Source organism: Nitrospiraceae bacterium (genome assembly GCA_019637075.1).
GTDB lineage: Bacteria > Nitrospirota > Nitrospiria > Nitrospirales > Nitrospiraceae > JAHBWI01.
Genome location: JAHBWI010000001.1, coordinates 1 through 461373 on the forward strand (window position 1 = coordinate 1; position 461373 = coordinate 461373).

The following is a 461373-nucleotide window of genomic DNA, read 5'->3' on the forward strand; positions in this document are numbered from 1 at the left end:
ATGTGCGTGAAATCATCTCGACGGCCATCGGGGGAGAGGTCGCGACCCGCGTCTATGAAGGCCAGCAACGGTTCGATCTCGTCGTGCGGTTTCCAAAACCGTATCGAGATAGCGTCGAAACCATCAGTAACATCAAAGTCAGCGACCAGGCCGGCGCCCTCATTCCCTTGGCCGATCTCGGCACTATTCAGTTGGAAGAAGGACCTGGCCGCATCAGCCGGGAACAGTTGCAACGATACGTCTCGATCGGATTCAATACCCTTGGACGGGATATCGGGAGCCTTGTGGCCGAGGCGCAGCAGAAGATCAATGAACGTGTGGCGCTGCCGACCGGGTACCGGGTGACGTGGGGTGGATCGTTTGAGAACATGGAGCGGGCGATGGCGAAGCTGAAAGTCATCGTGCCGATCACCATTGGACTGATTTTCTTTCTCTTGTACTCTACCTTCAACTCTCTTCGGCAGGCGACGCTGATTATCTTGAATCTGCCGTTTGCGTTGATTGGGGGAGTGGTGGCGCTGTGGTTGACCAAGGAGTATCTCAGTGTGCCGGCGTCGATCGGATTCATCAACCTCTTCGGTGTGGCCGTGCTGAACGGCATCGTGCTGGTGTCGTATATGAACAAGCTGCGTGAAGACGGACACAGCTTGGATGAGGCCGTGACCTCGGGGGCCCTGCTTCGATTGCGCCCGGTCTTAATGACGGCGTTGGTCGCACTGTTGGGCCTCGTGCCGCTTGCATTCGCTCAGGGAATCGGCTCGGAGGTGCAGCGCCCGTTGGCCATCGTGGTCATCGGCGGATTAGTGAGTTCGACACTCCTGACCCTGATCATGTTGCCGGTGCTCTATCGGTGGCTGGAAGGTCGTGAACAGGGGCCAAGGCAGGCGGGAGCTCCACCGACCGGATCGGCATATGAGTCGCATCACACAGCGGGCGACCAGCACCATGGGAACGGTGAACCACGGTTTACGCGCCATCCCGGCGAGATCCCATCGGCGTGATGGACCACTGATTGGAGGAAAGGTCGGTCTCGTTATGTCGAAGATATCTGCTCAACTGGTTTTCGCGGTAACAGTCATCATCGTGAGCAGTCAGCTCGCGATAGCAGCGCCGAAGGAAACCGACCAGCCGAATATCGATCAGGTCAAAGGGAGAAAGATTTTTGCTAAACATTGCGCCGGCTGCCATGGGCCGGAGGGAAGAGGAGACGGGTACCTGTTACTAGGGCCTGACCCGGCCAATCTGACGAGACCTATCACCAAGAAAAAGCCTGATGCGCTGTTGCTCCAGACAATCCATGAAGGCAAGCCCAATATGCCGTCATGGAAGGGCCGCCTGTCCGAGGGCGAGAGTCGGGCGGTTCTGGCCTACATCCGAGCGCTGAAGAAATAATCCTCCTGGCAGTTCCCGCATCGCTTTCCCGAGTTTGCTCAAGCGCTCCAGCAGAAGCGAAATGGGGAAGGACGGAGGGCTCTCCACAAGCCCCGCCCTATACGAAGCTGTGATCTGCGGATAGAGAAGAATTCTAGAGAGTGTAGAATGTGGTGCCGAGGGACAGAATCGAACTGTCGACACCAGCTTTTCAGGATTGAAAGAAAGTGAGCAAGATCAAATAGATATGACGAAAACGTAGTGCAAGAAGTGACACTTCATGTCATGTAAAAGCAATGAGTTACAGGAGCAGGTGCCAGTACTAGAAACTTAATTAATTATACGCAACTAACTTGCTAAGGTAAAATTTTACAGGTTACGTAAATTGTAAACCTGTGATGGTATTCTGCATCTCACTGAGAGAGGTAACGCTATGATCAGAAATGGCATGCGGCCAATTCATCCTGGAGAAATTTTGTTAGAGGCGTTCATGAAGCCGGCAGTCCCTCTGATCAATGCCAATCTGCTCGCAAAGGCCCTCGCTGTGCCGGCGAATCGGATCACAGCAATTCTCAGAGGACAGCGAGGCATTACGGGCGATACTGCCGTTCGTCTAGCGGCATTTTTCGACACCACCGCTGAATTTTGGATGAACCTGCAGAAGACCTACGAGCTGCGCCTTGCAGAAGAAGCCATGTCGAGCAAGGTGAGGAAACACATTGAGCAAAGCAGGGAATCACGTGTATCGGCCTAAGGTCCATGTAAGGGAAGAGTAGCGGGCTTAACCGCGTTGCATGGCTCGACTGCGGGCGACACCCACCCATGCAGCTCCCGAAGCAGCGAATTTCTAGTTGAGTGTTCGGGTTGGCCTATTCAAACACAGAGTTCTCGCATAACCACGAGTTAATCAGACCTTTCCTAGATTTGGTACCAAGTGGCACACGCAACGAGTCAAATTGACGATACACGCCTGACACGCTTCCATCAGTCATCGAATCAAGTGATTGCTCAAAACCGGGGTTCGTTCTTGCTTCTATGCCAGATCTAGCATATCATGATCCGGTGTAAGATCGGAGCCGAATGAAGCCTGTTCACTTTGTCGGCGCATCGCGGGAGGATCTTCGTGACCTTCCGGAGAGCGTTCAGGAAACAGCTGGGTTTCAGCTCTTCAAAGTTCAACAAGGGAAAGAGCCGGATGATTTGGAAACCGATGGCGTCCATCGGGTCTGGCGTGCAGGAAATTCGGGTGCGAGACGACACTGGAATCTATCGAGTCTTCTATGTGGCCAAATTCCAAGAAGCGGTCTATGTGCTCCATGTGTTTAAGAAGCGTTCACAGAAAACAGCAAGGCCAGATATCGAACTGGGCAAGAGCCGGTATGCGGATCTGCTTACGTGGAGAAGGGAGGTCGGGTTATGAAGCGTGCACCTGTAACAAAAGGGAGCGGGAATATTTTTCGAGACCTCGGGTTTTCGGAAGAACGGTCTGCCGAACTGATTCTCAAGAGCAGCTTGCTGCAAGCCCTTCAGAAAACGATTAAGGACCGGGGCTGGAAGCAGGTCGAGGCTGCCACAATGCTTAGCATTGACCAGGCGAAAGTGTCCAAGCTCTTAAATGGTCAGATGGCTGGGTTTTCGGTTGAACGACTGGTTCATTTCCTCTCGTTGCTGGGTCAGGATGTAGAAGTGACAGTGAAACAAGCCCCTCGTGGACAGCGATACGGTACCGTGCGCACGAAGGTGTCCAGGCGATGGAAAACGGTGATCGGTTCGTGATTGGTTCCGCGAATGAGTTTGTCCGGGACAGTGCCTTGTCGCGTGCTCATGAAATGCTGGCTGATCGGCGCATGTTCGTCTTGAGTCAGTCCAAGTGGGATGAGTTTCAAGCTGCCCTGGATGCTCCAACCCGCCACAACCCCCGTATACAGCGTCTCTTGACCGAGCCGGGATTCTTTGACGCCGCTGATACTTCTTCTGCAACGGCAAAGAAGTGTTGACCCGACCGATCGAAAAACATCGGCGGCATCACACCGTTGAGGCGTTCGATCAAGAAATATCATTGATCTTCAGCAATAGACGGCGGTACCATATCCTCATGAGTATACTAGCGCGTATTACTGTCAATCCGGCCCAGTGCGGTGGTCGTCCCTGTATTCGGGGGATGCGGATTCGCGTGAAAGACATCCTCGACCTTCTTGCAGCTGGCGTGTCAACGGAGACCATCCTGCAGGACTACCCCTATCTTGAGAAAGAGGATATTCAGGCGGCCCTTGAATTTGCAGCTGCCCAATCCGATCACGTCATGCTCCGGGCCGGATGAACTTCCTGATTGACGCTCAGCTCCCTCCAGCATTAGCCCGTCTTATCATATCTCTCGGCCATGGAGCCGTTCACGTCGAAGAAATAGGCATACTCCTCGCAACGGACCAGACGATCTGGAACTACGCCGTTTTCAATGCCAAGGTCATTATCACAAAGGATGAAGACTTTAAAAATATTCTTTTACTTGCTTCTCCGCCGGTAACGCCCGTCGTCTGGGTCCGGATCGGCAACTGCTCCAACGCGGCACTCGTCCGGTGGTTTCAGCCCCTGTTCTCTCAAGTGATCGCCAACCTTGACCAAGGTGAGCGGCTCATTGAGTTATATTAGGCCCTCGCCCAACGTCGACCCACTCCGCGTAGAATTGTTACCCGGTAGATCACCGGCTTGCATACAGGCTCCAAAGAACGACCCGCAGGTTCCTTCTTGAGGGCCTGTCGCGCATTGCTGCGAATGGGCATATCGCAGGCGAGAATCGGTTCTTCCGTCTGGGAGTGGTCGAGGGCAATGTGCTAACGGTACGATTTTCGTATAGGAAAAAGCGGATCCGTATGTATGGAGCAGGCTACTGGAGGCAAGGGAGAAAACGCTATGAGCAAGAAAATCACATACACCGATAAGCGGTTGGCCATGGGGGAACGTGTCACGGATTTTCTGCCGCCACCAGCGATGGCCCTTGGCCGCCGCCTTCTCGTCGACACCGATCCGCCGCACGACCGTCCGCACTTTGCGCTGCCTGCCCCGCGTGACCGCGCGCTCCATCAGCCCCCACGCTTCATCCCAGCTGATCCGTAAGATCCGCGTCGCCCCGCTCACATCGCATTGACGCAGCACGTCGATGGCCAGGCGCTCAAACAGCAGCGTGAACCGCGACCGCGGCTCCGCCCACGGCACCAGGATCTGTACGACGCCATGTTCGTCGCAGGCAACGCGGGGAATTCTCGCATGCAGGTACGTTTGGAACTGGCAACTGTCCAAATGCCGCCAGGTCCGTTCCTCGGCGTGGTCATAGAGCGGCAGCGGCTCCGCGCAGTGCGGACACGTCCACGTCGCGTCCCCCGCATGCTCGGCCCAGACATCCACGCGCTGTTCGGTCACATCCAGATTCACACAGCTCACGGTCCATGGCGACTTCAAGCTGAGCAGGTACTGATAGAGTGCGGTGTCTTGCATGGTCGGTCCCTCCTTGGCCGACCATAGTATCCGCTCAGCCTACCCACGGAGAACCCGGAAGTACCCAAATTCTGAACCCTCTCATAAGTGCCACTCCGAAGAAGTGGGCGAAGCAGTCGGGAGGCTCACTCGACCGAATGTGTAAAGCATCACGTGAAAGGCTGTCGCACAGCCACTCCGATAACAGAGGGATTGAGAAGCACGTATGTTCAATGAGAGATAACTAAGCAGGGGAACCCATGACACTCTTAACAATTTTTGAGGCAGCGAAGTTTTTGAGGCTGACAAAGCGGACCCTCTATCAGCGAGTCGATATCCCTCGGGTTCGCTATGGACATCGTGTCATGTTTGTCAAAGAGGATCTTGAAAGTTGGGTCAGAAGCTTATGTGAGGGCGGTGTGGTGAAAGACCTCGATGAGCAAGGAGGACTGCCGAAGCCCGTTGACGGCAGACCTGGCAAGGTCTACCATCGGAACCCTTTGTTTGTGTTGCCTCGTCATAAAGGCCTGCGATGAATATTCAGCGTATCAATACTCCCAAGGGAATACGATCGATTCTGACCTATTGGTATCGTGGAAAACGCTATCGACCGGTCCTTGGATATAACTTGACGCTCGATCGTGAACGAGAGACTGCTCTCGAAATCATGACTGCGATTCATGCGAATTCATTGGAGCCAGAAACAAGGACAGCGCCGATCCCTCTTGCTGGGCAGTCTTCAACGTTGACGTTTGCTGAGTTTGTCCTCATCTACCTGCAATATCTCAAAGCTAAGCGGCCGAAGAACGACGGGCGGAATCAGACCGTTCTCACGCACCATCTCATTCCGCATTTTGGCGACAAGAAGCTCTCGGATATCCGCCTCGAAGATGGATTGGCGTATCTAGAAAAGCGTCGCTCTGTCTTGATCGGCCCGGAGGATAAGAAACGACATGTGGCTCCAGGGACGATTGAGCGAGAGTGTGCGGCCCTGATGGCCGTGCTGAATTTGGCCGTTGATATGGACCACCTGGACAAGAATCGGCTCAAACGTTTACCTGTGCCCGAGTATGTGAAGCGCGAGCGGATTGTCGAAGGCTGGGAGCTGCTCAAAATCCGTGAGGCCGCCTCACCGAACGTGTGGCGGCTGGCGATGGCCGCGCTGCAGATCGGCCTTCGGGAGAACAAGCTGATCGAGATCCATGAAGAGTGGCTGATGCAACGGGGAGACGGCTGGTGGGTGGTTCCCTCCCCAGGCCAGACGAAAATCAAAGGGGTGCCTAAAATGGTTCCTCTCAACAGTCTGGCCTACGAGGCGTTATTTGGAAAGACTGCGAGAATCGGTGGGCGCTTCTTCCATCACTGGAAAGACGGGAATTCTTTCAAACATACCTGGATGCGAACCTGCGAGCGGGCAGGGGTGCATGATCTGCACTTCCACGATCTTCGCCATACCTTCACGACCTGGCTTACACAATGTGGCGTGGATTACGCTGTGATCCAGACGTTAAAAGGTGAGCCGCTACCTGGTTCGGCGAAGTACTACATTCACAATTGGAACGCGCGATTGCGGGATGCCGTGACCAGGCTGGAAGCGTTTACGAAGGCGGTTCTAAACGGGGAAAACGACGTTCAGGTGCCAGTTACTGCCACTTGGGTGCCAGTTGTTCAAAACGTGAATCCTCTAACTATGCGAAATGTGGTGCCGAGGGACAGAATCGAACTGTCGACACCAGCCTTTTCAGGGCTGTGCTCTACCAACTGAGCTACCTCGGCACGAAGTCGTTACGGCGGGCGCTACTGTGTACAGGATCACGATTCCAAAATCAAGAAGATCACAAGACTGACTTCTTGCCGGTCCTCTCAAACTTCGGCAATGCTTTTCAGCGCATCGGTATGGCGGAGAGGGCGGGATTTGAACCCGCGACAAGGCTTTTGACCCTGTGACGGTTTAGCAAACCGTTGCCTTCGGCCACTCGGCCACCTCTCCACCCACCGACCAACTTGTGCGCGCTGCGCTGTGAACGCGATTCGCATCCGCTTATGAAAGCGAATGCCGCAAAAGAATGGCGATCATACCCTAGTGCACTAAACACACACAAGAGATTACGCAGACCATTGTGAAGGAACTTTACGGCTCGGCAGGAGCCTCGCATGTCGCTGGCGGGAGATGGGGGATAGAGGATCAGCCTCGGCGGAACTCATCGATCACGTCTAACATAGTCGTCGTCCAAGAGCGGCGGGGCCGCCCATGCAACCCCGCATCGATTGAATGGATTGAACTCTCGTGCGTGCGCGAGGACATGGGCATTCGATTCCGCAGTCTTCCAGCATAGCGCGGATCTGAACTGTAAGGGGGATCATCCGCCGCGTGCCGAATGACACCGCTATTGAGCAACATCCGAAGCACCTGGGATTTTTTGTGAACTTGCCTGGTCGTCGCCATGCTGGTGCTCCTTTTCCCGATGGGGAGTGCCGTCACTGAGGGAATTCCACCAGTTCACATCCAGAGAATCCGGCCGAGCTCCTCATCCAATTCTTTCGGACGTTGGCACTGGCTGCATCGGGCGAACAGGCCGGCAGACTCGGCATCGGGAACGGAGCGAAGCACAAGTTGATACTTCTGCCCGCCGCAGAACGGGCAGGCCTTACCGCACAACTCCCGTCGCACGGATCCGATCTTCCCAACCTGTTTGTGCATGGTCCCTCCCGAGACAATGGGGGTGGGTCGGCAGAACCGCTGGCGACCCGGGTTTATAAGGTGGTGAGCACCGCATCCCGTGACGATACGCAGGAACGACCGCGGCGAGAATACCGTGTAAGGGGGAAGCGAGGGCCGTCAAAAGAGGGGACGGAAGCTAAGGAGCAGGGAAGCGGGTCAGCATGGCACAGAAAATATAATTACATATAAAATCAATGCGTTACAAAACATTTCATATCCAACGCTTAAATATAGTTATTGCGAGCCTTGCCCTCACACAATAGCGCATGGATAAATTCGGGGGTGAAGGCAGATCTCACCAGGAGGAGGTTGAGACCTCTTGCCGCCCTGGGGTGGGCACACCAGAGCGAACACCTTCACCCTCCATCAATCAACCATGAAAAAAGCAGACTGACAAGTGGGTAGAGATGCGCATCAGGCGCAGAAGGATTGCCGATTAGAAGGATGGCCTGATCAGGCTCTAGCAGTCGACTCTCGGGCTGGAAAGAGGCCGGAAATTTTGGCGGAGGGGGCGAGATTTGAAGCCCCTGCAGTATCAGAGACTATAAGCTCCGATCTGATCTCATCGTTTCGTTCTCAATCACTTACAGAAGAGTCGGAGGCAGGGGAGGAACCGATCAAATCCGATCGGACAAGATAGTTCTGCCACAATCCGGCCACAATCACGAATGTCTCAGCGGCGGACAGAAGATGCATTTGGATAGGCCTCGTTCCGTCCTGAAAGTCGGTCGAACTCCCAATGGAAGGCACTGAGAGTTGCGCATAACTTTTCATCGCCAAATGCCTTAGCTGCGAGGGCAAAAGAAAGGATTGCGCGGAAAAATGGATTGTAGAGGTCGTAACGATGGATGTCTTCTCTGGGGGTTCCAGCCATACCGTGGATATGAAATCGAGGCGGGTCCCCGCCCCACGTATCCATGATATGCGATGAGGCACCGTGAATATACCCCGAGTAACCACTGTGAAGTGTATGGTACAGCGTCACGGCAGAGCTTGGGTCATTCGGCTGTTCCGTAAGACGTGATAAATAAGCTCGGATTTTTCGTCTTGGCACCATTGGGCGATCAAGCAGAGCGTTACCTGTTTCGGGATCGAATTCTTCTTTGTAAAAGGCGCCGAGGTAGTCTCGATGAAGCTGCGTTATGTCGTTATGGATTATTCCGAAGGCCAGAAACCAGATGTCCTCATGAAACTCGTCAAGCATGCGTTGGATCGCGCCCTGCTCTTGAAAAAATCCCTTATCGCAAAGCAGCCGAGCGGCATGAAGGCCCGATACCATTCGGGCGAGTTTTTGAATCAGTGCTTGGTGAATCGTCTTTTCTGTATATCTGAAGACGAAGGAGTCTCCATGCCGCATTCTCTGGGGAGGAGGAACCATACCCTCAAGTCGTCTGAAGGATTTGTCCAACTGGCGGAGCGTCTGATTATAGAGAACGTTCATAGAGCGTGGCGGATATTATCACGGTCGTGCTCTATCAGCGAATTGGAGATTCCCGGACTCCGTATAAGACACTGATTCTAAATACAAATTATCCATCTGTGGTGAAAGTGTGGCTGACATGAACGGGACCCGAATGAGCAATGAAGTGAAGGTAACTGGCAGAACCCACGGTCTTACCATCATGAAACGGGCCATAAAGACCCTTGGTAACCGTACGATTGACCGTCGATCCAAGGTTGGCAAAGCGTTGGAAGCGTGGCGAGGTGAATTGATTGCCGATCTCGGAGGGCAGGATACGATCTCGGCGCAACAACAGACCTTGATTGACCTAGCCGTGAGAACCAAGTTGCTCCTGGATTCGATAGACGCCTGGCTACTCCAGCAAGGCAGTCTTGTGAATGCGAGAAAGCGGACGGTCTATCCGGTTGTCCTTCAGCGGCAACAACTCGCCGATGGGTTAGCCCGGTATCTGTCCCAACTTGGGCTTGAGCGTCGCGCCAAGCCTGCAAAGAGCTTAGCGGAAGTCTTGTCAGGTTCGGCCAGGAAGGGCGATCAGCCAGCAGCCTGAAGGTTGGCCTGGCCCGGAATGAACGCATCGGGCCATTGTTGCCAGAATACCATCGGTCCTCACGGGAAGGCGTCACCGAGGATCCGCGTACACATTGACGCCAGAACAAGGAGGAATCATGACTGTGAAACAGCAGATGGCATTTCGAGCCACGCACACGGCCAGTGAGGTGACGGACGTGTTAGACCTGTTATCCGTCGTGCAGCATCGCCTGCAAGAGGTCGGCGAGTTGGAATCCGTGGGGCAATCGCTGACGGTCCTAGCGGTCGCAGCAGACAAACTGGAGAAGCTGCGAGCCTTGAGTCAGTCGTGATGATCCTGGCGGGTATTGGGGTACACGTTCCATGCCCGCCGTGTCCAGCCTCGAAGGACTCAGCTTATCGGCTGAGGAATAGGCGGCCCGTTGGATGCCCCATGAACTTAATGTGTGCAGGCGATTTTGAATCATGCTACAGTAATACCTGCTAGGACAAGAAAGCATTACGTAGTTTTCGCGTGGGCAGCTATGGGCAGAGGCCTAGGTCCGCTGCGAGCTGAAACAGTGCCGAGGCACTGACCGCGTTCAGCGCAAGACCGTATAGCGTGCCTGATGTTGTGACATAATTCGGCTCATCGAACGCAAAAGCCGACTGTGGGATTCGTCCCATGGTCGGCTTTTTTATTGTCTGAAATGGGGGAATCATGCCGCTGGTGAGTGTGAAGCAGGCCGCGCAAGAGCTGAACTGTAGCGAGTCGTTCTTACGCAAACAGATGGGGCAGGCAGACTTTCCCCATTATCGTCTCGGGTCGGATGTCCGGCTGGATCTGACCGAGTTGCGAACCTGGTTCCGGGGGAAAAATCAGGAGGCAAAGTGACCATGCCAGCGACACAAGAGGAAGGAATCGGCACAGAGCAGTTTTCGGATAAGGCCGTGCGCCGCGAACTGGAGCAAATCTTTGGCGCGCTCAACCAGGACGGATTTCCGCTCAACGTGTCGGCGCTCACACGAGCCTATGAAATCTGGCCCGGTATCCTTGCCCAGAATCCACAGCTTCAAGGGAGACAGCGGACAGAAGCCCACCTGGTCTTTCTGGCCGTCCATTCGCTGACCGATGCGCAAGGCATCACACCAGCGATCACCGATGCGCAATTTACTCGGCGAGTACGCGCGGTCGCAAAGACACACCTTCTTCTTGCCAAAATTGGGCGCAAGCGGCTCTGGAAGTTCGTGATGGAGGGCATGTCATGAAGCCGACACACCCCTGCGCTCGAATCAAGGAGGCTCTTCGTGCAACCCAGGCATCCAGTGTGGCTCAGCGGATGTTTTTGGTCTCGGCAATGATCCATGCCGATGATCAAGGGGAGGGCTGTACGGCGAGCATGCGGACGCTCACGGAATATGCCGGGATCACGCGAGAGACTGGGCAGCGGGCCTTACGTCAATACATTAATCGTGGGGAGATCGTTCGCACGGTAGTGACATTCCGTGGTCGGACCAGAAAAGCCTTACGAATCTTAGTCGGCTACGCTCCCGTGCAGCCTCAAAAGTGTGATCTCACGTCACACTCTGGGTGTGATCCTACGTCACAGGGTGGTGTGATCTCACGTCACAGCCATCTTAAGCATCCCTTAAGAAGAAAGAATAACCCTAAATCCCTTAGCCCGTCGGCTTCTCAAACTTCAGAAAGTTTGAGTGCGCCGACTACGCGTGAGGTGGTCGCTTCGCTTGAGAAGAAAGAATCGGCGCCCCAACAATCAATGAACGCCGACCCAAAGGAAGTACACGCCGATGTCCGGACAAGAGAAGAGCGGCGCGGCAAGCGGGCCGCCCCGCAGGCGGTGCCGGGATTTCCGCCGGAGCGAGTGGTCAATGGCTGGAACAGCATTCCTGATGTTGTGCTCTTCTCAGGCAAAATTCCGTCGGCTCTGCGAACGCTCATCATGAGGCGCATCAACGAGCAACCCGATCCAGCATGGTGGCAGGAAAAATTTAAGATGCTCGGACGCAACGATTGGGTTTGCGGTCGTACAGAAAGCACCTTCCCTGTCACGCTCGCCTGGCTCATGGGGCCGAAGGGCTGGTATCGGCTTACGTCCGGCCAATATGACGAGCGGGTCCCGAAACGTAAGCTCGCTTTGTGAGCTGTCAAAATTATCGCCAATCATTTCCCGTTGACGAAATGAAAAGTGATGGGACAATCGAAGGTATGGAGGGCGTGTATATGACGAATTTGAAAAGTTCGCAGGAGATCGCGAGATTGTTACGTGTTTCTAGACAAAATGTCCATAAGCTTACAACGTCGGGAGCCCTGCCCGCATACAAGGTTGGGAGAAATTTTCGGTACTCAGCCGAAGAAGTCTTGGCAGCGGTCAAGACACGCAAACGCCGACGCCAAGAAAACTAAAAGGGCCGTGTGCGTTGCCCGCGCACATACTCGCCCCCAGCCGGAGTCTTCCATTCTCTGCCTGGGGGCGGCCCCCAAAAACAACATGATGAACCTTGTCGAGCATGACATTCCGGATACGGACGCCGCGAAGGTGGACCTCATCAATTCGTTTCTGGGCCTGATGGTCTGGCTTGATGGCCGACGCCTTATTGATTTGCTCATGCCGTTCCAGCTCACCATCTTGCACAGCGTGTTGGCGACACTCCGACCTGATGGTGCGCCTTGGTATAAGCGGGGGCTTATTCATGTCGCGAAGAAGAATGGGAAGAGCCTTCTGTTGATTCTGGCCTCGATCCTTGTGCTGCACCTTGACCGATCAATGGGCCGGAAGGGCAGCCAGGTCTATTATGTGGCCTCCGACGAAGATCAGGCTGGGGACAATCTCACGTTAGCCAAGCGACTCTACAAGCTCAATCACCTTCTCGCCGAGGAAGTCTCGATCAAAGCCAATGTGATCGAGCTAAGAAATGGGGCGGGCTTTATCGAGATTATTCCGGCAGGGGATGCGGCCGGGATGCATGGCAAAAGCTATCGGCTGATGTGTCTCGACGAATTGCATACGCAAAAAAACTACGATGTGCTGGAAGGTCTCGAAATGGACCCGGCGCGTCCTGATGCGCAGCAACTGTTCGGGAGCTACTCCCCATTGCTTCCGCGTCCCGGCATTCCGATCAGCGACATGCTGAAACAGCACGCCGATCAGGTTGATCCACGTCTGTTTGTCTTCACTCGCTCGGGTGACATCGAGATGGCCAATCCGGCCATGGGGGGACCATTAGGCGGCACGCGGGAAGAGATTGAGTCCGCACAGGTGCGGCTTCCGAGTTGGCATTTTCGCCGATTGTATTTGAATCTGTCCGGTCAAGCTGAGGGCGCAGCCTTTGATGGAAATGCTGTTGAAGCGTGCATCAGCAAGAATCGTAAGGTGTTACCACCTCAACCAGGTGTGACATATGCCGCCTTCACCGACATATCGGGGGGCGGTGCAGACGATTCAACCTTGAGTATTGCGCATTCGACTGACGATGGCCGAATTATTGTGGACCTCGTGATGGATCAGGGCGCACGAATCGGCGGGACGTTCAGCCCTGAGGAGTGCGTAAAGAAGTTCGCGGCAATCCTCAAGGCCTATCGGTGTCACCAGGTCACAGGTGATCGGTTTGCTGGTCACTGGCCTCGCGAGGCATTCCAAAAGCAAGGCATCACGTATCAAGTTGCCGATCAAACGGCGAGTCAGCTCTATGCCGCCTTTGAGCCATTGGTCAACTCAGGGCAAGTGGAATTGTTGGATGTGCCTAAGCTGATTCAGCAGATTCTCGGATTGGTTCGGAAGGGTGACAAGACCTCGCACCAGGCAGGCGAACATGATGACTATGCGAATGCTGTTGCGGGTGCGGCAGTGCTGGCTGCTGCGCCGGTCTCTATGCCTGGAATCTACGTCTTTGACTGAAGCACCATCGCGCATCAGCGGACTAGGCACCTGCCAATAGTTTGCAATGATGGCGAGATCCACCACGGGAGAGGGCAGGCCGAAAACACGACTGGCAAAGCGGTGTCTTGCTGGCTGGGCCAAAGCGGGCACAACGGTGAGCCTAGGTCGTGAATGGGCCGACTCTTGAGCCTCGACGGAGTCGAGTTCGAGGCGGTTTCACAGTGTACGTGAGTAGTGAGGACATCATCATGAGTGAGATGTTGAAGATATTGGGAGAGATTAAGGATGGGACCATGGAAACGATGGGACAGGTCAATCAGTTGAAGGGGCAGGTCAATGATTTGGAAGGACGGGTCAATGACTTGGCGATCGCGGGCCGACTGTCGAAGATTGGCAAGACGCCGCCTATACCCTATGGACGCCAACAGAGATCGGTGTCCCTGCTGAAGGTCGCGACAGCCAATTACTTGGCCCGCGAAGGCGTCGGCAATCCGTGGGATCGGCTTAACGCGGGATTTGAGAAAGAGATAGTCACGGAGGCCACCCGCAAGGCCATGGACGCCGGGACGGCTGGATCGGGCGGTGGCTACGTTATTCCACAGGAATACCTAGGTGACGAGTTTATTGAATTGCTGCGAGCCAAATCCGTGGTGTTGCGTGCCGGAGCCACGTTTGCCCCAAATCTGACTGGTTCGCCGGTACGCATCCCGAGACAGACCGGCAGCGGGACCGTGTACTGGGTCGGCCAGAATGCGGACATCACTAAATCGGATGCGAGCTACGGGGAAGTGCAGATGACCCCGAAAACGATGGCGATGCGGATGCAGTTCAGCAATTTGCTGAACCTGCTGAGCAACCCAGCTATCGAACAGTTGATTCGGAACGACTTCGCCTTGTCGGCAGCCTTGGAGTTGGATCGGGTGGCGCTGCGCGGATCAGGGACCGCCAATCAGCCGTTGGGCTTGGCAAACATGGCCGGGATTCCGTCGTACGCCATAGGTGCCAATGGCGGCTCGCTGTCCATCGACGACCTTTATGGTCTGATGGCGGTGATTGAGGACGCCAATGCATTGGGAAGCACGCTCGCCCTCGTGACCAATCCAAAAGGGTTGCGAAAATTAAAGAGACAGCGGATTCAACAGTATTCCGGTGACACGGGTGGAGCTTACGCGTTGGCCCCGGCTGTATTGACGGATGAGGCCTTGTCCAAGCTGGTCGGGTTGACCTGTCTGACGACGACGCAGCTCCCCGTCAATCTCGCGAAAGGGAGTTCAACTGATTGTACGGAAGTCTACTTCGGCAATTGGGCGGACCTCATCATCGGGCAATGGGGCGGCGTTGAGATTCTCGCGACTAACGTGGGCGGCAATGCGTGGGCACAGAACGCCATTGAGGTGCGGCTGGTGCAAAACGTCGATGTGCAGGTGCGGCATAAAGAAAGCTTCGTCATCTGTTCAGACGCACGAACAGCCTAAGGAGTCTCAATGAGGCAGGGGTCAGAAGGCCCCTGCCTCGTCATCAAGGGGGAACCATGGACGACGATTCGACACTCTGGAACGAATTTCTTAACGGTGCGAGTTGGAGCGAACTGTTTTGGCAGTACGCAGACGCAGTGAATGAACTGATGGCCTATTGCCGAGCCTGTCCCGATGCGAAGCAGGCCGATGAGCGGGTAGTCGCTGCAATGCAGGGAGTGACCACCTTGCGCCCCACCATGGTGCGTTATGCCGGGGACAAGACGGCGTTGCAGAGTGCGCCTCCTGTCACCTTGAGCCGGGCTGTAATGGAGGCGATTGGACACGTTCGCCGAGCCCTGCCACAACCGACGAAGCACTGAAAGGCCACCGTATGAAACTTGTGACACCACACGAAACCGTGACGATTCCTCTCCACGATACCGGCAGCGCCCTAGCGTTGCTGCGCCGCGTGATTCACCAGGCTAAGCCGGAGCACTATGCCGACTGTGTGACGACCTTGCGCCAACTGGACGCCCTGCTGATGGGCCGCCTTGTGCAGGGGGCTGCACCAGAACCGAGGCGGGTTGATCCGATTCCGGCGGAACGCTACCTGAGTGTTGAAGAAGTGTGTGCGCAATTCAAGGTAACGCCCCGGTGGCTCTATCGGCATAAAGCAGCGATGCCCCACTCGCAGCCAAGCCGGAAGCGGTTGATCTTTCCTGAGAAGGCAGTTACAAGGTGGTTTGCCAGTCGGCGAGCCGCTTGACACGAACTATAACTGAGTTATATATTCCCTGTGAAGGCGATAGAATTGCATAGGCTTCGAAGGGTGTTGGGATTAACACAAGCCGGATTAGCCAAGGCGGTAGGCGTCACGCCTAACGCGATTGCCTTAGCCGAACGGGGAGAACGCGGCATTAGTGAACCGCTCGCTCGGCTCGTGAAGCTTCTGGTGCAGATTCATACGGGAGAATTAGTGCCCAAGCGACGGGCAACCAAGGGAAAGCCATCATGAAGCAGCGTGGACTTGGCATGGTTTTTCAGCGTGGCGCAATTTGGTGGATTCAATACTACTGGCGCGGCAAGCGATACCGGGAAACATCAGGCTCGACGGCACAAAAAGACGCGGTGCGGCTCTTGCGCATTCGCCAGGCTGAGATGGGGCAGGGACGGCTTCGAGGACCGGAACTCGAAAAGACCACCTTCGCCGACTTGGTGCAGATGATGCGTGATGAATATGCAGCCAATCAACGGCGTTCGGTCAAACGTCTCAATACGAGCTTAAAGGCATTGGAACCGGCCTTTGGACATTTGCGGGCCTGTGACATTACCCTGGATCGGCTCAACCGCTACGTGGCTGATCGGCTGACAGCCGGGATTGCTCCTGCGACAGCCAAGCTAGAGCTGACGCATTTACACAAAGCCTTTCGTCTGGCCGAACGAGCCGGAAAGGCCATCTGCCCCCCATTTCCGGTAATCTCTGTGCAAAATGCCCGCAAGGGATTTTTCGAGCGAACCGATTTCGAAGCCGTCCGCTCTCATTTGCCGGGAACCTATCGCGGCGTGGCGACGTTCGCCTTTTTGAGTGGGTGGCGTGTGCCGAGTGAAGTTTTGACGCTCAAGTGGTCGCAAGTGGACTTTCAAGCGGGAGTCGTTCGACTGGAACCTGGTACCACGAAGAACGACGAAGGCCGGACCCTGCCATTTGGGGTCCTACCCGAACTGGCCCACCTACTTCGGTCGCACTGGGACCAGGCGTTAGAGACGGAGCTACAGACGGGGCAGCAGGTGCCCTGGGTATTCTTCTGGAATGATCGAGGGACTATTAAGCCGATCCACATCAAGGCGTTCTATCGGCGCTGGCAAGCCGCCTGCAAACGCGCAGGGGTTCCCAAACGGATTCCCCACGATTTCCGCCGAACCGCCGTTCGAAATTTTGAGCGGGCAGGGGTTCCCCGGTCCGTCGCCATGAAGCTGACCGGACACAAGACTGAGGCCGTCTATCGGCGCTATGCCATTGTCTCCGAAGCTGACTTGAGCGAGGGACTGAAGAAGCTGGCCCTGTTGCAGGAAACATTACGCGAGAAAATGCAGCCATGTGGGACGGCCACGGAGTTTAGCCACAGCTTAGCCACAATTTCAGGGAGAAATATGCACTTTTCGCCGGAAATTTTGGCGGAGGGGGCGAGATTTGAACTCGCGGATGGGTTACCCCATCTCCGGTTTTCAAGACCGGCACGTTCGGCCACTCCGTCACCCCTCCACATGACACTTGGTCACCCCTGCACGTGCAACGTATGCGGGGGTCTTCAATACATTGAGTAAAACCAACATCCCTGCTCGACCCGACGAGGAATCGGTGCGGTCATCCGGCACCTCTATCCCTTCGTGATCCGCTCTGCTCCGCCCATATACGGCCGAAGGACCGGCGGGATAACGATGCTGCCGTCTTCCTGCTGGTAATTTTCGAGGACGGCCACCAGCGTCCGCCCCACAGCGAGTCCCGATCCGTTCAAGGTATGAACGAAGTCCGATTTTGCATCCTTCTTTGCCGCTTTGGGTCGATAACGGATGTTCGCGCGACGCGCCTGGAACGCCTCGAAGTTGCTGCAGGACGAAATTTCACGGAATGTCTGTTGCGAGGGCAGCCAGACTTCGATGTCGTAGGTCTTGGCGGCAGAAAATCCCATGTCGCCGCTGCATAAGGCCATCACTCGATAGTGGAGACCCAACCCCTGGAGCACCGCTTCTGCATGACCCGTTAACCGCTCGAGTTCCTCATAGGATTGATCAGGTCTGGCAAAAGCGACGAGTTCCACCTTATTGAACTGATGAAGCCTGATCAAGCCACGCGTATCCTTTCCGTAGGAACCTGCCTCGCGACGGAAACAAGGAGTGTAGGCCGTGTAACGGATCGGCAGTTCGTCCTCCGCCAGAAACTCCTCCCGATGCAGATTCGTGACGGGAACCTCCGCCGTGGGGATGAGGAACAGATCTTCGTCACGGAGGCGAAATAGGTCGTCTTCAAATTTCGGCAGTTGTCCCGTCCCGGTCATGGCATTTCGGTTGGCCAGCAGGGGAGGCAGCACTTCGCGATAGCCGTGCTGGCCCGTGTGCAGATCGAGCATATAGTTGATCAAGGCTCGCTCAAGCCGCGCCCCCATTCCCACCACGACCGCAAACCTGGCCTTTGCCATTCTTACGGCTCGATCAAAATCCAGAATGCCGAGCGCTTCACCGATATCCCAATGCGCCTGGGCTTTTCCCTTCAAAGCAGGAGGCGCCCCCCAACGGCGAACTTCCACATTTTCTGCGGCGTCCCCGCCGATGGGAACCGAGCTGTGGGGAAGGTTGGGAATATTCAGGGCCACGCCGGCCAACCGTTCTTCGACTGAACGAAGCTGTTCCTCCAACGACTTGATCCGTTCGCCCACCGCCTTCATCGCCGCCATGGCCTCATCGGCCGGCTGTTTCTCCCGTTTCAGGCGCGCGACTTCGTCGGACCCCTTTTTCAGTTGATGACGAAGCTCCTCGACCTGAACCGTGAGCGTGCGCCGCTCGTCTGACAATTGACGAAGGTCGTCCCAGGCGACGTCCTTGCCGCGCGCGCCCAGTTGCTCTTTAATCGCTTCTAGATTGTCCCGGAGGACTCTGAGATCGTGCATCATGACTCCAGTCGAAACGGCACGGAATCTAGCACCTGATTTCCGGTTAGTCAATGAAATGGCCTGGTCGTGGCGGCCGGAAGCGATGACGGTGCCCCAGGGAATTGACAATACCGGAGGGCAAGCCCACCATACGCCCATGAAATTGATCTCGAATCCTCCCAACCCCTTTGAAGACATCACACGGGAGGGCATGGAACCGCCGGCTCGGGTCGAATTACAGCTCTATGAGGATGACACAAAGGACATTCTGAGCCAGAACGACAGCCCGGACCTTCCGTTTAAGTGGAGTATCAATCCCTACCGCGGCTGTTTCCATGCCTGTGCCTATTGCTACGCGCGACCGACTCATGAGTATCTGGGGTTCGGAGCCGGCACCGACTTTGAATCCAAGATTGTCGTGAAGCGGCGCGCGGCATCACTCCTGCGCAAGGCCTTCGATCGGTCCTCCTGGACCGGCGATCTGCTTGTCTTTTCGGGAAACACCGACTGTTACCAGCCGATCGAGGCGACGCTTGGAATCACGAGGGCCTGCTTGGAGGTGTGCGCGGAATATCGAAATCCGGTCGGCATGATCACCAAGAGCGCATTGCCGGTGCGGGATCTCGACTTGCTGTCCGTACTCAACCAAGAGGCCTGGCTACGGGTCTATTTCAGCATTCCGTTCGCCGACAACGAGACGGCTCGCTTGGTCGAACCTCAGGCGCCGAGCGTGACGAAACGCTTCGAAGCGATGCGAATCCTGAGCGAGGCCGGAATTCCGACCGGAATCTCCATCGCGCCGATCATTCCCGGCTTGAATGACGATGCGATTCCAGATCTGCTGGAGCGGGCCAAGGCCGCCGGCGCCAGCACCGCCACCTGGATTCTATTGCGTCTTCCCGGTCATGCCGAAACCGTATTTCTGGAACGCATGCGGACGCTCTTTCCCGATCGCATCCGCAAGATCACCAATCGCCTGCGCGAAGTCAGGGGAGGCCGCTTGACCGAATCCGCGTTTTACCGCCGCCACCAAGGTATGGGCACTTACTGGGCCACAGTCGAGCAACTGTTTGAGGTCTCTCACAAACGAGCCGGATTTCTCCACGAGGAAGAAGAGATCCCCAATACCTTCCAGCGACCAACGGCCCAACAATCTTTGTTCTCGACGGAGGAGAAACCGTGAAACACAATCCAGGGTTCTTGAACCTGGTCAACGAGGCGAGAACCCGCGTGCGCGAATGTAGCGTGGCCGACGTCAAAGATCGCCGCGACCGGCAGGAATCATTTCACTTTATCGATGTGCGCGAAGATCACGAATACCAAGCCGACCATGCCCTCGGAGCGACGCACCTCGGCAAGGGCATCATCGAACGGGATATCGAGTCCCGGATCCCGGACAAGGAAGCCCCCATCGTTCTGTATTGCGGCGGTGGGTTTCGTTCCGTACTGGCTGCCGAGAATCTACAAAAAATGGGCTATCGCAACGTCATTTCCATGGACGGCGGCATCAAAGCCTGGCGTGAAGCCGGCTACCCGATGGAAAAAGGCACACAGCCGTAGCAGCATGGGATTCTCCCGACGCGAGTTCTTTCATAATGCCGGATTCGGATTCCTGCTGCTCCCGGCACTCCTGCGTTCTCCACACTCCGTGCTCGGGCACCTCCTGTTCGAACCGCAGGGCGATTTGGTTCCGCTCAAACCCGTGCCTCCCAATCCGTTCGTGAGGGAGGGGAGACCGCTGGTAGCCCTCGTGCAGGGCAAAGATCCAACGCGAACGCTCCCGCTGGCGTTGGACCTCTTAGGCGGGCTGGAGCGATTGTCCATTCGCGGCAAACGCGTTCTGCTCAAGCCGAACGTACTCAACGATCGCCCTCCGCCCACAACCACGGATCCTCGTGTCGTCGGCGCAATGGCCGATTTGGTTCGGGAGCAGGGATCCTCAGAGATCATCGTGGCTGACGGATCGGGAATCATTCGCCTTCCTACGTCGACCAATCTCACCGCAACCGGGATGCGGGCGGCCGCCCAGGCGGCCGGGGCCAAAGTCCTGGCGCTCGAGGATGAACCGTGGGTGAGGATAGAGCCGCTGCAGGCAAAAGCCTTGACGCGATTCTATTTCTCTAAACCGGTGTACGACGCGGATATCGTCGTCAATATGCCGGTGATCAAGACGCACCGGTTCGCCGAGTATTCCTGTGCCTTGAAAAATGTGGTAGGGGCGGTTCATCCACGACAGCGGCCGTCCGTGACATTTTGGTCCGGGGATTGGCACGAACGGATCGCGGAGTTGAATCTCGCTGTCCACCCGCAACTCACCGTCGCCGACGGCACGACGATCATGATCGAGGGTGGCCCGACATCCGGCACCTCTGCGATGATGAACGTGCTCCTGTGCAGCGGCGATCGAGTGGCCCTGGACATGACCGTCCTGGCTTTGTTGCGCACCTTTGGAAGCTGGCCCAAAATCGAGGGGAAGCGAATTGCGGAGCAGCGTCAAATCAAGCGGGCAGGGGAACTTGGGCTTGGGGTGGCGCGGGGAACGGAGATTGAGTTGGTAGCTCAGTCGGTGAATGGGGCTCCACCAGACTTTATCAGGCTGGTGGAGCGCATCCGAGCGGATCTGCTAAACAGCTGAGGGTTACTTGTTGACGCGGTCGAATTCCTTGATCACTTGCTCGGTCAGATCGATCGTGTCCTTGTTGTAGATGACGATCTTGACGGTCTGCTCGCTGCCTTTATCCAAGACCAACTGAAAGCCACCCTTGTCGGCAACCGACTGCGTGGCGCTCGCGATCTTCTTCATATACTCGTCGACGAGCTCTTTCTGTTTCCCTTGCAGCTCTTGATTGAATTCCTGAGCCCGCTTTTGATAGTCCTGAATTTTGGAGCGGAAGGCGGTTTCCTTATCCTTCTTCTCGGCGTCGCTCAGCTTGCTGGCTTGTTCCTTGAGCTGCTTTTCCGTGTTGCGCAATTCCTCCTCGTCCCGGGAGAGCAGTTTTTGCCTCGTCGCCACATACTCACGCAACCCTTCCAGCGCCCGTTTGCCGGCTTTGCTTTTCTCCAATACGCTCTGCGGGTCGATGACCCCCATCTTGAACTCGGCAGCCAGACCGGCCCCAGCAGAACCGATCGTCACGGCCACCGCTACGGCCACCGCGGCTGCGGACCGTGCGACACCTTGCCAACTCGCACCCATTCGAGGCTCCTTTCGGCGAATAATTCACGCTCCGAAACCCTTGGAGAATAGCCGCCGTGGCACATCGTGTCAAGCCGGCGCCCACCGCGACATCGCCTCAATTGACAGAGTACACGCCCATCGATATAGCCTGGAGAGGCAGCCACTCAGTTCGATCCCTCACCTCCCAAAGGAAGGAGTCCAGGCATGCCGATAGACCAGCAGCGAAACCATGAGTTGTTCATCAAAGCCTTGCAGCATGAACCCATCCATTGTGGACAGACGGGCTGTCCCGGTCCGGTCGAGACAGCGGATCTTTCTCAGACCAGGGACCGGGTCAAAACGTTCGAGGCCCGCTGCCAGCGCTGCGGCTGGCACCGGCGCATCGATGGGCATGAACAACTCAGCCCTGCCTGGGACGATGCCTCGGTGCTCATGATGGCAGACGAACATCTCATGCATCAGCAGCCGTTCTGCCCGTTCGACAAGACTCCGGTCGTCTTTATTTCGATGCCGAACCCGCGCCGAAAGGCAAAATACCGCGCCGCCTGTTTTTATTGCGGCCGACAGACCGAGATGGACTGGCCTCCACCGGAGGCCAAACGCTAGAGGGACGGAAGACGAGAGATGTGAGACGAGCGATCGAGAGAGGGCAGAGGTTATCCCTCCTACGTCTACCGTCTACCGTCTCACGTCTTCCGTACAATCAACGAAATACACGTCACGAAAGATGGGCGACGTGGCGGAGTTGATGCGCAGACGAGATGTAAAGCGGCAGACGGGCGAGCGTAACCTGACTAGACGAAATAGCGGCTGGTGTCGAAGCGGTACTCGGCGTTGTCGACGAGGCGGACGATCGCGTCTTTATAGGCGCCGGTTTCATCCTGTTCGGTGAGGTCGACTTCGGGGCCACTGTCCGTCGGCGCACCCTGTTCGTCCGTGATGACCCGCACCAGCGGGCGTTCCGAGTTCTCTTTGTCCTTGGCAGGCTTTAACACCACCGCCAACCGATTCGACTCCAGCAATACCAAAGTTCCGATCGGCAGGATGCCGACGCAATTGACGAACAGCTTCAGCAGGACGGGATCGAATGCGGTCCCGCTCTTCGTGAACATCATGTTCAGCACCTTAGCCGGCGGGATCGGCTCGCGCCGGTACACCCGTGACGAGGTCATGGCGTCATAGCAATCGGCGATCATCAGAATCCGTCCGGTGAGGGAGACCTTCCAGGGCAAGGAGAGCTTCGGATAGCCGGAGTGGTCACAATTCATATGGTGCTCGAACGAAGCAGCCGCCATCCGCCCCGGGAGATTCGTGATGCCGCGCAATCGGGTCAGGTCGAGCACGCCCTGCGTCGGATGGCTGCGCATCGCCGCCCATTCGTCTTCCGTAAACTCGCCCGGCTTGTTCAGCACATCGATGGCGATACTGGACTTGCCCATGTCATGAAACAGGGCGGCCAGCCCCAGATCCGCCAGCTCGACCTTCGGGTAGCCCGCGCGATTGCCCAGCGCGATGGAGAGGAGGGAGACGTTGACCGAATGGTTATGGGTGTATTGATCGTGGCAGCGGAGGGTGGTGAGGCCTAACATGGTCGCTTCGTCGCGCATCATCAGCTCGACGATATTCTGGATGGCCCGCTTCGCCTGTTTGAAGGAGATCGTCCCGCCGCTCCGCACGTTCTGGGTGAGGTCGCCCACCGCCGCCGCGGCCTGAGCGTAGCCGCTCTTGGCATGGGCCTTCCCTTTGCGGGCCTGCTCGGCTGCCTGGGCTGCCGGATCAGCCGATGCTTGCGCCCCCCCATCGGCTGAACCGTCCGTCAGGTGCCTGAGTTGCAGCACTCGTGGTTCTTCCAGCTCAATGCCTTTGACCCCCGCGTCGGCCAACGCCTGCTGGAGGTCCGCCAGGCTGTGTTTATCCGCATCCATACTCACGAAAAGGTAGGCGAACTCGCGCAGGTCTTTGGAGTCTGTCGTGGGCGAAAAGGACACGCCACCGATCTTCCATTTATTCAACGCCTCGATGATGCTCGAGAACACGGCCATTTGCTGCGAGGTCATCTTCAAATGGCTGTCGCCCAAGAACAGAAAATCGTTTTGCAGCCGGAGCACGACGGGATGGTCGGCGGACAGGGTGCGGATCAGCGTCAGCATCGAGTCGACCGGCTTGTCCAACGCGGCATTCGTCCGCCCGTGGATGCGCGAGGTCTTGATCAACACGTTCAATTGCGTGACCAGTTGGATCCCCAGCATGATCAACTGCTGGTCGAGGATGTCGCCGGCCTCCGACCCCTTGGCGATCTTGTTCGCCAGCGACTTTTCGTGCGTTAGGATCGGATGCGCATCGTCGGAGAGGGCAAGGGATGGGAGAGGCGGCTTCTGATCGCTCACGGCGTGTCCCTTCGGGCGGTTAGGAGTTGGCGGCGTGCGGACTCTTCAGCCGCTGGTGCCGGTTCGCAGAAGAAATGGCGGCCCCGCAGGCCTGACGAACGGTGCCTCCGCCTTTCTTCTGGCCGACCTCGAGGGCGGCGATGGCTGCGGGCGTGCCGAGCTTACCGAGAATGTCCGCGGCCAGCAGAGCCATCTCTTCTTTCTTCTTCCGTTGGGTCCAGGACCATTCGGTCAGGAGCCCTTGCCAGAACGGCACGGCCTCATCGCCGGCAGTCTGTTTCATGGCAAGAAAAACCGCGCGCTTCTCGGCCGAAGAGCGATCCTGGAACTCCTCCGCCGTGACGAACGTGGCCCAAATCGCATAAGCGGCCTGATAGTGTCCGCTTCCGAGCAATTTCATGGCAGTCAGACGCACGGCCTCATCCGGATCGCCCAAAAGCCCCACCAGCTTGGCACCGCTCCCTGAAGGGCGAAGCGTGGTCAGCTGCCGCAAGACCTCACGTCGAATGGAGGGGTCGGGGTGCCGGAGCGCCTTCTCCAGAACATCCACGAATCGCGGATCATTCCACTTGGCGATCAACGCCAGAAGATTTTTGACGTAGGCGGGGCGCTTGTCGGACAGCCCGCGAACGATGGGATCAGCATTGTCCTTGGCGATCGTCTGCAGGGCTTCCAGGATGATCGCCTGGTGCGCCTGATGTTCCAAGTTGGCGAGCAGGCCGCAAAGGGCCGGGACCGTCTCCTTCTTCATGCTCAGAAGCAGGGTAATGAGGCCTTCGGTCTGCGCCTTCGGCGTGCGATTCAGGTAATGCTCGATCAGCTTCAGCCGTTCGGGTCGATTGAGCCCATCCAACAATGCGGCGACCTGCTGTTTGTGTTCGGCGGGAAGGTCCGGTCGGATCGCCTCAGTGTCCTGGAGCATGCCGAGTACGCTTTCCAGCACCGTCCACTGCCCCTGCTTGATCAGCGAGTCGAGGACGCTGCCCCAGACGTCGAAGAGTTTCGTCAGCAACTGCGGCGACCGCTCGGAGGCCAGGATGGCGGTCAGCACGTCGATGATATACAGCGTGGTATCGCGACTGCTCTCCGCGACGATTTCGGCCGCCAAGGCATCCAACTCTTCGTGGGAGACTTCATACCCGACCACGCCGGCCTGGAGACGGCGTGCATTGGAAGTTCCGGTCGCACCGGAAGATGCGCCTCCCCCCGCGTCGGTTTCGCCGGCCCGGTCGGTTCCGCCTGCTTTGTCGCCACGCTTTTCACGCTCCCGCGCCAGCATCGCCCGTTCGCGATCGAGCAGGTCCCGCAGCGAGGTCACCGACATGGTCATGTACCCGTTCGTCTGGAGTTCCAACACATCGACGCCGAAACCGGACGAACGGACTAGCTCTTCGGCCGTCACGAGTGTGATGGTGTCGAGACTCTTCGACCAGAGACGGGTCACGATGTCGTCGTCTTCATCGAGGGTGGACGGTTCGCCTTCAGCGGCCGCTTCACCGACCGGGGCTCCCCAGAGCGCATCCAGGAAAAACGACAGGTCCGCCTGCGAGAGGCCTTGATGGAAGGTCAGTTCGCGAATGCCGTCCGAGTACATCTTGAAGGCGATGCTGTCGCCGGTTGCATCACTGTCCGGCTGGTAGACGATTTCATCTTTGAAGAGCAACTGGTTGCGCTGAATAAGGAAGGCGAGGCGGGCATAACTCTCGAGATGTTTCGTCAGATCGTCGTAAAACTGTTGAAAAAACCGCTGTGCGACCGGATTCGTCGCGCCGTAGGTCCGGGCAGACTTCGCCGCTTTGTCGAGGAGCTTCAGAAGTTGCTTGACGGAGACGACCTCGGGATCGGTCCCCTCGCGTACGAACGGCTGCAGAGGCGTCCCGGCCTCGGTGGGCTTTCCAGTATCCATAGGTACCAGTCGTACCCCGAGGTCCCATCTTCGTCAAGAAAATAGCCTGTCTTGACATACGTAGGAAGCCGTGGGCTGCTCGGCCTAGGGGCACGGATCCCATTGCGACGCGTGTCACGAGGCCGGTAGAATCCCACCCATGACGGATGCGACCGACCTCCCGCTCATTATCTGTTTCGGAGACAGTCTCACAGCCGGGTATCAAACGCCCAGCAGGGCCAACCCCAGCGCCCTTGAGACACCCTACGGAGCCGTGCTGCAAGAACGGCTCGGCTCGCGCGGACGGGTGAGGATCAGCGGCATCTGTGGAGAAGTGACGGGCGAGATGGTCATGCGGTTTCGCGCCGACGTCCTGCGTCACCAGCCTCGAGCCGTCGTGATTCTCGGTGGCACCAACGACCTTGGTTGGAATGCGGATGCGGCGGAGATCATGCGTAACCTGACCAAGATGTACGAACTCGCGCGTGCCGCTATGATCTTACCCATCCCGGTGACGGTCCCCTCGATACGGGTCGAAGATGCCGCGGGAAACAGGGAAGCGGAGGAGTGGGTGGCGGGGCATATCGCGCATCGGCAGCAGCTCAACGACTTGATCGCAGCCTACGCGGAACGCCATTCTCTGCGCTACCTGGATCTCTTTGCCGCCACGGCCGAACCGGAATCTCGGCAACTCGCCGCGGCCTATTCCAACGACGGGCTGCACCTCACCACCACCGGCTACCGGCTGTTCGGCACATTGTTGTTTGAACAGATCGTCGCCGACTTGCTGCCCGGTCAGGTTTCCGCGTGATCCGGGACATCACGGATCGGGATTTCGACCGTGTCGTCGCCGCGGCCATTGGCCCGGTGCTCGTGGAGTTCTGGCAACCGGGCTGCGGACCTTGCCGCGCATTGCTGGGAGAGCTGGAAGCGCTTCAGCGTGAAATGGGCGATCAGCTCGCGATCTTCAAGATGAACGTGCAGGAAGAGTTTCAGATTCCGGCCGAGCACGAGATCAGCTCGCTGCCGGCGCTGGCGTTGTTCGAACAGGGAGAGTTTGTGCGTTTTATCGGAGGAATTGGAAAGAAGGATCAGATTCGACAGCAGTTGGGCATCAGCGCCGCCTAAAGAATTCGCCAGCTCCGCCCATCGTCCTTCATCATCCGTTCCGCCTCAGCCGGCCCCCAAGAACCAGCCCGATACTCCGGCAACCGACTGAGCCGCTGTTGCTCCCAGCCCTCCAGGATGTTGGTCACCCAAGCCCAGGATGCTTCCACCGCATCCCGCCGCATGAAACGCGACGCGTCGCCCAGCATCACGTCCAAGAGCAGACGCTCATAGGCTTCCGGCGAGGGACGTCCAAAGACGTCGCTGTACTGAAAATCCATCTCGACCGGATGCGTTTGGGCTCTCGTCCCCGGCACACGCGAGATGATGCGTAGCGACAGCCCCTCGTCCGGTTGAATGCGCAGCGTCAGCACGTTGGCCGGTTGCGGAAGCGCAGGGTCGGCATTGAAAAGAATCTGTGGAATGTCCTTGAACTGGACGGCGACTTCACTCGCGCGCTTCGGCAGGGCCTTTCCGGTCCGGAGATAAAACGGCACGCCGGACCAACGCCAGTTTTCAACGAACGCTTTGACGGCGACATAGGTCTCGGTGGTGGAATCGGGCGAGATGCCCTTTTCTTTGCGATACCCCTGTTGGGGCGCACCGTGCGCCTGGCCGTCCCCATACTGACCCCGCACGGTGTACCGCTCCACCTCTTGCCCCTGGATAGGCCGCAGACAGCGCAACACTTCCATTTTGGCATTGCGCACGACGTTCGGATCGAGAGAGTAGGGCGGCTCCATCGCCACCAGACAGAGGAGTTGGAGCAGATGATTTTGCACCATGTCGCGCAACGCGCCGGCCTCTTCGTAGTAGGTCGCCCTGGTGCCGACCCCTTCGGCTTCGCTCACGGTGATTTGGACGTGATCGATGTACTTGTGATTCCAGATCGGCTCGAAAATGCTGTTGGCGAATCGCACTACCATGAGATTCTGTACGGTTTCTTTGCCCAGGTAATGGTCGATCCGGAAGATTTGCGACTCATCGAACACGCGGCCCGTGACGGCATTGATCGCCTGAGCCGAAGCCAAGTCCCGGCCGACCGGTTTCTCGACGATGATCCGGGAGTAGGGCCGGCCGGATTGCGGCGGGGTAGCGAGGCCCGCCTTCGCCAGACCTTCGCACACGGGGGTAAATGAACTCGGGGGAATGCTCAGATAATAAATACGATGGCCCGGCAACTGCATCGCCTGTTCAATCTGTTCGGCACGGCTTCGTAACGCCTCATACGTCTGAGCCTCTCCGTTTTCGCCCTGAAGGTAAAACAGATGCCGTTCGAACTGTTGCCAGGTCTCCGGCACGAGGGCCTGCCGAGAGTGGGCGATGACTCCCTCGCGGGCAATGCCCCGGAACGCCTCGTCGGTCATCGGCTTTCGCCCCAGTCCGATCACGGCATATTTGGCGGGGAGTAGGCCGTCCAGCAGAAGGTTGTAGAGGGCCGGGATCAGGCGGCGCTTCGCTAAGTCACCCGACCCGCCGAAAATCACGAGCGTGCAACCCTCCGGGAGAACTCCCGGCTCCGGGGCGATCTGGATCTGGATCGGTGTCGTCGGGGCGGACATGAGACTCCCGTGCATCAGCGGCGGACGCTATGGCCTCCGAACGCGTTGCGCAACGCCGCCAGCATTTTTTCCGCAAAGGATTCCTCCTGCCGGGACCGGAACCGCGTAAAGAGCGCGGTCGTCAGCGTCGGCACCGGCACGTCCTTGTCGATCGCGTCCTGAATCATCCAGCGCCCTTCGCCGGAGTCCTGCACAAAGCCCTTGAGGCCGGTCAGTTTCGGATCGGCCTGCAACGCGCCCGCGGCCAACTCCAGCAGCCATGAGCGGACGACGCTGCCGTGCATCCAGAGATCGGCAATCTTCGCCAGATCGAGGCGGTATTCGCTCTTGGCCATCAACTCGAACCCTTCGGCATACCCCTGCATCATGCTGTACTCGATGCCGTTATGCACCATCTTCACGTAGTGACCGGCTCCATGGGCGCCCATATGGGCCCACCCCGATTCCGGCGCCAAGGTCTGGAACACCGGGGTCAGGCGCTGCACCGGGGCCTCCTCCCCGCCGATCATGAGACAATAGCCGATCTTGAGTCCCCAGATGCCGCCGCTCGTGCCGACGTCTACATAGTGAAGGCCCGTCTGTTTCAACTCAGCCGCTCGTCGTACATCATCATGGAAGCGGGTGTTGCCTCCGTCGATGATCGTGTCGCCGGGCTGAAGCAACTTGGCCACGGCCTGCACGGTCTCTTCGGTCGGGGCGCCGGAAGGGACCATGATCCACACGGCACGGGGCGCCGTCAGTTTCCCGACCAGTTCGCTCAATGACGCGGCGCCCACGCACCCCTGCGCTTCGGCCTGCTTGACGGCGTCCGTCGAGCGATCGTAGACGACCACTCGATGCCGGCCCAGCTGCAGCCGCGTCACCATATTCAAACCCATTTTGCCCAGTCCGATGAATCCGAGTTCCATGGGAATCCTCTCTTCGGGGCTCCGACGGCGGAGCGCGGTGGGACACGCAAGTCTACGACCGATGGAAACGAGCGCCCGTCAATCCACCCGCGGCGGCAGCGGGACATCTTTGAATAGGATGTCGGCGAAACGCCGGCCGCACGTGAGGCGACTGTGGAGCGTCGCCGCGCTGAGAAACTGGCTGGCCAGGTCGCCCAGCGCCTGGTCTCGCGACGCCATGAAACGAAGCACGTCCACGGGAGCCGTGAGCCAGAATCCTCTGATGCGGAAAAAGGCCGTCACGCATTCTTCGAAAAACGTCTGCAAGAGATAGTACGCCGTCGTGGGTCGCTCGAGCATGTCCTCCACCTTTCCCAGCAGATGCAGGCATTCGGCCTTCAGCCTGATCTGCTCGTGTAGGGACGTGGGTGGGGGCCCTTGGCGAAAACGCTGAGCCGCCTTGTCGATGAGCTTGCCCGCGACGCCCTCGTGATCGTAGAGCACACGTCCCTTTCGGAGCAACGGTGCCAGCCGGGGAGAGGACTCGATGTCGTCGCTGACGGTCTTGTGTTCACCGTACCGGATGTCGATCAACCAGTCGGCCACCCGAATATACTCCTGCCCTTCGGCAGCGCCCTTGACCAACACGATCAGGTCGATGTCGCTGTGGGGCGTCACGGCCTTGCGGCAACCGGATCCGACGAGAATGATCCCGACCAAGTCGCCCCCGCGTTTCGCGCGCACATACCGCAGCGCCACCGCCATCGCCTGATCGAAGCCGGGCGGCTCCACCGTCGGCGGCGCTTCAGGCGGTTCTGGTACGTCAAGGAGTTCGGCTTGCAATTCAGCCGCCGTCGGCGGCGTCGAGGAAGAGGCTGCGGGAACAGGGGATGTGGATGTGTCCATAGAGTATTCCGGCCAAATATCCAGCGGGTGAATCGTCAGGGTGCTTGCACGGATCGAATCTGTTGCTCGAGCCCCGAAAGCCATTGCTCGAACGGCTGGTCGGCATCGACCACGATTTCCAATTTACCGTTCTGGAGCCGGCGGACGAGGCCCGGACGTTCAGGGGAGAGGGGGATTTCGACCCACTCCCGATTCAATCCGAGCTGATCGGTCAGATCGAGAATGCGGCTGATTTGTTGAAAGGACACTGCGGAAAACGTCACACGCACCTGTTTGCCTGACCGATGATATCGGCATTCTAAAAGGGGACCGCCACCCTGTCAACGTCGGAGGTCCCGATTCACCGAAGGATACCGGCCAGCACGGCGGCGGCTTGCTCGACATCCTTCGACGAGACATCGAGGTGGGTGACCGCGCGACAGGTTCGTCCGCCGGTTGCGCTGATGAACACGCCCTCTTGCTTCAGCGTGGAGACGATGTCCTGGATCGGCTGCCCATTGTCCTTGATGTCGAAGAAGATGATGTTCGTGTCGACGGAACTGGGATCGATCGAGACGGTCGGAATAGCAGCCAACAATGTTGCGAATCGTTTGGCATTAGCATGGTCGTCAGCCAGCCGCGTGATGTGGTGCTCCAGCGCATGAATTCCCGCGGCGGCAAGGATTCCGGCCTGGCGCATGGCGCCGCCGTACATGCGACGAAATCGACGCAACCGTTCCGCCAGAGCGCGGTCATCGGTCGCAATGAGCGATCCCGCCGGGGCACCTAGCCCCTTGGACAAACAGAACGTGACCGTGTCGAAGTAGCGGGCGTACTCGGCGGCCGAGACACCGGACGCGACGACGGCATTGAAGAGTCGGGCTCCGTCCAAATGCATCGGCAGGCCCTGCCGATCGGCCACCCGGCGGATGGCGCTGATCGTCTCGATCGGATAGACGCTGCCCCCACCGGCATTGTGCGTATTTTCCAGGCAGATCAGCGCCGTCTGAATCGTGTAGGGATCTTTGGGACGGATGGCGTCTTCGACTTGTTCGGCGGTGAGAAGCCCTCGGCTTCCCGACACCCAATGGAGTTGGACGCCGGCCAGCGCGCCGGCCGCCCCCTGCTCGTAGCGCACGATGTGGGCCTGCGCATCGACAATGACTTCTCGGCCAGGCTCGGCCTGCGCTCGGACGCAGAGTTGGTTGCCCATCGTGCCGGAGGGGACAAAGAGCGCCGCAGCTTTTCCGAGCAGAGCGGCCGCCATGTCCTGCAGGCGGTTGACGGTTGGATCTTCGCCATAGACATCATCACCGACCTCCGCGCGGGCCATGGCCTCGCGCATGGCGGGAGTCGGTTTGGTCACCGTATCGCTTCGCAGATCGATGATCGTCCGGGGCATGTGTCGTCCTTTCTGAAACAGGCGTTCCGTTCCGTCGGCGCGGCATTGTAGCAAATTTTTCGGACAGGACAGCGGTGGCCTGTTACACTGGCGCCGCACTCGGAGCTGCATGTTGCCCATTCGCCGCACGTTCGCCCGCTTCGTTCACGTCGAGCCCCAGGAAGTGCCGCCGCTCGCCTGGTCCTTCGCATATTTCTTTTGCCTCCTCTGCGGCTACTACATCCTGAGACCGGTGCGGGACGAGATGGCCATCGAGGGCGGCATCAAGAACTTGCCCTGGATGATGACCGGCACGTTTCTCACGCTGCTCGCCTCGACACCGCTGTTCGGCTGGTTGTCCGCCCGTTGCTCCCGCTATCGCCTGTTGCTGACCGTCTACGCCTTCTTCATCTCGAACCTCGCGCTGTTCTATCTCTTAATGACGATGCAACAGCATATGGAATGGGTCGCACGCGGGTTCTTCATTTGGCTCTCCGTGTTCAACCTCTTCGTCGTGTCGGTATTCTGGAGTTTCATGGCGGACCTGTTCACGCCGGAGCAGGGCAAACGAGTGTTCGGCATGATTGCGGCGGGCGGGAGTACCGGCGCCTTGTTCGGGCCCCTCATCACGACCGGACTGACCTATCTCTTTCCCGTGCCCGTCCTCATGCTCGCCTCGGCGCTCTTCATGCTGGCCTGCCTCGGTTGCATCACCAAGCTGGAGGGCTGGTGCCACGAACAGACCGCGTCGCACCGGGACAATGCCGGTGAGCCGTTGGGCGGTAGTTTGTTCTCAGGAATCCGGCTGACGCTCTCCTCCCCCTATCTCTTGGGAATCTGCGGCTATCTGCTTCTGCTCACGGCCACGGCAACGTTTCTGTATTTCGAGCAGACGCGATTGGTCTCCGAGTACCTCTCGACTCCCGAGGAACGGACCCGTCTCTTCTCGACTCTGGACTTCGTAACCAACGTCCTGACCTGGCTGACGCAACTGTTCCTGACCAACCGGCTTGTCGACCGGTTCGGCCTCGTCTCGGCGCTGTATGTTCTGCCCTTCGTGAGCCTCCTGGGATTTCTGGGCATCGCCCTTTGGCCTGGGCTGGCGGTGTACGTGGCCTTCTCCGTCCTGCGACGGGTGGGGGAGTATGCGCTGTCGAAGCCGGCGAGGGAGGTATTGTTCACGGTACTCAGTCGCGAAGAAAAATATAAGGCGAAGAACTTCATCGACACCGCGATCTCACGGGGAGGGGACGCCTCGAGCGGTTGGTTGGTGTCGGGGATCAAGGCCTTGGGGGTGACGGCGACTCAACTTGCCGGGGCGCTGGTGCCGCTCATGGTCGGCTGGCTCTGGCTGAGCCGGTGGCTGGCCTTGCGCCAACAGGCTCGGCTCAGCAGACCGGTGGAGGAAGCGCAGGAGACCGGGCCTTATAACCGGGCCCTATAAATGGATAGGGTTACTGCTCCCCGGCGTTCGACCCAGCCACCGGGTGAAGCCATCTCAACGAAAACATAGGGGAACTTGCGGGATGCAGGGGCTCTGCTAGACTACACAAGGGTCCTCTAGACCTGTCCGATCCTTTCACCGGAGCCGCCACATGCCGTACCAACTCCAGGCGACATTGCTTCTGCTCATAGCCCTATGCGTGGGTGCGACGCCGGCCAACGCGGAAATGTACACCTGGACCGACAAGGACGGAAACCTGCATTTCACGGACAATCCCCCTGACCACGTCAATGCCAAGGTGCTGGCCCAGCCGGGACAATGCTCGGTGGAAACGATGCTCGAGGGACTGACACAAGAACAACGGGATCAGTTGTTCATGATTCAGCGGCAGAAGCAGGGACTTCAGCCCGGCACCTATGATCTCGACCAAGACGGCCTCGATGCGGACCAGAAGACCATTGTCCGCACGCTGATCAACGAAGGTCACAAGTGCAAGAACGGGAACAGGCAGGCCTGCCGCTGTCTCGATCGCGCCCAAGAAGTCCAAACCGGTCTTCGCTCCTACACCCCGAGCGGCATGTTGCACAGCAAGTCGCAACAGAGCGCCGACAAATCTCCCTCCCGCTGACGCATCTTCACATCCTTCTCCTCGCAACGGTCCCGCCGACTAGTGAAGGTCGGTCCGATCGTCTCTCACAATGTCGATGATCATGCCTCGGTTTCGCTCCCCATTGGACCAAGAGTCTTTTGACTCGTAAAAAAATCGCGTGCTATAGTCCAGCGCCGATAAAACTCGGGCGCATGGAACGGGCCGAGCGGCAATTGAGCAGTAAGACGTGCCGCCTGCCGCATCACGCTTCACGAGATACGAACGACGAGGCAATCATGGTTGAAGTCCCCGTTAAGATGTACGTCGATAAACTGTTGAGACTTTTGCGTGAAACCGCGCGTCCGATGTCGCTCCTGTCGGGACCGACTAAAGATCGTGCCTTGCGTTTGATGGCCGCCAACGTGGCCGAAGCGGAGGAAGCCATCCTCCAGGCCAACGAGCAGGATGTCGAGGCGATCGGCAAGACCATGGCCGGCGAGAGCAACCGGGAACGGGTACGGGAAGCCGTCGCCCGAGTCCGCATGACGGCCGACGACGTCAAAGCCATCGTCGACCGGCTCAACCGCATCGCCGATCTCCCCGATCCGCTGAGCGAAGTCATCGAGCAACACGACGAACCCAATGGGATGCAGGTCGCCCGCATGCGCTCGCCGCTGGGGGTCATCGGAGTCGTTTCGGAGATGGCCCCGCTCGCCACCATCGACAGCATCGCGCTTTGCTTGAAGTCCGGCAATGTCTGCGTGTTTCGCGGATCGGCCGACTGGACACAAACGCAACAGGTGATCGCCGGCTGCCTCTACCGTGCCGCTGAAGAAGCAGGGGTTCCGAAGAACGGCTTCTTGCTCATCGAACGACAGGAGAAAGAAGTCGCGCTCGAATTGATCCGCGCCGGGAAAGCCTTGGACGCGATCATTCCACGCGGCGGCGCCGGCCTGCGCAAGGTCGTGCAGGAGCAGGCGAAGATGCCGATCCTCTCCCATGACGGCGGCATTACGCATGTCTACATCGACGAAGACGCCGATATCCCGATGGCGCAAAACATCGTCATCAATTCGAAGGTCCAGCAGGCCAACGCCGCCAATTCGTGCGACACATTGCTGGTGCACCAGGGCCTCGCGCGCCCGCTCCTGCCGGCTCTGATCCTCCGGCTGCTGGACGAGTTCAAGGTCGACGTCATCGGCTGCCCGAAAACCGTGGCGCTCATGGGACAGATGCTCATGACCGGACACAAGGCCGTCAAAGCGGCCGACGAAGGGGATTGGAACAAACAGTTCCAAGGACTCTCGATCAACATCAAGATGGTGCCGAGCTTCGACGACGCCGTCTCCCACATCGTGCAACACGGTCCGAGCCATACCTGCACGATCGTCACGAAGTCCTACGCGTCGGCCCTGCGTTTCTCCCGCGAAATCGATGCCGGCACGGTGCTCGTCAACGCCTCCACGCGGCTGAACGCCGGCGACAGCCTCGGGCTCGGTGCGGATGTCGGGCTGAGCTGCTCACGGCTCCATGCTCGTGGACCGATCGGCTTGCGGCAATTGACCTGCGAAAAGTACGTGGTGTTCGGAAGCGGGCAGTTGAGGCAGCCCCATCCTGTTCCGCTGACCTATACCGACGCCATCATGCTCAAGCGGCCGTAGCTCGTGAATCGTCGTGCGTATCTCGTGAAGAGGATCCCGTGCCTGCCGGATTGCATGACGAGATACCAGCTGCGCTTCACGAACACCTGAAGGCCTGGGGCCTCCGCCGCTTCACCTCCGACCGGGACTATTTCGGCTGGCAACAGGCCTCGTTTCGTGCCGAGGACCTCGCCGCGCTCCATCGCGCCGTGGAATCCAGGCGGCAAGGCGGCCCTGAAGCCGACATTGCCTTCTACGACCTGACAGCTCAACCTGCCCTCATCCCCGCACTCTACAGTCAGCGCTACGACTACTACCTCGAGGTCGGCTCCCGGGTCACAGCCTTGATCGAATCACGACCATCGATCCTCGATGTAGGCTGCGGCATCGGCATCCTCACCACCTTCTACGCCGCGCAGCACCCCGGCTGCCGCGTCATAGGCATCGACCGCTCCTCCGCATCGATCGAGGTCGCGAGGCGTCGCGCGAGAGAGATGGGGGTGACGAACGTGCAGTTCGAGTGTGCCGATCTCGACAAGGAGATACTATCCGGCTGCTATCCCTTGATCATCGCCACCCATACGCTGTTCCAGGCCGAGCAGGATCTCGGATTGCCGAGCCGCTCGTGGCAGACGTTTGAACGGGATTACGATCCGCTCACGCAGCAGGCGTTCGAAAGGCGAACGGAGATCGGGGTCCGGCTGGACCGACTCTCTAACGTGCTTGCTTCCGGGGGACGGGTCATCGTGTTCGAAAAGGCGAGACTGCTCTCACGGCGGGTTCCATTCCAGCGGGCCCTCGCGGCACGGAGACTGGAGCCACTGTTACCACCGTTGCCGATCCGCTACCACTCGGTCGAGGAAATCATTGAAGACGGTCCCCTCTACGTCTTGTCGCGGGAGCAGCCGTCTCAATGCTGGGACGAGCAACCGGAACCGGATGATGCGCCTCGCCTGGACCTCACCTCGATCATGAAGGGTTCGCTGAACGGGGAGGCCCCCCTCTATGAGAACCATTGGGCCTCGGCACAGGAGGCCTGGCAGCAACTCCCGGCTCGCCGGGTGCTGCAGGAGGTGACGACAGATCAATCACAGGGTCGCCAACTGCACGCCGAACTCGGGGTCAGCGGCAGCTTGGTTTACCTCTACGTCGCGAACACCTACGATCAGCGCCAGTTGGTGATCGTCGAGGCAGCCAGACACGGCATGTTGGAGGAGTATTATCGGGAGATCGTCGGCAGCGCCTCTCGCTAGACGATCCACCCGCGACATAGACTCGCATGGAGAAACCAGCGATAATGCGACGCGTATGACGAGGTCACAGTCGACAGGCGCGGGCGCACAGCCGGAGATCGTCGGGCTCATTCCCGCAGCCGGTCAAGCCAAGCGCCTCCAGCCTTTTCCCTGCAGCAAGGAATTGTTTCCTGTCGGGTTCTCGAGGGACCCGCAGACCGGCCTGCCTCGGCCCAAAGTCTCGGCCCAGTATTTGTTGGACAAATTTCAAACGGCCGGCATCGACAAAACCTTCATCGTGATTCGTGAAGGCAAATGGGACATTCCGAACTATTTCCGCGAAGGGCAGGGCGTCGGGATGTCGCTCGCGTATCTCGTGATTCCCGGTTCACTCGGACCGCCGGACACGATGGATCGCGCCTATGACTTCGTGTCCCGGTACCGGATTGCCTTCGGATTTCCGGACATCCTCTTCGGCCCGCCGGATGCCTTTGCGCGGCTGATTGCGCAGCAGGACAGGACCGGAGCCGACGTGGTGCTCGGTCTCCATGAGATTGAAGAGCCGCGGGTCTGGGACATGGTGGACAGCGACGCAGAGGGGCGCGTCCGGGAGATCGTGATGAAACCGGCCTCGACCACACTCACCTTCGGCTGGCACTTTGCCGTCTGGACGCCGGCCTTCACGACTTTTCTCCACGGCTTTCTCCGAGCCGCTGAGACCAAACGTAATCTCGACCGGCTTGCGAGCAAGGCCAACGATCCCGGCGGAGACTTGGCCATGGGCGTCGTCCTGCAGGCCGCATTGAAGGCGGGGTTGTCGATCCAGAGCGTGAAATTCCCCGGCGAACGCTACCTCGACATCGGCACACCGGACAATCTAGCCAAAGCCGTGCGGGAATTCGGCGCAGACTAAGTCGGTCCAACCTGCCCGGGCGTACCAGTCTACTTCTGACATGAACACTGCCACCGTCTACGACTGCGCATCGTAGATTTCTTCCTCACGGGTACGCTGCCAGGAGCTGCTCGACCACTCGCAAGCGCTTCGTGCCTTCTTCCCCCCTGAATTTCTTCCGGCACGTCTCGCACAACTTCGCGCGGCCCGCGATCAAACGGATATCGCGCGCATCGTTGTAATACAGCAGGCAGTCCTTCGCTCCCTTCTTATGCGCCGGGATGCCCGCCACGACTCCAGCGGCCAAATTCGCCATCAGCCGCTCGACCGTCAGACCGTGCTCGGCGAGTTTGTCGAGCAGACCGTAGGTGGACGCTAACGACAGGGGATGTTGCTCCCAGTAGTAACGATACAGTTCGCCCTCGGCCTCGAGGGGAAAGTTCGTGATGCAGACCAGATGATCCACGCCCAGCTCTCTCGGCTTTGTCTTCAGCTTTTGATAGAGCGCCTCCGCCACGACAAAGGCTTCTCCCTTGCTCTGTTCACGCCGCCAGGTACCGATCGGGGCGGGGAACGAGACCGGTTCGAACGTATACACCTCCTGCGCCTTGGTCAACTGGTCGCAGATCTCACGGAGATGAGGAATCATGCGGTGCGCGTTCCACATGGCGATTCGTTTGCGTCCTTCCGTCGCCTTCCGATAGCGCCTGGTCTCCGCGCTGACCGTCCGCTCATAGTCCGCCGCCGCACGGGGGAGGCAGAGCCGCTGCGCCGGGTTGCGGGCAAAGACGACCGGCACCGCCCAATCGATGGCTTCTCCGGAAATCGCATAGTTGACCGAGACCCGCGCCTCGCGGGCCGCGTCGCCGATGGACTGTCCCAGCGCCAGCGCCCAATAGAAATGTCGCGTGAACGCCGTCGCCGATACGTCCAAGACCGGATATTGATTGGCCACGACGGCCGGCACGCCGCCCGACACCAGGGCCTGCGCGACGCCGCGGTTGAAATGCTCGCGACCGCCGCGGCCTGTTTCGCAGGCGTTCAGACAGACCAACCGAATCCCCCGGCGGCAGACGATTTGACGCAACGTATCGGAATCCAATTCCTGCACGCCGCCTTGGGCATTCTCAAATACCAAGTAGCCGGTGCCCTCCGACGCACGAAACTCCCCATGCCCGATGAAATGCAGCACATCGAACGGCCCAGGCGCCGCTTCCAGCGTGCGGTGCAGCAATTCAGGCGTGGCATCGAGCAGAAGCTCGACGTCGGCCAACCCGGCGTCGAGCAGCCGGCGGAATCCGCTGCGGATCACATCCGCTTCCTCATCCACCGACAACTTGGCGAGCCCCAAGGGCTGGGCCACCACCACCAGAATCCGCATCGGTCCCGTGCGTTCGGGCAGGCGATCGGCTGGAATGGCCGTCAGCACGTTTCTGGTGAAGTTGACCTCCTCGAGCGCGAGGAAATTCTGGCGGTCGGGATCGTAGATGAATTCCCAGGCTTGGTCGGCAATCCAATCGATGTCCGACGTAAAAATCATATGCAACCGCTGGCTGGCCTGTTCGCTGCGCGCCGCGTCGTAGAGGCGCCGCACCTGGCCGGGGAAGAGCGTTTTGAACAACGCGGTGCCGAGCCGCCGCAAGTCGTCATCGCCGGGAAGGCTGGTGAACTTGGGATTGCCGTCGATATAGCCCTGGATGCGCTTCTGCACGGCAATGATCTGCTGCCATTGCGTCGTGCCGCTGTCTCCTTCCGACGAGGATCGAGTAGGCCCGCCCTTCGCTTCTCGCCGCTTCCGCAACTTTTCCGTCACCCTGGCATTGCGAAAGGTGGCGATGAGGTCGGCCACATTGTCCTGCGGATGGGGATCGATCACCGCGATCTGAAACACGTCCTCCGGTTCAGTCGGCCGAGGGACCGGGGCTGCAGCCGGAGGAGCCTGGCGCGTGTCGCGGGAAAGAGTCGGCGGCGCCGGTCGAGGCTCGATGCGGGACGCGGGGGCCGCCTGGGTTCTTCCCATCCCTCGGCGCCGGCCAGAGGGCAGGTTGGTCTCGACGTCCACCGCCGTCGACGGTTGAGCCTGTCCACGCAAGGCACGGACGAGAAAATCCACCGTGGTCTGGTCCTCGAAAAAATTCACGTGGTTGACCGGATGTTGCTGAACGAGATTGCCGCCGAGGCCGAAGCAGCCGACGCGGTCGCCGGGAATCGCCACGCCGGTCGCGCGGTCGACACGCCAGCCGCCCTCGGTCGGCACGACGAGGTCGTTGGCCGTCTGGAAAAACAGGTCCGCACCGGCATCCACGATGCGCTGCAGGACTTTGTCATCCGGTTCGTAGTTCGCCACCAAGGCGGAGTAGGCCTCGGCCGGGGGCCCGGGCGGGGATTGCAGCGCGCGAATGATCTCTCCCTTGCTGTCCATGGACGCAAGCCCCGGCAAGCCGCCGCCGATGCGCCGCGCGATCCAAGACAGGGCTTCGCTCACGAATTCCAATCCCGTCGTGAACGGATTGTCGGGGAAGAGTTCCAGCACGTTCGACAGCCAGTTGGTATAGGTCGAGACATGGTCGGGGGACGCCAGCGGGGTCCCTTCGTTCGGACTGGCGACCAGCACCACTCGCCCGACCGCAAACCGATCGGCGAGCCCAGGAAAGAGCTCCCGCCGCTCGACCAAATGCCGCAACACCAAGCCGCCGCGCGAGTGGGTGACGACGTCGAACGCCGTCGGGCGGTTCGGCAAGGCTTCGAGCAACATCTTGACGTTGTCCTCGGGCGTGCGGCTCACCGTAAAGTGATCGAACCCGTAGATGCGATTGCCGTAGACCTCCCGCAGATTCTCGAAGAACGTCTGCCCATCCGCGCCTTGGGTGCTGCCCAACCCCTTGAAGGCTGACTTGGTGTTGGAGAAGGTGCCGTGAAGAAAGAGCAGGTTCCGGTCGGACGTACTCAGCGTCGAGAGGTCGGCTGCCGGAAGAACCTCCTTGCTTCCGAGTCCGGCGGAATCCACCGAGAGCCACCCCTCGCGGCGCCCGGCAATCTTCCACGCCGCCGTTTCCCAGAGGTAGGCCAGTTTCGGAAGCACAAAGTCCGCGACCGCGCCGGCGATTTTCAGGACGACCGTCTTGATCGCGGCACTGATGAACCCGCGGCGGCCGGTCCCCGCGTCTGTCTGGGCAGGCACAGGGATGGAAAAGTGATGGACGACACGGCCGCCTCGTCTTGTTCCGCGTCTGGCCGGCTCGGAGGGAAAATGAAAGCGAATGGCGCCGGAGGCATAGCGCGTCATCACGACATAAACCTCGTCGGCCCGTCCCTCCACGTCGAGCGTGAGGGGAGTCGGTGCCGCTTCGCCGCGCCGGAGCTTGGGTGTCGCCGTCAAGGTTTGCTCGACCTCCCACCGGTTGGTCGCCGCAAGCTTCGCTGCGAAGGGATCTTCCACCGCCGCCCCACGCCGCGGTCCACGAACCGTCCCCTCAGTCTGAACGTCCCATCCCTCGGTCGCCCAACTCACCTTGCCGCGCTTCTTCATCGCCATGGTCTGTCTGTGCTCCTATTTCAATGGCACGCCACACGTCGTATTTCGTATCTCGCGGAGGACAGTGCGTTTCCCGCAGAACCCGCTTGCGCTCGACGCCAAGAGATCTCGGCGACCTTGAAACATGCCTGGATCGTCTCAAGATACCGTATTGTCGCACTCTACGCCTATTGAAGAGAGGCGACTAGCCTACTCAATCGAATTATCTGCCCATCATTCAAGCCCCACACGATCTATATGGCGCTACTGTCGCAACACGCTACGTAGGCAGTACAGCGCGTGATGCGTGAAATACGTGCATTAAAAACTATTGACCTCCGTCGACAAATCCGGCAGGTTTCCCTTCGCTGCTCAGGTTCATTGCGAACGCAAGGCAACTGTCGTATGCATGAGATCCGTTTAGCCCTCGTCCACCACGATCGTCTGTACCGGGAATGCCTGGCAGAGTATCTCGCTCTGCGCGAAGAGATGGTGATCGTCTGCAACTGTCCCTCTCTGGAATCCGCGGCTCACGATTTGTTCGAGTTTACGCCGGATATTCTCCTACTCAACTACGAGAACAGCCGATCGCACTTAGAGCTGACACTGCTGGAGAGAGTCGATTTCACTGCAAAAACAATTGTAGTTGGTGTGCCAAATACTGATGCAGATATTCTCGCCTGCATCGAAGAATTGGGGGCATCGGGGTATGTATTGATTGACGACTCCTTGGGGGATCTTATCGAGAATGTGCATGCGGTGATGAATGGGCAGACGCTGTGTTCTCCGAGAATTGCCAACCTCGCATTCAGCCGTATGTCCGCGCTCGCGCGCCGACAGGCCTCCCTGCTGGCTAATTCTCCTAAGGGGACATGTCTCACAAGACGTGAGTCTGAGATAGCACAGTTGATTGATGACGGGCTGAGCAACAAGGAAATTGCAGCCCGGCTTCACATCGAGATCTCGACCGTTAAGAACCATGTACACAACATGCTCGACAAGTTGCAAATCCGTAATCGACATTCCGCCGTGAAGTACCTTAAATCACACAATATTCCCACCGTCAGTCACTCGTAGTTTCGGTTCCCACCTCGTGTTCGCTCCACCGAAGTCTGAGTCCAAAAGTTCGCCCCACAGCGCCGTTCACTTTCTTCATTCCCGCAGGCGGGATCTAGATAAGGATCTAGATCCTTTGTGCTTCCATTCTAGATCTCAATTGATACTCCAGATTCATTGGTCTGTGCTTTCGATGCGAGTAGAGTGGCCGGCAACAGAGTTGTGAGGTCCACTGTTGGACAAGATCCGGGTGCTCTTGGCTAATCACCCCTTAATGGTTCCCGATGCCATTCGGAGACTGTTAGAGGAGCAAGACGATATGGAGGTCGTCGGCGCTTGTCGCGGCCCGATAAAGATTCTTCAGGAGACCGGCCGGACTAATGCCGATGCTGTAATTCTCGCGCAGGAGGGAAGCGGCGAGCCGGGGTTGTGTAGTCAGTTGTTAGCGGTCTATCCCGATCTCATGATTCTTTGTTTAGCACCTGATGGACAAACCGTCTATGCGCAACGTCTTCGTTCATGCCGTCACAAAGTACCGGCGCCTCAGATGGTGAACATCGCACACATTCTTCGCAAGCTGATTAGGAGCGGGATCCAACGTTGAGATGACTCTAGCCGCTGCGGATCTGTGAGTACACGAGGAGGAACTCTATGGCACAGACAATCTCGGTAACAATTACCGTGCAAATGGAAGCCGCTACTCCCCCACTGAAGCCCTACAATCCAATTGATATTGAAGCAGTGGATATCGTCAAAACCGACATCAAGAAAGGCGACAGTAAAGATATCGAAGTACAACCGGCATCTGATCCTAAAAAGGTGAAATTCTTGATGATCATCAGAGACAACTATGACGACCTAGTGACGTACAAAGTGGAAGGAGGATCCAAAGATGTGACGCTTGATGGCCCTCAAGTACTTCTCGGTGCTGGTGCCGTGGGACTATTGGAACGACCTCCTACGAAGATCAAGTTCAGCAACAAAGGGACGCAAGATGTTCCGATAACAATCTACGTCGGACGGACAGCCAGCTAGGGCAATCAGAGTGCGAGTAGCTTGCCGAACATAGCAGGGAGGATCTCATGCCAGCCCAACCAACGTATCCGGGCGTGTACATCGAAGAGTTACCCAGTGGCGTTCGCACGATTACCGGTGTGGCAACGGCAATTACGGCCTTTATTGGAAAGGCGCTGCGCGGACCAACCGATGCGCCGGTCACTATTACCTCGTTTGCTGAATTTGAGCGGACTTTCGGCGGGCTCCACAGAGACATGACCATGAGCTATGCCGTGCGAGACTTTTTCACGAACGGGGGCGGGCAGGCCGTCATCGTTCGTCTCTATAAGGCCGTCACGGGGAGCGCCTCCAAGGCCACCTACGATGTGACGAACCTGACGCTGCAGGCGGCCTCGGAAGGGGCGTGGGGCATGATGGTGCGCGTGCGTGTTGATCAGAACCCCGCAACCGACCCCAACGCAGTAGCCGCAGCAGACAATCTAGGCGTGAACGCGAGCGACCTCTTCAATCTGACCGTCTGGGACAAGACCACGGGGGTGACGGAAACCTTCCTCAACCTCACAACCAAGGAAAGCGCGAGGCGGGCCGATCGCGTCCTTGCTACGGAATCGAATCTCGTAAAGGTTCTCACCTCGCTACCGGCGAATATACTCCCTGCCGCGCACCCCGGTGCGCTCACGGACCCTGATGTATGGGATTCCTCCTCCAGCAAATCTACCGGTGCGAAGTCATCACCGGCTTCCGACATCGCCGTCGACAGTGCGCCGCTCGATCTCGCGGCCTACCAGGGCAGCCAGTCCTCCAAGACCGGTCTCTATCAGTTGGAGAAAGTCGACCTCTTCAACCTCTTATGCATCCCGCCGGATACCCGCGGCAGCAACGTACCGGATAAGGTCTATCAGGACGCCCTCATCTACTGCTTCAATCGACGGGCCATGTTGCTCGTCGATCCCCAAGATGCGTGGAAATCGGTGAGCTCGGCTCAGAGCGGCGCGGCCGGCATGAACTTGACCGGTCCCCAGGCCCGCAACGCTGCCCTGTATTTTCCTCGAATCAAACAAGCCGACCCCATGCTCGGCGGACAGGTCGATACCTTCGTCCCCTGCGGAACCATCGCGGGAATCATGGCACGCACCGACGCCCAGCGCGGCGTCTGGAAAGCTCCGGCCGGACTGGATGCTTCGTTACTCGGGGCAGTCGGCCTGCAAGTCGAACTCAACGATGCGGATAACGGACTGCTGAATCCCTTGGGCATCAACTGTCTACGGACGTTCAAAGTGCACGGACGAGTGGTGTGGGGTTCGCGGACTATGCGTGGCGCCGATGCGGCGGCGGATGAATACAAATATGTGCCGGTCCGCCGTCTGGCGCTTTTCCTGGAGGAGAGCCTGTATCGCGGCACACAGTGGGTCGTGTTCGAGCCGAACGATGAGCCGCTCTGGGCGCAGATTCGGCTCAACCTCGGCGCCTTCATGCACGACCTCTTTCGGCAGGGCGCGTTTCAAGGCACGGCACCGCGTGATGCCTACTTCGTCAAATGCGACAAGGAAACCACTACGCAGAACGACATCAACCTCGGCATCCTCAATATCGTGGTCGGATTCGCCCCGTTGAAGCCGGCCGAGTTCGTAATCATCAAGCTGCAGCAGATGGCCGGGCAGATTGCGACATAGAAGGGTGACCTGCAGCCCACGTGAGGAGTGGAATGCTATTGGACGGCTTGTGAATCGGAGGAGACACCATGGCGCAGTTTACCGTCAACACGCATCGGTTCGACCCCTATAAGAATTTCAAGTTCCGGGTCAAATGGGAAGGACGCTACGTGGCCGGCATCAGCAAAGTCAGCACGCTTAAGCGTACCACCGAAGTGGTGAAGCATCGAGAGGGCGGGGATCCCAGCACAAGCCGTAAATCGCCGGGCCGGACCGAATATGATGCCGTCACGCTGGAACGCGGCGTCACGCACGACGCCGAATTCGAAAAATGGGCAAACAAGGTTTGGAACTACGGTTCGGGACTTGGCGCGGAAACGTCCCTCAAGGACTTTCGTAAGGACATCATCATCGAGTTGTACAACGAAGCCGGGCAACTCGCACTTGCGTACAAAGTCCATCGCTGTTGGGTCTCAGAGTTTCAGTCGTTGCCGGACCTCGACGCCAACGCGAATGCGGTCGCTATCTCGCGCCTCAAGCTCGAGAACGAAGGTTGGGAGCGCGATTACGAAGTGTCGGAGCCGAGCGAGCCTACCTTCACCGAGCCGCCGGTTTAAATGATCGGCGCGGACAGCGAAGACGTATGCGTCCCTTTTCTGCTGGTGAATTGTTAGAAGTCTGGGAGCAAGGGTCCGGTCAGCCTCTCGCCCGGCGGGCACTCGCTCTCCTCAGCATGGCGTGCCCCGACCTCGACCGAGAAGCGCTGGCCCGCTTGAGCATCGGTCAGCGCGACGGGCTGCTCTTGTCCGTTCGCGAGTCCGCTTTCGGCGCGACACTGTCCGGCATAACCAATTGCCCGAAATGCGGCGAGCAATTGGAAACCTACTGTTACGTCGAGGACTTGCGCACATCAACCGGGTCGGCGGCCGACGAGCCTGGCGCACTCTCGGCGAACGGATACGAGGTGCGGTTCCGCTTACCAGACAGCAACGATCTGCTGGCAGCCGGCGACCAACAAGATGCTGAGGCCGCCAGGAAGATTCTCCTTGAACGCTGCGTGTTGTCAGCGCGGAGAAATTCAGCCCAGTTGCCGATTGGCGCGCTGCCGGAAGAGATCGTGGCGGAAATCGAGCGGGAAATGCTTGAAATGGACTCGCAGGCAGATGTTCACCTTGAGTTCGACTGCCCTGCCTGCAGCGCCAAATGGAGCGCCGTATTCGACATTCTCGCGTTCTTGTGGGGCGAGCTTGATGCTTGGGCGCAGCGGCTGCTGCTTGAGGTGCATTCGCTCGCATCAGCCTACGGATGGCGTGAAGCGGACATACTCGAGATGAGCGCCACGCGCCGAAGCATCTACCTGAACATGGTCAGCGGATGACAAGTTACTTGAACATAATTGCCGCAAGAGCCGTCGCACAGCCGCAGTTGATTAGGCCGCGGGTCGCGTCCGTATTTGAATCGTCGGGACCTCGGATCAGGCTTCTGGAGCCGATTGCAAAGAAACCGGTCGTCCCACCGCAGCGTGCAAGTAAGAGCGGCAATGAGCAGGCCGAGCCGGCCGGCGTGGCGGAGAACATGGTTGGGCTCGCACAATCAGCGCGATCTTCCCGCGCCGAGATGAGGCTCGCTGCCCTCAAAGCAGCCGGACGACGCGCAAACCTTCAACGCGAAATCCAACCGGTTTTGCAACAGCCGCTCTCTTCGCCGATTCGGAGCGCCTCGCGACAGCCGGAATCGGAGAATAAGCCGGCCAAAGGCGGGCAGAGGGCTGAAACGCCTGATCACAAAGAGTACCGACCGCGCCCTACTGCGATTCAAAGCGAGTCGGTACACGACGAGCCGCCGACAATCTCAATTATCGAGGAGGCGAACGTAATCGAGTCCACCCGCGAGCCGGCCGCGCTTGGCCCGATCGCCCCACGCGAGGCGCGGAGCAAACCGCCGCTTCACACCGGCGTTGTCGTCAGGCCGGAGCTTGTATTGAGCGAATCGAAGGCGGCGCCTCTCGAGGCGCCGCTGCCGTCTCAAGAAGAACTACAGTCAATTCACATCACCATCGGACGTGTGGACGTGCGCGCCATCATGTCGCCCCCCGCAACGACAACCACTGCAATTCGCAATGCACCGGCGACCGTCCCGATGTCGCTTGAAGAGTATTTACACAAACGCAACGGAGCCTAGAGTTGAGCAACGGCCTTGCAATTGCAGCGACCACTGCTGTGCTAAAAGATCTGCTGTCCAACGGGCTTAAAGCCTATAAGGTCGGCGACATCGTTGGCGGCGACGTCACGGTCAGCGCCGTGGCTCCGGACAAAATCGACGTTGCCGGTGCCGAGGATCCCACCCAGCTCAACCTCTTTCTGTATCAAGCCACTCCCAATCAGGGCTGGCGCAACGCCGGACTACCAACGCGCAACAGGAGCGGCGAGCGCATCAGCGACAACCCCCTCGCACTAAACCTGCACTACCTAATCAGCGCGTACGGCGCCAAGAACTTTTATCCTGAGATCATCCTCGGCTATGCCATGCAGCTGTTGCACGAGACGCCGGTGCTCACGCGAGAGGCGATTCGTAAAGCACTGAACCCATTGCCCAAGCCGCCTGACTGGCCCGCGGCTCTGAACACGTCCGAGCTGGCGGATCAAGTCGAACAACTGAAGATCTCGCCGGAGGTGATGAATACCGAAGAGATCTCGAAGCTCTGGGCTGCCATTCAGGCCCACTATCGCGCAACGGCGGCATATCAGGTGACCGTGGTTCTGATCGAGAGCAGCCGCCCGACAAAGAACGCGCTTCCCGTCGCAGCTCGCAGCGTGTATGTGGTGCCGTTTGTTCAGCCGGTGCTCGACAGCGTGACAGAAGAGACAAGCGACATCGCGCCCATCACCGGGGTGAGTACGCTTGCCGCGAAGGGACGACACCTTCGGGGCAGGACGACTCAAGTCATGGTCGGGGGATTCGATCTGACCGCGCACATCCGCGAGTTGCGGGAGACACAGATCACATTCTCGCTAGCACCCCTTCCGGCAGGGATGCATGCGGGTATCCAGACGGTCCAGGTCGTGCACCCGATGGCGATGGGCACACCTCCGGTGCCGCACTCGCTGGTCGAATCCAATATCGAGGCGTTCGTACTCAGGCCGATCATCACGCCGAACCCTCCGACCGGCGTCGTGGCCTCGGTGGTCGATGGCGTGAACGTGAAATCAGGAAATATCCAGGTGGACTTCAATCCGAACGTCGGCAAGACTCAACGGCTACTGCTGCTCTTGAACGAGTTCAATCCGCCTTCAAACAGGCCGGCTCGGGCCTACAGCTTCAAGACGGCGCCGGGCAATGGCGTAGTCGATCCAAACACTGAGACCCCTTCGGTGACGATGGCGTTCAGCAACGTCATCCCCGGAGATTATTTGGTTCGAGTTCAGGTCGACGGCGCCGAGAGCTTGCTTGCAGTGGATGGGACGGGCATGTACGCAACGCCAAAAGTGACGATATGACGAACGACAGGCGGAACTGGGAAACACAAAGCAGACGCAGGTTGATGGCGGCGCTTGGCGAAGTTCGAACGGCAATTGCGCGAGTGGCCGGCGCTGACCTCGCGGATTGCCCTCCTAGGGAATCCGTGCTGGCTTACGCGACGCCGCCTGTGCGACGGCTGATCGTTCCGGTGTCGTTGGCCGAGTCCGACGATAGCGGATCCGAACCTGCTGCGTTGGACCGGCTCTGTTCCGTGTTCGGTCTTAGCGCGTTTGAACGAGCCGTTCTCTTGCTGTGCGCAGGAGTGGAACTTTGCCCTGACTTTCCGGCTTTGTGCTCGGCGGCGAACGGCGATCAGCGGATGGCCCATGCCACCTTGTCGCTGGCGCTGGCCGCCTTTGCCGAGCCGGAGTGGAGCGCGCTGACGCCGTCGTCCACGTTGAGGCGATGGCGGCTGATCGAAGTGGGCGGGGGAGAGCGGTTGATGTCCAACCCGCTACGGATCGACGAGCGCGTGCTCCATTTTCTGTCCGGGGTCTCGTACCTGGACGAGCGGCTGCAGGGCTTGGTCGAACCTTGCCCGGCGCCTGGGGAGTTGCCTGAGTCTCAGCGCGTTGCCGTGGTGCGTGTTGCCGAGGCATGGTCGGGCAACACACAACTCGGCGGAGTGCAGGTCATTCAGCTTTGCGGCAATGACGCGGCCGGGAAGCGGGCGGTGGCCGCTGTTGCTTGCGCGGCTATGGGAATGCAATTGCGCGCGGTTCGAACCGCGGATCTTCCCTCCGGTTCTTCCGAGCGCGATGTTCTCGCGCGGCTGTGGGAACGTGAGGCGCTTCTCTCGGACTGCGCGCTGCTGCTTGACGAGGAAGACGGCGCTGCGAGCGAAAGCGGGCGCGGGATTGTGTCGTTCATTGAATCGGCGCAAGCGTTCCTGTTTGTCGCGAGCCGCGAACCGCTGCGCTCGCGAAGGCGGGCGATCGTCCGCCTCGAAGTGAACAGGCCGAGTGCGGGCGAGCAGAAAGCGATCTGGAGGCGCGCGCTTGGAGAAGCCGCCGACCAGCTAAACGGAAACCTCGACCTGGTCTCGACGCAATTCAACCTCAGCCTTCATTCAATCAACGCAGCGAGCGAAGAGGCGCTCCGGCAGTGGCGGCATGGTCCTGACCGCGAGTTCGGCCGTGTGTTGTGGGAAGCATGCAGGCGCCAGTCGAGGCCAAAGCTCGATGACCTGGCTCAGCGCATTCATCCCGCCGCCACGTGGGACGATCTAATTGTGCCTGAGGCTCAGCTTCAAGTTCTGCGCGGCATTGCCGCGCACGTCCGGTGGCGGGCGCTTGTTTATGACGGCTGGGGTTTCGCCGCAAAGGGCGCGCGCGGCCTTGGCATCTGTGCCTTGTTCTCCGGGGCGAGCGGAACCGGCAAGACCATGGCCGCCGAAGTCCTTGCGAATGAATTGCGGCTCGATCTGTACCGCATTGACTTGAGCGCGATGGTCAGCAAGTACATCGGCGAAACCGAAAAGAATTTGCGGCGCGTGTTCGATGCGGCAGAGGAGGGCGGCGCGATTCTCTTATTCGACGAAGCGGACGCGTTGTTCGGAAAGCGGAGCGAAGTCAAAGACAGCCACGACCGCTATGCGAATATCGAAGTGAGCTATTTATTGCAAAGGATCGAAGCATATCGGGGGCTTGCGGTACTGACCAGTAATCTCAAGAACTCGCTCGATCAGGCATTCATACGGCGGATTCGCTTCATCGTGCACTTCCCATTCCCGGATACCGCGCAGCGCATCGAGATCTGGCGCCGGATCTTCCCGTCGGGCGCGCCTATGGAGCAGTTGAGCCTCGAGAAGCTGGCGCGGCTCAATCTCACGGGCGGGAGCATTCGCAATCTGGCCCTCAACGCTGCGTTTCTTGCGGCCGACGCCGGCGAGCCGGTAGGGATGAAGCATCTGCTGGCGGCGGCTCAGTGCGAGTACACCAAGCTTGAGAAGCCGTTGAGCGAGGCGGAAGTCGGTGGCTGGGTATGACACAAGGCTCTGGCGGGGGCATGAATCGGAACAGTTCAAACGGGTTGTCTGGCATCCGTCCGCTGGTGAGACCCGCGGCAGGCCTCATTGCGAAACCGGTGGAGACTGGGCCTTCTCCGCGGCGATCGATAGAGGTTCACATTGAGGAGCTGGTGTTGCACGGTTTCTCTCAAGCGGACCGGCGCCCCATCGCCGACGCGGTTGAACGCGAGTTGTCGTCTTTGTTCCTTCGAGAGGGCCTGCCCGCCGACCGGTCATTTGAGATCGAACGCATGAACGGCGGGACTTTTCGAGTGGACGAAAAGGACCGGGAAGGGTCCACGGGCAAAGGGGCAGCGCGCGCGATTTACGGAGGCTTGAGTCGATGAGCATGAAAGCGGCTCCAGAAGCCAAGGCCCCGGCGCCGGTCGCTGCGCGCTCCTTCACGCCTGCGCGTACGCCGCAATTGCAACGCAAGTGCGCGTGCGGGGGCGGGTCTGGCGGTGGGTGCGAGGAGTGCACGGGGAAGAAGTCGCCGCTGCAACGGAGCGCGGCGGGGCCTTCGGTCTCGAGTGTGCCGCCCATCGTCAACCGGGTGCTCAGCTCGCCCGGGCAGTCACTTGATGCGGGTACGCGTTCTTTCATGGAGTCACGCTTTGGCCACGACTTCGGGGAAGTGCGCATTCACTCAGATGCACAGGCTGCTGAGTCCGCTCGTGCGGTGAGCGCGCATGCTTACACCGTGGGACAGGACGTCGTGTTTGCGCACGGCCAATACGCGCCTGAAACGAATCGGGGCAGAAATCTCTTGGCCCATGAGTTGGCGCACACGATACAGCAACGCGGGTTGCAACGCTCCAGCAGCGGGATCACTAGCGAACGCGACGCGGAGTATCAGCGTCTCGAGCATGAAGCAGACAGTGCGGCCGCGGCAGTTATGCATGGCGAGCCAATCAGCCTCGACCGTTCGGCAAGCCGCCCAACGCTCTCGCGAGCAGACCACGGGACGCAAGAAGGTACCATCAAGCCTGCAAAGAGCACGACGCCCAAATCGAAGACGAGTTCCTTGGGCCTTCACTTGGTCACTCCGACAGAAGTCTTCACAAAGGCCGTCGAGGGGGCGGAGAAAGCCATTGAGGAATTCAACGTAGACAAGTTCTACATACCCGCGACCAAGGGGCCAAAGGCGGCCCCGATCTACCTCAGCATGGCAGGGAAAGGCTTGGAGACGACCGTCGAGATTCAGGGAACCGGCAAGACCAAGACCGCGCTTTGGCAACTTCGGCCACAGACAGACGACCTGCGCGATATCTGGCTCGAAAAGGTTGGATGGGCCAAGTCGACCGCCGACGATCTGTGGGAGCGATCCGGCGGCGACAAAACCTTCCCTCAGGTCGGCGGCAAGACTTGCCAGATGGATCACATCGTGGAGCTGCAAATTGGCGGCAGCAATGTCCCGCAGAACATTCAACCGCTCGACGCGGCGCAGAACCAATCAAGCGGCGGTGCCATAAAGGGGGAACTGCAGACGCTGGCCCTGGCCATATCAAACGACAGTACACTCTCCAGCGGAGGCGCACAACAGATCAAGCTGAGGTTCCAGGACGTAACGCAAGTCGGGACTCCGGAGAAGTTGCCGGCCTCGTGTCCGGCCAAGGTGCCAACGCGAACATGCCTGGCGGTCGAAGACTGCGCCACCAAGCTGAAGGTCGAGAAAAGCGAAACCGGAGCGGTCACTGTCGCGCGAGCCGACTATCCAGTCACCGCTGGCGGACGGCCGCCTACGAACCTGAAGGTTCCAGTCACTTTCGCCACGCGGGCGACCGAAATAGTGTTGATTGAAACCGACTCACAAAACGCAAGCGCCGCGACGCTGATTCCGGGGTTGCTGCTGACCAACCTTGCTCACCGAAAGGGGACGACGACGAAGCCCGATGCTATTGAGGCGCGGATCGACGACAGAGACAAGACCCGTTTGCCTATATCTATCGATCCGAGTGCAAAGCCGCTCCACCTGAACGTCGCCACTGACGGAAACCTCACCCTGAACCCGGCCGACAAGAAGGGCGGGATTGCGTTCACCTATAAATATCTCAGCCCTGGAACAATCAGGGAGATCGGCTTCGATGAGTCAGGCGAGACGTCTTGGAAAGGTACCATCAGGCCGTCCATTCCGTTCCTGGGAGACCTGGACATCGAATATTCTAAGAACTCTCTGGTGGTCACGAAGGGTCTCGACGAAGCAACACTACAACAGCGTTCGATTCTGGGCATGCACTTAACAAAGGCCAAGATCCAGCTTCAGCTTGCGCCTCAGTTTAGACCGGAGGGCGTCGTCGAGGCGCAGTTGGGTTCGGGTGATGCACCGATCGCCAAGGCCTCGCTCAAGGTCAGTGCCGACTCCATCGGTCTGATCGCAGCCGGACAGCTCAAGGTCAACATACCGAAGATGCAGACGGCCGAGGCCAACGTTTCCTATAAGGGCGGTGAGGGCCGCGACGAGTGGAAGACGGACATCCATATCAAGAGTGAGGACATCAACCTCGGTTCCTCGGTGGCTGTGAGCGGCGGGTTTCACGGTTTCATCGAAAAAGGCGACATCAAGTTCGCCGGCAAAATCAACGCCACGTTCCCCGGTGACAACACCGCCGAGCTCGGTCTGGCAAAAGGCGGGGATGGATGGGTGCTGTTTGGCGGCGGCACCTTTCATTTTCCAAACCTCGACCCCACGACCGTCTCCGTGCAGTACTTCCTCGCCAAGGACCGGCTGGTTGCCACCGGCAAGACCGGCTTCAAAATTCCTGCGATCGGGTTGGGTGGTCGACTGGACGAGCTTACATTCACGATCGCCAAAGACCAGCCGGTCAAGGTCCACGGAAAGGGCCGGTTGATCATCAAGAAGGGTAAAGCGGAAGGCCGCGTCGATGTCGAACTTCACCCCAACGGCAAATTCACCGGCAAAGGCAGCCTGAGTTACAAGATCAAAGAGAACATCATCGTCACCGGCACCGTCGAGCTGAACGAAAATGAAAAGCTCCGCGTCACCGGCGAGTTGTTGATTACTCGCTACGAGATATTCCAACGATACGGAGACAAGAAAGACCTCTTCACCCTCGACGCCCCGGTTCCAATCCCTGGGGTGTCGATAGGTACGACCGGTCTGGTGTTTCATATTCGAGGCGGCGTCGGTGTGGCGTACAGCTTCGGGCCTGGCGCACTCGAACCGCTCAAGTTCTCGTCAGGCTTTGACCCCCTTGAGGATGATCCGGATCTCGACTTGACCGTCACCGGTTCGGTTAAGGTCCCCGCATCCGCAACGCTTTCGACCTGGATCAGCGGCAGCCTCTCGGTTCAGGTCGACGTTCTCGTCGGAAGCGCCGGCGCAGAAGGCGGACTCGAGTTGCGCGGCGACCTGATCTTGAGCGCGGGAGCGTTCGCCAACTTCGACGCGGCGTACAAGAAGAAACGGCTGACGGCAAAGCTCGTTGCAGGCATCGATACCCAGCTTCTCCTCGGGTTGAGTCTGACCGCGTTTGCCAGAGCGTGGGCCGGAGCTTTCGGCATCAGCGGTGAGGCAAGAAAAGACTGGACGCTTGCAAAGAAGACGATTGATACGCATATCGGGTTTTTCATCAGCGCGCCTTTCGAATACGCCGATGACACGGGAGTCAAACTACCCGAGTTCAAAGACATTACGCTCAAGAAACCGGAGATCACCACCGACAATCTCAAGCGCATCCTCGGCGAACTGTTCGACTCGGCATCTCCGAAGGAGATCCACAAGTGAGCAGCTTCCCGGGTTCACCTCAATTGCTAAAAGCGGGATTGATATTGCTGGATCCCGACAGCGGAGCTGTGCAGCGGATCATCACGTTGCAATACAACCCTGAGACGCTCACCCGCACTCTGGCCGTACAAGCCGTCGGCAGCGACACTGCGGATCGTTCGCAGGCACTGAGACTCAAGGGGCCGCCCGTCGAAACGATCAAACTTGAAGCCTCCATCGACGCCACCGATCAGCTCGAGTTCCCAGACCAGAACCAAACGACGACCGCGCTTGGGATCCGCCCGCAGCTTGCGGCGATCGAAACGCTCGTTTACCCGCCCAGCAGCCTGCTTCAGTCGAACAACCAACTCGCGCAGATGGGCACGCTGGAAATCGTGCCGATGCAAGCGCCGCTCGTTCTCTTTTCGCTTGGCCGAAACTATCTGGTGCCGGTTCGCATCACCGATTGCTCGATCGTCGAGGAAGCCTACGACCCGAACCTCAATCCGACCCTTGCCAAGGTTTCGCTTGGTCTTCGCGTGTTGAGCATCGACGACCTGGACTTCGCTTCCAAAGGTGCCAGCCTGTTCCTGATCTATCAACAGCAGAAGGAGCGATTCGCCGGGCATGCCGCCGTCGGAGCGCTTGGATCACTCGGATTGGGAGGCATACCGTGAGAAAAGATCTGTTCACCGTCACAAGCCGGTACTACACGGTCGAAACAGCCCAACTGACTTCGGCTGGCGGAAAAACGATCGCGTATCTGCGGCGGCGGCGCGTGCCTCAGCCCGACGACTTCATTACCTTGCAGGACCACCGCGTTACCGAAGGAGACCGGCTCGACAACATCACCGCTCAGTATCTGGGCGATCCGGAGCAGTTCTGGCGCTTGTGCGACGCCAACAACGCGATGGAGCCGGAAGAGCTGACCGAGCACGTGGGGGCGGTAATCCGAATCACGCTGCCTGAAGGGATCCCCGGGAACAGCGATGCTTAAAGGAGTCTATCTCACATTGCTGGTAGGGCCGACGGTGCCGGTGCCGGTACCAAGGGAAGTGGTCGACGCGCTGGCCGGCGTTCAGGTCACGGCGGCGGCAGGGCAGAGGAGCGGCTTTCAACTGACATTTACGCTGACGAATAGGTCGCCCCTTCAAACAGCTTTCCTGCTGATGGCGGGGCAGACACCGCTGCTTCGCGTGATCATCGTCGTCACGATAAACGGACTGCCCCAAGTGTTGATGGATGGTGTTCTGACTCACACCGAAGTAAGCCCGGGCGCAAAACCCGGCCAGTCCACGTTGACGGTCACCGGCGAGGATTTGACCAGGGTGATGGATCTTAAGGACTTGAGCGGCATGATTCCATATCCGGCGATGCCGCCTGAAGCGCGCGTGGCGTCGATCGTCGCAAAATACGCCGTGTTCGGAATGATTCCACTTGTAATTCCGAGCCTATTCACCGACGTGCCGATTCCCGTCGAACGCATTCCGGCCCAGCAAGGCACCGACCTGAAGTATGTCGAGCAACTGGCGTCGCAGGTGGGCTACGTATTCTACGTAGATCCCGGCCCCGTGCCGGGCACCAACACCGCTTACTGGGGCCCCGAAATCAAATTCGGAGTGCCTCAACCGGCGCTCAACTTCGACATGGATGCGCATACAAACGTGGAGTCGCTGAGCTTCAAATTCAAGAGCACCGAGTACACGCTGCCTATCGTCTTCATTCAGAATCAAGTGACGCACTTTCCGATTCCGATTCCGATTCCGCCGCTCAACCCGCTTCAGCCCCCGCTTGGGGTGATACCGCCGCTGCCGACCAGCGTCACGGTGCTTCGCGACACGGCCAAGCTCTCGCCTATGCAGGCGATCAGCCGAGGATTGAAGGTAGCCGGCGAAGCGCAAGACGCGGTTACCGGCACCGGCACGCTTGACGTGCTTCGATATGGGCGGCTGCTTCAAGCGCGCAAGTTGGTCGGCGTGCGAGGCGCTGGGACGGCGTATGACGGTCTCTACTACGTCAAGAGTGTTACGACCAATCTGAAACGCAATGAGATCAAACAATCATTCAATCTGACCAGAAACGGTCTGGTTTCGATAAGCCCGGTGGTTCCGACATGACAGAAACAGAAAAACTACCAAACAAGTTTTACGGCAAGTATCGCGGAACGGTACTCGCCAACGTCGATCCGATGCAATTGGGCCGGCTGCAAGTTCAGGTACCTGACGTGGCAGGACTGGTGCCGACAAGCTGGGCGATGCCTTGCTTCCCGTTGTCGGGAAAGCAAATGGGAATGTGGGCGATCCCGCAGATCGGCGCGGGCGTGTGGGTCGAATTCGAGCAGGGCAATCCGGACTATCCGATCTGGAGCGGATGCTGGTTCGGCTCCGCCGCCGAAGTGCCCGCTTTGGCGTTGACCGCACCGCCGCCCTTATCGGACATCGTGCTGCAGACGGCGACACAGAATACTCTGCTGTTGAGCGATCTGCCAGGACCTACCGGCGGGATTCTGCTCAAGACCTCGACGGGCGCGCTCATTTCAATCAACGATGTCGGGATCACCATTTCAAACGGCAAGGGCGCGACGATTGTCATGACGGGACCCACGGTGACTGTCAATGGGGGTGCGCTGGTTGTGGTTTGAGTAGTGTTTGCATTCCGTGGATGAGGAGGACGGCGATGCCCGGATTCATACTTCACATCGGTGCTCAAGTGATGTGCTCGCATGCAGGACAAGCGCAGCCGACGGTGCCAAACCCTCGCGTGACGGTTAGTGGCCAGCCGACGGTTGCAATCTCGAGCCCATACGTGGTCGCGGGTTGCGCATTGCCGCCGCCGCCCGCTGCCAACGGTCCCTGCGTGACCGCGCAATTTGTCACGGCGTCGACAAGGGTCACATCGAACGGACAACCGCTGTTGTTGCTGGACAGCCAGGCGATATGTACTCCGACCGCCACGCCGTTGATCGTGACGATGACCCAAACGAGAGCCACCGCGATGTGAGGATGAAATGAACGTCGACTACCCGTTTCACATCGACGAGCGAGGCCGGACCGCCGAAGCCTCCGACGAAGAGCACATTCGCGACATGATCGAGCAGATTCTGTTCACGTCTCCGGGCGAGCGGGTCAACCGGCCGACCTTCGGCAGCGGGGTCATGCAACTCGTCTTCGCGCCCAACAGCGATGCGCTTGCGGCGGCGACTCAACTGTCGGTTCAGGGCGCACTCCAACAGTGGCTCGGTGACGTGATTCAAGTCGAGGACGTGAAGGTGAGCAGCAAAGACTCGAAGCTGCTGGTCCTGATTCAGTACGTGATCCGCCGCAGCCAGGAGCGGCGCGTGACGCAGTTCTCAAGAGCGATCTGATGGCCACACAGTACTGCTGCAAGAACGAGGAGCGGCGCCGGCTGGTCGGCGCTACCGAAGACGCCCAGGGCAATCCCATTCAGCCCAAACTCAACGGGATCGACTACCTGGAAGTCGCTTCAGCCGACCAGCGCACCCTCAAGGTGTTCTTCTTGCACAATCTGCCGGGCCAGCCCAATGCGGTTCCGCCGGCCGCATCGGCGCTGGCGAAGGAGAATGTGGCAATCGAAGGCGGCGTGCGCATACGGGGCATCGACGTCGATTCAATATCCGTATCCAACAATATTCTGAGCGTCAAGGTAAGCCAGGCGGGCGACTTCTCAATCTACACGCTGCGGATCATGACCACGCCGACAAGTCCCGATCCGCCGGCCGGTTTTGATCCTCAACTCTCAGCCGTGGACTTTTCGTTCAAGGTCGCCTGTCCGAGCGCTTTCGACTGCGAGCAAACCGCGGTTTGCCCGACGCCGCATTTTGCTGAACCGGAGATCAACTATCTCGCAAAGGACTATTCGAGCTTCCGCCGCCTGGTTCTGGACCGACTGAGCGTGTTGATGCCCGATTGGCGCGAGCGCAACGCGGCTGACGCGCAAGTCGCCCTAGTCGAAATGATGGCTTACGTCGGCGACCACCTCAGCTATTTCCAGGATGCGGTGGCCGCAGAGGCCTACCTCGGAACCGCCCGGCGCCGAGTCTCAGTTAGACGACACGCGCGCTTGCTCGACTATCTCATTCACGACGGAGCAAACGGGCGAACGTGGATTACCTTCGAAGTCACACTTGGCGGCGGTGCCGATGGAAAAACGCTTCCGACAGGAAGCATGGTGTTATCGCGCGGCTCGACGGCTGAAACATCCGTCAGGACCGCGGATATACACCAAGCGCTTGCCGAGCAGCCGGTTGTGTTCGAGACCATGCACAACCTGGCATTGAACGCCGTTCACAATTCCATCTCGTTCTACACGTGGAGCGACCGAGAGTGTTGCCTGCCAAGAGGAGCAACGCGCGCGACGCTTGTGGACAACGGGCTCACCATGACCGTAGGCGACGTCTTAATCTTCGAGGAGGTGATGAGCCCGACAACGGGGCTGGCTGCGGATCTCGACCTCTCGCATCGCTGCGCCATACGCTTGAAGGCGATCACCAAGCGAACTGACCCGCTTGATGGGATCGCGGTCGCCGACATCGAATGGGACCCGCAGGATGCATTGCCGTTTCCGCTCTGCCTGACGGCCCTGGTGCTGGACGAGACCGGCACGCCGCTCGTGAGGGAGATAAGCGTTGCCAGGGGCAATGTCGCACTTGCCGATCACGGACTGACGCTGGCCGGCGAGGGCCTCATTCCCGCCGAAGTGCCCCACAAAGGCAACTATCGCCCCCGTCTCCAGGGAAAGAACATCACGTGTCGGGTCGCGTACGATGATGCGCTGGCGCGGTCCGAGCCTGCTTCGGTAGCGCTCACGCAAGACGTGCGGCAGGCGTTACCGGTCGTTATGTTGAACGATGGAGACGAGGACTGGACGGCACGCCGCGATTTACTGAACAGCGACCGCTTCGCCGCCGATTTCGTCGTCGAGACCGAGCGCGACTCGACAGCGTACTTGCGATTTGGCGACGGAGTATCCGCAGGCCAGAAGCCCGACGGCGGGACTAAATTTGTCGCGACTTATCGCGTCGGCAACGGGCGCGCGGGAAACGTCGGCGCTGAAGCCATCGCTCGAATCGTTTCAGACTTGAAGGGTTTTCAGCGAGTCCGAAATCCACTGTCTGCCCAGGGCGGTGCGGACGCGGAAACCATGGAAGAGGTGCGCCAGTTTGCTCCGCAGGCGTTTCGAACGCAACAGCGCGCGGTCACCGAAGGGGATTGGGCCGAGGTAGCGGCCCGCCATCCTGAAGTGCAAAAGGCGGCCGCGACGTTCCGCTGGACCGGAAGTTGGTACACCGTGTTCATCACCATCGATCGCGCGGGGGGACTTTCGGCTGCGGGCGATCCACAATTTAAAGCGGAGGTCGAGAGCTTCCTGGAGCAGTTCAGGGTGGCCGGTTACGACCTCGAGATCAACGATCCGGTACCGGTGCCTCTGGATATCCTGCTGAAAGTTTGCGTCAAGGCCGGCTATTTCCGAAGCGACGTCAAGCAGACGCTGTTGACTATTTTCAGTCGCTACGATCTGCCGGGCGGAGGTCGAGCGTTCTTTCATCCCGACAACTTCACGTTCGGCCAGCCGGTGTATTTGAGCACAATCTATCAAACAGCGCTGAAGGTCGCAGGGGTCGCCTCGGTTGAAGCAATGAGATTTCAACGTTGGAGCAAGCTTCCCAACAAGGAACTCCAGAACGGCAGGCTCGTGCCGGCTTCGCTCGAAATCATTCGGCTCGACAACGACCCTAACTTTCCTGAAAACGGACGGATCGATTTTGAGATGCACGGGGGACTATGAGCAACGCTGACGACAAACTGGACGAATGCGGATGCTGCGAAGGTGTCCAGGAGCTGACGCCTGGCCCGGTTGAGAATCTGCCTGGCCTGTCGGCGCTTGCGTATCGCGTCGGCACGCACGGCGCCTTCAAAGCGACGATGAAAGCGGCGTTGGCGCGACAGGCGGCGCTTGGCGAGTTGACGACTCGCGACGACGACGATCCGGCGGTCGCGATGCTGGACGGCTGGGCAACTATTCTCGACGTATTGAGCTTTTATCAAGAGCGGATCGCGAATGAAGGCTACCTTCGCACCGCGACCGAACGGCGCTCGCTTTTAGAGATGGCCCGCAGCATCGGCTACGAACTGCGGCCGGGTGTCGCAGCGGGGACTTTCTTGGCGTTCACGCTCGAAACGGCGCCGGGCGCGCCGCTGTCGGCACAGATACCAGTCGGGACCAAAGCGCAGAGCACTCCGGCTCAGGGGGAAGCTCCACAGATCTTCGAAACGACGGAAGAGATCGAGGGCTTCGCGGCCTGGAACGAGTTGAAGCCGAAACAAACGGAATCGGTGCCGCCGAGTCAAGGATTGAAGACCCTTTATTTGAAGGGCACGTCAACGAATCTGAAGGTGGGCGATGCGGTGCTGATTATCGGCGACGAGCGCGCCGCCGATCCGGGAAACGAGAACTGGGACTTCAGGCGATTGACCAGCGTGACCCCGGTCATACCCGCCGGTTCGGTTGATCCGGACAAAACCTACACGATCATCAGTCTGGACCAGGGACTCGGCTCGTTTATTCCGCTCGTCGAGCCGACGACGAAGAATCCGAGGATCTTCGCCTTGCGTCGGCGGGCGTCGCTCTTTGGCTACAACGCTCCCGACTGGCGCGCGATGCCGAACAGCTTGAAGGCGAGCTATCTCGGTTTTGATCCGGCGGCGCCGAACTTGAACGATCTGCTTAAACCTTACACAAACTGGCCCGACTTCACCATCGCTGCGGTTTCCGATCCTCCGCCGCGCAGCGCGCTCGGCACCGGACTGTATGGCGAGTATTTCAATACCATCGATTTCAAGGACCGCAAGGCCACGCGCACCGATACGACGATCAATTTTGATTTCGGCGCCGGTTCGCCGATTGCCGGCGTCGGGAGCGACAACTTCTCGATTCGCTGGACCGGATGGGTTCAACCGAAGGCGTCGGGCCCCTATTCATTCCACGCGCTCTCTGACGACGGCGTCCGCCTCTGGGTAGACGGCAAATTGATCATCGATCAGTGGCACGATCAAGGTGCTACCGAGAACACAAGCATGTCCGCCGTGACAATGACCGCAGGAAGAAAATACGACATCAAGCTGGAATACTATGAGCATACCGGCCTCGCCGTGATCAAACTGTCGTGGTCGGCCCCTGGCCTGGCCAAAGAAATCATTCCCTCCAATCACCTCTATCCTCGCGACATCCACGACGTCCATCTGGATGCGATCTACTCACAGATTCTTGCGGGAAGCTGGGTTGTGTTGTCGATTCCGGAATATCAAGAGGCGTACAGGGTAAAGGAATCAGCGGAAGACGCTCGCTCGAATTTCACTCTCAGCGCCAAGACGACGCGCCTGACGCTGCAAGGCGAGCAGCTACGCGAGCTGTTCAACGAAAGGATCCGAGACACGATAGTCTTCTCGCAGAGCGAAGAGCTCGAATGGGGCGAGCGTCCGATTCCCGAACCGGTAACCGGCACCGAGGTCTTATTGAATTCGGAGGTCGGCGGTTTGGCGCCGGACCAACTCGTCGCCATAGCCGGAAAGGACAGCGCAACCGAGGAGCACGTTGCCGAGATCGCCACGATAGACCGCGTCGAACAACAGGGGAAACTGACGAGACTTGTCCTCAAATCGGCTCTGGAACACAGTTACGATCGGACGAGCGCGGTGATCAACGCCAACGTTGCGCGCGCGACGCACGGCGACACCAAAGAAGAAATTCTCGGAAGCGGCGACGGATCAAAACCCTTTCAAACGTTTCAGCTCAAGCAGAAGCCCCTCACCTTTGTCTCAGCAGCTACGGCAAGCGGTGCGGAGACCACGCTCGAAGTTCGCGTCGACGACATACTCTGGCACGAGAAGCCCGACTTCTTTCAGCTCCCTTCCACCGAGCGGACCTACGTCACCAGGATTGCCGACGGAGGGAAGGTCACCGTTCAATTCGGCGACGGAAGAACAGGGGCCCGAGTGCCGACCGGGACCGAGAATGTTTCGGCGAGGTATCGCGTCGGCATCGGCATGAGTGGGATGCTTGCCGCCGATCAGATCAATCAATTGATGAGTCGCCCGCTCGGCTTAAGGTCGGTTACTAATCCGCGCGCTCCTACCGGTGCCGAAGACCCCGAGCAACCGGACCAGGCGCGCCAGAACGCCCCGCTTACTGTCGTAACGTTGGACAGGATCGTGTCGCTTCAGGACTTCGAAGACTTTGCGCGGGCATTTGCAGGAATCGGCAAGGCACAAGCCACGTGGCTGTGGGACGGTGAAAAGCGCCTCGTGCATGTGACGATCGCCGGCGTCGAAGGAGGCGACGTCCCGCGAACATCTGACCCCTTTAACAATCTCTCATCTGCCATCGACAACTCACGACACGCCGATCAGCGAGTGAGAATCGATCCCTACACGCCGCTGTTATTTGACGTCGAGGCGAAGCTGCTGATAGCCCCCGACTACCTCTTTGCCGACGTCAAGGGCGCGGTCGAAAAGGCGCTAGTCGAAGCGTTTTCTTTTGACCACCGTTCGTTTGGCCAGGCCATCACCGCCAGCGAGGTCATTGGTGTAGCGCAAGGAGTCGACGGGGTCGTCGCAATCGATCTCGATAGGCTGTACTTCGACGGCAGCAGCGCGACTTCGAACCAGCGGCTTCCTGCGAACATCGCGCACTGGGAAGCGAATCAGCTGAAGCCGGCTGAGCTGCTCACGATCAACGCGAGCGGAATCAAGCTCATGGAGATGACAGAATGAGCCTCACCGCCGAACAACTATACGAGCTCTTGCCGGCCATTTACCGGATTCGCGATCTTGAGGAGGGCGAGCCGCTAAAGGCTCTGGTCGCCGTCATCGCCGGTCAGGCGGCGGTGATGGAAGCGGACATCGCCCGCCTCTACGAAAACTGGTTTATAGAGACATGCGATGAATGGGTGGTTCCTTACATTGGGGATCTGCTGGAGGTGCGCGGCCTGCACCCGCTGGGGCCGGATGCCCCGTTCAGCCAGCGGGCGATGGTTGCGAACACCCTCCGATACCGCCGGCGCAAAGGGACGGCGACGGTGCTCGAGCAGCTTGCGCACGACACCACCGGTTGGAAGGCCCGCGCGGTCGAGTTCTTTGAACTGCTCGAGACGACTCAGCACGACAACCACGTCAGGCTCGACAACGTTCGAACGCCGGACTTGCGGCTGACGAACCAGCTTGAATTGATCGACACGCCGTTTAACGTTGCGGCGCACACCGCGGATGTGCGTAGCATCAAGCCCGGACGCGGCCGATACAACATACCAAACATCGGCCTGTTCATCTGGCGCTTGCAAAGTTATTTCGTGTCGCGATCGTCGCCGCGCGCGGAAGCGTCGCCAGCCGACGGCCGTTATACCTTCAGCCCGCTCAGACAGGATCAGCCTTTGTTCAACCGGCCGCAGACGGAAACGGAGATTACTCACCTCGCCGAAGAAATACATGTGCCCGGGTTACTGAGGCGTCGCCCGCTTTATGATGAGCTCGAAACGCGCCGCCAGGCGCTTGTCGATGGAGTCGCCCCCGTTGCGGGGTACTTCGGTTCACAGCCTGTCTTGCAAGTGTTCGTGCGAGACAATGTCGGCGACCCGGTGGTCGAGATAGCGCCGGAAGCAATATTGATCTGCAATTTGAGCGACCCGCCGGTTCCTGTGCCAGACGTCTGGCTGCGGCCCCCGGCAAGCAAGTTGTATCAACCCTCGGCCGGCGGACCAAAGCAGTCACGCACAATCAAAGTAGCCGCTGATCCGGTGCTGGGACGCCTCGCGTTTCCGAAAGGCGTAACACCCGCAGAAGTGCGAGTGAGCTACGCATATGGATTCAGCGGCGACCTGGGCGGGGGCCCTTACAACCGACGGCAGTCGGTGACTGAGATTCTGACCCGTAAGGTGACCTGGCAGGTGGGAGTCAGCAAAGAAGTCACGCCGGCTCCCGGAGAAATCTTCGACAAAGTCGCCGACGCAGTCGCCGAGTGGAACCTTCAGCCGGCGGGTACGGTCGGCGTGATTGCGATCATGGATAGCGCCACCTATGAAGAGAATCTGACCGGCGCAAATCGGATCAAGATCCCCGAAGGCAGTCAGTTGTTGATCGTCGCCGCCGGCTGGCCCGAAGTTCCGGTTCCCGGAGGACTGCCGGGACAGAAGGAGCGAATCCCCGGCCAACTCGAGCCGGATGAACGGCGGCCGCACATTCTCGGCAACGTCGCCGCGAGCGGAACCGCGGCCGCAACAAGTCAGACTCCCGGCACGCTGGGATTGAACGGTCTGCTGATCGAAGGCATGCTCACAATCGAAGGCGCGCTCAACGGCAATCTCGGATCACTCAACGTGACTCACTGCACGCTTGTGCCGGACAAGGGAGGGGTGTCGGTCGAGTCCAAGAATAATCAATTGAAGCTCACCGTCACGCGCAGCATCTGCGGACCGATCGTACTCTCCAAGTCGGTGCCTTTTCTCCGCGTCGAGGACAGCATCGTCGACGGAGCAGGGGCGGAGGCGATTTCGGCGAGCAGTACGCCGGTTGAAATCGAAAAGGTGACCGCCTTCGGACCGACACACGCGTTAAAGGTCGAAGCCGGCAATTCCATTTTTACCGGTAATCTGACTGTCGTCAGGCGCCAAACAGGCTGCGTTCGTTTTTCATACCTACCCGATGGATCAAAGACGCCGCGGCGCTTTCGATGCCAGCCCGACCTTGCACTCGAAGATGCCAAGCCCGCCGACAAGAGCACGATCAAAGCTCGACTGGTCCCGTCATTCACTTCGGAACTATATGGCAACTACGTCTACGCCCAACTCAGTCGAACGTGCGCCGTCGAGATAACTGCCGGCGCAGACGACGGATCGGAAATGGGCGCCTTCAGTTTTCTCAGGCAGCCGCAGCGCGTCAGCAATCTTGAAACGAGTCTGAATGAGTATCTGAGGTTCGGGCTCGAAGCCGGAATCATTGTTGTGACATGAACCCCGCGCGCGGCAATCGTCCTAACTAGAGGAACTATCATGAAAGCCGACACTACAAGATCAACTTTCAACAAGACCAAACACTACAACGGCGTATTGATGCAGCAGGGGCGAGTGCAGCTCGACGCCGATTGGAACGAGCAACTCGACATCACCGGACATCGAATCGAGACCGGGACGATCGACGTCATCGGACACTGCGGTGCGCCGGTGCATGATGCCGGCTTTCACATCGTCGCCAGTGCCAACGATCTGACCGCCGGAGAGAAGACGCTGCCTGAGAATGAAAACCCCCCAGCGGTGGCGTCCGGCGACCTTTTGATTTCGGGCGGGCGCTATTACGTCGACGGCATTCTTTGCGAGAACGAGCAAATAGTCGCGTACACTAAACAACCTGACTTGCCGGATGTGCAGGCTGTCGCCTCCGCGGGCACGTATTTGGCGTATATCGACGTCTGGTCGCGGCACATCACCGCGCTTGAGGACGCGTCTATTCGTGAAGTCGCGCTCGGAGGGCCTGACACCGCGACCAGGGCGAAGACCGTCTGGCAAGTGAAACTGTTCCAGGTCGGCGCGCTCGGTCTCGCCGCGAATTGCTCGACGGCATTCGCGTCGTGGGACGAGGAAATCGCGGCGGGCACCGGCAAGGTGGCGGCCCGCGCGGCGGTAAGTACACCATCCAACGACCCATGCATCGTCGCGCCGGGCGCGGGTTACCGCAGGCTGGAGAACCAGCATTATCGTGTCGAAGTCCACGAGAAAGGGAATCTAGGCGCTGCCACCTTCAAGTGGTCGCGCGACAACGGTTCCGTCGTGACCAAATGGGAATCGCAAAACGTCAATGACCTGACAGTCAGCAGCATCGGGCGCGACAACGTGCTGAGTTTCGGCAGCGGCCAGTGGGTCGAATTGATCGACGATACGATCGAGCTGTCGGGCAAGCCTGGCACCCTTGTTCAACTAGTCAAGGCCCAGGGAAATGTCCTTACAATTGACCCAGCTACGGCTACCGGCCCGACGGCTATCGCCGGCTTCCCGCGCAATCCGCGCATTCGGCGTTGGGACATGGCTGCACTGTTGAAACCCAACAATCAGAATTGGATCGATTTGGAATATGGCGTTCGGGTTCGGTTCACGACCGGAAGTTACCACACAGGCGGCTACTGGTTGATTCCCGCGCGAACCGCGACGGCCGATGTGGAATGGCCCGTTGATTCGGCAACAAATGAGCCGGCCACTCAATTACCGTTTGGAATCCAGCATCACTATTGCCGACTTGCGGTGGCCACGTTTGACGGGACGAATTGGACCACCATCAGCGATTGCCGTGACGTGTTTCCACCGCTGACCGAATTGAAGCCGGGCTGTTGCACGGTCGTGGTGCGACCGGGCGAGGACATTCAAGCCGCCCTCGATTCCTTACCGGAATCCGGCGGCTGCGTCTGCCTGAAAGTGGGCGATCACCCGATCACTGCGCCGATTCGAATCGAACGCTCCAACGTCTCCCTGCATGGTGAATCGCTGGGCGCCAGAGTCGTCCGGGCCGACGCGGCCGACGTTCTGCAGGTTCGGCACCCCAATGGCCTCGTGCTGGAACAGGTCGCCGTCAGCGGCATCACCTTTAGGGTAGCCACCAGAAAAATCGAGGACGCCGTCCTGCGTCCGATGGTGTGGGTGGACCACTGCCGCCGAGTGAAGGTCGACGGCTGCGTGCTCCATCCTGAAGCGCAAAGCCGCATCGTCGGATTGCTGGTCTCCGGCAGCGCGGACGTCCGGATCACCTCTTGCTCGATCGACCACGTCTGGTACGGCCTGTGGGCCATCGAACACACGATGGGGCTCGAGGTGACCGGCAACACCTTCGACGCCCTGAGCGGCAGGACATCGGACGCGGGGTTCATCGGCATCTTCTTGCAAGATGTGTCGCTGCCTTCGCGCATCGAACAGAACCGCGTGTTGGGCTTCATGTTCGGCATCGCCGTCAACGACGGGTTACTGAGCGGGCTGCCGTTCTCGCTCGCCGCCGGTTCAAGCATCTGCGGCAATTACATCGTCCGGCTTGGTGCTGAGTTGGAGAGCGGCACGGTGAAGGCGTTCGGGATCGACGTGGCAGCGGATGACTGCATCGTGCGCGACAACATCCTCCTGTATGACTCTTCGGAATACGGCGGCATCTGCATCTCCGGGGACAACAGCCTCGTGGAGCGCAACCATCTACGGTCGCAGGTGAAGGAAGCGGGCTCGGTGCACCCGTTGGCGATTCTGGTCGCCAACCTCGGCGCCAAGACCGGGTTGGGATCATCCGGCGGACAGATCTCCGGCAATCATCTGATCGGCGTGCAGGACGGAATCCTGCTCTATGCCAACGATGGCGCTCAAGTCACGGAGAATCGGATCGAGAGCCAGGCACAGGCAGTTCGGTTCGGCATTCTGACCGTGAACTGCATCCAGACCACCGTGCGCGGCAACCAGGTGACCAACACGGAATGGCCGATCGCCGCCAGCAACGGCACGAACCAGACCTTCGCGGAGAACCGGCTCCTGCACGGGAGCAGTGGCATCACCTGCTTCGTCCATACGTCGCTGACCTGTATCGGGAATCGGATCGAAGACATGAGCCAGTGGGGCGTAATCAGCCTCGTCGGCTTCGGTCGCTACGCGTTTGCGCACAACCGCATCCTGTCCTGCGGCTACCAGGCTACCCCGGCCATCGGTTTCGGCGCATCGCAGCTGATCGGGGAACTGGCGGTGGAATCCTGCGAGATCATGAACACCGGGGTGTCGCCGGATGACCAGACGGTCAGTACGCTCTGCTTGGGGCTCGTGGCGGACCTGGTGCTGGAAGCGCGGGTGCAGAGCAACCTCATTTCCTATGCCAATGTCGCCCTGCTCAAGGTGGACAATGAGCATCGAGCCGCTTGGCTGCGCGGATGGCTGGAGCAGGTGATTAATCTGGACGGCGGACAACTGGTGCTCGGCTTCAGCGCCCAAGTCCTCGACAACAAGTTCATCGGCCCAGGCCGATCGGCGCTCGTCGAGATCCAACAATTGCCGGTCAGCAATACGATACGCCGCCGCTTCGAGCGAGTGTTCTTCAACGATAATTTTTGCTGGCATAGGAGCGTCCCGGCGGACGACAAGGCCACGGTCTCGCTCTTCTGCCGTAGCGCCGTCGTGATGGGCAATCACATCAAGATGGTCGGGGCGATTCCCTCCGTGGATTTCCACGGCTTGAAGGATGCCGTGTATATGGGCAACATGGCGCAAAGCCGACCGATTAACTTCGGCGGCATCCCGACCCCGATTTCCGGATTCAACAAACCATAAACACGAATGTCGAAGGAGCAGGACCATGCCGACTCTGAATCAGCTGGTGGCGGAACAGGTAAAGATCATCAGCGGCGCAAAGGCCGCGCTCGAGGCGGCACAGAAGCAGCCGCCGACCACGGCGGCCACCATTGCCACGCGGGAATCGACCATTGTCGACCTCAAGACGCGCATGGCCGATCTGGCTGAGGCGAAGGCAACGATCGCGGCAAGACTCGACCGGCAAATCGCGGGATACCAAGCCCAAGTCGCAACCTTGGAGAAACAAATCGAAGAGGATAAAAAGCGGGCCGGCGAACAACCGACGGCACCTCGCACCGTGAAGCGGAAAGGGAAAGAGAAGTAGCCGATCATGGGTCGCGATCGCGAACGGCCGACATCATCGAGGGGTTCGGACCACACTCCGGCGCTGAACAGACCGGTCGCTGCACGGGAGGGGGAGAAACGTTCCAGGTGATTGCTGCCACGAACGTGGACATCCTCTGGGGAACCGAGGGGAAGTAGCGAGGCGGCCTAGCCCCCGGTGAACACCGGCCGGAAGCCCGCCTTCGTGAGGAGCCGCGCCACCGTCTCACGTTGATCTCCTTGAATTTCGATCCGGCCCTCCTTGACCGTCCCGCCGGCTCCGCAGGCCTTCTGCATCTCCTTCGCCAACCGTTCCTTTTCATCCTGCCCGATGCCGACGAATCCGCTCACGACCGTGACCGTCTTGCCGCCGCGATGGGCGGTTTGGCGCTGGATCTCGACACGGCCGCGACTTTTCGTCCCGCGTTCCTCGGATGAAGGAGGGGAGACCGATTGTGAGGATCCAGGCGCAGGGTCAGCAACGACCACATCTTTCAGCACCGCAAAGGGACTCTTCCACGGCACGGCCGCTCCGTCCGTCGGGATGCGCTTCTTCTCTTTCACATTGGCTCCTGCATACCGCCGCGCCTTGTGCTCACATCAGCCACGAGTCACACCATCCGCTGGTTTGAGAACGGTCATTTCTAGCTGTACGTTGTTCGAACCGTTCGCCAACCAGACCTGTCCTTCCTGCACCGTACATTGCAGCGTTATGTTGGGGCTCGCCAACGTCGCCAACGCCCGCGTGCCTTCCCACGGCAGGTTCATCACCGTGAGGTTGGTGAGACGGGACAGCGCAGTCTGGTGTTTGTCCCACCATTGCGCGGCGCTCCGTCCGCCATAGGCATAGACCAAGACATGGTCCGCCCGCCCGCAGGCCTGTCGTAAAATTTTCTCGTCGGGCAAACCGACCTCGGTCCACTGCTCGATGCGGCCGGTCAGGTCCTTCTTCCACAGCGCAGGCTCGTCCTCCGCGCCGATGCCACGGCCGAAAGCCAATCCATCATCCGCGTGGAGCGCGTAGGCGAGAAGACGCACCATGACCCGCTCGTCGGTTTCGGTCGGATGACGCGCGATGGTCACCGCATGGTCCCGGTAATAGGACCGATCCATGTCGGCAATCTGAAGTGTTGCTTTATATATGGTGGCAGTCAGGGCCATTGACGGGAGGTTACCCCATGGCCGCCCAGATCTTCTGGGCGTTCTCACCGGTGAAGGTCATGTCGTCTTGCGAGGAGGAGCTCCGTTCGAAGTAGAGATGAAGCAACCCGCCGCCGTAATGGGCCTCCCGCACGAGATCGAGATTGATCGCCACTTCACCGGGCCTTTCCTCATCCTTTACTTTCACAAATTTCATCCTCAGCTCCTCCATTATATATATAGGGACACAGCCGCCGTGACGCCGGCGGCCTTTGGCCACGCGCGGCCTACCCTATGCGGAGGAGGGGGACGAGTCAAGCCCGGGCGTGGACGGTGAAGAAAGAGATGATCCCATGCCCCTCCGGATGCGGAGCATTTGATTGCCGCCACGCTGCAGTTCATAGCCGGTAGTTACAATTTCGGCTGCGTGGCCGCGGCGGGTCAGGTCACGAACGAGGTCGTCCAGATAGGGCGACCGCTTGAGGGCCAAAGTGACCAATGGAAAGATCCGCACCTCCGGCGCCAGCCGGAGCAACTCATCGACGGACGCACGATGGAATTCATACGAGAAATGATCCGAATACAGAAAAAGAAAGTGGGAACAGAGCGCCAAATCGAATTGATCTCCGTCACCGGCAAGATCCGGCAACTCGCCGATCCGATAACGGCCGGCTTGACGGCCTTCTTCATAGTCGGAGAGGAACCTGTGCAGCGTGCGAATGCGATGGTCCCGCAGATGTTCGGGCGACCGATGATAGCTCCATACCCAATCCTCCGGGCTCGCTCTCACCTGGTCGATGATTCCATCGACGACCGCATAAAACCGCTGCTCGATCTCCTCCGCATCGAAACGATAGAGCGGATCGATCGACTGCACCAGACCGCCGCGGCCCTGCATCTCCGCATTGAAGCTCGCCGGCCCGTCAGCCACCGCCACAATCCGCCGACGTAAGTCGGCCTCGCTCAGCGAGAATATATGTCGATACTCGTCCAACGAGCGTCCGAAGGGTACGACCTGGTCAAGCTGCATCGTCGTCTCAATCGATGGGGTAGGTGTGGTTCGTCAGGGAGTGGTCTGCTTGACCTGGGCCCTCGCTCCCTGCCGGTAGCGGGCAGGCGGGAGTCCAAACTCACGCTTGAACGCGCGATTGAACGAGGGCTCCGATTCATATCCGACGTCGCCCGCGACCTCGGCCACACTCTTCGATGTCGCACTCAAGAGCTGCGCCGCGAGATTGAGCCGCCAACGGGTGAGGTACCCGATCGGCGTCTCCGACAGGTAATGCCGGAATCGCTCCGCGAGCACGGAACGGGAAAGGCCCACTTCGTCGGCCAGCGTCGCGATCGTCCAAGGCCTGGCCGGATCTCGATGGAGGCACCCCAAGGCTCGCCCGACGTCCGGATCTCTCACGCCGGCGAGCCAGCCGCTCTGGGTGGCGGGCAACTGCGCCACATAGCGGCGCAAGGCTTCCACGAACAACACCTCCGACAGTTTGGCAACCACCGCCTTGCCGCCTGGTCCCGCAGCTTCACCTTGTTCCACCGAATAGCGCAGCGTCTCCTCCAGCCAGCGGCCTGACGACTCATCCCTGATATGGAGCTTCATCAACGGGGGAAGCCCCGCGAGAAAGACCTGGCTCAGTTGCCGCTCGCAGGTGAGATAGCCGCAGATGAGCTTGGTCATTTCCCCGCCGCCGCCGTATTGCGACAACATCTTGCCCTCGGCCAGCACCTGCTGAATTTGCTTCGTGCTGTCCACCGGCGTCACCGGCCGACCATTGCCCATGAGGTGCGCATCGCCATGGGGAAAGATCACGAGATCGCCCGCGATGAGAGAAACGGGCGTGGCGTCCTCCTCGACCCTGGCGTGGCCGCGCCCTTCCGTCAGGAGGTGGAAGATGATCACATGCTTGCTGTCGGCGGATAAATACGAGGCCATGCTGTCGGAATCCGGTTCGCGCATACACCAGGGCGCGGAGAATTCACCGTGAAAGAACACAGCGCCGTCGAGTTTGACGGTCTTCAGCACTTCGGACAGGACATCCACGGGAATCTCGCTCGCCAAGATACGAAGCGCGCCGGCTAAGCGAGCCGGACGCCGGGATAAGCGAGTCCACAGCGTATCACGGTACGGCTAAGAGAACCAGACGGCGGGATAAGACGCAGGAGATGAATCGGACTATGGTGTCCCGTGACGGGGTAGCGAGCCCACACATTTCACCATACACCGAGAGGGGGACATCATGACGACCGGCACTGTGGCGGCAGACTTGGATGAATTGAAGCAACGCCTTCGGCATATTTGGTCGGCCGGGGATTACGACCGCTTTTCTCGATACCTCGAGGCGGGAGCTCGGGAGTTTTATGAGCGGCTACCGGTCGCACCGGGCGCACGGTTGCTCGATGTAGGCTGCGGCTCCGGACAGCTGGCGTTGATCGCGGCCAAGGACGGCCTGGACGTCACGGGCGTGGATATCGCCGCAAACTGGGTGGAACGGGCGAGAGCGCGGGCGGAGGCCGAGAACCTTCGGGCGACGTTCGACCAAGCGGATGCGGAGGCGCTGCCTTTCGCCGATAAGTCGTTCGATCTGGTGGTGAGCGTTCTGGGCGCGATGTTCGCACCACGTCCGGACCTGGTCGCACAGGAACTCTTGCGCGTGTGCGTGCCGGGAGGGACCGTCGCGATGGCGAATTGGACGCCTCAAGGATTCGTCGGGCAGATGTTCAAGACCGTCGCGAAATTCATTGCGCCATCCGGCATGCCGTCGCCGGTCCTGTGGGGGGATGAAGCGACGGTCCGCGAACGGCTCGGGCAGGGCCTCTCATCGTTGCACCTGAGCAGGAGACTCTACCGGCTCGACTATCCATTTCCTCCGGCGGAAGTCGTCGACTTCTTCCGCCGCTATTACGGCCCGATCAATCGCGCGTTCGCCTCGTTGGACGAGGCCGGCACGCAGCGGCTCGGTGGAGAGTTGGAATCGCTCTGGACCCAACACAATCGGGCGCAGGGTGGGGCCACGGTCGTCCAGGCGGAGTATCTGGAGGTCATCGGCACGAGGGCATAACCGCATCGGCACGCTCAACCAGGGAGGACGATCATGGCACAGGCGCAGACAACAACGTTATATGACATGAACAACCTGACCAAGATGAAAGACTTGGGCACCCATGCTTCGGAAGCCATGAAGGCGTTCGTCGATTTCGACCGGGCCGCCTTGGCCGAAGGCACGATCCCGAGAAAGTACAAGGAACTGATGGCGCTGGCAGTCGCGTTCACGACGCAATGCCCCTACTGCATCGAACTGCACGCGAACAAGGCACGGGAGTTCGGCGCGACGAATTCCGAGGTCGCTGAGTCGGTGCTCGTCACGGCCGCGTTGCGCGCGGGCGGGGCGATCACCCACGGCACACATGCCATCATGGGATCGTGACGGCGGTCGGGAGGCAGGGAGCGATGGCGGCGGTCTTTGAGAGGGCCATTGGGCGGGTCAATTTCCGTTTGCTTGGGATTGCTCCGGAGCGCGGACTAGACTAGGATCATCTCGTCACGAGGGGCACACCAAGGCCGCATGCGAGAGCGATCGAGGAGCCGCCTAGCCCTATGAGCGAGACTGCCGCATCCTCCTCGCCGTCCGACGGCGAACGCCAACCGCAGGAAATCAACCGACGCCTTCGCATCGAATCGGGCGCCCGCCTGGCGGCCGAACGCGACATGGCGCGATTCTTCGAGCTTTCCCTGGACATGCTCTGCATCGCCCACTCAGACGGCTATTTCAAACAGGTCAGCCCGGCCTTCACGCGCACCCTGGGATGGACGACCGAGGAGCTGCTCTCCACGCCCTACCTCTCACTCATCCATCCCGACGACGTCCCCCGCACGATCCGTGAATTGGAACGGCAAATCGCCGAGGGCCACCAAGTCCTCCAATTCGAGAATCGCTACCGCCACAAGGACGGATCCTGGCGGCTCCTGTCTTGGAAATCCGCGCCCCAGCCCGACGGGTTTCTGTACGCGATCGCGCGCGATGTGACGGAACGAGACGAAGCCGAGAAGGCGCTCCGTCGATCGCACGAAGAGTTGGAACGGCGCGTACGCGAACGAACCGCCGAGTTGGAGGCACGTAACCACGACCTGCAGACCCTGCTGTACGTGACGTCGCATGACCTGCGCGAACCCCTGCGGGCGATCGCCAGTTTTTCCGCTCTGTTGCAAGAACGCCATGCCGGTCAGCTCGACCGAGCCGGCCTCGATTTTCTCCATCGCGTCATCCGGGCCGCGCAACGCATGGAAGCACTCATGAACGACATCCTGGCGCTCTCCCGGGCGCAGCGCATGGAGCCGCCCGCCGAGCTGGTGCCGGGCCGGCAGCTAGTCGAGGATGCCCTGCGGCAACTGGAAGAGACCATCCGGGCAACCAACGCAAAGGTGCGCATCGGGGACAGGCTGCCGGATGTGATGGTCAACAGGACGTGGGCCAGACAGGCGCTCTACAATCTGATTGCCAACGCGCTGAAGTTCCACCGGCCGGATGAGGCGCCGGACATCGCCATTGAGGCCATCGAGGAGGCGGACAGGCCGCAAGGCGGCGCCGGATTCGTCGTGCGCGATCGCGGCATCGGCATCAAGCCGGAACATGCCGAGCGGATCTTCGAACTCTTCCAACGCGCCGTCGGGCGGGAGATTCCCGGAACCGGGGCAGGGCTGGCCATCGTGAAACAGGTTGCGCAGCGGCACGGAGGACGAGCCTGGGCCAAGGCACGGGAAGGGGGAGGGATGGAGTTCTTTTTGCTGTTCGGCCACGCACCAGCTTCACCGTTGGAATAGCACCAGCGTAGCTGCGCAGAATAAGAGCCTATGGCGTATAGCTTATGGCCTATGGCACGAACGGGCTGCAGCTATCAGCGATCAGCTGTGAGTGCCGCCGCGGGTATCGCATCTTGTCTCACGTCTGACGTTTCCCATCCCCTCTGGCTATATGCTCTAGGCCATTAGCCCAGCGGCGTATCTCGTCTCTCGTGAAGCGTTTCTCGTCCCGCGTCTTCCGTTTCACGTTTAGCGTCCTGCGGCTCGGACACCTTTCTTTTCCCGGTTCCATTTCGGTAAGCTTTCTCCACGTGCCAGGCAGCACATTCTTGATGGGAAAGGGGACATACGCATGAAAACGGGATGGGTGGCGATCGGATTATGTTTCTGCCTCGCCCTGGCCGGGTGTGGAGGCAAGCATGCGGAGATCAAGGAAGATCGGCTGACGGTCGGAAAAGTACAAGGCGAAATCAAGCTCGGGATGGCGGCGTCTCAGGTTGCCGAACTGCTCGGCAGCCCCAATATCGTCACGACCGACGAGAAGCGCCGCGAGGTCTGGATTTACGACAAGGTCTCTACGGATCGGGTCGATACCTCCAGCTCCGCCTTCGGCGGCATCATCATCCTCGGCGCCAATTCGAGCGATCACTCGAGCTCCAGCAGGCAGCGGACGCTCACGATCATCATCAAGTACGACGAGGAGAAGAAGGTCCGCGACTTTGCCTACAACTCCACCCAGTTCTAAACAGGCGCGCGCCGGCCGGCAGGCCGTCGGATTCCTCGGCCTGTCCCTTGTCTGCCTGTCGGCATTGCACGGCTGCGAGACCCCGACGCTGCAACCGGCGGAGTTTTTTCAACTCACGCCGGAAAGCCAGCAGAACCGGGCCATGCAGATCCGCCTGTACGAAACGAAGAACGAGTCGGAGTTGCTCTCCGCCTCGGCCGCCGTCCTGCAAGACCTCGGGTTCCAGGTGGAAGAAAGCGTGAAGGACGTCGGTTTCCTGCGCGCGACGAAGGAACGCAGCGCCAGGGAATACGGACAGGACCTGACGCGGTTCTTCACCTGGCTCATCTCCCTCGGCCACCTGATCATTCCAGTGGACCTCCACCAGCAGATCGCCGCGACCCTGGTCGCTCGGCCGGTCAATGCCGAGGGCACGAAACATGAGGTGCGCATCCTGTTTTACCGCGTCGTGTGGAAGGGCGACGGCCACGCGGATCGCAATTACATCCCGCCGGGTGAACAAAAGATGGAGATGATCCGCGACCCGCTGCTCTACCAACAGTTCTTTGCCAAGTTATCCAAAGCCGTGTTTTTGGAAGGATTCACGATTTAAGAGGTTGCGGTGAGATTCATGCTGAAAGCAATGTCGCGAGGTATCAATCTTTCCAGGAGACTCAGAAAGGCTGACCGGCGAGGCCGCAGCGAACGAAGGGCCGAGGCGTACCCTCTGGAATACGTTGCGGGTCTGAGCGCAGCGAGAACGACGCTGGCGATCTTTTTCAGTCTCCTGTTGCTGTACGGATGTGTCGGCCCCCAACCCACCCAAGACTTGCTTGCGCCGACCGATGCGCAAATGAAGATCCGCAGCCTCCAGACGCGCACATTCGACATCCCGGATCGCCAGGTAGCCATGCGGGGCGTGATCGCCGCGCTGCAGGACTTAGGCTTCATCATCGAGCGGGCCAACGAGGGGCTGGGACTCGTCACGGCGGCGCGGTTCGCCGAACCTCACTATTACGATGTCTTGGGCGTGACGGTCACGGTGCGGCCGGAGCCGGAAGGGCGCATGATGGTGCGGGCCAACGCCATCTACAACAACAAGCCGATCGAGGACCCGAAGGTGTATCAGAATTTCTTTGCGACTCTAGAACGATCGTTGTTCATCACGAAACCCTAGTAGGATGTTGAAAATGCCCGCCAGCTTTGTTCTCGGCTTGAAGCCATCCTCAACGTACCCCAGAGGGTACGCCTGCGGTGGTTTCTCCGCCTGCGGCCTCGCTGACGGCCATTTTGAACATTCTCGGGGTTAGCCTGATTCGTCCGAGATGGTGCATCACCTGATAAATCGGAAAGAGCTTTAATCAACCTACCAGGCCACATGATCAGCATAAAATGGACCGTTCTGGCCGTCGCCGGTCTCGCGCTGCTGCTCCAGGGTTGCCCAGGGCTGTACGAACTGCGGCATCAAAACCAGTGGGACTCGCGCGACCAGATCTGGCGTGCTGAGGAAAGCCAGGTGAAGCTGCGGGCAGCGCAAAGCCGTCTCTTCGACACGACCGACCGGCGGCGGGTGCTCGAAGGCATCGTCGCCACCATGCAGGATGTCGGATTCATGGTGGAGGTGGTGGACGAGGAACTCGGGTTGGTCTCAGGCAAGCGCTTCGAGGGGATCGAACGGTCCGACGCCTTTCCCGATCCTTACTATCACCTCTACGACGGCAAGAGCCTCATCGTCTTTACCAAGGCCTACCATTCGTGGGGGCCGTTCTGGCACCGCAGCGACCTGGTTCGCTTCACCGCCACCGTGCGCCGGCGCAACGAAGGGCAACTCGTCGTTCGCGCCAGCGCGCAGTATTATCTCCAGGCCGTCGAAGACCCCGTGCCCTATCAGAAATTCTTCCGCTCCCTCGAACAGGCGCTCTTTCTGGAAAGCCAACAGGGAGAGTGAGCGGGGAGAGGACGCCAGACACTCTTCTCCTGTCCCGCATTTTCCCTCTCATGCCTCACGTCTCCCGTCCCACGCTCCTCACTCACCGGCTTGCGCGTAACCCTCCCGACTGAAAGTGATTCGGCAACAGCATAATGCAGTTCGGGTTGAAGCCCGCCGCCTTCAACGTGTCGATGCTGCCAATGACCTTGCCTCCCTCTTGCAGATCGATCACGGTCACCGAGCCGTCGCTCATGCCGTCCAAATTCAACAGGCTGTTCTGTACGAACAGGTAGCGCTCGTCCGGCGAGAGCACCGTATGGTGGGCGCCTGCGGCGGCAGGGATGGCTTGCAGAAATTTCGGCTTCGCCGGGTCGCTGTTATCGTAAATGTTCACGAAGCCCGGCTTGGCGGTCGTGACGTAGAGGCGGTCCGCCTTGGCGTTGTACATCATCTCCAGCGGCACGCCCTGTTGCCTGGCCGCATAATCGTCCACCTGTTGAAAGGAAAACGTCTTCGTCGACGCGTTCCAAACACCGGTCCAGAGACTGGCCTCCATCATGTTCGTCACGTGCACCACCGGCGGCGTCGAGTTGGGCGCGAACATCACTTCTACCGGCGCAGACTTGGCGGTCCCCGGCTTGGCATTGACCTGATGCGTCGACAGGACGCGGCCGCTGCTGGCCTCGAGCACCGTGATCGAATCGCCGGCTTCGGACATGTCCGGCTTCACCGTACTCGTGATCAACACACGATCGATCCCATTGTGGATGGCAATGCCGTGCGGATACAGAACCGAGGCTGCTCCGCCTTCCGGCGTCCTGATCGTCTTGATCGGTTGGTCCGCCACCGCATCGCCCATAATCACCGAACTCGACCCCATGCAGGTCAGGAACCAGGTGCGATTGTCTTCCGACACGACCAGGTCTTCGCCGACCATGCAATCAGGCACATCGATTGCGCGCAGGCGATAGGGGAATCTCGTCAGGTCCACGACATGCAGCAGGCTCTTCCCCAAAGCCGTGATGTAGGCCTTGGAGCGGTCGCGATTGAAGAAGATATGGTGCGCGACCAAGTCGGAAGGCAACGGAATCTCCATCAGGATCTTGCCGAAATCCGGCGACGCGGGATCGATCTCCATGATCGCAATCCCTTCGCGGCGCTGGGCCTGATTGGGCTTGCTCTCAAAATTGAGCAACGCCAGCAACTCGGCGGATGCAGGCGCAAGCCACGCGAGCGTCATCATTACGGTCAGGACACACAGGCGGGTAGATTTCATGGCGGCCTCCTTGGCAAGAAAACGACCGGGTGAGCAACAAGCAGGGTACTCCTCTAATGGCAGCTACGCAATATGGAGAGTTCTCAAATGCTGGTATTCCGGCGCGCGCTGAGATCAATGCGCTCTTCCTTCCGACCTCACCCGCGCACGAGCCGTTCTCTCCGTGAGTGACTGAACCAAGTCGTTCGTCTGACAGAGCAAGGGGTTTTCTGGACATCTCCTCAAGGCGCGGGTAGATTGGGCTGACGCCATGCCGACGAAGCATTTCTCCATGATCCGCGAGTTCCACCTGGCCGATGTGCTCACCTTAGGCAACGCGGCCTGCGGCGTCGGCGCCGTGCTCTGCGCCATGCTCTATATGGAGAGCGGTCAGCCGAGCCATTTCCTCTTGGCAGCGGCCTTCACGCCCGGCGCGCTCTTCTTCGATTGGTTCGACGGGCGGGTTGCGCGTTGGCGGCACGAACATTCGGCGCTGGGGCGTGAGCTGGATTCGCTGGCGGACGTCATCTCGTTCGGCGTCGCTCCGGCCGTCCTCGGGTTTGCGGCGGGCCTGCGAGGCTGGTGGGATGGGCTTGCGCTGATCTATTTCGTCTGCTGCGGCGTGAGCCGGCTGGCCCGCTACAACGTCACGGCTGAATCGCTCTCAGCGGGCGGCGAAAAGGTCGCCTATTTCGAAGGGACGCCGATCCCGACGACGTTTCTGCTCACAGGGCTTCTGGCGCTCGCGGCCTGGCAAGGCCGGGTGGGGCAGGACATCTGGTGGGGGACATGGCACATCGGACCAGGCACCCTCCATCCGCTCTCGCTGCTATTCATTCTCTCCGGCAGTTTGATGATCAGTAAGACGCTCCGCATCCCGAAACTCTAATCCTTGCTGCTTCGTTCCCGCAACGCCTTCATGCAATCCTGCAGTCGAGACTCGGGCCAATGCTCCAGCCTGCGGTCCGCTTCCCATGCCTTGGCCATCGCGTCCTTGATGTCCTTCGGCGAGACCGCGATCATCCGCACAAATCCCTCATGCGGGCGCTGCGCCCGATAGTCCGGTTGGCGAACAGGCACTTTCAGATAGCGCGCGATGAGGTCCGCGGTCATGCCATGGAGGATCGTGCCGTGAAAGAGCATCGCCCGACGCTTGCGATGTTGCGCGTTGCCAGAGATCTTCCTGCCGCCGATGGCCAAGTCGCTGATGCCCTGGAACGTCACGCCCGGTTCCCAACGCCTGAGCACCTCAGCCATCTTCTCGAGAATGAACGCATTGGTGCGGCGAATGTCCGCCAGATCCGGATGCCAGTCGAGCGGCAGCAGCAACGCATAGGACAGGCAGCCCGGCCCCTGCAACACCGTTCCGCCGCCGCTTGCCCGCCGCAACAACGGCACGCCGTCATCCGCACAGGCTTTGACATGGACATCGTCGTGGATGCGGCAACTCGCGCCGAGCACGACGAACGGCCGCTCGCTTTCCCAGAACCGTAAGATGGGCTCGCCGCCCTGTTCGTCCAGTTCCTCGAGCAGCGCTTCGTCGAGTGCGAGATTCTCGATCGGGGTGGGGAGCGTGAGGTCGAGCAGCCGCAAGACCGGCACCTATGCAGAAGGAGAGGCCGGTCGTTTCTGCTGGTAGACGTGGGTGGCCTGGCCCAGGAACTGTTCCGCCGACTCCATCACCGTCTCGCTCAGGGTCGGGTGGGGATGGATCGAGGCGGCGAGGTCTTCCGCGACCGCGCCCATTTCGATCGCCAGCACGCCTTCCGCAATCAGCTCGCCCGCGCCGACGCCGCAGACGCCCATGCTCAACACGCGGCCAGACTCCTTGTCGAGGATCAGCTTCGTGAGGCCGTCGTTGCGTCCCACCGTCGTGGCCCGGCCGGAGGCGGCCCAAGGAAAGCGCATGACCGTGACCTCCTGCGTCGAAGCCTTCGCCGCCTCCTCGGTCAATCCGCACCAGGCGATCTCAGGATCGGTGAAAATCACGGCGGGGATCACCGCATCAAACTCAGCCTGGCGACCGGCAATGACGCGGGCCGCCACGATCCCTTCGTGCGAGGCCTTGTGGGCCAGCATCGGTTCGCCGACCACGTCGCCGATGGCGAAGATCGTCGGTTCGGCCGTCCGCAGCTGCCGGTCCACTTGGATGAACCCCTTGTCGGACAGGGCGACTTTGGTCTGATCGAGTCCCAACTGCTCGCTGTTCGGCTTGCGACCGACGGCGACCAACACCCGATCGAACAGTTCGGTCTGGCTACCCTCTGCCCCTTTGATCGTCGCGGCGACAGCATCCTTGCGCGCCTCGAGCTTCTCAACGGTCGTCTCAAGCCGGATCGCCGAGAACTTCTTCTGCAGGCGAAGCTGCAGAGGCCGCACGAGATCCTGATCCGCTCCGTTCAGGATTCGAGGCAGCGCTTCAACCAGCGTCACATCCGATCCCAAGGCCTGATAGACGGTCCCGAGTTCGAGCCCGATGTAACCGCCGCCCACCACGAGCAGGCGACGAGGCACCTCCGGCAAGTCGAGGGCGCCGGTCGAATCCATCACGCGGGAATCATCCAGCCTGAGAGAGGTAGGGGAGGCGGGCCTGGAACCGGTCGCCACGATCACATGGCCGAAGGTCAGCTCGCGGGTGGAGTCGGCGGCCCCGGAAGCCTCCGTCAGGATCAATGTCGTGGCATTCTTGAACCGAGCCGTGGCCTGGATCACCTCGACCTTGCGAGCCCCGGCCAGCGTCCGCACGCCCTTGGTCAGCTTGTCGATGATCGTCTGCTTGCGGCGTCGCAGAACCTCAAGATCCAGGCGAGGTTTGTCGAACGTCAGGCCCCAGCTCGCACCCTCTTGTGCGTCGGTAATCAATCGCGCCGCATGCAGCAACGCCTTCGACGGGATGCAGCCGCGCAGCAGACAGACCCCGCCCAGTTGCGGCTCCCGATCGATCAAGCAGGTGCGCAGGCCGAGATCCGCCGCTTCGAACGCAGCCGCATAGCCACCAGGCCCCGCACCGATCACCGCCACGTCGAAGTGTGAGTTGGACATTGTGATGGCTTCAAGCCGAGAACAAAGCTGACGGGCATTTTCAATATTCTGCTACAAGCCCAGAAACATCCCTTCAAAGTCTTCCAATACCTTCACGATTTCGTTGGTGAAACGCGCGCCGTCGGCGCCGTCGATCAGCCGGTGGTCGTAGGCCACGCAGAGCGGCAGCATCAGGCGGGGAACGAACTGACCGTCGCGATAGACCGGCATCCGGCGGCCCTTGCCGACGCCCAAGATACCCACTTGCGGCGGCAGGATGATCGGGGTGAAGGGCCCGGCCCCGAGCCCGCCCATGTTGCTCACGGTGAAGGTCGCGCCGCGCAGCTCTTCGATTTTGATCTCGCGTTTGCGCGTCCGCTCCGCGAGGTCGGCCAGCTCCAACGAAATCTGCACGAGGTCTTTGCGATCCACGTCATGGACCACCGGAACGATGAGCCCCGCCGGCGTCTCCACCGCCACCCCGATGTTGTAGTACTCCTTGAAGATGATCTCGCCGCTCGCCAGGTCGATCGTGGCGTTGAACTGCGGATAGAGCTTCAGCGCGTGGGTGACCGCCTTGAGGAACAGGCTCGTGAGCGTCAGCGTCGCGCCTTTCTCCTTGAACTTGGGCGCATAACGCTTGTGCAACCCCTGCAGGTCGGTGATGTCTGCGTCCTGAAACTGATGTACGTGCGGGATCGTGGTCCAGGCCTGCGTGACGGTCGCGGCGATCTTGCGCCGTAGCGACGGGATCGGCTCGCGCCGCTCGTTGCCGTACATCGTCGCGTAGACGTTCGCCCCCTTGGCCTGACCGTCCTGGCCCGAAGGCACGCTGCGTCTCGTCCGCTCGCGCACGAAAGTCTTCACGTCCTCGGCCGTGATCCTGCCTCCCGCCTCCGAGCCCTTCACCTGCCGCAGGTCTACACCAAGCTCACGCGCCAACCGACGCACGGAAGGAGGGGCGGCGATACCGGAGCCGGCCGACGCAGTCTCATCTTTCTGTTCCGCCTGAGGCGGATCCTCATCCTGTGCTGCCGCATCCGCTTTCGAGTCTGGGTCAGCCACCTTCTGCTGCGTTGGTTTGGCGGGCGATTGTGCCTTCTGCCTGTCCGCCTTCGATTGCACCACTTCGACTTCAGGCGATGGTTGAGCTTCCGGCGCGGGAGCCCTTTCAGTTCGCGGGGCCTGCTGTTTCGGAGCTTCCTGCTTTGGAGCCGATTGTTTCTGAGCCGCCTGGCCGTCGCCTTCCAAATCGACGAGTGCCTGGCCTACCTTCAAATGGTCGCCCTGTTTCACCAACACCTTCGCCACCTTCCCGGCCGAAGGGGAGGGAACCGCCACCGTCGCCTTGTCGGTCTCGATTTCGATCAAGGCCTGGCCGGACGTGACCTGGTCACCTTCCTTGACCAGGACCTGCACCACGTCGCCGCCTTCAACTCCCTCGGCCAGAAATGGAAGCTCGACCTTCATTACTTATCGTTCCCCGATTTCACTGAACCTCTCCTGATCCTAGCAGGCTGTTCAGGCTGGTATGTAGCAAGGCCGCAGCGAGCGAGGCGGCGAGGCGTACTTTTCTCGTACGTTGAGCCTCTGAGCGACGCGAGAACGCAGCTAGAGACCAGGCTGGACAGCCTGCTATCGGTGCCAAGGCGCTTGATTGTCACTGTTCAGACCAAGGTCCTTCGCCGCCTGCTTCACCGTTTGCGCCGACACCTGGCCGTCACGGCGATGCAGGGCATAGAGCGTGGCCACGGTCATGTGCTCCGCGTCGATCTCAAAGAAGCGGCGCAGGTTCTTTCTCGCATCGCTCCGTCCGAATCCATCGGTGCCGAGCGCGAGCAGGCCGCCGGGGATCCAGGGCGCAATCTGCTGGGCGACCAACCGCACGTAGTCGCTCACCGCGACGCAAGGGCCGTCGAATTGCCGGGCCGTGCGCTGGAGATAACAGTCTTTCGGCGGCTCGTCGGGATGGAGTCGGTTCCAGCGTTCCGCCTCCAGCGTGCGCATTCGCAGCGTCTTATAGCTGGTGACGCTCCAGAGGTCCGCCGCCACGCCGTACCGTTCCAGCAACATCGACTGGGCTCGTAACGCTTCGTTCACCAGCGGCCCGCTCGCGAGCAGATGCGCGCGATGCTTGCCGGTCCCGGCCGCCGGCTTGAAGCGATAGAGCCCTTCGCGAATGCCTTCTTCCGCGCCGGGCGGCATGGCCGGCATGGGATACGATTCGTTGTAGAGCGTGATGTAGTAGCAGAGATCTTCCTGCTCCTGATACATGCGCCTCATGCCGTCTTGGAGGATCACCGCCAGCTCGAACATGAAGGCCGGATCGTAGGCCGCCATCGTCGGCACGGCGCTCGCGAGCAGGTGGCTGTGGCCGTCTTGATGTTGCAGCCCTTCGCCTTCCAACGTCGTCCGGCCCGCCGTGGCGCCGAGCAAGAATCCCTTCGCCCTCATGTCGGAGGCGGCCCAGATCAAATCGCCGACCCGCTGGAAGCCGAACATGGAATAGAAGACGTAGAAGGGGATCAGGCTCAGCGCATGGGTGGCGTAGGCCGTCCCGGCGGCGATGAACGACGACATGGCGCCCGCTTCGGTGATGCCCTCTTCGAGGATCTGCCCGTTCGTCGCCTCGAAGTAATAGAGGAGGGAACTCTTGTCCACCGGCTCGTACTGCTGGCCCACGTGCGAGTAGATCCCATATTGCCGGAAGAGCGCTTCGAGCCCGAACGTGCGCGCCTCGTCGGGAATGATCGGGACCAACTGTTTGCCGAAGTCCTTCAGCGCGAGCAACCGCCCCAACATGCGCGCGAAGCCCATCGTCGTCGAGACGGCCCGATCGCCGGCCCCCTCGAGAAATTCCTTGAAGGTCTCGAGCGGCGGCGCCTCCAACGATTCGACCTTCACCCGCCGTTCCGGCATCGGCCCGCCCATGCTCTTGCTGCGCTCGACCAGGTAGCTCGCCTCGGGACTTCCGGCCGGGGGACGGAAGAACGGCGTGGAGGTGAGCTGCTCATCCGGCACCGGCACGCCGAATCTCGTCCGGAACTCGCGCAGTTCATGCTCGTTCATCTTCTTCTGCTGGTGCGTCACGTTCCGGCCCTCGCCCGCTTCACCCAAGCCGTAGCCCTTGATCGTCTTGGCGAGGATCACGGTCGGCTGCCCCTGGTGCTCGACCGCTTCTTTGTAGGCCGCATAGACCTTGCGCGGATCGTGGCCGCCCCGCAACATCTTATGGAGCTGTTCGTCCGAATAATTCTCGACCAGCTTGAGCAGGCGCGGATCGGCCCCGAAGAAATGCTCGCGCGCATAGGCGCCGCCCTCGACCGTGTATTTCTGATACCAGCCGTCCACGACCTCGCCCATCCGCTTGACCAGCAGGCCGTCCGTATCCTTCGCGAGCAGGGGATCCCAATCGCTCCCCCAGATCACCTTGATCACGTGCCAGCCCGCGCCGCGGAAGATCGCTTCCAATTCCTGGATGATCTTCCCGTTGCCGCGCACCGGCCCGTCCAGCCGCTGCAGGTTGCAGTTCACCACCCAAATCAAATTGTCCAACCGTTCGCGCGAGGCGAGCGTGAGCGCGCCCAAACTTTCCGGCTCGTCGGTTTCGCCGTCGCCTACGAAGGCCCACACGTTCTGCCGGCTCGTGTCTTTCAAGCCGCGATCCTGCAGGTAGCGGTTGAAGCGCGCCTGGTAGATCGACATGATCGGGCCCAAACCCATCGAGACCGTGGGGAATTCCCAATAGTCGGGAAGCAACCAGGGGTGCGGATAGGACGAGAGACCGCGCCCGCTGCCGCTCAACTCGCCGCGAAAATGGTGCAGCGCATCTTCGGACAGGCGCCCCTCGACGAAGCTGCGCGCATAGATGCCCGGCGCCGCATGGCCTTGGAAGTAGACCTGGTCGCCGCCCTGCGGCGCATTCTTGCCGTGGAGAAAATGGTGGAACGCCACCTCATATAATGTGGCGGCCGAGGCATAGGTGGAGATGTGGCCGCCGATACCGGGCCGTTCCTTGTTGGCCTTGACCACCATTGCCATCGCGTTCCAGCGGATGTAACTGCGGATGCGGCGTTCAATCTCGAGGTTGCCGGGGTAGGGCGGTTGCTGCGACGCGGGGATCGTGTTGACGTAGGGGCTGTTGAGCGGGGCCGACACCTTCGCGCCGTGAGAGCCCAGCCGGTCGCGCAGCCGTTCGAAGAGGTAGCGGGCCCGGTCGGTGCCCTTCGCCTGGAGCACGTAATCGAGCGAATCCAGCCACTCCTGTGTTTCTTGCGGATCGTCGTCGGCCTGTTCCGGCGGCACGACATGGTCGTTGCCCATCGAGTCCTCGCCCCTCGTGGTTTTGAGCTCATCTTACAGAGGGTGGAAAGCTAGAGCAAATCGGAAGCGTATTTCGTATTTCGCGAAGCGTATCGCGAGGGAGGAATTCGCGAACGACGCGTCACGCTTCACGAACGACGGCCTTTCGTGCCATAAGCCATCGGCCAAGCTGCGTATTTCGTCGCTCCCGCCATCAGCTCGGCCGCAGTTCCCGCTCCGTACCTTCTTGTCAGATCGCAGGAGAACCAGTATGCTTCAGGTATCAAAGTTCGAGGTCGCCACGTTATGGATAGCATGGAAATCTTAAAATCAAGACGAGCCGATATCCTGCGATTGGCGCAGGAGCATGGGGCGCGCAACGTTCGCGTTGTTGGCTCTGTGGCCAGGGGAGAAGCTCGCGCGGAAAGCGACGTGGATTTCCTCGTTGAGATGGATAACGGTCGGAGCCTGCTTGACCTCATTAAGCTGAATCAGGACCTCGAAACTCTGTTGGATCGCAAGGTCGATGTCCTGACGGATGGGGGGTTGAGTCGCTACCTCGAGCAGCGCATTCGTGCAGAAGCCGTTCCGCTATGAAGGAAGACCGCATCTACCTCCTCCATATCCGCGATGCCATTCACAACATCATCGACTACACGGCTCCCGGGAAGGCCGCTTTCCTTGAGGACCGCAAAACGCAAGACGCTGTGGTGCGAAACCTCGAAATCATTGGGGAAGCAACGAAGCGGGTGTCGAGTACGCTCAAGCAGGCCCATGCTGATATCGCATGGAAAGCCATTGCCGGGATGAGGGACAAACTGATCCATGACTATTTCGGAATCAATATCAAGCTTGTGTGGGACGCCGTTGAACGCGATCTACCGGTCTTGCATGAGAAAGTGAAAGCACTGCTCGCTTCTTTACCCCCATCGACGGACCAATAATCAGTCATCGCTCCGCCGCATCTTTCGTCTCTCCCGCCCCTCCGGCCATAAGCCGTCCCTTGTGTGATTCAGGGTGAATCATGTATATACACAAAGGTGTTTACCTGGGATATCACGAAGGCTATCGCGAATTTCGAGAAGCACGGCGTTCCATTTGAGGAAGCAGCGACGACGTTCGACGATCCCAACGGCTTAGAGTGGGAAGACCTGGCACATTCCCATGTCGAGCCCCGATTTAAAAGACTCGGTCTTTCGATAGGCGATCGGTTGTTGCTGGTCGTATACACTGTGAGGAAGGTGCAGCATGAAAAAGAAACCATCCGCATCATCAGCGCAAGGCAGGCGAGTCGCAAGGAGCGTCAGGCATATGCCGGACGCTAACATTGATTTCTCGGATATTCCCGAATCAACCGACGAAGAGCTTCGGCGCGCTCGCAGGGTCGGCAGGCCGGTAAGCGGTACGGCGAAGCAGCTCATCGCCATCAGGCTCTCGCCAAAACTGCTGAGCCAGCTGCGTAAGATGGCAGCCAAACAAAAGAAGCCCTATCAAACATTGATCCACGAGCTGCTGGAGAAGGCGGCATCGAGAGCGGCGTAAGGCACGAGACCAGAGCATAGCTCTTGTTTCGAGAAGCGTATCTCGTGAGGAGAAGAGCCTATAGCGTATGGCAAACAGCCAATGGCACAGGCGGGACGGAGACCACATCGCTTCTGCTATACGCCATAGGCCATGTGCCATCTTTCCTCTAGACCCGCCCTTCCGACTTCCGTAAAATCCGCAAGATTGTCGTGCGAAACGTTACTATAAGGACCGTAGAAAGAAGTCTTAATGCCTAGGGTCTATTAAAGTGGAGTGCGCAAAGAGACTAGTTTTGGCTATGCGGAATGAAGGCCAAGAGGGGAACCCTTGAGCAAACTCGAAGACCTCAGATCCAACGCCGCTATACGTGGCATCCTACCTGACTCTCTCGCTACTGTTGTGAGTACCAAGTGGTTCGGTTCGGAGGCCATAGAGCTAACTTACAAAGACCCAGCTGGTCGAGTCGCGAACCAGTTGCTCTACCGTCATGACGAACCCCGAATAGAAGTTGTCGAGGTAGGGCGTCCCTGGAGCTTTGATGGCGATGGTGCGCTCTTCCGCTTAGTTTCTGAGGCCCATCGCATACGACTTGCGCATCTTTTTGATCCTGTCCTCGCCGTCCACACATCAGTAGTGGATCCACTGCCGCATCAGATTACGGCGGTCTATGAGGCCATGTTGCCGCGTCAGCCACTCCGTTTCTTGCTGGCCGACGATCCAGGTGCCGGCAAGACTATTATGGCGGGACTCTTGATGAAGGAGATGATCGCGCGAGGCGATCTCCAACGATGTCTGGTCGTCTGTCCGGGCAGTCTAGCCGAGCAATGGCAGGATGAACTTTTCCGCCGCTTCCAGCTCCCGTTCGAAATTTTGACCAACGATAAGCTTGAGGCGGCTCGAACTGGCAACTGGTTCCTTGAGACGAATCTCGTCATCGCTCGCCTCGATAAGCTCTCGCGCAACGAAGACGTACAACAGAAGCTTCAAGCGCCTGATTGTCGGTGGGACCTCATCGTGTGCGACGAAGCTCATAAGCTCTCCGCAACCTATTTCGGTGGAGAGATAAAATACACTAAGCGGTATAGACTCGCCCAACTCCTCTCAACCCTGACACGGCATTTCCTCTTGATGACCGCCACTCCGCACAACGGGAAAGAGGAAGATTTTCAGCTCTTCATGGCGCTATTGGATGGCGATCGCTTTGAGGGGCGCTTTCGCGATGGAGTTCACCAAGCGGATGTGTCCGACCTCATACGGCGTATGGTGAAAGAGAGTCTGCTGAAATTCGATGCGACACCGCTTTTCCCGGAGCGAATCGCCTACACCATGCCCTACAAGCTGTCGCCGGCGGAAGCCCAGCTCTACAAAGCCGTCACCGACTATGTGCGCGAGGAGTTCAATCGAGCAGAAGCACTGCAGAACGACAAACGTGCGGGGACAGTGGGCTTTGCCCTGACCATTCTGCAGCGCCGCTTGGCCTCCTCACCGGAAGCCATCTACCAATCGCTCAGGCGTCGCCGCGAACGGCTTGAGAGCCGCCTCCGAGAATTGGAATTGCTGCAGCGTGGGGCGCAACTCACTACGGCGATTGCTCCTGTCGGGCCTGTGCTGGACGAGGAAGATGTGCAAGATCTGGAAGATGCGCCGGATAACGAGGTGGAAGATGCTGAAGAGCAAATTCTCGATCAGGCGACTGCCGCTCGAACGATCGCAGAACTCAAAGCTGAGATCGGTACGCTCACGAAGTTAGAAGAGCTTGCATTGGCGGTTCGCAAGAGTGGCGCCGATACGAAATGGCGAGAGCTCGCAAGCTTATTCGGCGAAATATTTACCCCTGCGGCCCTGGCCGAGCACATCGCGGAAACCACACCGCCTTATGGAAAGGGTGGGATTGCCAAGCCCAGCGCCTCTGCCCGTCAGAAGTTGGTCGTCTTTACCGAACACAGGGATACCCTCAACTATCTCGCAAATCGTATCGGAACACTCCTCGGTCGAAAAGAAGCCCTCGTCATCATTCATGGAGGAATGGGGCGAGAAGAGCGGATGAAAGCGCAGGAGTCATTCAAGCACGATCCGGAAGTCCAAGTGCTCCTGGCCACGGATGCAGCGGGAGAGGGCATCAACCTCCAGCGCGCCCATCTGATGGTGAACTATGACCTGCCGTGGAATCCTAATCGGATCGAGCAACGCTTCGGGCGCATCCACCGCATCGGCCAGACGGAAGTCTGCCACCTGTGGAATCTGGTGGCAGAAGAAACCCGAGAGGGCGACGTCTACCGAAGGCTCTTGGAGAAACTGGAAGAAGCCAGAAACGCCCTGGGGGGACAAGTCTTTGACGTGCTCGGGAAGTTGCAGTTTGATGGGAAGCCGCTCCGTGAACTCTTGATCGAAGCGATTCGGTACGGCGAACGGCCCGATGTTCAGGCGCGCCTCACTCGCGTGGTAGCCGATGCCTTCGATCGGTCGAAGCTGCAAGATCTACTGGAAGAACGCGCGTTGGCGCACGACGCGATGGATGCGAGCCGGGTCTACCGCATTCGGGAAGAAATGGAGCGCGCGGAGGCACGTCGGCTTCAACCCCACTACATCGAGTCCTTCTTCCTCGAAGCCTTTCAGCGACTCGGAGGGTCACCCAAGCAGCGAGAGGCGCGTCGGTACGAAATTACCCATGTGCCTGCCCCTATCCGAAATCGGGATCGGCTCATTGGAATCGGCGAACCGGTCCTTCCTCGTTACGAGCGGATCGCGTTTGAAAAAACGCTCGTCGCTCCGGCCAGCCAGCCCTTAGCGGCGTTCGTGTGCCCAGGGCATCCGTTGTTGGATGCGACCATCGACCTCACGTTGGAGCGCAATCGAGACCTCCTCAAACGCGGCACGATTCTCGTGGACGAACGAGATACAGCAACCAAACCACGCATGCTGTTCTATTTGGAGCATGCCATTCAGGATGCCAGCCTGACGCGCTCTGGTGAACGGCGAGTGGTTTCGAAGCGCTTGCTGTACGTCGAGCTTGACGAGAGCGGCCAGGCCCGTCACCTGCACTATGCTCCGTACCTCGACTATCGCGCGATTACGTCCGATGAACCATCTGTAGATGCTATCCTGGCGAGACCGGAATGTGCATGGCTCACGCGGGAGCTGGAGCACATGGCTCAAGGCTATGCAGTGGCCAACGTGGTCCCTGAGCACCTCCAAGAGGTTCGTGAGCGGAAGCTGGATCTCATTGCGAAGACTGAAGCCGCAGTCAAAGAGCGACTGACAAAAGAGATTACCTACTGGGATCATCGCGCTGAGCAGCTGAAACTCCAGGAGCAGGCGGGCAAAGCAAATGCCAGACTCAATTCATCTGAGGCTCGCAAACGAGCGGATGGTCTTCAGGCTCGATTGGAAAAACGCCTTGAGGAGCTGAAACAAGAGCGGCAGCTCTCACCCTTACCCCCTGTGATCATCGGGGGAATGCTAGTGGTCCCCATGGGGCTTCTCGCAGCGATGGCCGGGCAATCCAAGCCGACAACGGCGGAGTCGACCGATACGCAAGCCGCTGCCGCGCGGGCACGTGCGGTGATTATGGAGATTGAACGCAGACTTGGTTTTGAGCCGGTGGATCGAGAACAGGACAAGTTGGGGTACGACATCGAGAGCCGGATACCTGGCACCGGCAAGCTGCGGTTTCTCGAGGTGAAAGGTCGAGTGACAGGGGCGGACACTATTACGGTCACCAAGAACGAGATTCTGTACTCACTCAATAAACCTGACGACTTCATTTTGGCCATTGTCGAATTTCTCGATCATAACTCGCACCAAGTGCATTACCTTCGCCAGCCGTTTCAGCGCGAGCCTGACTTTGGAGTGACGAGCGTGAATTATGAAATGGCCGAGCTGATTAAAAGAAGCGAGAAGCCGCGCTGAACACCACATAGCATGGAACAAATGGATTTAGAGGCAGCATTTGAAGGGAGTGCATCTCCCGCAATCTCCTGGAACGAAGAATCGGCACGCCGGGGGCTGGACGAGCTGTTCAGTCTTACTCGCCAATATAAATCCAGCAAGACATATCGAGGACTGCTGGACTTCATCGCTCGGTTCCGTTTCTATTCTCCGTTCAATGCGATGTTGATTCATGTCCAGATGGACGGCGCGAGATTCGTCGCGCCGCCACACCGTTGGTTGCAGCAGTATCGAAGGAGCATAAAGCCAGGCGGGCACCCACTAGTCATCCTGCAGCCGATGGGTCCAGTCCTGTTCGTGTTCGACGTGTCAGACACCATCCCTGAGGAGAATGCTCCACTGCTGCCACGGGAAGTCACAAACCCGTTCGAAGTCAGGGAAGGCAAGGTAAAGGTAGTAAATGAGCTTGAACTGACCATCAAGAATGCTTGCCGTGATGGAGTGGAAGTGAGCGAGAGAGTTGCAGGGTCTCAGAGTGCGGGCTTGATCAAGCCCGCCAACATGGGACGAAGCTTAGACTTCCAGATCAAAGAAAGGCCAGAGCCGGAGTTTGTGCAAATTCCACTGCGGTACGAACTCTTGTTGAACGCCAGTCACTCGGACGCAGCGAAGTACGCCACGCTCGTTCACGAACTAGGTCACCTTTATTGCGGCCATCTCGGAACGCCGGACGAAAGATGGTGGCCTGACCGGCGAGGGTTGCCCTATGACGTGGCGGAGTTTGAAGCTGAATCCATCTGCTATCTGGTTTGCACTCGGCTCGGTATCGACAATCCCTCGGATGAATACTTGGCCTGCTTTATGAAGGCCAATAAGGAGACGCTACCAATCAGTCTCGAGTGTGTAATGAAAGCCGCAGGTCTGATTGAGCAGATGGGCCGACAACGGCTCAAGCCGAGAAAAGAAAAGCAAAAGGTTGAGGCTGGTAGATAGACAGTGAGTTATCTGGAACTGGACCTCGGCTATCGCGCTGGCGGTTGAACTGTGATTAAGAGTCTTCATGTTATTAGAGCGTCGGCGAAGCGGATCGAAAAGGCTGCTCAGAGGGTAGTGAGGTCTTATCAGGCCGGCGTCATCGAACATGAGCCTACATTTACCGATCGTCTCTTAGGCGGGATCGAAGAAGCGATGGATGAGTTTTCCGTCAAGGGTGTGAGATGGAGATCCAAAACATTGACGTATCAAGGACCGCATGCTCAAGAGACGAGATACGGTGCGGACTTTATCGGCGTGCTGGACGTCAATCTTCCAGAGTATTCTGTTGTGAAAGGATTTCTTGCGCAAGCCAAGCGAGTGGAGCGAGACCAGTTTATGAATCGCCGCGACTGGGAAGACCTGAAAGAGCAGTGCGAGAAAATGCTGGCGTTATCTCCGGACTCGTTCATCTTTGTGTATTCGAAGGAAGCTATCTCGGTGGTTCCAGCTGTATCTGTCGTGGGTGCCCATACAAGGAATCTACACGACCTGTCTGCTCGAAGCATAACCCGATTTTATGAAGAGCATTTCCAATGTTTCATTGGCGACCGACGAATCTCGGCTCCAAGTATTGAAACGTTGTATAAGCTTCAGGCGCAGTTCGAAAGTCGCAAGCTACTCTATTTAGAGGCACGAGGGGAATGAAGCAGCGTAAGAAACTCATCGAAGTCGCCCTGCCGCTGGAGGCGATCAATAAAGCCTCGGCGCGGGAGAAGTCGATTCGGCACGGGCATCCGAGCACGCTCCACTTATGGTGGGCGCGGCGGCCGTTGGCGGCGGCGCGGGCGGTGATCTTTGCACAGATGGTGGATGATCCGTCGTCGTTACCGGATCTGTTTCCGACTGAGAAGAAACAGGAGAAAGAGCGGCAGCGGTTGTTCAAGATCATTGAAGACCTCGTCCAATGGGAGAACACGACCAACGAGAAGGTACTCCAGGCCGCGCGTGATGAGATTTGGCAGAGCTGGCGACGGACCTGCGCCGAAAATGCGGATCATCCACGAGCAAAGGAATTGTTCAATCGCAACAAGTTGCCGGCCTTTCACGATCCATTCGCTGGAGGCGGCGCGTTGCCGTTAGAGGCTCAACGTCTCGGGCTTGAGGCCTATGCCAGCGACCTCAATCCCGTTGCGGTGCTCATCAACAAGGCGATGATCGAGATTCCGCCGAGGTTCGCAGGCAAGCCCCCAGTAAATCCGGAATCGCGGAAGGACAAGACCCTCTTCAAGAAGGAATGGCACGGCGGTGAAGGGTTGGCGGAAGATGTCCGTTACTACGGCAGATGGATGCGTGACGAAGCCGAAAAGCGCATCGGTCACCTGTACCCCAAAATTGAAGTCACCAAAGAGATGGTCAAGGACAGACCAGATCTGAAAGCGTATGTCGGCCAGAAGCTCACCGTGATTGCCTGGATCTGGGCACGCACCGTGAAAAGCCCGAACCCAGCGTTTGCGAATATTTATGTGCCTCTTGCCTCAACGTTCATGCTCTCAACCAAGGCGGGTAAAGAAGCATATGTTGAGCCAGTGATAGAGGGCCGTGGCTACCGGTTCACGGTGAAGGTCGGCAAACCCAAGGATGCGGAAGCTGCGAGGAACGGAACCAAACTTTCGCGCGGTGCCAACTTTCGCTGCCTGATGTCGGATTCGCCCATTGCTCCTGAGCATATTTATACAGAGGCGCAGTGCGGCCGCATGGGCGCTCGTCTCATGGCAATTGTGGCGGAGGGGGATCGCGGTCGCGTCTATCTCGCTCCGACACCGGAGCATGAGGCGGCAGTACTCAGAGCCAAGCCGGAGTGGAAGCCCGATGTTGCCATGCCAGGAAACCCACGTTGGTTCTCGCCGCCTCTCTATGGCCTGAAGACCTACGGTGACCTCTTCACTTCCCGCCAACTGGTGGCGCTCACGACATTCTCAGATCTGGTGGGTCAGGCGATGCAGCAGGTCCCCCGCTATGCACTTGCAGCAGGACTCCCTGACGACAAGAAGCCACTACGCGACGGCGGCACCGGCGTGGCTGCGTATGCTGAGGCGGTAGGGGTATACCTGGGTATTGCGTTGAGCAGGCTGACCGATATCTGCAATGCACTCTGCCGCTGGGAAGTTACCAAGACGCAAGTGCGAAACCTGTTCGGACGGCAGGCTATCCCGATGCTCTGGGATTTTGCTGAGAATAACGTGTTCGGCGAGGCGGCTGGCGATTACACTGTGAGTCTAGGAAACATGGCAAAGGCACTCGAGCAGATGCCGGCGCAAGGAGACGGTGGGTCGTATCAAGACGATGCTCAGACACAATCCATTAGCAGTTCTAAGCTCGTCTCCACCGACCCGCCGTATTACGACAACATTGGTTACGCTGACCTCTCCGACTTCTTCTACGTCTGGCTGCGACGGTCGTTGCGTCCTGTGTTTCCAGATCTCTTTGGAACCATGGCCGTACCAAAAGCCGAAGAACTTGTTGCGACGCCTTATCGACATGGCAGCAAGGAGAAGGCGGAAGCCTTCTTCCTCGATGGCATGACTAAGGCCATGCATCGGCTGGCTGAGCAGGCGCATCCGTCATGGCCAGTGACCATCTACTATGCGTTCAAACAATCGGAAAGCGATGGTGATGATGGCACGACGAACACCGGCTGGGACACATTCCTTGCTGCCGTCATTGAGGCTGGTTTCGCTATCAGCGGGACATGGCCTATGCGGACGGAGTTGAGCAATCGCATGATTGGCGCCGGCACCAACGCACTCGCTTCCAGCATCGTCCTCGTCTGCCGACCACGTGTGGTAGATGCACCGATGGCCACACGTCGCGAATTTGTCAGTGTTCTGAAGACAGAATTGCCTCAGGCGCTTGCCCACCTCCAACGGGGCAACATCGCGCCGGTAGATCTTGCCCAGGCCGCCATCGGCCCAGGTATGGCCGTCTACACTCGCTATGCCAAAGTGCTTGACGCCGAGGGCAAGCCGCTCAGCGTGCGCGAGGCGTTGGCGCTGATCAATCAGACCCTCGACGAGGCACTCGCCGAGCAAGAGGGCGACTTCGACCCCGATAGCCGTTGGGCCATCACGTGGTTTGAGCAGGTAGGATTTGAGGTCGGAGAGTATGGAATGGCGGAGCAGCTTTCGAAGAGCAAGAATACCAGTGTCCAGGGGTTAAAGGACGCCGGTATTCTTGACAAGAAGTCGCCGGGCGGGAAGGTTCGCCTTCTCCGGCCCAAGGAGTTACCCAAGGACTGGGACCCAGTAAAGGATACGCGGCTCACCGAGTGGGAAATGGTGCATCACCTGATTCGTGCTCTTGAAGAAGGCGGCGAAAGTGCGGCGGCGGAATTGGTCGCTAAGCTCGGAAGCAAGGCGGAGATCGCTCGTGAGCTTGCGTACCGACTTTATACTGTCTGCGAACGGAAGAAGCGCTCAGCCGAGGCGCTGTCCTACAATGCCCTCGTGCAAAGCTGGCCGGAGATCACCAGGCTGGCGCGAGGCGAAGAAAGTACCGTGCGAGAATCCCAGACTAGTATGTACGGGCAAGAGTAGCCCATGGCGATAATCAAGCGCATTGTCTGTCTCGCGAACTCTCGGAAACTGCATGGACGCTGTATAGCTGGGCGAGAACTTGTTGGTGGAAAACCAGTGGGTTGGATTCGTCCGGTCAGTGACCGGGAACGTGAAGAGGTATCGGAGTATGAACGGCAATACGAAGACGGGAGCGATCCCATCCTCCTGGACGTGATTGAGGTTCCTTTGGCTGAACCTCGGCCGAAAGGCTATCAACAGGAAAACTGGCTGCTCGATCCGGCTCAGTATTGGGTCAAGATGGGAAGATTTGCCTGGAATGACCTAACCCATCTGGCCGATACGAGAGGACCGCTCTGGCTGAATGTCCATCACACCTATAATGGATTGAACGATGAGATCCCGCTTGAGCAAGCACAAGCCATTCGGAGTTCTCTCAAGCTCATACATGTTGACGGTGTGGAGTTACATGTCTTTAGGACGGGTGGCGTGTTCGGGAATCCAAAGCGTCGGGTCCAGGCTCGATTTCAGTTTGCCGGGGATGACTACAGGCTTTGGGTCACAGACCCAGTCATCGAGCGAGACTACCTTGCGCAGGGAGATGGAGTGTATACCTTGAAGTACTGCTATCTGACTATTAGCCTTGGAGAACCCTATAATGGCAACTGCTACAAACTGGTCGCTGCGGTGATACAGAAAGGCTTCGGCACATCGTGATACCTCCAGTCTTCACCATCGGCCACTCAACGCATGATATCGACAGATTCATTGCGCTCTTGCATCGACACGAGATTGCCCTTGTGGCGGATGTGCGATCTGTGCCCTATAGCCGGATGCAGCCACAGTTCAATCGAGAGTCACTCATCAAGGCGTTGAAGAACTGGGGAATCGAGTATGTGTTTTTAGGCGCTGAGTTGGGGGCTCGAAGCAGTGACAAGGCATGTTACGAGAAGGGACAGGTGCAATATCATCGTCTTGCCCAGACCTCAGCGTTTCATCGGGGTATCGAACGGCTACAGACCGAAAGTGGAAGGCGGAGGGTTGCTCTGATGTGTGCTGAACGCGAACCGCTCGAGTGCCATCGAACGGTGCTGGTCAGCCGTGAGTTACAGGCGGCGGGCCTCCCCGTCATGCATATCCATGCCGATGGGCATCTTGAATCTCATGAGGAAGTCATCCACCGCCTCATGCGTCTCTTGAATATGCCCGAAGGAGATTTATTCCGAACGCAAGATGACTTGATGGAAGAGGCCTACAGGAAACAGGAGGCCCGAATTGCGTATGTGGACGAGTTTCTGGCACGGGAATCTGAGAAGGCCTCTCCATGAATCTCTTTACGATCGGTTTCACTAAGAAGAGCGCGGAGACGTTCTTTGAAACGTTGCGAAGAAGCGGGGCGAAGCGCGTCGTCGACGTGCGGCTCAATAACGTGTCGCAGTTGGCGGGATTTGCCAAGAAGCAGGATCTCATCTACTTCCTCAAGCATATTTGCGGAATGGAGTATGTCCACCTCCCGGATCTTGCTCCGACACAAGAGATGCTGGATGACTACAAGAAAAGTCACGGGACGTGGGACGCATATGCGCAGAGATTTCTCGCTCTCATGCAGCAGCGACGCATCGAGGAAAAGGTCTCCAAAGACACGCTGGTAGACGGTTGCCTTCTCTGCAGCGAAGAAAAGCCACATCATTGCCACCGCCGTCTTGTTGCCGAATATCTTCGGCAGCATTGGGGCGACATCGACATCAAGCATCTAGGATAAGTGAACAAGTTATGGCCATTACGAACCACGAACGTGTCGGTAAAGCGCTGGATCTGCTCAAAGATGGGCTGCAACCCTTCGTTGAGCGTGAGATGAAGGCACAGCATGCTCAACTGTGGTTTGAGCAGGTCAAGGCCTCGGTGCGAGAGACGCAACCGAATCTATTTGGGACGGAAGACAAACCCCGTTGGGACGTCGCTGCACTTCTGGCGGTGATGTGGAACCAATGGCAACTCGTCTTTCGCAACACGCTCGGGCAGGCTGAACGATCGATCGTGAGCGAGTTGCGTGAAGTACGCAACAAGTGGGCTCATCAGAACCCATTTTCAGGCGACGATGCCTACCGCGCACTTGATTCTGTGTCTCGATTGTTGACCGCCGTCACTGCACCTCAGGCCGATGACGTCGAGAAGATGAAAATGGAACTCTTACGAGTTCGGTTCGATGAGCAGGTGCGGACCGAAAAACGTAAGAGTGTTGGGACTGCCATCGAAAGCCAGGCCACAGGTGGGCTGACGCCGTGGCGTGAGGTCGTCAATCCGCACAAGGATGTCGCGAGCGGACGCTATCAACAGGCGGAATTCGCGGCCGATCTCTGGCAGGTGCATATCGGCGAAGGGTCAGATGAGTACCGGAAGCCCGTGGAGTTTTTCCGCCGGACTTATCTCACCGAGAGTTTGAAGAAACTGCTCGTCGGCGCGGCGCAACGACTGGCCGGTACCGGTGGCGACCCGGTGGTGCAGCTCCAGACGAATTTCGGCGGCGGGAAGACGCACTCGATGCTGGCGCTCTACCATCTGGTCTCGGGGACTCCGCCCAGCGAATTGTTGGGTGTCGATGCAGTCATTCAAGCGGCCGGTGTCGCGAAGTTGCCGGCCGTGAAGCGCGTCGTGTTGGTGGGGAATCGCATCTCGCCGGGTAATCCGGTCGTGAAATCCGATGGCACAGTGGTTCGAACGTTGTGGGGGGAACTTGCCTGGCAACTGGGGTTTGCAGCGGGCGGAGTGAAGGAAGCCAAGAAGGCGTACAAGCGGGTGCAGGCCGACGATGAGAAGGCAACTAGCCCTGGCGACGTGTTGCGAGAGCTGTTCAAAGACTACGGTCCCTGTCTGATTCTGATCGACGAGTGGGTGGCCTATGCTCGACAGCTTCACGACCAAAGCGATCTACCAGCGGGCGGCTTCGAGACACAATTCACGTTCGCTCAGGTCCTCACCGAATCCGCGAAGCTCGCGAAGAATTGCTTGCTGGTGATCAGTTTGCCTGCTTCCGATACCACGGCATCTCCACATACCCAGGTGGATGATGTGGAGGTGGGTGGGCAGCGTGGGCGCGAGGCGTTGAATCGGCTGCAAAATGTAGTTGGCCGAGTCGAGTCTTCCTGGCGGCCGGCAAGTGCGGAGGAGGGATTCGAAATTGTTCGCCGACGCCTCTTCGAACCGCTCGTCGAAAAGAGTCAGTATGTGACGCGTGATACGGTCGCGAAGGCCTTCTTCGATTTGTATGCCACCCAGGCAGCGGAGTTTCCGCCCGAGTGCCGAGAGTCGGATTACGAAAAGCGCCTCAAGGCCGCGTATCCCATCCATCCAGAGATCTTCGACCGGCTCTATACGGATTGGTCCACGTTGGTGAAGTTCCAGCGGACGCGCGGCGTGCTGCGTCTGATGGCTTCGGTGATCCATAGTCTCTGGGAAAAGGGGGACCGGAATCCCCTGATTCTGCCTTCCAATATTCCGATTGACGATCCGCGCGTTCAGTTCGAATTGACGCGCTATCTGTCCGACAACTGGGTGCCGGTGATCGAGAAGGATGTGGACGGCCCGAGTGCCTTGCCGCTTCGCCTGGATAGTGACGTGCCCAACCTGGGGAAGTATGCGGCTGGCCGCCGTGTGGCGCGGACGATTTATCTGGGGTCTGCCCCGACTGCCGCGGCGGCGAATCGCGGCATTGAAGATCGTCGCGTGAAGCTGGGTTGTGTGATGCCGGGCGAGTCACCCAACATCTTTGGCGATGCGTTGCGACGGTTGAGCAGCGCGGCGACCTATCTGTACCAGGATGGCGCCCGCTACTGGTATTCGACGCAGCCGACAGTCACGAAACTGGCCGAGGATCGGGCCGAGCAGCTCAAGCGCAATTCTGACAAGGTGACGCAGGAACTGGACCGGCGGCTTCGTGACGATCTTCGCAAGACCGGAGACTTCGGCCGTGTGCATCCCATGCCTGAGTCTGGCCAGGATGTGTCCGATGATCTCGACGCCAGGCTCGTGGTTTTGAGCGTCGATCATCCCTACAGCAAGCAGTCGGGAAACCCAGCCGAGGTGGCTGCCAAAGCCATCCTCGATTCGCGGGGGAATACTCCACGGCTCTTCCGCAACACCCTTGTTTTTCTTGCGGCTGACCAGGTTCGGCTTCAAGACTTGAATGAAGCCGTGCGGCGCTATCTCGCCTGGGACGCCATTCTCACAGAGAAAGTGTCGCTGAATCTTGACCCTCATCAGGTCAAACAGGCTGAAACTCAATTAGCCGCAGCCGATGGTGTCGTGTCGGCACGTATCCCAGAAACCTATCAATGGTTGCTGGTACCAGGGCAAGCCAACCCGCAAGCGCCTGTCGAATGGCAGATGATTCGCCTTGCCGGTTCCGACCCACTTGCCGTCCGAGCCAGCAAGAAGTTGGGGAAGGATGGGCTTCTGAATATCTATGGTCCGACCGTGCTGCGTCTTGAAATGGATCGAGTTCCTCTCTGGCGCGGGAAGAACCATGTTCCTGTCAGACAGTTGGTCGAAGATTTCGCCCGGTATCTCTACTTGCCTAGATTGCGAGGCCCTGAGGTGTTGCTGGAAGCGATTCGCAGTGGGCTCGGCCTTCTCTTGTGGCATCAAGAGTCATTTGCCTATGCCGATAGCTTCGATGATGCTGCCTCTCGCTATCGCGGTTTACGTTGCGGGCAACCAGTTCTGATCACGAGCACCGATCCGGGCCTGCTCGTTCGTCCCGAGGTGGCGGTACAGCAGCAGGAGGCTGAGGCTAAGACGGCTCCTGTCAAGACAGGACAGTCTGAAGCAGAAACCGGCGGTGGACCGAACACGGGAGAGACAGGAACCGTCAAAGGCGCTACTCCGACGCCCAAAGGTTCACGCGCGCCAAAACGCTTTCACGGGAGCGTTGGCCTTGATCAGACTCGTGTGGGGCGCGATGCTGGACGGATTGCCGACGAAGTGATCTCGCATCTGGTCGGCCTGATGGGCTCCAATGTGAAAGTGACATTAGACATTGAGGCTGAGATTCCGAACGGCGCGCCGGACAATGTCGTGCGTACGGTCACCGAGAACAGCCGAACGTTGAAGTTCACCAGCCAGGGATTTGAAGAAGAATAGCTGATAGGCTGCTCGAGTCGAAACTGCCCCCAATCATGAAGAACATCTTCTTGATCTATATTCCACCGGGCAATACTGAAGCCATTGTTCATTATGAAGAGACCATCCGGCAAAAAGTCATGGCGGAAAGTATCTATCGACATGTGGACGCAGGATTACGATCCCGGCTCTCACGTATTTTCGGACCACGCCCAATCGCCGTGTGGGGTTCACGAGATAGCAGTGCGAATCGAGCCAAGTTCGAACGGATGGTCCCGGGTGATGACATTCTGATCATCGAGGGAGCAACGATCAAACTTTTGGGCAAGGTTGCTGCGGTCACGGTGAATCCAGAGTTGTCTAAGGAACTGTGGAAAAACCTTCGCCCTGGGGAAAGCGACAGCTGGAGCCTTATCTACTTCATCGCTAATCCGCAGGAGATCGACATTCCCTTTGTCGAGTTTTGCCGGCTTATTGGCTATGCCAGTGAGTACCAGCTCCGCGGCCTGACGTTGGTCAGTCAGGAGAAGCTGGCAGAATTTTATGACCGGTATGATGATTTGTATTCTGTGCTTATGTTGCGGAAACGGCAGGAGCCGATCTACGAACTGTCCAAAGGTGAATCACTGGATCGCCAAGCGATCGGGGAGGGAAGTCGGCCGCCTCTATTTCCTCGCCATGAAGACATCGATGCGGATATGCCGCCGGAGGCGGTATCTGACCATGTGAGAATGCAGTGGAAACTTGCCAACCTCGGTGTAAAAGCTAGCAGTCGCGTGTGGGTGCCTCCATCTGACCAGGCAAAAATCAGACGGGCTTATGAATTCAATGAGTTTGAGCCAGATTTTGCCGCAGGGCTGGATACACAGGTCAAGTATGTCGAGAATATCGATGTCGTATGGAAGGAAGAGTTCCGGATCGACGCGGCATTCGAAATCGAGAACACGACTTCAATTTACTCCGGACTCTTACGCTTCGCCGATTTGACCCTGGTTGCTCCCAACACCACGTACCCGCTCTTCATTGTCGCTCCGCAAGATAAGAAAGCTCGGCTCATTGAGCAATTACGACGACCGGCGTTCAGGAAATTTCAATTGGAGCGAAAAGTGCGCTACCTCTCGTATGAAGCAGTGGACGAAGTTGATCGGTTTTTTGAACGCAGCACGAAAGGTCTGAGCGTCGACGTGATTACGGGGCGATCAGAGTCGATTCCGCTCTAGGAACAAATGACGCCAGGAATCATTTCATAGAACGGAGAACTAACTGTCAGCAACCCTTTGCCTCTAAGGCCCCCCATGAACCGCCACGAGCTTGAACAGAAGTTGCCGACGATGACGCGGGCATAGCTCATCGGCGCCCTGAAGACCTGCCTCGACATGATCGAGGGCTGGAAACCGACCTGACGGCCGGGGCGCGGAAGCTGGAAGAGATGTCGGCGCTGGTCAGAAAACTCTCCAAAGATTAACCGGATTCTCGGGACCATTCTGTTATCCGATCAGCAACGCCTCCGGCCCACGAAGAAGCTGACCCGCCCGCAACGGCCTCTGCCTGACCTGTTCTCTCTCCGAAGCATCCATCCAGGGTTGTCCCGGTGATGATGGCCGGAGTCTTCGAGAAGTCCTGCGACCGGAGTAGGCCTTCAACCAACATTCCCTGTTACAATGGCACCCTCACAAAGATGTGATTCAGGAAAGGCCTGCGATGTCGAAGCCCTCACAACCGAATGCCGTGCTTGTGGCGATCCGCACCCCCCGCGTGACGGTGGAAGAGCTGGACAGTTCACTGCAGGAGCTCACCCGTCTGGTGAAGACCCTCGGGTACCACGTCGTGGGCCGTGTGACGCAAAAGCGTGGTTCCGATCGATATGCATCGATCCTAGGCCAGGGCAAACTCACCGAATTGGCGCAATGGACCGGGGGATCCGGGAAAATCGAGTCGGTATTTGGCCGGCAGAAGGACCAAGCGGCTTCGAAGCAGGAGGCGGCGGATTCGGACGTCCCGGAAGAGTCTGGCGACGACGAATCGGATGACGGCATCGAGGCTGCCCCTGGCCCTCGCGAAGAGGCGCAGATCGTCATCGTGGACTGTGACCTGTCGCCGTCCCAATTGAAAAATCTTGAACGGGCCGCCGGTGTGCCGGTGCTCGATCGTACCGGGGTCATCATTGAGATATTCAGCCGGCACGCGCGAACCAGAGCGGCCCGGCTGCAGGTGGAGATTGCGCGGCTCAATTATCTCGCGCCACGGTTGCGGGAAACCGGCGGTGGCAGCGAGCGGCAAGGCGGGGGAGTCGGCGGCAAGGGGGCCGGGGAGACGAGTCTGGAGCTGGATAAGCGCAGGATTCGCGATCGCCTGAAAGAACTCCGGACGGAATTGGCGGCGATCGGGGACGAGCATCAGACGCGCCGCGCCAGACGGGAACACGAACTGACGGTCGCGCTCGTGGGGTACACCAATGCCGGGAAATCCTCGCTCATGCGGGCGATGACAGGCAGCGAGGTACTGGTGGCCGACAAGCTGTTCGCCACGCTCGATACCACGATCCGGCCCTTGTATCCTGAAACGCGTCCCAAAGTGCTCATGTCCGATACGGTGGGATTCATCAACAAGCTCCCGCATGACCTGGTGGCGTCGTTCAAGTCGACCCTTGATGAAGCGGCCGCTGCCTCGCTCTTGCTGTTCGTCGTGGATGCCTCGGATCCGTCCTTTCGATCCCAACTCGAGGTCACGAGGACGGTGTTGGCCGAAGTCGGCGCCACGGATGTGCCCAGCCTGTTGGTGTTGAACAAACGGGATCGTCTCGGGCCGGAGGAGCTGGCGGCACTGAAGGCGGAGTATCCCGACGCCATTGTGCTGTCCACGAGAAGCAAGGACGGTCTGCAGGCGCTCCGTGAGCGCATCATGGGGTACTTTGAGAGCGATATGCTCGACGAGGAATTACGGATTCCGTTTACGGCTCAGGGGGTCGTTGCGGAGATCCGCGCCCGAATGCGCATCCTGTCGGAAGCGTATGATGCCGAGGGGCTCACGGTACGGGTGCGATCGACCCCTGAGAATCTGACGGCTATCAAAAGAAGGCTCGCGCGATGAGGCCAGGCTCTCAGGGAGCCCGGCGGTGGGGGTAGGAAACGGGTGGGTTGGGGAAGGGAATTTACGGTCGGTAAAAGCGCCGAAGGCGGAGATGATCGTATAAGATATTGAATATACAGGAAATATCTTTTCTGATTTCTCAAAACGATCGTGGTAAGATCCGTCCGCTGCTTTCTTCTAGCCAAGGCGCTCCGCCTGGCCTAGGGGAGATCGGGGAGGTGATGTGGCCGTCACCTCCCCGTTTTTTTTTGCCCAGAACCCCCTTACCTCCGCACCCAGTTCTCCGGTCTCCATGACCAACGCGCTTGAGACCTCCACCCTCGGCTCTTGACCCGAGACCATCCGTACTGAACCGGAGGGACCGGTGGACCGGACCCCGGTCGGGTTGTCGGGAGCGAACTCGGTACCGAGAGGCGCCCAATTATGTGTCGTGAATGAACCGAGAAACGATCGCAAGGGGGAAAGACAGGGGAGGGGAACGAATGGGGAGGGAGCGGGTGGCCTACACACCCCCTCCCCTAATTCGCTTACTTCTTCTTCTTCGCTGCGGTCTTCTTCGCCGGCTTCTTCGCGGCTGCTTTCTTCGTTGCCATGGTCACCCCACCTCCTTTCTTGGGAATGTTCTCCGGAGCAAACGTATACCAGAGTTTGCGTCTGTTGGATAGCTCTTCTCGCGAGAATTTGATGGTGCGGCCATGCGCAGCACCTTCGCGACGAGTGTCCCCGTGGGTCGTTCGGTGTCGCTTCCATCATGCGGCATCTGCCCGAGGGCCATTGCCCGGGCGGGAGGGATCGCGTAGAGTGCCTTTTACCCAGTTGCGCTGCGGCGCTGATCGTCGCGCCGGGAATCGTTTCGAATGACGCCGGCTCTCATCGCCGACTGGTTCTACAACCCACGAAAGGCTTTTATATGAAAAACGTCGAAATGACCGTTGACGGCACGCAGCTCACGATCAAGGTGGATCTGTCGAAAGAGTTCGGCCCCTCGGCCTCGGGAAAGACGATCATCATCGCTTCCACCGAAGGCAACGTGACCATCCCTGGCCGGGACGAGAAGATCGGGCTGAATATTTATAAGAAGAAATGAGGGGAACGTATCTCGTGGGGAGCATCCTGCAAACAACGCTTCACGAACGGCGTCTCTGCCGATCATTAGCGCTCCTCATTTTCCCGGAAGAAACTCCACCGTCTCCCTGATTTTCACCCACTTGTCCCAGCCGTAGCTTCTGGCTTGGTTGCGGATGGCTTCTCTGGCTGCTTCGATGGGTTTGCTGAGGCCGTCGCGGGTGAGGGGCGCGCGGTAGTGCACGACGATCTGGAGCGTGTCGGGACCGGAGAGGACGATGTCGAGCGAGTAGGGTTGGTCCGCCGTGGGCTCGCGCCTGAGCCCGGCCCGCATGACGAGGGCGAGCCACTCGGCTTCGGTCGGGCTATAGATCGCCTGGCCCGGCCGGCTCACCGCCTGTGACTGCTCGGTGGCTGCCGCGGATTCCTCCCGCTCCACCTTACATTCGTTCCTCGTGCAGGCGCTCATCTGCGCTTGCTGCTGGTCCAAACAGGCGACGCGCTCGTTGGGGCCGATGGCGTTGTTGAGGCATTGCCGCATCCCTTGGTCGGCGGCAGAGAGACAGTCGGAACAGGGACTCTGCGCATAGAGCGATCCGCCCATGAGGCCCAGGAACAGCAGAGTGCACAAGAGCTTGACGATCATGATCCGCCCTCCCATATCCTTTCCTCTACGCCTCTCTTCCTTCTATTTGCAAATCCGGCGGTGACGCCGGGACCTGGTGGCCTGGGCGGGCGTTGCGCGCCATCCGGCGACAGGTCCGAAGCTCTGCCTGTTCCCCACACCTGCAGCATTCCTCCCACACTAGGGGGCAACAAGCCGGCTCTTGGAGCCGGTTTCCCGGGATCGGTCTCGGTCACGCCCCCGCGACAATTTTCGCCCAGCCCTGCGAAGTCAGTGGGTTAGGCCCGAGACTGCACCGCGCGCCTGCCCAGCCCACATGGCGAGGCATCCAGCACGAGTCTTGCTCATTACCCCTATAGCTAGTCTGCCGTGAGTGATGGATCAGGAGGATCGCACCATGATCCCTGTTGCTGGTTCGCTCTCCGTCTGGGACCGATCCCGTGCCTTTGCGCGCGCACTCCTGTTCGTCGGCCTGGCCGTCACGTTCTCGACCGTCGCCGTCACGCAGGAGGCTTTTGCGCTGACGGACCCGACCCCGACGGACTCCGTCAAACACACGATCACGGACGTGCTGCGGATTCTGCAGCAGGACGAACTGAAGCAGCCGGACCGGATCGCGGAACGGCGGCTGCAGGTCGAGCAGGTGATTCGGCAGGGGGTGAGTTATGAGGAAATGGCCCAGCGGGCGCTCGGCGCCACGTGGCTCTCCCTCAGCGAGACGGAACAGAAGGAGTTCGTCGACCTGTTCGTGCAACTGCTGCGGGAAGCGTTTGCAGGCAAGATCGACCGCTATGCGGACGAACAGGTGCAGTACCTGTCGGAAGATCGGCAGCTCCACGCGGCGGAGGTGCACACGAAACTCGTGGGGCAGAAGCTCGATACGCTGCTGGATTTCCGGCTGGCGGACCGCAGCGGCGAGTGGTTGGTCTATGACGTGGTGATCGATGGGGCGAGCATCGTCGGCAACTACCGCGCGCAGTTCACGAACATCATGCGCGACCATGCCTACAGCGGATTGGTCGAACGGATGAAGCAACACATGCTGATCGTGAAGACCTTCGAGCAGACCGCCGCTCCATAGCGTTCGCCGCGTCCGGAGGCCCATGTCTTGAGCGAGTGAGCAGCCGCGACGCACGTCCCGCCCTTGACGAACCGGGCAGAGGCGCGTAGGCTTCCTTCGTCCGTTCCCATCTTTTTTCCTGAACTCGGACGAAAGGGGGCACGACGATGCAACCGTCCCACCTGACTTTTTCAGTTTCGCTTCACGCCGATATCCGGCAAGCCTTCTACGAGCATCACCAGGCCATCACGCGGGTCATGCAGATCACCCTGATCCTCATTCCGCTCGTCGGCCTGTGGGTCCACGCGATGCTCGGCGTCGTGCTGGGGCTCACGGTCTTTCTGCTGAGCTACTACCTGACGCCGTACCTGTGGTCGGTCACCCATGGCGAGTGAGTGGAGGGGAACGCATGCAAATGCTGACGATCATCTGTCGCGAACAATATGAAGATGAGGTGCTTGCCGTGTTCGACGCCTTGAAGATCACCGGCTACACGGTGATTCACGGCGTCGGGGGAAGCGGGGAGACGGGAGCCGTGTCGATTACCCATCCCCAGCACCACCGAAATAAGCTGCTGCTCGTGGCCCTGGAGCCGGACCGCATGGCCGGGTTGATCAAGGCCATCAAGGAACTGCAGGCGCAGCTCGTCCGTGAACAATCGGGTTACCCCGTGCCGTTCAAGGCATTCCTCCAGCCCTGCGAGATGGTCTTGTGATCGCCACCCGGATCGGTCGCTGCTGTCTGCGATGAGACAGTCACACTGCTAGGCGTTTTCCCAGGCCGGCGCAGAAACATTCCGTGGTCTACTCACCCCAGCGGTAACTCGATGACGAGGTGACCTATGAATGCGGCTGGTAAAGGCATCATCCTCTGGCTACTCGGCGTGCCGGGCTTCTTGATCTTCCTGCTCTGGATGTTTGGGGTTCTGCACTGACGCCGCAGACGGCGGCGGCGCTCGTATCTCGTCGTTCGTATCTCGTGGGAAGAATCCCGCAAACGACGCTTCACGCTTCACGAACGAGGGCCCATGCTCCCTTCCGGCATCCGAACCCCACGTCTTCCGTCTCATGTTTGACGTCTCGCGTCTTTCCCTGTCGTCTCAATGACGAATCGGTCAATCTTCTGACGAAGATTGTTGAGACGAATAATCCGCGATAACGACAAAATCCCATTTCGAATAATCGAGAAGGCCTGTAGGGAGAAACGGCTCTGGACGCTGGTTTTCTCGGTTGCCGTCTCAATCGAGAAGGGTACCGAGCGTCGTCCAATCTCGACCACTTACTGTAGTGGTAATCAGGACGGAGCGTCAGGGCACATCTGTTGCCTTCTTATTCGTTGACTGGTAGATGATTTTGACGGTCCGCCGTTTCGCAACGTAGTCGATTCCATCCGCGGCCACACCTCGGTAAGCCAGGAGGTAGTACCATGGTCAGCGTCCTCATCGTCGAAGACAATCAGACCCTGCGCGATCGCGTTCGGCAAGAAATTGAAGAGCAGCAGGACCTCTCGGTGATCGGGGAAGCGGAGGACGGACTCACTGCCTTGCACCTCGCGATGGAGCTGCGGCCCGACGTGGTCGTGATGGACATCGGGTTAGCGCGGCTCGATGGCGTAGAAGCGACAAGACGCCTCAAGGCCGTGGCGCCGGACATCACGGTCGTGGGCCTGTCGCTCTACGACGACGAGCATACCAAAAAGACCATGATGAACGCGGGCGCTTCGGCCTTCGTCTGCAAAACGCGGATGAGGGAACAACTGGTCGCCGCGATCATGGGCTGCGAAGCGAACAAAGCCAAGCAGGCGCAATGACTGAAGAGCTTATGGCTTATAGCGAATGGCGTAGGGCCCGGACAGACGTGAGACGTTAGACGAGAGACAGCAGATGCGAGGCGCACGCGCGCTTCGCGCTCCTGCCTGTGCCATGAGCCAGACATGATCGGCTCTCATGCTCTTCCAGATGGCTCCCCGCGGCCCACTTGGGCTGTGCAGACCGCGGGGTAGGGCGGGAGTCGGCGGCTGGTGCGGATCAGGCCGTGACGACCTGAATGACCAGGTTGGTGAGGTGCTCCATCCCGATGCAGTCCAGGATGCAGTAGGCGCGGTACTGAAGTTGGCCCTTGTCGCCCGCGCGGAAGGAAATGCTCGACTGTTTGTTCATCACCCAAAGCTTCTCCGTTTCGCCGACCTGGCCGGCATCGGAGCGAAGCGCGATCTGGTGCGTGTCACCCACGGCCAAGCTGGACACATTCTCACTGAACACGAAGACGAGGGTCACAGGCGTACCCTGTTGGATCTTCAGCGGACGATTGGGGCCGTAGGGGCGTCCCTGTTCATCCGCGAAGCCCTTCTCACTCACACGGACTTTGATTTCCATCGGTGCCGGCGAGGCGGCGTAGGTAAACACCGGCGCAGCGAGCATGCCGATGAAACTGAGCACGGTGGCCAGACTGGCGAATTTCAATGCGATGCGGGTCATGGTGCGTTCCCTTCTTCCCAGTCACATGCGCGTTCAAGCGCAGTTCCCTCTGGTTATGGTTCAGGCTGTACGTGTCGGGACGGCGATGCCGGCTACGACAGGTACGTGCCGGTTTCAGCCGATGACGTTCTGACCGATCATGGTCAGTTCTTCCTGGTGACGCTTGGCTTCCGCCTCATGGATATGGTGGGCCGTGTCGGTATGTTTGCAGTGCTGATCGCAGGTGACCTGACCGTCCTTGCTGTGGAATTGGGAGCAGGCTTCCACTTCCAATCCATGATGGTCGGCATCCCGGAAAACGTTGACGGCAAATTCAACCTTCCTATTGTCCATATGAATCGGACATTCGAGGTTGGTGGTGACATGGGGCGTTTGCTTGCTCATCGCTGTGCTCCTTTCTATATGCGGCGACTCTGTCCGTTGCGACACGTTGATGGTTGAGAGGATCGTACCGATGAGTGATGCAGAAATCGTTCCGTTGGCTGCCGAATGATTGATTGCTAACCGTCTGATACTCAAAGACAAAACTTGTAGGAATGGAGGAGGTTGCGGTGTAGGCCGCGCCCAGGACCGCAAATTGTCACGTTGGGCGACAATTCTTTCCTCGGTTGGCGGCGGTGTGGTCTCTGCAGCACATCCGCGAGCAAGCGCGGTATCGGCCTGCTAAGGTTGAAACACCGAGTTCCCCGGAGAGACTTGTCTCTAGCCGGAGGGAATGGGTGGAACAAGACAGCGAAGTCGGGTAGAGTGGGACTCCTCATTCGCGTTCATTCTATTCGGAGGACCCATGACACGATCCCGACGACCCGAACTGGAAAAGGATAACCCCATCGCGCCCCAGCCACGCAGCCGCCGTCCCGGCCGACGGTCGTTCCAACTCGAAACCGATGAACCGGTCACGGAAGGGCAGGCGTTGGAAGCGTTGACGATAGCGGCGGAACGCTTCATCGACGGTGTCCCGCACCTCCCGAACCTGGACGCGGAACGGCAGGCGCTCATCGATGCGATCAGCGGCGCCCAGGTCGTGTTGTCCACGAGCCGGGGCCACGACATCCAACCCGAAGAACCCTCATTGGCCACATAAGGGCGCAGCTTGCCCTCTTGCGATTTCGTTGACGAATTCGGTGCTTTCTGCCATTCTTTTTTTCGACGGCATGAGCAGGTAGGCGCGCATTTTCTGACGAGGAGACTCTAATGGCCAAAAAGCAGGCGCAGCGGCAGATCGCAGTGGTCGGGTTGGGGTACGTTGGGTTGCCCATCGCGGTGGCGTTCGGCAAGTACGCCCAGGTGATCGGATTCGACATCAACAAAGCCAAAGTCGAGGAACTGCGAAAGGGCGTCGATCGCACCGGCGAGGTCTCTGCTCAAGACTTGAAGGCGACCCGCGTGCGGTATACCTCCGAGCCGAGCGATCTCAAGACCGCCGACTTCATCATCGTGGCGGTGCCCACGCCCATCAACCAAGCGCTGCAGCCGGACCTCACGGCCCTCAAGAAAGCTTCCGAGCTGATCGGCTCGAATCTCAGGCCGGGCGCGATCGTGGTGTACGAATCTACCGTCTATCCCGGCGCGACTGAAGAGGACTGCCTGCCGATTCTCGAACAGGCGTCCGGCATGAAGAGCGGGATCGATTTCAAGATCGGCTATTCACCGGAGCGGATCAATCCGGGCGACAAAGAACATACCCTCGAAAAGATCATCAAGGTCGTCTCGGCGCAAGACGAGGAATCGCTCGAGATCGTGGCGGAAACGTACGGCATGGTCGTGAAGGCGGGCATCCACCGGGCCGCCAGCATCAAGGTGGCCGAAGCCGCCAAGGTGATCGAGAACACGCAACGCGACCTCAACATCGCCCTGATGAACGAGTTGGCGCTGATCTTCCATCGGTTGGGAGTGGACACCCGATCGGTTCTCGAAGCGGCCGGCACGAAGTGGAATTTCCTCAAATTCAGCCCGGGTCTCGTCGGCGGCCACTGTATCGGCGTCGATCCTTACTATCTGACGACGAAAGCCGAATCGGTCGGGTATCACCCCGAGGTCATTCTGGCGGGCCGACGCATCAACAATAGCATGGGCAAGTATGTCGCCGAGCAGACGATCAAGTTGCTGAGCCAGGTGGAGCGCCCGGTCAGCGATCTGAAGATCGGCGTGCTGGGGCTGACGTTCAAAGAGAACGTGCCCGACCTTCGCAACAGCCGCGTGCCGGACATCGTCCACGAGTTGAAGGAGTACGGCGTTCAGGTGCTGGTGCACGATCCGTTGGCCGAACCCGAGGAAGCCGTCGCGGAATACGGGCTCCGCCTGTCCACGTGGGACCAGCTCAAACAGCTGGACGGCATCGTGCTCGCCGTGGCTCACCGTGAATACATGCAGATGAGCATCGATGAACTCTTGAAGCCGTTGCGCAAGCAGCGCAACAACGTGGTGGTCGACGTGAAGAGCGTGCTGCCCCCCGGCGCCTTGCCCGGTTCGGTTAAGTACTGGCGACTCTGAGAATACGCGCTCCGGTCCGCCGCGGCGGACCGGAGCGCCTCACGCAGCTCCCTCCGCCTCGTCTTCCGATTCAGCCCCTCCACAATTCTCCTTACGGCCCCGAGTTCCACCTCGACGCGTACGACGCATCTCGCCCGATCGCGAAGCGAGATCGACGAACGCGCGGATATCACACGCGTTCACGCGCGGACGAAAACGAGAAACTGATTGTCCCTCCTTGTTGAGTTTGATATACCAAACTCGTTGAGGCGCGTGTCGTTCAACAGACGAAGGCCACACTTCATCCACTTCTCATCAGGCAGGTTACGGTGCTTATTTATCGTCGATTCCGCTCGCAAGCGCGAGTATTCGGAACGTGTCTGATCTCCGCCGGCGCAATCCTGTTGGCCTCCTGCGGGACGCTGTCCTCCCCCGATGTGAAACGAGGCGATCAGCATCTCGCCGCGGGAAGTTGGGAAGAAGCCATTCTGGCTTACAAACAGGCCCTCAAGGACGACCCCTTCGACCCATCGCTGCAGAACAAGTACGCCATCGCGCGCGAGCGCGCCGCGGCCATGCACCAGGAACGCGGCCGGCAGCTTTTGAAAGATCATCAACTCGATGCGGCCGCCGAGGAATTCAAGCGCGCCCTCACGATCGAACCTACTTCCAAGGATCATGAAACCGGCTTGACGGAATCGCTGCGGTTGAAAGACGCGCGCGACCGCTCGCGCGAAGCCGACCGGCTGGCGCAACTCGGCCGCGTGAGCGAAGCGATGGAATCCTATGCGCGGGCGATCGAATTGGATCCGTCGTCGAAAGAAGCCCTCGAGGGCGTCGCGCGGATTTCCGAAGAGCAGCAGGCTCAGGGGCGGGACGACCGGCAGAAGCAGCCGATCACACTCCAGTTCAGAAACGCGGGCCTTAAGGAAGTGCTCGAGGCGATCGGCAAGGCGGCCCGCGTGAATTTCGTCTTCGACAAGGACGTGCGCAACGATCCGGTCACGGTGTCGCTCGAGGAGAAGCCGTTCGACGAAGCGCTCACGTTGGTGCTGAACAGCAACAGCCTGTTTGCCCAAAAGGCGGGGCCGTCGCTCTTCATCATCAGCCCCAACACCAAACAGAAGCAGGAGCAGTATCAGGATTTGATGATCCGCACCTTCTATCTCTCGAGCGCGAAGGCCAAGGACATGGTCGCCTTGCTCAAGACGATGCTGGACATCAAACACATCCATGCGAACGAACCGCTGAACACGATCGTCGTTCGTGACCAACCGGAGAAGGTCGAATTGGCCGAGAAGATCATCCAGGCCAACGATCGCGAAGACTCGGAAGTGCTGTTCGATGTCGAGGTGCTGGAAGTGGACCGCACGGTCGACCAGACCTACGGCCTGTCCTATCCGAAACAGGTGGCGGCCGCGCTGGTTCCCCCCGGCTTCAACAGCACGATCGCCGGTGACCTGGCACAACAGTTCACCTATCGGCAGCTGACCAGCCTGGGCAAAGACAGCTATATGTTCAAGCTGCCGACCAACGTCCAACTGGACTTCTTCAAGCAAGTCACGGATGCCAAGACCCTGGCCGCACCGAAGGTGCGCGTCGTCAACAATAAGAAGGCCGAGGTCAATATCGGCGACAAGCAGCCGATTCTCCTCTCGACGACCAACGTGCTGCCGGGTCAGGCGGCGACGGGTGCCGTGCCGACCACCTCGACCGTGACCTCGATCGAATTCCGCGATACCGGCGTCAAGCTGACGGTGGAACCGGCGATCCACCTGGGAAGCGAGTTGTCCCTCAAGATGAAGATCGAAGTGATCCGGCTCGGCGACACGGTGTTGTTGCAGGCGTCGCCTCCGATCACCCAGTTCAAATTCGGCAACCGCTCCGCGGAAACCATGTTGAACGTGCGAGACGGCGAGACGATCGTGCTGGGCGGCCTCCTCCAGGAAGAAGACCGCCGGACGAGGGTCACGATTCCGTGGATCGGGGATCTCCCGTTCATCGGGAACCTGCTCAGCTCGTTCAAGACGCAGCGGGTCACCACGGAAGTGATCCTGACCATCACGCCCCACATCGTGACGCCGTTGCAGCCGCCCAGTCTCCAAGCGCAGGCCTTCTGGTCCGGCACGGAGTCGGTCTACTCGACGACCCCGCTGTTCGCGCCGCAACCCAAAAAGGTGTCGGCGCGGGTCTCGTCCGCGGCCAAGTTGTCGTCCGCAACGCCGAAGACGTTGGGGAAGAGCCCGGCCGGTGAGGCTACGCTTCCGGAAGCGAAGGCGCCGAGGCCGGAACTCATGATCCGCCCGGCCGATGCGGTCGTCCCGGTCGGAAAGGAGTTTCAGATCGAAGTGAACGCAAAACGCATCCAAGATCTCGATCTGGAATTGATGAAGCTCGAGTTCGATCCCAAGGTCTTGGAGTTCCGCGACGCATCTGAAGGGGAGTTGCTGGGCGCTGAAACCGGCAAGGCTCCCGTGGCGGTGCCCTCGCAGTCGATCGACGGCGGAGTCGAACTCCGGCTCCATCGAACGGGCAAAGGCGCCAAGGAAGAAGGCCGACTGTTACGGCTGACGTTCGCCGCCAAGGCACCCGGCGTCTCGACCTTGCGGTTGCATCCGATTCGGACGGAAGACGCCAAACCCGGCGAGCAGCCGGTGGAGGCCAAGGGAGTCGTGAGGGTGCGGTGAAGCAGTCCGGCGTCACACTGTTGGAGCTGCTGATCACGCTGACCATTCTCACCATTCTTGCGTCCGTAGCGCTGCCGTTCACCCGTGTCTCGGCCAAGCGAACGAAGGAAATCGAACTGCGACAAAGCCTGCGCGTGATGCGGACGGCGATCGACACCTTCCACCTCGAATGGGCGAGGGAAGGGGATACGCTGACCGGTCCCGCGTGCGTAAAGAATCGGCTGAGTTGCAAAGACGTGACGGGCCCCTACGGCTACCCGAAGACCTTGGACGTGCTGCTCGGCGTCAAACTGACCGGCGAACAGGCGACGGTGAAGGGCATCACGACCAAACGGTACTTGCGCCAGCTCCCGATCGACCCGATGACCGGTCGGACCGATTGGCATATGCGCTGCTACCGGGACCCGGCCAGCGTGAAGGACTGGTGCGGGGAAGACGTCTACGATGTATCGACCCAGAGTCAGGATCTCGCACTCGATGGCACCAAATACCGAGACTGGTAGACGCTCCCGTCGTGCGACCGGAGCCCGCGGCTTTACGATCATCGAGCTGATGATCGTCGTGACGATCATCGGCATTCTCGCCACCCTGGCCATTCCGTCGTATCAGGCGGCGGTGGTGAAGGCCAAGGAGGGCGCGCTCAGACAAAACCTGTTCTCGCTCCGGGATGTGATCGACCAGCATCGCGCCGATAAGGGCAAGTACCCGGAAACGATTCAGTCCCTGGTGGCAGCCGGGTATCTGCGGCGGGTCCCGACCGATCCGATCACGGGCAACACCACCTCGTGGCAAGAACTGGTCGATCAGACGGACGGCGGCGTCATCGACGTCTTCTCCGGGTCCGACCTTGTAGGAACAAACGGAATTCCCTATAACCAATGGTGAGCGGGGGACCCCGATGTCTGACATGATGAATTTTGGGAGACGGTATCGGCCCTACCTCGCTGCCGTCGGCATATACAGCCTCCTCTTGTCGTTCGGATGCGCCAGGATGGAACCGAATGTCCGTCCGGAAGTCTCCGATCTCCAGGTCACCATCGACACGCTCAAGACGGCCGTCCGCGACGCGCAACGTACCTCCGATGAACTGCGGCTCGAGCTCGAGGACCAGCGGCGGGAGTTCGCCGAAGTCCAGATGGCGCGGGCCCAGCTTCAGGGCATGCTCAGGGAAACCGAGCGGCGCTTAGCCGATGCCAAGCAGATCATTGATTTGCAGCGCGAGGAGCTGGCCTCTGCGCGCGTCGAACGCGAACGGGCCGCGCAGAATAATCGGCATCTGCCGACCCGTCTGCGCCCCATGCCGCGCGCGACCCCCTTTCAAGGCACCCTGCCGGCAACGGCCCCCGAGGGCATGATTTCAGAGACGAGCACCGGCCACCCGGCAGCCGAGGTGGTGCCGATTCCTGCGGACAGCGACGGTCCCATTCCCGTTCCTGGCCCGGCGGCGGAGCTTGAACCGTCCGGCGAGGTGCTCCCCGAGAACCAGCCCGAACCGGAGCAGACCGTCCAGGCGAGCGCTCGCACCATCATCGTGAACCCCGGCGACACGCTCTGGCGGCTGTCGCGACGGCATAAAGTGGATATGGAACTGTTGCGGACGCTGAACGGTTTGAAGGACTACCGCATCATCGCCGGCCATACGCTGCGATTGCCCGAATCCCGCGGTGGCGCCCAGACCGCTCAGCACTGACGGCCCCGTTCCTATGGGCCGCGCCGCATCCGATTGAACCCATGGCTGTGTTTGCGTACAGGGCTGCCCGCGCCGACGGCACCACCTTCGACGGAGAAGTCGAGGGGGATGACGAACAACTTGTTCGCGCGAAACTGGAAGCCGAAGGACTGCTGATCTTCCGGCTCGCCCGCCGCGGCGCGCGTTTGGGTGTCCCCGGTCTTTCGGTCGGCCGTTGGGGCAAGATTCCGTTGCAGGAATTCCTGGTCTTCAACCAGGAGCTCTTGGCCTTGATCAGGGCCGGCCTCCCGGTGCTTCGCATCTGGGACCTGTTGATCGAGCGAACCCAGCGGGCCGCTTTCCGGGAAGCGCTGCAAGCGATCAGGCAGGACATTCGCGGCGGCGCCTCGGTGTCCGAATCCCTGACGAAGCATCCCGGGTATTTTTCGGAACTGTATCTCGCGACGATCCGGGCGGGCGAACAGTCGGGCAACTTGCCCGAAGTGCTGCAGCGGTACATCGCGTACCTGAAGCTCATGATCGAGTTGCGCCAGAAGGTCGTGAAGGCGCTGGCCTATCCCGGCTTCTTGGTCGTCGTCGGCTTTGCGGTGGTCGGCTTCCTGCTGAGCTATGTGATGCCGACCTTCGTGTCGGTGTACGGCGAATCCTCGGCCAACTTGCCGTCCGCGACGAGGTTGCTCATCACGGTCATTCAGATGCTGGAATCCCAGTTCATTCCGACGCTCCTGGTGTTGGGCGTCGGCGTGATCGCGGGACGGACCTGGTACCACACGCCGGCCGGACGACTGACGGTGGACCGCCAGTTGTTGCGTCTACCGGTGATCGGCACGATCCTCGTGCAGCACCACACGATTCAGCTGGCGCGCACGCTGGCGACGGTGCTGGCGGGCGGTACACCGCTGGTCGAGGCGTTGGAAGTAGCGCGTGGCGCCGTCTCCAACCGGTTCGTCTCACGCGGCCTGGCCTCGGCCGTGGCGGAAATTCGCGAGGGCAACACCCTGGCCGCCGCCATTGAGCGGCCGCAAATTTTGCCGAAACTCGCCATCGAAATGCTGTCGGTGGGCGAAGAAACCGGGTCCTTGGAACCGATGCTGCGGGATGTGGCGGAATTTTACGAGGGCGACCTCGACGTGCGCTTGAGCCAGTTGACGACCTGGATCGAACCGGTCCTTCTGCTGGTCATGGGCGTGCTGGTCGGAGGGATCGTCATCATCATGTACCTGCCGATTTTCCAAATGGCGGGAACGATTCAGTAGGCGCACGAACACAGGACGTCATGATGCAACGCCATCTCACCAGACCTTCATTAGCGGACGTGATGGTCCGCGAGGGCATTCTGCCCAAGCGCACGGTCGATCAGGTCATTGCCAGGCTGGGCGGCGGCGGCGTGGCATTGGGACAGACGCTTCTCGACGAGGGCGTGATTTCGGAAGCGCAACTCGCGCAGGCGCTGGCCTCGCAGTTTGGATTGCCCTACGATCCGCTCACCGGCTACCGCGTCGACTCCGAGTTCTACCACACGATCTCCGTCAAACTGATGCGGCGCCACCCCTTCGTGCCGCTGAAGGACGACGAGGGCATTCTCACGTTGGCGATTCCGGATCCCAGCAACTTGTTGGCGCTGGACGAATTGGAGATCTTGCTCGTTCGCCCGCTCCGGTACGTGGTCAGTCCGCGGACGGCGATCGAAGCCGCTCTGGAGCGCAGCGAGGGCTCGAGCCAGGCGTTGCGGGAACTCGAGGCGGAATACCGCTCGGTGCTCGTCAAAGAAGACGAGCGCGGCGAAGAAGTCCTGACGGTCGACCAGTTCGGAGAGGATCAAAGCCCGGCCGTCAAACTGCTCGACACGATCTTGCTCAGCGCCATGCAGCGGCGGGCCAGCGACATCCATATCGAAGCCACGGACCGCGCCACCACGGTGAAGTTCCGCGTCGACGGCATTTTGGTCTCCGCGATGGACCCTCTGGACCTCAAGCTGCATCCGCCGCTGGTCTCCCGTCTCAAGGTCATGTCGGACCTGGACATCGCCGAACGGCGCGTCCCGCAGGACGGAAGTTTCCGGATGCGCTTGGACCGAAAGACCGTCGACTTCCGCGTCTCAATCCTGCCGAGCGTCTTCGGGGAATCGGTCGTGATTCGTATTCTCGACCGAGAGGCCATCACGACCGGGGTGTCGAGCCTGCGCCTGGATCGGCTCGGGTTCAACGCCGAGGACCTCAAGCGATTCCGCCGCGCGATCACGAGGCCCTACGGCATGGTGCTCGTCACCGGCCCCACGGGAAGCGGCAAGACCACGACGCTCTATGCCGCGATCAGCGAAATGAATATTCAGGAAGACAAGCTGATCACCATCGAAGATCCGGTCGAATATCAGCTGCCCGGCGTCGTGCAGATTCCCGTCAACGAGAAGAAAGGCCTGACGTTTGCGCGAGGCTTGCGGTCCATCTTGCGTCACGACCCGGACAAGATCATGGTCGGCGAAATCCGCGACGCGGAAACGGCGCAGATCGCGATCCAATCTGCCTTGACCGGCCACTTGGTGTTGACCACCGTACACGCAAACAACGTGTTCGACGTGATCGGCCGGTTTGCCTCGATGGGCATCGATTCCTACAACTTCTTGGCTGCGCTGAACTGCGTGCTGGCCCAGCGGCTGATTCGTATCCTCTGTCCCGACTGCCGCCATGCCGTCCCATTGGACAAGGCCCTGGCGGAGGAGTCCGGTTTGGATTATGAGCAGTACAAGAGCGGCACGTTTTACGAAGGCAAAGGCTGCCCGGAGTGCCACGAGACCGGGTACCGCGGCCGCAAGTGCATCACCGAGTTTCTGGACCTGACCGACGAAATCAAAGAAATGATCCTCGCCGACCGCGCCCTGTCAGAAATCCGCTATCGCGCCGTCACGGACGGCATGATCACATTGCGTCAGTCGGCCGTGAAGAAAGTGCTCGCCGGGGAAACGTCTTTGCGCGAGATCAACCGCGTCACCTTCAGTGAAGAGCGCTGAGCCATGTGGAATTGGATCGCCAGTCGCCCGCGATATTGCCTGAAAATCGGCCTGCGCGATCTGGCTTGGGCGGAAGTGAGCCGAGATTGGCGGGGCCGCCCCCGTTACCGTTGTGCGGTATCGCCGCTCCCGGAGGGTCTGCTCCGGTTGTCGCCGCTCGAGCAGAACATTCTGCAACCCAACGACATGGAAATGCAGATCCGTGCGCTCACCGGGACCGGGCCGTCTCAGTCATCCGGCGTGGAGACGGGGAGCCGTCCGGTACCACGAGCAGCCACCGTGGTCCTTCCCGATCTGGCCGTACGGCTGGCGGTGCTGACCCTGCAGGACCTCCCATGGAGTTCGGAGGAACGCGATGCCGTCGTGCGCTGGCGCTTGGGGCAGGAACAACTGCTGTCGCTCGCCGGAGCCAAGGTTTTTTCGCAGGTGATGAGCGACCCCTCCTCGTCGGGGGAGGGGCCCTATACCGTCTTCGCCGTGATCGTCCAGGAAACGGTGCTCGCGCAGTACGAGTCGGTCTGCGAGGCGGCAGGGCTCATTCCACAAGAAGTCGACGTCGCCAGCCTGCGCCTGCTGAACCTGTGGGCAAAAGGCGAGGAGGGGACGCAGCGCCTGACATCCGATTATCTCTGGCTCAATGCCACGGACGGGGGCTTCACCGCCTTCGTGTTTCATCGAGGCAACCTTGTCTATGTGCGATCCAAACTCCAAGTCGGGGCCGCGCAGGCCGCCGGGCTCGCGCAGGATCGTACGGGCGTCGATCGGATCGTGCAGGAGTGCGCCGACTCGATCTATGCCTGCCAGCAGCACACGGATGAATTGAATATTTCCCAAGTAGTGCTCGTCGCCGATGAAACGCTGGCGCCAGATCTGCAAAAGCGCTTCGAAAAGGGCCTCGGGGTGAACGTCAACCTCATCGATTGGGACCACCTGAAGAAACACAGCAAGGGCGTCGTGCTCGGATCGCCCGGTATCTCGGCGCTCCCGGCCGTGGCAGGGGTGATGTAAATGTTTTCGCTGGACGGCATCACGGCGGCCATTCGCGATTTCCTGATGCAACTCGGGCAACCCGCCGGCCGCAACGGACTGTTCACGATCAATCTGAGCAGCCGGTATCGGTGGTACCTGGCCCCCGCGCGGTTAGGGATCATGATCGTCGCCGGTATGGTGGGCGTCGGCATCGCCTGGGACATTTCGCGCACCGTGCTGATGTGGCAGGAACTGCAATCGGTGGAAGAAGCGCTTGAACAGGTGCAGGAACGCGATCGCGCGGTCATGGCCGAGGCGAAACAGCAGGGGATCGAGCTGTCCGAAGCGGCCCTGCAGGTGTTGCCCAAGGAAATCGAATTCGCCAATCAACTGATTGAAAAGCGCGCGTTCTCCTGGACCCGCTTTCTCACGGAACTCGAGCAGGCGATCCCACCCCGCATCGCCGTCAACAGTATCCGGTTGGAGCCGACGAACGCGACGATTCTGCTGAACGGAGCGGCACGGTCCCTCGAAGACGTCACGACCTTGACCGTGGCCTTCCAAGACCACCCGCGCTTCAAGGACCCGGTGCTGGGCCAGCACCACGACGCGGGGAACGGCCTCGTGGAATTCGACCTATCCATCCATTATCGGAGCCGCAATCCATGAACATTCCGGGAGTCGAACGCCTTCAGGACTCGCTCCGCCAGCCCTACGCGCCGTTGCTGCCGTGGCTGGGTTTCCTCGTGGGATTGTTCGTGGTGTGGTACGGCATCCAGACCTTCGTGCTTGGGGCGGCCCAGGAAGAACGGCAACGTGCCGAGGCCGAATGGATCAAAGCGCGGCAACAGCTTGCGCGCCACAAGGAAGCGAGACAGGCGAAGGAAGATTTGCAACGAGTCTGGAAAGCCCTGCCGTTGCTGCGGGATTTTGCCCCCCTGGCATTGGGCGTGACGGAAGAGGCGAAGCGCGATCAGGTGACGCTGCCGGCGCTGTCCTACCGGACGGAAAAGACTGCGGTGCCGGATGCGACGAAGGCCGTGCTTCAAGGCACGGTGACCGGCCGTTACGAGGACTTGCGGCGGTTCCTCTATAACTTGGAGTCCGCCGACGAATTGCTGTTCATCGAAGACTTGAATTTGATCCGCAGCGGCAACGTGCAGGACCAGAACTTGACCTTCAATATCCGCATCTCCACCTTCCTGCGGGGCCAGCAGTTGGAGACGACCACACCGTGAGCAGCATGAACCGCTCCAGCAAGCAGCAAGCCGGGCTGCTCCTTGCCTTGATCGCCCTGTGGGTCGGCCTCCTGGTCTGGCAGGTCGGGCACTCCTCCGAGCCTGAGCACGTGACCTTGAAAAACGTCACCGGTGTGAGCGCGGCCCCTCGTGGAGCGTCGCCCGCCGCGGCTGCTTCCTCGATGCACGTGAACTTGGAACGACTGGCCGAGATCACCGGTCAGCGGCAGGCCAACTTTTCCGTTCCCAGAAATATCTTCGCCTCACTGAATCCCCCGGCGCCCGTCGTCGCGGCGGCGCCACCGGCCAAGGCCCGCCGACCCGGAAAGCGACGCACTCAGGAAGCGCCTCTCCCGACCGACATCCCGATGCCCGAGTCGACGGTCGAAGAGACACCGGAAGAAGAGCCCGCACCGCCGGCAGAGCCCCCGAAACCCAGCCCGGAAGAATTGGAACGATTGCGAATCGCCACGGAGCTCAACCAATTTCGATATCTGGGCTATATGAAGGTGGGTGGGAGCGATGAGAAGAACGGCCCGACGGCGGTCCTGGTGAAGGACGAGCAAATGCATCTAGTACAGGCCGGAGAGACCATCGCCAAGGAAATACTGGTCAAGGCCATCACCCCCACCGGTGTGACGCTGCAGGATTTGCACTCCAAGGTGGTACAGGTGATTCCGGTCAGCGACCAGCCGGGATCGACGGCCGCCAATTAGGGGACGCCCCGTGTTCTGTCGCCACATCCGCAATGTCCGCGGAGTCACCTACCTCGCGTTGATGTTCTCCATCGTGTTGATCGGCATTTCGGTGTCCGCCGCGACCCGCCAGTGGAAAACGCTCGTGCAGCGCGAGAAAGAGGCCGATCTCCTGGCCAAAGGCATCGAAATTCAAAATGCATTGGCCCTCTACTCGGCCACCATGAAGATCGGGCGGGTGACCCTCGCGGACATCTATCCGCAAACGCTCTTCGAGCTGACCCGCACGCCCAAACCGTTCCTGCGCAAGGCCTACCTCGATCCGCTCACGGGCGGGGATTGGGAATACATGCGGGCCCCGACCGGCGGCATCATGGGCGTCCGCAGCAAAAGCAAAGGGAAACCGATCAAGGAGCGCGACTTTCCGCTTTCCGTGCGCCACTTCGAAGGGCGGAAGACCTACCATGACTGGATCTTCCAACATCCGAATCCCTCGTCGATGTCGCTGTTGACGCCGCCGATGGGCGTGATGCCCCAGGGCGGCACGCCCATGATCCCCGGTGCGCAGCCGGCTCCGGGCGCCGCCGCCCCGACGGTCCCCGGGTCGACTCGAGTCCCTTGACCGCACTTCAGGCCTCACAGTATCCTTACCCGTTTTCACACAGCTCGCGGTAGCACCTCCACCGCTCCACTGAACCCGCGGGCTTTCCACGGAAAAGGATCATCCCTATGTCGAACGAACTGCATGATGCCCCGGCTGAGGACGCGGTCGTTTCCGAAACACCGGAGGCTACCGAGCCTCCCGTTGCACCGGATGTCTATGTGCGTAATCTCGTCACAGCCGCCCGGCAAGCGGCAGGCCGCGTCGCCGCCCTCACCACAGCCGTCAAGAATGAGGCGCTGACGGCGATGGCCGATGCCGTGGAGGCGCGTGAAGCGGATATTTTGGCCAAGAACGAATTGGACCTCGAGGCCTTCGACGCGACCCCGGAACGGAAGGCGGCGGCGGACCGCCTTCGGCTGACCCCGGAACGCATCCGTGCGATGGCGGACGGGATCAGGGAAATCGCGCGCCTGCCGGACCCCCTGGGCGCCATGCCCAAGATGTGGACCAGACCGAATGGGATGCAGGTCGGGCGAGTTCGGGTCCCGATCGGTGTCATCGGCATTGTCTATGAAGCACGGCCGAACGTGACCGCAGACTCGGCGGCACTCTGCCTCAAATCCGGGAACGTCTGCGTCCTGCGCGGCGGTTCGGAAGCCATCCACTCGAACACCATCATTGCCGACATCCTGCGCGAGGCCGGCGAGAAGGCGGGCATGCCTTCAGGGGCCATCGTCTTCGTGGACCGGCCCGAGCGCGATATCGTCCCGCTCTTGTTGAAGCAGGACCGGTACATCGACGTCATCATCCCGCGGGGCGGCGATTCATTGATGAAGACGATCGCGGAGCACAGCACGATCCCGGTGCTCAAACATGATAAGGGCGTCTGCCACATCTTCGTGGACATCGACGCAGACCCGGAAATGGCGCAGCGCATTTGTCTGAACGCCAAGGTGCAACGTCCCTCGACTTGCAATGCCATGGAAACGCTGTTGGTCCACCAGAGTATGGCCAGGACCTGGCTGCCCGAATTCGTGAGCAAGTCGGCGGCGGCCGGAGTCGAAGTCCGGGGCTGCGCCAGAACCTGCCAGCTGTGCCCGGAAGCCAAGCCGGCGGCGGACGAAGATTACGGCAAGGAGTTTCTGGACCTGACGCTCGCCGTGAAGGTCGTGAAGGACATCGACGAGGCTATGGAACACATCGCCGCGCATGGGTCCCAACATACTGAAGCGATCATCACCAGCCACTACGCGCGCGCCATGCGCTTCGTCCGCGAAGTGGACGCGAGCGCCGTCCTCGTGAACGCTTCAACGCGCTTGAACGACGGTTACCAGTTCGGCCTCGGAGCAGAGATCGGAATCAGCACGTCCCGTCTCCACGCGCGAGGCCCAATGGGCTTGGAAGAACTAACCTGTTCCAAATTCGTCGTCCTCGGCACCGGCCAGATCCGCGAATAAATGTCCTCCGAGACCCAGCCAGAGGTTGTGCTCCAGCGGCCGGGAGCGCTCGCGTTCCCTTCCAATCAAGCCATCGTGCGCGAACAGGGCCTGCGGCCGGGCGGGGTGGTCCGCTCACCGCAGGGCGACGTTATTTACTACGGCCCGCACGGCCGTCGTATTGCCGCGACCGATCCCTCGGGGCACCCGCTCCATGAATGCGAGTGGGACACTGTCGAAGGCACCCTTCGTCTGAGACGGGCACGCGTCCGCCTCGATTGGGGCCAATGGGTCGGCCTGGTGCCCGGAGGATTGGCCAATGCGACGACCCTCGACCTATCCCGCAAACCTGGTTGGCAGCGCATCAGACCGGACGATCTCCGAACCATGGCGGCCCAGGCGATGCAGGTCCCGCTGGATGAAGTGCGATTCTTCTATACGGATCGAGACCTGACCATTGCGCCGACCGGTATCGCCACCATTCGCCACCGCAAGGATGCGCTCTACGTCCTGCCGGACGGCACGTTCGATCGGCCGGCCTTCATGGCCTGCATGGGGGCGATGAATTGGGAAGCGATCGATTTTCTTCCGGTGGTGGAACTGTTCCTGTCCCTGTTGCCGGGTACGGGCTCGGCCGTCTTGGAACTGATCCGCGCGCTCTATGACGACCAGCAACGGAGCGCGCCGTCGCCACGGCCGCTGCGGTATCGAGGCATTCCCACCTATCCTTCGGCCGCTGCCTATCGGCTCTTCAGTGCCTTCTTCACCCCACACGTAGCGGGAGCCGGGGACCCGTTTCCCATTTTTATGGATCCGCCCCAATCCCATCGAGTGAGTTGGCTGCCGGCCCCGGATCCGTTGGTACGCCGATGGAACCACGACGCTCGATTGTGCGTCACCGTCCAAGGGAAGAAGATCGTCAAGGCGACAATGGCCGACGATTCGGCAGGGCTCTCGTACCATGCCCCTGATCCGAAGGGGCAGGCCCCCTGCGACCGATCCGTCGGAATCATCGACCAAGCGGTCGTGCTGCAGGACGGCGCGCATCGCGTCACGTTCCCTCTCGATCCGGCGTGGGGCAGTTTGACTGAAACCGGCATTCCGACCACTTCCGCGACACCAGCCTGGTCTTCCGTATTCGACCGGCCCCTCGTGGTCTCCCCGCAAGAAGCCTTCTCAGCCGTGCTCTTGTATCCGCAGGATGAGCAGGAGATCGGGGAATTGGAAACGCAGCCCTTCGTCGCGGACTACCTCCAAGATCTCTTGGAACAGAACCAGCGTTTGGGGGCGTTGGTCGCAAAGGCCGCGCACGTCGAGATCTGCCGCTTCGACGCCGCGATCACGACACTGATCGGTCAAGATCGTCGCCGTTCCTACCACATCCAATTCGAACAGGACGCCTTCGTGCAACGGCAAGCACAGGCGATCTGGAACCAGTGGGCTCGTGCGGGGCGCTTGGCCTGGCTTTCCGACCTTCGGATGCGTCACGCAACCCAAGAACCGAGCCAACCCGACGCCCCCTTCGACTTGCTCTACGACTGGGTGCCATACAGGATTCATCCGCAGCGGGACGCGATGTGGGCACACATCAAGGAACTGGCTCGCCGAATGACCCGCGGCGCCATCGGCTTCCTCGTGGGACCGCCTGCCATGCCTGAACTGTGCGGAGCGGCCGGACTGCAAGTGGAGGCAATGGTGGCCATCGAACAGTTGCCGACGTTTCGCATGCATCGCACGATCATCCCAAAGGCGATGCTTCGCCGCGGTGTCACCCTGTACCAAGTCATGCGCCGATGACAGTTGCGTGAGTAGGCCGTTTCAAGTATGGTCGCGGAGCACATAGGGAAGCACATGGGCGAGGAAACACAGGACGAGAAAATTGTCGTGTACTGGGAGCGGGAATATTCCACCGCGCTCCCGCCGGAACGGTTGAAGCTGGACTTCAACCCGCACCGCCCGCTGTTGGGGCAGATGTCGCTCGACGAACAGCGAGCCTTGGCCGCAGGCGGCTACAAGGTGATTCCCGACGACTGCGGGCCCGTTCGCACGATCGGGCAATATGGATGGCTGATCCGCTCGCCGGCCGACTGCCGTATCAGGCGGACGGCCGACGGAGTGAAGTGGCAGGCGCCGCCGATCTTGCCCGAGGAGAGGATTTTGGGCTACAAGTCCTTCTCCGGCACCTATGTCGACCTGATTCTGAACAGCGGCTATCCCAAACTGTGCTGCGGACTCCGGTTCTATTACCCCAAAGGCATTGGGTTGATGATGAAGGACATTCCGAATTGCTTCCATCATTTCCCGGATCGGACATTCCAAATATGGGAAGGGATCAAGACGCAGGAATACAAACGCACGCCCAATCTGTACGACTGGCTGCCGGACTACGACGCGTTCACGGCGAATTTTCTGTTACAACTGCACAAGCCGACGACGATCCGCCGCGGCGATCCCATCGGGTTGGTCTTGCCGGTGCTCTTACCGAAACAATTCACCCTTGAAGAATTGAAGCGTCCGAATTCATGAGCGCACTGTCGTCACACCGGACCAATTTGCTGAGGCCTGGACGACAGATCGGCCGGCGCAAGAACGAGTGCGGATTCTCCTTCATCGAGGTGATGATCGTCGTGGTCATCCTGGCCATTCTGGCCACCTTGCTGATTCCTCGAATCATGGGCCGGACGGAAGACGCCAAACGGGCCGCGGCCAAGGCGCAGATCAAGAACCTCGATAGTGCGCTGCAGCTCTACAAACTGGACAACGGCAACTTTCCGACCACGGATCAGGGGCTCAAGGCGCTGGTGGAACAGCCGACCTCCGGACCGCCGGCACCGAACTGGAAGAAGGGCGGATACATCGCCAAGGTTCCGGTTGATCCCTGGGGCGCTGCCTATACCTATGCGACCCCTTCCACCCATGGGGATTACGAGATCACCTCCCACGGCGCGGACGGCGCGCCGGGCGGGGATGGCAAGAACGCCGACATCGTCAGCTGGGATCTCGACCGCCCCTGAGTGACGCTCGCCCGACAGGGCACTGCTTCGAACTCCTGCCTCCTCCGCACAATCCGCGCCGGCTCCAGTCAAGCCCTTAAGATTCACTCCCTCTCGACCGAGGAAGAACCGTACAACCAGCTCCACGGGAGAGAGCGCCATGCGGAAAATTGTCTTCGTCGATGATGCCCGGGAGGTCCTGCAACACCTCCAGCGCACGCTCGCACCGATGAAAAGCGAGTGGGAGATGCAGTTCTTTCCCTCCGGGACAGAAGCGCTGCAGGCGATCAAGGCCTCGGGCTGCGACGTCGTTGTCTCCGATATGGTCATGCCGAAGATGGATGGGGCGGAATTGCTGGCGGAGGTACAAACCGTTTGTCCCCATGCCGTGCGCATCGTGCTGTCCAGCGACCAGAGCCCCTCCAACCATGTCCGTTCCGCGACCGTCGCGCATCGATTCCTCAACAAGCCCCTGGATATGACCACGTTGCAGGCCACGATCCAGCAAGCGGATCAGCTGCGGAGCGTGCTCGGCAACCCGGCCCTCCGAGCCCTGGTAAAAGAAATCAAAAGCCTGCCCAGCCTCCCATCGATCTATCAGGAACTGATGCAGGAGATGCGATCGCCCCACTCCTCATTGAAGAAGGTCGCGCGCATCATCGGCAAGGATCTCGCGATGATGGCGAAGATTCTCCAGTTGGTGAACTCCGCCTTCTTCGGACTGCGCACTCACGTGTCGAGCCCTGAGCAAGCCGTTGCGCTGCTTGGATTCGACGCGATCAAATCGCTTGTGCTGTCCACTCAGGTCTTTTCGCAATTCGACCGCGCCCAACTGCCGTCGTTCTCACTCGACGCCCTCTGGCAGCATGCGATGGTAGCCGGCGGGTATGCGCGGAGCCTCGCCAAGGAAGAAGGCGTCGACCAGCCGGTCGTCGAAGCCGCCTATACGGCGGCGCTGCTGCACGATCTCGGCCGGTTGGTGCTCGCCGCCAACCGGCCTGAGGACTATGCGCGGGTCATGAACTTGGTACAAACCCAGCATGAGGCAGACTGGCAGGCGGAGCGTGAAGTGTTCGGTGCAGACCACGCCCATGTGGGTGCATACCTTCTGGGGCTCTGGGGCCTCAGCGAGCCGATCGTGGAGGCGGTCGCATTCCACCACCACCCGATGGAGTATGTCGCCTCGGGCTTCACGGCCGTGACGGCCGTCCATGTCGGCAATTGCCTGGCCGAAGCGCAGCTCCAGGGCAAGACCGCGGAAGACCCACTCGCAAGCTCCGACCAGGCGTACCTTCGCAGAGAAGGATTCGATGGACGTTTGGAGCAGTGGCGGACGCTCTGCCGGGCGGCTTGACACGAACCAGTTCATCCACGCCCAACCTTGACCCGCCTCCAACCGTCGCTGTACAAACGGAATCGATGGTTTCGCCGGTCGTCACGACATCTCCGCTGCGCCGCAGAGTCCGAGTCCGACACCTGGCTTTCGCCATCTGCCTGGCCATCCTGCTTCAAACCGCCTGGTGCTTCGCCGGCACCGTCACCGTCGATCTCTCCAAGGACGAAGGTCCTATCACCCACCGCGCAAACGGCTACCTGGTCAGTCTGCAGGCCGATGCGCCTGCCGCGGAGCTCATTCAACCGCTGAAACCCACTTCGTTCCGCGGCAGCCCCGGCTACATCTTTGCGAATTATGCCAGGCTCCGCGAACTCGGGGTGGACGAGTTCCAATTGACGCTGGGATTGGTCTTTGCGGACTACGCCCAGTGGATCTTCGACATCAACCGGATAGGGGAACAGGGCGACTATGGCCCATGGCTGGCCCACGTCAATCGCGTGATCGACGTCGTGCAGGCGCGCAAGCTCAACGTCCTCTGGGACATCTACAACGAACCGGATCTCGCGTTTCCGCCGATCGGAGAGAACCCCAAACTCAAGACCGGCTGGAAATTGGCCTACGAGCTGATCAAGCGGCGTATCCCAGGGGCGCGCATTGTCGGCCCAAGCATCAGCCGATACCGGTTGTTGAAACCGTTTCTGGACTGGAGCCGGGATGAACGGGTCTTTCCCGACATCGTCGCCTACCATGAGTACGATGATCCTGCCGGTGCGCAAACCTTGATCGACGATTTGCGCCGGTATCTCCAGGAAAAAGGGCTGACGGCCCCGATCTCGGTCAACGAAATCATCGGGCAGGAAACCTGGACGCAGCCGGGCTACGTGGCGGCCGTTCTGGCGGCGTACGAGCGAGCCGGTATCCTCAGTGCCATGCATGCCTGTTGGCCCGACGCGCAAGACACCAGCCGGGATCAGGTCGAGAATACCTGCGACAACCCGACGCTCGACGGGCTGCTCTTCGTCGATCGGCAGAGCGCTCGTCCAGGCTGGCACGTTTATCAAACTTATGCCGCCATGGAGGGCCATCGGCTGCAGGCGACTTCGGATCGTCCCGGCCTCCACGTCCTGGCAGCCGATGATCGTCGGGCCGACCAGGTCCGCCTGCTGCTCGGGAAATTCCAGGCTCACGATGAAGAAGAGACCCTGGTCGTCTTGCGCCAGGTGTCGCAGCGATGGCCGGGGAACCAGGGACTTCCCATTGATATCTGTGGCGAGGTCATTCCGGACGTGGGGTCGGCACCGCTCGAGCGGCCGGTTCGACGGCTGGCAATGCGCGCCGTTCCTGCCGGTGATGCGCTCCTGTTCAGTCTCCCGGAATTCGGACGGGCCGACGCCTACCGCATCACGATCGGACGGACCGGGAATTGTGCCGCCGCCGGCATGCCGAGGCCTCACTCACCTTGACAGCTCCGGACGATCCCGCTAAGATCGGCCTCGCCTTTAATACCCATCCTGTGAGGTGGGGAAGGAGTAACGACGATGCTGCACGGCAGGGAGCCGTGGAACAACCGCGACCTTCTCATCCGAACCGGTGGGAAGGTTTTTTTGTGCCCGAAGACGGATTGGCTATGACGAACGAAACCTCGACCGAGAAACGACAGGAGCGGGTGGTCATGGATGCCGGCGACATCGCCAGGGCCCTGACTCGCATCGCTCATGAGGTGCTGGAACGCAACAAAGGCACCAAGGATTTGGCCCTTGTCGGAATCCGAACCGGCGGAGTCCATTTGGCCCATCGGCTGGTCCGACGGATTCAAGAAATCGAAGGCACTCAGATCCCGATCGGCGAACTGGATATCACGCTCTATCGTGACGATTTATCGTTGCGCAAAGATCAGCCGCTCCTCCGCACGACGTCCGTGCCCTTCAAAATCTCGGACTTGAAGGTCGTCTTGGTCGACGACGTGCTCTTCACGGGCCGAACGATCCGCGCAGCGATGGACGGCTTGATCGACCTCGGGCGGCCGGCTGAAATTCAATTGGCGGTACTGGTGGACCGCGGGCATCGGCAGTTGCCGATCAAGGCCAACTACATCGGAAAAAACATCCCCACCTCCCGCGAGGAAGCCGTGCAAGTGTTCCTCGAGGAAGATGGGGAAGAGGATCGCGTGGTGATTCTGAAATCGTGAGTCGTTGAGCGGAACGCACCACCTGTATGCATTCGGATCTGGTGCTGCCACAGCGTGACATGACGCGGACCGTGTCCCAAGGGAGGACGTCGTGGGTCTCAAACGAAAAGATCTGCTGAGTCTCGCCTCGTTGTCGGCGGAAGATATCAAACTCGTGCTCGACACGGCCGATTCGTTCAAGGAAGTGTCGGGGCGAGAAATCAAGAAAGTTCCGGCCCTGCGCGGGAGAACGGTGGTCAACCTGTTCTTCGAGCCCAGCACGAGGACCCGCACGTCCTTCGAGCTGGCCGCCAAGCGGCTGAGCGCCGACGTCATCAATTTCTCGCCATCGTCCAGCAGCGTCGTCAAAGGAGAAACGCTGCTCGACACGGCGCGCAATATCGAAGCCATGCAGGCCGATATCATTGTGCTGCGGCACTCGGCCGCCGGAGCCGCCGAGACCCTGTCGCGGGGCGTGAAATCTTCCGTCATCAATGCAGGCGACGGCTGGCATGAACACCCGACACAGGCCCTGCTGGACCTCTACACCATTCGCAGCCGCGGCATGCAGTTTCCGGGGTTGAAGGTCGCGATCATTGGCGACGTCGCCCACAGCCGGGTGGCGCGATCGAACATCTATGCGCTGACGAAGCTCGGCGCCGAAGTCAGGGTGGCCGGGCCCCCGACCATGATTCCTTCCCAAATCGAACGGCTGGGGGTGAAGGTCTATTACAATCTCAACGAAGCGCTTCGCGGCGTGAATGTCGCCATGATGCTGCGGCTACAGCTCGAACGGCAGGGACGGGCGATGTTCCCCACCATCCGGGAATATGCTCGGGAATACAGTATGACGAGCGAGCGGTTGAAGTTGGCGGAGCCGGGCGCCATCGTCATGCATCCCGGCCCGATCAACCGCGGGGTGGAGATTGCCCCCGACGTGGCGGACAGCCTCTCCTCCGTCATTCTGGACCAGGTGGCAAACGGCGTCGCCGTACGAATGGGCGTCCTCTATCTCATGTCGGGAGCGAGCGCCTGACATGACAAGACAACGTGAATCAAGCAACAGACACCATGATGGGTTTTGACTTGGAGTTACCGTGGCAATTTTGATCAAAGGCGGACAGGTGATTGATCCCGGGCGAGTGAACGGTCCCGCGGATGTGTTGATCGATAACGGCCGGATTGTGTCGGTAGGACAGGACCTTCAGGCTCCGGCTGGTGCGACCGTCATCCAGGCTGCCGGCCGCTTGGTCTTACCGGGCTTCGTCGATCTCCACGTCCATTTTCGAGAACCGGGATTCGAATACAAGGAAACGATCGAATCGGGAACGTCGGCGGCGGTCGCGGGCGGCTTTACGACTGTCTGTGCCATGCCCAATACCAATCCGGTGAACGACAACCAGTCGATCACGGAATTCATGCTGGAGCGGGCCCGTGCAGCCGGCAAGGCGCATGTGTTGCCCATCGGCGCGATTACCAAGGGATCGGAAGGCAAGGAATTGGCCGAGATCGGTGACCTCCGACGCGCCGGCTGCGTGGCCATTTCGGATGACGGCCGTCCGGTGATGAATAGTCTCGTGATGCGGCGGGCGATGGAATACGCCTTGGCGTTCGACATCCCGGTCGTGGACCATTGCGAAGACCTGCACTTGTCCGAAGGCGGCTGCATGAACGAGGGGCTGGTCTCGACGGAATTGGGGCTCCCTGGCATTCCCTCCGCGGCCGAGGACGTCATGGTCGCGCGCAACGTGGCGCTGGCCGAGTTGACCGGCGCGCGGTTGCACCTGGCCCATATCAGCACCGCCGGCTCTGTTCGCATGGTCCGAGAAGCCAAGTCCCGCGGGCTGAAAGTCACGGCCGAGGCCTGCCCGCATCATTTCACGCTGACGGAGGAAATTGCCCGTGGGTACAACACCCATGCCAAGATGAATCCGCCCCTTCGGACCTGGGAAGACGTGCAGGCCATCAAGGACGGTCTGCGGGACGGCACCATCGATGTGATCGCCACGGATCACGCGCCCCATGCGGCGCAGGAGAAACAGCAGGAGTTCACGCAGGCTCCCTTCGGGATCGTGGGTTTGGAAACAGCGTTGCCCCTGACCTTGGCCTTGGTCGAGGAGGGAGTGCTCACGCTGGAAGCGGCCGTCGACAAATTGGCCACGGCGCCGGCCAAAGCCTTCAGCCTCAATGCCGGCACGCTGGCGATGGGGGCGCCGGCCGATGTGACGATCGTGGATCCGCAGGCACAGTGGGAAGTGGATCCGTCGCAGTTCCGCTCGAAGAGCCGCAACACGCCCTTCGCCGGTTGGAAGGTGAAGGGGCGGGTCACGACGACGATCGTTTCTGGCAGGATCGTGTTCGACCTACAGCAGGCGGGGCACTGAGGAGCGGCGTGGGACAGCGAGGACTCATCGCCTGCATCACGCTCGAGCTGCTCGCCTTGGCGGTGTGGATCGGGGGGCTGGTCGTCCTCGTGGGGGCCGTGATTCCGGCCGTGTTCAATACGTTCGGAGGACAGGACAGCGGCGGTTTCTTCCTCACGCGGGCGTTCGAAGGCTATAATCGGTTAGTGCTGGGCGCAGCCCTGGTGCTTGTTGCGGGTGTCTCCTGCCGCCTATGGCTCAGCCGGCAGGGGATTTCCTCCTGTTCGGTCTCCCGGCCCGAATGGATTCTCCTGGGTGGCATGCTTCTGGTCGCAGGCGCGATCACTTTCGTGCTGCATCCCCAGGCGGCGGCGTTACAGGCCCAGGCCTTTGCTTCGAAGGGTGAGGAAGTCCGAAAGGCGGCATTTGAGGCCTTTTTTCGCATCCACAAGCCCGTAAGATATTTGTACATGTTGAACCTCGGATTGGGGATCGGGTTGCTCGCGGTGCGGGTGCGATCCTGGGTCAACGGATAAGGAGCGAGCGTGAAGAAAGCCATTTTGGCCTTAGCCGACGGAACGGTGTTCGAAGGGCGGGCCCTCGGCGCGGCCGGGGAAACGGTCGGGGAGGTCGTGTTTAACACGTCCATGACCGGCTATCAGGAAATCCTGACGGACCCCTCCTATCGCGGACAGATCATCACCATGACCTGTCCCCACATCGGCAACTACGGGGTCACTCCCGAAGACACCGAGTCCCGCCGGATTTGGGCCGAAGGTTTCGTGGTCAAGGAATCCAGCCGTCTGGCCAGCAACTGGCGGAGCAAGGCGCTCCTGCAGGAGTATCTCGAAACGGCCCACATCGTCGGCATTGAAGGGATCGACACCAGGGCGTTGACCAGGCACCTCCGCGAGAAGGGCGCGCAGCAGGGGCTCATCACCCATGTCGATTTGGACCATCGCCGGGCGGCCGAAAAGGCACGGCAGGCGCCCAGCATCATCGGACGGGACTTGGCCGCTATGGTGACCTGCGGACAACGGTACGCCTGGACCTCGGGAACCGGCGCCTGGGGACCCAAGATCGACATGAAGACCGCCCCGGGGGAACAGGCGGCCCGAAATCCATGGCGAGTCGTCGCCTACGACTTCGGTGTCAAACAGAACATTCTCCGCCGGCTTGTCGATGTAGGCTGTGACGTCATGGTTGTGCCAGCTTCGACGCCGGCAGCCGAGGTGCTGGCTCTGCGCCCCCATGGCCTGTTTCTTTCGAACGGCCCCGGCGATCCGGAGGGTGTGCCCTATGCCATCTCCGCCGTGCGGGAGTTGATCAAGACCTTGCCGACGTTCGGGATCTGCCTCGGGCACCAAATCCTGGGCCTGGCGTTTGGTCTCCAAACCTACAAGCTGAAGTTCGGACATCATGGAGCGAATCATCCTGTGATGGACCTGCGCACGAGGAAAGTAGAAATTACGTCGCAGAACCACAACTTCGCGGTGCGATTCCCGACGAGCGGCGCCTCATCCGCTGAACCGCCGACAGTAGAGACCCCCTTTGGGCGGGTGCGGCTGAGCCACACCAGCCTGAACGATGACTCGGTTGAGGGCATGGTCTGTCTCGACCGACCGGTCTTCTCGGTCCAATACCATCCCGAAGCGGCACCGGGACCGCACGATTCCGCCTACTTGTTCGAAGAGTTCGTGGCGCTTATGGAGAAACATCATGCATAGAGTGTGGCATCTCTGGACGGGGTTATTGGTCGGTATGGCGGCGCTGCTGCAGGCAGGCTGCGTCACGATCAATCTGCCGCCAGGACCCGGTGCGCTCGAAGAATACAAAGTCAGCGGCACCGGCAAAGACAAGGTGCTCCTGATCGATCTGTCGGGTGTGATCAGTTCGGATAACAAAGACAGTTTCTACACATACCCCGGCATGGTCGCGACCATGAAGGAAGAGCTCGAGCGGGCCGCCAAGGACGAACGGATCAAGGCCGTCGTCATTCGCATCAACACGCCCGGCGGGACGGTTACCGCATCGGACATCCTGTATCATGAATTGAAAGCCTTCAAGACCGCGCGCAAGGTCCCGATCGTGGCGTCGATCATGGATATCGGCACCTCCGGCGGCTACTACATCGCCGCGGCGGCCGATACCGTGATGGCGCATCCTTCGTCCGTCACTGGAAGCATCGGAGTCATCATGCTGACGGTCAACGCACGAGGCCTTTTGGAAAAGGTTGGCGTGGAAGCCAATGCGGTGACCTCCGGTCCACGCAAAGATATGGGCTCGCCGTTCCGCCCGATGTTGCCGGAAGAACGGGCGATCTTCCAGGGCGTGATCGATTCGTTCTATGGACGTTTCCTTCATGTGGTGCAGGAGGGACGCCCCAACCTGCCGGCTGAGCACATTCGGAAATTGGCGGACGGCCGAATCTATTCCGGTGAACAGGCGAAGGCCGCCGGCTTGATCGATGAAATCGGGTATCTGGACGACGCCATCCAGGCGGCGAAAACGAAAGCAGGACTGAGCGAAGCGCGGGTAGTCACCTATCGGCGCCCCGGCGAGTACCAGAACAATATCTATTCGCGTCTGGTCGGACCGAGCCCGGGGTTGGCCCAGTTTGCCAACCTGGACCTGCTATCGTTGGTGCGAGGCGGATCGCCGCAGTTCATGTATCTGTGGATGCCGTAGGAATTCATCGCAACGGTCGGGAGCACGGCTGAGACCAAGCCGATCGCAAGAGTGGGAGCGCGCACACTTCAACCTCAGCCTAGATCGAATTGGAACACCCGTCGATGAAGGGACTGCTCTCAGAGCAACAGATTGAACGGCTGTTGGCAACACCGCTGGGGCGGCGTTCGGTCCTGGCCTTGGGCGCCAGGGCAGCCTCCTCACTCTGCGCGACGTTGGGAGCGGGCGCGGCACTGGGTCTGTTCCAGTCGATGACCGGTTGCCAGCGGGCCCCGGGGACCGCGCGGGAGCAGTTCATCTATATTTCCGAAGAAAAAGAAATGAACATGGGCCTCACGGCCTTTCGGGAAGTGCTCCGACAGGCACCGCTCAACGAAAACCCGGAAATCAACGATATGGTGCACCGGGTGGGCAATCGCATCGCAAAAGCCGCGAACAAGCAGGAATATCAGTGGGAGTTTGCAGTGATCCAGGACGACCGTACGATCAACGCCTTCGCACTCCCGGGCGGCAAGGTCGCGGTCTTCACAGGCATTTTGAAAGTGACCAAGAACGAAGACGGGCTGGCAACGGTCATGGGGCACGAAGTCGCACATGCGTTGCAGCGGCACGGAGCAGAGCGTATGAGCCGTGGCCTCCTGGAACAGATCGGGCAACTGGCGGCGTTGGGAGCCGGTGCGGCGGCCGGTCGCCCGGATGCCGCCATGGCCGCCATGACCGTCTATGGCGTGGGCGTCTCACTGCCTTTCGATCGTCGGCAGGAATCCGAGGCCGATTTCATCGGGCTGCGGTTGATGGCACAGGCCGGCTACGATCCGCGCGAGGCCGTGGCGTTCTGGGAACGGATGAGCGGCTGCCCGCGGGCCATGATCAACAAACTGTGCTTCCGGTCGCAACAGGCGATACCGGAGTTCCTGTCCACGCACCCGTCCGACGTGACCCGAATCAATCAAATTGAGGCATGGATTCCGGACGCGCTCAAATACTATCATCCGCCGACCCAGAGCCCGGCCCATCCATTGGGTCCGATCCAGCCCTACCGTCCTCCGGTCGGGCCGATGCCGGAGGCGCCGTTACCAACCGGGTGAGCGGGGCAACCCGCCGAACGGAGACAGATGTGAACCATACGACACAGCCGGGTTATTCAATAAGACCCTCCATGACGCTGGCGGAAGCAGTCGGAGAGTCTTTTTCAATATCCTGCCAAAGGGGTTACGCGTGCCACGACGTACTGACATTCGCTCCATTCTGCTGATCGGTTCCGGCCCTATCATCATCGGCCAAGCCTGCGAGTTCGACTATTCCGGAACGCAAGCCTGCAAGGCGCTGAAGGAGGAAGGCTACCGGGTCATCCTGATCAACAGCAATCCGGCCACGATCATGACCGATCCCGACTTCGCCGACCGCACCTACGTCGAGCCCATTACGCTGGACGTGGTGGAGAAGGTCATCGAATGCGAGCGACCCGACGCACTGTTGCCGACGATGGGCGGACAGACTGCGCTGAATACGGCCATCGGCCTCGCCAAGCGGGGGGTGCTGGCCAAGTATGGCGTCAGGCTCATCGGCGCCTCGGTCGAGGCCATCCACAAGGCCGAGGATCGCGACGCGTTCCGCCAGGCCATGTGGAAGATCGGACTGAGAGTGCCGGATAGCGGAGTCGCAACGTCTCTCGCGGAAGCCGAGGAACAACTCAAACGCATCGGGTTCCCCGCGATCGTCCGGCCGTCATTTACCCTGGGCGGCACCGGTGGGAACATCGCCTACAACGTCGAGGAATTCCGCAAACACGTCGAGTGGGGCCTCGCCATGAGCCCGGTCCGGCAGGTGTTGATCGAACAATCGGTCATCGGCTGGAAAGAGTTCGAGTTGGAGGTCATGCGCGATCTCAAGGACAACGTGGTCATCGTCTGCCCGATCGAGAACCTCGATCCGATGGGCGTGCACACCGGCGACAGCATCACGGTCGCGCCGGCCATCACCTTGACCGACCGGGAGTACCAGCGGCTCCGCGACGCCTCGGTGCGGATCATTCGCGAGATCGGCGTAGATACCGGGGGCTCCAACATCCAGTTCGGTATCAATCCCGCCAATGGCGAGATGGTCGTCATCGAGATGAACCCGCGGGTCTCGCGCAGTTCGGCCCTGGCCTCGAAGGCCACCGGATTCCCCATCGCCAAGATCGCGGCGAAGCTGGCGGTCGGCTATACGTTGGATGAGATTACCAACGATATTACCGGGGTGACGAAGGCCTCCTTCGAGCCGACGATCGACTATGTCGTCGTCAAGATCCCGCGGTTTGCCTTTCAGAAGTTCCCCGGCGCCGATCCCACATTGACGACGCAGATGAAGTCGGTCGGCGAGGTCATGGCGATCGGCCGAACCTTCAAAGAATCGCTTCAGAAGGCGATCCGTTCGATGGAAGTCGATCAGTTCGGTCTGATGTCCAAGATGAACCTCGACGGCGGGGTCCCGGCCGACCTCGATCGGGAAGCGGCCATGACGCAAGTGCGCAACGCAGTCCGCACCCCGCTGCCGGATCGCCTCTGGCGGCTTGCCGACGGAATGCGGCTCGGTATGACGAACGACGAACTATTCGGGCTGACGAAAATCGACCCCTGGTTCCTCGGCCAGATTCGGGAGATCGTGGAATTCGAATCGAAGCTTGTGGCCTGCCGGCCTCAGGCACGGACACAGGGGCTCGAGCCGGTACTCCTCACGGAGGCCAAGACACTCGGCTTCTCGGACGAGCGGATTGCCCAGTTGGTCGGTGTGGATCAGGCGACCGTGCGAGGCTGGCGATTGGCTTTCGCGGGCGGGCCGGCCGGGCGAGGCGTCACCTATAAACGGGTCGACACCTGCGCGGCGGAATTTGAGGCTCACACGCCGTATCTCTATTCGACCTATGAGCAGGAATGCGAATCGCGGCCGACCGATAAAAAGAAAGTCATTATCCTGGGCGGCGGCCCGAACCGGATCGGGCAGGGGATCGAGTTCGATTACTGTTGTGTCCATGCCGCCATGGCGCTGCGGGAAGAGGGGATTGAGACCATCATGGTCAACTGCAATCCCGAGACCGTCAGCACGGACTACGACACGTCCGATCGACTGTACTTCGAGCCGCTGACCGAGGAAGACGTGCTCAACATCGTGCAGCGCGAACAGCCGATGGGCGTCGTCTTGCAATTCGGCGGGCAAACGCCCCTGAAGCTCGCGCTCTCGCTTTCACGAGCCGGCGTGACGATTCTCGGCACCAGCCCGGATGCGATCGACCGTGCCGAGGACCGCGAGCGGTTCCGCGACTTGCTCAACAAGCTGGGCCTTCGCCAGGCAGAGAGCGGAACGGCGCGCTCCGTCGAAGAAGCGGTGGCCATCGCCTCGCGCATCACCTATCCGGTGATGGTACGCCCGTCCTACGTACTCGGCGGCCGAGCGATGCAGATCGTCTACGACGAGACCGGGTTGTTGGCCTACATGGGATCCGCCGTCAAAGCCTCCGACAAACACCCCGTGTTGATCGATAAATATCTGCGCGATGCCATCGAGGTCGACGCCGACGCCATCTCCGACGGCAAGACGGTGGTCGTGGCCGGCATCATGGAGCATATCGAAGAGGCGGGCGTCCACTCGGGCGACTCGGCCTGTTCACTCCCGCCGTACACGCTGCAGCCCTCGACGATCGAAGAGATCCGTCGCCAAATGACTGCTCTGGCTTTGGAACTGGGCGTGATCGGACTGATGAATGCGCAGTTTGCCGTGAAGGATGACGTGATTTACGTACTCGAAGTGAACCCGCGCGGATCCCGCACCGTGCCTTTCGTCAGCAAGGCCATCGGCAAGCCCCTGGCCAAGTTGGCCATGAAGGTCATGGTCGGCAAATCGCTGCAACAGCAGGGGTTCACGACCGCTCCGGCCCCAAGACACCTGTCCGTGAAAGAAGCGGTCTTCCCGTTCACGAAATTTGCCGGCGTCGACGTCTTGCTCGGTCCGGAAATGAAGTCGACCGGCGAGGTCATGGGCATCGACAGCGATTTCGGCTGGGCTTTCGTGAAATCGCAGGCGGGAGCCGGCGCGATGCTTCCCACGGGCGGCACCGCCTTCATCAGCGTCAAACAGGAAGATCGGGAACTGGCGTGCGATGTGGCGCGCCGCCTCACCAAATTGGGATTCCGCATCACCGCCACGTCCGGTACCGCCGAGTATCTGAAAGAGCAGGGGATGGCCGTCGAGACCGTCAATAAAGTGCATGAGGGGCGGCCCCATGTGGTAGACCACATCAAGAACGGCGAAGTGGCCCTGGTCGTCAACACGGTACGCACCGCCACGGCCCAGGCCGACTCCCTGTCGATTCGTCGGGAAGCCCTGCATAAGGGCGTCCCTTACTATACGACCATGCGCGGCGCCTTGGCCGCCACGATGGGCATTGAGGCGCTGGTAAAAAAGGGGCTTGCGATTCGGGCGTTGCAGGAGTATCACCGAGTGTGACGGAGGGGTGAGGACCGTATGCCGACACCGATTACGAAGAAGGGCTATGAGGCACTGAAAGCGGAATTGGATCGCCTGCGCAAGGTAGAACGGCCGCGGGTGATCGAAGCGATTGCGGAGGCGCGCGCACACGGTGATCTGAGCGAGAACGCGGAATACGATGCCGCGAAGGAACGCCAGGGGTTCATCGAAGCTCGTCTCGCAGAGCTTGAAGGCAAACTGGCCGACGCGCGAATCATCGAAACCGCCGGCCGCGTGAGCGAGACCGTCGTGTTCGGCGCGACCGTAGTGTTGATCGAACAAGAGGCGCAGGAAAAACGGCAATACACGCTGGTCGGTCAGGATGAAGCCGACCTGAAATTTTCCAAGATCTCCGTGCAGTCCCCCGTGGGCCGGGCCCTCATCGGCAAACGGGTGGGGGATTTCGTCGAGGTGAAAACGCCGGCCAAGCTGGTGGAATATGAAGTCGTGGAAATCCGGTTCGACGAAATCTGACCGGTCCGCCGGTTCCGTCTCCCTGTGCCGCTCGCCGCGGTCATCCTGATCCGCGCGTCCGTCGCCCTCACTTGTCATGCCCACTGCCTTGTCTCTGATCACGTTGCTGACGGATTTCGGCGATCGCGATTATTTTGTCGCGAGCATGAAAGGCGTCATTCTCGGCATCAACCCGCAAGCACAGCTCATCGACCTCTCTCATCAGGTCACGGCGCATGATGTTCAGGAAGCGGCCTACCTGCTGAAGTCCTGCTATCGGTACTTTCCGGATGGAACCGTCCATATGGTGGTCGTCGATCCCGGAGTAGGGACCACGCGTCGGCCGATTCTGGTCGCCACCGAACGCCACTATTTCATTGGGCCCGACAACGGACTCTTCACCCACATTTATGCCGAGGCAAACCGGGTCGAGGTTCGCGAGATCGAAAACCGGCAGTTTCGACTGGATGCGGAGGGCGCGACGTTCGACGGACGGGATTTGTTCGCACCGGCCGCCGCCTGGCTCACAAGGCGGCAGCCGCTGAGCGCATTCGGTCGAATCATCGAAGATTATGAGCGGTTCGCCCTCCAGGAACCGCGCTGGACACGGCAGGTCCTGCAGGGCGCAATTGTTCATGTCGATCGATTCGGCAACCTGATATCCAACCTCACGGCTGCCCATGTGCAGGAAGTCCTCAGCGTGACCAAGCGCGAGACTCCGGAGATTCGACTCGGCGGATCCTCGATTTACGGGCTCGTCAGGAGTTACGGACAGGCGCCGCTCAATGGGATCGGCGCGTTGATCAACAGCAATGGGCAGGTGGAGGTCTTCTGCCGGGAAGGGCGTGCGAGCGACCGACTGGGCCTCACACGGGGCGCTGTGATCAAGCTGGCCTGACCTCGGGGAGTAAGGGAAAAGCTCTACCTGCGGGACTGCCGGCATTGCCTCCTGAATTGACAGGTCTCGGAACTCGGTGGTGTAATACCAACAAATAGGCGATTCGGCAGAGGGAACGGTGCCCCAGTCCATACACATGACCACACACACCAGCGCACTTGGCTTCTTCGCGTGGGGAGCCCTATGCCTGCTCTTGTGCCTCTGCCTCTTCTCGGCGGCGGACGCCGCGGCTCATCTTGATCAGAATGAGTTGCTCGCCTGGTCTGAAGAGCTGGTCGATGGGGAGAACGGGGATTGTAAGGCCGACATCGACAGGGATAGGCTCACTGCAGCCCTGCCGCCGGCGTTCGACCAGCCAGCCTCTCCTACAGCGGCTGCTTCGAGTGTCTATCATCACATCCACGGTCATTGCCCCCTTTCGGACACGTTTGGATTCCATGCCACCAGACCGCCGCCCCCGATCGGATCCTAATGCATCATAGGTCGCCGGGCGGCATGTCGCTTCAGGATTAGCCTTCCGTCGAACAAGACTCCACAGTGATATGCTTGCCGAGGGACAGCAGTGAAACGGTCCTCGGGAACGAGGCGAAGGCAGAAACAGCCATGGTCAGTACGATGAAGCACAAGCGAGGGTGGGGCGTCCCTGTCATGGTGGCAATGGCGCTGGCGGCCTGCAGTGCACCGGATACGCCGGTCCCGCCCAAAGCAAACGCACCTGCGCCGCAGCCCGCAGCCTCGAAGCCTGACCTCAGGACGCTCGTGGTGGGCACAGACGTCCCAGCCTCGCCCCTTACCCTCTCAGCCCGATTGACTTACGCGGAGGACGGTTTTTCCCGCGTCTCCTCTCCGCTTCAAGGACCGGTGTTGGATGTCCGAGTCAAACTGGGACAGGCCGTGAAGGCCGGTGACGTCTTGGCGGTGATCGACGCCGCAGACATCGCCACCGCCTACGCCGCCTATGTGGAGGAAATCTCCGAACTGGGGTTGGCTGAACGGAACTTCGAGTTGGCGCAGGACCTCCTGAAAGCCCAGGCCATGCCGTTGAAGGAATTCAAACAGGCGGAGAACGACCTCAATCGTGAGCGAGCGGAATTCAAGCAAGCGAAGGAGCGGCTGCTGTCGTTGAGGGTTCCGGCGGGGGAATTGAGCAAGCCGCTGGATCAACAGCAAATCACGTCTCGCTTTGAGTTGCGCAGTCCGTTGACCGGAACCGTCGTAGATCGGACGGTCACGCCAGGACAGATCGTGGGCCCCGGCACGGATGCGCCGCTCTTCACCATCGCAGACCTCAGCCGTCTGCAGGTCGTCGCCGACGTGTATGAGCGGGACCTCGCCGGCATCCAGGTTGGCCATGTCGCGGTCATGACCGTTGAGGCCTACCCGGGCATGGAATTTCCGTCCATCATCCGCGTGATCGGCGATGTGGTGGATCCCTCGACGCGGACGATCAAGATTCGAGCCTTGGTATCGAACGGCGACCGGCGTCTCAAACCCGACATGTTTGCGAAATTGATCCTCCCTCCGCGCAAGGGTGTCTCCCGCATCACGCTCCCGAAGGAAGCCGTACTGCAACGCGATGGAAAATATTGGGTTGTGCTCGAGACAGGGCAGGGGCAGCGGGAGGAACGGGAAGTTCAGCTCGAAGCATCGACTCAAGAACAGGTGGTGGTGAAAGAAGGCCTTACTCCGGGAGAACGGGTCTTGCGCGCCCCTGCGTCGCTCTCCCAAGTCCCCATCGGCTCATCGCGCCAAGACGGCGCATGATTGGGGCTCCGGCGGCATCAGAGCGAGGCAATCAATAGACGCACGAGACCGCTGAGGTCCTCGCTATCCATCCCCCCGGCCGCGTGGTTGGTCGTATTGGTATAGGCCGCCTCAAGCGCCAGGGTGGCCTGCCTCCCGTAGATCGGATTGAGCTGGTAGGCAAACATCCCCTTGCCCAAGACCGTCTCAGTATCGATCAACCCATCGCTCGAGGTTGAACTCATATACCCGCCCATCGCGCTGACCAACAGCCGTTGACTATGTTTGTAGAGAAACGAAAGCGAAGCCATCGGGGTTTGGACATGGGCCCCGGACCAAGTTTGCGTCTCTCGGCGATAACTCATCGTGGGGGTCAGGGTCATGGTATTGAGGGGCCGAAAAACTCCCGTAAAGGTCTGGGCGAAGGCCGTGGATTCCGCTCCGCCACGCATCTCATCGTTGCTCAGCACGTAACTCGAGGCCAGCTTGGCCGTCCAGGTCAGACCGGTATAGCCCAGGGCCGCCTCGAGGCTATTGCTCTGCGTCCGCTGGGGAGCGGTCCCGCTTGGATCGAACGTACTCTGCAAGTTGCTTCGCGAATAGGTGAGGCTCAACTCCGGCCAGGAAGGCTTTGAGAGCGCGAGCCCAATCCGGTTGAAGGTCTGCTCAATGCGCGAGCGGGCCGGGTCCAAATCGATATTGTTCCAGAGCTGCCCCACGGAACTGCGGAGCTTTGCCAGGCCGAATCCCCACTCACCCCACACCTCACGGACCGTTTGGTCTGGCGAATTGAAGAAGGCTTTGCCGGCTGAGCGGTAGGTGGCCCCATACCGAAAGCTTCCGTTGACTCCGGTAAAGGCGAACCGCACCATGCGTTTGGATCCATCGTCACGTTGATCGATTCGGCCGGGAATGCCTGCGTCGTTCGTGGCATTGTTCGCCACTTCGCCTTCCGTCCGGAACTGTCCCTGCAACCAGCTCGAGGCGGCCACGACCCCCTTGGTCTGGGGCCGCTCGGAGTCTGGAACGAGGTCTTTGAGACGGCTCGAGGTAGTTGGCGGGGCGAAGGAAGTAGTTTGGAACGAGGTGTGGAGAATCGGGGACGCTATGGAAAACGGAATCGCAGCGGGGCCGGTCAAACGGACCGTGTCGGGGAATTGGACACGCTGGAGGAGTAACTCCGGCTGGGGAAGCGGGTCAGCCCAGGAAAGAGTCGGTAAGACCGCTAAGGCGGCAACGACCGACGCGACCCACCGAATACTCATGGTCCAGCCCCGTCAACAATTTGTCAGACGTTCGATGAGAAGAAGTCTAGCACCCCCTCATTAGAGTGTATGTTTATGATATTTCAGTGATTTAACGGTGAATAACGGGATGAATTCGACCGGAATCGTACGGTAATATCCTAGAGCCGAATGGACTGGAGTCTCCCTAAGTTGAGGTGTTGAGGTATGGAACGGAAGACAGGTCCGACCGTTTAGACGCCAGTGACGCGAACAATAGCAGAGTGAAGGAGGGTGACCATGCGGGTCAGCTCTTGATCGGTGACGGAGAGTGGCGGCATCAACACCATAATGTGTCCGAGCGGCCGCAAGAGCAGCCCCCCGGCTTGGGCCGCCATCGCGACGTGATGGCCGATGCGTCGTTCAGGAACATAGGCCTTTTTGCTGTGCCGGTCTTCCACGAGTTCGATGCCCGCCATGAAACCACATTGCCGGATGTCGCCGACATGCGGGAGATCACGAAGTGGGGTCAGAAGGCGGGAGAGGAGCCGTATCTTGGGCCGGAGGCGCTGAAGGGTTTTATCCCGACGAAAGATGTTGAGATTGGCCAGGGCAACGGCACAGCCCAGCGGATTGCCTGTGTAACTGTGCCCATGAAAGAAGGTCTTCCATTCATCAAAGCGGCCCAGAAACGCGGAATAGATTTCCTCCGTGGCCAACGTCGCCGCCAAGGGCATATAGCCGCCGGTCAGTCCCTTGCTCACAGCCATCAGGTCCGGCGTGACCCCTTCCTGCTGGCACGCGAACATTTTGCCCGTACGTCCAAACCCGGTGGCGACCTCGTCGGCGATCATCAAGACCCGATACTTGGTGCAGAGGGCGCGTAACCGGGCCAGGTAGCCCGGCGGCATCGTGACCATGCCGGCCGCCGCCTGAACCAGCGGCTCGACGATCAGCCCGGCGAGTTCCGCATGATGGTCGTGCAACAACTGCTCGATCGGTTCAACACACGCCATCCGACAGGAGGGGAAACTCAGCTTGAGGGGGCAACGGTAGCAGTAGGGCGGATCAGCCTGTTTGGTCGGGAACAGCAGCGGCGCGAAGCGCCGGTGAAACAGGTCGATATTGCCGACACTCACCGCACCCAACGTATCCCCGTGATAGGCCATCTTGAGATGGAGAAATGTGCGTTTGGAGTCCGCACGGGGCTTTCGTTGCTGCCAGTACTGGACGGCCATCTTCAAGGCCACTTCCACCGCAGTCGACCCATCGTCGGAGTAGAACACCCTCGTCAAACCCTTGGGCGCGAGACGCACCAACTCTCGGGCGAGCCTGATGGCGGGCGGATTCGAAAGCCCCAGGAAGGTCGAGTGGGCGATCTTCGTCAACTGATCGGTGAGGGCGCGGTCGAGATCGGGCTGCCGATGGCCGTGAATGTTGACCCAAATAGAGGACGTGCCGTCGAGGTACCGATTTCCTTCCGTGTCGATCAGATAGGACCCTTTGCCGCGTTCGATGATCACGGGCATCTCGCGGACCCACTCCTCCATCTGGGTGAAGGGGTGCCACAGGTACCGGTGATCCCAGGCAGCGAGCGCCGACCTCTTGGATGATTTGGCCATAACGTGTGGAGGAAGACCGCGGGACGCATCGCGCGGAGCGACGCAGAATGCAGAAACCCGCACTGCGCGCGGATTATAACGGTGGGTGATTGCTTTGACAACATTCCGAGGCGCCACTATAATGAACCGATTTTGAGGGACATGAGTCAAGACACGCAAAGTCTCATCCGGAATTTCTCGATTATCGCCCATATCGATCACGGTAAATCGACCCTCGCTGACCGGTTCCTAGAAGCCACGGGCGCCATCACAGCCCGAGAGTTCAAAGAACAGATCCTCGATGCGATGGACCTTGAGCGTGAGCGTGGCATCACGATCAAAGCTCATGCGGTGGCCATCCGCTATCGGGCTCAGGACGGGAAGACGTACTTGTTGCACCTGATCGATACGCCCGGCCACGTCGACTTCACCTATGAGGTGTCGCGAAGTCTGGCTGCGTGCGAGGGCTCGCTGTTGCTCGTCGACGCCACGCAGGGCGTACAGGCGCAGACGATCGCCAACGTCAACTTGGCGATGTCGAACAAGCACACGATCATTCCCGTCATCAATAAGATCGACCTGGCCAGCGCGGACCTGGAGGGGACGAAGCACCAAATTTCCGAGGTGCTCGCGCTCGACGCCAGCGATGCGATGCTCGTCAGCGCCAAGGAAGGCCGCGGCGTCCCCGAAGTGCTGGAAGCCATCGTCAAACGCATCCCGCCGCCATCGGGGGACCCGAATGCCCCGCTGAAAGCGCTGATCTTCGACTCTTGGTTCGACAATTACCAAGGCGTCATCGTGCTGACTCGGATCGTCGACGGATCGGTGCGCCCGGGCATGAAGATCAAGGTCATGTCCAACGACCGGCTCTTCGAGGTAACCGAGGTCGGGCAGTTCACGCCGAAGCGGACGAAAGGCACTCAGTTGCTGACCGGTGAGGTCGGCTATCTCTGCGCCAACATGAAAGAAGTGGCCGACGTGAAGATCGGCGATACGCTCACGGACGCCGCTCGTCCAACGGCTCAGCCCTTTCCCGGCTACAAAGAGGTCAAACCGCTCGTCTTCTGCGGCCTCTACTCCACCGATACGGCGAAGTACGAAGACCTCCGCGATGCCTTATTGAAATTGCGGCTGAACGATTCGTCCTTCATCTATGAACCGGAGACCTCGCTGGCCTTGGGCTTCGGCTTCCGCTGCGGATTCTTGGGACTGCTCCACATGGAAATCATCCAGGAGCGGCTTGAGCGCGAGTATGGCCTGACGCTGATCACCACCGCTCCAACCGTCGTCTACCGCATCATGACGACCAAGGGCGACGTGCTCGAGATCGACAATCCGGCCGAGCTGCCGCCCCCGAGTTCGATTGAAGCCTTTGAAGAACCGTTCATCTTGGCGACATTGATTTCGCCCGAACGCTACGTCGGGACGCTGTTGCAGCTGTGTCAGGAACGGCGAGGGATTCAGCGAAGCATTCAGTATCTGGACCCGACGCGGGTGATGATCAGCTATGAGCTCCCGCTGAACGAAGTCATTCTGGACTTCTACGACAAGCTCAAGTCCAAGACGCAGGGCTATGCCTCTTTGGACTACGAACTGCTCGGCTACCGGGAATCGGATTTGGTGAAGCTCGACATCCTTCTGAACGGGGAGCCGGTCGACGCCCTCTCGTTCATCACGCACAAGGACCGATCCTATCAGCGGGGCCGTCAGCTGGCGGAAAAGATGAAGGAGCTGATCCCGAAACAGATGTTCGAAATCGCGATCCAGGCGGCCATCGGGAACAAGGTCATCGCCCGCGAAACCATCGGCGCGATCAAGAAGAACGTGACCGCCAAATGCTACGGCGGCGACATCTCGCGCAAGCGCAAATTGTGGGAGAAGCAGAAGGAAGGCAAGAAACGGATGAAGGCGGTGGGGAAGGTCGAAGTGCCGCAGGAGGCCTTCCTGGCCATCCTCAAGGTGGCGGACGAATGAACCCGGATCCCAACCAGCCGCCGCGCGACGACGTCTCTGCGCCCCCGAGCCCCATCGTGCCGGCGACTTCTCAACAACCGGCGGGCGAATCGGGAGCAGTCACGGCAGCGGCCGGCTCGCAAGCCGGGCGGAAATCGATCGCGCGGGAGTACGTCGAAGCGATCATCGTGGCCATGCTGCTGGCCTTTGCCATTCGCGTGTTCGTCGTGCAGGCCTTCAAGATTCCGTCTGGTTCGATGATCCCCACCCTGTTGATCGGGGATCATATCTTGGTCAGCAAGTTGTCGTATGGCTTGCAGTGGCCGACCAACTGTAAGTTCCAACCGGGATTTCCTCCGATCACCTGCTACTCTTCCCGCACGATCGTGCCCTTCGGCTCCGTGCAACGCGGGGACGTCATCGTGTTCCGTTTCCCTGAAGACGAGGACAAGGATTTCATCAAGCGCGTGATCGGACTGCCCGGCGATACGATCCAGATTCGGAACAAGGCGGTCTACGTCAACGGGACCCCGTTCGAAGACAAAGCCTTTACGCAACGCATCGATCCCGGCGTGATCGACGGACACATCAACCCCCGGGACAATTTCGGGCCGATCACCGTACCCGATGACGCCTATTTCGTCATGGGAGACAACCGCGACCAAAGTTTGGACAGTCGATTCTGGGGCTACGTCCGAACCGAAAAGATTCGCGGCAAGGCCTTCCGTATTTATTGGTCCTGGAGTGGACAAGGAGCGTGGACTGAGTGGGTACGATGGGAAAGATTCGGAAAGGCCATCCAGTAGCGCGCGCGACATCATCACGCGCCAATGCCGACGCGGCAGCGCCGATCAACGGCGCCACCTTACAACCCTACATCCAACGGTTCTCTCAGGCCAGCGTCTTGGTGCTGGGTGATCTGATTTTGGACCATTACGTCTGGGGCCGGGTGAGTCGAATTTCTCCGGAAGCCCCGGTGCCGGTCGTCCACGTCGAATCGGAGTCCCTCAAGCTGGGCGGTGCCGCGAACGTCTTCAACAATATTCTCGCGCTCGGCGGACAGGCCGATCTCTGCGGCGTGATCGGATCGGATGAGAGCGGCCGACTCCTATTGAAGGAACTCGGAGGTCGCCGCCAGGGGCGCGGCGGCGTCATCATCGACCATGAACGTCCGACGACGCGCAAGACCCGAGTGGTCGCCCATAACCAGCAAATCGTCCGCTATGACGTGGAACGTCGCGAGGAACTCAAAGATACGCTGCAACGACGCATCCTCAGATATGTCGACTCCCGCATCAAGGAGCTCTCGTGCCTGGTGGTCTCCGACTATGCGAAGGGAGTTGTGACGGCCTCGCTGATGGCCGAGCTCACGAGAATGGCCAACCAGCGCAACATCCCGATCGTGGTGGATCCGAAGGTCGAGCACTTCAGCTTCTACAAAGGCGTCACGGTGATCACGCCCAACCACCTCGAGGCGACTCAGGCCGCGGGAGTGCACGGCGACGACGACCACACGATCAACGAAGCCGGCACTATCCTGCGCCAGCGGTTGGGTTGCCACACCGTACTCATTACCCGCGGAGAGAAGGGTATGAGCCTGTACGAGGGAAACGGGGTGCACTGGCATATTCCCACGCGAGCCCGCCAGGTCTACGATGTCACCGGCGCAGGCGATACGGTCGTCGGCACATTGGCCTTGGCACTCTCGACCGGCGCCTCGATGCGCGAAGCCGCCGTGCTGGCCAACCAGGCCGCGGGCGTGGTTGTGGGCATGGTCGGGACCGCCACCGTCACGGCCTCTCAATTGTCCGATGCCTTGGAGCATGGATGACGTGAAGCCCAAGGTAATGCTCGTGATCCCGGCTCGGTATGGATCCTCGAGGTTTCCCGGGAAGCCGCTCGTCGACCTCCTGGGCAAGCCCATGATCCAGCACGTCTACGAACAGGCCCGAGCCTGCCGGGCGGTCAGCGAAGTGGTGGTGGCCACCGACGACGAACGGATTCACAAGGCGGTGACGGGATTCGGCGGCCGTGCGATCCTCATGACCGACCCCTACAGAACCGGCACAGATCGAGTCGCCGGCGTTGCGCGTACGCAGGATGCCGAATACTATGTGGACCTCCAAGGCGATGAAGTGCTCCTGCACCCGGACTTGATCACGGACCTGGTCGAACCGTTTCTCCGCGGAGGAGCGGACATGGGGACCCTCAAGCGGCAAATCGATTCGACAGCCGATCTCCAGAACCCCGGCGTCGTGAAGGTGGCGACGGACCATGAAGGCTATGCGCTGTACTTTTCGCGCGCGCCGATTCCCTGGGTCCGCGACGACAAGGATCACGCCGCGCTCCCTGGGCTGCACTTTATTCATTTGGGACTGTACATCTATACCAAGGATGCCCTCCTGCGGCTGGCTTCGCTGCCCACGGGACGGTTGGAGGACGCGGAGAAACTCGAACAGCTCCGAGCCCTCGAACACGGCATTCGCATCCGTGTGTGGGAAACCAAGCATGGCTCGGTTCGGATCGATGCACCGGACGACGTCCCGGCCGCCGTCGAAGAGCTGCGGCGACAGGAGGGAGTCCGATGCGCGCCATAACAGAAACGCAACGCCCCATTCACCAAAAGGTGCCACGATGAGCAAGTTCATTTTTGTGACCGGCGGGGTGGTGTCGTCGTTGGGAAAGGGGCTGGCCTCGGCCTCCATCGGCAATCTGCTGGAAAGCCGCGGGTTGAAGATCACGTTTCTCAAGCTCGATCCCTACATCAACGTCGATCCCGGAACGATGAATCCCTATCAGCACGGGGAGGTCTACGTGACGGAGGACGGGGCGGAAACCGACCTCGACCTCGGTCACTACGAGCGCTATACCTCGCTGACGCTCTCGCGCGAAAACAACTATACGACGGGCCGGATCTACCACTCCGTCATCACGAAGGAGCGACGGGGCGACTATCTGGGCGGAACCGTGCAGGTCGTGCCTCACGTCACCGACGAGATCAAGCAATGCATCATGCGGATCTCCCAGGGCATGGATGTCACGATCGTCGAGATCGGCGGAACGGTCGGCGACATCGAAAGCCTTCCGTTCCTCGAGGCCATTCGGCAATTCCCCTACGATGTCGGCCGCGACAACGTGCTCTACGTGCACCTCACACTGGTGCCCTACATCGGGGCGGCGGGAGAGTTGAAGACCAAACCGACGCAACACTCCGTGAACAAGCTCCGCGAGATCGGTATCCAGCCCAATATCCTATTGTGCCGCACCGACCGGTATCTGCCGCCCGAGTTGAAGGCGAAGATCGCGATGTTTTGTAACGTCGAGAAAGACGCGGTCATCACGGCCAAAGACGTCGATACGATCTACGAAGTGCCGATCGTGTTCCGCAAGGAAGGGCTCGATGAATTGATCGTGCGGCAACTCAAGCTCGAGACCGGTCCGCCGAACCTACGCGAGTGGGACGCGATGGTGCAGAAGATCAAGCACCCGAAGCATGAAGTCTCCGTCGCGCTGGTCGGAAAATATGCGGGTTTGAAGGAATGCTACAAGAGTCTGGCGGAAGCCTTGGTACACGGAGGGATCGACCACGAAACCCGCGTGAACATCAATTGGATCGAATCCGAAGACATCGAGCGGCAGGGAACCGAGCGCATCCTCCGCGAGGCCGACGGCATTCTGATTCCCGGCGGGTTCGGGGCGAGAGGGATCGAAGGCAAAATCATCACGATTCGCTACGCGCGTGAACGGCAGATTCCCTTCCTGGGTCTTTGTCTCGGCATGCAATGCGCCACCATCGAGTTCGCCCGCAACGTCGCCGGTCTGGCCGGTGCGAACAGCGCCGAGTTCGATGAACGATCCCCGCATCCGGTCATTCACCTGATGTCCGACCAGCAGGGCATCAGCGACAAGGGCGGGACCATGCGCCTCGGCTCTTACCTTTGCCGGCTTGGGGAGGGGACGCTCGCGCAGAAGATGTATGGAGTGAGCGAAGTACGGGAGCGCCACCGGCACCGTTACGAATTCAACAACGACTATCGAGACCAACTCACGGCCAAGGGTCTGGTCCTGAGCGGATTGTCGCCGGACAATCGGCTGGTGGAAATCGTGGAGCTGCGGAATCACCCCTGGTTCCTGGCCACGCAGTTCCACCCGGAATACAACTCGCGCCCGCACCATCCGCATCCGTTGTTTAGTGGGTTTGTGGGGGCGGCGCTCCGCCGAAAACTCGGCCAATAACTGCAATGCTGAAACAGGTCCTCAACTTTGTTCTCGGCTCGACAAGATCCTCAACGTAGCCCAGAGGCTACGCCTCCGGTCTTGTCGTCGCCTGCGGCCTCTGTGAGAATCCTGTTTGAGCATCGCGAAGGAAACACGAAGATTCATGTCACACGAAGTTCAGATCGGGGATTTTACCGTCGGGGCGGGGCATCGGCCGTTTTTGATCGCGGGACCTTGCGTGATCGAGAGCGAGCAGCTCGTGATGGACACCGCGGGACGGATCGCGGAGATCGCGAAGGCGGTGGGAATGCCCTATGTGTTCAAATCGTCGTTCGACAAGGCGAACCGTACCTCCATCAGTTCGTTTCGTGGACCGGGTCTCGACAAGGGGCTGGCGGTCTTGAAGAAGGTGAAGGACCACCTGGGCCTACCGGTGTTGACCGACGTCCACACGGAAGAACAGGCGACGCAGGCCGGGAAAATCGTCGATGTGCTCCAGATTCCGGCGTTCCTTTGCCGACAGACCGACCTGCTCATTGCGGCGGCGAAAACCGGCAAGGTCGTCAACGTGAAGAAGGGACAGTTTCTCTCCCCGCCGGAAATGAGCCATGCCGTGAAAAAAGTGGAGGAGTCCGGCAACCATCGCATCGTGCTGACCGAACGCGGTTCCTCCTTCGGTTACAACAACCTCGTCGTGGACATGCGCAGCTTCCCGATCATGCGCCGCTTCGGCTATCCCGTCGTCTTCGATGCCACCCATAGCGTGCAGTTGCCCGGTGGGGGCGGAAGCAAATCCAGCGGCCAGCGCGAGTTCGTCGAACCGTTGGCCTGCGCGGCCGCAGGCGCCGGCGTGGACGGTTTCTTCATGGAGGTCCATCCCGATCCCGATGCCGCCTTGTCGGATGGCCCGAACATGGTTCCACTCAAACAACTTCAACTCTTGCTCGAACGGGTGCTTCGTATATGCGACGCCGCACGGTGAAACAGCCGACAGCAGTCCGACGCACTCGGCCCCGTCCCCGTGGAACCGAGCGGACCGGCGGAAGCCTGGCCGAGGGAAAACGCGTCCTCGAAATCGAAGCGCGGGCCGTCCTGGCATTGATCGACCGGCTCGATACCCATTTTGCGAAGGCGGTGGACATCCTGTACGGATGTTCGGGAAAAGTGGTGGTTTCGGGGATGGGCAAGTCCGGCCTGATCGGGCAGAAAATCGCGGCCACATTGGCCAGTACCGGCACTCCGTCGTTTTTCCTGCATCCTGCGGAAGGCGTCCACGGCGATCTCGGCATGCTGACGCGCGGCGACGTCATGATCGGGATTTCGAACAGCGGTGAGACGCAGGAGGTCTTGCAACTGCTGCCGTTCGTCAAGCGCATGAACATCCCGTTGGTCGGCATGACCGGCAACACGGCGTCTGCCCTGGCCAAGAACAGCGACGCGGTCCTTGACGTCTCAGTGAGCGAGGAGGCCTGTCCCATGGGATTGGCCCCGACGGCCAGCACGACGGCGACGCTGGCAATGGGAGACGCGTTGGCGGTAGCCTTGCTGCAACGGCGCGGCTTCAAGCCGGACGACTTCGCCCAGTTTCACCCAGGCGGGTCCTTGGGCCGTCGGCTCCTGGTCAAGGTGCGCGATCTGATGCACCATGGGGACAGCATTCCCCGCGTGAAGGCATCGCATCGGGCGACGGACGCCTTGCTGGAGATGACGGCGAAGAAGCTCGGTATGACGACGGTAGAGGACGACGGCGGCAAGCTCCTCGGCATCATCACCGACGGCGACCTGCGGCGCTTCATTCAACAGGGCGGCAACTTTGCCACGATCAAGGCCGGTGACCTGGCGAGCCGTAACCCGAAAACCATTCACCCCGACGAGTTGGCGGCTCGGGCAGTCGAACTGATGGAGCGCTTCTCGATCACGTCGCTGGTCGTGGCCGAATCACCGGGAACGGCGGTCGGCGTCATTCACTTGCATGATTTGCTGAAAAGCGGCATTGTGTAGCATCACAGTCTTGAGGGGAGGCGAGGGGTAGGGATGGCCGGAGGTTGGAAAGAAACCGGATTGGTGCTGATGCGGTCGGCGGTGCAGGAAGGCAACATCAACCTGCCCAACGTCCTGACGCTCATCCGAATCCTGCTCATTCCGGTATTCGTGATGCTGATGATCGATCCGGCCCCGGATCGTTCGTTGTCCGCCGCATTGGTCTTCGTGGTCGCCGCCATGACCGACCTCCTGGACGGATACCTGGCCCGCAAGACCGGACAGATCACCAAACTCGGACGCCTGCTCGACCCCATTGCAGACAAGCTGTTGGTGCTGTCGGCGTTGATTCTCTTCGTCCAGTTGGACCGGGTCACCGCGCTGGTCGCCATTTTGATCATCGCGCGTGAAGTGGCCGTCACGGGCATCCGCGCCATCGCCGCAACCGAAGGCATGATTATTTCAGCGGAGACCACCGGCAAATACAAGATGGCGTTGCAGGTCATCGCGATCGTGCTCCTGATTCTCGAAGGGACCGTGCTCAACGAGATCGGCAACCTCCACCTGGCCGGCATCGTAACGTTGTATTTTTCGCTGGTCCTGGGGTACATCTCCGGCGCCCAATACGTGTGGAGCTTCTGGCGTCAGGTGGCGGCCAAGGGACTCTAGCACTCGCACTCCGCGCCGTTCACACGCTTCCACGACGTCCATGGACAGTTCCTCGCTCATCATCGTCCTCGCCCTCCTCGGCTACCTCATCGGGTCCATTCCTTTCGGCGTGGTCGTCTCGCGGTTCCTCGGGGCACCGGATCCCCGCACTGCTGGCAGCCACAACGTGGGATTTACCAATGTCCTCCGAGTCAGCGGCAAGAAAGCCGGCATCCTGACCCTCCTCGGTGACATCGGCAAGGGTTGGTTGGTCGCCTGGATCGGGACGTTGGTCCTGTCCCAGGAATCTTCCATCCTGTTCGTGGCGCTCGCGCCGATCATCGGTCATCTCCACTCCTGCTTCCTCGGATTCAAAGGCGGGAAGGGGGTCGCCACGGCATTAGGGTCTGTCCTGGGCGTCGCCCCGCTGCTTGGACTCACGCTGATGGGGCTGTGGATCGGAGCCGTTGCAGCCTGGCGCTATTCCTCAGGCGGCGCGCTCGTGGCGTTCGCGCTGTTTCCTCTGGTTGCGTTGCTATTTCACCGATCCTGGCTCTTCGTCGGTTTCGCTCTCCTGGTGTCGATCCTGATCTGGACGAGACACAAGGACAATCTGATTCGCCTCTGGAAGGGAACCGAACGCCGAATCGGCGAACGAACTCCGGATCAAACCGCCACGGTGTAAGCACCGGTTCCATCCGCTTCGCCTGCACGCTGCCTCCCTCAGCCGCCGCATTCAATATCACCGCTGAACGACGCCTTCGTATGACGCGCCTTTGCGCTCCACTCGACAATCCTTCTTGTTCCACAACATGCTCAGCGCTCCCGAGCTAGACCTACCGCACGCGCAAGCGATTTTCCTAGTACGACGATCGGATACCCGGCGATAGGTTGGAGAAGAGCCGCGGAATCGCCGACCCCCCGTTTGCACTCACGCAGCATCGTCCCGCGGCATCTGGACGACGCAGCGGCAGCACGGAGGCCTGAGTTCGTCGGTGGAAGCAGGCCCCGACGCACAGGTGATTGTCGGGCCGTGGCACACACACTCGCACAGGGAGGCGCAAATGCTGAACAGCCAGACATACGAGGTCAAACACTTCGACCTGAGCGATCTCGACGGAATTTCCGACCGGACGCTGCACATGCACTTCGGACTGTACGAAGGGTACGTCAAGGCGGCCAACCAGCTTCACGCACAGTTGGTCGAATTCATGCGCGACGGTCGAGTCGACCAGGAGGAAATGCCGGCCTACTCCGAGCTCAATCGGCGGCTGGGGTTTGAATACAACGGGATGATTTTGCACGAACACTATTTCGGCAACCTGAGCCGAAGGGACTCGGAACCGCCCGGCTCGGTTTCGGCGTTTCGGCAAGCCGTGGAAGCGAGTTTCGGAACATTCGAACGCTGGAAAGCGGACTTCAGCAGCGTGGGCATGCTTCGCGGGATCGGATGGGCCATCTGCCACCTCGATCCTTCCAGCGGGCGCATGTCCAATCACTGGGTATCCCTGCATGAGCATGGAAACGTCACGGGTTTTATTCCCCTGCTGGTGATGGATGTATGGGAACACGCGTATCTCTTAGACTATTCGCCGGCAGAGCGAAAACAATACATCGAGGCATTCTTCCGGAACATCGATTGGGAGTGTGTCGAGGATCGCCTACAACTCGGACTCCTCACCGGCACACACGGGCATCGACGCATGTAACTCGTCCGGCTCACTCAGAACCCAGGAGGGAAGTCACCATGAGGACGCTCGCCAAAATCCTGACCCGCGAAGGCCCGAGCCCGATCCTTTCCCTTCGCCCCGGCCGCCACCGACTCCGCCCGATCCGTTTCTTCCCCCAATCCCCCGACTCCGGATCATGCCGTACGCCCGCCGCACCCGAGCGGCTTGCGCCACTCGAGCGGTGATGCCTCAAGGCTAGGGTCTTTGCCAGTCGGTTGAGCACAAGCTTGCTGCTAAGACTACGGATAGAGCGAGTCGGCACACCTATTCAACCAGGGAGGCGATCAATGAACGCTGATCAATTCAAGGGCAAGTGGATCCAGTTCAAAGGGGAGGTCAAGAAACAGTGGGGCAAAATCACGGACGATGATCTCCTGCAAATCGAGGGCGATTACGACAAGTTCCTCGGCCGCGTTCAGGAGCGCTACGGCGACAAGAAAGATGACGTGGTTCGGTGGGCCGACGATTGGTATCGCAGCCACGGACGCACCGAACCGGGACGTTTCCAATCACAGACCACACGGTAGCCTCCCGCGGGAGCTGCTAAGTCCCGAGTCACGGTCAACGAGACAAAAGGAGACGCTGCATGACTCACACACGAATACCACGCGCATCTCGCTGCTGCTCATACCCGTGCTCGGACTTGTCGCAAGCCGCGCTTGGACGCTGTTGGAGATGAACAACCAACTCGCCTCGAGCGCGACGATCACGCCGGAGGAAGCGGTCCATCATGCACTGACAGCGGTTCCGGGGAAGGCCGCCGAGGCTGAGATGGAAAACAAGGACGGCCGCACCGTGATGTCGTGGACGGTATCGACGCATCGGACACATCACACACAGTCTGGGTCGATGCTCAGAATGAGCAGACCAAGATCGATCGATGCCCCAGGCGCACCGCGTGGAGGGACGCCGGTCCGTCCACGCGATGCGGGCCAATGACCCGACATATCCGCTGACCGAATCATGTCGCATCGCTGCTTCATCCGCATCGAGCCCGTCTTGTCATAATTTTTTCCGTGAGCAAGAGCTGGCAGACTCCGCAGCACCATTCCGCTCCCATCAGCCAGACCCGGCTGATAGGACGGTGGTTGGAATCAGCACCTCCGTGGGGAGGTCATGAAACGGCTTGATAGACCTGGGCGAGGAAGGCCCGGCCCTTCCTTCGCTGTCGAATGAGTTCATCCGTGACGTCGCCGCATTGAATGCAGCGCGCGACCCAAATGCAAGACCCGGCAAAATGCTCGCCCATCTCCATGCATCGTTCTCCCACGAGAAGGCCTCCGCAGCGAGAACAGGGAGTATGGCTCGAGATGATCAGTCCAGCGGTGAATTTCACGTTTGTACGCGTTCGTTCTTGCGATCCAAAAGTCATCATCGTCTCCCTTCTATTGTTCCTATTGTTCTGCTCCCATCGTGAAATCATCTGGTTGCACGATGACAGAGGGAATGGGCCGCGACTGCTGGTCGAACCCCTAGCTGAATCCTGCAACAGCCCCAGTCCGATTCGTCGCCCATCACGTGGCCGGACAAGAGGACACGCCGGCGAGGCCTCGGAAGGGATTCAAGCCCTAGGAGTTTTCCGAGGGCCGAATGCCGCAAGTAGCCGTGATAATGCCAAGAGAGAAGGGTTGCAGGGAGCGACAGATCTAGGCCTGCCGGACAAACCTTAGCGTTGCATCGATGGCGCCGCTGAGACGAAGGAAAAAGAGGCGAGAATGGATCTTCCCGTCAACCCTAGACCCCGCGGCGCACGAATCGGTGCCCCTGATCATCGGCGCCTCGGCATCGGATTACGCAACCTGGCGGCGGCTCCAGGCGGAAAAGCTGGGCTCCCCACGGGAAGGACGGCCTTAACACAGGAACAAACGCATCTAGGGATGTTCCCAGATTGAAAAACCGCTTGGAAAGCCTATCATGGTGAAGCATTCAGCAACCCGTCGATTTCCTACCAGGAGGACGACCATGGCCAGTGCACATTATATTCCGATCTGCTGCGTCTGCAGTGCCGTGCGGGATGATGCGCGAAAAAGCGGGCCGACTGACCAATGGAGTACTCTCAATCAATACCTCGATGATCATGGGCTGAAATCCGGAGACTACCGGCTGACGCATACCTACTGTGATTTCTGTGCCGGATTGCTCAGGAACCTGCATGGGGAACGAAAGCAGGAACGGGAGGGATTCCTGCGGTCCACCAGCGCATCGAACCTCGGGGAGCCTGGAGGCACGACCATCACCGCACGCATCAACGACATGCTGGCCGGCAAAACCGGATGCGAACTCGACTCCTTGGTCCGGGCAATGCCGGATCTGACTTGGAATCAGGTCTTCTCTGAAGTGGATCGCCTGAGCCGGGCCGGCCGGGTCAGGATGACGTATCTTGGACGAGGCCGCTACGAAATTGAACTCGGCCGGGTTGGAGGGACCTCCGAGAGCCTCGGACCACATCCCAGCTAACGCCTCAAGAGCGGACTCACCGCGCCGACAAATGCGGGAGCGCTGCGCGGATTACCGCAGCGCCCCCCTTCTCCGTAGCACGACTCCTCCAATCAATACCCTCCGTTATCACCATTGCTTCTTCGAAATCTGTTCAAGATCATGCGAGGCAGCGACAACGAACGGCCGTTGGCGTTGCAACACTCCGTGTATCGACTGAGTCTTTGAGCTCGGGATCGCTCGACATCGGTTCACCCCCAAGGGTGGTCGCAGGGCAGAGCAGGGGTTATTGCTAGTCGGAACTGCAGCTGAATCCCACTACATTGACGTGGGCACGAGAGGCCGGCCGATGGAGGCAGCCACCGGCGCATCTTGCAAACCAAGACCTGCCGCCATCATCAACATTCCTATGGAGGTAACGCGATGAGAGACAGCGAATATCAGGATTCAGGCAACCTGTCGGCATTTCTAGCCGGCGCTTTGGTCGGCGCCGGAGTTGCACTGCTCTTTGCCCCCCAAACCGGCTCACGGATGCGGGGCATGCTGCGAGACTATGCGGCACGCGCGAAAGATGAACTGGACGGTGCGGTGGAGCAAGGTTCAGAGGCATGGGACCGTGCGGTGGAAGGCGGACAGAGGTTCGTGCAGAAGGGACAGGACACGGTGCGCCGCGCCGGGCGTCAAGCCAAAGACTTCGTGGAATCGGCACGAGAAGAAGTGGAGAAGGCTGTGGAGGGAGTCACGCAGGACACCAGCCGGCGGCAACGGTGACCGATTGTATTCGGCAGCGGGCAGATCGGAACGCAAAGCGGGGCGGCGGCGTCTGGGCGGGGCAGACTGGCTGGCCCTGGCCAAACGCGTCTGGTTTGAAATCGAGCAGGACGAAATGTTCGGACGCGCGGCCCAACTGGCCTACTACTTTCTCCTGGCCCTGTTTCCCGCTCTGTTGTTTCTCACGGCACTGGTCGGGCTCTTCCCTTTCAGCGCCTCGATCCCCGAGCTGATGCAGTATATGCAAACCGTGCTGCCGGCCGACGCCTTCAGCCTCATTCAAAAGTATATCGAAAGCGTGATGCAGGGAAGCGGGGTGGATCTGATATCCATGGGTGTTCTGGGTGCTCTGTGGGCCTCGTCGAGCGGCATCACCGCCATCATGGAAGCCTTGAACGTCGCCTACGGCACGGTCGAGACACGACCGTTTTGGAAGGTCCGATTGATCGGGATCCTCTTGACGTTGGTGCTCGCCCTGTTCGTGCTCCTGTCCACTGCGCTGAGCCTCTATGGAAGCAACCTCGCGCAATGGGGAGCGGAAGCTTTGGGCTTGGATTGGGCACTGGCCATGATATGGGACGTGGTCCAATGGCCTCTCATTGCGGCGCCCCTGCTGCTGGCCGTGTCGTTGATCTACCACGTCTGTCCCGACATCAAGCAACCGTGGCGATGGATCACGCCCGGTGCGATCTTCGCGGTCATCGCGTGGATCACGGTCTCATTCGGCTTCAAACTGTACGTCAACCATTTCGGCACCTACAACGTCGTCTACGGCTCCATCGGCGGAGTCATCGTCCTGCTGCTGTGGTTCTACTTCACCGGGTTGATGATTCTCATCGGCGGGGAGATCAATTCGGAAATTGAGGCGGCCTGCCGCCGGGATCTCACACACTCGCACAAAGTCACGATCGTTCGCTGATACAGCTAGGGCGGGGCCGCGACAGTGCCGGGGTACTGACTCATGCACCAGCGGACCTTCGAGCCTATAGCGCCCACCGTTTCCCGCTCAGCCGGAACGAGGCTTCTGCTGTTTCCCGAACCGGAGCGTCACGGGCGGACCCCATACGCTTACTTTCTATTTGCCACCGACTGAGCAGCGGCCGACCCGGTCGTCAACAACCCAACCAAGTCGGCCGCTCCTCCGAAGTCCCCCGGCGCTTCATGGCTGTAAACCGGCCGACCGCGTCGTCGGTGAAGGGGCAAGGGATTCCGGAGCTCGCTCCGCCATTGTTGGTGGATGCGATGGCTGCCCGGCTCGGTGCTACCCCTCCGCCCCAACCATCACGAGATCGGGAGCGGCATCTGCAGACTGAACGCGACACCGGTTGCGGAGGATGACGTCATCCACCACGTCGCCGCACTGCACACAGCGTCGCACCTCACAACGGCACGCGCCTCCGTCGTTATAGAAGTCAAGACAGGGCTCAGCCACCAAGAAGCCTCCGCAACGCCGGCAGTCGTCATGGTCGATCTGAGAATCAAAGGAAGGCGGCCGATCGAGAGATGTCGGATGGTCATGGAGTGGAGACATCATGGATACCTCCGTCGAATATTGTGCCGTGCTAGCTGAGTGACCTTGCTTCATCATGTGTCCACTGTACGCACACGGCTCCACACTCCCGACTGGAACGTACCCTAGTCGGCCACCCGAGCTACCCTGGTCAATCGGGACGCCGTCTGACCGGAATTCCCAATCCACTTCGTGAAGCGCCGCAGACTAGGGTCTCCCCTAGTCCTCCCGAAGTCACGGTCTCTTCATACTGTGGGGTGGTGTCCGCGGTCTCGACCGGGGACAGTATTCGGTTGGGAGCGGTCCCTGAAGATCCGAGACGGCAGAAAGCGGCGAGACCATGATGAATGCGGCGCATGACGCCTGGTACGCGAAATGGACGCATGATATTCTGGCTCACATCGCGGATCTATCCATCCCGCCCTCTGAGGGTCCATGTCAGTCCACTCGGACCACATGATGCAGTTTCGTAGGACCCTGAGCTTCCTCGGCCTCGCCGCAGGAATGATCGTGCTGGTGGGCCTCGTCTGGATTGCCTACGCAGGACTCCAGGAACAGGAACAGCAACGCGACGAAGCGCGAGACTTGCGAGAGGGGCTGCGCACTGTCCGCTCGTTCTTCTCCCATCTTCAGGACGCGGAAAACGGACAGCGCGGATACTTACTCACGTCGGACCCTTCTTACCTTGGCCCGTACCAAGCCGCATTGGCCTCGTTGCCCACGTCCTTGGCACAGCTCGATCGGCTGGCGCCAAGCCTGGCTCAGGAAACGGGAACGGTTCAGTCACTCATCCAACTGACGAACGACAAACTAACCGAGCTCAACGAATCCCTCGCGCTCGCCAAGCAGTCGCCCGCGAAGGCGCTGGAACTCATCAAGAACGGGCATGGGCAAACGGTCATGGATCGCATCCGGGGCGCCACCCTCGAGTTGGAGCAGCGCTGGTCACAGTCCCTTGCCGCCATTGAGGAGCACGAGCAACGTGTCCGCTATCGCACCGACACCAGCATGTTGGCGGGCGCCTCTTTGGCGCTGATCCTGCTCGGGGTGGGAGCGATGCTCCTGATCAGGGATCGGGCGGAGATGGAGCGAGTCGAGCAGTTGTATGCCCGCGCGCACGTCATGGAAGCCGTGCCGGTTCTCGTTCGCGATTGGCAGGGCAGGATCCGATTCTGGAGTGAGGGAATGGAGCGCGTGTTCGGGTGGTCCAAGGTCGAGGCCGTCGGGCAAGGCAGCACCGATCTCCTGCATGTGCAGAGCTCGACGGACGAACGGGAGATCCAAACCGCTCTCTGGAACCATGGCCGGTGGCAGGGTGAATTGCGCTGTCTTCGCCGGGACGGCACGGAACGGACCGTGGCGGTGCAACGGCTCTTCCGCCCAGGCGGCGAAGAACGCTCGGGGACGGTCGTCGAGGTCTTCACCGATGTCACGGACCTGCGGCACGCGCAAAACGATTTGCTGGCTGCGCAGGAGCGCTTTCGGGTGCTGGCCGACAACATGTCCCAGTTCGCTTGGATGGCCGACGAACGCGGATACATCTATTGGTACAACCGGCGCTGGTATGAGTATACGGGAACGACGCTGGAGGACATGCAGGGATGGGGCTGGCAAAAGGTTCATCATCCGGATCACGTGAACCGCGTCGTGGAAAAGATCCGCCGCTGTTTCGACACCGGAGAACCGTGGGAAGACACCTTTCCGCTGCGAGGAACGGACGGCACCTATCGCTGGTTTCTTTCGCGTGCCGTCCCGCTGCACGACGCGCAGGGGCGGATCACCCTCTGGCTCGGGACGAACACCGATATCAGCGAACGCATTCATGGGGAACAGGATCGGGCTCGACTGGCGGCGATCGTGACGGCCAGCGACGACGCGATCGTCGGGAAGGATTTAGAAGGAACCATCACGGCTTGGAACCCGGCCGCCGAACGGCTGTTCGGATATTCCGCCAAAGAAATCATCGGTCAGAAAATCACCCGCCTGATCCCGACGGAGCGGCTGGAGGAAGAATTCCGCATCATGCGGGAGATCCGAGCCGGCCGGAGGGTTCCGGCGTTCGAATCCCGGCGGAACCGAAAAGATGGGACGGAAGTGGATGTGTCCGTCAGTATCTCGCCGGTGTTCAACGAAGCCGGCATACCGGTGGGCGCCGCAAAGATCGCCCGAGACATCACCGAAGAGATCGGCTCGCGGTTGGCCCTGAAAGCCAGCCAGGCCGAGCTGGCGAGAGAGCTGGCCGCGACACAGGCCCTCTATGAAATGGGATTGCGCGTCTCCAAGGCCGAATCGCTCACGGATGCCTTGCAAATCGCCCTGGAGTCCTCGATGCAGTTGCTGGGGGCCGATTTTGGCAACATCCAACTCTGCGACGAGACGACAGGGTCGTTGCACATCGTCGCCCAACGAGGCTTCACGGATGAGTTTTGGGAGCGATTCGAACGCATTACGAGCGAAGATGACACGGCTTGCAGCCGCGCCTTGCGGCACAAAGCGCGAACGGTCATCAAGGATATCCTGGTGGATCCCGGATACGAGCCGCACAGAGCCGCGGCGGCGGCAGCCGGATTTCGGGCCGTCCAATCCACGCCGTTACTGGACTCGAGCGGAGCCCTCCTGGGGATCATCTCCACGCACTTCCGGCAGCCGCATGAACCAAGTTCGAACGAGTTGCGGCTCCTGGACCTGTATGTTCGTGAAGCCATCGATGCCATCGCCCGTACCCGTTCTGCCGAGGCCCTGCGCAACCGCGAGGAGTTCAACCGGCTGCTCTTCGACAGCAGTTCGGATTGTGTGAAGGTCCTGGACGCGGAGGGCCGCCTGTTGGCGATGAACAAACCCGGCCTCGAGACGATGGAAATCCAGGATTTTTCCTCCTTCTCGGGGCGGCTATGGTGGGAGCTCTGGCCGGACGACGGGCAGGCGATCGTCCGCCAATCGGTCGATCGCGCTCGCGCCGGGGAGAGTACGCGCTTTTCCGGTTATTGCGAGACCGCGAAAGGATCGGCCCGCTGGTGGGACGTGGCCGTTGCTCCGGTCCGCGACGCCGCAAACCGTGTTTCGCGCGTGCTTGCGATCTCCCGGGACGTCACCGATTCCCGCCGCAGCCAGGAAGCTATCCGTCTCAGCGAGATCCGCTTTAGGACTCTGACCGAACTGATCCCTCAACTCGTATGGACTTGCACCGCCGATGGGGCCTGCGACTATCTGAGCCAACAATGGTTCACGTATACGGGAACCACCCTGGAGGACAACATCGGCCATGGCTGGGTCCGATCCATCCACACCGAGGACCGGAACCAGACGATGGAGGCCTGGGAAAAAACAGTGGCATCGCAGGGAGAGATTCCTTTCAGCGTCGAATATCGCCTGCGGAGGCACGACGGCGCCTACCGCTGGCACCTGGCCCGGGCGCAGGCGCTGCATCCCCTGGGTCATGGGGCCGTTAAATGGTTTGGAACGACGACCGACATCGAGAGCCAAAAGCAGCACGAGGCCCTGTTGGCCTCCGTCAATCGCTCCCTCGAGGAGCGCAGCGAGGCCTTGGCGGCGGCGAACAAGGAGTTGGAGGCCTTCTCCTACAGCGTCTCGCACGACCTCCGGGCGCCGTTGCGCACGATGAGCGGGTTCGCCCAGGCGCTGCTCGAAGACTTCGGCCCGAGCCTGGAGGCGGAAGCCGTCCGCTACCTCACGATCATCGGCAAGGGCGCCCAGCAGATGGGCCAGCTGATCGACGACCTCTTGGCCTTCTCCCGGCTGTCCCGACAGGAAATGGAACGGAAACCCCTGTCGTTGTCGGAGCTCCTGGATGAAGTGCGGTTTGACCTCCGTACCGACCAGGAAGGCCGCAACATCGAGTGGCAGGTGATGCCCCTGCCGCATTGCCGCGGCGACCGCGCCACCATCAAGCTGGTGCTCGCGAACCTGATCGGCAATGCGCTCAAGTACACGCGTCCCAGACCGGTCGCACGGATCGAAATCGGATGGCGCCCGGATGAAGAGAATCCTCGGTTCTGCCTCGTCTTTATCAAGGACAACGGCGTCGGATTCGACATGCGGTATGCAGGCAAGTTGTTCGGAGTCTTCCAACGACTTCACCGCGCGGACGAGTTCGAAGGAACAGGCGTCGGACTGGCCAACGTCCAACGGATTATCCGCCGGCATGGAGGCCGGGTGGGGGCGGAAGGAATCGTGGACGGGGGAGCAACGTTATTTTTCACACTGGAGATGATGAATGGCACACACACTGACGCACGCTGATCAGGCCGATATCTTGCTGGTCGAGGACAACCCCGAGGACGTGGAACTGGCGGTTCGAGCGATCAGCAAGACCCATCTCACGAACAAAATCCACGTCGTCTCCGACGGAGCCGAAGCGTTGGAGTACCTGATGGCCGAAGGACGGTATGTGCATCGCAGGGACGCCGCGCTGCCGAAAGTCGTCTTCCTCGACTTGAAGCTGCCGCTGGTAAACGGCTTCGAGGTCCTCGAGCATTGCCGGTCACACGAACGCCTGCGGCGGCTCCCGATCGTGGTGCTCACGTCGTCCAGAGAGTCGCAGGATGTGCAACGAAGTTTCGGACTAGGCGCCAACAGCTACATCGTCAAGCCGGTCGACTATCAACAATTCACCAGCGTGGTGCGGGAGTCCGGCGTCTATTGGTTGATGATCAATCAATCGGCCACCGGGTAGTGCCCCGCTTCGCTCATCCCATCCTGGCCCCCATCGGCACACAAAGGAGCGCAGCGGCATGGCAGATCCACTTCACATCCTGATCATCGAGGATCAGGGCACGGACGTCGAGTTGGTGGTGCGGGAGCTACGGAAACAGGGATTTGCTCCGACCTGGAAACAGGTTGACCGCGAGTCAGAATTCCGGACCGCGCTCTTGGAGCGATTCGACATCATCCTCGCCGACGCCAACATGCCTCACTTCAGCGCGCGTCGGGCCCTCGAAATCTTGGCTGAAGCCCTCGATGCACCGCCTTGCATCATCGTCTCCGGGTCGATCGGCGAGGAAGAAGCGGTGGCGCTGGTTCGGGCCGGCGCGAGCGATTACATCCTGAAAGATCGGATGGCCCGGCTGGGCGATGCCGTGCGCGGCGTCCTGCACGAGCGAGGCCTTCGCACGGAGGTCCAGAAGGCGCACAAGGATCTCCACCGGCTCAACCAGGAATTGGAGCGCCGTATCGCCGAACGAACCCTCGAGTTGGAACGGGCCAATCAGGCGTTGGCTCGGGAACTCGAGGAACGTCGGTTGGTGGAGGATCGCCTGCGGCAGCTCGCCAGCACCCTGGAACAACGAGTGTCGGAACGGACGCAGGAGCTCGCCGGCTCCTATGAGCGCCTCCGCGCGTTGGCCTCCGACCTCACCCTCGCCGAGCAAACCGAGCGACGCCGGCTGGCCGCTGAACTCCATGACTACCTGGCACAACTGTTGGTCGTGGCCAGAATGAAACTGGCCCAGGTGGTGCCGGCGACCGCCGACCAAGGGCGACAGGCGCAGCTCAAGGACGTCGATCAACTACTGGTCCAATCGCTCGACTATACGCGTTCCCTCGTGTCGAAATTGACGCCGCAGGCCCTCTATGAGTTCGGCATCGGTGCCGCCATTCTTTGGCTCGCGGATCAGCTCCGCCGTCAGCAAGGCTTCGAGGTCGTGGTTTCAGGACACGATCTGGACATCCCGCTCCCGGAGCCGGATGCCGTCTTGCTGTTCCAATCGGTCAGAGAGTTGCTGTTCAACGTCATCAAACATGGGCAGACGGACCGTGCCTGGGTCGCTCTGATGCTCGAGGGCGGCATGTTGCACCTCACCGTCCGGGATGGAGGAGTCGGATTCGATCTCCAGGCCTTCTCGCACAACACACCGGAGAAGTTCGGATTGTTCAGCATCCGTGAACGAATGATCGCCATGGGCGGAGTGATGGATCTCGAGTCACAACCGGGCCGGGGCACCACCGTAGCGCTGCGGCTGCCGCTCTCAAGCAACCAACCGAACACAACCGCGGAGGCCGACGTCGAGGAACGCGCGCAGGGATCTTCTTCCCATGATCATCATCAACGAGAGGACGGTGCGGAAGGCTCGCCCTGTGAGGAATCGCCTCCGCTACGCGTCCTTGTGGTGGACGACAGCGAGATCGTGCGTGAGGGGTTATGTCGAGTGCTGGATCGGTATACTGATTTGGCCGTCGTCGGCCGTGCAAAGTCCGGGGAAGAAGCATTATCCCACATGACCTTGCTGGAGCCCGATGTCGTACTGATGGACATGCGCATGCCCGGATTGACCGGTGCCGAAGCGACCCGACGACTCTTGCGCGACCGACCGAGAACGGTGGTGATCGGCCTGTCGGTCGAGACCACGTCCGATGTCGCACAAGCCATGCTGGATGCGGGGGCCGTGGCGTTCCTGCCCAAGGACAGCATTGCCGGAAATCTCTATGCCGCCATTCGTCAGGCGGTCGGACCTCGTCGGCTGCACTCCTCCGCCGCTGAATGAGCGCGGCGAGGAGGCGGGGCGGTTGCGGACGACTGGCGCAGGTCACGGATGTCGACAGCCCGATAACTGGCTGAAGAAACGGGATTCGCCTCGGCCCCGGCATCTCGTCGCGTATGAATCCCTGGCCGTTCTCCCGCGTCATACCTCAAGAGACATTCACGCCGGAGGCCGCTTTCCGACGGCCCAGCCCACAACCGCCATGATGATGAATAGCAGGAACAGGACATACGCAATATTGGTTGCAGTTCCCGCGACGCCCGACAGCCCCAACACGCCCGCAACAATCGCCACAACCAAAAAGGTAATCGACCAGCTCAGCATAGCTCCCTCCTTATGCGGTCGACACTTCCTCCAGTCGCTCGTATCCTCCGCCCGAGCCGGGCGGGACGCCGCCACCAGCAGGCACCAATCCTCCTAACACCCAGACGAACCGGCGACACACAGACCGGACTCGCGCGTCACGTGGCATCTGGTCGTCCGGATCAGAAGTGGAAGTTCACTCCGACGGTGATCATGTGGCCGTTGTCATTGAACTTCTTGTCCTTGATGTTTTGATCCTTGGAAGAAATATCTTCCAACCACAGGTATCGATATGTGCTGTCGATGGAGACATGGTTGTTGAAAAAGAACTGCAGGCCGCCGCCCGCATGGGCGCCGAAACGGTTCTGTGTATTCTCGTAGCTGCCGGGCCCCTTGACCGTGGTGTAGTACCAACCGCCGCCCCCGATGAGGAACGGAGCCAGCCTGGTTTGACCAAGCGGGTAGATCAAGGCCGACACCTGCACGGGATAGGTGTGCACCCGCGACCCGCCCTGGTCCTGCCGTCGGTAGTCCACCGATCCTTCGAAGGCGAGGTACTTGAACGGATAGAGCCGGACCTGCGCGCCTCCGAACCAGCGGGACTCTCCTTCCTTGGGGTCAAAATACGTTGCACGGCCGCCGATGGAGATCGGCCCGATCTCCATTTGCTGAAACAGATTGCCGTCGGTCGCCGAGACCGGCGGGGCAAACTCGGTCAGCCCCATCAGCACACTCGCCGCCGCTCCGACCATCCACGCAGATACGGACTTTGTCATCATTGCAAGGGCTCCTCCTGTTTCGTGATCCGCTTCCTGCTCGAATCGCCCGCCGTCTGTCAACGGAGGGGCGATCCACATGTCATGCAGCGCGGGCGCGTCACTCGGTTTTCTCTGACTTCCGTTGTTCGAACCATTCATCGACCCATTGCTTCACCTCCTCTTTGCGATCGCCATAACGCTCTTGGATTTTGCCGTCGAGCTTATCGAGGCTCCCCTCGATGTACAGAAGATCGTCATCGGTAAACTTAGCCCATCTGCGTTTGAGTTCGCCTTTGAACTGCTTCCATTTGCCCTGGAATTGATCTTCGTTCATGGCCACCACCGGCAACGGCTCGTACGCCTGAAGCACGACCGGAGACTCCACCGCAGAGACCGTAACAGCTGGGCCCGCAACCGCCGCGCAGGAAAGAATCCACGCGGCTCCGGCCAGATTCATACGCATGCTCGTCGTTCCTGTCCTCATTCGCACCATGATGTCCTCCTCTGTCCTTGAGCCCGGTCGGCCGGCCCCGCTGTGCCCCTCAAGCCATGGACCTGAAACTGTCGCTCACTGATCGCGCAGAAGACTCACCAGGTCCTCCGCATGCTCTTCTTCCTTGGCCTGAATATCCTCCAGCAGTCGGCGTGTCGTGGGGTCATCGGTCCCGACGAACAGAATCATTTCGCGATAGCTATCGATGGCAATACGTTCAGCGACGAGGTCCTCTTTGATCATGTCTTTGAGCGAGGTGCCTTCGATGTATTCGGAATGGCTGCGACCGGAGAGACCGTCAGGGGACAAGTTGGGCTCGCCTCCCAGCTGCACGATCCGTTCAGCCAGTTGGTCGGCATGCGCCTGTTCTTCCTGGGCATGTTGCATAAATTCCGCCTTGACGCTGTCCGAGGCGATGCCCTGAGCCATGAAATAATGCCGCTTGTACCGCAGGACACAGACCAATTCCGTCGCCAGGGCCTCGTTCAGCAATTTGAGGACGGTGTCGACACGAGCGCCGTAGCCGGGGGTCACGGCACCTTGCTCAATGTGCCGGCGAGCCCGTTCCCGCAGCGTCTTCACATCCGTCAGGAAACCGCTGGCCTGTTCAGTATCCCGTTCCTTTTCTTTTCGATCGGTCGTCATGCTGATTCCTCCTTGGTCATCGTCGACGCTGGTGACGGCGTCCCGACTTACTGCGGCTTTGCCCTTCGCGTTGACGACTCGACACCCAATCTCCGGCCAGGTAGGGGTGGGCGGACTCGATGCCGAGCAGCCCAGTCTTCTCGCTCTGCCGTTTTTCCCAGACCCGCCCGACCAGCGCCGCAGTCGTGGCAGCGGCGGTGACGCCCACGATGATTCCCGCCACGAGACAGGTCCGTTGAAATCCCATACGTGTGATCGACATGCTGTGATGATACCGAGCAGGCAGGTTTGCGCGGACTGGGCTGAACCCGAGTAGGAGCTAATCCGTACCCTGGCGGAGTTGTTGCACCGCCAGGGCGGCGGCTCGTGACAGTGCGCCGGAAATACGGCCGTCGGATGTGAGAACCGCCAAGCTCGTCTGCCCGGAACGCCGCATCGCGGCATAGGCTTCCGCCACAACGTCGTCCTCACGGCAGACGCGTGCCGAAGGAGGAAGCAGCGCCGCAATGGGCGTGTCCGCTTGAGGACAGGCCAAAGCAAGGTCCCGCTCGGAAATGGTACCGAGTAAGAGGGGCCCCTCCAACACAACGACAAGAGACGTGTCCAATGATTCCATGAGCTGGATGACCTCGTGCACCTGAGCGGCCGGAGTCGCAATGGCCAGCGCGCCGGTCATCACCTCCTTGACGCGAACGCATTCGTGCGAAAGGAGGCCCAACCGTTCCGATCGGGTGGATTCAAGGTGGATGTTGCTCACACGTGGAGGCATGATCGATCTCCGCTCCACAGCGCGCCCTTACGAGCGATGCGTGTTACCGCGGACGGCGGCACCCTGCATGGCCGCAGGGGCAGGGTCGGCCACCCCGAGCGGCGTTGCGGCAAACATCGGAACAGAATTCCTTGCCGGGTTCGGCCTGACACCGGCAGGCCGGATGTGCACAGGGTTTCAGAGTCATGACAACCTCCGAAGGCTTGGGGATGACCGGACAGAACGGGACGAGTCACGCGCGTGGGACGGTTGTGCTCACGGATTGTCCGCCATCAGCTTCTCGCGGGGCTGACGAATCCCCAGCCACAACACGCCGTAACGCAGGGGCTTGTCCGGATTGCGCGTATAGCGGCTGCGATCCTCACCCACATCGACGAGCCGCAAGGGCACCGTGCCTCGTTGGCGATGGTGCGGAAATGATGTCTCGAGTTCCAATTCCACCGTCTCGTCCGTGCAGGCCAGCACGACGGCGTTGACGTTGACGGCGTCCTCGAAATCCACCCTGATCCGCTCGTCCGGATCGATCCACGGGCGGATCGCTTGAGCCTTCTCCCTCGATGACATGACAGTCGACACGGTTTCGCCCGGAGGATCGTTCACTCCAAGCCCATGCTCGTTGTGTTTTGTCTCCGGATCTGCGTGGTCGCCGCTTCCTCTAATCATCATATTGGTAGACCTCACGTCCAAAGTGTTTGACGCGACGGGGAGGCCGCGGCAGGCTACTCCACCGTGACGGACCCGCTGGCAGCCGGCATTCGGTCGTGATCGTCCGACGGTTCTGTGGCCACGATGTAGCGCTTCGTACCCAGGCGGGTAAAGCACAGCCCCGCGCTTTCGTTCGGCGCAATCACGGCACTGTTGTCGATACCCATGCCCATCGTCTTCCCGAATCCGCGCTGGCAGGAAACCGCATGGTCCAGCGGCTCTTGAAACGACACTCGCACAGGCGTGCGGCGTTGATTGATCCAGCGCACTTCGTCGCCCGCGTGGATTGCGAGGTTGTTCGGGGTCACGCCGTCGGTGATCGCAATATTTCGCACCGCGCCGGTCCGCACCCCGACTTCCCGCTCCGGCTTGACGCTGGAGGCCGTGGGAGAGCTCGAACAACCGGCGAGGGTGAGCGCGGCAAACCCGGTCAGCATCAGGGACGCGAGGGTGGGGGATAGACATCGCATGGTCTGCACTCCTGGTTGAAGGGTGGAACGGACAGCGCCCTTCGAAAAAGGGAATCGCCCTACCGCTGCACGATACCAGGAGGGCCCATAAGCGATACTGGCGGTCTCCCTAGTCACAGAACAGGAGACCCGAGTGATCGAGAACATCGCGGAGTCAGGCGGTGGCGAGGAGGGGAGAACCGGCACGGACAACAAGGCTCTGCGGCCTGAACCAGCTACTCGGCACGGTGACTGATCAACCTCGTCGGGAACTTTCCCCGAGTCGCAGCAACACGACCGTGCGGGCCGGGACTTCGTAGGAATCCCCGCCTTTCAGCATGGTGACCGGGTGCGCCGTATCCTGGTCGAAGGAGGTGTCGAGCAACGGCTGCCATCTGACCCCGCGCTTGTGCGCGGGCAGGGTGAATGAAAGGGCCTCGTGGTGCGCGTTGAGAAGAAGCAGCAGCGTGTCATCGGTAATCGCACGCCCTTGCTGGTCGGTTTCTTCTATCGCGTCTCCGGCCAGGCGAACGCCGAGGGAGCGCACATAACCGGCGTTCCAATCCTCATCCGTCATTTCCTTTCCATCCGGTCTGAACCACGATAGGTCCTTCACTTCCGATCCGCGAAGATGGCGGCCTTGGAAAAATCGGCGACGCCTGAGCACCGGATGTTTCTTGCGGAATGCAATGAGGCGTTTGACGAATTCGAGGAAGTGCCGCTGGGCGCGATCCAGTTTCCAGTCGTGCCAGGCCAATTCGTCGTCGTGACAATACGCGTTGTTATTGCCGAGCTGGGTACGACCGAGCTCATCGCCGCCGCAGAGCATCGGCACCCCCTGGGAAAAGAACAGCAACGTGAGGAAATTGCGTTTCTGGCGTTCCCGCAAGGCTAAGACGTCAGGATCAGCGGTCTTCCCCTCGACGCCGCAATTCCAGCTCGCATTGTCGTCCGTTCCGTCTCGGTTCTCTTCTCCGTTGGCCTCGTTGTGCTTGTTGTTGTAGGACACCAAATCCTGCAGCGTGAATCCATCGTGCGCCGTGATGAAATTGATGCTGGCATAGGGTCGACGGCCGCTGACTCCGTACAGATCACTGCTGCCGGTCAACCGATAGGCCAATTCCGCTACCTGTCCGCCGTCGCCCTTCACATACCGCCTGATCGTGTCGCGGTACTTGCCGTTCCACTCGGCCCACCCTACGGGGAAGTTGCCGACCTGGTAGCCTCCTTCCCCGACATCCCACGGCTCCGCAATGAGTTTGACCTGCGACAGGATGGGATCCTGGTGAAGAATATCGAAAAACGCGCTGAGTCGATCCACGGCATGGAGTTCGCGCGCCAGCGCGGCGGCCAGGTCGAAGCGGAACCCGTCCACATGCATCTCGGTCACCCAATATCGCAAGCTATCCATGATGAGCTGCAACGCCCGCGGATGCGTCACGTTGAGGGTATTGCCGCAGCCCGTATAGTCCATGTAATAGCGCTTGTCGTCCTCCATCAGCCGGTAGTAGGCCGCGTTGTCGATGCCGCGGAAGGAGAGGGTGGGACCGAGATGGTTCCCTTCGGCGGTGTGGTTGTACACGACGTCGAGAATCACCTCGATGCCCGCGCTGTGCAGCGTCTTCACCATGGTCTTGAATTCGCGGACGTGGCGGCCCCGCACCGGGGAAACGGCATAGCGAATGTCCGGGGCAAAAAATCCGATGGTATTGTAGCCCCAGTAGTTGGTGAGCCCACGCTCGGCCAGATGCTTGTCCCGCACGAATTGGTGGATCGGCATCAGTTCGAGGGCGGTCACACCAAGATCCAGGAGATGATCGATCACGGCTGGAGTCGTGAGCGCGGCATACGTGCCCCGCATATGATCCGGCACATCGGGATGACGCGCGGTGAAGCCCTTCACATGCGCTTCATAGATGACCGTGCGGCTCCACGGAGTCTTCAACGGCCGATCGCCGCCCCAGGTAAAGGCTTGATCGATGACGACGCTCTTCGGGATGTTGCCCGCGTTATTCCGCTCGTCGAAGGACAGATCCAATTCGGCATCGCCGATGCGATAGCCGAACATGGCGTCGGCCCATTCGATGGTGCCGGCGATGGATTTGGCGTAGGGATCGATCAGGAGCTTGTGGGGGTTGAACCGATGACCCTCTTCCGGAGCGTAGGGGCCGTGAACGCGGTAGCCGTAATGTTGACCCGGCCAAAGCCCCGGAATATAGACGTGCCAGACTTGATCGGTCCGTTCTTCCAAACGGATGCGATGGGTCTCCTGCTCCGCGTCTGGTCCGTCGAAGAGGCAAAGCTCGACGGCGGTAGCGTTTTCGGAAAAGAGGGAAAAGTTGACGCCCTCGCCATCCCATGTCGCGCCCAGAGGATACGGACGTCCCGGCCAGGTGCGCATCGCGGACCGTTCCTTTCCCGGAGCACTCGACGAATCAATCCGCCTCGCTCCGCTTTCGTCACGACCCACTCTCGACGTCTGCCGCTGCGTTGCCTTCTCTCCCTATACTGAGTTCCGGCGACCAGAATCAAGTAGCCCTCGTGAGAACCAGACTTGAGTCACAGCGCCGGCGCCGGTAGAGTACGAAGGATGTTGCATGCCACACCGCATGACGAACGCTGGACCCTCGACCTCGGGGCTTGCATCCAGCAAGACGGGGAAGTGGTGTTTCGAGTGTGGGCTCCGTTCGTAGAGAAGGTCGCCGTTCGCCTGCTCGGCGATGCGGAGGCCACTATTCCGATGACGCGGGACGAGCGCGGCTACCATACGACGGCCCCCCTGTTGGTCCGGCCCGGGACGGAATATCTGTATCGCCTGGACGATCGCGTCGAACGGCCTGACCCTGCGTCCCGTTTCCAGCCCCATGGGGTCCATGGGGCCTCGGTCGTCGTGGCCCCGGCCGATTTTTCCTGGTCGGATCAGCAGTGGCGGGGGCTGCAGGCCAATACGTTAGTGCTGTACGAACTCCACACCGGCACGTTCACGGAAGCCGGCACCTTCGACGGCATCAGAGACCGGCTGGCCTATCTGAAGCATGAGGTCGGCATCACCGCGATCGAGCTGATGCCGGTCGCGCAGTGCCCGGGCCGGAGAAACTGGGGCTACGACGGCGCCTATCCCTTCGCGCCCCAGGCCAACTATGGAGGCCCGGAAGGGCTGAAGCGATTGGTGAATGCCTGTCACGAGGCCGGGCTCGCCGTCATCCTCGATGTGGTGTACAACCATTTCGGCCCCGAGGGCACCTACGTGCACGAGTTCGGTCCCTACTTCACGGATCGGTACCGCACGCCTTGGGGCGCGGCGCTGAACTATGATGGACCGGACAGCGACGAGGTCCGCCACTTCATCATCAGCAATGCCCTGTACTGGGTCACCGAGTACCACATCGACGGACTGCGCCTGGATGCCGTACACGGCATCTACGATTTCAGCGCGCGCCATATCCTCGATGAGATCCGATCGGCGGTGCATCGTCAGGCTGAGCGCCTCCGACGACAAATCCTCGTCATCGCCGAAAGCGACTTGAACGATGCACGGCTACTTGCCCCGCCGGAATCGGGAGGCTATGGCCTCGACGCCCAATGGAATGATGATTTTCACCACGGCTTGCACGTGGCGCTGACGGGGGAACGCAACGGGTATTACCAGGATTTTGAGGGGCTCCCGGATATGGCTTCGGCCTACCGCCATGGATTCGTCTACCGGGGCCAACGTTCGCCTCTCCGTCGCCGACGGCATGGCAATGATCCTGGACAGCTCCCGCCATCAAAATTCGTGCTGTTCGCGCAAAACCATGACCAAATTGGAAACCGGGCGGTCGGAGACCGATTGAGCACATTGGTATGCCGCGAAGCCTTGGATGTCGCGGCGGCGGCGGTCCTGCTGTCGCCCCAGATTCCGCTGTTGTTCATGGGGGAGGAGTATGGCGAGCGGGCGCCATTTCTCTATTTCGTCGATCACGGAGACCCCGGACTGCGGGAAGCGGTCCGGATCGGCCGGCGCCGGGAGTTCGCCCCCCTCGGTTGGCCCCCCGATCACATTCCCGACCCGTCGGACCCCACTGTGTTCACGCGAAGCCGGCTGGATTGGAGCAGGGAACGCACGGCCGAGGAACGCAGTCGACTGGAGTGGACGAGGCGCCTGATCCGGCTGCGGACACAACTGTGCCTGGCCATGACCAGCGGCCCGGTGCACTGCCGGCCATCTGGGCACCCGGACGTGCTTCTGCTGGAATGGACGACCGATCTGGTCGAACCCTGCACATCGCTGCTGCTGATCCTCGGCCTGAACGCGGCACCAGCCTCGATCGATCCCACAGGGCCGATCGGCGGGTGGACGTTGGAAACTGACTCGATTCCGACTCATTCGGGTCCGCATGGCCATGAGCCCATGCTTCCGCAACGACTGGTAATGTCCGCTCCCCATACGACGCTTCACCTTCCAGCATTCGTGGTCGGTCTGTACCAGAACCAGTCGCCCATCACTACCTCGCACACGGCGCCTCAGAGGCCAAATCCCTCGCCGCACGTCTAACACAGGATCTCGCCGGGACACCGGCACCGTTGTCGCAGAGTGGGATACAGTCCCATTGGAACTAGGGTTCTTCCGAGCAACCTCGAGTCAGCCGGTCGCTACAATAAGCCCTTAACATCGTGGACGGGCGGGGAGCCGACGACGAAAGGAGTTCCGCCGATGGGAACGCGAAACGGTTTGTCTCGACCTCAGGCCGGCACGCATCGCATGTGGCCGATCAACTCCACACGCTGGGGGTTTCGGATGCAATCGGCCCCTCAGATGGACGAAGACCAGCCCCCGCCGCAGGTCCGTAAGGTCGACAACGCGAAGGCCGATGCCTCACGCCTGAACGCGCGACGGCCACAGCAGGAATAGGGCGCCAATCGTGAACGTTGTGGGTGCCAGCGGCAGGAGATGTATCGATCGGGCAGGGCCGTCTGTTTAGAATTCCCCGCGAACGACCGCGCTTCCGGAGTAAGACGCATGGCGAAAATTCCCGTTTCCACCTATCGGCTTCAATTCAACCGTGCCTTTCGATTCAAGGATGCCGCAGAAGTCACCGGGTACTTGTCCGACTTAGGTATTACCGATGTCTATTGTTCTCCCTATCTCGCCTCGGTTCCAGGAAGCGCACACGGGTACGACATCGTCGACCCGGGCCGGCTCAATCCCGAACTTGGGAGCGAGGAAGAGTTCGGCCACTTCGTGCGGGCGCTCCAAGAACGCGGCATGGGCCAGATCATGGACGTGGTGGCCAACCACATGGGCATCAATTCCGAGATCAACCGCTGGTGGCAGGATGTGCTCGAGAACGGACCCGGTTCTCCCTTTGCGGCCTATTTCGACATCGACTGGACGCCGCTGAAGCCGGAATTGCAGGACAAGGTCCTGCTGCCGATTCTCGGCGCGCCCTATGGACGGGTGCTCGAGGCCAAGGAACTGCAACTGCAATACGACGAAGGCCGGATCGTACTGGCCTATTACAGTCACCGCTTTCCCATCGCGCCTGAAACCTGCTCGCTTCTCCTTACGAACGGCCTGGATGCGTTTCTCCAGCAGGAGGGAACGGAGGCCCCCCACGTCGTCGAACTACAGAGCATTCTGACGGCCCTGACACACCTTCCCTCGCGGCACATCACCCAGCCGGATGCCGTGACGGAACGGTACCGAGAAAAGACCGTCATCCGCCGACGATTGGCCACACTGGTCGAGACGCATGCCGCCGTGCGTGCCTACGTGGCTGCCTCGCTTGAGCGAGCCAACGGCACCGTCGGGGTTCCGTCCTCGTTTGATCTCCTCCATCGTTTGCTGGAGGCGCAAGCCTATCGCCTGGCCCACTGGCGAGTCGCGGCCGAAGAGGTGAACTATCGACGCTTTTTCGACGTCAACGAACTCGCCGCCCTCCGCATGGAACTGCCGGCGGTATTCGAGCGATCGCACCGGCTGATCTTCGATCTGTTGCAGTCCGGCACGGTGACCGGATTACGGATCGACCACGTCGACGGTCTGTACGATCCGGCGGACTACCTGCAGCGGCTTCAGGACTGGGCGGCCTCGGCATTGGCGCCGGGATCCGGCCCATGGCCCCTATATCTGGTCGTGGAGAAAATTCTGGGGACCAATGAAGAGCTGCCGGCCCCGTGGCCCGTATATGGCACCACGGGCTATGAATTTCTTTCGTTGATCAATGGGCTCTTCGTCGATCGCAACAATGAGCGGGCCATGGATCAGGCCTATGCGCGCTTTGTAGGGGAGGAGCAACCGTTCGATGAGTTGGCCTATGCCTGCAAGCGCTTGATCATGAAGGTCTCGATGGTGAGCGAGTTGAACGTGCTCGGCCATCAGCTGAATCGGCTTTCCGAACGCGATCGGGGTTCCCGGGATTTCACCTTGAACAGCCTCATCGACGTGCTCCGGGAAATCATCGCCTGTTTCCCGGTCTACCGCACATACATCAGACCCGGCGAGGACGGCCTGCTCGATCGCGACCGCACGTTTATCTGGCAGGCTGTCGCCAAGGCGAAACGCAGAAACCCCGCCGTCAGCGGTTTGGTCTTCGATTTCGTCCGCGATTTGCTCCTTACGCCCATCACCGCCGACGGCGCGGGCGGCGACGAGCACCGGGCATTCGTGATGAAGTTTCAGCAGCTCACCAGCCCGGTCACGGCGAAGGGAGTCGAGGACACCGCCTTCTATCGGTACCATCGTTTGCTGTCACTCAACGAGGTCGGAGGGGACCCGCAGCAATTCGGCCTCTTCCCCCCGCTCGTGCATCAACAATTCAAAACGCGCCAGGGCAAAACTCCACACGCGCTCTCAGCCACCGCCACGCACGACACCAAGCGCGGGGAGGATCTCCGGACCAGGTTGAGCGTCCTGTCGGAAATCCCCAAGGAGTGGCAACAACAGACGCTGCGGTGGCGCAAATTGAACCGCAAGTGGAAAGCGAACGGTGAGCAGGGCGTCATGCCGGCCGCGGGTGACGAATATGCCCTGTATCAGACCCTGGTCGGCGCCTGGCCGGCAACCGGGCTGGAGGACCAACGGGAACGCGAGGAATTTCGTGAGCGGATCCACGGCTACATGGTCAAGGCGCTTCGGGAAGCGAAGTCCCGCACCAGCTGGGTGAATCCGGACGCGGAGTACGAAGACGCGATGTCACGTTTCATAAGTGCGATCTTGGATCCCGTCCGGGCGTCGGACTTCCTTGCGGACTTTGCGGCGTTCCAGCACCGGGTCTCTGCCTATGGAGTCTATTATTCGCTGGCACAGGTGCTCCTCAAAATGACCGCGCCCGGCGTCCCGGATTTCTATCAGGGGAGTGAACTGTGGGATTTCAGCCTGGTGGATCCCGACAATCGCCGCCCAGTGGATTTCAACCTGCGGCGCGCCATTCTGGAGGAATTCCGCATGCAGGAAACCGCCGGCGCCCCACAGGCGAGATTCTTGGAGCACCTCCTGGTCAACAGGAGCGACGGACGGATCAAGATGTGGCTCATCCTGCAGACCCTGCACTTTCGGCGTCGGCATGAGCCGCTGTTCGCTGCCGGCGAATACGTGCCCCTCACCGTCGCCGGTCCGCGCCGAGAGCATCTGTTCGCGTTTGCCCGTCTCCATAACGACATGGCGACGGTCACCGTGGTCCCTCGACTACTCACGGCCATCCTTTCCGATCCGTCGCAGTTGCCGCTGGGGGAGACGGTGTGGGCCGAGACCGGTATCACCGTGCCCTCCTGGAAACCCGGATCGACCTATCGCCACGTCCTTACAGGAGCAAGGCTGCGAACGGTCTCTGATGGAGACCGACAGATCCTGCTTGCCGCGGAAGTATTTGAATCCTGCCCCATCGCGCTCCTGGAACGGGAGGGCTGAGTCTCCTCGCGAATCGTGGGCCTGCGGGGTGGACGGGAACCGACGGCGACGTCAACACGCGGTCCATTGAGCCCTCGGGCCTCCCGGCTCCCACGCAGAGCCGCTAGGGTTTCACATAGCGGACAGCGGTTGGGGGTGTGGTACGATGAAACTCGCCAACCGCACGGGAGATCACTGATTGTGATCGATCGGGAACGGGACGGTACATACGATGCATCCACCTCGCGTCTTTATCGCCGACGACCACCCTCTGGTGCTGGAGGGCTTCCGCCAGCTGCTGGCAAAGGATACGGTCGTCGTGGGCAGCGCACAGAGCGGGGATGAATTGTTGGATCAGGCCCCCTCGTGCAAACCCGATATCATCCTGCTGGACGTGTCGATGGCCGATTCCAACGGATTCGACTTGGCGGTACGGATCAAGTCCCTCCTCCCTCACGTCAAAATCATTTTCGTCACGATGATGAGCGAACCGTTTTACGTCAGTGAGGGGTTCCGAAAAGGCGCGGCCGGATATGTCCTCAAGCAGTCGGCCGCTACGGAGTTGCTCTCAGCCATTAGGGCCGTGATGAGCAACCGCCGATTCATCTCGTCGGATGTCAGCCCCGATGTCCGGGAGATCATCGATCACCCCTGGATGCGCCCGGAAGGCTATCGGGTGCAACTGACGCCGCGACAAACCGAGTTCCTCAAGCTCTTTGCCAACGGCCGTTCCACCAAAGACATTGCGTCGGAAATGTCTATCTCCGAAAAGACCGTCGAGTTTCACAAGGCGGAAATCATGAAGAAAGTCGGCGTGAAGACGGCGTCGGATCTGACGAAATTCGCGCTGTCGCAGGGACTGACCGACCTGTGAGCGGCGGGAAGACCCGGCAGCCGCTTAGTGCTGGCGCAGTTCGGTGGTCGGGGGCGTCTCGGGAGGGGAAATCAGGCCGAGGTGAATGGCCTGCTTGGTCAGTTCGGCGGTCGTCTTAGCCCCCAACTCCTTCGAGATTCGAGCCTTGTGGAACTCGACGGTCTTGAGGGTGACGTTGATGATCGACGCAATCTCTTTGTTGGACTTTCCTTCCGCAACCAACTGCAGTACTTCCCGTTGACGAAGACTCAACATCACGGCGGGTTTCGGTGCGACCGGCGGCGCAACCGGATCGGTCGCGCTCGCGACGGCCTTATCGATAAGCCCTTGCGCCACGATCGGCGAAACGTAGGTCCTGCCCTTGAGGACTTCTCGCACCGCAAAAAGCAGTTCCTCGCCGACCGACTGTTTGAGGACATACCCGCTGACCCCGACCCGAAACGCCTCGTCGACGAAATGCGGCTCGGCATGCATGGTCAAAATGACGATCTTCGTCTGCGGATTCGATTTCCGCAAATGCCGGCATGCATCCAGCCCGTTCAGCAGCGGTAAGGAAATATCCACGAAGGCCAGGTCCGGCTGAAGCTGTTCGGCCGCCTCGACCAGCGTGCGGCCGTCATTGGGGGTGGCGACGATCTGATATTCCTGCTCCAGCAGCTTGACAATTCCTTCCGACACGAGGCGATGATCATCCGCGATGATGATGGTGGGCTTCGGCATAAGGAAGACCTATCGTGTGGTGTGAAGTTTGCTCGTTCCGGACGAGTCAGTATACGATAGGGGTGACTCTCAAGTCACGGCCGACCATACCGATCTCCTCACCGCACGCGTCGTGATCTGACGCAGCGGTCGGCCCAACGCTCCCCATGAGAAGACCGCACCGACCACGACAATCCATCTCGCATGTGCATCGACCGGCGACGCGATCGGCTCCTCGTTGTCCGATCACACATCGCGCAGCTCCTTCCCTGCGGCCGACTCCGGCTCAAAGCGCTAGGGTGAGGCCGACTCGCCTCTAGGGGCTTCCCCAGCGCGATCGATTTCGCTCGAATCGTAGGATAACTCGACGGACGAAACGGCGGCCACGAGTGGAGAGCGAATGACTCGAGGGGTCAACCCTCGCGGTTCGGACGAACTCAGCTCGCCGTTGCTCATTTCGGCAAGGTCGCTCGGACAGCACATCGCACCGGGACCGCATCACGAAGCAGGGCAGTGATCGGATTACATCATGCTCGCCGCAAACTGGACTCTGGTCGTAGTCGTTGCACTGATGACCTGGGGCTTCACCGCGCTTCACCTCGATCCTGCGGGGGCCGAGGAGGAGAAGACTGCGGAAGCGGGAAAGGAATATCGTACGACGTTGTTCGGCGAAGAAATCTACGTGCCGCCCCGGGATCGACGAAGCGTCACCGCGATCAACTTTGGATTGCAGTACACCCCCAACGGTCCCAGCCAGATGGAGATGCTGCCGTTCGGAGCCCTGTATGTTTGGCGCAATTGGGACGGCGACAATCGGCGATTCCGGGGAACCTTCTCGGGCGTGGTCAACGACATCGATTACACGATCGGCTTGCGCTCGTTACCCAACTGGTCGCTCGTGTTTACGCTGGACAATTTCATCGCACCCTTGGGGCGGTCCGAATACGTCGAAGGCCAACGGATCAGGGGGACCGAAATCGAATGGAACTATGTCTTCGCCGGATTCGGGGTCGGGTATCGATTTCCCTTCGTCCCCTTCGAGCAAGACAGTGCGTTGAATGTGTTTCTGACCTATGAGCCGGGCTATCGGTGGTTCAAAGGGACCGGACATACCTCGTCCGACTACGGTGTCCCGAAGGACACCTATGAAGGTCGCATCCATGGGCGCATCCGTTGGGATGCGCTGGTGCGCAACCTCATGGAACTGCCTCACAAGGGATTTTCAATCGGCGGGGACGTCCTGCACGGCCATCGGGCAAAGTGGGGTTCATGGGGCGGAGAGCCGTTCGATACGCCCGACTATAAGAAGGAACAGACCTACCTCGCGGCGTCGGCCTATGCCGTGTTCGCCCATGGACTCCCCGGAATCGAGAGTGAGCGACACAGGCTCATCACGAGTTTCTACGGGGGGATCGGGAAAGACCTCGATCGGTTCAGCACGTTTCGTCTGCCAGGCCGTCCCACCGGGTTTGAGTGGGACGCGATCTCACTGCCCACCATGCCGGGTGTCGCATTCAATGAATTGTTTCCCCGCCGCTATGCCATTGCCAGCGTCACCTATCGGTATGAAGCACTCTTCTTTCTGTATCCTTACGTCACCGCGACCTACGGACTCGTGGAGCGGCCGCGGCAAACACCGCAGGGCGTCAGGAACACGACCGATTCCCTGCCGGCGCTCGGCGGAGGCTTCGTCACCGGCGCTCCCTGGAAATCTCAACTCGAGCTCAACTACAGCTACAACTTCGGGATGTTTCGAGACCCCGCCGGAGCCCCTCCCACCAAGGGAGGCCACGGGGCCTTCCTGTTTTGGGCCAAAGAATTGTGACCTGACGACGCGCTATGGGCAAACCTCCGCTCGACTCGGGTTTTCCCGAGGATACCAGCGCGGTGCCGGACGGGATGATGGGATAGAGACGTTTCGAGCAACAATCGTATCGAACAGACCAGCTCACGGTCGCCTCGGACGCATCCACGATGCCCTACAGCCCGATCGAAGATTACGGTCTCATCGGCAACCTGCGGACTGCAGCGCTGGTCAATAAGAGCGGGGGCATCGACTGGCTGTGCCTGCCGGCGTTCGACTCCCCCAGTGTCTTCGCTGCAATCCTCGATGACCAAACCGGCGGCCGCTTCGACATCAAACCGGAAACAGAGCACCTCCGCACCAAACAGTTCTATTGGCCTGATGCCAACGTATTGGTGACCCGCTTTCTGTCCCCGGACGGGATCGGCGAAATCGAAGACTTCATGCCGGTGGGGATTGCCGACGATTCACCCTGGTGCAACCACCTGATTCGACGAGTGAAGGTGACCAGGGGAGAGCTTCGCTTCGGACTTCGCTGTCAGCCTGCCTGTGACTATGCCAGACAACGGCACGAACTGCATCTGTCACTTCTCGAGGCCGTCTTCGCCACACCCACGATATCGGTGGGACTCGTATCGACGGTTCCGCTCACACAGGACGCGGGAAACGTCTGCGCAACGTTTGTCCTGGCGGCCGGGCAGGAGGCGGTGTTTGCCTTTGGCCCCGTTCGTCCCGACAGCAGGGTTCGATGCGCGCCGTCCAGCGCCGAGGCCCAGACCATCCTGCAACAGACGGTGGACTACTGGCATCGCTGGTTGTCGAAATCGACCTATCACGGTCGCTGGCGCGAAATGGTCAATCGATCAGCACTCGCACTCAAGCTGATGACCTACGAGCCGACCGGCGCGATCGTGGCGTCGCCGACCTGCAGTTTGCCCGAGACCATCGGTGGAGAGCGGAACTGGGATTACCGTTACACCTGGCTGCGTGATGCGGCGTTCACCTTGTATGGGCTGCTGCGCCTGGGGTTTACGGAGGAAGCCCACCACTTCATGGAGTGGCTGGGACAGCGCATGGGCGAGGTCGAACCGGACGGCGGACTGCAAAGCGTCTACGGTATCGACGGGCGCCACGATTTGACGGAGCAGCGGCTGGATCATCTGGAGGGATACCGGGGCTCCCGGCCGGTGCGGGTCGGCAACGCCGCCTTTTGCCAACTGCAGTTGGACATCTATGGGGAGCTATTCGACTCGATGTATTTGTACAACAAGCACGTCATGCCGATCGGCTACGACGCCTGGTTGCACATCCGGCGGCAACTCGATTGGCTCGGGAAACACTGGCAGGAGCCGGACGAAGGGATCTGGGAGGTCAGGGGAGGCCGCAAGCAATTCGTCCATACCAAACTGATGAGTTGGGTGGCGATGGACCGCGGGGTCCGATTGGCGGAGAAGCGATCGTTTCCCGCCGATATCGAACAGTGGCGGCACATCCGTGACCGCGTGTATGAAGACATCATGAACAAGGGCTGGAATCACGACCGACAGGCCTTTGTGCAACAGTACGGAAGCGATCGGCTGGATGCAGCCGCGCTATTGATGCCGCTGGTCTTCTTCCTGGCGCCGAACGATCCGCGCATGCTCCGCACGTTGGACGCCATCACTCGATCACCGGAGGAGGGGGGACTCGTGTCCGACGGCCTCGTCTATCGGTACGACAGCGCTTCCGATTCGGACGGCCTGCACGGGAAGGAAGGCACGTTTACGATGTGTTCCTTCTGGCTCGTTGAGGCGCTCACGAGGGCGGGACGATTCGAGCCGAGCAAATTGGCGGAAGCTCGCTTACTCTTTGAGCGGATGTTGGGTCACGCCAACCACCTAGGCCTCTACGGAGAACAAATCGGGGAGAGCGGTGAGACGCTGGGCAATTTTCCGCAAGCCTTCACCCATATTGCCCTCATCAGTGCGGCCAGCAATCTGGATCGAGCCTTAGACGACAAACGGGTCGCCTGAGCCATGCCAGCTCGGGAGAGGCCCAGGTTCATCACGTGATTCTCCACCTTACAATGAGGCTATGGCGCGCGGACCGGAACAGGGTGCCTGTCCGTCGTTCCGCCGTCAGCACACCAACGTGGAGGGTCGCATGGCACGCTACAGCCGAGGTTCACAGAACATGGTGAAGCGAGCGCTGCACAAGCGGAAGCGGGGCACGCTCAGGAGCGGGCGCAGCGGGAGAAAAGTCACCAGCCGAGAGCAGGCCATTGCCATCGGGCTGTCGGAGGCACGGGCCAAGGGTCTGAAGGTTCCCCGAAAGCGACGCTCTCCTTAGCCATTGTCGATCACGACGAGGCGGATGGCTGACATGCAGGCCATCCGCCATCGCGCGCTAATCCTTCATCTTTTCCTTCAACTCTTTGACGTTACCTTTTCCTCGTTCCACGGCGCCTTTCATCTTACCTTTCGCGCGTTCGATCTCGGCTTTCGTCTCATTTCCCTTCGCCTCTTCCATGAGGGCCTTGGCCTCCCCCTTGCCTTCCTCCATCGAACCTTTGACTTCTCCTTTAGCCTTTTCCATCTTGGCCTTCGCCTCACTGGCCTCCGACAAACCGAGACCGCCGCTGAACAGTAACGCCCCGACGACACAGGCGAACATGAACCATTTCATGATGCGACTCCTTTCTTGAGGGATGGAACCAGGTGAGCAAGGGCAGGTGTGCGATCCCCACACATCTGCATGGTTTTGACGCTCACCATAGCGCCAGCCGGCGCGTAACCATCCTAGGCCAATCCCTAGTTTGTGGGTCCCGCAGCCCTCAATACAGAAACGCCGAGAGGAGCGACCGGAAGAGCGACCATGGACGGACGTGATTTGCATGGATCACCGAGTCCATTGAACAGGTGCGTCATGCATTGAACCTGGCGGCAGGCGTCCGTGTTGACATGGATAGGCCGTTGGCGTAGAGACGTGACGAGGCGCAGGCACACGACGGGGAAGCGGTAGAAACTGTCCGAGGAACTAATACTCCTTACACATGAATCTCCGTAAGTCATTGTAATCTAAGCCAACCGTTCAACGTGTCATCGCTTTTTCCTGCAAACGAATTTGATGGTAAATATACTGACAGAGGTACGGTCGGAACTGAATTTGTTGTCAACGGTTCGGCATGGCGTAATGTGTTGATATATAACAGAAACATTTTTCAGACCATGGCATATATCTGACGTCTCTCCCGAAAACGACGGCAGCTTAAAACGAGAGTAGAATGGCGGCTTCGGCGGTCCTCGACGACAGGAGTAGATCGATGCAGCAGTCACGATTCTCCGAAGAATAGATCGTCTATCCCGCCTATCCCATCAGTCAAGCCGTCCAGATCGGCCGGTAGAACAAAATCCGCAGTCTTCCCTCCTTACTGGCCTCCGCTTTCTCTTGGGTACCAAACCCATCGAAATTGCCATTCACCAAATTAATTGAACCAGCACTAGATAGGGGGAGAGGTTGACAGGAAAGTCCTAAAACCCTAGAAACTCAGATTCTGAGATCTGGATTGGCTGAATAGGACAATGTAGGCTGCACTAAAACATAGGTGAGTTTTTCGAATAGAGCTACTTAAGCCCAAATATCTCACGACAATGCCAGCAACTGGTAAATGTTGGCTCAATCTTTCGGCGGCAAACGGCGCGATTACGGATAAATAAAAGACACTATGCCACTGCTTCATTGGCTCACTCGCGACAAGGACATCCACACCGCCACCCAGGCCCCCTACCGCCTGCTTGAAGAAGTGGCAAAGCATTCGCATGGCGATCGTGACGCTGGGAACATGCTCATTCAGGGCGATAATCTCGACGCATTAAAAGCTTTACAACCTTATTACGCGGGCAAGGTGAAATGCATCTTTATTGATCCGCCCTACAACACACGTAGCGCTTTTGAGCATTACGACGACAATATTGAACACACACAATGGCTGGCGATGATGTATCCCCGCCTAGAGCTGTTGCAAAGCCTACTTACCAAGGATGGGAGCATCTGGGTCACAATCGACGACAATGAAGCGCATTACTTGAAAATCATTATGGATGAGGTTTTCGGACGAAAAAACTTCCTTGCTAAGGTTCTGTGGCAAAAACGAACATCCCCAGATGCACGAATCGAACTAGGCGCTGCTCACGACCACCTACTTGTCTATGCCAAGGATGCGGGGAAAGTTATTTTCAACAAGCTTCAGCTTTCGAGCGATCAGGCAAAGAACTTCAAGAACCCAGACAATGATCCACGAGGTCCATGGGCGTCTACCGACTTCACTGCACAGGGTTGGCGCCCCAACCAGATGTATAAAATCACAACGCCAGCAAACGTCGTCTATGAACCGCCAAAAGGAAGATGTTGGTCTAATATTGAAAGCGAATATACCCGTTTGCGCAAAGAAGAAAGAATCTGGTTTGGGAAAAATGGAAAATCTAGACCTCGGGTCAAAAATTTTCTAAGTGAAACATCAGGAGTTAGTTCGTGGACCTGGTGGACGAACTCTGAAGTGGGTCATAACCAAGAAGCTAAAAAAGAAATCAATGAACTATTCGGTGCAGATGAAGCTTTTGATACCCCTAAGCCAGAGCGCTTGATTAAGAGGATCTTGCAAATTGCCACAGACAAGAATGATCTCGTTTTGGACTCCTTCCTAGGCTCAGGGACGACCGCCGCCGTCGCACACAAAATGAACCGTCGTTATATTGGTATTGAGACGGGCGATCACGCCATGACCCATTGCGTACCCCGGCTCCAGAAGGTTATTGAAGGCGAGCAGGGGGGCATATCAGAGGCCATAGGTTGGCAGAGTGGCGGCGGTTTTCGCTTTTATCGCCTAGGGGTTCCTGTCTTCGATGAAACAGGCCATATTTCCCAAGGCATCCGCTTTGCGCCGCTGGCCGCGCATCTGTGGTTTTTGGAGACTGGCATCCCGTTTTCAGGCCGCGCCAATTCACCCTTCCTGGGCAGTCACGAAGGAATCGGCTACTACCTGCTGTACAACGGGATCCTGGGTGATACACGTCCGACTGGTGGCAACATCCTGACAGGAAAAATTCTCGCCAGCCTCCCACCGCATGACGGGAAAAAGATCATTTTTGGTGAAGGCTGTAGTTTAGGTGCAAATCGTTTACAGGCGAAACATATTACCTTTCGACAAATTCCGTATGAGATCAAGGCACGCTAGGAAACCAAGAATATGGAACTCAAACACTTTCAGCTGGCTGCGCTCAAGGCACTCACTACATTTTTTGAGCGCGCCCGTATCACCGGCGATCCAGAACAAGCTTTTTTGCAGATCTGGCGCGAGCAAGAGCCGAACAGGACTCATCCATCCTATCGCACTATTGCTGGACTCTCCGGCGTCCCGAATGTCTGCCTGCGCCTTCCCACAGGCGCCGGAAAAACGCTCCTCGCAGCACATGTCGTCGCCAAGGCCGGCCGGCACTTCCTGGAGCGAGATTACCCTGTGGTGTTGTGGATGGTGCCGACCAACACGATTCGCGTGCAGACCGCCGAAGCGCTCAAGAAGCCGTCCCATCCCTACCGTGCCGCTCTCGACGAAGCCTACGACGGCCGTGTTTCCGTCTTTGATCTGGAGGAAATCGCCCAAATCAGGCCACAAGACCTGACCGAGCGCGTCTCTATCATCGTCACAACTATTCAGAGTTTGCGCGTCAGCAATCCAGACGGTCGTCGGGCGTATGCTCACTCAGAGAACTTTGAGCCGCACTTTGCCCATATTCCAGCCAACGCCCCAGGATTGGATCGAGCCGAAGATGGTAGCCTCAAGTTCTCCTTCGTCAATTTGATGGCGTTTCATCGTCCATTAGTCATCATCGATGAGGCGCACAAAGCCGGCACGAACCTGTCTTTTGAGATGCTCGCCGCCTTGAAGCCGTCCTGCATCGTGGAATTCACTGCGACTCCGAACACCGATCCACACAACGGCAGCAATGTCCTCTTTCGGGCGTCCGCCGCTGAGGTCAAAGCCGCGGACATGATTAAGCTACCCATTATCCTGACCGAACATCTAGATTGGCGGGCCGCAGTCCACGATGCAATTGAAACACGGGCGCGCCTTGCCGAGACCGCCAAGAGCGACACGCGCTATATCCGCCCCATCGCGCTCTTTCAGGCACAGGACAAGGGGCAAGAAGTAACCGTTGAGGTCTTGAAAACATATCTTCTCGAGAACGAAAACATCGCGGTAGAGAAGATCGCTATCGCGACAGGCGAACAGCGCGAATTGGATAGTATCAACCTGTTCGATCCTACCTGCCATGTAGAATTCATCATCACAGTTGAGGCACTCAAGGAAGGCTGGGATTGCTCGTTCGCCTACGTGCTGTGCTCCGTGGCGAACATCGGCAGCGCCACCGACATTGAGCAATTACTTGGCCGCGTGCTGAGGATGCCCTACGCCGAGGTCAGCACCCAAGTTGCCTTAAACCGCGCCTATACCCACGTTTCAAGTCCGCGTTTCGGTGAAGGCGCGATGGCGCTCACCGATACCCTGGTCAAAAAAATGGGGTTTGAACCGGATGAGGCGGCCACCATGGTGGAACCACGGCAAGCCACCATTCCAGGCCTCGACACGAATACCGATCTGTTTGACCGTGAGCCCGTGCTGCTCGAAACGCTAGACTGCGCGCCGGACTTGAACGGGCTTGCACCGGAAATCGCTGAACGTGTCCAGGTGGAAACACGCCCGGACGGAAGTGTGACCGTCACAATACGTGGAGAGATTCCAAACGAGCTGGAACAACGCCTTGTCGCCACGATGCCCCCGGAAGGCCGCGAGAACATCCAGGCCGCGGTACACCGTCATCGCATTATGCATCGCAACAGCACCACCCCGGCAGAGCGCGGTGAGAAGTTCCCCGTACCCTCCTTATTCATAGACGTGCAGGGCGAGCTGCAGCTTGCCGAAAAAGAACTGATCCTTGATCTGTGCGGCTGGACACTGAACACCTATGCAGCAGAACTCACTTCGGCTGAATTCGCCATCCAGGACACTGCCGAGCGATGGGAAGTGGATTTGCGGGGCGAGAAAGTCATCTACCAGCACCTGGAACAAAACGCTCAGCTTGAAATTGGACTCCTCAAGCTTGATTGGACCGATTTACAGCTCTCGCGCTGGCTGGATCGTGAGTGTCGACAAGCCGATGTGACCCAGCCCGTGCTGTTAGAATTCTGCCGCAAAGTAGTCGCGTACCTGACCTCAACACGCGGCCTAGCACTGAAGGACCTGCTGCGCTTCAAATACCAGCTGGCCAAAGCCGTGCAGCAAAAGATTGCTGTCTATCGACAACAGGCCTATGCACAAGGCTATCAAACATTCCTACTCAGTCCACAGGCGCAGGTGGCAACCAGTTTCACAGACGGCTTCGCCTTCGAGAATCGCCCATACCCTGCGACAGACCTCTATCGAGGTGCCTATCAATTCAAGAAGCACTTTTTCGGGAGCATCGGAGAACTGGACGGGAAGGGTGAAGAGTTCGAATGCGCTAAGCTACTCGATACACTGCCGCAGGTAAAATACTGGATTCGCAATCTGTCTAATCGCCCGCAAACGTCCTTCTGGCTACCGACCTCGACGGATCGCTTCTACCCAGACTTTATGGCACGCTTGAAGGATGACCGCGTCTTCGCTATCGAATACAAAGGGGCACACCTCGCGGATAGCGATGATACCAAGGAGAAGACCAATGTTGGTCAACTCTGGGCGGCCAAGAGCGACGGCAAAAGCCTCTTCCTTATGGCACAATTGAAGGACAAACAAGGCCGCAACCTAAAAGACCAGATTGTCAGCATGATCGAGTAGGCTAGAGGACTCGCCTGAGCATCAATAGTTTAGCTTTCATGGCACTGCGCCTTCTCTCGTTTCCCCCTCTTTTACTTTCACGCAGACTTCGACGCGTGAGCCAAGCTTATTGAGGATCATCATCAATCTGTCAGAGGTGAACCGTTCGAGGTCAGCAGTTCGTATTCGGGAAAAGTCAGCAGCTGGAACCCCTGTAAGGCCTTGCGCCTTCCGGACAGTGAGATCTTGCTTATCAAGTGTCTTAATGATTTCAGCGGCCAGAATAGTCTTAAACTGCCGAACATCTGCATCAGGAATTTTCAAATCCTGATAGACGTTTCCGCTCCCACGGATAATATCTTCTTTCATTTGTATGACGTTATCGCTTCTTCGTTCTGTCTGGCCACGAAAGTACACCATCTAATTCTCGACAGTACGGGTCGCCGTCTTCAGTTTCCTTGTTTGCTGTGACTCCTCCCGCAGGCAGAGAGTCTTCATCGAACCAGAGTAACGACAACATTCGATCCCAATCAGGCAAATACCTCGACTCCTCATAGAGAGTTCCCCCTCGAGTCCAGGCTTCAAACCATTCTGTAGGGTCAACCTCACAGGGCCCCTCTTGTACAAGCTTTGCTCCTTGCACTGCCAGGGATGAAGGCGGCACACGATATCCAATCTGAACCCATGCTCCCATTTCTCTCAGGGAAGGGGAGCGGCTCGCGTAACGCACGATCCCATGCTCAGATAAGACAAATGTGCATGGTATGTCATTTAGCGCCGCAAACCGTGATCCGGTTGCAGTCTGGGAGGCCTTAAATTTCTTTCCCAATGTGACTACAGAATTAAACCCCAGATCTGCTGCATTTACTAGCGGCTTAAAATGATCAGAGGGCAATAGAACTTCAGAGGCAAAGACGTCACAGAACATTTCACTTTGGGGGCGCTTCGTATAACGTTGAGGGTCACTCTTGCCGGCGTGTTCGTTTGGCAGGTCGAGGAATATGTGTCCAAGCTCATGGCAAATAGTAAACCGCTGCCGTTCTTCGAGATGCCCCTTATTCACGATGATATGCCACTTGCCTTTGATGGGCAGAGAGTGACCAGATTCGTTATCAGGAAGATCCTTCTCATAATGAAGGACTGCGCCAATTGCCTCAGCATATAGGTCCATTGAAACGGGAAACCTAAGATTATGAAAGCTCCGCACAAAGGTGCGGGCTTTCATAACGATCGACAACTCATCCACCTTCCATGGTCTCCCTGATCTTCCGAATCTGTTCCAATACTCTTTCCCAGGCGTCCTTTCCTATTGGCCGTCCGCGTGATCTCATTCTGGCAGCGGATTCAAAGTCCTCGAGGGAAACTTTGGAACTTTCTAAAACATAGTTTAATAAATCCTCGTCAACTGGTTGTTGTACGAGAAACTTCAAGATTCTTGCTTTGCGTTCTCCAGGTCGCAGCGCGCGGATTAAGCTATCCACAGTGTCATCCGATGGATCAGCCTTTTCCCCCGTCTCCAGTCGGTGCACATATGCATGATCGAGATCGGCCAACTGACCCAATTGTCGCAATGATAGACCCTTTTCGGTCCTGAGACGCTCAAGAAGTCCACCAAACCCTATCGACATATGCCCTCTTGACTTGAAGGTAGTTTGCGGGTAGCCTGTTGTCCAGAAATATATTTACAGACAACATATTGACTCATAACAAGAAGTCCTTATCACAATGACAATAGAATGAATCATGGCAACTGTAGTCCAACTGGGCAACACAATTTACTCTGGTAAATATGCCAATGCAAGCAGCCTTGAGATGAAATTAGGACCGTGTGATCAGTCGGGAACACCGATAAACCAATCAGCCAACGAGAAAGGAGTCCTATGGCGAAAAATGATCGTTACGTTGTGAAGCATGAAGATGGATGGGCCGTGAAAAAACCCGGTGCTGAACGAGCGAGTAGCATTCATCGCACCCAACACGAAGCTGAACAGTCGGCTAAAAGCACCGTTGCAAACCTTGGCGGAGGAGAAGTGAGGATTCAGGGACGCGACGGACAGTGGCGCGATTCCGATACGGTATCACCGGGCAACGATCCTTGCCCTCCGCATGATCGTAAGCACTAAGAGTATTAGTTAAATATCTATTCGGTCAAAGTGGGAAATGAGTCGCTTGATTGGATATACGACACCCCTGAAGCAGGCCATCGATCAAACCATGACTCTACCAAGAAAGGAACACCATGAGCGCCCCACATAAGATTGTTTGCTATCCGGTAGGGAATGGCGACACAACCCAAATCATATTATCAAACGGTCGTCGGATACTGCTCGATTACTGTCACAGGAAGAAGGGAGAAGAAACTGAGTCACCAGAGATCGATCTTAAGGAACGACTCAAACAAGAGCTGAAAAACGCTGAGCGAGACTATTTCGACATAGTCGCCTTCACCCATGCTGACCTTGATCACATCCAGGGCAGCACGGAGTTCTTCGACCTGCAACATACAGAGAAATACCAAGGGGAAGGGCGTATTAGAATTCGTTGTCTATGGGTTCCGGCCGCTATGTTGCTCGAAGAGGTCGAAAGGGATGAGCAGAGTGAGGAATTTTGTATCCTACGCCAGGAAGCGCGACACCGGTTACTTGAGGGCAAGGATATTCTTGTTTTCTCTAAACCCGACGCACTCAAGGATTGGCTGGAACCAAAGCTTAAAGAACGAGGGGAAGCGGCTAATGCACGGGATCACCTATTTATTGACGCCGGAACCATTGTGCCTGGCCTTTCGCTAGCATCCGATGGCGTAGAGTTCTTTTGTCATTCCCCTTTCATTAAGCACTGTGATGGGACTGACATCGTTAGAAACTCAGCGTCTCTGGTCTTCAATGTCCGCTTTCTAATTGGAGGAGCAAATTATGACTATTTCCATGTTGGGGACACTGAATGGACCGATATTGAAGATATTGTAAAGACCACACTCTACCACAAGAATGATGATCGACTCGCATGGGACCTCTATAACATCCCTCATCACTGCAGCTACCTTGCTTTGAGTGACGAGAAAGGGGATACAGAAACCAACCCCAAACCCCTTGTAAAACATCTGTTACTGCAAGGTAAGAATGATGCCTACATGGTTAGCTCCAGCAAACCTATTCCTGATTTAGAAGAATCATATAAAGAGACTCAACCTCCACATATTCAAGCACGCAAAGCATATAAGAGACATCTCGAGGAAGTTGAGGGCCGGAAGCTTCTTGTGACAATGGAAGAACCAAACGCCAATAAGCCGGAACCACTTGTTTTTGAAATAGCAGGGGGGGGAATTACTTGGCGACGCGCAGCCTCTCTTGGAGCTGCAGCCATCTTGACGTCCCGTCCCCCAAGAGCTGGATCATGAAAGAAGAGTACTATACCCTTCATAATTTACGAGAACTTGACGACAAGGACCAACTTAAAATTCCTCGTGCCCGAGCCCTGCTTACTGCGGCAAAGCGGCAACGAGATTATTCTGTCCGCCAAATACTTCAAAAAGACGATGGCGCCTTTGAATGTATACTTGTAGATATCGAAACCGATGGGGTGCCGAAGAACAATCCGTACGGCATCAAATATAAAGAACGATTGGCTCTGTGCGTACCAGCAAACGCAAAAGAATTGGTGATTGTCCTCGCTCTTCGCAAAGACTTTCCAGCACTCATTCACCAGAATCAGACACCGCCGAATACAGCGAAAAGCCTCTGTCTTTATTTTGAGCCACCAACTTCAGTCTCTCGAACATGGACGCCAGATAATTTTCTCCGGCGAATTCAGTGGTGGCTTGAAAGTAGCGCTACGAATCAGCTTCATCCAGCAGACCAGCCCGTTGAACGTTTATTTTTTGTTAGCAAGGATGAGTTGGTATTGCCTTGGGATTTCGAAAAGACCCGTCAAGAAAATGATCATCGCCTGGTAATCGTACGTGGTCCTGAACGTCCTAATGGAGGTGTGACATTCTTCCTTGAAACCCTCTCCGCAACTAGCCAACTCCCAAAGGGTGCGATTCAACCCATCGAGTTCACCCTCCCTGCTATTGTACAAGGCCATGTCGAAAGTGATCCTACAACGTTAGGCGAACTGGCAGATCTTCTTGAGAGGCGGGAGATTAGCTTTCTTCAAATGCTGAAAGAAGCTTCATCTAAGCTGGTTGGAGCAATGGGAGTGCCTGAATCTGCAGATGACAGGCTTTCGGTGATCATCTTAAATATTCCAGTGACCCGAGGGGAAGGGCAAGCGGCCGAAAAAATCACACGTCGAGCATTCATTGTGGGAGTTGGCGCATTAAAGCTTGGAGCTCTTACCGGAGCCCTGTTCTCCCACGACGTCCAAGACGGCATACGCACTATTAAGAAGTATTTTAATGCAGCCGGACTTTTGGGTGGCAAATCACCCATTGAGTGGCGAGACCAACTTATCTTGCCTATGGAGGTGCTCTATCAGAATGATGCTGCGTCATGCAGAAGGCAGTCAGGGGTTGGAGATGAAGGTCCAACCGGAGTATTAGTTGGTGCAGGATCGCTTGGCAGTGCCTTGATGAACCTTTGGGGTCGTTCCGGGTGGGGACGATGGACGGTAATCGATAAGGACCATATTAGACCGCATAATGTGACTAGGCATTCAGCTTACGCTCAACATATTGGCCATTCCAAAGCAATGGTCGTCGCGGAGCTACATGCGGCAGCGATGCATGGCTCCAGCACCCTCACTCCTGTGCACGCTGATGCTGGCAATTTCTCTCAGCCTTCCGTGATGGATGCACTGACTCATGCCCAATTGGTTGTTGATGCATCTACCTCTCTCGAATATCCTCGCAGCGCCAGTCATATTGACGCTATAGGCAGGCACATATCCGTATTCGTTACTCCTAACGGCAACGCGGCTATTTTGCTTGCCGAAGATGAAAAGCGGGGTATTAGGATCAGAAGCATCGAGGCACAGTACTACCGTGCGCTTATTCAGGAAGCTTGGGGCAAGCAGCATCTCGATGGGGCCCATTCGTTTTGGAGTGGTGCTAGCTGTCGAGACATATCCATGGTAATGCCCTACTCCAGAATTGTGAGCTATGCTGGCATATTGGCAGAACAGATCCCGATGATATCGCTTCGCCCTGAAGCCGTTATCCGTATTTGGCAGCGAGATCCACAACATGGGTCGGTAGTGGTGCATGATTACCCTGTGGCATCCGAACACCAGATTAAGTTTGGAGAAACAGATCTTTACATCGATGCTGCAATAGAGCAACAACTTCGAGAGTGGAGATCTGCAAACTTCCCAAATGAGACCGGCGGAGTTCTATTGGGTTACCATGACTTCAACATTTCTGCACTGGTAATCGTTGCAGCCCTACCAGCACCCCCTGACAGCAAATCAAGTCCTCGTTCGTTCGAACGTGGTGTTGAAGGTTTATTACAGGCAGTGCAAGAGGCGTCCCGGCGAACAGCAGGCATCGTTGGTTATGTCGGCGAATGGCATAGTCATCCACCAAGACATTCAGCGTCGCCCAGCACAGACGATTTCGTTCAACTCGTGGATCTCACGCGCAAAATGTCAGAGGATGGGCTTCCTGCTGTACAACTTATAGTGGGTGAGAAGGATGTACAGATACTCCAGGGCACGATGAGAGAATGATTTTGCCATCGAGCATTGCGCTTGCTCTATCAGGCGGCGGCATCCGAGCAATTGGTTTTCATCTTGGCGTGATACGTCTACTCGCAGAACGTTGCTTGCTAGAGCACGTCGAACGAATCTCTACAGTGTCCGGTGGCAGTTTGCTTGTGGGGCTAATACTTCAAGCTAACCAGTATCAATGGCCATCTTCAGATCTCTTTATCGAGTCGGTATACCCAAATCTGCGTAATTCGCTGTGCAATAAAAGCTTTCAGTGGGGAGCCCTCCGGCAGCTCCTAAACCCTGTAAACCTGCCGTTCGTTTTTTCTCGAGCAAATTTATTGGCGTTAGCTATCGAAAAGGAATGGAATATTCGGATTAAGCTATCTGAATTGCCGATTAGACCAGAATGGTCCATCAATGCTACGACAGCTGAGAATGGCAAACGTTTTCGGTTTAAGCGAAGTGATATTGGCGACTATCAGCTAGGCTATGCTTCTGCTGGAGACTTTCATCTTTCGAGCGCGATGGCAGTTTCCGCTGCTTTTCCCGGAGGGTTCGGACCACTACGGTTAGACGCCACGCTCTTTAATTGGCAAAAACGGGAATGGAATTCGCTTAAGGGAACTGAGCAGCCTGTCAATATAGGCTACAAATCTCTGCATCTATACGACGGGGGTGTCTATGATAATCTCGGGTTGGAACCATTTTTTGATGCAGGGCGCAGCAAGGCCAAGCATCCAGGGACTGCTATCATCGTCTCGGATGCCGGACGTCCCTTACCTTCCGGATTCGATTTTTTTTCGCTGAATCCGTTTCGACTTAAGCGTGTCGCCGACATCATGTCAGACCAGTCTCATGCATTACGTGTTCGGACCTTCTCCAACTATCTCCAAGAAAGCCCAGGACGGGGAGCGTTCATATATATTGGGACGCCTATAGAGCCTACATTACCCTGTAAGTCAGCTACATACACCTCGAACTTTCCTACGACATTACGCCGAATTGATCTTACGGAGTTCGATTTGCTGGCCAACCATGGATATCAGGTAGCGAAACTGGCTGAGCAAGCCTATGGCTTATGAGGCTACCCAAAATCGAAAGAGAATTGATGCGGCCTTGTGCAAGCCCTGTGAAGGAAACCCGATGTACTACCTTGCAGGAGACGATGTCCAAACAACCAAACTAAGGACAAGATGGGCAGTGATTCGCACCGTGTCTTCGACGACATTCCTAATCGACTCGTTTTTTCCACCAAACCAGACTGAGGCTGGGACCTTTCTAAGGCCTGTTGGCTCTTCATCTCGCTTAAGAAGAGCAGAAGCTCCAGATTCAACAGGAAGGCTACGTCTCGGCCAACATTGCGCTTCCTTAGCACTGGGACTTAGCTCAAACCACTGTCGGCCGTGCTCGCTCGAACAAATGAGGGCGGCTTCACTATTTGTCAACTGAACCGCTCGCATAGCGGTTGCCGTAATGCTGGTTTCGAACTGTTCCGCTAGCCACCGCACCGTCTCAAACGTCATGGCCCTATTCTGTAGCAGCGGTTGAAATAGATACTGGGGAAGAAGCAATTCAGATGCATAGCGATTCGCCACTCCTTCTCTATCATGTCCATCCCATTTACAAATTAGCTGTTCATTATCACAGACTAGCGCAACCTTGCCGCGATGCTTCAACCAATGTCCCAGTTCATGTGCAGCCGAAAATCTTTTTCTCGATACGGTCGCTCTCTGGTTGACCGTGAGGATTGCACGATCACCATAGCCGATTATCCGTCCCTCACACCCTACAAGTGGTTCGTATGTCACGGTGGCGCCGCAATATTGTGCAATGGCCTCAATATCGATCTCACGGGGAGCAGTCACGCCCAATGCTCTGAGTAGTGCTTGGGGATCGTCAGCAAGCATGATACGCCATCAAGGAAAGAAGAGCCTTGTCAGAATGTAATACGAGCATCATGGAGAAGGAGGTGCTCTTCCTCAATTAGGAGAACAGGAGACCGGCATGAAAAACAAATTGAATTTTATAGTACCGCGTGACCCGTCGCGACGGCAAGCAACAGACCAATTTGCATGAGCGCCGATATACGAGTGCTGCTGTGGCTTTCTAGGACCATAAATGCTGCTGCTGACGGGCGAGCGTAAATTGATTTAGAGTGAAACTTGCTACCTGCGAGGGATGCCATTCCTAGGATTCGACATGGATGTATTGTCGACATGACGTCTCAGATCTTGAAGTTTGTATAAATGCTAGCTCTTCTTGAATTTGAGCAGACCCAAGACGTGTAACTGCCGCAAAAGACTGTCAACGTCTGCTGGCGCCATATCGCTCAATTTATGATACTGGCCGGTTAGCACCGCGGGCTTCAGATAGTGGTGATGATCCAGACACGCCTTGAGGAGCTGTAACTTGTCTTTCATGGAGGTCGGCAATGACAGGGGGATCTGCTTGAGTGAAGTCACTTCTTTTTTGTAAATCTGTCGGGATTTAGCCAATGCTTGGTGACCAGACGCTCCGAGCGCCTGTGCAAATACACTCGTTGCACGCTGACCAAACTGTTCTGGGTCCAAGCCACTTACGCGGATTTCTTCATCCAATTCTTCTTCTGAGAGATTCCTAATTGATTCAGCCTCTAAGTCGAGCAGGCGCTCATACTGAGACCAAACGTCGTTCGTGTTAACTCTTGGCTTCATAACCGTCCTTCCAAATTGCGTTTTCTGATCTTCTTCATGGCGCGCACTATTTGCATATTGTATACGGCGTATTGCCGTTTTTGGATTGCTAACTTACCACAGATATCCGGGCCGCTGACTCCGTCCATTTGAAGCTGAAATATCTTCATACCCATTGACTGCTGGCCCAGAATTTCCGCCATCTGTTCTTTAATCTTGTCCAGAGCGAGCTGACGCTGCTTCAGTTCCAATTGTTCTTCAGGATTGGGGAGGGCAGACGGAAAGTCGTCTGCGGTCTTTGTCCCCATTTCAGAGTCGAGATCGCCCTCATCTTGTGAGTTGAGTGAGGAGAAGAGGAGAGGCTCCTGATACCGTTGACTAGTGTGATGCTGCGCATGATTGCTCACTTGGGACCGGATTACGTGGTACAGATGGTCGCGCATCGGGTATTGCTTGTCCCAGGTGCGAGCCCCCTCGAGCGTGGCCGTAATGGCTTCGTGCACAAAGTCTTCATCCACCATTCCTCCCGCCAAAGGGCCGATATGAGCCACAAGCTGCCTGGCTTGCCACAGTAAACTCTTGCGCTCTCTTAGGGTAAGTGCCTCGAGGGCGCGTCGGATCTCATCATGAGTCGCTCCCATAAATTGAATTCGTCCAGAGTCTAAGACCGATGGCTCAAATATTTATTTCCGATTGTCCCGTTAAAAACTGACGAAAACTCAGTATAGCGAAGTATGAATCAGGAGAGTGCTTCCGAAGCAGTCAGGATACCACGACAAAGAAGGATCGAAATGAGAAAAACGATTTGCGGACAGAAGCCGATTAAAGGAGACGCTTCAGCGCCAGTGTGGAAACAACTGCGTGGCAGCTACGGAAGTAACTTTTGGCAGATGTATAGCTGGAAATTAGATCGGGACGTCCACTTCTACAGTAGTCTTGAACGTGACCACGGCGTGATCGTCGAAGCCGATCCCACCGTCGCCTCGTTCTGCGAACAACCGCTACGTATCAAAATCAAGCTGGATGGTCGAGATCGTGAAACAGTGATGGACATGCTGATCCAGTTCACGGACGGCCGAACGGAATATCGTGAAATCAAATACGTCAACGATGTGCAAGCCATTGATGATCACTCTCGAGTCTCTCGGCAATTGGCGGCTCAACGCGAGTGGGCGTTCGTCACCGCGAATGACTATAAAGTCGTCACGGACGAGGAAATCAGGAGAAATCCCACATTTCTTCGGAACTGGAAGCAAATCCTAGCCTATCTCGCCACGTATGCCTCCTATGATCTCTCAGAGATCGAACATCAACTGCTCGCCGCGTTCGACATCAAACCTTCTTGGTCCCTGAAAGATCTGGAACGTCATCTCGCACCTCAAGATCGCCAAGCGGTAAAGGCCTCGATCTTTCGCCTGATCCATGGTGGTCTGTGCACGGCTCCACTCGACGTGTACCCATTGACCAACTCTATAGCCATACAGCGAGGGACAAAATGACGGTATCGAAGCCTCGAATGGATCGCGACTCACTCCCGCCCGATGTGACAAATCTCTCTTGTTGGCCGACTGTCGATCTCGATCTTTTAGATGAGAAAAATGCGGCTCGAGTCAAGAAGCGGATTCAAGCAGTGAGTGACTATATCGAGGGACAACCCGTTGGGATCATCTCGAAACAAGCGGCCATCCCACGCCAAGAGGTGTATCGGCTCGTCACACGTTGCATACAGCCTCACGCTGACGGACGAATCTGGGGATTCCGAGCGTTGCTGACAGCATGTCGTATCAGCTCCTACATTCGAACGGCCACCATAGACGGAGCCAGACATTCTCAGCAGGGAGGGGCCGCGGGAGCGCTCACGATGCTGTTCGAGCGATTCCCGGCGATCCAACAAGCTGTTGACGCCTTGTTCCTGAAGAAAGTGAAAGATGACCTTGTGCAGGAATCTCGCATGCCAGTCAAGGCGATTCACAAGTACTTCATTGACAAATGTAAGGAAGCTGGCCTGACCGCGAGACACTATCCATTCAACATGAACCATCGGGGACGCCGTGCGCTGTCGAGCTATCTGAAGCGGGTCTTTAAATCGAACCTTAAACAAGCAGTAAAGGCGCGTCATGGGACTGATGCCGCGCGAGCGCTCGCCTCGAAAGAAGCAGGTCCCGACAGTATCGTGACCAGACCCTTCGAACGGGTAGAGTTTGATGGCCATCGGATCGATGTGATGTGTACGATTGATCTGCCGAATCCTTATGGAGGCACGCAACGGCTTGTGCTTGAGCGACTATGGCTGCTCGTCATCGTCGATGTGAAGACTCGCGCAATTCTGGGGTATTCCTTGGTGCTGAATTCCGAATACAACGCAGGAGATGTCCTCCGCTGCATCAAGCATGCCTTAACCCCATGGACGCCGATGACCTTAACCATCCCCGGGTTGAAGTATACGAACGGCAGTGGGCTTCCTTCTGGAGTCCATGCCGAATGTGCAGGGGCGTTGTGGGACGAATTATGGTTCGACAATGCCAAAGCTAATCTGGCAGAGGCGGTTAAATCGAATCTCAGTCGAGTAGTCGGATGTGCGATTAATGCGGGCCCTGTGAAAACCCCTACACGTCGGCCCTTCATTGAACGATTCTTTCAAACATTGGAAGAAAACGGATTTCATCGGCTGCCATCTACGACGGGCAATGGTCCCAAGGATCCCCGCCGTAAAAATCCAGAAGATGCGGCGCTACGTTGGAATATCTCCTACCAACACCTTGTTGAACTGATCGACGTATTGATTGCGCGTTACAATGCCGAGCCGCATTCGGGGTTGGGGTATCGATCACCGCTCGAGATGCTTGAGTACTTTATAGTGAATGAGGGATGCGAGTTCCGTTCGATTCCTGAACAGAGGAGACGAGATCTGGCGCTGCTCCACATCCGCGTCTGGCGCTGTATTCGTGGAGATGTGACGCAGGGAAAGTGCCCCTACATTGAATTTGAAGGGGTTCGCTATTACAACGATGTCCTCAGGCACAGCCCTGATCTTATCGGAACACGCCTTTCGCTCCTCGTTGATCCGGACGATCTCCGTTGTATTACCGCATATCTCGAGAATGGAAGCGAGTTTGGCGTACTCACCGCGCATGGCCTGTGGGGCCGGACGCCACATACGCTCACCGTTCGAAAGGCCATTAACAATCTCCGGGCTCGAAAGTTGATCTTCTATACGGATACTCAAGACCCCATCCGTGTCTATATGGATTACCTCAATAAGGAAGCCGCGACGAGTAAGTCTGCGAGAGCAGAGGCCACAAAACTCAAAGAAAGCCTTCGGACAATTACCAAGACCGAATCCACGTCGTCAGTCGCCAGTGCCACAGAGTCGACTTCCTCAGCGTCATCTCGCACGATCCATACCCCTGCCATGAGGAAAACCCGCCTCGATTAATCGAAGTGAAAGGAGTACCGAATGTCCCGTGTCCTGCACACAAGACCATATCTGCCTTCTGGAACTCATCCAGTCGAAACTGGACGGTATACACTCTCCACGCCTCCATTAGGTCTCTTCTGTGACCAACTCAAAATCTGGGTCGAGAATCGGGCTGTCGGCGCCATCGTGACAGCGCCGCCGAGATTCGGAAAATCCAAAGGGATACGATTCGCTATTCATGAATTGCACGCGGAACTTGGCGAGAAGTTTCCAGTGTTCTCATTTAGCTGTCAGCACCATCAGCATCTGACCGAATCACGGTTTTTTGAAAATTTGCTGAGCGATTTTGGTCATGCCTTTAGTGACCGTGGATCCACCAACACAAGGCAAGCTCGACTAACACAGTTTTTGATCCAGCAAGCCTGTGCAGGTCATCATCGACGCCTGGTGCTGATTGCGGACGAGGCACAGAAACTTCAGGAGCCTCACTACAATTGGTTGGTCGACATCTATAATAAGCTGGATCGTCAGGATATCGCGACGACCGTTGTGCTTGTTGGGCAACCAGAATTAATTCATCAACGAGATGCCTTTGAGAAGGCTAAAAAAATGCAGATCGTCGGCAGATTCATGGTGCATCTTCACGAATTCGCCGGTCTACGAAATCTGGAAGATTTCACTTACTGTCTGAAAGGCTACGACGAACAGTCCGAGTATCCCGAGGCAAGTGGCTATTCATTCACACGATACTTTTTTCCCTCCGGATTTGACGCGGGATGGCGGTTGGCTAAGGAGGCCGAGATTCTCTGGGAGGCGTTTCAGCACGTGCGGGCAGAAGCTAAATTGCCTGGCACTAGGGAAATCCCAATGCAGTACTTTTCACGGACCGTGGAATACGTTCTGAAGAATTTTGGGTCCATGGATAGTGGCCCACCGACCATTTCACTGAATCAGTGGAAGTATGCCATCGAATGTTCCGGATACCGTGAAGCGGGGAGATACATATGAGCAACCTCGTCGACATACGCAGTCAAATGATGCCTCAGACACGATATACGTGGGATGCCAGCCAATGCGTTCCGTTCGAATCCTCGTGGTCAATGATTCAGAAGTTCATAGGATTAAACGCGTGTGGAGCTCGGGATATTCAACGCGAATTCGGTCTACCGGCGAAGAATCAGCATCCCCAAAACTGGTCTGATCGGGACCGGAATCTACACCACTGGGGCGCGCTCAACCCAGAACTCATACAACGCGCATTGAACCTTACCGACCTTCACATCAGGACGGCATGCACTGTTGACTATATTCGCCCGGATGAGGTGAAAGTGTTAGCGAGTCGATTCCTTCGCATCTGCCCGAAATGCGTCAAAAACGGTTTTCATACGCCTTTCCATCAATTAATATTCATTCCCGATTGCCCTCTGCACCAGATACCGCTTTTGGAGGTCTGTGGTGACTGCGGAAAGCCGACGCCTCAGTACTCGTTGTCGAAACAGGCATGTTCTACCCCCTACGGGTGTGCTGAATGCGGAGCGGTCTGGTGGCAACAGGGTCGTGTCGGACAGCTGACAGCAACAGAGCAAGACGCGCGGTTTCTCATCATGTCTGAGGTCGGGGAGTGGCTCACGAAAAGAAAGGAAGGCCAGACAATCGAGGCGCAAATTTCGAAACTTGCTCGATTTATACCGGACACGTATGAATTTCAGGCCTATGTTCGACGTCTTCCTGAGAGATGGGCGGATGTATTAGGAGTGAGCGTACCGCACCATCGGACTGAAGTGCGGCAGGCTGACTTGCATGTCACGGTTGAGTATATGACGCGTAGCGACGAGGGATCGAATTCTTCTGGCTTGTTAGACAACAAGAAGTATTTCGAGGTGTATCGCGCGATTCGACGTGCCATCACAAAGCGGGTTCGCAAATCCCACAGCGAGTGCTTTGAAAAAATGGGACGCGGGATTTGGTTCCCGGTCACGACCAGAGAAGTGGCTATTCGACAATTCTGCCCAGAAGCTTACGCGCTACTTCTTTGGAGAATGTTCTGGGAGAATATCGATGTTCCGCAGAAATTATTTTCGCGGCAACTTGTGCTCTTTCATCGTGAGATAGATTTTGTATCCGATCGACATCCTACGAATCTCTCCGATGAAGCTGCGCTGCGAATCTTCGGTTTGGAATGCTTAAGAACGTATCGACGATGCCAGGAGATTGGGAACCTCATGTGCCAAAGAGAGCATATCGGTTTCCCACTGCAGAGCTTGAATAAGGATCGTGCTGGTGAATGGGTTGTGAAGATTCCTCAAATTGGAAACAGACAGAAACTGCATTGGTGGTGGCCAAGACGATGGGAAAAGGCTCCTTCGATTCAAGGCCACAAAGCTGCTTAGCAAGACATGCTAAAAGGAACTTCTCAGTGAAGCATATTTTGTAGGAGAGCGCATCGGGTTCTTCGACTAGCTGAAAACGGGGCGGCCGACCCACTTCAGCTGGTCTGATTACTCCAAAGCTTTCTTTCCACCGTTTTCTCCAAATTCCTCCAATTGACTGCGATCGGCAGCCAAGTCTACAGTCTGCATTCACACTCAGAAGATTTGAGAACAGTGGCTACTTAAGACCTTGCTCTAAGGTGTCGTGGAATGCGCAATTTTGTACGAGCGAAGGACTGACATGATTTTACTTCCGAAGTGTAATAAGATTTACTTGTTCGGACAGAAACCGTGGTGCCGGAAGTTAAGACTTCAGCATAAGTTTACATAATATATCTTATCAGACATTTCTGAGATGCTGTCCTTTGAGCTGTTAGCGCGGATCCGAAAAGAACTCTCGCTTACCGGCAGCGCCTTGTATGAGAGCATCCTGGCAATTGCCGAGCGCGTCAACCGTAAGGTCCACGTGCTGCGACTCCACGGACAAGCCACGTCGCTCCTGACACAGATCCGCACGATTCATCGCCAGGTCGGTCAACGGGTCGCGACTCGAGTCGCGGATCCCGCCAGACCGCATGCCGACCTGACCGCGGATCCCGCGCTGCCCCCTTTGGACGACCTGCTGCGCAATGCCTCGGATCGCATCAAGGCCCACCGGCTGACGCTGCAACAGGTCGAGACACACATTCGGGAGCTCAAGGAGGAGCTCGTCCATGACGAGTTGCTCAAGATCCAACGGGACTTGGGCGTTCACGGCGCCGCCATTGAGCGCCTGGTCGTTGCCCAAGGCGCACCGGTGATCGGTCACCCCATCGGCGAATTCGACCTTCCAGCCACGATGCGCCTGGCAGCGGTTTTCCGTGGGCCCTTCCTCTTACCCCTCAGCGATTCCGTCGCGCTGCGGGCCGAAGACATTGTCGTCCTCATCGGACTGCGCGAAGATCTCGCGCGCTGGGCCCCGCACTTTCAGGGCCCGGTCGTCTCCTCAAGAACTGCGTAGCCGGTTCTTTCCCGCTCAATCGCCGATCTGGTATTCTGTAACCTTCAGGCCGGACACGTCATAGGAGTCATCTCATGCATAGCCGTACGTCTTTTTCGCACCGTACCCGCCGAGTCCTGCCCCTTCTGGTGCTGGGCTCGCTGCTTGCGGCTTGGTCTGGTCAGACCATCGCGGCCCCGTCGGATCACCGGCCGGGCCCTCCGAAGGATTCGCCGGGGCTTCGGCTCCTCGAGGATATCCAAACCGTCATCACGGATTTGGCGGAGGACACGAAGCCCTCCGTCGTCAGCATCTTTCCGATTCAGGCGCTCGGCCGGTCGCGCGACGGTTCCGGCGATCGCACCCCGAGCACGACCGGATCAGGCTCCGGCGTGATCGTCGACCCGGAAGGCCATATCATCACCAACAACCATGTCGTGGGCGACGCCAACGAGGTTGAGGTCCGGTTGTCGGACAAATCCAAACTGTTCGCTCAGGTCATCGGCAAGGATCCCGACACGGACTTGGCGGTACTCAAGGTCACCAGCGACCACCCGCTCCCCTCCGCCCATTTCGGTGATTCGGGCACCGTGAAGGTGGGTCAATGGGTACTCGCGGTCGGCAATCCCTTCGGCTTGGACCGCACCGTGACGCTGGGAGTCGTAAGCGGCGTGGGCCGCGAGAACATCAATCTCTCCCGTTACGAAAACTTCATTCAGACGGACGCCTCGATCAACCCCGGCAACTCCGGCGGTCCGCTCTTCAACCTGCGCGGCGAGATCATCGGCATCAACACCGCGATCATCAACTTCGCGCAAGGCATCGGCTTCGCGATCCCCTCGAACATGGCCAAACAGGTGATGCAGCAGTTGATCGCCAAGGGCCGCGTCGTGCGCGCCTGGCTGGGCGTAGGGCTTCAACCGTTGACACCCGATCTGGCAAAGAAATTCGGGGTCGACGAAAACGAGGGCGTGCTGGTCAACGAGGTATTCGAGCGCGATCCGGCCGCGATCGCCGGCATCAAGCCGGGAGATGTCATCACGAAGGTCGACGGCGCCTTGGTGGATACGCCGAACAAATTGTCCCGGTTGGTGGCCACCCTTCCGCCCGGGGCCACGACGCAGGTTGAAGTCGTCCGCGACGGACGACGGATGACCCTCCCGGTGTCTTTGAGCGAGCGTCGCGATACCGCCACCGTAGCCTCGATTCCGCAGGCCCGATCGGAAGTGAAACTTGGGATCGACGTGCAGGATCTCACCGCAAGCTTGGCTGAAAAATTCCACTTGCGCGAGACGAAGGGCGTGTTGATCGCCAAGGTCGAAGGCGGCAGCTTGGCTCAAGCGGAAGGTCTTCGTGAAGGCGACCTGATCAAGGAAGTGAATCGAGTGGACATCGGCACCGTGGGAGAATTTACGGTGGCCGTCTCGAAAGTCCGGCGCGGAGAAACCGTGTTGCTCCGCGTCATGCGGGAGATGCGGGCGTTCTACGTGGTGCTCAAACCGTCGGACCACTAACGACAGCAACCGGTCGAACGGACCTCTATTCGAATAGAACGACGTGAGCTTCGGCTCACGTCGTTCATGCAACGAAGGTTGAATGACGCGGGAAAGCCGCCCGTCACCAGCCGGCAGTTCCCAAATCTCTACTCCCTGTTCCTCTCCTCCGGGTTTGCCCGATTTCCTTTGCGTTGCGGTTCGCCCGTGACCTTCCCCGTTCGATCAGTGCGCCCCCACTGCCTGCCGCCCTGCCCTGTGTTCTTCGACGATGCGTACCGCCAATTCCCTCGGTACCTCGTCATAGTGGGCATATTCCATCACATAACTCCCCCGCCCGCCCGTAATCGAGTTGAGCGAGGGTGCATACTTCAACATGTCGGCCAGCGGAACCGTCGCGGTCACGGTTTCGGTGTGTTCGTTGGCCATCACGGTGACGATGCGCCCACGGCGGGCATTGAGATCCCCGATCACGGCCCCGATACAATCCGCCGGCGCGTCGACTTCAACGGTCATGACCGGCTCGAGCAGAATCGGGTGCGCGGTCTCCATCGCCTTCTTGAATCCCATCGACCCCGCAATCTTGAACGACATTTCCGATGAATCCACCACATGGTAGCTGCCGTCGTAGACGCTCACCCGCACATCGACCACCGGGAACCCCGCGAGCACACCCTCGTGCATGGCCTCGACCACGCCCTTCTCGACGGCTGGAATGAAGTTGCGGGGAATCGCCCCGCCCACGACCTTGTTCTCGAACTCGAACCCTTTTCCACGTGGGAGCGGTGCCAGTTCCAACCAACAGTCGCCGTATTGCCCGTGCCCACCCGTCTGCTTTTTATATCTGCCCTGCGCCTGCGAGGTGCTGCGGATCGTTTCCCGATAGGGAATTTTCGGCATGTGGAGCGTCACGTCGGCTCCGTACTTTCGATGTAGTTTTTCCAACGCGACGTCGATGTGCAATTGCCCCATCCCGCTGAACACCATTTCCTTGGTCTCCGTGTTGCGCACGAATTCGAGGCTGGGATCCTCCTCGATCAGCTTATGCAGCCCGAGGCTGACCTTCTCGATATCCGCCTTGGACTTGGGTTCGATCGCAAAAGACACCACCGGCCGCGGCGCAGGAAGCACCGGATACCGGATCGGCGCCTGCTCATCACAGAGCGTGTCACCGGTCAGACTGTCTTTCAGCTTTCCGATCGCAATGATGTCGCCGGCTGCGGCCCGCGGCACGGCCTGGTACTTTTTGCCGAAGATTGAAAAGAGATGCCCGCCTTTTTCTTTGGTCTGGCGGGAGGCATTGTAGAGGGGCTTATCAGCCTCGAGCGTGCCGGAGCAGACCCGTACATAGGACAACCGGCCCAGAAACGGATCGATGATGGTCTTGAAGATGAAACCCGAAAAGGGATCAGTCGACGTGGGCTGGCGCAGCACGGGCGCTGCGTCATCGGAGATGCCCCGCCCCTGTAACGGCGAGAGCGCGGCCCGCTCGACAGGGGAAGGCAACAACGCCACCAGATAGGCCAGCAGCGAATGGAGGCCGATCATCTTGGTTGCCGCCCCGCCGAGCACCGGTACGAGCGTCCCCCGATGCACGGCCGCCTTGAGCCCCGTCAACAGATCTTCCTCTGACAGAGCGTTTTGCGCCAAATACCGGTCCAGCAACGTTTCATCGGTCTCGGCTACTTCCTCCATCAGTCGCCGACGGCCTTGGTCGACGGCCGCTTCACTGTCCGCAGGAATGGCGCCTTCGAGCGCCTGCGGCCGGTCCGGCTTCGGCGTGACCGAGACCAGACGCAGAAGATCGACGACGCCGCTGACGAGCGCTCCGGCACCGACCGGAACGGTCAGCGGCACGGCGGTCACCCCGAGTTCCTTCCCGATCGCCTCCACGGTTCGCGCAAAGGCGGTCCCATCTTTGTCGAGCCCGTTGACGAAAATCAGACAAGGCAACCCGGCTTCACGGATCGCCGCCCAGAGCCGCTGGACATCGCCGCGCACCCCCATGCCCGCGTTGACGAGCAGAATCACGCCGTCGGCCGCGCGGAGCGCGCCTCGGGTTTCGGCCACGAAGCTGGAGGCCCCAGGCGCATCGAGCAGATTCAGTGTGTGGGATTGGAACGGGCAGTGCAGGACACCGGTGTTGAAGGAGGTCCGGTGACGGATCTCTTCCGGCTCGAAATCGGAAACCGTGGTGCCGTTCGGGACGGAGCCTGGAATCGGCACATGACCCATGCAGTAGGCGAGCGCTTCGACCAACGAGGTTTTCCCTGCTCCCGCATTCGACACCACAGCGACGTTCCTGATGGATTCGACGGGGGGAAAATGCATGGCGACCTCCTTCGGTTCGGCGGCGGATCCGAAGACCCGCAGGTCAGAGTGAATATCGAGCTACATACGATCCTTCGATCCTTTCACTTTGAGCGAGAGATTCCCCAGAAACAGGCTTCATCGCCGCGACGGCTCCGGTTGCAACCAACCCTGATCGGCAAAACTTACATACCGGCCGTCACCGACGATCACGTGATCCAGTACCTGAATACCCAACAACTGCCCCGCCGAAACCAGACGCGCGGTCAGGACGCGATCTTCCTGACTCGGTGTCGGATCGCCGCTCGGGTGATTGTGCAGAAAAATGACCGCGGCGGCGGAGGCCCGTACGGCGGGGAGAAACACTTCCCGCGGATGCACGATGCTGAGCGTGAGACTTCCTTCCGAGACCGTGAGGTCTCGAATGATACAGTGTTTCGCGTCCAGCAGAACCGCCGCGAAGACTTCATGCCGCAGATCGCGCAGGCGTGCATGGTAATGCTTGAAGAGATCCGCACTGGAATGGACCCTTGTGCCGGTCGACAACGGCGCAGCCGCCGCCCGTTTTCCAACTTCTACAGCCGCTTTCAGCTGTGCCGCCTTGGCCGGACCAATTCCCGAAACCTGACACAGTTCCTCGGTGCTCGCCTGGATCAACCCTTGGATTCCGCCGAGTTGGCCCAATAAGTCCATGCCGACCTGCACCGCCGACGCATCCTCGCGCCCGACGCGCAACAGAATCCCCAGTAATTGTGCGTCCGAGAGGTGATCAGCCCCTTGCCGGAGCAGTCGTTCGCGGGGACGCTCCTCTGCCGGCCAGGTCCCGATCCCGCCGCTGTTCTTTCGACGCCCCATAGGCACTTTCTACGACAAAAAACTGTCAGGTTGCACAGTTTTGTACCAGGACTTTGACGCTTGACAGGCTGAAATTGACGCATCTCGACCACGCAAATAATTGATATTGTTCACTTCTACATTTTGGTGCAGGTCTTGCTTGAGTACGCATACAGCTGTAAACGTCGCCACCCAGGAGGGGAAAATGGAATGTCCGAAGTGCAAAGGCCTGATGATGTTGGAACGGTTCTCTGATTTCTTTCTCATTTTTTACGCCTGGAAGTGCATCAATTGCGGCGCGATCATCGATCGCACGATTTCGTCGAATCGCCGCAAGAGCCTGGCCGCGCGGGAACCGCAGCCGGTGGCGACTCGCTAAGCCGGACGAATCGCCCGTTCCGTTCTGAATTGGCTCGGTGCGCAGGCCGAAACCATCGGCCCCTCTCCAACGCCACGAACTGACCGAAGATTCGGCCCGATTATAGCGAGCCCCTCCACAAGCGTCAAAACGACGAAACCTCGACGGCGTTACAGCGACTCCCCGCCCTAGGGCGGGGAGTGAATGTCTCTCCCACTGCCGACGTCGTCCTGCTCCCCTCGCCGCCCGGCGAGACCGCTCCTTGACCCCTTCAAAAACGCTGTGTTACAGTCCCGTACTCCTTCGCCATGAAGTCATGGCACTCACCTTCGAACGGTCATGCGCATCATCGCAGGGGTTCATCGGGGCCGCCGATTGCAGGGTCCGACGGGACAGGCTATCCGTCCGACGTCGGATCGTGTGAAGGAAGCCTTGTTTTCCATCCTTGGGCAACGGACGCCGGACGCTCGCGTGCTCGACCTCTATGCCGGCACCGGGGCCATCGGTATTGAGGCCTTGAGTCGAGGTGCCACCCATGTCACATTTGTCGAACAGGACCGCCAAGCCCTTCGCCTGCTCGAAGCGAACCTCCGCACCTGCGGCATGGAGTCCCACGCCCAGGTCTGTACCTGTCGCGTCGAACAATTTTTCCGCCGCGGGACGCAGTGGGCCGGCCCGTACGACATTGTTTTTTGCGACCCCCCGTATGACCTCGTACCGGACCTGATCGAACTGATGAACGCGTGGGAGGCCGGCTGGTTTACCGAGCAGGCCGTCGTCGTGTTGGAGCATGCCCGTAAGACCATGCTCCCGCAGATGATCGGCCCGCTGACTCAAGGCAAACGCTATGACTATGGCGACACCGCGTTGACGCTCTTTCACGTCGGACGGCAGGAGCCCCGCCCCTCATGAAAACCGCGGTGTATCCAGGGACCTTCGATCCGATTACGCACGGCCACAGCGACATCATCCGGCGCGGCCTGCGGCTCTTCGACGAAGTCATCGTGGCGGTGGCGCCCAACCCGAGCAAACATCCCATGTTCAACCTGGCCGAACGGCTGGACATGGTTCGCTTGGTGACGAAGGATTTGAAACATCTGGAGGTCATTACATTCGAAGGCCTGCTCGTGGACTTCGTGCAACGGCGCGGCGCGCAAGCCGTGCTGCGCGGCATCCGCGCGATTTCCGATTTCGAGCACGAATTTCAGATGGCCCTGATCAACCGCAAACTGGCCGACTCGGTTGAGACGGTCTTTCTCATGCCGAGCGAAGAGTTTTCTTATTTGTCATCCACCATCATTAAGGATGTCGCGACCCACGGCGGGGGCTTGACGGATTTCGTCCACCCCGAAGTGGCCAGGCGGCTCCAAGAACGAATTCGGAGTTTGAAAGGATGAAGCTCGCAGCCCGTGTCGGACGCATCGTCCCCTCCCCCACATTGAGCATCACTGCCACGGCCAAGTCGATGGCGGCCCAAGGCATCGACGTGATCGACTTCGCCTCCGGCGAGCCGGACTTCGACACGCCCGAACCGGTCAAGGCCGCGGCGGAAGCCGCCATCCGCGCCGGGTTCACGAAGTACACGCCCTCCTCGGGCATCGACGAACTTCGCGGCGCAATCGTGGACAAGCTCCAAACCGAACAGGGCTTGCGCTATGAGAAGTCGCAAATCCTGGTGTCGTGCGGCGCGAAGCACTCACTCTACAACGTGGCCGAAGCCCTCCTCGAAGCCGGCGATGAGTTGATCATCCCCGTCCCCTTCTGGGTTTCGTACCAGGACCAGACGCTTTTGAATGATGCGACCCCCGTTCTCCTTCCGACCAAGGAATCCGAGGGGTACAACATCAGCCCCGAGGAGTTGGAAGCGAAAGTCACGCCGCGCACGAAGGCGATCATCGTCAACAGCCCCTGCAACCCGACCGGTGCGACCTACGATCGCAAGACGTTGGAGGGTATCGCCGCCGTGGCGTTGCGCCACGATCTGCTGATCATCTCGGACGAGATCTACGAGAAGGTCTTGTACGACGGACTCACGCACGTCAGCATCGCCACGCTCGGTCCCGAAGTGGCCGCCCGCACGGTAATCATCAACGGTGTGTCGAAAGCCTACGCCATGACCGGCTGGCGGATCGGCTATGCGGCCGGACCGAAAGATCTCCTCACGGCGATGGCGAATATCCAGAGCCAGAGCACGTCCAATCCCTGCTCGATTTCGCAAAAGGCCGCGGTCGCCGCCCTGCGCCACGGCAATCCCTTCACCGCCACGATGGTGGCCGAATTCGACCGGCGGCGGCGCGTGATGGTCGACCGGTTGAACCGCATGCCCGGGGTCAGCTGCCGCATGCCGACCGGAGCCTTTTATGCGTTCCCGAACGTGAGCGGAGTGTTGGCCAAACGCTGGAACAATCAGCCCCTTGGGTCGGCGGCCAACCTGGCGACCTACTTGCTGAAGGAAGCGCAAGTGGCGCTCGTGCCGGGCGAACCCTTCGGCAGCGACCAGCACATCCGCCTCTCCTATGCGACCTCGATGGAGGCGATCGAGCGCGGATTGACCAGGATCGATGCGGCGCTGCGCAAGTTGACCTCGTGAGCGGGTTCCGACCGGGAACCCGGCCTTGATTCCACCGGAATCGGTGTTATTCAAACCGGCGGCGCTCGATGCGCCGATTCATCGGTTGGGAGCAAGGAAAGGAGAAAACCAGTGCCGATTTACGAATACCAGTGTACGGGTTGCGCCTACCGCTTCGAGGTGAAGCAGAGTATCAAGGACGACCCGATCAAGGAATGCACCCGATGCGGACAGCCGGTGACCAAACTGATTTCTCCGCCCGCCATCATGTTCAAGGGCAGCGGGTGGTACATTACGGATTACTCGGACAAGCTCAAGCCGGGTGGCGGCAACAGCTCCGGCGAAAAGCCCGCCGCAACGGGGGGAGACCAGGCCAAAGCGCCGGCCACCGCAGAGTCGGGCACAGCCGCGAAGCCGGCTGCCGCGGCGGCACCCTCGACTAGCACGACCAGCACTCCCGCCGCCGGTTCATCGAGTAGTTCAGGCAGCAGCTCCTCAGGGTCTTCCACGACATAACTTCCCATCCCGAGGCGCTCAGCTCAAGCCGGCGCACCTCGATCGATGGACGATGGACGTGAGCAGCAGACGTGCCGGGGACGCGTATGCGTCACCGGCAGATCCGTTTGCACAAGGCTAGGCGACGCGCTTGACCGGCGTCGGTTTGGGTTTGGGTTTTGGCTTGGTCTTGGAAGGAGACTGCTTTTTACTCGAGGGCTTGGCCGGTTGTTTGGCGGCAGGTTTCGCGGGGACAGCCTTCTGGGATTTCGCCGCACCCGACTTGGCCTTCTGCGCCCGCTCACGCTCCGCGGCAAGATTGTGCTCGAGCGTGGCAATCATCGCCGACTTTTCTTTATTCACGCGCGTCAGTTCCTCCACGCGTGACTGCAATTCTTCCTTCGCCTTGTTGGCGGCGTTCAACTGATTCTGCAACAGCGACTTGTCCGCTTGCGCCTGCTGCGCCTCGCTGCGCAACTGTTCGATCTGCGCCTGCAACGCCGGCGGCCAATAGTCACATCCGGTGAGGCCGAGCACGGCCAAGAGGCTGAACGAACCGATCGCGAGCGCACGATGGGCGGCACGAATGTTCATGGGCACATCCTCCTTATAGCGGCGAATTATACAGGCTATCGGACGGCAAATCATGGCGAAAGTATGTAGCCCTGTTCTGCCAGCGCGGCGCGGAGCCGGTTTGCGTCCACCACGCCCGGACGCAGCACGCGCAGCGGGCCGCACGTGTCCACCAAGGTGGAGGCGGGGCCTCCGGGAGTGCGCCCTCCGTCCAAGATCACGTCGAGATCCTGCCCAAGCAGGCGCTCGACATCCTCCGGCCGATCGAGCGGCGGTTCCGCCGAACGGTTTGCGCTGGTGCCGGTCAACGGACCCACTTCGCGGAGTAACGCCTGCAGATGGGCGACCGGCGGCAATCTCACACCGATCGTCCCGCTGCCGGCCGTCAGGAGCGACGAAAGCGCCGGCGCGGCGGGAAAAATGATCGTCAGGGGCCCGGGCCAGAATCGGTCCATCAGCAGCTTTGCCGCAGGCGGCACTGATGCCACGAGCGACGCCAGCTGGTCTTGATGTCCGATCAGCACGAGAATCGGTTTGTCCGCGGGCCGCCCTTTGATCTCCTGCAATCGGCGCAGGGCCCATTCATCGGTGGGGCTTACGGCGAGACCGTAATAGGTTTCGGTCGGCAACGCAAGAGCGCCGTGCCGCTCGAGCACGCGGCGGACCGGCACGACGGCCGATTCCCAGGTGGCGGAGGTGAACGGCAGAACGATGGTCATGGACACCGCGAGTCGCAGGGCACTCAGGGGGTGTGGGGCAAGGCGCGGTTGGCGATATCGGTCCGGTAGTGGCGACCATCGAACTGGATCGACGGCACCCGATCATAGGCGGCTTGGCGCGCCTGACGTAGGGTCGAGCCCCAGGCCGTGACGGCCAGCACGCGACCACCGGACGTCACCACGCGATCGCTGTCCCGTTTGGTACCGGCGTGAAAAATCGTGCTGTGCGAGGAACCGGCGGCAGGCGCGAGTCCGTGAATCGGCAGACCGATAGGATAGGGCCCCGGATATCCGCCGGAGGTCAGCACGATGCAGACTGCCGTTTCGGGATGCCATTCCACGGTCAGTTGATCGAGACGATGTTCGACCACCGCCTCCATCACTTCCAGCAAATCGGTCTTCAGAAGCGGCAACACGACTTCCGTTTCCGGATCGCCCATGCGGGCGTTATATTCCAAGACATACGGCACGCCCTTCACGACCATGATACCTGCGTAGAGCACCCCTTGAAACGGCGAGCCGATTCGTGAAAGCGCATCGACGGTGGGCTGCAGAATCTCCCTGGTGACCTGATCGCGCAACGCCGCCGTCCCGAGCGGAGCCGGCGCATAGGCGCCCATGCCGCCCGTATTGGGGCCGGTATCCCCGTCTCCGACTCGCTTGTGATCCTGGGCCGGCACCATCGGGACGACCGTCTTCCCGTCCGTGAAGGCCATGATCGTCAGCTCTTCGCCGTCCAAGAATTCCTCGATCAACACCCGATGCCCCGCTTGTCCGAACACCGACTTTTCCATCGCATCGCGAACCGCCTGCTTGGCCTGCTCGCGCGTCGTGGCCACGACGACCCCTTTGCCCTGGGCCAGCCCATCGGCCTTCACGACGATCGGCACCGGCTCCGCATCGATATAGGCAAGTGCCTGGTCCATCTGCTCGAAGCTGCGGGCCTTCGCCGTGGGAATCCGATTCGCCGCCATGATCTCTTTGGAAAAACTCTTGCTGGATTCGAGACGCGCGGCGGCCTTCGTCGGCCCGAAAATCCGTAATCGCGCCTTTCGGAACTCATCGACGATACCCAGTGCGAGCGGCGCTTCAGGCCCGACCACCGTCAGGTCGATCTGCTCCTTCAAGGCGAAGGCCTTCAGGCCGGCGAGGTCGTCGGCCTTGATCGGCACACAGGTCGCCAGGCCCTCGATTCCCGCATTACCCGGCGCGCAATAGATGGTCGGTTTGCGCGGACTTTGCGCAATCTTCCACACCATCGCATGCTCCCGTCCACCGCTGCCGACAACCAGTACTTTCACAGTTCAACCATTGCTTGATGTTGAGAAATGTATGCCGTCATCTAGGTCTGCGCGAACTCCCCGCCCACGAGACTCGCTTCCGATTCCCACTCTTCGAGGCGGCTCACAATGGCCGTCTCGCTTGCTCGACTCCCAATTCCCACGAGGATGTTCAAACGGTCTGCCGTTCTCACCCGCCTACCCCGGCACGTAGCCACGTGCCTGACCCGGCAAGGCCGCAGGGGGCAAGAGCCCCGAGGCGTACCGTACTTCGTACGTCGCAGGCGGCGAACGATGTGAGAACGCCGCTGGATGACCGTTTCAACATCCGTTTTAGTGGCGGAAGTGGCGCATGCCCGTGAGAATCATCGCCATCCCATGCTCATCCACCGCCTTCGTGACTTCGGGATCGCGGATGGAACCGCCCGGCTGAATGACGCAGGTGATGCCGGCTTGCGCGGCCGCGTCGATGCCGTCGCGGAACGGGAAGAAGGCATCCGATGCCATCACGCAGCCCTTCACTGGCGACTGGGCTTTCATCCCCGCGAGCTTCACCGAATCCACGCGGCTCATCTGGCCCGCGCCGATGCCGACGATTTCGCCGGGGCGGCCGTAGATGATGGCGTTGGACTTCACGTGCTTGCAGACGATCCAGGCGAAGGCGCAGGCCGCGTACTCTTCTTCGGTCGGTTTGCGCACCGTCGGCACCGCGAGTGTCTTCAAGTCCGGCAACACGCCGAGGTCGCGATCCTGTACGATCAAGCCGCCGACCAGTTTCTTGAGGTCGTAGCCCTCGGGGCCGGCCTTTGCGAGCGGACCGACTTCCAACAACCGCAAATCCTTCTTTCGCTTCAACTCCGCCAGCGCCTCCGCGGTGAAGCTCGGCGCGATCACGACTTCGACGAACGTCGAGGTGATCTCTTTGGCAGCCGGCAAGTCCACCGGACGATTGAACGCGAGCACGCCGCCGAACGCCGACACGGGATCGGTCGCACGCGCCTTTACATAGGCCTCGACCGGCGTTGCGCCCAACGCGCAGCCGCAAGGGTTGTTGTGCTTGATGATCGCCACCGCGGTCTGGTCGAATTCCTTCACCAATTCCAAGGCCGAGTTGGCGTCGAGGAAATTGTTGTAGGACATCGCCTTGCCGTGCAGAATTTTCCCGCGCGACACGGAAGGCTCCTTGGAATTGAGATCCCGGTAGAAGGCGCCCTGCTGGTGCGGGTTCTCTCCGTAACGCAAGGTCTCGACGCGCTCGAACTGCAGCGACAGGATCGCCGGGAACTTCACCTCGCTCCCCTGCACCTGCTTTTCGAGATAGCCCGCGATGAGGCTGTCGTAGCGCGCGGTATGCTGGAATACCTTCATGGCCAATTCACGACGCAAGGCCGGGGTGGCCGCCCCGCCCTTCAACGCATCGAGCACCCGCCCATAGTCCTTCGGATCGACGACCACAAGCACGTCCTCATGGTTCTTCGCCGCCGATCGGAGCATCGAGGGGCCGCCGATGTCGATGTTCTCGATCGCTTCCTCGAACGGGCAGTTGGGTTTCGCAATGGTGGCTTCGAAGGGATAGAGATTGACCACGACCACGTCGATGTTGCCGATGTGGTGTTGCTTCATTTGGTCGACGTGGGCCGGTACACTGCGCCGCCCCAGCAAGCCCCCGTGGATCTTCGGATGCAGGGTCTTCACGCGCCCGTCGAGAATCTCGGGCGAGCCGGTGTAGGCCGCCACGTCCGTCACGGGCACCCCCGCGTCCCGGAGCGCCTTGGCGGTCCCGCCGGTGGAGAGAATTTCAGCGCCCAATGCGGCCAATCCCTTGGCCATATCAACCACACCCGTCTTATCGGAAACACTGATCAGTGCCCGCGCAATGCTGGCCATGATGGACTCCTTCGCTCAAGTATATGTTGCAGTTCGGCAGGATTAAGGTCAGACAAAAAACGGCGTGAGAATAGCAGATGGCCCAGGCCACTGCAAGGTCGGGGGACCGCCGAAAAACCGTCGCCGAGAGGCTAGCATGAGACCGAGCGATGTGGTACCCTGCCGACTGTCGCAGGCGCATGAAACGCGGCGCTCGCGCCAATCTCAAGTGATTGTTGAAGTGTGTCCGACTCGCAGAGTCGGACCGCAAACAACGGCTTTTCATTCAGCTCAGTCCGCCCATGCGATTCGTCCCTTCGACGCAGTCGCGTGAGGCCATCCGGTAAAGGCGGCGCATGTCGCGTGGAACGATTCTCGGCATCGGCATCCTAGCCCTCACATTGCTGGCGTTTCTCTGTATTCCTCGTCACCTCCCCGTGGCGCCGGCCGCCGCAGTCCCCGCTTCATTCTCCGCCGTCATCGACAACGGACAACTCACGCTCTCCGGCGTGCTCGCGGGCGAACAGGAAAAAGCGACCGCGCTCGCGCGCTCACAAGAATTGTTCAAGGGCGGAAAGCTCCGCATCACCGACAACCTGGAAGTCACCGAGGGCACGAAGCCGGGCGGCTGGGAAACGGCGCTGCCCTTACTCCTGGCGCAACTCCATGCCCTGCATCCGACGCGCGCCTCCATCACGCTCGAGGGCCACACGCTCACGGTGAAAGGCTCGGTGTCCAGCGCCGAAGCCAAGGCCCGCCTGTTGCGCGACACGGCCGCCGCCGTCGGGTCCGTCGCCAAGGTGCAGGACCAGATCACGATCTCGACATCCGCCGCCGTGCCTGCGCCATCCTCCCCTGCCGCCGCGACCGGCACAGCCGCGACGAGTGCGGCCGCCGCCCCCGCGCCGACCATGGGACGCGCGCAGATCCAAGCCGCAGTCGACGAAGCCATTCGCGGCGAAAGTGTCGCCTTCGAAAGCAACAGCGCCACGCTCACCTCGCGCGGGCGGGCGGTGGTCGATCGCATCGGCAATGCGCTGAAACGGGCGCCGGATTCCTTGATCGAAATCGCCGGCCATACCGATCCCTACGGCGACCCCGAATACAACTTGGAACTGAGCCGTAAGCGGGCCGATGCGGTCCGGCAGTATCTGGTGGACCACGGCAGCACGAATCGCTTCAGCGTCGTCGGCTACGGCTCGACGCGCCCCTTGATCAACGAGCGCACGCGCGCGGCCTCGCAAAAAAACCGCCGCATTGAATTTCGCGTCAAAGAGGAACGGTGACGTTATGGGAGCCCTGATTGCGCAAATGGTGGGATGCTTGCTGGTGGCTGCGGCCATCGGGTTGATGATGGGGTGGCTGCTCCGCAGCTTCGCCACATCGGAAAAGCGCCAACAGCTCTCGGAGATCGCCTCTCGGCTGCGGGGACGCGAGCATGAACTCGACACGCTCAATCATGAACTGAAGGTCCGCACGTCGGCCGTCCAAATGTTGGAAGGCAAAATCATGGCGTCGGAAGCGGCGCTCAAGGATCTGCAGGCTGAGGTCGCGGCGAAGGCCGAGCGCGAACGGACCATGCAAGTGCAGGCCAACGAGCAGAGCGTCCGCCTCCATGCGGCCGAACGCGAACGCGACACGTTACGCGCAGAGGTCGAGACCGCGGAAGCCAACCTCCGCGAGCGGACGGCGAGCCATGCCCAAATGCAGACTCAACTGGAAGCCGCGGAAGATCTCCTGATCAGCCGCGACCAGGAGATCGCCACCCTGAAAACCTGGGTCGAGCAGCTCGCACCGAAAGATGCCGAGATCGCGCGGCTCCGCGCGCGGGTGCAAGAAGTGGAGCCCTTCATCGAGCGTTTCCGCCAGGTGGAACACACGCTGGAGCAGGAACGGGCCGACGCCACCTCGACGCTGCAAGGGAAAGATCGCCATATCGAGCAACTGGAGCACAATCTTCGCCATCAGGACGATCTCCTCAATCAACTACGGGACGAACGGACGGAAAACCTCCAGCGTTTCGAGCGCGACCTCCAAGCGAAGGACGAGGAAATCGGCGCGCTGCAGATCCAAGTACAGGAACTCGCCCCCCTGCGCGCCGAAGTGGCCAAACAACAAACCGCCTTGCAGGAAGCCGAAGAACGCCGCGTCATGGACGTGAGCGAACGCGAGGAAGAAATCTCCGCCCTCCGGAAGCGGCTGGTCGAGTACCGCGTGGCGCAAAAATTCGGCCGCCCCACGCAGCGGACCGACCAGGCCGGCACGAGCAAATCGACCGCCGCGCCCACGCCGCCCCCTGCCTTCACCGACGGATCAGTCTCTACGCCGCAAGCCCCCGCCGACAAAGACGACTTGAAAAAGATCCATGGCATCGGGCCGGTCATGGAACGGGTGCTCAACCGGATGGGCATGTTTACGTTCAGGCAGATCGCCGAGTGGGACCAACTCGACATCGAACACGTGGCTTCGGAACTGAACACCTTCCCCGACCGTATCCACCGCGACAAGTGGGTGGACGGCGCGAAGCAGCAACATTTCCTCAAATACGGCGAAGAGCTGTAGCAGACAAGCTCGAATAGTGTTGCAGCAGTCCGTTCCACTATCCCGAATCTGACCTCGCTGCCCCGCTTCACTCCCCGTTATCTTCTGGTTCATCCTGCAACAGCGACGAAGGATGCACATTCCTGTGCGAAGGGGTGCCGTTCAGCGACAGGCCGGTCAGCAGCGGCCGATCGGCACTGGCGCAAGATCAACAGCTTGCCTAAGATCGCGACGGCATTCGCCATGCAGGGATGGGCACCGGCATATGCAGGGAGCCTTGGGGCAACCGCCTGGAACACGGCTTGAACGCACAGGCAACTCGACGAGAAGGGACGGAGCATGACGAGGACGAGATGGACGGCAGCATGGCAAGCGAGCTTGCTCACCGGGGTCCTGACACTGGGCACCGCTACGGCATCCGACGCCACCATCCTGACGTTTGATATCGGCGGGGCGCAGAACTTCGACGAGATTTCCTCCCCCTACGGCAGCAACGTGACGTCGCTCACGAGCGGCAGCTTCTCGTATGGACAGGGAAATGGATTCACGCCGAACATCGCCGTCGGCTATGCGACGAAGGACCTCACGACCAACGCCGTCGTCTCGCCGACCTTGCTGCATTGGGATGTCGGCAACGGTGATTTGGTGAACGTGGCCTTCCCAAGCCGACTGTCGGGCCACTACGGCGAGATCGCGCTGCTGCCGCAGGCGGGCACGCAGGTCCGCCTGAACAGCTTCGATCTCTCCGGCTTCGCAGGCAATGTTCCGGGACAAACCGTGCGCGTCATGGACGGCCTCGGCACGCTGGCGGAATTCACGAACTTCACGGTGATCGGCGACGGACCGGGCCACAGCCCCTTCGCCTTCGGGCCTGGCCTCGTCTCGCGCAGCGGCGCCTTGCGGGTGCAATTCGGCTTCGACAATTGGGACGTGGCGATCGACAACGTCAACTTCGACCAGCTCGCGCCGGTGCCGTTGCCGCCCGCCGTCTTGTTGATGGGCACAGGGCTGGCCGGTCTGGGAGCCTGGCTACGCCGTAGCCCGACCAAAACCGCCTAATCAGCAGAATTGCAGCCATGGCCTCGACACCGGCTACCGATCCCTCCGAAGCCTGAAGGCGTCGTCGGCGAGGCCGGAGGTCAGGCTCACGAACGCGCGCTCCTCCTCTCCCGCACAGGCGCCGCCCATGGCTGATCTTACGACCGCCGGCCTACGCCCCTCGGCCTGATCGTTCGAAGCCGTCTCCCATCGCTCCCGCCGAAGTTCCTGCCCCGCGCGCGTGCGATAGACCAGCTCGTCGGTCTCCAAGTCATACTCCGGAATGTCCGGACTCGCCCATCGCTGCGCGAAGTAATGCGCATAGAGACTGTACAGGCCGTGGGCCTTCCCGTTGCGTCGCAGCACATACTCCGGCATCGCCTCGACGTCGAGGTCCGCGTGGTAGTGCTGCAACCACAGGTGGTCGCCGAGAATCACCAGCTTGAGCAGCGGCGGATCGGCATAGAGTTTCAGCGTGACGCTTTTACCCAGCAGCTTCAGGCGCTTGAGCAACGCAATGCTCTGCCGCACCTCCGCGCGAAAGGCTGCCAGCGTCGAATGCCCCTGGGCCTGAATCCGCGCGCTCGCATCCGCGCCGAACGGATTCACCAACAGAATCTTGGCCTCCACGCAGCGATCGAGCACCGAGGCAAGATCGCCCATCTGGTCCACGAACGTCCCGTAGCCGCTCGACCCGAGCACCATGAGCGACTGCCCGGTCCCCTGCTCTTCCTTCAATGCCTTGATCCGTCGCTGCGCCCCGGCCGTGCGCCGCGGGTAGAACGAGACCAGGCCGGCGCCGGCCGCCGCGGCGGCGCGCGCGCGATCCTCCAGCACGCGATGCCCCAGGCTGAAGAGGGCGATCAACAAGACCGCGGCAGACATCTCGACCGCAATCAGCGAGAAGGCCTCATGCTCCACCTTCGCCCAGAACGATAAGAACGTCCGGGCCGCGGCCGGGAGCAGCAGCGCGATACCCGCGCTCATCGCCACGATCAGCATGTGAAAGAGGCTGCCCGCCGCGTTGCGGAGGACGGCCTGAAAACGAAACCAACAAGCGTGAAACAACACAACACCTCGTGAAATGTAAATGACCGACTACCCGCAGCCAGCATCCGGCCTGCCTCTCGGGAGACGATCGCATCGTCTGCGAAGGGTACAGCCGGACCGACTACGCTACGGCGCAGGGTCGACAGATTCTCGCGAAAGACTTGAAAGGATTCGGAGGCTGGAAGGGCCCCGGAAGCACCGGAGGTCTGACACGAACGAGGTCACAGTAACAGATCGCCTGACAGGACGCAAGACAACCCCTGGAGGCGGCCCCATGAGTCCGCCGCCTCCTCCGGCCCCCGCCTATCACGATCCCTACCGCCTTACGGCCAATAAAACGACGTGGCCTTCACGTAGCCGAACAGAATATCCTGCCGCGCCACGATGCCGACCAGCAACCCATCTTTCACCACGGGGACGCGGATCAAGTGCCGCTCCTGCAGGATGTGAATCACCTCCATGATCGGAAGGTCCTGCGCGACCGTGACGACCTGGCGCGTCATGATGTCCGAAGCCATCACCGTCTTCAGATTCTCGCCCCGCTCCATCGCATGCAGCAGGTCGAACTCCGACACGACCCCCAACAACCGCCGATCGTGATCCACCACCGGCATGCTGCCGAAATGGTGTTCGGTCAACAGATCGGCGATGCGCGCGCCCGTCGTATCCGGGCCGATCGCGTAGACGCTGTCCTCCATCACGTCATGCACCGTAAGGGATTTGGGATCGCAGGCCCGAACCATGAACTCCGTGGCTCTCATGACGCACCTCCTGCGCGAACGCGCCGTGGATGGAACGGTGAGGGAACTCGGCACAGAGCGGTCTGTATGGGTGACGGGAGGGAAAGACACGGATGGAAGAGGAGGCGGAAGCAGGCATGAGAGCCTCCGAGATCGCCTCACCGAAACAGGAACCGTAGCCGGCAATGGGAAGTGTACGCTCCTCTCCGCAAGGACTCAAGAGGAGAAGCGGCGAGGTCCAGGGCGTGAAGGACCATGCGGTCCGCCACGCGACGAAGAAGGCGCGTCCTGTTTGCGGACGGGCGCGAGACGGTGAGCCGGCACTGTCCGGATGGCCCAACGTACTGCCGATAGTACGTTGGGCCCCTGAGCGATGCGAGAACGTAGCCGGCGGGCGTGATCAACAGCCTGAGCTACTTCACCTCTACCGCCATGCCCTGCACCTGCGTACAGGCCCGGCTGAACAGGATGAAGAACTGCCAATACCCGTCCACCGTCACCTCCGTCAGCGCTTCCGCCAACGGCCGCTTCCGCAGCGCATCCGCCACGGCATCGCGCAACTCGTTCCCGTTCGTGAGGGGCACCAAGCCGAGCAGATGGTAGACGCAATCCTCGCCCTCGACCCTGCCGAGTTCGGTATAGCCGCCCGGCGCCAGCGGTTTTGTGGAGGGCGCGATCCCGCCCGGATGGTGCACGCAACCGGCGAACACAAGCCCGGCAACAAATAAGACGGCAAGACTGGTCATTCGTCCCATAGATACCTCCCTGCAGACCCGCAACCGAACCGGCGCGACCCTGGATAAAAATACATCGAACCCGCCGGCGTATGTTCGGCGGGCTGCCGCACGCAATCTGCTGTGTGTCGTGAGCTACGAGGCCGGAGTCAACGAAGTGACAAAGGCGGCAGCCGTGACGTTCCGCTGCGGCGCATCATGATGCAACTGTTCCCGTTGAATATGAGGAAATGAGCGGACGGAATCAACCCAGAATCTGCGGCTGTTCGAAACTGCACCGCGCTGTCGCAGAGAGAATCAGGAGAGACCCGATCAGTTTTTTCCGCAGCACCGCTTAAATTTTTGACCGCTGCCGCAGGGACAGGAATCGTTGCGACCGATCTTGGGAGGCGCCGGATGCGCCCCGCCCGGAACACCGCTGTCACGTCGAGCCTGATAGAGCGCACGCCCGATCCGGACATACTCGCTCATCGCATCGGGAAACAGCTCGACGATGGTGCCGGCCCATTGGGCCAGCGTTCGGCCGTTTCGCTCCTCCCGATGGCAGGCCTCTGCGAGTTCCCGCGAGGCAAAGAAGCTCAGCACCATCACCAGCGATCCCACGACCTCATCGAGTTCGTCACCGATCGCCTCCTCCCAGAGTTCCTCGAGATAGGCGTGGCCCCGTACGAATCCCCTCGCCCATTGGCTGACCGGCGCAGCCGAATCCAGGTTATCGAGCGGGTCAACCCGAAAGGCACAGGCCGGAGGAAACGAACGTTGCTTTCCCAGTGGATCGCGCACGACCTCATTGTAGAGTGCCATCATAGCCTGGGTGATCGCTTGGACCTCTTCGATCGTATCGTAGCCTCCGCTTTCATTGTTGAAGACCATGGGCATCCATTCGGAAGGCGGAATCAACTCCGGCCCGTTGGCAAGACTGAAGAGAAACCCTGCGAGTTCGGGATAGGTCAACGTGCCATGAGGCCGCCGGGGGGCGGAAAGAAACCGTTGCAACAATTCAGCATGAACCGCGGTAAAGCGAGGCATCGGTGTCGGCATGGCGGCATGATAGGCCGAACGGTCTTGAGATGGAAGTGGCAATGCGAAATCTACGGCGCGAAACCGGATGGGCGAAACGATGGGAACATCCTAAACAAAAGAGCGAGCTGGGTCAGCAAGGAGGCTCCGAACCTCGCGGCTTCGCGAGACGGAAGCGGATCACGTCGCCGGTCGACGTCGCACGGCTCACGCAATACAAGTCCACGTCCTCCCGCCTGACCGGCCGCTTAACCGGGCCGAAGAACGCAGGCCACGCCTTACTGAAGAATGATTTCAGCCGCGCAAGCCATTCCGTCATACGATGCCCTCCTCTCCATTGTGCGAATCACCGGCACCCGAAACCGTTGCCACAAGCGCGCTCACCCGCGAGCGGCCTCACCCTCATCGAGTCCCCAAGGGACCTGCGCCCAGGCCCGTTCATGGAGAAAATAGGCGACCGTCGTGTAGAGGTTGCTGGCAATCATGAAGCCGATCGCCACGCGCACCATGCCGGTGAACAGGTAAATCGTCACGAAGTCGAGGCACATGATCACGACACGGTAGGTGACCGCCTTCGCGACGGATCGACGCCACAACACCGTTCTCGCCATGATGGCCTCCCCTGCGCGCGCAAGCAACCGTGAAGGGCCTTCCCTTCACGGCAATACGTCCGAGATACCTGGGGCCGGCATCCAGTGAGGTGGACGCCCCGCCACCGCCGTCTCATAGATGCGTTGTGGATCCAAGCCAACGGCCTTTGCGTGCGCCGACCACATCCTGACGGTGCTCACCTGAACGGGGTTCTGCATCGCCGGCGCAAGTCGCATCACGTAGTCCATTTCCTGTGCATCGCACGGACATTTGGGAGTAGAAGACATTGACGGTGTCATGAGAGCAACAGGCTCCTTCTTCACAAGCATGGAAGGGATAGGATTCGGCTCTAATTCTCACTCGCCTCAAGGAAAGCCGCAACGGTGCCACACGCTAAAGTCCCTAGAATGACACATATTTCAATGGGGCCACAGCAATTGAGCCGTGGAATTGCGATGCCTGAGCCCTCGGCCACATCTCATCTGCCCGCTTCAATGGGGCCACGGCAATTGAGCCGTGGAATCAGATTGCCATTTCGACCTCAGCCTCACCGGTTTCTCGGCTTCAATGGGGCCACGGCAATTGAGCCGTGGAATCTTGGTGTGGTCCTGGCGATCTACGCCTATCGTAAGGTGCTTCAATGGGGCCACGGCAATTGAGCCGTGGAATCGTGTCCGCCGTCCGTCCTCCGCGCGGACCACGAGCAACTGGCTTCAATGGGGCCACGGCAATTGAGCCGTGGAATCTGCGCAGTTTGCAGAGAAGAATAAGCGCACCTTTTCGCTTCAATGGGGCCACGGCAATTGAGCCGTGGAATCGACACCCAGGTGCGGAAGGCGTGAGGCCAGGAGACAAAGCTTCAATGGGGCCACGGCAATTGAGCCGTGGAATCGAAATCCCTCCGCGAGCGGCTCGGCCTCACCCAGGAGGCTTCAATGGGGCCACGGCAATTGAGCCGTGGAATCAGCGCCTTATTCTGCTGATTCACCCACGCTTCGACGCTTCAATGGGGCCACGGCAATTGAGCCGTGGAATCCGACGGCGTACAGCCCGTCCGCGGCGACATACAAGTAGCTTCAATGGGGCCACGGCAATTGAGCCGTGGAATCTTCCAGAGCCGTGATCAAGTGGCGCGTGCTTCTGGCGCTTCAATGGGGCCACGGCAATTGAGCCGTGGAATCCTCACGCATACGATCCATGTGAAGGACGGGGAGCTGCTTCAATGGGGCCACGGCAATTGAGCCGTGGAATCGTTGAACGTCTGCATCACCATTGAAGAAATCAGGCTCAGGCTTCAATGGGGCCACGGCAATTGAGCCGTGGAATCGAGGGCAGACGATGACTGAACCCTCGGAATTTTCTAGGCTTCAATGGGGCCACGGCAATTGAGCCGTGGAATCGCGATGGCCTGCAGCGCGGTCGGCACGATCAGCTGCGGCTTCAATGGGGCCACGGCAATTGAGCCGTGGAATCTCAGTGTCGCCCGCAAGCCCGTCGCCGATCCCGTAGCTTCAATGGGGCCACGGCAATTGAGCCGTGGAATCCTCGTCGAACGACAAAGCGGTCTAGGTGGTACGCTCGCTTCAATGGGGCCACGGCAATTGAGCCGTGGAATCACGTCGTCGTGCCGGAACGCTACGTCATTGTGGTTGCTTCAATGGGGCCACGGCAATTGAGCCGTGGAATCAGCTCGAGCACCTGGCGCGCCCCCGAAGGCGTCACCGCTTCAATGGGGCCACGGCAATTGAGCCGTGGAATCCGTGCCGGTCTTGAAAACCGTGGACCAGTGATCCTGGCTTCAATGGGGCCACGGCAATTGAGCCGTGGAATCACCGACGTTGGGACTGATGGCGGAAGCCGGATCACCGGCTTCAATGGGGCCACGGCAATTGAGCCGTGGAATCGTCATCATGGCGTCCGCATCCGTGCGGCACTGCCCGCTTCAATGGGGCCACGGCAATTGAGCCGTGGAATCCAACACCCAGGCTATGGATTGATTAGCTTCACTGGGCTTCAATGGGGCCACGGCAATTGAGCCGTGGAATCACCACAACTCGCCCAGAGCATGTTCCAGCAGTATGCGGCTTCAATGGGGCCACGGCAATTGAGCCGTGGAATCTCCACCCGCTGAGGCGGACCAATACACATTGAACCCCGCTTCAATGGGGCCACGGCAATTGAGCCGTGGAATCTACCGTCGTCTTGACGCGATCGCGCGGCACATGGCGGCTTCAATGGGGCCACGGCAATTGAGCCGTGGAATCACCGCCTCTGAACGGGTCCGGTGTTTCCGACAGGTGGGCTTCAATGGGGCCACGGCAATTGAGCCGTGGAATCGGGAATCTCGTGGGCCAGATCGTCTGCGACAAGACGGCGCTTCAATGGGGCCACGGCAATTGAGCCGTGGAATCTTACGGGGTGCATGTGTGGGTCGTCGCGCATCCACAGCTTCAATGGGGCCACGGCAATTGAGCCGTGGAATCAATTTCAACGGCGAGCTACAGGCGCTCGTCGAGGATGCTTCAATGGGGCCACGGCAATTGAGCCGTGGAATCTTTGACGATGTAGCCAAACGTATTAATGATGAGTTTTAGCTTCAATGGGGCCACGGCAATTGAGCCGTGGAATCCGATTAGTGCCTGGGCCGATAGGGTGAAAGTTGCGCGGCTTCAATGGGGCCACGGCAATTGAGCCGTGGAATCTTGGATCGCGGCGCGACACTCAAATTGTTTCTTGCCCTGCTTCAATGGGGCCACGGCAATTGAGCCGTGGAATCCGAAGAGGACGAGTCCTTGAAGACGGCGTTCTTGGCGGCTTCAATGGGGCCACGGCAATTGAGCCGTGGAATCAGTTTGATTTGACAACCTGGTCCGCAACGGGAGTGACGGCTTCAATGGGGCCACGGCAATTGAGCCGTGGAATCATGCCTCCTCGGTTTATCCGGGGAGGCCTCCATGTCTGCTTCAATGGGGCCACGGCAATTGAGCCGTGGAATCCACGCTGTCCACGAATGGCACCGTCTACCCGCTGATGCTTCAATGGGGCCACGGCAATTGAGCCGTGGAATCCGATCAGCATTTCGTCCGACGCGATCACACCGACGCGGGGCTTCAATGGGGCCACGGCAATTGAGCCGTGGAATCTAAATCCTCGTAATCAATAACCACATCATCATGCTACCGCTTCAATGGGGCCACGGCAATTGAGCCGTGGAATCTCGTCACCTATGTGACCGCAGGCTCGGCAGCCGAAGCTTCAATGGGGCCACGGCAATTGAGCCGTGGAATCCATGGACATACATAGTGCCGGGGATGGAAACCGTTGCGCAGCTTCAATGGGGCCACGGCAATTGAGCCGTGGAATCCACGCGGAGGCCGAGACATGCCCCAAGCGATGACCTTCGGCTTCAATGGGGCCACGGCAATTGAGCCGTGGAATCCGCCTCGATCGGGCTCTTGGATTTGGCGGCCGTCTACGCGCTTCAATGGGGCCACGGCAATTGAGCCGTGGAATCGCGTGACGGTCGACGGCGTCGTCCGGACCAATCTCACGCTTCAATGGGGCCACGGCAATTGAGCCGTGGAATCACCCAGGAGCAATTGGCCGAGCGGCTCGGCGTCACCCGGCTTCAATGGGGCCACGGCAATTGAGCCGTGGAATCACCGGCGCGAATTGCTTGCACGACATTCGTAGTGCGGCTTCAATGGGGCCACGGCAATTGAGCCGTGGAATCGTGCGGTAAACGGCTGCGCCGTGACGATCGAGCCGCCGCCGCTTCAATGGGGCCACGGCAATTGAGCCGTGGAATCAGCCGCGCCACCCTCTACCGCTGGATGGCCGAGTACAGCTTCAATGGGGCCACGGCAATTGAGCCGTGGAATCTCTCCGCCAACGTCTACCTCGACGAGTTTGCATTCCATGCTTCAATGGGGCCACGGCAATTGAGCCGTGGAATCCCAGCTCCAGTCCGCAAACGCGACCGGGCACGGGTGCTTCAATGGGGCCACGGCAATTGAGCCGTGGAATCATACAGACGGCTACCGGCGCCCAATTCGTTTCGGCGCTTCAATGGGGCCACGGCAATTGAGCCGTGGAATCCGGGCGGCTATGAGGAAGGGCAAGCCCGGCTTGAGGCGGCTTCAATGGGGCCACGGCAATTGAGCCGTGGAATCTTCGGTACTGACACATCAATCGAACCGGTTGCACAGGCTTCAATGGGGCCACGGCAATTGAGCCGTGGAATCGGCAAAGATGGCGAACCAGGCATTCTAGAGTTCAGCTTGCTTCAATGGGGCCACGGCAATTGAGCCGTGGAATCTGGGAGGCGGGCATCCATCCGATTTCCCGCCAGACGCGCTTCAATGGGGCCACGGCAATTGAGCCGTGGAATCAACTCGTCACCGGTCACGCAGGAGGCGCTGACTCGCATGCTTCAATGGGGCCACGGCAATTGAGCCGTGGAATCCTCGATACGCCTCTATGACTCTCGCGGCATCGTGCGGCTTCAATGGGGCCACGGCAATTGAGCCGTGGAATCCCAATTCCAGGGGGGAAAAGTCCTGCACTTCATCCAGGCTTCAATGGGGCCACGGCAATTGAGCCGTGGAATCGGCCGAACGGAGCGCCGAAGACAACGCTTTCCACCGCGCTTCAATGGGGCCACGGCAATTGAGCCGTGGAATCCGCGCCGGAACATTGGTACGGCGGCGGCGGCGACGTGCTTCAATGGGGCCACGGCAATTGAGCCGTGGAATCATGGCGGAAATCTAACACTCTCCTCTTTTTGCCCCGCTTCAATGGGGCCACGGCAATTGAGCCGTGGAATCGTCGGTAACGGCACGTTGACGCGTGGCGTGTGGCAGCTTCAATGGGGCCACGGCAATTGAGCCGTGGAATCGAATTGAGGGACATTCTTTGCCGACACGGTGGCGATGGCTTCAATGGGGCCACGGCAATTGAGCCGTGGAATCAGCTCTTGGCGAACAGCTTATCAATACAGCGATTCAAGAGCATTCTGCGAGCACCTTTGTTCGACGAAACATTACATTGCGACACGTGCAGATTCCACCTCCTCTCATATTGAGTTGTTTTCCGCTCTCTCTCGTTTGTAGTCGTTGTGAACCGCGAGCGCTCCGCGGCCTTGCATCATTATAAGAGCGCTCGCGCAGTGCCCGGCAGCCTACACGACACGAGCACGCCGTTCCTCCCATTCAGCCTTGATCCCCATCGACTCAATGCGCTTGATGGGATTACTTTCTGTCGTGCCCAAATCGATGATGAGGACTTGATCTTCCCGTTGATCGATAATCTCAGTCAAGGCTGCCTTCATCCGCACGAGATCAATGTCCGGCAGATCGCACTGGAACACGGAAAACTGCAGATGAGCTCCGAAACCTTTCATGGTCTTAAAGACACGGCGCAAGCGTTTCGCATCGGCAATGTCATAGGTGACGAGGTAGTGGCGCCGCATGGGTTACCTTGTGGTGAACGGCGGCAAATCCGGAATCTCGCCGAGCAGATACCGGCCCAGCAGACGTGCTTGCACTTCGAGCACCCGTCTGTAGCTGATCTGATAGCCGAACACCGGATGAGTGATCTCCTGGCTCATTCGTCGCTCATAAGTCTCAATGAGCCGGCGGCGTCCTTCGGGCGTCAATGTGACCGACCCCATACGTTCGATCCAGTCACTGACCCGGATTTCGCCGTTATTGATGGCGGTCAAAACGGCGGAATCTGCAATGAGCGGCCGAAACTCCTCCATCATGTCCAACGCGAGCGCCGGGCGTCCGTATCGAGGCTGATGATAGAACCCCAGGTAAGGATCGAGCCCCACGCTCTGCAATACGACCGTCCACTCGCGCGCGAGCATCGAATAGAGCAGCGAGAGCATGGCATTGACCGGATCGCGCGGAGGACGGCGATTCCGGCCGTCGAAATCGAATCGTGCGCCCGGTTCGGCCTCCTTCAGCATCCCGGAAAATTCCGAGAAATAGCGGCGCGCGGCCGTGCCCTCGATGCCGAGCAGGGATTCCAACGACTCTGCCGTGCCGGCTTGCACTTGGTCCCGCTTCAAATCCTGGATCACGGTGTCCGGAGCGGCCCGATGGTTCCGCCGCAGCAAGGTTCTGGAATTAGCGATCTTCGCCTGCACGAAGCGTCGCGCCAGCGTCAGACAGCGCACCGGATCGGCCGCCACGGCGTATTGCCGTCGGCGCAGATCGACGTGCTTGTGCAGGAGACCGGAAGTCATCCCATAGAACCACCCCCCGCTGGAACAGTAGACGAGCGGAATGCCTCGTTTGCAGAGTTCCTGCACGACCTGCGTACTGACCTGCACGGCTCCATAGAGCACCACCTGCGAGGTCTCCACCAGGCGCGCTTCGCCGATGACTTCATCATGGTCCTTGATCTTCAGGCATTCGCCGTCCTTCGCCAGCTTTGCCCCCGGCGTCTGCACATGCAGCGGTAGCGCGTCGTCATTGGTGGGAACCAGTTTCCGAAGAGCCGGGCCCTCCCCTTCATGCGGAGTCCGGAGCCACCCCACCTCATCCGGCAGACAGAGCCCCACGAGCGAGCAGCGAGGACACTTCGGACTGTCGACCAGCGGCGGCGGAGCAATGGGGGCGGCCGTCGTCGCCTTCATCCCCTCCACCAATTCACGCGTACGGGCGACCAGTTCCTCGTCGAACAGCACCTCCACGCGTTCGCGAGATCCCACGAAATACAGCACCCCATGATCGCACGTAAACCCTTGTTCTCTGAGCAAGAGGCCTTGCAGACAGAGCTGGACCCGTTCCGGTTCCCACGCTCCCTGTGCCGTGTGCGGACGCTTGCCGCGCTTGTAGTCCACCGGCACGACCGTCGTGCCTTCGCCCTCCACCAGATCGATTTTCGCCGTCACCCCCAGATGTTCCGACGAGAGCCACACCGATCGCTGGTGGATGGTGGTGTCATTCGACTCGCCCTCCTCGGTCTGCCGGGTTTTCCTCGCCGGTGCTTGGTCCACCCGTCGATGGTGGAACCGCCCCTCGGCGGTCTCCGCATTGTCGGTGAACACCCCGTCGACCCATTCGAAGTAGGCCAGACGCGGGCAATAGGCAAACTCATTGACCATCCTGGCGGGGAGCAACGGGAGGTCGCTCCCCGTGGACGGGCCTAGGTATTTGTTCTCCATACCCCCTTATCGGCAGGAGGTCTGGAAATATTCAGTTGTCAAAGAACGGTCGACGGCTAAATCGCTCTGTTCTCATAACCGACGCCGGAGAACCCATGGAACATTCGATCTTGAGTAGCTCAACATCATCATGGTGGTGGAGGATCCTCCACCACCGGCACGAACTGGCCGAGGCCGAAGTGGGAAGAATGGCCGAGCGCGAGAGGGCCAGGAACAGGGTTGGGGAAGATCAGTCGAAATGCCCCGGCTAGGCGTCGGCCTCCGTCGTCACCAGCCTTGCGTCGGAAGCGCTTGAACTGAATCGGCCGCCAGCGACTAGCAATCGTGAAAACATGATGGTTATCCCAAAGTGGTTCGATAGTCACCATCGTCCGATCCACGCCAGCCAACTCAGGCCGCACATCGGCCAATTGCTTCCGAAGGTCTTCCTGAAGAAACGTGGCGCGAGCCTCTGGCGATCGCAAGTCGATTTGATGCTGACCTTTAGTTTTGGCGTAGCGCGTGGCAACGTATGGAGTTGAGGACTCCCATATCTTAGACGCACGCAATGGGCCGGGGGTATACTCGTCCGCTGCGCCCATACCCAACAGAAGCAGGAGAAGCGGATGGCGTTCCTCATCGTCCCAGCCCATCTTGAGTTCCCTTAGGCGGTCGAGTGCGCCCCGCTCATCTGGATCAAAACCTCCCGCCGCATATACCGTCAGGTGGTCCAGACGGCCGTCTCCATCCTCGTCAGTCGGCAGATAATACGCGTGCCGGTGGTTGATCAGCCGTTTCCCCTGGTGATCCTTGCCCGACAGCACGTCGGACCGTCCTCGAATGCCACCCTGCGCAGTCAACCTTCCGTGAATGCCCATCAGATTACGCCTCGCCGCTTCTGCTACAGGCAGAGTGTCAGTAACTAAGGGAAGAACGACTGAGTCGAGGGCATAACGGACGACTTGAATCAGGGAAGCACCTGATCGCTCGCGTGAGACCGTCGTACCCTTTGAACACCGCGGAAATACGGCGTGATACCACACTGTTCCCGCTGGGATTCGAGATCTAGAAAGTCGCTTGTCGTCTGTGTTTGCAAGTAAGATATCAACATCGAGAACTTGATCCCTCTTGTGCGCAAGAACAGGAACCGACCCAGAAATTATGCTCGTCCGCAGTTCGCAATTGATAGTGATATCCCTGCTGTTCTCAATCAGTTGCATTATTGTCCACGTCTCAGCACGTCCGAAGTAGTGGATGCGTCTCAGAAGCTGACGTAATAGATGGACTGCTTCTTCTGAAAGCCTACAAGAGGACCAGATCCAGTAAACGGGCTCAGCAGCAGGTACAGCACGATACTTGTCGAGAGCAAGTGTTGGTAGAGGAACTTTGACTTCCGGGACGTCCTTTGTCTTAGTGAACTTGACCTGAGTGGGATGGTACTGACGCAAGTCCTGTCCTTGCCAGGTTTGTGCGGGAAGATGGAACGATGGCAACTCACCGGCCAAAGCTTGAAGCAATTCATCGCGAAGATGCGTATTGTCAGTGCCCGTCTCACGTTGATACTGGAACCACCGTGCAGCCAGGGTGCGAATGAACCGCCATGGTGACGGCGGCCATTCACCCACTCGGTCTTCAAATGGATTCTGGTTCCAACGTGTGGCATGGAACCGTCCAAGCGGAAAGGTCTGTTCAATTACCACGGGCATAAATCAATCCTCTTCGTCATCGCTGTCTTCAGGCTCCGGCAAATCTTGGACTTGTGACGCAGCGGGCTCACTGTCTTCTACAGTCTTAAACAATTCGCTGGATGGGTAATACACCTTGACTACATTGTTACCGAATTCACAGTTGGAGATCGAATCCTTTATGCTCACGGACAGTTCGTCAGGTTTGTGGGAATGATCGTCTGGAACGTTTGGACCATCCATTTCATCCCACCATGCAATCCCACTGCAGAGCAATTGGCAACCTGTGCGGAAGCGGAACGGTGATTGGAGTAAGCGTTTAATTTTCCAAATGGCGAGGTCAAGAAGCAGGCGCTTCTGCTTTTCGTTCAATCCTGTATTGTTGCGCCCGTATGACCGGAGTAACGCCAGGTCTATAATAAAAGTCGCAACGATAGTATGGGACGTCTCCTCATCGACGGCGAATATAGGCTGACCGGAAGTGGTCTTGCCTAGACGGTCGAACTTAACGCCGGAACTTCCCACACGGGCAGCCCCAAAAGCCTCTAGATGTGCTGTGAGAATCCGGCTGAGCTTGATCTGCTCCTTGGCAAACATGACACCGTGGATGAGAGAGTTAGGGTCGTACGTGAACAGTGTACGGTAAATAGTCCACCACGTATCCGGCCATATAAAGTATGTTTTATCCTTCTTGACCTCCTTAATGCCGAACTCTTGACGCAGTTGGGCCCGGAACTTGACACCTACCCACTCTGCCGGAGCTGTCTTTTGCTGAGTTTCCTTCTTTCGAGACCCAGTTCCAATCTTTGTTTGCTTCTGAGTTTCAGTCTCCTGACTTTTCTGACGCCATGTGGGATTTATAAAGGCGTCAAGAAAATAGTCCGAGGCAAGGCGATGCCCTTCACTCAATGTTGTGCAGACTATAGTGTTGAGAGGATCATCCTGGGATGGAGCATCACCTTTATCCGTAACGCACTTGACATATGGGAGGCCTAAGAGATCCTCATGAAGGTCAGTCGGTCCGTCCATGCAAACGGACTCCAAGTGATTAGCCATGCTCGCAGGGCTGTCAACAATGCAGATCTTTTCTGAGCGTGAGTCTTCGCGAGGTGCATCATAAATAACATGGCCAATTTCAGGGAACCCGGCCGGTTGGAAACGTGCCATTCCTGCAACTGGTTCTAAGCACGCACGGATGGCGAGGCAAGCCGGGCCATCTGCCCTGAGAGCTTCCGCCTGCCAGTTGTTTTCATTGAGGTTCAGCTTGGGCATGCAATTCTCCTTTCATTCTTACTCGGGGATGGCAGCAACCAATCTTTTTTTAGCTGGGCAGCTACCTCGACAGGATCAACTGGAATCAGTAACGCCGCTGCAAATCGTTCTACATCAAGCGACATCTCATTGTCCGGCGGATCGAAGGTCCGCCAACCGGCGCTAAGATAGCGACGGCGCGCATGAGCGATTGCCTCCTGAACCTGATTTTGAAGAATCAGGTTCAGGAGGCATCGAATTGCAGCAGCATGAGGTTTTCGAGAGTCGTTCTGAGTAACTGGAAAGAGCAATTTTCCGTTCACTCTTATGTCCTGAGGCTCAACTATCGGTCGGAAGAGCGAGTATAGAGGATGGATTCTCTCAGAGGGCTCAATGGGCTTATCCTGCCAGTTACGAATCCCTTTGCTCCAATCAATGAGGGTCAATGCTGGGAGCCATCGTACCAGCAGTTCATCGTCGAATACGGATCCCCCTGTGAGATAGAGCGCAACCTTGGTGATACTGCACGGTCGCGACGCATGAAGTGGTGATAAATCAAGCTCTGTTGCGTCGAGGAGTCGACGGTGCAGTACATCGATTAGGCGTCTGGTCGGATTGCCCTCATGCCAAATGGCTCTATTGGGACGAGCCTTCGGAAACAAAGGGATGCCGCTCTCAGCTATCTCGACCCCAAAAATATTCACAAGCAAAGGATCTGCAGGTTTCGTTAAACCATCGATTAACGATGGTTCTCCCCGAATAGAGGCAATTCCGCGTGCCACACACAGTTCCGGAGGTGGTTCAGGCCACGCCCGATCGAACCAACTTACATCCAGTCTGGGCACCGGGACGCACCGCTCGCGCAAGTTTCTGTTTTGGTCGATACGCCGCTGCGTTTGCGCAATCAACAATAGCAATCTCTGCCATCTCTCGGAGTCCTCTGGCTCCTCGGATAGATGAATAATGGCGACCTCCACGGGACCGCGCAGTCCAACGAATTTTCCACGTTGCTTTGAATCTCTGGGTTCAAACGGAAGCCGGTCGATCCAACGCTTGGTGATGAGGGGTAGGAGAAGTCGTGAGTAGCGCAGACCTGCTTGGCGATGCACCTGAATCCGCTCCCGTGGCAATGCTTCGAAAACCTTTGCGCTCGTTGTCTGCCGGAACTCGAAACGTACAAATGCAGATATGCCCGCATCGACCCCTGCGTGAAGCGCGGCAGTCGCAAACTCGTGCGGAGCAGTGGCGGAACGCCCGTCCACCTCTGCCAGCCCTCCCTGTAACAATGCCGCGATCTCCGCCATTGCGGCAGGCTTATTCCATAGCGGAGCCCAGAACTCGCATCGTCCGTGAGCAACCTGCCCGTCAGTCGGTGGTTCCGTCGGGCGACACATAAAAGGGAAGACAGCTCTGCCTTTCGTTTGCGTTCCAATTCGTCTGTGAATCGCCCCACGAATGAGAAGAGCACCTTCTATAGCGAGCAAAAAAGACCAAGGAGAAAGCCGACCTTCCCGGTACCATTCCTGGCCACTGTTGAAGGTTTTATTGGAGTATACGAACCATGTACCAGCACTTTTAAGCTCAGGAAGCGGTTTATCCTCAACACCAAAAAGTGTGTGCTCAAGCCATGACCCGGCATCAGGCTTATTCGTCAACTCAAGACATCGCTTCCACACAGCTGCCAAGTCGCGTTTGCCTATATTTCCACCCGTCCCGAACAAGTCGTTGAAGATGCGCCGATTTGCTTGGACCATTACCGCGTCGAGACGATCTATGCGATCATCAGACTCGCATGCCCGCGCTTTGGGTATTGCATCACTATCATTCTTACTCGCAGTTTGGACAGGACCCCACCATCGCTCGAATGGAGCCGGCTTCCACTTTTTGAGCAAGTATGTGCACAAAGCTTCACGGTTAAGGACTGCGGTAGGGCCACATACAAGAAACCTTTCGTCTTTCCAGCAACCGCGAATGGCAATGTCCCCATTCATTTGAGTTGCGGCATGAAGCACCCCTAGAGCAGCAAGATAGTGGCCCAGACTTCCTGTATGAAGACCGCCTAGCATCAGCGGCTCAGGTGTGCAGCCAGACAATTCAAGGTCATATTGTGTATTGCCATTTTCATATTGAACCGACTGCTCGCTTACACTCGCGCCTCGCACAGACTCTCCCTGCTCATAGACCGGCGCTGTGCCCAACTGTTGAGCGATGTCCTGCATTTCCTCGATGGCAAGCAGAATATCTTCCAATGGCAATTGCGCCCAGCGCCGTAGTTGTTCTCGACGCGACCCCTCGAAGCTGGTCAAACGCCAGTCGAATTCTGAAATGTGTGGCCTATTTTCCGGCATCGTCTTCCAACCTCATGCGCAAGTGTTCGATATCAATCCTGTCCTGCTCTCGACCTGCCGCTTCTTTCATCTTGATCAGCGTGGGGATGCTGACGAATCGAACTTCTATGGCTCCATACAGCGGCTTGATCAATGCGTTGGCATACTCATCCTCAAACGGGAATGGCTCCTGGACGAATATGTCAATCGATGTATCACGGTGACGATCGCTCCACAGTTGCAACACCTGCATGTTCTTGTCGCGTATCCATCCCTCCCGTGTAGCTTGATCGGCAAATTGCTCCGCCGTGACCGGTGCCAGCGGCTTGTAACCGAGCGTCTGGAGCGAGGCAAATGCGCGCTTCACATTGTCCGGAATCAACTGGATGACGAAGTCGGCATCCTTGGTAAAGCGCAGATAGCCGTGCGCGTTCACGGCAAGCCCTCCGGCGACTAGATAGCGTACACCAGCTTCGTTTAACGCGCGAACAATGGCTTCAAAGCTGGCCAGTTTCACAATGTAGCCTCCTTCCCCTAGGGAGATATGTGTCCCGGCTGTTGTGTCATTGCTCTCTGCTCCGCGTCCCGACTAGCCCGCATATCCGCTGCCCGAAGGATGGCCTCAAGATAGGCCAGCCGGAACGGACCGAGTGTATGGCGAAGACCTAGCATGCGCTCAGCCCATGAAGGCAATCCACGAAACGGCACCTGTTCGCACAACCCCAATTCCATCGGTTCCAGCGAGAGTTGGACGGCTGGCGCAATCACATCGTCACCCAAATCAGTTGTCGGAAGCCTGTCGCTGTCCCATATTCCCCTGGCAAAACGGCGATCACCATCTGGACGCCTTTCACCAGGCAGCGAACGGATCGAGAGACGCACCTTCCCGTGGTGGGAAGCAACGAGATAAGCCACAAGGTTTCTTAGGTCGTCAGGAATCTTGTCGTTTTGTGGATCAAGGACTGATAAAGCGGAAGCAAGTTCATGACGGAAGTGCCGACGGCTATACTTCTTCCATCGCCCCGGCGCCTTGGCCCAAACTTCTCCAGGTTTTGGCGAACCATCAGGCAATGCTCCCCGAAAGACTTCGTGCGCTTTTCCTCGATCATGCCAGCGGGCGGCATGGCGAATTGCCTGCCCTTCGTCTTGGTTAACAGACAACGCATCGAGTATTTGATTCACTTCCTGGCAGAGATCCTCCGTATGTTCGGCAATGGTCTGCCAGCGCTTGATATGAGAGAGAGGGTCATCATCCGTAGCGTCTTCAACATCTCCATTTGTTCCTGTCGGCGGAGGAATCGGAACAACAGTATCTCTACTCTCCGGATTCCAGCCCATTTTCGTCGAATATCCTCCGGCTTTGACATGAATGAGAAACACTTGCCCTGGCGCGACCTTCCCTGCATCGGCCTTCTCCCACTTCCTATCAAGGAAATTCCACCGCCAGACTTTTCCGCTGTGTTGTTTAGCGAATTGTCGGAAGCCGGGTTTTTTTTCACTCCCGACCGGAGCAGAGCAAAGTTCATCGAGACGAGGGGCGGATTCCTCCTCCGACGGAGACTCATATCCTTTGAGCTGCTCCCAATCACGCCAAAACACCCGCACATCACTCTCTTCGATATCGCGAATAAAATGATCAATGTCAATGTCGTTACCGGCCAAGTCCGGCGTAGTGTCAAACAGATCAATCAGATCTTTTCGGCGTATCACATGCGTATGTTCAAAACGTAAGGGCAGTGAACTTTCGCAAAGGCTTTTTAACCCCACATCGGACAGTTTCTCCAACTGCTCTTCTCCGGCCTTGAAATCCTTCAGATCATAAGGGGCAACCAGATTTTCCGTAGCCGAACTCTTCGTTGGCATGACAATTCGATAAACTGCGGCATCAGCGTTTGCCTCCCCTCTGCGATTGCATCTGCCAAATCGTTGAACCAAAGACGCCCATGGGGCCGGCTCTGTGAACAATGTCGTCGCACTGAGGTCCACGCCCGCCTCGATGACCTGCGTACTGACAACGATGATGCCTGGCTGATCCGGTTCAATTGCAGCAAGCGCTCGCTCCACCTGTCTCTTTCGGTCCTCAGGCCTAAACCGCGAGTGCAGCAAGACGATAGCGGGTTCAGTGGCGTGGGGTTTACTCTTGGCATCAGCGTCTAGCACCTTGCACAGTTCACATGCCCGTTTGACTGTGTTGAGGATGACAATAGTGCGCTTACCCGGTTTATGGGCTTTGCGGACCTCTTTGGCCAGCACAGAGATGTCGCCCATTACTGCCTCGGTTTTCTTCAACGGCTTCTTCGCTGTCCAGCGCTTCTTGACCTCACCAGTGCGGTGGTCATCCTGATTTAGCGCGAGTTGCGAGAGGCTGTCTGCATGTTCTTTAAAATCTACAGTATTCAGCCAATCGCGATGCAACGTCGCGGACATCCATACACTGCGACAACCATGGCCGTTCTTAGCGTTATCCGAATCCTTGGCGGGAAGTACCCGCCGGAACGCATCAAGTTGTGTAGTCGTCGACAGTCCCGCCCCCATCAACTGAATCTCATCGAACACCCATAGGCAGTCCGTGTTAAGCAATCCAAATTTTACCGGCCAGCGAGATCGAGTGGCGGCATAACCACGATTGAGCGCACGCGAGAGCAACATATCCTGAGTCCCAATAATAATCTGATCGCATTCGGGATAGATGTCCCAATCTTCTTCATCCTCGCCACCCATGAGAACGTGCACCTTGAGAGGTTGAACCATTTCTGTGGGATAGCGTTTCTGAATTTCGGCAATCCACTTGCTGGTCTCACCTTTGGTCTGCTCCACTAGCACTCGCATCGGCAGGCAATACACCAATCGCCTTGGAGTGGCCTTCCTGACTGTCTCTTCAGCAAAGCGGCGCCGCCACAGCCACCCCAATACCGCCATGGCCGTTTTTCCCAACCCAGTCGGCACATCCACAAGCTCGGGTAGTTCCGGCTCACAGGCAAAGCGAATTTGAAATGGGTAAGGCTCATTGCCGGTCGCTTGCCGAAACCACCGTGCGAATTCGTCGTGATTGCTCATGGGCAGTTCCTATTCCTCATTCCATCGTTCTGTCGTTTCCCGATGATTGCGCCTCTTGGCAGGACGCGCAATCAGGACATTGATGAGTCCTTCTTGTTCAGTTGCATGGCGGCCGGCGGCCGGCCGATTGCTCTCTGCCGCTTTTCCGATTCCCACCGCTCTCAACCCATCACTGAGAGTCAGCAGCCCAAGCGTCACGAATGTCTTACAGAGGTTGCGCCGGTTCAGTTCGCACAGGCTCATTGCTCCCTCCTTTTCATTCTCTCCGTCATCAGATGTCATTTACATTCGTTCGGGACCATCGCCTGCGCATCTCAAGCGCCGCAAGGATACCCGTTGTGATTCGTAGATACAATGGCCTAACCATAACCCATCCCCGCGTTCCCCACGATCCACCCGGTTTCGCCATCCTCGGCGCTTCCCTCACGCACTACCGGCACGGCGATGCAGTGGCCCAACGCCTGATGCTGCGTGATGGCCTCGTCGGTCTTCGCGAGGTGCACGTCGCGGCGGCATTCGAGGCAATAGCGCACATCCTGCTCCATCGTCGGCTTCAGCCTCTGCCACTGCTTCGGACAGATGAAACTGAATCGGCAACGGATCGTCGCCTCGTCGTTCCAGGCTCTGTTGTTGTCACCGGCCATGGTTCACCTCGCTGCGTATCTCGTATCTCGTGAAGCGTGGTTCGTATTTCGCCGTTACCTCTGACCATAAGCTATTCGCCATTCGCTATCCGCTATCCGCCATCATTTCCCCAACGGCGCAAACGGCACGTTGGAATTGAACTCATTGATCGGGTTCAGCGGATTGGCCTGGTTGTAGCGATTGATTGGATTGAAAGGATTGTTGAGGTTGTACTGGTTGATCGGGTTGGCGGGGTTGTTGGGATCGTAGCGGTTGATGGGATTGAACGGATTGCTCGGGCTGTAGGCCTGCGCGGGGTTCAGCGGATTGTCCGGCCGGTACTGATTCGCGGGATTGAAAATGTTGTAGTCGCGCTCGTACTTCTCGCCGAAGCCGGGCTCGGCGCCCGCGCTGCCACCCGTGCCTACGAGGATCACCACGACGGTTGCGGCCACGATTGCCTGTCGCATAGGCACCTCCCCTGTTCCCTGACGTTCCCCTCAACGCTTCCCCTCCACGTGAGAGAAAGCCCATCGAGTCAAAATCGGGAACAGGATACCCCATGGGCGTGACATCCAAGGTCACTCCGAAACAGCGTGACTATCGCAGAGACAACACACGTTGCGTGACAGAATAGGTCACTCGAAGACGTCGTTCGTATTTCGTGAAGCGTGGTTCGTGGGAGAAGGGCGTCAGAGGTTAGAGGTGAGATGCGGGATTACCGGCGAAACTGGACAGTCGGTCACCCCCTGCTCTTCCGGCTTCCCTCCCCTCTTGCCGTTTGCTATACGCCATCCCACGCCCCATCACTGGTCGGCGATTTTCTTGGCCTCTTCCACGACGACTTGCCGCAACGCGTCCGGCTTCATGACTCGGACGCCGCTTCCGAAGCTCAAGATCCAGCCGATCAATTCGCGGCTGTCGGCCACCGAGAGGCTCATGCGGAGACCGCCGCCCTTGAGCCTGGTCATGACCTGCGTGCCGTGCCAGACCCGATCCTTTACCCAGGCGGCGGTGGCGCGGTCGAACTCCAACTGCACGTCGATGCGCGGCCCCCGCATCACGGTCAGGGCGTCCTGCACGAAGGCGTCGAAGTCGAAATGCAGCGGCACTTGATAGGGATTGTCGGTGAGCGTGACGGACTTGATCCGCTCCACCGCGAACATGCGCGGCTCCCGCCGCAGGTGGCAATAGCCGATCAGGTACAGCCCACCCGCCGCATACCACAGCCGGTAGGGATCGACCGCGCGCCTGGTCGTCCGGCCGCGCGAGGCGGAGTCGTAGCGCATCTGGATCGCCGTCTTGTCGGTGATGGCGCGCGTGAGCCGGTCGATCGTCTCGCGATGCTGCCGATAGCGCTTGTGCGGACCGAGGCCGACCGTGAAGGTGCCGTCGAGCTGTTGGACCAGCGCGACCCCATGGGTCGGGAGCGCCGCCGCCGCCTTGCCCAAGGCGGACTGGAGCGACGTGTGCAATTCGGTCCCCTCGAGCGGGGTGATCAGCCGGCGCGTGAAGGTCAGGGCCATCAACTCGGTCGGAGAAAAGCGCAGGCCCGGCGCGTTGCGCACCCCTTCCATCAGACGCCAGGTGGTCTGCCCGTTGACGCGGTTGGTCACGAGCGGATAGCCGGCCTCTTCGAGCGCCGCAAGATCGCGGCGGAGCGTCCTAGGATGGCGGGTCGCGCCGGGCGCGAGCAGCTCGCCCAGTTGCTCCAACGTCAACCCCATCCGAGACGCCTCGAGATGCTTCAGGATCACCAACAGGCGCACGGCCTGATCGTTGCGCGGCATCGACGATTCCTCCACTCAATCGGGATTTTTTCCGGCGACAGTGTAGCGACGGCTCAAGGACAAATCCACCGCAAACCGCCGGAAATCCCCATCAGGAGCCGACATTTTCAAACTTAAAGCGACCGGAACTGAACCTCAAGCGATGCATGAATGACAATAAAAACGCATCGCTGGGCCGGCAAGACGCGCCGTTGCCCGGGAGGGACCACAGCCGCCTACCAATGATCCTTCCGAGCTTGCTACCTCCCCTTCTCTCTATTGGGATGAAGAAACGCGGGGGAAGGAAGTTCCTAGCGCGCGCATCGAGGGACCACAGCCCTCTGGATGCACCTACAGATGGATCTTCGTGGGGCCTCTGCGAGCGACAGGAACTTCCTCCCCCGCTCTTCCCTCTCACCCGTTTGACTTCACCACCCCATACTTCTAGAATCCGCCGCATGGTAAAGAAACTGAGCCTTACACGCGCCCGGCGCGACTTTTCAGAGTTGCTCGGCCGCGTTCACAGCAAGAAAGACACGGTCATTGTCGAACAAGATGGCAAGCCGGTCGTTGCCATGATTGACTTCGAGCGCTACCAATCGCTGACTTCAAAGCGCGAGCGCCTCTTCCGCGTCGTCGATCGCCTGTGGGACAAGAATCGCGGGAAGTCTGCGCGGCAGGCGGCACGCGATGCATCGGAAGCAGTGGCGGAGATCAAGACCATCATCAGAAAATCCCGGCGTCGGAGTGCCTAGAGCGGTCCTCGACACCAACACCCTGATCAGCGCCCTCATCACTCCGAAGGGCACCCCCGCACGCATCGTGCAAGCCTGGAGAGATGGTCGATTCGATCTGGTCACCAGCCCGCCGTTGCTTTCAGAGTTTCGAAGCGCGATCTCTCGCCCCAAGATTCGGACCCGATACAACCTCTCGACGACAGACATCCGCGAGATCTTAAAGCTCCTCACGGGAGCCACGATTCTCGTCGGAACGGGCACGTTACCCCCAGTCACCCTGCGCGATCCCGACGACCTTCCCGTGTTGAGCTGCGCGATCGAGGGCAAGGCGGACTATATCGTCACGGGAGACAATGACCTGCTTGTCCTTGAGCGGTACCAGAAGATCTTGATCGTCCGCCCCTCGGCCTTTCTCCGACTCATCCCCACGGCCTGAAGAATCGGAATCCAACAACTTCCAAGAGCGACCCCCTTCCCCCAACATCGCACACGCCTTCGATATATATGGGATGAGATGAATCCCCCAGGGGCGGGGAGTTGCGGTCATCCCCTGCGGCCGTCGAGCGAGCACCGCCCTCTACTTAAAAATATGATGCGATCTTGGTGCGCGCTCCGGGAGCTGAGGATGACCGCAACTCCCCGCCCCTCCCCATCCACGTTTGACTTCACCACCCCATACTTCTAGAATCCGCCGAACCACTCTTTCGATCCATGTCATCCCAATTCGTCCACCTCCATCTGCATACCCAGTACAGCCTCCTCGACGGTGCAAACCAGATCGAGCCGCTCGTGAAGCGCGTCAAGGAATTCGGCCAACCGGCCGTGGCCATGACCGACCACGGCAACATGTTCGGGGCGGTTGAGTTCTACCGGAAGGCGAAGGATGCGGGGGTCAAGGCCATCATCGGCTGCGAAGCCTACATGGCCCCAGGCAGCCGCTTGGCCAAGGACAGCGGGCTCGCCCACAACGACTACTACCATCTGATTCTGCTGGCGCAAAACCTCAAGGGATACCAGAACCTCGTCAAGCTGGTGAGCAAAGCATATCTTGAAGGGTTCTACTATAAGCCGCGGATGGACAAAGAGATTCTTCAGCAGCATAGCGAGGGATTGATCGCCCTCTCCGGCTGCTTGAGCGGCGAGGTCGCGTACCTCATCGGACAAAAAGACCTGGAGGGCGCCACCAAGGTCGCGGGCGAGTATCGCGAGATCTTCGGGAAGGACAATTACTACCTCGAACTCCAGGCCAACGGGCTCGAGCACCAGCGCATCGCGAACGAAGGGCTGCTCGAGATCCATAAGAAGCTCGATATCCCCCTGGCCGGGACGAACGACTGCCACTATCTCAAGAAGGAAGACTCCCGCCCGCACGACCTGATGCTCTGCCTCCAAACCGGCAAGACCATCAACGATCCGAACCGGATGAAGTTCGACACGGATCAGCTCTACGTCAAATCGACGGAGGAGATCCTGCGCGAGTTCAAGGAACTGCCGACGGCGGTCTCGAACACGGTGAAGATCGCCGAGGCCTGCACGCTCGAGCTGGCGCTGAACAAGACCTACTTGCCGCAATTCAAGGTGCCGGAAGGCTTCACCCGCGAAACGTATGTGGAGCAGTTGGCCAAGGATGGCCTCGCGGCGCGCCTAAAGGAACGGCCGAGCGCGATTCCCGAGCAGGTCTACCAGTTGCGGTTGAAAGAAGAGCTGGCGGTGATCTGCTCGATGGGCTTCGCCGGGTACTTCCTGATCGTGTGGGACATCATCAAGTTCGCCCGCTCGCGCGGCATCCCTGTCGGACCTGGACGCGGATCGGCGGCGGGCAGCCTGGTCGCCTACGCCCTGCGCATCACGGACTTGGACCCCCTGGTCTACTCGCTCCTCTTCGAACGGTTCCTCAATCCCGAGCGCGTGTCCCTGCCGGATATCGACATGGACTTCTGCATGGATCGCCGGGATGAGGTGATCAACTATGTGATCCACAAGTACGGCGAGGACCACGTCGCGCAGATCATCACGTTCGGGACGATGAAGGCGAAGGCGGCGATCCGCGACGTGGGCCGCGTGCTCGAAATGCCCTACGCCGAGGTGGACCGCATCGCGAAGCTCGTGCCCGACGACCTCAAGATCACGCTCGACAAGGCGCTCGAGCAGGAACCGCGGCTCAAGGAATTGGTCGACAAGGACCCGAAGGTCCAGGAGCTCATGTCGGTAGCGCAGTCGCTCGAAGGGCTCGCGCGCCACGCCTCGACCCACGCGGCCGGCGTCGTGATCTCCGACCAACCGCTGACCGAGCACGTCCCGCTCTACAAGGGTCCCAAGGACGAAATCGTCACGCAATATTCGATGGGCGACGTCGAGAAGATCGGGCTGGTGAAGTTCGACTTCTTGGGCTTGAAGACGCTCACGATGATTCACCGCGCCGAGAATCTCGTCAATGAAGGGCGCCCGGATCAGCCGCCGCTGCACGTGGACCAACTGGCGTTCGACGATGCCGCCACGTTCGCCCTGCTCTCTTCGGGCAAGACCACCGGTGTGTTCCAGCTGGAAAGCTCCGGCATGCGCGACCTGTTGATGGGGCTGAAGCCGGACCGCTTCGAAGACATCATCGCCATCATCGCGCTCTATCGCCCCGGTCCGATGGACCTGATCCCGGACTTCATCAAGCGCAAGCAGGGCAAGATCCCGATCACCTACGAGACGCCCGAGCTCGAACCGATCCTGAAGGACACGTACGGCGTCATCGTGTACCAGGAGCAGGTCATGGCCATCGCCAACAAGGTGGCCGGGTTCTCGCTCGGACAAGCCGACATTCTCCGCCGCGCGATGGGAAAGAAGAAGCCCGAGGAGATGGAAAAGCTCCGCGTGCAGTTCCTGGAAGGCGCGAAGGGGAAGAAGATCCAGGAAAAGAAAGCGGACAAGCTTTACGAGCTGATCCAAAAGTTCGCCGGCTACGGGTTCAACAAGTCGCACGCGGCGGCCTACGCGGTGGTCTGCTACCAGACGGCCTATCTCAAGGCGCACTACCCGACCGAATTCATGGCCGCGCTCATGACCAGCGACATGGGCAACGCCGACAAGATCGTGGGCTACTTCACCGAATGCCGCGGGCTCGGCATCCCGGTGTTGCCGCCCGACGTGAACCAGAGCCAGAAATACTTCGCGGTCGTGGACGGCGGCATCCGGTTCGGCCTCGCGGCGATCAAGAACGTGGGCGAAGGCGCGGTCGAATCCATCATCGAGATCCGGAACGAGACCGGCCCCTTCCGCTCGTTCTTCGATTTTTGCCGGCGCGCCGACATGCACAAGGTCAACAAGCGGATGATGGAAGGGCTGATCAAGGCCGGCGCGTTCGATTCGATGGGCGGCCGCCGTTCCCAATTCATCGCGGTACTCGACCAGGCGATGGAAGAAGGCGCGACGATTCAAAAAGAGCGGGCGATGGGGCAAACGAGCATCTTCGGCGACGAACTGCCGGGGACGACCCAGACCTTGGACGAGCCGAAACTGCCCGACGTGCCCGAGTGGAGCCAGGGCGACATGCTCAAGTACGAGCGGGAGCTGACGGGCTTCTACATCAGCGCCCACCCGCTCGCGCGCTATGAAGCCGCCATCCGTCTCTTCGCCACCACGACGACCGAACAGGTGGGGAACGTTCAGGACGGCCGGGAGGTGAAGCTCTGCGGAATCATCACGGCGGTGAAGAGCATGCTGACCAAAAAGGGCGACCGCATGGCCTACATCACGCTGGAGGATTTACACGGGATGGTAGAAGTGATAGCCTTCCCCGACCTCTATCGGGAAAGCGCCGATCTGATCGTCCCCGAGCGAGTCGTGCGGCTCACGGGCACCGTGGATCGAGGCGAAAAGGGCACCAAGCTGCGCGGCAGCAAGATCGAACCCTTGGCCGAACTACAGAACAAGAACATCTCCAAAGTCACCATCCGCCTGGCCGACAGCCCGGGCATGTCGACCCGATTGCCCATCCTGCGCCAGGTGTTCCAAAAATATCCGGGCTCCTCGAGCGTCTCCTTGGTCTTTGTGGTGAGTCCGACCCTGGAAGCCCAGACGGCTCCGCTCCCGGACGTGAAGATTACCCCCAGCGAACACTTCATGGCAGATATTGAGGAAGTGCTAGGCAAGGGCACTATTACTTTGGTATCCTGACCGGAATACTGGGTTGAACCCTTAATGGGGACGTCCACATGAGAGACTATCTCGATTTCGAAAAACCGATCCGCGAACTCGAAGAGAAAATCGAGAAGCTGGCTTCCGCCGAATCGCCGAAGGCCGGCACCCAGGAAGAAATTCGCAAGCTGCGCGGGAAACTGGCGCAGGTCGAACACGAACTGTACAGCAGCCTCACGCCCTGGCAACGCACGCAGTTGGCCCGCCATCCCCAACGGCCGACCACGCTGGACTACATCGGCGAACTCTGCCGGGATTTCATGGAATTGCACGGGGACCGCGGGTTCGGCGACGACCGCGCCATCGTGGGCGGCTTTGCCCGCTTCAATGACCGATCGGTCATGATCATCGGCCACCAAAAGGGCAAAACGCTCAAGGAGCGGATGCAGCGCAACTTCGGCATGCCCAATCCCGAAGGTTACCGCAAGGCGCTCCGTCTGATGCGGCTGGCGGAAAAGTTCAACCGTCCGATCGTCACCTTCATCGACACCCCGGGGGCCTACCCCGGCATCGGCGCCGAGGAGCGCGGCCAGGCCGAAGCGATCGCCCGCAATCTTCTGGTCATGTCCCGATTGTCCGTGCCCATCATTTCCATCGTGATCGGCGAAGGCGGCAGCGGCGGAGCCCTGGCCCTGGGCGTGAGTGACCGGATTCTGATGCTGGAACATTCCGTCTACTCCGTGATTTCCCCCGAAGGCTGCGCCGCGATTTTGTACGACGATCCCGCCAAGGTGCCCGATGCCGCAGCCTCGTTGAAGATGACGGCCCAGGATCTCGTCGGCCTTGGAATCGTCGATGAAGTCATCCCGGAACCGCTCGGCGGTGCGCACCGCGAACCCCGCTCCGTGGCGGACCGCGTCGCCAAGGCCCTGACGAATCAGCTCTATCCCCTCTGCGATCTATCTACCGACCAACTCCTGAACCAACGAGACCAAAAGTTCCGCAGGATGGGTGTCGTCGGCGGGTTGGTGCCTGCAGCGAGCTAGCATTCCCACGCCCCGCTTCCGTTTGCGCCTTCGAACGGTCAGAGCGTTTCAACCCCAGTGAAATCCAGTACAGACTACGCCTAATTTTCGTCATCATCCCGCCTTGCTACACTGCCGCACTCTCGCGTCGAAGGGCGCTGGGTGAACACGCACGGAGTCGGTCTGTCCCGCTCGGTGCCGGCTGATTTCAATCCCATCTCGCGCCGCGGAGTTTCCAATCAACGTACCGGATTATTCAGGAGGAGGAAGGAGAGCTATGTCTCAGCGACTCATGACAGCGTTTCTCGCGGGCCTGCTGTGCTTGGGCACTGCCGGGGCCGGTGTGGCCCGTGCGCAAAGCGCCGGGGGTGAAAGCAACCCAGCCCCGGGTACCCATTGGACCGACGACCTGCTGCGGCCCGACGACAAGGGCATCCACCGGTTCTTTCCGCAGGACAGCTTCATTCGTGTCCGCGGCTGGATCGACGGCGGCTACACGTACAACGCCACGAGTCCACGCAGCCATTTCAACGGACCGTACAATGCGGTCGACCGCGACATCCCGCAGCTCAACCAGCTGTACCTCGTGTTCGACAAGCCCCTGACCGCGACGGGCAGCGATTGGGGCATCGGCGGCCGGATCGACGTGATGTACGGCTACGACTACTTTCTGACGCAAAGCAACGGCGTCGAGCGCCACGCGAACGGCACGCAGCGGTGGACTGAAGCCGGCCAACATTATGGTCTGGCGATTCCGCAAGCCTATGCCGAGATCGGCAACCAAAAGTTTTCCGTGAAGCTCGGCCACTTCTACACGATCATCGGGTACGAGGGCGTGCCGGCCATCAACAACTTCTTTTATTCAAAGTCCTTCGCCTATCAATTCGCCGGCCCCTTCACCCACTGGGGCGGCTTGGCCACCTGGAACCTCAACGAACGAGTCACCCTGCAGGGTGGCGTCGTGAACGGGTGGGATTCGTTGGATCGGACGAAAGAGACGGCGAGCGGCTTGGCCAGCATCAAGTACACGGCGCCGGAAAATCTCTGGTCCCTCCAACTCGCCATGGTGACCGGCAACGAACCGAGCGCCGTCGCCACGCAATTCGAGACGAGAACGCGGTACAGCCTCATCTTCACCGCCCATCCGGCCGAGCGCTGGGAGTACGTCTTCCATCACCACTATGCCTATCAGGACCAAGGCAAGTTGGACGGAGGCACGGCGCGTTGGTACGGGATCGACAACTACCTGTACTACCAGTTCGCGCAGCAATGGCGGGCCGGCTTGCGGTTCGAATGGATGCGTGACGAAGCCGGGACCAGAGTCGGCGGGAATCCGGTTCGCGGCAACCCCAACCTGGGTCCCTTCGCCGGATCCTTCTATTCGCTCAGCGCGGGCCTCAACTACCGGCCTCACCCGAACGTGCTGATCCGGCCGGAAGTCCGAGCCGATTGGTTCGACGGGCAGCGGGCGCCCTACAACGACGGCCTGAACAAGAATCAGGTCTTGGCGGCGATCAACGCCAACTTGCAGTTCTAAGCAGGTCTGCAGTCTCGCCGGATGGCCATCTCGACCATCCGGCGAGGCTCGCTGCTGGGAATCTGATCTTACGGAACCTTGTCCGGCTAGGATCACTCGATCGGCAAGGTCAACAAGCCCAGGGCAGTGAATCGTGATTCGATAGCGGAGAGGATCCGCCCCGTGAGGTCGGCGCGATAGGGTGCCAAGCTCTCATCGCCGAGATAGCGCTCGACGGTCCTCGGCAGCCTTTTCCACCAAGCCCCCGCCGTCACCCGCGCCTGTTTTGCCCTTCCGCCCCCGGCCTCGACGATCTTCCGCAATTCCCGCTCGAAAAACTCCACATGGACGAGTTCATCGTCCAGAATCTCCCCGAGATCCGGTCTGACCGTGGCCAGCAGCTTGGCGAACTCGAGCCCCAAGGCTTCGTAGCCGAACAGCTGCACGGCCAGCGCCTCCCAGCTTGCCGGCACGCTGGGGAGATCCGTGCGTTCGCGCGGAGTCTTGTCGAGGATGAGTTCGAAACGGCGCAAATGCTCTTCCTCATCCGCCTCATGCCGGTCCAGGAAAGTCTGCACGTGACGGGGAATGTCGCGTAGCTTGGCGGATCGCACGGCCCACAGGGCCATCGCTTCGGCTTTCAAGAACCGTTCAAGGAGCGCTCGTTCACAAGCAGGAGGAAGCGAAAGCGGGCCGGCCTGGGGCGTGATCTCTGGCGTGGGCATGAGGATCAGGGTTCGGCAGGCGGATCGAGCGGGCCGGCCCACTCGCCTTTGGTGAGGCCGACTTCTTGCGACGCCCCATCGGGCCATTGAAAATAGCCGACCTCATCGACGTACACGATCAAGGGCTCGGTGTCCCGTTCCAGTCCCCGCCACCAGTACCAACCGGACGCCTTCGGTTTCTGCTTTGTCCACATGAGTTGGACCATAGCCTTGCATCTCGTCGCTCGTATCTCGCGGGCCGGTCAGACGTGTAGGCCCTCGGTACGAAATGCGCTTCACGAGCGACGCTTCACGATCCTCCTATACGTCATCATGTCTATGCTATAAGCTCTTCACCAAGGACGCACCCTACCATGGACCGCTTACCAATAGAAGAGGTCTTGCCGGCGCTGCGCCGTTCCCTAGCGGCAGGCCGCAATCTCTTGCTCACCGCCGAGCCCGGCGCGGGCAAAACGACGCGCGTCCCCCTCGCGATCCTGAACGAGCCCTGGCTGGAGAATCGCAAGATCGTGATGCTGGAGCCTCGACGCTTGGCCACCCGCGCCGCGGCCACCTTCATGGCGCGGCAACTCGGCGAACCGGTCGGGCGCACGATCGGCTATCGCATTCGCCACGATACGAAGATCAGCCGGGCCACGCGGATTGAGGTGGTGACGGAAGGGATCCTCACGCGCCTGCTCCAGCAGGATCCGTCGCTGGAAACCTACGGTCTCGTCATCTTCGACGAATTTCACGAACGCAGCCTCCAGGCCGATCTGGGCCTGGCCTTGGCCCGCGAAGCCCAACGCCTGTTTCGCCCGGACCTTCGACTGCTCGTCATGTCCGCCACATTGGATTGCGCGTCGGTGACCCAGGTCTTGTCGGACGCCGAGACGATGACCTGCCCCGGGCGGCAATTCCCGGTGACCACTCATCTTCTCGAACGGCCGGTGGAAGGACCGATCGAAGCCGCGGTCGTCCGAGCGATCACGCAGGCGCTCGCGCGCGACTCCGGCAGTCTTCTGGTCTTTCTGCCCGGCATGGCGGAGATCAAGCGGGTGGAGCGGCACCTGCTGGAGTCCGGGACCGATCAGGACATCGCAATCACGCCGCTTCACGGGGATCTCCCCCAAGATGCTCAAGACGAAGCCATCCGCCCCGCTCCGACGGGACGCCGCAAGATCGTGCTCGCAACCTCGATCGCCGAAACCAGTCTCACGATCGAAGGCGTGCGCGTGGTGATCGACGCAGGCCTGATGCGCGTGCCACGCTTCGATCCCCGTAGCGGGCTCACCAGGCTCGAGACCTCGCGCGTCACCTTGGATGCGGCGGATCAACGACGCGGTCGCGCGGGCCGAACGGAACCCGGCTCCTGCTATCGCCTCTGGACGGCCGCCGAGCAACAGGCGTTCCTGCCGCACCGAGTCCCTGAAATTCTTGAAGCAGACTTGGCGCCGTTGGCCTTGGACCTGGCCGAATGGGGCGCCAACGATGCGGGCGAACTTTCGTGGCTCGACCCACCTCCTGCCGGCGCGTTGGCGCAGGCGCGCGAACTCCTCGCGCAATTGGGGGCGCTCGACGCGGAAGGCCGGCTCACGGCCCACGGTCGAGAACTGGCGCATGTGACGGTGCACCCACGCCTGGCCCACATGATGGTGAAGTCCGTTCCGCTCGGCTGGAAGCCGTTGGCCTGTGACGTGGCGGCGGTGCTCAGCGAGCGGGACCTCTTGCAGGGCGGACCGGGCCAGCGTCACAGCGATCTGAGGCTCCGACTCGAGGCGCTTCGCGGCACTCGCGATCATCCGGCAGGTGCGACCGTGAATCGGGCCGTGGCGCACCGAATCCAGCGGGCCGCGGAACAATGGCAGCGTCAATTGCCGGCTGGCCCTGCCGCCGCCCTCGCGCCGGACCTGATGGGCCCCCTGTTGGCCTTCGCCTATCCCGACCGCATCGCCCGGCGGTTGCCGGGTCCCGATCGTCGGTACCGCTTGGCCAACGGTCGAGGGGCGTCATTCCCCACGGTCGACGGCCTCTCCGAGGAACCGTTCCTGGTGATTGCCCATTTGGACGGCTCGGGCGATTGGGCCCGTGTGCAGCTTGCGGCTCCGATCACCGCAACTCAACTCGAACGCTACTGCACCGAGCAACTTCGTGTGGTCGATGTATTGGAGTGGGACGAGCGAACCGAAACCGTTCGCGCCAGGAGGCAGCGCCGGTTGGGGCAGCTCGTGCTGGAGGATCGCGGGCTCCCGGATCCGGACCCGGAACAGATTCTGGCGGCTCTCCTCTCGGGCATTACACGGGCCGGCACGAGTTCATTGGGCTGGACGCCGGAACTTCGTCAGTGGCAGGCGCGCGTCCAATTTCTCCATCGTCTCGATTCGACCTGGCCCGACGTGTCGGACGAGGCGCTGCTCAAGGATCTTCATCGCTGGCTCGGTCCCTTCCTGAGCGGTGCGACGAGTTTGGCGCAGGTGCGACGACTGGATTTGGCCCCGGCCCTCGAAAGCCTGCTGACCTGGCCGCAACGGCAAGAGTTGGAACGGATGGCGCCGACCCACCTGACCGTGCCGAGCGGCTCCCATATTCGGCTGGACTATGAAGCGGGCGCGTCGCCGGTGCTGGCGGTGCGGCTGCAGGAAATGTTCGGCTGTCAGGAGACACCGCGACTGGCCGGCGGCACGGTGCCGGTGATGGTACACCTGCTGTCGCCGGCGGGGCGACCGGTGCAGGTCACCAAGGACTTGGCTAACTTCTGGCGCGCGACGTACCTCGATGTGAAGAAAGAATTGCGCGGTCGGTATCCGAAACACCACTGGCCGGACGATCCCCTCACCGCTGTCCCGACGAGTCGCGCCAAGCGCAGACAAGGGTGAGAACGGGCAGCCGGCACACACGCGCCCTTCAGCCCCACGTGATTCTTTCTTCCCACCTCGGGATACGCTTCACGCATCACGAGATACGTCTTTAGGTCTCATCGACCGAAGGCCCCAGACCAAGCTGGGCCCGCAGCAAATCGTGCCGCGTGATGCTCCGCGTCACTTTCCCATTCTGCACGACCGGCAGGATCTGAAAGCCCATCTCGAAGAGCCGGGCCACGCTGGTGAGCGAGGTATCATCCTTCACCGCCACGAACGCGGAGTTCATGATGTCGCGGGCCTGCGCCGTCCGGAGGTCAGTGCCCCGATCGACTGCGCGGATGATGTCGCCCTCATTGATGAAGCCAAGAAATTCATAGTCTCGGCCGACGACCGGCGCGCCGCTGATGTGGCTCGTCACCATTTCAATGGCGACGTCCAGCGCGCTTTCGTCCGGTTTGAATCGGCGGGTCATCGTTCCGACGATGTCGCCCACCACGCGATACCCCTCAGCCGGATTGCCTTCCACGTTTGTCACGACCTTCATCACACCCTCCCTGCAAGAAATAGGTTGAACCAGGTGCTTGCCGAACGTTCACTGCTCCATTCCCGCTTGTGCTAGGGCGATGGCGACGGGGTCCGCGGAGGCATGGGAATGGGATCGGGTGGCGCGGGCGGCATCGGCACCGGCCGAGTGGGATTATCGGGTCGTGAGACATCGGGGTCCCGCCGCTTTCGCGTTTCCGGATCCACCGTCATGCGCCGATCGACCTCCGGCGGCACCACCACCGAATCCGGCGACGGCAGGGTCTTGGGATGCTGCACGATTCCAGGATCGATGCTGGGGGGAGCGGTCGATGGGTTCTGCTCCGGTTGATTCCCGGTCGCCGGCGGCCTTGGCTCAGCCGCGGCGAGCATCGCCCCCATTGAGATACTCACCATCCACAATAGGACTGCACCACAGAGCGACCGGAGCAGCCACCGCATAGCGCCCCCGCGTTTGGTTCGATGAATGGAAGGAAACGGAACCTTGCCGGATGTGCCCTGGTTCAGTTGTTCACTGATTCCAGCGTAGAATCAGTTTCGAGGGAAGGCGACTGGGCGGAACCCTAGCCGGACGCTCCGCAGCGCCGAGCGAATCCGCATGGGACCATCGGAACGAGGTGGCGGCGGATTTAGGAAGGGATGTCGCGCGTGCCGTCGTAAGAAGCCCGGGATTGGTGGGACAGTTTCAGCACGTCGCCGTCCTTGACCAGCGAATCCAGCGTGCTCACCTTCTTATTCACGGTCACGATCAGTTCCCCCTGCTGGGCGATCGGCAACAGGGGCCCGAATTGTTCCGCTCGGCTGGCCAGGAGCTTCTTGACGGACATCGGCTCCTCTACATCGAGTTCCAAGTCCGTTTCAGGTACCCGGGCCTGAAGCGTCGGCCCCAGGATGAGAATTTTCACCATGTCGTTGATCTCCCCAAATAAAAGAGCAGATGGCTGATGGCCTCTGCTTATAGCAGAAAGAAGGACGGTTGTGCTTCCTGCCGGGCGCCATCGGGCCGTTTGCGGATTACGATTGCGCCCTTGCGTGGCAATGCAGACAGTCCTGTCGCTTCGGATGCTGCGTGGGCATGGGGCGAACAGCTCCCGGTTGATGGCACTGCAGGCAATCCTTCTCATCCTTGATGGCCTGATGCTCCGCGGTCGCCGGCACCTTGGGATTACGATCCCGCGGACTCGGCAGAAGCGCCACCCCACCCACCACCGCGACGGCCAGCCCCACGAAAACAAGATCCACTTTGCGAAACGTCATGCCGACGATCCTTTACCTTCCGCCGAGTGGCGCTCACCGGCTTCGTACGCCTCCTGCAGAACCTGGGCAATATGTTTCACCGCCACCGTTCCCTGGAGACCGTTATTCAATTGAATCATGCAGGCGGGACAACTGGTCGCCACCGTATCGGCCCCCGTCTGCTCGATATTGCGCCGCTTCCGCTCGAAGATCCGCTGCGAGGTCTCGTAATTCTTCACGATATACGTCCCCGCCCCACCGGCGCAACGATCGGCATCCGTCATCTCGACGAACTCGGTGTCGGGAAGTCCGGACAGCACCTCACGCGGCTCCTTCGTGACGCCCGCGGCCCGCAGATGACAGGACGAATGGTACGTGATGCGGCGTTGGCCATCCATCGCCGCCCCTAACGGCGGCTTGTTCTCCGACTGCGCGACGAACTCGGCGATATGCACCACCTTGCGCTTCAATTCCTCGGCCGCTGTTTTGATCTCTTGATCGTCAAATAACTTCGAGTAATCCTTGAGCATGAGCGTACAGGACGCGCAGCCGGTCACGACCTTGTCGTAAGCCGCCAACGATTGCAGGTTGAAGCGGGCGTGTTCGCGGACGATGTCCATGTGGCCGTAGGTTTCGATGGGGGTCCCGGAACACCGCTGCGGCGGCAGCGCCGGCTCCACCCCGTGCTTGCGGAGGACGGCGATCACCGCATCTCCCACCCCATCGTCGAAGTACTTCGCGGCACAGCCATGAAAGTAGGCCACCCGCCCCGTTCCGGTCTCCCCCTGCCTCCGAGTGAGTTCCGGATAGCGCTCCTGGAGCCGGCGCGACGCCAGCCGGGGCAGCCGCAGATCGGCCGGAAACGCGGCGGTCGGCGCGATGCGCCGCAGCAAGGGCATGGCCATTCGCTCCAGCAACCTCCGGGACGGCCCTCGGTCCCACAGCCATTGCGTCTTGCCTAACACCTTAAGTATCGCTTCAAATATCGGAAGCCTCCGCTGCAGGTCGAACAGCCACCGAGTCCCTTGATTGGGCTGCTCCGCGCGGCGCCGCAGGATCAACTCCGAGACGTCGACGCCCGCCGGACAGATCGTTCGACAGGATTTGCAGTTGAGACAGGCCTCCACCACCCGCTGGGAATTGAGATAACTGTAGTCCTTCGAAGTCACGACCTCGAACCAGCCGCGGCTGCTCATATCCTCCGACTGAAAGACGTCATAGACCGGGCAGACCGAATTGCATTTGGCGCAGGTAGCGCAAGACTTCGAGAGCCTGGTGTAGTCGATATGCTGCGTGAAGGGCGCGTCGCTGATCTTGACGCCGGGGTTCATGATATTGCCCGGATCGAAGGCCTGTTTGACCCGCACGAACAGGTCATACAGCTCCTCGCCGAACATCTTGCGGACATACTCGGCCCGCACGCGCCCGTCGCCGTGTTCCCCGCAGATCGATCCGCCGAACCGGCCGAGCACCGCCTGGTGGATCTCATGGTAGGCCTCCACCATCTTGTCGAAGTCTTGCCGGTTGTTGACGTCCAGGAGCGGCACGATGTGCGCGTTGCCGTTGCCGATATGTCCGAAAATCGCGACCGGCACGCGACGACCGTGAAAATATTCCTCAAGGTACCGGATCAATTCGCTGATCCGCTCTGCCGGCACCACGACGTCATCCACGAAGTTGATCGGCTTCTTGTGCGGATCGAAGCGATAGAGCGTCGGGTACAGCGCCTTCCGGGCTTTCCACAGTTGATCCCGCTGCTCCTTGTCGTAGGCCACCGTGAGCTCGCCGCAGAGACGGTACTGGCGGCAGGCGGCGGACATCCGGTCGGCGCGCTCGCGCAGGTCGGACGACTCGTCGAGCGTATCGAGCTCGGCCAATAATGTCGCGGCGGCATCGGCCGGGATGCCGTGTTTGCTGCGGCCGATCAGGTCCAGCGTGTTGGCATCCATGACTTCGAGCGCGCTGGGACGCAACCGCAAGAGATGCGGAATCGCCTCGCCGACTTCCTCGAGATGCTTAAAGTGGATCAGCGCGGTGAGGGTGCCCTGCGGTTTCGGAACCAGCGTGAGCTTGGCCTCGCTCATGATGCCCAGCGTCCCCTCGCTGCCGACGAACAGTTTGGGCAAGTCGAGGACACCCCGGCTCAGCCCTTCGGCCAGACCAAAGAGGTTGTATCCGCAACTGTTCTTGCTCACCAACGGCCGCTTGGAATCGATCAGCGCCTGGTGCTCGCTGATGAGTTGCAAGAGGGGTTTGAGGGCGGAATGCTCTGACAGCATGCGCTCGCACGCCGGGTCGGCAAGACGCAGTGCCGAGGCGTCGAGCCAGGAACCGGACGGGAGGCAGATCCGCACCGCCGACACATTGTCCTTCACCGCTCCATAGACCAATGTGTGCGGGCCGGCCGAATTGTTGGCCAACATCCCGCCGAGTTTGCACATGTCCCCGCTCGAGGGGTCGGGACCGAACAGAAGCCGACGCGAGGCCAGCTGCTTGTTGAGTTCGGCCAGCACGATACCGGGCTGGACACGCGCCCAACGCTCCGCTTCATTCACCTCGAGGATACGATTGAGCTTCGAAACGTCGACGACCACCCCGACCCCGATGGCGGAGCCCGTGAGATTCGTCCCGGCGGCACGGGGCGTCACCGGGATGCCCCTCGCGGCGGCAAACCGGATGGTGGCTTCGATGTCGTCTTCGCATTCGGCCAGCACGACGGCTTGCGGCGTCATGCGATAGATGCTGGCGTCGACCGCATAGGCGGTAAGCGTCGGGAAATCGTTCTGCACTTTGGAGGAACCCAGCAATTGGCGAAGGTCCCGCACGACCGACGTGGATTTATCAGGAAGAACGAGCGTCATGATGTGGTTACGATCGGCCGCATTCTAACAGGATGACGAAAACGACCGCCACTGAATCGAAGAGCCTCTGGCACAGACAGCCGACGTGGTCCTTTCCGGATCTCAGACCATATGCTATAGGCTATACGCCATCAGCCCCGAGGGAAACCAATGAGTCGTCCTCGTCTCTATATCTCACGCCGACTCCCCGACGCCGTCATGCGAGCAGCGCGCGAACGCTACGAGTTGATCCGGGAGCCAGGCGACGACCAGCCGACGCGAGACGCGCTCGCGAACGGGCTCCGTGAAGCCGACGCCGCCGTCTGCCTCCTCACGGATAAAGTCGATGACGAACTGCTCGCCGACGCTCCCCGGCTGAAGATCCTCGCAAACTATGCCGTCGGCTATAACAACATCGATCTCGCCTCCGCGGCGCGCCGTCACATCGTCGTCAGCAACACACCCGACGTCCTCACCGACGCGACGGCCGATTTGACCTGGGCCCTCATCTTGGCGGTCGCACGCCGGGTGACGGAAGGCGATGGGCTCGTCAGGAGCGGCGCCTGGACCGGCTGGGCGCCCACACAGCTGCTGGGGACCGATGTCTCGGGCGGCGTGCTGGGGATCGTCGGACTCGGGCGCATCGGGCAAGCCGTCGCGCGACGGGCGATTGGATTCGGAATGCGTGTCCGTTACGTGGCTCGCCGGCCGCAACCCGGCATCCCGCAGGAATGGGAACCGCGAACGCTGGGCGATCTGCTGCCTGAGGCGGATTTCCTTTCACTGCACGTACCGCTCACCGCAGAGACACGTCATGTGATCGGCGCCAAAGAACTGGCCGTCATGAAGTCGTCGGCATTCCTGATCAACACGAGCCGCGGGCCGGTCGTCGATGAATCGGCTCTGGTGACAGCCTTACGAGCCCACACCATCGCAGGGGCTGGCCTGGACGTCTTCGAGCAGGAACCAGCGATCGATCCGGGCCTGCGTCATCTGCCGCAAGTCGTGCTGCTCCCCCACCTGGGCTCGGCCACCCTGGCAACCAGGATCAAGATGGGCATGATCTGTCTGGAGAATATCGCAGCGGTGCTGGCTGGCCGACCGGCGCCGAATCGCGTGGGATACGCGCGTGGCTCGTGACGGGTGAAGCGCCAAACGCCCGAAGGCGACGAAATACGCTTCACGAGATACGTGGGAGTCGCTGGTCACCGTCCCGCGGGGCGGGCGGCTCCTTGCGCGGGATTGGGGAGCGGATGGGATGCGCCGTTCGACCCGTTGCTGCGGAGGGCCTCCAGGCGCTGAGGGACGTCGTGGAACGCCGGAATGGCCTGGTACACGCCGATCGCTCGATCGACCGACCCGACCTTCTCGTAGAGCAGCCCGAGTTCATACCGCACGATCTGCGCGTTGCCCCCGCGACAGCGTGAATCCCCGAGCAGCTTCTCGAGGAGCTGAATAGCCTGATCCGATTGGCCCTGCTCTTTCAGGCACAGCGCCATCATCAAACAGGAATCGACGAAATAGCCTGAGTCCTTCATCGACAGCAAGAATTCTTCTTTGGCCTCGTCGAGCAAGCCCATGTCCTTGTAAGCCATCCCAAGCGAGTAGCGCGTCTCCGAATCGATCATCTCGACAGCGGGAGGCGCAGGCGGTGCCACCGGCGGGGCGGAAGCAGGCGCTGGAGCCGCCTCGGCCATCACCGGCGGAGGGGATACCACCGGTGCAGGCGGCACGGAATCAGCCTTGGGTTGCGGCGATGCGGTGGATTGCGTGGCGACAGGCTTTGCCGAGACAGCTGCACCGGGAAGCGGGTCAATGAACCGGAACGGCACCTCAGGCTCGAGCTTCGGGGCCTGCTCCGCGTTGACGGGCTCCGGGGCAGGCGCGGGAATCTCACTGACGGCTGCTGCCGGCGTCTCGGCCGGCGGTTCTACGGTGGCCGTCGGATCGAAGGACGGCGCCAACTTGCGGGCAATCGCGCTGCCCGGCGCCAAGGCCTGAATCTTTTCGTAGAGCTCGGCAGGTAAGGTCGGCATGCCCGGCTCCGGATGCTCCAGAAGAATTTCGACCGCCCGGCCGAAATGGTGAGCCGCCGTCGCTCCGTCACCCCGCTCTTCAAACAGTTCGCCGAACAGCTCCAGTATCGGGACCGAATTCGGCTCCACTTTCAAGAATTCCGTGATCAATGACTCGGCCAACGGGTAGTCCTGCGCGCGCAGCGCAGCGCCGGCGAGGAACCGATACTCGCCCAGAGCCACTTGCACGTTGCCCTGCAACAAATGCAATCGCGCCAACAATTGGCAAATCTGAGGGTTGCCGGGTTCACGGCTGAGCAACTGCGTGAGCATGGCCTCGGCCCCGGCGTATTGGCCCTCGTCGATGCGCCTCGTGGCTTCGGACAGGAGATCGGTTCCCTCACCGGTCTTGGCCTGAGCCGCAGCCGGCTTTGCAGCCTTCGCCAGGTTCAACGGCGCGTCCCCGCCCCCCCGCTGGAGCATGTCGATGATTTCCCGAGCCTCTGCGTTCTGAGGATCGAGCTTGAGCACGGCGAGGTAGGCGTCTTTGGCTTCGTCGTACCGATTCTGCGCGGAACGTTCACGGCCCAGCTGCAGATACACACGCACCGCCTCGTCACCCAAGTTTTCCTGGACACAGAGTTCGGCGACTTTGCGTTGCGCATCCAGGTTCGAGGGATCCTGCGAGACGATCTTGCGGTAGACATCCAGGGCTTCTTTGGTCCGCCCTTCCTTGAGATAGTGTTTCCCGAGCGTGAGGTAATCCTGCACGGCGCTGCTCAAGAGCCCGCGCTCGGCGTTGAGATCTCCCAGATGCCGGTAGATATCGTAGCGGGACGGGTCGACCTTCAGAATCTTCTTATAGGCGGCGATGGCTTTGAGCGTGGACCCTTCGGTCCGAAACGCGGCGGCGGCTTGCAAAAACGCGGTGATGGCTTCGCTGGTGGCGTTGCGCTTGAGTTGAAGATCCCCGATGGAGTTGAAGATGCTGCCGTCGGCCGGAGAGTCAGCCGTGAGCTTCTTCCATTCGGCGATGGCCGCGTCAAACTGACCTTTTGACGCGAACAATTGGGCGTTTTGCAGGACTGTTCGGCGGTCGACGGGCACGACTGTCCCCCACTCGGACTGTGAGGTTAAACGCTAACAGTCTGCCAAATCTTTGTCAAACAAATGGGAAAAAGCTCCGCGGGGGAGAATGAGAATGTACAACCGGTTTGAGGAGGGAGCACGCAGCGACCTCCCCGTTCCGATGGAGGAGGTCGCCGTGAGTCGGCTGAGAAGATCTTAGGATGCGGTGATCAACATCTTGAGTACGTTCGCCGCCTGCGGCCCTTTGGCTCCCTGAACAATATCGAACTCCACGTTCTCGCCTTCCTTCAGAGTCTTGAATCCGTCACCCTGCAGAGCCGAGTAATGGACGAACACGTCCTCCCCGCTGTCGAGTCGGATAAAACCGAATCCCTTTCGGTCATTGAACCACTTCACCGTTCCTTTGGTCTTCACACAGTCCTCCTTTCCTTAACGCACATACGCAGAACACGCCCACCCGGCTGCCGAATCACCGACAATGATGGCAAGAGAAAAGGAATACGGAGAGGCGAGCGCGAGAGGCTCCTGCGGGGCGTTAAGTCGATAAACAAGCCGACCCATCATGACCTGCTGAAAAGTGCGCAGCCATGTACCATGCATCCGCAAAACTTGTCAAGCAGATAGTTTCGCAAACGGGCGTCCGGTCTGTTTACAAGCCCTACCGACTCTTCTATAGTGCACTCAACTCGGACCGCGACGACCTTCGTGCTGCACACCATCCTCGATCGCTACATTTTTCGCGAACTCCTCTCCCCGTTCAGCATCAGCCTGGGCGCCCTCTGCTTCGTCATGCTCACGAAGGAGCTGTTACGCCTGGTGGAATTGCTGGTGACCAAGGGCGTGGGGTTCCTCTCCGTGCTCAAGGTCTTCGCGCACCTGCTGCCGTCGTTCCTCGTCCTGACGCTGCCGATCGCCGGCATCATCGCGTCGATTACGGCCTTCGGGCGCCTGTCCTTCGACAAGGAGCTCGTCGCCATGCGGGCCGCCGGACTCAGCCTGCTCCGGCTCTCACGGCCCGTCTTCCTCTTTGCCGCGCTCGTCTGCGGCATGACGATGGTCCTGGCCCAATGGGGACAGCCCTGGAGCAACGTCAATCTGAAAAAGGTCGCGCTGAACCTGCTGCGTGACGAACTCGTGCTCGAGCTCGACAAGGGCGTCTTCAACGAAGCCATCCCGAAAATGGTGATTTACGTCCCTGATGCGCAAGGCGGCGGAACCGGCAAGGGGATCTTCGTCTCCGACGAGCGGAACGCAGCCGATCCTCGCATCATCGTGGCGCAACAGTACCTCGTGATGACCGATCCCGCGACAAGCCAAGTGGCCTTGCGATTGACGAACGGGGTCATTCATAGCCAGCCGCAGGACGCGGAGCAGTACCAGAAGATTTCGTTTGCGACGTACGATCTCAAGCTCAGCTTGAGTACCAGCCTCTACGGGGCCGAGGAGCGGACCCCGGTCGAGGTGATTCGCGCCAAATTGGATCAGTCCGGTTGGACCGATACCGCCGCGCTCCGGCGCTTGATGGAATATTACAAAGACCTGGCGTTTCCCACCGCCTCGTTGGTGTTCTGCATTCTCGGCGTGCCGGTGGGCATCGTATCGAAACGCTCCGGTCGCATCGGCGGGTTTGCGGTCGGCGTGATCGTGGTGATCGCGTACTACGTGCTCAACGTCGCCTGCGAGTTTCTCGTGACGACGCTCCTGATCCCGCCTTTCGCCGGGGCTTGGCTCCCGAACCTGGTCTTTGCGATCGTGACGGTCATTTGGTTTTATCGCATGAGCCGCCAGTAACATGATGACCATTCTGTTTCGATACCTGCTGCGCGAATATCTCAAGATTTTTTCGATGTGCTTTTCGGGGCTCATGACCGTGTATCTGGTCATCGACTTCTTCGAAAAGGTGCGGCGGTTCCTGCGCTACGACGCCCATGCACTGGACGTGCTTGCCTATTTCGTCCTGAAGATGCCGGCGATTTCGTATCAGATCGCCCCCTTGGCGGTGCTGATGGCCACGTTGCTGACGATCGGGCTGTTGTCCCGCAGTCACGAGATCACGGCGATGCGGGCCTGCGGCATCAGCCTCTACTGGATTACCTCCCCGTTCCTATTTCTCGGGACGGTGCTCGCCCTAATCTTATTGTTGTTCAGCTCCATCGTGATTCCGCTGTCGCTGGCGGAAGCGGACTCGATCAAGGCGACCAAGATTGAAAAGCGCACCGCTCCCGTTTCTTTGAAGGCTCCGCAGCCATGGGTACGCCTGGGTGCGCAAACGCTGATGAACATCGACAGTATCGAGCCGGGCGGGACGGTCCTGCGCGACGTACGGGTCTTTCACCTCACCCCAGCCTTTCAACTCGAGGAGATCACCGAGGCCCGCCGCGCCGTGTATGGCCCGAGCGGCTGGACGCTGCATGACGGCAACCGCCGGGTCTTTCACCAGGACGGCACCCTCTCGGTCAACTCGTTTGCCGTTGAACCGCTGCCGCTCGCACAGATTCCCGACGACTTCACCACCTGGCTGGAATTGGACTCCGAAACGATGACGTTGAAAGACATCCGCGGCTATGTCGACCGGCTGCAGCAAAACGGGACAACCATGCCTCGGCTGATTACCGACTACTATGCCAGGCTGGCGTTTCCCTTTGTGACCCTGATCATGGTGTTGGTCGGCATCGCGCTCAGCCTGCGCCGCACCGGCGTACGCGGCAGTGGAATGGCGATGGGGATCGGCCAGGCGATGGCGGTCGGGTTTTTCTATTGGTCGGCCCACTCGGTCGCGGTCGCCCTCGGGCGAGGCGGCGCGCTGTCGCCGATGCTGGCCGGCTGGATGGCCAATCTCGTCTTTCTGACATTCGGCTGTTATCTGATGTTGAAGGTCCGCTATTGAGCGGCGCGGCTGTGCCCCGCAAGCGGATCGCGGGTCCGTCATTGACTGTCACGGTGCCTTCCGGTAAGTAAGAACGATTGGCCGCAGGGAGGCGGCATCCGGACTATGTCCGCACGCGTTGTCATCACAGGGCTCGGGGTCGTGTCGCCGATCGGCATCGGTGTGCCGCAATTTTGGAAGGCGGCGCTGGAGGGGCACTCCGGCATCTCGGCCATCACGTCCTTCGAACCGTTTCCGCTCGAGGGCTACCGTTCCCGGGTCGCCGGGCAAATCCGCGACTTCTCCCCCGATCAGCATCTTCCGGCCGGCCAGGGTGACCGCGTCGACCGCTATGCCCAGTTCGCGCTCGTCGCGGCCAATGAAGCTCTCGCCGATTCCGGGTTGGCCATGGACAAGGAGCCGGCCCATCGTGTCGGGGTCATCGTCGGCGCCGGCATGGGCGGCATGGTCATGGGCGAGCGGGAAATCACGCAGCTCTACGAACAACAACGCCCCCACCGCGTGCACCCGAATTTCATTCCCGTCATTACCTTGAACAGCGCATCCGGCATCGTGGCCATGGCGTACGGGGCCAAGGGCCCCAACCTCACGATCTCGACCGCCTGCTCATCCAGCGCCCATGCCTTAGGACAGGCGTTGCAATGTATTCGAGCCGGGACGGCCGACGCGGTCATCGTGGTCGGCGCGGACGCCAGCATTACCCCGCTCGTGTTCGCCGGTTTTTGCTCGCTTCGCGCCCTCTCGACCAAGTATAACGATCAGCCCCAGCGGGCTTCGCGCCCGTTCGATCGGGGCCGCGATGGGTTCGTGATGGGCGAAGGCGCAGGGGCCTTGATCCTGGAATCGCTGGCTCACGCCAAGAAGCGCAAAGCCCGGCTCTACGCGGAAGTCGCGGGCTATGCCGCGACCAGCGAAGCCTATCACATGGTGATTCCGCGCGAGGACGGAGCGGAGGTCGCGACCACCATGCGACTGGCCCTGGACGATGCGGGCGTCACCCCGGCACAGGTCGACTACATCAACGCCCACGCCACCTCGACCACCGTGGGCGACGCCGTCGAGGTGAAAGCCATCCGGCAGCTCTTCAAATCGAAGGCGGACAAGCTCGCCGTGAGCGCGACTAAATCGCTGGTGGGTCATACCTTGGGGGCCGCCGGTTCCCTGGCCGGCGTCGTAGCCGCGCTGTCGTTGGAGACCGGCCACATCCACGGCACGCTGAATCTTGAGGATCCGGACCCGGCCTGTCACTTGGCGGGCTTGTCCCGGGATTCGCGGACGGGGAAACCGAAGGTCGCGATGGTGAATGCGTTCGGGTTCGGAAGCAACAACGCCGCCGTCGTGCTGAAGAAAATCTAAGCGCGCGAAGCGATCGACGCCGCGAGTCCCAAATCGAGACGCGGCAATGAGGGAGTGAAATATCGGGCTATGGCCAAGACAGCGAACGTATCGGACAAAATCCTCGCGGCGCTCGCGGATTATCTGAAGCGCGATGCGGCCTCGATCAAGCCGAGTCACCACCTGCGCGAGGACTTGGGGTTGGATTCGATGGCGGTCATCGAACTTTTATACCGGATCGAAGAGGCCTTCAATCTACAGATCCCGGACCAGGATCTCGTCGGTCTGACTACGGTCGGTCAGGTGATCGCCTACGTCGAAGACCGCGTGACGCCGCCCGCTCCCGTCGCCGCGAAGAAAGCCGCGCCTCGGTCGAGCAAGGGAAAGAAGGCGTAGCCCGATGGGAACCGACCGTACGGCCGTCACCCTCGGACAAATACACCGCATCACCGGAGGAGAACTCATCGGCTCTCCGGATGGCACGGTCACCGGCGTCGCCAGCCTCGAGCAGGCCGGTCCCAACGACTTGGCCTTTCTTGCGTCCGAACGATTTCAACAGATTGCCCGAACCACAAAGATCGGCGCATTGCTCGTACGCCAACGCCTGGCCGACTGCGCCAACCCCCAGGTGGTGGTGGCCAACCCCGCCTATGCCTTTGCCCGCGTCACGCAGGAACTGTTCGTACGGCGTCCGCGGTCCCGCGGCCTGTCATCCCAACTTGTGCGCGGCGAGCAGGTGACGATCGGCGCAGACGTGTCGATCTGGCCCGGTGTCACATTGGGCGATCGGGTGACGATCGGCGCGCGGGTGACACTCTATCCGGGCGTGTTTGTCGGCGACGATTCGACCATCGGCGACGATTCGGTACTCTACCCGAATGTCGTGGTGCGGGAAGGCTGCCGCCTCGGCGCGCGCGTCATCATTCACAGCGGCACGGTCATCGGCAGCGACGGGTTCGGCTATGTCCAGCACGAAGGCCGGCATCAGAAGATCCCGCAATTGGGCGGCGTCATCCTCGAGGACGATGTGGAACTCGGCGCCAATGTCGCCGTGGACCGGGCGACATTCGGCAATACCATTATCAAGCGCGGCACGAAGGTCGACAACCTGGTGCAGATCGCTCACAACGTCGTCGTCGGCGAACATAATATCCTGGTCGCCCAGGTCGGCATCGCCGGCAGCACTACGCTCGGACGCTACGTCATGGTCGGCGGTCAAGTCGGGATTGCGGATCACCTGCAGATCGGGGATCAGGTCATGATCGCCGCCAAGTCCGGAGTCACCAGAAGCCTGGAGCCGAACCAAATCGTCTCCGGCGCACCGGTCATGCCGCATACGACGTTTCTGAAAGCTCAGGCGGTGATTCCCCAGCTCCCGGAGATGCGGCAACGAATTCGTGAGTTGGAAGAACGGCTGGCGAGAATCGAACAGTCGGCCACGCAGCCGGCCAAGAAAACACAGGCGCGGAAGAAGAAGTAGGCCTCTCCCCTAACGCCCAACCTTGATCACGCTTCTCCAGAAAAACAGTTTCGCCCAGAAAAACCCGGCCCAGGGCATCAGGTAGCTCCCGACCGTGTCCACGGCGCCGTATTCGATGCAGAGCGCCGAGGCGCCCACGATCACACCCGTGGCTGCGAGATAGGCCAACGGCACCCAGACTGGTCCCGCAGAGGGCGCAGCACTCGGGGTAGCCCGGCGTTTTGAGCGCGATTCACGCCCGGTAGACGCGGGCCGCATTCGGTACGCATACACTTCCGGATGCTCCCGCAAAATCCATTGCTGATATTTGGTCTGCGCCCAACCGAACAACCCGCCGAGGAATAAGAGACCGGAGCTTTGAAAGAAGGTCGCCCAGGTATAGGAATTGGTGGTGACCAACTGATACCCGAGAGCGCCGGTGCCGCCGACCATGCAAATCAGGCCGAGGATTCCGGCAGGGAAGAGAATATAGGCCTTCACATAATCCGTGGCCTTCTCCGCCTGCCCTAGCGTCTCTTTGAATGTCACCAGCTTTGGCATCGTTCGCCGCCTGCGCCGCCTCGTTCGCGTTGTGCCTCGCCGGCCGTGCCGGCGCGACCCGCATGGTCGTACAATCGAGCCTTGATCCGCAAGTAGAAAGGCAGGGGCCGCGCTCGATGTTTTCCTTTCCATGAAGGAACGCAGCGGCCGACGTACATTCTTGCGCGCGAATGTTTCGTGTGTGACTCGCGTTGGGACGACGCGGCGCTCAACGCCGTGCTCCCGCTCCAGCCTTGCATATGCGAACCGGCACATCAGCATAGCCGCTCCTGATCAGGAGTTTCCATTGCTCAAGTGCGCATCGCTAGTGGCAGCGCACCGGGCCGCCGGTGGGCGCGCCCGAAACGATTTCCACTGTCCACAGGAACTGTGGATGGCCTGTGCGCAACCGTGTGGATAGGGTGGTTCGCGAGCGATGAACGAGGGACTCGAGCGGTCTGCCTAAGGAATAGGCGGGATGAATTCTGATATTTCAGCAAGATACATCGGAACTCACGCGAGCGGGAGGATTTCGAAAATCGCCGTTCGTTCCAGCCTGCCGATGTCGACCCACTGCCGAGCGAGCGGCACCAACGCCGCCAGCCGTTCCTGGACGGCAGCCAGTCGTTCGTCAACGGCGGCGGGGCGATTCTGTGTGGTCACCTGCAAAAAGCTCCGTAGCCCGTGAAGAAACATCGTGATGTTCACAGCGGCGACCCGATCCGCCGCGTTATATAAGCCGTCGATGTCCTGTAGCACCGACGCAAGGGCCTGAGGGTGCGGCCCCGTCCCCTCCGAGTCGCTGCGGATGTTACTCAGCGTAGCCACGAGAGCGGGCACCCGCGCTTCCATTTGCGCCAAAAAATATTCATCCTGCTCATCGAGATCCTTCAAGATCCGTCCGATCGCACGCGCGTCTGCGACGGGAACCCCGCGCGCCGCCTCTTCCTCCGCCCGCTGGATCACGGTCTCGAGCACGTCGCGGCGCGGTTGTTCCGAGCGCCCCCGGGCATCGTGCAGTTGCCGCAGCGCGTCCAAAATCGGCAACGCGGTCGCCAGAGCGGGCTCGCCTACCTGGACGTTACTCTCCTCGCCGGCCTCGACCGGCGGCATTGGAACTGACACCGGAGCCGGCTCGTGAGCACCGGATGGCGCGCTCGCTGCTTCCGGCGAGGGCGGCGCCTCTTCCTGTCGCGGCCCGAGCTCATGCACCAATCCCATGATCCGGGTCAGCCCCTCGCGAAGCGACGTCAGGTGATGAGATGCAACCGCACGTTCGTGTTTACCGGCCGCTTGCAACAGCGGTAAGAGATTGGTGGCCATCTCCTCGAGCGCTGTGAGCCCGACGGTGGCCGCGGACCTGGCAAGATTCGTCACACCCTGCAACATGAGATTCGCCAGCTTGGCCCGACGCGGCTGCTCGATGGTCCGATCCATGCGCTCGAGAGCCGTCTGTATCTGATTCAGCCATTCACGTGCTTCAAGTGCGAACAATCCCAGGATCTCCCTCCGCACTTCGCCCGCATTCTGCACGGCCGTTTCGGCCGTCGACTCGGACGAATCCGGCTCTTTCCGATCCACCGCCGTCTGAATGACATCGGCGATCGCATCAAGACTTTCCAGGAGTGCGGAGAATTGATCCGTGGCGCTGCCGCTCGAACGAGGGGCGCCGCCCCCAGGCTTCTCGGACGACTCAAACGACACACGCTCGACCGCCGGAGGATCGAGGGTCTCGACGATCGATACCAGCGGAAGCGTTGCCAGGTCCAGGATTCGAGCCGCACCGCCGAGTGCGTCGTCTCCGTCCACGCGTACGGACGGGCGTGACGGATAGCGGGGGTTGATCTTGGTCACGACCCCCTGTTCGCCGCCGCTCAATCTCACGATCGTGCCCAACGGGTAGATGGACAGTTGCTCGACCAACGCCTTCATGATCTCCCGCGGGAAGGCCGTGCGTTCGGTGACCAGCAGTTCACGCACGGCTTCGTGCGGCAACAGGCGGCGGCGATAGGGTCGCGGGCTGACGAGCGCGTCGAAGATATCCACCAACCCGATGATCTGAGCCAGCTCGTTGATTTCCCGCCCCTTCAGTTTGTTCGGGTAACCTTGCCCCTTGCCCCGCTCATGCGCCTGCAACACGACTTCCCCGAGCCACGCGTATTCGGGCCCGAACTGCGCGACGATCTCCGCCCCCACACGCGGGTGATTCTCCACCACCGTCCGCTCCTCCGTGGTCAACCGGGCGGATTTGCTCAATAACTGCTGCGGGATGGCAAAGATACCGACGTCATGGAGCAGGCCGGCCAACGCGAGGCGGCGAAGTTCATAGCCGTAGTAGCCGAGCCCTATCCCGACCTTGGTCCCCAAGATTCCGACGTTGATCAAGTTCGTCACCAGCGGTGGACCGGGTGGACTCGACAGCGCCTCCACAACCAATTGGTCGTTGTCTTGGATGGCATCCACGAGTTCCGCCGCGAGACGAGTGAGCTCGGCCAGATCAATGCGCTGGTGTTGCTCGACTGCTCCGGCGACCCGCATCAAGGCGGATTCGACTTTGCGATAGTAGCCCTGTTCCGACGTATCCATCGATCCTGACATGCGTTCCCTCGCCCGTGGTCGTTTATCCGATGTTCGCGGCTTCCCGCACGGTGCTCTCGTCGATTTCCGACATCCGTCCCAGGGAGCCCAGCAACAGACAGAGGTCGCACAGCGTGTTGATGAGTCGGCACACCCCCCGTCCTTGCTCGTGGATCCGACTGACTGCCTCCTTGGAGAAAATCGGCCGGCTGGCGCCGGCAACCAGGAGGCGCGCGTTCATATAGGCCCTTGTGTCTTCAAGGGTAAATGTGGCCAGGTGGTAGCGAATGGCGATGCGCTGGCTGAGTTGAGGGATGCGATCGACCTTTTGCCGCAACTCCGGCTGTCCCATCAATACTAAGGTCACGAGGAACGCATCGTTGGTCTGGAAGTTGAGCAAGAGCCGCAACTCCTCGAAGAGTCGCCGGCTCTCGATAGCCTGCGCCTCATCGATAACGATCACGGTATCGACCTGCTTGTGATGATTGGCCAAGAGATGCTCGTTCAATCGATGCAGAAGGCGGACCTTGGACCCGCCAGCCGAGATCCCCAGTTGGCTCAGAACTTCGCAGAGAAAATCCTTGGAGGAGAAGGACGGGTTTGCGATCAAGGCTACGTCGTACCGGGATTCGGGCAGGTTCAGCACCAACGCCCGGCTCAGCAAGGTCTTACCGCAACCGATTTCTCCGGTGAGCATGACCGCGCCCTTCCGAGCCTGAATGCCGTACAGCAGTCGCTGCCTCGCCGACTCATGTCCAGGGGTGGCGACGTAAAATCGGGGGTCGGGCACGTTGTCGAAAGGCCGGCAGCGCAATCCCCAGTATTGCTCATATGCGAATTCGGATTCTTGGAGCGGTATGAGGACCGCTGCAGGCAGTGGAGGCCGGCCGGCCGACGCACCTGAATGCACGTCCGCCCCGTCTGTGGAAGGATCTGAGAACTGAGATGCCGGTATCATGTCGATCAGGCGGCCGGGAGCAGCTGGCTCATCGCTTCGCGTTCGCTGCGGCCCGATGCGGCCCATTCCTGTGCCAACGTAAGCACGCCTCTGATCTTGCCTTCGACCGCCTCGAATCGCTGAGCGGCAATGCTCGGTCGGCGTTGTGCCAGGATTGAGAGAAAGCTCTGTAATCCGTTGAGAAAGGTCACCATGGCGGTCGCATTGGCGTGCTTGGCGCCGTTGTGCAGCGACTCGATCTGCCTGATGGTGGCGTCCATCGATGGCTTGGAGTCCAAGACAGCCATACCCTCCTGCCGGAGCCGACCGAGGTAATGGGCGATCGCCGGCAATTCCTGCTGGACGGTGAGAAGGTACTGTTCATCCGCGCTCTGAGTGTCTGCGAGGATCTGCTGGTAGTCCTTCGAAACGATTTGTCCGTTTCCCTGCCTGGCTTCTTGTTCCAATCGTCGCATGACGTGAGGGATCAGACTGCGCGTCACGCGGTGATCCGCAACCTCACGGTCGTGCAAGTCTCGCAAGGAGTTTAGAAGGACCAGGAGATCCGCGGCCTTATCCTGCGGGGGCGCCGCTTTCTCCACCACTCCCAAGCCAAGCTCCAACCCGGTCGCAGTGGTTACCGAGGCGACCACCAATCGGAACTGTCCACGCACGGTGGCGTAATCCTGCTTGGTCGCGGTCGTACGATCTTTAATGGTATCGATGAAAGGCAACAGCGCGAAGGTGGTGCGTTCCACTTCCGAGAGGCTGACCGTAGCGGCCGACCCGCCGAGACTCGTGATGCCTCGCACGATCACATCGACCAACTGCGCGTGGCGGTCGGCCGGAGCCTGGCTCTCGAGCTCCGTGATCGCCGAATGTATCTGGAGAAGCCACTCCTGCGCTTCCTGCCCGAACAGGTCGATCAGTTCTCTTTGAAAATCGTCTTCGGTCTGTTCAGGTTCGGTCGCCACCGGGCATTCCTCTGCGCTGGCCGGGGATGGTTGTGGAGTCGGAGCGGGACGACTAGCGCTTGCCGCTACCGAGCTGAGACGCCAGGCCCGCGATCTCAGCCAGCTTTCGCGCCATGTCTTCCAAACGACGGTTGGAGAGATCCGCCATTTGCTCCGCTTCGTTGGCCCGCTTGGCTAACTGAGTCGACCGCTCGCGCTCGCTGGTTAAGACCGCATCCAGATCACGGGCCTTCTGCACGGCCTGCTCAAGATCCTGCACCTGCGCTAAGAGCGCGGCGGCGGTATTCCGTTCGGTCGCCAACGTCGTTTCGAGTTCAGCCAATCGCGCGCGGCCCTGCTCCAGCGCTTCTTCCAACTCGGGCACTCTGGCAACGGCGGACTCGAGGTCGGCCACTCGCCCGATCAAAGCCTCCGAACGGTCGCGCTCGGCTTCCAACTTGCCGTCCAATTCCTTCGCTCTTTGTTCCGTCTGTTCCAGTGAGGAGAGCTGCTGCACCAACTGAGTCGCCGCATCCCGCTCCGCCGATAGCGTCGCTTCCAACTCGACAATTTTTGACGCTTGCCTGGCGCTGTCCGCAACCTTGGCCGACAGTTCGTCGGCTCGCTGCCGTTCTTCCGCCAAGCTGGACTCGAGTTCCGGCACACGCTCCGCCTGCCTGCTTGCTTCGGACAGTTGCTCGGCCATCGTCGCGCGTTGCGCCCGTTCCTCCGCCAATCCCGATTCCAAGTCCTTCGTGCGTCCGAGCAGCTCGGAAGTCTGTGCGCGCTGCTCGTCGAGCGCCGCTTGAGCTTCTTGAAGACGCCGCCCGCCCTCCTGCCGCTCCCGATCGAGTTCCTGTTCCAACTCGGTGATACGCGCAGCACGCTCGGCCATCGCCGCTTCGAGCGCCTGGTCGGCCTGAGGGGCCGCGAGTTCGATCGATTGCGCCGCAGGAACGGGCGCCGCCACAGCAGGTTCCGGCTCGGTAACAGCCAACTTGATGGGTTCCGGTTCCGGCTCGACATGGACACGGATCGGTTCCTCTTCCCGCGCGCCCCATACCGGCTTCGCGGCCGAGATCGTCGGTTCGGACAACTCCGGGTCCGGCTGGCTCGCCGCGCGAACGGGTTCCTCTACGACAGGCTCATGGGCCAAGGCAGGCGCCGGCATCGCGGCGGCCGCCTTCGGCTGTCGCTTCGCCAACAGGTCAAGAACGCGGTCTTTCAGCGACGTCCCCTGAAACGGCTTTTTCAGCACACCATCAGCCTTACAGGATTCCGCTTGCCGCGACACTTCGTCGTTGACGATACCGGAAATCAGCAGCACGGGTATTTCGGAGAGATTCGGCTGCATCCGCACGAAGGAACAGACTTCATATCCGCTCTTGTCCGGCATGATGACGTCGGACACGATGAGGTCGGGTCGATCCTTACTCAGGATGGCCAAGGCTTCCGATCCGTTGGCCGCCAAGGTCACGCCCATTCCCGCCTCGGTCAGGAGACGTTCAGCCACCTTGCGGACCGCAATGCTGTCGTCGGCGATCAGTATCTTAGGCATGGCACTCCTCTTTCAGCACAGGTCTCATGGATTCAGGCGAGAGGGGGCAACCCCCAACGTCGTCAGATTGATTAACGGAAACTCCTCATCCTCCGCGATACAGGTCCCCGCGATGTCGGGATCGGGCCCCACTTGGTAGCGAATGGCGGAACGCTCCACCATATGCAGCGCGGGCACGACGTTATCGATCCGAATCGCGATCGGCCCGTCGACATGTTTGGCCATCAAACACAACGGTTCTGTCTCGGGCATGGGGCGCCGCAACTTCGCCGCCAGGTCGAATACCGGCAAACAGTCCTTTTGGTGCCGAACCAAACCCGCGATGAACGGCGTCTCGCTCGGGACCGGGCTTGATCCCGGCCAGGGCATCACACCGCCGACTTCGTCCGTTCTTGCCGCAAGCCGCATCCCACCGACTGAAAACACGATCAACCCCTGGGTGCGCATAGCCGCAGCCTGTTGCGCGTGGGCCCGTAACTGGCTTCGGAGTTGTGAGCGCAACATGGTTCGACTCTTGCCCCTACTCTCTCGCCCCGACGGCGGCCAATTGCGGCAGGGTGAGGCTGGGTGTGGCTCCTTTGTCCCCAGTCTGCCGACCCAGAGTTCCCAAGACATCTTTGCCCGCCGGAAGCTCCAATACCCAGTACGGATTGGCAATGAGCGCGATATAGTCCGGATCCATGAAGAAACCGATAAGGCGCTCCCGCTCGGCTCCGCGAAAATGAGGCGGCATCGGACGGATTTCATGCCGGGCCACGTCTACCAAGCCCATCACCTGCTCGACGAGAAATGCCCGCGAGCGCTCATCGTTGCCGTAAAGAATAATCCTGGAATCACTGTTGAGCGTGGGGGTGCTCCGCGTCAGCCGTTCCGCCAGGTTGGTCCGATCGTACGCCATGCCGGCCCATGCGACCGTCGGACCGTTTCCTGCTTCACTCAGCGTCACGATTCCGCGGACCCAATCCGAAGGGAACGCAATCAGTGGGGCACCGATTCTCGCCACCAAAAACCTGATCGATTGGGCCGCCGCCGGCCCGACCGCTCTGTATGTTCGAAGTCCCATGCTTCAGTGGTATTCTGCCAGTGAAGGCCGCAATCACCAACGAGTTCGTTATTTCCTGACACCGGCCTCACGGCCGACCCATTTCTGGACTTCTTGAATCAACGCCCGTTCCTCGACCGGCTTGGCAATGTAACCTGAGGCACCGACGTTGATGGCCATCTGCCGATGCTTTTCCCCGGCTCGGGTGGTCATCACCAAGATCGGCGTCGTTTGCGTCAAGGGTCTGGCCCGAAGCGCTTGAATGACCTCGTACCCGTTTAGCTTGGGCATTTCGAGGTCGGTAATGATCAGCTGATAGGCCTGCGTCGCAGCCTTGCGGCATCCCTCTTCGCCGTCCACCGCCGTCTCCACCACGTACCCGGCTGATTCCAGCATCCTGCCGACGAACTTTCTGATGCTCAACGAGTCGTCGATCAACAGGAGCGGCATCTGTTTCGAGGGCGCAGCCTCAGAGATCGGTTGGTCGATTTCCTCATGCGCCAGTTGCGGGATGGAGCCGTCGCCGATCGGCAAGGCCTCTTGGTATTCGCGCGCCGTCAACCGACTCACGTCGAGGACCAGTACCACGCGTCCTTCCGGGTCGATCGTGGCGCCGCCGAACACCGACCGCTCGAACGGCTTCAACGATCCGAGCGACTTGATGACGATTTCCTGCCGGCCGAGCAATTCGTCGACCGCACAGCCCAACGGTCCTGTGGAGGTGCGGACGATCACGACCGGGGATCCACCATCGACGATGCCGGCTTCGCGTCGGATCAGGTTCGACAACGGATAGACTTCGATCGCTTCGTCTCCGATCTGCATCACCGACCGATCGCCCATCCGCTGCAGCGTCGAGGTCGTCGGCATCGTGACTTCGCGGACACTGGGAAGCGGGATCGCATAGCGCTCATTGGCGACCCGCACCATCAGGGCGGTCGCGATCAACAGGGTCAGCGGCAGATGCATCGTGAATTTGGTGCCCAGCCCTCGAACCGATTCCACTTCGATGTGGCCGTTCATCGTTTCGATGACGCGTTTCACCACATCCATACCGACGCCTCGCCCGGCCTGATCCCCGACGGCTTCGGCGGTGGAGAAGCCCGGAAGGAAGATGAACTTGATCACTTCGCTGTCAGGCAAGGTGTCCGCGACATCCTGCCGAATCAGACCCAACTTGACCGCTTTGGCTTTGATTCGAGCGATGTCCAGGCCGGCGCCGTCATCCTCTACTTCGATGACGACCGAGTTACCGCGATGCGCCGCATGGAGATACACCGTACCTGCCGCCGGTTTGCCCTGCGCCACGCGCGCGGCCGCCGGTTCAATGCCATGGAACACCGCGTTTCTGACCAAATGCACCAAGGGATCGACCAAGCGCTCGACGACGCCGGTATCGATTTCCGTGTGTTCACCCGACGTGACCAGATTGACTTCCTTGCCCGTCGCGCGGGCCATTTCACGGGCGGCGCGGCGGAATCGCGTAAACGGCGTCCCGATGGGCACCATGCGGGCACGCGCGACTTCATCCCGCATGCCGAGCGTCAATTGCTGGAGCTGGCCCATGTCATCCTGCGCACGTCGGATGGAGCCGCTGAGCTGCGACATGGATTCCGTAATGTCGGCGGTCACTTCGCTGATACGCCGGGCGAGGATGTTGAAATCGTCGTACTTGTCGAATTCCAGGCTGCCGAAATCCTGGACACCCGGAACACCGGACTGGGCCGGCTCACCGGACGCCTCGGGTGCCGGCTGAAAGGAAAACGTGTGCTTGTCTTCAAAGGTCCGAACCGCATCGATCAAGCGGTTCTTGTTCGCCAGCACCTGAGAGGCCAACCCTTCCAACGTCCTCAGCCGCTGCTCCAATCGTCCACGGTCGATGACCAATTCGCCGACCAGATTGAGGAGGCGTTCCAACCGGTCTCGGCTGACACGGATAACCTCGCGCTCCTCCGCGGCCCTACCGTCCATCGTTTTGGCGGTCTCCGCCGCCTCCGGCTCGGGCGCAGGTTCGGCTACCGCGCGCTCGGTCGCGACCGGCGCGTTGCTGGGTTCGGAAACGCTGACGGCGGTCGGATGACTCAGTTGCTTGAGTTCCTGCAGCGATGCCGCAAACCGCTGTCTGGTTCGCGTCACCATCGAGGGGTCCCGCCGCATGAGCGTCCGAATCACGTCGATGGCGCGCAACAACAAGTCCGTATGCCCTGGCTGCACCCTCATCGACCCATCCCGCACCGCGCCCATAAAATCTTCGATATGGTGCGTCAGGTCGCCGATGGACTGGAATCCAACGGTGTAGGCAGAGCCTTTCAAGGTATGGGCCGTACGAAACACCTGGTGAATGATCTCAGGGTTCGACGATTCCTTCTCGAGCCTAAGGAGCGAGGCCTCGAGTTGTTCGAGGTATTCTTGCGCTTCCGGAGCGAAATAGGAGATGACTTCGGGATCCAACGTCGGAATCAAGTAGGCTTGCGTCAGTGGCTCATCCGGAGAGGAGTTGGCTGGCACCGTTGCTTCCGCCGCCGGAGACACAACGGCAGGAGCCACGGGCTCCGTGGCGACGCTAGCAGCCGGCTGCGGAACCGGAGTCGCCTCTGGCTCCTGCGACAGGCCTTCTTCCAAGCCTCGAAGCGCCCGGATCATGTCCGGCACGTCTCGCCTCAATTGCGGCAGCAGTTCTTCATTACGGCGCATAAGCGCGCGAATCACCTGCACCGCTCGCTGGAGGCAGGGAAACCAGGCAGGCGCGATACCGGCACGCCCCTCGCGCACGGCGATCATGCAGGTTTCGATCGGATGGGCCACATCCCCCACGACTTGAAACCCGACCGTATACGCGGAGCCTTTGAGGGTGTGTGAGACACGATACAGCTGATGGATCGTGTCCGGGTCCTGCAGGTTACCTTCCAACCGAGAAAGCAGCGTGAGGATCGTCTCGAGATACTCCTCGGCTTCCGGAGCGAAATACGACAGCACTTCGGCGTCCAACACGGGAACCAGATAGTCGTCGGTGGGCACACCCTCGCCGGAAATATCGGCTCCAAGCAGTCCCTCACAGCGGGCGACGAATCCTTCCGCCGCCGAAAGATCATCGGTTCCACCCTTGGCGATGACGTCGATTTGTCGACGGAAGGACGCCGCCGCATCCCGCAGGAGGTCCACAAGGTCGGCCCACCGGTCGGATGGAATGCGGTCGATGTGCTCGAGTGTATCCTCGAGCAACGCCCCGAGCTTCCCGAGCCCCGGGAAGCCGTACAGGAGGGCCGCTCCCTTCAGCTTATGACCGACGGTGTGATAATCGGCCAGGTCCGCCGGTTCCGGAATCGCCTTGTCTTTCGGATGCAAGGCCGTCCAGAACCGGCCCATGTCGTCGCTGGCTTCCGCGACGAAAATGTTGACCAGCTGGTCACGATCGAAATCAGAGCTCATTGCGCCACTCGACATCCGAGCGGTAGCGAGTCCCCGCTCTCTTAGAGTCTGCTACGCCAGCTTGAACTGCGCGACCGAGGAGTTCAGGCCTTCGGCAAGTTTCGCCATGTCCTCGATCGTGAGTCGTGTCGAGTCCGTTTGCTTTTGCGTCGCGACGGCGCCGCCGGTGAACTCCTTAATGGCGCGTCCGACCTTTTCCGTCGAAGCCGTCTGCTCGGCGGCGGCGCTGGCGATGTTCTGAGCCAGCTCGGCGGACCGTTTCGCGATGTCTGAAATTTCCGCGAACACGTCACCGGTTCGAAGGGCCGACGCGGATCCCGCTTCCACGGCCTGGGTTTCGTGCTCCATCGCGACGACCGCGTCCTGCGTTTCCGTCTGAATGACCTTCACGAGGTCCGCGATTTCGCGTGTGGCTTGGGTCGAACTTTCGGCCAGCTTTCTGACCTGGTCGGCGACGACGGCGAATCGAGCACCCGCCTCACCGGCGCCGGCCGCCTCGATGGCGGCGTTCAGCGCGAGGAGGTTTGTTTGATTGGCGATGTCTCGAATCGTCGACACGATTTGGGAAATTTCGAGCGACCGGTCGCCGAGGCCCTTTACCTGTTTCGACATACGTTGCACCGCTGAACGGATGCTCTGCATGTCGCGCACCGTTTCTTGCACCGCCACGTTGCCTCGTTCCGTTGCCGACAACACCTGCTTGGCGGATTCAGACGAAGCGCCGGCCGTAGTGGCCACTTGACGCATACCGGCGGCCAGCTGTTCGACCGCGCCCAACGTACGCACGGATTCTTCCGCCTGGCTGCGCGCCGTGCCGGACATGGTACCGGCCGAATCGCGGAGCGTACCGGCTGACTTGTTGACTCGATCAGCCGCTTCACGCACCTGTTTCAACAACTGCCCGAACCGGGCGATCATCAGGTTGAAACCGTCGGCCAAGTTACCGAACATGTCGGCGGTGACCTCACCGCGCTTCGTCAAGTCTCCCTTACCGACATCGGACACCAACACCAGGAATTGCATCAACCGCTTTTGCATGAGGTCGCGCTCTTCCTCCGTGGACACAAGGGCCGTAATACGGTCAAGCATGGAGTTGAACGCTTTGGCCATCTGACCCAACTCGTCCTGGGATTGGATCTTCGCGCGGGCCTGGAGGTTACCGCTGGCGGCCTGCGTCGCGACGTTGGCGATGTGCGCGATCCCGCGAGACAGGAAGGAAGCAAGGAGGTACCCGACGAAGATACCCAAGCCCACCGCAACGACACCGCCGGCGACAAGAATCATCGTACCGTTGGTCGCCAATGCCTGGGCGTCTTCGTTCAGGTCCTTCGCCACGTCTTCGAGCGTCGTGACCTGCTCGTTGTGGCGCTTGATGGCATTTTCGAAAGACGGCGTCAAGTTCACCGTCAAGGCCAAGACACCGAGGGCGCGCATCTGCTCGGCTTGTCCCGAGGTGAGGTTCTTTTTATCGAAGCTGTCCGCCATCGCGCTCAAGGCGCCGTCGGCTTCCTGGAAATACTTCCTCAACGCCGGCTCGAACAAAGCAAGGTCCTTGGCCTCATCGCGGCCGGCCCGCGACACGCGAAGGTTGATGGACTTGTAGTCAGCCACGGACTTCTCGATTTCCGCCTTCAAGGGAGGCAACTTCGCGACGTCCTGAGCAAAGTCGGCCTGCTTCGTGGCGGACGACAAGTCCAGCAGGATCTGGTGATGCTTCGTCAACGCGGTTCCCATCTGAGCGAAGTCCGCAAGCGGCACCGTGTAGTCGTTGTACGACGTTTGGGATTGGCTGCTGAGCTGGCGCAGGGTGAACACACCGACGGCCGCCATAATCAAGATGATGAGGCTGACCACACCGAAGCTGACCAGCAGCTTCGACTGTGTTTTCATATCTTGGAATCGAGTCATTACGCCTTGCGCAACCATGAGCACTCCTCCTTGTTCTAGGCGCTTGTTTGTGTCAGCCGGTCGATGGCGCCCGCTCCGGCCTCACGCGCCCCAGAAGATTCGAACCGTCGTTCCCTAACTTGCCCGCGGTGTCGTACCGCCCCCATCGGCTTGAGCGAAAATTTGCGACACGTCCAGCACACCTCCCAGGCGATCGTCCAGGCGGAGCACGGAAGACACGAAAGGCCTGGCTCCGGCCGGACCGGCCTGCATGGCCGGCAACACGCTGTCGCGCGACACGGTTCGAATTTCAGGAACGTGATCCACCAGCATCCCGAGGTACCGCGACCCCTGCCGTACGACCACCGCGAAGGACAACGCGCCCTCCTGCTCGGTCAGGCCGAGACTGGATCGCAGGTCGAGGAGCGGAATGACCGTTCCCCGAAGATTGGTCACCCCCGTCAGCATGGTGGGCATGCCGGGCACCGTCGTCACGGCTTCCACCTCGAACACTTCGCTGATGTTGCGCAAGTCGATCGCGAACAACTCCCCGCCCAACGCCAGGACGCACACCCGAAGCGTGCCCTCCGCCGAAGCGGCCGGCGCGCCCGTGGTGTGCGCGATACCTGAGGCTTGGGTGGGTGCGAGCGCGTGCGTCTGCGGTGTCGGACCGTCAGTCATGGATTAATTCAGCACCCGTTTCACGGCGGCCAGAAGATCCTCCGCCTTAAAGGGCTTCACGACGTAGCCGTTCGCCCCCTGCTGCTGTCCCCAGAACTTGTCGCTTTCCTGTCCCTTCGACGTGCACAACACGATCGGAATGTTCTTGAAGCGATCGTCGCTCTTCAGGTCACGGCAGGTCTGGAATCCATTGCGTCCCGGCATCACGACATCCATGACGATGAGGTCGGGCTTGTCGACCGACAACTTCTCCTCAAGCTTGTCCGTGTTCGGGTACGACACCACCGTGTGATTCGCCGACTTCAGATAACCCTCGATCATCTGCAGTTCAGCGTACGAATCATCGACGACAACGATCTTGCTCATGAGTCCATCCTCCCCTTCGATTCAGCTACGCACAGTGACGGTGAATGACGATGCGCGGAGCACGATCCCCTAGCGCATCGGAATGACGATGCTGATGGCGCCGGCGAGGTCGCCTTCCTTCCAACCTTCTTTTTTCATGCCCGTAACGTCACGTTCCCCCTTCGGATTGCCGTGGCAATTCAGACAGGTCGACGTGGCATACTCGGGGTCCATCATCCGAAGCACCGGCTTGCCGTCCAACATCGTGGCTTTGCTGTACGGTTGCCCCTTCGGGTGACGACTATCGGCAAAAATCCGCAGCACTTCCGACTCGAAATCGTCTGGCTTGTTGCCTGGATATCGGTAGTCCGCACCCGTCAGCTTTACGCGGATGCCGGTCTTCCGATAGAAATGCTCTCCGGACTTCCGAGCGAACGAGGCCGGGAGAAAGCCCTTGAATCCGACGCCCTGCTTGTTAATGACCGGTTGCGCTTCATCGACGACTTCCTTTTCCGCTTCCACCATGGCGAGGAACAAGGCGGCCTGCGGCACGCTGCTCGGGCGGCTGAGATCGATCTTCGTCGCCTTGCGGAACCGATCGATGACTTGATTGGCCACGTAGTCGCCCGTAAACCCCTTGTCGGCCTTGGCCGAATCATTGATGGCGGCCTGGTTTTCCGACACGACGCCTCGACCGACTTGAAGCAGCTTAATCAGCAATTCAGCCGTTTCAACCTCGGTATTGGCCGATGCGGGAGCAGCCATACTCAAACCGATTGCCATAATCGCGGCTGCGATAGATCCCCGTAAGCAGTGCTTCGACATGCCCGCCTCCTTGTGCGTGGTGACGCCCATCCCCTTCCGATCCCGGACGTACGGATGACTCCCTGTCAAAGATAGCGCAATTATTCTGGTTGACAATTTCGTCGCAGGAGCGGGCCCTCAAGGCACGCCTCAACCTCTGCGGGTCGCTGCAGGATTAGTGCCGAAAGGACAATCTCGAACGTGACGCGAAAATCGGTGGGGAAGAGTAGAAGAAAACTGCGGTTTATCCAGCGATTAGGTAAACCTATCGACTATAGCCACTATGGTCAGCCATAGCAGCCCGATCAACCTGTTTGTTCAAAATTTCGACAGAAGCGCCAAAGAATGGTCGTTGCCGTGCAGAAACTGACTAGACGCGAACGCAAGCGACGAGGCGTGAGGGAAATGACCGACGGAGCACGAGGCCGGAGTCGATCACGCGCCTGCTCCTTCCCGGCCGGCATTTCGTTGCCATAAGAGTTCCGGTTCATGCAACGCCTTCGAAATCCAACGAGCCAACACGAACAACGCATCACTCAGCCGATTGAGATAAACCACCAAGGCAGGATCGACCTGCTCTTCCCGTGCCAACCGCACACAGTCCCGCTCCGCACGTCGGCAGACCGTGCGGGCCTGATGGAGCAGGCTACCGATCTTCCCTCCCCCGGGCAGGATGAATTCCTTCAAGGGGGTCAATTCTTCCTGGCAGGCATCCATGAGCCGCTCCAGCCGCTCCACATCCTCCGGTGTCACGGCCGGCATGTTCGGAAAAGACTGACCCGGCGCGGTGGCAAGCAGGCTCCCGACATCGAACAGTTTGTGCTGGACCCATCCCAGTTCCCGGTCAAGGCGCGCAACGGCCTCGGACCTCCCGATCCGCTCCGCGGCGAAGGCACGTACGACCCCGACCGAAGCATTCAATTCGTCGACCGTCCCGTAGGCTTCCACACGCAGGCTGTCTTTCCACACCTGCTGCCCTCCGGCCAACCTGGTCTGCCCCGCGTCACCGGTCTTGGTATACACCTTGGTGATTCTCATGCCTCATTCCTTTCCGCATCACGAATTCGCGTAGACGATCCAACTGAAGATGCCGCTGGAGGTGGTCGGCCCACCGATCGAGTTCCGTGTGCCGGGCCTGATCGACGCCAGCCGAGCAGGCTGGATCGAGCGGCATCAAACCCTTGCGGCCGCGGGCATGGTTCAACCATGCTCGCCGGAATTCCCCCTGGTCGAACAACCCGTGCAGATACGTCCCCCACACCAATCCGTCCTCGCGCATCGCACCGTCCAACTCATAATCCGGCTCGTCACCGGAACGTCCCTCTCGGAATGCGCCCTCCGAGGACCGATCGAGACGAAAACACGGAGCGTGGCCCTGTCGATCCGTCCGGCCCATGTGAATCTGATAGCCCATGATCGGCAACGGTTCAACTCCCGGCAGGCCCAGGCACTTCGCCGTCACTCGCTCCGTGATTTTCGTCCGTCCCAGCCTGGTGGTGATCTCCAGCAATTCAAATCCGGTCCCCGCCCCACCCGTTTCGACCGCGTCGGGATCCACAATGCGGCGACCAAGCATCTGGTAGCCGCCGCAAATCCCGATCAGTTCTCCCCCCGCATCCACGTGATCGAGCAGTCTCGCCCCCCAACCTCGCGCGCGCAGGTCTTCCAGATCGTGAAGCGTCGTCTTGGTCCCGGGCAGGATGATGACGTCGGCATCCATGGTTTCCTCGGGCGTGGCCACATACCTGAGACTCACGTCCCGTTCATCGGCCAGGGCATTGAAGTCCGTGAAGTTGCTCAGGTGCGGCAGCAACACTACCGCGATATTCACCCGTTCCCGCGAGAACGGCGGCGCGGGGCGCGACCGAAGGTCCAGATGGTCTTCCTGATCTAGGCCGAGATCCTTGAGGTAGGGCACCACACCCAACACGGGAATGCCGGTGCGCGCTTCCAACATGCGAACCCCGTCCGTGAACAACGTCAGATCTCCACGAAACTTGTTCACGATCAAGCCCCGGACCCTGGCTCGTTCCTCCGGCGCCAACAAATCCAGGGTCCCGATCAGTTGAGCAAAGACTCCCCCTCGGTCGATATCCCCGACCAATAAGACAGCTGCATCGGCCATGGCCACGACCGGCCAGTTGACCAAGTCCTTCTCGCGTAGGTTGATTTCCGCCGCGCTCCCAGCCCCTTCGATGACGACAGCCTCATACCGGTCCGCCAGCCGCCGGTAGGCGCTCTCGACATGGGGGCGAAGCCGGTTGATTCCACCGGCGGTGAAATACGCCTCCGCGTCGGTCTTGCCGTATACCCGCCCGGACAGCACGATCTGAGACCGGCCCTCCGCTTCCGGCTTCAGCAAAATCGGATTCATATCGACGTGCGGCGGGATCCGACACGCCTCGGCCTGCAGTGCCTGGGCCCGTCCGATCTCCGCTCCGTCAGGGGTCACGGAGGAATTCAACGACATATTCTGGGCCTTGAACGGCGCGACACGGACCCCGGCCCTCGCAAGGATCCGGCACAATCCGGCTACAATGAGCGATTTGCCCACGTCGGACCCTGTGCCGAGTACCGCGACTGCCGGTGTCGCGCTCGATGTCGGCCACGTCGTCATAGGTCAGAAGGTTTCGAAGCGATAGCTGAGGCCGCCGTAGAGCGCGATGCCCGGCGCGGGCATCACGAAACGCTCGAGGGCGCCGCCTCCCGTCAGGACGTTCGATGAAATAATACCCATGGTCGAGTACTTTTGGTCGAGCAAATTGTTGACCATCAGGAACCCGGTCAAGCGCCCGCCCGGCACCGCCCGCTCATAGGCAATGCGGCTGTTCAGCATGAAATAGCCGGGCAAGCGCGGCTGAACGTTACTTTCGTCGTTCAAGAAAAACTGCGTGCTCACGTACAACCCGATCAGGGACACGGTCAGACCATCGACGGGGTGCATGTTGGCGGTCAGACTCAGGCGATGCTTCGGTACCTGCGGCAAACTGTCACCGACCTCCACCCTTCTCGCAGAATCCAGATTGAAGGCCGTGCGGTACTCAGCCTCGGTAAATGTGTAGTTCAGGATCCCGTCCACATATTGATTGAATCTCGCCTTCAAAGTTCCCTCGACGCCACGCCGGCGGGTCTGATCGACGTTACGGTTCTGGCCGTCTCCGAAACTGAAATCGCACAAACGACACGTGAACAGAATCTCATCCCGCGTGTCGATCTGAAATACCGAGACAGCCCCTTCTCCCCAGGTCCCGATCGACTGCCTGACCCCGATCTCATAGTTCTTGGTCTTCACCGGCCGCAGATTCGGATTTGACCCGAACGGCCCGAGCGCAAAGAGCTCGTTGATCGTGGGCACGCGAAATCCTTCGCTGTAGTTGAAATACAGGCTCGTCGCCGGCGTGAGCAGATAGGTCACGCCACCTCGACTAGTCGTACGGCTGAACCGCTTCGCCCCGTCGTTCGTGGGCGTGATGTTATCTCCGAAGCCGATCTGGTCGTGATCATACCGGGCGCCACCGGTCAGAATGAGGTGTGGCGTCAGGTGAAACGTGTCCTGGACATAGAGTCCCGCACTGTCCTGATTGGTCGAACCCAGGTTGGAAAACGGAAACCCTGAGAACGATCCCAGCAACCGGTTCCCAAAATCGTTTCTGGTGTATTCGCTGCCGAGCACCAGCAGGTTGCGGAAACCCAGCGGCGAGGACTCCTGCGTCAGCTGGGCGGTGCCACCCTTGGATTCGGTCTTGTTGTAGCTCGTGCTGAGTGACGTCTGACCGACCGTAAACAGGTCCTGCTGGAGGTGCCGATAGAAGCCATTGACGTTCAGCGCAAAACCGAACGGCAGTGCCTGGCGGCCGGTGAACCGCACCACGTTGGTTTCCTTGTCGTCGAAATCACCGGGCGTGAAATTGGCGCGCCGATTGAAGGCGGCCAGACTCAGCGGCAACGAACCGGCTTGCAGCAGATGACTCTGCACATACGTATAGGAGAGGGCGAGGTCGGTATTCTCCGTCGGTCGATACCCGATCTTCCCGAAGAGGCGGGAAATCCTGGCATCGGATTGGTCCCGAAATCCGTCTTCCGTCTCCCGGCTGAACGTAGCAAAGTAGTCGAACTTCCCGATCGGCCCACTGGCCGTCAAGTTGTACCGTTGCCGGTTGAAGCTGCCGAAGGTCGTCTCACCGGCGACCTGCCGTTTCTCGGCGCCGCGCTTCGTGATGATGTTGATGACACCGCCGAGCGCGTTCTTGCCGTAAATCGCGGCATTGCCCGGGAGAATTTCAATCCGCTCGATCGATTCGACCGGGATGAGGTCGAAATTGACGACGTTGAAATCCGGTTCGTTGATGCGCTGCCCGTCCACGAAGACCACGGTCGAGGGCACCGGTTGGCCGTTGAACCCGCGCATATCGATACTCTGCTGGAAGGCATTGCCGACCTGATCGTACATAACGATGCCGGTCGACCATTGCACGGCCTCCTGTACCGTCTTGGCACCGGTCTTCTTGATGTCCTCGGAGGTGATGACGGTAACTTTGGCGGGCAATTCCCGGGCTTCGATCGGCGTATCCGGCAGTCGCGTACTGGACACGACGACCTCCTTGGCCTCAATGGGGGCTTCCTCCTGCGCAAACACCGCAGATCCCCACACTCCCGGAAAACACAGCATAACAGCGGACAGACGTAACCCAAACGTCGCGTACTTCACAGTCACCTTCCCTTTGGCTCGAAGGGCGGAACGAACCGAATCAGCAGCCGGATCTCCTGACTTGCGGATCTGCGTGTCCTCTGCGCCTTCCCAATCGGATCGTCGTACGTATCTCGCAAATCGCATTTCGTAGGAGCCATGCTCCTACGCTTCACGAATCACGTTTCACGTTTCACGCACCAACCAGTGGCACTGTGCAGAGTTACTCCCCGCTGACAGTGGCGGCACCGTGATGGATTTGCACCATCTTCCCCTGCTGCTGTCCTTCTCTAGAAACGCGCCTCCATGATCGTTGCGGTACCCCTCATGTCAAAGACGGGGATCGGTACCGAATCCCCGTCCATCTTCACCCGGGGGGTATGCCCGCCGGGCACTGTTCATATCGTCGGGCCCGGCAATCCGATGCGCGGCTGCCCCGTCTCGGGATGCAGATCAACCAACACCGGGCAACCGAACGCCTTGCTCAAGGTCGAGGCCTGCAGGATCGCCGTGGGTCGGTCCGGTCCCACAGCCTGCCCACCGTCGAGCAGCAACAGGCGATCGCAATACTGACCGGCCAGGTTCAAATCGTGCGAAACCATGACAATCGTGAGCTGCTTGTCCCGCCTGATGCGGCAAAGCAGACGACACATCTCCAACTGGTGATGCAGATCAAGAAATGCGGTCGGTTCATCCAGCAGCAGCACATGACTTTCCTGGGCCAGCGCGCGAGCGAGGCACACTCGTTGCCGCTCGCCGGCCGACAGGGCGTCGATCGGACGGTCGGCCAGAGGCAAGAGTTCGAGATCCGCCATGGCCTGGGTTGCTTTCTCATAGTCTTCAGTCGATTCCCAGCCTGGGAGCCAGAAGGTGCCGGCGGGACGATGCGGAAACCGACCCATCAGCACCATATCCCGCACGGAGTAGGAAAACGGGGCGGCGACATCCTGCGGGACGTAGGCGACCAGCCGAGCGAGTTCCCGCCGACCGATCGTGGAGAGGTCCCGCTCCAGCAGCCTGATGCGCCCCTGTGTCGGGTGCAGTAGTCCGGCCAGGCAGCGCAAGAGCGTGCTCTTGCCCACACCGTTGGGACCAATAATCCCCAGGATCTCGCCACGCATGACGCTAAAGGAGAGGTTCCGCCAGACCGCCTCCAGCGGCGAGAGATCAGCCCCCCCACGGTCGACGCCGTAGGAGAATCCGACTCGTTCGAGTGCAAACACCAAGTTCGTGGCGACGAGGTTGGGTGGGCGGTGTGGCATCGTTTAGCCTTGCGCGGGCGTGGGCCGAGCCAGCAGAAAGACAAAGATTGGTCCGCCGATGAGCGCCGTCATCACACCGACCGGCAGTTCTGATGGGGCCAGCACCACACGGGCTGCGGCATCCGACAACATCAGAAAACAGCCGCCGATCAGCCACGAGGCAGGAACAAGGAGTCGTTGATCGTTGCCGAACAGGAGCCGCACGACATGGGGCACGATCATGCCGACGAACCCGATCATGCCGCTCACAGACACCATCGCCCCGGTGAGGAGCGCCGTGATGCAGAACAATCGGCGTTTGAGTTGCTCGACATTGAGCCCCAGTGACGCAGCCGACTCTTCTCCAAGGGCCAACAGATTCAACGCGTGAGTATCACGCAGCAGCGCGAGGCTTCCGATGAGAGCCGTCATCGCCAGGATGCCCATCATCCGCACGTCCGGGGGCATCAGCGTCCCCATCAGCCAAGACATCACCCGGTAGAGGGCGGACGGATCCAGAATCGACGTCACGAACAAGATCATGGCCGAAAGGATTGCATTCACGATCACACCGGCCAAGAGCAAGGTATGCACGGGCAGACGACCGTGCAGAGAGGCAATGCGGTAGACCAAGGCCACTGCGGCGAGTCCGCCGGCGGAGGCCCACAAGGGTAGAACCATCCAGGTGAGGAGCGTCTGGCCAAGACCAAACGCCGTCGCCAACGAGGCGCCGAGCGCTGCGCCGCTGGACACCCCGAGCACGTAAGGGTCAGCCAAGGGGTTCCGAAGCAACGCCTGTAAGGCCGCTCCTGCCACGGACAGACAGCCGCCGACCAGCAAGGCCAACAGGATCCGTGGAAGGCGCACTTGCCAGAGGATGGTCGCGTGAAGGGCCTGAGACGTCTCGAGGGACGCCCCAGCATCCGATCGACCCCAGAGCAGCGTGAACGTGTCCGAGAGGCGAAGCGGCTGGGCGCCCAGGTGCAGGCACAAGATGGCGGTGAGCAGCGTCATCAGGGCCAGCGCCGTGAGAATCAGCCAGCGACGGCGTTGCGCAAGGCGCTGCCACGTGGACGCCATCGCTTGGACCTGAGCGGCCTCCCCTGCAACGAGACTGGGCAGCGCCATCGCGGACGGCGCAGAGCTGGAGCGCGACATCGGTTAGGGTGTCCCCGTTCGAGAGGAAGACCTAAAAACCTCGGGATGAATGTGTTTCGCCAACTGCTCGAGCCCATCGACAATCCGTGGGCCGGGACGATCGACCAATTCGCTGTCGATTCGATAGAGACGATGCTGTCGAACGGCCGACAGCTGCGGCCAGCGCAACCACTGGGCTTGCTCGGATTCCGGGATCCCCTCCGCTGCACCGACCGGGAACATCAGAATGTCGGGATTTTGAGCCAACACCTCTTCCAGCGAAATGCGCGGATAGGCCTGAGCAGCCGTCGCGGCGATATTTGCTCCCCCAGCGGCATCCAACATCTGGTGGATGAAACTTCCCGGCCCCACGGTCATCAACGGATTGCCGTTGAGCACATAGAACACCTTGGGACGCGTGAGATTCTGCGTCTGCTCGCGCACCGCTCGGATGCGTTGTCGAAGTCCGGCCACGAGATCGGTGGCCGCCGTGGACCGGTTTAGAATCCGTCCGAGCGTGTTGAGTTGCGTCAGGATGTCTTCGAGCGTCTTGGCTTGAAGGACATAGGTCGAGATCTTCAGCTCGTCCAACTTGGCCAATACCGTAGGATCCAGAAACGCATGCGGCACCAAGACCAGATCGGGCTGCGCCGCAATGATGGCCTCGAGGCTGAGTTTGAGGCCGCCGATCTTCGGCTTCAGACGAGCCTCAGCCGGGTAATCGCAAAATTCAGTGACCGCGACGATGTGCTCTCCGGCACCCAGCGCGAACAACATTTCGGTGACGCTCGGGGCCAGCGAGACGATGCGAGTCGGCGCCTTCGCGAGATACAGCTTGCGACCGAGATCATCGACGAACGTTCGCGGAGCGATGTTCGCCATGAACGGCATCCCGGTCAAAATACCCTGTTGGCGTCGTTTCATACTTTGGTGATCAATAGGGGCGTCCACCGAGCCGGCGCCCAACGAAGGGGCAGCCCACAAGCCGATCAGCAGCGCCAGCCCAATCCAGCGCCACCGGCCAAGCTTCCTGTCTGCACAGGTCCACAAATAAAAAATCCCCAAGGGCCACCACGGCACCCTGAGGATTACCCGCCGCTTCATCCTCGACTATTCCCCAGCCCTCGAGGGAATAATGGGTCGTTCCCCGGGCAGGTCTTCTGGCTCGTGGGCTGCACCTACTCCCCGCGCCTTCCCGGCGAACCGTCATTCGTCTCTCGTACAACGTATCTCGCCCGAGAACTGGCGCTTCACGCTGCACGAACGACACGTCACGATTCGACCAGTGGCATCGGCGGGTTTCGTTCCCACTTACAGCGGCGGGACCGCGAGGGATTTACACCCTCTTCCCTTTGACCCGAGGCGATGTTCGAACGCCGAACTCTAGGAGAGGGTCACAAACCTTGTCAAGTTCATTTTTGTCGCCCGCGCTGGTCCTACGCTGAGCAGGCCACGCCCCTTTGCGCGCTCGCCAGCGGGAAATGCGGCAGATCCAGCCCATTTTATAGAGGCACGGCCCTTGCTCAAATTACCCGAGAGGCATCAGCGGCCTGCCGGATCGTCCGGTGAGCCACCGTACCTCCCACTCCCCGACCCGACAACCCCATCCCGGTGCCTCGACTGGGAATCCTTGGAGTACAAGCCGGCATGCGAAACCTCATTATCAGTCTCATCGTCATTGCCGTGTTTCTGGAAATCTCCGGCTTGATCTGGTCGGCAAAGGACGAAGGTCCCAGCGAGACCTATGTCCGTCTGAGTCAGCCACCGGACCGACGCATCGAAAACCCGCTTCGCAACGGATACTTCCTGCTCCTCGGCTTCGCCTCGTCTTCCGAGACTGACCCGATCCAGACCGGCTTCGACATCTGGCGCGAAGCCGAGGGCAGGCGCGGGCATCGCCACTTCGATTACTCAAAACCCAGTCGGACCAACCTCCGCATCCTGGTAGAAACCGCCGAAGCGTTTCCTGCCTGGCAGGCAACGGACCCCGTGGCTGAGTTCCAAAAGCCCGATGCCCTGTTTCGAATCACCATCGACCGCTATGCGGTACTCACCCGGCGCTACGCGCAATTCCTCGGGATGCCGTTCGAGGACTGGGGTTTCGGCCGCATCGGCACCCCTCGTTTCGATGAACTGCTGACCGTGCACCGGCTGTATGTCGCGGAAGGATTTGCGCGGCAGTTCCGTACCGGCGTGGAGCGACTCCAACAGGACATTCTGGTCTGGCGGATGATCTTGAAAGAGGCCCGCACCCCCACGCTCAAAACCCTGGCCGCCGTGATGATCGACGACGACGTCACCCTGCTGGCAAAACTGGCCACCCAGCCGAGGCCTGATCCGATTTTGCTTTCCGCGATCCAGTCGGTCGGCCGCCCCCTGACTCCGGAAGAATATTCCCTGCGGTGGCCAATGCAACACCAGTTCGTGCTGGGCACGGCCCGGTCCAGTTCTTTGCGGCTGGATCTCAACGGCGGCGAGGCCGAAGCGCGCGTAAATCAGGCGTGGGTCGCCCGCAGGGCGGCGCTGGTCCCGAACGCGTTCGTCAAGGTTGAGCACCCTGCGATGAAAACCCTGCTCGGCATGACGCTGGAATCGCAACGGCTGTGGGACACCTATGCCGCCTATTACGACGTCACGATCAAAGCCGAGGAATCCGTGCGCAGCCCGTTGCCGAAGCTCGAAGACGTGGCGCGCAGTTCGAAGCGCACGCTGCTCGAAACGTTGCTCCGCCCGCTGGAGTTTGAACCGGACTGGGATCAGTTCGTCCAACGGCTGATCGAAACGGACGCGCGGCTGCGCCTCGTGACCCTGCAGGTACTCCTGCGGCAACCAAGTGTGATGAAAACGGTGCCCGGTAGGCTGGCGGAAGTGGGACCGGCCTACTACGATCCCTTTACCGGCCTTCCGATGTTGTGGAGTGAAACACAGGGCAAGGTCTATAGCATCGGCAAGGATCGCATCGACGACGGGGGAGACGCGAATTTGGATATCAGCGCCCCGGTGGTGTTGGCCCCGAGCGCCCCGGTTCCGATTCGGACCACACTGCCTGCAGCCGGCCGTGCCGGCCGCTCGATCTAACCCACCACCGTTTCTGATACCTCCCAGCCGCTCGTCAGCTCTTGTAGTAGAGCTTCAGCCCCAGAATCCCGAGGTTGAGCACCAGCGTGACGACGTTGGCGAGAATGATCGGCAGTTGGCCCAGCAGAAGCCCATAGATCAGCCACAGCGCGACGCCGGAGATGAAAATCAGGAGCATGCCGAGCGATACATCCTTCGCGGAACGAGTCCGCCAGGTATGCCGAAGCTGAGGCAGAAAGGCGATGGTCGTCAGGGTTCCGGCCAGGAGGCCCACCAGCGTCACCCAATCCATTTGATCATCCTTGGAGTCCACCATGCATGACGAATAGAGAGAAGTCGAGGTTGGCCTTCGGGCAGGTCAATGAATGGCATCCGGCTTGTCATCACAGGCGACGCTATGGTAGCATGCGCAAAATTTGAGCACTAGTCCGTCAAGAACGTAACAAAGGAGTAGGGTCGTGGCATTTATCTGTGATGTGTGCGGGAAGGGTCATCAGTCGGGCAACAATGTAAGCCACGCCAACAATAAGACCAGGCGCGTCTTCCGTCCGAACCTCCAGCGCGTGAAAGCCACGGTGAAGGGCACGACGATGCGCATTCGCGTGTGCACGCGTTGCCTCCGATCGGGACTGGTGAAAAAGGCCGTCTAGACTCCGCTCCTCTCGCCCGTCGAATTCTCAGCCGACTTACTTTCTCATCGCAATGCCTGGGTATGGGCGCACCCAGGCTCCCTCCACAACGAAACAGAACACACGAAACCGTTTCCTCCTCCCTCGGACAAGGGTGAGGATCGGCTACGTGTGTGCGCAGGGCTCTGTTCGGAGTACAATGGGACGAAAATCGTGGCAGGAAGGGAGCGGCAACCGCGTAGTCGAGTCACCGGGGAGGACGGCTGATGAAGCTCAGATCATATATGGGAGTATTGGCGGTGGGATGTGCGCTTGCCGCTTGCGGGTCTTTGCAAAGCCGGGAGGCGGCCTATCTCAATGAATCGCGTGGACGAGCCACGCAAACCGAGGTACGCGAGCACCTGGGTGCCCCGCAGACGACAAGGACGGTCGAGAGCGGTGATACGATCTGGATCTATGAAAAACGGGAACAGCAGGCCGGAAACCGATACAGCGCCCCCGGCACCTGGTGCGAGCAATTTCTGCTCACCTTCGACAAACAGTCGGTACTCCAACAGTGGACGCAGCGCACGGATTTCCAAGGCGGAGAAGTCATGCCGGCGGTGTGTTTTCCGGACTCCGCCACGTCAAAGTAGCATTGATGGGCACGCCTAGAAGAAGCTGCGCTGAACCACGATAATGTCTTCCGGCAGGATGGCTCCTTGAAGGTCCAACGAGATCGTCTCATCGCGGCCCTCCACCTTACGAATGACCTTGGCTTTAGAAGTTGAGGCCTTGTCTGTAAACCCACCGGCCATTGTCACGGCCTTATGCAGCGTGAGATCTTTTTCATAGGGATAGTCTCCTGCACGGTGCACTTCGCCGTTGATGTAAAACTTCTTGGCTGGCGCAACCGTTACCAGATCATCTGGTCTGATCACGGCATCTGATTGAAACGACAGCAGCGTCGCGCCCGCCACTCCTGGTCGAGTCACCGTAATGACCTGTTTGTCTGCTTTCTCTGAGAATCCTCCCGCCAACGCGATGGCCTTCTGGACCGTGAGCCCCTCCTCGTAGGGGTAACCGCCCGGCGTCTTCACCTCACCCCCAACGTAAAAGTTTCGATGCCGCGCGATGATTACCGTCACCTTGGGGTGTCGGACATATCCCGCTTCCAGCTTGATCATCAGCTGCTGCTGCAGCTCTTGAGCGGTGAGGCCATCCACCTTCAACACCCCGAGCAAGGGATAGGTAATGTGACCGTTGCCCTCGATCTTTGTTTCGATGGACAGGTCCTCTTCGCCATACACCAAGATCCGCAGCACGTCGTTGGGACCCAATCGATACCCTTCGTGGCCACCCGGCTGCGTTGTAGCCGCAGAGAAACCACTCGCGGTGATCCACATAGCCAACAACCAGCAAACAAACCTGATGTTCATGGAGATACTCCGTCCAAGATACCGCATCGCGTACCATTTCATGTTCATATTCCGAGGCCCCTACTTTTCTAGAAAAAACTCCGTGGGACCACGATAATGTCTTCCGGCAGCAGCGGCCCATCTAAGGTGGCAGGAAGAGATTCCTCGCGCCCGTTCATTTTGCGGAGAATCTTGGCGCTGCCGATCGACGCCTTATCCGTGACACCGCCTGCCATCGTGATGGCTTTGTGAACCGTCAGGTTCCGCTCATACGGGTAGTCACCGGCTCGCTTGACTTCACCATCGACGTACACTTTTTTCAGGGTCGGGATAAGCACAAAATCACCTGGTTCGAGAAGCGCGTCGTCACTGACTTCAAGTTGGCGAGGCACACCATCGACCAGACGAGTAATGACGATGGTCCCGCGCTCGGCCTTGTCCGTCCGGCCGCCGGCCAGGCTCAGGGCCTTGTGCACCGTAAGTCCCTTCTCATAGAGGTAGCGCCCCGGCGCCTTCACCTCTCCGCTCACAAAGAACTTCTGCCCCTCCGCCACCACCACGATGTCGTCCGGCAGGACCAGCGAATCCAATTGGACCGCCACCGTGTCTTCCGGTCCCTCAACCCGGCGTAAGATCTGCAGCAGGCCCCGCTCGGCCTTCTCCGTCAGGCCGCCCGCCATGGCCAGCACCCGATGCACGGTCACGCCCTCTTGGTACGGGTAGCCCCCCGGGGTCTTCACTTCGCCGCTCACATACACCCGCCGATGCTCCTGCTCCACCACCAGAATGTCATCCGGTTGCACCGCGGCGTCGGCCCCAGCCGTCAGGGTCTCCGCCACACCGTTCATCACCCGCGTCACCTTCACCGGCCCCTTGTCCCCCTTCTCCGTCCGGCCGCCGGCCAGGCTCAGGGCCTTGTGCACCGTAAGTCCTTTCTCATAGAGGTAGCGCCCCGGCGTCTTTACCTCTCCGCTCACGAAGAACTTCTGCCCTTCCGCCACCACTACAGTGTCGTCCGGCAGGACAGGCGACTCCAGGTTCGCAGGAATCGTTTCCTCTCGCCCATTGGCCTTCCGCTTGATCACAATGTTGTGCCGATCCGCTTTTTCCGTTAGCCCCCCGCCGAGCGTAACCACCTTCCCTACGGTCAGCCCTTCCTCAAAAGGATACCCGCCCGGGGATTTGACTTCCCCGCTCACAAATAAGTTCCGGTGTTTCAGAACTCGTACCGTGACCTGAGGGTTTCGTACGTAACCGGAAGCCAACCGCTCGGTCAGCACCCGCTGCAATTCGCCGATCGTTTTCCCTGCCGCCGGTAGAGATCCCACAAGCGGCAATTGAATGTTGCCTTGTCCATCGATCCTTGTCTCTCCGGAGAGATCATCTTCGCCGAACACTTGAACACGAAGTTGATCGTTAGGACCGAGCACATACTGCGCGGGCGGCTGTGCCGCAGGCTCTTGGGCTTCACCGGAGGACGATGTAAGGCCGGCCGCAAACAACAGCCCGGTCACCAGCATGAACAGTATGATTCTGCGCCCTATTTGTATGACCATGGCTGTTCCTCCACAGTGTGAACCTGTCCGGAAGGCTGACGAATCGCAAACGTAGAGGCCGCGACGAGATCCGGCTGAAACGTGGGGACGAGGCGACAAATGGACTCGATCACAGACCGGTGGTCTTGCGAGTGGGCGAATCTTTCCAATGCCGCAACTTGTAAGATCAACTCTTTCTGGTCCGGCAAGGCACCGGGGGTGACGCGCTGGATCTTTTCCACGAACGAAGGTGCGACTGTTTCACCCGCACCGACGAGCTCTTCGTATAGCTTTTCACCGGGCCTGAGACCGACAAATGTAATAGGAATTTCGTCATCCGGCATATAGCCGGACAGCCGAATCAGGTTGCGGGCCAATTCTACGACCTTGATCTGCTCTCCCATGTCGAGAATATACGTAGCTCCGGACTCGGCCTGAGCCGCAGCCTGCAGCACCAACTGCACGGCCTCGGAGATCAACATGAAATACCGTCGAACTTCCGGATGCGTGACGGTCACCGGCCCTCCGGCCTTAATCTGTTCCAGGAACAGCGGCACCACGCTACCGTTGCTGCCGAGCACGTTCCCAAATCGCACCGTGGCAAAGCAGGTCTGACTGGCCTGGCCGATGTCCTGCACGAGCATTTCAGCCACTCGCTTCGTGGCGCCCATGACGCTCGTCGGATTTACGGCTTTGTCCGTCGAGACCATAATGAACTGTCGCACCTTATGCCGATCTGCCAACCGAGAGACGAGCCTCGTTCCACCGACATTGTTCTTGACTGCCTCGCAGGGACTTGCTTCCATGAGGGGCACGTGCTTGTGCGCCGCCGCATGGAGCACGATATCCGGGCGGTAGTGCCCCATGACCGAGGACAGGCGCGCTTCGTCGGTGATGTCACCGATAATGGCCGCAATGCTCTTGCCGTATCCCAAATGAATCAATTCATTTCGGATTGCGTAGAGATTATTTTCGTACCGCTCGTACAAGACCAGTGTAGTCGGTTCACAGGCGACAATCTGTCTGCATAGCTCGGAACCGATCGACCCTCCGGCGCCGGTCACCATGACGCACTTCCCGGCGAAATGGCCGCGAATTCCCGCCTTATCGATATCAACCGGCTTTCGCTTCAACAGGTCTTCCACACCCAGGTCACGGACTTGGCTCAATTCAATACGGCCATTGAGGAGTCGACGGAGGTTGGGAATGATTTTGATGGTGGCGCGATAGGGCGACAAGGCTCTGACCAACGATCGCAAGACAGTCGGTTCCACCTCTGGAATAGCCACGAGCACCACGTGGGGCGCCTGCTTATTCATAATCTCCGCCAATTGCGCACTGGTCCCTAAGACACGCACCCCGTGAATCCGACGCCCACTTTTCGTCGGATCGTCGTCGACGAAACCAATCGGGTGATAGCCCTCAAAGGGCCTCCCGCGGAGGTCCCGCAGGATTGCCTCACCGGCATCACCAGCGCCATAGATCAATACTCGTCGGCTTCCTCGATGCCAGGCAAATTCTCGACTCAATCGAGGGCCTATGCGCATTCCCCCGACAAGCAAGATCATGAGCAACGCATCGATGATATAGACCGACCTGGGATAGGCGGCGAGCCCCAATCCCCACCGAATCGTCACAAAAAACAGCAGACTGCTGCACAACGTCCCCAACCCGAGATTCCTCAGGTCCCACATACTGGTATACCGCCACAGGCTTTCGTATGAACGGAAATAGACCAGGAATCCGGCACGGAAGGCCAAGAGAAGCGGCAGTGTCTGAAGCTGTAGCGAGACCGCCCAGTCCGGGATTGTGCCGTCGAATCTCAACCAGAATGCCCCCCAATTGGCGGCAAGCGCCAGCAATAGATGGAGCGCAATGACCGAAGGTCGTTCAAATGATACACGTAGATGTCGCATAGGCCTCATGAAAGTGGGTGCGTAGTGCAGGATGACTGCGCGCTGCTCAGTGAGATGACGCGTGACGAAGGGACAACAGATACTCGTAGGCCGGTGGGGATAGTCGCGACGCCAAGGCCCCAAGGACGCTGGGCCCCAAACTGACGAGTTCATGCCCGTAGCGTGCGAACTGGGCGGTGCCCGATGTGGAGGCCCCGAGGATCTCCACCTCGATACCGCTCCCGGCAAATACAATGGCAAAGATTGCAGCTGTCCGAAGCGCGTGATAATCGGAGGTGACGACCGTGGCGCGCTTCACATGCCCATCGCTCAGGACCCGTCGCATCACAACCGCCTCATCCACCGTATTGCGAACCCCGGTCCTACAGGCTGCCTCCAGTGCTCCCGACTTGAGACAGGCGGGGTCGGTGAGTGTAGAGAGGATGCGCGGAGCATACCCCTGACCGATGAGCGCATTGGCAAAATTCCATCGCTCTGGCTCGCCTGCAAGCACCACCACCACGTCCGCCCGAGGCCGCGGACCCGACAGTTCTTCGTTCGCGCGAAGCGGAACCCACAGTTGAGTATGAATGGCCCAGTAGACTCCAGCGATGAGCAGACACAGCACAATCGACAGTCCAAGATCCGAACGGAGCGCCTGCCGAAGCCAACCGTGACTCGCCAGCGGCGCCGCTTTGTCGATGGCTATAGACTTTGGTATTTGACTAGCTGGCATTGCCAAACCTACCCTAGCAACCCTTCTACGGCTCGGCATACGGTATCGAGCTGATCCATCGTCATATGAGAATAGAGCGGGAGCGCCAGCCCTTCTCGACTGGCCTTCTCCGTACGAGGCAGCGTGGCACTCACGCGAATTGCGAAGCCCTGAAACACGGTCTGCTCGTGAATCGGCGGATAAAAGTATCGCTTGGTTTGAATTCCCGATTCATAGAGCGCTGCATAGACTTCATCCCGACTCCGTTTAGCTGAATCGCTGATGAACAACACGAAGTAATTTCCGCTGGTGGTGCGGTTTGCCGGCAGGTCCTGCACCCAACAGCCAGGAAGTCCTCCAAGCCGCTCGCGATACACTTCGATTCGAGCCATGCGAGCCTTGCCCCACTCATGGAGCTGCCGAAGGGACCAGAGCCCTACGGCTGCATGCAATTCGCTCATTCGCGCGGACAATCCAAGCGAAGTCATGTCCTCCAGATGGACCAGATCCCGGCCATAGTCGCGCATAGAACGAAGCCTGTCTGCGAGGGCTGCGTCGTTGGTCGTGACGATCCCCCCTTCGACGGCTGTCACGACTTTGGTGGGACTGAGAGAAAACACTTCGCAGGCGCCCCACGCGCCAAGCGGCTGTCCACGGTAGGTGGCGCCTAAGCCCTGCGCGCTATCGAAGTAGACCGGCAGGCCGTGACGCCGGCCGATATCCAGCAGGGCGTCGATGTCCGGCGGCAGACCGTAAATCGACACGGCACAGATGGCGACCGTCTTGGATGTAATGTTGCGTTCGACGTCCTCAGGATCTAGCGTGCAAGTGCCAGGCATGCAATCGCAGAACACCGGGACAAGCCCGTTCCACAGCAACGCCTGAGCCGTCGCGGTAAACGTGAAGGACGGAACGATCACCTCCCCGCCGGCCGGGAGTCCCAATGCGCGAGGGACCAGGATCAACCCGCTCGTGCAAGACGACATCGCCACCGCGTGCGCCGCTCCGGTTTGGCGGCAGGCCTCGGCTTCCAAAGCCTTCACCATGGTGCCGTTGGTGACCGTTCCGGCTTCCCAGGATGGGCGGATGAGGTCGATGAGCTGATCGAGTGGGGGCAGCGTGGGACGGATGATGGGCATAGTGACCATAAGACGACTCCTCAGGTTTGGGCGCTGATATGCGGAATGGTGGAAACAGGAGCGCACGGAATTCGTGACAGTAACCAATGAAGGGAAAACCGTGGATCTTGCTTAGAGAGCGTCGGGCACGATTCGAACGGAGGACGGGTGACGTGCTAAAGCCCTTGCGAGATAAGTCGTTGCGTCACTACAGCGACCGACACAACGCTCGCTCTAGGCAACTGTGGCCATGGAATGGAGCTTGATACCAGCCAACTCCCGCACGGCCCCGACGCAAAGGAGGTGTCGCATGAAATCAAGACGGCTCGGTTCTGCAATGCAACTGAGTCACTCAGAACTTCGAAGTTTCCCGATCGAAATACGCGTGACCCCAATGGGCCGATCGCAAAAGAAGCATTCGGGGTCTTGAGTCAGGAACGGTAGGCGGGGAAAAAGCCGGGATCAGGGAGCCACCCCGGTGTCGTTCGACGTTCCCAGGCGATACGTTGCTCCACCAGGCTCTGGTACCGGGCCGGATCAAGGATGCGGGTGCCAACGGCAAATTCTACCGCGCTAGTGGGGGCGAAGCGCTGTTTGTAGCGAAGCAAGCTGTCCTTCCCCGCATATCCGCCTCCGAGCACAACAAACTGTTTACCGTTCATCGCGGCCCAAACATTCACCGCATGCCGAAGCAACGGATTTGCGCGGACCGGCAGACCGGCTTCGAGGGTCCCCCCGAGAAACGAATACACGTGATCCTCCGACTGCAAAAGCATTTCGCTCGACACAACCTGCTGCTGATAAATTCCGTGCACAAGCATAGCCTGTCGAGGCAACCCAGCCAGCAGACGTTCGAAGAACGGTCGTGCAAAAAAATACATGGGGAGAGCATCCAATCGCTTCATCGTCGAGTGGTACACGGAGAGAAACTCATCCAGACGCCGACACTCCAGATCAATCTCGACGCTGACCCCTGCCCGCTCGGCTTGCCGTACATTCTCTCGCGCAGTCTTCTCATAGCTCCGGAGCAGGCTTTGCCCATCACCCTTTACTGGCACGATCACACAGGGTCCCTTGACCACCACATCGCCATGAAACGGAATCAACTCTTCCTTAAAGAGCGAAAAGCGGGTGAAGAGCGCCACGGCACGGACGGAATGAGTCCACGCATCGAATCCTTGCCAAAATTCCTCGGCGGAATAGGTTCCCCATCCGAATGGGCCGCCATATCCATAAGGTGAAGTGAGATCACTTATGCCTTCAGCGTCTTCTACCCACGACTCCCCCTTGAGCGACCGCACGATGAGCGGAAAAAGAATGCCTCCATCCGCCCGATTCTGACAAGCACATATAGTTTGATCCCCCGGTCCTGCGAACAACTCCGCATAACCAGGATGGGCGACAACGTCGCGCCGGGACCAGGTCTGCCAGGCTGCAAGCCACTGGGCTCGCTGCGCAGGGACAGCGGCATCAAGGACTGTGAAGCCGTCTCGCTCCAGAATCATGGTTGTGGATGGACTCTCTAAACGGTCGGAGGAGAGACAGGCCAAATCGTCGGAAATACAGCGGGATCGGAATAATCCGGGGTCCCGTCACTTTGTTTGGCTGCGAGGTCATCTAAGAAGATATGCCAGGGAATGCCCTTCTCGTTTCTGTACAGACGGAAGCGGTTCGCTTCATCCTGGAGATGTACCGCAAATGCCACTCGAGCACGGCCGCTGGTATTCGGACCGCTGCCATGAATCAATCGACAGTGATGCACACTGAGTTCTCCGCGGCGCAGCGTCATCGGAACCGTTTTGAACGGTGCATGCTGAGGAAAGCGTCTCTCCAATTCCCCAAGGTCCTTACAGCGAAAGGTGCGCAAATGGTCGGTGCCTGACCATCGGTGACTACCTTCGACATACAGCAAGGGGCCCATGTCGAGCGTGCAGTCCTGAAAGGGAATCCACATCGTCAAGAGCGCCTCGGACGTGCATGTCTGCCAATACGCCAGGTCGGTATGCCAGCCGACGACGGACTCGTTGTCCTGCAAGTCGCCCGGCTTGTCCACCACTGTGTCAGCAAAATATCGGACGCGTGTGCTTCCGGTAAGTCGCGCAGCGATGGCACCGAGGATCGGATGAAGGGCGAGTTTCCGCACATCCACATTCTGAAGCGCGACAACCTCCGCATTTCGCACCATCGCACCATCATTCGGCTTCCAATCAGAAAATCCACTCGTCGCAGGAAGGATGTAATCCCGCGCTCCGGAAAAATGTCGCTGAATTCCCGCATAGGCAAGGTCCAACACTTCGTCCGGCAAGACCCGCTTCGAGCGATACCATCCGCACCGTTGATAGGATCGTACATCTTCGCTCGACGGCAAGAAAGCATCGATGCCCGCATCGGAGGTCATGACGTCACCATCTCCATTTGGTCCGGATCGAATCGGTGTCATGGACGGATCAAAGAACCTGAGGGTAAATCCTGAGTAACTGCGACACCAGCGCCGACAATGGATTCCTCCCCCACAACAATCCTTTCCCGAAGCACCGCATTACTTCCGATGAAGGAGCGTTGCCGGACAGTTGCACCTCCATTGATGATGGCGCCGGTAGAAATATGGCAATGATCTTCAATAACGGCATCATGCTCGACTAGCGCTCGCGTATTGATGATGCAGTTTCCTCCGACGGTCGCTCCTGCGTTGACCACCGCATGGTGCATCACAATGGTTCCCTCCCCGAGCTTGGCATTGCGCGCCACATGTGCCAAAGGAGAGACAACCGTCGGCAAGTTCACTCCAAGTTCCTTCAGTACCGCATAGACACGAAACCGCGGCTCCCACAGTTTGATCTGCCCTATCGTGACGAGAAAGTTGGGGCACGTCCGCGCTAAGATCGGCAAATCTTCCTCATGCCCGAGCAATGGATACTCCCCCAGCAAGCGATGCACTTCATTCTTCTCATCCACGATGCCGAGCACATTGAAGCCGCCATGCAGCTCAATCACGTCGAGGCACGAGAGACAATGCCCACCTCCGCCAATCAGAATGAGGTCTTGTTTGGTAGCCATGTCTGCTGATTCGGACGGAGTCACAGTCTAAGAATACTGCCTATGGGGAGACACGATCGGACGGCGCACCTTTGAAAGTACCTTCCCAGGATGGATCGTCGGGGTGCACGATCCCGTCTCGCCGCAGAACTTTTGCGGGCGTCATCAGAAGAATTTTACAGTCTAACCAGAAGGAGTGGTGGTCCACATACCAGAGGTCTAACAGGAATCGTTGGTTCCAATCCGCGGAGTTTCGACCATTCACCTGGGCCCAGCCGGTCAGACCGGGTGGCACCAAATGCCGGCGATGTTGCTCTCGGCTGTAATGAGCCAAATATTCCATCAAAAGCGGGCGAGGGCCGACGAGGCTCATGTCACCCTTTAGGACGTTGAGCAATTCCGGTAATTCATCCAAGCTCGTACTTCGCAGCCACTTCCCAAACCGAGTCAGGCGGGCGGAATCCGGCAAGAGCCGCCCCTCTGCGTCACGCGCATCAGTCATCGTGCGGAATTTGTAGAGTGTAAAGGGCTTGCCATACAGGCCGGGCCGGCGCTGGCTGAAAAGCACGGGCCATCCATGCGCCACGAGCACGATGATTGAAAGCACCAACAGCAAAGGCAGCAGCACAGGCAAGGCCGCAACAGTGAGGACGAGGTCACATACCCGTTTCATGACAGATGCACGCCCACCCTGCGTGATGCGGCATTCAATTCACGCCGATTCGTCAGCATGGACACGTCAACCTTCCAATCCGCTTTTGGACGTGCGGAGCTGTTCGGCATCCTGCCATCTCCACCGCCGATCATGACTGTCACATCCGGGGGGCGTGTCGAGCCCTCGTGATTCCAAGGCCTGGACATATTCCTCATAGATTGCCCGGCACATGGCTTTGGGGTTGAAATCCTGCAACACCCACGCACGGGCCGCCTCACCATGACGCTGCCGAAGAAGCGGATCGCGGAGGTATCGATGCACCCCTCCGGCTAATACCTCCGCAGCGTAGGGGGCAACCAGAGTCCCGGTCAGGCCATCCTGCACGGCATCCTGGCAGCCGGTCACGCGTGTTGCGACGATAGGCAGTGCCATGGAGGCAGCTTCCAATAAGACCACGGGAAATCCCTCGCGGTGCGTCGGCAAGACCAAGATGTCCATTGCGCGGTACAGCGGAGGGGTATTCCAGTCCTCTCCCACAACACACACCCGTCGATCCGATCGCAGTCGCGCCAAGACGGCAGCAGGAGGCGGATCATTGGGCTCTTCCGGCCCGACCAACATCAAGTGAAGAGTCGGATAGGCTTCCCGCAACAACCGCCAAGCCGCCTCCAACTCCACTAACCCTTTGGCCTTGGCAAGACGTCCAATGAATCCGATAACGAGCGCATCGACTGGAATACCCAGCCGCCGGCGGGTGCTCGCTCGTACGTCACTGCCCGCTCGCTCCGGGTTGAACTGCTGAGCCGCGTCAACACCGTTGCAACTGCCGCGGAGCAGGACTTTGATCTTGGAGGGGGGACAGAGTCGGAGGGAGATCGCTGCGGCCCGAACAGAGGGACTCACGCATAAAATGTCTGTGGCCAACCGGCAGGACCAGCGTTCCGTGATCATGAGCAATCGACGTTTGAGACCGGTAGCCGTCAAGAATGGGAGGCCATGCATGTGGTAAACCCGAATAGGAACACGGGCCAGCCTTGCCGCCAGCATTCCCAATAAGCCGCCTTTCGGGGTGTGAGCATGAACGATCTGAGGCTGCAGCCTACGAAGATACCGCCACAACCGTCTCAAGGCCCCCACGTCCTGCAATGGCGTAATGCGACGAGGCATCTCCACCCCGTATACCGGGCAGCCCTCCGATCGCCCGAACTCTGCCAAGACTTCTCCGGGTGAAGAAACGGCATGAGTGTCGATACCGTGCGCACGCATGAAGGCCGGCTGCCCTGAGACGAACCTCAAGGACTGCGGTACTGTGGTGATATGAACCAGTTTCATCTCAAAGGCTCCTCGGCCACAGAAGACCGATCTTGGACGCTCGGCGATACTGTCCGACCGCGGGTATGTGTCACTGTTCGAGCCCGTTCGGTTTCGCCACGAATCCATTCGTAAAACGTCACGCGCGCTTTCCTGAGCACGGTTTCGTGATACTCCTTCGCGCGGAGAAGATTACGCTCACCCATCCGCACGAGACGCCCTGGCTCCTCGATACAACGGGCAATCATCCGTGACAGCGCCCGTGCGTCATTCGGCGCCACAAGGTCATCCGGGTGCAACAACTCCGGAATGCCGCCCACAGTCGATCCGATACAAGGCAAGCCTCTCGCCATCGCCTCGATCAATGCGCGAGGCAGTCCCTCGGAACGGGACGGAAGCACAAACACATCCGAGCGGTCGAGTTCGTCTCTCACGGCCTCACCGGATGGCAATTCCCCGGCAAACCGCACCCGAGCACCCATTCCAAGCGTTCTCGCTTGGGCTTCGAGTTGGGCTCGGAACTGTCCGTCCCCAACCAATACGAGTTGAAGATTCATGCCTTGCGCCACACAATCCGAGACCGCAGCAATGAGTACATCCTGCGCCTTGTAGAGTTGTGCGAGCGTGCCGACACTGACCAGCCGGATGGGCTCGTTCGTCCTTGAGGGTACGCGGGCTTCATCCCGATAGGCAGAATCCGGCAACTCGACATCGGAGTAACTTGCGACCATCGCGCCGGGCCTGGCAGGATATCGCCGTTGCAGTGCTTCACGCGTTACGTAAGCCACACCATTGGCCCTGACGCATAGTCGTGCCAGTTGTCGATAGAACCATACCCGCATAAATGGCCTGAGCGGGTGGCTTACCGAGCCAGGCACAAAAAACTCCCACGGATCTCCTATCACTTCCACGCCAAACGGACGCCCCTGACTTTTGAGCAACCGTCCCATGCTGCTGCTCGTCGGGGATGCGGCCCTTAGAATTACGGCTTCGGCCGAACGCGCGGTGTGTTTGAGGATCTGCACAATATTGCCTCGGCATCGAACATATTGCTTCGGGCCGAGATAGTACGGCAGAGCCACGAATCGGACACTCGGCCCGTCAGCTCGTTTCCATCCGTCAGGTACCGCCTCTACGTTCAATACGCGGGACAGCACCTCCACTTCATCAAAAACCTCCAGGTAACGCAGGAAAAATCCATACGCGTATTGAGCGCAGGTCCATACCGCACCATCCGGGGTACGGTGAAATCGATGTTCGGTAGTGACAGTTACTTTCATCGTGCTGACTGTAAGGTGGGAGACGGCCGGCTCGAGGCTAGACCTCTATGCGCCGGCGGGCAGCATGCTTGAGGAGTACAGCCGTTCTAATTGCGGAAGAGCACGCTGAAGGTTGTACGCAGTATTCTTGACATCTCTTAACGCCTGCGACGGAGACGGATTGTGGCCCCGTTCATCGGCCGCCAGAATTTCGTCGGCCCAGACTCCGGCTGAATCGGACAAGGCCCGTCGGCACACCAATCCGGGAACCAGATCTGCTTCCCTGGTGATCACATCAGAAACTATGCAGGGAAGGCCTGCCGCCTGGGCCTCGATCATCACCACCGGAAGCCCTTCGTACAGAGAAGGCAAGACGAACACGTTCATCACGTTCATCATAAGTCGATTGACGTCAGTGCGGGCCCCTAAGACCTTTACATGGCCAGATAGGCCGCGCTTCAGTATCTGTCGCTCCACATCCGGGCGGAGCGGCCCGTCTCCGACCAGGAGCATGCAAACGTCCCGTCGCCGAACAGCAAGCTCCGCCGCAATATCGAGAAGAAAACCGTGATTCTTTTGTTCTGCAAACCGTCCGACATGGCCTACGATCAACTTTCCTTCGGGAATTCCGAGTTCGCGACGCATCGCGGCCGATATACGAGGCGCGTCAAACGCCGTCAAATCAATGCTGCAAGGAAGCGTCATCCAAGGTTCGCCAGAATGCTCAGCCTGTCCGAACAGCGCGCCGGCGGCGTTGGTCGAACACGCTACGCGATGCGTGGCATATTGGGCGATCCAATGTTTGGTCACCCTGAGATACTGACGACGGAAGACCCCTGCGGCAAGATCAAGGGACGTCGTATCGTTATGGCTGTGAGCGATCCGAATCGGAATACCTTGCCGCGCCGCAATTCGAAGAATCAGCCCACTGTAATGGTGCACGTGGCTATGGATCACGTCGTACGGCGCGCGAGCGCGTAAAATTCGTCGTAAGCCCTGCGAGTAAGTCCACGGCCGCCCAGGCCCCAAGCACGGAATCACGTCCGATCCTAGGCCGGCGATCTCTTCATCATAGGAGGCCGGCTTGTCCGTATGGACAAGAAAATCCATGCGGAATCTCGTTCGGTCGATATTTCTCAGGACATTCATGAGCCAGGTTTCGACCCCGCCCCGATTCATGGCGCCCACAACATGCAGAATGCGAATACGACTCATTTCGATGGCATGGTCCTATATGGAAGCTGCCGAAGGACCGTCAACTCGATCCCGCAACATGGGCCGATCCGTGACAAACGCCGTTGCTCTTGTCCGTCGATAGACCAAATAGAGGATGAACCAATAGGGCACCAGGCACTCCCAAAATATCGGTCGGACAATGAGGTGACTTTCAGCACGAGCGACGAACAACACGAAGGACATGAGAATAGCTTGGAGCGCCAGCTTGAGCGCATCAGGAAATCGAAGCGACCAGCACACGAATGCGGACAACAGGTAACCCATCACCGACATCGCCAACGGGGCACCGATCGACGAAAAGTTGAGATACGCTTCGGCTATCATCGAATATCCAAACGTAAAGCCCGTATTGGCCGCATACGGATCGATCTCTTTCATCAACCAGTACGACGGTAGGCCTGCCTGGATCGCAGGATGAAGATCCCAAAACAGATTCGGAAACACCGTAGTAAGCGCAACCACATACCCCATTCCCCACTCATGGGGGCGGACTGCCGGAACCAGGTTCATGGTATGGACCACGGTCAGAAGGGTTCCTCCCATCTCCGTCAACGCAAGCACGAGGGGGTTATCCATGGTTGCATAGGCCTGCTGGAGCGACTCGAGCGTGCCTCCAATAGAGAAGGCGCGACTTCGAACGGCAGCAAGTCCGGGGATCAGCAGGAGAGCGGAGAAGCCGGCCAGCGCCACGACCCACATACGAATGGGGCGGATTGCGGCAGAATGTAGCCACAAGAGCGCTACCAATCCCCGGACTCCGACATTCCGGATACCCAACAGAAAATAGCTTATGGCAGGACCTGCAATAGCCAGCCATGCCACGATGACGTTCATCCGCATGCCCTTGCTCCCTGAAAGCAGCAGCAGCGCGCCGGGAACCAAGAACATGCTAAGGATCTTGGTCCATGCGTCGATCCCGGTCGCCGATTTGGCCAGGTAGAACTGTCCGCCATAACCGAATGTCTGAATCGCCGATGCATCGAGATATAACTCGTAAAGAGCAGGAGCCACACTTATCAGGACGAGAATCAAGCCGACCTGCCTGACCACATCGGCAATTTCTTGTCGATGCCAAACTGTTTCGACGGAGCCTCGATATCGCGACGCGTTGAGAAGCGCTCCCGTATGAAACCCAAGGAGGCACCAAATGACCAGCGTGAGAGCCGCTCGAATTTCGTAGGCCGGAAACTGCCCGTTTAACATTCCACGGGGAAGCAGTCCGAATACATTGAGCAAGGCTTGGCCGCCAGAAAATAGCAGCAGGGTCGTGAAGAAGAAGCTGTAGAGATCGACCAGATGCCCAATCGCCGCCCGCCAAGACCAAAATACCCACAAAGCAAACAGCCCCAAGAATACCGACAGCGCGTCGATGGACTGTTCATCAGATAGCTCATAGACGTCTGTCATGGCCAGTTGAACCAAGAACAGCCCGAGCCAGGCGCATTGACCCAGCACCAGATGCATTTTTGACGTTCCGTCACTGCGCCGGAACGCCTCCTCAACCGATGGTATCAAGTTATCTGACCGCTTCATGTAGCGCTGATCGGACATCGCCGCAACAGACGCGGCGCCTTGCGGGTGAGCTATCGACTGGCAGTCTCTTCCACGGCCACTTTTTCAACGGACCCGGCGTAGAAACTCGGCAAGCCCTGACGCTGGAGGCGACGCACGGATTCACCGGCAAGACAGGCGAACGAGAGCATCAACTGAAATGCCCATGACAATCCCAGAGACCACACCGCCCCCCGGATGCCGAATCGAGGAATGAGCAGGTACGCGGTCGACAGGCCCACGAGGGCCACACAGGCGAACTGCACGGATTGGCTCATGATAATGCGAGCGGCCGTCATCCCGAAACCCATCACTGACGCAAGATGCGAAACAGCGGCTGCGCCCATGACCCACACGAATACACCGGATTCGTCGCTAAACTGCTTTCCATACAACAGCCCGAGGAACCATTCCCCGGCAAACCAGGCGAGAGCGATTCCCAATGTGCCCCAGGCAGCGGCGAGGAGCCCAAATCCGAGTAAGAGTCTATTGAACGAACTCACCGCTCCGGCTGCCCATTCCCGAGACAATCGAGGAGTGACCGTTTGTCCGACGGAGTTCACCAACATGCCCGCCGCCACCCCCACATACACCATACCGGCGTACAGGCCCAAAGCTCGCTCCCCCCAGTAAGACTCAACGACATATCGAGGGATACTCGTATTCAGCGATAGCAGCATGCTCCCAATGCCTAGCGGCACGGCCAGACCAGCAAGCCTCCGAAGTCTGGACCAGTCGATGCCGTCGTACAGCGGCCGCGCATGGACCGGCCTACCCAGGACCACCCGCCCATTTGGCAGATCATAGACGCCCAACACCGCAACCCAAGCCAACACGAGCCCGCACACAGCCCCCAACAGGGTCCCGGAAATCATAAATCCCACTGTAAATGCGATGATCGAGACGATTCCCTTCAGAGCCAAGGAGCGAGCAATGAGCGCCATACGCTCGTGCTTCTGGAGAAGACCGAAGTAGACATCGCTCACGGATTCGACGGCCTTAGCGACTCCAACGGCCATCACAATCGCTGCCGTTTGCAGCCGATACTGCAGAGCGAGGACCGCGATCACCAGAAGCGCAATGCACGTCGCACTCAACCGAAGACGCAAGTACTCGTCGAAGGTAAATTGGTCACGGGCATCCGTCGACTGGAGAGGCCGCAATCCGAGATTCGCAAAAATGACCACCGGCGCGGTGACCGCCAGTGCAAGGGCATACTGACCGACCATTTCCGTTGTGCCGAGACGGGCGAGCACCATCAACACTGCCCATTGGCATAACGCATACGTCGCATCTCCAAGCCCGGTCCAGATTGCGGCTCGCCCAAGAGACGTACGCATCATCTCCCGCAATCCTCACATACCGGACGAGCTACCTGCACGGGAGCCCTATTGCTGTGGCGCATGGACCAGGCTGGCTTGAGCATACCGGTAGTAACGGGACATATGAGGGGTTGCAGCCTTTTGCAGAACGGCTCCCAGGATGGTCCCCCCGGCTTTGGTAATCTTCTGCGCGGCAAGTTGACACATATTCCGATCGGCCTGTCCTGCTCCGACCACGATCACCACTCCGTCGACTTGACTGCCGAGGATAGCGGCATCGCTGAAGAGTCCGACCGGCGGAGTGTCGATGATCACGAAATACCCCTGTGCTCGGCACTGGGCGAGCAACCCTCGCATCCGCACCGTCGACAGCAACTCCGACGGATACGCCGTCGCCTTTCCGGGGGGAATCAAGTACAGATTCGGCTGTCCATTGTGATGCACTATTTCTTCAAAGGTGACCTCGCCCTCCAGATAGTCGGTCAATCCCTTCGGCTGCGCGTCGGTCAATTCCAGCAGATTGGGACGACGGTGATTCCTGAGATCCGCATCGATCAACAAGACCTGCATGCTTTCGAGCTGAGCCATGGCGATCGCGAGGTTGACCGCCAGCGTACTCTTGCCGTCGCTAGGCCCCGGGCTCGTAATCAGCAGCGCCCCATCCCGCTGAACCCTGCCGGAGAGCAGAATACTCGCACGAATCGATCGAAAAGCCTCGACGGCAGGCATCGCGTGCGGTCCATCGATCACCAACCGGTCAGGCCCGGTCTGGGATGGAATGAACGGGACTGAATCCAAAAATGCGATGCTGGGTAGCTGGCCGACGCAATCCGACTGGTCCTTGAGACTCTGATCCCAGTGGTCACGGAGCAGTGCCAATCCTGTCCCCAACGCAAAGCCGAACAACAGCCCGAGTACAACATTGGCAAAGGTTCGCGGCTTACTTGGAACCGTTGCCGGGATCGCAGGATCGGCGAGTACGACATTACTGACAATGAACTCAGAAGCCAGTGAGGCCTCCTTCATTCCGGTCAGAAACGTGTCGTACACCTGCTGAGCGCTCCGAACCTCTCGCTCGAGCAACGCTTGCTGTGATTGTAGCCCTTCGCTCTGAACGACGTCCGCTTTCTGCTGAGCGATCGCGGATTGAATAGCCGCCTCCCGAGAAACAACGAGGTCTCGTTCGTGCTTCAGCGAACGATAGATTTTTCGCACTTCGGCGACCAAATACTCACGCAATTGACTGAGCTCGGTTTTGGCCTTCAAGAGTTTCGGGTGAAGTGGCCCATACTTTTCTCCCAACTCTGCAGTCTCTCCCGCCGCTTTGATTTCTTGTGCCTTCAGCGTCTGGATCAACGGCGAGGAGAGAACCTCGGAATGGTCGTCCCATTTGGACCAATCGATTCCGTCAGCCAGGCTTTTGTCCGTCAGAAGGCCTGCAATCTGACGATATCTCGATTCTGCCTCGTTCCGACGCACCTGCAACTTGACTAGCTCCGTGGTTAACTCTCGCAAGCGCTGAGCGGACACCGACTGACGATCTCCAATCTCGACGACGCCGTTCTTGGCTCGATACGTATGAAGAGCCTCTTGCGCTTGCTCTACCTTGTGTCGCAGTTCGTCCAGATGGGAAGAAAACCAGCCAAGGGCTTTCTCCTTATTCGTGCTGTTGACCTCCTGATTGATTTGGACATAGGCAGCAGCAACTGCATTCGCGGCACGCGCGGCGAACTCAGGATCGTGCGAGCGCACGACAATACGGGCAAGCCTCGTCCCCCGAACGGGCTTGATAGAAATATCGCGTTCGAATAGCCCGAATGCCGATTCCCACGACGTCGGCTGAAGAGACGTCTGCGGCTTCTGCGTTGTGAACCAACTCCTCTGCATGAAGCTCTCAAGGCCTTCCGGCCGTGAGGCGAACTCTCTCCGATCGAGGATGCCCAAGGCATGAGCCGCCTTCTCGAGGACCCGTCTGGTCTTGAGCAGCTCGAAATGCGTCTCGTAGTAATCCGGAGAAAGATCCACTACCTGCGACGCAGTTGTCTGAGTCGGAGGTTGGTGTTCTCGTTCAATCAACACCGTCGCCGTTGACTCGAACGTCGGAATTTGAAGAAATGACCAACCCGCTGCGAGGCCCCCGCACAGCAGGGTGGAGATAAGAATCCACGGCCACCGGGATTTGATGGTGCCGAAAAGATCCCGAAGAGAAGAATCCGTTCTATTCATAGTAGATATCATGAAGCTAGTCCTTGTTTAACCGGTAGCCTGTTCAGAAACCGACGAGTCGGAGCCTGGTCGACGTTGTGCCGATACCCGCGATTGTTCGTGCCGCGGAACCACGCAAAGCGAACGGTGCATGACCGATTGAGTACATTCCGCAGGGTTTTTCCTTCATTGGCGTTGCCTGAAATACTCGGATAGTCGCCGTCTCAAAGGGTTTTCCCTGGCATAGGGTATGCTATTATGCCTGCGTACCTATGATGCCCCCATGCCTCACTGGGCCGCTAGTCGCCAATCACACAAGGTTCGCTCTCCAACAAGGCTGAAACCAATGAGCAGGTCTTCATTCAATCGAGTCATTTTCCGCATCGGCCTGGTTCTCGCGCTTGCCCTGAGTGCCCTGCTCCCAGGCATGACGACTTTGAGCTATGGACAGTCCTTGGCTCTGCCTCCGGCTCCGCAGACCCCGCATTGGCCTCACATCAACGTATTCGCCTACGCTCGTTCACTTTTCCTGACAACGATTCCCCCGGATTCTTACCAGTGGTACACGTCTCATCTCGACGCCGTTGAAGTCCATGGCAACGGACCGACTCTTCGATCCCTGAACCCGACCATTGAAATGTTCAGCTATCAAATGGATCTGACGGCGTTCACCAAAGACAATCTGACTGGCGTGGCGGAAGAGGTGTTCTTGCATTTCTCCGAGCCCACGGTACTGACGTTTTACACTCTTGATCGCACCCAAGTTGTCGGAACCGCCTCCATCCCCGGCTGCCCGGAGGGCACGGCGATGACGGCAACCTGCAGGGTCCAGACGCATTTGTGGAATGATCGGCGATTCGTCCTCAACCCCCAATCAACGGCCTTCAGAACGTGGAAATCGTCGAAACTCCTCGGCTCTACGAATGTGTACGGATTCAACATCGACACAAGCCGCTACTTGTGGATCGATGAGCACGCGCCAGGCTTCTCTTGGCCGCTCAGTTTCAACTACCAAACGGTGGTGGTATCCGGCGGCGGTATCAGAGAATTTGCCGCTCGGCGCCCCGGAAATGTGCAATTTGAATCGGACTATGCCGCCTCAGTCGCGAACTGGCTCTCGTCGTTTTCTGTGCAGGCTTCGCAGGCTGGAAAGAAAGCGCTGATCAACGCCAATGAAAATGGACTGCATCCTTGGCTGTTGCCTCAAGTGACGGCCATTCAAGGTTTGAGCACGGAAAGCAAACATCGACTTGACGGATTCACCGGCCCATCCGACTACCAGAACTACGTGAACCTCATTAATTCAGTAACCACCGCGGGGGGCCTGGTCGATCTGCACGGACGATGGTGCTATACGGGACCTGCAAACCTGACGAACGGCAACTATGCAACCAAAGCCGCTCGCTACCGGATGTGGCGCTTAGCCAGCTATTATCAGTTCAAGGAACCGACCGGCAGTGCTGGCCTGGTCTACTTTAACCCCGGCTTCTGCTCTGATGAGACCCCTTCCACCAATCAATGGATCAACGACCAAGGTGAATGGCTCCCTGCGTATCAAGTCGATGTCGGGAAACCGATCGGCTCGACACTCGTCTATCAGCAAGGCACTGCCGGATGCGCCTACCAGATATTTGGCCGAACTTATTCAAAAGCCCTTGTCCTGGTTCGCCCACAAGACTCCGCGACCTGTACCGACTTCGGGGATGCCACTGCAGCCACGGTCAGCCTCGCTTCACCGGCCCAGATTCTGCTGGAAGATGGGACGTTGTCACCACCAGTCACAACCGTCCGGATCCGGAATGCAGAGGCAGTCATTGCCTATACCTCCCAGACACCGGATACGATGCCTCCGGCAGCACCAACCGGTGTGACGGTTCGATAACGCAGCCTTTCCATGTCCTTGTGCAACCACGCAGACCCCGGATACCTAGAACATCCCCTGCACCGAGAGCATTGCGGTATTGGCCTGATATGTGAACGAATCGACCTTCGAGCGCCGGTCTTCAAACACATACTGCAGACCGATACCAAGCCACTGGACCGCCCGATAGTTGAGACCGATTGCGGCGTTCTTCAAGTCGTCTGAACGAACCGGCGTCCCCGACGACGCGCCGGCGGGAGTAGAAAATCGGTCGTTCTCATAACCCAAATTGGCCGTAGCGGTCATCCTAAGCCCTAACGGATATGCCGCAGAAAGATTGACGCCCGTGGCGGTGAAAAATGATGTTCCCGCTATCACGGTCTGCTGGACTGTACGGTACGGTTGGAGCGTGAGCAGAAGACCGTTGACCGGCGCCCAAGCCAATCGCCCCATAACATAGAGGCTGGAATAGGAATCCTGGTCACGCCGAAATAGGCTGAGGACCGGGCCGGGTTGGTTTGTTTGGGCTTGAGTAAACTTCAGGAACTGATATCCGACAAGAAATTCGCCGGACGTATTCCCGCTCGCCTCCCACTTAGCTCCCCCGCTGATCGTATACGTCGTGCTGTTTAGGTTTTTGTTATCGTCGTAATCTTCTTGGCGAACCGACACGTCGACCAGCGCGGACGTATTCGGCTGTGCTTTCCCCGAGAAGGTAAGACCTATGTAATTGCTGGTTCTGTCGCGGATAAGCGCCTGCGAGTTGTTCAGATAGTGCCAATGCATCGTTTGCATGCTGAGCCTGGTCCCGAGAATACCGCCTTCGTACTCAGCACGCCCGGTAAAACTTGTGGCCGTCCACTTGTTCAGTTCCAGGGATTGCTGATCGAGGGCTGAACCTCGTGGGTCGTGGCCCAATTTCTGCTCCCCCTGAAAATCCAATTTGAGGCCGCTGGCGAGATTGAAACGCATCAAGCCGGACGCCGTCTGGTCCTGAACGTTATTGGATGGATTGCGATGGAAAAACTGGATATTGGTACGATAGTCCGCAACGAATAGGTGCCTGCTACCGACCGGAAGTTGAGCTTGCAGTCCTGGCGCAACCGTCGTGAGGAAATCGCTCTGTTTCGCCCTGGTCCGAAAGACGTTGTCGGTATACATTTCCGCAATGCCCATAAAGGGATGGAGTTTGAAGGGCCCCGCCGACAGTCCTTCGCCTTCAACCAACGGAATGTAATTTGAGGGGTAGATCGGGTAGATGCCCGTCCAGGGAAACGTGGGCGTCAGGTACAGCGCGCCGAGAATACCCGGATTCGCGAATTGAGAAAGCCACATGTATCCCTGTCCACCGAATGTACCGGCTCCAAAGCCCTGGGACGGGACGACGGTGGCCTGCTGGCAAAACACCGGGGCGACGATCACCAACATGGTCGCAACCAGGATAACCGTGGCAATCCCGACACGAAGAATCAGTGCCTGCACTCTCGCCATCATTTCTCTCTGAGCGACTCTCACACCAGACATGCATAGCGCCGGCCGTCGCGGTTCGCGGAATCCCCATTTGGGTCGCGCATCAGCATTCGCTGTTCGGATCTTGGACCAGCGCCACCCTCAGCGCATGGTAGTCCAACGACAATTCGGCAACTTTTTGCTTGAGCCGGCGATTCTCATGTTCCAATTCCAACACTCGCAGCCGCTCGGAATGGACCGACTCCATGACGCGAGCCTTTGCCTGCCACCGCTGCAACGTACGCACAGATATGCCGTAGCGATCGCACAAATGTTCCGTCGAAACCCCTTGTTGGGCTTCGGTAAGAATGCGTGCAATGTCCGGGGCAGTAAAGCGAGGCTTTGCCATGATGTAATCGTGATGTCCGGAAACCGCTACGAGCAGTACCGGACAGTCTTGGTTAAGCGTAGAGCGATGAACTTGAACCTAGCTGAGCGCCAGGACTTCGTCTGCGTCGATGTGAACGAGCGCGGCCTGTTGGATCAAGTGGGTTCGGATGATCAATCCGTGTTGTTTATTTTTTCGCACCAACTGTCCGCGAAGTCCGGTGAGCGGACCTCGGATCACCTCCACCCACGTACCTTCCGTGAAGTAATCGTGCGCTTCGACGAGTCGATCCGTGCAGGCCAATCGTTGGAGCGCAAGCAGCTCTTCGTCCGAGATCGGTTCCGGCTTCACGACACCGACGATGCGGACGATTCCCGGGGTTTGAAGCACTGCCAGGCTGTTCGAAAGCGCAAATCGCGCGAAGCAGTATCCAGCAAACAGCGGCAGCGTCTTCCAAACCTTGCGGTCCGACCATTGGCGACACTGCTTGGTCAGGGGCAAGAGGGGTTCAATGCCGATGGACTCCAGCCGATCGCGCACCTGCTTCTCGTGACGGGAATGGGTCTTGATCGCATACCAGCGAACGTCGGAAACACAAGTTCCGCCCGTAACCATTTCATCTGTTGCAGTGGCTTTGCATGTAATCGGCATAGCTTCGCCCCGTGAGTCCCACAAGAGTGGGTTGTGTTTTACAGGCCTGCGAGCCTTCCACGCATCGGATGATTGTGCTTTTATTTTCGGCACTCATGAATTGTCCATCGAGCTCTTTGTGCCAGCGTTCTTGAACGTGCAACTCCCACCTCTGAAATCAATTGCGGTGGAAATACTTCGTACCCAGAGAAGCCAATGCAAAATTTCCCTTGAGACCGCTTCGGTTAAGCCTGAGCAGAACAACAACGTAATACAAACCACGACTATACGTATGTTCCAATTTGACCCAAAATATGCCGACACATCAGCACGTCGAACATTTTTGAACACATTGTGGAATGGCACAAATGTCGAGCACCCTCGATAAAGTGGCATTTAGAGCCAATTTGAAGGCCCTTAATGGTCTTCCCCCTGTTGCGGCATACTCCAATGGTATGAGATTATTGCCTCGGTGTATGCATATGCCTACACCTGCAATGAGACGAATTTCTACGTAGCATTTCACGTTACAATTCATCGTTGGAGATCATGGCTAAGACAACCTTGACCGTTCGCGTGGCGCTCGTAAGCGGAAACCTTCTGGCGCGCATGGGACTTCGCCGCCTGATTGAAACTAATCTAGGAATCCTGCTCGTCGGCGAATCGCATGGAGGCATTCCTGCCTGCGGATTGTTGCAACAGGAACGGCCCGATTGCGTAGTGGTCGATCTCGAGTCGGAGATCAACGTCGTTGAAGCGGTGAAGAGCTACAAGCAGGTGGCCCCTCAGGCAAAGATTCTTTTGCTCTGCGGGTGGAGCGACGTGGATCGTGCCCGGCAGGCATTGGGAATTGGGGCGGATGGGATCGTGCTCAAGTGTCAACCTCCGGCTGTGTTGATGGCCATGATCGAGGGCCAGTCGGATGAATTAGCCATGGAAGTCGTCGCCCCCTGCCAAGCTACTCCGACGCTGGTCAATGAAGTGAGAAATGGAACGAAGCGAGGCCCGGTTGAGGTGGGGCGTGGGACCGGGTTACTCACAGATCGCGAGCGCATGGTCGTGGGCTTGGTCGGTCAAGGACTTTCCAATCGAGATATTGCCGAACGACTCTGCATCTCCGAAACTACTGTCCGGCATCATCTCACGAGCATCTTCGACAAGATGGGTGTGTCGAACCGCCAGAAGCTCCTGATCCGCGCCCATCAAGACGGACTCGTCGAGCTGACAGCATCGGCCTGATCAATCAGATTCTTTCCCTCGTATATCCCTGACAACCGCTCAGGACCGGTCATGCTAAGTCCCTGGTCCTCTCACAAACAAGTTCCCCATTCCCCCACGCGCTGCTTCATCCGTAACCTAGGCCACACGACTCTCACGCCATGGCCGCTCGAGCGAGCCGACGCGGGCAAGGAACCTTGCCGAAGTGGGGACTGAACCGGGCGAGGAAGACGCGAAGCCGATGCGGAAACGGTTCCGGAGACTGGCTATCCGCCGAGGGTAGATATCTGAACGCTTAGGTTGGCGAATCATGCGAAATCAGCATCACCGGCGAATTAATCCACCGGCAACGATCGGGATCACTCGTGCTGATCCGGCGGTCGGGAGTAGGGAGTTTAGAACGGTTTGGAGCGGGCGATGGGATTTGAACCCACGACAACTTGCTTGGGAAGCAAGGACTCTACCACTGAGCTACGCCCGCCCCTCTCGAAGATTCGCCATCTTACATCATCACGCCTCTTGGTGCAACTTGCTCGGTGTCATTACCGTGTCAACGTCAGAGGATTGCTCGGCAGTGGTTGCGTGGTAGGTCACTAGCTTGCCGACGGCGTGGTGAAGGTCAGCAGGAGAAATCTGATTGTACCTCCTGTGCATCTTCTCCGACTTGTGACCAATTATCTTCATCGCGGTCATCGTGTCCACCCCTGCCCTTCTCAAGGTAGTTGCCGCTGAGTGTCGGAAATCGTGAGCGGTAATCCCTCCATTCTTTCTCCCGTACACAACGCCCGCCCTTCGGCACGCTGCCTTGAATGCTGTCGTCAGTCGGCACTCAATGGGACGCCCCTTGTACAGAAATACCCTGGGAGTGTCGAGTCTCCGCTCTTTCCAGCATTCCCGGAATGCCTCGTGAACTTCGGGAGTCATCGGGACGGTTCTCGCCTCTCCGTTTTTGGTTTCTCGAAGAGTGAACTCCTTCCGCTTCATGTCCACATCGGGCCATTCGAGACGCAGAAGTTCTCCACGCCTTGCCCCAAGATCGTAAGCCACAGTAAGGAACCTCTTGAGGTGTGGTGCCGCATGGTCTCGGATTGCTGCCCACTCTTCAGGCGTGACAATGCGGTCTCGCTCGTTTTTAGGATCGGGCTTCGGAACAGCAGCAGAGACGTTGCGAGATACCAAATTGAATTGGTCGGACATCGCTACATTCAACATGCGCGTCAGAGTCATGTGGTCATGATTCACAGTTTGGATTGATACGCCATGTCCTGCCCTCCAGGCTCTGTACCTCCTAACATCCTCACAGGTAATTGCAGTCAATGCTCGATTGCTGAAGAACCTCAGAAGATGACTGACATGAATTGCACGAGTGCTGAAGGAACGGAGGCGCTGTACTTCTTCAAGGCTCAAGTACTCCTTCGCCCACTGTGAGAATAGGACCGGCCTAGCCTCATCCGTCAGCACCTTGCCCTGAAGGAGATTTGTGCGTATCGTCGCTTCCATCTCCTTCGCAATGCCCTTGTTCAGGCATCCCACCTTCCATCGCTTCAACTTCGCACCCGGTACTCCTGGGGCAAGCTTCAGAGTCTTTCCATCATCAGCCACCATGACACTGAATGCGACGTAGTATGAATCCTTGCGCTTCGTCAGTCCCATGTCGTCCCCCGCTTCCCTTCCACTAGTAACTCAGTGAACCGCCCCCGCCACGTTCGGCCTCTCTCGCCTTCACCGTGTGCTGATCGATCCACTGGTCGAGATCTTGCTGTTTGAATTTCACAAGGCGCCCAATTTTCACGAATCGAATCTTTCTCGCTGATACCCATCCATACAAGGTCAGCTTGGAAATGCCCAGATACTTCGCTGCTTCAGCTAATGTCAAAAGTCTACCCATGTTAGCTCCTGCCGGGAATTTGTGAAAGACGTCTATTGGGCCTTTTGCACCTCTATATAGGCCCGAACTAAATTACCGCCGCCGTGGGAAATGCATTGAGCGGGTGCGGGCCGGAGCTGGGGAGCAGGGGGACAGGCCCTCCCGGTCCCCTCCGTGCCGGCCGCCGCCCGTCCAGGCCTGCCCCCTGCGAGAGCCCCGGCTCGCGTCCTCCTTCACGCCCCACCCTCCCTGTTTGTGCAGGGTGGGGCTAAAATATTTTTTTAGGAGGCGGCCATGCCGTTCGATGGTCACAACGAAGTGTTGAACAGTTCACCGCGGTCGAACTCGAGCCGGACGTACGGAATCCCTCGTTACCGCGTGACCCTTGTTCGAGAGGGCCGTGCCCTTCCAGCCTCGGGGACCGTGCAGACGTCCGTGGGAGCCGCGGCCCTCCTCCGGCCCTTGTTCGAGGGCTTGGACCGGGAGCACTTTCTCATCTGTGGCCTGGACGCCAAACACGCCGTCATCGGGATTAACATCGTCTCGATCGGCTCCTTGTCGCTGGCCATTGTCCATCCGCGCGAAGTCTTTAAGCCGGTGATCCTCATGAATGCCGGCGCCTGCCTCTGTGCCCACAACCATCCTTCAGGAGACATCACGCCAAGCCAGGAGGATCTGGTCCTCACGAAGCGCTTGCGCGAGGTCGCCGACCTGCTGGGCATTCCGCTCCTGGACCATCTCATCCTCGGGGACGACCGCTACTATAGCTTTGCGGATCAGGGCTGGCCTGGCAGCTAGCGCAACAGGCGCAGCACCCACGCAGCTCCGGCCGCCACGAGCGCGAGCCCGATCGCCGCCGTCCCCCAGGCGACGAGGTCGGTGGCCAGCGCATTGCCGATCGTCTGAATCTGTGACGCCGTCATGGGTCTCTCTCCTTCGAACAGGGGAGGCAGGCGGCGAGCGCCTGCCTCCGATCGCGCTTAGCCGCTGACCAAGCCGCGCACCCGCTTAAAGGCGTAGATCGCCAGGGCCACGCCAATCAAGGCTGTGGCCCACAACAGCAGATCCCCCCGCACCGTGGAGACATCTGCCGACACCGGAAACAACTGGGCCGAGGAGACGGCCGGGACCGCCAAGGCGACCAGGATCGCCATGAGCAGTCCCTTGAGCCATTCCAAACCGCACATACCCCACCTCCCTGTGTGGTGGACCCGTCCACCGAACGCCGCCGGATTCCTCTCCGGCGGAAGAGCGCCTCAGTGTCCCTGAGGCAAGAGCAGCTTGATGATCAGGCCCACGGCAAAGCCGCCGAGCCAGAAGATCGCGGTCAAGAAGGTCATCGCCTCAATCGCCGGCAGGTCCATAGAGAATCCCTTCTCCCACCAGACGCATCGTCCCATCTTCGAAGACTTCGGAGACCGTGAGGCCATAGCGGCCGGCAATCTGGGCCGCGGTCAAAATCTCACCACTGTCGAGCAGATACCGCCAGCTGCCTCGCTTCGCCGAGAGCCCCACCCCACCCAGCACGCGTATAAACGCCGGCGCCGCTCAGTGACGGCCGCCGGTGGTGTGGTCGCCCCGAAGGGGCCGAGCAGACTGCCTGGGCCTCCAGATACCATGGAGGGCCCGCCATTCGTTGCGGTGGAGGCACTGGCCGACGTGCTGGCTGCCCCAGGCGTGCCTTTCTGCGCCGTCAAGGAGGACCAGGGCCGCCACAGCATCAGCGCGAGGGCGAACAGCCCTGCGGCGATGCCGATCGCCACGCGTGCCGACTTGAAAATCGTGTGGCTGCGCTTTTCTTCCCGAATCGCCGCCGCCGCATAGCTCGAGTAATAGGCATAGACCGACGGGGCATAGGTCCCGACGAACGCCCGAATCGTCTCGTTATCTTCAGGATTCCCGCGCACCTTGCCCTGATACCGGTTCGACATCCCGACAAAGGCCAGCTTGCGGAACTTCACGGTCGCTTCGATCAGCCGTGTCACCCCTTGCGACATCTGCCGGAAGTCCTGACTCATGAGCAGGATGTCCACCCCATAATGCCGATGCGTTTCGAGCCAGCGCAGCAAGCCGGCCTCGACCTTCTGCATGGACCGGAAGACCGTCTGGGCCTCATCGATGATCACGGCCGAGCCGGGCTGGACATGCTGGAAGGCCTGCAACACTTCAGTAGAGTCTCGCCATACGGTGATTTGCTGTTCCAGGGTCTCCCGCTCGATGCCGGTAAACAGCGCCAGCCGGTCGAGATAGATCCCATCGACATAGATGTAGAGGCGGCGGCCGTGACGGACCCAGGGCAAGAATTTCTCGCAGACCGCGTGATAGGACTTCCCCGAGCCCGGCACGCCTTCGTAGAGTTCGATCATCGAGGCCTCTGCAACTTGACCCAGATGGTCCAGGCCAAGACCGCCGTCCACCAGTAGGCCCAGAGCATGACCAAGGTCTTCATGAACCCCACCGGACGAATGGAATGGTTTGCAGGATGAACCGAGTCCCCATCGCGCCCGCGACAATGGCCAGTGCTTGGCTCATGCCCGTGGCCCCCAGGACCCAGGCGTATTGATCAGGAATCACCGGCAGCGTCAGCCCTGCCGTCCCGATCGTGCTCAGGGAGCTATCCGCCACAGAGAGCAGTGAGTCCCAGAGATCCAGGCCCCAATCCGTCAGCGAGAAGAAGAACTCTTGAAGCCAGCAATAGATCAGCGTGAGGATCGCGGTCATGTGCGCCCTCCGACAAAGATGATGCGATAAGCGCCGAGCGAGGCCATCGCAATCACGAGCGTACGCAGCACAACGAAGAACCAAGCCCATTGATTGAAATCGACCTGCTGATTCCCGAAGTAGGCCGAGGGCAATGCCACCACCGGCAAGGTCGAGGGCCAGGCGAGCGACTTAAGCAGGTTCAACGTCCCGAGCAGCCCGCTATTGCTCCAGGCCGTCTGATGCTGCTGCAACACACTCCCAAACGTCCGGTTCTCATGCGTGCCGGCGGCACAGGAGGTCGTGGCCTGCGTCTCTTCCTGTTGCGTCGTCGAGCCGTCCGGATTCTGGGTCGTGGTGGTGGTCGTCGTGGTTTGCTGTGACGACGTCGTTTGTTGGCTGCTGCCCGAGGGCGGCGGCACGTTATCCACCACGACGGCATCGCCCGCCGGGACTGGTTTCGGCTTCACTTGGGTCGGCAGCTCTTGTGGGGAGACTGCCTGGCTGTCGATCGCATCCGCCGGACGCGGCGCTTGCCCGTCACCCACCGGGCCACTGTGCGATTCGATGGACTTGGGATGGGAGGCCGGCAGGGCCACGAGATAGTCGTGGACCTGTTGCTGGGTCGGGGTCTGAGGCGTGGAGCTCAGAGTGGTCCCGCCCATGACGATCATGTCCGAGCCATCGCCACACGTCTCCCAGCCCCCGAAGGCCCAGCCCGCCGGGACTGGCCAGACTTGATACGCACTGAGATCACAGTAGCCGTTGGTATGGATACGTGCCCATTGGCCGGTGCAGCCCCCAACCGGCGAGGGACAATTCCCGCCGGCCGTCACGGGGAATTGTGCGTAACCGGGGATCGAGTAGCCGGTGCCGGGGGATGCGGCCTGTTTTACGCCTTGTAGATCCGTGCTGCTGTAATACAGGTCAGCGATGATGAAGCCAGCGGCCACCCCTAAGGCCGCCCAGCCTACCGGCCCCGCGACCAATCGCAACGCCATCGAGACCGGAGTCGGCGCGACGGCAGCCGCGGCGACCTTCGCCGCAATCGAGGACCGTTGCGCGGCCAGGTAGGCGATCCGTTCGGCCTGCGCGACCACGCGGGCATATTGCGTAGTCTGAAGCGCCAACGATTCCACTGGCGCCAGACAGAAGGACGCGAAGAGCAGATAGATGAGGACGCTATAGCTGGTGAGTGACAGTTCCTTCATAACCGTCCCGATAGAAGACCGGTGAGGAAGGCCAGTAAAAGGACCGCGATCAGGATAATGGTGAGGTCCACTGGCCTTCCTCCGTCCGGAATCCTTACTTCATGCCTTCCAAGGCGGTGAGATCGAAGAAGACCTTGCCGGTCTGTTCGAACTTCCGCACCTCGATCGAGGCCCGCGCCGGTTTGCCTTCCAACTGCTTGACCACGTCAATGAGCGGGAACGCGTCCTCCGGAATGTTCACCCGCAAGTTCCCCGGATCTTTGCCCTTGAGATACAGATCCACCGACCGGAACACTTTCCCGTCCTTGCTCTTCCGTTCCACATACCCCTGCACCTGTCCGTCCGCTTTGAGTTGCATCGATCGTCCCTCCTTGGAGAATCGGATCAGCGAGGCGCCTGATCCACACGCCTTGGCCTTTCGGCCGAGCTTTGGGTTTGAACCAAAATTCCGAATCACAGTCCGTGCAGACGAGGCAGAGCACCCCGTCTTTCCAATGACAGGGCCTGCCGCGCACGCCACAGCCGGGACAGCCGCGGGAGTAGCCGTTAGGTCGCCTTGAGGACATAGGGGGTGCCTCCTCCGCCAGGTCGTTCATGCAGCAGCGCATAGTGCTTGGACTTCCACTTGGTCGTGCCGGTGTAGATCAGGTCATGGAGAAACCGATCGCCCATCCGGGCGACGACGACCGCGAGCATGGGGCTGACCGCCTTGACGAGCCACAGGGCGACCTCTTCGAGCCGTTGCTGGACCTGCTGGATCACGAGCCGGCAGCGCCGGAAGCCTTCGGTGAGCCCGTGCCACCAGGGCAGCAGCGGGGCCCGATACTTTTCATAGGGCGCCGCCTCCCGCGTGATCTCCCGAAAATCGATATAGGACCGCAAGACGCCGACGATGAACGATCGCCAGTCTTCGTGATCGAGGTACAAGAAGGCTTTGGCGCAGGCTTGTGCCCGTTCGGCTTTAAATTCCAGTTCCCAGCGGACCCCGTAGGACGCGGCATCTTCTGCTCCATGGGTTGCCATCTCGAGCCGCTTGTCATACACGCGCAGCATCGTCTGACTCTCACGGCTGCCGAAGTACAGCGTCTCGCCCGTCCGGACGCCCGTGCGATGATTCGAGGCCTCCAGGGCTTTGAATTTCGTGGAACGGGTCACGGCTTTGCCCTCATCGACGGCCGCTTTCACCGTTGCGACCGAGACCGTGGCCTCCCGGTCATCCAAGGCCACATCGATCCGGGTGACGTGCCCCCGATGGGTGTGAATCCAGGTCAAGAGGTCCTTGAGCCGCGTCTCCTCCCACTGGGAGACGATGCCGCCGGAGAGGTCGACGTGGACTTCACACACATTGCGATGAGCACCCGTCCCGAGTTTGCCGACGCCCCCCTTGCCTTGGGTCATGAGTTTCGCCACGGGGTAGCCTCGGAAGCCCTTCTCACTGTCGATCCAGTCGCCACCCAGCTTGATCAGCACCTCGTCGAGCGCCATATCGGGCACGGTGAAGGACAACCAATCGATCGACTGTGTGAACCCCTGAGACTCAGACATCCGCAGCTCCTACCCTTTCCGTGCGATGGACGCCCCCGTCTTACCGAGTCGGGGGCGAGTCCGCTGCGCGCGCCGCCGGCTGTCGCCGCCGGTCGCGCTGCGCTGCGTACGCTCCGAGAGGCATCGTTGAAGCGACACGTGGCCCTTCTCTCGAAGAGCCGCCTTGACAGCGTCGAGATCAAACCGAACAAACCGACACACACGCTCCACAGGGATGTCGCCTTTCCAATAGGCTCGCCGAACAGACTTCACACTGATCTGCAGAGCAGCCGCGAGTTCCTCAACCGTTAACAACACCTTCTTCATACCTCTCCTTTCACAAGTGTGCCGTGCAGCACGGGCGGACAGTACCCGTCTGCGCGCGGTGATGAAATATCCCTGTAGGGGACAGTAAGGGACAGGAGTGGCCAGCAGGGGACAAATGACACTCAGCGTTCGGGAGGAACCCTGAATGTTACCCAGGACGATAGAGATGCCAGAACGACACGCCGTTACGGATATGTCTTGCGCTGAAACTCCGCTCCAGGAGCGACTATAGAGGATCTCGTAGGAGACTTACCTTAGACCACACGGTGGGATCGGTACTGCCAAAGTGGAAGGCATGGGCTGGGCCTCGAGAGGATGACACTGCTGCGTTTGAAGAAAACACAGCGGCCAGGGCCGAAATACTTGGGACAGAGCTATCCAGCCCTAGAGAAGCAGAGGCTGCGCCGGTACCTGCCAAAATGCCGAAGAGGCGTAGCGTCACCCGGGTGAGAGTAGACCCACCTGTGGGACGGTTTCTCCCAGCAGGTGGATCATGGCAAAAACATCGCGCTGTAGCCCTGCAAGACGCTGATGGCGCCGTTAGGTAGGGTGACAGAGTTCGTCGCGGTCGAGTTCGCGAACGTGCCCGTGAGCGTGGTCGTGCTCGTCGTCGTCGGGGCCGCAAACTGGGGCAGCACTTTCATCCACACCGTGGTCGCAGGACTGCCGGGAACCGGCGTATTGGTTTCGGCTGTGACGACGCTGACCGGGTTGGTCGTCCCGCCAGGCAAGGTGACATCAGCCGTGGTGTAGGAGCCGCCGGGATTGGCCGGGACACTGGCGCCCGCGACGGTACTGATCGCCAGCGTTGGCAAATTGATCAGGGCTGGACGACTCGCCGCCGTGATCGGCCCGGGTGACGTCACAATGGAGGCCGTCGGATTCGTGTTGAGGATGGTGCCGGTCACATGGGATTCGATGCGGATGCGCCCCGCCGCATTGACCGTGGCCGGATTGCAAGCCGTGCTGCCGCCGGTCGCTTGCAGATTCCCGAGATTGGTAATCTTGGGCGCGACCAAGCGAATGCCGCCGCCGCTCCCACCCCCGCCGTAGCTCGTCCCACAGCCCTGCTGTCCCACGCCGCCGTCGCCACCTAACGCGGTAATCGCCCCGGTCGAATTGATCGTAATCTGGGTGGTCGAGCCGATCACGATCGCGCCTCCACCGCCCCCTCCGGAGCTTCCCGAATATGTCCCATTCCCGACCGCACCCCCACCACCGGACCCGCCGAAGAGGGGCAAGAGATTGACAACAGCAGAATAGCCCGGCACGCCCCAGACCTCAAAGGCCGTGACGGCGACATTACCGCCGCCCGGGCCTTGGCCGGCCGCGCCGGTATTGTTCGTCGCCCCACGGGAGCCGCCATTACCACCGCGATAGCCACCCGGTCCACCGGTTCCGCCCGCTAAGACCACGGCTCCGCTGCTCGAGCCTCCCGCGCCCGCCTGGCCATTTACGGCAATCGTGCCGTTGATCGTCACATCGCCGGTTGCGAGCATCGTCACGGGGGTATTTAGCGTATTCGCCGTGAACTGCACCGTGACGCCTGCGGCGACAGTGATGGTCGTATAGTTCAGGACTCCATCAGCTGGTAACGTGATCGTCTGATTCGTCGTGGCGTTCAGCGCCCCCAACGCCCCGGTGCTGCCACTGCTGAACGCCTGGGCAAAGACCAGGTGCTGAGTGAGCAGGACTGTTTCCACGAGCATCACGAGCGCCCCTATGGTTCTCATCATGTCGATCCCTCTTCTCTTGCGATCCGGACTCTGGAGAGTCACGGGCCGACCAGGAGATAACTCCCGTAGACATCAAGCAGGCTGGTCACGCCAACTGGCAACATGACGTTGGCGGTCGCCGTGGAACTGGCAAAGGTCCCGGTGGACATGGTCGTGTAGACCGTGAGGAGTGGCCCGAATTGGGGGATCACGCGGATCTGGAACACGCTGCCGACCGGCGTGTTGGTCGCGGTCACCGTGACCGGCACTGGGTTCGTGGTTGGGGCAGGGAGTGACACATCCGGCGTGCTAAACGAGCCGCCTGGCGTGCCGGGTGCACTGGTGCCACCCACGGCTGTAATCGAGACCGTGGGCACATTCGTCAGTGCAGGCGTACTTGTTGCGGTCAGCGGCCCAAGAGTATTGGAAGTGTACGGTGAGGGATACGGCGTGCCGATCCCACTGGGGGATGTTTGGTATTCGAGTCGCACCCGTCCGAAGCCCTGACTCGCACAGCCGCCACGCGACTCGATGGTGCCCGTGTTGTTGAACTCCGGTGCCACGAACCGCAGGGCCCCGCCGCTCCCCGCCCCTGCCGCGGAGCAATCGCCGGAATCACCGCCGTTCGCCTTTACGATCCCGCCCACGGTAATCTTGGTGTTGGAGGCGATGACGAGGGCGCCTGCCCCACCACCGCCTGACGGTCCGAAATTGGTCGTCGTGCCGGTTCCGCCGTTCCCGCCGGAGCCGCCGAAGAGAGGAATCAGCGTGCGAAAGTCATTGAGCCCACCATAGAGCGTGCCGTAGGTCCCATGCGGCGTGGCATTCCCACCGCCCGGGCCCTGGCCCGGTGATCCAACGGTATTGCCGAGGCCCTTCATCCCGCCGTTGCCGCCTTGGTAGCCGCCCGGGCCACCCAAGCCGCCGGCGGTCAAGGCGGAGGAGTTGGCGGCTGCTCCCACACTGCCGTTCACATGCACCGTGCCGTTGATCACGACATCGCCCTGGGCCAGCAGGATGACCGGCGTATTGAGCGCGTTCCGCGTGAAGCTCACAGTGACGCCGCCGGGAATGTTCACGGTCGTGTAGTTCAGAATGCCGTCAGCCGGCAAGGTGATCACCGTGTTCGAGACCGGCGCGAGCGCACCGAGTGATCCCGTGCTGCCGGTGTCGAAGGCATGGGCCGTCAGGTGAGATGCCAGAAAGGTGGTGATGAGGAGAGCAACATGGGTCCGGCGCATGGGCATACCCTTCATCGTTGAGGCCTCTTCCTCATGGCATCGAGACGCTGGTCGGCGGAGCCACTGTGATGCTCCACCCCGACGGCGCTTTGGTCGCCGGCACATTGGGATACGGCGATTGGGCGCTCGTCGGCGGGGCCACGGTCACACTCCAGCCAGAGGGCGAGAGGAACGGCAGCACGGTAGCATTGAGCGGCATCGCCACGCTCACCAACGGGCCGGTACTGTAGACCAGTTTGTTCGCACTGCTCACGCCGATCGTGACCGAGCCGCTGGACACAGACCCGGCCGGACTCGCGACGCTGAACGCATAGGTGCCAGACGGAACAGTCGAGCCCACAGTGAGACTGATCGGCAGCGTTGTCGCGGTGCCGCCATCACGAATGGAGACACTGAGTCCGGCCTGCGCAAACGTCACCCCGGTCGCATTCAAGAGATTAGTCCCGGTAATCTGCACGCCGCTGGTGGCGCCTGGGGGAACCGTGACCGGGTCGACGCTCGCCACGGTCGGCAAGGCGGGCACCGTAAACGATTGGGGACTGGTCGCGGTACCATTCGTATTGGTGACTGTGATGGACCCGGTCGTGGCCATGCTGGGCACGGTGACCACCAGTGTGTTGGCTGAGGCAGAAGTCACGGTCGCGGCTGTCCCGTTGAATTGCACGGTGTTGTTGGCCGGGATCGGATCGAAGCCGTAGCCCTGGATCGTCACTTGCGTCGTGGCGGGTCCACTGCTTGGGGCCGCGAGATACAGGCCGATGCCGCTGCCCGGCGGCGTGAAGCGGTCGATGCTCGTGAGATTGCCGACGGCGTCGTAGTTGTAGACCGCCGTGACACCGGTGCTGTCGGAAACACCCACCAAGCGGCCGAGTTCGTCGTACAGAAATCCCGCGCCGTCGGCAATGCTCTTTGAATACAGAATGATTGCGAGTGTTGCTACTGCTAGACCAAGCAATACCGCTCTGTTGCAGGTTCCAAAGACATGCCAAACCGCTTTTGGTTCAATCTTCAAGTTATTTCCTTGCTGTCTAATGAACAAAGACGTACCAGTGAACATCAGAGGGTATGGGAAAATATTTCGTCTTGCCAGCAATGGGCGTGAGAGGAGGGGAGGTAAGGTATGCATAACCTATGTCAGCACCCAGTACCCCTCCACCACGCATGACGATCGTCAGATCACTCTGATCTGAAACATGGGCATTATCAGCTGTCAGTTTGCGGAGCGTTTCTTTCAGTCGTAGTACATCTGAGAAGGCTGGTCCTGTCTTGATGGTGTAAGCCTGTTCCAATTCCACAACATCATGTTTGTTGAGGACAATGGAGTCATGACCATTCTCCTCGACAATATACCCAGTGAGCTGCACAGAGGCATGCAAAGCCAATATCAGCTCCCTAGCCTTGTTTAATGATGTCTCGTATTTTGGAAAGTCTTCCACAAGCTTACGGTGGTCGCTTGATTCACAACCGACTATCGTAAAAGCCAGACTGAGAACTACTGTGAGCAGTTTAGCGATTCCGACATCCGCAAAGCATTTTCCAGTACCCACTGTCATAGTCCTTTATCGCCTCATTGATCCATGCCTGGTCAAAGGGATCATCGCCATATGGTGCGAATAAGTAAGGCCGACCGTCCCTCACATCGTTAGTTCCTTGTAAGACTTGCACCAAGCCAGCGGCTCGCCTAATAGCATCTGGCGAAAAACCTTGTGCACGTGCGGTTATTGCATAGTTATAATTTCCGAAATCTTCATATATGCGCCCTTGGCGTTTGTAATCCCATGGCCCACGTTGTTTAACCAACTTTATCCATTCCGATGTAGACATTCTTTCCGAATCTCTTAGATTCTTACAAATATCCACTGTAGGAGGTATGTTCCGGGGCGGCTTGAGACCAAGTGGGTCGGATAGGTTTACTGGATCATTGAGAGCGTATACGAATAAATTGTTAGCTTCCGAATCTGGCCTCAAGATATCTTCCGAAGCGAACCTCCGAACAGTTGGCATGTAGTACCTAGCCCGATAATAATATGTACTACTTAAATCCCGTTCGCGCCCGGTATACTGAAAACTATTACTGCTAGAAGCGCCACCCTGCGTCGTTAGCCCGAACGGATCGTAAGTGTAAGTCGTTTGAAGTGTTCCTGAACCATTTGTGAGGGCTACGGTACTACCTAAGGCGTCAGTTTCGTAGAATTCATCCGCGCCGCCTTTTCTGATGTAAGGTTCATCCAAGCTCAAACCCCGAATGTAGGTAGTTGAAGGTGTAGTACCACTGAGCTCAGCCAAGACATCATTGCCGTCGGACCAAAATCCTGTCGCTACTCCTCCGATTGTCTTGATCTTCCGCCGATTCAGCCCATCATATCCGAAGCTCGCGCTAACTCCACCACTGATTGATGTCAAGCGGTTCCTGGCGTCCCAAGCATAGGTATTCGTTCCATCGTTCGTCAGGTTGCCGTTACTATCGAACGTCTGCGTGATGCCATTGAACTGTGTCTGTTGATTTGCCGCGTCGTAGCTGTTGGAAGAGACGGCCGTTGGAATCAGCGAAGCGGCGGCGTTGGCCCGGTTCAGGGACACACGGTTGCTGGCAGTGTCATACTGGTACGTGAGAGCTTCAATGGTCGTTGGCGTCTTGATGTGATTGATCGTCAATAGGCGGTTGGCGTTGTCATATCCGTAGCTGGTCACAACCCCATTCGGATAGGTAAGCGACGTGCGGCGCCCCGCATCGTCATACGCTAGGGTAACGGTCTGGCTGCCCTGTGTGACACCGGTCAGGCGGGAATTGTTGTCATAACTATATGTCGTATCCGTCAGACCGCTCGCCGACAGTTTGAACCGGCGTCCGATTTCATCGTATTCGACGGTCACCGTGCCGGGGCTGGTTGTCTCCAACACGCGCGAATGGTGCCCGCCGCTCACCGTGTCGTAGGTCCAGGTAATCGCGCCCCCGACTGAATCACTCACGCTGGTCAATCGATTGATGGCGTCGTAACCGAAAGTCACGGTGGCATCGGAATAGGTCGCCCCAGTTCTTCGGTTCAAGGCGTCGTATGTAAATGTGGCCGTTTGATTCTTGCGGTCCATGAACTGGGTGAGATTGCCGGCGAGATCGTACTGATAGGTCTCAGTCCGATTCAGCGCATCTTTCCGGGTGGCCAGCCGATCCATGGTGTCGTAGGTATAGGTCGTCGTCTGGCTCTTGGCATCGGTGACGGTGAGGAGATTGCCGTTCAGGTCATACGCAAACTGCGTCGTCCCATTCTTGGCATCTGTGATCAAGCGAACCCGGTTGGCATTGTCATAGCGAAAGGCCATGACGAACCCGCGCGGGTCTTTGATCCCGACCAGCCGGGAAATCGCATCGTAGGTCCGTTCCGTACGGTTGTTCAGCGCATCGACCATCGCCTTGAGGTTGCCGAAGCTGTCGTACTCGAAGGTCGTCGCATGGGACAGCGGATCGGTGATGCTGGTCGGCTGCCCTTGGCTGTTGTAGGCAATGGTCGTGACCTTACCGAGCGGGTCGGTAATCGTCGTTTGAGCCAGAGAGGGATAGCTGAATGTGGTGATATTGGCCGGAGTCATCGCATCGGTAATCTTCGTGAGCCGGCTGTAGGTCGCATCATACTCAAACGCCGTCGTATTGTTTTCCGGATCGGTGATCGAGGCCACATTCCCGTTGCTGTCGTAGGTATAGGCGGTGGTCCGGCCTAACGCATCGGTGACCTGCGTGAGGTAGTTCGTGCTTGACTGCAACTGGAATTGCGTCGTTTGCCCCGGGGCATCGATCTGGCTCACGAACTGATAGTTGTTGAAGGTATAGGTGGTCGGATTCCCCCGCGGGTCGGTCACTTTGGCTTGGGTAATGGTCGATCCCGCCAGCGTGTATTCGAATCGATAGGTCCCGCCGTCGGCGAGGATCTGCTTGGCGACCAGGCCACTGGGATAATAGAGCGTGGTCAGATAGGTGATGCCTCGGGGGTCCGTAATCGTGGTCAGGCGGTTGTTCACGTCGTAGGTGTAGATGGTGACGCCGCCGTCGGGGGCAGTGATCGTGCTCAAGCGGTGGAGGGCATCATACTGGTAGCCGACCGTCCGTCCCATTGGGTCGGTGATGGACGTGATGAGCGCCGACCCAGCCTGGTTCGCGGTCGTGGTGTAGCCGAACTTGAGGGTCCGGCCATACTGATCGGCAATGCTGTCGACTCGTTGATTCAATGAGCTCCGAGTGATGGTGAGCGTGTTGTTGTACCGATCCTTCTGCTGCATGAGCCAGGCGGCGCCGCCGGTCGGCTGGCCGAACACGTAGGTCATCCCGTCCTTCCATCTGATTTCGACATGACTGTCGGGGAAAACCTGAGCGCGGGCGCCTTTCAGGAAGGGATAGTTCTGGTTGCGGAAATAGCCATCCACTTCTTGTGAGAAGGTATAGCGGTTGCCGTTGGGCATCAGGAGGGAAAGCGCGGCTGTCCCGATGCCTGAGATGTAGAGATTGTAGGTAAACTCGCCTCCCATCCCGAACGAGCCGACGCCTTGCGCTTGTGTGCGGTAGGACCGCACGATGGCAATAGGAAGCACCCCGGGCAACACGAGATCGGTCTTCTCGATGGTCAGGGCCCCTGACGACGGATCAACAGGATCGCCAGCAGTCATGAATCCCAGGTTCGGGTAGGTGAAATTGGGCCAGGTGGGATAACTCACACAAAACTTCGGTTGCCCCACACCGGGGTCCGGCACGATCGTCTTGCCATCGGAGCTCACTGTCCCCTGCCCATACTTCTTCCACTGATGGGAATGGCTATCCGGCCTGTCGGTCTTGTCGTAGTACCAGAGGTCGATCCGTTCGCCCGGCGGGGCCCCGAGATCGTTGGGATAGATCACCGGTACTGGCTTCGACGGGGTCCCACCACCGGGCTTGTCGAAACTGAACAGGTAGACCGTGCGCGGCGCGGCATCAGGCGGCAGCGGCGGCACACGATCCGGGGACAATGGCGTGACGGTCATTTCGGTGTGCGGGGTCCCATCGGAGGCCAGAATCGTCGTGCCATCGGGAATCGTCACGATGAGATCCGGGATGTGCGCCGGCTGAATGGTGACGGCTTTGCCCGGGGTCAACCGATGACTCTTCTTCGCCGGCTCGATCACGAAGATCGGCGCCTTGGCCTGCGTGACGCCTCCGGCGGCGACGTCCACCATGACCGGATCGGCATGAAAGGCGCCGGTGAGCGTGCCGTCAGAGAGCTTCTGTCTTTTGCCTGCAAGCCAGGCCGGATCGACCGTCACCAACTGATCGCCTGCCGCCGGATTCACGAATCGATAGAGCCCGCGGTCGTCGGTCTTCGCCGTCTGGCTGCCTAAGCGAACCGGTACATCGCGCACCGGTTTCTTGTCGCGCGCGGACAGGACCTGGCCGGTCACAATTCGAACGGCATCCGATGCAGACAGTTGCTGCGCGTACAGCCAATGGACGCTAGTCTGAAAGGGATCGAGAAAAGAAAGTGTGAGACTGAGGATAAGACTCGTGACGAATGACAGGCGATGGAGTACCGATGCGGGGAGTCGCCGTCCATGCGCTGCTCGCAATCAACACCTCCGTTCGGGGTGTACCCGCGGAGGCTTCTACACGTTGCGCAACGAAACCACAAGATGAATTATGGCCCTATTGATCGTACGGCATAGACACGAGACAAACGGGAAGGCCGGGCGAACTCCCACGTATGGATTGCATTGGCAACAACGAGATCGCAAGGCGATTGCCGGATTACCTCACCTTCGTCCCCTGGAATCCAACAGGGTGAGCCGTCGCCTTGATCGTTCGATCCCCTGAGGTGGACATGCCGTCAGCGAATCACCGAGACAGGAGCAGCAATACCGCCTCCCCCGCGAACGGCGCCGTGAAGGTGACAGTGCCTCCGGGCAATCGACGGGTCTCGCTGATCCATTCATCGGCATCGAGATTGAGCCAGCGAACATCGAACATCCCTGCCGCCTGCGCAAGCTCGACGGTCACGGAAGATCGATCCCCGCCCGTGGGAGCAGGCACGAACAGCGCGTAACTCCGTCCCGGATCTACCAAGCAATAGCGGCTGGAACAGAGATCCTCACGCGGCGCCATGCGTGCCAAGGGTATGAGCCCGGAGACCATCCGCGTCTGCCCCATCGCCTGCACGACCTGATCGCGTGTCTCGCGCACGGACTCGTAGAGAGTCGGCCAGACCTCGGAGCTGTAAGGATCCATGTAAATGGGATTCAGGCCGCGCATGAAACTCTGCCAGACCCAGGCTCTGGTGCCGCCGACTCCCCACAGATGATCGGTATCGTTGATGATGACCTTGCGCCCGTCGTTCGCGGGCGGATCCTCTCGGTAGGGGTACTCGTCCATGCCGGGAATGGGCAGCCCAGGCGACACCGCCTCGGCCTTGCTGGCCCATAGGTCTTCGATGCGATTGCCCCATGGGGCCGTCACGATCACCGGATGTCGCTTCGGCTTCGTGGCTTCATACTCGTGGATCGCGCGGACCAGGGATTCCTGCCATTGCATAGACTCCGCGGTGCTTTCGTTCGCAATCTCATAGAGCACGTTGTCGTATGCATTCACCGCATCGACCACCCGTCGCGCAAATGCGACCTGCCGCGCGAGCAATGCGGGATCTCCGGTCGTGTGCGTCTCCTTGCCTTCTCCGTCCCGGTCACGATCACCATCGACTCCATTCACGTTGTTGGCGCGATGAAATGGATGCATGGCCCAGGGATCGTCATGCCGTTTCGGATCCTTGCGCTCGATGCTCCACCCCTGGAACAACATGACGGCGACGTACAGGCCTCGACGCTCCGCCTCCGCCACACGTCGAGACAGTCGCGTATAAAACGCCGGATTGGGTTGATCCAAGTCGAACCGTAGTTTGCCGTCGAGCGCGAGGCCCGGCCCGGTTCGTTGATACGGCAACGGGTCGGAGAACGCCTCCTCCTGTCGCCACAGCCTGAAGAAATTCAGATGGTGTCCGACAAGAAAATCCAAATAGCCAGGATAGTCAAAAGCGGAAATGCCGCCGGGAACCACGAGGTCCTGCAAATTTCTCCAGGTATGGAATCCGGCCAGATAGACAATGTTGCCGCGATCGTCGGAGAAATATCGCGGGTTCTCGGCACTGACGCGCAGCGGACCCTGGGCTGCTTCCGGACGAAGCGGCGCGGAGGAGCAGGCAGCGAGAAGGCAACAGAGCACCATGCTGCCGAGAATCTGCGTTGCACGGGCCCTTCGCCGGGGATCTCGGATGGAGCCCATCCGCACCTCCTTACTCAGCCATCACGGTCCTCACTCCCCATCGAATGGGGGAGGAACGATCCGGCACCGGATTTCCGAAATTCGGCAGCCGGGGACGGGGTAGAACCACCCGGGAGACCAAAGACTGATCGCTTCCCCGCTCCGGACTCCCAATCTATTGATTCACAGTGCTTTTCATACCCCCTCCATTCTAGGGGGTCCGTCGGCGTTGGCATTGCACTCACCCCGGCCGTTCATCCACTCAACCACGGAGTCGCACGATGTCGCTGATGATTGTGTTCCTCATGATAAGCCTGATCCCGATGATGTGCCTGATGACGCTCGTGGTGGTCGATCGCGCCACTCCGCTTCGACGGCAGCTCGCCACCGTCGTGCTGACGCCTGAGACCTTGCCCCGCACGCGTATCTCTATTGAATGACGTTTCGTCCTACCGCCACATCCCACATCTCCCTCCCGCACACCGCACCGAGCGGCTCCTCCCGACGCTCGGTGCGTGAGAGCTTAGGGCTTCCAGCCTGCCATCACACAACGCTGCGCAACAAGGGGCTCATAGGACGCCGGATCATCCGCCACCGCCGTCATCATCGCTTCCGCTGCGACCTGATCGCCGAAACACTCGTACACGTCATCGAGAAAGCCACCGCGCAACAGCGGATGCTGCAACAGGGCCGGTCCTGGTCCGCTTGTCACCTCGAGCGGCCATTCCTCGACGAGGATGCGCTCGCATCCGAGTCTCTCCAACCACCTCTGTGCGTCCGCGGCTGAAGGCCGTTCGGCCAGATAGACGTGGAATTGCTCCCGCTCCTGCCGATGTCCGCGCTCGACCAGCTCTCGATCGATTCGGTTCCAGAGCGACTCGAACGTGCCCTGGGAAGGAAAGGTGAGGACCACCTGCCCGCCCGGCTTGAGACGGGTCAGCAGATTCCGCAGTGCGGCGAAACGATCAGGCCGAAAAAACATCACGGATAGGTTGCCGGTGATACGATCGAACTGCGGCCATTCCGGCGGCAGCATGCGAAGGTCGGCACATTCGAACTGCAGCCAAGGCATGTCGCGCCCCAGAATCGCCCGTGCGCGAGCGACCTGACCTGCGCTGAGATCGACGCCAAGGACTTGGCCCGTCGGTCCCACCTGCTCCGCAAGATGAAATGCCGGGATACCATGGCCCGACGCCACATCAAGAACGGATAACCCAGGTCGAAGATCGAGATGCTTGAGCAACACCTCGGCAAAGGGAGTCGACCAGTAATCGTGGCGAGGAAGTTTCCAGCGAGGCATCGACGAAGTCGTGTGGTTTGTTCAATGAAGCACGGCCAACTATCCCATCCTGTTTACCACGCTTCGTCGCGAAACGGGGAAGTCGCCGGCGAGACGGGCGCGCGGAGGCGGGAAGGACCGAAGTGTACCGGGGGTCCGTCGAAGAACTGAGCGCCGAGCCCGCCCGCCGTTGGTGATCGTAGCCGCGACTCCGCCGTTGGAGCAGAAGCGCTGGTACACAATGCGGGGCGATTAGGGTGGGAGGAGCACGCACCTAACCGAGGACGATTAGGTACGGCGGAGATCTTGGGAGAACTTTAGGCTTCCCAGTACAAGCTGGGCATGCACACCATCCTCAGCGCTCGACCCCCTGATGAACCATATTCCCTCGGGGCGTTAACTCCTCCCACATCGATATCATGGGCCTCCACCAAGCGGTGAGTCAAGCGGCCCAGCGCACCGACTCCTGTCTCTTGCGCGAGACGCTCGTTCTGCTGTTAAATGCAGTGACCGGTCTTATTGAACCAGCCCCCGCGATGGAGCGTCCATGCCGGCGATCCCCTGGTCTACCGCCCTGTTCATGTTCAAGAAGCTGATGCCGGTCGTCATCGACCAGGCCCCTGAAATACTGAAAAGCTTCGAACGCCGACGGACCGCCCCTCCCCCGCAAACCGCAGGCTCGGACCAGTTGCTCCTGCTTCAGGAGCGACTGGAAACCCAAAGCCGGATCCTAACCACACAGGCCGAGGCCTTGATCCGATTGCAGGGGACATTGGCCACGATCCGCCGCTCGCTTTGGATCGCCTGGGCCGCGATTGGTGTGATGGCTCTGCTCGCGGTCGGGCTGCTGATCACCCTGTTGTTACGAGCCTGATCCGCATCACCCACAATCATCGCTTGCGCCGGGTCTCGTTCTACACCCTCTCCCATTCCATACCGCAGACCGAGGTCACGCTGCGCAATCCCATGCCCCTGCTCCGCCGCTCGCCGGAGCCAGGCAAGCAAGTCGGCCGCCTTGTTGGATGAGGCCAATTGTCCGGCTGGCAGCCATTGCGCATTCGCATCACCCTGTTCGGCTAGCGCACGGAGGGTCGGGTCATCCTGAAAGGCGTGAGCGGATGGTGGTTCGACTGAGAAGATGCGGGCGAGAGAGGCCAGGAAGAGAAACGCAACAAGAAGTCGGGTCGAACGGCGACAGCGGTGGGCCTGAGGCCGGCCTGTCCACTCGCCGCAACCGTTACGTGGACGGTTGCTTGCACGCGATGCTCATTTCCGCGTGCCCTTCGCTGGTGGGAGTGACACGCGACCATTCCCTCGTCCCCTTTCCCGCGAACAACAACCGGCCCTTGGCCATTTGGCCGGCATAATATTTCACGGATAAGGGCCGGCTCCGCTGGTTCTTGCAATCATACTGGCGCTTGGTTTTGACCGATCGATAGTCGCCGGCAGGAATCTGCCGGGTGACCGTGAAATCCTTGAGCGTCCACATCGTCACCAACTGCGCCGTCGGCGCGATCGTACTCATGTCGACATAGCCGTCATACTTATGCGTTCCACCGGTCTTCACCCACTCGGCCGAGGCCGTGCCACCCCAATAAAGGATCAGCCCCAAAACTGCGACCACCAGTCTCGCCATATCCCCCTCCTGTTCCCTCTCACAATCTGCCGCCGACCGGCCAAGCCGCATAGATCGGCCATTTGCCGCCGCGGCCTCGTCTTGGTTCGCATCCCTCGCCCGACAAAGCCGTTTGCACACCCTAGTACAGCACCGGTCCTTCTGCTGAGGCGGAGTTCCGCCTCTGTCGGTGATCGACCTCATCCAGAGTGCCCGGTGCCGATTCCATTCAGCATGGCCGATCTTCCCAAGCCCGATAAATAGGACCTGCGTCATACATTCGGCCGACCAAGCGACCATATCATTGATATTCCAAGCACTTGTTCGATCGCCGTCCCATGCTCCACAACTTCTGTGGATAACGTTGTGAATAGAAACGGTGTGAGTGAAAAAACTGCCCACAAAACGCCCAAAGCCAGCATTTTGCCTAAAAATTAGGCATTGTGGCGCCGGGATCGATTCCCCAATATCTTGTGGCTTGACAGGACAAATCTTTTCTTTACCACAATTCGTGCCCAAACCTACGGATGTTACGTATTTGGCGTTGCGTTCACGGACCGGAAGGGAATGTCAACCCTGAACTGAGGAACAGTTATGCACAGTTTCTTTCTATGTCTGTGGAAAACGGCCCTAGCACATTCCCTAAGGAGAAGCATGTCGGAAAGGAAGTCAGAGGGAGGAATGCCGCGCCGCCGATGGTCCGGCGACGCGGGGTCAGTCTCTAGACCGGACACGACCAAGACGGAAATCAGTACCCCCGCCCGCTCGAGCCGCGTCCCATTCGGTCGAAGGGAAGCGCCTCATACCGTTTCTTGAGATCGGGATGGGCCTCGAGATAGCCCTTCACCCCGGCCTCATCGGCTAGGACTTCTTTGCTGCGTTGCCGGTATTCATCCACCCCCAAATTGTACTTGGACAGTAGTTTGGCCAGCTTCGCGTTGATGTCCTCGCGCATCGCGCGCATCTGATCCGCCGAGGGTGCCTGCCCTTCGCTGTATCCTTGACCACCCTGGAAGTAATTCGTCATCATCTCGCCGATCTCGATACGGGCATTCACGAATTTTTCGATCTCGGCCGGTTCCGAAGCCAAACCGATTCCCGCACACAGGACCAGGCTCGCGACAACTCCCCCCCATACAGACATCGTCTTCGGCATCGTTGGCTCCTTCTTCACTCAGGGTCTTCTTCCTCGATTTCTTCGATGGCAGCCCTGATTCCTGCCACGAAGGCCTCCGGTCTCGAGAGGGCCTGGTCGGTCAGTTGGAACTCGGATACGAGCACTCCCGCCCGATCCACCACGATCAACCGATATCCGTCTTTCACTGGTCCCCCACCACCAACCACGCCCATCCCATAAAGGCACGATACACAAGAGTCCCTCACGGACGCAACGGGACCCGGGCCGCCATCCGTCAGCTCCGCTCGCCCTCCTTGCCTCCTGCCCATCCCTCCAGTAGATTGCAAGCCTCAGGGAAGAGCTCGGCAGAGGACTGCGTGAGCTCCAGGAAACCGGCTCATGCACAACCGAGCTGATCGCCTAATTATCCATTGATGAGGTCCGCCATGGGCGTCGCATCCGTCATGCTTCCTCTGGGCTCGCAAGCCCCGGCATTCAACCTGCCGGACGTCGTCAGCGGACAACGGTACAGCCTGGAATCTTTCAACAGGCGGTCCGCGCTCCTCATCATGTTCATTTGCCGCCACTGCCCCTATGTGGTGCATGTGGAGCAGGAACTGGCCCGACTAGGGCGCGATTATCAGAATACCGCTCTCGGCATCCTCGCGATCAGCAGCAATGATCCGATCACCTACCCGGAAGACGCCCCATCGGAATTAAAGGCCATGGCGGAACGGCTCGGGTTCACATTTCCATTCTGCTTCGACGAGACTCAAGAGGTGGCACGCACGTACCAGGCCGCCTGCACACCGGACTTTTACCTGTTCGACCGGCAGCGGAAGCTGGTATACCGGGGACAGCTCGACGACTCCAGGCCAGGCAGTAGCACGCCAGTCACAGGGCGGGATCTGCGCGCCGCCGTCGACGCGGTCCTCGCCGAGCGATCAGTCGACACACACCAGAAGCCCAGCGTCGGTTGCAGCATCAAGTGGAAACAGCACGCCTAGGCACCTCTTTCACTCACACCCGACTCCGCCGTTGTTCGAACAGCGCGAAGTCGATTTCGTCGATGCGCCCATGGTCGTCATCAAGCCCCGAGATACGAGAGACCGAACAGGAGCAAGGAACTGTTTGCTCCTACTGGCGCTGTTGACCGCTTGTGACAGTTCTCAGTCCGTCTCCCTGACCGCCGAGGATTTTCGCTTCACGCCGGACCTGATCACAGTCAGTGCGGCAGCTCCCCTGACCCTCACAATCTACAATGCAGGCCGGGAGCTCCATGAATTCGACAGTCCCCTGCTCATGTACGCACCCGCAGCCTCCAACGGGAAGACCGACAAGGAGTCAGGCGCCAACGGGATCCCTTTGCGTCCCGGCGAATCGATCACCCTCACCGCAGCGCTCCCCCCCGGTACATACCTTTATATTTGCCGCCGCAAAGGGCACCAGAACATGACCGGCACGTTGATCGTGGAATGAGTCGAAGCGCGGATCGACCTAGGAAAGGATCAGTCATCCAGGCTGGGACGACAGAGATAGGGTCCATAGACCAGCGCGAAGAGGAGATAGGCCCCGCTCCAGCCAAGAGACGCCAACGCCAACACGAGGTGTGTGGCGGCTGTGGGAGCAGAAGGGCTCGGCACGACTACCCGCAACAGCGCACCCAGCATCACCAACGAATAGATCGCGATCGTCATCGGCCCGACCGTTTTCGGCCGCCCCGTGTGCCCCAGACTCGCGCGCGTCATCACGCCCAACGTCATTGTCCCGACCGACCCGGCCGTGAGCATATGCAACGCATCGGCCGGTTGAAGCCCGACACCCAGCAATGAGCCGCCCAGCGCCACGAGCGCCAACCCCAGCCAGCCATAGCCCAGGTGCAGGACCAGCACGAGGGGTTCTCGCCAGGCGAGCCACCCGTGCCATCGTCCCAAACGCACGAGCGACGACATGCCGGCCGCAATCAAGATCGGCCCGGCGACGATCAGTCCCGGCGCCGCAATCCACAGCAGGACCGCCGCCACCACCAAACCCAACGAAATCGCATCGAAGCGGGAGAAGGGCGGCGGAAGCGGCTGGATGCGGTGCTGCACGAAGAATTCGCGGGTGAAATTCGGCGTCAGCCTGCCACCGATCACCGTCAACAGCAGCATGATGAGGCCCAGCACCATGCGCTCGGGAAGATCCGTCGGCATCCCTGGCAGCGCCCGCTCATGAAACAGCACATTCGCTCCGGCATACAGACTGATGATCACACCGACCGGCGCCTGGCCCCAACTGCGCCCGGCGATCAATTCCCGCCAGAGCCACAGAGCCAGTGCCACCGGGTACAGCCCGTCCAGCAGCGCCGCAAGAAAGGATCCCGGCGCCCCGAGAACCATGGCCGCTCGACCTGCCAGCCAGAGCATCCACATCGCCACCAGCGGCACGCCACGCAATGGTGGCCGCCCCGTCCAATTGGGTACCGCCGTCATCAGAAACCCGGAGATCACCGCGGGAAGAAACCCGAACAGCATTTCATGGACGTGCCATTCACGAGGGGCGTACAGAAACCCAGGGTTGAGGCTGCCCGCATAGAGCCAGACCCAGATCGGCACCGCCAGTCCGGCAAACATTGCGGCAGAGAGGAAGAACGGGCGGAATCCATACGAGAACAGGGCCGGACCACGATAGGGTGGGAACGTCGGTTCGTCGTCACCTGCCGGAGGCCTAGGTTGCGCAATCCGGATTTCGATCGGTTTCATGGCCATCGTGGCCCGATTGTGTGGAGGAACGGACTCGAAGTCAATGAGGGGAAAGACGACCCCACGCCATCCGCGCGTTTCGCGGTGCAGAAGAGACTGACGCAGATGCGGGCCATACGGAATAGTCGAAGGGGGTTCACCTGAAAAAGATCATGGGTGCTTGAAGGAGAACAGCGGCGCGAGCAATTCGCGCCGGAGGAGAGATGTTGCCGGATCACACGAGCGGCGGCGCACAGCAGAACTGCGCGCCACCGGCTGCGTTTTGAATCACCCGACCAAATCCATTTCGGCGAAGAAGTAGCCGATTTCGAACTTGGCCGTCTCCGGTGCATCCGAGCCGTGCACCGCGTTGAACTCAATGTTGGCCCCGTGGGCCTTGCGGATCGTGCCTGCCTCGGCCTTGGCCGGATCGGTGGCTCCCATCAGATCGCGGTTCTTCTTGATGGCGTTCTCCCCTTGCAGGACCAGGACGAGACAAGGTCCCGACGACATGAACGTGCAGAGGCTGTCGAAGAACGGCCGCGCCTTGTGCACGGCGTAAAAGCCCTGAGCGGTCGATTTGGACATGTGCATCAGCCGCATGGCGACCGGCTTCAGGCCGGCTTGTTCGTAGCGGGCAACGATGTCTCCGATCGCGTTCTTCTTCACGGCGTCGGGCTTGATGATGGCAAGGGTACGTTCACTCATGGGTCGTCAGGCTCCTTGGGCTAAAAATGTCGCGTGTGGATCAATAGAGAAAACCCGGCGCCATTATAAAGAAGCGCCGGAAGTGCTGGCAAGGTAACGGCAAAGCAAATAAGCGAAAAATGCCCAGGCCTGCGGCTAGAAGCGGAACCGTCCGGCAATCTCCTCGGGCTTGAAGACGCCCCGTTCGGTGATGATGCCGGCGATCAAGTCCGCGGGCGTCACATCGAACGCTGGATTGAAGACCGCCACGCCCTCGGGGGCGATGGGATGGCTTCCGTGAATGGAGGTGACCTCGAGCGGGTTCCGCTCTTCGATAGGGATGTCGGCACCGGTCTTGGTCGCCAGGTCGATCGTGCTGTAGGGCGCGGCGACGTAAAAGGGAATTCCGTGCGCCTTGGCCAAGACGGCCACCGAGTACGTTCCGATCTTGTTCGCGACGTCGCCGTTTGCAGCGATACGATCCGCCCCGACGACGCAGAGGTGAATCTTACCCTGCCGCATCAAACTCCCGGCCATGTTGTCCGTGATCAAGGTCACCGGAATCTTGTCCTGCATCAGTTCCCAAGCCGTAAGCCTCGCCCCTTGGAGGACAGGCCTGGTCTCATCGGCAATGACTCGGATCTGCTTCCCCTGCTCCCAGGCCGCACGAATCACGCCCAAGGCCGTCCCGTACCCGGCGGTTGCCAGCGCCCCGGCATTGCAGTGAGTCAGCACCGTCTGGCCGTCCTTAATCAGAACCGCTCCGTGCCTGCCCATCGCTTTGCAAAGCGCGATGTCTTCATCCAGGATCGCTTGCGATTCGCGGACGAGTTCCTCCTTGATCTGGGCGACCGGCTGAGCCTTGCAGGCGGCGAGCTTCTGCTTCATCCGGGCGATCGCCCAAAACAAATTGACGGCCGTAGGACGGGCCGCGGCCAAGTGATCGCAGATCTCGTCGACCTGTTCGGCGAAAGCGCCGTAGTCGGACGCTGTGACGGTCTGCGCGCCGAGTGCGACCCCCATCGCCGCCGTCACGCCGATGGCAGGAGCTCCGCGTACCTTCAATTCGCGGATCGCGTGAGCGACCGCCCGGTAATCCCGGCAATCGAGAAACTCCACCTGGCCTGGTAAGCGGCTCTGGTCCAGCAACCGCACGGCCCCATCTTTCCATTCGACTGTCGGAACCATCGATCCATCCTTGTGTGAGTTCCTTGGCGCGGCATGCGCCACCAGCGCATGTCCATTCAACGGCTCGACAGACGTGACCACGATACATCGCATCGAAGCGAGACGCCATACGCTTCGCGCGCGACGGACGACGAGCTGTTATGACGTGTTATCGCCGTCTGGTCGACAATTCGAGAATCGTGACCATGATGACGATCAGGCAAGCTTGGGTCAAGAGGAGGATGGCTTCGCTGGTGCCGGCGTGGCGTAACGCCAACGCGGCGAGACCGAGGCAGATGGTGAGGGTGAAGATCATCGCGATGCTGGCTTGGCGACTGCCCAGCGCCCGCTCGAGACGATGGTGAAGATGGTCTTTGCCGACATACGCCAGCCAGTCGTGAATGTTGTTGACCTTGCCGGTGACAATCCGCTCCACGGTAATGTGCACCATGTCGTAAATGAGCACGCCGAAGATGAGCAATGGATTGCTGAAGGAAACGATCGGGTTGTTATCCGCCCAATTGCCCTTCACGGCCAAGCAAGCCAGCGTGAATCCCAGAAAGGTCGAGCCGCCGTCTCCCAGAAAAATCAGCGCAGACTGCTTGCCGCGGAAGTTGTAGGGCAAGAATCCCAGACAAGCCCCGATGATGGCGATCGACAGCCATCCGAGACTGGGTTGGTTCGTCTCGAACGCAACCATGCTCATGAAACCCGCCATCAAGACAGCCAGTCCTGCCGCCAACCCATCCATGCCGTCGAAGAAATTGAAGGCATTCGTAATCCCGATAATCCAGAAGAGCGTCAGCGCGACATTGGCGGCGTCCCCGACCGGACCGGCAGGAAACAGCGTGAGCACCTTTCCGGTCGCGATCACGATTCCTGCCGCTCCGAATTGCACCAGTAGTTTGGTCCCCGCGGAGAGATCCCGCACATCGTCGAGGACACCGACCACCAACATCAACGTGGAGGCGATCAGGATCCCCACCATCCCCTCCGGCACGATGGAGTTGAGCAGGACGGACCCGACAAACCCAAAATACACGGCGATGCCGCCGAGGCGAGGGGTCGGTTCCCGATGCACGCGCCGCTCCGAGGGCACATCCATCAGTCCCCATTGATGCGCGGCATGGATCAACATCGGCGTCAGCGCCCCGGCTCCGAGAAACGCAAAGAGCAGGACATAGAGCCAGCGAAAGCCTTCGGTGACAAACAGGTTTCTGACCCACGGCAGGGTCAGCGCCAACGCGCCGAGAAAGGCCCCGATGGCGGCCGGCGTGAGCCGTCGCCACTGTCCCGTGAACAGGGGCGCCTGAAGATTGGTCTCCATCGGCTTCATTGAAATTCCTCGTTCAGGACATGGGCGATTCTGGCCACATCTTCTTCGGACATCGACGGATGAATGGGCAGCGACACCGCCGTACGGTCCGCTTCTTCCGACGCGGGAAAGTCCGAAAGTTCCAAATAGCGATGGAGGGGCCTGAAGACCGGCTTCCGGCATTGCACGTCACGATGTTCGATCCGCGCCAGCAACGACGTGAGATCTTCCCCGGATTGCATCCCTTTCGGTAGACGCACCACATACCGGTAGTAACTATGGGTTCGTCCCTCCGGCACAACGGGCGGCGTAAAGATTTGGGAGGGCAAGGCTTCGTGATAGGCGGCTGCCAGCGCGGCGCGACGTTCCAGGAACGAGCCGAGCCGATTCAGTTGCTCGATTCCGATCGCCGCCTGCAGGTCGGTCATTTTGCAATTGTAGGCCTGGGCATTGAGCGAAGGCGCGTGGTCGTACTCCCGAAGCGAGCGGAGGCGTTCCAACAAGACCGCGTCGTTCGAGAGCACCATGCCGCCTTCGCCGGTGCAGAGCAGCTTGGTCGCGTAGAAGGAACAGACCGTGAGGATGCCCACCGTACCGACCGTTCTCCCCTGCTCCGTCGCTCCGAGGGTCTGAGCGCAATCTTCGATCAGGGGAACACCCAGGGCTTGGAGCGCAGTGAGGTCGGCTGGCAGGCCGAACATATGCGGCACGATGACGGCGCGGGTGCGGATTGTCCGGGCCTTTCGAACTTTGTGCGGGTCCAGATTGAAGGTGTCGGGCTCGATGTCGACGAGGCGGGCCTGGGCACCCACCCGTTGAATCGCCAGCCACGGAGCGGAACAGACGTAACTGGGAATGATGACGTTATCCCCGTGTCCCACTCCCAAGACGCGCAGCGCCAGTTCCAAACCCACGGTCCCGCTACTGACGGCCACGCCGCCCTGCAACCCCAGATACGCGGCCATTCCCCGCTCGAATTGGTCCACAAACGGACCTTCGGCGATCTGGCCGGAACGGAGCACCTCCGTGGCAGCACGGATCTCATCTTGTCCCAACAAAGGGCGGGAGTGGGGAATCAGGCTCATCGCGTCACGCGTCGATATTAATGAAGAGCCGGAGCGGAATAAAGCCCTCCGCGTTCTTGACGCGGCCCTGAATTCCCCGGAAATGCGCGGCGGAACGGATGACGTCCACGATGCTCAGCCCTTCGATGTTCGTCTTCCTCACTTGCGACGCATGCGCCTGGATCGACGCGATCTTCTCCTCCAATACCGTGTCGATATCGACAAACACGGTCGGGGCGAAGTTCTGCGTCGTGGGCCCCTCGTAAAACAATACGTTCTTCGTATAGCGCGTCGCGGTGATCGTGCTGACCGCTAGATGCCGATGGTCCTGGTGCGTATCGTCGTGGTAATTGACGAAGATGAAATGAGGCTTAACCTCGTCGACGACCCGCTCCACCTTATGGATGACTTCGCGATCTTGGGGCACCTCGGTGTCCGGATAGCCTCCCCAGTAGATCTTCTCCGCACAGAGCAGCTTCGCCGACGCCGCCTGCTCTCGCTTGCGCATCCTTGGCGAGGCCCCCTGCGCCCCGTCGGTCATGATCATGAGGAAAATCCGGTGGCCGTTCTGGGCATACTTGATGAGCGTCCCGCCGCAGCCCGCCTCGATATCATCGGGATGTGCGCCTAAAGCCAGGATCCGCATGGAGTTTGCCGAACGAGCGACCATTATCCCTCCTCCCGGCTGCTCACCACCGGCCCTGTCGTGCCGGCTCTCCGGATTCGCGGGCCTCGCGCAGGATCATCCCGGACTCCGGTCCATGACATAACAAAAGGTCTAAGGCCGAAAGGCCCGGCATGAATGGATCGTAGCATTGCCCGTACGTTGGATGGTGAAAATACTGCATTTCCAACAGGACACCCGACGCGAGAAAACGGGGTTTGTCCATGTAGCCTTCGGCGCCGGGGCCGCAGAGATACCGTCCCGCCCCGACCGCATGACAGATATCGATCAGGCGATCCGTCGCATTGTCCCTCAACAGAAACTCCGACGCGACCCGAACCGGCGTCGTGATGCCCATCGCATCCATCATCCAGCGGAGGACTGCCAGGTTCAATTCGGTCAGCGTGGGCCAAGTCATCTCATAGATGGCCTGCAGCTCCGGCAGGTATCGATCCCGATAAGGGGCCCGCGCATAGTGCATCTCGACGGCCCGCAAATGTTGGCTCTGCCAATGCGAGGTCGGGTTGATCTCCACCTGGTGGAGACGCTGACCGAACCGATGCAGCACCGGCACCGTCAGCCACTGCCACCCCTCGGCGGTGCGAATCCGATTACGGTTCTGCCACTCATTCTTCTTAAACTGCACATTGTCCAGCACCACGAAGAGGTCCGCTTGGTCGATCTTGTCCAGATATCCGAGCCACGGCAGAAATTGCGGCTGATGAATCGTCACGCGCATGTCAGCTCCTGCTCTCCGATGATTGCACATAAATCGGATTGCTCAACAACTCGCCCGTCCCTCCTCCTGTCACTTCCAGCCGGTAGGCCCCGGGAGAGAAGGCCGCCAGCTTCGAGTCCGTCACATCGATATCCACCGGCGTATCCCCCTCGCGCTTGGCCAGGACTTCGCCGGACCGGATCACTCGCACTGCCACGCGATGCGGCGCTTGATCGGTCGTCGAGACACGCGCATGCACGGTGATCGGCTCCATGCCTTGCCGGACGAGCATCCGGCCAGGTCCCACCGCCGAGCGCCCTTCGCCAAGCTCCAGCCGAAACGTATCCAAGGTCAGCCGGAACTCCTTGTGGTACCGTTCGACGGCATATGCCCTTCCTTCCCGTAACGCCTGCAAGAGGCCCGCGATGGAACGCTCACGTACGGACACCACCGTCAGCACCTGATCCAACTCCTTCTTCGCATGGTCGCTGCTGTGGAACGCGATCTCTCCGATCATCGTGGGGCGCAGGCGACGCTGGCCCGACTGGTACAGCGCCACGAGCTGGTCCCAGACGCCGCCGGGATGCTGGATCGTGCGACCCTCCTGATAGAGTCCACCGAATCCCTGATGGCCTTCCGTGAGCAGCAGGGCTTCCGGATGGGGATCGGTCTTAATGGTGATCGTCCCGAACGGACCGAGCGAGGGTTGACGAAAGTCCCGTGCCTCCGGCAGCGACCAAAAGGCCATGCCACCCTGCGCAGACACACTGTCGATGAGTGCCTGATGTGGGCGAAATCCCGCGCGCTCCTCGTATGGGCTGAAGGGCGGTGCCGCGAATGGCCAGTTGTTCAAAGCGATCAGCAGGGCGGCAGCGAGCAACCCCCCCGCCAAGAGTACCTTGCCCTTCTCCAGCCGCGCCGGCTGGTGAGCAGTCACCGTTCCATGGCGCGGAACGCCGACCCACAGGGCCGAAAGCAGCAACAATGCCGGAAGCACGCCGCCGGGCCAGTTACCAGCCTGGCGATAACTATCGTGGTTACCGAGCGCCGGCAATCGCCGATAGGCTTCCGCCGTGGGGAGGCCAAAGACCAACAGATTGCGTTGAGCATTGTGCATGGTGAGGGTCCGGTCTTGGAGCGAGCCGGACCAAAAGTAATAGGGGGCCACTTCCACTCCGGGGACGAGCAGTACCTTGGGATGCCTGGCCTGCGCCTCCTCGACCTCGTGCAGGTACTCCTCGACCCCCGACTTCATAAGAGACGGAAAAGACGTCTTCACCTTAATGAACGATTCGACTGGCCGCAGCCCATACTCGTACTCGAGCGCGAGGTTCTCCGTCAGCAGCAAAGCATCAATCCCCAATTGTTCGGCCCGAGATGCCAACTCATCCAGCGTGAGGTCGCCGGTGCTGGCGCGGCTGTGCACATGGATTGCCGTGACCAGCTCGATGGTGGCGGATTCGCCCGGCCCGGCGAGGAGAGCCGGTGCAGGACCGACCAGGCTCAGGCCGACGCACAGCGCGGATCCCAGCCACAGCCCGGCGCTGCCGGTCGCGCTCACCATGCCCCGACCTCGGTCAATAGATCCCGGTACAGACGCTCCAAGGACCGGACCATCGCGCCGTCGGAAAACCGTTCCGTGACGGAAGCCTGTCCCGCCGCTCCCATCGCCCGCCGCCTTGCTGGGTCTTCGACCAATGTCCGAATTGCAGCAGCCAACGCATGACTGTCAGCCGGAGGGACCAACAACCCCGTCCGTCCGTCCTCGATCAAGGCCGGCACACCGCCGACCCTCGTCGCAATCGCCGGCAACCCGGCCGCCATCGCTTCGATCAGGGCGCGCCCCATGCCTTCGTTGAGAGAGGGCAGCACGAACAGATCCATCCCGGCCAGGCAAAGATCCACGTCCTCCCGCCGCCCGATCAGATGCACGCGTTTGCGTAGACCGAGCGAGGTGGCCAATTGTTCGAGCGCTCCCTTCAAGTCGCCGCTGCCGACGATCACCAGGTGCAGGTCGGGATGGTCCGCCGCAAGTTCCGCCACTGCCTCGATGAGGAAGCGATGGCCCTTGATACCCGTGAGCCAGCCCACGGACCCCACCACGAACGCATCGGGAGGGCAGGCAAAGGTCTCAGGTGCGGCCTTGTCCCCCACAGCCACCTGTCGGAATCGATCGAGATCGATGCCGCTCGGCACCACCGCGAACTTCCCCGCCTCACCGACGGCACGGTCCAGATGATCGGCCCGTTCAGCTTCGGTGAGCGCCACCATGCGATGCGTGAACCGACTCAGCCACCGTTCAATATGGAGAAAGAGCTTCGTCGTGGCCGAACCGAAGTGCCCATAGAACACATGTCCGTGCGGGGTGTGCACGACGGCAGGAACTCGTGCGATCCATGCGGCGATGCGGCCGAGGACGCCGGCCTTCGAGGTATGCGTATGAACCAATACGGGCTTCTCCCGCCGAAATATACGGACCAGACTCCAGAGGGTTCTCAGGTCAGCCAGGGGACGAACCGGCCGCACGAGCGTCGGCAGGAGCTGCCAGGCAATACCGACTCGGTTCAAACGGAGGCAATTGTCTTCCGTCGCGGCCTCGCCGCCTTGCGCATCCCACCTTCCGGGAACCCCCGCGATGACCATCGGCGCGAAGTCGTCCTTCGAATGGCGGAGCGCAGTCACCATGGTGTTTTGCGCCGAGCCCCCATAGTCGAGCCTGGTAATGACGTGAATGATGCGGTGGGGGGCCGTGGTCATGATCCGACTCAGGCAGCCTCGAGGGACAACGCACGCGGGCTTCCGCCAAGCACCCGTTCGAGTTCTTCGCAATGCCGCTCCCAGTTGTAGATCTGTTCCACCAACCGCCGCCCTTTGGCGGAGAGTCTCGCCCGTTCGTTCGGATCCTGCCTGAAGCGCCGCAGCATCCGATCAAGCGCCTGCGCAAGGGCGGCGCCCTCTCGGCCCTCCGCGACCAAGGCCGGATCGATCCGTCCGACGACTTCGGGCAGCGCTGCCACGGGCGTGGACAGAACCGGTGTGCCGCAGGCCATCGCCTCGACGGTCACCAGACCAAAACCTTCCAACTGCAACGTCGGCATCACCACAAGGTCCGCCGCCTGGTAGTACTGCTGCAGCAACCCCTCCGGCACGAACCCGAGCAAACGCACGTGCTGATCCAAGTGATAGTTCTGGATCAGCTCCTCCAGTTTTTCCCGCAGAGGCCCCTCCCCGCCGATCAACACGAGCAGCCTGGGATGGTCGGCCTTGAGGCGGTAGACGGCGTCCAACAGGTTTTCCAATCCCATGCGCGGCACCAAATTCCTCACGGTGAAGAGCACCTGGCGATCGGCAGGCCACGCCAACTCGGCACGCACAGCCTCACGCGAATCGGGCGGCGCGAAACGATGCAGATCCACGGCGCCGGGGATGAGGTCGATGCGGTGCGCGGCGATGCCATGGACATCCATCACGCGGCGGCGCATGAACTCGCTCAAGACCACCACGCGATGGCATCGCCGCATCACGACTCCTTCGATCCAACGTCGCGCACGAGCATTGATCGCCCAACGGAGTTGCCGATCCAGCGACGAGCCGGCTGCCACTCGCGTTTCAAATTCTTCATGCGCCAGCGACAGGCACATATACACCCATTGGGCGGCCCGCTGCGGCCGCTGCAGCAACACCCCGAGGCCGGCCAACGACTGATGGATGAGTCCGATGTCGACGCGCTTCCCCTCCGTCGCCCGATCGAAAGCTCCGACGGATCGGCGGACCGTGGAGGCGACAAACGACAGTTCATGCTGCCGATTGACCTGATAGCGAAACTCCCGCGCTCGGCCGACGGCGCAGACATCCGCGTCCTGTTCATGCCTGGCGCGGGTGACGATGGTCACCTCGTGCCCGCGCGCCTGCAGCCCCATGGCTTGGTTCTGCAACACCCGCTCGGCCCCGCCGATCACCCGTTCCGCCGACACCTCTGCGAACATGGCTACATTCATGCGTCGTCCTCGCCTCTATCGTGTGCCGACCGATGCAGATCGGCGTTCCCGTTCCCACAGTTCCATGACCAGCAAGGCATAAATTTGGTCGGCAAAATTCCGACGGCCGCTGTCATGCTCATCCAGGACCCACCGCACATAAGCCGGATTGAGATACCCCCGCTCCCGTATCGTCGCCTCGTTCAGCAGATCCCGGACCATCGGCCTGATGTCCTCTCGCAACCAACGGGCCAGCGGGATTCGAAATCCATACTTCGGCCCTTCACTGATCTCCGGCGGCAGCAATGCTCGCACCGCTTCGCGGAAGAAACCCTTGAGCCTCCATCCGGAGTACTTCATGTCGGAGGGAATCGCCTGCGCAAAGCGGAGCAACTGGTGGTCGCAATAGGGCACCCGAAGTTCAAGCGAGTGCCGCATGCTCATCCGATCGCCCATACGGAGCAGGTCATCAGGCAGATAGGTCTGAAGATCAAAACCGGAAGCTCGATCGGCCGGATCGGACGATACCCATCGCTCGAAACGCAGCTCGCGCTCCGCCTGCGTGTCTCCGATATCCGAAGCCGCATACCAATCTTCATCGAAGGCCCGTCGCTCCCACTCGCGCGGCAGGAATGTCATCCACCGGACATACTGCTTGGCTTGAGAGTGCGCTCCGTCCACCAGAAAACGCCGAACCCTTCCCCAAGGGTCGCGTCCGCCCGTTCCTTCCGGAATACAGGGTGCGACACGATGACCGATCCATGAACGAATCGGTCTTGGCACGGCAGCGTACCAGGCTGAGGACCGGATGCCGAGATACCGCGGATAGCCGCCGAACAGCTCATCCCCACCGATGCCCGAAAGCGCGACGGTCACCGAATTTCTCGCCAGCTGGGAAATCAAATAGGTCGGAATCGCGCAGGAATCGGCAAAGGGTTCCGCCATCCCCCGCACGACCGACGGCAGCAGCGCAGCGACATCCGGACTCAACCGAGCTTCGACATGATCGGATTCGAAATGCCGAGCCAATGATCGCGCGCGATCCAGTTCGTTGTACGATTGGTCCGCCGGATGGTCGTACCCAATCGAAAAAGTCTTGATCCTATCCCCCGCAACCTGTCGCATGAAGGCCAGAAGGGTCGCAGAATCCAACCCTCCCGAGAGGAACAAGCCGAGCGGCACGTCGCTGACCATGTGGGCACGCACGGTATCCCGAAGCAAGCCGTGAAGCGCCTCCACCGCCCCGGCTTTGTCTTTGAGCCGTTGCCGCGGATGGGCGGATTGCGGGCTCCAATAGCGTTCGACGTGAAAGCGTCCCTGTTCCAATCGCAGCTGCTCGCCGGGTTTGAGCTCATACACCCCTTCATAGATCGTCTCCGGTCCCGGCACATAGAGATACCGAAAATAATCAACCAAGGCCTGCGGGCGAACGGCCGGCGCTGGGATCGCTTCGAGCAGCGCAGGAAGTTCGGAGGCGAAGGCGAGCTGCGTGTCCCCGGCGGCATCGTGAATCGCCGCATAGTAGAGCGGCTTGATCCCGAGCCGGTCCCGCACGACCAGGAGACGGTCGCGCTCCCGATCCCACAGAGCAAAGGCAAACATGCCCTGCAGCCGACGAACCCCCTCTTCCCCCTCTTCCTCATAGAGATGGACAAGCACCTCGGTGTCGGAGCGGGAGGCAAAGCGATGCCCCTTCTGCTGCAAGTCCTCGCGGAGTTCGCGATAGTTGTAAATCTCCCCGTTCATGACGGCAACGATACGCCCGGTTTCATTCGTGACCGGCTGCCTGCCGCCCTCCGGATCGATGACGCGCAAACGGCGGATGCCGAGCGAGACCCCGCGATCGCGAAAACGGCCGTCCTCGTCCGGTCCCCGATGCACCAGAGCCTGCAACATCCGATCGAGAACCTGGGGATCGCCCTGACCGCTATGTCCGCATATGCCGCACATAGATCAATCTCACTTCGTCTGGGCCGACGAGCCGGTCGAACTGGATCCCGGCTTTTGCTCCAATTGCTTTCCGCGCATCAGATCGAGCGGTTGATAGCCCTTGAGATCATGAACGTAGTACGAGCGCAGGAACATGGCGAGCCCCAAGGCCAGCAGCGCAGTCACCACGGACAACACCACCACGATCTCGCCGAAGTGTAATCGACGCTTCCAACGGCGCTTCACAACCGACCCTCCCCTGCCGCAGGCAACGGCTTCCTGGCCAACGCTTCGAGAGAAAGCCCATAGGGGACGCGATCCACTCCAAGCCACTGCGCACAACGGTAGAGCGCGAGGTCCGCTCGCTTGCAGAGCCCCCGCAGCCTGGCGCCGTAGGTACGGGACCGGCAATAGGCATCAGACTGGGTCGGCGGCGAGGTCCGGATCGTCCCGGCGTCAAACCCCAGACGCGCAAGATGGAAGCGGAGCGACAGCGCGCCGAAGCCATAGAGATGTTGGATACTTAGGTCCGGCAACCCAGCCATTCGCGACCAGCGAGACAACATGGCATGAAGCGGTCCGTTGGGCACTCGCAAATACAGGAGGCCGCCCGGCGCCAGGATCCGATAGGCTTCCGCCATGGCCGCGAATGGATCGGGAAGATGATCCAGCACATTGATGCACGCGACGACCTGTACGCTGCCGTCCCGCAGGTCACAAGGCGGCCACCCTGCCAGCCGGACATCGAGTTGCCGCTCCTGAGCATGCTTGACGGCGCCGGCAGAAAGGTCGAAGCCGATCCCCTTCCAGCCTCGCTCACGGCACCGTGCCAAAAACCCGCCGCCGCCGCAGCCGACATCGACCACCGTGCCAGGAACCGGCACGGCTGCCTCCATCACATCCACAATGTGACGCCACACGTTGTCCCGTGCCGCTCCTTGCTGTTCCTCCGCGTAGTTCGCCCAATAGTCTTCGCCGTAGCAACGAGCCAGGTCCGCCTCCTCCGGCAGCGCAGCGGCCACGATCACATCACAGGTCCGGCATCGCCGGCGTCCCTCGGACGCCGGTCCCATCTCAACCAAGCTGCCCCCTGCGCCACAGCGGCAAGCCGAAGCGACGGTTACCGTTCGATGCTGCGACTGGAGATGAGTGGCTACCGACAACGGCTTTCCCATACCTGCCGGACCCCATTCACCACGTCCTCGACATCGGCGTCGGTCAGTTTGGCCGACAGCGGGAGGGAGAGGGTCCGTTCCGAGATGAATTGCGCATTGGGGAACTGGTCAGGACTCAAGTGAAATGTGTCTCGATAGTAAGGATGCTGGTGAAGGGCGATGTAGTGGATGCCGGTTCCGATATTGAGCCGGAGCAGATCATCGCGGAGCCCGTCTCGGTCGAACGGCGCCTGTCGATCGTCGACCAGCAGTTGGTACAGGTGTCGCGCATGGACCCTGTCGGGCTCTTCTTGAGCCGGCAACCGGAACGGCAAGTCTGCCAGAGCCTGGTCGTATGTCGCCCAGATGGCCTGCCGCCTGGCCAGTTGGGCGTCGAGGCGATCGATTTGATGCAATCCCAAGGCGGCCTGCAAATCCGTCATGTTGGACTTGAACCCCGGCGCCACCACCTCCGGAATTCCACGAGCGGACTGAATGTGCCGCTCCCAGGCCGTATGGCTCAGTCCATGATGAGCCAAGGTGCGTACGATCTGGCCCAGCTCGGCGTTCTGGGTGACCACCATCCCGCCTTCGCCGGTCATGAGACTCTTGGTCACGTAAAAGCTGAAACAGGCCAAGTCTCCGAACGTGCCGATTCGCCGGCCTCGGTAGCTCCCCTCGATGCAATGGGCCGCATCCTCGATCACATACAGGCCATGCCGCCGCGCAATCGCCATGAGTTCGTCCATCCGGCAGGGTCGGCCTGCCAGGTGCACCGGGATGATGGCTTTGGTCCGTCTGGTCACGGCAGCGTCGACCGCCGCAGGGTCGAGCGTCATGGACTCCCGCTCCACGTCGGCAAACACGGGCCTCCCACCAGCTTGCAGGATGGCATTGGCAGTCGCGCAGAAGGTCAAGGGCGTGGTGATGACCTCGTCGCCCGGTTCGATTCCGATGGCGGTCAGCGCGAGGTGGAGCGCCGCCGTGCAAGAGCTGACGGCAATGGCATGCTCAGCCCCGAGATAGGTACGGAACGCTTGTTCGAAGCGAGCCACTCGCGGACCGGTGCTGAGCCACCCGGATCGAAGCGTCGCGACGACTTCCTCGATGTCCTCTTCCTCGATAAGCGGACTACCAAACACCAGGGGTTCGGCCCTCATGGGGCGCTGCAGCAGCGTACTGTGACGAGATGTGGTCATCGGAACACTCCACAGACTAGGTGTTCTGCGCGTGCGCAAGACACAGGAGGGACCCGCCGAAGGGAAAATCGCCTCGGCGAAGCCACCAACGCTCGCTCGCAAATATGCGATTTAAGGCCGTATTGATTGTAAAAGGGATCGGTCGTACGTTCGAGCGGAATCGGTTTTTCGGAACCATGGTTCGCTCCCAGAGAATGGTTCCCGCCATGATCGGAAAGAGCCAGGTATTGAAATACGTGGCCCGCTTCACAACATACCCGGCCTGCTCGATCACCCGCCGAAGATCATCCCGTCGATAGCGACGGCGGTGTTCCGACACATAGTCCTCGCCGCTCCACAAGAACGGGTAGGCCGGGACGGTCACAATGAGTGCCCCATTCGGTCGCAGCAGGGATCGGATCGCCGCCAACATGGCGCCTTCGTCATCAAGATGTTCGAGCACATCCAACAGGAGCACCAGATCGAATTGCCTCGGAGCGAAGGGCAATGCCGTCAGGTCACAGCGCAGCACCCCCGACGAACCCTGTGCACGACGGGCATTCAACGCCAGCGACGAACGGTCGGCAGCGAACGTCTTCACTCCCGGCCATGACTGCTTTACGGGACTGGACACTCCGCAGCCAAGATCGAGAACGCGTGCCCCTTGGCTTCCCCGTTCCATGAGCGCCTGTTTCACGATCTCAGTCAGGATCGCGCGTCGACCGGCATACCACCAGTGGTCATCGGCGGAAGCTGTCATCCGTTCATAGGCCTCCGCCTTCACGAGGTTCTCCTCCCCGATTCGATGACCGCCAGCAATTCGCGTCCTCCGGCAATCGGGACACACTCGACGGTTGGGAACAGTTCCAAAAGCCCGCGAAATGCCGCTTCATCCAACCGATCCGACATGGGATGCGTCCCGGGATCCGTCAATTGGCTTGCGAGCCAAGCTATCCAGTGGTTGGCGCTGGCTGCGAGGTTGCGCACCGGCTCCGCGACGATGACACGAGAGTTCGCTGCGCGGACCATGCGGCGAAGAAAGCCCGCGTAGTCCGGACCGAATTGATACAAGCTTCCCTGCAACACCACCACGTCGGCCTTCGGAAACTCCCCTTGTCTTAGATCGCGGACCTCAGCCGGCACATCACAGCGATGCGCTTCCTTCACGAATGTCGGATTGAGGTCGAGCCCCAAATACTGGACGACGCGGCCACTCAGATAGCGCGAGTAGAGGCGTCCATCGGCACAACAGAGCTCGACGACCGAGCTGCCTGGCTCGATACGTTCCGATACAGCCGCCAGCCGCGTGGCATAGCAACGTCCGTACAGACCCCTCATGGCCCCATGGTAAATCGCACTGTGCCAATACAGGGGACTGCGCATCTCAGAGACGACCTTCTGCTGTCATTCGCCGCTTGAATGAACGCATTGCGCGCCAATAGCCCAAGGCATCGCGCCAGGGCCGTACCGTCGATGGGCGGATGGTTTGACGCACGAACAGACAGGGAATTTCGATCACCCGCAGCTTGGCCTGGTATACCGCCGCCATGATCTCCGTATCCCAGAACCATCCCTGCGACTCCACATGGCTCAGGAGCGGGACAATTGCCTCTCTGCGGAAAAACTTGAAACCGGTTTCCGTGTCTTCGAAGGGCAAGTGCAGGTAGCGTCGCACCAGCTGTCGATAACCGAGGCTCAGGACGTTGCGGACCATATCGTCCACTCGAAAGGGGACACGGTAGACGCGCTTGGCGGTCGCCACATCATAGCCCTCCTTGTCCATAGCCAGAATCATCGAGGGAAGGTACCTGGCATGGACTTCAAGATCGATGTCGAGAAACCCGGCATACCGGCCCCTGGCCAGGTGCAACCCTTCCATCACAGTCCCTCCCCGCCCGATGTTGCTCCGGTGCCGGATCACCCTCGTGTCCGGACGATCGGCAAGGAGACCATCGAGTAGCCGAGGCGTCTCATCACGGCTGGCATCGTCGATTGCGATCAATTCCCAGCGATACGACGTCTGTCCCATGATCCACCGGAGATCACGGAGACTCTGTTCCAGGATCGGTGCCTCGTTGTAACAAGGCACGATGACGGACAGGTCATAGTCGTCACGCCGGTCTGTCCGTGGGGGCCTCGTCACGATCTGGCACTCCTAGGCGGCATCCTGTTGTCTTCGACAGAGGGTCTGCTCGAGCACATCCAACACCCGTTCGCTGGTTTCTGCGGCAGTAAACGCCCTGGCGCGCGCTAACCCTAGCTCACGAAGCCTGGTTCGGATCGCTTCACTCGACAACCCCTGCTCGAGTGCCGACTTGATCGACTGCGGATCTTCGGGGTTAAAGAGCAGCCCGGCGCCTTCGAGAACTTCCGGGATAGCCGTCCGATCAGACGCTGCAACCGCAGCCCCGCAGGCCATTGCCTCCAACACAGGAAGACCAAACCCCTCGCAGAGCGACGGCAACACGAAGAGACTGGCCCCACTGTAGATGGAAGGCAGGTCTGCATCCTGGATGAGACCGGTCAGCACGAGCCGCTCGGCAAGGCCCAGATGTTTCGCCAGACGTTCGATCTCCGGCCGATTTGCGCGATCGCCGCCCGCCAACACCAATCGATAGCGTGCCCGCAAGGATTTGTCCATCGAGGCATAGGCCTCCAACAGGCGAGACAGATTCTTGTGCGGTTTGAAGTTTCCTACGTAGAGCACATACGCGCCGTGGAGTTGGTAACGATCGCGCTGCGACTGACTGAGCGGCTGCGGAGTGAACTCGGGAGCGAGGGCCACGGGCACCACCGTCACCTTCGAGGGCGAGACCTTGAGAAGGTCGATGATGGCCCGTTTAGAATAAGCGGAGTCCGCGATGATGGCCGAGGCCTGCCGCGCATAGAGCTGCCCCAACTTCGCCATGACGACATCATGCAACGGCTTGGCTTCTCCCGGATACCCGATGAAGAACAGGTCATGAATTGTCAACACGACCGGGCAATCGCCGATCAACGGGCCCTTGTAGTAGGGAGACAGAAAGATGGAAACCCGATCGCGAGCCAGCTGTCGCGGGAGCATGACCTGGTCCCACCACTGCGTCCAACCTTGGGAGATGTGCACATACCGTACGGCCACGGGAACCTCCTCGGGACGACCATCGAGATCGCCATACAGCGTACAGGCCCACCCGCGGGAGACCGCGGCCCGCAGAACTTCCCGCAGATACCGGCCGATTCCGGTCCTGACGCCGGCGCGCAATTCTCGCCCGTCGATTCCAAGGTGCATCGTCATGCGGCACAGGCCTTTTGCTGCCAATCACGCTGGGTAGACTCGCGCCGCCCGACCGCGCGCAACCGCTCGCTCAAGATCCATAGCAACAATCCCAGGCCGATGGTCTTTCCGGTCATCACAAGTGAGCTCAGGCCGTGGTGCAGCGAAGGAAACCGCTCGAACGAATACCGGCCGCCCAGGAGGATCAACGTCCCGCACAGCAGGACCCAATCTCGTCCCGTGAATTCCTGGAGCGGTGCGGAGAGAGCCAGCAACAAGAGCGGCAGCAACAGCACGGTGAAGTGGTGCTCCTCGGACATGGGAGAAATCAGCAACACGGCGGTCAACCCGATTCCCCAACTCCAATCCAGCCGATAGCCGCCCCGTCCCTCGACCGGACGAGTCACGACGGCTACCCACAAAAGCAACAGAGCCGATCCCGTCAGCCACAGACCTTCGGCCCAGAGTCGCCCCTCCGCCGTGTCCCCGAGAAGCCGATACAGCACAGCTCGGGGAGCCATGTTCATCGACCAGGCCGCGAGTTCGTCTGAGTAGCGGGACACCTGCTGGACATAGTGGACAAAATGCTCCGTCCCGAGTTGCATCCAGGCCACTGCCGTCATGGCGCTCAAGGCCAGCATTGAACGGACCGCCGCCTGCCGATACCCCATCCACCACAAGAGCGGAACGAGCAGACCGAATTGAATCTTGTTACTCACCGTGAGCGCCACCATGATGCCGGCCAGCCAGGGCCGATCCTCCCGCAAGGCCCACCAAGCCGCGGTCGCCAGCCCTAGGATCAAGAGATTGGTCTGGCCCAGAAACAGCGTCTCCCTGATCGGCTGATAGGTCAGGACGATCAGCCCGGCGACCAACACACGAATTATCGATGCTTCGTGATGGCGACCGATACAGAGCCAGAACGACCCCAAAAGGAAAGACTGACTCATGGCCATCCACAGCCAAGTCGAAGGCTCATAAGACAATCGGGTCAGCGGCACCATCAAGAGATAAAAGACCGGCGGATACACCGGTTCGCCCGCAGCATGGACGAGCCGCCCTACCTCTCCCAATTGACCCAACAGGTCGGCATCAAACAGACCCAGGTGCCTGGCGGCTGCCGTGGCAAAAATGTAGTAGTGGGCATAGTCGACGAAGTCCGATTCCATCAGCATCTTGGCGGCATCGTGCAGGTAATTGAACAGACAGAGGGTCAGGACAAACCCCGCGAGGAGCAGCACATCCAAGCGCTTTGGCTCCGACACTCCGGCTGCCAACCGTTCGGGCATTGCTGCGCCTCCGAACACCTGTCGGCGGGAGCGGCGGCGGCTATTCCTCAGATGCTGCACGCTGTGTTGAAACATAGTTATCCTCTTGATCCGACGGCATCGCCGTCGGCTTCCTCGCGACAACTAGCAAACCGATTCCCCAATTGACTCCGGTCAGGCGATACCACGCATGAGCCAGACGGTTGACCGCTCGCTTCGAAGGCACGGTCGCAGCCCCCTCGTCGAAGCCGGTCCTGATCTCGGTGAAGCCGGCCTCTGCCAACAACCGCACCAACGTGGACTCCGAAAAATGGTACAGATGCAGCTCACGTTCGTCTGCCTCGTACAGCGTCGGCCAACGCAGACGGCCCGCCGCATAGCCCACGCGGAAGATATAGTCGTTGACGTTGGGCGTCGCCAGGATCAGCCAGCCCCCCGGCGTGAGCAGTCGATTCATTTCACGTGCCATCCGCATCGGATCGCCCGCATGTTCGATGACATGCCAACTCGTCACGACGTCGAAGCTTGAGGCGGGAAACGCCGCCTCCCACACTTCCCCCTGCGAGAGCTGCACGTCCTTCGAGCGCTCCACGGCATTGCGGGACAATTCGGTGCCGACCACGCGCCAGCCGTGCTTCTGCGCCGTTCGGAGAAACGTTCCGTCGCCGCAGCCGACGTCCAACAGACGCCCGGCTGTTCCCGCTACCTCGTCCACCAAGTCCGCCCGCCGTTCCCACATTCTGCGTCGCGCCGATCCCTGCGCCTGCCAGGCCTCGTAATAGTCGTCTTGATAGGCCGCTTCGATGACTCCCCGAGAGGGCACCGGGGTTACGAAGACAAGGCCGCAGCGGCATTCCACGACGCGAGTAGCCCCGTGCCGCTCACGGGTCTTCCAGGTCGTGCCGCCGCAGAGATTACACCGCTGCACAGTAGACCCCGCTCAGCTCCGTATAGAGCGATTCGATCCGTGAGACATGCCGCTGCAGGCTGAACCGCTCTACCGCTCGGCGCCGTCCGGCCTGACCATACTGTCGGGCCCGCTCCGGAAGCACGAGGAACGACTGCACGGCTTGGGCCATGGCGTCCGCATCGGCAGAAGCTACCAGCACACCAGTCTCTCCATCCGAGACGATTTCGGGCACACCTCCGGCATTGGTCGCCACGACCGGCTTTCCCATCGCCATCGCTTCCACGACGACACGCCCGAAGTGTTCGCCGAACGAGGGCAAGACAAACACATCCGCCAGCGACAACAACGGGCGCACGTCCTCCACCCAACCGGTGACATGCACCACCTTCGCCAGACCGAGTTCGTCGCGGCGAACCGTCAGTTCTTGGCGCAATTCTCCGTCCCCGATCAACAGCCAGTGAATCGAGGGGTCGCGCCGATGGAGCAAGGCAGCCGCTTCTAACAGTTTCCCGTAGCCCTTGTACGCCACGAAACGCCCGACGCTCACGATGATTCGATCGGTCTCCGTCAGTCCCATACTCGCACGGAGCCCCTCTGGCTCCGGCATCGGGGTGAATCGTTCGGTATCGATACCGTTGTGGACTCGCGAGACATTCCGGCCACTGGCCCATGCAAATCGTCCCTGCACGGCATCGGAATTCACAACGATATGGGACGCCATCCGATACAGGACTCGGTCCAGCCACCCGTCGGAATCGGCCACCCGCACATGCCAGATCGCAGGCCTTCCAGCCAAGCGAGCGGCGAGGCCGGCGTAGACCATGGCGCGAGACCCATTGGCGTGCACGAGGTCCACGCCCCGATCCGCGATCACGGCCCGCAACCGGTTCACACTTGTGATGAGTCGATTCCCGGCCCGGTAGGGTGACGGCATGGGAACCACCTCGCTGTGCAGGCCGGCCTTCCGTGCCTCTTCCGCCACGCGCCCCTCTTCGGGCACCACAAGCAACGGCAGCCACCTTGATCGGTCAAGACCAGCCATCAACGACAAGAGGCTGATCTCGCCGCCGCCGACGATGTCCCCGTGATTGGAGACATACAAGACCCGACCGGAGCTCATGCCTGCCCTCTCGACAGGACGAAGCGCCATCGTCCCAACTCGTTCCCGATATCCATTGTGAATTTCACCGCCGGCACCAACCACCAGGCGGACCGATGCGAGGGATATCGACGAGCGAACCGGAATCGCCACAACATCGCGCCGTAATAGAGGGCGACAACGACCGGTAGCGCCATGAATGCGGGAGGCACGACGCTGCCGAGCAGGAGGAGTCCCACGGCCCTGAGGGTCCAAGAGCTGCGCAGCAGGTACGACGAGAAGCATCGCCACTCGACGCGCCTCGCCATCGAAGCCATTTCACTGAAACCCCGTCGCATGAACCAGCGCAATACTCGGTCGAAGCGATCCCTCGTCCGGTGATAGACGACGGCATTCGGCTGATACCGGCACGAACCCAAGCGCGCGACCCGTTCCGCTGCCAAGGCATCCTCGCTCCCGGCCTGAGCCTCTTCAGGAAACCCTCCGACCTGTTCCAGCGCGCGGCGCCGATAGGCACAGTTGCAGGTGGAGAGATGACGGGTCGGGACGACCTGCCCTCCCGATTCGTGAAGATAGCGGAGGCCGCCGCCGGGAAATCCCAGGATGTTCTCCGCATAGCCCACCGGCCCGCACCCTTGCACCGCGACGGACCCGGCCACCCCCAACACATCGCCATCAGCGGCAAACGGCTGGATCAACGCCTCTGCCCAACCCCGTTCAGCTCGGCAATCGTCGTCCAAGAACAGCAAGAGTTCTCCCGTCGCCGTCTTCACCCCGACATTCCTCGCGTAACCGAATCCCCGTCCTGCGCGAGGCAGGTGGACATACCTGGTTCCATCAACCGGCTTCGGCTCGTCCGCTTCCTCCACGACCACAATTTCGGCGGTGCTCCCGATCGGTCCCGATCGACGCACCGATGCCACCGCCTGCTCCAAATCCGCGTGGCGATCCATTGAACACAGGATGATTGAGATCGTCTCTTGATCGTGTTGCTCCGACATGGTCGACTCGCGTCGCTACAAGCAACAGGTCCGATACTGGATCGAGCCGCTCCAACGCCCCGCGGTCATGGCGCCGGCTTTCAGCAACAGCATCCAGGCAAGTCCAAAAGCATCGAGAAGCGACACTTGGACGCCGGCGCTCTTTGCTCGTTGCACGCAGTCATAGGCCAGCCAGCAGAGATAGAGGGGCAATAGTGCGATGAGCGGACGAATCAGGATGGCCGACATGAGCAGCAGGGCCAGCTTCTTATCCGGCGAAGCCACGTCGATCCAACCCGGCAGCGGAGCCCAAGACCACTCCACCGCTTTCCGCGGAAATTCGAGCCAGAGGCCGGCCGGGTGGTGGCGGTGCAGCAAGTAGGCATGGCCCCGTCCGAACCCATAGGCCTGGCGGAACACCCCTTTCACTGTCGCTCGATGGTGATGGATGACGACCGCGTCTGGCTGATACAGGATCGCGGCACCCTCACGATAGAGTCTGGCGCAGAGGTCGTAGTCTTCGCCGTAAATAGTCTTCCCTTCATCAAACCCTTCCAGCTTCAACAACAGCGACCGCCGCACAGCCAGGTTGGCCGTGGGAAACCCTCCGGACCAGGGCGTCCAGGCTCTGTAGACCAGCGAGCCGCCAGCTGTTTGCAAGGTATAGAGCGAACTGAACAACTCGCAGAAGGAACGATCGAAGACTCCAGTGACGCTCCCAGCCACCGCGCCGATTTCCGCTTCGGCAAATCCGGCACCCACATGCCTCAGCCAATCCCGGCGGGGCGCGCAGTCCGCATCGGTAAACACCACGAGGTCACCGGTCGCTGCGCGGATGCCTGTATTCCTTGCGGCTGAGGCCCCGAGCGTCCGTTCCTGCAACACGATGACCGGCAAGGGCCGCGGCGTCCGTTGAAAGGCACTCAACAGCTCCGGCGTCCGGTCGGTCGAACCGTTGTCGACAAAAATAATCTCCGCGGGAGCCGGGTTGAGCTGATCTAAGGCCGCAAAGCAGGCCGGGAGAGTCCGTTCTCCATTCCTCACCGGAATAACGATCGAAAGCGTCAGCATGCGGCCGCCTTCGGTGAGAGCAGATCGTGATAGAGCGGTTCCAGCGGCCAGAGGCAGCGCGGCCAGTCATATTTGATTTCCACGAGATGTCGTGCCGCCCGTCCGAACCGTTCACGGTCCGCCTGGCTGGCCAACAGCGTGTGAATCGACTCGATCATGTTCACCGTGGTGTCCTCGACGAGCAGGTCACGACCCGGCTGCGCCTTGATGCCCTCGATCCCGGTCGGCGTGGTGATCACCGGCAATCCGTTCGCCATGGCTTCCAAAATCTTGGTTCTGGTACCGGCCCCCGTGAAATGGGGCGCGACATAGACGGTCGCTTCCTGGAGATGCGGCTGCATATTCGGAACAGCCCCGGTGACGACGATGCCGTCGCGCGCCAGTTTCTTGATGCGGGGGTCGGGGTTGCGGCCGACAAGTCGCAACTCGAGAGTGGGATAATCCCGCTTCACGACCGGCAGGATTTCGCTCGCCAACACCATCGCCGCATCTACGTTGGGCTCAAATCCCATGTCGCCGCTGAACAACAGCAGAGGCTTCGTCATCCCATAGTCGCGCTTGGGCACAATCGCTTGGCAATCGACGCCGTTGGGGACGACGAGTACTCGCTGCGTCGGCCTTGCCCGCTCGCACCGAGCCCGGTCCTCATCCGACACCACCAGGAGGCAATGCGTCTCCGGCCAACAGAATTTGTCGAACAGCCCGAACTTCACCAGCCGTAGTAACTGTCGCGGACGGCTGACTCCGCCGGTGCCATACTTGAGGGCCCGGAGCGGCCCTTCCAACCCATAGGCCCAGACGTCAAGGATCAAAGGAATGGCGGCGCCGCTCGGGATATAGGGAATCATCGCCGGCTTCTCCAACTGCACTGCACCGTAGCGGCCGCTTCCCAATCGTTTCTCCACCACGGTGGCCAGGGCCCTATCTTTGACATAGGGGCCTACCCGGGTCAGCCGATCGAGAAAGCCCGGTCCCTCGACCGGCACGAACTCCATCTCCGAACAGACGCCCTGCAACAGCCGTGTGGCTTCCTCGACTCCGTCCAATGCCGGCGCAACGAGATCGACCTCGAAATGTCGGCTCAGAAATCGCAGCAGATGCAACATCCGCAGGGCTCCACCTCCATGCCGATCGGATGGGGGCGCCGGTGCGAGGAACAACAGTTTCGTAGTCATGACTGATCCACCTACCGCCTGGCGCTACGCTGCCTTGGCCCCGACGACCAGCGCAACCGACCGCTGTGTGCCCGTCCAGTCGATCGCCGCTGCGTCAACTTCTGTGCTGGGCATCCACAGTCCGGCCCTGCTCACGGCATATTCAATCCGCTCAATCGACAGAGGCGCGATCAGCTTTCGCAAGCGCGCCTGGTCATAGACCCGCATCCAATCGTTCGTCAGTCTTCGGCCATAGGGCACACTGATCAGGGCCTTGCCGCCAGGCTTGAGAATCCGCGCCACCTCTTGGACCGCCACCTGGTCTCCCACGTTCGCCTCCGGCTCACCATAGTGGCCGATGCCGATATGCTCGATCACCGAGACGGCCAACACCGCAGAAAATGTCCGATCGGCAAACGGAATCTGCATGATGTCGCCTCGAATCGATCGCAGTCCCGGGTGGGCGTAGGGATAGGGATTAAAGTCCATGCCGACTACCTGATAACCGCGCGAGGCCAATGCGATCGGCAGGCGGCTGTGGCAACAGCCCAGATCGAGTATCGGTCCGGTCACGCCGCTCAGATGCTGGAAAACGAAGGGATATTCGACGACTCGCTCCGTGGTGACCATGCCGGGCTCAAAACAACGCCTCAGCAGGCCACGTACGCGAGAGGCGATGAATTCCTTCAAGCCGGGAAAGGGATCCAAGAGTCGCACGACTCTCCGCCACTTGAATTGAAATTGCGGACGATACGTTCCCGCCGGTTCGATGTCATCGTGTGCCATGGACGACGATTCCTTCATGAGCGTTTGACGGCCGACGCAAAGTAATAGAAGCCCAGCCATTCGGCGATCCAGGTCCGATCGCAGGCCCGCCACCAACGTTGCGTGCGCCCCACGGCCCGCACTTGAGCCCTGCGCAGCCGTTCGGAACGTGACAGGATCGGCAAATACGGCGGGACCACGCCGGCGGGGAACACATCGACCCCCGAGAGCCCCGAGTCTCGCAACATGGCCCGGATCTCCCCGGCCGTGAACGAGCGCTCGTAGAACTCGGCCTCCGAAGAGGAACCGAGCCTGCGTTTGATCCGACCGACCCAATCCAGCGATCGAAACAGCGAAAACTTCTTGGGCACGATGTCCGAATAAAACAGCCCTCCGGGCTTTAGAACCCTGACCATCTCCCGAACGATCGGGCTGGGATCCGGGAAATGTTCCAAGAGCCCTGTGGACAGCACGATGTCCTGGCTGTTGTCCTGAATGGGCAATTCCGTCCCCTGCGCCGCAATGAACGATCCCGGCACGCGCAAATTCCTATAGTTGGCTTGCGCAGATGTGAGGGCATTCGTCGAAAAATCCAGGCATGTAGTCCGGAAACCAGCCTGCGCCAACCAACAGGACAGTCTCGCGGATCCACAACCCACTTCCAAACTCCGGCCCCCAGTCGGCAACAGCGCCTGAAGGTAGCCGAATTTAATGCGGTCGAGAATCTGGGTCATCGTCACGGCCGTGGCCGTTACCTGCGGTCCTCCCCAGTATTGTTGCCAGAACTGTCGCTCCGGCTGCGTCATCCGACTCTCCAAAGCAAAAACTTGTAATCGGCCGGGGTCCCGATCACCGCCCATTCTCGAAATCGTCTCACGACGGACTTGAGTCGTCCGATCGGCGACGTCTCTCCCGACACGTCGGTTTCATACACGCGCTGCCAGGCAAACCCTGCCTCTCGGAACCGGGCGGTCCAGTACTGCATCGGTTGCACATTCACGTGCGACGGGTCACGCGTCGCGTTCGGATGCTTCGGATGGCAGATCTTCACATAGGCACGGCCCTGTACGTTCAGGATCCTCCCGATCTCATTCAAGGTCAGGAGCGGGTCTCTCAGATGCTCAAAAAGGTCCAACGCCGTGACCAAATCGCACGAGGCCGATCGTAGCGGCAGTGCGGCAGAGACGTCTCCCACAAGGAGGCGGCCTTTCAGCGCCGGTTCGCTTTGCGAGACCGCGTACCAACTCACGTCCACCCCAATCACCTTTGGTACCCCGCTGTCACGCAAGGCCGCAGCAAAAAATCCTTTGGCGCAGCCCAGATCTACCGCCCGTCGTGGGATCGCCTGACGGCAGAGATACCGCGCCGTCCGGAGCGCCGTGGGATAGATCAGATCTCGAGTATGAGGGGGACTCTGTCTGCGGCTCCCCTCGAAATACTCCCGATCGTAAAAGGCTGCGGGATTCACTGAGCCACTCCACGATGTACCGCTTCGAACAGAGTTGACAGCTGTTGTGCGCTATGGGCCCAGGAGAATCGTGCGGCCTGCTCCCGGCTTCGTCGGCCCAAGGTCTGCCGCAGCTCGGCATCGTGCGTGAGCCGCACCAATTCGTGCGCCCACACGTGCGGGTCATCGGGATCTACCAGCACCCCCGCATCCCCGACGACCTCAGGCAAAGCCCCCGACCTGGAGGCCAACACCGGCAGCCCCTGCTCCATCGCTTCGAGCACCGGCAGCCCAAACCCTTCATAGAGCGAGGGAAATACGAAGCATTCGGCTGCCGCATAGAAGTGCGGCAAATCCGAGTCCGGAACGAACCCCACTACCACAATGTCCTGTTTCACGGACGACGCCTCGATACGGGCCAACGTTGCGCGTCCCCATTCCGTTCCCCCGACCAGCACCAACTTGGCCCGAACCGTCCCCGTCGCTTTTGCTGTCTCGAACGCTTCCACCAGCCGACTCACATTCTTGTGCGGCCCCATGGCACCGACGTACAGCATGTACGGCCCCGTGATTCCGTATTTGTTCAGAACCGTCCGACTACGTACCGACGGTGACACCGCCCCGTTCAGCGACTGTCCTGGGTAGATAACGGAGATACGCGCGGGCTCTACCTGCAGCAGGTCCGTCAGGTCACGCGCAGTCTGCTGGGAAATCGCGATCAGCCGGTCGGCCTGCTGGCAGAGCCGTTCGAGTTTCTCTCGGAACCGCCCATGCTCCGGAAACAATGCCGGCAGCCGCAGCGGAATCAGGTCGTAAATCACCGCAAGTAGCTTCCCTCGCGTCAGGACCGGCCCCATCAGACAGGTGTCGAGGTAGAGATCGAAGCGCTTCCACAGGGTTCCTCCTGCCGGAAATGGGCTGTGCATGTGTTCCCACCAAAACGTCAGCAAGCGATCCGGCGTCCCAACCTCCGTCACCGGCGCCAGTTGCCGAAGCCGCGAGAGGCCCGCATGTTGTCGCCAACTCCGCCGCAACACCAATTCCACGTCGGAGGCGCCACGCGCGGCGCAGAAAGCCGACACCAGCGGCGAGACATACCGGCTGATCCCTCCATGTCCCAGCAAGGGCCCCGCGTCGATTCCGATCAGCATGGTTCAGCGGTCTCCCCTATGCCCGTGCATGGCCATATACGGATTCCCGGAACCGGCCGACCAGTTTCGCAACATCATCGGCGGTGGCAATCCGCAGGAGGAGCGTCAAAGCGGCATAGCAAGACACGGCTCCGATCGTGGCGGACACATCGCCCCACGGACGTAAGGCCAACAACAGCACGGCGCTGCAGAATGTCGCGACTCCGGCCGCCAAGATCGTATGCACAGGGGGCGCGATGCGCCATCGATGGTGCAGCAACCCCATGCCTGAGACGAGGAGTCCGGCTTCACAGACCACGGTCGCCATCGCCGCGCCTTCCCCACCCCAGCGAGGAATGGCCCACCAGTTGACGCAGACATTGACGACAAATGCGACCAAGAGACCGATCATCCACCAACGTTCGAGTCCGCGCGCCTGCAGCGCGATCGCCACGGGAGCACAGAGCCACTTCGCGGCGGCGGCCCAGGCGAGGATCGACAACATGGAACCGGCTGCGGCAAAGTCCGCACCATACAAAGTCGTCAGCAGCGGCCGAGCAAGCCCGCTGAATGCCAACGCCAAAAGGGGCGCCACCACAAGAAACAGCCGCTGCACGCGTTGATACGTGCCGGACGGGCCGGTCTTCGCTTCCTGGACCAGATACGGAAACAAGGTCCCCGCCGCTGAAGACCCAAAATTCACCACCATATTGATTGGCTTGTAGGCAGCACTATAAAGGCCGACCGTTCCTGCCGCGCTCAGTTGGCCCAGCAACACCAGGTCGATCCTGCTGTAGAGACTCTGCACGATGGCCCCGCCTCCGAACGGAAACGCCTGCCTCAGTAGCTCGCGAAAGGAACAGTGAGGCCCGTCGTGCGGAGGAAGAAACGGCCCCGCAATCGCCCGCGCGATGACATTCGAGGCCGCAGCCGTCACCACATGCACCACCAGGAACGCCGTGACCGACCCACCGAAAAGAGCCGTTCCCACGATCAAGAACGTGCCTCCGCTGCCGGTGATCAGTTCCGCTACCGCCAAGCGGTCATAGCGGCTACGCCCGCCCAGCACGGCCAGGTAGGGCCAACTGAACGAACCGACCGTGAGTTGCAATGCCGCCAGCGCGGCATAGCTCACCGGCACCAGTTGTCGCGGCAAGACCGCAGCCACACCGACGACGGCCAGGAAGACGAGTCCCGCCAACATCGCCTGGGTCCGGAGCGCCGTCTTGAAAAATCCAAGGCTGTGATCCGGATCCTGCGCGATCGCCCTGGTGATCACAGTCGTGATGCCGAGATTCGGCACCAAGCCGAAGAGCGCCGCCAATCCCATCGCGTACCCATATTCGCCCAAGGCCTCGACGCCCAGTACGCGGGCAATCACGATCGAGTTGACCAAGAGGAGCGAGAAGCCGGCGACACGGCCCACCAACAGAATCGTCGTCACACGGGTTAGGGACGCCAGCTTACGATCGGTACTCATCGCGCAACCTAGAGAGAGCTCCGCCGTGCCGAGAATCCAGGCAAGAATCCCGGCATCGGCATCCGCGGCGCGAACTGCGGAGCCGCCGGCCGTTCGGCATCCTCCCCTTCGGCCTCGGTCTTCCGCTGCTGCAGCAGCAGCCCCTTGACTATGATCCCCGCGTAGAGCCAGAACGGCTCCATGATGCGCACGATGATGAAGGTATTGGACCCCACCGCATGCACCAGCAAACCGATGAAGCCCATCACAAACCCCAACGTCAGTCCGGTCATGTAGGGATCCCGAAAGGTGGCGAAGGCCCCCATGCTTGTTCGGAAAATGGCCCAGAGCAATGCGAAGAATGCACAAATCCCCAGTAATCCTGCCTCCGTGAGCACGCGTGGATACATGGCATCCATAAAGGGTCCGCCTGTCACCCCCATGCCCCAGAGCGGAGACTTTTTCCAGACGTCCACCGAATGTTGCCAGGATCTCAGCCGCTCGGACGTGGACGTATCGACCCGCATCCGTCCCACATTGATCTGCCCTTCTTCCTTGGGTTGCGTGAACGTGTACAGCACCCGATCCACTACCGCCTTCGGCGCCACAATCGGAACGGCCAACACGCCCATCAACAAGAGCGACACCAGTACGGGACTCCGGCGGCGCAGGATCAACAGAAAGCCGATCGTGACCACGCCGGCGGCGAGGAACGACGCACGGGACAGCGTCGCCTGGAGCGCAATGCCAGCCAACCCCATCAAGGCCATATAGGGCCACTTGGTGGACAGAGCGTTGGGAGTGGCCAACAGTCCGGCGATGATTGCCATCATGAACACGAGGTAGCCCCCGAGCGTGTTGGGCTCGCCATCGCGACCTTCGAACGGCGCGGACACCCGCTCTCCGCCGGGGATCTGGGAAATGGCGTACAGCGCAACCAAGGCACAGGTGATGAGGCTCGCCATAACGAGATGTTTGATCTGCCTGTCCTCCTTCAACAGGTTCACGGTCATGAAGTAGAGGAAGAAATACTCGTAGTACTTCAGCAGAAAGAACATGCCGCCCATCGGCTTTACGCGGCCGAAGAGAATCCCGATCAACGTGGCGAAGATACAGGCCACGACGTACCACGTGATGGTCCTGTTGAGCGGCGTGCGGACGAATACCTTTTCATGTTCCGAGCTGGCCGCCCGGGCCAGCCAGCCGAAGCCGACCAGCATGAGGAGAAAATCGTCGAACCGCAGCGTCACGCCGCGGCCCAACGTCGTACCCCCGCCCATGCCCCCGACCAAAAACTCCGGCCCCAGGAGCATCGAGAACACCAGCAAATAAAGACCGGTCTGCGGAGAAATGAACGCGATGAGGAGCGGGAAACCGCCGGCCAAAAGAATGAGGCTCGAGCTTGCCCCTTTGAGCGTGAGGAAGAGGGCGAAGGGAATCGCCGCGAGCACAGGAAACAGCGCCACCGACCAATGAATTCTGCTTGTCGGGATCCGCACGATCAGGGGTCTCCCACTGCCGTCTCGGCCGAAGGCGCCGACTCGGCGCCTGGTGCGGACCGCTTACTTGTACTCGTAGCGGTACATGCCCGCTTCCGGCGTGATCTCGGCGCGCACGTTGGTGAGCACGACGCCCAAGGTATTGGCCTGGGCATGGTCCAAGAGAAACTTGGCCCGCTTGAGCGCATTCCGCCCGATGCGTCCAACCTGATACACCAGCACGGTCCCGTCGACGCGCGAGCTGATCGCCACCGCATCGGTCACGGGAAGGATGGGCGGCGTATCGAAGAGCACCATGTCGTAGTCTTCCTGCATCTCGGCGATCAGCGCCTTGATCCGGTTCAGATTCATGAACTCGCTCGGATTACCCGTGGCCGACCCGCTCGTGAGGATGAAGAGGTTGTCGAGGCCCGGCGTGTCCAAGACCCGATCCACACCCATCTGGCCCAACATCAAATCCGTCACCGAACGGACGGAGTTGCGCCATGACATCCCGCCGACCAGCGTGTCGACCAGGCCGGGTTCACGATCCAGCCCCAATCGCTGATGCACGATCGGCCGTCGCAGGTCCGCGTCCACGAGCAGGACCCGTTGCCCTTCCAGGGCCAGCGTCACGGCGAGGTTCACGACCACCGTGCTCTTCCCCTCCCCAAGACCGGCGCTGGTAAACACCAACGACTTGAGCTTCCGATCCATACTGGCGAACTGAATGTTGGTGCGCAGTGATCGGAGGCTCTCGGACAAGACCGACTTGGGATCGACCAGACAGATGAGTTTGGAAAAGTTTTCCACCATATCCGGCGGCGTCTGAGGCGGCAAGACGGCTGCCGCGGCCTCGACCAGTTCCTCATTGTCGAATTGGGGAATGACGCCGAGGACCGGCACCTTGAGAAATTCTTCGACCCCCTCGATCGTCCCAATGGACGTATCGAACGATTCCCGCGCAAATGCGAGCACGACGCCCAGGAACAGCCCCATCAGCGAGCCCACCACGAGATTCATCTCGGTGTTAGGAGCATTGATCGGGCTCGAGGGGGTAATCGCAGGCGTAATGACCGTCACTTCTTCGATCTGTTCCGCGCTCTTGATCTGCAGTTCCTGATGCTTGATCTTCAAAGTGGCGTACAGGTCGGAATTGACCTTCACCTCGCGCTCAAGCCGCGCCAGTCTGATGGCGGATTTCGGGAACGCCAAGTAGCGCCCGCGATAGCGGTTGATTTGTTCCTCGATACCCCGCTCACGCCCTTCCAGCGTCGCCACCTTCGATTTCAGCTCCCGCTCGATTTCCGCCTTAACGTTGGCGATCTTGCGGTCCACCTCATGCACGGTCGGATGTTCGGAGGTGTAATTGATCAGCAATGTCGACCGTTCGTGGTACAGGTCGAGCAACTTACTGTTCAACACACCCAACAGCGACGTGCCCTCTTCGGTGAAAATCCGCTGCACGGGCGTCGAGGGATCGGGCCGCTTCAACGACTGGATCTGTTGCAGGGTCTCATGCTTGAGGCGAGACACCAGGTCGAGGTCGCTCTCCAACTTGCTGAACATTTCCAATGCCGTCTTGGCCTCTTCATCCAGAAACACCTGCCCTTCGCGTTCTTTGAAATTGCGCAGGGCATCCTCGGCGGCGCTGAGCTTCTCCTCCAAGTTCGCGAGTTGTTCTTCGACGAACCGTCGCGACTCCATGACCAGTCGGTTGCGCGCGGCGATATTCTCGACCCGGTAGGCTTGCGCCACGGCGTTGGCCATCTTTTCGGCTTCCGGCGGATCGTTCGAGTTCGCGATGATTCGAATGATGCTGGTGTCTGCTTCCCGTTCCGTCCGGATTTGCTGGCTGAGGTTGTACACCGTATGGAGATACGCAGCCGACCGGCGCACCTCCGGCGACGGTTCGCTCTCCACCAACGTAAATTCCTGCGCCACACGCTCCATGACCGGGAAGCTCCGAATGAACTCGGTCTGTGTGCTCAAGTCGTTGCCCTGCGATACCGACAGGGACTCGATCAGTTGCTGGGCCACCGTCGTGCTGCGATCGAACTTCACCCGCGCCGCCGCCTCGTAGATTGGAATCGGCTTCAGGGCCTCCGTGAAGCCGAATGTGAACAGCGTGACGAGCAACGCGGCAAGACCGATGAGGTACTTGCGCTTCTTGACGATCAACCAGTAGTCGATGATGTCGAGTTCGTATTGAGCCATCGGTTCGCCCTTTGCGGCGCCTCGCGCCGGCACCCTCAGCGGATGACCGCCCCCGGAAAGAAGGTCGGAATTATGATGGCCGGGTAGAACGGCGCCAGCGCCGCCCCGACCACCGGCGTGATTTTCTTCGCCGCTTCGGTCGCATCGCCCAGATGTTCCCGTGGGACAAAGACAATGTCGTTCTCTTCCAGAGCCAGGTTTCTGCTCCAATCGCCGTAGGTATAGAGCCGCGACAAGTCCGCCGTGTAGACTTCCGGATGTTGGAGATTACCGCGCACGACCCGGATCTCCTCCAGTAAGGCCGTTTCGTTGTAGCTCTCCGCCGCGGCCACTGCCTGCACGACCGTCATATTGCGCGGCATGGGATACATGCCGGGTTTCTTCACGTCTCCGAACACAAACACTCGCTTCACACGCAACGCCTTCTTTTTCAACGTCACCTGTGCACGGGGCTCGCGCATGTAGGGCGTGAAGGCTTCCTGCACCTTCGCCTCAGCCTGGCTTGCCGTCAGACCCGCCACCTGTACCTCGACGAACGCCAGCGAGGCCCGCCCCGATTCGCGCACTACGCTGGCAAATTTCTCCTCCCCGGCCCCGCGCCTGATGACGACATCGAGGCTATCGCCGACATCGATGAGCGTATCGACGGTGGGCACGGTCTCATCCACGAACACATCTCCCTTCGGTAAGGGAGGGAGAGGCGCGCTCGCTTCGGAGATGGCCGAGGGCGGCAAGGTCGACTGCGCGGGATTCCGGCAGCCCTCCAATCCCGACACCAGCATCACCCCCATCAGCACGAGACGTGCGAGACTGCATTGCCCTATCCGTGTCAGCATAGGCTGTCCTCAGTTCGTTTCCAGTGGCCGTAGCACTTCGACGATGTGGAGCGTGGAGGACTCGCTCAAATCCAAGACCTTCGCCGGCCCTGCGCCGGCCGCCTGATCAATCGAAAGCCGTGGGCGGAGCGGATACCGTTGATTGAGTTGATTCACGATCCCCACTTCGCCGGTATTCAGGCGGACCATCGTACCGAGCGGATACAGCGACAACTGGTCCACCAACATCTTCAGCATCTGCAATGAGAACAGGCTCTTGCTCTTCACCATGAGTTCACGCACGGCAAAGTGTGGAATCATCTGACGGCGATAGCTCCGTGGGTTGATCATCGCGTCGAGCGTATCCATCAACCCGATAATCTGTGCATGTTCGTGGATCTGCCCGCCCCGCAACCCTTGTGGATAGCCTTGCCCACACCAACGTTCATGTTCCTGCGACACCACGGTCGCCAACCAATCAAACTGAGTTCCCAACGCCGTGAGGACCTTCGCACCCTGTTGCGGATGCAGTTCGAGTTGTTGCCGTTCGGCAGGCCCGAAGGCATCGGGCTTGGCCAAAAGAGTTTCCGGCAGGGTCCACATCCCGATGTCATGGACCAGCGCAGCCAGGGCCAGCCGTTCCAACGTCACCGGATCGTACCGAAAGCCGATCCCGACCTTGACCGCGAGAATCGCGACATTGATGGGGTTGTGGATCAGGGGCCGCCCTAAACGCCCCTTGAACACCTGCTGCAGCAGTCCGTCTTCCCGCTGAACCGTTCGCGCAATCTCCCCGGCAATAGGAAGTAGGCGGTCGAGCGAAACTCCAGACTGAGTCCGCACGGCCTGTGAGAGCACCAGCAGTTCCTGCTCCGCCCGCTCAAACAGCGGGGGTGTGACGCTGGAGGTTTGGGCCCCCGGCGGCTGCATGCCGGGCTCCGAACCGGCTGATCCAGGCCGTGAGTCGGCTCGTCCAGGCCCATTGCCTGATTTGGCCTGCTCCCGCACGATGTCCGACAGCCGGGTCACGATTGGATCTCCCCTGCCTTGCAATAAGTCACAAGCGAGCCTTCCCCTGGTGTTTTCCCTGAGGCTTCCCCGCTTCTCTCCCCTCACCGTTGGTCTGGCTATGCCCGTTCACCGGCCGATACTCAGGCTTTTGAAGTTCTCGTTCCAAGACGGCTCGAATGAACCCGCTGGTCGTATATCCACGCTGTTTCAACTCATCGAGTCGGGTCTTCAGATCTTCCGGCAATTGAATGACGATGCGAAGCAGTTTGGCCATGATTCCACACGCAATTAGACAAAACTTGCCTAGTGATGCAGATGCTTGCATGTGCTATGCCTTGCTAGCATCATGGCTTTTCCGTGCAATTGTGATGACTTATGCAATCAAGCCGCGGCACAGCCCGTCAAAAACGACAACTTTGCGACATTCGATGGCGGGATATGTACGAAACCGGCCGAATCGGGTAAAGACAGGAACGAACGGACCGTCGGGAAGAACATGCTGTTCAGAAGGAGTCCGAGGTAGGCCGGAAGACGGCGGGGAGCTTAGAGCCAATTCCATCGTCGCCAGAGTTTGATGACATTCTCCCACTCGGTGGAAGGGAGAGCTGCCCTGAGCGTCACTGAGTGGAGTTGCCACTCCTCCATGCTATGAACTTGCATCCGGTCGCTCGCGAGATCCAAGTCCACCCAAATGGCCCCCTGCCGATCGGTGCGATGCACCTGCGCCCCCACGGACTGATAGGCCGCCAACACTTGGCCGGCCGGGTGTCCATAGCTATTGTGTCGGCCGGCTGACACCACTGCCACCTCGGGTGTCGCGGCTTCGAGCCAAGACGTCTCCAGAGAATTGCGGGAACCGTGATGCGGCACCTTGAGCAGGGCCAGCGAGCGGGTCATTCCGGATTCTTGCAGGCGCGCCAACCCTTCCCGTTCGATATCACCGGTAAAGAGCATGCGGCGCTGGTGGCAGTCGAACTCTGTGACGACCGATTGGTTATTCAATGACGCCGCTTCGCGGGCCGAGAGCAGCCGACGATCAGCCGGCGGGTTGAGAAATGTCACCTGGCAAGGTCCAGGCACCACCACCCCGCGATCCGGGGATGCGACGGTCAGCTTCACGTCTCGCCGGGTGGCCGTATGATCGAGCCGTTGCCAGAATTCCTCCTCCCGCGTCATCCCGTTCGTCCAAAAGGTCCCGACCGTAAAATGCCCCAACACCCAGGTCAGTCCTCCGACATGGTCCAACTGCGGATGTGTACCGACGACGTGGTCGAGTCGGCGAATGCCACGGTTCCAAAGAAAGGGCGCCAACACCCCACGGCCCATGTCGAAACGTTCGTACGCCGCGCCGCCGTCGATGACGAACACGACCTGCGAGGGCAATTCGATCACGGCGCTGTCGCCCTGACCCACATCGAGAAAGGTCACGCGCACGCGGTCCTGAGAGGGAAATGGCCGCGGCGACCACAACCACCAGACCAGCAAGAGCGCCATACCGAAGACCATCGCAGGACGCCTGGGGTCGGACCGCTCAGCGGCCAACCGACGAAGGAATCCGAATCCCAGCAGGTAGAACAGGGCCATCGTTGGGAGGCTCGGCGCCGCCACGAACCATTCCGCCGCAGGCAGACCGGCCATCCAGCGAACCACTTCGATGAGCCCATTCGACAGCCAGGCAATCAGGTCGGTCCCAAGCAGCATCGGACGCTCGAGTGCGATGGTCCACACAGCGGAGGCGAGACAGATCGGTAAAAGCAACGCACCCACAAATGGGATCACGAGCAGGTTGGCGAATAGCCCCAGCCACGGCACTTGATTGAAATAAAATGCCACCAACGGCAGGGTCGCAACGGTCACGTAGCAGGTCACCCGAAGCGACTCACGAAGCCACTCGAGTGCCCGCCCCCTCCATGGCCGAACCGACTCCACCGGCGTGTCCTCGTCGATGCTCCGCTCCAGCACCAAAGCCAAAACCAACACCGACCCATAGGACAGCTGGAACGAAATGTCATACAACGCGGACGGATTCGCGAGAAGCGTGATCCCCGCGGAAGCAGCAAGGGCATGCAGAACATAGCGGGGATACCCGAACCAGACCGCAAGGAGGCCGACGGCGATCATGAGGCACGAACGAATCGTCGCGGTCTCTGCCCCCGCCAACAAGGTGTACGCTACGACCGGGATGAATGTCGCCACCGCAGCCAACCGGCTCGGCGCAATACGTCGAGATAGTGCCAGCAACGCCGTGACGGGCAATCGACGACATAGGCTCCGAATGAGTCCATAGGTGAGCAGCGCAATCAGGCCAAGGTGTGAACCGGAAATCGATAGGATGTGCACGGTGCCGGTGGTCATGAACCATTCCCGAACGTCGACCGGCAGGGTTCCTTGCTCACCGATCGTCAGACTGAGGAAGAGGCTACGCGCCGGCTCCTCGAGCGAGGCAGCGGCCGAACGAACAGTCCCCCGCCATCGCTCAAGCAAGGTTGGAATGAACCAGGCCGACGGAGCCGCTCTTTCAACCACATGGACTGCGCCGGGACCAGACACGGTCGCCACGGCATCGATTCCCTGGCCTTCCAGATACGCAGCATAGTCGAACCCGCGCGGGTTGAGGGTCCCGGATGGAGCGCGCAGCATAGCCCGCGCTCGGATATACATGCCCTGAAACAATTCCATATCGGGATCACGCCAGGTCATCCGCAGCTTGAAAGGGCCGGAAATGGCCGGGTCGTCCGTTCGGATTACGGACACCTCCATGGTCACACGTCCTGGTGCATGGCGCACGGAATGCGAGATGGGTCCTTCGATCCAGGTTGTTGACTTTCGAGGGTAATCAGGGATCGTCAGGGAGTGAGTTCCCCAGCTGAAGAGCACCCAGTAGAGCGTGCCTGCGAAGAGACCGGCGAGAAGCGCCGCCCCCCTGCTTGCCGGAAGCGTGCGTCGGGATTCACAGGCGAGGACAACGCCGGTCGAGACAATCAAACAGCTCAGAACCGTGACAGGAAAGTACTGGAAGTACGAACCGAGAGCGAGCCCGAGGATGAATACGAGGGTGACGGCCGGTAACATCCGACGCCCGTGCCGACTGCGCCGTTTCAGCCGATGCGGGCGCGCACGATCTTAGCCAAGTGGTCGGCGACCTCGCGAATCGTCGAGTCCCGTTCGCCTTCCACCATGATGCGGAGCAGCGACTCGGTCCCCGAGTACCGCACGAGGACCCGTCCGCTGCCGTTCAGCTTGGCCTCCCCGGCCTTAATCGCCTGCTGAATGTCCGGAATCTGATTGAGATCCGGTTTGTGTTTCACCTGCACGTTCAACAGCACCTGCGGGACCGCAGTCATGGCCTTGGCCAACTCGGACAGCGGCTTGCCCGTGCGCTTCATCAACGAGAGGATTTGCAGGGCGGAAATGAGCCCATCCCCGGTCGTATTGTGATCCAGGAAGATAAAATGCCCGGACTGCTCCCCACCGAAATTGTACCCATCAGCCTGCATGCGCTCCATCAGGTAACGATCGCCGACCGGCGTCCGGACCAAGTTGAGTCCGGCCTTGTTCAACGCGATTTCCAGTCCGAAATTGCTCATCACGGTGCCCACGACGGTTTTTTTGTTGAGCTGGCCTTGCGCGTACATATCCAGCCCCAACGCCGCCATGACATGGTCGCCGTCGACCACCGAACCCTGCTCGCAGACGAAGATTGCGCGGTCGGCATCACCGTCCAACGCCACGCCGACGTCGGCTCCTTGTTCGCGAACGACTTCCTGCAATCGTTCCGCATGCACGGCCCCGCAGCCGGCATTGATGTTCATACCGTCCGGCTTGTCCCCGATGACGTGGATGGTGGCGCCCAATTCGCGCAACACCGCCGGTGCGACTTTGTAGGCGGCGCCGTTCGCGCAGTCCACAACGAGCTTGATGCCCTGGAAGTCGAGATCTCTCGGCAAGGAGCGTTTCACGAACTCAATGTACCGCCCTTCGGCATCGTCGATCCGGTAGGCCTTCCCGATCGCGTCAGCGGTGGGACGTAGATGCTTGATTTCGTCCGACACGATCAACTGTTCGATACGGGCTTCCAACTCATCCGGTAACTTGAATCCGTCGTTGGAGAAGAATTTGATGCCGTTGTCCTGATAAGGATTGTGCGACGCCGAGATGACGACACCGGCATCCGCACGAAGACTGCGGGTCATAAACGCAATCGCCGGAGTGGGCATCGGCCCGACCAACAGCACGTCCACACCCATGGAACAGATTCCAGAAATCAGTGCGGATTCGAGCATGTACCCGGACAGCCTGGTGTCCTTGCCGATGACGATCTGGTGGCGACCGGCCCGACGCATGAAAATGTGAGCGGCTGCGCGCCCAAGTTGCATCGCCGTTTCGCTGGTCATGGGCTCCAGGTTGGCGACCCCGCGAACCCCGTCTGTACCGAACAATTTACGCATGAGACACCTGAGAATGGGAGTGTGATCGTTGTGCAATGGCCGCGGCGACCATGGCTGCTTCACGCATCGCTCGCACGTCGTGAACCCGCAGAATCTGGGCGCCCCTGAGAACGGCCGCCGCGACCGCGCCGGCTGTACCGTAAACGCGCTCCTGCACCGGTTGGTTGACGATGCGGCCAATAAAGGCTTTGCGGGAGACACCGATCAGGAGCGGATGGCCAAGCTGGGTCAACATATCCAGTTCCGCGAGCAGCTGAAGATTATGCTCTTCGAGCTTACCAAAACCGATGCCTGGGTCAAGCACGATCTGCTCCGGCTTGACGCCCAGAGCGATGGCAGCCGCCGCACGCTCGCGAAGAAAATCCGCCACCTCTCTGGTGACATCTACGTACGATGGATTCCGCTGCATGGTCTGGGGAATCCCCTGCATATGCATCAGGACCGCCCCGACCCCTCGTTCCGCAACCAGGGTCGCCATGCGAGGATCTTGCCGAAATGCGCTCACGTCGTTCACGATGACCGCGCCTCGCTCGATGGCCTGACGCGCGACGCCTGATTTGGTGGTGTCAACGGAAACAGGGACGGGCACGGCCGCATGCACCGCTTCCAGTACCGGCAACAGCCGGCGGAGCTCCTCCGCTTCGTCGATGGGCGAGGCCCCAGGCCTGGTCGATTCAGCACCGATGTCGATGATGTCCGCCCCTTCCGCTTTCATCATGGCGGCCCGTGCAACGGCCTCCTCAACCGTGGCAAAGGCGGCGCCGTCGGAAAACGAATCAGGCGTAACATTCAGAATGCCCATGATGAGCGGACGCGCCTCAAAGTGAAACGTGTGGGGGCCGGCGGTCCAGAGGGGCAATCTGCGTGATCTATGGGAGGAAATGGCCAACACTCATCCCTTGAGATTGCGGTAGTCGCCCGACGAATGAGAAACCGCGCGGACGGAACGGCGCGTGGTGGAAGATAGACGCTCGAGTGATCGGAGATAGCGGCCCGCACTTCCTCCACGGGCCGACTTCGTATCAAGGCCTGTCCGGAGGGTGTCCGGACAGGCTCTTTTGCTATCAGTGGCGTTAGGCAGGAACGGTCTGGGAGGAGGACCCTTGCAACAGGATCTGATCGATCTCGGGCGCGTCGAGGACTTCCTTCTCCAGCAAGGCCTCCGCCAGCGCCTTGAGGCTTACCATGTTTTCGGTCAGGACGCGCTTGGCCCGCTCGTAATTCTCGGTCACCAGGCGCTTGATCTCATGGTCGATTTCCAACGCGACCTGCTCGCTGAAATCGCGTTTCGTCGCGATCTCTCGGCCCAAGAAGATTTCCTCTTCCTTACGACCGAACGTCAGTGGTCCAAGTTTCTCGCTCATCCCCCATTCACAGACCATTTTCCTGGCCAGGTCGGTTGCCCGCTCAAGGTCGTTCCCCGCCCCGGTCGTCACTCGGTGTAACACCAGCTCTTCCGCCACACGCCCGCCCATAAGGATAGCCAGGTTGTTGTAGAGGAAGTCCTTGGAGTAGTTATGCCGGTCGTCCGTGGGCAACTGCATGGTGACACCCAGTGCCCGGCCTCTGGGAATAATCGTGACCTTGTGGACAGGGTCCGTGCCAGGAAGAAGTTTTGCCATGAGGGCATGACCGGCCTCATGGTAGGCCGTGATGCGCTTTTCCTCGTCGCTCAAGATCATGCTCTTGCGCTCCGCGCCCATCAGGACCTTATCCTTGGCCATTTCGAAGTCGATCAGCTCAACTTCTTTCTTATTCTGCCTGGCTGCCCACAGCGCCGCCTCGTTGACCAGGTTTTCCAAATCAGCCCCTGAGAAGCCAGGGGTTCCCCGGGCAATCTTTTCCAGTTCCACATCCGAAGCCAAGGGTACTTTCTTGGTATGTACCTTGAGAATTTCCGAACGGCCACGCAGGTCCGGTCTGTTCACCACGACCTGGCGGTCAAAACGGCCGGGGCGCAGCAAGGCAGGATCCAACACGTCGGGCCGATTCGTGGCCGCGATCAGAATGACACCTTCGGTCGTATCGAAGCCGTCCATTTCAACGAGCAACTGATTGAGGGTCTGTTCCCGCTCATCGTGACCACCGCCGAGTCCTGCTCCACGCAGGCGACCGACTGCATCGATTTCATCGATGAAAATGATACAGGGCGCGTGCTTCTTGCCCTGCTCGAACAGGTCTCGGACGCGCGAGGCGCCGACACCGACGAACATCTCCACGAAGTCTGACCCGCTGATGCTGAAAAACGGGACACCGGCTTCGCCGGCGATGGCTTTCGCCAAGAGGGTCTTCCCGGTTCCCGGAGGACCGACGATCAAGACGCCCTTCGGAATCCGGCCGCCCAACTTCTGGAACTTCCGCGGATCCTTGAGAAATTCGATGATCTCCAGGACTTCTTCCTTCGCTTCCTCGATGCCGGCGACGTCGGAAAAGGTCACCTTCTTCCGTTCCTCAGTCAGCATACGCGCCCGACTCTTGCCGAACGACAGAGCCTTGTTGCCGCCGATTTGCATCTGGCGCATAAGGAAGAACCACAGGCCTAAGAACAGGATGAACGGCCCCCACGTCACCAGGAAGGTGATATACCAAGGGCTTTCATCCGGCGGCCTTGCCTCGATCTGCACGTCTTTTTCACGAAGAACCTTTACCAGCTCGGGATATTCGGCCGTATAGGTCCGAATCCGGCTTTGATCCTTCAAGATCGCGCTGACGTGGTTGGCCTTGATCGTGACCTTCATCACCTCGCCCTTGTCGAGCTTGGCCATGAAGTCGCTGAATATAACCTCATCCTCTGGCGCGTGCGTCGGAACACTGAACAGATTGAACAAGAGAATCATGAACAGGCCGACGACGACCCAGAACAGCAGATTCTTTACGCGTGAATTCATCCACCTCTCCTTTGGGGATCCCAGGCAGACAGAAGACGATGATAACCTTGCAGAATGTTAACACACGTTTCGTTGGAGTGACAACTTAATCATGCCGACTCCTGCTCGGGTTCCTCCTCTTGATCGAGAGCGGCCAGGTAAGGAAGATTGCGATACTTCTGCTGATAGTCGAGCCCATAGCCAACCACGAACTTGTTGGGAATCTTGAATCCGACGTACTGCAACTCGACGTCGATCGTGCGGCGCTCCGGCTTGCTCAGCAACGTGCACACCTTGATCGAGCGCGGCTTCTTCTTAGCGAGGGTCTTCAAAAGATAATTGACCGTCAATCCGCTATCGACAATATCTTCAACCAGTAATACGTCTTTCCCCGCCACCGGTTCGGTCAAGTCCGACACCAGTTTGACCTTCCCCGAGCTTTTCGACCTGGTGCCGTAGCTGGTGACGACAATGAAGTCCACCCTCAAAGGGATGCGGATTGCACGGGCCAGATCGGCATAGAAAGCATAGGCCCCCTTCAGGACGCCGAGTAACACCAGATCTTTTCCCGCATAATCGGCGGCAATCTGCCTGCCCAACTCCCTGATACGGGTACGCATCTGTTCCTGTGTCACCAGCGGCCGGCCGAAAATGCGATCCATGCTCTAACGGGCTCCTTCCCCTCGAGAATCGATATGAATGGTCATACGGAAAACCTGCTTGCTCTCGGCTCGAGCACGGAACCGTTCGTCCACTCGATAGCCCGCCACCCACACAAGCCCCGCGGCGGAGACGACCAACGGAATGCGCCTTCGCAAAGATCGGCTCAGTTTCGCATCTGTGAAGTAATCTTGCAATTTCTTTCGGCGCCCTTTCATCCCATCGGGACAAAACCAATCGCCAGGCTTCCAGGAACGAATCGAGAGCGGTACGCCGACGAGGTCGCCATCGATGAAGACTTCGTTCGGGGACACACGCTCATGAAGCCCGAACACTTCCTCTGCGGAGACACATGTGATTGAGATCCCTTGACCTGTGTGGGACCATACCCCGCTCCAAGGTAGGGTTTCGATGTTGATCGCCTCCGGATGAACCGATGATCGACTTGACGTTTCGCGCTCCCGTCGACCGAGGAGAATCGACGACATCAGTTCAATTCGGATCATGCGCGGCTCACAGGTGACGCCGAAATTCCTCCACCGCCATCCTGCACCGGACCGTGGGGACCCGGCATAGCCGACGATGGTTTGCACGGCATGGAAGGGGGGCGGCGGCAAGCCTGGAAGGAGTCGCTCGACTGCCATCCTGACCAACCGGCGCTGCAATGCCCGTGATTCTTTCACGAAGACCTGACGATTCAATTCGATGGCATCCGCAGACTCACGCTGCCGAACCGTTTCCCAACGGTCCAGGGTGAGCGCGTGGAGGGCGGCCTCGTCGTCGCGAACTAGATCTGCCTGCCGCGCCAGCCTCCGGACAGCCCCGGGAGCCAATGTATTCAGCACCGGCACGACTTCGCGGCGAACACGGTTGCGGAGATACAGATCCTTCGCGTTGCTGGAGTCGGTCCGAAACGCCTGTCCCCGTTCATCCAGGTAATCGAGAATCTCCCGCCTGGTCAATTGCAACAAGGGACGAACGAAGAACCCGTCTCGCACCGGCGACATCCCGGTCATCCCCCTGAGACCGGAGCCGCGCAGCAACCGAAGCAGGAGGGTCTCGGCCTGGTCGTCGGCCGTGTGGCCCAACGCAACCCGATCAAACTTCAGATCCTGTGCCAGGTCGCAAAACAAGCGATACCTCGCCTCGCGCGCGCGGGCCTGAAGTGAACTGGACATCCCGGGCGCCCGACGCGACTCCATCCGCCGCAGAATGAATGGAAGGGCAAGTCGCTCGCAGAGTTCCCGTACGAAACCGGCATCGCCGTCGGATTCAGCGCCGCGGAGCCCGTAGTCACAATGGATGACAGTCAAGGACAAGCGCCAACGAGAGGAGAGTGCATGGAGAGAGCGCAGCAACGCGACGGAATCGGGGCCGCCGGACACGGCGACCAGGATCTTCTCTCCGCGAGTGATGAGGCGGTGTGCCCGTAGGGCCGACGCTACGCGCCGGTCTAGGAGATGTGACTGAGGCGCGGCAAGAGACGGCATGGTGACCTTCAGGGGTGCGGCGCCAACGACTCCGCCTGCTCCGTGGCATCACGCAGTTGCGTCCGCGCTTCCTCGACGTCACAGGCGATCTGCCGACTGAGTGCATCCGCCGTGAGAAACGTCATGTCGCCGCGGACGCGGCCGATGAGTCGAACGCTCAACAGCTCGCCGTACAATTCCAGTCGCTGATCGAGCAGAGTCACTTCCAACAACCGCTCCCCGGCCCCGAACGTCGGCCTTGTGCCGATATACGAGACGGCATCGAACGACTTGCCGCGCCAGATCACCTGGGCCGAGTACACCCCGTCCGGCGGCGTAACCCGTTCCGCGGGAAGACGAAGATTGGCCGTGGGCCAGCCCAGATCGGTCCCCCGTTTCGCGCCGTGGAGCACAACGCCGTCGATACTGTAGGGGCGCCCCAAAAACCGATGGGCCTTGCGCAGATCGCCTGCCGAAATCGCTTGCCGAATCTTGGTCGAGCTGACGACTTCTTCATCCATGCGCAGCGGAGCGACCGGGTGCACCTCGAACCCGTACCGGCCGCCGAACGCCATGAGGTCGGCAATCCGACCGGCCCGTCCTTTGCCAAAGGCAAAATGTTCGCCGACAAAGAGCTCTTTAGTGTGCAAGGCGTCATGCAACACGCGGCGGGCAAAGTCGTCCGGACTCAAGGACGCGAACTGCGGACTGAATTCTAAGAAGACGACCTCGTCCACGCCCGCGGCCTCGAAACGCTGCAACTTTTCTTCGGGGGTCGTAAGAAACTGGAGATTTACATGGGGAGCCAGAATCTTGACCGGGTGCGGATCGAAGGTCAGCACGACAGCCGTCCCCTCATGCCGCTGCGCAGTATCGACCACCTGTTGGAGCAACGCGCGATGGCCGCGGTGATGGCCGTCGAAATTGCCGATCGTCACCACCGGATAGGGGCGGAGTTGAGAATACGAGGGACCGCGGGAAATCTTCATGGGCATCGTCAGCGCAACAGCTTGGCCGCCTCTTTGGCAAAGTAGGTCAGGATCATGTCCGCACCGGCCCGTTTGATGGCCAGGAGAGATTCCAGCATCGCCCGCTGCTCATCCAGCCACCCGGCTTGGGCCGCGGCCTTGATCATGCTGTATTCTCCACTGACCTGGTAGGCCGCCACCGGCAACTGGGTCCGTTCGCGCGCGGCGCTGATGATGTCGAGGTACGGCAACGCCGGCTTGACCATCACGATGTCCGCCCCCTCTTCCACATCCAAGTCGATCTCCCGCAATGCCTCGCGCTTGTTCGCCGGATCCATCTGGTAAGACTGCCGGTCGCCGAACTGAGGGCTCGAGTTCGCCGCATCGCGGAACGGCGCGTAGAAGCAGGAGGCGAATTTCGCCGAGTAGGCCATGATCGGAAGTTCCGGAAATCCGGCCCGGTCCAATTCACCACGAATGGCTCCCACGCGGCCATCCATCATATCCGACGGCGCGACCATATCGGCGCCCGCCTGAGCATGCGTTCTTGCCATGGCCCGCAGGCAGTCCAGCGTCTCGTCGTTCAGAATCTTCCCATCCTTGACGATCCCGCAGTGGCCATGGCTCGTGTATTCGTCGACGCAGACGTCTGTGATCAGCATCAGACCCGGCACTTGCTGCTTGACGGCTCGGAGCGCCCGCTGCACGATCCCGTTCGGGTCGAATCCCGAACTGCCCCGCTCATCCTTTCGATCCGGAATTCCGAACAGGATGATTGCGGGAATCCCCAGAGCCTTGACCTCCAGGGCCTCCTTCACCAACAGGTCGATCGAGAGTCTCGACTGCCCAGGCATCGACTCGATGGGCTCACGCCGCCCCTGCCCCTCCGTCACAAACAACGGATAGATGAAATCGGCAGGAGTCAGCGTCGTTTCACGCACCATGCGGCGAAACGGTTCTTGTTCACGGAGACGACGCAGCCGCTGTATCGGAAATGCCATGCGCGCTCACTTCCTCGGCAAGTTGGTCAAGAAGACGACCAGGTCTCGTACCGAGATCATGCCGACGAGCTGGCCGTCGCGCGTCACCCCGAGATGCCGCAGGTGGGTCTGAGCCATCAGATCGTTCGCATCCAAAAGCGTCTTGTTCTCCTCGATCGTCACCAACGGAGCGGACATGATCTGTTCGACCGTCGTCTTCGTCATGTCGGCACCCGTCGCCACAACGCGCCGCACCATGTCCGTGTCCGTGATGATGCCGATCACGTCCTTCCCGTTCGTCACGAAGAGGCTGCCGATATTGCGATCACGCATGATGCGCCCCGCCGTGCGGACGTCCATGTCGCGCTCCACGGTGATGAACTTGTCTTTCGGAACCATGAATGATTTCACTGGAACCATCGAATGACCTCCCTCTTGGTATGAGACAACACTATGAACGATGCGTCTTGCTCAGTGAGCCGCTGCGGACGCCGGTTGGCATTCGCTCGGTTGAGCATAATGGCGGACCAAGGCCTCCACCAATGCCGGAACAGTATTCTGCGTCGCCGTCACATGCACGGCCAAACCCGCGTCCCGCGCGGTTGCAGCGGTAATCGGGCCGATGCAGGCGACCACCACATCTCCCAGGGCACGACGCGCGTCACTCGGCGAAGCAAAGAGCGCCACAAAGTTCTGGACCGTCGACGAACTGGTGAACGTGACGGCGTCGAGACTTCGCTGCTGTAATCGTTCCATCAGCTGCTCGGTCGCAACCGCCGGTTGGATCGTCCGGTACACCGGCACGACATCGACCTCCGCTCCCTGCTTGCGCAACTGTTCCGGCAACAATTCGCGCGCGATCAGCGCCCGCGGAATCAAAACGCGCGTCCCGCGAAGATTCCTTCCGGCCAGAACTTCAATCAGCCCCTCCGCCTGAAACTGCTCGGGAACGACGTCCGCCCGTAAACCATACGCGCCCAATTCCTGGGCTGTTCTGGGACCGATGCAACAGATCGTCAGTTGCGCCAGCGCGCGAACGTCCAAACCTCGAGCCCGCAAAGCGCTCATGAACGGCGCAATGCCATTCACGCTCGTAAAAATCAGCCAGCGATAGGTGGACAGGCGATCAAGCGCCCCCTCGAGCGGGGCCGTTTCCTCGGGAGCCCCAATCTCGATGGTCGGGCATTCCACCGCTTCGCCCCCATACGCAGCAATCAACTCCGTCAACTCCGACGCCTGTGCCTTGGGACGCGTCACCAAAATACGACGGCCGAAGAGGGGACGCCGCTCGAACCAATTCAACTGTTCTCGCAGCCTTACCACTTCCCCGACCACAATCACGGTCGGCGGTTCCATTCGCGCAACCTGCGCTTTCGAGACCACGTCGTCCAGCGTCGCCACGACCGTGCGTTGCGTGGTTCTGGTCCCCCATCGGATGACAGCCACAGGAGTCGATCCTGATTTCCCTTCAGCCTTCAACCGCTCGACGATCTGGGGCAGGTTTGTCATCCCCATGAGGAACACCAACGTGCCATGAGCCGTGGCAAGCCTTGGCCATTCGATGCCGCTTTGTCCCTTGCTGGGATCTTCATGACCCGTGACAAAGGTCACGGTCGAAGCCAAAGTCCGATGTGTAACCGGGATGCCCGCATAGGCCGGCACCGCGACCGCCGCAGTCACGCCGGGCACGATCTCGAACGGAAGACCGGCAGCTGCAACCGCTTCCGCCTCCTCGCCGCCTCGCCCGAACACGAAGGGATCGCCCCCCTTAAGCCGCACCACGATTTTTCCACCGCGCGCACGTTCGACCAACAGGCGATTGATGTCCGCTTGGTCCCGATACTGCCCACGCCCCCGTCGGCCCACATAGATTCGTTCCGCAGACGCCGGCGCGTGGTCCAACAGCGCGGGGTTGGCCAAGTAGTCGTAGAGCACGACATCAGCGCGCTCCAGACACTCCTTGCCACGCAAAGTCAGCAGCTTCGGATCCCCTGGCCCCGCGCCGACCAAATACACCGTGCCTGATTGCCCTGCCATAGTTATGGTGCCTGTCCGTAAATATCCTTGAGAATGACATCGCCGCCGTCGGCCAGCAATTGTTCCGCCAGCGTGGTTCCTAACCATCGAGCCTCGGCCGCCGCGCCTCGGGTACGATGCCGAACCACCCGGGTTCCATCCACACTTGCGACCAGCCCCTCGAGCGTGAGTGCGTCGCCGTGCAGCGTAGCATGGGCCGCAATCGGAACTTGGCAGCCGCCCTGCAACCGATGGAGCAATGCCCGCTCCGCGATCACAGCCGTTTGAGTAGGCTCATGATTGAACCGTTTCAAGATGTCGCCTACGAACGCGTCGTCGCTGCGAGCTTCAATTCCCAGCGCCCCCTGGCCGATGGCCGGAAGACTCACCTCGACGGGCAACAGTTGCGTAATCTCTTTCGACCACTCGAGACGATTCAGCCCGGCGGCGGCGAGCACGATCGCATCGAAAACCCCGTCGCGCAATTTCCGCAACCTGGTGTCCAGATTTCCCCGCAGCATCTCGATCTTGAAATCCGGGCGATGGTGCAGCAGTTGCGCCTGACGGCGAAGACTGCTGGTTCCGATCACAGCCCCCGGGCGTAGCGCGTCGAGTGCGCAACCGTCACGGGTGATCAAGGCGTCGCGCGCGTCTTCCCGTGGCGGTACGCAGAGAATCTCGAGCCCTTCGGGCAACGCGGTCGGCACATCTTTCATACTGTGCACGGCCAAGTCGATTTCTTTCCGCAGCAGAGCCTCTTCGATTTCCTTCGTGAACAGGCCCTTGCCGCCGATTTTGGCAAGCGGGACGTCCAGGATGCGGTCCCCGGATGTTTGGATGCGTTGCAGCGTGATCGTGATGCCGGGAGCCAATTCTTGAAGACGCGCCTGGACCCACTGGCTCTGCTGCAGCGCAAGCTTGCTGCCACGCGTACCGAGAACGAGCGTCGTGCGGCTCATTGGCGGCACCAGCGGATCACCGAAGTGGGAGAATCTATAGAAGTCTGGCGAACGAACATAGCTATGCGACGAGCGAATAAGTGAGGTCAGCCCACCTTCCGCCCTTGCTCCTTTGACGGTGGTGGTAAGAGGACCGGATCGGCAATGGCGCGCGTCCCGCGTGGGACATCAGCTCCTTCCAGATCCTCACCGGACGGACTATGCCCGGCTCCGGGTCCCGGGCCGACGTCCTCGAGATTGAAAAACCTTCGCGCGGCCTCCACGAACGCGGCGCCGCCCGACGAGTTCGCCTCGGATTTCAGGGTGACCATCGTGCCGTGAACGATTTTGTTGACGATGGCAGAGGCCATCCCCTCGATCGTCGCGCGATCCTCAGCCGACAAATGCTGCAGCCGGCTCAGGGTTTTCTCCATTTCTCGGCGCTTGATGTCTTCGGTACGGCTTCGGAGTGCCACGATGGTCGGCGTGACCTCCAGCGACTTGAGCCACTGGCGCAAGACCGCGACCTCATCCAGAACCATGTGCTCCGCTTTTTCCGCTTCCTTCAAGCGCTCTTCGCGGTTTTGATCCACCCGCATCTGAAGGTCGTCGATGTCGAAGAGGAACGCGTTGTCGATGGGGCGCACGGCAGGATCGATGTTGCGTGGCACCGAAATGTCGATCAGGAAGATGGGACGATTCATGCGCTGACGCACGGCACGCTGCACGTCATCGGCGGTGACGAGGTAATGGGCGGCTCCGGTGGAGACCAGCACGATGTCGGCCGCGGCCAACTCCGTTTTGTAATCCTCAAAGGGAACCGCAGTTCCATTGAAGAGGTTGGCCAATTCCAAGCCATGCTGGAAATTCCTGGTCGTGATCCGGACTTGGCGCACTCCGCTGGCGATCAAGTGTCGTGCGGCCAACTTCGCCATTTCGCCCGCGCCAATAAGCAACACGGTCTTTTCGCTGAGATTCGAGAAAATTTTCTTCGCCAGTTCGACGGCTGCATAACTCACAGACACGGCGGTCTCGGCAATCTTCGTTTCCGTGCGAACACGCTTGGCAACGGAGATGGATTTCTTGATGATCTTGTTCAGCAGGAGGCCCGAGGTCTTGTGTGTAAGCGCCACCTCGAAGGCATCTTTGATCTGCCCGAGAATCTGAGACTCGCCGACGATCATCGAGTCCAGGCTCGCGGCGACGCGGAACAGATGCGAGATTGCGCGATCACCTGCATGCCAGTAGAGATGTGGGGTCAGTTGCTCGGAGGACAAGGAGAGATGGGCGTCGGCGAGAAAATCCTGTACCTTCCCATAGCCGGCCTCCAGATCTTCGACCACGGCGTAGACTTCCACTCGGTTGCAGGTCGAGAGCACCAGCCCCTCACGGACGCCCGGATACGAACACAATCGGCTCACCGCCTCCCCAAGGCGACTGGCCGGCACGGCGAGTTTCTCGCGAATCTCGACCGGGGCGGTCTTGTGGCTCAATCCGACGACGATCACATGCATATCAAGACACCGGCCCGTGGCTCTTCAACAAAACGCCGATCAGCGTGAGAATAACGCCCGCAAACCCAATGATGGTCAGATAGGCGGCCCGTTTGGCTCGCCATCCGACCGTCAGGCGCCCCACGAGGACAACGAAATAGAATACCCAAGTGACGACGGCCCAGGTCTGCTCCGGATTCCAATTCACATAGGTACCCCGGACAATCTCCGCCGAAAACGCGCCGCTGATGATACCGAGCGTCAGCAAGGGAAATCCCATGACGATGGATTGCTGGTTCAGATGGTCCAGGTAGTCGAGAGCCGGCAACTTGGCGTAGAGCACATTGAAACGCTTGGACTTGAGCAGGCCGTCTTGAATCAGGTACATCACGCCGGCAACGAACGCGACGGCAAACCCGACGGTTCCGAGCATGCTCAGCGTCACATGCACCCAAAGCGTCTTAAAGACGGGCTTCAGGCTGGAGACTTCATCCGCGGGAAACGCGGCAGCGGTTACCAGGGAAACCAGTGCCAGCGGTACCATGAAAGAACCCAAGACGTGGATTTGCCGACGAAACTCGACGGCAAGAAACACCAGGATGAGCATCCAGGAGAAGAACGACAAGGCCTCATGGAATGTCGGCAGCTGGGTCTGCCCCCCAGTGGACATCCGCGCCACCAGCGCGACCGTATGGGTCGCAAATCCGATGGCGGTCATCCCCAAGGAAACTTTTGACAGTGACTCAGCCCGCCGGAGAAGATAGGCGAGGTAGCACACGGTGCTCGCGAAGTACAACGCCATCGTGAGCATGAAAAACAGAGAAGACATCTCCGGCTATCCTCGCAACAATTCAGAAAAAATGCCAGTTTTTTAGAATTGGAAATTATAAAGATGCGGCGAGAACAGAGTCAAGGAAACGAGGCGCCCTCTCCACGTCATTGCGGCATTTTATACCTGATCGGAGTGCCGATCGGGCATCCCGACGACCTGACGATTCGTGCATTGCGGGTTCTCCGCAACGTCGATGTCATCGCCGCGAAGCGACCACGAGCGACCGAGGCGCTCCTTTCGCATCACGGTATGACCTCGAGGCTGACCAGCTACGATCGCGAAACCGCCGATGAGAAAGTTCCCGTGCTCCTCGATTATCTCGAGCGCGGTCGATCCATCGCGCTAGTGTCAGACTGCGGGATGCCTGGAATCTACGACGTCGGGGAATTGCTCGTGTGCGCCGCGGCATCACGAGGAATTGCAATCGAAACCATTCCCGGCCCGTCCGCCTGTACGGCAGGATTGGCCCTGTCCGGGCTCAGCGGTAACAGCTTTATGTTTGAGGGAGCAGTTCCAACCGGATGCATCGCACTGCAACGATTTGTCGCCGGGGTGATTGCGGGGAAAAGAACGACCGTCGTCTACCCTAGACCTCGGCAGGTCAAACCGATCCTCAAACTCCTCGCCGGTGCAAGCCTAAAGAAAAAGGTCATCCTGTTGAAGGACCTGACACTACCAGGGGAAGAGGTTCTCAGGGGAACCGCACTGGCACTACTCGCAGAATGGCGGCCGGTTAAGGATACGAGTCAGATCGTACTTGTGATCGAGGGTCGAGGCAATAAAGATTCAACGCAATCTTGCAAGGATCACCCATGCCGCCCCTCCCGCTAGTCGTCTTCGCGCTTCTTGATCATGACGCGAAACGATTGATCCACTCGCACCTGAGACAGAATGTCGTGGCCATCGTCGCTCACGCTCCGCGGAACGTTGCGAATAGGATCGCCGTCGTCGAGATGGACCAGAAGCACCTGCCCTGCCTCCATCGTTTCTAACTTCAGCTTGGTTTTGACAAAATTGTAAGGGCAAATGACGCCCCGCAGATCGAGCTCTGCGTCGGGTAAAAGCGTGTGTTGTGAAGCATCCACCATTAGTCTCCATCTCCAAACGAATGGATCCCTCGCATGCTAACAACCACATTTCATCCTTGCAAGGGAATGTCCAAAGCAAAAAAAACGGGGTGCTTCCCGTGAAGCACCCCGCCCTATCCTTCTCACGCCGCGAGCGGCGGAAGAATCAGCTTACTGCAAGCCCTTCAACAGGTTCGGCTTGGCAGCATCAGCTCCGTAATCAGACTTGTTCTGAACCTTGGTCTCCGGAGTGACGGTCTGATATCCCCATCCTGGCTGCGGTTCGCAATTCCAGCAAGGAGCCGCACCGGTGAACTCGCCGACCGTCGTGGTCACGACGCCGGAGTTGATCGTGCCGGGCAACACACCACCCGGGATACCGCCGGTGATCGCGCCGCTGTTCGTCTCAATACCGCGCTCGGTCGCCGGGTTCGGTCTCTGACCGAGACCACCGAAACCCGCGAGCTTCTCGTTGCCGCGAATCAGGTACACTTCGCGGACGAGTTTGCGGCCCGTGCCGTACTGCTGGTGACTGGTGGTCGCTTCCAAGACCTGGAGCGAAATGTCATCACCCGCATTCAAGGTCCGGATCTGATCCATGTTGGTCTTGTCGTCGAAGTAGACGGTCAGGGAACTCATGGCCCCAGTTCCGGCTCGTCCTTCGTCATGCGAGCTGCCACCCGTTTCCAGATGCATCTTGTTCGCCGGCAAATCGATCGCCAACACCCGGCCATAGACGGTTTCCGGGAGCGAGAGACGCTCCAGGAATGCATTCCGATCAAAAGTCTGGGTGCGGCCTGAGCTGCCGGACACGTCGCCGACTCCCGTACCGACGCCCATGGCGGACCCGGCGGCCGACTGCTGCAGACGCTCTTGAGCTGCTGCCACACTCACAGAGCCAACGAGAATCGCCGCGGCTCCTAGTGCCAACACCTTACGCATGTGCTGCCTCCTTAGTGAGTTGTAAATTGATGAGGATTGATGATGAACGATGAACCGAAATAGTCATGATAATCCTGGTCAAAGACGGCGGAACTATAGGCTATTAACCACATCATGTCAAGAGGTATTCCATCGATTTATCCACTATGTTGGGTCCTGCTGTAAAAAACTGCCGATGGGTGCGATAGGAACGCGAGATTGCCAGAGCGCCGAGCGTGCAATTTCAAGACAAGGGGCCTGTTACGCGTATGGTGCCCGGAGGGAGGGTCGAACTCCCACTCTCTTGCGAGAACCGGATTTTGAGTCCGGCGCGTCTGCCAGTTCCGCCATCCGGGCATCGGGGTGATCGGCGAGAAGGGGGACACTTCTAACACGAAGCTGCTGGAGATTCAACGGGTCGTGCACTCTTTGTTTCTCGACCCAGCCGGTGTTAGAATGCCTCGACAGTCGATCAGAACTACGGAGGCGAGTATGGCAGAGGTGCAGTGTGTGACGTGCGGGCAAACGGGCGAAGCCATTACCGATATGTTGTTTTTGGGCAAACTGGAAGCCGAGATCAAAGCGAAGGTTTGCAAACCCTGCTGGAAGAAGTGGGAAGGCATGCGCGTGATGGTCATCAACGAGTATCAGGTAAACCTCGGGGATGAGAGCGGCCGGGAATTGGTGAAAAAGCAGATGAAAGCCTTCCTCAAATTGGGAGAACAGACAGACACCTCCAAACTGGACCAAAATTTTCGCCCCACCAGCTAGTACAGAGAAACGATCCGTAACCCCGACCTCCCCTCGCCTTGCAACCGTGACTCCATTCGGGATGGGGATGGCGAGCAGGAGGAAAAGGGGGCAACAGCATCACCCGCTGGAATTCCCCCGCAAATTCGCGACTGTCCCGTCTCGTTTCATTGACACTCTGATTTCAGAAGTGCTAGATTACCCTATTCTTGAGTCTTCAGGCTCGGATACGCAAAGGACACTGACGCCGTGATTACGCAGATGCGGGTCAAGGGACTGATTTTCGACCCGTACAACAATGCCTATATAGTGGTGTTGCGAGACGAAGACAATTCCGACATGTTGCCGATTTGGGTAGGGAAATCCGAAGCGAGTGCCATCGGGTTGGCCATGGAAAATGTGACGGCCCCCCGTCCGATGACCCACGACCTGATGAAGTCCTTCCTCGAAACCTTCGACGCAAAGGTCATCAGCGTGGTCATCACCGACCTGAGCGACAACACCTACTTCGCGAAAATCCATTTGATGTACGAGGATTCGGAATATACGGTGGATTCCCGCCCGAGCGATGCGATCGCGCTTGCGCTGCGAACCAACGCCCCGATCTTCGCCAACGAGAACGTCATCAAGAAGCAATCGTCTGAAGAACTCGAGCAGTGGCTTGAAAACCTCAAGCCGGAAGATTTCGGAAAACTGGATACCTAATGTCAGCGGAAGCCTCCAACCAGCCGTCCGCGACCGAGCTCGTCCCCCTCACGGTCAAGCAGGTCGTCGAAGACAGCAACACGGACACCCGGATCGTCGTCCTCAAGAGCGAGGATGCGACTGAGACGCTCCCCATCTGGGTGGGATCGGCGGAAGGAAACGCTATTCGCCTGGCGATGGAGCGGGTGGTAACACCCCGCCCCATGAGCCACGATTTGATTCGCAGCTTTGCCAATCACCTTGGCGTGCAAATCGAACGTGTGGTGATCACGGACGTAAAGGGCAGCACCTATTACGCCACCGTGGCCTTTTCCTCGAAGGGCGTGCAGCGCACGCTCGACGCGAGACCGAGCGATGCTATCGCCTTGGCCATTCGCGCAAATTGCCCCATCTTTGCAACCCGGGACGTCCTGAATCGCCGCACGGCGGTCCATCTGGACGCCTGGATCTCAAAGTTGGATCAGAAGAACAGCGAACCTCAACAAGCCTGAGGCCCAGCCTCGGCGATGCATTGTCCCTTGCAGGAGTGATGGAGACCATGACTAAGACGTATCTCGAAAAGCCGGCAGATGTTCAGCGGAAGTGGTTCCTGGTGGATGCCGAAGGCAAGACCCTCGGACGGTTGGCGGCCAAAGTGGCCAGCCTGCTCCGCGGCAAACACAAGCCTACCTTCACCCCCCACGTCGATACCGGCGATCATGTGGTGATCGTCAACGCGGAGAAAATCGTGTTGACCGGCGACAAAATGGAAACCAAGACCTACGCCTACCACACCGGGTATCCGGGCGGATTGAAGACCATGACCGCCGAACATCTCTTCCGTCGGCATCCGACCGAGCTGCTGACCCGCGCGATCGAGGGTATGTTGCCCAAGACGCCGCTCGGAAAGCATATGGCCAAGAAACTGCGCGTCTATGCGGGACCTACGCATCCGCATCAAGCCCAGCAACTGGAATCGCTCTCACTTTGATATTCACGCATCGATTCGCTTTGTGAAGGAGGCCGCCTGATATGGCAGCAATGACGCAGTACGCAACTGGGAAACGGAAGAGCGCAATCGCCCGGGCATGGGTGACCGCCTCGGCCGGAGACATTGTCGTCAACGAAAAGCCGCTTGAGAAAGCGTTCCCGCGGACGACCCTCCGGAATGTGATTCAATTTCCGCTCGAACTGGCCGGCGTGAACGGCAAGTATTCCGTGCGCGCCACCGTGCACGGTGGCGGCCCGGCGGGACAAGCCGGGGCGCTTCGGCATGCGATTTCCAAGGCGCTCGTGATCATGAGCGCGGCATTCCGCAGCCCGCTGAAGAAGGAAGGCCTCCTCACCCGCGACTCGCGCGTGAAGGAACGGAAAAAATACGGTCAGAAAGGGGCCAGAAAGCGCTTCCAGTACTCGAAGCGGTAACGAAGGCCTGGAGCCTGAACATACCAAAAAGGGAAGGCTCCTCTGGGCCTTCCCTTTTTTATTGCCGCCGGCCCTGGAGCAAAGGCTGCCCATGGGTTGTGCGTAGGGATCGGGAGGCGTGCGATGACATCGGTACGGGTAGCGGTTGCTGGTGCGAGCGGATACACAGGGGCAGAGCTGGTGCGGTTGTTGGCCCAGCACCCCAAAGTCACATTGGCGGCGGTCACCTCGGAAAAATCCGCGGGAAGCCCCGTCTTCTCGGTTTATCCTCATCTACAGGGCATCGTGTCCCTGTCCTTTGAAGCCCTGGCTCCTGAAGCCTTGGCCGAAAGAGCCGATTTGCTCTTCCTTGCCCTCCCCCACACGAAATCGATGGAGCCGGTCGCGAGTTGTTTGAAAGCCGGCAAACGCGTGGTCGACCTCAGTGCCGACTATCGGTTACGGGACCTGCGCACATTCGAGACCTGGTATCAAACGGCGCACCTCCATCCTGAATTGCTTCGATCCTCGGTCTACGGTTTGCCGGAATTGCACCGAACTGCGATCGCACAGGCCAACCTGGTCGCCTCTCCTGGCTGCTACCCCACCGCAGCGATCCTTCAGCTGGCACCGCTGGTGGCGCATGGGTTCATCGATACGAACTCCATTGTGATCGATGCCAAGTCCGGCGTGTCCGGTGCCGGGAGAAGCCCCGCACTCGCCTACCACTTCCCTGAGGCCCATGAATCGTTGGAACCTTACAAGATCGGACAACACCGGCACATTCCGGAGATCGAGCAGGAGTTGACCGGCCTCGCGGTCAAACATGCGCGGGCAGCCGGCACCCAGGCCAGCGATCCTCCAGGCGCAACCATCACTTTCACACCGCATCTCGTCCCGATGAATCGAGGCATTCTGAGCACAGCGTACGCGCGCGTGAAGGGCCGACTGAACGCAAACGACCTTCGGGCGAAATACCGTGACTTCTATAAGGGCGAACGCTTCGTCCGCATCCTCGAAGGCGCGATGCCCAATCCGCGGCACGTCCGCGGCGCTAACTACTGCGACCTCGCCGTCCATGTGGATTCGCGCACGGGACAGGTGATCACGGTGGCGGCGATCGACAACCTGATCAAGGGAGCAGCCGGTCAGGCCATCCAGGCTATGAACCTGATGCTGGGCTTTCCCGAGGAGATGGGCTTGACTGCGCCTGGCATCTATCCGTAACCGGCGCGTCGACCTTGCCCCAGGGACACGGTTTCCTCCTCATCCCAACAAAGGACGAATGATGAAGGACATTTCGGGCGGTGTGACCGCCCCTAGAGGGTTTTTAGCCGCAGGTATGTATTGCGGCATCAAGAAGAAAGTCTTGCCGGATCTGGCCTTGATCGTGTCTGAGGAAACGGGCCCCATTGCCGGCGTCTTTACCCTGAACCGGGTGGCCGCGGCGCCGGTACTGCTTGATCGTCAGCACCTCCGCAAAGGACAGGGCCGCGCGATCCTCGTGAACAGCGGCAATGCCAACGCATGCACAGGCGCAAAGGGCATGAAGGTCGCCGAGATCATGGCACGAATCATCGCCGATCCTCTGCGAACACCCGCGCATACGGTGTTTGTCGGATCGACCGGTGTGATTGGGCAACCCCTCCCAGTCGAAAAGATCGAAGCGGCTGTACCGGCGCTGCTGGAACGACTGAGTCGCCGTGGCGGCGTGGATGCCGCCAAAGCGATTATGACTACCGACCTCAAGCCCAAGCAGGCGGCAATGCAGGCTCGTCTCGGCGGCACCCTTGTGACGGTCGGAGGGATGGCGAAAGGCTCCGGCATGATCCACCCCAACATGGCCACGATGCTCGGGTACCTCACGACCGACGCGGTCATCGGGCGGCAAGCGCTGCAGCGTGCGTTGCGTCAGGCAGTCGACCGGTCGTTCAACTGTATCAGCGTCGACGGGGACACGAGCACGAACGACACCGTACTGTGTCTCGCCAACGGCAAGGCCGGCAACCTGACCCTAAAGCCCGGCACGCCGGATTTCGCGCGATTCTGCGAGATGGTGGAGACCGTTTGCCGGACGCTGGCTCTCAAAATTTGTTGGGACGGCGAAGGGGTCACAAAGGTCGTTCGTATCGAGGTCGTGAAGGCCAAGAGCGTCGAAGCGGCGCGCCAGGTGGCGCAGACCATTGCAACCTCAAACCTGGTCAAGACTGCGCTGTTCGGAGGTGACGCCAACTGGGGCCGTGTGATGGCAGCCCTGGGTCGTTCTGGCGTGGCCATCGATCAAAACCTAGTCAGCCTGAAATTCGGCAATGTGCCGATGGTGCGGAACGGACAGGGTCTCGGCGCTGAGGCCGAAAAGGGTCTGACGAAGGTGTTCCAACAGCGGGAATTCACGATCCTGGTGGATTTGGGCCAGGGCAAGGCATCGTCGCACATGTGGACGACTGATCTGTCCTACGAATACGTGCGAATCAATGCCAGTTACCGGTCGTAAAGCCATTCGCAAGCTTGCAATGTGCCAGGGATTGTGCTAGCGTTCGTTCGTTTTGGCGCAAGGAGATACTCTCCTGCGAGATCGTTCGTAAGCCCCTGACAACAGGGACTTTTTATTCAAATCCACACCAGCGTGATGCGCACGCTGCGCAGCCTGAGAACAAGGGGGACATCCCCCTCGCCTACGGCTTTTGCCGAGCGCTCTGCAGGCTTCGGAGGGAGGTGAAGGTATGGGAGTAGTTGCAATCAAGGAATTATTGGAAGCGGGCGTCCATTTCGGACACCAAACCAACCGTTGGAACCCGAAGATGAAGAGGTTCCTCTTCGGCGAGCGAAACGGCGTCTACATCATCGACCTTCAACAGACGGTCGATCGGATGGAACAGGCCTATACCTTCGCCCGTGATACGGTGGCGGCCGGCGAGTCGGTCCTGTTCGTCGGGACCAAGCGTCAGGCGGCCGACATCCTGGAAGAAGAATCTAAACGTGCCAACATGTTCTTTGTGAACCAGCGGTGGCTGGGCGGCATGTTGACCAACTTCCAGACCATCCGGCGCAGCATCGACAAGATGAAGAAGATGGAAGCCACGATCGCGGACCCGTCGCATCAGGGGCATACGAAAAAAGAACTCGGCCAGATGCAGAAGGAAGTCGTCAAGCTGCAGAAGAACCTGTCCGGCATCCGCAATATGCGCGGCCTCCCCGGCGCGGTCTTCGTCCTCGACACGCGCATCGAACACATCGCGGTGCTCGAAGCCAACCGGCTGGAGATCCCAGTCATCGCCATCGTCGACAGCAACTGCGACCCGGATCACATTCAGTATCCGATCCCGGGCAACGACGATGCGATCCGTTCGATCAAGCTGATCATTTCCCGTATCGCCGATGCCTGTATCGAAGGCGCGCACTTGCGGGCGCAGCAGGAAGAAACCGACTTTGCCGCGGCCCCGGCCGGTGACAAGCAAGCGGTCAACCTGGAGAGCGTCCCTGCAGCGTCCTAATGCGCCTGACGCAACAACCGGTATCGCGCATAACATCATCAGTGGGAGAGAACCGAGGAGTCCATGGCAAGCCTGAGTGAATTGGTCAAAGAACTACGCGAGAAAACCGGTGCCGGCATCTTGGATTGTCAGAAGGCACTGACGGAAAACGGCAACGATGTGGAGAAGGCGGTCGACTTCCTTCGTCAGAAGGGCTTGGCGGCCGCCCAGAAGAAGGCGGGACGGGAAACCAACCAGGGTCTCATCCACGCCTACATCCATGCGGGTGGAAAGATCGGCGTGCTCATCGAAGTCAATTGTGAAACCGACTTCGTGGCCCGCAACGAGGAATTCAAGTCCTTCGTGAACGACCTGGCCCTTCAGGTCGCCGCCGCCACCCCGGCGCACGTGCGCCGGGAAGACATTGCGGCCGACGTGGTCGCGAAGGAACGGGCCATCTATGAGGCCCAGGCCAAGGAGATGGGCAAGCCGCCCGCCGCCTGGCCAAAGATCGTCGAGGGCAAGCTCGAAAAGTTCTACCAAGAGAGCTGTCTGCTCGAACAGGCGTTCATCAAGGACCCGTCCGTCACCATTAAAGACCTGTTGTCCCAAAAGATCGCGAAGATCGGCGAGAACATGAACATCCGCCGATTCACGCGCTACCAACTAGGCCAAGCATGAGCTCTGCCAAATACCGGCGCATTCTGCTGAAAGTCAGCGGAGAAATGCTGGCCGGTGAGCAGGGTTACGGCATCCAACCCTCGATCCTCGAAGGACTCGCGGAAGAAATCTCCGACGTCGTCGCGATGGACGTGGAAGTAGCGGTCGTCATCGGCGGCGGCAATATCTTCCGCGGGATCGCGGCGAGCGCGCGGGGTATGGAGCGGGCCTCGGCCGATTACATGGGCATGTTGGCGACGGTGCTGAACGCATTGGCGCTGCAGAACGCCCTCGAACGCAAAGGCGTCAGCACGAGGGTCCAGTCGGCCATCGAAATGCGTCAGTTGGCCGAAGGGTACATTCGACGCCGCGCCATCCGACATCTCGAAAAAAAGCGCGTGGTGATCTTCGCCGGCGGGACCGGCAACCCCTATTTCTCCACCGACACCGCCGCATCTTTGCGGGCCATGGAAATCGGGGCCGAAGTCATCATGAAGGGGACCAAAGTCGACGGGATCTACGACAGTGACCCGGTGAAGAATCCCCAAGCCAAGATGTACTCCGAAATTCCGTTCATTTCGATCCTGAACCAAAATCTCAAAGTTATGGACTCCACCGCGATCAGCCTCTGCATGGACAACCGCCTCCCTTTGATTGTGTTTAATCTGAAAGAAAAGGGGAACTTCAAGCGAGTAGTCCAGGGGGATCAGATCGGCACGGTCGTAACCGTCGGAAGCCGGTAGGGAGAGCGAAGCATGTCGACAGCGCAGGCGGTAAAGCAGAAAGTCACGGACAAGATGGAGCATGGGCTGGAGCATCTCAAGCGCGATCTCGCAGGGCTCCGGACAGGGCGCGCCTCTGTGGCATTGCTGGACGGCATCAAGGTGGACTATTACGGCACTCCGACGCCGCTGAAGCAGGTCGCGAACATCGGGACGCCCGAAGCCCGCCTCATCACCGTGCAACCGTGGGAACAAAATCTCATTAAGGAAGTCGAGAAGGCGATTATGGCCTCCGACCTTGGGCTGACTCCGTCGAATGACGGCAAGCTGATCCGGATTCCACTGCCCCCGCTGACCGAGGAACGGCGCAAGGAACTCATCAAGGTCTGCAAAAAGCACGGAGAAGATGTAAAAGTGCAGATCCGTGCGTTCCGCCGCGACGGCAACGATGAGTTGAAGAAGCTCCAGAAGGACAGCAAGCTGACCGAAGACGAACTCCGCAAGGCCGAAGCCGAAATCCAAAAGCTGACCGATCAGTACGTCCAGAAGGTCGACGACGTGCTGAAGAAAAAGGAAGGCGAGATCCTGGAAGTTTAGCCCTTATTCCGCTGCGACGAGCTGCGTGCATAACTCTGCCCATCCCTTTCCCACGTTCACCTGCATCGATCTCCGTGCCCTCGCGCATAACCTCACCCAGGTCCGGTCGCGCATTCCGGCTGCCTGTGGCATCCTCGCCGTCGTCAAGGCCAACGCCTATGGGCATGGCGCGGTCCCGATTACAAATGCCCTCCGGCAGTTCGGCATTGCGCAATTCGGTGTCGCCACAGTCGACGAAGGTGCCGCCCTCCGCGCCGCCGGCGTCGATGCATCGATTCTCGTCATGGGTGCTGTCACCGCAGGGGAATTTCCGGATCTCATCAGCGCCAAGCTGACTCCGGTTCTTTACCGTTCCGAGCTGGTGCAGCGGTTCGCAGCGGAGGTTGATCGACTCACACCCGGCAGCACCGCTTACCCTGTCCACCTCAAAGTCGATACGGGCATGGGACGGCTCGGCATCACCCTGCAAGAACTCGCGGAGACGGTCGCTTCGCCGGCCCTCCTCAGGGGGACATTACGCCTCGAAGGCATCATGAGCCACCTGGCCGACGCGGACAATCAGGACCCCACGTACACCCAGAGCCAGATCCATGAATTCGATGAAGCCATACGCCTTCTGACACGCGAAGGTCGATTGCCCGAGCTCGTCCATTTGGCCAACAGCGCAGGGATCCTGCTTCATCCCTCGTCCCACCACCGGCTCGTACGGCCTGGGATCATGCTCTACGGCTACCACACACTTCCGGCCCTCCCCTCCGGCGTGACGTTGCGGCCGGTCCTCTCGTGGCAGACCACCGTAGCCCACCTTCGCACCGTCGAGGCGGGAGCCAGCGTCAGCTACAACCGCACGTTCGTGGCAACGCGGCGGTCCCGTATCGCAGTCCTGCCGGTCGGGTATGCGGACGGCTATAACCGGCTTCTGTCCAATCGCGGCCGAGTGTTAGTGCGGGGACGGCGGGCTTCGGTCGTCGGCCGGGTCTGTATGGACATGACCATGATCGACGTCACCGATTGTCCGGGTGCGGCGATCGGCGATCCGGTGGTCCTGATCGGTCGTCAGGAGCAGGAGGGCATCTCGGCTGAGGAAATGGCCGGTTGGCTGCAAACGATCCCCTACGAGGTGCTTTGCGCCATCGGCACCAGGGTCCCGCGTATCTATCAACCGGCCGATCCCGCTTCCGCTCAGTGACCGTACCAATCGCAATCTTCATTGTGGCTTCGTAGGGTCTTCCCTATAATGGTCTGACCAAGCACGAATACCTACTCCGGGAGTTCGATGGTGACTGCGGTCTATCACGTCAGGGATTCAATTCTCGGCTACCTCCTGGTGGTGCAGGAGTTCACCCTTCTTTGTGTGCACACGCTCATCAACCTGGTCCGGCCGCCGTTCTACCTGCGCGAAACGATCATCCAGATGGATCGAATCGGCGTTGGGTCGCTCTTCATCGTCGTGCTGACCGGTATCTTCACGGGCATGGTGCTGGCCCTGCAGGGCGCCGTCCAGCTGGAACCCTATGGAGCGACGATCTATGTCTCCCGCCTGATCAGCACCTCGGTCGTGCGTGAATTGGGCCCGGTCCTCGCCGCGCTGATGATCGCGGGACGGGTCGGCACCGGCATCGCGTCCGAGTTGGCCTCAATGACGGTCACGGAACAAATCGACGCCTTGCGCGCCGAAGGTACCGACCCGGTGCACAAGCTCGCCACCACGCGCTTGATCGCCTGCCTCGTGATGATTCCCCTCCTCACCATCATCGCCGACGGTGTCGCGATGTTCGGAGGATGGCTCGTCGCGCGGCTCTATCTCGGCATCGACTCCTACTTCTATTGGACGTGGGCCTTCGAAGCCCTCCGCCAACGCGACCTCGTCCTGGGGCTCCTCAAGCCGGCGATGTTCGGCTTCCTCATCGCCATGGTCGGCTGCTACGCGGGCTTCTCGACGAAGGGCGGCACGGTCGGGGTCGGCATCTCCACGACGCAATCGATGGTGTCGTCCTCGATCCTGATCTTGGCGACGGACTTCTTCATCACCAAACTCTTCATGGCGATTTCGTGACAGGACAGAGAAGGCCACGACCATGATCGCGCTGGAGAACGTCTTTCTGACCTTGGGGAACAAGCGAATATTGGAAGAGGTGTCGTTTCAGGTCGCACCGGGTGAAACCAAAGTCATCCTCGGCGGCAGCGGCTCGGGGAAGACGACGATCCTTCGCCTGATCCTCGGTCTCCACAAGCCGGAAAGCGGCTCGATTCAAGTGGCAGGCGAAGAAATCTCCAGGCTCCACGATCGCGAGCTCCCCCACATCCGCCGGCAGATGGCGATGGTGTTCCAAGGTGCGGCCCTGTTCGACTCCCTTACCGTGCGGGAGAACGTCGGCTACCGGCTCTGGGAGCACCAGCTGGCCTCGGATGAGCAAATCGAGTCGACCGTGCGGGAAAGCCTGCAATTTGTCGGACTGGAAGACACGATCGACAAGATGCCTGCCGACTTGAGCGGCGGGATGCGAAAGCGCGTCGGGATTGCTCGAGCCCTGGCCAGCGGCGCCTCGATCCTCTTGTACGACGAACCGACTGCAGGCCTCGATCCGATGAACTCCTTCTCGATCGGTCGGCTGGTGTTGAAGCTCAAGGACAAGGGCGTCACACAAGTCATCGTCACCCACGACCTCGAATTGGCGTTTCGTGTCGCGGACCGCATCATCATGATTCAACGGGGCCGAATCGCATTTCAGGGGACGCCCAAAGACCTGTCCGGGCGGGAAGATCCGGCCATTCGCGGGTTCCTCGACCCGGCATCGCTCTCGCCGGACCAATGGGACGCGCTGGCCAAACGCGGGAAGGGATAGAAACCGACGATGAGACAATCCCAATTAGGTTGGTCGCAAGTCAAGATCGGCCTGCTGGTCGTGGTCGCCCTCTCCATCCTCGCCTACATGATTCTCAACCTTGAGGAAGGCATGGGGCTGATCCAGCACAAAACCAAGTTCCGCGCGCTGGTCCCCCATACGCAGGGGCTGAAGATCGGCGGCCCGGTGCGGATGAACGGCGTGGACATCGGCAATATCCACGGCATCGCGATTTCCGGCGAGACTGCTCAGGTGGAGATCAAGTTCACGGTGCAGCAAGCGGCAGCAATTCACATTCGGCAGGACGCGGCCATCCATATTCGCGCCCTCGGCCTGCTCGGCGACAAATTCCTGGAGATCGCCCCCGGCAGCCCGAATCAGCCGCCGCTCCCCCCCAACAGCGTCATCGTGGGCCAGCCCGAAACCGACATGACGGACCTCGCCGCCACCGCCTCGGTCACCATCGAGAAGGTCAATGCGGCGCTCGAACAGATTCAATTGGCCCTCAAGGCCATCACCCAGGGCCAGGGCACCACGGGCAAGCTCGTCAATGACCCAGAACTGTTCGACAGATCGAAAGAAGTCCTGGGCAAGATCGATCGCGCTTCGGATAAGGGGCTCGCGCTGCTGGAGAAGGTGGAAAAAGGCGAGGGCACGGTCGGCAAACTGATGACCGACAAGGATCTCTATGCCAGGGCCGCCACGGCCGTCCGGGAACTACAAGAATTGACCAAGAAGCTGAACAATCAGAACGGGACCCTGGCCAAATTGGCCGACCCCGACCTCTACAATAAGCTCGACCGCCTGTCTAACCGAGGCGAAACGTTGCTTGCGAAAATCGAGCATGGTGAAGGAACCGTCGGCAAGCTCGTTACCAACGACGAACTTTATGTGCGGACCGACAAACTGCTCACAGAGATCGAACAATTCGTGGCGGAAGTGAAGAAGAATCCCAAGAAATACCTCAAGCTCTCGGTGTTCTAGCCATCCCCGGCGCATCCCCCTTGCCTTGGCCCAGCGAATATTGGATAGTCGGTTCATGGGTTCTCGTCGTTTCCACGCTTGCCTCCTCCCCCTACTCAGCGCCTGTGTCGTACTCGGGCTGGGCATGGCCTCGGAAACAGCCTCGGCTGGTCAATCCGCGCAACCCACGCCCCCCCCATCCGGCATGGCGGTCCACATTCCCTTTTCTGCCGATGCCATCGGACAGTATTACGAACAGGTCCACGATGAGCTGTCCGAACGACGGGCGAACGGAAACGAGTGGATCACGCTGGGCGGCGGCACCGGCTTTCTCAAATATCGTCTTTGGCCGGGCGATCACGAGCACTCGCTGTCCGCGGCCTCTGTACGCACACAATCGGTACTCCCGTTCGGGGTCGAATATGCCAAGAAGGTGAAGGGCACCATCACCAAACTGGCGACCTGCGGCCTCGAATCTCCCGCGACGGGAGCCGGTCGGTTGTCGGTCAGCATGGAAACCCGCTTCGGGTACGGCCGAAGCTACCAACTCCTTCCCTCCACCAATATCGCGTCCGTCGAACCGAAAGGCTCCTGCCTCATGCAGGAGCGGACCGTGGACGCCACGCCGCTGATGCTGCAGGTCTATCGCAGCGAGCTGCAGCAAGCATTGCCTATGGCCGACCAAAAGGCCAAACAGGCCCTCTCGCTGAAAGCAGCCATGGTCGAGGTGTGGCGGGATTTGCATGAACCACTGCTATTGGATGAAGCCGCCTCCCTCTGGCTCCTTGTGCATCCGGAAGCCGTCGGTTCCGGAGCGGTCCAGCCGACGCCCACGACCCTCACTGCCGGGTTCGGCATTACCGCCCATCCGGCCGTCGTACGTGGTGCCAAGCCGGCTGTTCCCCTACGTCCGCTGCCTGAACTCGGCGACGGCGGCGCACCCGATGGATTCCGAGTCACATTCGATGCCGCGATCCCAATGGAAGAAGCCAATCAGCGGTTGCGCGAGGCCGTGGTGGGACAAGAATGGTCGCTGGGGGTGGGAATGGTCCGAATCGCCGATGCGAAACTCTATCCGGCCGGTGAACAGGCCGCGGTAGAACTCGTGTTGCGCGGCTTGCTTCCCTACACGGTCGTGCTGAAGGGCACCCCCGAGTATGACGAGGCGGCGGGACAGATCCTCTTTAAGCGCTTCGACTATCAGATCAAGGAGCGGACCGGGGTTACGGACTTTGCCGAAGCCTATCTCCACGACACGCTGCGCGACCTGCTGGCGCAGCATGTCACAGTTCCAGTCCGAGATGAGTTGGACGCGATGCGGGGACAGGTTGAGAAGGGGTTGAACCGGCCGCTGAAAGGCGGGCGATTACGAGGCAGGGTGGAGGAACTGACCCTGAAGAGCCTGGCGTTTCATCCCGAGGGACTGTCCGCCTCGTTTAAGATCGCGGGGGAACTGCACTACGACGTCACGGCGAGCCAGGCAACCCCTTGAGGCGTACCGGCTAGACTTTAAGTTTCCGCTTCAGCCGCTTTTCGACGCTCGCCACTTTCGACCCCAGCCGACCCTTGGCGCCTTTGCGCGCATCCACCTTGATCGTGCAGGAGATGCGGCCGCAGTCCTTCCGCATCCGCTCATAACACTTCTTCACGACGGCGAACACTTCGTCCCATTCGCCTTCGAGTACCGTCCCCATCGGGTTGAGCCGGTAATCGACCCCGCTCTTGTCGATGATGTCCAACGAACGGGACACATACTTCCCGACACTTTCACCCTTTCCCAACGGCGACATGCTGAATTCCAGTAATACCATAGTCGAAGACTCCTCGGAGCTGATCGCTGTGTAGCCGGCGGCCGATAGCCGCCTTCTTAGGATTCGCGCTTCTCCCCCGCTGCCACGCCGGCCCGCTGATCGAGCCAGACTTTCGGATATTGCACCTTGCCCAGCAGACGGAACCCGTCCAACGCCTCGCGCAGCAGCGCGCGCCGCTTCTCGGCGTCCGGTTCGTTCTTCTTCGCCTGCTCCCGCAACTGACTGAGCCAATCGATGAACGCCGCAAACTCGGCGTCGAAGATCCGCTCCATATCTTCCTTCATGAACCCGGACAATGCCGGCGCCTGTCCGCTCGTGCTGATCGCCACGCGGAGATGCCCGCAGTTCACGACCGCCGGCATGACGACGTTGGAATATTCCGGCATGTCGACCGACCAGAGCAGGAACTTCTGTTCTCGGGCCATCGCGATCAACGCCTGGCCCATCTCACGATCCCCTCGCAGGGCGTTCAACACCAGAATCGCACTTTCGACGTCGGTCGCACGGAAATGCCGGCCCCGATGGATGATCTTGGCGGAGGCCGCCAGCCGCCGCAGCGGTTCGATGAGCGAAGGGCTGATGACCGTCACCTTGGCGCCCGATTCAAGCAGCCGCTGCGTTTTCTCGGCGGCTTCTTCATCGCCACCGATCACCACTACCGGCCATCCGCGTACGTCGAGCGAGATCTGAAATCCTGGATTAGCAGCCATGATCGTGTTCCTCCAACAGCGGTTGCGAAAACGGAAGGCGTATCATACAACAGCCCTTTTCCCAGCGTAAACCCGCCGAGCCGGTTCCCCTTTGACCGGAGCCCTGGGTATAATGCCGGGGTTTGAGCGGACTGCGCGCCGCGAGGCGTTCACCAAAGGAGCACATCTTGGCAGGATATACAGGACGATCGATACTGATGGCGGGCGGCATCATCGGGCTGGCGGCCCTCGCCGCCTATTTCGGCATCGCACATATCGGGGAGCCGGACCAGGGCGGCGGCTCGATCGCCGGCCAGGTGCGGATCGCCCCGGAACTGGCCTCGCAGCTCAAGCCGACCGACGTCCTGTTCGTGATTGTGCGCCGCCCATCCGGTCCGCCGCGGCCGATCGCGGCCAAACGGTTCGACCAACCCAAGTTCCCGGTGTCGTTCGAAATCACCGGCGACGATGTGATGGTCAAGGGAACGGAACTGAAAGGGATGGTGGATGTGATTGCCCGTGTCGACCGAGACGGCCAAGCCGGCCAACCCCAACCGGGTGACATGGAAGGCCGCTACGACAAGAACCCAACCCTACCGGGCGGCAAAGACGTGAACATTACGATCGACAAGGTCTACTAGCGGAACCACGTGCACCAGCACATGCTCTGGATTGAGATCGAGGGCCAGTCCGAAACCAGACAGGTCAAACGAAAACATCCCGACTCACCCAGTGCCTATTAGGGGCCGGAGGGGTCCGCGTCGAGCTCCATGTTCCAGTACAAATAGTCACGCCAGCTTTCCGGCGTATTCCGGATGCCGATCGTAATCGTGACCGTGGGGCTCCAGCGCGGCTTCACGGGTTTCTTGATCAACCGCATGTTGGCTTCGTCGGGCGTCCGCCCGCTCTTCCGGTTGTTGCAGCGCCAGCAGGCCGTCACGATGTTCTCCCAGGTCTTGCGGCCGCCCTTGGCGATCGGCACGACGTGGTCGAAGGTCAACTCTTCCGTGCGGAACTTGTGATTGCAGTATTGGCAGCTATAGCCGTCACGGGTAAAGATGTTGATGCGCGAAAACTTGACGGCGCGGTGGCTGTCCTTCAGCTTGACCAGCTTGAGCAACCGCATAACGGACGGAAGTTTGATGGAAATCGAAATGCCGTGGACTTCGCGATCGTAGACTTCGAGAACTTCGACTTTCCCCTGCCAGAGCAGCGTGATCGCCTTCTGCCAGTGGAGGACGCGCAGCGGTTCATAGGTCGAGTTGAGCAACAAGGTCATTTCCATAGTAGCTCCGACGGTCTCCTATGCGTGCACTTATGATAAGGATAGCAAAATGCCGACGACAGACTCCTTTCCCATGATTCTATGCCATATGCGACCAATGAAATCAAGCATTTGAGGCCGGCCGGCCTTGATGTTACGCAGACTTGAGCCGCGCGCACCCACAGCGAGAGGCACACACAATCACATGGAATCGCCGCCACAATACGTCACGATCGCAAAGGTAGGAGACATCCCGCCCGGGACTTGCCGAACGGTGGATGTACAGGGGATCTTCCTGGCTCTTTGTAACGTCGAAGGAACTTATCGAGTCGTCGACAACACCTGCCCGCACGCGGGGGGCCCCTTAGGCGAAGGGCAGTTGCAGGGGGAACTCCTGGTCTGTCCCTGGCACGGTTGGCGATTCAATGTGCGAACGGGCGAACGGCAGGAGAATCCGGAGATCCGCGTGCCGGTGATCGAGGTGCGAGTCTTAGGAGAAGAGATTCAGGTGAAGGTGCCGCTTACGTTGTAGGCGGCAGCGGCGGGGAATTGGGTTTGGAGGGGTCGGGACGACGCTCGGGAGGACCTTCCGGCATCAACCCGTCGGCCGGCAGCGAAGCGGCGTTCACGCGCTTGCTTTCCAAATCCACGTGCCAGATGAACTCCCGCTCGAACCACTGATTCGTCCCCTGCTCGCGCATGTTGATCCGAATCTCGTAGCGCTGCCCATCCTGCTTGATGACGCGCCATTCGCCCAACCGCAAGCCAAGCCCCCGTGCTTTTTGAATCCGCACCCGCTCGTTGAAGGCTTGAAGAATCGTGGGATAGCCGGCCGCGCGGTGCGTCTGCACCAGCGCCAACGCTTCCGCAGCCCGAGGATCGGTCACGGGGTTGATGCTCGGCGGCGTCAGCCACAGGTAGATCAACACGCCGGCCGCAAGCAAAACCAGCACTCCGTAATGAATCGCTTTGCTCATGGATTGGAAAAGATAGAATGGGTTCGCCGATGATCGATGCTCGTAATCATAAAAGGGGCCGGCGGCACTGTCAACGGAGCCGGCTTGCGCCCGTCATCGAAGGCCCGACCGTCCCTGCGGCCTTGACAACGCCGCGCGGGGCTATGCTACAAGTATCGACCACTGCCATTTATGATTGAGGGAGCAGTACGTCCCGATGAAATTTTTCTTCTACGCCGACAATTTGAACCCGACCCAACTCAAGCGTCGCGCCCCCGAACACAAGTTTCTGTTCAACGCCTATCTTCCGGACCACTCGATCCAGTTTTGCCGGTGGTCCACCCAGTGGCGTTGCGGACTCGCCAGCGTGATTCCCTCGCCGGGCGAGAAGGTCTGGGGCTCGGTCTTCGAGATCACCGACGAAGATTTGAAGATCCTCGACGAGTTCGAAAACGATGTGCCGCAGGGCGCCTATCGCCACCTGCCCGTCACGGTCATTACTGAGGACAACGAAAAGATCCTCGTCACGACCCATGCCGCCAACCCTATCGGGAAGTTCAAGCCCAAGCAGCACTACCTGGACTGGGTGATGAAGGGGCTCAAGCAGTGGAAGCTCCCCCAGGAATGCATCGAACAGTGGGGTTTGTACAGCCCGAAGTAACCCAGCAAGAACGTATGGCTGCTAGCCTATCGAAAATGGCAGGAGCCTGAGTCCCGGTTTCCTGTCACGTGCCATACGCCATCAGCTCTTTATCAAGGAGAGACCATGCCGAAGCCGAAATATCATATCCTCGTCTGCACCAACGCCCGTCCCCCCGGCCATCCGAAGCCCTCTTGCGGCGGCCAGGGATCGGCACAGCTCCTCATGGCCTTCAACATGGGTCTGATGCAGCGCGGTATCATGCCCGGTGAAGTGTTGGTCACAGGCTCCTCCTGCCTCGGCCCCTGCGAACAGGGACCGACGGTGGTCGTCTACCCGGACAATACCTGGTACTCGAAGGTCACGGAAGCCGATGTCGCCACCATCCTCGATGAACACATCAAGGGCGGTAAGCCGGCAGCGAAGCTCAATCCGGACGGAGTCTGGAAGTAGTCCCGAATTCTTCCATTTCTTTGAGGATACTCAAAACGGCTGCTATCTCACCCGCCCAGCCCCGGCGCGCCGGGACGCGCCATTCCGCAAGCAAGACCGCAGGCGCGAGGCGAGTTGAGTCGTGGGCGGCAGCTGGATAGTTTCGAATCCTGGCTGCATTTTCATCATCCGATCAACATGAGCACGCCAAGTCACAAAGAACACAAACACCACGCCCCTCGCTCCATCGGCTGCATGGTCATCACCTGCAGCGACACGCGCACGCCTGAAACCGACACGAGCGGGCAGCTGATCCACAAACTGCTTAAGGAACAGGGTCACAGCGTCGCGGCCTATCACCTGGTAAAGGACGAACCGGCGCAGATCAAGGACCGGATTGCCGAAGGGTTGGCGAACGGCGCGGTGCAGGCCATCATCATCAACGGCGGCACCGGGATCTCGCGGCGGGATTCCACGTTTGAAGCAGTCGATGCGATGTTGGAAAAACGGCTGGACGGATTCGGCGAAGTCTTCCGCTACCTGACCTATCAGGAAATCGGCTCACCGGCCATCATGAGCCGCGCCACCGCCGGCATCATCAAGGGCCGCGTCCTCTTCTCCACTCCAGGCTCGGAAAACGCCGTCCGCCTCGCGATGGAAAAACTCATCCTCCCCGAACTCGGTCACCTCGTCAAAGAACTGAGCAAGTAAGCGTGAAGCGCCCCTCGTAAGGCGCATCCCGTAGGGGCAGGGCTCAGCATGCCGCAATCAGCCGTCAGCACATCACTCCCATGAACGCCGAGCGACATCCCCTCTGACCATACGTTATACGCCATAGGCTGTGCGCCATCCACCCTCAGCCATTCGCGTCCCCACTCGACTTACATTTCACGAGACACGCTCCGAGTTCTCACCCGCCCAGCCCCGGCGCGCCAAGACACGCCTCACCACGCCAAGGCCGCAGGCGAGCGCTTGAGTATCCGAAAAGGATGATCAAAATGGTCACCCAACGAGGCCCCAGGAAGCACGGCGACTGAGGCGTACCCTCTGGGATACGTCGCAGGGAGACGTGCGACCGAGAACAAAGTTGGGGACCATTTTCATCATCCGTCAATCCTGGCTGATTTTTGGTTCGGAATACTTTACCTCCGTCGAAATCTTCGACTGCGCATAGCGCTTGTAGTGCGCCAAGAGGTCGCGAACGGAAACCATGCCGACGACGCTGCCGTTCTTGGTCACGGCCAGATGCCGCACGTTGAGATCGCCCATCATGTCCTGCGCTTCGTCGACGGTGCTGTCGCTTTCGATGGAGCAGAGCGGCGTGGTCATGATGTCTTCCACCGTCATCTTCGCGACGTTCTTATCGGTGCCGAGCGCTTTGCGGACCAAGTCGGTATCGGTGATGATGCCGATATGCGCCTTGCCCTTCTTGATCAACAGCGAGCTGACCTTCGCGGTACGCATCGTCTTGGCTGCGCTCCGGATCGAGGTGGCGGGCCCCACGCTTTTGGGATTCTTCGTCATGATCTGCGAAACCATCGGCATATGCAGTCCCCTTTCTATGGATCGGTAAGAGATGAAACCGGCCTCCCGTATGAGCACACAACATTTGTCAGCTCATGTTCAAACTGAGCTTATGGCAAATCTTCTCTAGTCTGTTCAACAGACTAGCACGATCTTACCAAAAAACTGTCTATTAAGGAGATACTCTTGCGCCGCTTTCGCTTCCTGCAGCGGAAACGCGCGATCGATGACAGGCTTCAACTTGCCATCTCCGACCAATTTGGCCGCCTTGAGCAGCTCCGCTCTGGTTCCCATGTACGATCCCTTGATCGTGAGCTGTCGAGAGTACACGTACCGGAGATCCAACTTCACCTCCGCTCCGGTCGTGGCACCACAGGTGACCAGCCGCCCGCCCTTCGCCAGCGAATCGATGCATTGTGCCCAGACCTCCGGACCGATATGTTCCAGCACGACATCGACGCCGCGCTTCTGCGTCAACTCGCGCACCCGGTGGTTCACCTGCTCCCGCCCATGATGAATCACCTCGTCCGCCCCGATCGCCTTGGCCTTGGCAATCTTGTCGTCGCTGCCCACGCTCGTGATGACCCGGGCACCGGCCAGCTTTGCCATCTGAATCGCAATGTGGCCGACCCCGCTTCCCGCTCCCATGATCAACACCGTCTCACCGACTTGCACGTGGGCCAGGGCAAACAGCATGTGCCAGGCCGTCACCGACACCAGGGGAAAGGCAGCCGCCTGCTCGAAGCTCAGCGAACCGGGAATCGGAAATACGTTGCGCGCCGGCACCTTGACCAATTCGGCATAGCCGCCGTGACACATCGCGCCGATCAAACCATAGGAGCGGCAACGGTTGTCCTCCCCGGCCAGACATTGTTCGCAGCGGCCGCAACTCACACCGGGCGACACAAACACCCGCTCGCCCACCGCGACGTCCCGCACCTGTGAACCCACTTGCTCGATGATCCCGGCGATATCGGATCCCGACACATGCGGCAACGGCATCGGATAGGCCGGGCTCCCCTGCCTGATCCAAATATCGAGGTGATTGAGGGCGCAGGCCTTCACCCGCACCAGCACCTCATCCGCCCCCACGACCGGGTCCGGCATACTCTGATACTGCAACTTCCCCGGTCCACCATGTTCGTGAAACACAACAGCGTTCATAGGTCCTCAGACATTAGGTGACACATACGAAGGCACAAGCTCGTAATTCTGACATTAAACTCTTTCATTCATTCAGGGCTCACTCGACGCGTAACAGGACGATCAGAACGCCAGATAACGAGGCCACGAGGAACAGGGCGACTGAGGCGTACCATTTTCACCTGCTAACCACTTACCCCATGCACAGCGGAGATAGTGAACGCGGCGGGTGGCAGCGAGGTGGGCGCCAGGTCCCGCCCGTAGCGGGGTCCCTACACCCGGCGGGGCGCGAGGACAGATCGGGCTCCTCGCTGACAGGACCCGCCGTCGCTCAAAACGACAAACTCCCCTCGACGAGCATAACCGCCTGCCCTCCCACCGTCACTCCCTGTATCGCATCGTCCTCGGACATCACGCGGATGAAGATGCGCGACGGCCGCTCGATCTCGTACCCCTGCTCGGAGGTAATGTCGCTGATTTCTCCCACGTCCACCGCACCATGTTGCACCAAGTAGGCGCCGAGCGCCCCGCTCGCGCTCCCGGTCGCGGGGTCTTCCACGATCCCGATCAGCGGCGCGAACATCCGCGTATGGACGTGCGAGGATTGCTCCACCGTCATCGTCGTGAACACCATCATGCCGTTCGCCCCGAAGCGCTGGCAGAGTTCGGCCACGGCCGACACGTCCGGGACGATCTGCCTCACCGCCGTGAGCGTCCGCACCGGCACGATCATCACCGGCAAGCCGGTCGAAACGACCTGCACCGGGAAATGGGTCTCCGTGATGAGCGACTTGTTGATGCCGAGCGCGCGCGCGATGTGGAACAGGTCCTCCGGCATCTCCACCACGTCGAGAAACTGCGGGGCCGGCTGCGACATCACCACCCGGTCGATCTCGCCCTTGTGCGAATGGACCTCCACGGGAAACAGGCCCAAATTGCACTCCTGCAGCAGCCGCGTGATCGGCTCAAGCAGGTTCACGCGCTTCAAAGTCCCGAGCACGAAGAAGGTGCCGATGACCGGATGCCCCGCGAAGGGAATTTCCTGCGTCGGCGTGAAAATGCGGATCTTGACCACGGCCGCGGGATCGGTAGGCGGGAAGACGAACACGGTTTCAGAGAGATTCATCTCCCTGGCGATTTGCTGAAGCTCGTCGTCGGAGAGGCCATCGGCGTCGGGAAAGACCGCCACCGGATTGCCGCCGAACGGTTGATTGGTGAATACGTCCGCTTGATAAAACTGCAGAGTCCGCTTGCCGCCCATTGCCCCTCCCTCTGATGGCGCCTAGCGGCATGTTGCGCCGAGCGAGCCGTTTTTTCAAGATGGCCGGGGTATGGATTCGTAGGCCTGCCTCATCGGATGGCGCACATATTCCTCGACGTAATACTGCAGCGAGCCGTTGCGGTAGAGCTGCTGGTTGGCGAAGCGGGTGTCGATCTTGTGGAGCACCTTCACCTTGACGCCCGTCTTCTTGGTGAACTGTTCGAGCGTCACCCCGGTGATGTCGCTGTAGGGCCCGCGCCCGGACTGCATCACGCACTTCGGCACGTGAATCACCTTCTGCCCCGTGAGGCGCTTGGCGATATCGTCGAAGGTCAGCAACACCGTGCAGTCGGAGTCGCCGCGCAGCATCGCGTTGGGCACGTAAAGGAATTTGGCCCGATTCTTCCGGCCGACGCTCAGGATCTTGTAGACGCTCCAGGCCGTCACCACCGTGTCCTTCTTCTCCAATTCAAGCGAGTCGAAGAGACTCAAGATGCGCCTGCGACTCAGGAACGCCGTAGTGTAGGCCTCGGTGTGAATGGTCTGGAGGTTGGGAAGCGCCGCGTCATAGATCCTCACGGCCTCGTCCGCCAGATGCCGCCTCCCCTGGCGCATGAGGTCGGCCGTCTCGTCCCGCAGCCCTCTCACCGGAGTCAGGGTCCCCATCCAGAGCACGCATTGTTGGTTGATGGCCGAGATGGTCTTCGCATCCTTGGACATCGTGTCGGCGTCGAAGCTGTAGAAGTTCGCGGAGGACACGGCCGGCCCATCCAGCACCTTCATCACGTGTTTGACCGAAGGCGCATGCGGCATCAGCCGCTGCCGATAGTCGCTCAACGTGATGACGGACAGCTCGAAGTTGATGCGCCCCGGATACTGCATCGCCAGCTGGTGAATCTTCGGCACATGGACATATCCGACCGTGAAGAATTGGATATTCTTGTCGGTGTACTTCAGGAAGTCCTCGACCCACTCCATCGCCTTGGGATGGAGAAAGAGGTCGGTCCATTCCATGTATTCGTTGCCGCCAAGGCACCAAAACTGTTTCGGATCGGTCGGTTTGTTGCTGATGTAGTCGAGAATGAACTTCCAATCCTCGAGTGAGGTTTTCGGAGGATCGAGTGTTTCGCGGTAGGAATGGTCGAGTTCGTAACAAAATTCGCACTTCACCGGGCAGTCACGCCCGAGGGACAGAGGGATCTTGCCCGCGTCCATTTCGCGGATCAGTACCTGACGATAGTTTGCGCGATCCTTGAAGATCATCTGGGGCTGGAGCAATGGCAAATCCCCAGTCATGGAGCCTCCGGTATCAGTGGAGGCGGAAGTCTACTCCTTTGCGGCAAGGCAGTCGAGAGGGGGAAAAAATACGGCAACCTACGGAGCCGGTGAGGCAGCGAGAGGAGCGAACGGATGGCGAGATCAGGCGCAGAGTGCTGAAACAGCGTGGAGTTCTTGATATAGAATGCAGGCATGGACGAGACGGACGAAACCTTAGCCAAGGCGCTGGCGCTCTTTGACCTGCCCCTGCCGGTCACCCGGGATCAACTCGATCGCAAGCACCGCGAACTACTCCGTATCTGGGACCCGCACCGCCTAGCCAACCAGACGAATAACCCCAAGAAATACATGCAGATGGTGAAGAAGGGGGAAGCGATGGTTCGCGAAATCGAGGAAGCGTATGCGCTGCTAACAGTGCAGGTCGTTCGTGAAGCGTGAAGCGTCGTTCGCAGGATTCTCTCGACGAGATACGTCCACGGTGTGGCTTACGCTTCTCCCACACCGTGGCTGACCACGCGGCTCATCCCCTCCTTCCCATCCTCCCCGTCCCCCATCGCGACCGGCCAGGTCACGAGACCCGACACGCTGTCGGAGGCACCGACCTTCGTCGCCGCATAGATCTGCGGCAGTTTGTTCGTGCCGTACTTGGAGATGTAGAGGAAGACATGCTCGCGGGCATTGACCCGCACCGCCCAGGGATGGAAGTCGTTCTTGTAGAACTCTTCGCAGAGCTGCATCGCGTCCAGACAGGAAATCCCGACCGGCTCGTTCAGCGTATAGTAGTAATCCAGCGGCAGGTCGTACTCCTCCTGCTTATGGATCGTGATGCCGAATTTTTCCGGATTGCGCACCATCGGCGTGTGGCGGTAGGCCACGAAATAAAACAGCTCGACCGAATGGATGACCGGCTGATTGTCGATGACGAACTGCCGCGTCTCCAGCGCCTCATCGCGCGTCTCGCCGGGGAACCCGTAGAACGCCATCACGTGGTTCCAGATCCCCGCCTTGGCCGCCTGATGCAGATTGTTCTGGATCACGCTCTTCCGCGCATGTTTGTCCATGAGATTCAGCACGCGCTCGTTCGCCGACTCCATGCCGTAGTACAACGTGCAGCAGCCGGCCTTGGCCGCCAGATCCCAGATGGCCTGATCCTGTAAGGTCTCCTCGAAGCGGATCAGGGTCGTCCATTTGATGCCGACGTTCTGGTCCACGAGCATCTGCGAGACCTTCTTGAACAACGCCGGCGGATAGGACTCGTCGGAGAAGAGGAAATGCCGGCAGTTGTACTTGTCGCGCAGCGCCACGATCTGCTCCACCACATGGTGGGCCGGCATGCCGCGATATTGATCGAAGTAGCCCTGCCCGTGGTCGCAAAACGTGCAGCGGCCCCAGTAGCAGCCACGCGTCGCGAGGTAGGGAATGATCCGTTCCGGCACGAAGTAGTGATCCAGCGGCAACCCGTCGAAATCCGGGAGCGGCAGCGCCTGGGTCTTCTCGGTGTAGACCTCAGGGTTCAGATGCACGCCGGTTTCGTCCCGGTGCATGAGGTTCGGCACCTGGTTCATCGTCCGGTCGCCGTTCAACGCCTCGATCAGCCAGAGCAACGCATGCTCGCCTTCATACAGAATCGCGCTATCGAACACTTCGGTGAAGAACCGTTCATGCTTCGGCAGTTCTTCCTGCAATCTGGTGATCACGTTGCCGCCCACCACCACATGGATATGCGGGAAGCTCTCCTTGATCATCCTGCAGAACGTCAGGCCCGCCATGAGCTGCATCTGCGTGCCGATCGACATGCCGATCACTTCAGGCTTTTCCTTCGCCACGGCCGGCAACACGAGCTGGTTGCAAATGTCGCGGTAGACGTTCACTTGCTCGTCTTCCAAACAGGCGAACACTTCCTGGGAGACACCGGGCCGGTACCCGAGGTTGCTCTCCATCGGATAGAAGACCAACGAGGCCGGGAAATAGGCGGCGGAAATATACTGCATCACCTCGCGGAAGGTATTCAGCGCCCACTCGAGCTGGTCCGCCTCGTAGAAGGCCTGTCCTCGCACAATGCCCTTGGCCCGCTCGGCCCGCTCGGCCAGGTCGAAGACTTCCACATGTGCGAAATGTTCCAGGCAGGCCTTCTGCGCCGCTTCTTGTTCAGACAGTTCCCTGGAGGTCTCCGCCGACTCCAACGCCTTCAGCTGCATCCCCTGCCTGGCCTTGGCCCAGATCAGGAAATCGACGCTGAAGAAGTGGTCATACATCTCGATGTTCACGTCCTTCTGCACGACCTGGTGGCCGGCCTGACGCAACACCGAGGTCAGGGACGGCAGCGCGAGGTAGGGCGCCGTCGGCACCCACTCGGGCGGGAACAGCAGCATCACCTTCCGCTTGCGCGTGTCGAGATTCGTCTGCTGCGGTGAAGCCTTTATTTGGACCAGTTCACTCATTGTAGGAGAACGAACCTTGGTATCTCGTTATTCGTGAAGCGTATCTCGTGATCGAAGCCGTATCTCGTCTGTCGTATCTCACGGGAACAACCATCCGCCGCCGGAGGCCTTTTTCAACATCCTGCTCACATTTTTCCCGCCAGGGTCGGCGTCGATCCACTGAGCTTTGCCGCCCTGTACTGCAGGTCCGGCAGCTTCTGCAGCCCGAACTTACAAATGTAGAGAAAAATGTACTCGCGAATGTAGAGGCGCAAGTCCCAGCCGGGATTGTGATTGCGCTCGAATTCCTCGAAGACCCGTTCAGCTTCTTCGATGCTCAACCCCTGCTTCACGGTGAAGTAGTAGTCGAGCGCCAGGTCCCACTCGGGATTCTTGTAGGCCGTCACGCCGAACTTGTCCGGGTTCTTCGCCACCGGGTTATGCCGCCCCAAGTCGAACGTGCCGAACCCTAGCGAGTGGACGTAATCCTTGTTCTGTTCCAGGAACTCCACCGACGACCAGGCCTCCTCGCGCGTCTCGCCGGGAAAGCCGAAGAACCCCATGCAGTGGTTCCAGATGCCGGCGTCCGCCGTGTACTTCAAGTGCTTGGTCATGATCTCGGTGGTCGTCGCCTTGTCCATGAGCCTCAGCACCCGCTCGTTCCCGGACTCATACCCGAAGTGCAGGTACTTGCAGCCGGACGCCTTGGCGTCCTGCCAGACCTGATCCTCGAGCAGGCTCTTCTCGAACCGCATGTGGGTCGTCCAGAAGATATCCATCTTGCTGTCGATCAAGCCGCGCGTGAGCTTCCTGAACAGGGCCGGCGGGTAGGATTCGTCGGTGAAGTGGAAATGCTTCGCCCCGTACTTATCGCGCAGGTGCTGAATCTCCCCGAGGATGTCCTGGATCTTCTTCGACCGGTAGCCGGCCGTGTAGCCTTCGCCGTGGTCGCAGAACTCGCAGCGGCCCCAGTAGCAGCCCCGTGTCGCGAGATAGGGCAAGATCTTCGTCGGAACGAAATACTTCTCCAGCGGCAGCCCGTCGAAATCCGGCGGCGGCAGGCTGTGCATATCTTCCGCATAGCTGGTGGCGGAGACATGGACGCCGGTCGCATCCTTATAGATGGTGTTGGGTACGTCGGCCAAACTCTGCTTTGCCCCTACCGCGGAGACGAGCTGGACGAAGGCCGTCTCCCCTTCATAGACCACGGCGCTGTCGAAATATTGAAACAGGGGCGATTGCGGGAGTACGTCGCGCAGGCGCGTGACGGTGTTGCCGCCGATCGTCACGTGGATCCGGGGGAAGTGCTGCTTGATCAAGGCACAGAAGGTCATGGAGGAAAAGAGCTGCTGCTGGAGCACGATCGAGATGCCGACGACGTCCGGCTTCTCCGCCTCGAGCACCGGCTTCACCAACTGCTCGAACACGTCGCGGTAGACGTTGACTTGGATGTCGTTCACCGCCTCGATGACCTCAGAGGAGACGAACACCTTATAGGAGAGGTCGGTCTCCATCGGCGGCATGCAGATCCGGGCCGGGGCATAGACCAGCGAGATGACCGCCGTCACTTCGCGGAAGACTTGAATGGCCCATTCCAACTGATCGATATCGTAGAAGACTTCGCCGCGAACGATCGCCTTGGCCTTCTCGGCCTTCTTGATCAATTCGTCGATCCGCTGGCGGCTGATGTCGCAGAGCTGCAGCTGAAGATCCTGCTCCCATTCCTCCAGATCGCGCTTCTTGGCCAGCTTCCGCAGCCGGTCGAGCTGTTGCGGCACCTTGCGCAGGACCTTCTTGAGGAAGTCCTCGCTGAAGTACCAGTCCCACATCTCCAAATTGATGTCTTTCTGGACGACCTGGTGGCCGGCTTGGCGGAGGACCGAAGTGAGGGACGGGAGGCTCAGATAGGGTTCGGAGGGGAACCAGTCGGGCGGGAAGATCAGCAAGACCTTCATCTTCCGGCCGGCGGCGGCTTCGGACGACCGGCGCTGGAGCATGATCAGCTCGCGCGAGGCCCGCTCGCCTTTGTTGTACTCAACCCGCATGGATCTCTATATGGGCTCAGCCCCCGGAGGGGCTAAAAGATACAATTAAATGGCTGAGGAACGAGGTCATTGTACGGGCCTCGGAGAAACATGGTCAAGGGCTGGGCCGAGACCCCCCCGGTGACTCCCTTGCCCACGGAACGCGCGCCCTCAGAAGGACCTCGTTCGACGGGCGCAGTGGGAGCAACCGAGGTGCCCCGGCAGGAAGGGCAACAAGCGAGCGTGGAAGGTGATCTGCCTCACATAGTTCGTCAATGCGCCCACAGGGGAACAGCCGGGAACCCCTTTGTGCATGGCCCTCGTTCCTCATGCCGGGGGTGATGGGTGAAAGGAAGGACTATGCTGGATGCGTGCTGCTTCCAGCCTGAATAGCCTGTCACCGGCACGCTGGGGATGCTGGACAAGCGGCTTGATCGGGCATACTCTTCAGCGGCTCGATACCAGACCCACTATATTTCTGATGGCCGTGTTTAGCCCCTCCCACATGGCCAACTATGCGACAAAGCATCGGCTTGTGTGGCAGGGACAATCAGCATGACCGTGAAGCATAAATCCCGTTCCATCTGTATGGCCGGTGCTTTCTCCATGCTGTTACGACGCGTCACCATAGGGTTGCTGACTACCATCCTGTGCGCGTCCGCTGCTGCCGCCTCCGACAAAACGGGCAGAGAGAAGAATGGTCTGATCGGCCCGGTCCGATCCGTCGTGACCATGGCCGCGGATCTTTCACAGACCGAATCCTACGACCGCGCAGGCCATCTCGTCGAGGCGGTCATTTACCTCCAGGACGAGAACAGCGCCACCCGCTATGTGTTTACGTACAATCAGCTGGGTGAGCAACAAGAAGAGGTCGCTCATAGTCCAGACGGGACGATTCTGTACCGCAAACTCTTCGCACATGCGCGCGACCGCGCCGGACGAGAAACCGCCTTGGTCGCCGCCTCTCAAGATGGCGAGTTTCACCATGCCGAATTCTCGATCTACGACAGAGATGGAATGGCATCTGAGACGATTCATACCGATGGCACAGCGACGAGCAGAAATCTTTTCGATGTCCTGGGGCGCCTCCTCTACTCAGGGCGCTATCGGGAGGGGCGCTTGCTCGGTGAGTTGTCTTGGACCTATGCCGTCGACGGGAGAGTGATGGCACTGACCAGTTACAGCGCCGACGGGGCCGTGACGGGGAAAAGCCTGCATGAATACGATGTATCAGGAAGGCGCGTCAGGACGACGACCGAGACGATTCAACACGGCGCGACCAGCAGATGGATCACCCTCTACGAATACGACGGCGCAGGTAACTGGATCAAGGAGGTGACGAGGAAGCAGACCAATCAGCCATCGGACATCGGGACGGATTCAACCCAGATCGTGCAAGAGCGGCTCATCGACTACTACGATGAACGCTGACGCGTAGCGGCGGGATGCGAAGAGGAGCGAGGAAAGAGTTTCGGGTCCTGTCGTCGATCAGCCCTCGCGTGCTCGCACCCCAGCCCGGTGTGGGGTCCCCCGCTCCGCACGCCAGGGCACCCAGATCGGCGCCACCCGAAACTCTTTATCTGTTGGTGAGGGCAAGGCACTACCCTTGGCTAGGAAATGAAGGAGATGGAGCATTGGTGATGCGTGTTCGTTCTCACCATTCAGTGATTCACTGCGCGCGCACAAGGCTCCGGTTCGACGACCTCGGTTCCAACCTGGCTGCCGGCGCTAGGCCACGGGCTTGTTGGCCGCCGCTCGCATCATCTGCCGTTGGCTGCGCCGGCGGGTTTTATCCCGTCGCCAACAATCGGCAGGCTCCGGGTTGAACGAGTTCTGTATAATGCTCGCCACCTATAGAATAGGCTGTCCTGATCTCGGCGGACCGGCGGAAACACAGGACCCGATGGCCGCGCCGACAGCCAGGCACCTGTCCGGCTAGACCACTTCACCCACTTCTCTGACAGTTCCTGCCCGACAGGAAATGGATGCATTTCAGGCACCACCGCAGCGATTAAATTACGATTGATTTCGTAGACCGTAAGGCGTAGGAAATGACGCGCCATCCTTCGGAGCACGTTGATTTCACAAACGAAGACAACTCACTAGTCGATCCCCACGGGATGTATATAGAAACACGCCAAACAATTGATATGTTAGACGGCTGAACCAACTGAAACAGGTGACATCTTGAGCGAGCGGGCAGCATTGACCTCGGAACCGATGAAAGCTATTCGTCTTGTCGACTATCTGCTACGGCTGGCGACTCTTCGCACAAAGCTCACTCGGGACATTTCCGAATACGAGAAAGTTCTATGGATATCGGACGTTCCGCAGGAGCGATCTTGCTTCACGCAGGCGTGGGGACCTGACGAGGAACATGAGTTAGACGAATGGATGGAAGTGACAAACAGGCGCGAGCCAGAACTGCCAACCGTCCCCCATCCGTGCAAAGACTGGGTAAACCCATCGGCGCTTCGCAACAAGGACGATTTGCCGGAACTCTTCCCGGAGATTACACGACAAATACAGAATCCTGATTGGTGGGAAGGATCGGACCAGCCAGAGACAATCCCTCATACCGAACGCCTTGAGGATCATCAGGAGGTTTCACAAGCATGGAATCGCTATGTTGAAGGCAAATGGTTGCCTTGGACGGAGGAACACAACTCATGGGAAAAGGTCCACAAGATCTACTGTAGCCTTTTCGCTATTCACCAGGCACAACTCCGCCTTGGCGAGGAATACGAACTCGTGCATGGGGTTGGTCTACTGACGTGGCAGACGCCAACCGGCCAACGCGTCCGACGTCACATAGTCGTTGCAGATGCCATTCTGGATTTTGAAGCTCGCTTGGGTAAGTTCACTGTTCGTCCTCACCCTGACGGTGCCAAGCTTCGGCCTGAGCTCGATATGCTGGATATCGAAGAGCAACCGACACGCGCGGAGGAAACTGCGAAGGCCTCATTAGCCATCGCCGAAGACGATCTGTGGGACAGAGGTTGCGTGGAAGGCGTCCTTCAGGTTCTGGCACATTCCCTCAATTCAGAAGGTGTTTACGACGACTCACTGGAAGCAAAGAACTCCCATGCAACGGCGAAGCCTATTGTGGAATTCGCCCCAGCATTGATCCTCCGGAGACGCACTGCCAAAGGCCTCACCGAAACCCTGCAACGCATAAGGGAGCAGCTCGAGCGTGGCCAAGACCTACCTCGCGAATTCGCCGACTTGGCAGAGATGCGTTCCCAGGATAGTTACGAGCCCAGTGATCGGTCTGAGGAAGTTAGCCAAGAATCTGCCCGTGACATCTTCTTCCCCAAACCATCAAATGAGGAGCAACGCCGCATTGTCGAAAAAATTCAGTCATCAAGCGGCGTACTCGTGCAAGGCCCACCGGGAACGGGCAAATCTCATACGATTGCCAATCTGATCTGCCATTTGCTTGCTACAGGACGGCGCACACTAATCACAGCAAAGACACCCCGAGCACTACAGGTGCTCGAAAGGCTTGTCCCCGAGGAACTCCGTCCCCTCTGCATCAACCTGCTTGGCAGCGGCCTCGATGAGCGCCGCTCCCTCGAATCTAGTGTCGGCGGCATTCTGCGAAAGAACGATGGTTGGAGCACCGACTTGGCCACCCTTGAGCGTACGAACCTAGAAAACAACCTGCGAGCCCTCCGCGAGGAAAGAACCCGCGTCAATCGGCGCCTCCGCGACATTCGCGAATCCGAGACTCATACTCAGTCGATTGCAGGAGGCGCTTATCGTGGGACGGCCGCCAGAATCGCCGAAGCCGTAAATCGTGACCGGTCTGCATACGAATGGTTCATGGATTCTATACCTTCGGAAAAGGCTTGCCACGTCTCCACAAACGACCTCCTTGCCATTCTGGAGGCTCTTCGCCGCTTTCCAACGGAAAAGCGCGAGGAATTAGCGCTTGCATTGCCCGAGGCATTGCCATCCACTGAGCGCTTTACTGATCTCGTACGGAGTGAAGCTCAGGCGATAGTAGACGAGCGGCTCTCTGAAACTGGCGCCGATGAGCCCATCGCAAATCTGCTCGCAAAAAGCAATTCCGTAGCCATCGAATCGATTTGTGCCACTCTATCCACTTTTCGCGATACCCGCAAACGATTGCTGTCTAGGCCGCATTCTTGGATGAATGAAGCCTTACGTGATATCACGAGCGGCGACTTGTCCTTGTGGCATGAACTTCTACGTGTAACGAAAGACGTAATTGCGTCCATCGAAGAACTCGTTACGGTAGCGGACAACACCAGCATCGACTTCCCGGGTACTACTGACATGCGAACGTTGCTTGACGACGCCCGCAAACTCAATCAACACCTGCAAAATGGCGGAAGTCTAGGTTGGGGCGTCTTTCGGCCCAAGCCAGTAAAAGAGCGATTGTACATCCTTCGATCTGTGAAGGTGGGTGGACGTCCTTGCTCAACAGTCGAGCATTTCTCGACTCTTGTCGATGCCCTGCATGTACGCATTGAATGCGGGAAGGCATGGGGATTTTGGGAAGGCCGAACCGAACAAGTTCAAGGCCCATACGCTCTCCAATTGGCAGCTCTCAAGTCGCTGCGTGAAGCGCTCGAAAATGCCTTGGCTGTCGAGACACTCCTCGTCCGGTGCCGTGAAGCACTAAAACAATGCCCGGACATGCACGAGCCCACGTGGGCCGACGAAATTCAAGTTGGGAAAACCGTTTCATCATGCCGCCTTGCCTTAGCCCGCATCCGCAAACGCCTTGCCACTGAGGAAATCCATTCTATCGACGTTGCGCTTTCCCGCATAGCCGCCACAAAGAATGCGCACCCGGTAGTGAATGATTTGCTTAAGGCTATTCGCCATCGCGACGGAGATGGCTTCGCTCGGTGCATCAATACAATTCAGGAATTGAAGAAACAGCAGCAGATCCTTCAGAAAACGGACCATGACTTTTCTGAGCTCCGAGGATTGCTCCCACACTTTATGAAGTCATTGGAACACACTTGTTCCGAATCGCACTGGGAAACAAGAATTCGAGATATTAGCGCTGCCTGGCAATGGGCGCAGGCCCGCCATTGGATTGAGGATTACATTCGGCAGGAAGATGCTCCGGCGCTTGCAAAGCGCGCAAAACAGATCGACGATGAAATAAACGGCGTTATTGCAAAACTTGCAGCCATTCAGGCCTGGGCATTCTGTTTCCAGAGAATGGAAGAGCCACATCGCCGACACATGGAGGCGTGGTGCAAGCATGTCAAATCGCTAACCAAAACCGGCAAAGGCAAACGTGACTTTCGTAATCGTCAAGCGGCACAGCGTAGCTTGAATGAATGCAAGGATGCGGTTCCTGCATGGATAATGCCTTTGCACCGCGTTTGGGACACAGTGGATCCAACACCAGGCATGTTCGACGTAATTATAGTAGACGAGGCTTCTCAGTGCGGGTTTGAAGCATTGCCCCTTTTGTATTTGGGGAAAAAGATCTTGATTGTCGGAGATGATAAACAGATCAGCCCCAGCGGGGAATTTCAAGATACAACGCCGATCAACAAGCTGCTGGACGAATATTTATATGATTTCAATTTTAAAGAGTACTTCGATGTCAATGTTAGCCTTTTTGAGCATGGAAAACTCCGCTATGGAACTCGGCGCATTACGTTACGCGAGCACTTTCGCTGCATGCCGGAGATCATTCGCTTTAGCAACGATCTTTGCTATTCCGACACACCACTAATTCCCCTAAGGCAGTATGGCCCGGACCGCCTTCCGCCCCTGAGGCAAGTTTTTGTGGACGGTGGACATCGCGAAGGGTCGAGCAACAGAGCAATCAACCGGCCAGAAGCCGAGGCGATTGTTGAAATGATTCGGCAACTGTGCGGTGATCGCCGGTATGATGGCAAGACCATGGGCATAGTAGTACTTCAAGGCGAAGCTCAAGCTGCTTTGATCGAGCATCAATTGCTTGAGAGACTGGGTGCTGAGGAAGTGGAACGGCGGCGCCTGGTCTGCGGCAATCCATACAGCTTCCAGGGTGACGAACGCGACATCATGTTCTTGTCGCTGGTGGCAGCCAGCAACGAAAGAATTGGGGCTCTGACAAAACCGTCAGATGAAAGACGCTTCAATGTAGCGGCCAGCCGTGCTCGTGACCAGATGATTCTATTCCACTCACTGACATCTAACGACCTTAGCGCATCGTGCCTTCGACGACGATTGCTGGAGTTCTTCGAGAGCACGGCGCCACGGCAAATTGCTGGAATTGAGCGGGACGAACTAGAGCGGCGGGCAGCGCAGGATAATCGGAGACTTGTGAGTGCCCCAGCACCCTTTGAAAGCTGGTTCGAAGTGGACGTCGCTCTTGAACTTCTGCGCAAGAACTTTACAGTGCTTGCCCAATACGAATTTGCTAGCAAGCGGATCGATCTTGTAGTTGAAGGCGGGCAGGCGCGTCTGGCCGTCGAATGCGACGGCGACCAATGGCATGGCTCTGACCGTTACGAGACAGATATGCAACGCCAACGCCAATTAGAGCGCTGCGGGTGGGAATTCTTCCGCGTAAGAGAAGCAGCATTCTATGCCAACAAAGCAAATGCGCTTCTCGGTTTATGGGGGGCATTAGACGCGAGAGGCATCTTACCGAACTTACGCCCTGAAGGCTCGTCCCGTGAAGATAATTTGGAAACGCGAAGAACGAGCACATCGGACTTCAATGATGATGCAGTTGACGATGGCTTGAACGAAGATGAAAGCTATCTATCTGGGAGGTCAGACGAGGACTTCATAGAATCAGGTCGTCGACCTGAAGAGATAACTGCGGGCGAGATTCAAGACGCCATTATTCAGGCTCTAAGAAATCGCCCCAACCTGTCGTGCACATTGCATTCGCTCACCACCCGCGTACTCAAGGAGCTAGGTGTGATGACACGTGGAAAGCCCCGTGAGGCTTTTGAGAGACGAACCATGAGGTCTGTCAGCATCCTTGAGAAGCGCGGCCAGATCGAGACCTACAAAGCCAAGAACAGGAGGCTGAGACTTCTCCAGCAAGAAATGGCGTAACGAGGTGCCATACCGAGTGGTAATCCCGCGATGCTCAAAAACGACCAGTGATGAAATAGAAAGATAAAGAGAAACCGGTGCCAGGAATCATTTCAGCCCCCGAGGCGATTCCGACACCATCTCTCCATCTAGCCTCTTTGGGGATTCGTTCGGTTCTTCTTCGATACTTTCCTTGCAGGACCCCTTTTGGATGAGCCCCTACTCCCCTTAGGCTTTTGCTTACGGTCTGCCGTCAGAGTCCTGGTTCCCGGCTTTGATGAGCGGATCGGCACAACCCCGAATGCCTGCTCATACTTACTTGCCAGTATCTTAAATCCATCGGTATCGGGATGCATATCGTCAAAGAAAGGATACTTGGTGGTCTCTCCTCGGCAATCGAGAAATCGTACGTTCGGAAACGCTTTAGCAACTGCCTTAATGGAGTCGCTCAAATGATCAATGATAACTTTCACGACTGCGTTCCAGGTCGTCTTGGGGTAGCCCATTTTCTGGAGGTATTGCCCGATATATTTCCCGTCTTTATAGGTCGGTCTTGGGAAGTCATACGCATAGCAGATAGTATGAAGGGAAGGAGCAGCCATCGCGATCTGGTTTAAGAGTGCCCGATAGCCTTCGGCGATATCCCGCAATAGGCCGACTCCCTGTTCTGAAAGACATTTTTCAATCGGACGGTTTGAGTCGTATGTCTGAACAAGTTCACCGCGCGCCAGTGACTGCTGCAAGTCGTTGCCCCCACCGCTGAAGATAAACCAGTCTGGGTTGAATCGAGGGATCTGCTCCAAATATTCCTTGGTCGCCAGCATCTGGCTCAGCGTATCCCCCCAATGCGCAATATTCTTAACTACGACTCGGTTGTTCGAATGTAACCGATCAGCGATGGCTTCTGGCCACATGATCGGAGGCAAGTTAAACCAAGAATCTCCTTCGGCAAGTATTCGTTTTAGGCCGGTTGGGACGAGTGCTGCCAGTTGTCGCTCCTGTTCGGTCCTCTTTGCGAAATAGAGTTCACGGTCAACGTCATACCCTGCCGGCGGAGCATCCCTCAATGCGCCGGGCTTAAACCTCACACGGACCATCGGGCATGTGGGGTCACGCTCTAAAACCTTTCTGTAATCTGCGGCTTTCAACGCTCCACTCTTCAATCTTGCATCAAACTCTGCAAACGAAAGTTTTGCAGCCATATGACCTCCTAAAATGATCCAAGATTGGATTGGCTCTCAGCAATAGTGCCAGAAATTACACTCTCAATGAAGAGGCGCACGAGCCATGCAGCCTACCGCAATCTGAGCAACCGACGATTCGAGGAGAAGGGAAATGGTGCCAGCTATCATTTCTTACCCCCTAAACTCGCCCACTAAGCCACAACAATGCGTCCATTTAAATGAGTACTCCGAGCTGCGGAAGTTCAATATACTTCTCCCAGCAATCTCAACTTCTAGAACAACCATGACAATGAGAAAGGGAGGCTTATGACACCCACAGATCTGGCGCTCTTAGGATTGATAGCCGCTCTCGCCTACTATCTGGCGAATGCCAGACTCACTCTGTATGGGTGGCTCCTGACCAAGGATATGGAAGAACCACGTAAGGACAAAATCTGGAATCAGATCTATTGGATTACTCGGTTTCTCATTGTCACTATTCTCGCTGGGTTTGTCCTGTTTAGTGCCGGGGCACTTCTCCCCTCCCCGCCGGCAGATGTTCTACAGTTTGCGCGTGGCATTTCCCTTCTGATTATGGCGGGAGTCGTGATAGGGCTACTGATTTTTCACGCTATGATTATTGAAAGACCCAGGTAACCCGAGAGATGACCTTCTAAGAAAGCCCAAAGAGGAAATCGTGTCAGGAATCATTCTCTGGGTACGAATCGATTCCTGGCACCATTTCATTCTCTTTCTGCCACGTCGCAGCGCCGGAGCAAGCGAATCCGGACGCCTGGATAAGTACCCGCACCACTCGCCCGCCGCTGCTAAGAGAATCAGACTCCCTGATAAGACCGCTTGAGAATTGCCCCGTATAGTGAGAGCCGTCATTGGGCAATACACCGAGTGCGGTCACGCGCACGCACACAGGAGGACGGCTATGAGAACCACCCTACTATCATCCGAGCTGGACACCTCAACAGGTCACACCGGTTTCATGCGGGCAGTCTATGAACTGCTCGGGATCGTGCTGGTTCGCTTCCGGCCCTTGCAGAGAATCTGGGGCGCGTGGCTCATTGCTGTAAACGGGGCATGCCTGCTGTTCATCACGCACATTGAAGCGCAGATCGCCCTCGCCGCCGTCGGCATGGCTCTGCTCGCCCAAGCCTTGATCTATCAGCGCAAACGATTTATTCGACTGCTCGGCACCACGCACGTGCTGTGGGTGCCCATGCTGGCATGGATCGTCTCGCGTCTCGATACAATCCCGGATGGACACACCGCATTCCATGTCTGGCTCGTCACGCTCATCGCCACCAATGCCATCTCGTTGGCGATCGATGTCTGGGACGCAACGCGTTTCGTCCTTGGCGAACGTCAGCCTTACTACGTCTGGTGACGAGGGGGAACGCACGGAGCGCTTAAACGCGATGGGAGAAAACCGGGGCCGAGGTCAGATTGAGCAGGGCCTGCGCTCAGGGAGAAGAACCAGGGGCAGGATACGGAGACACAGGTGCCGGGCCCCCTTCACATCAAGAGCAAGAAAAGGGATTCGCCCTGAGCTCACCGGCAGGTGACAGGCGTCAAAAAAGGAACTGCTCCCGTTTTTCAGAGGACGGCGGCGCTCCCGGCTAGGCCGCGAACCGATCCTTTTGATCCCAGGCGAGATGCTCGAATTCGGCCTCATCCAGTTTGAGGTGCGCCAGGACCGCCTCGCCGATGGCAGCCCACTCTGGAGAATCCTTGCCCTTCCGCAGTCGGTGACAAATGCAATCCACCATCACCAAGACCGCAATCACGTTCCGGATATTGTCCTCGACCGGGGTGAGCGTGGGCGCCGCCCCGCCGAACAGCTCGCGAGTCCGGTGATGATTGAGGATGATCGTGCCGATTTCTTCCGGCAGATGCCAATGCCGGCTCATGAGCGCGCCCACGACGGCATGATCGGTATTTAAGTGCGCGTCCTCGAGGTCCGTCAGCGGCTGATCCGGCTTCTTCTCCGCCTCCCGCAAGACCTCCGCATACTTCGGATAGCGTTGCAGCAGAATCGGCATGCCGCAATCTCGAAAGAGCCCGAGCAAATACGCTTTGTCCGCCGGCATGATGGGCACCTCGCGCATCACACTCGACAGGACCAGCGCCGTGTCATTCGCTTCGTCGAAGAGGCGGTCGATTCCCGCTTGATTATCCCCGCCCTGAATCGCGCTCTTCATCGCCAAAGCAATCACGACGTTGACGACATTGGGCATCCCCAGCAACAACACCGCCTGGCGCAGCGACTCGACCTTTTTCGGCAACCCAAACAAGGGAGAGTTGATGGTTTTTAACACCGCCGCCGCCACACTCAGGTCCCGTTCGATAATGCGAGCCACAGCCTCCACGTTGGGATCCGGCTTGGCCCGCTCGCGATTGATCTCAAGCAGCGTCGCCGGTTGAGGCGGCAACGTCACCCCCTCCAGGATCTCCATGGCAGAATCTTCCGTCAGCTTCCGCAATACCACCGTCTTGTCCTGTTTCATCGCCTGTCCTTGTCAACGATGCAATATCGTTATTTATCGGTTCAGAAATGAATGTCCGTGGTCCAATTCCCCTGGCCACATTATTTCGCCATAGACACTCCCTTTTTGACAAAACTAAATTGATTTTTTGCAGGCACGGCTCAGCACAGGCACAGCACGCCGGCGAACGCTTCACGGAGTCGCTCTTCGTTCTGACCATTCCGCGCGAATCTTTCGGACCTGCTCCAGCGACTCAAACACCTACCCAGTGAGCGCTTCGGTACGATGGAGCCGATTGAACCGTTCGATGAAGGCATTCCGATCCGGTTTCCCTGGTTGGATAGGCCGGAGTTCGATCCCGCGTTACGCACCCAGCCTCTAGGCTGGTACAACCGGGGCAGGTCAGCACCACGTGCACTGTATCCATTTCGCCCGCGCTGAATCAGATCTGGTACTATCCCCCAGCCTGTGTCTGGTGACCTGAGCATGACCTCAACGGCACGGATGGCGCGTGACCTGAACCACACAACAGCCGGAGTACCAGTTCGTGGACGACAAGACCCTGGAGAACACGACCACCGCAACGTCGCCTGCAGGCCTCCTGGCAGCATGGCACAACCTCCCGCTGTATGGACGCATTGTGATCGGCCTGGTCTTCGGCGTCCTGGCAGGGCTGATGTTGGGCAGCCAGGCGGCCGTCCTGGCGGTGCCGGGGAAGCTGGTGCTGCGCCTCTTGGGTGCGCTGGCGCCGCCGCTGATCCTTGCGGCAATCGTGCACACGTTCATGACGACGCGCCTCGGCGGTCCGCTTGCAGCTCGCCTTCCATGGCTGTTGTTCTTGAACACGTTGGTCGCGATCACCGTGGGACTGACCGTCGCCAACATCATCCGGCCGGGACAGGGTGCGGGGCTTACGCCGTCGCCATTGCCCACCGAGACTGCGCATGCGGGGAATCCGCTGGTCGTCTTTTTCGACAATGTGCCCAAGAGCTTGCTGGGACCGCTGGGTGACGATGGGAAAGTCATCGGGGTCATCTTCGTCGCCGTGGCATTCGGGATGGCGTTACGCGATGAACGCCACCGTCCTCTCGGCACGGTCGAGCACCTTGTCGAACTCGTTCTGGAGTCCCTAATCAAGATTTTGCATTGGATCATCGCCGTGGTCCCGCTGGCCGTCTTCGGCATCGTGGCCAGCATCGTGGGCACGGAAGGCTTCGCGCAGTTCCAGGCGCTGGGCGTCTTTGTGCTGAGCGTGCTGCTCGCGCTCGCGATCCAGGCGGCCTATTACCTCGTGCGCATCCGCTTCGGGTCTTGGGTCTCCCCGGCATTGTTGATACGCGGAGGACGGGACGCGCTGGTCATGGCCTTCTCCACCGCCAGTTCAACGGCCACGATGCCGGTGACGTACATCGCACTGAAGGAACGCGTGGGCCTGCGTGAGCAATCCGCCAGAATGGGAGCGCTCGTCGGCGCGAATTTCAACAACGACGGCACCGCGCTCTACGAGGCCATGGCGGCGTTATTTATCGCCCAAATGATCGGAATGGATCTCAGCCTGTCTCAGCAAGTGATGGTGGTACTGACCAGCGTCATTGCCTCGGTCGGCGCCGCTGGAATTCCAGAAGCAGGCCTCGTCACGATGACCATGGTCTTCACAGCCGTCGGGCTACCCGTGCAGTACATCCCGGTCCTGCTGACCGTCGATTGGTTTCTCGACCGCTGCCGGACGGCCATCAACGTCATGGGTGATATGAATGTCAGCTGTCTGTTGGATGGGAAGCAGAAGGAATGACCCTCGGAATCGTGCGTCTCGCCCGCTCCGGTGAGCCTCGGCCCAGGCAAGAAGCGGTTCCAGGAATCATTTCAGCTGCTCCACACCAAATATGTCTGTCGTCTCTCCCCTACTGGTTCTGTGTAGGACTGGCTGTAGCAGAATGATCACCGGACTTGCGTAGTTCTCCAAGAGTCTGAGCAGACTGCTTTTCTGCGGCACTATCGGGCTGAAATCTCCAATCGCGGAAAGAAAACTCATCGGGCAGTGAAGAAGCTTTAGTGCCCTTCCAGGTTCCATAACATCTGAACGACCGCTCACCTCCGCTTTCGCTCATTGTGATGTCGTACTTGAGCGCATCGACAGATGTTCGTACTACCGTTCCCTGAAAAGACTTACGCTCATATGTTGTCGCAAAATTTGTTTCTGTGTAAGGGATTTGCTCGATACCCCCAGGAAATGCGCTCATGAGTGGGCCCAGAGCTGGAGCCAGCCCGTATCCAATCATCATAAATGGGTTTTTCGCCGGCGACGACAACTCCTCTTCCGTCAAACCGAAGTATGCTGACACGATTGGGGAATGCACCTGGAGCAACTTCTTCACTGTAGATGGTTGATGCAGCTCGACCAGAAGGTCCCAATTTTCAAATACAGCAAAGCGGACAAATCCCGCTTTATGCGTGTCGGGGTTGGTGAAATGCATGGTCACTTCCCCAAATTGACTCCATGCTGGGAAGGCAGGCTTGGTTGTGTCGCCGGCCCCACTGACAGTGATTCGTAGTGTGAGTGTCCAGAGGACTATCCCTACCAGAGCACACACAAGCCGAATCGTTCCTACGATCTTGGGCGACAATTTCAGTGGTCTGTCCTCCTGCAACTCGATCAGACGTCAGCTGGTTCGTCGGCGCGACACCTAGAGTCGAGGGAGCATCACTTTCACCAACCCCATGAGCGTGTCGCGGTTCGGACTGCCCTCCACGGTGAAGATCGTCGTGCCCGTGCGACCGATGAAGACCCCGCCTTTGAGTGTGCCGGTGTAGTCTCGATACTTGGCCTCATCGACCAGGCCCTTGATCTCTTCCGCCGGTTTGCCACCGCCATAGGCGTTCATCGTCTCGACCATATAGGCCACTTTGGCCTTGGTCATGTCGCCGAGGGGCGCGACGCGAAGCATCACGTTGCGGCCGGCACCGGCGTTCCAGACACAATTGTCACCGTCCCGGCCATCGGGACCGGATGCACCCTGATCGATGGTCACCGATGCATTCAAGGCCTTGGAGACCTCCTGCACCGTCAGCAGGTCACAGGCCGACTTGGTGGGGCCGGCCCCGGCGCCTACGCTCCACCATCCTGCCTCGATACAGAGCAGGCTTATTAACGCGATGATGAGGACTCTGGCGTTCATCACACCCTCCTGATCATTCCGCACACAACCACGTAGCCCATAGGGGAACAGGCGATGGAGAGCAGGAAACGTCGCTGGTACCCTTTCCTGCCTCTCCCCTGCTTAACGCCTGGCCGCTTTCCGCACCAATTGCTTTTGTCCGCGCGGCAGGTGAAACTCGCGCAGGAGCCGACGGTAGAATTCCACCCCTTCCAGCCGTGCGATGTCGGCCGGCATCGCGACCTCAGTCAATGATTGCCCCTTCATCGGCGTGATCTGAATATGCACCGCTTTGCCCTTGCGATCTTTTGCCGGAGTGAGAATTCCTCCGCCCACGATGGTGCCCTTTTTATCCGTCAACACATGAATGGTCCGCTTGGCTTTCATTGGCGATCTCCTTCGGAACGACTAGACGTTGCCCCCGCCTTGAAGGGTGAAATGGGCGAGTTCTTCGCCGATGTTGGTCACGGTCACCGAATAGACGATGGGGTTCGGCGAACCGGGATGCAAGCGGAGGGGCTTCTTCTCTTTGGTATGCTCGGTGACCATGAGCCGGACCGGGTTGATCCCAACCCCATCGGCCATGATCCACTGAGCCCCGAAATCCTGCCCACCCCATTCCACCTCATTGACCAGGCCCCCGAGGGCAAGATGAACGCGGATGGATTGACCGGGCGCCAGCCAAAAATCTCCGACTTGATTGAATGCCATGAAGGACCTCCCTCTAGAAGTTCGGGCGCATTATAGCGAACGAGTCTGTGCGGGGAAATCCTGATTCCTGCCGGGCTGCGGTCCCTCGCTTGGCAGGAGACCGCCTGTGCTTGCGGACGGCCGAAAATCCAGCCGCGACCGGCCCCGTTGTTGGGCGCAGTCGGGTACAATGACGCCCATGAGACTACCGATCGATCCCACAACTCATGAATGGGCCGTGCTCGAGCGGGTTATCGTATTCGACGGGATCTGCAACTGGTGCAATGCCTGGGTAAACTTCACTATGGCCCGCGACTACGGCCGCTTTCGCTTCGCCACCCTGCAATCCGACAAGGGGCGCCAGTTGTTGAAGACGCTGGGATTGTCTGAGCAAGACTTCGAGACGTTTCTCTTGTTGGAGCGGGGCCAGGTGTTCGTCAAATCCACCGCGGCCTTGAGGATCGCCAGGCAACTCTCCGGCTGCTGGCCGTTGCTCTCCCTCTTCATCATAGTGCCTCGCTCGCTGCGCGACGTCCTGTACGACCTCGTAGCCCGCCACCGCTATCGCCTCATGGGTAAGGCTCAATCTTGTCGTGTCCCCACCGCCGAAGAACAACACCGCTTCGTTTGACCAATTCGAGATATCGCCCCCGTGACCGGAACGGCTGCCGCCAGGCGATCGTTCGCCCATGCAATCAGCTTCCGACATTGTCAAGGTCCGCGAAGTAGCCTGGTCCTCCGGCTCCCACTATAATGAGGGCACGGCTGGTCCTGAGAGGGGAGCGGAGCATGGATATCGTCTCGCATGGTCTCTGGGGAGCCTTGGCGTTTGGACGCCGGAACCGCACGAGCTTCTGCCTCGCCTTTGCCATAGGCCTGGCGCCGGACTTGTTCTCGTTCGGCATCCTGTGGGTCGCGGCCACAATGGGCATCTCGCCGAAGCCCGATTTCAGCCAGGGCACGCCGCCGGAATCCACCATCCCGCCCTATGTGCACCATCTTTACGATGTGACCCATAGCTTTGTGGTATTCCTCGCCGTCTTCGCCCTGCTCCGGATTCTCCTGAAGCGGCCGTTGTGGGAACTCGGGGCCTGGGGTCTGCACGTGCTGGTCGACATCCCGACTCATTCATATGCCTTCTTCCCGACGCCCTTTCTTTGGCCGCTTTCGAACTGGAAATTCGACGGCTGGCAATGGAACCAGTCAGCCGTTCTCATCCCGAACTTCACGCTGCTGCTCCTACTCTACGGCTGGTTCCTCTCGCAACAGGCCCGTCCAGTCCCCAAGCCCGAGCGAGTGAGGGAATAGTCGCGCGCGATTCTCCGCTCCGAGGCCTGCTCGTTGACACCATTCGCAGTTCTGCGTACGCTACAGCTCCACAGGGGGTTCGCAAAGCGCCCGGTGATACGGGAACTTGCCGCAGAGAGCGAGGCCGACACCATAATTGCCGGCGGGAAACGATCGTGGCACCGTTCCACATCACCCACGGATGAGTATCACGGTGACGTCATGAGCCACGCCGAGTCTTGGAACTGCACTGTGCCAGCCGCACCGGATACAGTGGGCCATCACCATCTGAAACAGTCGGCTGCATGTCTATGAGCACCCCCGTCCTGCTTCTCCTGCTGAGTCTGCTGAGCGCGACCCTTCTCTGTCTCGGCTATCTGATCTACAAAGTCCGCCGCCTGGCGCGGCTCGTCCTGCGCGAGGTGCAGGAGGATCTGCCTCGCTTCGTGAAAGGCGAGATCGAAAATTGTTACCAACAGGCTGAAGCGCTGGCCGCAGTCTTAACCGAGCTTCGGCTTCGGGCCAGTCTGCCGCCGACTCGCAATTGGGCCGCCTCGCCGGACCTCCTGCGCGAGCTCATGCGTCATGTTTCCCGTCACCGACCGCAGACCATTGTGGAATGCGGGAGCGGCGTCTCCACCATCGTCCTCGCCCGTTGCCTCGAGATCGTAGGCACAGGCCATGTCTACAGTCTCGAGCATCTTCCCGATCAAGCGGACAAAACCAGGGAAGAACTTAAGCGGCAGGGCCTCGGGGCCTGGGCGACGGTGCTGACCGCTCCGCTCTGTCTCCATCGCATCGCGGACGAGGAATTTCACTGGTATGGGATGGATGGATTGCCGGTCCCCACTTTCGACATGTTGGTGATCGACGGTCCTCCCGCGACCACTGGTCCGCTGGCGCGCTATCCTGCCGGGCCGTTGTTGTTCTGCCGGCTCGCGCCACAAGCGGCTGTCTTTCTCGATGACAGCAACCGGGACCAAGAACAAGCGATCCTGAGCCGCTGGAGGAAGGAGTTTCCCCGCCTTCACCAAGACAGTCGTCCCTGCGAGAAGGGCTGCGCCGTCCTGTGGAGCAAGGGGGACGCATAGCGCGCCGGCTCCTCGCTCCTTGGCAGCCTGAGCCATTCTCCGAATCACGCCCTCAGACTCTGACTCTGTTCCCCGCGTTGGTGCAGGTCCGGAGTGATGGACCAAGCCAATAGCACCGGTGACAATGCGCGGGTTTGTTCGCCTGTCCTCCGACGACCCATCGGACTCCGTCCATGGCAGCCGGCCACACGTATACCGTCACCGAGCTGTTGGACGTGAACGAGAGCCAAGATGTCGATGACCCTGCGGAAAGCCGGAGCTACATCGTGAGGGATCGCGAGTCCGGCCAGGCCATCATCAGCATGGGGAACTAGCAAAACAGGCCGTCACCGCTCCCATGCGGATGCGGCGTGAGGATCGCTCGTGACGGACCGCCGCTTACGCAGCAATGGAGAGAGGACTGTTGCATGCCGCACGTGTTGATCATTCATGAAGTCGAAGCCTACCCGGCATGGAAAGTCATATTCGACCAGGCGGCCGACGTTCGAAGACGCGCCGGCGAAATCAGGTACCAACTCCTGCGTCATGACCACGACGCCAATACGATCGTGCATTTCTCTGAGTGGTCTTCGTTGGAGAATGCCCGCCGCTTCTTCGAGTCGCCGGAGTTGGTGGAAATCAGGCGGCAGGCCGGCGTCAAAGCCCCGGACTTTCTCTATCTCCAGGAGATCGAGCGAGGAGTCTTGTACCCGCACGACCGGACGGGAAGGAGGCGCGAGGTGCTCGAACTCAGACCGACCTGTGAGCAGTGCAACCGACCGTTACCGCCTGATTCGACGGACGCGCGCATCTGCTCGTACGAATGCACGTTTTGCGCTGCCTGCGTGGAATCGATCCGACACAACGTCTGCCCGAACTGTGGCGGCGGGTTCGTACCCCGACCCGTCAGGCCATCGACCAATTGGAAGGGCAATAACTGTCTCGCCCATGATCCAGCCGGCACCGCCGTCACACATCGCCCAGTCGATCCCCGCACTCACGACCTCTTCGCCGCCCGCCTGAAGGCTATTCCACCGGAAAAGCGGTAACGCCTCGACCCGGATCGGACCCCTTGGTGCTTGGTGGAGCCGGCCATGGAACGAGAAGACGGTTACGCCCTCCCCGCGACTGCCGGCTTGCGGGGATCGATCTTCACGCCGGTCATCGTCCCTTCCACACTCGCAACATAGGCCCGGGCAACGGCTTCAGCCGGCATGCCCTGCGCCGGATCCATCTTGAGCCTGATCAAGGTAGCCGTCACCCAGGGCGGACTCACGACGTTGACACGGAGCCCCCGGGGCAGTTCCAGCGCCGCCGCACGCACGAAACCTTCCAGTCCGGCATTCACCATGCTGATGGAGGCACTGCCCTTCATCGGCTCTTGGCCAAGGACGCCGCTGGTCAGGGTAAAGGACCCGCCATCGTTGATGAACTGCCGCCCGATCCGTACCAGATTGACCTGCCCCATCAGTTTATTGCCGAGCCCCACTTGAAAATCCGCATCCTTCAGATCGTCCAAACTCCCGAACTTCGCGACCCCCGCCGTGCTCACGACCGCATCAAAGACGCCGACACTGCGAAACATTTGGGTGATCGAGTCTGCCGACGCCAAATCCACTCGCAAGGCGCCGGCCTTATGCCCTACCGCGACTACCTCATGCTTGGCCGACAAGGCCGCCGCCACCGCTGATCCGATCGTGCCCGTTGCCCCGACAAGTATCACTCGCATGCCTGTCCTCCTCCGCTGTTCATGGCCGAATAGATTTCGTCATTCACGTGTTGCGCAGAGTATTCGGGGAGCAACGCCTGATGCAAGCAGCAACACGCTGAGGGAATGATCCAGGAACAGCATCATTCTCTACTGCGCCAGCGCCCTGCTAACGTTGTGACGCTCGAGACGCTCGCGCTGGTGTCGAGGCCGCATGGGTTGATCGTTGACATCTCCACCCAAGGCGCGTCCGACACATCGTCGGCCGGGCTGACCGTTCCCGCCACCCACTCACAGAGAACGGCAATCAGCACGTAACGGAATCGCAGCGATCCCCGCTCATCGTGGTTCAGCACGTCGAGTGCGGTCAAGACGTCGAGCGGGCGAACCTGGAGGCCCGTCTCCTCTTCGACTTCCCGTACCGCCGCGGCATGGATCGTTTCACCCCGTTTGATCTTGCCGTCGGGAAATCCCCACTTGCCGGTATCCGGTGGATTGGATCGTCTGACCGACAGCACCTGTCCGTTCCGGACCACCACCCCGATGACGGCCGGCTTGGGAACTACAGTCGCGTCAGTCATGCGCGCTCCCCTCTTCAAAAAGCCGATGCTGCCACAAGATCACGTCCATGCTCCACTGGGAAACACCGACATCGGTGAAGCAGCCTGTCGATGCCACGGCAAGCGACAGAATGGATTCATTCCGCCGTCACTTCTGAAACAGCCGAGTAAGTCTGTATCCTTTTCTCTTGCGTCTTGTATCCACTTGGATATTGCCCGTATTTGATGGGGCCGTGCGTCGACTCCTCATCCGCCTGCAACTGTTCGTGTTCATTACCGGTCGTTCGACGGTGCATTTCTTGCGAGCGTGTCGTCGGTGGTAGCGGCGTCGCATCCTGTTCTGCGCCTGTGTCGCAGCGTTGGAACAGGTTAAGCGACGAGTGACGGCAATCACCCAAGCGGAGGAGGAATCGGACATGGCACTGACATTTCGTGAGTTGCGCGAAGCGGTTGAACATGAATCCTTGCCCTGGCAACCGCTGGCGAACCGGTCCGACGCCGACATAGTGGCCCCGAAAAGTCTCGGCGGCGACACGAAGGGATTGCAGAAGGCGGAAGCCGTTCCGAGCATCGACTTCAAAGAGACGCTCGGTATCGGCACCAATCCGCATCTGGCGATTCGTCGGCTCGAACGTGGGTTCGTCAGGCGGGAGGCACTCGAGGATCGGTTCAGAAAAAGTGAACTACTGAGGCTCGGGTACGGCGATCTCGTGGAATCGCTGGAACGTGGGGCACCGCCCGCAGGCGGCGCGGCCGCATCGGTCGATTGGCGCAATCGCTGGGGAACCAACTTCATTACGACGGTGCGCGACCAAAATCCCTGTAACGCTTGTTGGGCCTTTGCCGGTGTCGCCTTGGTCGAGTCGATGGTTCGCATCGAGGACTCGCTCTGGACGAGGCTCTCGGAAGGCGATGTCCATCGCGGCATCGGCGCACAATGCGGTGACTATGGCAACATCGGCAACGTGTCCAATTTCTTCGCGAACAGCGGATTTGCTGACCCCGGTTGTTTTCCTTGGGCGACCACCACGCCGCCCTACACCCCGACTCCCGATCGCAACGGCAGAACAGTTCGAGGGCCAGCCTTTCAATGGGTCGGGACGGTGCAGGAAGCCAAGGATTGGATCGATACGGTCGGACCGTTGATCACCTGGCTGGAGGTTTACAACGACTTCTTCGGTTATGGCTCGGGCGTCTACCGCCGCAGCACCGCGCCGTCGAATACTCTGGCCGGAACGCATTTCATGTTGGTCATCGGCTATAGCGACGCGCTCCAGGCCTGGTTGTGCAAGAACTCCTGGGGAACCGATTGGGGTATGAGCGGATTCTGCTGGGTGGCCTATGGAGATTCTGGAATCGATCGCTATGCCAAGGCTGGGGTGCGGAACGTCAACCCCGACCCCTGGACCAAGCGCCGGCTCCACAACGGCAACTTGTACGAAAGCGGCAACGGCGCCATGAACCGAAACCTCGAGGTGATGGGCGCAGGCAAGGGACGAGTTCAGCACCGTTGGCGTGAGGGTGGCCCACCTTGGACCTGGGGCGTGGGGAAAAGCTTCGGCACCGACGCGGCGGTCTGCCCCACCTTCACCGGAACGACGTTCAACCGAAACATGGAGTTGGTGTATTTGACGACGGCCAGTCGGCTCCATCACTGGTGGGGCCCAGGCGGAGGCACGGGGCCGTGGAACGACGGCGGAGTCTTCGGTCCGACGGACTGCCGTGGCATTCCCGGTTTTATCCAGGGAGACTACGGGGCACCAGGGAACTTCGAGGTGGTGGTCCTGGTCGGCGGTGGGCAACTCCAGCACGTGTGGCGTGATGGAGCAGGCTGGCACAACGGCGTGAAGTTCGGAACCGGCCTCGCCTACTCCGGAGCCACCTTGGTGCAAGGCACCTATGGGACGCCGCATGGCAACTTGGAGTGCGTCGCAGTCCGTTCTAACGGGACCATGCAACACTTTTGGCGCCACGAGCCGACTTTGACCTGGAACACCGGCATTGTCTTCGGCGCAGGGGTAGCCACCTCGCCGGTGATGATCCAGGGCCAATACGGCATGCTTAATGAGTCCGGCCCACATGGGAACTTCGAGTTGTGCGTCGCGGTCGGCGGACAGGTGCAGCATTGGTGGCGATGGAACGGTGGGGATGCCCAGTGGCGCCACAGTGCGACGTTCGGGCATGATGTGGCGGCAGTCGCAGGGATGTGCGAGGGACAGTGGGGCATGAATTTGGAAGTCATCGTGCTGCGTCGCGACGGCCAACTCCAGCATTACTGGCGCGATGGTGCCGGATGGCATGAAGGCCCGGTGATCGGTCCTGCATGAGCACGGATCAAGCGATACAGGAAGACTTTCGTCCTGGGCTTCCGGATCGGCTCAACGTTCGAGTCGGGACGGAAGCCCGCTTCCCTCTGCCTTCACGCGCAGGGGCGGGATACCAATGGCAGGTGAACTATGTCGCGGGAGAGCCCGACGCTGCAACCCTCGCGATCGAAACAGGCCCCGCCCCAGAGCAAGGTGCCGTCCCTCAGAATCTGCCGGTGCCCATGCAACTGGTCGTGACCGGGCTGCGCGAAGGGACCGCCCGGTGGAGGATCAGGCTCGTCCGTCCATGGATGCCCGAAAGTCCGCTGGTGGATCAGGAACTGCAGGTGCTTGTGAAGTAGAGTGGAATCAAATGGCTCGTTGCCGGGTCGTGCCTAACGCGCTTCACCCAACGCGGCACCGACCCTTCCTCCCGCATGCTCGTGTGATGGGCATTCAAGATCACCTCGCACATCGAAATATGTAGACGCGAAGGGGTAAACCTCCAACGTGGAATGAATCCGGTCTTGGCGGATGCCATTCCGTGATTCTCATGTCGATGCGATCAAATGCACCCTAGAGAGATCGTCTCGAGGACGGCGGCACTCGTCAACGCCACCACGGGATTTTGCCCCCTTCCTTTCTGTACGGCCTGCTGTTTGGAAAGGCCGGCACCTGCGGCATCCGGTAGACTTCGCGAATCTCTGAAGCACCGTTCGGCACCGAGGACCCGACAAGCCTCGGAGCAAGGCGATGATCGACCAGCCAAGATCTCACTATGCATCGCAGGCGTACGACCACTCCCTCTTGAACCATCTTGCGACTCCGCGCGGACGCGTCCGGAGCGTTTCTTGCGCCGGCCATGCTCCCCCATAGACGAACCGTTCCTGGAAGCGTAGGATACCGCTCGATTCCGCTACATAGATCCTGCCGAGGACCGAAAGGAGACGCTCATGATGAATCGTGGACGCATGCTGGCCGCTGCTGTGGTCGTAACGGTTGTCGGCACCCTACCGGTGGCCATGGCGCCATGGGCACCCGATTCCGCAATGGCCGACTCCTTCAATCTGAAGCCGGGAGCATGGGAGATCACGACGCTCGTCGAGCGGTCCGGGCCGCCGGTAGCGCCGGACATCCTCTCGAAGCTACCGCCGGAGCAGCGGGCAAGGATGGAGCAGGCTGCCAAGGCGCGGGCGGGCAACTCGAAGACTCTCGTGTCGAAGGAATGCATTACGAAAGAAGAGCTGGATCAAGACCGGCTCTTCGCCGGTGCCGACGACGGAGACGGGGCTCCCTGTCCCACGAAGGTGATCACCAGGTCCTCGAACAAACTGGAGATCGAGCGATCCTGCCCTGCGCCCGCGGAATCCGTCTCACATCTCCTGCTGCAAGCTCCCTCGCCGGACAGCCTCATCGGGAGGTTCGACACTACCAGGCGCGGACAAAAGGTCCACTCGGAGATGAAGGGCCGCTGGCTCGGCGCCAGTTGCGCCGGCATTGAATGAGGATGCGTACCAGCCGTCCTATTCGATCACGCTGAACTCGTAGCGGGAACCGGTCAGCGCCGTCAGCAACTCCGACGCGTGGTCGCGACCGCGCGTTTCCATGGTCACATCCAGCGCCGCTTCGTTCAATCCGACGCCATAGTGCGCCCGGTTGTAGGACGTCTCCACGATGTTGGCGCGAGCCTTGGCGATCACCGAGGTCAACCCCTCGAGCGAGCCGGGATAATCCGGCAGCCGCACACGCAGCCGCAGGCGCCTACCGTCCCGCACCATGCCTCGCTCGATGATTCGGGCCAGCAGGTTCACATCCAGGTTTCCGCCGGACACAAGCACCGCAATGTTTTTCCCGCGATGGCCCGTCTTGGCTTGCTGCAATGCCGCCAGCGCGACCGCGCCGGCTCCCTCCGCGACGGTCTTTTCCCCCTCGAGCAACGTGAGGATCGCCGCCGCGATTTCGTCTTCGTCCACCGTGACGATCTGGTCGACATACCGTTGGACCAGCGGCAAGGTGCGGGACCCGGCTTGGCGCACGGCGATGCCATCCGCCAAGGTCGGACCGGCCGGCAGCTCAACCGGATGACCGTTGCGAAGCGCGGCGCTCATCGAAGGTAACCTGGCGGTTTGCACCCCCACGATCTCCACCGCCGACCGCTGTTCCTTGACGGCGCAGCCGACACCGCCGATCAAACCGCCTCCCCCGACCGGGACCACGATCACGTCCAGGGACTGGTTCTGTCTGAGGAGTTCCAGGCCGAGCGTACCCTGGCCCGCGATCACCTCGTCGTCATCGAAGGGATGGATGAAGGTAGCGTGCCTCTCACGGCTTCGTTCCATCGCCGCCCGGCAAGCCTCATCGTAGTTGTCGCCGTGAAGCACCACGTCGGCGCCATGCGCGCGCGTGGCGGACCACTTCACCAGCGGCGTAGACCGTGGCATCCAAATCTGAACCGGAATGCCCCGCTGAGCCGCATGGTAGGCCACGCCCTGCGCATGGTTGCCCGCCGAAGCCGCGATCACCCCTCGCTGCCGTTCCTCGTCCGTCATTAATAGGATGCGGTTGAGAGCGCCCCGCTCCTTGAAGGACCCGGTCATTTGCAGGTTTTCTAGCTTGAGGAAAATGTTGTTGCCGGTGAGTCTGGACAGGGTCCGGGAATGCACCAACGGAGATTCGTAGAGCGAAGGTCCGATGCGTGTGGCCGCGGCCTCGATCGACTGCCAAGTCACCATGCCCAGGTCCCCTTTCATACTACGGACAACAAAAAGCCCCTGACGAAATCTTTTCCGCCAGGGGCCTCTGCTGAGTGGATACGACGTGCGCTCTGCAGACAGGCTCAGGCGGAGCCGGCGATCATCATCGCCGCCGCCATGCTGATGCCGATGCCCTGCAGTTGCATATTCAACACGATGATCTCGAGTCCTGATTCGCTGTTCGAGCAAGGAGCTTATACCAGAGTCGTCAAACGGATCAAGCACTCCCCTTACTTTGAGAGCACGACGTGCGTGGCGTGAGGGCTCGTCACATGCTCCGTGCATTCGTAGCCCAGCCGAACCACGTCCAAGTCGGCGAAGACTGATTCGCCGGTCCCCAGCAACACCGGCGCGATGGCGAGGTGCAGTTGATCTACCAGGCCGGCCTTCAGATAGGCTCGCAGGGTAGCCACACCGCCTCCCAGCCGCACGTCCTTTCCTTGCGCTGCCTCTTTCGCCAGGGTGAGCGCCTGCTCGTTGCCACCCGTGACGAAATGGAAGGTTGTCCCGCCCTCCATGGTCACAGAGGCTCTGGGATGGTTCGTGAGGACGAACACGGGGCAGTGATAGGGAGGATTGTCGCCCCACCAGCCCTTCCATTGCTCGTCCGGCCACGGCCCCCTGATCGGCCCGAACATGTTGCGGCCCAGGATCCAAGCGCCGATATTGTCGAAGCCTCGCGCGACAAAGCCGTCATCGATGCCCGTCGCCCCGCCGTCTCCGCCAAACAGGCGTTGAAAGGTACGCGTGGCGAAAGCCCATCGATGGAGCGTGATCCCACCGACCCCGAGCGGATGCTGGGGCCCTTGGTTCGGCCCAGCCCCGTACCCGTCTATAGAAACGGCGAAGCAATGAACCCGTAATTTGGACATGGATCTCACATAAGCTCGTTCATCGCAGCGGCAGGACGACCAGCCGGAAACGGCGCGGTACTCACTCTGGAATTTCCGCCTCCACCAATTTTGCCAGGAGCGCCAACGATTCCTGCCAGCCCAAGTAACAGGCTTCCGTGGGGATGACTTCCGGAATCCCCTCTTGGACGACATTCATCTCGGTGCCGCAGGACACCTGTTTCAACGTGATCGTCGCCTGCATCTCACCGGGCAGGTTGGGGTCGTCGAACCTATCCGTGTAGCGGATGCGCTCGTTCGGCACCAGTTCCAGATACGTCCCTCCGAATGAGTGGCTCTTCTTGGTCGTGAAATTCGTGAACGACATTTTGAAGGTCCCACCGACCTTCGGTTCCATGTGATGCACCTTCCCGGTAAATCCGTTCGGTGGCAGCCATTTCGCCATCGCGTCCGGATCGAGGAAGGCACGGTAGATTCGCTCCGGGGTCGCGCGGAGTATGCGATGCAATCGCACTGTATGTGTCGGCATATCCCTGCTCCTTCTTTCAGGTCTGAAAGGCTCATACTAGACAGGATCCGCAGCGGATGCCAGTCGATTTTCCTGCATGAGGCGGAGAAGGCCGTTCACTGATTCTGACCGTCACTGCGGCCGGCCCCTGTCTCACTTCGCGACACCGTGAGACGACTCGATCGTGGACGAGCCTCGGGAGAACAAGTAGAATGGCCTCGTTTTTTCCTTTCTCGCGAGTGAGCGCGGTCGTCGAATCACACCTCGGCATTCACGAGATCGTCCAGGCTCCCGGAGGCCGCCATGCAAAAAACCCGCATCATCTGCACCATCGGTCCCGCAACGGAATCCTACGAGATGTTGCAGAAACTGTACGAGGCCGGCATGAATATCGCCCGCCTGAACATGTCCCACGGCGACCACGACTCCCACGCCAAGGTCATTCATCACATCAAGACGCTCAATAAGAAACTCAAGTTCCCCATTGCCATTCTTCTGGACACCCAAGGCCCCGCGATCCGCACGGGTGACCTCTCCAACGAACTCGACCTTCGGCAGGGAGCTGTCGTCACCGTCACGACGCGCGGCACGACGGACGTCGAAGAAAGCTCCATTCACATCGACTATGCCGACTTGCTGGAACAGGTCAATGTGGGGGACAAGATCACGGTGGACAACGGGTTGATCAACTTCGAAGTGCTGGAGAAGACCGAACGCCACATGCGCTGCCGCGTGGTGGACGGCGGACGCCTGAAGAGCAAGCGCCACGTCAATCTGCCGGGCATTCGCGTCAACTTGCCCGCGATCACACAGAAAGACACGAAGGACATTCTCTTCGGCCTGGAACGAGACGTGGACTTCATCGCCCTGTCGTTCGTGCGCGAGGCGGAAGACGTCCGCCGACTCAAATCGCTGATGGGCGATCGTGTCGGGCGGGTCAAGGCGATTGCCAAGATCGAGGATCAGGAAGGCGTTCGTAACCTGGACGAAATCATTCAGGAAGCGGACGGGGTCATGGTGGCGCGCGGAGACTTGGGCGTGGAGATCAACCTCGAAGACCTGCCGAACGTCCAGCGCACGATCGTCCGAAAATGCGCCGAGCGCGGGAAACGCGTCATCGTCGCCACGCACTTGCTCGAATCGATGATCAACAGTCCCCACCCCACCCGAGCCGAGGTCACCGACGTCGCCAACGCCATTTACGAGGAAGTGGACGCCGTCATGCTGTCCGGCGAGACCACGGTCGGCAAGTATCCGATCAAGTGCGTCGAATACCTGTGCAAGATCGCGCTGAAATCGGAAGCCATCCCCGGCCTACAGTTTGCCAAGGGCCTACGCGACCTCGGCAACAAGCAGCAGCTCGCGGCAGCGGCCGTTCAACTGGCCGAGGGAATCAAAGCGAAAGGCATCGTCGTGATCACCAGACGGGGCCTGATGGCCGATTTCGTGTCCAATTGCCGGTCTTCTTCGACCGACGTCTATGCCTTCACGAACATGAGCCAGCCGCGCAGGACGATGATGCTCAATCGCGGCGTGTTTCCCTTCAAGATCGACTTCAGCGCCGATCCGGAGAAGACGCTGCAGACAGCCTTTCGCATTTTGAAAGATCGGGAGCAGTTCCTGGTCGGCGACAAGGTCGTCATCATCTCCGACGTCTTGGCGCAACAGCGCGTGGACTCCATCCAGATCCGTGAAATTCCCTCCGAGGAACCGGCGCTCGAAGTCCAGTATCGGCCGAGCTAGGCCGGCAGCGGATCTCGACGGCCCGACCGCTCCCCTGCCGGAACGCAGCACCGCCCTGACAGGATCAGTCGACGGAGAAAGAAGATTCGATTGGGAGGCGCGGACGCAGCCGGCCACAGCGGCTTGAGTCGTTCAGAAGTTGCCGGCTTGAATCACGTCTTCGAGATTGTTGATGTCGAGCCAGTGGCCGGCCGTATAGAGCACACGGATGGGCTGGTCGCGCTTCAACAAGAGCTGCAGCAGTTGGGGAATCGAAGCCTTGCGGTTGGCAGGGTCCGCGAGCAGTTCGGCGACGGTGTCGGTGACGATGCCGAGCGCTTTCGGGGAGACCTTCAAGAACCCCATCCAAACACCATGGATGGATGACGGCGGCACATCGCCGAGCTGCTTCAAGTAGATCTTGGCATTGAAGGCGCGCCTGGTGTTCGGGAGCGAACATTCCGCAAACCCGCCGAGCCTGGCGTAGCGGCTCTCTTCCTGCCAATTGCTGTCCACGAACACCACCAGGTCATCGGTCTCCTGACAGAGGCCTTGAGGAATGTACCTATTGAAGAGCACATCGCCGTAGCACACGATCGTGCTTTGCGGTGAGCCTTTGCGGGCCCGGAGCGCCTTCAGCAACGAATCCAATTCGCCGGTCTGCGCGAAGTCGTCGTTGTCGACATAGCTGAGGTTGGGGAGGTTCACCGCCTCCTTCTTATAGCCGCGCACGACCGTGATGTCCTTGATCCCCACGGCGTTGTAGGCATCGACGATCCGCGTGAGGATCGGCACGCCCTGGATCTTCACCATGGTCTTCGGCTGTTGCTCGGTCAGTTCGCCGAGTTCGGAACCGCGGGAGGCAGCCAGTACGATGGCCGTCGTCCCTTCGGCGCCGCGTGGCAGGTACCGCTCCTCCGCTTCCTGCAACTCGCCGGCGTTCTGCAACCGAAAGATCTCGGAGACCGGCGCCACTTTATCCTCGATCGACAGCAGGTGCTGCTGCTCCTTCAGCGTGCGAGCCGTCTTTTGCATGGCGGCGACGGACGAGCGCAGCAAATGGTTGGCCCAAATTACGATGGAAAATCCTTGCTGCCTGAACACTTCGGTGGGTGTGGCGTAATATTTGGTCGGGACGATCACGACCGGACAGCGATTCCCCCACTCCTGCTTGAAGGCCAAGATCTCGTCCGGGACGGACAGCGCACTGTGGATCAAGATACCGTCGGCTCCGGCCGCATGATAGGCCTCCGCACGCCGCAAGGCTTCCGCCAGCCCCCAGCCGCAAATGAAGGCCTCGACGCGGGCGATGATCGAGAAATCGGGATCGGTCTGCGCGTCTTTCCCCGCCTTGATCTTGCCGCAGAACTCCTGCATGTCCGCCAGCGGTTGCGCCCCGCCTTTGATGAAACTGTTGGTCTTGGGAAACAGCTTGTCCTCGATGCACACCGCCGCAATGTTGCGTTGCTCGAGCTTGCGGACGAGGCGCTGCATATTGTTGAAGTTGCCGTAGCCCGTATCGCCGTCGAGGAGGATCGGAATCCGGACCGCGTCGGACATGAACTCGAGGGTTTCCAACACCTGTGTCCAGCTGGCCTCATTGTTGTCGCGCACGCCGAACTGGGCCGAGATCGACAGACCGCTCCCCCAAATGCCCTTGAAGCCGGCCTCCTCGACGATCTTCGCGCTCAGCCCATTGTGGGCTTCACAGATGAACTCGAGCTGGTCGGAGGTGAGCAACTTCCGGAACTGCTTGGCGGTGCTGATCGGCGGCGTCGAACTCATGAATTCCCTTTCGTCTCTCACACCTTCGGGACCGGGACAGTCGGACCTGCGTGACTCCGGCTGTGATTTGCACTGGAGAATACCCTTTTTCAGATCAGAAATCACTCCCAGGCGGGGTGAGGAGCCTGTAGCGGTCGGCAGGCGCGCAGGCTGAGACCAGGAACCGAGCCGCGCCTCAAATAGGAATTTCATGGGTCAGCGGAGATTTTCCCTTACAATGGGACCCATTGGTGAAAGGAGCTCCATCTATGTCGATGCCGGACGCGATGTCGAACGACGCGGTGCAAACCGCCTGGACTCAGCTGGCCGAACAGGTTCGAACCGGAGTGCTCCTGACGCTCCGCAACGGCCGTCCCTTCGGGTCGCATGTGCCCTATCTCATCGGCACCGACTGGTCGCGGGTCTACCTGCACTTGAGCCGGCTTGCCTTCCATACCCAACACCTGCTGGCCGATGGCCGCGTGAGCCTCTTCATCGCCGAGCCGGACGGTCCGGGGAAAAACCCGCTTGCCCTTCAACGGATGAACCTGCAAGGCAAGGCAGCCGTTCTCGCGCCAACGGACTCGTCCTACGAGGCGGTACGACAGCGCTACCAGGAGAAGTTTCCGCAATCCAAAATGATGTTTGGGTTCGGGGACTTTTCGCTGTGGGAGTTGAAGATGCAGGATGCCCACCTCGTATTGGGCTTCGGCCAAGCCTATACGGCCCAGGCCTCCGCCCCCGCCACCTGGAAACATCAGGCGCCGGATAAGAAACCATAAGCGAGCAAGTTCTCACGCCGGTTGTTTCCCACGCCATCTTTCCTTCATCGATCACGATTCGTCGGGCCCTTTCGCTGCGTTCCCCCCGGAAGTAGGTACGCCCTCCCAAACGGCCGATGGTGCGCCGACCGCGCCTCACTATAGCCTGCACAAGTTCGCAGCACCCCCATCGGAAGGTTTCACGACATGAAGTTATTCGTCCCCGTGACCCTCGGCTATATGCTGTTGCTCGTGATCCTCGCCGTCGGTACCCCCGGCCTCGGTCTCTCCGGATTTCTCCTCGATCTGATCCCAGCCGATCGGCGCGACCAGGCCCACTTGCCCGCTTACGGCCTGTTGGCGTATCTCATCATGTGGGGCCTACGCCGCTCCGATTGGTCCCTCTCCGCATCGATCGCGACTGGTCTCGGCGTCACGTGCCTATTCGGCCTCTATACCGAACTGCTCCAAAGCCATGTCCCAGGTCGCGAAGCTTCGCTGGCCGACCTGCTTTCCGACGCCACCGGTGCCGTGGTGGCAAGCAGCCTGTTGCTCATTCAAGCATGGGCCATGCAACCCTCGTCGCAGCCGGTCCCGGCGCGGCGGTCCGGCCCGGCCCGTTCACGGAAAGGATTGTGGTCCCGATGAACCAAACGTTTCGAGAACGCCGCGCCCGCAGAATTCCCCTGCAGTGCCCCGTGTACTATTCCAACGGTCAGTTTCAAACCATCGGCGTCGCCGAGGACTTCAACAGCTCCGGCGGACGCATTCGCGGGAAAGAACTCGTCACGGTGGACATGGAGTTGGTCGTGATCATCATCCAGCCGACTCCGGAGATCCCGATACTGATCCGACGGGCTTCGGTGCGATGGGTCAGGGGATCTGACTTTGGGATCTCGCTTTCTTCGGTACCTCCCCAAGCGGAGGACGAACTGAAGTCCATGGCAAGGGTCATGCTACCGGGTCTGTGGTCCTGCCTGAACTGACCATGCCCTCTTGCACCACCTCCCCAAGAAGCCTACAATCAGGTCGGCGGATTTGCTTCGTGAAGGGACGTGGTGCTCCATGTTCTGGGAAACACGACATCCCGCGGACGACCCTATCAAGGCTTGCCCCCTCTGCGGCAAACGCCCATCCTCCGAACAGCGCCTGGTTCCGAGTCCCACGAAATTCTCCTGCCGCTCCTGCCGGACGACCGAGCCGATTTCGATTTGCGATGAGTGCCTGAGGACCTGGGCCGATTCGCTGAAGAAATCCCCCACCGCCCCTCCTCCTGCTTCTACGCTCCCGACGGAACTGCCCAAGCCCCCTGCCATCAAGGCGATCCTCGATGAATACGTCGTCGGACAAGACCGGGCCAAGCGCGTGCTGTCCGTCGCTGTGTACAACCACTACAAACGCATTCTGCACCGAGACCGCCTGACGAATGTCGAGTTGCAGAAGGGCAACATTCTGATGATCGGGTCCACGGGGACCGGCAAGACGCTTCTTTCCCAGACTCTCGCCAAAATTCTCAAGGTGCCCTTCGCAGTCGCGGATGCCACGACGCTGACTCAGGCCGGTTATGTCGGCGAGGATGTGGAAAACGTGGTCCTCAAGCTCTTGCAGAACTGCGACTACGACGTGCCGCTCTGCCAGACCGGCATCATCTACATCGACGAAATCGACAAGATCACGAGCAAGGCGTCGAATCCATCCCTTTCTCGGGATGTCTCCGGCGAGGGCGTGCAACAGGCGTTGTTGAAATTGGTTGAGGGAACGATCTGCAACGTGCCGCCCAAGGGTGGGCGCAAACATCCGGAGCAAGACTACATTCGCGTCGATACCACGAACATTCTTTTTATCTGCGGAGGCGCGTTCGTCGGGCTGGATCGCATCATCGAATCCCGCACCTCGGAGCGGCGCATGGGCTTCAGCGCCGAGGCGCCACAAGTTGTCACCGATGGGCATTCCGACCTGCTCGGGTTGGTCAAGGCTGAGGACCTGCTGAAGTTCGGGCTCATTCCTGAGTTCGTCGGCCGTTTCCCCGTGTTGACCACGCTGACCGATCTGGACGTGCCGGCATTGATCCGCATCCTGACGGAGCCGCGGCATGCGCTGGTCAAACAGTACCAAGCCCTCTTCGAACTCGACGGCGTGGACCTCCGGTTCACCGAAGGTGCCGTTAAGAGCGTCGCACGCCGCGCGGCCTTGATGAAGACCGGCGCCAGAGCGCTCCGTACCATTCTGGAAGATGTGATGTTGGATGTGATGTATGAGGTCCCGGCCCGAGAAGATGTGAAGACCGTGCTGATTACGGAGGACGTGATCGCCGGACTCGATCACCCCACCATCCTCGTTTGACGACTTCCCCTCGGCAGTCTCCTGCCTTTTCCCGTACTATCACCACAAACGAGAAGGACTGCCCCGCAGGACAGTCCTTCCAGTCATGCCGTCAACGGTCGGCTTCGGGGACACTCACACTTACGCGGCGTGCCGTACGCGGTCGTGATCGACGGCGGTATTGGACGCATGGGACACCGAACCGTGACTGCCGTGCAGCCGTTCGGAATCGGCTTCAGTCCCCATCGCCCAGGCCAACAGCCACACCAACGTGACGATCGTGCCCAATCCGATGATCTCGACCATGCTGCACCTCCTGCCGGCTCGTGCCTTCCGCAGTCGCCTCACCCTCGAGTCTATGCCGCCGCTCTGCTCCGGCTGCGGCCCTCCGCAGCTGGGAGCGCTTCCTGTCGATCATCTTCCTTATGTCGGGTCGCCGACTCGCTCTGCTTGGAATAGATGATCGCCATGGTGGCGAAGAACAGCATGACCAACGTCCCGACTCCGAGGACGATGCCCCAATATCCCCAGGACATGAATCACCTCCTGGTTGGACCGGCCGACGCCTTGACCTCGGCCGACTGACGGTCTCATCTCCGCACACCAGCCTATGCTAGCCGCTATCCCGTCATGCGATACAGACGCTGAAGGGTTTCCACCTTTTCGATTGCCAGGGCTTCCTCTTCCCGCCTGCGGGCCGCCATTGCCATTCCACCCCAAAACACAGCGACCAGGCCGGCAAAGGCTGCCGCCACATATCTGCCCGGAATGTCCTGCCACAGGCGCGGCTCGACCTCGGCCACCAACTCTCCTGCCCCGCCGCCTCCCATCGCGCCGTAGGCATCATTCGCCCGTACGGCCGCCATGGCCGCCGTCGCCAACTGATACTGGTTGAGACCACTAGCTTCCCCATAGGCTTCCTCCGCCAGCGCGACGCGGAGGAGCGCATGCCCGATCCGTTCCTGGTTGCTGCTCATTTGTTGATCTTCATCCAGCGCGGCCTGAACGATACTCTGCCCAAGGTAGGCTTGGTGGGTGTCTTCAAACGCCCGATGCATGCGATCGCCGTTCAGTTCCGCCGTACGGATGAGGTCACGATTGAAGTTCGAGACATGCTGATCCGCGGAGAGGATTCCCGCACGAATGCCTTGTCTCGTCCCATTGATGATCGAATGCCCCATAACCCACTGCATGCGCGCCGCATGGTCCGCCTCCATCGTGGCGGCACCGATCTCGACGACTCCGAGCGGGCTGAATGTCAGATCTTCCAGCCGCTGCTGCGCATTCTGCGCGCGTTTCAACTCCGCGAACGAACTCGCCAGGGTACGGGCGGTCTGACGCCCCAGCAACTCTTCATCGAGCATCGCCTGTCCGATGGCCGGCTGCAGCCATTGAATCCCGGCTTCGATACCGACCGGCGTCGGCGACGCGATCGCGATCGACTCGGTCTGCTGCCAGAAACCGTTGGTCGCCATGACCACGGCATAACCTCCCACCAGGGTGGCCACGAGGCCGATGGCTGCCATCACGTCTATGAGATCATGCTTGCGTCCCATGATGCCCTCCTTTGGGAATCGAGGCGTCCTGCCCGCGACTTCCACCCGGCGGCGTCTTGCCCGGTGTTTCAGCTCCGTCGGCAATACGGCACCCGCGTGACGGCGCCCACCGTTGATCAGAGCCACATCCGACGCTCGTGCCGGCCCCGTCCTCATCCACGCGAAGCGGTCGGATGCGGCCCCGGCTCCTTCCCGACGTTATGTCCCAGATCCCGGCGCGCCGACGCATACAGCAACTCCATCGCGAAAAACATCACCATGAGCAGCGCGCCGAGCCCAATCGCAATCGCCCAATTTTCCCAGGTCATGACCGGCCTCCCCTCCACTTAGGTCGTGGATCGATGCAGGCGTAACAACGTTTCCACTTTCCACATCGGCATGGCGTCGTCTTCGGCCCGCCGCCGCACGAGCGAGAGCGCGCCCACGAACAACGCAATCAAACCCAGGCAGGCCGCCATCAGATACCCGTAGTGAATGTCCGGCGTGATGCGAGTGTGGGCCACAGCGGGTCTGCCTTCGATCGCCTCCGCGTCGAACATCGCCAGGCGATCCAGGCGCTCCTGCAACGCATTGCTGCGAATGGCCGCCACCGTGGCGCTCGCCAATTGCGCCTGGTCGGCCGCCGTCGCCTCCTCATACGCAGCCTCGGCAGCGGCTTGCCTGATGACGGCGAGCGCGATCCGCTCCTGCGCCGCCGCGTCGAGCCTGGTCTCTTCCTGTGCCGACTCCACGATCATGCGCCCCAACATCGGCTGCCGGCCCGCCTCGAACTGTTCATCCATGCGGCGGCCCAGCGCCTCGGTCCTGCGAATCACCTCCGCATTGAACGCGCTTCCGTAATACATGGGCGAGAGGAGACCGCTGCGGACTCCACGACGGGTTTCATTCACGAGATTTCTGCCCATCACGTATTGGACTCGCACTTGGTGATCCGCCGCCTGCCCCATCGCGGTCAGCTCGGCGAGCGCCAGCGGACTCAGCAGCGTGGTGCTGATCCGTTGATAGTCCTCGATGGCAAGATCCAATTCTTCGGAGGCAGCCGACACTGTCGCCGCCGCATCGCGGTCGCGGATGAATCCGTCGACGATGGCCTGACCGAGAACTGGTTGGAGATACTGGATGCCGACGCTGAGGTCGGCAGCGGTGGCGGAGACCGAGACAGGAACCGGGGGTCGTTGCCAAAAACCGTCGGCCGCCGTGACGAGTAGATACCCTCCGAACAACGTGGCGGCCAATCCGACGGCCGCTAGAACGTCGACGACCTCGTACTTTCTGCCCATGATGCCCTCCTTTCGGATTCGGGCACGTCGGCACGCGGTTCTGGCACCACGCAGCGGCCTGCCGGAATCACCTCACCCTGTCGATACGCTAGGTCGGCAATCACGCGTCATTCCTCCTCATGTGAGTGTGATGGGGTTGGTCATGAGCCGTCCGCGCATGGCGCGCCATCGTCGGAACAGTGCGCGGAACGGCGCAACCGGGTGCGGCCCTGATGGTCAAATGCACTCGGCCGCAGTCCGGACATTCCTGAATGAGAATCCGCGCGCGGTGCGATGGAGCAGCGAAGGAATCAACCGTGATGTCGTGGTGATGGTGAAGGAAACCGGGAGTCGCTGGAGCCTGGGCACACCCATCGTGGTCGCACCGTCGGTCATGTTCGCCACGGAGGACCATGTGACCACCTGCTAGAGGGTGGTGCTGAAGAATGAGGGTAGTCTACGCCTGCCGGAAAAGGTGGTCAATACCGCGTGAAGCCGCGTGCGCCGCCGCTTCTGGAGGAGGGGTACCTCCGAGGACTCTGTTCGCCACGCTCGTCACGGAGTCAGGCAGGCGCCGGTGAGGATCCCGCACCCGATCGAGAGCAAGCCGAGCAAGACGCCCTGCGCGGTCACGCCATCTTCGATCCCTTTCGAAAGATCCGGGATGAACAGCCGCACCAGCGCATACACGGCAGCCTGCACCAGCCCCGCAATGAGTCCCCACAGGGTCAGTTCCAGCACGTTCGACGTGTGCGCGCTCACCGTCGCGAGCGCCAGGATAAATCCCAACAGCGCCCCGCCCAAGCTGCAGGCCGCGGCAACATTGCCGGCCCGGATCAGTGCAATCTCCCGATAGGGAGTCCAGTGCGTATAGGCCCAGGCGAACGCCGACAATAGTAGGAACGAGGCGACAAGGTGGAGCAAAAAATTCGGCACGGTCGCCAAGGTCTCGCTGAGTATGCTCATGACCTTCTTTTCTCCTTCGGCATGAAGTAATGCGGTGTGAAGCGGCTGCGGTTGTGTGTGACCCGGTCTCGATCCTCACGGATGCCGATGCCGGCCGGCTCGTCTCCGATCACCCAGGACCCGATGACCGGATGCCATCCGTCAAAGTGCGAAAGCGGTTGATAGGCCTGATACACGAAGCCTTCGGCGCCGTAGGCTCCTTCGGTTTCCGTCCGTCCGCTCGGCTCGACGATCGTCACGTTCGCACCCTCGCGCGACCAGAGCGGCTTGCGCACATACGAGCCGGTGAGCCGATCCGACTCGAGGTATGCCGGCAGCAGGTTGGGATGGTCCGGAAAGTATTCCCACAGGCACGCCAGGATCCCCTTGTTGCTGAGCAGCATCTTCCACGCCGGTTCAATCAGGTAGAGCGAAGCCTCGAGCAGGTGCGGCGCAAATGGTTCGTTGATCATCCACTCCCAGGGATAGAGTTTGAACAACGCTTCGATGCGATGGTCCGATTCATCGACGAATTCCCGCAGTCGCGGATCCCAGCCGATGCGATCAATCGCCACCGGTACCGTGCGGAATCCTGCCTGTTGCGCGACGTCTGTGAGATACGCCAGGGTTTGGGTATCCTCCTCGCTTTCCGACAGCCCCGTCAGGTGGAGCTCATCCGTCGACAGAGCGCTTCGCACCGTCTTCCAACGCTCGATCAGCCGCTCGTGGAGGCTATTGAATTGATCCGCGCCCGGCCGCGCCGCTTCCAACCAATGCCATTGCGCCACGGCCGCCTCCAGCAGCGCCGTCGGTGTATCGGCGTTGTACTCGAGCAACTTCGGCGGGCCGGTCCCGTCGTAAACCAGGTCCATCCGCCCGTAGAGATACGGTTCATCCTCCTCCCACGACTCGATGATTTCCTGATGCCAGACCGTCGGAATCCGCAACTGATCCAAGCGCCGGCCTGTGATGATGCGGCCTGCCGCCTCGCAGCAGCGTTCGTGCAACTCCGCCGTCGCCGATTCGAGTTCGTCCACCTCGCGAGGCATCAACTCATAGCAGGCATCTTCCGTCCAGTACCCGCCGTCAAGGCCATGAAAGGTGAACCCGATCTCCTCCAGTTCTTTCTCCCACTGGGGGCGCGGCGTCGAAGGTTGCCGTTGCATCAGCTATGCGCTCCGGAAAAGTGTCGTGAGGACTGGCCGAATCCGCCCCGGACGATTCCGGATGCTCGGCTGTTGCGCGGGACGTTCCGCAGCTCTTCGCCGGTGCGCCTGGCCCGGCCGTCGGGATCGATCGTGTACCCGCCTTGGGGGCCGTGGTAGCGGATTGAAGCATGGGAAGAGCCCGACGGAGCCGGCTCGCAGTCGGGGGCATTCCATTCCCGCAGACATTCTTCCCGACTCTGGTACAGGGGCCGATTGTCGGCAGCGTTGTCGCATCCCTGGGCGAACAAGACAGTGGTACCCAAGAGCACCAATCGCACATGGCGGGATCGTTTTCTGTTGGGCGATGCGTCGCTGTCCGGTGGCGTCATACCTGGGGCCGGTCTGATCGGCGCCATCTTAGCAGGTACGAGGATGCACGCAAAGCATCGAGAAGAGACCGACCTAGCCGGCCGGCCTAGCGACTGCACGCGGGCAACGAATGTTCGCAAATTTCAGAGAGGCGGCCGAATAAAGTCGGAGCGTCAGTGTACCGGTCGGTTTGGCAGGGGTCCAGCAGGCATGGGATTCGTCACAAGGTGCATACGGACGTACTCGAAGAAGTCGGGGAACTGCGGCTGATCCAGCGCGAGCGCGA

Annotated in this window: 433 protein-coding genes, 5 tRNA genes, 3 pseudogenes, 1 CRISPR repeat array and 2 riboswitches (1 of these 444 only partly in view); of the genes and pseudogenes, 218 read left to right on the forward strand and 223 right to left on the reverse strand. The window is 59.6% G+C overall.

Features of this window, described 5'->3' with window-relative positions:
- The 8 genes from KF814_00005 to KF814_00040 all read left to right on the forward strand — a co-directional run.
- A partial coding sequence (locus KF814_00005; protein ID MBX3234508.1) for an efflux RND transporter permease subunit occupies positions 1–1001 on the forward strand: 1001 nt, incomplete at its 5' end.
- 34 nt (positions 1002–1035) lie between these two features.
- Complete coding sequence (locus KF814_00010) at positions 1036–1392, forward strand: c-type cytochrome (GenBank protein ID MBX3234509.1); 357 nt, start codon at positions 1036–1038, stop codon at positions 1390–1392.
- A gap of 412 nt (positions 1393–1804) precedes the next feature.
- Entirely contained in the window at positions 1805–2125 is a 321-nt protein-coding gene (locus KF814_00015; protein MBX3234510.1) for a HigA family addiction module antidote protein, read from the forward strand.
- Positions 2126–2494: 369 nt separating this feature from the next.
- A complete protein-coding gene (locus tag KF814_00020; GenBank protein ID MBX3234511.1) occupies positions 2495–2791 on the forward strand; it encodes a type II toxin-antitoxin system RelE/ParE family toxin in 297 nt (98 codons plus the stop codon).
- Positions 2788–3147: an XRE family transcriptional regulator gene (locus KF814_00025; GenBank protein MBX3234512.1), complete on the forward strand. Its 360-nt coding sequence runs from the start codon at positions 2788–2790 to the stop codon at positions 3145–3147. The genes KF814_00020 and KF814_00025 overlap by 4 nt, the downstream gene beginning before the upstream one ends.
- Positions 3123–3368 carry a DUF1778 domain-containing protein gene (locus KF814_00030; GenBank protein MBX3234513.1) on the forward strand — a complete coding sequence of 82 codons (246 nt, stop codon included), beginning with the start codon at positions 3123–3125 and terminating at the stop codon, positions 3366–3368. Before KF814_00025 ends, KF814_00030 begins: the two co-directional genes overlap by 25 nt.
- Before the next feature lie 98 nt (positions 3369–3466).
- Entirely contained in the window at positions 3467–3691 is a 225-nt protein-coding gene (locus tag KF814_00035) for a DUF433 domain-containing protein (GenBank protein ID MBX3234514.1), read from the forward strand.
- Positions 3688–4020: a DUF5615 family PIN-like protein gene (locus KF814_00040; GenBank protein ID MBX3234515.1), complete on the forward strand. Its 333-nt coding sequence runs from the start codon at positions 3688–3690 to the stop codon at positions 4018–4020. The genes KF814_00035 and KF814_00040 overlap by 4 nt, the downstream gene beginning before the upstream one ends.
- On the opposite strand, the gene KF814_00045 is transcribed toward KF814_00040, so the two are convergent.
- Positions 4012–4863 (reverse strand): transposase family protein, encoded by an 852-nt coding sequence (locus KF814_00045; protein ID MBX3234516.1) that lies wholly within the window; start codon positions 4861–4863, stop codon positions 4012–4014. The two genes, KF814_00040 and KF814_00045, sit on opposite strands and share 9 nt — an antisense overlap.
- A 239-nt stretch (positions 4864–5102) precedes the next feature.
- Here KF814_00045 and KF814_00050 point away from each other — a divergent pair, with 239 nt between their 5' ends.
- The gene (locus KF814_00050) at positions 5103–5378 is read left to right on the forward strand and encodes a helix-turn-helix domain-containing protein (protein ID MBX3234517.1); all 276 of its coding nucleotides are present in this window, start codon (positions 5103–5105) and stop codon (positions 5376–5378) included.
- Positions 5375–6397 (forward strand): annotated as a pseudogene (locus KF814_00055) (tyrosine-type recombinase/integrase). Before KF814_00050 ends, KF814_00055 begins: the two are co-directional and overlap by 4 nt.
- Positions 6398–6542: 145 nt before the next feature.
- Here KF814_00055 and KF814_00060 read toward each other — a convergent pair.
- The 4 genes from KF814_00060 to KF814_00075 form a co-directional block, all read right to left on the reverse strand.
- Positions 6543–6618 (reverse strand) — tRNA-Phe (locus tag KF814_00060).
- Between the two features lie 121 nt (positions 6619–6739).
- Positions 6740–6832, reverse strand: a tRNA-Ser gene (locus KF814_00065).
- A gap of 510 nt (positions 6833–7342) precedes the next feature.
- A complete protein-coding gene (locus KF814_00070) occupies positions 7343–7543 on the reverse strand; it encodes a hypothetical protein (GenBank protein MBX3234518.1) in 201 nt (66 codons plus the stop codon).
- 694 nt (positions 7544–8237) lie between these two features.
- Positions 8238–9005 (reverse strand): hypothetical protein, encoded by a 768-nt coding sequence (locus tag KF814_00075; protein MBX3234519.1) that lies wholly within the window; start codon positions 9003–9005, stop codon positions 8238–8240.
- A 181-nt stretch (positions 9006–9186) separates the two neighbouring features.
- Here KF814_00075 and KF814_00080 point away from each other — a divergent pair, with 181 nt between their 5' ends.
- From KF814_00080 to KF814_00135, 12 genes and pseudogenes are all read left to right on the forward strand, one after another.
- Complete coding sequence (locus KF814_00080) at positions 9187–9573, forward strand: hypothetical protein (protein MBX3234520.1); 387 nt, start codon at positions 9187–9189, stop codon at positions 9571–9573.
- 118 nt (positions 9574–9691) lie between these two features.
- Positions 9692–9886 (forward strand): hypothetical protein, encoded by a 195-nt coding sequence (locus KF814_00085; GenBank protein ID MBX3234521.1) that lies wholly within the window; start codon positions 9692–9694, stop codon positions 9884–9886.
- Positions 9887–10254: 368 nt separating this feature from the next.
- Complete coding sequence (locus KF814_00090) at positions 10255–10428, forward strand: helix-turn-helix domain-containing protein (protein ID MBX3234522.1); 174 nt, start codon at positions 10255–10257, stop codon at positions 10426–10428.
- A 2-nt stretch (positions 10429–10430) separates the two neighbouring features.
- Entirely contained in the window at positions 10431–10802 is a 372-nt protein-coding gene (locus KF814_00095) for a hypothetical protein (protein MBX3234523.1), read from the forward strand.
- Positions 10799–11695, forward strand: coding sequence for a hypothetical protein (locus KF814_00100; protein ID MBX3234524.1), 897 nt, complete (start codon positions 10799–10801; stop codon positions 11693–11695). Before KF814_00095 ends, KF814_00100 begins: the two co-directional genes overlap by 4 nt.
- A gap of 80 nt (positions 11696–11775) precedes the next feature.
- Positions 11776–11958: a helix-turn-helix domain-containing protein gene (locus KF814_00105; protein MBX3234525.1), complete on the forward strand. Its 183-nt coding sequence runs from the start codon at positions 11776–11778 to the stop codon at positions 11956–11958.
- A 133-nt stretch (positions 11959–12091) separates the two neighbouring features.
- Positions 12092–13450, forward strand: coding sequence for a hypothetical protein (locus KF814_00110; protein MBX3234526.1), 1359 nt, complete (start codon positions 12092–12094; stop codon positions 13448–13450).
- Positions 13451–13680: 230 nt separating this feature from the next.
- Positions 13681–14907 (forward strand): phage major capsid protein, encoded by a 1227-nt coding sequence (locus KF814_00115; protein ID MBX3234527.1) that lies wholly within the window; start codon positions 13681–13683, stop codon positions 14905–14907.
- Between the two features lie 56 nt (positions 14908–14963).
- Positions 14964–15269 carry a hypothetical protein gene (locus KF814_00120; protein ID MBX3234528.1) on the forward strand — a complete coding sequence of 102 codons (306 nt, stop codon included), beginning with the start codon at positions 14964–14966 and terminating at the stop codon, positions 15267–15269.
- Between the two features lie 11 nt (positions 15270–15280).
- Entirely contained in the window at positions 15281–15655 is a 375-nt protein-coding gene (locus KF814_00125; GenBank protein MBX3234529.1) for a helix-turn-helix domain-containing protein, read from the forward strand.
- Positions 15656–15721: 66 nt separating this feature from the next.
- A complete protein-coding gene (locus KF814_00130; GenBank protein MBX3234530.1) occupies positions 15722–15904 on the forward strand; it encodes a helix-turn-helix domain-containing protein in 183 nt (60 codons plus the stop codon).
- Positions 15901–16911: pseudogene (locus tag KF814_00135) on the forward strand (site-specific integrase). Before KF814_00130 ends, KF814_00135 begins: the two are co-directional and overlap by 4 nt.
- A gap of 151 nt (positions 16912–17062) precedes the next feature.
- Here KF814_00135 and KF814_00140 read toward each other — a convergent pair.
- Positions 17063–17152, reverse strand: a tRNA-Ser gene (locus tag KF814_00140).
- Between the two features lie 115 nt (positions 17153–17267).
- Positions 17268–18554 carry a serine--tRNA ligase gene (gene serS / locus KF814_00145; protein ID MBX3234531.1) on the reverse strand — a complete coding sequence of 429 codons (1287 nt, stop codon included), beginning with the start codon at positions 18552–18554 and terminating at the stop codon, positions 17268–17270.
- Between the two features lie 139 nt (positions 18555–18693).
- Here serS and KF814_00150 point away from each other — a divergent pair, with 139 nt between their 5' ends.
- From KF814_00150 to KF814_00160, 3 genes are read left to right on the forward strand one after another with little or no spacing between them, the layout of a single operon-like run.
- Positions 18694–19719, forward strand: coding sequence for a PA0069 family radical SAM protein (locus KF814_00150; protein MBX3234532.1), 1026 nt, complete (start codon positions 18694–18696; stop codon positions 19717–19719).
- A 47-nt stretch (positions 19720–19766) separates the two neighbouring features.
- Entirely contained in the window at positions 19767–20096 is a 330-nt protein-coding gene (locus KF814_00155; protein MBX3234533.1) for a sulfurtransferase, read from the forward strand.
- A gap of 4 nt (positions 20097–20100) precedes the next feature.
- Complete coding sequence (locus KF814_00160) at positions 20101–21171, forward strand: DUF362 domain-containing protein (GenBank protein MBX3234534.1); 1071 nt, start codon at positions 20101–20103, stop codon at positions 21169–21171.
- 3 nt (positions 21172–21174) lie between these two features.
- Here KF814_00160 and KF814_00165 read toward each other — a convergent pair whose 3' ends face one another.
- On the reverse strand, positions 21175–21732 hold the full coding sequence (locus KF814_00165; protein ID MBX3234535.1) for an OmpH family outer membrane protein: 558 nt from the start codon (positions 21730–21732) through the stop codon (positions 21175–21177).
- A gap of 186 nt (positions 21733–21918) precedes the next feature.
- Between KF814_00165 and KF814_00170 the strand changes: the two genes are divergently transcribed.
- Positions 21919–22320 (forward strand): hypothetical protein, encoded by a 402-nt coding sequence (locus KF814_00170; GenBank protein MBX3234536.1) that lies wholly within the window; start codon positions 21919–21921, stop codon positions 22318–22320.
- Between the two features lie 188 nt (positions 22321–22508).
- On the opposite strand, the gene KF814_00175 is transcribed toward KF814_00170, so the two are convergent.
- Complete coding sequence (locus KF814_00175) at positions 22509–24101, reverse strand: HD domain-containing protein (protein ID MBX3234537.1); 1593 nt, start codon at positions 24099–24101, stop codon at positions 22509–22511.
- A gap of 19 nt (positions 24102–24120) precedes the next feature.
- Positions 24121–26007, reverse strand: coding sequence for a HEAT repeat domain-containing protein (locus KF814_00180; GenBank protein MBX3234538.1), 1887 nt, complete (start codon positions 26005–26007; stop codon positions 24121–24123).
- A gap of 139 nt (positions 26008–26146) precedes the next feature.
- Here KF814_00180 and KF814_00185 point away from each other — a divergent pair, with 139 nt between their 5' ends.
- Entirely contained in the window at positions 26147–26797 is a 651-nt protein-coding gene (locus KF814_00185) for a hypothetical protein (protein MBX3234539.1), read from the forward strand.
- Entirely contained in the window at positions 26794–27114 is a 321-nt protein-coding gene (locus KF814_00190) for a hypothetical protein (GenBank protein MBX3234540.1), read from the forward strand. The genes KF814_00185 and KF814_00190 overlap by 4 nt, the downstream gene beginning before the upstream one ends.
- On the opposite strand, the gene zwf is transcribed toward KF814_00190, so the two are convergent.
- From zwf to KF814_00215, 5 genes are all read right to left on the reverse strand, one after another.
- Positions 27111–28655 (reverse strand): glucose-6-phosphate dehydrogenase, encoded by a 1545-nt coding sequence (gene zwf, locus KF814_00195; GenBank protein ID MBX3234541.1) that lies wholly within the window; start codon positions 28653–28655, stop codon positions 27111–27113. The genes KF814_00190 and zwf overlap by 4 nt on opposite strands.
- Before the next feature lie 14 nt (positions 28656–28669).
- Entirely contained in the window at positions 28670–29563 is an 894-nt protein-coding gene (gene gnd, locus KF814_00200) for a decarboxylating 6-phosphogluconate dehydrogenase (protein ID MBX3234542.1), read from the reverse strand.
- 78 nt (positions 29564–29641) lie between these two features.
- Positions 29642–30448 carry a hypothetical protein gene (locus KF814_00205; protein ID MBX3234543.1) on the reverse strand — a complete coding sequence of 269 codons (807 nt, stop codon included), beginning with the start codon at positions 30446–30448 and terminating at the stop codon, positions 29642–29644.
- 35 nt (positions 30449–30483) lie between these two features.
- Positions 30484–30711 (reverse strand): hypothetical protein, encoded by a 228-nt coding sequence (locus KF814_00210; protein MBX3234544.1) that lies wholly within the window; start codon positions 30709–30711, stop codon positions 30484–30486.
- A gap of 77 nt (positions 30712–30788) precedes the next feature.
- Entirely contained in the window at positions 30789–31829 is a 1041-nt protein-coding gene (locus tag KF814_00215) for a low specificity L-threonine aldolase (protein MBX3234545.1), read from the reverse strand.
- A gap of 109 nt (positions 31830–31938) precedes the next feature.
- Between KF814_00215 and KF814_00220 the strand changes: the two genes are divergently transcribed.
- The 5 genes from KF814_00220 (at position 31939) to KF814_00240 (ending at position 37626) form a co-directional block, all read left to right on the forward strand.
- Positions 31939–33252 (forward strand): MFS transporter, encoded by a 1314-nt coding sequence (locus KF814_00220; GenBank protein ID MBX3234546.1) that lies wholly within the window; start codon positions 31939–31941, stop codon positions 33250–33252.
- Positions 33253–33403: 151 nt separating this feature from the next.
- Entirely contained in the window at positions 33404–33880 is a 477-nt protein-coding gene (locus KF814_00225; GenBank protein MBX3234547.1) for a DUF4124 domain-containing protein, read from the forward strand.
- Positions 33881–34137: 257 nt separating this feature from the next.
- The gene (locus tag KF814_00230; GenBank protein MBX3234548.1) at positions 34138–35502 is read left to right on the forward strand and encodes a glutamate-5-semialdehyde dehydrogenase; all 1365 of its coding nucleotides are present in this window, start codon (positions 34138–34140) and stop codon (positions 35500–35502) included.
- A 38-nt stretch (positions 35503–35540) separates the two neighbouring features.
- Entirely contained in the window at positions 35541–36734 is a 1194-nt protein-coding gene (locus KF814_00235) for a methyltransferase domain-containing protein (GenBank protein MBX3234549.1), read from the forward strand.
- A 55-nt stretch (positions 36735–36789) separates the two neighbouring features.
- A complete protein-coding gene (locus KF814_00240; GenBank protein ID MBX3234550.1) occupies positions 36790–37626 on the forward strand; it encodes a hypothetical protein in 837 nt (278 codons plus the stop codon).
- 85 nt (positions 37627–37711) lie between these two features.
- On the opposite strand, the gene KF814_00245 is transcribed toward KF814_00240, so the two are convergent.
- Positions 37712–41140: a CHAT domain-containing protein gene (locus KF814_00245; protein MBX3234551.1), complete on the reverse strand. Its 3429-nt coding sequence runs from the start codon at positions 41138–41140 to the stop codon at positions 37712–37714.
- A gap of 384 nt (positions 41141–41524) precedes the next feature.
- Between KF814_00245 and KF814_00250 the strand changes: the two genes are divergently transcribed.
- The 14 genes from KF814_00250 to KF814_00315 all read left to right on the forward strand — a co-directional run bounded on the left by KF814_00250 (position 41525) and on the right by KF814_00315 (position 56736).
- Positions 41525–42196: a response regulator transcription factor gene (locus KF814_00250; GenBank protein MBX3234552.1), complete on the forward strand. Its 672-nt coding sequence runs from the start codon at positions 41525–41527 to the stop codon at positions 42194–42196.
- 630 nt (positions 42197–42826) lie between these two features.
- Complete coding sequence (locus KF814_00255; protein ID MBX3234553.1) at positions 42827–43210, forward strand: hypothetical protein; 384 nt, start codon at positions 42827–42829, stop codon at positions 43208–43210.
- 47 nt (positions 43211–43257) lie between these two features.
- A complete protein-coding gene (locus KF814_00260; protein ID MBX3234554.1) occupies positions 43258–44865 on the forward strand; it encodes a phage tail sheath family protein in 1608 nt (535 codons plus the stop codon).
- Positions 44866–44933: 68 nt separating this feature from the next.
- Complete coding sequence (locus tag KF814_00265; GenBank protein ID MBX3234555.1) at positions 44934–45461, forward strand: phage tail protein; 528 nt, start codon at positions 44934–44936, stop codon at positions 45459–45461.
- A 26-nt stretch (positions 45462–45487) separates the two neighbouring features.
- On the forward strand, positions 45488–46222 hold the full coding sequence (locus tag KF814_00270) for a hypothetical protein (GenBank protein MBX3234556.1): 735 nt from the start codon (positions 45488–45490) through the stop codon (positions 46220–46222).
- 8 nt (positions 46223–46230) lie between these two features.
- Positions 46231–47025 carry a hypothetical protein gene (locus tag KF814_00275; GenBank protein ID MBX3234557.1) on the forward strand — a complete coding sequence of 265 codons (795 nt, stop codon included), beginning with the start codon at positions 46231–46233 and terminating at the stop codon, positions 47023–47025.
- A 2-nt stretch (positions 47026–47027) separates the two neighbouring features.
- Positions 47028–48341, forward strand: coding sequence for a DUF4255 domain-containing protein (locus tag KF814_00280; protein ID MBX3234558.1), 1314 nt, complete (start codon positions 47028–47030; stop codon positions 48339–48341).
- A 341-nt stretch (positions 48342–48682) separates the two neighbouring features.
- The gene (locus KF814_00285; GenBank protein ID MBX3234559.1) at positions 48683–50350 is read left to right on the forward strand and encodes an ATP-binding protein; all 1668 of its coding nucleotides are present in this window, start codon (positions 48683–48685) and stop codon (positions 50348–50350) included.
- Positions 50347–50718 (forward strand): hypothetical protein, encoded by a 372-nt coding sequence (locus KF814_00290; protein ID MBX3234560.1) that lies wholly within the window; start codon positions 50347–50349, stop codon positions 50716–50718. Before KF814_00285 ends, KF814_00290 begins: the two co-directional genes overlap by 4 nt.
- A complete protein-coding gene (locus KF814_00295; protein MBX3234561.1) occupies positions 50715–54116 on the forward strand; it encodes a DUF4157 domain-containing protein in 3402 nt (1133 codons plus the stop codon). Before KF814_00290 ends, KF814_00295 begins: the two co-directional genes overlap by 4 nt.
- Positions 54113–54772: a hypothetical protein gene (locus KF814_00300; GenBank protein ID MBX3234562.1), complete on the forward strand. Its 660-nt coding sequence runs from the start codon at positions 54113–54115 to the stop codon at positions 54770–54772. Before KF814_00295 ends, KF814_00300 begins: the two co-directional genes overlap by 4 nt.
- Positions 54745–55092 carry a LysM domain-containing protein gene (locus KF814_00305; protein ID MBX3234563.1) on the forward strand — a complete coding sequence of 116 codons (348 nt, stop codon included), beginning with the start codon at positions 54745–54747 and terminating at the stop codon, positions 55090–55092. The genes KF814_00300 and KF814_00305 overlap by 28 nt, the downstream gene beginning before the upstream one ends.
- Positions 55085–56212 (forward strand): hypothetical protein, encoded by a 1128-nt coding sequence (locus tag KF814_00310; GenBank protein ID MBX3234564.1) that lies wholly within the window; start codon positions 55085–55087, stop codon positions 56210–56212. The genes KF814_00305 and KF814_00310 overlap by 8 nt, the downstream gene beginning before the upstream one ends.
- Positions 56209–56736 (forward strand): baseplate assembly protein, encoded by a 528-nt coding sequence (locus KF814_00315; protein ID MBX3234565.1) that lies wholly within the window; start codon positions 56209–56211, stop codon positions 56734–56736. The genes KF814_00310 and KF814_00315 overlap by 4 nt, the downstream gene beginning before the upstream one ends.
- A gap of 64 nt (positions 56737–56800) precedes the next feature.
- Here the strand turns inward: KF814_00315 and KF814_00320 are convergent, their stop codons facing one another.
- Positions 56801–57085, reverse strand: a complete 285-nt coding sequence (locus tag KF814_00320) for a hypothetical protein (protein MBX3234566.1) — start codon at positions 57083–57085, stop codon at positions 56801–56803.
- Between the two features lie 17 nt (positions 57086–57102).
- On the opposite strand from KF814_00320, the gene KF814_00325 reads away from it, so the two are divergent.
- The 6 genes from KF814_00325 to KF814_00350 are packed head-to-tail and all read left to right on the forward strand — an operon-like array spanning position 57103 to position 68788.
- Entirely contained in the window at positions 57103–57459 is a 357-nt protein-coding gene (locus KF814_00325; protein ID MBX3234567.1) for a GPW/gp25 family protein, read from the forward strand.
- Positions 57459–59900: a putative baseplate assembly protein gene (locus tag KF814_00330; GenBank protein ID MBX3234568.1), complete on the forward strand. Its 2442-nt coding sequence runs from the start codon at positions 57459–57461 to the stop codon at positions 59898–59900. Before KF814_00325 ends, KF814_00330 begins: the two co-directional genes overlap by 1 nt.
- Positions 59897–62884 carry a putative baseplate assembly protein gene (locus KF814_00335; protein ID MBX3234569.1) on the forward strand — a complete coding sequence of 996 codons (2988 nt, stop codon included), beginning with the start codon at positions 59897–59899 and terminating at the stop codon, positions 62882–62884. The genes KF814_00330 and KF814_00335 overlap by 4 nt, the downstream gene beginning before the upstream one ends.
- Complete coding sequence (locus KF814_00340; protein MBX3234570.1) at positions 62881–65115, forward strand: hypothetical protein; 2235 nt, start codon at positions 62881–62883, stop codon at positions 65113–65115. The genes KF814_00335 and KF814_00340 overlap by 4 nt, the downstream gene beginning before the upstream one ends.
- A gap of 39 nt (positions 65116–65154) precedes the next feature.
- Positions 65155–68442: a right-handed parallel beta-helix repeat-containing protein gene (locus tag KF814_00345; protein ID MBX3234571.1), complete on the forward strand. Its 3288-nt coding sequence runs from the start codon at positions 65155–65157 to the stop codon at positions 68440–68442.
- A 25-nt stretch (positions 68443–68467) separates the two neighbouring features.
- Positions 68468–68788 carry a hypothetical protein gene (locus tag KF814_00350; protein MBX3234572.1) on the forward strand — a complete coding sequence of 107 codons (321 nt, stop codon included), beginning with the start codon at positions 68468–68470 and terminating at the stop codon, positions 68786–68788.
- Positions 68789–68955: 167 nt separating this feature from the next.
- On the opposite strand, the gene KF814_00355 is transcribed toward KF814_00350, so the two are convergent.
- From KF814_00355 to KF814_00375, 5 genes are all read right to left on the reverse strand, one after another.
- Entirely contained in the window at positions 68956–69351 is a 396-nt protein-coding gene (locus KF814_00355) for a translation initiation factor (GenBank protein MBX3234573.1), read from the reverse strand.
- Between the two features lie 36 nt (positions 69352–69387).
- Positions 69388–69948 (reverse strand): YaeQ family protein, encoded by a 561-nt coding sequence (locus tag KF814_00360; GenBank protein MBX3234574.1) that lies wholly within the window; start codon positions 69946–69948, stop codon positions 69388–69390.
- 10 nt (positions 69949–69958) lie between these two features.
- Positions 69959–70144: a hypothetical protein gene (locus KF814_00365; protein ID MBX3234575.1), complete on the reverse strand. Its 186-nt coding sequence runs from the start codon at positions 70142–70144 to the stop codon at positions 69959–69961.
- Between the two features lie 75 nt (positions 70145–70219).
- Positions 70220–70957 (reverse strand): SAM-dependent methyltransferase, encoded by a 738-nt coding sequence (locus KF814_00370; protein ID MBX3234576.1) that lies wholly within the window; start codon positions 70955–70957, stop codon positions 70220–70222.
- A 33-nt stretch (positions 70958–70990) separates the two neighbouring features.
- Positions 70991–71974: an AraC family transcriptional regulator gene (locus KF814_00375; GenBank protein MBX3234577.1), complete on the reverse strand. Its 984-nt coding sequence runs from the start codon at positions 71972–71974 to the stop codon at positions 70991–70993.
- 196 nt (positions 71975–72170) lie between these two features.
- Between KF814_00375 and KF814_00380 the strand changes: the two genes are divergently transcribed.
- From KF814_00380 to KF814_00410, 7 genes are all read left to right on the forward strand, one after another.
- The gene (locus KF814_00380) at positions 72171–72992 is read left to right on the forward strand and encodes a class I SAM-dependent methyltransferase (protein MBX3234578.1); all 822 of its coding nucleotides are present in this window, start codon (positions 72171–72173) and stop codon (positions 72990–72992) included.
- A 33-nt stretch (positions 72993–73025) separates the two neighbouring features.
- Entirely contained in the window at positions 73026–73358 is a 333-nt protein-coding gene (locus KF814_00385; GenBank protein ID MBX3234579.1) for a carboxymuconolactone decarboxylase family protein, read from the forward strand.
- 170 nt (positions 73359–73528) lie between these two features.
- Positions 73529–74752 carry a PAS domain S-box protein gene (locus KF814_00390; protein ID MBX3234580.1) on the forward strand — a complete coding sequence of 408 codons (1224 nt, stop codon included), beginning with the start codon at positions 73529–73531 and terminating at the stop codon, positions 74750–74752.
- Positions 74753–75077: 325 nt separating this feature from the next.
- Positions 75078–75476, forward strand: coding sequence for a hypothetical protein (locus KF814_00395; GenBank protein MBX3234581.1), 399 nt, complete (start codon positions 75078–75080; stop codon positions 75474–75476).
- On the forward strand, positions 75451–76068 hold the full coding sequence (locus KF814_00400; protein ID MBX3234582.1) for a hypothetical protein: 618 nt from the start codon (positions 75451–75453) through the stop codon (positions 76066–76068). Before KF814_00395 ends, KF814_00400 begins: the two co-directional genes overlap by 26 nt.
- A 132-nt stretch (positions 76069–76200) precedes the next feature.
- Positions 76201–76632 carry a hypothetical protein gene (locus KF814_00405; protein ID MBX3234583.1) on the forward strand — a complete coding sequence of 144 codons (432 nt, stop codon included), beginning with the start codon at positions 76201–76203 and terminating at the stop codon, positions 76630–76632.
- A 201-nt stretch (positions 76633–76833) separates the two neighbouring features.
- On the forward strand, positions 76834–77403 hold the full coding sequence (locus tag KF814_00410; protein ID MBX3234584.1) for a hypothetical protein: 570 nt from the start codon (positions 76834–76836) through the stop codon (positions 77401–77403).
- Positions 77404–77485: 82 nt separating this feature from the next.
- Here the strand turns inward: KF814_00410 and KF814_00415 are convergent, their stop codons facing one another.
- The gene (locus tag KF814_00415; protein MBX3234585.1) at positions 77486–78661 is read right to left on the reverse strand and encodes a YncE family protein; all 1176 of its coding nucleotides are present in this window, start codon (positions 78659–78661) and stop codon (positions 77486–77488) included.
- A 250-nt stretch (positions 78662–78911) separates the two neighbouring features.
- Between KF814_00415 and KF814_00420 the strand changes: the two genes are divergently transcribed.
- Positions 78912–79529 carry a CDP-alcohol phosphatidyltransferase family protein gene (locus tag KF814_00420; protein ID MBX3234586.1) on the forward strand — a complete coding sequence of 206 codons (618 nt, stop codon included), beginning with the start codon at positions 78912–78914 and terminating at the stop codon, positions 79527–79529.
- On the opposite strand, the gene KF814_00425 is transcribed toward KF814_00420, so the two are convergent.
- From KF814_00425 to aceE, 4 genes are all read right to left on the reverse strand, one after another.
- A complete protein-coding gene (locus KF814_00425) occupies positions 79526–80233 on the reverse strand; it encodes a lipoate--protein ligase family protein (protein ID MBX3234587.1) in 708 nt (235 codons plus the stop codon). The genes KF814_00420 and KF814_00425 overlap by 4 nt on opposite strands.
- Before the next feature lie 9 nt (positions 80234–80242).
- Positions 80243–81682 (reverse strand): dihydrolipoyl dehydrogenase, encoded by a 1440-nt coding sequence (gene lpdA / locus KF814_00430; protein MBX3234588.1) that lies wholly within the window; start codon positions 81680–81682, stop codon positions 80243–80245.
- Between the two features lie 51 nt (positions 81683–81733).
- The gene (locus KF814_00435) at positions 81734–83131 is read right to left on the reverse strand and encodes a 2-oxo acid dehydrogenase subunit E2 (GenBank protein ID MBX3234589.1); all 1398 of its coding nucleotides are present in this window, start codon (positions 83129–83131) and stop codon (positions 81734–81736) included.
- Positions 83132–83296: 165 nt separating this feature from the next.
- The gene (gene aceE, locus KF814_00440; GenBank protein MBX3234590.1) at positions 83297–85984 is read right to left on the reverse strand and encodes a pyruvate dehydrogenase (acetyl-transferring), homodimeric type; all 2688 of its coding nucleotides are present in this window, start codon (positions 85982–85984) and stop codon (positions 83297–83299) included.
- A 285-nt stretch (positions 85985–86269) separates the two neighbouring features.
- Here aceE and KF814_00445 point away from each other — a divergent pair, with 285 nt between their 5' ends.
- The 15 genes from KF814_00445 (at position 86270) to KF814_00515 (ending at position 105217) form a co-directional block, all read left to right on the forward strand.
- A complete protein-coding gene (locus KF814_00445) occupies positions 86270–86560 on the forward strand; it encodes a nucleotidyltransferase family protein (GenBank protein ID MBX3234591.1) in 291 nt (96 codons plus the stop codon).
- Positions 86557–86907 carry a DUF86 domain-containing protein gene (locus KF814_00450; protein MBX3234592.1) on the forward strand — a complete coding sequence of 117 codons (351 nt, stop codon included), beginning with the start codon at positions 86557–86559 and terminating at the stop codon, positions 86905–86907. The genes KF814_00445 and KF814_00450 overlap by 4 nt, the downstream gene beginning before the upstream one ends.
- Before the next feature lie 63 nt (positions 86908–86970).
- Positions 86971–87288 (forward strand): BrnT family toxin, encoded by a 318-nt coding sequence (locus tag KF814_00455; protein ID MBX3234593.1) that lies wholly within the window; start codon positions 86971–86973, stop codon positions 87286–87288.
- Positions 87275–87505, forward strand: coding sequence for a BrnA antitoxin family protein (locus KF814_00460; GenBank protein ID MBX3234594.1), 231 nt, complete (start codon positions 87275–87277; stop codon positions 87503–87505). The genes KF814_00455 and KF814_00460 overlap by 14 nt, the downstream gene beginning before the upstream one ends.
- A 309-nt stretch (positions 87506–87814) precedes the next feature.
- A complete protein-coding gene (locus KF814_00465; protein MBX3234595.1) occupies positions 87815–91396 on the forward strand; it encodes a DUF3883 domain-containing protein in 3582 nt (1193 codons plus the stop codon).
- Between the two features lie 12 nt (positions 91397–91408).
- Entirely contained in the window at positions 91409–92368 is a 960-nt protein-coding gene (locus KF814_00470) for a hypothetical protein (GenBank protein ID MBX3234596.1), read from the forward strand.
- A 51-nt stretch (positions 92369–92419) separates the two neighbouring features.
- Entirely contained in the window at positions 92420–93055 is a 636-nt protein-coding gene (locus tag KF814_00475) for a hypothetical protein (GenBank protein MBX3234597.1), read from the forward strand.
- The gene (locus KF814_00480; protein ID MBX3234598.1) at positions 93052–95943 is read left to right on the forward strand and encodes a DUF1156 domain-containing protein; all 2892 of its coding nucleotides are present in this window, start codon (positions 93052–93054) and stop codon (positions 95941–95943) included. The genes KF814_00475 and KF814_00480 overlap by 4 nt, the downstream gene beginning before the upstream one ends.
- 3 nt (positions 95944–95946) lie before the next feature.
- A complete protein-coding gene (locus KF814_00485; GenBank protein ID MBX3234599.1) occupies positions 95947–96639 on the forward strand; it encodes a hypothetical protein in 693 nt (230 codons plus the stop codon).
- Positions 96636–97250, forward strand: a complete 615-nt coding sequence (locus KF814_00490; protein ID MBX3234600.1) for a DUF488 domain-containing protein — start codon at positions 96636–96638, stop codon at positions 97248–97250. Before KF814_00485 ends, KF814_00490 begins: the two co-directional genes overlap by 4 nt.
- Positions 97247–97684 (forward strand): DUF488 domain-containing protein, encoded by a 438-nt coding sequence (locus KF814_00495; protein ID MBX3234601.1) that lies wholly within the window; start codon positions 97247–97249, stop codon positions 97682–97684. The genes KF814_00490 and KF814_00495 overlap by 4 nt, the downstream gene beginning before the upstream one ends.
- An 11-nt stretch (positions 97685–97695) precedes the next feature.
- A complete protein-coding gene (locus KF814_00500; protein MBX3234602.1) occupies positions 97696–101061 on the forward strand; it encodes a DUF499 domain-containing protein in 3366 nt (1121 codons plus the stop codon).
- 35 nt (positions 101062–101096) lie between these two features.
- On the forward strand, positions 101097–102260 hold the full coding sequence (locus KF814_00505) for a hypothetical protein (protein MBX3234603.1): 1164 nt from the start codon (positions 101097–101099) through the stop codon (positions 102258–102260).
- Between the two features lie 481 nt (positions 102261–102741).
- Entirely contained in the window at positions 102742–104130 is a 1389-nt protein-coding gene (gene hflX, locus KF814_00510; GenBank protein MBX3234604.1) for a GTPase HflX, read from the forward strand.
- 910 nt (positions 104131–105040) lie between these two features.
- The gene (locus KF814_00515) at positions 105041–105217 is read left to right on the forward strand and encodes a hypothetical protein (protein MBX3234605.1); all 177 of its coding nucleotides are present in this window, start codon (positions 105041–105043) and stop codon (positions 105215–105217) included.
- Between the two features lie 75 nt (positions 105218–105292).
- Here the strand turns inward: KF814_00515 and KF814_00520 are convergent, their stop codons facing one another.
- A complete protein-coding gene (locus tag KF814_00520; protein MBX3234606.1) occupies positions 105293–105841 on the reverse strand; it encodes a hypothetical protein in 549 nt (182 codons plus the stop codon).
- A 376-nt stretch (positions 105842–106217) separates the two neighbouring features.
- Here KF814_00520 and KF814_00525 point away from each other — a divergent pair, with 376 nt between their 5' ends.
- The 4 genes from KF814_00525 to KF814_00540 all read left to right on the forward strand — a co-directional run bounded on the left by KF814_00525 (position 106218) and on the right by KF814_00540 (position 108689).
- Positions 106218–106901 carry an ABC transporter substrate-binding protein gene (locus KF814_00525; GenBank protein MBX3234607.1) on the forward strand — a complete coding sequence of 228 codons (684 nt, stop codon included), beginning with the start codon at positions 106218–106220 and terminating at the stop codon, positions 106899–106901.
- 146 nt (positions 106902–107047) lie between these two features.
- A complete protein-coding gene (locus KF814_00530; protein MBX3234608.1) occupies positions 107048–107275 on the forward strand; it encodes a hypothetical protein in 228 nt (75 codons plus the stop codon).
- 14 nt (positions 107276–107289) lie between these two features.
- The gene (locus tag KF814_00535; protein ID MBX3234609.1) at positions 107290–107595 is read left to right on the forward strand and encodes a hypothetical protein; all 306 of its coding nucleotides are present in this window, start codon (positions 107290–107292) and stop codon (positions 107593–107595) included.
- Positions 107596–108305: 710 nt separating this feature from the next.
- Positions 108306–108689 (forward strand): response regulator transcription factor, encoded by a 384-nt coding sequence (locus KF814_00540; GenBank protein ID MBX3234610.1) that lies wholly within the window; start codon positions 108306–108308, stop codon positions 108687–108689.
- A 217-nt stretch (positions 108690–108906) separates the two neighbouring features.
- On the opposite strand, the gene KF814_00545 is transcribed toward KF814_00540, so the two are convergent.
- Positions 108907–109356, reverse strand: coding sequence for a hypothetical protein (locus tag KF814_00545; GenBank protein MBX3234611.1), 450 nt, complete (start codon positions 109354–109356; stop codon positions 108907–108909).
- Between the two features lie 114 nt (positions 109357–109470).
- Positions 109471–109740, reverse strand: coding sequence for a hypothetical protein (locus tag KF814_00550; protein ID MBX3234612.1), 270 nt, complete (start codon positions 109738–109740; stop codon positions 109471–109473).
- Positions 109741–110143: 403 nt separating this feature from the next.
- Here KF814_00550 and KF814_00555 point away from each other — a divergent pair, with 403 nt between their 5' ends.
- The 30 genes from KF814_00555 to KF814_00700 all read left to right on the forward strand — a co-directional run bounded on the left by KF814_00555 (position 110144) and on the right by KF814_00700 (position 143322).
- Complete coding sequence (locus KF814_00555; GenBank protein MBX3234613.1) at positions 110144–110440, forward strand: hypothetical protein; 297 nt, start codon at positions 110144–110146, stop codon at positions 110438–110440.
- 110 nt (positions 110441–110550) lie between these two features.
- Positions 110551–111849 (forward strand): nucleotide sugar dehydrogenase, encoded by a 1299-nt coding sequence (locus KF814_00560; protein ID MBX3234614.1) that lies wholly within the window; start codon positions 110551–110553, stop codon positions 111847–111849.
- Positions 111850–112157: 308 nt separating this feature from the next.
- A complete protein-coding gene (locus KF814_00565; protein MBX3234615.1) occupies positions 112158–114515 on the forward strand; it encodes a hypothetical protein in 2358 nt (785 codons plus the stop codon).
- Positions 114512–115018: a prepilin-type N-terminal cleavage/methylation domain-containing protein gene (locus KF814_00570; GenBank protein MBX3234616.1), complete on the forward strand. Its 507-nt coding sequence runs from the start codon at positions 114512–114514 to the stop codon at positions 115016–115018. The genes KF814_00565 and KF814_00570 overlap by 4 nt, the downstream gene beginning before the upstream one ends.
- A complete protein-coding gene (locus KF814_00575; protein ID MBX3234617.1) occupies positions 114993–115400 on the forward strand; it encodes a prepilin-type N-terminal cleavage/methylation domain-containing protein in 408 nt (135 codons plus the stop codon). The genes KF814_00570 and KF814_00575 overlap by 26 nt, the downstream gene beginning before the upstream one ends.
- Before the next feature lie 106 nt (positions 115401–115506).
- Positions 115507–116205, forward strand: coding sequence for a LysM peptidoglycan-binding domain-containing protein (locus tag KF814_00580; GenBank protein ID MBX3234618.1), 699 nt, complete (start codon positions 115507–115509; stop codon positions 116203–116205).
- 41 nt (positions 116206–116246) lie between these two features.
- Entirely contained in the window at positions 116247–117461 is a 1215-nt protein-coding gene (locus tag KF814_00585) for a type II secretion system F family protein (GenBank protein ID MBX3234619.1), read from the forward strand.
- Between the two features lie 20 nt (positions 117462–117481).
- Positions 117482–119212: a Flp pilus assembly complex ATPase component TadA gene (gene tadA, locus KF814_00590; GenBank protein MBX3234620.1), complete on the forward strand. Its 1731-nt coding sequence runs from the start codon at positions 117482–117484 to the stop codon at positions 119210–119212.
- A gap of 3 nt (positions 119213–119215) precedes the next feature.
- Positions 119216–120220, forward strand: a complete 1005-nt coding sequence (locus KF814_00595) for a hypothetical protein (protein MBX3234621.1) — start codon at positions 119216–119218, stop codon at positions 120218–120220.
- Positions 120221–120850, forward strand: a complete 630-nt coding sequence (locus tag KF814_00600) for a PilN domain-containing protein (protein ID MBX3234622.1) — start codon at positions 120221–120223, stop codon at positions 120848–120850.
- Positions 120847–121419, forward strand: a complete 573-nt coding sequence (pilO, locus tag KF814_00605; protein ID MBX3234623.1) for a type 4a pilus biogenesis protein PilO — start codon at positions 120847–120849, stop codon at positions 121417–121419. Before KF814_00600 ends, pilO begins: the two co-directional genes overlap by 4 nt.
- Entirely contained in the window at positions 121416–122135 is a 720-nt protein-coding gene (locus KF814_00610) for a hypothetical protein (GenBank protein ID MBX3234624.1), read from the forward strand. The genes pilO and KF814_00610 overlap by 4 nt, the downstream gene beginning before the upstream one ends.
- A 10-nt stretch (positions 122136–122145) precedes the next feature.
- Positions 122146–122736 carry a type II secretion system protein gene (locus KF814_00615; protein ID MBX3234625.1) on the forward strand — a complete coding sequence of 197 codons (591 nt, stop codon included), beginning with the start codon at positions 122146–122148 and terminating at the stop codon, positions 122734–122736.
- 107 nt (positions 122737–122843) lie between these two features.
- The gene (locus tag KF814_00620) at positions 122844–124175 is read left to right on the forward strand and encodes a glutamate-5-semialdehyde dehydrogenase (GenBank protein ID MBX3234626.1); all 1332 of its coding nucleotides are present in this window, start codon (positions 122844–122846) and stop codon (positions 124173–124175) included.
- The gene (locus KF814_00625) at positions 124176–125951 is read left to right on the forward strand and encodes a hypothetical protein (GenBank protein MBX3234627.1); all 1776 of its coding nucleotides are present in this window, start codon (positions 124176–124178) and stop codon (positions 125949–125951) included. It begins immediately after the preceding gene.
- 54 nt (positions 125952–126005) lie between these two features.
- On the forward strand, positions 126006–126680 hold the full coding sequence (locus KF814_00630) for a hypothetical protein (protein MBX3234628.1): 675 nt from the start codon (positions 126006–126008) through the stop codon (positions 126678–126680).
- A gap of 47 nt (positions 126681–126727) precedes the next feature.
- Positions 126728–127168 carry a type II secretion system major pseudopilin GspG gene (gene gspG, locus KF814_00635; GenBank protein ID MBX3234629.1) on the forward strand — a complete coding sequence of 147 codons (441 nt, stop codon included), beginning with the start codon at positions 126728–126730 and terminating at the stop codon, positions 127166–127168.
- A gap of 139 nt (positions 127169–127307) precedes the next feature.
- Positions 127308–128501 carry an HDOD domain-containing protein gene (locus KF814_00640; GenBank protein ID MBX3234630.1) on the forward strand — a complete coding sequence of 398 codons (1194 nt, stop codon included), beginning with the start codon at positions 127308–127310 and terminating at the stop codon, positions 128499–128501.
- Positions 128502–128566: 65 nt separating this feature from the next.
- Positions 128567–129946 carry a hypothetical protein gene (locus KF814_00645; GenBank protein MBX3234631.1) on the forward strand — a complete coding sequence of 460 codons (1380 nt, stop codon included), beginning with the start codon at positions 128567–128569 and terminating at the stop codon, positions 129944–129946.
- Positions 129947–130110: 164 nt separating this feature from the next.
- Positions 130111–130671 (forward strand): bifunctional pyr operon transcriptional regulator/uracil phosphoribosyltransferase PyrR, encoded by a 561-nt coding sequence (pyrR, locus tag KF814_00650; protein MBX3234632.1) that lies wholly within the window; start codon positions 130111–130113, stop codon positions 130669–130671.
- Positions 130672–130762: 91 nt separating this feature from the next.
- Complete coding sequence (locus KF814_00655) at positions 130763–131686, forward strand: aspartate carbamoyltransferase catalytic subunit (GenBank protein ID MBX3234633.1); 924 nt, start codon at positions 130763–130765, stop codon at positions 131684–131686.
- Positions 131687–131747: 61 nt separating this feature from the next.
- Positions 131748–133034, forward strand: a complete 1287-nt coding sequence (locus tag KF814_00660) for a dihydroorotase (protein ID MBX3234634.1) — start codon at positions 131748–131750, stop codon at positions 133032–133034.
- Between the two features lie 8 nt (positions 133035–133042).
- Complete coding sequence (locus KF814_00665; protein MBX3234635.1) at positions 133043–133549, forward strand: hypothetical protein; 507 nt, start codon at positions 133043–133045, stop codon at positions 133547–133549.
- 9 nt (positions 133550–133558) lie between these two features.
- Positions 133559–134740: a glutamine-hydrolyzing carbamoyl-phosphate synthase small subunit gene (gene carA, locus KF814_00670; GenBank protein ID MBX3234636.1), complete on the forward strand. Its 1182-nt coding sequence runs from the start codon at positions 133559–133561 to the stop codon at positions 134738–134740.
- Positions 134733–135701, forward strand: coding sequence for a signal peptide peptidase SppA (gene sppA / locus KF814_00675; protein MBX3234637.1), 969 nt, complete (start codon positions 134733–134735; stop codon positions 135699–135701). Before carA ends, sppA begins: the two co-directional genes overlap by 8 nt.
- Positions 135702–135805: 104 nt before the next feature.
- Positions 135806–136789, forward strand: coding sequence for a M48 family metallopeptidase (locus tag KF814_00680; GenBank protein ID MBX3234638.1), 984 nt, complete (start codon positions 135806–135808; stop codon positions 136787–136789).
- 130 nt (positions 136790–136919) lie between these two features.
- Complete coding sequence (carB, locus tag KF814_00685) at positions 136920–140186, forward strand: carbamoyl-phosphate synthase large subunit (protein ID MBX3234639.1); 3267 nt, start codon at positions 136920–136922, stop codon at positions 140184–140186.
- 18 nt (positions 140187–140204) lie between these two features.
- On the forward strand, positions 140205–140681 hold the full coding sequence (greA, locus tag KF814_00690) for a transcription elongation factor GreA (protein MBX3234640.1): 477 nt from the start codon (positions 140205–140207) through the stop codon (positions 140679–140681).
- A 76-nt stretch (positions 140682–140757) separates the two neighbouring features.
- Complete coding sequence (locus KF814_00695) at positions 140758–141558, forward strand: SAM-dependent chlorinase/fluorinase (protein ID MBX3234641.1); 801 nt, start codon at positions 140758–140760, stop codon at positions 141556–141558.
- Between the two features lie 615 nt (positions 141559–142173).
- Positions 142174–143322, forward strand: coding sequence for an efflux RND transporter periplasmic adaptor subunit (locus KF814_00700; protein MBX3234642.1), 1149 nt, complete (start codon positions 142174–142176; stop codon positions 143320–143322).
- A gap of 17 nt (positions 143323–143339) precedes the next feature.
- On the opposite strand, the gene KF814_00705 is transcribed toward KF814_00700, so the two are convergent.
- Positions 143340–144566 (reverse strand): hypothetical protein, encoded by a 1227-nt coding sequence (locus tag KF814_00705; protein ID MBX3234643.1) that lies wholly within the window; start codon positions 144564–144566, stop codon positions 143340–143342.
- A gap of 212 nt (positions 144567–144778) precedes the next feature.
- Positions 144779–146146, reverse strand: a complete 1368-nt coding sequence (bioA, locus tag KF814_00710; protein MBX3234644.1) for an adenosylmethionine--8-amino-7-oxononanoate transaminase — start codon at positions 146144–146146, stop codon at positions 144779–144781.
- A gap of 141 nt (positions 146147–146287) precedes the next feature.
- On the opposite strand from bioA, the gene lepA reads away from it, so the two are divergent.
- The 11 genes from lepA (at position 146288) to KF814_00765 (ending at position 157181) form a co-directional block, all read left to right on the forward strand.
- Complete coding sequence (gene lepA / locus KF814_00715) at positions 146288–148099, forward strand: translation elongation factor 4 (GenBank protein ID MBX3234645.1); 1812 nt, start codon at positions 146288–146290, stop codon at positions 148097–148099.
- Positions 148096–148884: a signal peptidase I gene (gene lepB, locus KF814_00720; GenBank protein ID MBX3234646.1), complete on the forward strand. Its 789-nt coding sequence runs from the start codon at positions 148096–148098 to the stop codon at positions 148882–148884. Before lepA ends, lepB begins: the two co-directional genes overlap by 4 nt.
- A complete protein-coding gene (rfaE1, locus tag KF814_00725; GenBank protein ID MBX3234647.1) occupies positions 148854–149909 on the forward strand; it encodes a D-glycero-beta-D-manno-heptose-7-phosphate kinase in 1056 nt (351 codons plus the stop codon). The genes lepB and rfaE1 overlap by 31 nt, the downstream gene beginning before the upstream one ends.
- Positions 149890–150675: a 3-deoxy-manno-octulosonate cytidylyltransferase gene (gene kdsB / locus KF814_00730; protein ID MBX3234648.1), complete on the forward strand. Its 786-nt coding sequence runs from the start codon at positions 149890–149892 to the stop codon at positions 150673–150675. Before rfaE1 ends, kdsB begins: the two co-directional genes overlap by 20 nt.
- A gap of 37 nt (positions 150676–150712) precedes the next feature.
- Positions 150713–152314 carry a CTP synthase gene (locus tag KF814_00735; protein ID MBX3234649.1) on the forward strand — a complete coding sequence of 534 codons (1602 nt, stop codon included), beginning with the start codon at positions 150713–150715 and terminating at the stop codon, positions 152312–152314.
- Between the two features lie 145 nt (positions 152315–152459).
- On the forward strand, positions 152460–153278 hold the full coding sequence (gene kdsA, locus KF814_00740; GenBank protein ID MBX3234650.1) for a 3-deoxy-8-phosphooctulonate synthase: 819 nt from the start codon (positions 152460–152462) through the stop codon (positions 153276–153278).
- Positions 153260–154297 carry a KpsF/GutQ family sugar-phosphate isomerase gene (locus tag KF814_00745; GenBank protein MBX3234651.1) on the forward strand — a complete coding sequence of 346 codons (1038 nt, stop codon included), beginning with the start codon at positions 153260–153262 and terminating at the stop codon, positions 154295–154297. The genes kdsA and KF814_00745 overlap by 19 nt, the downstream gene beginning before the upstream one ends.
- 33 nt (positions 154298–154330) lie before the next feature.
- Entirely contained in the window at positions 154331–154945 is a 615-nt protein-coding gene (pgsA, locus tag KF814_00750) for a CDP-diacylglycerol--glycerol-3-phosphate 3-phosphatidyltransferase (GenBank protein MBX3234652.1), read from the forward strand.
- A 40-nt stretch (positions 154946–154985) separates the two neighbouring features.
- On the forward strand, positions 154986–155609 hold the full coding sequence (gene plsY, locus KF814_00755) for a glycerol-3-phosphate 1-O-acyltransferase PlsY (GenBank protein ID MBX3234653.1): 624 nt from the start codon (positions 154986–154988) through the stop codon (positions 155607–155609).
- A 379-nt stretch (positions 155610–155988) separates the two neighbouring features.
- Positions 155989–156633, forward strand: coding sequence for a hypothetical protein (locus tag KF814_00760; GenBank protein MBX3234654.1), 645 nt, complete (start codon positions 155989–155991; stop codon positions 156631–156633).
- Between the two features lie 308 nt (positions 156634–156941).
- Positions 156942–157181: a CsbD family protein gene (locus KF814_00765; protein MBX3234655.1), complete on the forward strand. Its 240-nt coding sequence runs from the start codon at positions 156942–156944 to the stop codon at positions 157179–157181.
- Positions 157182–157768: 587 nt separating this feature from the next.
- On the opposite strand, the gene KF814_00770 is transcribed toward KF814_00765, so the two are convergent.
- Positions 157769–157924: a hypothetical protein gene (locus tag KF814_00770; protein ID MBX3234656.1), complete on the reverse strand. Its 156-nt coding sequence runs from the start codon at positions 157922–157924 to the stop codon at positions 157769–157771.
- A 692-nt stretch (positions 157925–158616) separates the two neighbouring features.
- Here KF814_00770 and KF814_00775 point away from each other — a divergent pair.
- The 3 genes from KF814_00775 (at position 158617) to KF814_00785 (ending at position 160780) form a co-directional block, all read left to right on the forward strand.
- Positions 158617–159111: a hypothetical protein gene (locus KF814_00775; GenBank protein ID MBX3234657.1), complete on the forward strand. Its 495-nt coding sequence runs from the start codon at positions 158617–158619 to the stop codon at positions 159109–159111.
- A gap of 402 nt (positions 159112–159513) precedes the next feature.
- Positions 159514–159861 (forward strand): YtxH domain-containing protein, encoded by a 348-nt coding sequence (locus KF814_00780; protein ID MBX3234658.1) that lies wholly within the window; start codon positions 159514–159516, stop codon positions 159859–159861.
- A 4-nt stretch (positions 159862–159865) separates the two neighbouring features.
- A complete protein-coding gene (locus KF814_00785) occupies positions 159866–160780 on the forward strand; it encodes a YihY/virulence factor BrkB family protein (GenBank protein ID MBX3234659.1) in 915 nt (304 codons plus the stop codon).
- A gap of 342 nt (positions 160781–161122) precedes the next feature.
- Here KF814_00785 and KF814_00790 read toward each other — a convergent pair whose 3' ends face one another.
- A complete protein-coding gene (locus tag KF814_00790; GenBank protein ID MBX3234660.1) occupies positions 161123–161395 on the reverse strand; it encodes a hypothetical protein in 273 nt (90 codons plus the stop codon).
- 432 nt (positions 161396–161827) lie between these two features.
- On the opposite strand from KF814_00790, the gene KF814_00795 reads away from it, so the two are divergent.
- From KF814_00795 to KF814_00805, 3 genes are read left to right on the forward strand one after another with little or no spacing between them, the layout of a single operon-like run.
- Entirely contained in the window at positions 161828–165631 is a 3804-nt protein-coding gene (locus KF814_00795; GenBank protein ID MBX3234661.1) for a PAS domain S-box protein, read from the forward strand.
- A complete protein-coding gene (locus KF814_00800) occupies positions 165606–166064 on the forward strand; it encodes a response regulator (protein ID MBX3234662.1) in 459 nt (152 codons plus the stop codon). Before KF814_00795 ends, KF814_00800 begins: the two co-directional genes overlap by 26 nt.
- 58 nt (positions 166065–166122) lie before the next feature.
- Complete coding sequence (locus tag KF814_00805) at positions 166123–167871, forward strand: response regulator (GenBank protein ID MBX3234663.1); 1749 nt, start codon at positions 166123–166125, stop codon at positions 167869–167871.
- Between the two features lie 156 nt (positions 167872–168027).
- Here the strand turns inward: KF814_00805 and KF814_00810 are convergent, their stop codons facing one another.
- The 9 genes from KF814_00810 to glgX all read right to left on the reverse strand — a co-directional run bounded on the left by KF814_00810 (position 168028) and on the right by glgX (position 174391).
- Entirely contained in the window at positions 168028–168192 is a 165-nt protein-coding gene (locus KF814_00810) for a DUF1328 domain-containing protein (protein ID MBX3234664.1), read from the reverse strand.
- Between the two features lie 161 nt (positions 168193–168353).
- Positions 168354–168950 carry a porin family protein gene (locus KF814_00815; GenBank protein ID MBX3234665.1) on the reverse strand — a complete coding sequence of 199 codons (597 nt, stop codon included), beginning with the start codon at positions 168948–168950 and terminating at the stop codon, positions 168354–168356.
- 97 nt (positions 168951–169047) lie between these two features.
- Complete coding sequence (locus tag KF814_00820) at positions 169048–169263, reverse strand: CsbD family protein (protein ID MBX3234666.1); 216 nt, start codon at positions 169261–169263, stop codon at positions 169048–169050.
- A gap of 234 nt (positions 169264–169497) precedes the next feature.
- A complete protein-coding gene (locus KF814_00825; protein ID MBX3234667.1) occupies positions 169498–170067 on the reverse strand; it encodes a hypothetical protein in 570 nt (189 codons plus the stop codon).
- Between the two features lie 16 nt (positions 170068–170083).
- Positions 170084–170329: a hypothetical protein gene (locus tag KF814_00830; GenBank protein MBX3234668.1), complete on the reverse strand. Its 246-nt coding sequence runs from the start codon at positions 170327–170329 to the stop codon at positions 170084–170086.
- Between the two features lie 57 nt (positions 170330–170386).
- Positions 170387–170836 carry a CBS domain-containing protein gene (locus KF814_00835; GenBank protein MBX3234669.1) on the reverse strand — a complete coding sequence of 150 codons (450 nt, stop codon included), beginning with the start codon at positions 170834–170836 and terminating at the stop codon, positions 170387–170389.
- Positions 170837–171091: 255 nt separating this feature from the next.
- Entirely contained in the window at positions 171092–171502 is a 411-nt protein-coding gene (locus tag KF814_00840; GenBank protein ID MBX3234670.1) for a hypothetical protein, read from the reverse strand.
- A 53-nt stretch (positions 171503–171555) separates the two neighbouring features.
- Positions 171556–172011, reverse strand: a complete 456-nt coding sequence (locus tag KF814_00845) for a hypothetical protein (GenBank protein ID MBX3234671.1) — start codon at positions 172009–172011, stop codon at positions 171556–171558.
- Between the two features lie 235 nt (positions 172012–172246).
- Positions 172247–174391, reverse strand: a complete 2145-nt coding sequence (gene glgX, locus KF814_00850; protein MBX3234672.1) for a glycogen debranching protein GlgX — start codon at positions 174389–174391, stop codon at positions 172247–172249.
- 189 nt (positions 174392–174580) lie between these two features.
- On the opposite strand from glgX, the gene treZ reads away from it, so the two are divergent.
- The 4 genes from treZ (at position 174581) to KF814_00870 (ending at position 180731) form a co-directional block, all read left to right on the forward strand.
- Complete coding sequence (gene treZ, locus KF814_00855) at positions 174581–176524, forward strand: malto-oligosyltrehalose trehalohydrolase (GenBank protein ID MBX3234673.1); 1944 nt, start codon at positions 174581–174583, stop codon at positions 176522–176524.
- Between the two features lie 159 nt (positions 176525–176683).
- Entirely contained in the window at positions 176684–176881 is a 198-nt protein-coding gene (locus tag KF814_00860) for a hypothetical protein (protein MBX3234674.1), read from the forward strand.
- A gap of 108 nt (positions 176882–176989) precedes the next feature.
- Positions 176990–179878 (forward strand): malto-oligosyltrehalose synthase, encoded by a 2889-nt coding sequence (gene treY / locus KF814_00865; protein MBX3234675.1) that lies wholly within the window; start codon positions 176990–176992, stop codon positions 179876–179878.
- A gap of 211 nt (positions 179879–180089) precedes the next feature.
- Positions 180090–180731, forward strand: a complete 642-nt coding sequence (locus tag KF814_00870) for a response regulator transcription factor (GenBank protein ID MBX3234676.1) — start codon at positions 180090–180092, stop codon at positions 180729–180731.
- Between the two features lie 24 nt (positions 180732–180755).
- Here the strand turns inward: KF814_00870 and KF814_00875 are convergent, their stop codons facing one another.
- The gene (locus KF814_00875) at positions 180756–181451 is read right to left on the reverse strand and encodes a response regulator transcription factor (protein ID MBX3234677.1); all 696 of its coding nucleotides are present in this window, start codon (positions 181449–181451) and stop codon (positions 180756–180758) included.
- 508 nt (positions 181452–181959) lie between these two features.
- Between KF814_00875 and KF814_00880 the strand changes: the two genes are divergently transcribed.
- The 3 genes from KF814_00880 (at position 181960) to KF814_00890 (ending at position 185562) form a co-directional block, all read left to right on the forward strand.
- The gene (locus KF814_00880; protein ID MBX3234678.1) at positions 181960–183255 is read left to right on the forward strand and encodes a hypothetical protein; all 1296 of its coding nucleotides are present in this window, start codon (positions 181960–181962) and stop codon (positions 183253–183255) included.
- Positions 183256–183404: 149 nt separating this feature from the next.
- Entirely contained in the window at positions 183405–185246 is a 1842-nt protein-coding gene (locus KF814_00885) for a glycoside hydrolase family 15 protein (GenBank protein ID MBX3234679.1), read from the forward strand.
- A gap of 130 nt (positions 185247–185376) precedes the next feature.
- Positions 185377–185562, forward strand: a complete 186-nt coding sequence (locus KF814_00890) for a hypothetical protein (GenBank protein MBX3234680.1) — start codon at positions 185377–185379, stop codon at positions 185560–185562.
- 57 nt (positions 185563–185619) lie between these two features.
- Here KF814_00890 and KF814_00895 read toward each other — a convergent pair whose 3' ends face one another.
- Positions 185620–185898, reverse strand: a complete 279-nt coding sequence (locus tag KF814_00895) for a hypothetical protein (protein ID MBX3234681.1) — start codon at positions 185896–185898, stop codon at positions 185620–185622.
- 1039 nt (positions 185899–186937) lie between these two features.
- Here KF814_00895 and KF814_00900 point away from each other — a divergent pair.
- Positions 186938–188446 carry a site-specific DNA-methyltransferase gene (locus KF814_00900; GenBank protein MBX3234682.1) on the forward strand — a complete coding sequence of 503 codons (1509 nt, stop codon included), beginning with the start codon at positions 186938–186940 and terminating at the stop codon, positions 188444–188446.
- Positions 188447–188458: 12 nt separating this feature from the next.
- On the forward strand, positions 188459–191086 hold the full coding sequence (locus KF814_00905) for a DEAD/DEAH box helicase family protein (protein MBX3234683.1): 2628 nt from the start codon (positions 188459–188461) through the stop codon (positions 191084–191086).
- Positions 191087–191122: 36 nt separating this feature from the next.
- On the opposite strand, the gene KF814_00910 is transcribed toward KF814_00905, so the two are convergent.
- From KF814_00910 to KF814_00920, 3 genes are read right to left on the reverse strand one after another with little or no spacing between them, the layout of a single operon-like run.
- Positions 191123–191434, reverse strand: a complete 312-nt coding sequence (locus tag KF814_00910) for an XRE family transcriptional regulator (GenBank protein MBX3234684.1) — start codon at positions 191432–191434, stop codon at positions 191123–191125.
- Positions 191435–191444: 10 nt separating this feature from the next.
- A complete protein-coding gene (locus KF814_00915) occupies positions 191445–192311 on the reverse strand; it encodes an ImmA/IrrE family metallo-endopeptidase (protein ID MBX3234685.1) in 867 nt (288 codons plus the stop codon).
- On the reverse strand, positions 192304–192693 hold the full coding sequence (locus tag KF814_00920; GenBank protein MBX3234686.1) for a transcriptional regulator: 390 nt from the start codon (positions 192691–192693) through the stop codon (positions 192304–192306). Before KF814_00920 ends, KF814_00915 begins: the two co-directional genes overlap by 8 nt.
- A gap of 252 nt (positions 192694–192945) precedes the next feature.
- Here KF814_00920 and KF814_00925 point away from each other — a divergent pair, with 252 nt between their 5' ends.
- The 4 genes from KF814_00925 (at position 192946) to KF814_00940 (ending at position 197793) form a co-directional block, all read left to right on the forward strand.
- Positions 192946–193188 (forward strand): DUF2188 domain-containing protein, encoded by a 243-nt coding sequence (locus KF814_00925; GenBank protein ID MBX3234687.1) that lies wholly within the window; start codon positions 192946–192948, stop codon positions 193186–193188.
- 116 nt (positions 193189–193304) lie between these two features.
- Positions 193305–194462, forward strand: a complete 1158-nt coding sequence (locus KF814_00930; protein MBX3234688.1) for a hypothetical protein — start codon at positions 193305–193307, stop codon at positions 194460–194462.
- The gene (locus KF814_00935) at positions 194459–196729 is read left to right on the forward strand and encodes a Mov34/MPN/PAD-1 family protein (protein MBX3234689.1); all 2271 of its coding nucleotides are present in this window, start codon (positions 194459–194461) and stop codon (positions 196727–196729) included. The genes KF814_00930 and KF814_00935 overlap by 4 nt, the downstream gene beginning before the upstream one ends.
- Positions 196726–197793: a patatin-like phospholipase family protein gene (locus tag KF814_00940; protein ID MBX3234690.1), complete on the forward strand. Its 1068-nt coding sequence runs from the start codon at positions 196726–196728 to the stop codon at positions 197791–197793. The genes KF814_00935 and KF814_00940 overlap by 4 nt, the downstream gene beginning before the upstream one ends.
- Positions 197794–197859: 66 nt before the next feature.
- Here KF814_00940 and KF814_00945 read toward each other — a convergent pair whose 3' ends face one another.
- From KF814_00945 to KF814_00955, 3 genes are all read right to left on the reverse strand, one after another.
- Positions 197860–198618, reverse strand: coding sequence for an ImmA/IrrE family metallo-endopeptidase (locus KF814_00945; GenBank protein ID MBX3234691.1), 759 nt, complete (start codon positions 198616–198618; stop codon positions 197860–197862).
- 342 nt (positions 198619–198960) lie between these two features.
- Positions 198961–199404, reverse strand: coding sequence for a hypothetical protein (locus KF814_00950; protein ID MBX3234692.1), 444 nt, complete (start codon positions 199402–199404; stop codon positions 198961–198963).
- Positions 199401–200024, reverse strand: a complete 624-nt coding sequence (locus tag KF814_00955) for a hypothetical protein (protein ID MBX3234693.1) — start codon at positions 200022–200024, stop codon at positions 199401–199403. Before KF814_00955 ends, KF814_00950 begins: the two co-directional genes overlap by 4 nt.
- A gap of 150 nt (positions 200025–200174) precedes the next feature.
- Between KF814_00955 and KF814_00960 the strand changes: the two genes are divergently transcribed.
- From KF814_00960 to KF814_00985, 6 genes are all read left to right on the forward strand, one after another.
- The gene (locus tag KF814_00960) at positions 200175–200882 is read left to right on the forward strand and encodes a TnsA endonuclease N-terminal domain-containing protein (GenBank protein MBX3234694.1); all 708 of its coding nucleotides are present in this window, start codon (positions 200175–200177) and stop codon (positions 200880–200882) included.
- A gap of 362 nt (positions 200883–201244) precedes the next feature.
- Positions 201245–202819, forward strand: coding sequence for a hypothetical protein (locus tag KF814_00965; GenBank protein ID MBX3234695.1), 1575 nt, complete (start codon positions 201245–201247; stop codon positions 202817–202819).
- Between the two features lie 21 nt (positions 202820–202840).
- Entirely contained in the window at positions 202841–203809 is a 969-nt protein-coding gene (locus KF814_00970; protein ID MBX3234696.1) for an ATP-binding protein, read from the forward strand.
- A gap of 92 nt (positions 203810–203901) precedes the next feature.
- Positions 203902–205191 (forward strand): hypothetical protein, encoded by a 1290-nt coding sequence (locus tag KF814_00975; protein ID MBX3234697.1) that lies wholly within the window; start codon positions 203902–203904, stop codon positions 205189–205191.
- Between the two features lie 394 nt (positions 205192–205585).
- Positions 205586–206230: a TrkA C-terminal domain-containing protein gene (locus tag KF814_00980; protein MBX3234698.1), complete on the forward strand. Its 645-nt coding sequence runs from the start codon at positions 205586–205588 to the stop codon at positions 206228–206230.
- A gap of 74 nt (positions 206231–206304) precedes the next feature.
- Positions 206305–207723 (forward strand): Do family serine endopeptidase, encoded by a 1419-nt coding sequence (locus KF814_00985; protein MBX3234699.1) that lies wholly within the window; start codon positions 206305–206307, stop codon positions 207721–207723.
- Between the two features lie 204 nt (positions 207724–207927).
- Here KF814_00985 and KF814_00990 read toward each other — a convergent pair whose 3' ends face one another.
- Together KF814_00990 and radC are read right to left on the reverse strand one after the other, a co-directional pair.
- Complete coding sequence (locus KF814_00990) at positions 207928–210033, reverse strand: elongation factor G (GenBank protein MBX3234700.1); 2106 nt, start codon at positions 210031–210033, stop codon at positions 207928–207930.
- A 117-nt stretch (positions 210034–210150) separates the two neighbouring features.
- Complete coding sequence (radC, locus tag KF814_00995) at positions 210151–210867, reverse strand: DNA repair protein RadC (GenBank protein ID MBX3234701.1); 717 nt, start codon at positions 210865–210867, stop codon at positions 210151–210153.
- Between the two features lie 184 nt (positions 210868–211051).
- Between radC and KF814_01000 the strand changes: the two genes are divergently transcribed.
- From KF814_01000 to KF814_01020, 5 genes are all read left to right on the forward strand, one after another.
- Entirely contained in the window at positions 211052–211225 is a 174-nt protein-coding gene (locus tag KF814_01000) for a hypothetical protein (protein MBX3234702.1), read from the forward strand.
- Between the two features lie 318 nt (positions 211226–211543).
- Entirely contained in the window at positions 211544–212116 is a 573-nt protein-coding gene (rsmD, locus tag KF814_01005) for a 16S rRNA (guanine(966)-N(2))-methyltransferase RsmD (protein MBX3234703.1), read from the forward strand.
- Positions 212113–212601, forward strand: coding sequence for a pantetheine-phosphate adenylyltransferase (gene coaD / locus KF814_01010; GenBank protein ID MBX3234704.1), 489 nt, complete (start codon positions 212113–212115; stop codon positions 212599–212601). Before rsmD ends, coaD begins: the two co-directional genes overlap by 4 nt.
- Positions 212598–213794, forward strand: a complete 1197-nt coding sequence (locus KF814_01015) for a pyridoxal phosphate-dependent aminotransferase (protein ID MBX3234705.1) — start codon at positions 212598–212600, stop codon at positions 213792–213794. Before coaD ends, KF814_01015 begins: the two co-directional genes overlap by 4 nt.
- A 111-nt stretch (positions 213795–213905) precedes the next feature.
- On the forward strand, positions 213906–214289 hold the full coding sequence (locus KF814_01020; protein MBX3234706.1) for a transcriptional regulator: 384 nt from the start codon (positions 213906–213908) through the stop codon (positions 214287–214289).
- A gap of 117 nt (positions 214290–214406) precedes the next feature.
- On the opposite strand, the gene KF814_01025 is transcribed toward KF814_01020, so the two are convergent.
- From KF814_01025 to purH, 4 genes are all read right to left on the reverse strand, one after another.
- Positions 214407–214862, reverse strand: coding sequence for a hypothetical protein (locus tag KF814_01025; protein ID MBX3234707.1), 456 nt, complete (start codon positions 214860–214862; stop codon positions 214407–214409).
- Positions 214863–214912: 50 nt separating this feature from the next.
- Positions 214913–215560 carry a threonylcarbamoyl-AMP synthase gene (locus KF814_01030; protein ID MBX3234708.1) on the reverse strand — a complete coding sequence of 216 codons (648 nt, stop codon included), beginning with the start codon at positions 215558–215560 and terminating at the stop codon, positions 214913–214915.
- 23 nt (positions 215561–215583) lie between these two features.
- Entirely contained in the window at positions 215584–216861 is a 1278-nt protein-coding gene (purD, locus tag KF814_01035) for a phosphoribosylamine--glycine ligase (protein ID MBX3234709.1), read from the reverse strand.
- Positions 216862–217173: 312 nt separating this feature from the next.
- On the reverse strand, positions 217174–218727 hold the full coding sequence (gene purH, locus KF814_01040) for a bifunctional phosphoribosylaminoimidazolecarboxamide formyltransferase/IMP cyclohydrolase (GenBank protein MBX3234710.1): 1554 nt from the start codon (positions 218725–218727) through the stop codon (positions 217174–217176).
- A 335-nt stretch (positions 218728–219062) separates the two neighbouring features.
- On the opposite strand from purH, the gene KF814_01045 reads away from it, so the two are divergent.
- From KF814_01045 to KF814_01055, 3 genes are all read left to right on the forward strand, one after another.
- Positions 219063–219992 carry an OmpA family protein gene (locus tag KF814_01045; GenBank protein ID MBX3234711.1) on the forward strand — a complete coding sequence of 310 codons (930 nt, stop codon included), beginning with the start codon at positions 219063–219065 and terminating at the stop codon, positions 219990–219992.
- Positions 219993–219996: 4 nt separating this feature from the next.
- A complete protein-coding gene (locus KF814_01050) occupies positions 219997–221268 on the forward strand; it encodes a hypothetical protein (protein MBX3234712.1) in 1272 nt (423 codons plus the stop codon).
- A gap of 318 nt (positions 221269–221586) precedes the next feature.
- The gene (locus tag KF814_01055; GenBank protein MBX3234713.1) at positions 221587–222306 is read left to right on the forward strand and encodes a VPLPA-CTERM sorting domain-containing protein; all 720 of its coding nucleotides are present in this window, start codon (positions 221587–221589) and stop codon (positions 222304–222306) included.
- Between the two features lie 33 nt (positions 222307–222339).
- On the opposite strand, the gene KF814_01060 is transcribed toward KF814_01055, so the two are convergent.
- The 17 genes from KF814_01060 to KF814_01140 form a co-directional block, all read right to left on the reverse strand.
- The gene (locus KF814_01060) at positions 222340–223356 is read right to left on the reverse strand and encodes a hypothetical protein (GenBank protein MBX3234714.1); all 1017 of its coding nucleotides are present in this window, start codon (positions 223354–223356) and stop codon (positions 222340–222342) included.
- Positions 223357–223658: 302 nt separating this feature from the next.
- Positions 223659–224096, reverse strand: a complete 438-nt coding sequence (locus KF814_01065; protein MBX3234715.1) for a CBS domain-containing protein — start codon at positions 224094–224096, stop codon at positions 223659–223661.
- A gap of 392 nt (positions 224097–224488) precedes the next feature.
- A complete protein-coding gene (locus KF814_01070) occupies positions 224489–224830 on the reverse strand; it encodes a hypothetical protein (GenBank protein MBX3234716.1) in 342 nt (113 codons plus the stop codon).
- A 291-nt stretch (positions 224831–225121) separates the two neighbouring features.
- Complete coding sequence (locus tag KF814_01075; protein ID MBX3234717.1) at positions 225122–225850, reverse strand: UPF0149 family protein; 729 nt, start codon at positions 225848–225850, stop codon at positions 225122–225124.
- Between the two features lie 112 nt (positions 225851–225962).
- Entirely contained in the window at positions 225963–226148 is a 186-nt protein-coding gene (locus KF814_01080) for a hypothetical protein (GenBank protein MBX3234718.1), read from the reverse strand.
- 61 nt (positions 226149–226209) lie between these two features.
- Positions 226210–226440 carry a DUF2061 domain-containing protein gene (locus KF814_01085; GenBank protein MBX3234719.1) on the reverse strand — a complete coding sequence of 77 codons (231 nt, stop codon included), beginning with the start codon at positions 226438–226440 and terminating at the stop codon, positions 226210–226212.
- A 396-nt stretch (positions 226441–226836) separates the two neighbouring features.
- Positions 226837–231390: direct repeats of the CRISPR family, unit length 36 nt; unit sequence GCTTCAATGGGGCCACGGCAATTGAGCCGTGGAATC.
- A 209-nt stretch (positions 231391–231599) separates the two neighbouring features.
- Entirely contained in the window at positions 231600–231890 is a 291-nt protein-coding gene (gene cas2 / locus KF814_01090; GenBank protein MBX3234720.1) for a CRISPR-associated endonuclease Cas2, read from the reverse strand.
- Between the two features lie 3 nt (positions 231891–231893).
- Positions 231894–233594 carry a CRISPR-associated endonuclease Cas1 gene (gene cas1, locus KF814_01095; GenBank protein MBX3234721.1) on the reverse strand — a complete coding sequence of 567 codons (1701 nt, stop codon included), beginning with the start codon at positions 233592–233594 and terminating at the stop codon, positions 231894–231896.
- A 128-nt stretch (positions 233595–233722) separates the two neighbouring features.
- Positions 233723–235279 (reverse strand): type I-U CRISPR-associated protein Cas5/Cas6, encoded by a 1557-nt coding sequence (gene cas5u6u, locus KF814_01100; protein ID MBX3234722.1) that lies wholly within the window; start codon positions 235277–235279, stop codon positions 233723–233725.
- Positions 235280–235282: 3 nt separating this feature from the next.
- Positions 235283–236530 (reverse strand): type I-U CRISPR-associated protein Cas7, encoded by a 1248-nt coding sequence (gene cas7u, locus KF814_01105; protein MBX3234723.1) that lies wholly within the window; start codon positions 236528–236530, stop codon positions 235283–235285.
- Positions 236518–238857: a type I-U CRISPR-associated protein Csx17 gene (gene csx17 / locus KF814_01110; GenBank protein MBX3234724.1), complete on the reverse strand. Its 2340-nt coding sequence runs from the start codon at positions 238855–238857 to the stop codon at positions 236518–236520. Before csx17 ends, cas7u begins: the two co-directional genes overlap by 13 nt.
- Positions 238844–239353: a hypothetical protein gene (locus tag KF814_01115; GenBank protein MBX3234725.1), complete on the reverse strand. Its 510-nt coding sequence runs from the start codon at positions 239351–239353 to the stop codon at positions 238844–238846. Before KF814_01115 ends, csx17 begins: the two co-directional genes overlap by 14 nt.
- A 17-nt stretch (positions 239354–239370) precedes the next feature.
- Positions 239371–241893 carry a CRISPR-associated helicase Cas3' gene (cas3, locus tag KF814_01120; GenBank protein MBX3234726.1) on the reverse strand — a complete coding sequence of 841 codons (2523 nt, stop codon included), beginning with the start codon at positions 241891–241893 and terminating at the stop codon, positions 239371–239373.
- A 9-nt stretch (positions 241894–241902) separates the two neighbouring features.
- The gene (locus KF814_01125; protein ID MBX3234727.1) at positions 241903–242136 is read right to left on the reverse strand and encodes a hypothetical protein; all 234 of its coding nucleotides are present in this window, start codon (positions 242134–242136) and stop codon (positions 241903–241905) included.
- A gap of 116 nt (positions 242137–242252) precedes the next feature.
- Complete coding sequence (locus tag KF814_01130) at positions 242253–242537, reverse strand: hypothetical protein (protein ID MBX3234728.1); 285 nt, start codon at positions 242535–242537, stop codon at positions 242253–242255.
- 102 nt (positions 242538–242639) lie between these two features.
- Positions 242640–242987, reverse strand: a complete 348-nt coding sequence (locus KF814_01135) for a hypothetical protein (GenBank protein MBX3234729.1) — start codon at positions 242985–242987, stop codon at positions 242640–242642.
- A 336-nt stretch (positions 242988–243323) separates the two neighbouring features.
- Positions 243324–244307 carry a WYL domain-containing transcriptional regulator gene (locus KF814_01140; protein ID MBX3234730.1) on the reverse strand — a complete coding sequence of 328 codons (984 nt, stop codon included), beginning with the start codon at positions 244305–244307 and terminating at the stop codon, positions 243324–243326.
- A gap of 437 nt (positions 244308–244744) precedes the next feature.
- On the opposite strand from KF814_01140, the gene KF814_01145 reads away from it, so the two are divergent.
- The 5 genes from KF814_01145 (at position 244745) to KF814_01165 (ending at position 251710) form a co-directional block, all read left to right on the forward strand.
- Entirely contained in the window at positions 244745–245041 is a 297-nt protein-coding gene (locus KF814_01145; GenBank protein MBX3234731.1) for a type II toxin-antitoxin system Phd/YefM family antitoxin, read from the forward strand.
- Positions 245034–245459 carry a putative toxin-antitoxin system toxin component, PIN family gene (locus KF814_01150; protein MBX3234732.1) on the forward strand — a complete coding sequence of 142 codons (426 nt, stop codon included), beginning with the start codon at positions 245034–245036 and terminating at the stop codon, positions 245457–245459. Before KF814_01145 ends, KF814_01150 begins: the two co-directional genes overlap by 8 nt.
- Before the next feature lie 275 nt (positions 245460–245734).
- Positions 245735–249187, forward strand: coding sequence for a DNA polymerase III subunit alpha (locus tag KF814_01155; GenBank protein ID MBX3234733.1), 3453 nt, complete (start codon positions 245735–245737; stop codon positions 249185–249187).
- Positions 249188–249225: 38 nt separating this feature from the next.
- Entirely contained in the window at positions 249226–250194 is a 969-nt protein-coding gene (locus KF814_01160) for an acetyl-CoA carboxylase carboxyltransferase subunit alpha (protein MBX3234734.1), read from the forward strand.
- A 256-nt stretch (positions 250195–250450) separates the two neighbouring features.
- A complete protein-coding gene (locus tag KF814_01165) occupies positions 250451–251710 on the forward strand; it encodes a porin (protein ID MBX3234735.1) in 1260 nt (419 codons plus the stop codon).
- 92 nt (positions 251711–251802) lie between these two features.
- Here KF814_01165 and KF814_01170 read toward each other — a convergent pair whose 3' ends face one another.
- Together KF814_01170 and KF814_01175 are read right to left on the reverse strand one after the other, a co-directional pair.
- Entirely contained in the window at positions 251803–252414 is a 612-nt protein-coding gene (locus KF814_01170; GenBank protein MBX3234736.1) for a hypothetical protein, read from the reverse strand.
- Between the two features lie 5 nt (positions 252415–252419).
- The gene (locus KF814_01175; protein MBX3234737.1) at positions 252420–252620 is read right to left on the reverse strand and encodes a hypothetical protein; all 201 of its coding nucleotides are present in this window, start codon (positions 252618–252620) and stop codon (positions 252420–252422) included.
- A 147-nt stretch (positions 252621–252767) separates the two neighbouring features.
- Between KF814_01175 and hrpB the strand changes: the two genes are divergently transcribed.
- On the forward strand, positions 252768–255269 hold the full coding sequence (gene hrpB, locus KF814_01180) for an ATP-dependent helicase HrpB (protein ID MBX3234738.1): 2502 nt from the start codon (positions 252768–252770) through the stop codon (positions 255267–255269).
- A 91-nt stretch (positions 255270–255360) separates the two neighbouring features.
- On the opposite strand, the gene KF814_01185 is transcribed toward hrpB, so the two are convergent.
- The 5 genes from KF814_01185 to KF814_01205 all read right to left on the reverse strand — a co-directional run bounded on the left by KF814_01185 (position 255361) and on the right by KF814_01205 (position 259894).
- Entirely contained in the window at positions 255361–255798 is a 438-nt protein-coding gene (locus tag KF814_01185; protein MBX3234739.1) for a CBS domain-containing protein, read from the reverse strand.
- 71 nt (positions 255799–255869) lie between these two features.
- Positions 255870–256178 carry a hypothetical protein gene (locus KF814_01190; GenBank protein MBX3234740.1) on the reverse strand — a complete coding sequence of 103 codons (309 nt, stop codon included), beginning with the start codon at positions 256176–256178 and terminating at the stop codon, positions 255870–255872.
- A gap of 248 nt (positions 256179–256426) precedes the next feature.
- Positions 256427–256705 (reverse strand): hypothetical protein, encoded by a 279-nt coding sequence (locus KF814_01195; GenBank protein ID MBX3234741.1) that lies wholly within the window; start codon positions 256703–256705, stop codon positions 256427–256429.
- A 106-nt stretch (positions 256706–256811) separates the two neighbouring features.
- A complete protein-coding gene (locus KF814_01200; protein MBX3234742.1) occupies positions 256812–257054 on the reverse strand; it encodes a hypothetical protein in 243 nt (80 codons plus the stop codon).
- Positions 257051–259894, reverse strand: a complete 2844-nt coding sequence (locus KF814_01205; GenBank protein ID MBX3234743.1) for an FAD-binding oxidoreductase — start codon at positions 259892–259894, stop codon at positions 257051–257053. The genes KF814_01200 and KF814_01205 overlap by 4 nt, the downstream gene beginning before the upstream one ends.
- Before the next feature lie 150 nt (positions 259895–260044).
- Between KF814_01205 and KF814_01210 the strand changes: the two genes are divergently transcribed.
- Entirely contained in the window at positions 260045–261013 is a 969-nt protein-coding gene (locus KF814_01210; GenBank protein ID MBX3234744.1) for a D-glycerate dehydrogenase, read from the forward strand.
- Positions 261014–261078: 65 nt separating this feature from the next.
- Here KF814_01210 and KF814_01215 read toward each other — a convergent pair whose 3' ends face one another.
- Both KF814_01215 and KF814_01220 read right to left on the reverse strand, forming a co-directional pair.
- Positions 261079–262995, reverse strand: coding sequence for a tetratricopeptide repeat protein (locus KF814_01215; GenBank protein ID MBX3234745.1), 1917 nt, complete (start codon positions 262993–262995; stop codon positions 261079–261081).
- Between the two features lie 177 nt (positions 262996–263172).
- Entirely contained in the window at positions 263173–263391 is a 219-nt protein-coding gene (locus KF814_01220; protein MBX3234746.1) for a cold shock domain-containing protein, read from the reverse strand.
- A gap of 291 nt (positions 263392–263682) precedes the next feature.
- Between KF814_01220 and lptF the strand changes: the two genes are divergently transcribed.
- The 5 genes from lptF to lpxD all read left to right on the forward strand — a co-directional run bounded on the left by lptF (position 263683) and on the right by lpxD (position 268679).
- Complete coding sequence (lptF, locus tag KF814_01225) at positions 263683–264768, forward strand: LPS export ABC transporter permease LptF (protein MBX3234747.1); 1086 nt, start codon at positions 263683–263685, stop codon at positions 264766–264768.
- A 1-nt stretch (position 264769) separates the two neighbouring features.
- Positions 264770–265864 (forward strand): LPS export ABC transporter permease LptG, encoded by a 1095-nt coding sequence (lptG, locus tag KF814_01230; protein ID MBX3234748.1) that lies wholly within the window; start codon positions 264770–264772, stop codon positions 265862–265864.
- Positions 265865–265969: 105 nt separating this feature from the next.
- Positions 265970–267220: a beta-ketoacyl-ACP synthase II gene (gene fabF / locus KF814_01235; GenBank protein MBX3234749.1), complete on the forward strand. Its 1251-nt coding sequence runs from the start codon at positions 265970–265972 to the stop codon at positions 267218–267220.
- Positions 267221–267289: 69 nt separating this feature from the next.
- The gene (locus KF814_01240) at positions 267290–267595 is read left to right on the forward strand and encodes a hypothetical protein (protein ID MBX3234750.1); all 306 of its coding nucleotides are present in this window, start codon (positions 267290–267292) and stop codon (positions 267593–267595) included.
- Between the two features lie 4 nt (positions 267596–267599).
- Complete coding sequence (lpxD, locus tag KF814_01245; protein ID MBX3234751.1) at positions 267600–268679, forward strand: UDP-3-O-(3-hydroxymyristoyl)glucosamine N-acyltransferase; 1080 nt, start codon at positions 267600–267602, stop codon at positions 268677–268679.
- Between the two features lie 9 nt (positions 268680–268688).
- Here the strand turns inward: lpxD and KF814_01250 are convergent, their stop codons facing one another.
- From KF814_01250 to KF814_01335, 18 genes are all read right to left on the reverse strand, one after another.
- Positions 268689–269219, reverse strand: a complete 531-nt coding sequence (locus KF814_01250) for a hypothetical protein (GenBank protein MBX3234752.1) — start codon at positions 269217–269219, stop codon at positions 268689–268691.
- A gap of 492 nt (positions 269220–269711) precedes the next feature.
- Positions 269712–271796: an HD domain-containing protein gene (locus KF814_01255; GenBank protein ID MBX3234753.1), complete on the reverse strand. Its 2085-nt coding sequence runs from the start codon at positions 271794–271796 to the stop codon at positions 269712–269714.
- Between the two features lie 22 nt (positions 271797–271818).
- Complete coding sequence (locus KF814_01260) at positions 271819–272565, reverse strand: AAA family ATPase (GenBank protein ID MBX3234754.1); 747 nt, start codon at positions 272563–272565, stop codon at positions 271819–271821.
- Positions 272566–272738: 173 nt separating this feature from the next.
- Positions 272739–273686, reverse strand: coding sequence for a hypothetical protein (locus KF814_01265; protein ID MBX3234755.1), 948 nt, complete (start codon positions 273684–273686; stop codon positions 272739–272741).
- Between the two features lie 52 nt (positions 273687–273738).
- Entirely contained in the window at positions 273739–275223 is a 1485-nt protein-coding gene (locus KF814_01270) for a response regulator (GenBank protein ID MBX3234756.1), read from the reverse strand.
- A gap of 24 nt (positions 275224–275247) precedes the next feature.
- Positions 275248–275727 (reverse strand): chemotaxis protein CheW, encoded by a 480-nt coding sequence (locus KF814_01275; GenBank protein ID MBX3234757.1) that lies wholly within the window; start codon positions 275725–275727, stop codon positions 275248–275250.
- 16 nt (positions 275728–275743) lie between these two features.
- Positions 275744–276286 (reverse strand): hypothetical protein, encoded by a 543-nt coding sequence (locus tag KF814_01280; protein MBX3234758.1) that lies wholly within the window; start codon positions 276284–276286, stop codon positions 275744–275746.
- Positions 276287–276334: 48 nt separating this feature from the next.
- Positions 276335–279694, reverse strand: coding sequence for an Hpt domain-containing protein (locus KF814_01285; GenBank protein ID MBX3234759.1), 3360 nt, complete (start codon positions 279692–279694; stop codon positions 276335–276337).
- A 51-nt stretch (positions 279695–279745) separates the two neighbouring features.
- A complete protein-coding gene (locus KF814_01290) occupies positions 279746–281584 on the reverse strand; it encodes an MCP four helix bundle domain-containing protein (GenBank protein ID MBX3234760.1) in 1839 nt (612 codons plus the stop codon).
- Between the two features lie 132 nt (positions 281585–281716).
- Positions 281717–282262 (reverse strand): purine-binding chemotaxis protein CheW, encoded by a 546-nt coding sequence (locus KF814_01295; GenBank protein ID MBX3234761.1) that lies wholly within the window; start codon positions 282260–282262, stop codon positions 281717–281719.
- A 3-nt stretch (positions 282263–282265) separates the two neighbouring features.
- Entirely contained in the window at positions 282266–282628 is a 363-nt protein-coding gene (locus KF814_01300) for a response regulator (protein MBX3234762.1), read from the reverse strand.
- Positions 282629–282697: 69 nt separating this feature from the next.
- Complete coding sequence (locus tag KF814_01305; GenBank protein ID MBX3234763.1) at positions 282698–283432, reverse strand: DUF3365 domain-containing protein; 735 nt, start codon at positions 283430–283432, stop codon at positions 282698–282700.
- A gap of 414 nt (positions 283433–283846) precedes the next feature.
- Positions 283847–284449, reverse strand: a complete 603-nt coding sequence (locus tag KF814_01310) for a cob(I)yrinic acid a,c-diamide adenosyltransferase (protein MBX3234764.1) — start codon at positions 284447–284449, stop codon at positions 283847–283849.
- Positions 284415–286028, reverse strand: coding sequence for a cobyric acid synthase (locus KF814_01315; GenBank protein ID MBX3234765.1), 1614 nt, complete (start codon positions 286026–286028; stop codon positions 284415–284417). The genes KF814_01310 and KF814_01315 overlap by 35 nt, the downstream gene beginning before the upstream one ends.
- A 3-nt stretch (positions 286029–286031) precedes the next feature.
- Positions 286032–288119, reverse strand: coding sequence for a TonB-dependent receptor (locus KF814_01320; protein ID MBX3234766.1), 2088 nt, complete (start codon positions 288117–288119; stop codon positions 286032–286034).
- A gap of 28 nt (positions 288120–288147) precedes the next feature.
- Positions 288148–288413, reverse strand: a riboswitch (cobalamin riboswitch).
- Between the two features lie 83 nt (positions 288414–288496).
- Positions 288497–289360 (reverse strand): ABC transporter ATP-binding protein, encoded by an 864-nt coding sequence (locus KF814_01325; protein ID MBX3234767.1) that lies wholly within the window; start codon positions 289358–289360, stop codon positions 288497–288499.
- A 3-nt stretch (positions 289361–289363) separates the two neighbouring features.
- A complete protein-coding gene (locus KF814_01330) occupies positions 289364–290497 on the reverse strand; it encodes an iron ABC transporter permease (protein ID MBX3234768.1) in 1134 nt (377 codons plus the stop codon).
- A gap of 3 nt (positions 290498–290500) precedes the next feature.
- On the reverse strand, positions 290501–291400 hold the full coding sequence (locus KF814_01335) for a cobalamin-binding protein (GenBank protein MBX3234769.1): 900 nt from the start codon (positions 291398–291400) through the stop codon (positions 290501–290503).
- 208 nt (positions 291401–291608) lie between these two features.
- Positions 291609–291877, reverse strand: a riboswitch (cobalamin riboswitch).
- A gap of 246 nt (positions 291878–292123) precedes the next feature.
- On the opposite strand from KF814_01335, the gene KF814_01340 reads away from it, so the two are divergent.
- On the forward strand, positions 292124–293554 hold the full coding sequence (locus KF814_01340) for a hypothetical protein (protein MBX3234770.1): 1431 nt from the start codon (positions 292124–292126) through the stop codon (positions 293552–293554).
- Between the two features lie 34 nt (positions 293555–293588).
- Here KF814_01340 and KF814_01345 read toward each other — a convergent pair whose 3' ends face one another.
- Positions 293589–293846 (reverse strand): SemiSWEET family sugar transporter, encoded by a 258-nt coding sequence (locus KF814_01345; protein ID MBX3234771.1) that lies wholly within the window; start codon positions 293844–293846, stop codon positions 293589–293591.
- A 166-nt stretch (positions 293847–294012) separates the two neighbouring features.
- Here KF814_01345 and rpmB point away from each other — a divergent pair, with 166 nt between their 5' ends.
- Together rpmB and KF814_01355 are read left to right on the forward strand one after the other, a co-directional pair.
- Positions 294013–294204 carry a 50S ribosomal protein L28 gene (gene rpmB / locus KF814_01350; protein MBX3234772.1) on the forward strand — a complete coding sequence of 64 codons (192 nt, stop codon included), beginning with the start codon at positions 294013–294015 and terminating at the stop codon, positions 294202–294204.
- A gap of 245 nt (positions 294205–294449) precedes the next feature.
- The gene (locus tag KF814_01355) at positions 294450–294818 is read left to right on the forward strand and encodes a hypothetical protein (protein ID MBX3234773.1); all 369 of its coding nucleotides are present in this window, start codon (positions 294450–294452) and stop codon (positions 294816–294818) included.
- Positions 294819–294833: 15 nt separating this feature from the next.
- Here KF814_01355 and KF814_01360 read toward each other — a convergent pair whose 3' ends face one another.
- From KF814_01360 to KF814_01430, 15 genes are all read right to left on the reverse strand, one after another.
- The gene (locus tag KF814_01360) at positions 294834–295601 is read right to left on the reverse strand and encodes an SLBB domain-containing protein (protein MBX3234774.1); all 768 of its coding nucleotides are present in this window, start codon (positions 295599–295601) and stop codon (positions 294834–294836) included.
- A gap of 68 nt (positions 295602–295669) precedes the next feature.
- A complete protein-coding gene (locus KF814_01365) occupies positions 295670–297136 on the reverse strand; it encodes an SLBB domain-containing protein (GenBank protein MBX3234775.1) in 1467 nt (488 codons plus the stop codon).
- Positions 297121–299031: a polysaccharide biosynthesis protein gene (locus KF814_01370; protein ID MBX3234776.1), complete on the reverse strand. Its 1911-nt coding sequence runs from the start codon at positions 299029–299031 to the stop codon at positions 297121–297123. The genes KF814_01365 and KF814_01370 overlap by 16 nt, the downstream gene beginning before the upstream one ends.
- A 46-nt stretch (positions 299032–299077) precedes the next feature.
- The gene (locus KF814_01375; GenBank protein ID MBX3234777.1) at positions 299078–299746 is read right to left on the reverse strand and encodes a YdcF family protein; all 669 of its coding nucleotides are present in this window, start codon (positions 299744–299746) and stop codon (positions 299078–299080) included.
- Between the two features lie 8 nt (positions 299747–299754).
- Positions 299755–300873 carry a DegT/DnrJ/EryC1/StrS family aminotransferase gene (locus KF814_01380; GenBank protein ID MBX3234778.1) on the reverse strand — a complete coding sequence of 373 codons (1119 nt, stop codon included), beginning with the start codon at positions 300871–300873 and terminating at the stop codon, positions 299755–299757.
- 401 nt (positions 300874–301274) lie between these two features.
- Positions 301275–302348, reverse strand: coding sequence for a GNAT family N-acetyltransferase (locus KF814_01385; protein ID MBX3234779.1), 1074 nt, complete (start codon positions 302346–302348; stop codon positions 301275–301277).
- Positions 302349–302365: 17 nt separating this feature from the next.
- Entirely contained in the window at positions 302366–303241 is an 876-nt protein-coding gene (locus KF814_01390; GenBank protein MBX3234780.1) for a phytanoyl-CoA dioxygenase family protein, read from the reverse strand.
- Positions 303242–303279: 38 nt separating this feature from the next.
- The gene (locus KF814_01395; GenBank protein ID MBX3234781.1) at positions 303280–303924 is read right to left on the reverse strand and encodes an acetyltransferase; all 645 of its coding nucleotides are present in this window, start codon (positions 303922–303924) and stop codon (positions 303280–303282) included.
- A 16-nt stretch (positions 303925–303940) separates the two neighbouring features.
- Entirely contained in the window at positions 303941–304552 is a 612-nt protein-coding gene (locus KF814_01400) for a sugar transferase (protein ID MBX3234782.1), read from the reverse strand.
- Between the two features lie 66 nt (positions 304553–304618).
- Positions 304619–305866, reverse strand: a complete 1248-nt coding sequence (locus tag KF814_01405) for a glycosyltransferase family 4 protein (protein MBX3234783.1) — start codon at positions 305864–305866, stop codon at positions 304619–304621.
- Positions 305863–306795: a glycosyltransferase family 4 protein gene (locus KF814_01410; GenBank protein MBX3234784.1), complete on the reverse strand. Its 933-nt coding sequence runs from the start codon at positions 306793–306795 to the stop codon at positions 305863–305865. Before KF814_01410 ends, KF814_01405 begins: the two co-directional genes overlap by 4 nt.
- Positions 306796–307170: 375 nt before the next feature.
- Entirely contained in the window at positions 307171–308319 is a 1149-nt protein-coding gene (locus tag KF814_01415) for a glycosyltransferase family 1 protein (protein MBX3234785.1), read from the reverse strand.
- Between the two features lie 15 nt (positions 308320–308334).
- Positions 308335–309804, reverse strand: a complete 1470-nt coding sequence (wzy, locus tag KF814_01420; GenBank protein ID MBX3234786.1) for an O-antigen polysaccharide polymerase Wzy — start codon at positions 309802–309804, stop codon at positions 308335–308337.
- Between the two features lie 119 nt (positions 309805–309923).
- Positions 309924–311234, reverse strand: coding sequence for an oligosaccharide flippase family protein (locus KF814_01425; GenBank protein MBX3234787.1), 1311 nt, complete (start codon positions 311232–311234; stop codon positions 309924–309926).
- 45 nt (positions 311235–311279) lie between these two features.
- Entirely contained in the window at positions 311280–313439 is a 2160-nt protein-coding gene (locus KF814_01430; GenBank protein MBX3234788.1) for a polysaccharide biosynthesis tyrosine autokinase, read from the reverse strand.
- A gap of 325 nt (positions 313440–313764) precedes the next feature.
- Between KF814_01430 and KF814_01435 the strand changes: the two genes are divergently transcribed.
- Positions 313765–315300, forward strand: a complete 1536-nt coding sequence (locus tag KF814_01435) for a hypothetical protein (GenBank protein MBX3234789.1) — start codon at positions 313765–313767, stop codon at positions 315298–315300.
- A gap of 45 nt (positions 315301–315345) precedes the next feature.
- Here the strand turns inward: KF814_01435 and KF814_01440 are convergent, their stop codons facing one another.
- The 3 genes from KF814_01440 to KF814_01450 all read right to left on the reverse strand — a co-directional run bounded on the left by KF814_01440 (position 315346) and on the right by KF814_01450 (position 317767).
- Complete coding sequence (locus KF814_01440) at positions 315346–316761, reverse strand: outer membrane beta-barrel protein (protein ID MBX3234790.1); 1416 nt, start codon at positions 316759–316761, stop codon at positions 315346–315348.
- 91 nt (positions 316762–316852) lie between these two features.
- Positions 316853–317137 carry a transposase gene (locus KF814_01445; protein ID MBX3234791.1) on the reverse strand — a complete coding sequence of 95 codons (285 nt, stop codon included), beginning with the start codon at positions 317135–317137 and terminating at the stop codon, positions 316853–316855.
- 78 nt (positions 317138–317215) lie between these two features.
- Positions 317216–317767 carry a UpxY family transcription antiterminator gene (locus KF814_01450; protein MBX3234792.1) on the reverse strand — a complete coding sequence of 184 codons (552 nt, stop codon included), beginning with the start codon at positions 317765–317767 and terminating at the stop codon, positions 317216–317218.
- Positions 317768–318295: 528 nt separating this feature from the next.
- On the opposite strand from KF814_01450, the gene KF814_01455 reads away from it, so the two are divergent.
- Positions 318296–318985 (forward strand): response regulator transcription factor, encoded by a 690-nt coding sequence (locus KF814_01455; protein MBX3234793.1) that lies wholly within the window; start codon positions 318296–318298, stop codon positions 318983–318985.
- A 385-nt stretch (positions 318986–319370) separates the two neighbouring features.
- Here the strand turns inward: KF814_01455 and KF814_01460 are convergent.
- The 3 genes from KF814_01460 to KF814_01470 form a co-directional block, all read right to left on the reverse strand.
- Positions 319371–319445 (reverse strand) — tRNA-Gly (locus KF814_01460).
- A gap of 29 nt (positions 319446–319474) precedes the next feature.
- A complete protein-coding gene (locus tag KF814_01465; protein MBX3234794.1) occupies positions 319475–320617 on the reverse strand; it encodes a site-specific integrase in 1143 nt (380 codons plus the stop codon).
- A 22-nt stretch (positions 320618–320639) separates the two neighbouring features.
- Positions 320640–320852 carry a helix-turn-helix domain-containing protein gene (locus tag KF814_01470; protein ID MBX3234795.1) on the reverse strand — a complete coding sequence of 71 codons (213 nt, stop codon included), beginning with the start codon at positions 320850–320852 and terminating at the stop codon, positions 320640–320642.
- Between the two features lie 273 nt (positions 320853–321125).
- On the opposite strand from KF814_01470, the gene KF814_01475 reads away from it, so the two are divergent.
- Positions 321126–321629 (forward strand): JAB domain-containing protein, encoded by a 504-nt coding sequence (locus KF814_01475; protein MBX3234796.1) that lies wholly within the window; start codon positions 321126–321128, stop codon positions 321627–321629.
- A 182-nt stretch (positions 321630–321811) separates the two neighbouring features.
- Here the strand turns inward: KF814_01475 and KF814_01480 are convergent, their stop codons facing one another.
- From KF814_01480 to KF814_01545, 14 genes are all read right to left on the reverse strand, one after another.
- A complete protein-coding gene (locus KF814_01480) occupies positions 321812–322018 on the reverse strand; it encodes a hypothetical protein (GenBank protein MBX3234797.1) in 207 nt (68 codons plus the stop codon).
- Positions 322019–322087: 69 nt separating this feature from the next.
- Complete coding sequence (locus tag KF814_01485) at positions 322088–322231, reverse strand: hypothetical protein (GenBank protein ID MBX3234798.1); 144 nt, start codon at positions 322229–322231, stop codon at positions 322088–322090.
- 54 nt (positions 322232–322285) lie between these two features.
- Positions 322286–323197 carry a hypothetical protein gene (locus KF814_01490; GenBank protein ID MBX3234799.1) on the reverse strand — a complete coding sequence of 304 codons (912 nt, stop codon included), beginning with the start codon at positions 323195–323197 and terminating at the stop codon, positions 322286–322288.
- Between the two features lie 79 nt (positions 323198–323276).
- On the reverse strand, positions 323277–323552 hold the full coding sequence (locus KF814_01495; GenBank protein MBX3234800.1) for a hypothetical protein: 276 nt from the start codon (positions 323550–323552) through the stop codon (positions 323277–323279).
- Positions 323549–324742 (reverse strand): hypothetical protein, encoded by a 1194-nt coding sequence (locus KF814_01500; GenBank protein MBX3234801.1) that lies wholly within the window; start codon positions 324740–324742, stop codon positions 323549–323551. The genes KF814_01495 and KF814_01500 overlap by 4 nt, the downstream gene beginning before the upstream one ends.
- A gap of 94 nt (positions 324743–324836) precedes the next feature.
- Positions 324837–325100 carry a hypothetical protein gene (locus KF814_01505; protein ID MBX3234802.1) on the reverse strand — a complete coding sequence of 88 codons (264 nt, stop codon included), beginning with the start codon at positions 325098–325100 and terminating at the stop codon, positions 324837–324839.
- A 188-nt stretch (positions 325101–325288) separates the two neighbouring features.
- On the reverse strand, positions 325289–326287 hold the full coding sequence (locus KF814_01510; GenBank protein ID MBX3234803.1) for a replication initiation factor domain-containing protein: 999 nt from the start codon (positions 326285–326287) through the stop codon (positions 325289–325291).
- A 9-nt stretch (positions 326288–326296) separates the two neighbouring features.
- Entirely contained in the window at positions 326297–326593 is a 297-nt protein-coding gene (locus KF814_01515; protein MBX3234804.1) for a helix-turn-helix domain-containing protein, read from the reverse strand.
- A gap of 491 nt (positions 326594–327084) precedes the next feature.
- Positions 327085–328329, reverse strand: a complete 1245-nt coding sequence (locus KF814_01520) for a hypothetical protein (GenBank protein MBX3234805.1) — start codon at positions 328327–328329, stop codon at positions 327085–327087.
- 38 nt (positions 328330–328367) lie between these two features.
- Complete coding sequence (locus KF814_01525) at positions 328368–329564, reverse strand: hypothetical protein (protein MBX3234806.1); 1197 nt, start codon at positions 329562–329564, stop codon at positions 328368–328370.
- 16 nt (positions 329565–329580) lie between these two features.
- Complete coding sequence (locus KF814_01530; GenBank protein MBX3234807.1) at positions 329581–330561, reverse strand: IPT/TIG domain-containing protein; 981 nt, start codon at positions 330559–330561, stop codon at positions 329581–329583.
- 16 nt (positions 330562–330577) lie between these two features.
- Positions 330578–331096 (reverse strand): hypothetical protein, encoded by a 519-nt coding sequence (locus KF814_01535; GenBank protein MBX3234808.1) that lies wholly within the window; start codon positions 331094–331096, stop codon positions 330578–330580.
- On the reverse strand, positions 331056–335135 hold the full coding sequence (locus KF814_01540; protein ID MBX3234809.1) for a hypothetical protein: 4080 nt from the start codon (positions 335133–335135) through the stop codon (positions 331056–331058). Before KF814_01540 ends, KF814_01535 begins: the two co-directional genes overlap by 41 nt.
- Before the next feature lie 265 nt (positions 335136–335400).
- Positions 335401–336837, reverse strand: coding sequence for a hypothetical protein (locus tag KF814_01545; GenBank protein ID MBX3234810.1), 1437 nt, complete (start codon positions 336835–336837; stop codon positions 335401–335403).
- A 260-nt stretch (positions 336838–337097) separates the two neighbouring features.
- On the opposite strand from KF814_01545, the gene KF814_01550 reads away from it, so the two are divergent.
- Positions 337098–337256, forward strand: coding sequence for a hypothetical protein (locus KF814_01550; protein MBX3234811.1), 159 nt, complete (start codon positions 337098–337100; stop codon positions 337254–337256).
- Positions 337257–337339: 83 nt separating this feature from the next.
- On the opposite strand, the gene KF814_01555 is transcribed toward KF814_01550, so the two are convergent.
- Positions 337340–338116, reverse strand: a complete 777-nt coding sequence (locus KF814_01555) for a class I SAM-dependent methyltransferase (protein MBX3234812.1) — start codon at positions 338114–338116, stop codon at positions 337340–337342.
- Between the two features lie 526 nt (positions 338117–338642).
- Here KF814_01555 and KF814_01560 point away from each other — a divergent pair.
- On the forward strand, positions 338643–338969 hold the full coding sequence (locus KF814_01560; protein ID MBX3234813.1) for a hypothetical protein: 327 nt from the start codon (positions 338643–338645) through the stop codon (positions 338967–338969).
- Positions 338970–339332: 363 nt separating this feature from the next.
- Here KF814_01560 and KF814_01565 read toward each other — a convergent pair whose 3' ends face one another.
- The 3 genes from KF814_01565 to KF814_01575 form a co-directional block, all read right to left on the reverse strand.
- Positions 339333–339731 carry a hypothetical protein gene (locus tag KF814_01565; GenBank protein MBX3234814.1) on the reverse strand — a complete coding sequence of 133 codons (399 nt, stop codon included), beginning with the start codon at positions 339729–339731 and terminating at the stop codon, positions 339333–339335.
- Between the two features lie 727 nt (positions 339732–340458).
- Positions 340459–340854: a hypothetical protein gene (locus tag KF814_01570; GenBank protein MBX3234815.1), complete on the reverse strand. Its 396-nt coding sequence runs from the start codon at positions 340852–340854 to the stop codon at positions 340459–340461.
- A gap of 26 nt (positions 340855–340880) precedes the next feature.
- Positions 340881–341033, reverse strand: coding sequence for a hypothetical protein (locus tag KF814_01575; protein ID MBX3234816.1), 153 nt, complete (start codon positions 341031–341033; stop codon positions 340881–340883).
- A 240-nt stretch (positions 341034–341273) separates the two neighbouring features.
- Between KF814_01575 and KF814_01580 the strand changes: the two genes are divergently transcribed.
- Both KF814_01580 and KF814_01585 read left to right on the forward strand, forming a co-directional pair.
- Complete coding sequence (locus KF814_01580) at positions 341274–341834, forward strand: thioredoxin family protein (GenBank protein ID MBX3234817.1); 561 nt, start codon at positions 341274–341276, stop codon at positions 341832–341834.
- 31 nt (positions 341835–341865) lie between these two features.
- The gene (locus KF814_01585) at positions 341866–342306 is read left to right on the forward strand and encodes a hypothetical protein (protein ID MBX3234818.1); all 441 of its coding nucleotides are present in this window, start codon (positions 341866–341868) and stop codon (positions 342304–342306) included.
- A gap of 29 nt (positions 342307–342335) precedes the next feature.
- Here the strand turns inward: KF814_01585 and KF814_01590 are convergent, their stop codons facing one another.
- The 47 genes from KF814_01590 to ccsA all read right to left on the reverse strand — a co-directional run bounded on the left by KF814_01590 (position 342336) and on the right by ccsA (position 394131).
- Positions 342336–343571: an NnrS family protein gene (locus KF814_01590; protein MBX3234819.1), complete on the reverse strand. Its 1236-nt coding sequence runs from the start codon at positions 343569–343571 to the stop codon at positions 342336–342338.
- Positions 343572–343838: 267 nt separating this feature from the next.
- Positions 343839–344258 carry a nucleoside-diphosphate kinase gene (ndk, locus tag KF814_01595; GenBank protein MBX3234820.1) on the reverse strand — a complete coding sequence of 140 codons (420 nt, stop codon included), beginning with the start codon at positions 344256–344258 and terminating at the stop codon, positions 343839–343841.
- Between the two features lie 135 nt (positions 344259–344393).
- On the reverse strand, positions 344394–345425 hold the full coding sequence (gene mtnA, locus KF814_01600) for an S-methyl-5-thioribose-1-phosphate isomerase (GenBank protein MBX3234821.1): 1032 nt from the start codon (positions 345423–345425) through the stop codon (positions 344394–344396).
- 148 nt (positions 345426–345573) lie between these two features.
- Positions 345574–346740 carry an undecaprenyl/decaprenyl-phosphate alpha-N-acetylglucosaminyl 1-phosphate transferase gene (locus KF814_01605; GenBank protein ID MBX3234822.1) on the reverse strand — a complete coding sequence of 389 codons (1167 nt, stop codon included), beginning with the start codon at positions 346738–346740 and terminating at the stop codon, positions 345574–345576.
- On the reverse strand, positions 346737–347804 hold the full coding sequence (locus tag KF814_01610) for a DegT/DnrJ/EryC1/StrS family aminotransferase (protein MBX3234823.1): 1068 nt from the start codon (positions 347802–347804) through the stop codon (positions 346737–346739). The genes KF814_01605 and KF814_01610 overlap by 4 nt, the downstream gene beginning before the upstream one ends.
- 4 nt (positions 347805–347808) lie before the next feature.
- Positions 347809–348453, reverse strand: a complete 645-nt coding sequence (locus KF814_01615; protein MBX3234824.1) for a PIG-L family deacetylase — start codon at positions 348451–348453, stop codon at positions 347809–347811.
- 19 nt (positions 348454–348472) lie between these two features.
- Positions 348473–349186: a WbqC family protein gene (locus KF814_01620; GenBank protein ID MBX3234825.1), complete on the reverse strand. Its 714-nt coding sequence runs from the start codon at positions 349184–349186 to the stop codon at positions 348473–348475.
- A gap of 1 nt (position 349187) precedes the next feature.
- The gene (locus KF814_01625) at positions 349188–350729 is read right to left on the reverse strand and encodes a hypothetical protein (protein ID MBX3234826.1); all 1542 of its coding nucleotides are present in this window, start codon (positions 350727–350729) and stop codon (positions 349188–349190) included.
- On the reverse strand, positions 350723–351922 hold the full coding sequence (locus tag KF814_01630; GenBank protein MBX3234827.1) for a glycosyltransferase family 4 protein: 1200 nt from the start codon (positions 351920–351922) through the stop codon (positions 350723–350725). The genes KF814_01625 and KF814_01630 overlap by 7 nt, the downstream gene beginning before the upstream one ends.
- 8 nt (positions 351923–351930) lie before the next feature.
- Entirely contained in the window at positions 351931–353163 is a 1233-nt protein-coding gene (locus tag KF814_01635) for a glycosyltransferase family 4 protein (GenBank protein MBX3234828.1), read from the reverse strand.
- A 15-nt stretch (positions 353164–353178) separates the two neighbouring features.
- Entirely contained in the window at positions 353179–355092 is a 1914-nt protein-coding gene (gene asnB / locus KF814_01640) for an asparagine synthase (glutamine-hydrolyzing) (protein MBX3234829.1), read from the reverse strand.
- A 9-nt stretch (positions 355093–355101) separates the two neighbouring features.
- Positions 355102–355317, reverse strand: a complete 216-nt coding sequence (locus tag KF814_01645) for a hypothetical protein (protein ID MBX3234830.1) — start codon at positions 355315–355317, stop codon at positions 355102–355104.
- Complete coding sequence (locus tag KF814_01650; protein MBX3234831.1) at positions 355314–356246, reverse strand: class I SAM-dependent methyltransferase; 933 nt, start codon at positions 356244–356246, stop codon at positions 355314–355316. The genes KF814_01645 and KF814_01650 overlap by 4 nt, the downstream gene beginning before the upstream one ends.
- Positions 356225–357424 (reverse strand): DegT/DnrJ/EryC1/StrS family aminotransferase, encoded by a 1200-nt coding sequence (locus KF814_01655; protein ID MBX3234832.1) that lies wholly within the window; start codon positions 357422–357424, stop codon positions 356225–356227. The genes KF814_01650 and KF814_01655 overlap by 22 nt, the downstream gene beginning before the upstream one ends.
- Before the next feature lie 16 nt (positions 357425–357440).
- Positions 357441–358187 carry a class I SAM-dependent methyltransferase gene (locus tag KF814_01660; protein MBX3234833.1) on the reverse strand — a complete coding sequence of 249 codons (747 nt, stop codon included), beginning with the start codon at positions 358185–358187 and terminating at the stop codon, positions 357441–357443.
- Positions 358184–358786 carry a class I SAM-dependent methyltransferase gene (locus tag KF814_01665; GenBank protein ID MBX3234834.1) on the reverse strand — a complete coding sequence of 201 codons (603 nt, stop codon included), beginning with the start codon at positions 358784–358786 and terminating at the stop codon, positions 358184–358186. Before KF814_01665 ends, KF814_01660 begins: the two co-directional genes overlap by 4 nt.
- 1 nt (position 358787) lies before the next feature.
- Complete coding sequence (locus KF814_01670) at positions 358788–359546, reverse strand: glycosyltransferase (protein ID MBX3234835.1); 759 nt, start codon at positions 359544–359546, stop codon at positions 358788–358790.
- A 12-nt stretch (positions 359547–359558) separates the two neighbouring features.
- Positions 359559–360680 carry a glycosyltransferase family 4 protein gene (locus KF814_01675; protein MBX3234836.1) on the reverse strand — a complete coding sequence of 374 codons (1122 nt, stop codon included), beginning with the start codon at positions 360678–360680 and terminating at the stop codon, positions 359559–359561.
- Complete coding sequence (locus KF814_01680) at positions 360677–361948, reverse strand: DUF2029 domain-containing protein (protein MBX3234837.1); 1272 nt, start codon at positions 361946–361948, stop codon at positions 360677–360679. The genes KF814_01675 and KF814_01680 overlap by 4 nt, the downstream gene beginning before the upstream one ends.
- A 40-nt stretch (positions 361949–361988) precedes the next feature.
- The gene (locus tag KF814_01685; GenBank protein MBX3234838.1) at positions 361989–362855 is read right to left on the reverse strand and encodes a class I SAM-dependent methyltransferase; all 867 of its coding nucleotides are present in this window, start codon (positions 362853–362855) and stop codon (positions 361989–361991) included.
- On the reverse strand, positions 362842–363957 hold the full coding sequence (locus KF814_01690) for a glycosyltransferase family 4 protein (GenBank protein ID MBX3234839.1): 1116 nt from the start codon (positions 363955–363957) through the stop codon (positions 362842–362844). Before KF814_01690 ends, KF814_01685 begins: the two co-directional genes overlap by 14 nt.
- Complete coding sequence (locus tag KF814_01695) at positions 363954–364937, reverse strand: glycosyltransferase (GenBank protein MBX3234840.1); 984 nt, start codon at positions 364935–364937, stop codon at positions 363954–363956. Before KF814_01695 ends, KF814_01690 begins: the two co-directional genes overlap by 4 nt.
- A gap of 15 nt (positions 364938–364952) precedes the next feature.
- Positions 364953–365987: a glycosyltransferase gene (locus KF814_01700; protein ID MBX3234841.1), complete on the reverse strand. Its 1035-nt coding sequence runs from the start codon at positions 365985–365987 to the stop codon at positions 364953–364955.
- On the reverse strand, positions 365981–367162 hold the full coding sequence (locus tag KF814_01705) for a glycosyltransferase (GenBank protein ID MBX3234842.1): 1182 nt from the start codon (positions 367160–367162) through the stop codon (positions 365981–365983). Before KF814_01705 ends, KF814_01700 begins: the two co-directional genes overlap by 7 nt.
- Positions 367163–367186: 24 nt before the next feature.
- On the reverse strand, positions 367187–367927 hold the full coding sequence (locus KF814_01710; GenBank protein ID MBX3234843.1) for a class I SAM-dependent methyltransferase: 741 nt from the start codon (positions 367925–367927) through the stop codon (positions 367187–367189).
- Between the two features lie 14 nt (positions 367928–367941).
- A complete protein-coding gene (locus tag KF814_01715) occupies positions 367942–368712 on the reverse strand; it encodes a methyltransferase domain-containing protein (GenBank protein ID MBX3234844.1) in 771 nt (256 codons plus the stop codon).
- Positions 368709–369374: a methyltransferase domain-containing protein gene (locus KF814_01720; protein ID MBX3234845.1), complete on the reverse strand. Its 666-nt coding sequence runs from the start codon at positions 369372–369374 to the stop codon at positions 368709–368711. Before KF814_01720 ends, KF814_01715 begins: the two co-directional genes overlap by 4 nt.
- Complete coding sequence (locus KF814_01725; protein ID MBX3234846.1) at positions 369371–370504, reverse strand: glycosyltransferase family 4 protein; 1134 nt, start codon at positions 370502–370504, stop codon at positions 369371–369373. Before KF814_01725 ends, KF814_01720 begins: the two co-directional genes overlap by 4 nt.
- Before the next feature lie 16 nt (positions 370505–370520).
- The gene (locus KF814_01730; protein MBX3234847.1) at positions 370521–371963 is read right to left on the reverse strand and encodes an oligosaccharide flippase family protein; all 1443 of its coding nucleotides are present in this window, start codon (positions 371961–371963) and stop codon (positions 370521–370523) included.
- Between the two features lie 8 nt (positions 371964–371971).
- Positions 371972–373441 carry an O-antigen ligase family protein gene (locus KF814_01735; protein MBX3234848.1) on the reverse strand — a complete coding sequence of 490 codons (1470 nt, stop codon included), beginning with the start codon at positions 373439–373441 and terminating at the stop codon, positions 371972–371974.
- 63 nt (positions 373442–373504) lie between these two features.
- Positions 373505–375637, reverse strand: coding sequence for a polysaccharide biosynthesis tyrosine autokinase (locus tag KF814_01740; GenBank protein MBX3234849.1), 2133 nt, complete (start codon positions 375635–375637; stop codon positions 373505–373507).
- A 35-nt stretch (positions 375638–375672) separates the two neighbouring features.
- Positions 375673–376473 (reverse strand): SLBB domain-containing protein, encoded by an 801-nt coding sequence (locus KF814_01745; protein ID MBX3234850.1) that lies wholly within the window; start codon positions 376471–376473, stop codon positions 375673–375675.
- A 9-nt stretch (positions 376474–376482) separates the two neighbouring features.
- Positions 376483–377481, reverse strand: coding sequence for an HD domain-containing protein (locus KF814_01750; protein MBX3234851.1), 999 nt, complete (start codon positions 377479–377481; stop codon positions 376483–376485).
- Positions 377482–377509: 28 nt separating this feature from the next.
- Positions 377510–377737, reverse strand: coding sequence for a hypothetical protein (locus KF814_01755; GenBank protein ID MBX3234852.1), 228 nt, complete (start codon positions 377735–377737; stop codon positions 377510–377512).
- 269 nt (positions 377738–378006) lie between these two features.
- Positions 378007–380535 carry a ComEC/Rec2 family competence protein gene (locus tag KF814_01760; protein MBX3234853.1) on the reverse strand — a complete coding sequence of 843 codons (2529 nt, stop codon included), beginning with the start codon at positions 380533–380535 and terminating at the stop codon, positions 378007–378009.
- Between the two features lie 26 nt (positions 380536–380561).
- Complete coding sequence (locus tag KF814_01765) at positions 380562–381911, reverse strand: phosphoglucosamine mutase (GenBank protein ID MBX3234854.1); 1350 nt, start codon at positions 381909–381911, stop codon at positions 380562–380564.
- A complete protein-coding gene (folP, locus tag KF814_01770; protein MBX3234855.1) occupies positions 381904–382713 on the reverse strand; it encodes a dihydropteroate synthase in 810 nt (269 codons plus the stop codon). The genes KF814_01765 and folP overlap by 8 nt, the downstream gene beginning before the upstream one ends.
- A 271-nt stretch (positions 382714–382984) precedes the next feature.
- Positions 382985–384799 (reverse strand): ATP-dependent zinc metalloprotease FtsH, encoded by a 1815-nt coding sequence (gene ftsH / locus KF814_01775; GenBank protein MBX3234856.1) that lies wholly within the window; start codon positions 384797–384799, stop codon positions 382985–382987.
- A gap of 89 nt (positions 384800–384888) precedes the next feature.
- Entirely contained in the window at positions 384889–385440 is a 552-nt protein-coding gene (gene hpt / locus KF814_01780; GenBank protein ID MBX3234857.1) for a hypoxanthine phosphoribosyltransferase, read from the reverse strand.
- A gap of 3 nt (positions 385441–385443) precedes the next feature.
- Complete coding sequence (gene tilS, locus KF814_01785) at positions 385444–386928, reverse strand: tRNA lysidine(34) synthetase TilS (protein ID MBX3234858.1); 1485 nt, start codon at positions 386926–386928, stop codon at positions 385444–385446.
- An 8-nt stretch (positions 386929–386936) separates the two neighbouring features.
- Positions 386937–387896: a bifunctional riboflavin kinase/FAD synthetase gene (locus tag KF814_01790; protein MBX3234859.1), complete on the reverse strand. Its 960-nt coding sequence runs from the start codon at positions 387894–387896 to the stop codon at positions 386937–386939.
- A gap of 8 nt (positions 387897–387904) precedes the next feature.
- Positions 387905–388876: a porphobilinogen synthase gene (gene hemB, locus KF814_01795; protein ID MBX3234860.1), complete on the reverse strand. Its 972-nt coding sequence runs from the start codon at positions 388874–388876 to the stop codon at positions 387905–387907.
- 6 nt (positions 388877–388882) lie between these two features.
- On the reverse strand, positions 388883–389275 hold the full coding sequence (locus KF814_01800; GenBank protein ID MBX3234861.1) for a CBS domain-containing protein: 393 nt from the start codon (positions 389273–389275) through the stop codon (positions 388883–388885).
- Between the two features lie 51 nt (positions 389276–389326).
- Complete coding sequence (gene cobA, locus KF814_01805) at positions 389327–390892, reverse strand: uroporphyrinogen-III C-methyltransferase (GenBank protein ID MBX3234862.1); 1566 nt, start codon at positions 390890–390892, stop codon at positions 389327–389329.
- A 2-nt stretch (positions 390893–390894) separates the two neighbouring features.
- Positions 390895–391830, reverse strand: a complete 936-nt coding sequence (gene hemC, locus KF814_01810; GenBank protein ID MBX3234863.1) for a hydroxymethylbilane synthase — start codon at positions 391828–391830, stop codon at positions 390895–390897.
- 86 nt (positions 391831–391916) lie between these two features.
- Positions 391917–393323, reverse strand: coding sequence for a glutamyl-tRNA reductase (gene hemA / locus KF814_01815; GenBank protein ID MBX3234864.1), 1407 nt, complete (start codon positions 393321–393323; stop codon positions 391917–391919).
- A 1-nt stretch (position 393324) separates the two neighbouring features.
- Entirely contained in the window at positions 393325–394131 is an 807-nt protein-coding gene (ccsA, locus tag KF814_01820; GenBank protein ID MBX3234865.1) for a cytochrome c biogenesis protein CcsA, read from the reverse strand.
- A gap of 63 nt (positions 394132–394194) precedes the next feature.
- Between ccsA and KF814_01825 the strand changes: the two genes are divergently transcribed.
- On the forward strand, positions 394195–394965 hold the full coding sequence (locus KF814_01825; protein ID MBX3234866.1) for a hypothetical protein: 771 nt from the start codon (positions 394195–394197) through the stop codon (positions 394963–394965).
- Here the strand turns inward: KF814_01825 and KF814_01830 are convergent.
- From KF814_01830 to KF814_01840, 3 genes are all read right to left on the reverse strand, one after another.
- Positions 394962–395222: a sulfurtransferase TusA family protein gene (locus KF814_01830; protein MBX3234867.1), complete on the reverse strand. Its 261-nt coding sequence runs from the start codon at positions 395220–395222 to the stop codon at positions 394962–394964. The genes KF814_01825 and KF814_01830 overlap by 4 nt on opposite strands.
- A gap of 150 nt (positions 395223–395372) precedes the next feature.
- Positions 395373–396143, reverse strand: a complete 771-nt coding sequence (locus KF814_01835; protein ID MBX3234868.1) for a hypothetical protein — start codon at positions 396141–396143, stop codon at positions 395373–395375.
- Between the two features lie 249 nt (positions 396144–396392).
- Positions 396393–396479 (reverse strand) — tRNA-Leu (locus tag KF814_01840).
- Between the two features lie 135 nt (positions 396480–396614).
- Here KF814_01840 and KF814_01845 point away from each other — a divergent pair.
- From KF814_01845 to KF814_01920, 16 genes are all read left to right on the forward strand, one after another.
- Positions 396615–396893 carry a Fe(2+)-trafficking protein gene (locus KF814_01845; protein MBX3234869.1) on the forward strand — a complete coding sequence of 93 codons (279 nt, stop codon included), beginning with the start codon at positions 396615–396617 and terminating at the stop codon, positions 396891–396893.
- A gap of 228 nt (positions 396894–397121) precedes the next feature.
- Positions 397122–397577: a bifunctional nuclease family protein gene (locus tag KF814_01850; protein MBX3234870.1), complete on the forward strand. Its 456-nt coding sequence runs from the start codon at positions 397122–397124 to the stop codon at positions 397575–397577.
- Positions 397577–398068: a bifunctional nuclease family protein gene (locus tag KF814_01855; GenBank protein MBX3234871.1), complete on the forward strand. Its 492-nt coding sequence runs from the start codon at positions 397577–397579 to the stop codon at positions 398066–398068. Before KF814_01850 ends, KF814_01855 begins: the two co-directional genes overlap by 1 nt.
- Positions 398069–398115: 47 nt before the next feature.
- A complete protein-coding gene (gene rplM, locus KF814_01860) occupies positions 398116–398547 on the forward strand; it encodes a 50S ribosomal protein L13 (protein ID MBX3234872.1) in 432 nt (143 codons plus the stop codon).
- A gap of 41 nt (positions 398548–398588) precedes the next feature.
- Positions 398589–398981, forward strand: a complete 393-nt coding sequence (gene rpsI / locus KF814_01865; protein ID MBX3234873.1) for a 30S ribosomal protein S9 — start codon at positions 398589–398591, stop codon at positions 398979–398981.
- Positions 398982–399104: 123 nt separating this feature from the next.
- Positions 399105–400187 carry an N-acetyl-gamma-glutamyl-phosphate reductase gene (argC, locus tag KF814_01870; protein ID MBX3234874.1) on the forward strand — a complete coding sequence of 361 codons (1083 nt, stop codon included), beginning with the start codon at positions 399105–399107 and terminating at the stop codon, positions 400185–400187.
- A 58-nt stretch (positions 400188–400245) separates the two neighbouring features.
- Positions 400246–401454, forward strand: a complete 1209-nt coding sequence (argJ, locus tag KF814_01875) for a bifunctional glutamate N-acetyltransferase/amino-acid acetyltransferase ArgJ (GenBank protein ID MBX3234875.1) — start codon at positions 400246–400248, stop codon at positions 401452–401454.
- 229 nt (positions 401455–401683) lie between these two features.
- Positions 401684–402454, forward strand: a complete 771-nt coding sequence (gene rpsB / locus KF814_01880) for a 30S ribosomal protein S2 (GenBank protein MBX3234876.1) — start codon at positions 401684–401686, stop codon at positions 402452–402454.
- Between the two features lie 63 nt (positions 402455–402517).
- Positions 402518–403114 (forward strand): translation elongation factor Ts, encoded by a 597-nt coding sequence (gene tsf / locus KF814_01885; GenBank protein MBX3234877.1) that lies wholly within the window; start codon positions 402518–402520, stop codon positions 403112–403114.
- Complete coding sequence (gene pyrH, locus KF814_01890; protein MBX3234878.1) at positions 403111–403836, forward strand: UMP kinase; 726 nt, start codon at positions 403111–403113, stop codon at positions 403834–403836. Before tsf ends, pyrH begins: the two co-directional genes overlap by 4 nt.
- A 12-nt stretch (positions 403837–403848) precedes the next feature.
- The gene (gene frr, locus KF814_01895) at positions 403849–404412 is read left to right on the forward strand and encodes a ribosome recycling factor (GenBank protein ID MBX3234879.1); all 564 of its coding nucleotides are present in this window, start codon (positions 403849–403851) and stop codon (positions 404410–404412) included.
- A gap of 25 nt (positions 404413–404437) precedes the next feature.
- Positions 404438–405601, forward strand: coding sequence for an alanine racemase (gene alr / locus KF814_01900; GenBank protein MBX3234880.1), 1164 nt, complete (start codon positions 404438–404440; stop codon positions 405599–405601).
- 87 nt (positions 405602–405688) lie between these two features.
- The gene (locus tag KF814_01905; GenBank protein ID MBX3234881.1) at positions 405689–406468 is read left to right on the forward strand and encodes an ABC transporter permease; all 780 of its coding nucleotides are present in this window, start codon (positions 405689–405691) and stop codon (positions 406466–406468) included.
- A gap of 22 nt (positions 406469–406490) precedes the next feature.
- Complete coding sequence (locus KF814_01910; GenBank protein MBX3234882.1) at positions 406491–407258, forward strand: ATP-binding cassette domain-containing protein; 768 nt, start codon at positions 406491–406493, stop codon at positions 407256–407258.
- Between the two features lie 9 nt (positions 407259–407267).
- Positions 407268–408242, forward strand: a complete 975-nt coding sequence (locus tag KF814_01915) for an MCE family protein (GenBank protein MBX3234883.1) — start codon at positions 407268–407270, stop codon at positions 408240–408242.
- A gap of 55 nt (positions 408243–408297) precedes the next feature.
- Positions 408298–409713 (forward strand): DUF4403 family protein, encoded by a 1416-nt coding sequence (locus KF814_01920; GenBank protein ID MBX3234884.1) that lies wholly within the window; start codon positions 408298–408300, stop codon positions 409711–409713.
- A 10-nt stretch (positions 409714–409723) separates the two neighbouring features.
- Here KF814_01920 and KF814_01925 read toward each other — a convergent pair whose 3' ends face one another.
- The gene (locus tag KF814_01925) at positions 409724–410032 is read right to left on the reverse strand and encodes an MTH1187 family thiamine-binding protein (GenBank protein ID MBX3234885.1); all 309 of its coding nucleotides are present in this window, start codon (positions 410030–410032) and stop codon (positions 409724–409726) included.
- A 56-nt stretch (positions 410033–410088) separates the two neighbouring features.
- Positions 410089–410742, reverse strand: coding sequence for a bifunctional precorrin-2 dehydrogenase/sirohydrochlorin ferrochelatase (locus tag KF814_01930; GenBank protein MBX3234886.1), 654 nt, complete (start codon positions 410740–410742; stop codon positions 410089–410091).
- Between the two features lie 167 nt (positions 410743–410909).
- Here KF814_01930 and KF814_01935 point away from each other — a divergent pair, with 167 nt between their 5' ends.
- Positions 410910–411362: a hypothetical protein gene (locus tag KF814_01935; protein ID MBX3234887.1), complete on the forward strand. Its 453-nt coding sequence runs from the start codon at positions 410910–410912 to the stop codon at positions 411360–411362.
- Positions 411363–411460: 98 nt separating this feature from the next.
- On the opposite strand, the gene KF814_01940 is transcribed toward KF814_01935, so the two are convergent.
- A complete protein-coding gene (locus tag KF814_01940) occupies positions 411461–412006 on the reverse strand; it encodes an HNH endonuclease (protein ID MBX3234888.1) in 546 nt (181 codons plus the stop codon).
- 184 nt (positions 412007–412190) lie between these two features.
- Between KF814_01940 and KF814_01945 the strand changes: the two genes are divergently transcribed.
- A complete protein-coding gene (locus tag KF814_01945; GenBank protein ID MBX3234889.1) occupies positions 412191–412517 on the forward strand; it encodes a Rieske (2Fe-2S) protein in 327 nt (108 codons plus the stop codon).
- Here KF814_01945 and KF814_01950 read toward each other — a convergent pair.
- Positions 412507–412962, reverse strand: a complete 456-nt coding sequence (locus tag KF814_01950; protein MBX3234890.1) for a hypothetical protein — start codon at positions 412960–412962, stop codon at positions 412507–412509. The two genes, KF814_01945 and KF814_01950, sit on opposite strands and share 11 nt — an antisense overlap.
- 196 nt (positions 412963–413158) lie before the next feature.
- Here KF814_01950 and KF814_01955 point away from each other — a divergent pair, with 196 nt between their 5' ends.
- From KF814_01955 to KF814_01965, 3 genes are all read left to right on the forward strand, one after another.
- Positions 413159–413602: a gamma-glutamylcyclotransferase gene (locus KF814_01955; protein ID MBX3234891.1), complete on the forward strand. Its 444-nt coding sequence runs from the start codon at positions 413159–413161 to the stop codon at positions 413600–413602.
- Positions 413603–413707: 105 nt separating this feature from the next.
- A complete protein-coding gene (locus KF814_01960) occupies positions 413708–414034 on the forward strand; it encodes a (2Fe-2S) ferredoxin domain-containing protein (protein ID MBX3234892.1) in 327 nt (108 codons plus the stop codon).
- A 177-nt stretch (positions 414035–414211) separates the two neighbouring features.
- Positions 414212–414724 carry a MogA/MoaB family molybdenum cofactor biosynthesis protein gene (locus KF814_01965; protein ID MBX3234893.1) on the forward strand — a complete coding sequence of 171 codons (513 nt, stop codon included), beginning with the start codon at positions 414212–414214 and terminating at the stop codon, positions 414722–414724.
- 399 nt (positions 414725–415123) lie between these two features.
- Here KF814_01965 and KF814_01970 read toward each other — a convergent pair whose 3' ends face one another.
- The 4 genes from KF814_01970 to KF814_01985 form a co-directional block, all read right to left on the reverse strand.
- Entirely contained in the window at positions 415124–415558 is a 435-nt protein-coding gene (locus KF814_01970; protein ID MBX3234894.1) for a CBS domain-containing protein, read from the reverse strand.
- Positions 415559–415672: 114 nt separating this feature from the next.
- A complete protein-coding gene (locus KF814_01975; GenBank protein MBX3234895.1) occupies positions 415673–416701 on the reverse strand; it encodes a zinc-binding dehydrogenase in 1029 nt (342 codons plus the stop codon).
- Between the two features lie 310 nt (positions 416702–417011).
- Positions 417012–417941: a PhzF family phenazine biosynthesis protein gene (locus tag KF814_01980; GenBank protein ID MBX3234896.1), complete on the reverse strand. Its 930-nt coding sequence runs from the start codon at positions 417939–417941 to the stop codon at positions 417012–417014.
- A 54-nt stretch (positions 417942–417995) separates the two neighbouring features.
- A complete protein-coding gene (locus tag KF814_01985; GenBank protein ID MBX3234897.1) occupies positions 417996–419237 on the reverse strand; it encodes a hypothetical protein in 1242 nt (413 codons plus the stop codon).
- Positions 419238–419411: 174 nt separating this feature from the next.
- Between KF814_01985 and KF814_01990 the strand changes: the two genes are divergently transcribed.
- Positions 419412–419657, forward strand: coding sequence for a hypothetical protein (locus KF814_01990; GenBank protein ID MBX3234898.1), 246 nt, complete (start codon positions 419412–419414; stop codon positions 419655–419657).
- Positions 419658–419704: 47 nt separating this feature from the next.
- Here the strand turns inward: KF814_01990 and KF814_01995 are convergent, their stop codons facing one another.
- Together KF814_01995 and KF814_02000 are read right to left on the reverse strand one after the other, a co-directional pair.
- Positions 419705–421660 carry a radical SAM protein gene (locus tag KF814_01995; protein ID MBX3234899.1) on the reverse strand — a complete coding sequence of 652 codons (1956 nt, stop codon included), beginning with the start codon at positions 421658–421660 and terminating at the stop codon, positions 419705–419707.
- A gap of 125 nt (positions 421661–421785) precedes the next feature.
- The gene (locus tag KF814_02000) at positions 421786–423684 is read right to left on the reverse strand and encodes a radical SAM protein (protein MBX3234900.1); all 1899 of its coding nucleotides are present in this window, start codon (positions 423682–423684) and stop codon (positions 421786–421788) included.
- A 534-nt stretch (positions 423685–424218) separates the two neighbouring features.
- Here KF814_02000 and KF814_02005 point away from each other — a divergent pair.
- Entirely contained in the window at positions 424219–425094 is an 876-nt protein-coding gene (locus tag KF814_02005) for a hypothetical protein (GenBank protein MBX3234901.1), read from the forward strand.
- A gap of 789 nt (positions 425095–425883) precedes the next feature.
- Positions 425884–430713 carry an AAA family ATPase gene (locus KF814_02010; protein ID MBX3234902.1) on the forward strand — a complete coding sequence of 1610 codons (4830 nt, stop codon included), beginning with the start codon at positions 425884–425886 and terminating at the stop codon, positions 430711–430713.
- 128 nt (positions 430714–430841) lie between these two features.
- On the opposite strand, the gene KF814_02015 is transcribed toward KF814_02010, so the two are convergent.
- Positions 430842–431894 carry an SGNH/GDSL hydrolase family protein gene (locus KF814_02015; GenBank protein MBX3234903.1) on the reverse strand — a complete coding sequence of 351 codons (1053 nt, stop codon included), beginning with the start codon at positions 431892–431894 and terminating at the stop codon, positions 430842–430844.
- Between the two features lie 901 nt (positions 431895–432795).
- Here KF814_02015 and KF814_02020 point away from each other — a divergent pair.
- On the forward strand, positions 432796–433254 hold the full coding sequence (locus KF814_02020; protein MBX3234904.1) for a hypothetical protein: 459 nt from the start codon (positions 432796–432798) through the stop codon (positions 433252–433254).
- Positions 433255–433486: 232 nt separating this feature from the next.
- Here KF814_02020 and KF814_02025 read toward each other — a convergent pair whose 3' ends face one another.
- Complete coding sequence (locus tag KF814_02025) at positions 433487–434374, reverse strand: HDOD domain-containing protein (protein ID MBX3234905.1); 888 nt, start codon at positions 434372–434374, stop codon at positions 433487–433489.
- Between the two features lie 240 nt (positions 434375–434614).
- Positions 434615–434710, reverse strand: coding sequence for an integrase core domain-containing protein (locus tag KF814_02030; protein ID MBX3234906.1), 96 nt, complete (start codon positions 434708–434710; stop codon positions 434615–434617).
- Positions 434711–434900: 190 nt separating this feature from the next.
- Between KF814_02030 and KF814_02035 the strand changes: the two genes are divergently transcribed.
- Positions 434901–436145, forward strand: a complete 1245-nt coding sequence (locus KF814_02035) for a dicarboxylate/amino acid:cation symporter (protein MBX3234907.1) — start codon at positions 434901–434903, stop codon at positions 436143–436145.
- 109 nt (positions 436146–436254) lie between these two features.
- Here the strand turns inward: KF814_02035 and KF814_02040 are convergent, their stop codons facing one another.
- The 4 genes from KF814_02040 to KF814_02055 form a co-directional block, all read right to left on the reverse strand.
- Positions 436255–436827 (reverse strand): hypothetical protein, encoded by a 573-nt coding sequence (locus KF814_02040; GenBank protein MBX3234908.1) that lies wholly within the window; start codon positions 436825–436827, stop codon positions 436255–436257.
- Between the two features lie 210 nt (positions 436828–437037).
- Entirely contained in the window at positions 437038–437529 is a 492-nt protein-coding gene (locus KF814_02045) for a hypothetical protein (protein MBX3234909.1), read from the reverse strand.
- A gap of 102 nt (positions 437530–437631) precedes the next feature.
- On the reverse strand, positions 437632–437895 hold the full coding sequence (locus tag KF814_02050; protein MBX3234910.1) for a hypothetical protein: 264 nt from the start codon (positions 437893–437895) through the stop codon (positions 437632–437634).
- 21 nt (positions 437896–437916) lie between these two features.
- Entirely contained in the window at positions 437917–438219 is a 303-nt protein-coding gene (locus KF814_02055; protein MBX3234911.1) for a hypothetical protein, read from the reverse strand.
- 178 nt (positions 438220–438397) lie between these two features.
- On the opposite strand from KF814_02055, the gene KF814_02060 reads away from it, so the two are divergent.
- The 6 genes and pseudogenes from KF814_02060 (at position 438398) to KF814_02085 (ending at position 441604) form a co-directional block, all read left to right on the forward strand.
- Positions 438398–438829 (forward strand): DUF393 domain-containing protein, encoded by a 432-nt coding sequence (locus KF814_02060; GenBank protein MBX3234912.1) that lies wholly within the window; start codon positions 438398–438400, stop codon positions 438827–438829.
- A gap of 158 nt (positions 438830–438987) precedes the next feature.
- Entirely contained in the window at positions 438988–439506 is a 519-nt protein-coding gene (locus tag KF814_02065) for a hypothetical protein (protein MBX3234913.1), read from the forward strand.
- A gap of 290 nt (positions 439507–439796) precedes the next feature.
- A complete protein-coding gene (locus KF814_02070; protein MBX3234914.1) occupies positions 439797–440576 on the forward strand; it encodes a class I SAM-dependent methyltransferase in 780 nt (259 codons plus the stop codon).
- Positions 440577–440749: 173 nt separating this feature from the next.
- Positions 440750–440890, forward strand: a complete 141-nt coding sequence (locus KF814_02075) for a hypothetical protein (protein MBX3234915.1) — start codon at positions 440750–440752, stop codon at positions 440888–440890.
- 93 nt (positions 440891–440983) lie between these two features.
- Positions 440984–441262 (forward strand): annotated as a pseudogene (locus KF814_02080) (antibiotic biosynthesis monooxygenase).
- A 33-nt stretch (positions 441263–441295) separates the two neighbouring features.
- Positions 441296–441604 carry a DUF1272 domain-containing protein gene (locus KF814_02085; GenBank protein MBX3234916.1) on the forward strand — a complete coding sequence of 103 codons (309 nt, stop codon included), beginning with the start codon at positions 441296–441298 and terminating at the stop codon, positions 441602–441604.
- Between the two features lie 62 nt (positions 441605–441666).
- Here the strand turns inward: KF814_02085 and KF814_02090 are convergent, their stop codons facing one another.
- Both KF814_02090 and KF814_02095 read right to left on the reverse strand, forming a co-directional pair.
- Entirely contained in the window at positions 441667–442284 is a 618-nt protein-coding gene (locus tag KF814_02090; protein MBX3234917.1) for a short chain dehydrogenase, read from the reverse strand.
- A gap of 122 nt (positions 442285–442406) precedes the next feature.
- Positions 442407–442844: an NUDIX hydrolase gene (locus KF814_02095; protein MBX3234918.1), complete on the reverse strand. Its 438-nt coding sequence runs from the start codon at positions 442842–442844 to the stop codon at positions 442407–442409.
- Positions 442845–443239: 395 nt separating this feature from the next.
- Here KF814_02095 and KF814_02100 point away from each other — a divergent pair, with 395 nt between their 5' ends.
- The 3 genes from KF814_02100 (at position 443240) to KF814_02110 (ending at position 446634) form a co-directional block, all read left to right on the forward strand.
- Entirely contained in the window at positions 443240–445150 is a 1911-nt protein-coding gene (locus KF814_02100) for a hypothetical protein (GenBank protein MBX3234919.1), read from the forward strand.
- The gene (locus tag KF814_02105) at positions 445147–445491 is read left to right on the forward strand and encodes a hypothetical protein (protein MBX3234920.1); all 345 of its coding nucleotides are present in this window, start codon (positions 445147–445149) and stop codon (positions 445489–445491) included. Before KF814_02100 ends, KF814_02105 begins: the two co-directional genes overlap by 4 nt.
- A 591-nt stretch (positions 445492–446082) precedes the next feature.
- Positions 446083–446634 (forward strand): DUF3617 domain-containing protein, encoded by a 552-nt coding sequence (locus tag KF814_02110; protein ID MBX3234921.1) that lies wholly within the window; start codon positions 446083–446085, stop codon positions 446632–446634.
- 18 nt (positions 446635–446652) lie between these two features.
- Here the strand turns inward: KF814_02110 and KF814_02115 are convergent, their stop codons facing one another.
- The 3 genes from KF814_02115 to KF814_02125 form a co-directional block, all read right to left on the reverse strand.
- Complete coding sequence (locus tag KF814_02115) at positions 446653–447861, reverse strand: threonine ammonia-lyase (GenBank protein MBX3234922.1); 1209 nt, start codon at positions 447859–447861, stop codon at positions 446653–446655.
- Between the two features lie 251 nt (positions 447862–448112).
- A complete protein-coding gene (locus KF814_02120; GenBank protein MBX3234923.1) occupies positions 448113–448754 on the reverse strand; it encodes a dihydrofolate reductase in 642 nt (213 codons plus the stop codon).
- 61 nt (positions 448755–448815) lie between these two features.
- Entirely contained in the window at positions 448816–449262 is a 447-nt protein-coding gene (locus KF814_02125) for an SRPBCC family protein (protein MBX3234924.1), read from the reverse strand.
- A 282-nt stretch (positions 449263–449544) separates the two neighbouring features.
- Here KF814_02125 and pyk point away from each other — a divergent pair, with 282 nt between their 5' ends.
- Complete coding sequence (pyk, locus tag KF814_02130; GenBank protein ID MBX3234925.1) at positions 449545–450984, forward strand: pyruvate kinase; 1440 nt, start codon at positions 449545–449547, stop codon at positions 450982–450984.
- Between the two features lie 132 nt (positions 450985–451116).
- On the opposite strand, the gene aepX is transcribed toward pyk, so the two are convergent.
- Positions 451117–452748, reverse strand: a complete 1632-nt coding sequence (gene aepX, locus KF814_02135) for a phosphoenolpyruvate mutase (GenBank protein ID MBX3234926.1) — start codon at positions 452746–452748, stop codon at positions 451117–451119.
- 248 nt (positions 452749–452996) lie between these two features.
- On the opposite strand from aepX, the gene KF814_02140 reads away from it, so the two are divergent.
- The 4 genes from KF814_02140 to clpX all read left to right on the forward strand — a co-directional run bounded on the left by KF814_02140 (position 452997) and on the right by clpX (position 455831).
- Positions 452997–453509: a pyridoxamine 5'-phosphate oxidase family protein gene (locus KF814_02140; protein MBX3234927.1), complete on the forward strand. Its 513-nt coding sequence runs from the start codon at positions 452997–452999 to the stop codon at positions 453507–453509.
- 186 nt (positions 453510–453695) lie between these two features.
- The gene (locus KF814_02145) at positions 453696–454136 is read left to right on the forward strand and encodes a VanZ family protein (protein MBX3234928.1); all 441 of its coding nucleotides are present in this window, start codon (positions 453696–453698) and stop codon (positions 454134–454136) included.
- On the forward strand, positions 454133–454474 hold the full coding sequence (locus KF814_02150) for a PilZ domain-containing protein (GenBank protein MBX3234929.1): 342 nt from the start codon (positions 454133–454135) through the stop codon (positions 454472–454474). Before KF814_02145 ends, KF814_02150 begins: the two co-directional genes overlap by 4 nt.
- Before the next feature lie 79 nt (positions 454475–454553).
- Positions 454554–455831 carry an ATP-dependent Clp protease ATP-binding subunit ClpX gene (gene clpX / locus KF814_02155; GenBank protein ID MBX3234930.1) on the forward strand — a complete coding sequence of 426 codons (1278 nt, stop codon included), beginning with the start codon at positions 454554–454556 and terminating at the stop codon, positions 455829–455831.
- A 120-nt stretch (positions 455832–455951) separates the two neighbouring features.
- Here the strand turns inward: clpX and KF814_02160 are convergent, their stop codons facing one another.
- The 5 genes from KF814_02160 to KF814_02180 form a co-directional block, all read right to left on the reverse strand.
- A complete protein-coding gene (locus KF814_02160; GenBank protein MBX3234931.1) occupies positions 455952–456116 on the reverse strand; it encodes a hypothetical protein in 165 nt (54 codons plus the stop codon).
- Between the two features lie 50 nt (positions 456117–456166).
- Positions 456167–456346: a hypothetical protein gene (locus KF814_02165; protein MBX3234932.1), complete on the reverse strand. Its 180-nt coding sequence runs from the start codon at positions 456344–456346 to the stop codon at positions 456167–456169.
- Between the two features lie 84 nt (positions 456347–456430).
- The gene (locus KF814_02170) at positions 456431–457366 is read right to left on the reverse strand and encodes a hypothetical protein (GenBank protein MBX3234933.1); all 936 of its coding nucleotides are present in this window, start codon (positions 457364–457366) and stop codon (positions 456431–456433) included.
- 152 nt (positions 457367–457518) lie between these two features.
- A complete protein-coding gene (locus KF814_02175) occupies positions 457519–457674 on the reverse strand; it encodes a hypothetical protein (protein ID MBX3234934.1) in 156 nt (51 codons plus the stop codon).
- 18 nt (positions 457675–457692) lie between these two features.
- On the reverse strand, positions 457693–458646 hold the full coding sequence (locus tag KF814_02180; GenBank protein ID MBX3234935.1) for a hypothetical protein: 954 nt from the start codon (positions 458644–458646) through the stop codon (positions 457693–457695).
- A 157-nt stretch (positions 458647–458803) separates the two neighbouring features.
- Between KF814_02180 and KF814_02185 the strand changes: the two genes are divergently transcribed.
- A complete protein-coding gene (locus tag KF814_02185; GenBank protein ID MBX3234936.1) occupies positions 458804–459055 on the forward strand; it encodes a hypothetical protein in 252 nt (83 codons plus the stop codon).
- Positions 459056–459180: 125 nt separating this feature from the next.
- Here KF814_02185 and KF814_02190 read toward each other — a convergent pair whose 3' ends face one another.
- From KF814_02190 to KF814_02205, 4 genes are all read right to left on the reverse strand, one after another.
- Positions 459181–459591 carry a DUF350 domain-containing protein gene (locus tag KF814_02190; GenBank protein ID MBX3234937.1) on the reverse strand — a complete coding sequence of 137 codons (411 nt, stop codon included), beginning with the start codon at positions 459589–459591 and terminating at the stop codon, positions 459181–459183.
- Complete coding sequence (locus KF814_02195) at positions 459588–460736, reverse strand: glutathionylspermidine synthase family protein (protein ID MBX3234938.1); 1149 nt, start codon at positions 460734–460736, stop codon at positions 459588–459590. The genes KF814_02190 and KF814_02195 overlap by 4 nt, the downstream gene beginning before the upstream one ends.
- A complete protein-coding gene (locus tag KF814_02200) occupies positions 460736–461056 on the reverse strand; it encodes a hypothetical protein (protein MBX3234939.1) in 321 nt (106 codons plus the stop codon). The genes KF814_02195 and KF814_02200 overlap by 1 nt, the downstream gene beginning before the upstream one ends.
- 204 nt (positions 461057–461260) lie before the next feature.
- On the reverse strand, positions 461261–461373 hold the 3' end of the coding sequence (locus tag KF814_02205; GenBank protein MBX3234940.1) for an IBR domain-containing protein. 331 nt of this gene lie beyond the right edge of the window; 113 of the gene's 444 nt are visible here — the last part of the coding sequence; its start codon lies off the right edge, out of view; its stop codon occupies positions 461261–461263.

Coding starts and splice junctions, on each gene's coding strand:
- KF814_01845 (MBX3234869.1), top strand. CDS start 396,615: ATGGCAGAGGTGCAGTGTGTGACGTGCGGGCAAACGGGCGAAGCCATT.
- KF814_00875 (MBX3234677.1), bottom strand. CDS start 181,451: ATGCCGAAGCCCACCATCATCATCGCGGATGATCATCGCCTCGTGTCG.
- greA (MBX3234640.1), top strand. CDS start 140,205: ATGCCGACACCGATTACGAAGAAGGGCTATGAGGCACTGAAAGCGGAA.
- KF814_01175 (MBX3234737.1), bottom strand. CDS start 252,620: ATGGTCCAACTCATGTGGACAAAGCAGAAACCGAAGGCGTCCGGTTGG.
- KF814_01560 (MBX3234813.1), top strand. CDS start 338,643: ATGCCGGCGATCCCCTGGTCTACCGCCCTGTTCATGTTCAAGAAGCTG.
- KF814_01000 (MBX3234702.1), top strand. CDS start 211,052: ATGGAATGTCCGAAGTGCAAAGGCCTGATGATGTTGGAACGGTTCTCT.
- KF814_00270 (MBX3234556.1), top strand. CDS start 45,488: ATGCGTCCCTTTTCTGCTGGTGAATTGTTAGAAGTCTGGGAGCAAGGG.
- KF814_00460 (MBX3234594.1), top strand. CDS start 87,275: ATGCCGGACGCTAACATTGATTTCTCGGATATTCCCGAATCAACCGAC.
- KF814_01170 (MBX3234736.1), bottom strand. CDS start 252,414: ATGCCCACGCCAGAGATCACGCCCCAGGCCGGCCCGCTTTCGCTTCCT.
- KF814_02060 (MBX3234912.1), top strand. CDS start 438,398: ATGAGACTACCGATCGATCCCACAACTCATGAATGGGCCGTGCTCGAG.
- KF814_00585 (MBX3234619.1), top strand. CDS start 116,247: ATGGCTGTGTTTGCGTACAGGGCTGCCCGCGCCGACGGCACCACCTTC.
- KF814_01825 (MBX3234866.1), top strand. CDS start 394,195: ATGCGGCGAGAACAGAGTCAAGGAAACGAGGCGCCCTCTCCACGTCAT.
- sppA (MBX3234637.1), top strand. CDS start 134,733: ATGCATAGAGTGTGGCATCTCTGGACGGGGTTATTGGTCGGTATGGCG.
- KF814_00415 (MBX3234585.1), bottom strand. CDS start 78,661: ATGAAATCTACCCGCCTGTGTGTCCTGACCGTAATGATGACGCTCGCG.
- KF814_00520 (MBX3234606.1), bottom strand. CDS start 105,841: ATGATCGTCAAGCTCTTGTGCACTCTGCTGTTCCTGGGCCTCATGGGC.
- KF814_02045 (MBX3234909.1), bottom strand. CDS start 437,529: ATGAACGCCAGAGTCCTCATCATCGCGTTAATAAGCCTGCTCTGTATC.
- KF814_01635 (MBX3234828.1), bottom strand. CDS start 353,163: ATGAATGTAGCCATGTTCGCAGAGGTGTCGGCGGAACGGGTGATCGGC.
- ccsA (MBX3234865.1), bottom strand. CDS start 394,131: ATGTCTTCTCTGTTTTTCATGCTCACGATGGCGTTGTACTTCGCGAGC.
- KF814_02100 (MBX3234919.1), top strand. CDS start 443,240: ATGGCACTGACATTTCGTGAGTTGCGCGAAGCGGTTGAACATGAATCC.
- KF814_01855 (MBX3234871.1), top strand. CDS start 397,577: ATGTCAGCGGAAGCCTCCAACCAGCCGTCCGCGACCGAGCTCGTCCCC.
- frr (MBX3234879.1), top strand. CDS start 403,849: ATGTCGACAGCGCAGGCGGTAAAGCAGAAAGTCACGGACAAGATGGAG.
- KF814_01465 (MBX3234794.1), bottom strand. CDS start 320,617: ATGGGACTGACGAAGCGCAAGGATTCATACTACGTCGCATTCAGTGTC.
- KF814_01275 (MBX3234757.1), bottom strand. CDS start 275,727: ATGTTGCGCTCACAACTCCGAAGCCAGTTACGGGCCCACGCGCAACAG.
- KF814_00745 (MBX3234651.1), top strand. CDS start 153,260: ATGCGACGCCGCACGGTGAAACAGCCGACAGCAGTCCGACGCACTCGG.
- plsY (MBX3234653.1), top strand. CDS start 154,986: ATGGACAGTTCCTCGCTCATCATCGTCCTCGCCCTCCTCGGCTACCTC.
- lpxD (MBX3234751.1), top strand. CDS start 267,600: ATGGGAACCGACCGTACGGCCGTCACCCTCGGACAAATACACCGCATC.
- KF814_01430 (MBX3234788.1), bottom strand. CDS start 313,439: ATGAATAGAACGGATTCTTCTCTTCGGGATCTTTTCGGCACCATCAAA.
- ftsH (MBX3234856.1), bottom strand. CDS start 384,799: ATGAATTCACGCGTAAAGAATCTGCTGTTCTGGGTCGTCGTCGGCCTG.
- KF814_01135 (MBX3234729.1), bottom strand. CDS start 242,987: ATGCGACAGGCAATCGTGGCCGCAACCGTCGTGGTGATCCTCGTAGGC.
- KF814_00680 (MBX3234638.1), top strand. CDS start 135,806: ATGAAGGGACTGCTCTCAGAGCAACAGATTGAACGGCTGTTGGCAACA.
- KF814_01675 (MBX3234836.1), bottom strand. CDS start 360,680: ATGACGATGCACCTTGGAATCGACGGGCGAGAATTGCGCGCCGGCGTC.
- KF814_02160 (MBX3234931.1), bottom strand. CDS start 456,116: ATGGTCGAGATCATCGGATTGGGCACGATCGTCACGTTGGTGTGGCTG.
- KF814_00775 (MBX3234657.1), top strand. CDS start 158,617: ATGGCCAGTGCACATTATATTCCGATCTGCTGCGTCTGCAGTGCCGTG.
- KF814_00075 (MBX3234519.1), bottom strand. CDS start 9,005: ATGAACGTTCTCTATAATCAGACGCTCCGCCAGTTGGACAAATCCTTC.
- KF814_01615 (MBX3234824.1), bottom strand. CDS start 348,453: ATGGTCGCTCGTTCGGCAAACTCCATGCGGATCCTGGCTTTAGGCGCA.
- treY (MBX3234675.1), top strand. CDS start 176,990: ATGGCGAAAATTCCCGTTTCCACCTATCGGCTTCAATTCAACCGTGCC.
- KF814_01295 (MBX3234761.1), bottom strand. CDS start 282,262: ATGACTGACGGTCCGACACCGCAGACGCACGCGCTCGCACCCACCCAA.
- KF814_01665 (MBX3234834.1), bottom strand. CDS start 358,786: ATGCGCAGTCCCCTGTATTGGCACAGTGCGATTTACCATGGGGCCATG.
- KF814_01370 (MBX3234776.1), bottom strand. CDS start 299,031: ATGCGACATCTACGTGTATCATTTGAACGACCTTCGGTCATTGCGCTC.
- KF814_00735 (MBX3234649.1), top strand. CDS start 150,713: ATGAGCAAGTTCATTTTTGTGACCGGCGGGGTGGTGTCGTCGTTGGGA.
- KF814_01680 (MBX3234837.1), bottom strand. CDS start 361,948: ATGCCCGAACGGTTGGCAGCCGGAGTGTCGGAGCCAAAGCGCTTGGAT.
- KF814_01590 (MBX3234819.1), bottom strand. CDS start 343,571: ATGAAACCGATCGAAATCCGGATTGCGCAACCTAGGCCTCCGGCAGGT.
- KF814_01450 (MBX3234792.1), bottom strand. CDS start 317,767: ATGCCGATTACATGCAAAGCCACTGCAACAGATGAAATGGTTACGGGC.
- KF814_01055 (MBX3234713.1), top strand. CDS start 221,587: ATGACGAGGACGAGATGGACGGCAGCATGGCAAGCGAGCTTGCTCACC.
- KF814_00960 (MBX3234694.1), top strand. CDS start 200,175: ATGAGAAAAACGATTTGCGGACAGAAGCCGATTAAAGGAGACGCTTCA.
- KF814_00295 (MBX3234561.1), top strand. CDS start 50,715: ATGAGCATGAAAGCGGCTCCAGAAGCCAAGGCCCCGGCGCCGGTCGCT.
- aepX (MBX3234926.1), bottom strand. CDS start 452,748: ATGAGTTCGACGCCGCCGATCAGCACCGCCAAGCAGTTCCGGAAGTTG.
- KF814_00015 (MBX3234510.1), top strand. CDS start 1,805: ATGATCAGAAATGGCATGCGGCCAATTCATCCTGGAGAAATTTTGTTA.
- KF814_01200 (MBX3234742.1), bottom strand. CDS start 257,054: ATGACGTTTCGCAAAGTGGATCTTGTTTTCGTGGGGCTGGCCGTCGCG.
- KF814_00250 (MBX3234552.1), top strand. CDS start 41,525: ATGCATGAGATCCGTTTAGCCCTCGTCCACCACGATCGTCTGTACCGG.
- KF814_00900 (MBX3234682.1), top strand. CDS start 186,938: ATGCCACTGCTTCATTGGCTCACTCGCGACAAGGACATCCACACCGCC.
- KF814_00070 (MBX3234518.1), bottom strand. CDS start 7,543: ATGCACAAACAGGTTGGGAAGATCGGATCCGTGCGACGGGAGTTGTGC.
- KF814_00480 (MBX3234598.1), top strand. CDS start 93,052: ATGAAGCAGCGTAAGAAACTCATCGAAGTCGCCCTGCCGCTGGAGGCG.
- KF814_01550 (MBX3234811.1), top strand. CDS start 337,098: ATGTCGCTGATGATTGTGTTCCTCATGATAAGCCTGATCCCGATGATG.
- KF814_00255 (MBX3234553.1), top strand. CDS start 42,827: ATGGCACAGACAATCTCGGTAACAATTACCGTGCAAATGGAAGCCGCT.
- KF814_01085 (MBX3234719.1), bottom strand. CDS start 226,440: ATGGCGAGAACGGTGTTGTGGCGTCGATCCGTCGCGAAGGCGGTCACC.
- KF814_00170 (MBX3234536.1), top strand. CDS start 21,919: ATGCCGATAGACCAGCAGCGAAACCATGAGTTGTTCATCAAAGCCTTG.
- KF814_01970 (MBX3234894.1), bottom strand. CDS start 415,558: ATGCCGATGGTTTCGCAGATCATGACGAAGAATCCCAAAAGCGTGGGG.
- KF814_01715 (MBX3234844.1), bottom strand. CDS start 368,712: ATGACGCAGCCGGAGCGACAGTTCTGGCAACAATACTGGGGAGGACCG.
- serS (MBX3234531.1), bottom strand. CDS start 18,554: ATGCACGATCTCAGAGTCCTCCGGGACAATCTAGAAGCGATTAAAGAG.
- KF814_02180 (MBX3234935.1), bottom strand. CDS start 458,646: ATGGGCAGAAAGTACGAGGTCGTCGACGTTCTAGCGGCCGTCGGATTG.
- KF814_00550 (MBX3234612.1), bottom strand. CDS start 109,740: ATGAGCAAGCAAACGCCCCATGTCACCACCAACCTCGAATGTCCGATT.
- KF814_01800 (MBX3234861.1), bottom strand. CDS start 389,275: ATGGTTCCAGTGAAATCATTCATGGTTCCGAAAGACAAGTTCATCACC.
- KF814_00955 (MBX3234693.1), bottom strand. CDS start 200,024: ATGGGAGCGACTCATGATGAGATCCGACGCGCCCTCGAGGCACTTACC.
- pilO (MBX3234623.1), top strand. CDS start 120,847: ATGAACATTCCGGGAGTCGAACGCCTTCAGGACTCGCTCCGCCAGCCC.
- KF814_01690 (MBX3234839.1), bottom strand. CDS start 363,957: ATGAGCTCCGGTCGGGTCTTGTATGTCTCCAATCACGGGGACATCGTC.
- KF814_00940 (MBX3234690.1), top strand. CDS start 196,726: ATGATTTTGCCATCGAGCATTGCGCTTGCTCTATCAGGCGGCGGCATC.
- argJ (MBX3234875.1), top strand. CDS start 400,246: ATGATGAAGGACATTTCGGGCGGTGTGACCGCCCCTAGAGGGTTTTTA.
- KF814_00340 (MBX3234570.1), top strand. CDS start 62,881: ATGAGCCTCACCGCCGAACAACTATACGAGCTCTTGCCGGCCATTTAC.
- KF814_00045 (MBX3234516.1), bottom strand. CDS start 4,863: ATGCAAGACACCGCACTCTATCAGTACCTGCTCAGCTTGAAGTCGCCA.
- KF814_01365 (MBX3234775.1), bottom strand. CDS start 297,136: ATGGTCATACAAATAGGGCGCAGAATCATACTGTTCATGCTGGTGACC.
- asnB (MBX3234829.1), bottom strand. CDS start 355,092: ATGTGCGGCATATGCGGACATAGCGGTCAGGGCGATCCCCAGGTTCTC.
- KF814_01080 (MBX3234718.1), bottom strand. CDS start 226,148: ATGACGGAATGGCTTGCGCGGCTGAAATCATTCTTCAGTAAGGCGTGG.
- KF814_01025 (MBX3234707.1), bottom strand. CDS start 214,862: ATGAACATTCGTGCCGCCCATCGTGCGCTCGCGATCGGTTCGTTCAGC.
- KF814_01435 (MBX3234789.1), top strand. CDS start 313,765: ATGAGCAGGTCTTCATTCAATCGAGTCATTTTCCGCATCGGCCTGGTT.
- pyrH (MBX3234878.1), top strand. CDS start 403,111: ATGAGCTCTGCCAAATACCGGCGCATTCTGCTGAAAGTCAGCGGAGAA.
- KF814_01455 (MBX3234793.1), top strand. CDS start 318,296: ATGGCTAAGACAACCTTGACCGTTCGCGTGGCGCTCGTAAGCGGAAAC.
- tadA (MBX3234620.1), top strand. CDS start 117,482: ATGATGCAACGCCATCTCACCAGACCTTCATTAGCGGACGTGATGGTC.
- KF814_01555 (MBX3234812.1), bottom strand. CDS start 338,116: ATGCCTCGCTGGAAACTTCCTCGCCACGATTACTGGTCGACTCCCTTT.
- KF814_01910 (MBX3234882.1), top strand. CDS start 406,491: ATGATCGCGCTGGAGAACGTCTTTCTGACCTTGGGGAACAAGCGAATA.
- rsmD (MBX3234703.1), top strand. CDS start 211,544: ATGCGCATCATCGCAGGGGTTCATCGGGGCCGCCGATTGCAGGGTCCG.
- KF814_00620 (MBX3234626.1), top strand. CDS start 122,844: ATGTCGAACGAACTGCATGATGCCCCGGCTGAGGACGCGGTCGTTTCC.
- KF814_00500 (MBX3234602.1), top strand. CDS start 97,696: ATGGCCATTACGAACCACGAACGTGTCGGTAAAGCGCTGGATCTGCTC.
- KF814_01955 (MBX3234891.1), top strand. CDS start 413,159: ATGAAATTTTTCTTCTACGCCGACAATTTGAACCCGACCCAACTCAAG.
- radC (MBX3234701.1), bottom strand. CDS start 210,867: ATGGGGCGTCGAAAGAACAGCGGCGGGATCGGGACCTGGCCGGCAGAG.
- KF814_01405 (MBX3234783.1), bottom strand. CDS start 305,866: ATGAAACTGGTTCATATCACCACAGTACCGCAGTCCTTGAGGTTCGTC.
- KF814_02095 (MBX3234918.1), bottom strand. CDS start 442,844: ATGACTGACGCGACTGTAGTTCCCAAGCCGGCCGTCATCGGGGTGGTG.
- KF814_00630 (MBX3234628.1), top strand. CDS start 126,006: ATGGGCGAGGAAACACAGGACGAGAAAATTGTCGTGTACTGGGAGCGG.
- KF814_01490 (MBX3234799.1), bottom strand. CDS start 323,197: ATGATCGAACTCTACGAAGGCGTGCCGGGCTCGGGGAAGTCCTATCAC.
- KF814_01045 (MBX3234711.1), top strand. CDS start 219,063: ATGTCGCGTGGAACGATTCTCGGCATCGGCATCCTAGCCCTCACATTG.
- KF814_01015 (MBX3234705.1), top strand. CDS start 212,598: ATGAAGCTCGCAGCCCGTGTCGGACGCATCGTCCCCTCCCCCACATTG.
- KF814_00010 (MBX3234509.1), top strand. CDS start 1,036: ATGTCGAAGATATCTGCTCAACTGGTTTTCGCGGTAACAGTCATCATC.
- KF814_01835 (MBX3234868.1), bottom strand. CDS start 396,143: ATGCGTAAGGTGTTGGCACTAGGAGCCGCGGCGATTCTCGTTGGCTCT.
- fabF (MBX3234749.1), top strand. CDS start 265,970: ATGTCCGCACGCGTTGTCATCACAGGGCTCGGGGTCGTGTCGCCGATC.
- KF814_01305 (MBX3234763.1), bottom strand. CDS start 283,432: ATGTCGAAGCACTGCTTACGGGGATCTATCGCAGCCGCGATTATGGCA.
- KF814_01620 (MBX3234825.1), bottom strand. CDS start 349,186: ATGCGCGTGACGATTCATCAGCCGCAATTTCTGCCGTGGCTCGGATAT.
- KF814_00265 (MBX3234555.1), top strand. CDS start 44,934: ATGGCGCAGTTTACCGTCAACACGCATCGGTTCGACCCCTATAAGAAT.
- KF814_00470 (MBX3234596.1), top strand. CDS start 91,409: ATGGAACAAATGGATTTAGAGGCAGCATTTGAAGGGAGTGCATCTCCC.
- hemB (MBX3234860.1), bottom strand. CDS start 388,876: ATGGCATTTCCGATACAGCGGCTGCGTCGTCTCCGTGAACAAGAACCG.
- KF814_02150 (MBX3234929.1), top strand. CDS start 454,133: ATGAACCAAACGTTTCGAGAACGCCGCGCCCGCAGAATTCCCCTGCAG.
- kdsB (MBX3234648.1), top strand. CDS start 149,890: ATGCCTTGGAGCATGGATGACGTGAAGCCCAAGGTAATGCTCGTGATC.
- KF814_00530 (MBX3234608.1), top strand. CDS start 107,048: ATGCAACCGTCCCACCTGACTTTTTCAGTTTCGCTTCACGCCGATATC.
- KF814_01195 (MBX3234741.1), bottom strand. CDS start 256,705: ATGGTGAAAATTCTCATCCTGGGGCCGACGCTTCAGGCCCGGGTACCT.
- KF814_00970 (MBX3234696.1), top strand. CDS start 202,841: ATGTCCCGTGTCCTGCACACAAGACCATATCTGCCTTCTGGAACTCAT.
- KF814_01765 (MBX3234854.1), bottom strand. CDS start 381,911: ATGCGTAAATTGTTCGGTACAGACGGGGTTCGCGGGGTCGCCAACCTG.
- KF814_01580 (MBX3234817.1), top strand. CDS start 341,274: ATGGGCGTCGCATCCGTCATGCTTCCTCTGGGCTCGCAAGCCCCGGCA.
- KF814_01960 (MBX3234892.1), top strand. CDS start 413,708: ATGCCGAAGCCGAAATATCATATCCTCGTCTGCACCAACGCCCGTCCC.
- KF814_01520 (MBX3234805.1), bottom strand. CDS start 328,329: ATGATGAGAACCATAGGGGCGCTCGTGATGCTCGTGGAAACAGTCCTG.
- KF814_01375 (MBX3234777.1), bottom strand. CDS start 299,746: ATGCCAGCTAGTCAAATACCAAAGTCTATAGCCATCGACAAAGCGGCG.
- KF814_00180 (MBX3234538.1), bottom strand. CDS start 26,007: ATGGATACTGGAAAGCCCACCGAGGCCGGGACGCCTCTGCAGCCGTTC.
- KF814_00050 (MBX3234517.1), top strand. CDS start 5,103: ATGACACTCTTAACAATTTTTGAGGCAGCGAAGTTTTTGAGGCTGACA.
- KF814_00560 (MBX3234614.1), top strand. CDS start 110,551: ATGGCCAAAAAGCAGGCGCAGCGGCAGATCGCAGTGGTCGGGTTGGGG.
- KF814_01710 (MBX3234843.1), bottom strand. CDS start 367,927: ATGGCACACGATGACATCGAACCGGCGGGAACGTATCGTCCGCAATTT.
- ndk (MBX3234820.1), bottom strand. CDS start 344,258: ATGAGTGAACGTACCCTTGCCATCATCAAGCCCGACGCCGTGAAGAAG.
- KF814_02090 (MBX3234917.1), bottom strand. CDS start 442,284: ATGCGAGTGATACTTGTCGGGGCAACGGGCACGATCGGATCAGCGGTG.
- KF814_01145 (MBX3234731.1), top strand. CDS start 244,745: ATGGTAAAGAAACTGAGCCTTACACGCGCCCGGCGCGACTTTTCAGAG.
- KF814_01700 (MBX3234841.1), bottom strand. CDS start 365,987: ATGCTGACGCTTTCGATCGTTATTCCGGTGAGGAATGGAGAACGGACT.
- KF814_00385 (MBX3234579.1), top strand. CDS start 73,026: ATGGCACAGGCGCAGACAACAACGTTATATGACATGAACAACCTGACC.
- KF814_00260 (MBX3234554.1), top strand. CDS start 43,258: ATGCCAGCCCAACCAACGTATCCGGGCGTGTACATCGAAGAGTTACCC.
- KF814_00330 (MBX3234568.1), top strand. CDS start 57,459: ATGGCCACACAGTACTGCTGCAAGAACGAGGAGCGGCGCCGGCTGGTC.
- KF814_01165 (MBX3234735.1), top strand. CDS start 250,451: ATGTCTCAGCGACTCATGACAGCGTTTCTCGCGGGCCTGCTGTGCTTG.
- pyrR (MBX3234632.1), top strand. CDS start 130,111: ATGACGAACGAAACCTCGACCGAGAAACGACAGGAGCGGGTGGTCATG.
- KF814_00980 (MBX3234698.1), top strand. CDS start 205,586: ATGCTGTCCTTTGAGCTGTTAGCGCGGATCCGAAAAGAACTCTCGCTT.
- KF814_02140 (MBX3234927.1), top strand. CDS start 452,997: ATGTCGATGCCGGACGCGATGTCGAACGACGCGGTGCAAACCGCCTGG.
- KF814_00290 (MBX3234560.1), top strand. CDS start 50,347: ATGACACAAGGCTCTGGCGGGGGCATGAATCGGAACAGTTCAAACGGG.
- KF814_00640 (MBX3234630.1), top strand. CDS start 127,308: ATGCGGAAAATTGTCTTCGTCGATGATGCCCGGGAGGTCCTGCAACAC.
- KF814_00505 (MBX3234603.1), top strand. CDS start 101,097: ATGAAGAACATCTTCTTGATCTATATTCCACCGGGCAATACTGAAGCC.
- cas1 (MBX3234721.1), bottom strand. CDS start 233,594: ATGGAGAACAAATACCTAGGCCCGTCCACGGGGAGCGACCTCCCGTTG.
- coaD (MBX3234704.1), top strand. CDS start 212,113: ATGAAAACCGCGGTGTATCCAGGGACCTTCGATCCGATTACGCACGGC.
- KF814_00835 (MBX3234669.1), bottom strand. CDS start 170,836: ATGCCTCCACGTGTGAGCAACATCCACCTTGAATCCACCCGATCGGAA.
- KF814_00555 (MBX3234613.1), top strand. CDS start 110,144: ATGACACGATCCCGACGACCCGAACTGGAAAAGGATAACCCCATCGCG.
- KF814_00545 (MBX3234611.1), bottom strand. CDS start 109,356: ATGACCCGCATCGCATTGAAATTCGCCAGTCTGGCCACCGTGCTCAGT.
- KF814_00800 (MBX3234662.1), top strand. CDS start 165,606: ATGGCACACACACTGACGCACGCTGATCAGGCCGATATCTTGCTGGTC.
- KF814_00990 (MBX3234700.1), bottom strand. CDS start 210,033: ATGCATTTTCCCCCCGTCGAATCCATCAGGAACGTCGCTGTGGTGTCG.
- KF814_00095 (MBX3234523.1), top strand. CDS start 10,431: ATGCCAGCGACACAAGAGGAAGGAATCGGCACAGAGCAGTTTTCGGAT.
- KF814_00205 (MBX3234543.1), bottom strand. CDS start 30,448: ATGGACACATCCACATCCCCTGTTCCCGCAGCCTCTTCCTCGACGCCG.
- KF814_00815 (MBX3234665.1), bottom strand. CDS start 168,950: ATGATGACAAAGTCCGTATCTGCGTGGATGGTCGGAGCGGCGGCGAGT.
- KF814_02190 (MBX3234937.1), bottom strand. CDS start 459,591: ATGAGCATACTCAGCGAGACCTTGGCGACCGTGCCGAATTTTTTGCTC.
- KF814_01565 (MBX3234814.1), bottom strand. CDS start 339,731: ATGGCGAGACTGGTGGTCGCAGTTTTGGGGCTGATCCTTTATTGGGGT.
- KF814_00765 (MBX3234655.1), top strand. CDS start 156,942: ATGAACGCTGATCAATTCAAGGGCAAGTGGATCCAGTTCAAAGGGGAG.
- KF814_01730 (MBX3234847.1), bottom strand. CDS start 371,963: ATGAGTACCGATCGTAAGCTGGCGTCCCTAACCCGTGTGACGACGATT.
- KF814_00090 (MBX3234522.1), top strand. CDS start 10,255: ATGCCGCTGGTGAGTGTGAAGCAGGCCGCGCAAGAGCTGAACTGTAGC.
- KF814_00810 (MBX3234664.1), bottom strand. CDS start 168,192: ATGCTGAGCTGGTCGATTACCTTTTTGGTTGTGGCGATTGTTGCGGGC.
- KF814_00525 (MBX3234607.1), top strand. CDS start 106,218: ATGATCCCTGTTGCTGGTTCGCTCTCCGTCTGGGACCGATCCCGTGCC.
- rpsB (MBX3234876.1), top strand. CDS start 401,684: ATGGGAGTAGTTGCAATCAAGGAATTATTGGAAGCGGGCGTCCATTTC.
- KF814_00035 (MBX3234514.1), top strand. CDS start 3,467: ATGAGTATACTAGCGCGTATTACTGTCAATCCGGCCCAGTGCGGTGGT.
- KF814_00595 (MBX3234621.1), top strand. CDS start 119,216: ATGTGGAATTGGATCGCCAGTCGCCCGCGATATTGCCTGAAAATCGGC.
- KF814_00030 (MBX3234513.1), top strand. CDS start 3,123: ATGGAAAACGGTGATCGGTTCGTGATTGGTTCCGCGAATGAGTTTGTC.
- KF814_00380 (MBX3234578.1), top strand. CDS start 72,171: ATGACGACCGGCACTGTGGCGGCAGACTTGGATGAATTGAAGCAACGC.
- purH (MBX3234710.1), bottom strand. CDS start 218,727: ATGGCCAGCATTGCGCGGGCACTGATCAGTGTTTCCGATAAGACGGGT.
- KF814_00885 (MBX3234679.1), top strand. CDS start 183,405: ATGCCCTACAGCCCGATCGAAGATTACGGTCTCATCGGCAACCTGCGG.
- hemA (MBX3234864.1), bottom strand. CDS start 393,323: ATGCATGTGATCGTCGTCGGATTGAGCCACAAGACCGCCCCGGTCGAG.
- KF814_01930 (MBX3234886.1), bottom strand. CDS start 410,742: ATGGCTGCTAATCCAGGATTTCAGATCTCGCTCGACGTACGCGGATGG.
- hflX (MBX3234604.1), top strand. CDS start 102,742: ATGTCGAAGCCCTCACAACCGAATGCCGTGCTTGTGGCGATCCGCACC.
- KF814_00220 (MBX3234546.1), top strand. CDS start 31,939: ATGTTGCCCATTCGCCGCACGTTCGCCCGCTTCGTTCACGTCGAGCCC.
- KF814_01270 (MBX3234756.1), bottom strand. CDS start 275,223: ATGCCTAAGATACTGATCGCCGACGACAGCATTGCGGTCCGCAAGGTG.
- KF814_01050 (MBX3234712.1), top strand. CDS start 219,997: ATGGGAGCCCTGATTGCGCAAATGGTGGGATGCTTGCTGGTGGCTGCG.
- wzy (MBX3234786.1), bottom strand. CDS start 309,804: ATGCATCTGGTGCTGGGTCAATGCGCCTGGCTCGGGCTGTTCTTGGTT.
- KF814_00625 (MBX3234627.1), top strand. CDS start 124,176: ATGTCCTCCGAGACCCAGCCAGAGGTTGTGCTCCAGCGGCCGGGAGCG.
- KF814_02015 (MBX3234903.1), bottom strand. CDS start 431,894: ATGGCTGCAAAACTTTCGTTTGCAGAGTTTGATGCAAGATTGAAGAGT.
- KF814_00335 (MBX3234569.1), top strand. CDS start 59,897: ATGAGCAACGCTGACGACAAACTGGACGAATGCGGATGCTGCGAAGGT.
- KF814_01345 (MBX3234771.1), bottom strand. CDS start 293,846: ATGGATTGGGTGACGCTGGTGGGCCTCCTGGCCGGAACCCTGACGACC.
- KF814_02110 (MBX3234921.1), top strand. CDS start 446,083: ATGATGAATCGTGGACGCATGCTGGCCGCTGCTGTGGTCGTAACGGTT.
- KF814_01285 (MBX3234759.1), bottom strand. CDS start 279,694: ATGAGCTCTGATTTCGATCGTGACCAGCTGGTCAACATTTTCGTCGCG.
- KF814_00495 (MBX3234601.1), top strand. CDS start 97,247: ATGAATCTCTTTACGATCGGTTTCACTAAGAAGAGCGCGGAGACGTTC.
- KF814_00410 (MBX3234584.1), top strand. CDS start 76,834: ATGATCAGCATAAAATGGACCGTTCTGGCCGTCGCCGGTCTCGCGCTG.
- KF814_01495 (MBX3234800.1), bottom strand. CDS start 323,552: ATGACCGCGATCCTCACGCTGATCTATTGCTGGCTTCAAGAGTTCTTC.
- KF814_00825 (MBX3234667.1), bottom strand. CDS start 170,067: ATGACGACCGATCGAAAAGAAAAGGAACGGGATACTGAACAGGCCAGC.
- aceE (MBX3234590.1), bottom strand. CDS start 85,984: ATGGGCAACGACCATGTCGTGCCGCCGGAACAGGCCGACGACGATCCG.
- KF814_00705 (MBX3234643.1), bottom strand. CDS start 144,566: ATGAGTATTCGGTGGGTCGCGTCGGTCGTTGCCGCCTTAGCGGTCTTA.
- KF814_01920 (MBX3234884.1), top strand. CDS start 408,298: ATGGGTTCTCGTCGTTTCCACGCTTGCCTCCTCCCCCTACTCAGCGCC.
- KF814_00910 (MBX3234684.1), bottom strand. CDS start 191,434: ATGAAAGAAGATATTATCCGTGGGAGCGGAAACGTCTATCAGGATTTG.
- KF814_01360 (MBX3234774.1), bottom strand. CDS start 295,601: ATGAACATCAGGTTTGTTTGCTGGTTGTTGGCTATGTGGATCACCGCG.
- KF814_01945 (MBX3234889.1), top strand. CDS start 412,191: ATGGAATCGCCGCCACAATACGTCACGATCGCAAAGGTAGGAGACATC.
- KF814_01130 (MBX3234728.1), bottom strand. CDS start 242,537: ATGGCCGGTGACAACAACAGAGCCTGGAACGACGAGGCGACGATCCGT.
- gnd (MBX3234542.1), bottom strand. CDS start 29,563: ATGGAACTCGGATTCATCGGACTGGGCAAAATGGGTTTGAATATGGTG.
- KF814_01390 (MBX3234780.1), bottom strand. CDS start 303,241: ATGACCTCCGATGCGGGCATCGATGCTTTCTTGCCGTCGAGCGAAGAT.
- KF814_01990 (MBX3234898.1), top strand. CDS start 419,412: ATGGACGAGACGGACGAAACCTTAGCCAAGGCGCTGGCGCTCTTTGAC.
- KF814_00760 (MBX3234654.1), top strand. CDS start 155,989: ATGCTGAACAGCCAGACATACGAGGTCAAACACTTCGACCTGAGCGAT.
- mtnA (MBX3234821.1), bottom strand. CDS start 345,425: ATGGTTCCGACAGTCGAATGGAAAGATGGGGCCGTGCGGTTGCTGGAC.
- KF814_00240 (MBX3234550.1), top strand. CDS start 36,790: ATGACGAGGTCACAGTCGACAGGCGCGGGCGCACAGCCGGAGATCGTC.
- KF814_01500 (MBX3234801.1), bottom strand. CDS start 324,742: ATGAAGGAACTGTCACTCACCAGCTATAGCGTCCTCATCTATCTGCTC.
- KF814_01315 (MBX3234765.1), bottom strand. CDS start 286,028: ATGACGACGTGGCCGACATCGAGCGCGACACCGGCAGTCGCGGTACTC.
- KF814_01380 (MBX3234778.1), bottom strand. CDS start 300,873: ATGGTCACTATGCCCATCATCCGTCCCACGCTGCCCCCACTCGATCAG.
- KF814_00935 (MBX3234689.1), top strand. CDS start 194,459: ATGAAAGAAGAGTACTATACCCTTCATAATTTACGAGAACTTGACGAC.
- KF814_00310 (MBX3234564.1), top strand. CDS start 55,085: ATGCTTAAAGGAGTCTATCTCACATTGCTGGTAGGGCCGACGGTGCCG.
- KF814_00325 (MBX3234567.1), top strand. CDS start 57,103: ATGAACGTCGACTACCCGTTTCACATCGACGAGCGAGGCCGGACCGCC.
- KF814_01470 (MBX3234795.1), bottom strand. CDS start 320,852: ATGGGTAGACTTTTGACATTAGCTGAAGCAGCGAAGTATCTGGGCATT.
- KF814_00780 (MBX3234658.1), top strand. CDS start 159,514: ATGAGAGACAGCGAATATCAGGATTCAGGCAACCTGTCGGCATTTCTA.
- KF814_00360 (MBX3234574.1), bottom strand. CDS start 69,948: ATGGCCCTGACTGCCACCATATATAAAGCAACACTTCAGATTGCCGAC.
- KF814_01210 (MBX3234744.1), top strand. CDS start 260,045: ATGAGTCGTCCTCGTCTCTATATCTCACGCCGACTCCCCGACGCCGTC.
- KF814_01545 (MBX3234810.1), bottom strand. CDS start 336,837: ATGGGCTCCATCCGAGATCCCCGGCGAAGGGCCCGTGCAACGCAGATT.
- hrpB (MBX3234738.1), top strand. CDS start 252,768: ATGGACCGCTTACCAATAGAAGAGGTCTTGCCGGCGCTGCGCCGTTCC.
- KF814_00895 (MBX3234681.1), bottom strand. CDS start 185,898: ATGAAATGGTTCATGTTCGCCTGTGTCGTCGGGGCGTTACTGTTCAGC.
- KF814_01445 (MBX3234791.1), bottom strand. CDS start 317,137: ATGGCAAAGCCTCGCTTTACTGCCCCGGACATTGCACGCATTCTTACC.
- cobA (MBX3234862.1), bottom strand. CDS start 390,892: ATGGCAGGGCAATCAGGCACGGTGTATTTGGTCGGCGCGGGGCCAGGG.
- KF814_01725 (MBX3234846.1), bottom strand. CDS start 370,504: ATGCTGATCGGAATCGACGCGGGGCCCTTGCTGGGACATGGAGGGATC.
- rpsI (MBX3234873.1), top strand. CDS start 398,589: ATGGCAGCAATGACGCAGTACGCAACTGGGAAACGGAAGAGCGCAATC.
- KF814_01300 (MBX3234762.1), bottom strand. CDS start 282,628: ATGAGCAAGATCGTTGTCGTCGATGATTCGTACGCTGAACTGCAGATG.
- KF814_00370 (MBX3234576.1), bottom strand. CDS start 70,957: ATGCAGCTTGACCAGGTCGTACCCTTCGGACGCTCGTTGGACGAGTAT.
- KF814_00905 (MBX3234683.1), top strand. CDS start 188,459: ATGGAACTCAAACACTTTCAGCTGGCTGCGCTCAAGGCACTCACTACA.
- KF814_00795 (MBX3234661.1), top strand. CDS start 161,828: ATGATGCAGTTTCGTAGGACCCTGAGCTTCCTCGGCCTCGCCGCAGGA.
- KF814_00860 (MBX3234674.1), top strand. CDS start 176,684: ATGGGAACGCGAAACGGTTTGTCTCGACCTCAGGCCGGCACGCATCGC.
- KF814_00950 (MBX3234692.1), bottom strand. CDS start 199,404: ATGAAGCCAAGAGTTAACACGAACGACGTTTGGTCTCAGTATGAGCGC.
- hpt (MBX3234857.1), bottom strand. CDS start 385,440: ATGGATCGCATTTTCGGCCGGCCGCTGGTGACACAGGAACAGATGCGT.
- KF814_01610 (MBX3234823.1), bottom strand. CDS start 347,804: ATGAGCCTGATTCCCCACTCCCGCCCTTTGTTGGGACAAGATGAGATC.
- KF814_01280 (MBX3234758.1), bottom strand. CDS start 276,286: ATGGGACTTCGAACATACAGAGCGGTCGGGCCGGCGGCGGCCCAATCG.
- KF814_00125 (MBX3234529.1), top strand. CDS start 15,281: ATGAAACTTGTGACACCACACGAAACCGTGACGATTCCTCTCCACGAT.
- KF814_01070 (MBX3234716.1), bottom strand. CDS start 224,830: ATGGGACGAATGACCAGTCTTGCCGTCTTATTTGTTGCCGGGCTTGTG.
- KF814_01160 (MBX3234734.1), top strand. CDS start 249,226: ATGAGAGACTATCTCGATTTCGAAAAACCGATCCGCGAACTCGAAGAG.
- cas5u6u (MBX3234722.1), bottom strand. CDS start 235,279: ATGCCCGTGGTAATTGAACAGACCTTTCCGCTTGGACGGTTCCATGCC.
- KF814_01250 (MBX3234752.1), bottom strand. CDS start 269,219: ATGCCAAAGCTGGTGACATTCAAAGAGACGCTAGGGCAGGCGGAGAAG.
- KF814_02040 (MBX3234908.1), bottom strand. CDS start 436,827: ATGCATTTCACCAACCCCGACACGCATAAAGCGGGATTTGTCCGCTTT.
- KF814_00150 (MBX3234532.1), top strand. CDS start 18,694: ATGAAATTGATCTCGAATCCTCCCAACCCCTTTGAAGACATCACACGG.
- KF814_01745 (MBX3234850.1), bottom strand. CDS start 376,473: ATGCTGACACGGATAGGGCAATGCAGTCTCGCACGTCTCGTGCTGATG.
- KF814_00285 (MBX3234559.1), top strand. CDS start 48,683: ATGGCCCATGCCACCTTGTCGCTGGCGCTGGCCGCCTTTGCCGAGCCG.
- KF814_01030 (MBX3234708.1), bottom strand. CDS start 215,560: ATGACCATCGTTCTGCCGTTCACCTCCGCCACCTGGGAATCGGCCGTC.
- rplM (MBX3234872.1), top strand. CDS start 398,116: ATGACTAAGACGTATCTCGAAAAGCCGGCAGATGTTCAGCGGAAGTGG.
- KF814_00540 (MBX3234610.1), top strand. CDS start 108,306: ATGGTCAGCGTCCTCATCGTCGAAGACAATCAGACCCTGCGCGATCGC.
- KF814_00975 (MBX3234697.1), top strand. CDS start 203,902: ATGATTCAGAAGTTCATAGGATTAAACGCGTGTGGAGCTCGGGATATT.
- KF814_01760 (MBX3234853.1), bottom strand. CDS start 380,535: ATGTTACCGGCCGTCACCCTCGTATTCATCCTCGGGCTCGCTCTCGGT.
- tilS (MBX3234858.1), bottom strand. CDS start 386,928: ATGCCGTCTCTTGCCGCGCCTCAGTCACATCTCCTAGACCGGCGCGTA.
- KF814_01255 (MBX3234753.1), bottom strand. CDS start 271,796: ATGTCAGGATCGATGGATACGTCGGAACAGGGCTACTATCGCAAAGTC.
- KF814_00365 (MBX3234575.1), bottom strand. CDS start 70,144: ATGAAATTTGTGAAAGTAAAGGATGAGGAAAGGCCCGGTGAAGTGGCG.
- KF814_01480 (MBX3234797.1), bottom strand. CDS start 322,018: ATGTGCGGTTTGGAATGGCTCAAGGGACTGCTCATGGCGATCCTGGTC.
- pgsA (MBX3234652.1), top strand. CDS start 154,331: ATGGCCGGAGGTTGGAAAGAAACCGGATTGGTGCTGATGCGGTCGGCG.
- csx17 (MBX3234724.1), bottom strand. CDS start 238,857: ATGCCGGAAAATAGGCCACACATTTCAGAATTCGACTGGCGTTTGACC.
- KF814_00450 (MBX3234592.1), top strand. CDS start 86,557: ATGAAGGAAGACCGCATCTACCTCCTCCATATCCGCGATGCCATTCAC.
- KF814_00880 (MBX3234678.1), top strand. CDS start 181,960: ATGCTCGCCGCAAACTGGACTCTGGTCGTAGTCGTTGCACTGATGACC.
- KF814_02175 (MBX3234934.1), bottom strand. CDS start 457,674: ATGACCTGGGAAAATTGGGCGATTGCGATTGGGCTCGGCGCGCTGCTC.
- KF814_00485 (MBX3234599.1), top strand. CDS start 95,947: ATGGCGATAATCAAGCGCATTGTCTGTCTCGCGAACTCTCGGAAACTG.
- KF814_01925 (MBX3234885.1), bottom strand. CDS start 410,032: ATGGTATTACTGGAATTCAGCATGTCGCCGTTGGGAAAGGGTGAAAGT.
- KF814_01655 (MBX3234832.1), bottom strand. CDS start 357,424: ATGACCACATCTCGTCACAGTACGCTGCTGCAGCGCCCCATGAGGGCC.
- KF814_00645 (MBX3234631.1), top strand. CDS start 128,567: ATGGTTTCGCCGGTCGTCACGACATCTCCGCTGCGCCGCAGAGTCCGA.
- KF814_01065 (MBX3234715.1), bottom strand. CDS start 224,096: ATGAGAGCCACGGAGTTCATGGTTCGGGCCTGCGATCCCAAATCCCTT.
- KF814_00790 (MBX3234660.1), bottom strand. CDS start 161,395: ATGATGTCTCCACTCCATGACCATCCGACATCTCTCGATCGGCCGCCT.
- tsf (MBX3234877.1), top strand. CDS start 402,518: ATGGCAAGCCTGAGTGAATTGGTCAAAGAACTACGCGAGAAAACCGGT.
- KF814_02055 (MBX3234911.1), bottom strand. CDS start 438,219: ATGGCATTCAATCAAGTCGGAGATTTTTGGCTGGCGCCCGGTCAATCC.
- KF814_01330 (MBX3234768.1), bottom strand. CDS start 290,497: ATGTCGCGCTCCAGCTCTGCGCCGTCCGCGATGGCGCTGCCCAGTCTC.
- KF814_00925 (MBX3234687.1), top strand. CDS start 192,946: ATGGCGAAAAATGATCGTTACGTTGTGAAGCATGAAGATGGATGGGCC.
- KF814_00515 (MBX3234605.1), top strand. CDS start 105,041: ATGAAAAACGTCGAAATGACCGTTGACGGCACGCAGCTCACGATCAAG.
- KF814_01980 (MBX3234896.1), bottom strand. CDS start 417,941: ATGGGCGGCAAGCGGACTCTGCAGTTTTATCAAGCGGACGTATTCACC.
- KF814_01125 (MBX3234727.1), bottom strand. CDS start 242,136: ATGAGCCTGTGCGAACTGAACCGGCGCAACCTCTGTAAGACATTCGTG.
- KF814_00580 (MBX3234618.1), top strand. CDS start 115,507: ATGGAACCGAATGTCCGTCCGGAAGTCTCCGATCTCCAGGTCACCATC.
- hemC (MBX3234863.1), bottom strand. CDS start 391,830: ATGAGCCGCACGACGCTCGTTCTCGGTACGCGTGGCAGCAAGCTTGCG.
- KF814_01975 (MBX3234895.1), bottom strand. CDS start 416,701: ATGAACGCTGTTGTGTTTCACGAACATGGTGGACCGGGGAAGTTGCAG.
- KF814_02170 (MBX3234933.1), bottom strand. CDS start 457,366: ATGGGACGCAAGCATGATCTCATAGACGTGATGGCAGCCATCGGCCTC.
- KF814_00820 (MBX3234666.1), bottom strand. CDS start 169,263: ATGAACGAAGATCAATTCCAGGGCAAATGGAAGCAGTTCAAAGGCGAA.
- KF814_02025 (MBX3234905.1), bottom strand. CDS start 434,374: ATGAAACAGGACAAGACGGTGGTATTGCGGAAGCTGACGGAAGATTCT.
- KF814_00040 (MBX3234515.1), top strand. CDS start 3,688: ATGAACTTCCTGATTGACGCTCAGCTCCCTCCAGCATTAGCCCGTCTT.
- lpdA (MBX3234588.1), bottom strand. CDS start 81,682: ATGTCCAACTCACACTTCGACGTGGCGGTGATCGGTGCGGGGCCTGGT.
- KF814_01340 (MBX3234770.1), top strand. CDS start 292,124: ATGCGAAACCTCATTATCAGTCTCATCGTCATTGCCGTGTTTCTGGAA.
- KF814_01965 (MBX3234893.1), top strand. CDS start 414,212: ATGAGCACGCCAAGTCACAAAGAACACAAACACCACGCCCCTCGCTCC.
- KF814_01695 (MBX3234840.1), bottom strand. CDS start 364,937: ATGTCGGAGCAACACGATCAAGAGACGATCTCAATCATCCTGTGTTCA.
- KF814_02120 (MBX3234923.1), bottom strand. CDS start 448,754: ATGTCCAAATTACGGGTTCATTGCTTCGCCGTTTCTATAGACGGGTAC.
- cas3 (MBX3234726.1), bottom strand. CDS start 241,893: ATGAGCAATCACGACGAATTCGCACGGTGGTTTCGGCAAGCGACCGGC.
- KF814_00805 (MBX3234663.1), top strand. CDS start 166,123: ATGGCAGATCCACTTCACATCCTGATCATCGAGGATCAGGGCACGGAC.
- argC (MBX3234874.1), top strand. CDS start 399,105: ATGACATCGGTACGGGTAGCGGTTGCTGGTGCGAGCGGATACACAGGG.
- KF814_00435 (MBX3234589.1), bottom strand. CDS start 83,131: ATGAAGGTCGAGCTTCCATTTCTGGCCGAGGGAGTTGAAGGCGGCGAC.
- KF814_00080 (MBX3234520.1), top strand. CDS start 9,187: ATGAAACGGGCCATAAAGACCCTTGGTAACCGTACGATTGACCGTCGA.
- KF814_02050 (MBX3234910.1), bottom strand. CDS start 437,895: ATGAAAGCCAAGCGGACCATTCATGTGTTGACGGATAAAAAGGGCACC.
- KF814_01325 (MBX3234767.1), bottom strand. CDS start 289,360: ATGCCACACCGCCCACCCAACCTCGTCGCCACGAACTTGGTGTTTGCA.
- KF814_01915 (MBX3234883.1), top strand. CDS start 407,268: ATGAGACAATCCCAATTAGGTTGGTCGCAAGTCAAGATCGGCCTGCTG.
- KF814_01475 (MBX3234796.1), top strand. CDS start 321,126: ATGCCGTTCGATGGTCACAACGAAGTGTTGAACAGTTCACCGCGGTCG.
- KF814_01355 (MBX3234773.1), top strand. CDS start 294,450: ATGAAGCTCAGATCATATATGGGAGTATTGGCGGTGGGATGTGCGCTT.
- lepB (MBX3234646.1), top strand. CDS start 148,096: ATGAACCCGGATCCCAACCAGCCGCCGCGCGACGACGTCTCTGCGCCC.
- KF814_00315 (MBX3234565.1), top strand. CDS start 56,209: ATGACAGAAACAGAAAAACTACCAAACAAGTTTTACGGCAAGTATCGC.
- bioA (MBX3234644.1), bottom strand. CDS start 146,146: ATGGCCAAATCATCCAAGAGGTCGGCGCTCGCTGCCTGGGATCACCGG.
- KF814_00445 (MBX3234591.1), top strand. CDS start 86,270: ATGGATAGCATGGAAATCTTAAAATCAAGACGAGCCGATATCCTGCGA.
- KF814_01240 (MBX3234750.1), top strand. CDS start 267,290: ATGGCCAAGACAGCGAACGTATCGGACAAAATCCTCGCGGCGCTCGCG.
- KF814_01985 (MBX3234897.1), bottom strand. CDS start 419,237: ATGACTGGGGATTTGCCATTGCTCCAGCCCCAGATGATCTTCAAGGAT.
- KF814_02195 (MBX3234938.1), bottom strand. CDS start 460,736: ATGCAACGGCAACCTTCGACGCCGCGCCCCCAGTGGGAGAAAGAACTG.
- KF814_01740 (MBX3234849.1), bottom strand. CDS start 375,637: ATGGCTCAATACGAACTCGACATCATCGACTACTGGTTGATCGTCAAG.
- pyk (MBX3234925.1), top strand. CDS start 449,545: ATGCAAAAAACCCGCATCATCTGCACCATCGGTCCCGCAACGGAATCC.
- KF814_00390 (MBX3234580.1), top strand. CDS start 73,529: ATGAGCGAGACTGCCGCATCCTCCTCGCCGTCCGACGGCGAACGCCAA.
- KF814_01605 (MBX3234822.1), bottom strand. CDS start 346,740: ATGAAGCCGATGGAGACCAATCTTCAGGCGCCCCTGTTCACGGGACAG.
- KF814_01335 (MBX3234769.1), bottom strand. CDS start 291,400: ATGAAACGACGCCAACAGGGTATTTTGACCGGGATGCCGTTCATGGCG.
- KF814_01310 (MBX3234764.1), bottom strand. CDS start 284,449: ATGAGAATCACCAAGGTGTATACCAAGACCGGTGACGCGGGGCAGACC.
- KF814_00160 (MBX3234534.1), top strand. CDS start 20,101: ATGGGATTCTCCCGACGCGAGTTCTTTCATAATGCCGGATTCGGATTC.
- KF814_01650 (MBX3234831.1), bottom strand. CDS start 356,246: ATGGGAAAGCCGTTGTCGGTAGCCACTCATCTCCAGTCGCAGCATCGA.
- KF814_01410 (MBX3234784.1), bottom strand. CDS start 306,795: ATGGGACGGTTGCTCAAAAGTCAGGGGCGTCCGTTTGGCGTGGAAGTG.
- KF814_01905 (MBX3234881.1), top strand. CDS start 405,689: ATGGTGACTGCGGTCTATCACGTCAGGGATTCAATTCTCGGCTACCTC.
- KF814_00215 (MBX3234545.1), bottom strand. CDS start 31,829: ATGCCCCGGACGATCATCGATCTGCGAAGCGATACGGTGACCAAACCG.
- kdsA (MBX3234650.1), top strand. CDS start 152,460: ATGTCACACGAAGTTCAGATCGGGGATTTTACCGTCGGGGCGGGGCAT.
- KF814_02145 (MBX3234928.1), top strand. CDS start 453,696: ATGAAGTTATTCGTCCCCGTGACCCTCGGCTATATGCTGTTGCTCGTG.
- KF814_00965 (MBX3234695.1), top strand. CDS start 201,245: ATGCTGTTCGAGCGATTCCCGGCGATCCAACAAGCTGTTGACGCCTTG.
- KF814_01625 (MBX3234826.1), bottom strand. CDS start 350,729: ATGGTGAGCGCGACCGGCAGCGCCGGGCTGTGGCTGGGATCCGCGCTG.
- cas7u (MBX3234723.1), bottom strand. CDS start 236,530: ATGCCCAAGCTGAACCTCAATGAAAACAACTGGCAGGCGGAAGCTCTC.
- KF814_00830 (MBX3234668.1), bottom strand. CDS start 170,329: ATGTCGATCACACGTATGGGATTTCAACGGACCTGTCTCGTGGCGGGA.
- KF814_02010 (MBX3234902.1), top strand. CDS start 425,884: ATGAAAGCTATTCGTCTTGTCGACTATCTGCTACGGCTGGCGACTCTT.
- KF814_00930 (MBX3234688.1), top strand. CDS start 193,305: ATGAGCGCCCCACATAAGATTGTTTGCTATCCGGTAGGGAATGGCGAC.
- KF814_01830 (MBX3234867.1), bottom strand. CDS start 395,222: ATGGTGGATGCTTCACAACACACGCTTTTACCCGACGCAGAGCTCGAT.
- KF814_00840 (MBX3234670.1), bottom strand. CDS start 171,502: ATGATGATTAGAGGAAGCGGCGACCACGCAGATCCGGAGACAAAACAC.
- KF814_01190 (MBX3234740.1), bottom strand. CDS start 256,178: ATGGGGGCGATGCTCGCCGCGGCTGAGCCAAGGCCGCCGGCGACCGGG.
- KF814_00890 (MBX3234680.1), top strand. CDS start 185,377: ATGGCACGCTACAGCCGAGGTTCACAGAACATGGTGAAGCGAGCGCTG.
- KF814_02005 (MBX3234901.1), top strand. CDS start 424,219: ATGACCGTGAAGCATAAATCCCGTTCCATCTGTATGGCCGGTGCTTTC.
- KF814_00985 (MBX3234699.1), top strand. CDS start 206,305: ATGCATAGCCGTACGTCTTTTTCGCACCGTACCCGCCGAGTCCTGCCC.
- KF814_00225 (MBX3234547.1), top strand. CDS start 33,404: ATGCCGTACCAACTCCAGGCGACATTGCTTCTGCTCATAGCCCTATGC.
- KF814_00025 (MBX3234512.1), top strand. CDS start 2,788: ATGAAGCGTGCACCTGTAACAAAAGGGAGCGGGAATATTTTTCGAGAC.
- KF814_01425 (MBX3234787.1), bottom strand. CDS start 311,234: ATGATGCGTACGTCTCTTGGGCGAGCCGCAATCTGGACCGGGCTTGGA.
- glgX (MBX3234672.1), bottom strand. CDS start 174,391: ATGCGCACCTGGCCGGGACGTCCGTATCCTCTGGGCGCGACATGGGAT.
- KF814_01630 (MBX3234827.1), bottom strand. CDS start 351,922: ATGACCACGGCCCCCCACCGCATCATTCACGTCATTACCAGGCTCGAC.
- rfaE1 (MBX3234647.1), top strand. CDS start 148,854: ATGGGAAAGATTCGGAAAGGCCATCCAGTAGCGCGCGCGACATCATCA.
- KF814_00870 (MBX3234676.1), top strand. CDS start 180,090: ATGCATCCACCTCGCGTCTTTATCGCCGACGACCACCCTCTGGTGCTG.
- KF814_00535 (MBX3234609.1), top strand. CDS start 107,290: ATGCAAATGCTGACGATCATCTGTCGCGAACAATATGAAGATGAGGTG.
- KF814_02165 (MBX3234932.1), bottom strand. CDS start 456,346: ATGTCCTGGGGATATTGGGGCATCGTCCTCGGAGTCGGGACGTTGGTC.
- zwf (MBX3234541.1), bottom strand. CDS start 28,655: ATGTCCGCCCCGACGACACCGATCCAGATCCAGATCGCCCCGGAGCCG.
- KF814_00085 (MBX3234521.1), top strand. CDS start 9,692: ATGACTGTGAAACAGCAGATGGCATTTCGAGCCACGCACACGGCCAGT.
- KF814_02000 (MBX3234900.1), bottom strand. CDS start 423,684: ATGCGGGTTGAGTACAACAAAGGCGAGCGGGCCTCGCGCGAGCTGATC.
- KF814_01415 (MBX3234785.1), bottom strand. CDS start 308,319: ATGAGTCGTATTCGCATTCTGCATGTTGTGGGCGCCATGAATCGGGGC.
- KF814_01755 (MBX3234852.1), bottom strand. CDS start 377,737: ATGGCCAAACTGCTTCGCATCGTCATTCAATTGCCGGAAGATCTGAAG.
- KF814_00105 (MBX3234525.1), top strand. CDS start 11,776: ATGACGAATTTGAAAAGTTCGCAGGAGATCGCGAGATTGTTACGTGTT.
- KF814_01705 (MBX3234842.1), bottom strand. CDS start 367,162: ATGACTACGAAACTGTTGTTCCTCGCACCGGCGCCCCCATCCGATCGG.
- folP (MBX3234855.1), bottom strand. CDS start 382,713: ATGGGCATTCTGAATGTTACGCCTGATTCGTTTTCCGACGGCGCCGCC.
- KF814_00345 (MBX3234571.1), top strand. CDS start 65,155: ATGAAAGCCGACACTACAAGATCAACTTTCAACAAGACCAAACACTAC.
- KF814_01505 (MBX3234802.1), bottom strand. CDS start 325,100: ATGCAACTCAAAGCGGACGGACAGGTGCAGGGGTATGTGGAACGGAAG.
- KF814_01155 (MBX3234733.1), top strand. CDS start 245,735: ATGTCATCCCAATTCGTCCACCTCCATCTGCATACCCAGTACAGCCTC.
- KF814_00245 (MBX3234551.1), bottom strand. CDS start 41,140: ATGGCGATGAAGAAGCGCGGCAAGGTGAGTTGGGCGACCGAGGGATGG.
- KF814_00945 (MBX3234691.1), bottom strand. CDS start 198,618: ATGCTTGCTGACGATCCCCAAGCACTACTCAGAGCATTGGGCGTGACT.
- KF814_01940 (MBX3234888.1), bottom strand. CDS start 412,006: ATGGAAATGACCTTGTTGCTCAACTCGACCTATGAACCGCTGCGCGTC.
- cas2 (MBX3234720.1), bottom strand. CDS start 231,890: ATGCGGCGCCACTACCTCGTCACCTATGACATTGCCGATGCGAAACGC.
- KF814_00575 (MBX3234617.1), top strand. CDS start 114,993: ATGGCACCAAATACCGAGACTGGTAGACGCTCCCGTCGTGCGACCGGA.
- KF814_00120 (MBX3234528.1), top strand. CDS start 14,964: ATGGACGACGATTCGACACTCTGGAACGAATTTCTTAACGGTGCGAGT.
- KF814_00100 (MBX3234524.1), top strand. CDS start 10,799: ATGAAGCCGACACACCCCTGCGCTCGAATCAAGGAGGCTCTTCGTGCA.
- KF814_00165 (MBX3234535.1), bottom strand. CDS start 21,732: ATGGGTGCGAGTTGGCAAGGTGTCGCACGGTCCGCAGCCGCGGTGGCC.
- KF814_00230 (MBX3234548.1), top strand. CDS start 34,138: ATGGTTGAAGTCCCCGTTAAGATGTACGTCGATAAACTGTTGAGACTT.
- KF814_02125 (MBX3234924.1), bottom strand. CDS start 449,262: ATGCCGACACATACAGTGCGATTGCATCGCATACTCCGCGCGACCCCG.
- KF814_00920 (MBX3234686.1), bottom strand. CDS start 192,693: ATGTCGATAGGGTTTGGTGGACTTCTTGAGCGTCTCAGGACCGAAAAG.
- KF814_01075 (MBX3234717.1), bottom strand. CDS start 225,850: ATGCCGACACCGATGCCTCGCTTTACCGCGGTTCATGCTGAATTGTTG.
- KF814_01385 (MBX3234779.1), bottom strand. CDS start 302,348: ATGATTCTGGAGCGAGACGGCTTCACAGTCCTTGATGCCGCTGTCCCT.
- KF814_01950 (MBX3234890.1), bottom strand. CDS start 412,962: ATGAGCAAAGCGATTCATTACGGAGTGCTGGTTTTGCTTGCGGCCGGC.
- KF814_01185 (MBX3234739.1), bottom strand. CDS start 255,798: ATGAAGGTCGTGACAAACGTGGAAGGCAATCCGGCTGAGGGGTATCGC.
- KF814_02075 (MBX3234915.1), top strand. CDS start 440,750: ATGGCAGCCGGCCACACGTATACCGTCACCGAGCTGTTGGACGTGAAC.
- KF814_02070 (MBX3234914.1), top strand. CDS start 439,797: ATGAGCACCCCCGTCCTGCTTCTCCTGCTGAGTCTGCTGAGCGCGACC.
- KF814_02020 (MBX3234904.1), top strand. CDS start 432,796: ATGAGAACCACCCTACTATCATCCGAGCTGGACACCTCAACAGGTCAC.
- KF814_02115 (MBX3234922.1), bottom strand. CDS start 447,861: ATGGTGACTTGGCAGTCGATCGAGGCCGCGGCCACACGCATCGGACCT.
- treZ (MBX3234673.1), top strand. CDS start 174,581: ATGTTGCATGCCACACCGCATGACGAACGCTGGACCCTCGACCTCGGG.
- KF814_01525 (MBX3234806.1), bottom strand. CDS start 329,564: ATGAAGGGTATGCCCATGCGCCGGACCCATGTTGCTCTCCTCATCACC.
- lptG (MBX3234748.1), top strand. CDS start 264,770: ATGATGACCATTCTGTTTCGATACCTGCTGCGCGAATATCTCAAGATT.
- clpX (MBX3234930.1), top strand. CDS start 454,554: ATGTTCTGGGAAACACGACATCCCGCGGACGACCCTATCAAGGCTTGC.
- lepA (MBX3234645.1), top strand. CDS start 146,288: ATGAGTCAAGACACGCAAAGTCTCATCCGGAATTTCTCGATTATCGCC.
- KF814_01290 (MBX3234760.1), bottom strand. CDS start 281,584: ATGAAAACACAGTCGAAGCTGCTGGTCAGCTTCGGTGTGGTCAGCCTC.
- KF814_00185 (MBX3234539.1), top strand. CDS start 26,147: ATGACGGATGCGACCGACCTCCCGCTCATTATCTGTTTCGGAGACAGT.
- KF814_01515 (MBX3234804.1), bottom strand. CDS start 326,593: ATGAAGAAGGTGTTGTTAACGGTTGAGGAACTCGCGGCTGCTCTGCAG.
- KF814_01485 (MBX3234798.1), bottom strand. CDS start 322,231: ATGGGACGATGCGTCTGGTGGGAGAAGGGATTCTCTATGGACCTGCCG.
- KF814_01570 (MBX3234815.1), bottom strand. CDS start 340,854: ATGTCTGTATGGGGGGGAGTTGTCGCGAGCCTGGTCCTGTGTGCGGGA.
- KF814_01140 (MBX3234730.1), bottom strand. CDS start 244,307: ATGCCGCGCAACGATCAGGCCGTGCGCCTGTTGGTGATCCTGAAGCAT.
- KF814_01205 (MBX3234743.1), bottom strand. CDS start 259,894: ATGACGCTCGTTCTTCCTGATAAATCCACGTCGGTCGTGCGGGACCTT.
- KF814_02065 (MBX3234913.1), top strand. CDS start 438,988: ATGGATATCGTCTCGCATGGTCTCTGGGGAGCCTTGGCGTTTGGACGC.
- KF814_02185 (MBX3234936.1), top strand. CDS start 458,804: ATGGCGCGCCATCGTCGGAACAGTGCGCGGAACGGCGCAACCGGGTGC.
- KF814_00350 (MBX3234572.1), top strand. CDS start 68,468: ATGCCGACTCTGAATCAGCTGGTGGCGGAACAGGTAAAGATCATCAGC.
- KF814_00600 (MBX3234622.1), top strand. CDS start 120,221: ATGTTTTCGCTGGACGGCATCACGGCGGCCATTCGCGATTTCCTGATG.
- KF814_01995 (MBX3234899.1), bottom strand. CDS start 421,660: ATGAGTGAACTGGTCCAAATAAAGGCTTCACCGCAGCAGACGAATCTC.
- KF814_01510 (MBX3234803.1), bottom strand. CDS start 326,287: ATGTCTGAGTCTCAGGGGTTCACACAGTCGATCGATTGGTTGTCCTTC.
- KF814_00115 (MBX3234527.1), top strand. CDS start 13,681: ATGAGTGAGATGTTGAAGATATTGGGAGAGATTAAGGATGGGACCATG.
- KF814_02105 (MBX3234920.1), top strand. CDS start 445,147: ATGAGCACGGATCAAGCGATACAGGAAGACTTTCGTCCTGGGCTTCCG.
- KF814_00845 (MBX3234671.1), bottom strand. CDS start 172,011: ATGCGATGTCTATCCCCCACCCTCGCGTCCCTGATGCTGACCGGGTTT.
- KF814_01400 (MBX3234782.1), bottom strand. CDS start 304,552: ATGAAACGGGTATGTGACCTCGTCCTCACTGTTGCGGCCTTGCCTGTG.
- KF814_00695 (MBX3234641.1), top strand. CDS start 140,758: ATGCCCACTGCCTTGTCTCTGATCACGTTGCTGACGGATTTCGGCGAT.
- KF814_00420 (MBX3234586.1), top strand. CDS start 78,912: ATGCCGACGAAGCATTTCTCCATGATCCGCGAGTTCCACCTGGCCGAT.
- KF814_00700 (MBX3234642.1), top strand. CDS start 142,174: ATGAAGCACAAGCGAGGGTGGGGCGTCCCTGTCATGGTGGCAATGGCG.
- KF814_01790 (MBX3234859.1), bottom strand. CDS start 387,896: ATGAAGATTTCCCGCGGTCCCTCGTATTCTCAACTCCGCCCCTATCCG.